The sequence below is a fragment of the Thermococcus aggregans genome (assembly GCF_024022995.1).
Taxonomy (GTDB): domain Archaea; phylum Methanobacteriota_B; class Thermococci; order Thermococcales; family Thermococcaceae; genus Thermococcus_A; species Thermococcus_A aggregans.
Genome location: NZ_CP099582.1, coordinates 832,284 through 1,293,656, shown reverse-complemented (window position 1 = coordinate 1,293,656; position 461,373 = coordinate 832,284). Strand labels below are relative to the sequence as shown.

Sequence of the window (461,373 nt, the reverse complement as noted above, 5' to 3'; positions counted from 1 at the left end):
GTATATTTACAGAGATGGTTGGGTTAGAGTTCTCTACGCGGCTCCCTCAAAAGAAGCACTCGAAGTAATTGGCAACCCCTATGTTTACCTTTACCCATGGGAGCTTCTTGAAAAGTATGGACACAACTGGACAAAGCTTAATCAAGAAATCCTGGCAATTGCAAAGGAAAAAGGATACCTCGCAGAAGAGAAAGAACATCTGGTATTTGTTTACGTCCCAAACTTCACCAGAGAGACCCTCCAAAAAGTAGAAGAAGATTTTGGAGAATACGTTCAGGCAATAGTGCTTAGGAATGAATAGGTATTCAGCATCCCGAGAGAAAGCCTTAAAAACTCTCTTCCAAGCTCAAAACGATGGCCATGAAGAAGCTCAGTGATGTTTTCAAAGAACTTCTGAAGGAGAAGGGCATAGATAAAATCGGGAGCCTATCGAGGAGAATCCCCAAGAGAGACTCCAGCAGACCATTGCAGGAGATAGCCATAGCGGTTCTTGAGGGAAAAGGCGTAATCGTGAAGGTAAATGAGCCAACGACGATAGCCTGGGATTTGGAAGGAAAGCCAACAAAGGGCGCCCTTTTTGCATATCTGCCATTAAATTCATCACACCTTGACAAGTTTGAAGTTGTTATCGAAGGAAAAGACCTCAAAGAAAAGCTCTCCCAGTATAGATTCCCCTATTTCATAATTGACCTCATGCACTGGGAAAAGCACACAGAGAAAGAGAAGAGAAAAGTAGCCCTCCAAGCCTCTCAAAGCTATGGCGTGATTAGGGACTATTTGTGGGGGGACCGCTTAGCCGTAACGTGGGTTAACGAGGAGTTCAAAAAACTCTCAAACTTCCCGCTGGAGAAAGTTACCGCTTATGAGGGGTCAACGTGGGAGTTCCTCAAAAAAGAAGGTATAGAAGAGGTCGTTCTTCTCGACCCATGGGCTGGGGAAGACCTTAATGAGGAGGACTTCTCTGCCGGGGCATTTATAATCGGTGGAATCGTTGACACTGGAGGAACAAAGAAGAAGACCACACCTAAAATAGGAGAAGAGCTTGAAAAGAGGGGAATAAAAGTCCTGAGAAGAAAGATTTCGCTGAGAGGGGATATAATCGGTGTCCCCGATAGAATAAACCTCATTCTTGAGATTGTGCTCAAAATGATTCTGGAGGGCAAGCCCATGGATGATGCAGTTTTGGAAGTTCAATCACCCCTTCACGCAAAGTGGAGGTTGAGAAAAGAGCTGCCAAAACACAAGAAAAGGTTCTTGATAAACGGAAAGAAGTTCTTGGTCGTTGAAAAGGAGCTCTTCGATGAATACTCAAAGTGGCTCAACATAAGGTGGGAGGATTTTGTCCAGGTTTTAAGGGAGCTCAACTTTGTGGCCCTTGAGAGGAAGAGAATCCAGCACCTAAACAAGATCTCAACGCCGAGAATAATCAACGGCAAGCTCTATAGGGTTATTCTACTGAAAAAAGCCATGATGCTTTGTTATAACTGTTAATTTGTCATTTAACTTTTTCTAAAAGCTGTAACTTATGCCCCCGTAAGTAACTTACGGTACCACCAAATAAAATAGGACAACATAAAAAAAGTTTCAGAAGAAGAGAATAACGGCGTCTCTAACCACTGCCGTTTCTACCTCTTCTCCCTCGCTGAACACCGCCTTCCTGAGCACGATGTCGTCCTTGCCAAGCTCTACCTTCTGTCCGTCGACTTCGAACTCTACCTTTTCTGCCTCCTTGAGGGCCTTTGCAACCTCTTCAGCATTCTCTTTGAGGTAAGCCGTTATCTTTGGCACGAGCTTTCCGTACTTTGGCCCAACGGTCTTAAAGTTTGGCTTGATTTCGGCAATCTTCTCCTCAAGCTCAGGCTCGCCCTTGATTATTTCGAGCTTTTCGATGTTCATTGTTCCAGCAATGTCTCTTTCAAGGGCTTTTAACATCTCATAGCTGTCCGTTGCGTAAATTGCCACGTGCTTGAGTTTGGCGTTCAAAGCCAATCCGTGGGAGTTCTTGTATCTTCTCATTGCCCCGATTATCTCACTGGCGAACTTTCCGAGCTTTTCTGCTTCCTCATCTATTCTATCTTCTCTGTATTCTGGCCACTCTAGGAGGTGCACGCTTTTGGCTCCAACCTTGTCTTTAAACATCTCTTGGTAGAGCTCTTCCGTTATGTGGGGCACAAGAGGTGCGAGGAGCAGTGTTATGTTGTATAGGAGCTCGTAGAGAGCCACCTTGGCCTTGAGCTTGCTCTCTTCATTCTCTCCATATAAGCGGTGCTTTATCATCTCTATGTAGTCATCTGCAACTTCGTGCCATACGAACGTCATAAGCTCTCTTGTGAGCAGGTTGAAGCGGTACTTTTCAAGCTCTTCTGTTGCGAACTTGATTAAGCGGTGGAGCCTTGAAAGTATCCACCTGTCGAGGGGTTCCAGTTCAATGTCTTTGTGCTTCTCGTAGTCAAAGCCCTTAATGTGCCTTTCAGCGAACCTGAAGATGTTCCACAGCTTTTGGAGGAAGCGGTAGTTGTAGTCGACTATCTCCCACTTGAAGGGGTGATCTTCTCCCGGTGGAGCCAAGGCAGTCCAGAGTCTTAGTGCATCTGCTCCATACTTTGGAATGACTTCTTCTGGGGAGACCACGTTACCATAGCTCTTGCTCATCTTTCTTCCATCTGGACCCGCTACCATGCCGTTTATGAGAACATTATCCCATGGCTTTTGTCCAGTCAGCATGTAAGTCCTGAAGATTGTGTAGAACGCCCATGTTCTTATGATGTCAGTTCCCTGTGGTCTTAGGGATGTTGGGAAGTTGTGCTTGAACCACTTCTCATCTTTTTGCCATTTGCTTATCACGAGGGGGGTTATGCTCGAATCTACCCAGCAGTCGAGGACGTCTTTTACTCCTTCTAAGTTCTTGCTTCCACACTTGGGACACTTTTCAACGGGTGGCTTGTCAAACCTTGGGTCAACTGGGAGGTCTTCCTCTCTTGCGGGAATTATCTCTCCACAGTCCTTACAGACCCAGAATGGGATGGGCGTTCCAAAAACACGCTGTCTGCTTATTACCCAGTCCCAGTCCATGCTCTCTGCCCAGTCCTTGAGCCTAAGGAACATGTCCTTGGGATACCACTTGATCTGCTCGGCCACTTTAACTATCTCATCTGTGTAGTCCTTCACCTTTATGAACCATTGCTTCTTCGGCAAGAGCTCAATTGGAGCCATACATGAGCTTCTCTCTGTGTGTCTGAGCACACGGTGGCGGATTTTCTTTTTGTCGTAGAGAAGCCCTATCTCCTCAAGGTCTTTTACTATTGCCTTTCTGGCTTCTTCAGTCGTTAGGCCTTTGTATTTGCCGGCATTTTCGTTCATTCTACCGTTTTCATCTATAACTATAATCACGGGCAAGTTGTAGCGCTTCTGCCAGACAACGTCCTGCTCATCACCGTAGGTACAGTTGTACACCGCTCCGGTACCGAAGTTTGGATCCACATCTTCATCAGCTAGTATTGGAACCTCTCTCTCAAATATCGGGAGCTTTACCTTCTTACCTACCTTATCCTTGTAGCGCTCATCCTCTGGGTGAACAAAAACAGCAACACACGCGGGCATGAGTTCAGGTCTTGTGGTGGCTATTGGGATGTAATCATCTTCTCCAGCTATTGGGAGCTTGATGTAGTAGAGGTAGCCGTCCTCCTCAACATAGCCTACCTCTGCTTTTGCCAAACTGGTTCTACACCTCGGGCACCAGTAAACCGGGTGCTTGTCCTGATAGAGGAGGCCTTTCTTGTAGAACTCCAGCAGGGACTTCTGCACTAAAGCCTTGTACTCGTCATCCATTGTGTGGTACTCTAAGTCCCAATCCGCGGAATAGCCTATCCTGATGAACTGGTTTCTCATGGATTCAATTGCCTGCCATGTCCATTCCACACACTTCTTAAGGAACTCCTCTGGCTGGTCTTTACTTATTCCGAACTCTTTCTCTACCTTAAGCTCTGTTGGTAAGCCGTGATTGTCAAAACCCTGCGGGAAGAGAACGTTGTAGCCCCTCATTCTCTTGTATCTCGCCACTATGTCAATCCATGTGTGGCTGAGCACGTGACCTAAGTGCAGGGTTCCGCTCGTGAACGGGGGCGGAGTGTCTATAGAATAAGCCGGTCTCTTTTCGTCGAGTTCGTATTTGTAGATTTTTTCCTCAAGCCAGAACTTCTGCCACTTTGGCTCTATCTCGTTTGGGTCATAGGTCTTGGGAAGCATTTTTCTCACCTCTTTTGGAGATGTTTAACCTATCAAAAGCGGAGCTTAAAAAGGTTAATCCTCTTGGTGGTGCCGGCAGAAAGTTCACTAACCAGAAAAACAAGAATCTTTTTTCATTAAATTCAACAATAGGTGTTCCGATTGACGATATGCACCACCAAAAAGAAAGAGGGATTGAAGTTTAAAAAGTTTACTTTACTGCGACAAGCCAGTATCTTCTGTCCTTTGGATCAAGTCTCCTCTTTAAGTGGCCGTAGATTTTGACTTCATTGAAGAATTCATCAGCAAGAAGCCGCATCTCCCTTGGGATGTATATGTTGAGCTCATCGTCCACCATAAATGCCCTAACACTCCCGTCGGGCTTTACTATCTGCACGAGCCTCTTGAAGTGGAGTCTCTGGAAAGCAGGTTCTACCGTTCGCCAGTCCGTAATCACTAATCTCTCCTCATCTGTATTCTCGTCCCACACTATCGGGCCGTCGCTTCCTCCATAGAACCAGCAGGGGAAATCCGCAACAAAGACTCCTCCGGGCTTAAGGGCCTTGATCACTGAGCTAAACAGTTTTTTGATGTCCTCTTCGTCAAAGTACATAATGCTGGAGAAGAACATCGTCACTGCATCAAATTCTTCTTCAAAATTTATCTCAAGGGCATCTCCCTGAATGAACTCGATTGTTAAGCCTTCTTTTTCGGCTTTTCTCTTTGCAACTTCGAGCATTTCCTCGTGCAGGTCAACACCCACAACTTCGTAACCTCTCTTTGCAAGTTCCAGCGTTGGAATTCCCGTGCCGCAGGCCAAGTCTAAAATCCTCTTCACATCCCGCTTGGCATCCGTCTTGAATATTCCCTCAACAAAGTCAATCTCATCTTTGACTCTCTCAGCCCGTTTTCGATAAATAACATCGTAGTATTCAGCCAAGACGGTGTAAAGTTCGTGCATAGAACCACCTTAATTTATGAAATCCTCTTCTTATAAAAAATTTAAGCCAGAAGGAGCTAAAAAGTTATTAACCTTTCTGCAAAATGTTAAACGGTGGTGTAAAAATGTCTCACGAGGAACACAAGGCAAAAGCCCCAAAGAAGTTTAAGTTCGCAGTTATAACCGTTAGCGACACGGCAAGCCTCGGGAAGAGGGAAGACTTGAGCGGATATTACATTATTGATGAGCTGAAAAAAGAAGGAAATGAAAACGTTTATTATGCGGTTGTCCCTGATGAGAAGCTCAAGATAATAAAGGCGGCTATCGAAGCTTTAGAAAAGGCCGATGTTGTTATCACAACCGGTGGCACCGGGATAACGAGGAGAGACGTAACGATAGAGGCTCTTAGACCCCTTTTCGATAAAGAGCTTGTGGGCTTTGGTGAGATTTTTAGGCTAAAGAGCTACGAAGAAGTTGGAACTGCAGCAGTTCTAAGCAGAGCGACGGCTGGAATAATAAGGGACAAGGAGAGCAAAGTTGTCTTCTGCCTCCCGGGTAGCTTGAATGCAGTTAAGACGGCAGTTGAGATTATCAAAAAAGAGGCCTACCACATCCTTAAGCATGCAAGGGAATAGTTGGAAGTTTTGAGGTTTAACTTATAACTTAAACGTTAGAAGGTGATTATATGAGAGAGTTCAAACAGTTAACACCCTATAGAAAAGCCCTTGAGATGATACTAAACGACATAGAAGAGATTGAAGAAATTGAAGAAGTTCCTCTCGATGACGCTCTTGGGAGAGTCCTTGCGGAGGACGTTGTCTCTCCAATAGACCTGCCACCCTTTGATCGCTCCGCAGTTGATGGATATGCAGTTAGGGCGGAAGACACTTTTCAAGCTAGGGAATACTCCCCCGTAGAGCTTGAAGTTATTGACGAAATAACTGCAGGAATGGAGAGCAAAAAGGAAGTTACCAATGGAAAGGCGATAAAGCTCATGACGGGCAGTAAAATGCCAAAAGGTGCCAATGCGGTCATCGAGCAAGAGAAAGTGAAGAGAGAAGGCAATAAGATTTACGTCCTTAGGCCCGTAGCCCCGGGACAGAACGTTGCCTTCAAGGGGGAAGATGTGAAGAAAGGGGAAGTCGTTCTCAAGAAGGGACAGATTCTGAGGCCTCAAGATATCGGGCTTCTCAAGGGGATTGGGGTAAAGAGCGTTAAGGTAAAGAGAAAGCCCAAAGTTGGGATAATAGTTACCGGAGATGAGTTAATAGAGGAGCTTGATGAAGAGGCCTTAAACAAAGGGAAAATCCTAGAGAGCAACTCTGCAATGCTAAAAGCCCTTGTTAGGCAGTATTTTGGCGAGCCCATCTTTTACGGTGTAATACCAGATGATGAAGAGCTAATTGGAGCAACTCTTGAAAAGGCAAAGCGCGAATGCGACCTCGTCCTCATAACCGGGGGCAGTGCGTTTGGAGAAAAAGATTACGCCCACAAATTCGTTAAACTGCTCTTTCATGGAACGACAATAAAACCGGGAAGGCCGATAGGCTACGGTGAGAGGGTCTTCGTAATGAGCGGCTATCCGGCAGCGGTTTTTGCCCAGTTCCACCTTTACGTTAAATATGCCCTCGCAAAGCTCTCCGGAGCGAACTACAAGCCCATAAAAGTTAGGGCAAGGCTCAAAGAAAAAGTCCCTTCATCCTTGGGAAGGCACGAGTTCGTGAAGGTTTCCTATGAAAACGGCGAGGCAGTGCCGATCAAAAAGAAGGGAAGCGGAATAATGAGCGCACTAGTTAAGAGCAACGCTTACCTTGAGATCCCCGAGGACAGCGAAGGATACAAAGAAGGGGAAGAAGTCTGGGTGGTGTTGTACTGAAAGCTCTTACTCACTCCTTTTTCCTGTTTTTAGTATAGATCTAGTTGCCTATCATTTAATTTATGGCGTTACGATAGTATGACTCAGCTGTAAATTCTTTTACCTCATGTGGTTCTTGAGTCAAACACAAAGTACCATTGGACACAAGAAACGGCCATCTTAGGGATTTTTACTTTCTATAAGTAAAGAAAGAATTTGGATCTTCAAAAACCACAAAACTTTAATTATTAGATTAGGCTATATAATGTTGGGAAGTAAGATGGAAGAAAGATACTTCAGCTATGCATATTTTTGGGAGAAAGATGCGATACCCCACGAGGATTCAGCTATTCGTTCGGTTATAGAGAACAGGGAAGATGTCATAAAAATACTTCAAAGCTTTAAGATGAGATTAACAAAGAAAATACCCCTAACACAGATGTTTAAAAGGATACCTTCATGACGTAACCATATTATAAACCTTCTCAATGCCACCGAGGAAGATATTAAAGCGGGACGGTATGACCCTATTATTGAATCACTCTTAGATGAATTTCGTCTTCATTTGTATCCTAAGTCAAAAGAATATGGAAAGTTTCTGGTTTTAGTCGTACATACTGGTGAACATCATAATGATAGCACATTGTAAGAGAATACCTTCAATAGCAGAGATACCTTCCAGCTTAAATAGCTATGCTACGTCAAATACATCTATTGACTCTACGTTGTTAAAGTATGTTACCCTACCCAACGCAGAACAAAGCGCACAACCAAAAACAAGTATTCGGGCTGTTAAGATACTATTGGCTCCTCAGAATGTAGTTAGAGCGATTCTATTCGAGAAAGATAAAGATGATGAAATATATGCATATATTTACGAGCAAAGTAGAGAGATTAGCAAAGCCATGTCTGAGTTTACTGGAATCGAAGACACCATGTCTATAAATTGGGACTTTGGAGGCAGTATCATATTGACTGTATCTGCTAAAGAATTAGGCCTTCAAGTCCTGAACATACCAATAAGTGGTGATCAACTTGAAGACCTTTTAGCTAGTGGAAAACTTTACAATATGGGAAAAATTGGTACTTAGCATTAGGCTCAAACCAACTGGAAATACAACATGTCAAATTTTTTGATGAAATTCAAGGAAATTGGAGACAATCTAGTTTTGAGGACTTTTATCTGGAATATACATTTGGTATTCCCCATCTGATACACTCTAGAAAAGTGTTTAATCAGTTAATTCCAGGATATATACTTTATATTCGTGCTCTTAATAGCCCGCAGAAAGTCTTATCTAATCAAGCCAAATATATTGAAACTTGGAATGGGATTCATCAGATGGGGGAGCATGATCCTATTTTCGAGAAAACCCATCCAAGATTCAAGTTGCTGTTTTCTACAGGAGTGAAACCTGGAATAGCGCCCTCTAGAGATATCTTGTGGGATATGCGAAATGCGATTTTAAAAAACTCAAGGGATATCGAGATTTTCCATGTGGGTGATAGTCTTAATTACAATAATGTCAAGGATGCGATCTCTCACAATCCAACGACTTTTGGTAATCTCAAGATATGGAATAATGTCTCAGATAGTGCCGATGGGATTCAACGGTTTATAGAGACTGTACTTAAAAAAATCGATGATGCAGATAGTAGAAAGGCCAAAGCACTCCTCGAACTTGTCATGTACGGGACTATTTCTAAATTGCTCGGGGAAAACAAGTTATTCAACCTACAATTTGTATTTGATGAACTCTCTAATCTAATTTACGAAAGAGAACTTAAACTCTTATTCAAAACCAAACTAGGGTCTGTAATATTCAAAGAAGGTGAATCATACATTGATCTAAAATCGGGAAAAACGATTACAAAATACAGGTCACCTGAGAAAATTGTTAATGCTATACTCGATGATATTAGGAGCTACATTTCACCAGATCCTGAAACCGGGATATTGAGAAGGCTTGCGCTAGTCTATGGTTTAGATGACAACTATTTCCCCTCACCATTTAAGATAAAAAATGATGATATCACCTTAATCCAAGAGCAATTGAATAGGAACCTAGCGTCTGAAAAAATCCAGATAAAAATTTATCCCGTGGAAATCGATAACAATGGTTTCGTGTTCATTGTGGCGATACTGCCCTCTAACAGTATCCTAGAGAGCGCCCCTGTCGAAGAAAAAGCAGGTGTAATATTTTCAGAAGATACCTATTGGTAACATTATCCTCAGATAGGGAAGATTGTAACAGGTGTTGTTTCTGTTCTATGTTTTTAAAAATTATAGGACTCTGCTAAAAGACCTTACTCCCAATATGATAACCCCAATTATCATAATTCCAATTCTCATCCTGCCAAAAAGCTTAAAATGATAACCCCAATTATCATAATGGTGATTATCATATGGCTCACTTCGTGAACAGGACAGAAGAGCTTGAGGCGATTAAAGAGAGGCTCTCAAGCGATGGGTTTGAACTCATCGTTATCTACGGCAGGAGGCGTGTTGGGAAGACTCGCTTAGTCCTTGAAGCCGTGAGAGACTTTCCCCACGTTTATTACCTCGCCGTTGAAGGGGATAACTTGAGGCACTTCAAGGAAACTGCCGAAAGGGTCTTTCCGGAGATAAGGTATGTCCGTGAGGACTGGGAGGCGCTTCTCCACGCTTTAAGGGACAAAATCATCGTAATAGACGAGTTCCCGAACCTGATAAAGGAAGACCCAGGGATTTTGAGCATATTCCAGAGAGCCATCGATACCGAACTGGCTAACTCAAACACGAAGCTCATTCTTCTCGGCTCCTCTGTGAGCATGATGACGGAGAAGGTCCTCAGCTACAAGAGCCCTCTCTACGGCAGGAGAACAGGTTCCATGAAGCTTAAACCACTGAAGTTCTTCCACCTCAAGGAGTTCTTTCCTCGCGCGAGCTGGGAAGAGCTTGTAGAGGTCTATGGCATGACGGATGGGATTCCCTTCTACATAACACAGGTCAGGTTGCCCTTCTGGGAGTGGCTCGATAGGGAGCTGAAGAACCCCGTGAGCTTCTTCCGCGACGAAGTGGATTTCCTGCTGAGGTACGAGTTCACGGAGACGAGGACGTACAGGAGGATACTTGAGGCAATAGCCCTCGGCAAGACGACGCCCAAGGAGATAAAGGACTTCACGGGAATGAAGCACTCGGAGATAACCCCATACCTCCGGAACTTAATCGAGACCGGGCTTGTGGTAAGGGAAGTACCCCTGACGGAAAAACCAAACTCCAAGCGGGGCCGCTATTACGTTGCAGATAATTTCCTCGCCTTCTGGTTCCGCTTCATCTATCCAAACCTCTCACTTATAGAGGAGGGAATATTTGACGTGAGCGAAATACAGCAGAGCTATAACCACTACCTTGGCCCGGTTTTCGAGAAAATTGTCAGACAATTCCTCATTGAGCTAAACAGAGCAGGTAAGCTTCCTTTTAGGTTTACGAAGGTTGGAAAATGGTGGAGGAAAGGAGAGGAGATTGACCTCATAACCTTAAATGAGAGGGAGAAGAAGGCGCTCTTTGTTGAGACAAAGTGGAAAGAGCTGAGCAGAAGAGAGGCTAGGGGGATTTTAAGGGATCTAGAGAGGAAAGCAGAACTCGTTGGTCTTGAGGAGTGGGAAAAAAGCTATGGACTCGTGGTAAGGAGAGTAAAAGGGAAAGAAGTGCTGAGAGATGAAGGCTGGTTCGTGTGGGACTTGAGAGACTTTGGGGGTTAATTTGAGGGCCTTACTATGTGCGCTTTTCCCTACCCACAACGCTTAAATATTATCTTGCCTAAGATTATCTTGGTGAAGATAATGTTTGTCAACCGAAAAGATGAGCTCGCCTTCCTTGAGTCTCTCTACTCATCGGGCAAGAAGGAAGTTCTCATACTCTACGGGCGCAGGAGAGTTGGGAAAACGGAGCTCGTGAAAAGGTTCATCAAAGGAAAAACTGCCCTCTATTTCCTAGCGGACAGGGAGGGGCTTGAGTCGAACGCGAGGCGCTTTTATGAGGAAGCGGCTGAGGTTCTTGGACTCCCGAAGGTTGATGTGAAGGACTTCCGAGAGGCATTCGAGCTCATAAAGCTCAAGGCCCCAGACAGGCTCGTCGTTGTCATAGACGAGTTTTCATATCTCCTGCTCACCGATAAGAACACTCCCGCGGTTTTCCAGTACGTGATAGATGAAGTTCTCGACAAGAGGTTCTTCCTCATTCTGAGCGGTTCGATAATCGGCCTCATGGAAGGCCTCATGGACTACAGCAATCCCCTCTACGGGAGGAGAACCGCCCAGCTCAAGCTCAAACCCCTGAACTTCTTTCACGTCCGTGAATACTTCAGGAACTCCCCGATCGAGACCGTTGTGAAGATATACTCCGTGACGGGCGGCGTGCCGATGTACTTCAGGCTCTTTGAGGGGAAGAACTTTGAAGAGGAGCTCCCCAGAGTGGCGTTCTCGCCAACCTCAATCCTCTACGAGGAACCCGAATTCATTCTACGGGAAGAGCTTGGGGATGTCCACCGCTACTACCTCATACTTGAGGCGATTGCTCTTGGAAAGCACAGGGTCAGCGAGATTGCGAGCTTTGCCGGGATTGAGACGAAGGACATGCCGAAGTACTTGAGAACCCTTATCTCGCTCGAACTTGTGAGGCGAGAAGTACCAATCACTGAGCCGGAGAGGAGCAAAAAGGCGCGCTACTACCTCAACGACAACTTCTTTGCGTTCTGGTTCCGCTTTGTGAAGCCAAACAGGGGAAGGATAGAGATAGGGACGTTTGAGATGGACTGGGACGCCTTCAACGCCTACGTGGGCAGGGCCTTTGAAGGGGTGGCGCGGGAGTTTCTAATCGAGCTGAACCGGGCTGGAAGGCTTCCCTTCAAGTTCACTAAAATCGGCCGTTGGTGGCATAAGAGTGAGGAAATCGATCTGCTGGCTCTGAACGAGCGCGAGAGGAAGGCGTTGCTAGTTGAAGTTAAGTGGAAAGAACTAAGCGAAGGAGAAGCTAAGGGCATTTTGAAGGATCTGGAGAGGAAAGTAAAACTCATTGGGCTTGAAGAGTGGGAGAACTTTTACGGGCTTGTGGCAAAAAGGATAAGAGGGAAAGAAGGGCTGAGAGACGAAGGCTGGCTCGTGTGGGACTTGAAGGACTTTAAAGAAGTTTAAAAAGAGCTCGCAGGATATACAGTTACTCCTTCATAACCTTCCACACCAGAATTGGGAAGACCAGCGTTGCATCGGCCCATATCTCTACGTAATCCGCTTTTGCCTTTATCTTGCCCCAGCTTACGCCTTCACTCGGCGGTGCACCGCTTAGCGAACCGTCCCACGGGACAGCGGTAGTGATGTAGATAGCATAGTCCGTTCCTCCTCTGAAGAGGTTTGCGTTTATTATAGCATGTTTCGGGAAAGAGCCGCCGAGAATTATTGAAGCGGTTTCTTTTGCCGTGATTGCAAGGTTGTTGAGCTTCACTATGTCGTTGGCGATGTCTATAATAAGCTCTCTGTCTCCTCTTTCTTCCTTGAAAAAGTAGAGCATGTCTCCAAAGGAACCGTCGGTTAAAGCGGGACAGAATATCGGGATGTTGTTCTTATAGGCCCAGTATAGGATGCTCTTCTCCTTTTCCTTGCCAAGCTTCTCGTCCATGTATTTTCCGAGCTCGTAGATGACTTCACTTGCAGTTAAAGGCCTCTTTTCTTCCCTCTCCATCTCAAGAATTCTCTCAAAGAATGGAATCATATACTTCTCGAACTCGATGTAGCGGTCATTAGGTACGAAGATGTTGCCGATTCTGTTTATTCCTTTCTCCCTCATTTTAGCATCGTCAACGCTCCATTCACCGAGGATAAAGGGCTTTAGAGCTTTTATGAAATCCTCCTCAACTCCGCCAGCCGTAGTCACTATCACATCAACCTTCTTGTGCTTGACGAGGTACGCTATAATCTCTCTCAGGCCGGAAGAAATTATGTTGGAAGTGTATCCCAAAAAGACCCTAACTTCCTCTCCTTTAGCCCTTTTTGCCTCTACCTTCTTCCAGATTTCAATGGCTTTTCCTAAATGAGTGGCCTGAAATCCTATTCTCTCGTAATAATCGATGACCTCCTCTAAACTACTCACATCTTCAAGCCATGGGCCAGTAACCGGAATTTCTTCTATTCCTTCGGTTGATGACTCCTTGAGAACGGACTTTTTTGGATCCAAATTTTACACCTCCAGTGAGGATTTAGATGAGAACTTAAAGTTTTTCCCTTTATTCGAGGGATTTTATGGCCTCTAAAAACCTCCGGACAACTTCTTCCGGAGCGCTCTTTTTGGGGCTTCTCTTCATTAAAGGCTTCTCTCCGTTCTTATACCGCTCAAACCATTCAAAGACCTGCTCAAGGGCTTCCTTGAAGTTGCCTACCGGCTCAAAGGGTTCATCGAGATAGTAAACTTCTTCGTTCTTGGTGTCATATATAAGAACCGCGGGGTAAATGCTGTCATCTTTGCATGGGCATTCAGACTCTAGGCTAACCTCGATTACAAAATCTCCCACCTCAAGAAGGCCTTCTTTCTTCAGGATTTCTTTCCACTTGCTCATACGTTTAGGAATTGGAATTCATGATTTTAAATTTAACCACCAAACATTTAAGCATCCCTGTGTATTTTTGTAAGGGTGGTGAGAATGAGGATAATAGCGGTAACAGACATCCATGGTAAGGCTAATAAAGTTAGAGAGCTTCTGGAGCACCTTAAAGGCCAAGAGTTTGACCTTATTCTGATAGCTGGCGACATAACCCATTTCGGGGGCAGAGAATCAGCTTACAACATCTTAAAAGAGTTCTTGGACTTTGGAAAGTCCTTCTATGCTGTCATGGGGAACTGCGACGGCAGAGATGTACTCGAACTGCTTGAGGAGCTTAATATCGGCCTCCACGGCAAAAGGGTAGAGTTCAACGGCGTCGGCATTACTGGAATAGGGGGCTCAAACATAACGCCCTTCTCTACTATATGGGAGTTCAGCGAAGAGGAAATCTGGGAAATTCTGACCAGGAACTATAAAGATGGAGACATAATACTTTCCCACGTCCCGCCAAAAGACACCAATGTAGACAAGACTTTCGTTGGAACCCATGCAGGAAGCAAATCCCTAAGGAAGTTTATAGAGGAGAAGCAACCCCCACTGGTCATATGCGGCCATATACATGAGGGGACTGGAATAGACAAAATAGGAGAAACCATGATCGTAAACCCCGGCCCCTTATCGAGAGGCCACTATGCGGTTATAGACTTTGATGAAAAGGAAAAGAAAGTGAAGGATATTGTCTTGGAGAGATTTCCTTAAAGACACTTTAACCTTTTTTGGGCTTTTTACAACTTTAGTCTCCGCTTGTTAGCCAAAACATCTTTTCAACAATTTTTTGCTCATTTTTGACCATTAGTGGCTTGTATGTTGACCACACTATTATTAATTGGTGATGTGTAATGTTTAGCTTTGAGAGTCTGAGAAAGTTTTGGAAAAACGAGAGGAAGCCTGAAGTTCAGAGAGAGTGCGCGAGATACGAGGCAGCAAACTTCCATAAAATGGTACTCTAAAGATCACGTTCACTTTGGCTATAATTGAGGTTCCTTGACCTTTAACAAGCACCAAAAAATATAAGGTTGGGGAGAGTACTAACCTAAGGGTGCAAAGTTTGAAAATGACTAACTTAATTCAAGCCCTCCTTTTAGCTGCAGGGCTTCTTTTAATTCTTTTGAGTTTAACGTACGCAGTAGATTATCAATTAAACAAAGAGGATCCATATTTTGAAGATCCTGACGCAGTTGAGATTACTCTAGGGACTTCCGCATTCTTCTTGATGCTAGGTGGAACAACATTACTCTTCGCGCGGCTATACCGTGAAAACGCGAATTCACTAGTTCTAAATGTAGCTGTCACGTTTCTCTTGGTTTTCGAAATGTGGCTTGGGTACGAGATTTTTGGCATATCAAAGAGTTACGTCTCTTGTGCCTGTACTTATCAGAGGCCAGAAGTTATTCCTTACATAGGATTAATCCTTTTTGTGCTAACTGCCGCAACTGTACCTATAATATGGGCTCGAATTATCATAAACCAGCTGAAATCAAAGGAGATACTCTCAGGATAACTGGAATGCCCATCTTGAAGCCATCAGATATATCACCGAGACTTATCAAGCTGGGAACTCCAAACAAGGTCATGCCGAAGTTTTCAGCACAATGTTTAAATTGTTTTGTGTCTTAACTTATATAATGTGGTATAATGCGGCCTAAAAATAAAAAAATGATAGTTGAATTTCTAACAACAAGACAGGGATGGCGTATAGATTTTACAAAACGGTTCCCTGAAGGTAAAATAGACTTACTTGGGATTTTCCCATACGGTAATGTAGTCTTTTCAACTCAGCTTGTTACGGGATGCTCTCTAGAGACACTGGATGATTTCTTATCAAATGTTAGCAGTATTCAAGATTACGACATTTTTCCACTTTCACAAAAGTACCATATAGTAGGAGTGTGGGACAAACAAAAGTATTTAACTCCAGAGTTCGTTGTAAAAAATGCCTATCCAATATTATTGCCCTCCATAGAGAAAGGCATTGCAAAATGGCTTTTTGTTGTCAGAGATCCATCAGAAGTATTTTCAATCTTATTTGATAGTGATGAAGTAATCTCAGTTACTAATTTTCCAAAGTACTCTTCTGAGAGTCTTACAATTGTACGAAGAGGAATTGAGGATAGATTCACTCCTCCGCAACTGTCTCAAAGCCAAAAAAGAATTCTATCAGTTGCGCTAAATTCTGGGTTTTACGACTATCCGAGGAAAATAAATCTGCAAGAACTTTCTAAAATTCTAAATCTGGCTCCTTCTACTGTCAGTTATAATCTAAGAAAAGCTGGAAAGGAAATATTGCACTGGTATATTAATAGATTTACTTGAGTGTGTGGTCAAGATAAGGAGATAAGGTTGAAGTTCTTGATAATACTTTACTTTAAAGATAAAGAATAAGGTCTTTTCACAAAAAACAAAGCTCTACTGGAAAATCAAGACAATAAAGCCATAATAAAGGCGTATTCGAATATATTCGAAAATAAGTATAAATCCTAAAGGGTAACTATTGATTATGGTGATTTCCTGTGTCTGAACGTGAATCTTGGTCTTGGGAATTGGGGTTGATATTTGCAGCTTTAGGATCTGCAGTCGGGCTAGGAAATATCTGGATGTTCCCCATGTTAGTGGGGGAGAATGGTGGAGCTGCATTTCTTATACCATATATACTAACAATCGCCCTACTAGCTTGGGTAGGGTTGACAATAGAATTTAACACCGGAAGAATTGCACAAGCAGGACCATCCAAAGCTTACGAAAGACTTGGTGTTCCGGGAGGTAAATACCTTGGAGCACTCGCGGTTTTAAGAGTATCGCTTGTACTTGCATGGTACTCTAGTGTTGTGGGTTGGACTATCCGATATATTATAGCACCATTTTCGTCTGGGTTCTGGGAAGATCCTCAAACCTATTTTAGCACAGTTTCCAGTGCAGGACAGTCAGCATTATTTGCAGTGATAGCAATAGTAGCCACGGGACTAATTGTAATGGGAGGAGTACGAAAGGGAATTGAACCAATTGTCAAGGGAATGATGATAACGCTTTTTGCATTGTTGATCGTTGTAGTTCTCAGAGCTGTAACACTGCCAAATGCCCTTAAGGGATTAGAGTATTATTTGATACCCGATATTAGCAAATTATCTCCTCGGGTTGTTTTAAATGCAATGGCTCAAGCGTTTTTCTCATGCAGTCTTGCAGGAGCTGCAATGGTAGTTTATGGCAGTTACCTGAAAAAAGATTCCGATAGCGTAGTCTCAGCAATCACGACGGCATTTGGAGATACTACTGTAGCCATATTGGCTGGTTTTGCTGTATTTCCACTAGTGCTAGCATTTGGAATTTCCCCCTCTGCAGGTGCGGGGTTATTATTTGTCTCGCTCCCACATGCATTTGCAGAAATGCCTGGCGGCACATTAATTGCGTTAATCTTCTTTATAGCAGCAGCATTTGCCGGGATTACATCCACTGTGTCAATGCTAGAAGTTTCTACTGAAGCTTTGCTTCAATATACCAAACTGGATAGGAAAAAAGTCAGCGTGATCTTGATGGTACTACTCTCACTTCTGGCAGTCCCAATTGCATTTTATCCCGTCATATGGAACTATGCAAGGTACATAGTGCTCTATACTGGACCAATAGTAGCCATATTGCCACCAATAGCACTATTCTGGGTACGTAATCCGGAAGAAACTTTGGAAGATATTAACAGGGGAGCTATCAAAAAATTGGGACGCTGGTTCATATACTGGGGAAAGTACATATACCCAGTAGGAATCTTGGCTGCATATCTACTTAACATTGTGGGGTGATAACATGGCAGACACAGCGACCGTTATTATGGTGGCACTATTGGTTTTAGCAATTTCAGCAGGTCCATTCGCCTATGGGTTGTATTTAACACTCAAACACCATAAGAAAGGAACCTCAATGGCATGATTTTTATTTTGTTGGCCATTTTTTATTATTTTAAATTTGCAAATGGAGGTGTGGAATATTGAACGAAGATATTAAACAGCTAGAGAGGATATTCGAACCTAAATCTATAGCCATAATCGGAGCTTCCCCTAGGCCTGGAAAAATTGGAAATATGGTGTTGAAAAACATCATCTCGGGAGGGTATGAGGGCAAGATATATCCCATTAATCCTAATTATGATGAGATACTTGGGTTCAAATGTTATGACTCAATTTTAGATGTTCCGGATACCGTTGACTTGGCAATACTTGCTGTACCGTCGAGTATAGTTCCTAAAGCACTTGAAGAGTGTGGGGAACATGGAGTAGCGGGAGCAGTAATCTTTGCTTCGGGATTTTCAGAGTACTCTGAGCATGGTCGTCAACTCGAAGATGAACTTTTGAGGATATCAAAAAAACATGGAATCAGAGTAATCGGTCCCAACTGCATGGGATTTTTTAATGCTGAGGCTAAGTTAAATGCAACATTTTCCCCTGGAATAACATCGGATATTATAAGAAAAGGATATGCTGCCTTTATTTCTCAAAGTGGAGCTTTAAGTACTGCAGTTCTCTTAGAGGCAGCTTCCCAAGGAGTCTATTTTGATAAATTTTTCACACTCGGTAATAAGATTGATATCGACGAGTCTGACATACTTTTGTATCTCAATCAGAAAGAGAGTATCAAACTAGTAGCTATATACATGGAGGGACTAAGAGAGAACAAGGGAAGAGCTTTCCTTGATACCGCGAAAAAGGTCTCTAAAACAAAGCCTATTGTTGTATTAAAAGCCGGAAAAACAGAAGCGGGAAGTAAAGCTGCTAGATCACATACCGGGTCACTTTCGGGGGTATATGCAATATACCAAGCAGCGTTTAATCAAGCGAATGTTATTGAAGTTAATACATTGAGAGAACTGCTATCTTTTGCCAAGTTACTATCTGTTAAACATCCCATTAAGGGCGAAAAAATAGCAATAATTTCTGGGTCTGGAGGTGCTGCAGTTCTAGCTACTGACGGATTGGAAAGTGCAAATATTAAGATAACCCCTCTACCAGAGGACATTAAATCTGACTTAAAAGAACTTCTATCTGTTCCGCGATATGCCGCTATTGATAATCCGATGGATTTAACGTTTGAAGGAGCTACACCTGAAAATTTTGAAATGGCCATAAAATACATTGCCTCTAAAAAAGTGGCAGACATAGTTTTGATTTGTTTAATAGGTTCTAGAGCTGTAAATGTTGTTGAAACGTTGATACAGCTCAATGAAGAAGTAAACATGCCGCTAATTGCCTGCTGGACAGGGAAAAACAGGAAGGAAATCATCGAAGCTGCAGAATTGTTGAATAAAAATGGCATCCCGGTTTTTGATTTTCCAACTGAAGCTGGGAGATATTTGGGAAGATATATCCAATATCTGAAAAGGAGGGAGTAAATATGGAAGAAAATATACTTAAAGATGCCCCTGGAGAAAGACTTTTGTTAATGGGAAATGAAGCAATTGCACGAGGTGCTTTAGAAGGTGGAGTAAAGGTAGCTACAGCATATCCAGGAACGCCATCTTCTGAAATTTTAGGTACATTGTATCCACTTGCCCAAAAAATAGGGCTATATGCTGAATGGTCAACAAATGAAAAAATTGCAGCAGAAGTTGCATATGGAGCCGCTATTTCCGGTCTTAATGCGCTAGTGGCTATGAAACACTATGGATTAAACGTTGCATTAGACTTTTTAGCCAAAACGCCATACATTAAAACTGACGCAGGACTAGTTATAGTAGTTGCGGACGACCCCCAATCTCATAGTTCTGGATCAGAACAGGATACGAGATTTTTTGGTGCGTACATAATGGAAGTTCCAACGCTAGAACCGGCTACACCCCAAGAAGCAAAGGATATGTGTGCGTATGCATTTAGATTGTCAGAAGAGTATAAGATTCCTGTGCTGCTAAGATCAGTAACGAGAGTAGGACACGCTAGACAAGATGTAATTTTGGGTGAACTTAAGAAAGATGACACCAAACCAAAGATTCCGGAGAAGCATGCGTTAATACCGGGAGAACTGGGGATCAAACGACACAAAGAGCTTCATGAAAAAGTATTAAGCAAAATTGAAGAGATATCTAACAATTCGGAGTTCAACCTGATCAAACTCCCAGAAGACGCTGAATTTGGAATCATTACATCGGGTGTGGGCTATGAGTATACTGTGGAGGCATTAGAGTTACTTGGAATTTCAGAAAAAGTTGCAGTTTTAAAGATTGGCTTTGCTTACCCGTTGCCTTCGAAGATTATTAGAGAATTTGCAGAGCATGTGAATAAAATATTAGTTATAGAGGAAGGAGAACCTTACCTTGAAATTGGTGTAAAAACAATCCTATATGATCTTGAGGAGACTGTTGAGATTCATGGTAAGTTGGAAGGGAGTTTGCCCAGGTGGGGAGAACTAACTCCCGAACTAGTCAGTGAAGCTTTAAACAGAGTGTTCGAGTTCTTAGATATAAAGAAACCTGAAGCAGGCAAATTGACAAATGTGAAGCTTCCAAAAAGAATGATTTCACTATGCCCCGGATGCCCCCACAGAGCAACGGGATATGCCCTAAAGATGGCTGCACGTAAATCAAAGATAAAAGTGATATACCACGGTGACATTGGCTGTTATGCCTTAGTTGGGCTACCTCCGCTATCTCTTAGAGACACAAGTGGGGCTATGGGGTCATCCATAGGAATTGGCCTAGGTGTTGGAAAAGCAAATCCAGATGTTAAGCCAATTGCTATGGTCGGGGATTCAACCTTCTTCCATGCAGGGTTGTCAGCTTTAGCAAACGCTGTATACACCAATACGGATGTACTTGTGGTTGTTTTTGATAACGGCACTACTGCTATGACAGGGTTCCAGCCAAATCCAGGCCAATATATTAGTATCTCAGAGATAGCCAAAACTATGGGAGTTAGATTTGTAATGGAAACTGACCCCTATGACATTAAACAGACAGAAAAAGTCTTTGAAGATGCCCTAAAAAGTGAAGGGCCAGCAGTTGTTGTTGCAAAGCATCTTTGTGCACTTTATGAAGCTAGGAGAGGGAAATCAAAAGCAGTTCCTTACACAGTTGATACTACAAAATGTATAGGGTGCAAATTATGTACCAATGAATTCGGGTGTCCTGCAATTTCTCTCAATTCAGAAGGAAAAGCAACCATAGACCCTGTAGTATGTACTGGATGTGGTGTTTGTGCTCAAATATGTCCGGTTGGTGCAATAAAAGAACTTGAAAGGAGGGATTAAAAATGAAACAAAACTATTATATCCTGATAACTGGAGTAGGAGGACAAGGCAACATTCTAGCCTCACGAGTGTTAGCTTCAGCAGCAATTAACGAAGGCTTTTCCGTCCGAGTTGGAGAAACTTATGGAGCTTCTCAAAGAGGAGGTTCTGTAGTTAGTCATGTCAAATTTGGGAGTAACGTACACAGTCCATTAGTTCCTAAGGGTTATACTGACGTGATCTTAGGTTTTGAGCCCCTTGAGACACTAAGAGTTGCAAGTGAGTATGCTAGTCCTAATACCGAGATAATAGTGAATACAAGACCAATTACGTCTGGAGTTCCTCAATATCCCGACCTCAATTCAATTTTGGACGAGCTGAATAAATTGCCCAGTACATCCTACATGCTTAATGCCACAGAGGAGGTTCTCAATGCCTTTGGAACAGTTAGAACACTTAACATGTTTATGTTAGGTGTCCTATGTGGTCTAAACATACTGCCAATATCCCAAGAAAATTTTGAACATGCTATAATATCCAATGTGAAGGAAAAATACGTAAATGTCAACATAAGGGCATTTCAGGCAGGAATGCGCAAAGCTAACGAACTGAAAAGGGAAGGGGAATGATAATATGGATATTAACAAATACATCGCTGAGAGAGTGCGTAATCTGCCTTTTTCTGAAATTAGAGCAATGTTAAGGCAAGTTAAGCAGATACCTGATGCAGTAAATCTCACTATTGGAGAGCCTGACTTTGAGCCATTTGAACCCATTAAAAAAGCAATTGTAGAGGCGCTCTATAAGCCAAGCTATACTGGTGCACCTCGTCCTTGTGCATATCCTCCGGGCAATGGAGTTTATGAGCTCAGAGAAGAGATCGCAAAAAAGGTTAAAACAGAAAACAAAATTGATGTCACCCCCGAAGAAATAGTGATAACAAATGGGGCCGAGCAAGGCCTCTTTTTATCTATGTTAACTATTTTAAATCCTGGGGAAGAGATCCTTCTTCCGGATCCAGGATTTGTTACATACGGCGCAATAGCTAAAGTAATCAGTGCCAGTCCTACATATTATCCATTGTACGAGGAGAACGAATTCAGACCCCTTGTAGAGGATATTAAAAGAAACCTTACCAAAAAAACTAAGGCAATACTAATAAACAGTCCTAACAATCCAACGGGAGCAGTCTACGCTAAAAAAGATCTCGAAGAAATAGCAGAGCTCGCAGTTGAACATGATTTGGCAATAATATCCGACGAGCCATACGAAAAATTTGTCTATGAAGGCAAGCATGTAAGTATTGCCTCATTAGATGAAGAAGTTAGAAAAAGAACAATTAGCATCTTCTCTTTTTCAAAAACGTATGGAGCTACAGGGCTTAGACTTGGGTATGTTGTAGCCCCCCCAGAATTGTCAAAACACTTTGCAAAATTGTTGCTTTACAATACTTCAGGAGTGTGTGTGCCGGTACAAATTGGGGGCATAGAAGCATTAAGATGCTGTGAAGAAGAAGTTGAAAGGATAATTGAAGAATACAAGGCAAGACGGGATCTCGCTTATAAACGACTCTCTGAAATGCCAGATATTCATTGTGTAAAACCAAAAGGTGCTTTCTATATGTTCCCATACATTGGAAAATACGGATCTTCAAAAGCATTTGCACTAAATCTATTATCAAAAGCTCACGTGGGAGTAGTGCCCGGAAGCGCATACGGAGAGCATGGCGAGGGATACATTAGGATGTATTTAGCGAAGAGAGAATTACTGGAAGAAGCCATGGATAGAATCGAAAATGCCTTGAAATACTTGGAAAACTAAGGTGAGGATTTATGAGGGTAACCCACATAGCAATTATCCTAGTCTACTTATTTTTTGTTGGCATTGCAACAAAAATTGCTCAAAATCGTACAAAAAAAGGTTCCGATTTTCTCATAGCAGGAGGAGGAATGGGACTGGGAGTGTACACTGCTCTAACTGTAGGACAGTGGATTGGGGGAATTACAGTAATCGGGGGCTCGCAAAGAGCATACCTTAAGGGCATCTCTGCAGGGTGGTTCGGGATAACAATCGCCATTGGAATAATATTTGCGGGGCTAATAGCAAGAAAAATAAGGAAGCATGACGTGATAACGATACCGGGGCTGATAGGCAAGGTCTTTGGGGAAGATGCTGTAAAAATAGTGAACTACGTACTACTGCTAAGCTTTGTTATTGCCCTATCTCTCCAAGTGGTTGGTGGTGGGACTGTACTATCTGTCCTTTTTCCCGAAATACCGCCTTCCGTTATGATGTTAATAACTGCTGGAATATTCACGGTGTACATATACGTGGGAGGAGTCTGGGCAGCAGGAATTGCTAACATAATACATATTGTAGCCATGTATTTTGGGCTGATCATGGGGGTTATACTAGAGCTGAAGAACGTTGGAGGGTTCACTCACTTGCAAGCAAGTTTACCCCCATATTACTTCTCACTAACCGGAGTTGGCAAGCTAGTAATACTCTCATGGTTTATAACATCCGCAACAGCTGTAATTGGGAATCAGCCCCAGTTGCAAGCAATAAAATCAGCTAAAAATGATGAGACAGCGTTTAAAGGGTGCCTTATTGCAGCGCTTATAGTAGCTCCTGCAGGGATACTCGCAGCAATTCTTGGTATGACAGCAAGAGTCCTTGCGCCAAACATGCCGTCGCTTGAAGCGTTACCTCAACTGATAGTCTCTACACTTCATCCGGTAATTGGGGGCCTTCTTATAGCCGGATTATGGGCAGCAATTTTATCTACCGCAGCCCCAGTTTTGATTGGGACATCTACTTTGTTCACAAAAGTCTTTTATGACGTGGATTCCACATCAGACGAGAAGCTCTTGCTGGCTAAAGCTAGAAAATCAGTTATCGCTGTAGCTATTATATCCACCCTTCTTGCATTAACAATAAACGATATACTGAACGGAATAGTTTTCGCAAACAATTTTAGGATCCCCATAGCCCTAGGGATAATAGTAGGTCTCTATTCATCACGTAAACGAACACCCAAGCCTGTTATAGTAAGTACGATCATTGCAATTATAATTGCCGCCGCATGTACTATTGCCAGCTTTGATTCACAAGCCCCCGTATTGATACTGTTGTCGTCTCTCTTGGTTTATTGGATTTTGAAGTAAACAGAGGGATGCAAATGAATGGAGATATATCACGACCACGCTGGATTGATTGGAGGGGTATTTTATGAGGGGGGAGGCTTTGAAAGTTATTGAAAATGTTTTGGCTCAAGGTAGGAAGGCTTTAGTTGAATACGAGGCAAAACAAGTCCTAAAAGCTTACGGCTTACCAGTCCCAGAAGAAAAACTCGCAAAAACCCTTGATGAAGCCATAAAATACGCAAACGAAATCGGCTACCCCATCGTCATGAAGCTCATGTCGCCACAAATACTCCACAAGAGCGATGCAAAAGTCGTCATGCTCAACATAAAAAACGACGAAGAACTCAAGCAAAAATGGGAAGAAATCCACGAGAACGCAAGAAGATACAGGCCCGATGCAGAGATTCTTGGTGTGCTAATAGCCCCAATGCTCAAGCCCGGAAGAGAAGTAATCATTGGCGTCACCGAAGACCCACAATTCGGACACGCAATAATGTTCGGCCTCGGCGGTATCTTTGTGGAAATCCTCAAGGACGTAACCTTCAGGATAATACCAATTGAAGAGAAGGACGCTTGGGAAATGATAAAGAGCATTAAAGGCTATCCAATCCTCGCTGGAGCAAGGGGAGAACCCCCAGCGGACATGAAGGCAATTGTAGACATGATGCTGAAGGTTTCAAACCTCGTTGACGATCTTAAAGACTACATCAAGGAAATGGACTTAAACCCAGTCTTTGTCTATCCAGAGGGCGAAGGCGCAGCCATCGCCGACGCAAGAATCATATTGAAGTGAAAATTCCCTTCTTTTTGCCTTATATTTTTGATATGCAAAGACTATAATTTTATTTCTTTAACGCTTCGTTTTGATGCCTTCAAGAAAATAAAAAGTCAAAATTACGAAAGTTCAATTATTGCTTCTCATTTTTTAACTACAATAGTTAACCAAGGCAGTAGTTTTTCATACTCTTTATAGTTCTCTGGTACATTATCTGCTTTATCTAGAATGAACAGGATAATCCTTTCATATTCTCCATCAACCTTATATCGAACTACCTGACCAATAGCGCTATGCCAATCGTCGCTTCGTTTTTGTGTGAAATATTTGATTTCTATTGCCAAGTTATTCCCTATAACAATGTCAGGAACATAGACACCCCCGCGCTTTGCTCCTGCCTTTTGCGGAGTTACAAGACTACTTGGGAGCTTACTACGGAGATAAAGAACAAGTTGTTTCTCCAAATCTGCCTCATTGTCTGCTTTATACATGACACGTCCAAACTCATTTAAAATTTCGTATACTTTTGAGAAAGCAATTTCATCCTTTTTACTCATTTTTCGTTGTTCCTTTTGAATGTGTTTGTCTTTCTTCTGAGTACCTTCAAAGTATTCTACAAGTCTATCTATGACTTCTTGCTTGACGGTTGACTTGGGAAGTGTCTCATCGAAGTAGAGTTCAAGAATTTCAAGTAGCTCGTCCTTTGTTAGCCTAGAGAAAATATATGCAAGATCGTAGTTTGATTCTGTAAGTAACCTTTCGATAAGCTCTATTTTGGTTCCTGATTTTTTGAGTCCTGCTTGTTCTAGAAGTTGTTGAAGTTGATCTTTGTAAAAATAGGTATCTAAAATATCAATCAGAAGATCTATGTTTCGCATTGTTCCACACCAAATTGAACATAGTTGCGATCTTTAAAAATATTTTCGGAAATAGTTTACGTAGTTAATGGGAAAATGTGAGTACGTTAAGATAGTTGCAGAGAAATTCTTCGAGTTATGGGGATAAAAGAGGTAAATCACCCTTTTAGGATGGAAGAAAGTTCACATAGAAGCATCCCCCACAAATTTTGGAAACAATAATTACACCAAAACCCTCAATATTTGAGTTTACAAATACTCCTTATGATAATTTTTGCTAATTGGAAAAATTTTTAGGAATTAATGCCAAAGAATATTGAACGAGAGGCAAGGGGAAGGAGATAATGATGGATAAAGAAGTGAAAGTGCTCTTGGCCAAAATTGTTGATAGGTGTGACAATACCCTGTGCAACTTGCCTAGTACTCATCCAAAGCATCGAAGGTATTTTGATCTCTTTAAACATCTAGCAAATATAGTTTCCTCATTAGTTGGCGAAAAAGAAGTTCTGTGGTGGAAAGAATATACTGAGAATAGAGTAAACTACGACAAGGTATATTACAATGTGAAAATAATTAGAGGAATTTTAGCTCAACTTCCAACGGAGATTAGAGAACAAATTATAAGCAATTTGAAGCACCATCCTGGAGCGGATCTCATTCTAGGGGAATATAAAAGAGATGAGGATCTTATGCGAAAGATAGTGAAAGAATTCTCCGAAAAGGAGGTGGAAGAAGTGAAGGAAGAAGAAATTTTCTGGGGGTATACGGTCGAAAGAATAGGTGGAGAATTTCGAGTAAAGTTATATCCAAGAAAAGAGTGGGGGTTAAAACTTGAGTCTACAAAACTTATTCTCGAAAGTGATCAACACAAAATGATAATACATGAATCCGAAATTAGGGAACAATTAAAAAACACAATAAGATCATTTAAAGGAGTAGATATTTTCACAGATTACATAGCATTAAGGTTTGAGGACAATCCGAATATACACGAAGATATCAAGAATGCAATACTGAAATTAAACGAGATAATAAACGAAGAGAGGGAAAAATTAGAAAAGATTAAAAAAGCCTTAAGCGGAATTGCAGTACCTAAGGAAGATTAGAAATCAAAGACTCATAACTACTTAATTCAGTAAAGCACTAATGGATTTGCGTTAAACCAGAAAAAGAGTTCCATGTTATTTATGTTCTTTAAATTAGTAATTATGTCAAGTGTAATTTCCAAATCGAACATTGCTTAATTTCTTTACTTTTTCTTAGTGGGATGCTCAAGAGTAAAGTTTTTAAGCCGACTTAAATGATACGTATATGGCCTCGCAGATACGCACAGGGGGAACTCGCCAGAAAACGGAGCAATTATCAAGAAAAACGCCAGAAACGAGAAAATTCATATGGATTTAACTATCTGTCTCTGAGTTGGTTGTGATTCCCTCTTCGAGGCGGGCCGGTAGCTCAGCCTGGGAGAGCGACGGCTTCGCAAGCCGTAGGCCGCGGGTTCAAATCCCGCCCGGTCCACCACAATATTTAAATTACACTCAACCTTCCAGAAGCAAAACTTTTTTAGGTGCTTCCGTCTTCATGCACTAAGGTGGTGTTCATGGATAAGTACGAAGTTCTTCAAGACCTAATGAGAAGGAGAGGCTTTGCGTGGGGTAGTTTTGAAATCTATGGTGGAGCGAGAGGTTTTTACGATTACGGTCCTTTGGGGGCTACAATAAAGAGGAAAATTGAGAAGAAAATCAGAGAAGCGTTTATAAGAGAAGGCTTCTTTGAAATTGAGACTCCGGATATTACGCCTGAGGAAGTTTTCATCGCCTCAGGCCACGTGGAAAAGTTTGTTGACCCCTTAACTGAGTGTAAAAAATGCGGTTCAAGGTTTAGAGCTGACCATCTTATTGAAGAGGCACTTGGGATCGACACCGAGGGGCTCAGTGCGGAGCATTTAACTCAACTCATAAGAGAGCATGGTATAAAATGCCCAGAGTGTGGCGGAGAGCTCAGCGATGTGTGGTACTTCAACCTAATGTTTGAGACATATATCGGCCCCTATAAAGACAAGAAGGGCTACCTAAGACCAGAAACTGCTCAGGGAATATTTGTAAACTTCAAACGCTTAAACAACTTCGCCAGAAACCAGCTCCCATTTGGAGTCTTCCAGATAGGGAAAGCATACAGAAACGAAATTTCACCAAGGCAGGGAATGCTTAGGTTGAGGGAATTTACCCAAGCAGAGGCTGAGATTTTCTTCAACCCCAACGAGACCGAGCACCCGCACTTTGACGAGGTCAAGGACGAGGTTGTAAGGCTTTACCCAATAGAGCACCAGCTCAAAGACCTTGGTATGATCGAGATTACTCTCGAAGAGGCTGTGAAGAAAGGATACATAATGAACACCTTTTTCGCATACTACATGGCTATGGTAAAGAGAATCCTGCTCGATATCGGCATCCCAGAGGATAAAATCAGGTTCAGGCAGCAGCTACCAGAAGAGAGAGCCCACTACTCAAAGGATACGTGGGACGTGGAAATCCACAGCGAGAGGTTTGGGTGGGTAGAGTGCGTTGGTATAGCTTACAGAGGAAACTATGACCTTAGCAGACACATAAGGGAAAGCGGGGCAGATCTGACTGTTATGATCCACTACAAAGAGCCCAAGATAGTTAAGAAGCTCAAAGTTTCCCTCAATATGAAGAGAGTCGGCCCCAAGCTCAAAGGGGACGCAAAGAAAATTAACCAGAAGCTCCAAGAGATGAGCCAAGAGGAGCTCAAGAAGATAGTTGAGGGGCTGGAGCAGATCGGAAAGGTCCTTATTGATGGCTACGAGCTTGAAAAGGAGGACTTCATAATCAAAGAGGTCGAAGAAAAGGTGACCGGTGAAAAGATAGTGCCTCACGTCTTGGAGCCGAGCTTTGGAATAGACAGGCCGTTCTACCTGCTTCTTGAAAATTCACTGACAACAGACGAAGATGGAAGGGTATACCTCAAGATAAAGAAGGACATGGCTCCAATAGAGGTTGCCGTCTTGCCTCTGGTTGCCAAAGAGCCGCTCACAAGCATAGCCTACGATATCTTCAGAACCCTGCAGAAAGAGGGCTTCATAGTAGTTTACGACGAGAAGGACACCATCGGAAGGAGATACGCAAGGTATGATGAGATAGGAACTCCCTACTGCGTAACGGTGGACAACCAGACGCCCAAGGACAATACTGTGACTATAAGAGATAGAGACACGAGAGAGCAAATAAGAGTAAAGATAGAAGAGCTTCCTAGAAAACTTAAGGAATTGATATTTGAAGCTTAGAAATTCCTTCCCTTTGAATTACTTCTCTTTGGGTGCCCAAAACAAATTAACAGATGCAATAACTTTTAAACTAACCCCGCTATATCGATATGGATGGGAAATGTCTAGGAAAATTCACCTTATTTACAGGCGCATTCCAAATAGAGTCCTTGAGAGGGAAGACGAGCTTATAGCTGACATGGGAGAGGTAGTTGTAGCTAAATCTCGCTTTGAAGGAATGCTCGTCCCTCTAAGGGTAGACGGTGTTGAAGTTATCAAGAACGGCTACACCATGGTTTACTTCGCCTTTGCTGGAGAGAACTATGATGTTTTGAAAGTCTACGACGAGGAGGGCAACTTCAAGGGGCTTTACGTGGACGTTTTAGCATACACGAAGCGCGAGGGGAACACGATAGAGATGCTCGACCTCTTCCTAGACGTTTTCATATTCCCCGACGGCAGGGCTTTTCTCCTCGATGAAGACGAGCTTGAGATGGCCCTCACCTACGGGCTGATTGACAAAGAAACCTTTGACTTCGCATATCGGGTTGCAGGGGAAATACTCGAAAAGCTTAAGCGCAATGACTTCCCACCGAAAACAGTTTGGGAATACGGACTGGAGGGACTGAGATGGAAGAATTAATATCCCAAATCAAGAAAGCTTTGGACAACAATTTGTATTATCTTGCGTTGTTGGCTGCATTGACGCTCCCAGATATCTGTGGTGCACTCAGCTCAGAAGATGGGAAAGCTACAAAACAGCGATATATTGAGTGGTTTAACAAGTATGTGGGAGAGAAGTACAAAGGATGCCTAACCGGGGAGGATTGCTATTATTTTAGATGTTCATTTGTACATCAGGGCACCTCTCAACATCCCAAAAGCAATTATTCTAGAGTTATTTTTGTTGAACCAACTGGTACATCAAATATTTTTCATTGTAACATTTTAGAGGATGCTTTGAATATCGACGTCCGCATATTTGTGATGGATATCCTTGAAGGTGTCGAGAAGTGGTTACGCGAAGTAAAGGATACCGAAGTATTCAAAAAGAACTACGCGCGATTTATGAAACGCTATCCTAATGGTTTGCCCCCATACATTGTTGGAGTTCCAGTTATTAGTTGACTGGAGGGTTTAACATGAGCGCGAAATTCCTAAAGGAAACCAAAGAGGGGACGCTTCTCTTGGTCTATGTCCAACCAAAGGCTAAGAAGAACGAGATTGGAGGGATTGATGAGTGGCGCGGCAGGCTTAAAGTTAAAATCAAGGCCCCACCAGTGGAGGGAAAGGCCAACAAAGAGCTCGTCAAGTTTCTCTCGGAACTTCTGGGTGCGGAAGTTGAGCTGGTCAGGGGAGAGACGAGCAGGGAAAAGGATGTGCTTGTGAGGGGAATGAAAGCAGAGGAAGTGAAGAAAAAACTGGGGCTGTAAACCAAACAAAGGATGAACAGAAAATTAGCTTTCGCATGAATTAGGCTTCACAATCTAATTTTTTGAGCTACTTCTTGGAGAGTGTGGATATCCAAGGGAGTAAGTACTTCTTGTGCTGAGGTTAGGTCTTAACTCCTTCCCTATTTCTACCGCATATTCTGCTGAAACCTGCTCAAATGAGGGTCAATTTTTTAACCTCCATTTTCGGATTAATGAGGTAGAATGATTAAAGTGGGGGGAGATAATTGAATAGCTCCCAGATAATTGGAGTTGGAATAATAACCGGTGCATACTCGCTCATGCTCTTTCTCCTCTATAAGTCAAAGAAAATAATCGAGGAGATGAAAAAGATAAGGGAATCCCGCAGAAGACGCAGGATAAAGCAAAAAGTTAACTCTGTGAGGCATGCTGTAGTTGAGAGGAGGCGGTAGAATGGAGACCGAAGTTGGCCTTTCACGGGGCCTATCCATGTGGCACCTCATGATGATGGGCATGGGCATGATGATAGGGGCTGGAGTGTTCGTGGCAACAGGAATTTCAATAGGCTTCGCCGGCCCCGGCGGAGTTCTCGTGGCTTTTGCCCTCAACGGCCTCGTCGCCCTCTTTTCTGCGATGTCTTTCGCGGAACTTGCCTCCGCACTTCCAACGGCAGGAGGGGCTTACACCTACATAGACGAAGCGTTTAAGGGCCTGATCGGCTTCATATCCGGTTGGCTCAACTGGTTTGCTCTAACCGTCGCGGGGAGCCTCTACGCCATAACTTTCGCCACATACACCGTCTTTCTCCTCGAAGGGACGGACTGGTTCGCCTCACTCAGCATTGAGAGCGAACTTGTGATAAAGGTCCTTGCGCTCGTGATAATAGCGATTTTTGTCGTTATCAACTACATCGGTGTTTCTGAAACAGGTAACATTGAGAACCTGATAACCATCGGGCAGATGTCAACCTTACTCTTTATTGGCATCTTTGCGGTGTTCTATACAATCCTCCACCCAGAGAGGCTCTCTCACTTCAGCAACTTTATTCCTAACGGGTGGGCTAAGGTTTTGGCTGCCATGGGCTTTACCTACGTTGGCTTCGAGGGCTACGAGGTCATAGCACACGCGGGTGAAGAGGCCTTTGACCCAAAGGAGAGCATACCCAAAGCGATCCTCTACTCGGTCATAGCGGTAACGACCACATACCTCCTCTTCGCCTTCGCGGCAATAGTCGGGGCAGACGTTTCCCCCGAGAACCTGACAGCGTGGTTTGCCTCCCATGGGGCCGTTGGCATGGGCGAGGCAATAAAGGACCTCATGCCCTACGGGGGTCTTCTGATAACGCTTGCGGCGATTTTCTCCTCGACTTCAGCACTCAACGCTACCATCTACTCATCAACGAGGGTTCTCTTCGCAATAAGCCGCGACGGAAAACTTCCGCGCTTCATATCAAGGGTTCATCCCGTGAGGAGGGTTCCGCACATAGCGCTTGCCCTCTCCACAGTCATCATCGTGACGGTTGCCATGGCCCTGCCGATAGAGGACGTCGCCGCGAGCGCGGACATAGTCTTTCTGCTGATATTTCTCCTTGTTAATGCTGCTGTGATAAAGATAAGGCGTGAAAGAGGTGACGAGCTTGATTATGGTTTTCTGATGCCCTACTTCCCATTCATACCTCTCGCGGCCATAGCCTTGCAGGGAGTTCTCTCAATATGGATCTTCGATGTAAGCCCGACGGCGTGGTTCGTAACGCTTGGGTGGGTGACTATAGGACTAGCACTCAGCTTCCGCTACAGGGGAGCGAGGGAAGTTGAGGAAGCACCAGAGCGGGAGGTCGTTTTCGGGGCGTGGTCCCCAGAAGGCTACAAGGTTCTGGTAGCCATCTCAAACCCCAAGAATGCCCAATATCTCGCCAAGGTTGGAGAGACCATAGCCCGAGCCAAAAACGGCGAACTAGCTCTTGTAAGCGTTGTCACGGTTCCGAAGCAGACACCCCTTGAGGAGGCGCACCGCTTTGCGGGCCCCGCCTTGGAACTGCTCAAGGAGGTAAGGGAAGGGCTCAGTGGAGATGTGAACGTGAGAGGTGTGGTCTACTACGCCCACAGCGTTTACAGGGGAATACTGAGTGCCATAAGGAACAAGAATGCTGACCTCCTAGTTCTCGGCTGGAGGGGGCGTTCGAGGCTGGGATACATCTTCGGTAGCAACCTGGATAAGCTCGTGGAAGCCCCTTGTGATGTACTCCTCGTGAAGCCGGGAAAGGGTGGAGAAATTAAGAGAATACTCTTTCCGACATCTGTCGGCCCCCACAGTCTTTTAGCTGCAGAGATAGTGAGGATATTGGCCCTCGAAAATAGTGCAAGCGTTACCGTACTGTACGTTGATACAGAAGGAACGGAGAGAAAAAGGATAGAACGACGCCTTGAGCCGGTTCTGAGGCTCTTAAATGGGGCTAAGGGAACTCTGAAGGTCGTCCGCTCTAGCGACCCCAAAGCCGCGATACTCTCCGAGTGCCGCAACCACGACCTCGTTATAATGGGCGCCTCTGAGAGCTCGCTCTTCGCCAAGAGCCTGTTCGGGGAGCTACCCGTAGAGGTGGCAAAGAAGTGTGAAAAAACCGTTTTCCTAGTTAAGAAGGACCTTGGGGGGCGCTCTTGGTTCAGGAGGTGGATTCGATAAATGGAGGGAGGGAACATTGGCTTTATCGATACTTAAGAAAAGCCATGTAATAGAACGCCGCGCCGATTAGGACAACTCCGGCAATAAAAATATAGAGAGCTTTCTCGGGCTTTTCTTTTATGCTCACTTGGTAGCAGCCCTTTGAATATGAATAATCCACGTTTGTCTTTTTAACGAGTATCTGGTCGCCTTTTGCTGTGAAGATTTCTTCGCCCTTGTAATATACCCTCAGAAACCCGTCTCGAACGCTCACATCATAGCTGTCAAGTTTTCCAAAACTGCCTTCGCAGAAAGTCTGGGATATAGTTTCACTGGGATATAATAAGAATGCAAGGATTAAGAGCAGACCTAAGACAATAATGAATTCCTCAGTCTCCATGAAAAAAGATTTGCAAAAGGTTATAAAAACTTTGAGATCACTTCAAGATCCCCAAGCTCTTGTTCGTCTTCTTTATACTCTCCCACTTGTCTGCCAATTCGAACATTGCCCTTATCGCGTCTACGTTCTCCGGGACAACGTCACTCTCCTGGTGGACTGCTTGGATGTAGAAGAGTCTGTTGCCCTTTACGCTAATGCTTTCCTTCCAGACAGCTATTTCATAGAGGTTGTTCCATTCCCTGTGAAGATCTCTTGCGAACTCTATGAGCTGGGCTGTGCTGTCAAAGCCCTTCTCCTTCTCGAAGAGCAGAACTCTTGTGGTGTTCTCGAAGATTTCAACGACGTCCTTTGCTTCGAGAGGCTTCTTCAGCTCGATCATTACGCTGTGGACGTGCATGAGGGTTGTCGGCACAACAAACGCCATTGTTTCAATGTTTATTGGGAGTACAGTTTGTACATCCGGCCCATGGTGGGAAGGAACCTCAACTGAGGGCTTTATGGCATTAACGGGACCTCTCTTACTATCATTGGGATCCGCAGCCCTTCTAATCATCACGGCATATACATAGTCGATGTAGTCCTTTATTGCATTCAGAGTTCTCGTTAAGCCTGTGGTATTGCAAGAAACTACCCTAACGTAGTCCTTGCCCAAAGCTTTCTCGTAGTTCGCCTGAGCAACGAATGAGACCTCCGCAACGCTTGCCTTCTCTCCACCCTGGAATATTGCCTTAACTCCCGCTTTTTCGTAGAGAGCTTTGTTCTTCTCACCCATTCCTCCAGGAGTGGCATCGACTATGACGTCAACCTCGTTAAGAAGATCATCAAGGGTTCCGGCAACTTCAAAGCCTACCTTCTCGAACCTTGGCAAAAACTCTTCGCTCGCGGCATAAACAGGGATTCCAAGTTCTTTAGCCCGATATGCTTCAAAGTCCGGCTTCGTCTTTGTAACTCCTATTAGCTCCATATCATCTTGCTTTGAAACTGCATAGGCAACTCTCTTTCCTATAGTTCCATAGCCGTTAACTCCTACTTTGACTTTCATTTTTCTCACCAGATTATTTTATGCAAGTGAAATACTTAAAGGTTGTTTTCACTGGGAGTGAGAAAGAAAAATCAAAGGTATTTCTCGAAAAACTGCAGAATCCTTTGCTTGTACTCCTCGGGCATAAGCTGAATTGTCCTCACATGTGCTGCCTCCGTGACCCAAAGTTCAACGTCCGGGTTTATCTCTTTATTTCTTTCGTAAAACTCCCTAACCTCTTCAACTTTAACTATGGGATCTTTTTTGCCCGCTATCAAACGAAGAGGCTTTTTGATTTTATCGGCGTATGTTATTGGGTGTACTTCTCTAGTCCCGGTAATCATTTTTGAGATGGGCTTCACAAAGGGATAAAGCCACTCCGGTAGGTTTGCAAAGTACCTTAAACTTCTGGTTCCCGTTTTGTCCAAATGCATGGGAGGGCTATCCGCAACGGCACAGCAAACTCTTTCATCTTCTGCAAGAGCCCTAATTGCCACCATAGCACCCATGGAATAGCCTACCAAACCAATACGGTTGGCGCTGTTTGGTTTTTCTCTTTTAAGCCAGTCAATAGCGGAGACAAGGTCTATGAGCTCTTTATCTCCAACTGTGGTGTATTTGCCCTCGCTCTCTCCGTGGGCTCTAAAGTCGAAGGCCAGAACGTTGTATCCGTTTTTTGCAAGGGTTTCTATCATTGGGATAATGTAAAAGCTCCACCGGCTTGAAGCGTATCCATGGAGGAGAATTATCGTTTTTTCGCTCCCTCTGTCTATCCACCAACCTTTCAGCTTTAGTCCGTCGGTGGTTGATATGGTAATATCCTCATACTCAAGCCCGACATCTTTTGGAGTCCAATTTTTGACTCTTCTTGGCGGAGTAGTCATTTTATAGGCCACAAAGAAGACAAAGGCAAAAAACAAGGCCAATGCAAGAAGAACTATCTCCCAGAGCATCTTTCGGTCACCTCAAGTTCTTTCATGTGCCATCTCATTGGCATTGATACTAGCGCTGTAGTTGCTCCTACTGGGGAAGGAAGTTCTTGTTTATTACCACGCCTCCGTTAAGCCTTTTCATTCTTATCACATCAATCCATATCCGGTATCAGCTCGTAGACGTCATCACCTCCGCGTTTTATGTCCCCTCTTTTAACGAATTGAACTGTTAAAGTAGCCAGTATGAAGAACACTGCCGCGAAGGGGAGCAAAGTGCTATAGCCAATAACATCAAGGAATGCTCCGGCTAAAGGAGGAGCTATGAGATTTGCAGCTTGGCTGAAAAAGTAGTAAAGTCCAGTGTAGCCTCCAAGCTTCTCTTCTGTTGTCATATCAACAACCATTGGAAGGGAGTTGACGTTTACCATTGCCCAGCCTATACCACCGAAGAAAAATAGTCCCATGAATTTGAGCACCAGCGGGTCGGTTAATGCGCTGCTCTGGGGTTTTGAAGTTTCTCCCAGGAGATAAGCCAATATCATTACTGCCGTTGTGAGAATCAACCCAGTGGTTATTGTCTTTTTTCTTCCAATTCTCCCACCAATGAACCCCGCCGGAATTGCAAAGAGCATAAAGCTGAGTGAAACGACGCCCATCATGAATGCCCCAGTGCTCTCTTCAATTCCAAGGTGGTACTTTGCATAGCTTGTGAAAAATGTCTCCACCGAATTAAACGCTATGAACCAGAGAAAGATCGAGAACAAGATAAAGAGCAGGCTTCTTTCTTTACTTGCAAATACATCCTTGAGGTTCTCTTTAAGTTCGCCAAAGCTCTTCTTTGAGGTTTCTTTTATGAGCTTTTTGATATCCATTTTTTCTCCGGGAACGCGGTATTCCTCAGGTTCCGGCACAAAGAAAACAACGAGGAGGTTAGCAATGAGCATTATCACTGCTCCAGTAAAGAACGGATATGCATAGTTAATATCGTAGAGAACCTTTCCACCAAAGTACGCAAGTAGGGCTCCAATACCTCCCATGAAGTTTATAATCCCATTAGCCTGGCTTCTCTTTTCACTTGGGGTTATATCCGGCATAAAGGCTATTACTGGAGACCGGAAGAGCGCCATAAAGAAGTTCATGAAGATTATCGTCCCCATAAAGAGTGCAAGGCTCTCGTATCTCCTTGCTATTGGGATGAGGGCGAAAAGCAAAGCTGCTGAAGGAGCTCCGAGGAGAATGTAGGGCTTTCTACGTCCTATCCTTGTCCTTGTTTTATCACTGAGGGCACCAAGAAACGGCAACAGCAACACTGCAAAGAGGTTATCGATTGTCATTACAAAGCCCGTCACGGTTCTGCTCATCTTGAATGTATCTTGGAGGAAAATCGGGATGTATGCGTTGTATAGGGACCATATTATGCTTATCCCAAAGAACCCAAATCCAAGCAGAAAAACGCGTTTATAGTTGAACTCAACCACGTAATCACCTCCTTAGTGCATCAGCGCATTAGTAATGTTCGTTCTGGAGTGTTATTAGTCTTTCGGTTTGCCTAACTTATAAGTTACAACTTATAACGTTTAACTGCCAAGATTTATAACTTCCAATCTCGTAGATAATGGCATGCCGACGATAAGTATTGCAAATCAAAAAGGTGGAGTAGGCAAGAGCACTACTGCGATAAACCTCTCAGCAGCACTTGCCCTCAAAGGAAGAAGGGTTCTCCTTGTTGATATGGACCCGCAAGGCGCAACAACCGTTGGACTTGGACTTAGAGATGCGAGCCCAACCATTTACAATGTGATACTGGACGAGGTAGATATTGAAGAAGCAATAGTACATACTCAAATAGAGGGGCTTGAACTTATTCCAAGCAACATTGCACTAAGCGGCGCTGAGATCGAACTCAGCAGCCAGATAGGAAGGGAATACATCCTTAGAAACAAGCTTGCTAAAATTAAGGAGGAGTACGACTATGTCATAATAGACACGCCTCCGTCCCTTGGTATTTTAACGATGAACTCTCTTGTTGCCAGCGATGAAGTGATAATACCTATTCAGGCGGAATATTATGCTTTAGAGGGCATAGGGCTTCTTTTGAAGGCAATTAAGCTTGTCAGAGAGAGGCTTGGGATACCGCTTGAAATTAGGGGATTCCTGATAACGATGTTTGATAAAAGGACAAACCTCTCCAAGGAAGTCAGAGAAGAAGTGAGGAGAATATTCGGGGAGAAGGTGTTCAAAACTATGATTCCAAGAAATGTAAAGCTGGCAGAAGCACCTTCTCATGGAAAGCCAATCTTCCTCTACGCTCCGGACAGCAGAGGTGCCAAGGCGTATATGAAATTAGCTGAGGAGGTTGATGGCGTATGAGAAAGAAAAAAGCCCTTGGAAGGGGTTTGGAAGCTATAATCTCTGAACCAATGCCTGAAGTGGAAATTCCGCCAAAGGGGGAGATAAATAAAGAAGCGCTTGAAATAAGTCTGCAGGAAGCTTTAAAGAATCCGAGGATTACTCTATGGTCTCCTGAAGCTACTGCAGTGCTTAGGTATTTAAGAAAAACTATTCCAGAGTTCAGCATTTCAAACGAAGCGAGCAAACTCCTTGAGAAGGCAATAAAGGAGAAGTACCCAGAGCTATGGAACATAGTTGAGAAACGAATAAAGGAGATGGAATAAGTTTTTCCTTCTACCTTTTAAGTTATAAGTGAGAACTATGATAATAGCTCACAGAGGTCTTGGGGATCCTGAGGATAGTATGAGTTCGTTTAGGAGAGCGGTTAAGAGAGGATTCGGGATAGAATTCGACGTATGGAAAACCGCAGATGAAGAGCTAATAACACTCCACGACCCGGAAATAACTCTAGATGGGAACAAATATTCTGTAAAAGAGCTTACTTTTAAAGAGCTTAAAGCACTTGCGCCTTATGGAAAATATGTAACGAGGGTAGAAGACATCTTTAGAGAATTCCCCAACGCTGTTTTCAATGTAGACATAAAAGATTCAGAGGCTGTTGAGGACTTAAAGGAACTTCTTCTCCAGTATGAAATTGAGAAAGCAGTAATATCTACGACAAAAATCAAGATACTCCGAGCTTTAAGAGGACATGAGGAGAATTTAAAGCTGGCTTTTTCTATAATAAGCAGAAGCAGTGTTGCAGTGGTGCCCTTCTTAAAAAGGCACCTTGGGATCTTTGCTCTTCACGTCCCCATAGATGGGATATTCTACGTTGGCATTGCAAACTTCAGGCTTCTTGTTAAGTGGATTAAAAGCATGGGAATAAAAATAGGCTTTTGGAGCTATGAAGCGGATGAGCTTAAATACCTTCCTTTAGTGGCTGATTTGGGAGATTATTTTATTTCCAACAACCCTTTAGAGGTCAGAAATCTTTTGGCTCATTGCTACCAAGCGTATTTTCAACTTTAATGGCAACATATAATAAAGTCTAAGAATAACTAAAGTTACATGTTTGCTCATTATGTTGCATTCTGATCTCATTTTTGGAATTCAGTGAATACTCATATGACCTTATTATATGCTACTTATACTATCATTAACAAAATATCTGCAGAGAACATTAAATTCAGGCATTTGGGCTACTTTATAAACATCAACGACACAAATTTGACATAATGACAATCTAAAGTGCACTGAAGATAAGAGCTTTGTCATATATCTAAATGTTTGAGAAAAAATAATTTAACCCCAAAACGTCATCAACTTAGTACTAGGGGCCAGATACGTAAGCCCCTGGTGGAGGTGCTAAAATGAAAAGAAAAAAAGTAGCCAGTTTTGTTTTGTTATTTGTTCTAGTAGCATCAGCTCTGCTTCCCGGAGCTAAAGCCGCTACAACAGAAAAAGCCAACATCTTTGACTACATCCACAGGGAGCCGTGGATGAAACCTGGAGGAACGTTTAGATGGCCAATGCTGGGTGAGGCGAACACACTGAATCCATTTACTTACACATCTTCATGGGAAGCCATGATTCTGGACAATGTGTATGACACTCTTACTATAATGACACCAGACATGAAATACGTTGGTAGACTTGCTAAAGATTGGAGTGTCTCAGAAGACGGTAAAGTATGGACGTTTGAGTTATTCCCAAATGCCACATGGCATGATGGAAAACCAGTAACCGCTGAAGATGTTGCATTTACATACAATCTTCTAGCAGAAATTGGTACCCAAACAAGATTTGCAGATTATGCTGTTGTAATTGACAGGGCAGAAGCCGTGGATAAGTACACAGTAAAGATTTATCTAAAAGAGCCTTACGCCCCATTCTTGTACTCGATCGCGTCCTCAATTTACATAGTCCCAGAGCACATCTGGAAGGAGATAGACAAAACTGAAATCATTCAATACAAGAATGAACATCCTATAGGATCCGGACCGTTCATTTTTGTCGAACATAAGCCCCAACAATATTACAAACTTAAGGTGAATCCAAACTATCATCTTGGAAGGCCTCTTATTGATGAAATTATAATGCCAATAATATCAAATCCAGATGCAATGCTCTTGGCATTTAAAAAAGGAGAAGTAGATGTAATGACATGGAGTATTCCATACAGCTCCATTCCACAAGTTGAAGAAATTCCCGATGCTCATTTACACGCTGTAACTGAATTTGGTGCTAGGTATATGTATTTTAACTGCCAGAGATGGCCAATGAGCGAAGTGAAGTTCAGACAAGCAGTACATCACGCTATCAATCAGGAGGAAGTCGTTAAGGTAGTATATCAAGGACATGCACTACCGGGATCACTTGGAAGAATTCCTCCAACACTCGCAAAGTGGTATAATCCTAATCTTCCATCAAAAGAAGAAAAGTACCCATATGACCTCGAAAAGGCTGCACAATTGCTTGATGAGATCGGATTCAAAGATGTTGATGGAGATGGGTGGAGGGAAGCACCAGACGGGTCAGATGTAACCTTGACTCTATACTCTCCCTCTTACGATCCATTAAGAGTTAGATGGGGTCAGATGATAGCAGAGAACCTCAAGAAGATCGGTGTCAATGTTAAGTACCAGCCACTTGAATGGACAACACTTTCAAACTATCTCGACTCAGGAAACTTTGACATGCTGATAATAGGTGGAGTTGGCTCCCTTGATCCGGATATCCTCAGAATGTTATTCCATTCAAACGGTGGCTGGAATAAAGGACACTGTACGGTACCTGGACTAGACGAGCTTCTCGACAAACAGAAATCTACCGTAGATTATGAAGAGAGAAAGAAGATCGTATACGAGATTCAAGAGATACTAGCAGAAAATGTCCCAGTCTTAAATATGGTTCATCAACAGTTCATATATGCATACAGCACCAAGAATTGGGATGGCTGGACAATGTCTGATATAACCGGCCCAGACAACTGGTTTAGCCTCATGAATCTCTACAACAAGGAAATAAACAAGCAACCTTCGACATCAACCTCTGAACAACAAACAACAACTTCAGAAACTTCAGCAGAGTCTCAGACCACAACTAAAACTGAAACAGAAGGAGGAGGCATCTGCGGTCCAGCATCAATCCTAGGTCTAGCGCTAATCCCAATAGTGCTTAGAAGGAGGAAGTGAGCCAAATTCCCTTTTTCTTGATTTTTTAATTTTATGTTTTTGGAAAAAAGCCTTGTAACAGAAAAATGCTCCGAAATAAGGTTTGGTAAATTAAAGACAACATAAGAAGGTGATAAAATGGGGAAATGGGTATATAAAGTCGCCCGAAAAATAATAATAAGAGCAATTGTATTTTACATAATCGTAAGTATAACATTTGTCATCCCAAGACTATTACCTGGAGGAGCCTTTGCGTATCTGGCTGAGAATCCCAACATTTCACCAGAATTGAGAGAAGCACTCATTAAAGAGTTCAAATTAGACCAGCCATTGTGGGAGCAATATAAAGTATTCATAAAGGAATTTTTCCTTCATGGTAATCTTGGTATTTCTTTCAGCAGGTTTGAACCAGTGACAAAGGTCATTAAAGAGGCGTTACCTTGGACAATTGTCCTCGTTACTACGTCCGTAATTGTATCCGCACTTATAGGTGTCTTTCTGGGAGCCATAGCCGCATATAGAAGAGGGTCTTTAGCGGACTCATTCTTAGTTTCTCTCGCCATGTTTATAAGGTCAATGCCAAGTTTCTGGCTGGGTATAGTGCTATTAATAATATTTGGCTATTATTTCGGACTAGCACCCCTATATGGGGCTTACACATATGGAGCAGAACATGCTAGTTGGATAGAATTTGTAAAGGATATAATCCATCATTTATGGCTCCCATTTGTGACTCTTGTTATTTTGGGGTTTGCAGGGTACTTTATGCTCATGAGAAACTCGATGTTAGATGTTCTAGGAGAAGAATTTATTCTAGCAGCTAAAGCGAAAGGAATGCCGGACAAAAAGATACTCTTCAAACACGCATTAAGACCAGCTAGTTTGCCAGTAGTTACAGCTCTTGCGATGGACTTGGGATGGTCAGTAAGCGGAGCAATGCTGATAGAGGTTGTCTTTTCATTGCCAGGAGTAGGAAAACTCCTTTACGACGCGGTATACATGACTGACTACCCGTTACTTCTTGGTATTGTGGTCTACACTTCCCTCCTAACCCTGGTGCTCGTGACAATAGTTGAGTTCATGTATCCAATAATAGATCCGAGGGTGAGTGCACAATGACTGAAGTAACTAAAAAACAAAAGAAAAGTAATGGATTGTTCGCCTCTCTAGAAATCATCAAAGCAATACTTACAAACAAAAGAGGTTGTATTGGATTAATCCTTCTGGCTATTCCATTTGCAATGGCAATCGCTCCACAATACATCGCTCCCTATGATCCTTGGGAGATTGTAGATACCCCATTTTTGCCTCCCTCCTGGGAGCACCCACTTGGTACAAACGACATAGGGCAAGACGTGTTCAGTGAGCTCGTATACGGAGCAAGAATTTCCCTATTAGTGGGTATTACTGCGGCAGTGTCTACAGTGACCATAGGAACACTAGTTGGATTAGTAGCAGGGTATTACGGAGGAGTAATCGAGGAAGGATTAATGGCAATAACCGATGTCATGCTACTAATTCCAATATTGCCCTTTATGATACTATTAGCTTCCATACTTGGACAGGGTTACATAAACATAATAATAACAATCGCGATATTCAGTTGGCCTGGAATTGCGAGACTAGTTAGATCTCAAGTGTTGTCATTAAAAGAAAGGGATTACGTAGAAGCGGCACGCGCACTTGGAGCCAGTGACAGAAGGATAATGTTTAAACACATACTTCCACAGCTGCTTCCTTTACTAGTCGCGTTTACATTAATGAGAGTCGGAGGTGCAATGATTGCAGAAGCTTCACTTAGCTTCCTAGGACTGGGTGATCCTTCTAAGAAATCATGGGGAGCGATTATTTATTGGGCTAGAAATTCAGGAGCTATTTCCAGCGGTCTCTGGTGGTGGATAACTTCTCCGGGTATCATGATAACAATAACGGTCCTTGGATTTACTCAAATTGGTTATGCAATTGAAGAGTACGTAAATCCGAGACTCAAGAAGATGTGATGCTTTCTTATTATTTTTTACAAGATTTACAAAATTGGAGGTGTTGAAAATGGAAGATAAAAAACTTGCATTGAAAGGAGCAACAATTTATACTATGTCAGGTTTGGGAATCGTAAAAGAGGGTGTAATCCTGATAAAAAATGGTAAAATCGAAAAAGTTGGGGGAAAAGACCTTGAGATTCCAGAAGATTACGAAGTGATAGATGTTAGCGGAAAGATAATTACCCCCGGGCTTGTAGATGCTCACGCACACATAGGGCTCTTTGAAGAAGGGCTTAGATGGGAAGGGAACGATGGAAACGAAATGACTGATCCGATAACTCCCCACTTACGTGTTATAGATGGTATCAAACCTGATGACCCAGCGTTTGAAATGGCAAGAGAATTTGGAATAACTACAGTTGGAATTCTCCCTGGTAGTGCAAATCCAATAGGAGGAATGGGTGCCGCAATAAAAACATACGGTAGAACAGTTGAGGACATGCTTGTTAAATTCCCAATGGGTATGAAAATGGCATTTGGAGAGAACCCAAAAAACGTCTATGGTGTTACCCAGAAGAAAATGCCGCAAACTAGAATGGCAAATGCAGCATTAATAAGGGAATGGTTGTACAAAACAAAAACTTACATAGAAAAGAAAGAAAAAGCAAAGGAAGACCCAGATAAGGCTCCAGAGTTTGACATAAGACTTGAGGCGCTTGAAGCCGTTCTAAAAGGAGAAATCCCAATTAGAGCTCATGCACACAGAGCAAGTGATATCTTAACAGCAATACGGATTGCCGAAGAGTTCGGAGTAAAGATAGTCATAGAACACGGAACTGAGGCTTATAAGATTGCAGATATAATAGCAAAGAAAGGAATTCCAGTAGTTCATGGGCCGCTCTTACTTCCTAGACACAAGCCAGAGCTTAGGAATCTTACTATTGAATCTCCGGTAATACTTGCAAAAGCGGGGGTCGAATTTGCACTTAGTACAGACGCACTTGGCCAAGTGATTTTCGAGTTACCGATTATGGCTGCAATCGCTGTAAGGAAGGGCCTTGCTCCTGATGTAGCTCTCAAAAGCATGACTATAGTTCCCGCAAAGATACTCGGTATTGAGGATAGGGTAGGTAGCATAGAGGAAGGCAAAGACGCCGACCTTGTAGTGTTCAGTGGAGACCCACTAGACATTAGAAACAAAGCCGAAATGGTACTGATAAACGGGGAAATTGTGTATTCTGAATAAACTTCTATCTTTTTTTATTATGAGGTGAATGGAATGGCTGGGAATGTGCTTGAGGTTCGCAATCTTAAGATGTATTACTTCACCAATAGGGGTGTTGTGAGGGCTGTTGATGACATAAGCTTCGATTTAAAAAAGGGAGAAGTCCTAGGACTTGCCGGTGAGATGTAAGCAGTTCTGTCAGGGATTTTCGGGTTGTTGTAGATGATTATCCTTGGATGGTCTTGGTCCCTTTTTGCTGGGGTCTTGAGGACTATCCTCTTGAATAAATCTACTGTTGCAAGCGGACCCATTCCACCCAAAATCCCAATGAGTTTTTCAGTTTTCATAATATATACCCCCTTAGGATAGTTTAATCCCCAGACCTTGCACTCCCTTTAAAGTTCTTCTACAAGTTCTCTTATTCTTTCCATGCCCTTCTTAATGTTTTCTCTCGAAGTGGCAAAAGATATCCTAACATGCCCTTCACCTAAACTTCCAAAAGCAGAGCCAGGAGTAACTACAACATGCTTCTTTTCAAGAATCATCCTTGCAAAGTCACTTGACTTCATTGGGTAATTGTATTTTGGAAAGACGTAGAAAGTACCTTTTGGTTTATAAGCTTCGAAAAGCTCTATCTTTTTAAGTTCATTATACACCAGTTCTCTTCTTCTTGAATACTCCTCTATCATTTTCTTTACTTCCTCTTGAGTTTCATCATCCCTTAGAGCCTTTGCAACTGCTACTTGTGCAAAAGCTGGTGCACAAGTAAGCGTATGAGATTGGAATTTCGTCATTTCTTTAGTTAGGGTTTTTGGAGCTATAATGTAACCAATCCTCCAACCAGTCATTGCGTACATCTTTGAAAATCCATTAACTATTATTGTTCTCTCAAGCATACCTTCAAAAGAAGCTGGAGATATGAACCGCCCCTCATAAATGATTTTTTCATAAATTTCATCTGATAACACAATAAGATTCTTGTCCTGAGCAATGTCCCTAATGAATTTCATGTCCTCAATGGAGAATACTGTTCCAAGGGGATTTGAGGGAGAATTGATAACTATCATTTTTGTTTTATTCGTTATTTTTTCTTTTATTTCCTCCTCATTAATTGCCCTATCTCTTATGGACACAGAGTAACCTATAGGCTTGGCGTCTAAAAGTTTTGCCATTTGACAGTAAGATACCCAGCCAGGATTAGGGATAAGTACTTCATCTCCAGGGTTTAGAACGGAAGCCATCGCTGTAAAAATTCCAAATTTGGAGGGGGTTATAATGACATTTTCCCAAGTAGCGTCAACATTGTTTTCCTCTCTGTATTTTTCAGCTATGGCTTCTCTTGTTTCTTTTAAACCTGCGGGAGGTGTGTAGTGAGTATACCCTTCTTTCATTGCCTCATACGCCCATTCTATTATTTTTCTTGGTGTGTGAAAATCGGGTTCTCCTATACCAAAGGAAATTACGTCATATCCCTTTTCTTCTAATTTTCGGGCGAGAGTAACAACCTCTACCGTCGCTGAAGGTTCAACCTTTTTTAATTTTTCACTAATATCAATCACAACTCTCATAGTTTTACCACCACCAGATAATTTAATTAAAACCAGGTTATACTTAATCCATGATTTTCATTATCCTTCCACAATTAAAACAACAAAACACTCCCAAACCTATTAGCTGGTACAACACTGATCTACTTTAAACACTTATTATCTCCCCCCTAATAACTGGATGTGGGCGATGAAACAATATCTGGCGGATTAGTGCTAAAACAGACTTATGTATGCCAAGTTCTACGTTATCAGCCGATCTTTCAACAATACCCTTATCTCCGTCAATGGCTCCTTCGCTTATGACTAAAGTAAACATTAGATCTTCATTTTCTTGAGTATGTAACCCCTCTGGTTTATTGCACATCCTAGCTAACATGCCACTAAGAGCATAGCCACCCCAATTGGAAATGGCTGCTGTCACCAACACATCAACTTTAGAAGTTGCAGCTATTCCTCCCTTACAAGGGCACTGGCACACATCCCCATAGGGAACATGCTTTCTTACTACATCCTCTATTACTCCCATACCTACTTCGTTACCTCCATCCCCAATGCCTATAGTTAAAATGTCTCTTTTTTGAGCTTCAGTGATTATATGTTCAACCTTGGCATGATATTTACTAATGTCCAATCCACTCTGATTATGGTACACATTCTTGGAGTTACGACCTGCTTTTTCAATAGCTATTACTGCCCTGGGGTTTAGTTCATCCAAAAGTCTTTTTGCATCCTCTTTTGCTTTTTCTTCATCTATCGGAAATCCTACAATTGAAGCAGAATGCTTATACGACTCCTTACAGATTTCTTCAATAGGCATGACACTTAGTCCAACTCCTCTAACTGCAGCTTTTAAGATCCTTAATGAGGCATCTACCGGCTCTGTTATGAGTATTGGCTTGCCACCCAGACATATGTCAATGGTTCTGGCAAGTGATGCAGCTCCTAAGGGACCATCTGTTTCCTGAACATACAACGGGGGTGTTCTGAAGCCTGTCATTATCAAAACTGCATCATTTTTACCCACAGCTTCTTTGATTTCTCTTGCTGCTCTATAGATTAAAGGCTCACCAATTTTCTCATATGCTCCAGTATATAGTTTGTCTATTATACCTCTCCCAAGTATATCGATATTTACAAGTGTGTCCAACCATTTACCTAGTGTCTCATAAGATGCCATGATATTTAGCCCCCTTCTTCAACAATTGTTATTGCAAAATCGGGACATACTATTTCACATAACTTGCAACCTATGCACTTTTCAGGAGCTTGTACTTCTGCAATATTTAGGCCTTTTGTATTAATCTTAGTTGGAGATATTATGAGCACTTGTTTTGGACATACCTCGACACATATACCACATCCTTTACACAGGTTTTCATTAATAACAGGATACTTCATCACGACACCTCCTTACCTTTTTAGATATTTTTTAACATTTTCTATAACTTCCTCAAAGGTTTTGGCAACATATATGCCAGAATTTCTCAAGAATTGTACTTTAGTGTCCCACGTACCTCTTCCTTTCATTATAATTGCTGCCGCATGTCCCATACTTTTTCCTGGTGGAGCACACCGACCCACTATTAAAGCTATAACAGGCTTTGATACATTTTGTTTAACATATTCAGCAGCTTCTTCTTCGATAGTACCCCCTATCTCACCAAGCATTAATATTACTTCTGTATCCTTGTCTCGTTCTAATGATTCAATCACGTCTATCATTGAAGTTCCCCATATTGGTCCGCCCCCTATACATACTATGGCAGATTGACCTATCCCCGCCCCAGAGAGAGCTTTGGACATGTCATATGAGAGAGAACCACTTCTAGACACAATGCCAACTGGACCCTTAGTAAAGTATTTGTCAGGAAGTACAGGATGAACTCCCAGTTTGCACTCATGGGGTATGAGAATTCCCGCTGCCTCAGGCCCTACTATTTTTGCGTCTTTCTCGCTAGCATAGTGTATTATTTTTATTGAATCAAGATAAGGAACATCCGCAGTTGGAAGCACAATAAGTTTAACACCACCATCAATTGCTTCAATACAACTATCCAAGGCACTACCAGGTGGTACAAAGGCTACTGCTACATCAAAAGGTCCTTTTTCTTCTTTAGCTTCAAAGATTGTATCATATACTGGGACTCCATGAATTTCCATTCCTCCTTTGCCGGGAGTTACACCTGCAACTATGTTGGTACCATAATCAATCATTAATTTACTCTGAAACGAGCCAATTCTACCAGTTATTCCTTGAACTATTACTCTAGCATTTCTGTCTAATTTAACATTATTTATTTCAATTACCATTAGCTTATCCCTCCCGAGAAAGATATAACTTTATTTACAGCTTCGTTAATATCTTCTGTGACAAAAATATTCGCATTTTTTAACATCTCGTGTGCTTTGTCAAAGTTAGTTCCAGCTACTCTCACTATAATTGGAATGCTATTGTTTTTTTCTCTGAATTGTATTATGCCTTTACACATTTCATCCATTATATTAGCCCCACCAAACCAGTTTATTAGAAGTACTCTAGTTTTTGGATCACTTGAAACTATCTCCAGTACTCGGCTTATCTTTTCGGGAGTATTAGCCAATCCAAGTTCACAATAACTAGCAACTGAACCACCTAATTGACAAATTGTATCATATGCATACATTCCAATACCTGCCCCATCAGATATAAGTGCGATTCCCTCTTTTTCAAAATCAATATATGCAGAGCACCCTAGCTCTTTTAGCTTGATTTCTTTTAGATTTCTGGTAATACCAAGAGCTTCTTGCTCTTTCTCTAACTGTTCAAAAGTTTCTTGGTGTCTATATTTGGCAGGTTCATTCAGCACTATTTTAGCGTCTACAGCTACTAATTCTCCTGATTTCGTTAATGCTAAGGGATTTATTTCTACGAGTTCAGCATCATAGTCTCTGAGTATTCTATACATAGAAGTCAAAATATGTGCATATACATTAACTAGTCTTCCTGAGAGTCCAAGTTTTCTTGCAAGAAGCCTTGCTTGGTATGTCTTTATCCCAACAAACGGATCTACATTCATTTTAAAGATCATTTCAGGATGCTTAAGGGTTAGTTCTTCAATATCGATGCCACCAAGAGAAGAAGCAAGTATCGTAACGTTGTTAGTTGTGGTGTCTATAGTTATACTAGTATAAAGCTCTTTCTCGATATTGACATAATCTTCTATTAGAATTGCGCAAGTTTTTTCTCCATTGATCACTAAATTAAAAATCTGTTCTACTAGTTTAGAAATTTCTTCTTTAGTTTTTGCTATTTTGACACCTCCTGCTTTTCCTCTTCCACCACTAAGAACTTGGGCTTTGAGAACACAAGGTAGTTGTAGTTTATCCAAGATTGCATTGACCTCTTCAGCATTTTTAATTAAGTAACTGGAAGTACTTGTTGGTATATTATACTTCCTAAATATTTCTTTTGCTTGGAATTCGAAGAGTTTCATTGTTAATACCTCCTTAGCTTTGTTTATTTCTCCTCACTACTTAAAACAAAGTTTTTGCCGGCGTAGTACGCTTTCTTGTTAATCTCGAGGTATTTCTTCGGCACATGCATTTCCAGAGACTTGAGAAGGCTTTCTTCAGTAACAATGTTTGTAATAGCTCTCATAGCTCCTAGCATAACAGTATTAGCTACCCTGTTATTACCTAATTCAGTAGCAATACGAGCTGCTGGAATCTTGTAAACAGTTCCAATACGTTTTGTTGTGGGAGGAATGTTTTGGACGAGATCTGGATCTATAAAAAGAGTCCCGTCATCCTTGATTGTATTTATATATTTTGACAAAGTACTATACGCAAACGCGATCATGTAGTCCACTTCGTCTATAATAGGAGAATAGATGTCTCCATCGGAAATTTTGACATCTGCATAAACTTCTCCTCCTCGTACTTCTGAGCCATATCTTTGTGTTTGAGTGGCATTAACTCCATCTAACACTGCAGCATGAGCTAATATAACTGATGATAAAACAATACCTTGACCCCCTATGCCCAAAAATCGAATATTCCACTCCGGCAATTTCTTCACCTTCCTCCCGTTATTTTTTTCAACATATTGTAATATTCCTCTTCAAATGTGGGTCTCACTTCGGCCTTAAACTCACCTACAATTATCTTTTTCTCAAGGTCTTCTGGACTTATCTCTCTTGCTTGTTCTATGGGGACACTTTCTTCCTTAAGCTTCTTCCATAAAACTGCGGGATCGTCCACCCCATATACCCTCCTTCCATAATATGTTACACATTGGGAAATAACCTCGACAAGAGAGAATCCTTTATGAGTTATGGCCTTTTTTAACGTGTTTATTAGTTGAAATGGATGAGCTGTAGTCCATCTTGCTATGAAGGATGCTCCAGCAGCGTCAGCAAGCTTACAAAGATCGAATGGACGCTCAATATTTCCATAGGGAGAAGTGGATGTAACAACACCCTTAGGTGTAGTTGCTGCTACTTCGCCTCCAGTCATTGCAAAAATTCTGTTGTTTATTACTATTGTAGTTACTCCTATGTTTCTCCTGCATGCTTGTATGAAATGATTACCACCTATATTAGCAGCGGCTCCATCTCCTAAAACAGCTATTACGTGGAGTTTAGGATTGGCTAGCTTTATTCCACTTGCATACGCTAACTCACGTCCATGTATGCCGTGGATACATTCAAAGTTCATAAAGATTGGAAGCCTTGCTGCACATCCAACTCCTGTTACCATCACAACTTTATCTAAATCGATTTTTCCTTCTGCCGAAAGATCATCTAAGGCCTTTGCTAGGTAATTCATAAGTTGCCCGATTCCACAACCAGGGCAAAAAGTATGTGGTAATAAATCTTCTCGAAGATATTTTAATCTTGGATGTTTTATAGCCTCCATATTAACACACCTCCTGGTATAGATTTTTTATTCCAGAAACAATTTCATTCAAAGTGAATTGTTCCCCTCTATTCTTGGGCAATGACTCAACTTTTGTTATGCATCCGGCAACTCTTTCCACTTCGAGAACGTATTTCCCAACGTTAAGTTCAGGAACTAAAATACCTTTGACACTTTCGGCAACTTTTTTTAGTTCTTGTTCGGGTACTGGAAACACCGTATCTAACTTAAGCAAGCCAACTTTAACCCCATCTTCTCTGAGTTTTTTCACTGCGCCTAATGCAACCCTTGCAGTGCTTCCATAAGCCACTACGGCTATATCTGCATCGTCCAAATAAAACTCCCGATATTTTACTATGTCATCTATGTTGTTTCTTATTTTCCCAATTATCCTGTTATACATCCTTTCAAACACATCTGGACTCCAATTAATGTATCCTCTTTCATCATGCGGGTTTAAGGACCTAATCACCCTATAACCAGTTCCCAATACTGGAAATAGTGGTACTCCTTTTTCATCTCCTTTATACGGCAAAAACTCCTCCGGAGGAATTTCATTTACCTTGGCTATTTTCCTATTGACTATCTTCTTTTTTATCTCGTCTTCATCTGGGATAACTACTTTTTCTCTCATGAGCCCGATAGAGGCTTCGAGAATTATAATAACGGGAGTTCTGTACTTCTCTGCAGTATTAAACGCCTCAATCATAAAATCGAAGCATTCTTGAGGAGACGATGGGGCAAACGCTATTGCTTCGTAGTCTCCACTTGGCCCCCATCTAACTTGCATTATATCAGCATGAGTTGGGAAATTCTCTCCTCTAGTTCTCATCGAGTCTACTACCACTAATGGGACTTCAACCGCAGTAGCGTACCCAAGTCCCTCTTGCATGTAATTAAATCCTGCACTTGCTGTGGCTGTCATAGCCTTCATACCAGCTAAGGACGCTCCGATTACAGAAAAGATGGAAAAGAGTTCATCTTCAGACTGAATAAATATGCCTCCTACTTTAGGCATCTTTTCCGCCATATATATGCTTATCTCATTAACGGGTGTTATGGGGTAGGCTGCATAATATCTGCAACCTGCAGCAATAGCACCCTCCACAATAGCGTGGTTTCCAAGCATAAATTCTACTTTCAACTTGTCACACCCCCTCTTCTTTGCATGTTTTTGCTAGTCTTTTAATTCCCTCAACAATCTCCTCTTCACTTGGATACGAGAAATCCACTCTCATAGCGTTCTTTACACTTCTGTCTGGGTAAAACGCTTCACCTGGAACGTACACTACACCATTCTCCACGGCCTTCTCTAGCATGGAAGTTGTATTCAATTCACTTGGACCCATTACCCAAACAAACATGCCTCCTGTCGGCTTAGTCCACTCAAATCCCTCCGGCATGTACTCTTCCAAAGCGTCAAGCATTACCTTTAACTTTGGTTTATAATATGCCCTAATCTTTGGAATATGCTCTCTAAGATAACCTCCTTTTATGTACTCTGCAGCGATGTACTGGCAAAAACTACTCGTGTGAAGATCACGCCGTTGCTTAACAATCTCAAATTTTCTGATAATCTGCGGATCCGCCACAATCCACCCGACTCTAAAGCCAGGTGCAAGGATTTTTGAGAAACTTCCAGAGTAGATAACTCTCCCCTCTGAATCCCAGTGCTTTATAGGCAGCGGAGGTTCTTTATCCGAATAGTTAAGCTCGTGGTATGGATCATCTTCAATGATTAAAAAGTCGTATTTGTTTGCAAGCTCAAGAAGGTACTTCCTCCTTTCCTCACTCATTGTTACTCCACCAGGATTTTGAAATGTTGGGATTGTATAGACGAATTTCACGTTTTTGCCTTCAGCTTTCAATTTCTTAAGCTTGTCCTCAAGCACATCAACCCTCATCCCCTCCTCATCAACTGGCACTTGAACAAACTCAGGACCATACTGAGCAAAAGCATCAATAGCCGCTACATATGTGGGCGCTTCAATGATTACAACGTCTCCTGGGTTTAGAAAAGTCATACCAGTTAAATCAAGCACCTGTTGTGCACCAGACGTTATCAACACGCCCACTTTTGAGGAATCTATTTTGTATCTTTCTTCTATGAAGTTCTTTATCTGCTCTATAAGTCCCGAATAACCAGGCGTAGGACCATACTGGAGTGCATCCTTTCCATACTTTTCAAGCACCTCATCTGCAAGTTTTTTGATTATCCTTGTTGGAAAAGTTTCTGGGCTAGGATTGCCAGCTGCTAGAGAGATAAGGCCTTTTTTTCCTACATACTTCTTTAACAATTCCCTAATTATTGAGGGCCTCATACCTTTCACTTTTTCCGAATAGTATTTTTCATAATTCATTTTTATCCCCCCATCTTTTCCATTTGATGAAACATACCACATCTTCTCAGAATTCTCGTAATAATGCACCAAACCCTCTTATTTTGGTCTTTAACCCCGATAATCTCAACAATTTCCACATAGTTGCTTGATTGCTCGAAACAACAGGTTTTCCGAGATCTTCTTCTAGCAATTCTAAAATTTCGACAGTTTTGAAATCCGTACAGCTTATAAAGATCCCATCGGACTCAGGAGTATCAATTTCTCTGACTAATTTATACGTTTCATCTATGGGTAAGTCTCCTTCACCCTTGAGAAGACCAAGGCCTTTTATTTTTGTTATTTTGAATCCATTTTCTTCCAGTAGTTTCTTTAATTTCTGCATTATCGGATCAGTGTATGGTGCACCAACTGAGATTTTTTTCAACCCCATTAAGTCCAAGGCTTCTAAAACAGCAGTTGTTGTAGTAGTTGCGGGTATTCCAGTGTTTTGTTGTATGCTCTCTATAATTTGTTTGTCATATCCAACTCCTTTTATGAAACTACCACTAGTACAACCGAATGCTATCGCATCAACTCTTGCATGAGCTAATAATTCGGCAGCTTGGGGAACATAATCAATCATAGCTGCCAATTGCTCTTCTGTATCTTCTGTTTGAGGTATTCTCGAGAAATGAATCGACACTCCGTCTGGTGCCATCTTATAAAGTTCATACTCCATAGTAATATTAGAGGAAGGAACTAATACCCCCAATTTGCATCTTCTTATCATCATTCGCCACCTCCAACGAAATTAAAAATTTAAAAATTCATGAAGCTTGTAATTGCTTCCACTCGGAGTCTTCAGGAAGTTTACCCGTCCTAGCGTAGACTACTAAATCCTGTGCTTTCTTTGGAGGTTCTTTATCTAGCAAACTAATAACAACAAGAGCTATCGTTGCAGCTGCCATGCCTGGAACTGCAGGATGTGAATAAGCTTCTAAACCAGCATAGTGCCATGCAGCATTTACTATGGCTCCTACTATTATACTTACCAAAGCACCCTTTCTGGTAGCTCTTTTCCAATATAAACCAAGAACTAATGGAGGGCCAATCGCTGATGCAAATGTTCCCCATGCTAATGCCACAAGCCAGAATACGGATTCTGGTTTGAAGGAAAACAGAATTGCGAGGAATCCAAGAACTAATGTTGTAATTCTAGCAATATTAACTTGTTTTTTCTGATCTATCGGTTTTCTAAGGTACTGTTTATAGAAATCCCATGAAGCAGATGTGGATGCTACGAGAAGCCAGGAGTCTGCTGTTGACATGGCTCCTGCTAAAACTGCAGTTGTGAAGAGAGCAGCCATCGCTGGAGAAAATGCGTATCTAAACAACTGTAACAGTACGTACTCCGGATCTCCTCTTGGAAATACTGACGGATCAGGCCATAGTACCTTACCCGCTAACCCTCCTAAAGCTGCTCCTATCATGAATATAGAGATTACAACCACTGATATTACTGTTGCATTTGCAATTGTTTTTTCATCCTTAGCTGCAAGATATCTTGCATGTATATGGGGCTGACCTAGATATCCAAAAGTTCCTGAACCCAAAAGTACTGTAAATGAAAGCATAGTTACTAGAAAATTGGGAGCAAGCTTTGTGTATGAAGGATCCATTGCATGAAGTTTATCGAGCATAGGTGCAAAACCACCTACTTCTTTAAGCGCAACTATTATAGCTAGGGAGAGTCCTATCAGCATCAATAGTCCTTGGACGAAGTCAGTCCACGCTACAGCAAGCATTCCACTTGCCATTGTGTAGAGTATAATTATCATCCCTACTATCACAACTGCATAGCCATATTTCCAGCCAAAAAAGAATTCTAGCGTCTTGCCCCCTGCTACTAGCTGAGACACTACATATGCCCATGATGCAAATAAAATTACCAAGGTTAAAATTAATCTGATAATACGTTTATCTTCATCATAGTATCTAGCTTCCAAAACGTCTATTACTGATATAGCTCCCGTTAATTTTCCTATCCTGTGTACTAGAATTCCACACAGAATAAGTACCATTAATGTACCAAGCACATCTCCAGGCACTACCCATGTTCCTGCAACTGCATGTTCATATACAAAACCAGCAGCTCCTAGGAATACCCAACCACTCATAATACTAGCCTCATGAGTAAACGCTAGAACCCACGCTCCCATTTTTCTGCCAGCAACATAGAAGTCTTCACCAGTCTTAGTTCTTCTTGTTCCTAACCAACCAACTATAAGTAAAAAAATCAAGTATCCTATGAATATCGCTTCTTCTATCATTCTATGCCCCTCCTGACCTTGTACCAGTATAGGACAGACACTAATATTGAAACCAAAGGAATTCCAAAAACCCAGAGACCAGCAATTACCACGTAATCTTCCATTTTTAATCCCCCTCACTTCTTATCTTAATTAGTTGCTAACAACGAAATGTTCAATTTGCATTACGTCAGGGATGGTGAAGTTTGCAAATGAAGTATGGAACTACTACTGAGGATATGACAAAAGTTTGGCCATCACCCCCAGTTTCCTTTTATCTACTATGGTTCCAGATATATGTAATCAATCATTAGCACATATTTTTATCTCCCAAAATGTACAGTTATGTTTGAAAATATACAATGAAGACTTTATAAATACCTATAGCTGAAAATTATAGTGCTTTTTCAGAAATATTTCAAGATCTTTCCATACTGGCTCTATTGCTGGTAACTTCTTTGGAGTCACAGGCCTTATATCCTTTAGCCCTGTTGATGTAATCACTAGTACTATTTTTTCATCTCTATCAATCCTGTTCTCTTCTACTAATCTTATCACGGCTGCTAAAGAAGCAGAGGAAGCTGGTTCCGCAAAAATTCCTTCATGCTTAGCTAACATTTTTTGTGCTTGTAATATTTCATCATCAGTAACTGGCATGGCATAGCCATTTGAATCACGCATAGTCTTTAATGCTTGGTAACTACTTATAGTACCAGCTATCGATAATGCTACAGTGGGTTTCGATGGGACTTTTTCAATGTAGTCAAGATTCTTTCTTAATGCATTCGCTATGGGTCCCATTTCTGTCTCAGCAGCTATCATCCGTGGGAGATCATCAGTAATACCTAAGTTTTGAAATTCATTAAACCCCAACCATATACCGTATAACCCCTCTCCATAAACCGTGGGTACTACCACCCAGTCAGGCACTTCAAACTCCAACTGCTCAGCTATTTCAAAAGCTATGGTCTTATACCCCTGAACCCCGTAGGGATTTCCCGTAGGCATTGGAGACGAATATGTGCCCGTAGGATACCATCCTAATTCTTCTACACACTTTTTCATTAATGCCCATCTGCCTTCGGGTGTTGTAATGGGCACTACTTTTGCTCCATATATATGCATCAAAGTTAACATTATGTCCGAGACTGTGGGCAAGGTAAATATAACACAATCCATCCCTGCTTTAGCAGCGTATGCGGCAGTAGAGCCCCCATGATTACCTGTTGTTGCTACTGTGGCCACTTTAGCACCAAACTCTAGCCCCTTTGAGATAGCAACAGAACATAACCGGTCTTTGTATGACCAAGTAGGATTCCTCGACTCATCTTTTACATAGAGATTTCTAAGTCCCAAGATTTTTTCCAAGTTTTTACATTTGAGTAATGGAGTATTACCCTCTCCCAGTGTTATCATGTATTTTTCGTTCTCAACTGGTAAAAGCTCTTTGAATCTCCACACTCCCATAAGTCTTGATCTCTTTAGGAAGAGATCTTTGGAAATAAGTTTTGAAATTGCGTCGTAATCGTATACTACTGTTAGGTTAGATCTGAATTTGTCTGTTGCACATTTAGGGCAACCCTCGAACATTCTGCTGAGAGGGTATTCTGCACCACAATTTAAGCATTTTAAACCTATGACTCTATCTGCCATCTGACATCATCTCTTTCATATTATTAATAAATCATTATCAAAAGTTTGAGGGGTTAACAATTCGTAACCATCCTGTGTCACTCGAATAGTTATTTCGACTTGAAGTCCGCCTAAACCAAATTCATAGTACGGTGTCTCGATGTTTATTACCATGTCTGGTTCCAAAACAGTCTGATTACTTGGCCTAAGTATGGGTGGATCATAGCACTCTGCACCAATACCATGTCCGACATGATGCCTTCTATAATGTGGTATTCCTGCTTTTTTAACTGCTTCCATTGCTATCTGGAATATTTCTGATGCCTTGACCCCTGGTTCTATAGCATTAGCTGCTTCTTCAACTCCTAAAGCGATTGCCTTAAAGTACTTCTTGACTTTTTCATTGGCCCTTTCCAATACTGCTATTTTTGCTATGTCTGAGTAGTACCCTTTGTATTCACATCCACCATCAAAACGGATTATATCACCTTTTTTAACTTTATAATCACTTGGCAATGCGTTGGGAAAAGCGCTTCTAGTGCCACACCCTAGAACTGTGAGGAAGGGTTTTGCACCGTTTCTAACTATTACTTCTTCAAGTTCTTGGGCAAGCTCTCGTTCAGTTACACCTTCTTTTACGGACTCCAGCATCCTCTCTACTGCTTTTTGTGATATCTCAGCAGATTTGCGTAATAATTCTATTTCCTCCTTTGTTTTAATCATCCTGATTTCTCTAAGTATGTTATAAGCGGGCTTAAAATTAGCCTCTGGTAACATAGCCTTAAGTTTAGACTGTGTGACGTAGTCTATGCCCATTTCGTCTAATCCTATATTGCTTTTGTCCAGCCCTTTTTCTGATAAAACATTTGTTAAGACTGTAAAGGGATCTAACCCTGGTTTAGCTATCTTTTGGAGTTTAGCAAGTCTCAATTCCGATTTCGAAAGTTCGGTTGATTCTCCTTCCTCTATATAGAACGTGCCATAGGTTCTCACATCCTTTATCCAACTGGGGTTATCTGCATAGAGATCTAAGTCGGACATTGGTATTATCAAGACCGGTTCAAGATCACGTGGAAATACTGCGTATATCTGAACTTCTTTTAACAATTTGTGGCTAACACTTTGGTAGTTGCTAAGATAAAGGACGTTTTCCGGTGTGGTAGATACAAGCACGTCTAAGTCATACTTCTCCATAATTTCTAAAGCCCTTTTCCGGTTAAATAACAAATTTATCACCTCATAACATTTATTTAGTAATATCTACATGTTTACCTGATTTTATTTTTCTACTATGGGGATTTAGTGAAAAAGGGAAAAGCAAGAGAAGCTAACCCTTAAACTTTGAGCTTTCCTCTGAAGAGCTTTAACCATATAACAATTGCCGCCCCAATTGCTACTGGAATTATATTTAAAGTTGCAACTGCAATACCCACCACTCCTATAATTGCTCTTACTTCTTTTCTCAAGTTTCCCTTGCCCACCCGATTAATGCTATTACCAGTAGGTACAGAGCCAAAGCAAAAAATAAACTGTGTACCTTCAAACCTTTTCCTTATAAAGTTTAGCTAGTTTCTCAATACCCTCGGCAATCTCCTTCTTGTGTGGTCTTGAGAAATTCAACTAACTGGATTTTTACCACTTTCATCAGTTGAAATTAAAAAAATAAAATTTAAAAATTCATGAAGCTTGTAATTGCTTCCACTCGGAGTCTTCAGGAAGTTTACCCGTCCTAGCGTAGACTACTAAATCCTGTGCTTTCTTTGGAGGTTCTTTATCTAGCAAACTAACAATGATATAAACTATAGAACCTACAGCCATTCCTATGGGTGCAGGATGAGCTAAATCCCTCAGTGTATGATACCAAACAATATTAGTGACAACTCCTGCTATTAATCCCCATATAGCACCCTTTTGGGTGCCTCTCTTCCAGTAGTACCCGCCTACTATAATAACTCCTAATTGAGCAAATGTTCCCCATGCATAAGCAACAAGCCATAATACAGAGCTAGGTTTTAGAGCAATTAGTATTGTTGTAATTCCTATAATTAGAACGACAATTCTAGAAAGTTGAACATGTTTTTCTTGGTCAACTTCTTTACCTAATATCCTTGTGTAAATATCCCAAGCTACTGTACTAGCTGCTACGAGAAGCCAGGAGTCTGCTGTTGACATGGCTCCTGCTAAAACTGCAGTTGTGAAGAGAGCAGCAATAACTGGTGGGTATACGTATCTAAACAACTGTAACAGTACGTACTCCGGATCTCCTCTTGGAAATACTGACGGATCAGGCCATAGTACCTTACCAGCAAAACCCCCCAAAGCTGCTCCTATCATAAAAATAATGATTACAACTGTTGCTATTAATCCTGCTCTTGCAATAGTTTTTGGAGACTTGGATGCAAGATACCTTGGGTAAAGATGGGGTTGTCCGAGATAGGACACAGTCCCCTCTCCTAGTAGAAAACTTATTCCAAACGCAAGTACTGCCATAGTGGGAGCAAGCTGTACTAAACTAGGATCAATTGAATGTAAGGCGTGAAACGTTGGGGTAATACCCCCAACCTCCTTAATCCCAGCAATTACTGCAAGTGTTAATCCAAGTAACATTATTGCTCCTTGAATGAAGTCTGTCCATGCTACAGCAAACAATCCACTTGCCATTGTGTATAATGTAATTATTAACCCTGCTAAAATAACTCCATATGCATATTTCCAACCAAAAAAGAATTCTAATGTCTTACCTGAGGCTACTAATTGAGCTAGTACATACAACCATGAGCCCAAAAGAATCACTGCACTTACAACAGTAGATAGGCGGTTTTCATCATCATAATATCTAGCCTTTAAAACATCTGTTAAAGTTATGGCTCCTAATAATTTCCCTAGTCTCCAAGTAGGGATAGCACAAAGCACAAAAACCATGACAGTACCAATGACAACTCCCGGTACATTCCATAGTCCAGTGTAGCCCATTGCATAACACATCCCAGCAGCTCCTAGGAATACCCAACCACTCATAGCACTTGCTTCATGAGTAAATGCCATAACCCACGCTCCCATTTTTCTGCCAGCAACATAGAAATCTTCAACAGTTTTCGTGTATTTAGTTCCTAACCAACCAACTATAAGTAAAAGAATCAAGTATCCTATGAATATCGCTTCTTCTATCATCCTTCTTCACCTTCTTCTTTCTTTAGAATATTGTAACTCCACCATGTCATGTATCCCAAACTTGCTAGTGGAATGAAAACTAACATCAACCAACCTGTTAAGACATATCCCTCCATTTTTAATTCCCCCTCAATTAATTTAGTTTACTTAGAATAACGAAATATTCAACTTATCCACTAACATAAATTCTATATTCCTTCTCTAGGATAGATAATATGTTTTATCTCATTTGTTTATCACCCCCATCATCATTTTGCATAAACATGTTCTCCGTGATCTATGATGATTTTACCATCTACAATTACCGTAGGCTCCTTAATTACCACGTCAATGTGCATGGGAGCTTTTGTAATTCCCCCCATAGTGTGATTATCTCCTATACCAAAGTGGATAGTTCCATAAACCCCTTCATCTTCAAGCATACTTCCACTTAATTCACACATTGGATTAAGACCTATTCCAAATTCTGCTATATTATATACAGAAGGATCATTTGCTGTTTCAAGCACTTTTTTAAACTTCCTAGCTTCAGTTCCACCATTAATTTCTCTGATAAAACCATCTTTAACTGTTAGTATAACTTCTTTACCTTTAGAAAGAGGTCCTATTTCAGGCAGAACGATACTTCCATCCACAACAATCTTCCCATTTGCTGTACCTTCTACTGGCGCAATACAAACTTCAATATCGGGGGGAGAAGAAACCATTCCTGGCTTATCACAGATACCATATTCTCGAATAGGAGAACGACCTTTTATAGAAAATTCAATATCAGTACCTCTTTCTGTGATAACTTTAACTTGCGAACCATTTAAAAGAATTGAAGCTAATTTATCAACTAATTCCCTCTGAGATAAAAAGTCTACATATAAACCCCCGCTACAAAGCATTTCTCTACGAAAGTCTGGTAGGTTTATCCAACGAGCTCCATTTTTACATGCTTCTTGGCGTGCTTTGGTGTGAAAAAGTGAAAATGTTGTGACTGCAAATACTACATCTGCCTCTTTCACGGCACCAACTACAGTTTTAGGGGGCTCTTCTCCATGTGTTTCTCGAGGAGACATGATAATAAGCACAGTTTCTGCATTTTTTTCTTGAGCTGCAATGACAATGTATTCTGCGATAGAAATCTTATTCGTGTCTGTAATTACTACTACATTCTCCCCCGGCTTCACACATCCACAAGTATTAACTAATATACGTGCACCCTCTATTTCACATTTGGTCATACAGCGGCCACCCCTATTCCATGATGCTCCTCAATAAATTATTTTCTTATTGTCTAAAATGTGCAATTATATTTGAAAATATACAATGAGAACTTTATAAATCTCTAGAGCGGCATAACTTATTAAAGGACAAAACAATTCCTCAAGAATTTTAAAGTTGGCTTTAGTAATCTCATCTTTAAAAATATAGAGAAAATACCCTAATTTTCGCTTGAACTTTGTGGATTCGCTTAATAACAAAAAACAATATCAAGGTATAGGGTAAATGTATATTCCTAAATGTCTAGGACAATAATCGATTCCTAAAAGTTTAAAGAATTAAGGCTGTTTTTTATAGAATTTGGAATTAAGAACCCAACTAATAATTTTTTTTTCAGCTTTTCTTAATGTATAGCTAAAAGTTGAAGGAGACATATTCAAGGCTTTTGATATATCACGGAGACTCTTTTTTCTTGGGAACTCATAGTACCCCTCATCCAAGCATTTCTTTAAAATTTTTTCTTCAATTTCTGATAATATGGGTAAATCTATGAAAATATTAGCTTTGCAAACATAGGTGAGTATTTCTTTTTTTGCTTCTTGAATTTCCATTCTATTAATATATACAATATTAACATTTGCTTTTTCTAATAACTCAAATAATTTGGAAAAAGATGTTAGTGAAGGTCTGGTTGCTAATAACCACTTTGTGATGCCTTTCTCAACTACTGGTGGGTAGAGAGGGTAAAACCCTGCCTCAACAAAATATGGTGTAAGATGTTCTAATTTTTCCCAAGTTACTACAAAACTCATATTTTCCGATACCTCAATTACATGGTAATCTATTACATTTCCATCTTGATTTAAAAACTCATAAATGCACCTTGGGGGAGCGTTTAGTACATATTGGGTTGAAAATGCCAGAATGTCTTTGAAAAAAAAACTTATTTTTTCAATTTTGCTATCTAATAAGGTGGTTGTAAGACTCGAACGCCATCCTTGCTGACGTACTCCAATCTCTACTATCTCTTCAGTATTCATGTTCATTACATGATTTTATCTCCTGACAAATTTAAAAGTTTTTGGTTCAATGGACATTGGAGCATTAGGTTTTTCTGCATTTTGATCACCTGAATCCTGAATCAGGTTTAACAGAATTATTTTACCAAAAATTTCAGTGAAGATAGAAGCAGACAACCTACACCGAACAAAATCCAGAAATTTAGACTGAAACACACTGAAAAACGACTTAACCAACACCCTAGACCTGCAAACACGCCGAAACTTCCGCGGATGATCCAACTGAAACCTAACCATATCCTTCCAAGCAGAACACCCCCTCGGTCTAGAACCCCTACCAACATTCCTCTCCAGCTTAATAAACGGCAAACCACCCTTCTCAATAACCAACCCCTCATTCTGCCAAGCCAAATGCCCCACAATCAACCAGCAAACACTCCAACTGTCCAACATCCCTGATCAAATTCCTGAAAACCGACGAATCATACCGAAAACCTTCAGTCACGCGCAGTGAAACTACAGTTTTAGATTCTAAATCGTAAAGAACATGCAGTTTTAAAAATCCCCGGCCGCCTTTTTACGGAGCATGCTGGCAGTCTTCTAGAAACCTTCAAGCCCGTGGAGTCAATCGCCAGTTTTCTGGAGTTAATTTGCTTTAGGATCAGTTTGTTGAGGTTTGCTAGGTATTCTGGTGTTGTTTTCTTCCTGTATCTGTCTAGAGTCTGTCTGTCGGGAATTTTGGTTAGGTTTAGTTCTTTTTTTGATCCAGTCGGTTGATTTGAGGTAGTTCTGGTAGTTTCTGTCGCTTTTGTTTATGTAGAATTGCCAGAGTATTAGGACTGTTATGGCTTTTGGGTTGTAGGCTGGTCGGCCTCTTCCGCCTTTGTGGACTGTGTAGGGTTCTGGTAGGGTGTAAATTGCGTTTTTGAGTGTTTTGAATACTTGTTTGTTCGGGAGATTTCTTAACTGTTCGTACTTGGCTCAGTTTAGTTTCTGTTTTCTTTTCCGCGGTATGGGTTACAGCCCTTGTTCTGCCTTAAAAACTCTACCGATAATTTTGCTCCAATGCCCCCCAACCCAAAAGTCCCATGAATAAAACCCAGCTCCAGACTCTTAAAAGCAGACTTATACCCCTTTTGCCTTATCAATCAGAAAAAGTTGATTTTCGTAAGATTCCAAGACAAGCAGGAAGGATTGTTGTGTGATCGATTCCAGATTTTTACGACTTGTTTGTAGCCGAGATCTCTCTTCGGTATATTCTTGCTGTCCTGATTTTCTTTTCTGGCGAAAAGAGTTTTAAGACTGAAATTACTCAAAGTAAATAATGGTTTTCTGAAATATGGTCGACAACTTAAGTGTAGCGCTCTACTGCTTATCCTGTCAGTATTTCCAAAATAAAGAGTTAAGAAAAGTCAGATTAATCCTTCAGCCTTTGCGGCTTCTTCTGGGTCTTCGTTTCTGTGGATTACCCTCAGAAGCGCCTTGATCATTGGTTCTGGGTTTTCTCTCTGGAATATATTTCTCCCAACAACTGCTCCGCTTCCTCCAGCTTCAATGACTTCCCAGACGAGCTTTAAGAAGTCCACGGGATTGTCTGTCTTTGCGCCTCCACTCAAGAGAACCGGAACACCAGATGCGGCGTCAACAACTTTGGCAAATGTTTCTCTTGACCCCGTCCAATAGGTTTTGATCATATCCGCTCCCATCTCGGCTGCAGCTCTTGCACCATACATAACTACCCTGTAATCCTCCTTCTTGCCGTATTTTTCATTAATGTATGGTCCCCTTGGATAGGCAAACTGAACAACTGGATATCCCAAATCGTGGGCATAGCTTGCTATTTCTGCGAATTGTCTCATCATTGCACCCTCATATGGGCTTCCCCAGTAAACAGTTGCCGCTACGGCATCAGCGCCCAGTTTAATAGCATCTTCAACAAAGCCGAGCTGATCCTGCATAAGCCATTCTTCTTTCGGTCTAAGCCCTGTTTTGCTGGTAAGCTTTACCATCAAGCCTACATCCTTACCGATGAGCTCTTCACCTGCTATTCTCGCTATCCCTGGAAGCATCATTACGCCATCTACGCCAGCTCTAACAACCTTTCGGATTATGATTCCAGGCTTAATGTGCTCCCAGTTTTCTTCAAAATCTGTTGGCCCATGTTCAAACCCGTGATCCATTGCAAAAATCAAAGCCCTCCCATTTCTCCTAAAAAACCTTCTAAGTCTTCTTTTAATCCCAATGTTGTTGTACGCTTCCATACCATTCACCTCTGGTGATACACTATGAAAAGCAGGATTTAAACCTATCGTTAATTAAATAATCTCAAAAGCCCAAGATATACTACGGTGGAGGAAGTGCTTGGACTTAATACTAAGAGCATTGGAAGGAAAGTGATATATTTTCAAGAAATAGAGTCAACAAACGAATACGCCAAAAAAATAGCTCCCCACGAAGACGAGGGAACAATAATAACAGCCGATGTCCAAAAAAGAGGCTACGGCCGAAAGTTCAGAACTTGGATGTCCCCTAAGGGCGGACTATGGATGAGCGTAATATTAAAACCAAAAACCACCCCAGAACACATAGTCAAAATAGTTTTCCTTGGAGCAATAGCCGTTGTTGAAACTCTAGAGCGATTTGGAGTGGAAGCAGCAAAAATAAAATGGCCCAACGACGTCCTTGTAAATGAAAAAAAGATATGCGGAATCTTAGCAGAGGGTAGCTTTTCTGAAAGAGAAGTTTACTACGTAATTTTAGGCATAGGAATAAACGTTAATAACCCAATTCCAGAGGAACTTTTAAGTACTTCCACCTCAATAAGCAAGGTTTTGGGAGTTGAAATCCCAATAGAGGATGTCTTTAAAATCCTTGTAGAGAGATTGGAATATTGGTACAAGGAATTTCTCCACGGAAAAGATGAAAAGATACTTCAAAAGTGGAAAGAGAAAGCCATTCTAAATAGGGAAGTTAGAGTGATAAGAGAAGAAGGAGAAATTCGAGGAAAAGCTGTAGATATTGATGAACTTGGCGCATTGATCCTTGAACTCGAAGATGGCAGAAAAGAAAAAGTTCTCTACGGAGATGTATCACTGAGGTTTGAATAATTTCCCGCATTTTGTATTTTTGGAAAAAGTTATATACCACGAACGTACAAAGTTTCTCTGCCGTAGGCATCTATGTACAACGTACATCCAGAGGTGATCTCAATGGGACTTCTAAAAGGATACCTTGAATATCCAATTTTGAGGAAGATATTTATTGGACTGATTTTAGGTGCAATATACGGACTGATAGTGGAGGCCATTGGCCACCCAGGAGCAGCAACTGCAATAAAACCTCTTGGAGACCTCTTTGTTAGGCTCCTAAAGATGTTAGTGATGCCAATAGTCCTAGCTTCGCTTGTCGTTGGTGCCGCAAGCATAAGCCCGGCAAGACTTGGAAGAGTTGGTGTAAAAATAGTGTTCTACTATCTAGTAACATCAGCCTTTGCAGTATCCATAGGACTTATAATGGCCAACATTTTCAAGCCAGGCCTTGGGCTTGAACTCGGCACTGGTGAAGGTAAAGCCATAGAAGCAACAGCCCCATCCCTTGTAGATACCCTCTTAAACATAGTACCAACAAACCCATTTGGAGCTCTTGCAAGTGGCGCAGTTCTTCCAACGATATTCTTTGCTATTGTCTTAGGAATAGCCCTCAGCTATCTCATGAACAGCGAAGATGAAAGAATCAAGAACTCAGCAACAACACTCTATCATGCATTTGACGGGCTTGCAGAGGCTATGTACAAAATAGTTAGAGGAGTTATGCAGTACGCTCCAATAGGTGTATTTGCATTAATAGCATACATCATGGCAGTTTATGGGCCGAAGGTTGTTGGGCCTCTCGCTAAAGTAACCATTGCAGTATATCTGGGCTTAGCAATTCAAATAGTGGTCGTCTATGGGCTTCTCCTCAAGATCTTTGGTCTGGATCTAGTCAAGTTCCTCAGCAAGGCTAAAGACGCCATGATCATGGCATTCGTTACAAGGAGCTCAAGTGGTACTTTGCCGGTCACAATGCGTGTTGCAGAAGAGAATATGGGCGTGCCAAGGAGCATCTATTCATTTACACTTCCATTGGGTGCAACCATTAACATGGACGGAACTGCTATCTACCAAGGTGTCTGTGCAATGTTCATAGCTTATGCAATTGGACATCCTTTACCACTTAGCCAGCAGTTAGTAATAGTCCTCACAGCAGTCTTGGCTTCAATTGGAACCGCTGGTGTGCCGGGAGCTGGAGCAATAATGCTAGCGATGGTTCTAGAAAGCGTAGGATTACCCTTAGAACCAGGAACTCCTGTTGCTTTGGCTTACGCAATGATACTTGGAATCGATGCTATCCTCGACATGGGTAGAACAATGGTTAACGTTACAGGAGATTTGACTGGAACTACCATAGTTGCAAAGACTGAGGGAGAACTTGACTTAAGCAAGTGGTGATTTCCTTTTCTCCTTTTTTTAATTTGGGAGGGATAGAGTTAAATACCCCACCACCATTTGGTTCTTAGTACAAAAACATTGGGGGATAAAAATGAAAAAGTTAGGAAGTTTTTTGCTAATTCTCCTTCTGAGTCTTTCTTTTGCTCAAGCAGAGACAGTAGACCACTATAAAGAAGAATTTACGCTCAAAGTTAAGCTACTCCAAAATGGAGATGCTCAAATAACGGTAACGACCTCTATACTAGGGCCGAAGGATGAAATACAAAAAGAAATTGCCAGCGTATTAAATCAAACAAACATGAGTGAAGAAGAGGCAATAGCAAAGTTTGAAAAAGAGCAACTGGATAACTACGTTGCCAGTTTAGCAAACGCAGGGATAAACACTAAAAATCAAACATTCAAACTGACCAGCATTAAAGAGGATAACTTTACAGCAGTCTTCGCGGCATATGCAGAAAAGTTTGCCAAATATTACTCCTACGATGACTACTGGGAAATAGTTGTGGATCCAACTAGAGGCTATGGAACAATGCCAACCCCAACTATCGGATTACCCCAAAGAATAGAACTTCACAACATATTTATTATAGAGCTCCCTGAGAATGCAGAGCTTGTTGAATATCCTAAAGAATACACAAGAGAATTCGGGCAAAGCAAATTCCACGTACTATCAAAAGTTGAAGGTAACAAGATTATAATAAGTTCCGATATTTACTTGGAAGAAAATCTGTCTCCAGAAGGGTTTGAGGCACTCTTTGGTGATTATAATGCATTTTACATACGTTATACCACCCCACACAAAGGAGAAGAAACATACCAGCCTGTAAAAACCGAGCAGTATATAAGAGCGGAGATTTCAGAAGATGGGACTACCAATCTCCGTATAAGGGAGACCTATATCGAACCAAAGGAGCAAATAGAACTTATGAAACTCCAAATAAATCTTATGGGGGCTGGAAACGTAACCAATATGATACTTCAAAACTCCCTCCAGGGGATGGTAGCTCAAGGAATAACAGTGGAAGATGCAAATGCAAGCATATTGGGATTGGATAAGGAAGGTCCATTGACAATAGAAACCAACTACGTCCTGAAGAACTTCACTAAGTTAGTAGATGGAATCTACGAATACTCATTTGACCCAACGCTCTTGAATCCATCCCAGCTGGGATATAGAGCTCAAAACGAGATAAACCAGAGCCTAAGAATTGAGTTTATCATTCCACAAGATGCAGAAATTGTTGAAGTTCCAAACAACGTAAGCAAAGAAGTCAAAGGAAACAGATACATACTCTCCACAAACGTAGAAGGAAGTAAGATTTTGATAACAGCGAATGTATTTGTCAGATACGGTGCTCCCTTTGAGGACATACAATCCCTTCTAGGAGAAGTCACGAGAGCCTATATTCGGTATAGACTGCCCTCAGAAGAAAGCAAAATAAACTTAACAACTCCTCAGATAGCGGGAATAGCAGGAGCAGCAGTTTTAATAGGTATCGCCCTCTTCATGTTAAAAAAGAGGTAGCATTAGGTTTTTAATTTTCCCTTCAATATTTTTTGTCAGGTGGTAAATATGACAAGGGAACTTTATTATGAGGACGCATATTTAAAGGAAGCCAAGGCAAAAGTAGTTCAGATAAAGGAGAATGCCCTGCTTTTAGATCAGACCATATTTTATCCAACTGGAGGCGGACAACCCCACGATACAGGCACAATAAATGGAGTCAGCGTTCTGGATGTTTACAAGGATGAAGACAGAAACATTTGGCATGTTGTTGAGGATGTAAGTCCCTTTAGCGTTGGGGACGAAGTAGAACTAAAACTCGACTGGGAAAGAAGGTACAAACTTATGAGAATACACACTGCGCTGCACCTCTTAGATCACGTGCTTAATGAAGTCTTAGGAAAAGGAAACTGGCAACCACATGGGAGTGGAATGAGCCCAGAAAAGGGCAGGTACGACATAAGATACCCTGAGAACATCAATCAATACAAAGATAAGATAATTGAGCTGTTTAATAAGTACGTTGATGAAGGCGGAGAAGTCAAAATCTGGTGGGAAGGGGAGAAGAGGTTAACCCAGATTAGAGACTTTGAAATACTCCCCTGTGGAGGAACACACGTAAAGGACATTAAGGAAATTGGCCACATAAAGAAGCTCAAACGCTCAAGCATAGGAAGAGGAGTTCAGAGAATAGAGATATGGCTCGAGGACTAAAGTGAGGGTGAACCATATCGATTAGAAAGATTTAAAAGGTCTTCGAAATTCATCTACTAACGCGCGGGGGTTGCCGAGCCTGGCCAAAGGCGCGGGATTCAGGGTCCCGTCCCGTAGGGGTTCCGGGGTTCAAATCCCCGCCCCCGCACCAGAAGACAGTTTACTTTCAAGCTCTTCTTTTGCTTTTGTTGATTATCCTAACGAGTACCGAGTACTTAAGATCAGACACGAATACGTTAGCCAGAAAACATAAAAACTGTAGATTAAATTATGATAAGGGAGACAAGATGGAGACAGATAACGAGATACTTGTTTTAAGGAAGATTTTCAAGGGCAAACTTGATGATCTTGACATTAAGATTTACCAGTTACTGCGAGAGGACGGTAGAATGAGTGATACAAAAATTGCAGAAGAACTTGGAGTTTCAGTCACTACAGTCAGGAGGCGACGTTTAAGGCTTCAAGAGGAAGGAATTTTGCAAATAGTTGGACTTCTTCTCTTGCGGGCAGCAAATGTTGCATATGCAGATGTTTTAGTCAAACTAAATCGTCAAGCAAAAAGGGATGACATCAATAGCTTCATTTACGAAGCAATTGCAAATCCGAGAATATACGAAATAACAGAATACAATTTTAAATCATGGAATTCTTTTGGTATTATTTTGATCGCTCCTTTTCAGTTTAAGTTTTAACTACTAATTACGACATTCATGGGATTAAAGCCAATTTCTAAATCAATACTTTACGAAACATATAGACAAAAATTAACACACTAGGCTTTTAACTATTAAACACGAGATTTAACATTGCCACATGCAAACTTTGACTAAAATATAAAAGAAAAGCCACAAAGCTGGTGGATGATGGGAAATTCGTTCTGACACCAGCTAAGAGGATAAATAAGGAAAGAGGTGAAATAGAGATGCCAAAAAGAGAAGTTGGGTTAAAAGGAGCAAGTGCAGTAATACTACTAATTTTGGCAACAATGGTCGTAGGAAAGTTGATATTGGAATTTGACACGGCAATTCTGTTAATGTTCGTAAGCATAATGACAACAGCGATATACGTGTTTTATTATGGTTTCTCTTGGAAAGAGCTCTTTGAAGAGGGCACAGTTCCACTAGCTGCAAAAGCTATGGGAGCAATGATTATTTTGATCACAGTAGGGCCATTAATTGCCATTTGGATGATTTCTGGAACAATACCCTACCTAATGTATGCAGGTCTCAAGACCCTGAGTCCAAAAATATTCTTAGTGGCTGCGACGATTATATGTAGTATAGCTTCCCTTTTAACTGGAACTTCATGGGGAACAGCAGCCACTTTTGGAGTAGCTCTTATGGGCGTTGCCTATGGACTTGGAGTGCCATTACCTGCTGCTGCTGGAGCCATAGTAGTTGGTGCATATTTAGGAGACAAAATCAGTCCTGTATCTGATACTACAGTTCTAGCAGCTGCATTGGCAGAAGTTGATGTTCTTGATCACGTAAAGTCGATGTTGTACACTACAATGCCAGGGTATTTAATTTCCTTAATAGTATATGGTTTAGTAGGGTTAAAGGCAGGCGGAAACATCGATTGGAGCAAAGTTAACGTTATACTACAAGCATTGGAACAGAACTTTAATTTAAGTCCAATAACATTAATTCCTCCCATTCTCTTGTTAATCTTAGCTTATAAGAAATATCCAACAATACCAGTGTTATGGGTAGCCATTCTTGCTGCAATCCCCATAGCAATGTGGCAAGGCTATGATATTGCCACGATTGTTAAAGTTATGGCAAAGGGACCTTCAATTAACACTGGAGTTGAGGCCGTTGATAAGATGCTCAACAGAGGAGGAATTTCGTTCATGGCAAGTGCAATGGCAGTTGTATTCTTTGCATATATTTTCGCTGGACAATTAGAGCGCAGTGGTAGTATTTCAAAGATTATAGAGTATTTGCAAACTAAATTCATAAAAGGAAGCGTTGCAAGACTAATATTTGCAACATCTCTCACTGGAATATTAACCGGACTGGGAACTGGAAATTCATATCTTTCTGAGATAATGCCAGCTACAATGTTCAGAGACCTTTTTGACAAAATGAAAATCAAGAGAACAGTGCTATCCCGTACTCTAGAAGACTCGGGAACTGTTGTTGTTCCCTTAATTCCATGGTCCGCGGCGGGTATCTATATGACTACAGTGCTAGGTGTGCCAACTATCCAGTACCTTCCATGGGCTATAATGTGTTACCTTGGTTTCATTACAGCATGGATATATGGTTATACGGGAATAGCAATCTGGAAAGAAGAGTGAAACAATGAAATTTGATTTTCCGTTTTTGTTTTTCTATTTTAAATCTTTAAGGAGGGGATCATTATGAATATATTGATAAAAAACGGCGAAATTTACTCACCAGAATATAAAGGAAAAAAGGATATACTTGTTATGCACGGAAAGATATCTACAATTAAAGAAGATATTCCTCCTGAGATTACTCACCACTTAGGTGATATTGAAGTCATTGACGCATCAGACTCAATTGTGATTCCCGGCTTTATAGATCAACATGTGCATATTAATGGTGCTGGTGGAGAGGGAGGTCCACAATATCGCACACCGCCTGTTCAGTTGACCCAGTTGAGCACAGTTGGAATAACGTCTGTGGTGGGAGTATTGGGAACAGATGGAGTTGCTAGGTCACTAAGAGAGTTGTTAATGAAAGCTAGGGGATTAGAAAATGAAGGCATCAGCACTTGGATTTATACTGGAGCTTACCAAGTCCCTTCTCCAACGATCACAGGAAGCATATTATCTGACATCGTGCTCATAGATAAGGTAATCGGAGTGAAGATGGCGTTGTCAGATCACAGGTCATCCCATCCAACGATAGACGAGCTTCGGAGGATTGCTTCGGATGCTAGAGTGGGTGGCATTCTATCTGGAAAAGCTGGAGTAGTGCATATTCACATGGGGAGCGAAAAACCTGGCCTTACTCCCATTTTAAAAGCCATAGAAAACACCGATATTCCGATAGAGCAGTTTGCCCCAACTCACTTAAATAGGTGTGAGGATCTGTTCAACGAGAGCATAGAATTTGGAAGACTTGGAGGTTATGTGGACATAACGGCAGGTGTTTCCCCCGAATATGGCTTTGACGAAGCTATAAAACCAAGCGAAGCTGTTAAAACACTACTAAAGAAGGGAGTTCCGGTCGATAGAATTACAATGAGTACTGACGGGAATGGGAGTATGCCAAAGGTCAATGAAAAGAAAGAACTAGTTCGCATGCTTATAGCTCCAGTATCATCTTTATACAAGGAATTTGTGGACATGGTAAAGGAAGAAAAGATAGATATTGAAGATGCCGTTAGAATAACTTCCACAAACATTGCAAAACATTTGAAACTTAGCCAAAAAGGAGAAATAAAACCCAATAAAGATGCTGACTTGGTAATCCTAGACAAGAATACATTGAAAATTAAATACGTTATAGCTAGAGGGGAGATACTAGTAAAAGAAGGAAAGCCCATAAAATTTGGAACATTCGAATAGCTTTTTATTTATTTCTTTTCTTCTTTTTTGAAATTCTCATACAATGCATTACTACAAAATTTAGTCTGTTTCCGGGAATTTTGATGTTAAGTTGAAACGGTAGACATTACTTTTCATTCTCGTCTAGAGTTATCCAGAAACAGAAAAAGTTAGAGATAAAAACTCAAAATAAAAAGCTCATCTTGTTATTTGCACGCTTTTCATAAGCTCCAATGGTTCGGGGTGCTTTTCGAAGTATTCCCTAACTGGTTTGAGGAGCTCTATCAGGTATTCAGCAACCGCATTCTTTAAGTCGAGTGGATGTATTTTGCCCTCTGCAAAGTCTTTCTTAAGTTCCTCAAATGTTGTGTACGTTACATCGCCACCAAACTTGGCTGGCCTGTGAATTGTAAACTCCGTTGGCTCTTCTCTGAAGATTATGTGCTCAGCCCAATCAAGAACTGGGTTGTAGTTAACTTCTCTTGCTGGACAGAAGGCTTTTCTAAGCTTTTGCCTTATTTCCTCCGGGCTGTCGTGGATAAACACTGCTGAGTATGGCTTGCTCTTGCTCATCTTCATTGCCGCTTTAATTTCCTTAAACTCCTCTTCGCTTTCAATTGGCCATTTTGGAGGTTCTTGGAGACCTAAGAGGAGGTGGTGGTGAACCGCAACAGGCTTTACCTTTTCCCCATTCCAAACGAGCGGGTGATACCTTAATTTTGGAGCGACTTCAATCGCAATAACATGAGCTTTTCTTTGGTCCATTCCAGCATGTGCAATGTTAACTCCCTGGTAGAAGATATCGGCAACCTGCATAGCTGGATAGATAAGCTTTGCAAAGTCTATCGCCTCTCCCATCTGTCTTCCCATAATAGTTATAGATCTCATCATTCTTGCCAAGGTGACGTTCTTTGAGATATCAATAACCGTCCTCCAGTAATCGCCTCTCTCTAGAATCTCGCTGGCCAGAACGAACTCCACTTTGTCTGGGTCTCCCCCCATAACTTTAATGCTCTGCTTCATACCTTCCTTGAAGTAAGTTAGGGCAACTTTTTGTATAACCTCAAGGTCTCCTCCAAGTTTATCATTAATCCAGCTGTGCCAGTCGGCCAGAAATATTCTCGTTTTTATTCCGGCTTTTTGGAAGTCAGCTATCTTTGCACCAGCCATTAATCCAGTGCCAAGGTGAATGTAACCGCTTATTTCAAATCCAATATAATGCTGTAATGGCATTCCAATTTCCAGCAAATGTCTGAGGTTCTCAACTGTTAGCACTTCCTCGGTGGGCTTCTTTGTTATTAGGCGTATTTTCTCTTCTATGTCCATTCACACCACCTACTCCCACCTATGAAATGACTCTTTTAAGCATTTTTCTTTAAGAACATTCAAAAATCTTATAACTTTCAATTTTATAAAATAGTTTGGTGAACGCCATGAGGAAGCTTTCAATACTGCTTTCAGTCTTTGTGTTGTTTGGCCTTTTTGGTATGGCTTTTGCTAGTGCAGCTACAGTTGCAGTGGATTTGGCTCATGGAGAAAACGAGAAGTATCTCGCGGAGGACGTCCTTGAATACGAAACCAATAAAACCCTCGCGCATGGAATTGTTAAGACTATTACCGACGTCGAATGGGGCTATTTTGGCGACCCAATGGCCGCAGACACTCTGGGTATTAAGCACCTTGGAGAAAAGATAACCTCTGATGCCCTTGCAAATGTTGACATGCTCATTCTTGGCCAGCCAACAAGCCCCTTCGCACCAGATGAAATCCAAGCCATTGCAGAGTGGTTTAAGCAAGGAGGAAAAGTTCTCTGGGTTGCTGCCGATAGTGACTACGGTAGTAGCGGTCCTCAAGCCCAAGATATTGCAAACACACTTCTTGAACAACTCGGTGTCGGACACTTGAGAATTGACCTTTGTTCTGTTGAAGACCCAACAAGCAACGCTGGAGCATCTTATAGAGTTGTTGGTCTTGTACAACCTGACGACGGCACTCCAGACAAGGAAAAACTCACCCAAAACTTCCAGCACGAAGGAAAAGTTCTCTATCATGGTCCAGCCATAGTTGCATGGGTCGATGACAATGGAAACTGGCAAAAACTCGTTGACGGAAACGTTCCAGAGAACGTTTACAGAATCGTAAAAACTTCACAAGATGGCACAATCGTAGAGAACAGCGACCCACCGGCAAACGCTTACACGGCCGGAGAAACCGGAGTATTCCCACTCTTGGCAGTCGAGATAATTAAATTCGACAATGGAAAGCAGAGCGTTCTCATCGTAAGCGGTGAAAGCCCATACGGCGACTACGAGCCAACATGGAGTGCTAAGTACCACGGTGTCGACCTAGACGGCCCAGCATTCGTCACAAACATGATACACTGGGCACTAGACCAAGCAGCAAAAACAGAGACTCAAGCCGGTGGAGGAGTTTGTGGTCCAGCAGCTTTAGTAGGACTAATCCTACTTCCGTTGGCCTTTAGAAGAAAGAAGTAGTCTTGCATCTTTTCCTTTCTTTTTGAGCTTTTAACATTTTTATGACAAAATTTAAAAATAGGCATCTGAACTTCAAAAGGGGTGAGCATTGATGAAAAAACTTGCGAGCCTTTCGATTTTGTTCATTATATTGTTCAGCGTAGTTGCCGCAGGATGTATTGGAGGAGGGGAAACTAAAACAGAAACGCAAACAGAGGGAGTAACTCTTGTCGTTTTAACGAGACACGACGTAACTATACAGGTAATGGCAAAGAAGATGTTCCTTCAAAGTGACATAGCGAAGCAGTATAATATCAAGGATGTAAAGTTCATAAAGGCTCCTGAGTCACTGTGGCCAACATATATAGAAAAAGGAGCTGACGTTGGATGGGGAGGCGGTCCAACACTCTTTGACGATCTCTTCAAGAATAATTATCTTGCCCCCATAGAAGACCAAAAGGTTCTGGGTCTCATTGGAACTCAAATTCAAGAAACAATCGCTGGAATGCCAATGGTCAGAAAAGGCAACGATGGAAAGATATACTGGATTGCAGCGGCATTATCATCGTTTGGATTTACCGTAAACCACGACGTTCTTAAGAGATGGAACCTTCCAGTTCCCCAGAGATGGGAAGACATAGCGAGCGAAACGTTTGCAATGGATCCACCTCAAGTGGGAATTGCCGACCCAACAAGGAGTACTTCAAACACAAGGATTTACCAGATAATTCTTCAGGCTTTTGGATGGGATGAAGGATGGAATATTCTTACACTAATCGCAGCAAACTCAAAGATTTACGATGCTAGCGATGCTGTCAGAGAAGCCGTAATTGCTGGAGACATTGCCGTTGGAAACACAATCGACTTTTATGGATATACCGCAATGAAGCTAAATCCCGCTTGTGAATATATTATCCCGAAAGGCCAGAGTATCATAAACGGTGATCCTATAGCCCTTCTTGTGAATTCACAAAACAAAGAAGCTGCCCAAGCATTCATCTATTGGGTTCTAACAGAAGGACAGAAGATATGGCTCGATGAAGAAATAAACAGACTGCCAGTTAACCCAAGCGTATTCGACACCCCAGAAGGACAAAAGAGACCCGACTTAAAGAAAGCTTATGAGAATGCTCTGAAAACAGAGGGAATAGAATTTGATGATAATAGAGCTCTAGCAACAGTAAATTCATTGCAGCTTTACTTCAAGGCCACACTTGTCGATGCAAACCAGGAGCTCCATAGAGCATGGGTAGCCTTGGTAAAAGCCTACAAGGAAGGAAAGATAAGCGAAGAGAAGTACAAAGAGCTAAAAGCCAAGCTCCTTGAGCCTGTAAAATTCAAAGATCCAGATACTGGAGAAATAATGACACTAACAGAGGAGTACGCCAAGAAAATCAACGACAGACTTGCAAAAGATTCCTCCTTTAGAGATACCCTCATGCAAGAATGGAGAGATGCTGCAAGAGAGAAATATCAAAGCGTTCTCGCGGAGGTGCAAGGATGAAAGTTAGCAAATGGAGTGAAAGACTTTTCGGGACTCCACTGTTTGAGCCCCTCGTCGCTTTTTCTTATATTTTTCCGCTCTTGTATCTGATAGTATTTTTAATAGTGCCAGTTTTGTCCATGTTGCTTATTGCTTTCACGTATGATGGGAACATTTCCCTTCACTGGTTTAAGAGCATATTAACGGATTCCTACTATATTCAAATTCCCCCACATGGGGAATTTGCTCAAAAATTGACAACCTCCACAGGCGAAACTCTGTATCTAATCAGGGGTTTAGATTTTGGAGTTGTGCTTAATTCTCTCATTGTTGCCGCACTGGTAACGCTCTTCACGGCAATTTTGGGAACTGTCTTCGCCTTTGTAATGGCGAGATACAACTTCAAAGGAAAGAACTTCTTTAGAATTGCTCTCTTTATACCTCTGCTGGTAACTCCCTTTGTGAACGCTTATGTAATAAAGCAGATGTTTAGCGAATTTGGGCTTATAAATTACATTTTCCACGAAGTCCTTCACATACTCCCGTTTAGGATTAAAATAGATGGTTTAGCAGGTGTAGTTTTAGCTCAATCCATGGCGTATTATCCAATCGTTTACTTGAATGCCTATGCAAGCTTTATCAACATAGACCCAACCCTTGAAGAGCAGGCAGAAAACCTTGGAAGTAAAGGATTCCACCTCTTTAGAACAGTAACCTTCCCCCTTGCCCTCCCCGGAATTGCCGCAGGGGCAACTTTAGTGTTCATCTTCAGCCTTGAAGACCTAGCGGCACCAATTGTCTTCCATGGAGACCCACTGGCGAAGAAACTCATGTCCTATCAGATATTCAGCAAGTTCATCTATGGGCTTGGAGAAAGAAGCCCAGAAATAGCTGCCCTTTCAATAATAATGCTGACCCTAGCAGTAATTGCTTTCCTTGGCATAAGGAAATATGTAAGCCTAAGGCAGTATGCAATGCTAAGCAAAGGTGGAAGGTGGAAGCCAAGAATAAGCGATCCAAAGCCATGGCAAGCCCTCTTAATCTACTTGGTTCTTCTCCCAGTATTGTTAATCACCATATTCCCACAATTGGGCGTGATTATGCTTGCTTTCTCCGAAAGATGGACTACAACAGTACTTCCACAAGGGTTCACAACTGATTACGTAAAAGAAATGATACTAAACCCTGACGTCAGGAGGTTCATTGTGAACAGCCTTGTTTATTCTGGAGCCGCCGTAGTTCTCATAGTGCTCCTTTCAATAACTTCCTCTTACGCCACAAGCAGATTCAAGGGCATTCTAACTCCTATCTTGGAAAGCATAGTAATACTCCCAATTGCAGTGCCGGGAATTGTAGTCGCAATGGGATACTTCTATTTCTTCTCAGCGGTTACCCCAGAGAATTCACCGCTAAACCCAACGTCGCTCTATGGATTTAACCCTGCGTTGGTGCTGATACTTGCTTATTCCATAAGAAGACTCCCATTTGCAGCAAGGTCTGTCTATGCAGGTCTGCAGCAAGTTCACGTATCACTCGAAGAATCGTCTATGAACCTCGGAGCCTCAAGGTGGAAAACGATAACAGGAATTTTAATGCCACTAATATCTTTGAACGTCTTTGGTGGAGCAATGCTAAGCTTTGTCTATTCAATGAGCGAAACAAGCGTTGGAATAACCCTTGGTTCAATAAATATGGCACAGGCACCAATAACAGCATTCATGAAAGAAGTTTTAATGTCCGCAGCGGGTAGTATAAACATAGCAGCAGCGTTGGGAGTCTTGTTGATAGTGGTACAGATAGCGGCAATTGTTGTGGTTAACATTATTACAAAGCAGAGGTACTCCTTCATTGGATTAACATGAGGTGAGAATATGGTTGAAGTCAAGCTTGAGGGCATAGTGAAAACTTTTGGTGAAACCGTTGCCTTGAAGGGTATCGATCTTCACATAAAACACGGGGAGCTGTTTACACTACTCGGGCCAAGCGGTTGTGGAAAATCGACAACGTTAAGAATAATAGCGGGGCTGGACTTTCCAGATGAAGGACATCTGTACTTTGATGACGAAGAAGTAACTTACAAAAGCTCAAGTGAAAGGGGAGCGGTTTTAGTTTTCCAAAACTATGCATTATGGCCCCACATGACTGTCTACGACAACATAGCCTATGGGTTAAAAATAAGAAAGCTCCCCAAACAGGAAATCGAAAGAAGAGTAAAATGGGCTCTTGAATTAGTCAAACTCCAAGGTTATGAAGATAGATACCCAACACAGCTCAGTGGTGGTCAGCAACAAAGAGTTGCCATAGCAAGAGCCCTTGTAGTAGAACCAAAGCTACTCCTGCTTGATGAACCTCTCTCAAATCTGGATGCAAAACTCAGGCTGGAAATGAGATCGGAGATAAGAAGAATACAGAGGGAACTTGGAATCACGGTTCTATATGTTACCCACGATCAGGAAGAAGCAATGGCAATAAGCGATAGAATAGCCGTGATGAACATAGGACAGATAGAGCAGGTAGGCACGCCAAAAGAGATATATGAACAACCAAAAACCGAGTTTGTTGCATCATTTATGGGTAAAACCAACGTAATTCCAGCCGAAGTCGTAGAGAGGGACGGAGACAAGGTAACTGTTGAATTCGAAAACTTCAGACTCAACGGACTTACATACAGGGACAAGAATGACAAAGTTGTCTTGGTCATAAGACCAGAGCGCATCAGCCTTCACCCCATTGAAAACGCGGTGGCACTAACGGGCAAAGTCGACCTCATAGAATACTACGGATTTTTCATTGAAGTCGTTGGAATGTTCGGAGAACAGAGAATAATTGCCAGAACAATAAACGACAAAGACGTTGCTCATCTAAAGCTTCAGGGAGAAGTAACGTTCTACATAGACAGAAATGACATTCTTGTGCTTCCTAAACAAAACCTTTAATTCTTTTTTGTTTTGGGGGTTGCGCAATGGAGATTTTCGAAGAAGGAAAAGTCTACGAGGTCCTTCTTGCAACCAAGTCAAACATAACCCCAGTTGGAGTTATTAGACGCGGAAATAAGTTGAACTTCAAGCTCTTTGAAGGCAAAAGTGCCAAAGACATAAGAAATACTCCCTATGCAGTGATTCATATAACATGGGATGTTGAGCTATTAGTGAAAGCCGCCCTCAACTTACCAGTTGAAGTAGAGTTTGAAGAAGCAAAATCAGTTCCCATTAAGAAAATAAAGGACCTTCCCAGTATAGAAGGTAGGGTGGAGTTTCTTGAGAGAGACATAAAAGACGAATTAGGGAGAGCCCATATGTTAGAATGCTCGTTGATTCCAACCTATGAGGACATACATCCGATGGTATTTCCACCCCTCAGCCGGGCAGATTTCCACTTGCTGGAGATGGGGATACACATAACAAGACTGTATGTGGCGACCAGATCATTAAATGTGAGGGAATCTCAAAAGCTTTATTCCAAGATTTGGGAAAGTTACAGGCTCTACAAAAAACTTGGAGGTAGAAGCGAACTCGCAGAAAAGATTATGGGGTTTGCAACCGCAGCTCTAAGATGGAATCCCTGAAAAGTGATAACCTTTTTAATGTTCAAAACTTTCTAATATTTTGGTGATCTCATGAGACGAATGCTTGCGTTTTTGCTGACGTTTCTGACTTTGTCCTTGATTAATGTAAGCCCAGTAAGTGCAGAAGCACTTCCAGGAGATATTTTAAAGATGCCAATGCCCGGTGCTCCAGCTATAGCACTTCCGGGAGAGACGATAGAGATACAGCCCCAAGAAGGTGTTGATATAACAGAGCTCACAATAGTCTCAGTCATGAATGGCCCGTATAAACTTGAAATTTTGGAGAAGGGAGATGGAATAAAAGCCAAAATACCCGAAAATGTTGCCCCAGATGTGTATTTTCTCCAGGTCAAGTCGAACAAAGGAGAAGTTGTCATTCCCAACGGAGTCTGGGTTCTTAAGGAGTATCCCAAGGTACTTAGAATTGCACACGTAAGTGATACTCACATCACAAGCGGAACTAAGTTCGGCTACGTCTGTGGAGAATACTTCCAAAGGGATATACAGAAAATACAAGAGCTATGTGATGGAGGCATGATCATTCCACTCCACAGCTACGTTGCCACAGATAGTGCTTATACCTACTGGAGCATGGATAACAGGGTTGACGTTATAATAAATACCGGAGACGTCGTTGATACCGCTGGAGATAGCAAGGGATACAAAATGATGCTCGATATAATTTCTAGAGCAGCTGCAGCCGGAAGACCAACGATAATCGTGAAAGGAAACCATGATGACCCACCGAACTATTATCCCAAACTGATAGGGCCAACTGACTATTACCTCACCATAGGAAAGTTCCTCATTATAGCCCTCGACTCTCATGGAGACGAAGCGCATCCCTACATGAACCAGCTCGAATGGATGGAGAAAGTTCTTGAAGAGCACCCCGACAAAATCCCAATAGTTATCGTTCACCACCCCTACTGGTATTCTGCCCCACAAGGATGGATTGGAGGAACAATTGAAGGGTTTACTGCGTTTGATGACAAAGATTGGGAAGAATTAACTCAATATGTAGGTTACTACTGGATCGGGGGGCCAGAGAAGACAAGTGAAGATATAGCAAGAAGATTCCTCCAAGACGTTGAGAAGTACAACATCAAGCTCGTCATGAGCGGTCATATCCACCACGACAAGCTCCACATCTATGTTGATAAAAATGGCAACGAACACTGGTTTGTAACGTTAACAGCAACCGGTGCTCCAGATAAGGAAACCAATCCTCCTTCAGAACCCGACAAAAGTCCCACGTGGTACGGTTCGAGAATAGTTGAGATAGACGAAAACGGAAACGTCAGGCTCCCAGAGATCGAAGAAATGTTTGGAACACTGTTCAGTGACTTTATCTCTCTGTCGATTCCACAGGAGTTCGTTGCATTTAGATGGACAACGGATTTTGGAAGTGCAGTGAAGTTCATAAACTTGATTGGAGAAGAGAGCGGTAAATTTGCCATAGAGGTGCCAGAAGGTGCTCAAGTTGATGCCAGCGTTACAAACGTCACTTACAAGCTTCTTGGAGAGAGAAAAATTGGGGACAAGACCTACGAACTCTTTGAGATAACGGTTCCAGAAGGAGTATCTCAGCTAGTAATAAGTAAAGGAAAAGATACCCAAAAGCCGGAAGTGACTATTCCCTATACCACCCCCTCAAAGCTAGTAAAAGGCAAGCCGTTTAAGGTCTACATAGGTGCCAAAGACAACCTCGGAATTAGAGACATCTACGTGGAAATAGAAGCCAATGGAAAGATTACAAGGTATCCAGCAGTACAATCAAGCGGAGGGCAAGCGGAGTACTTTGTAGCAGAGATTCCAGGCGTTGATGCTGATGAATACATTATAAGAGCTGTGGCAGTGGACTTTTATGGAAACAAAGCAACATTCGAAAAGGTTATCGGAGGCACGCAAACTACGAGCAAAACCTCATCTTCAACAGAAAGCAAATCAACCTGTGGGCCTGCAGCAGTTTTAGCATTCTCCCTGATTCCGCTCGCTCTACTTAGAAGAAAGAAATGATCTTTTTCTTTTTTATATTTTCGTTCCTCATATAGAAGACTTTTTAAACCCACTTGTCTTTCCCCCTCATAGGTGGTGCCCTTGAAATTTAAAGGGAAGGCCTTTGGCAATTTAGTTAGAATTGAATTTGAAATACTTAGCGTTAGCGAGCTTAAAATTGAAGATTTAAAGGATTTTGATATAGAGACCCTAAAAATCGAGCTTAGACCAACTTCTTCTGGAATAAAGGTAGTTGGAATATGGGAAGGAGAAGTAGAAAAAGCCGGCGAGGGGATAAAGAAAGCCCTTGAAGAGAGCTACAAGCTGAGAGACAAGATATTGAATAGAATGAAAGCCAAGATTGAGAGAATAAGGGGAGTTATGAAAAACCTCGGATTTGAAGAAGAGGTTCTGGGTTACGGAAACCTAATCAAGTTCACAAAGAAGATTGGAGATTATGAAATAGCAGTTGTTGCATCGTCCAAAGATGACCTTATCAGAGTGGAAGTTTATGGGAATGACAAAAAGATCATAGGCCCTGAGATTGAGAACTTCTTTGAGGATGTAGATGTAGAAGAGCTCGAGGTTTACGGATTGGATGAAGACTCCCAAGAGGAGAGGCTTGTAATAAACCTCGAACTGCCTGAAGAGGAAGTTCCAGAAACAAAGATAGTGGAGGCAATAAAGCTAATTGAAAGTCTTTTGATGACCTGAATCCCTTTTCTCTTTTCCGGTTACTTTTGCATGAGCACCTATCACTACTGGTGTTTAAAATAACCTTTTAACGTATCTCATGTATATCCTTTCGGTGAGAGAATGTTTAGGATAACTGAATTTGATTATCACGGAAAAACAGTATTTTTTAGGGCCGATTTAAACTCACCCGTCAAAAATGGAAAGATAATCAGCGATGCTCGATTCAGAGCAGTCTTGCCAACTATAAGGTATCTCCTTGAACATAACGCAAAGGTAGTTGTTGGAACGCACCAGAGCAAGCCCTACGAGGAAGACTACCTGACCACAGAGGAGCATGCCAAAATACTAAGCTCTCTGCTTGGCATTGAAGTAAAGTACGTGGAAGACGTCTTCGGAAAGTGCGCAAGGGAAGCAATAGCCTCACTAAAACCCGGAGAAATTATAATGCTGGAGAATCTTCGATTTGCAGCAGAAGAAATTAAGCAGGCCCCCTTGGAAAAGTGCGAGAGAACATACTTTGTCAGAAAGCTCAGCCCTCTAATAGATTACGTGGTTATAGATGCTTTCGCTGCTTCTCATAGATCACAGCCCTCCCTAGTTGGTTTTGCAAGACTAAAACCAATGATACCAGGATTTTTAATGGAAAGAGAACTGAAAGCGCTGAACAAGGCATATGAGAGCGAAGAAAGGCCCAAAATCTATGTGCTGGGTGGAGCAAAAGTTGATGATTCACTTAAAGTCGCAGAGAATGTTCTGAGAAATGGAAAAGCCGACTTAATTTTAACCGGGGGTTTAGTGGGACAGATCTTTACCCTAGCAAAAGGGTTTGATTTGGGAGATGCAAACATAAGCTTTCTTGAGAAAAAAGGGCTGATAAATCTAGTAGATTGGGCAGAGGAGATATTAAACGAGTTTTATCCATATGTAAGAACTCCGGTAGACTTTGCAGTTGAATACAAGGGTGAGAGAGTCGAAGTCGACCTGCTAAGCGATAAGAAGTGGATTTTCGATGAGAGGCCAATCATGGACATAGGAAGCAGAACAATAGAAAAGTATAGAAAAATACTTCAGGAAGCTGCTATAATAGTTGCAAACGGTCCTATGGGCGTATTTGAAATAGAAGATTTCGCAAAAGGAACTGTAGAAGTTTTCAAGGCAATAGGAGAAAGCAAGGCATTCTCGGCAATCGGCGGAGGACACTCAATAGCGAGCATCTACAAGTACAACATAAAAGGGGTTTCCCATATAAGCACTGGTGGTGGAGCAATGCTGACATTTTTCGCCGGGGAAAAGCTCCCTGTTGTTGAAGCACTTAAAATAAGCTATGAGGCTTTCAAGAAAAAAGTGGAGAACAGGGAAGTGCAATAGCGTATCTCTCCAAAGGTTCTTAACTCCTTTTCCCGTTTACCCTATCGTGGCCCTCTCGAACTCAACCATCGCCAGCCCGACGAGTATGGCCGCCAAAACGGCAAGTACGCCGAGGTCAACTGCGAGCGAGAACTTTGCCACGCTCGCCCCCACGAGGAAGTGCCTCGCCCCATCTACGGCGTATGTGAGCGGGTTGACGTAGGCGAGGGCCTTCATCCACCCCGGCATGGTTTCTATTGGATATATTGCGCCGCTCAGGAAGGTCAGCGGGAGCATGAGGACCATCATTATCATCTGGAAGCCCTCCATGCTCTCCATCCTGAGGGCGAGGCTGACGCCGAAGCCCGAGAATGCCATGGCGAGCAGGAAGCCCACTCCGAGCGCCGGAAGGAAGCCGCTGGGTTTTAAGTTCTCCGCGAGGAAGAACGTCAGCGCGAGGATTATAGCGCCCTGCGTAAGCGTGACGAGGGAATCCCCGATTATGCGCCCGAGGATGCTCTCCTTCCTCGACGCCGGCGCTACAAGAACCTCCTTGAGGAAGCCGAACTGCTTGTCCCAGATGACGCTCACCCCGGCAACGAAGCTCTGGTTGAAGACAGTCATTGCGAAGATACCCGGGGCCAAGAACGTGAGGTAGTCAACGCCCCCAAAGATAGTCCTCACCATGGGGTTGTCGAAGACCTTGCTCCATCCCATTCCGAAGAAGACGAGCCACAGGAGCGGGTTGATTATCATTCCCGCGACCCTTGACCTGGCCCTTGCGAACCTCTTCAGCTGCCTGTAGGCCATCGTTGTGAGTGCCTCCATTCTCTCACCTCCTCATCCTCATTCTCGCGAAGGCCGCCATCGGGTTCTCCGCGCCCTCTTCCCTTATCTCCCTCCCGGTCAGGTGGAGGAAGACGTCGTTGAGCGTCGGCCTGTGGTATGTCACTTCAAGGATTTTGATGCCCTTCTCACCTGCCAGCTCGAAGAGCCTTGGGAGGGCCTCCGCGGCGTTCTCGACTTCGAGGGCCACCCTACCGTCCGCGAGGACTTTGCATCCCCTTATGAAGTCAGCCTTGAAGCACCTCAGCTCTTCGGGCGCTTCGAGCTTGAGGTAAATCACATCGTTACCCACGAGCTTCTTCAGCTCCTCCGCGGTGCCCTCTGCAATTATCTTGCCGTGGTCAATTATCGCTATCCTGTCGGCCAGTTGTTCCGCCTCGTCCATGTAGTGCGTCGTGAGGAAAATTGTCATGTTGTGCTCCTCCTTCATAGCCTTTATGTAGTCCCAGATATGAGCCCTCGTCTGCGGGTCGAGGCCTATCGTCGGCTCGTCGAGGAAAAGTACCTCCGGCTCGTGGAGAAGGGAGCGCGCTATCTCAAGCCTTCTCTGCATTCCACCTGAGAACGTCTTGACGGGCTTGTCTTTAAACTCCCACAGCTCGACGAACTTGAGAAGGCGCTCTATCTTCTCCTTCAGCTCGCTCCCCTTCAGTCCGTATATCCTCCCGTGGATGTACATGTTCTCGTAGGCGGTGAGCTCCCCGTCGAGGGTTGGATCCTGAAACACGATGCCTATCCTCTTCCTTACCTCCATCGGCTCATTGACGACGTCGTGGCCAGCAACTACTGCCCTGCCTGAGGTCGGTCTCAGCAGTGTCGTGAGCATGTGGACAGTGGTGGTCTTTCCCGCGCCGTTCGGCCCGAGGAAGGCGAATATCTCGCCCCGTTTCACCTTGAAGGATATTCCCCTAACGGCTTCAAAGTCCCCATATTTTTTCACGAGGTTCTCAACGATAATCGCTTCACTCATTTCCATCCCTCCTGGGTATTTCACCTAGGAGAATCAGCCTGACCCTCTTCGTGAACTCGGAGAACTCCCTTGCGAGTGCAGTTTTCTGCTCGTCGCTCAGCTTGTCGAGGGAGAGAAAGACCTCCTTGAGGAGCTCTCCAAGCTCCCTTCCACCGAGCCTTGCGAACTCCCTGAAGAGAGCCGCCATGCGGAGCATCTTTTCCAGCTCCTCTGCGTGCTCCTCAAGGTATTCTTTCCCCTTTTCGGTAGCCCTATAGAGGCGTTTATCCCTCTTCCCTTCACCGACGGTTTCTATTAACCCCCTACGCTTTAACGAAGAAAGTATTGGATATATAGTTCCGGGACTTGGGTAGGGTATGCCGTAAGAGCGCTCCAGCTCGGCCATTATGCCGTAGCCGTGCATAGGCTTCTCTGACAATATCTTGAGGATGAGGAGTTTGAGATGTCCCTTATACTTTGGCCTTTCCAAGTTAGTCACCGATATATCGAACGATATATCGTTTATAAAGTTTTCCTTCAAAAACCCTTAATTATGTCTGAAGTATAGTTAGTGGAGGGGAGATGCATGAAGCTTATACTAAAACCTCTGTTTGAAACCCCCTTAACTCCCGATTTTGCGGAGGTTATAAGGGCAAAGCTCAAAGGAAAAGAAGCGAGAGAAGGAGATATTCTAGAAATAGATTTGCTTGGAAAACCACTAAAATTTAAAGTGGTTTATGCAGAACCGAAAGTCCTCAGAATCACCGACTCGACGGCAGTAGAGCTGAGTGAGAGGGAGATCTTTTCTATAACCCTCGAATTTAAAAAGGAAATTAAAGGCATAATTCCTGGAGAAAACATTATTGTAGTCGTCTTTGAGAACGAAGTTTTAATCTTAGACCACAAAGGAGGGAAGATTTTTAACCAGGAGTTCGAGAAGCTTAAAGAAGTTAGGCTTGCAAAAGACACTGTGCTGGTGGTTCATGATGGAAACAAACTTACAATCATCCAGTCATGATGAATTTACCTTTGCCGAAAGCTGGGAAGATAAGAAAAAACGCGCCCAAGAGATTGTTAAAAGGCTCATAAACACCTATCCTAGAGAAAAGATACTTATTGGGGAGCCGTACAAAACATTGATCCACTGTATAATATCCCAAAGAATGAGGGATGAAGTCACGTATAGGGTTTGGGAAGAGCTATTTAAGAAGTACAAGGACATCAAAACCATAGCAAACACCCCAGTTGAGGAAATGCAGGAGTTTTTAAGGAAGAACGGTGTCGGTCTCTGGAAGACAAAGGGAGAATGGATAGTAAAGGCTTCCCGAATAATCCTCGAAAAATATGGTGGCAAAGTGCCAGATAGTATTGAAGAGCTTATGAAACTTCCAGGAATAGGAAGAAAGTGTGCAAACATTGTTTTGGCATATGGGTTTGGAAAACAAGCAATTCCCGTCGATACTCACGTAAACAGGATAAGCAAACGCTTGGGCTTAGCTCCTCCAAAAGTCCCACCGGAAAAAGTCGAAGAATACCTCAAACAACTGATACCTAAAGATTTATGGGTATATGTAAACCATGCAATGGTTGACCATGGAAAGATGGTCTGCAAGCCCATAGCCCCCAAATGCGACGAGTGCATTCTGCAAGACCTCTGCCCATATTTCAAAGGCCAGATAACGAGAGAAGATATAAAATAAGAAGAGCTATATATCAGAACTCCCAACTTTCTTTGGTGTTGCACGTGAGATACGAAATTATTCAAAGACCAAGCTTCAGCTTGGTTGAGGTAGAACTGGAAGAGGGAGAAGCCATCAAGGCGGAACCGGGCGCGATGGTTCATATGAGCCCGAATATAGAAATAGAGACAAAGACAGGAGGACTCTTTAAGGCGTTAAAGAGGTCAATGCTCGGAGGAGAGAGCATATTCGTGAACACGTTCAGAGCTAGCGGGGGTAAAGGCAACGTTGGTCTGGCACCGCCATACATGGGCGATATAGAAGCGCTGGAATTGAGGGGAACCCTCTACGCCCAGAGCGGAGCATTTTTAGCGAGCTCTGAAGAGATAGACATTGACACCAAGTTCGGCGGTGCAAAAACGTTCTTCTCAAGGGAGGGCTTATTCCTGCTCAAACTAAGCGGAGAAGGGACGGTGTTTCTCTCGAGCTTCGGAGGAATATACAAAAAGGAGCTCAGAAATGAGAGATTTATCGTAGACACAGGCCATTTGGTTGCCTTTACAGAGGGTCTCGATTTTAAGATAAAAAGAGTTGGGGGATTAAAGAGCACGATTTTTGGTGGCGAAGGGCTTGTTGCAGAATTCTACGGTACTGGAACGCTTTACATCCAAACAAGGAGCATAGACAGCTTTTTAAGCTGGCTCATTCCATTCCTGCCCAAGTCCCGGGAGTGAGCTTTTTATACCCTCCCTTTTATTCTCCTCCGGTGGGGGAAAGTGATAGGAGTCTCAACACAGTGCCTATTTGACAAAAGCCTAGGCTTGGTTCTTCATAAAATAAAGAACCTTGACGTTGATTTTGTTGAGATTGTCAATGAAGGTTACCATGAGCTGAACAGACATAACTATAGAGTGCACAAAGAGTTTTTAGAGGACAACGCATTAAAAAGCACTATCCACGCTCCTTTCAGTGATGTAAACATCGGCTCATTGAACGAAAAAATTAGGAGAGTATCCCTCAGTTTACTCTTTGAAACTCTGGAAATAGCACACGATACGGGATCTCTCCTTGTCGTGATTCATCCAGCCTACAGATCTCCACTAGGCGGAAAATTTCCAAAAGCTTACGAAAAAGTTCAAAAGCGCTCTCTTGAAGAAATAGACAGAGTAGCGGAAAAAATAGGGATAAAGGTAGTTCTAGAGAATATGCCTTCCCTCTGGATTCTCGACGGGCAAACGCCGGAGAGAATAGCAGAGCTAATTGATGGCACTAATCTCGGCGTGGCGTTTGATGTAGGACACTTAAACACAACAACTAGGAACTTCGATGAGTTTATCGAGCTTTTAAGGGACAGAATCGAGTATATACACCTAAGTGACAACAACGGTACTGAAGATTCTCATCTTGCCCTAGGAGAAGGCACTGTTCCCTGGAGAGAGATACTGAAGAAAATACCTAGAGTTCCAATGTCTCTGGAAGTAAGAACTTTTGACGCTGTCCTCAAAAGCCTCAACTTTTTGGAGGAACTTAGCAACAGTGGTTGATATTTTTCCAATTTTTGGACAGTAATGCTTCTATCAATTCATCAAAGAGCTTATTTTACTTACATAAAACTTTTATACACAAGAAGATAAAGTTCAAATGGAAATTTATTTATAAAAGAGGTGATACCATGGAAAATCCAAAAATCGTCGAAGAACTCAAACCCTTCTTCGAACCCAAGGCTGTCGCAATCATAGGAGCCACAAACAAAAAAGGAAAAGTTGGAAACGTTATTTTTGAGAACTTCAAAAGGAACAAAGAACAGGGGATTTTCAAAGGAAACATCTACCCCGTAAACCCAAAGCTTGATGAAATCGAAGGGTATAGGGTATATAAAAGCGTCAAAGAGCTTCCAGATGACACGGATTTGGCAGTAATAGCTATTCCAGCACCTTTTGTACCAAACACAATGAGAGAGATTGCAGAAAAGGGAATAAAAGCAGTAGTTATTATCACTGGCGGCTTTGGAGAGCTTGGTGAAGAAGGAAAGAAAATGGAAGAAGAAATTCTCCAAATAGCAAAGGAAAATGGAATAAGAGTCATAGGACCTAACTGTGTTGGAGTTTACGTGCCTGACACAGGTGTTGACACGGTTTTCCTCCCAGATGAAAAAATGGACAGACCAAAGAGCGGTCCAATAGCCTTCGTTTCTCAAAGTGGTGCTTTTGCCGCAGCAATGCTTGATTGGGCAGCTTTAGCAGGAATAGGAATTGGAAAAATGGTAAGCTACGGCAACAAAATAGACGTGGACGATGCTGACTTAATGGACTACTTCATTTACGATGACTCCATAAAAGTCGTCACCTTCTACATAGAGGGAGTAAAAGACGGTAGAAAATTCATCGAAGCTGCAAAGAGAATAACAAAAGTAAAGCCCGTTATAGCTCTCAAGAGCGGAAGAACAGAATACGGTGCAAAAGCAGCTTCTTCACACACTGGAAGCTTGGCTGGAACAGATGTAATTTACGATGCAGTTTTCAAACAGACAGGAATTTTAAGAGCGGAAGATTTTGAACACATGTTTGATGTTGCAAAGGCGTTTGCAAAGTGCAAACTTCCAAAAGGAGACAGAGTTGGAATAATCACAGACGGCGGTGGAGCGGGAGTTATGGCAAGTGATGCCGTCGCCAAATTCGGTCTTAGAATGGCCGAACTGAGCGAGGAAACTATCAAATACTTAAAAGAGCACTTCCCACCACATGCCGTTGTAGGAAACCCAACTGACGTTGTTGGAGACACAGATGCCCAGAGATACAAGTACGCAATTGAAGCTTTTGTTAACGATCCCAATGTTGATGCAATAATAGTAATCGTGCTCTTCCAAGTACCGCTTTTAGACGAGGATGAAATAGTAGAAATTCTCGCAGAATACGCGAAAAAGAGCGAGAAGCCAATACTCGCTGTAGCCATGGGAGGTAAAAAGACAGAGAAGTACGCAAAGATACTCGAAGAAAAGGGAGTTCCAGTATACCCAACACCGGAGAGAGGAGTTAGAGCACTGGCTGGACTAGTCCAATATGCTAAATATCTCGAAAAGTTAAAAGGTGAATAATCCCACATCATTATTGGAGGGGTATTTTATGAGGGGGGAGGCTTTGAAAGTTATTGAAAATGTTTTGGCTCAAGGTAGGAAGGCCTTAGTCGAATACGAGGCAAAACAAGTCCTAAAAGCTTACGGCTTACCAGTCCCAGAAGAAAAACTCGCAAAAACTCTCGACGAAGCCATAAAATACGCAAACGAAATTGGTTACCCCATCGTCATGAAGCTCATGTCGCCACAAATACTCCACAAGAGCGATGCAAAAGTCGTCATGCTCAACATAAAAAACGACGAAGAACTCAAACAAAAATGGGAGGAAATCCACGAGAACGCAAGAAGATACAGGTCCGATGCAGAGATTCTTGGTGTCCTAATAGCCCCAATGCTCAAGCCCGGAAGAGAAGTAATCATTGGCGTCACCGAAGACCCACAGTTCGGGCATGCAATAATGTTTGGCCTCGGTGGTATCTTTGTGGAAATCCTCAAGGACGTTACCTTCAGGATAATACCAATTGAGGAGAAGGACGCTTGGGAAATGATAAAGAGCATTAAAGGCTATCCAATCCTCGCTGGAACGAGGGGAGAACCCCCAGCGGACATGAAGGCAATTGTGAACATGATGCTTAAGGTTTCAAACCTCGTTGACGATCTTAAAGACTACATTAAGGAGATGGACTTAAACCCAGTCTTTGTCTATCCAGAGGGCGAAGGCGCAGCCATCGCCGACGCAAGAATCATATTGAAGTGAGCTTTTTATCTCTTCTCCTTTTTTGTCCAGATAAATTGTGACTGAAGGGACATACAATGCACTTAAGATATTATGCCCCATATTACAAAAAAGAGAAACACCTGGAGATCATCAATCTCCTAGAAGAAATAAAACAGAAACATGGCATAGATTATGAGGAAATACCAGTAGGGCCCTGGTCTCCAGATTGGTATCCTAAAAAAGCGGAAAAATCTGAAACTTATGTATACGACTATCAATTAAAGCCATACTCGCAAGTGATCATGGCAAACTGCAGTAAATTAATAGGAAGGGGGCTAAATTTATATTGTGATACAGTTTCTTCTAAATTCAAGAGCAGATCAGGAAATGTTTACGTGGCCGGAACAATAGCAGTCGTTGAAAATGATGCAATACTGCTAGCTCTGAGGTATGAGAATGAAATTTTTGAATTTCTAGAAGCTCTATTGAGGGAAGGGTGGAATTTACTAAATGTCTTGGAGAAAACAAAGCCAAAAACATTTGTCCCTTCGAAAGAGCGTGAAAAAGAAATAAAACAAATGTTGGTTTTAGCTCTTTCAAGAAAGTTTGATTACGTTCTTGTGGATGTAAAGCATAACGCTCTAAGTGGAGATAAATGGGATCCCTTCATAGCTTTTTCTCCAGACGCAGACATAATAGCAATAAATGAAGAGAAAAAGCATATAATAGGGATAGAAGTAAAAGGATACCGCACTAATAAAGGAGCTATACAAAAGGCAAAGGCGTATGAAGCCATAGGGGAAGCCATGATGTATCTAATAAATCCATATATGGAATACAGAGAAGAAAAGATAGAGGGCAGCATATTCGATAAAGTCTGGCTCTGCTACCCATACAAAAGGGATTTTGAAGACTTCAAGAAAGTAATGGAGCTTACCCCAATAGGATTACTCTCAGCATACGAGGGAGTTGTTAAAGAGCCGGAGAAAAACCCATTTGTCAATGAAAAGGCTAAGGAGGTATTTCTGGAAAACTTAAGCACATTTAGAAGTTATATCCGCGGAGGAAGAAAAATGATTATTTAAGTGATTCCTTCAAGTACCCTCCTTGCCTCTCTTAATGTTTTTCTGTCAAATTTTCCACCCTTTTGCAAGATTAATAAACGTTTCATAATGAAAGGTGAAAACCTCAATAGTGCCTAGATTTCTATGACTTTTCCAGAATGGAGTTTTTCAAAATTCTTCCCGAATTCTCTCGCAAAGGTGGCTTCAGCTCTAAGTCCTGTACAGTGCCCAGTATAAATTTTCTTAACTCCCAGCTCTTTAAATGCTTCTACAGTCTTCTGAATTCTTTCTTCATCTGCAGATATCAGGTGAAATCCTCCTACAACGGCATATACTTGATCAATTCCGCTTATTTTTATGGCTTTCCTCGTCATGCTGACGATGCCAGGATGGGAGCATCCTCCAATAACAACTAGGCCTTTTTTAGTATTTATTGCAAGCCCTATCTCATCTTCAACTTCATCTGGAACTAATCTTCCCTTTTCAAGCTTGTAAAGGCTTATCGTGACATTTTTCTCGAACCCAACTTTTTCTTCTTTTGATACTTCCCCAAGCGTAAAAACACCCGGCATTAGCCTTATGGGGTCTCTGCTCAGAACCCAAATACCACCAAGCTTCTCAATTTCACCTTTTGAGCCTCCTCTCAATGGTGGAATTCCTGCATAAGTGAACTCCGGTTCTGTAGCAAAGCTCACTTTAAAAATCTCGGGATGGGCAAAGATAGGAACCTCCTTATTTATTTTCTTCATGATGCCCAGTAAACCGCCTGTGTGATCAAAATGGCTGTGTGAAAGTATTATCATATCTACTGTTTTTGGGTCAATGCTTAAAAGCTCCATATTAAAGAGAACTGGCTCAGCGTAAGAACCAACATCAAAGAGTATTCTTCGTGTATTTCCGTTAAACTTTACCTCTATTAGGAAGGAGATTCCATGTTGAGCTAAAAATGGACTGTTGTAGCCGGCATAATCCTCGGCTAAAACATATATTCTAAGTTTGTCAGCTGTTCCAACGTCCACTACCATCACCCTAAAAGTAAATTTGATTAGGAGGTTAAAACGATAACTCAATATCATACTAAACTTCCAGAACTTTTGGTCTCTTTCCCAAGAACTCAGCGGCAGTTAAGACCCTCTTATTGGAGCCTCTCTGCAGTTTCCCATCCCAATAAGTTTTGGTCTCAATGCTTTAGTACCTTCCGCTTGGGCTCCTTAGAGTACAAACACTTAAATTCTCTGAAGCGCAAGAAGGAAACATGCCAGAAATAGAGCTTAATGGTAAGAAAATCCAGTATGAAGTCAGTGTGAGAAATGTAAGGTACGTGAGAATCTATGTAAGCCCAGAAGGCAAGCTTCATGTCGTTTCTCCGACAAAGAACGTTGAAAAGTTCTTAAAAGAAAAAGAAAAATGGATACTATCGAAGCTGGAGAGCGTGGAAAGAGCAAAAGAGATTCGAGGATTTCCCTACCTCGGGAAGTTTTACTCCTCTAGATGCGGGGTTATTCTACTCGACAATAAAATCCTGGACCTCTCAGACAAGAGAAAGCTTGAGAAAGGCCTAAAGAAAGAGCTTAGAACATTAATAATGCCCATTATTGAAGAACGTGCGGCAAGTTTAGGAGTTAAGCCGAAGAGAGTTTTTATTCGAAAACAGAGGACAAGGTGGGGAAGCTGTTCTCCAAAAGGAAACTTGAGCTTTAATTTGGCAATGCTTGCCCTACCTTTAGAGCTCATTGAATACCTCGTTACACATGAAGTTGCGCATCTGGTAGAGATGAACCATTCCAAAAGGTTCTGGAGGCTAGTTGAGAAATTCCATCCTGACTGGAGAAAAAAGAGGAAAGAACTTAAGGAGTGGTGGGTAATAGTTCATAGCAACCCCATATGGAAAGAAATCTTGGGGGGAGAGAAATGAAGGTTATTCTCCTAGGCTCTGGATCCTACAGCGGGACACCTAAGGCACTGTGCAACTGTGAGAACTGCACAAGGGCGAGAAAATTCCCACAGTACCAACGAACGAGGTTTTCACTGTATATTCCCAAAATAAACGCTCTCATAGATCCTTCCCCAGATCTTTATTACCACCTGAGGCATTTAAACGAGAAAATTGAGAGAGTCTTCATAACGCATCCCCACTTTGACCACATTGCCGGAGTTCCCGAACTGCAGGTTTTCAAGGAAGTCAGCTTTTATGCCCATGAGAAAACACTCTCTACTGCAAAGCTCCTGCAGGAGACTTTCTTAGGCCAGAGAGAATGGAAATACATCCCTCTGGAATTCAATAGGTGGTATGAATTCGAAAAGTTTGAGGTCAAGCACTTTCCCGTTGTCCATCAGCCGGGAGAAGTAGCTGGAGGGTTCATTTTAAGGATAAGCAACAAGAAAATCGCCATAACTGGAGACACAGGGCCGGAAATTCTAAAAGATGAAGAAGTCTTAAAGGAAATCCAAGGAGCAGACCTTCTGGTCTCTGAAATGACTCATAAGTATTCAATTCCCAAAACCCACCTTGGAGTGGAAGATGCGGTTAAACTGGCCCAGAGAGTAGAAGCAAAAAAGACGCTCTTTGTCCACATAAGCCACTCAAACTACACTCACGAAGAGCTGGAGGAAAAAGTTGGAGAAAATGGAATAGTAGGAAAGGACTTCATGATTTTGAGAATCTAATATCCCATTACCTGAACTACTAATTTCCTCCTCCTCGGCCTTACGTCAAGCTCTACGAAGAATATCTGCTGCCATATCCCTCTAACAACTTTCCCATCAACAACGGGGAGAACAAGTGAAGGTCCCAGGAGGGTAGCCCTCAGGTGGGAGTGAGCGTTGTTGTCTATTATATCATGCTTGTAACCAGCACCTTTAGGGACAATTTCCTTCAGGATTCTTTTAAAATCCTCAAGAAGACCTTTTTCGTGTTCTATTGTCACCACGGCTCCAGTAGCTCCGGGGACAAACACCAAAACCTGACCTTCCTTTATCCCACTTCTTTCCACTATTTCCTCGACCTCAGAGGTTATGTCCACGAGGTCTATCTCCCCTTTCGTGGAAAATCTAAGTTCTTCCGTTACTACCTTCATTCCACCACCTCCATACTAAATACCCAACTCCAAACCCTATTAGATTTGCGGCCATATCCATGAAGGAAAAACTCCTCCCGGGAATGAAAAGTTGAAGAGACTCAAAAATAACCGGGAAAACAACGTACAGCTTGTTTCCAGTTATTAAGCCAAGGATAAGGAACTCCAAGAAATGTGCTATTTTGTCCCCTCCCACCACTCCAGCAGAAGGAACTTTAGGAGAAAGATTTGCATAAGCTAGAAAAAGAAGATAGAGGTACCTAATGGATTTCATAGGAAACGCTCCAGTTTTTTAACTTTTTCAACGACCTCTATTGGGTTCTTACCAAAAATGTAGACACACGGTTCTATTCCGAATCCACCTTTATCTACCACTGCATCAAGGGCACCCTTCTTTTTGAACTCCTCGATTATTAGTTCAACGGTTTCTTCCTCACTCCTCTCGCTCTTTTCTATAGTCCCAATTTTAAAGCCTGCCCTTTTAAGGGCATTGAGTACTCTCTCGTTGTATCTTATGTTCAAAACGCTTCTAATCTCTGGAAAGATCTCAGAGAGTCTAATTAATACATCCGCCATATGCTCACTCACTCCAAACTCGGGAGGCAGCGCGTATGCCTTTCCTTTTACTACAGTTATCCTCCCTGGAATAGCTGCAACATCGTTCTTTTCCTTTGGTTTTGGAAGAGAATAAGCAAAGTTGCTCCTGATTTCAGGTATGAGGTCTAGGAACTTCTCATCGCGAAGCAGTTCATTTAAAGCTAATGACAGTTCCTCCAGAATCTGATTTCTTGAAGGCTCTTCTGAAAATATCTCCCTGCATAAAGATTCGTCGTTGCTCCCGATATAGTTTAAATAATCCTTACAGAGAATACCGCTTTTGAACATCTCAAAGAACTTTCTGTTTAAAAACCTCACCAAATCTTCCTTCTTTGCCCCATACAAAATAAGGCTCGCAACTTCTTCGGCAACTTTCTCAATCTCCTTGCCAAGCCTTCCCTCTAATTTTTTGTATTTGCCAGTCAGGTATTTGCTAACCATTGCTTGAGTAATCCCTAAATACTCCGCTATTTTTGCCTGAGTTAAGCCCTTGGAGTATAAAATCCGAGCAACGTTTGCCCTAAGGGTAGGCATGACCTCTTCAGCCCAAAATTCACACGGGGTTTTCATTCCCCTCACCAGTTGTTTATCTTTAAAACCAAGTTATAAACCTTTTCCAGATTTTAAAATAAATGCAGAAAGATGGAAAGGGTCATTCAATAATATGTGGCAACGCCCTGATAACCGGTAAGGAGACTAAAACCCCAACTACAACATCAACGGCACTTTGGATGGCGTTTGGTATGCCTATTACCAGCCAGAACGGGATATGGAACAATTCCTCAATCATAGGAATTACCTGTTCCCTGGAGATACCAAAATAAAACGGCATGGCGAAGTAGTAGTTCATTGCAACCATTGCGGGGATTCTTATTGCAATTCCTGCTAAATACGCCACAAGCAGGAAAATAACGAGATCTCTTTTCTCATGCTGCTTAAAATCAAACGTTGTAAGCTTTTTGGCAATTTCAAGACCTATTATTACGCTTAGGGTTGCAAAATATTTCATGGTAGCCCCGAGCCAAGTGGCAGATGATATCAAACTCAGCCCCACGAACAACAACATTAGAGCCGTTACGCTGCTCCAGAACCCCAGCAAAACATATATGACAACTATAGGAACCGCCACCAAGTCAATTGTCATTCCCCATTGAGTTGGAACTTTAAGCGGGGAAATCTCTAATACCAGTGATAAGCTCAACAGCAACCCCATTAACGCTATTTCCTTAGTCCTCATTTGAACCCCCATTCGCGTTTTTGTTCCAATACTTATAAAATTTTGTTCCATAATTGGAATATTTGAAGGAACAAAAATGAGAAGCAAAGCATTTATATGTTCTATGAAAGTAAATTCTACGGTGGTTAAGATGAGAATACCCGATGATGTTCGAAAAGACATCCCCTTGACCCAAGAGGTCATATATTTTGACAACACCGCTACTTCTCTAACCCCCAAACCTGTTGTCGAGGCTATGGACGAGTACTATTTGAAATACAGAGCAAACGTCCACCGTGGGGTGCACAGGCTTTCTCAAAAGGCGACACATGAATATGAAAAAGCGAGAGAAATTACGGCAAAATTTATTGGAGCAAAATTTGAAGAGATTGTTTTCACAAAAAACACAAGCGAAAGCTTAAATTTAACGGCCTTAGGATTGGAGGGCATCTTTAAGAAAGGAGACAAGATAGTAACAACTCCATATGAGCACCACTCCGATCTGCTCCCATGGCAGAGATTGGCCAAAAAACTCGGCCTAAAGCTGGAGATAATTGAAGGAGACAATGAAGGAAACTTGGATTTAGCGGATGCAGAAAAGAAAATCAAAGGAGCAAAGCTTGTAGCTATTCAGCACGTCTCCAACGCCCTTGGAGTCATTCATGAAGTAGAAGAAATTGGAAAAATGGCAAAAGATGAAGGTGCAATATTCGTTGTTGATGCCGCGCAAAGCGTTGGGCACATGGAAGTTAACGTTGATAAGTTACATGCCGACTTCTTGGCATTCTCAGGTCACAAGGGCCCAATGGGGCCAACGGGGATAGGCGTGCTTTACATAAGGGAGGAATTCTTTGACGTGTTTGAACCCCCATTAATCGGCGGAGGAACCATTGAAGATGTTGACTTATACGACTACAAGCTCACAAAACCGCCAGAGCGATTTGAAGCTGGAACACCAAACATCGGCGGAGCAATAGGTCTTGCGGCGGGAATAAAGTACATCAAAAAAATAGGCATTGACAAAATCGAAAAGCAAGAACACAAACTTGTAAAGAGAACAACTGAGGGACTAACGGAGCTTGAGGTGCCATGGTATGGGCCAAGAGACTTAAAGAAACATGCAGGAGTCGTGAGCTTTAACGTTCCACCACTGCATCCACACGATGTTGCAGCTATATTAGATGAGCACAACATTATGGTGAGAAGCGGTCACCACTGTGCACTGCCAGTAATGAAAAAACTTGGAATAAATGGAACTGTAAGGGCATCGTTCCACGTTTACAACAGCCTCGAAGAAGTTGAGACATTCCTTGGGGTTATAGAAGAGCTCGTGAAAAGCTTAAGATGATTTCCCTTCTTTTTTACTCGTTTTTGGAAACAGCGATTTATGTTAAAGCCATTTCGACAGTATAGGATATTTCGCAAAAATTTAAAGCGCTTTTAATCAAACTTATCTGGGATGCAATATGGAAAAAGAAATAAAAAAGCCTTGGCACTCACTATCAGCTGAGGAAGTCATTAAAATACTGAAAACAAGTTCCAAAGGGCTTACTTCTGAAGAAGCTAATAAAAGACTGAAGGTACATGGATACAACGAGATTAGTGTAAAAAAGAAAAGCCCACTTCAAATATTCCTGAGACAATTTGAGAACTTTCTCATACTAATACTGATAATCGCAGCCCTAATATCCGCTCTTTTAGGAGAGATTATAGATTCAATAGCTATCGGAATAGTTATCCTCATCATGGGTATTATGGGGTTTCTGCAAGAGTATCGAGCCGAAAAGACTATAGAAGCCCTAAAAAAGTTAATGGAACCTGTATCCTTGGTCATTAGGGATGGCAAGGAGCAACAAATACCCTCAAAGAACCTAGTGCCCGGGGATATTCTTATCTTGTCTGAAGGCGATAAAATTCCTGCCGATGCTCGTCTTATTGAGTCATATAACCTTGAAGTTGACGAATCATCGCTAACTGGAGAATCGGTCCCAGTTGCTAAAGATGCAAATGCAGTACTGCCAGAAGATACTCCCGTAAGCAACAGAACAAACATGGTTTTTGCAGGGACTTATGTGGTTAGAGGGAAAGGAAAAGCCGTTATTGTTGAGACCGGTTTAACTACAGAATTGGGAAAAATCGCAGTTGAAGTGGCAGAAGCCAAAGAAGAAAAAACGCCGCTAGAAGTCGAGCTGGATTACTTTGCTAAAAGGATTGGTCTTGTAATCCTCGCACTATCGGCAATAGTTTTCACTATCTATGTGCTGATTGACCGTGAACAAGTTATACACGCACTAATGGCTTCCATTGCGCTGGCTGTCGCTGCTATCCCCGAAGGTCTGCCCGCAATAGCCACGGCAATTTTGGCACTAGGGGCTCTAAGAATGAGCAAAAAGAACGCCCTCGTCAAGAGATTGTCTGCAATTGAAGCGCTTGGATCTGTTGATGTAATATGTTCAGACAAGACCGGCACTATCACGAAAGGTGAAATGACCGTCAAAGTTGTTAAATTCCCCAACTCGGAGTACTCTGTTAGTGGAGCAGGATATGAGCCCCATGGAGAGCTAAAGCTAAGCAACGGCAAACACAACGAAGCAGACTTAAAATTCCTATTAGAGATTTTGGCAGCCCACATCTCAACCGATGTAAAATTAATAAACAAAGAAGGAAAATGGAGCATTCAAGGATCGCCAACAGAAGGAGCCGCTTTGGTTTTATCATACAAAGGCCTGAGCCCAGAAGGTGTTAACAAAGCTATAAATGAGTTGAAAACCGTCAAGATAATACCCTTCGACCGCTTCAGAAAGAGAAAAACAACAGCCCATACCTATCAAGACCGCTACCTAGTAGTATCAAGCGGTGCACCAGAGATGTTGCTTGATATCTCATTTAAGGTAAGAATCGACGGTGTAGAAAAGCCGCTTACAGATGACATAAAATCAAACATTCTTTCAGAGATAGAAAGGCTTGCTTCTTCTGGCTACAGAACATTTGGTGTTGCTTATAAGATAATTGAGGAAATACCAGAAGATGATGAAGAATTGGAAAAAGACCTCGTTTTCTTAGCTGTATTGGGAATCGTCGATCCACCAAGAGAAGGAGTGAAAGAAGCAGTAGCAATGACTAAAAAAGCCAAAATAAAAACCGTGATCGTTACCGGAGACCACAAATTAACGGCAATGGCAATAGCTAGAATGATTGGACTAGATGTTTCAGAAGAAAACGTTCTTGAAGGAGCAACTCTCGAAAAGATGAGCGATGAAGAACTGCTGAAGGTCATAGACAACATCACTGTCTTTGCTAGAGTGACCCCAATGCACAAGGTCAGAATAGTTAGGGCACTAAAGAGCAAAGGATACAGAGTGGCAATGACTGGAGACGGTGTTAATGACGCCCCTGCCCTGAAAGCGGCAGATGTGGGAGTTGCTATGGGAATAAGAGGCACAGATGTTGCAAAAGAAGCCGCAGATTTAATTCTGCTAGACGATAACTACGCCACAATAGTAGAGGCAGTAAAAGAAGGTAGACTAATCTGGGAGAACTTGAAGAAGCCAATCAACTTCCTCTTGTCATGTAATCTTGCTGAAGTTGTCGCAGTAGCCACAAGTGCTTTTGCAAAGCTCCCAATGATATTCTTGCCGATTCAACTGCTATGGATAAACGTAGTAACAGACTCCTTCCCAGCAATAGCACTTGGACTCGAGCCGCCAGAACCGGGACTCCTAGAGAGACCGCCTCGTAAAGAGAGGCTCATCAATAGAAGAAAGTTAGCATACTACGTATTCATGGGTCTATTGTTGGGTAGTACCACTGTGGCATTCTACGCATTACTACTTCCCAAATACGGCGTGGGTATTGCAAGGACATTTGTATTTACCGGCTTAGTGCTTGCTGAAATTGGGCTGGCACTAGTCTCTAGGAGCGAAAACAACCTTATATTCAAATTACCAGCCAATAAAAAGCTGATTTGGGCTCTGTTAGGCGCAATAATTCTTCAGTTGATAGCAATACTTCCACCATTAAATACAGTGTTCAAGACAGAAATGTTGCCAAAAGAGCTGCTACCGCTGCTTTTAGTGTTCCCCGTTGTGCCACTTGTAGATGAAATCAGGAAAAAGCTGGGAATTAGGCTTTCGTGATTTTTATTTTTTAACTTGAATCAACAGAGTGTCAATTTGCACTCTGGAATTTGGTTCTCTTTAATAAATTTTATGAACTGTGCTTCATAAAGTCCTCTTGGTGGTTCTATGCTGATTGCAAAACCATGCGCAAGTATGAAGGCAATAAATATAACACCCCAAGAAAAGTTTGATCTTGACCTCGAAGAAGTCTGCGAATGCCTAGCAGAAAAAGGATACCAGATAAAGCGAGTAACAAGATTTTTAGCACTTGTTAGGAAAAATTACGACATAAGCATATTTCCAAGCGGAAAAATCATAGTTAAGGAAACGGACGACAAGGAAGAAGCTTTAAAAATTGCCCAAGAAATCTACGAGTGCTTCAAGGCATACAAGGTGAGCTGATGTTTGCAACAAGCGAGATAGAAAAAAAGATTGTAAAAATAAGAAAGGAAAACGGCTTTCCCGTAGTGCCCTTTGTGATAGACGAAATTAGGTATGATAAAGAGAGCGACAAGCTGTTTATAATAGCCAGGGATAGGAGCGACAAAAGCGCAATAATCGGGAACAGCTTTGTAATCGGAAAGCTCAAAGAGGAGCTTGGAGTCAAGCAAGTTACTGTCTACTCAAAGCTAGACTTAATTATCAAGCGAAAGAAGCTCGAAGAGAACCTAAAGAAAATTAAAGGAACTTTTTTGGAATTTTTGGTTCCAATAATTGAGGCCGAGTTTAACTTTCCACCCCGCAAATGGCCAAAGCTAAACGCTGGTGAAAAAGCCCTCGTGTTCCTCAGCTTCAATGCAAAAGCTATGATAGGTTTTGCCGAAAAAGTTGGCCTAAAAGCTGAGAAAATTGGGATCAAGTACACCTTTCCAAAAATGGAGTATGAGGCAATAGAGGGGTCTTTGAAGGAGCTCTTCTTCCCCGATGAGAAGAAGCTCACAGATATCGCAGAGGAAAGGGGCATCAGAATAGTAATAGGCGATTTTCCATTTGACCTAAAGATAAACGAAGGTATCGCACTCCTAAACCCCCTAAGATTTTTCCATATCGGGTTCTTTGAAGCAAAATACTTCTTTGGTTTTGAAAAGCCAGTCAGAGTCGACAAAGAAGCCATGATAGACTTCGTGATGGACATGGTAGCCGAGGGCCTCATGGAGTCAACAGACGGAGCAAACTTAATATGGTGGGCGATGAAAAAACGATGAATGCAGCGAGGTGATCCAATGATAGTCGGAATTGTGGGTAAAATCGCAGCTGGAAAGACAACGGTCGCAAAGTTCTTTGAGGAAAAAGGATTTTGCAGGGTTTCATGCAGCGAGCCCCTCGTTGATCTTTTGACTCACAATATAAGCGAATACTCATGGGTTCCGGAGATTCCAGAAAAGAGCGAACCGACAAGAGATAAACTCATTGAGTACGGCAAACGCCTCAAAGAAGCTTTTGGAGAGGACATTCTGATAAGGCTGGCACTTGATAAGAAAAGAAACTGCAAAGATGTAGTTATCGACGGAGTCCGCTCTAAGGGAGAGATTGAAGCAATAAAAAAGCGCGGGGGAGTTATAATTTACGTCGATGCTAGGCCGGAGATAAGGTATGAACGCCTAAAGAGGAGAAACGCAAGCAAGGACAAGGTTATAAAAAGCTTTGAGGACTTTCTAAAGGTGGATGAAGCCGAAGAGGAGCTTTACCACACAAGCAAGCTTAAAGATCTGGCTGACTTTTTAATTGTAAACGAAGGAACCCTAGAAGAGCTAAAGGAAAAGGTTGAAGAACTTATAGCAGTTCTGAAGTCTAAAAAAGTTTAAAGCTTCTTGAACTTCTTTTTTATTGGTGAGCCTCAATGAAAATAATTATCATTGCTCCTTGCCTTTTGAGCCCCTTCTACGTCTACCGCGGGGCAAAAGAGAAGGAATACAAGACAGCGAGGCTCTTAAGGGAGCTAATTGGAGAGCTGGGCGATGAATGGCAGATCTTAGCTTATCCATGCCCCGAGTTCGAGCTTATAGGCTGGCCAAGGGCGCCGGCGAGCAGAGAGGTCTACAAGAGGCTCGGCATGCGCGAGAAGGCAAATACAATAGCCGACTTCATAGGAAGGATTCTGACGGAGGAAAAGCCTGATAAAATTGTTTTCGTGGGAGTTAAGGGCTCACCAACTTGTGGAGTCTTCCACACGAGCTCAAGCGACCCAGAGAGCTACCCGTATCGGGCGATGCAGGAGTTCTTCTACCTGAGCAAGGGGGAGAGGATAAAGCGCTCGAAGGAGCTCGTTGAGGAGCAGAACTTCAGGCTCGTGAATATGTCCGGTACACTGTTTGAAATCCTAATGGCAAGGTTTCCAGAAGCTACCTACATCGAGTTCGACAAGGATACCATTGAAGAGAGCCTAGAAAGGCTCGAAGAACACCTCAAACACTAAGGAGAGGATTTTCGGGGCTTCTCGGCAATCACCATCAGTTCAATGTCATCCATGTCCACCTTTCGCTTCCCCCACCTTCCGGCGGTCCCGCCCCAGATGGCCTTCACTTCAAACCCGACCATCTTAAACATCAGGTAGAGCTCGGTCGGGACGTAGACCCGCTCCCGTATCGGGACTTTCGTGCCGTCCGGGGCCTCGAGTTCCTCATAGAACGTCATGGTGTTCGGGTCAAAAAGTCCGTGGGCAATGTCCTCGTTCGTGGCTTTCTTGACCCTTGAGAGCGCGCTCAGGGCGGTCAGGATGAACTTGCCACCCGGCTTCAGCGACCTGTACACGTTCCTCAGGATGGCGAGGTCGTGCTCTATCGGGTCGTCGGACAGGCCAAGCAGCGAGAATGCTCCCTCGCACAGGCATATCGCGGCGTCAAACTCTTCATCTCTCGCAAACTTGGTCGCGTCTGCTTTTATAAATTCAACTTCAACGCCCTCCTTCTGGGCCCGCTCCTCTGCCTTCTCAAGCATTTTCCGGGAAATGTCAACACCCGTGACGCGGTAACCTCTCTTCGCAAGCTCTATGGAGTGTCTTCCGACACCACAGCCAACGTCCAGTATTTTTGCGCCCTTCGGGAGCTTGAACTCGTTCAGGAGAAACTCGACCTCCTCCTTGGTGTACCTGGTAAAAGGCTCCTGCAGGTAATAGTCGGCTTCCCTATCAAAAAATTCTTCCCATTCGGGCTTTTTCTTGTTCATGACAATCACGTACAGGAGTCGCTGTTTTCAGTTAAAAAACTTTCGAAGAGGGCAAAACGGGCTACACAAAAACCTACAAATACATCTCCTGCAAAAACAAATGGTGTGGAATATGAACGCTCTGATTGCTTACGTGTCCATTCACCACAGGAACACGGAGAGGATAGCCAGAACCATGGCAAAGACCCTCGAAGTGGATCTTGCTAAGCCCTGGGAAATTGAACAAGAGAAGCTCGCGGGATACGACCTCATCGGCTTCGGCTCACCACTGAGGCATCTTCAAGCTCATTGAATCACTGCCCAGAATGGACGGAAAAGGCGTTAATTTTCTCAACCGCAGGGATGAACATAAGATGGTACAACCACAGGAAACTAAAGAAAGCCCTAAGGGAGAAGGGCTTCGAGGTAGTTGGAGAGTTCTCCTGCAGGGGCTGGAATATAAATGGGACGCTTGAGAAGAGTGGGGGATAAACAATGGGCATCCGGACGAGAAGGACTTGGAGAGGGCGAGGAGGTTTGCGGAAGAAATTAAGGCCAAAGTAGAAAAGTAAAATGTGTGCTTGAAACTACAGGATCAGGCTTCTTTGATGGCTCTCTCAACAAGGGCTCTAGCCTTCTCCATCAGCTCCTGTGCTTTCTCCTTTGTGTGTGCCTCAAGAGTAATGCGCATTATTGGCTCAGTCCCGCTCGGCCTAAACAAAATCCACCACTCGTCGTTTTCAATCCTGATGCCGTCTATGTCAATAATCCTTTTGTACTCAAAGTTTTGGAGGGCTTCTCTCTTTATGAATTCCATTGCTTTGGCCTTCTTCTCATTTGGACAGGGTATCTTTTCTCTCAACGTCACGTAGCGCGGCACTTCCTTTGCAAGCTCGCTCAGCGGGCCAAACTTATCAATCATCTCAAGAACCAAGGCTCCAGCAAAGATTCCGTCTGGAGTTAAGTTCCACTGGGGGATTATCCAAGTTCCGCTTGGCTCACCACCGAAGACTGCGTTTTCTCCTACTACACCCTCTGCAACTGCAACGTCTCCAACCTTTACCCTGACGACTTCTCCCCCTAAAGGCTTAACATAGTCATCCAAGGCAAATCCCGCATCCACAGTGGTTATAATCTTCCCTTTCCCGAACTTTCTGAGTATGTAGCCGCTTATGAGGGAGAGCATGACTTCATATTCAACAAAATTACCTTGGTCGTCAACAACACCAATTCTATCGGCATCTCCATCGTGCGCTATTCCCACATCAGCTCCAAGGGACTTTACAGCCTTTGAAAGAGCTTCTAAGCTTTTAGCATTTGGCTCAAGCTCTCTAACAAAAAACCCGCTGGGGTGAGAGTTAAGGGAAACAACTTCGTTCCCAAGCTCCCTCTGGAGGTAGGGAGATAGAATTGAACCTGCCCCATTCCCACAGTCAACGACAACCTTATAGCCTTTTGAAAGCCCTATCATCTCAAGGGCTCTTTTTATGTACTCCTTTTTTGGATCAGCCTTTGTTAGTTCTCCCATCTCATTCCAAGGTGCTTGGTGAAATTTCTCTTCTTCAAGAATTCTCTCCAGATCATTCTCCATTTCGCTTGTGTATGCCATTCCATTTGGCTGCCACACTTTTATCCCGTTGTACTCTGGAGGATTGTGAGAAGCAGTTATCGTAACACCCGCATCTGCTTCGTAGAGCTTTATCGCAAAGCCTGTTAGAGGTGTTGGAGAAAGGCCAATATCAATAACATCGATTCCAGTGCTTAAAAGTCCGCTTATCAGTGCATTTTTAAGCATCTCGCCGCTCGTCCTTGTGTCCATTCCGACGACTACTTTCCCTTCGCCAAGATAAGTTCCTAATGCCTTTCCAACCTTTAGAGCAAGGTCGGGGGTTAATTTCTCGTTGACGACTTCCCTTATGCCGCTTGTCCCAAAGTACTTCACCATGAGAATCACCCAATGATTGTTAACGCTAAGAGATATGAGGCTAAATTAAAAAAATTTTTTATTCTGCATCCTTCAAAATCTCCTTACATAAGTTTTCTTTTTAATAACTTTGCCTTCTTCGAGCTTATAAACATCAATTCTCTCCATTCCCATAGTCTCACGCTTGTAAGCGACCAGATAGTCTATAAAATCCTTGAGAGCATACCCAAAAAGAGAATCCCTAAAGTACTTGGGCTCATATATGAGGATGAGCTTATCTTTCTGTCCTGCTATGAACGAATAATATTTAGTCCGTTCTGATTTTGGCCTCGAAAGGAGAGAATAGAGCAAGTAACCATCAAATCCAACTCCTTCGTCTATATTCCCGATAAAGACATTTTCCGGATAGTCCACTTCAAAAGGAAGATATTCCACAAGGAAAACTTTACCTTTGGAAAGCCACGCATTGAGAAATATCTTTGCAAGCTTCTTAGCATCACCAGTAATCAAAACCACGCCCTTTTCGAGGTTTGCTATCTCCTTAAGCATGCGAAATCCCTTCAGTTAATAGAATTAAACCTCTTTAAAAACCTAAGGCACTCACTCAAAACAACCGCAAAGTATATATTAAATTGTTTTTCAGTATCCCTACACAACTCCCAGGGAGGTCGATCTACATGAAGAGAGAGTTAGCAGCATTTTTAGTAGGAATTTTACTACTTAGTGTTGCTATTAGTGGTTGTATTGGTGGAGAAAGCACAGAAACTCAAACAAGTATTTCCCAATACGCGGGAAAAATTGCAGTTGTTTACGACGTTGGTGGAAGAGGTGATTTGAGCTTCAACGATATGGCATATCTTGGAGCTTCAAAGGCCGCAAAGGACTTTAACCTTGAACTTAAGGAAGTACAAAGCAACAGCGAATCCGATTACTTACCAAATCTTAGAAGTCTCGCCCAAAAGGGAGAGTACGACCTTATTATCGCCGTTGGATTCATGATGACTGATGCCGTAAAGCAAGTTGCTGATGAATTCCCTGACCAAAAGTTTGCCATTGTCGACGGTTACATCCCAGACAAGCCAAACGTTGTAAGCATTCTCTTTAAAGAAAACGAGGGCTCAGCTCTTGTCGGGGCTTTAGCGGGATTAATAGCAGCTAACGACGGCAAAGACAAAGTAGGTGCCGTCCTCGGTGTTGAAATCCCAGTTCTGTATAAATTCGAAGGTGGATACAGATTCGGTGTCGCTTGGGCTGAGGATTACTACAAGCAAAAGACTGGAAAAGACGTCAACATTGATATCCTTTACACCTACACTGGTTCATTTACCGACCCTGCAAAGGGTAAGACCGCAGCCCAAGCTCAGCTCGGTCAGGGCGCATGGGTCATTTACCAAATCGCAGGTGCTACAGGATTGGGAGTCTTCGATGCCGTTTATGAATACCTCAAGAGCCAAGGAAAAGAAATGGGGCCCCCATTTGCAATTGGTGTTGACTCAGCCCAAGACTGGATTAAGCCTGGAGTCATAATTGCTTCAATGATGAAGAGAGTTGACGTCGGTGTTTACAGGGCTGTGGAGATGGCTATCAAGGGCAACTGGCAAGGAGGAATAATGGAGCTCGGACTCAAAGAAGGCGGTGTTGGAGTAAGCACAATCGATGATGTCAAGGAGATGTTCAACTCACTTCCAGAAGAGACAAAGAAGCAGAAGCTTAAAGAGCTTGGCTTTACAAGCGAAGACGAGCTGTTCGCCAAACTTGAAGAGACAAGAAACCAAGTTCCAGACTGGATTTGGGATGCCGTAAAAGAGCTTGAGGAAAAGATAAAGAGCGGAGAAATAAAAGTCCCAATGGCAACCACTAAAGACCAGATAGAGGCTATAAGAAACGCCCAGACATGGCAAGAAATGGAAGAATTAGCAAAGCAGTGGGAAAGCAGCTGATTTCCCTTATCCCTTTTTAACTTTCTTTTACAGCTTCTTGGGGGGAGTGCGCTATGGAAGAAGTTCCGATTATCGAAATGAAAGGAATCGTCAAGATATATCCAGACGGAACAAAGGCTCTAAAAGGTGTTGATTTCTCTGTAAAAAAAGGTGAGATTCACGGTTTGTTAGGTGAGAACGGGGCTGGAAAAACTACTTTAATGAAAATCCTCTCTGGAATGCTCCAGCCAACTGAGGGTAAAATCTTTGTTAAGGGTAAGGAAGTGAGATTTAAAAGTCCAGCAGATGCCCTTGCAAACGGAATTGGGATGGTTCACCAGCATTTTACTCTCGTTGATGTTTTTGATGGGCTTCATAACATCATACTTGGAATGGAAGGTCACGGTCTTTTCTCCAAGATAGATGTTGAGAAAGCAAAAGAGAAATTACAAAAACTTATGGATGAGCTGAACTTCCAAGTTCCTCTAGATGTGCCTGTTGAAAACCTTCCAGTAGGTGTTCAGCAGAGAATTGAGATATTAAAAACCCTCTACAGAGACGTTGACGTTCTCATTTTGGATGAGCCAACCGCAGTGCTAACACCAATAGAAGTCAAGGAACTCTTTGAGGTGCTCAGAAAGCTGAAATCCAGGGCAAAACAATAATATTCATTAGCCACAAGCTCAGAGAGGTCATGGAGATAACTGACAGGGTAACCGTTCTAAGAAAGGGAGAGGTAATAGGAACAGTCAATACAAGCAAGACCTCTCCAAAAGAACTGGCTAAAATGATGGTTGGGAGAGAAGTCGTCCTCAAAATAGAGAAGCCACCGAAAGAACCTGGAAAACCCGTGTTTGAAGTAAAAGATTTATGGGTGAAAGGAGATAGGGGCGAAGACGCAGTAAAAGGACTTACATTTGAAGTAAGAGCTGGAGAAATCTTCGGAATCGCTGGCGTAGAAGGCAACGGGCAGACGGAACTTATAGAAGCCATAAGCGGGTTGAGAAAAGTAGAAAAAGGTAAAGTAATACTCAACGGAAAAGACATAACTGGCAGGCCTCCGAGAGAGCTCTATGATCTTGGAATGGCGCACATTCCAGAGGACAGAATCCATATGGGGCTTGTCGTAGAAATGAGTGTGGCTGAAAATTCAATTCTTGGACTTCACTGGAGAGAGAAGTTCAGAGGTCCGTTAGGACTTATAAGATGGGACAAGGTCAAAGAACATGCGGCAAAGCTCGTAAAGGACTTCGAAATTGCCGTTCCAAGCATCGAAGCCCCAGCAAAAAGTTTGAGCGGAGGAAATCAGCAAAAGCTCATAGTTGCAAGGGAAGTCAGCAAAGAACCTGAGTTTATAATTGCATCCCAACCCACAAGAGGTGTAGATGTAGCATCAACTGAGTATATACGAAACTACCTGATAAAGCTCAGAAACGAGAACAAGGCAGTTCTTCTGGTTTCTGCGGACTTGGATGAAGTGCTACAGCTTAGTGATAGGATGGCAATAATCTATGAAGGTCAATTCGTGGGCATAGTGAAGCCCGAAGAGGTTACCGAAGAGCAAATAGGACTAATGATGGGGGGTATTAAGCATGAGAGTTGATATCAAAGAATTCGCAAAGCCCCTTATAGAAAGCCTGATAGCAATAGTAATCGGAATCGCAGTAGGTGGAGTTATTCTAGCATTCTCCGGCTACAGCCCGGTTGACGCTTATGTGGCACTTTTTGATGGTGCTCTCGGCTCAAAGTACGGATTAGCTATGACATTAAGCTCTGCAACCCCAATAATTCTAACAGCATTGACCTTTGGAATAGGGGCTAGGACGGGGCTATTTAACATCGGTGGAGAAGGAACAGTGTACTTCGGAGCAATAGCGGCAATTGTACTCACAAACTTATGGGGAAACATTTTGATGGGACTTTTAGGTGGAATACTAGCTGGAATAGTGTGGATGGCAATTCCTGCACTTCTAAAGGTCATTAGAGGAGTAAACGAAGTTGTATCCACAATCATGCTCAATTGGATGGCTTACTTCATAGCCCTCTATATAGTCCTGCAAAAAATACCCAACCCAGAAGACCCGAACAAGACAATAGCGGTTCCAGTCAGTGCGAGATTTCCAATTATAGTGAAGGGAACTGAACTTTCATGGGCCTTCGCGATTTCAGTAATGGCTGCCCTCATAACATACTACATCCTCTGGCACACAGGATTAGGATACGAACTTAGAGTGAGCGGGTACAATGAGAGAGCGGCCCGTTATGGGGGAATAAATCCAAAGAAAGCGGTTATATGGTCCTTCCTGCTCGGAGGTATCATGAGTGGTCTTGCGGGAGCGACAGAGGTAATGGGAAGGCCCCCAAGCTATGCAATAAGCCAAGGAATGGCAAATATATATGGCTATGGATTCGACGGAATAGGTGTTTCACTGGTTGGAAGAAACCACCCACTCGGAATAATATTCAGCGGAATCTTCTTTGGAATGCTTAAAGCAGGAGCCACGGCTATGCAGATCGAAGCTGGAGTTCCATTGGAGATGGTAAGGGTTGTGCAGGGTGTTATAGTTGTGGCCGTTGCAATCCCCGGACTTTTAGACCTTCTAAAGAGGGTGGTGAGAAGATGATAGAGGCCATTATTTCAACACTTATCGGAGCACTAACGGCAATGGTTCCACTAGTGCTCACGAGCGTAGGAGCGGTAGTAAGCGAGAGAGCAGGTGTAGTAAATATAGGATACGAGGGAATACTTCTCATGAGCGCATTCTTTGGGGCAATGTTCGCAGAGGTCACTGGAAGTCCATGGATAGGTCTTTTGGGTGGAGCCTTTGTGGGCATGCTCCTTGGAATGCTTCACGGAGTCATTACAGTTTATTTGAAGGGAGACCACGTCATTCCGGGTATAGGTGTTAACCTCTTGGCACTTGGTATTGTGGCTTTTGGAATCCCCGCATATTGGGGAACCGCAGGCCAGCATGTAGTGCCCGACACCTTCAGAGTTTCGCCCATAATAAAAACTCCCTACGGAAGCTTAAGCCCCATGGTTCTTATAACGATCATTATAGCAATCTTGACACATTGGGTGCTCTTTAAAACGCCGTTAGGCCTTAGAATAAGGGCAGTAGGTGAAAATCCTGAAGCGGCAGATGCGTTAGGTATAAACGTGGAGCGCTACAGATTTCTGGCAACAGTCTATGGAGCAACCCTTGCCGGACTTGGTGGAGCATTTATGAGCGTTGATTGGCTTGGAACAGTCACAAAGCAGCTTTCAGCAGGTAGAGGTTTTATTGCATTGGCAAACATGGTGTTCAGTGGATGGAACCCATTGAGGGCCCTCCTCGGAGGCTTCATCTTCGGATTCTTCGACAACCTTTCAGTGTGGGTAAGAACTAATCCAGAGATTCAGAAAATCATTCCATGGCAGTTCGTTGCCACACTTCCATATCTAGTGACATTGATCATTGTGGCAGGAATAATAGGAAAGGTAAGGCCTCCAAAGGCCGATGGAAAGCCATACAAGAGAGAGTGAGCTCTCTACTACTTTTTTATTATTACCCCAATAGCCGTTCCGAGAGTAATGCCCACTATAAGGGCAAGAATTACATACGTTGTGTTAAGACTTGTTTGTTGAGGAACCTGTTCTAAAGGATAAGTTCTAAATGCAGAGGCTATATTAGCTGAATTTTGAGCTAAAACTTCGGTATAATTCTTTCCGCTCCACATAACGGAAACTTTGACCGCAGGAACTCCTGCTCTTTTTGAAAGCTCAAGGGCAGCATTTTTCAACTGCTCCGGAGACTCCTCAGAATACACTATGACATCAACAGATTTAGCAACCTCTAAGAGCTCATCCACGCTCTTGGTTGGAACTTCTTCTTCGGGTTTTATAGAATCAACAACTACAATCCCCATCCATTCCACGGCATACTGATGAGACGGAAGCTCTATCAAGGCCTTCTTCCCGTTTAAGTCAAGTTTTTGGTATGCTAAGATAATTCCCTCCACTTTTGCCTCAAACTCAGAAAGCTGGGAGTCTAAGAAACTGTAAGATGGATAAAGCTCTGCTAAAGCAACTCTTACGGTCCTTGCTATTGCAAGGGCATTATACGGATCCAGCCAGATGCCATGAGGATTGTACTTGTTGTTGTACCACCTCTCTGGCAGATAGCGGAAGCCGTATCTCTGGTAATCCTCTATCTCAAGAACTTTCCCTTTCAGAAAGCCCTCTTTTTCAAGTTCTTCTATTTTCCTCTCGCTGGGCAAGTGGCCTATTGTGACTATAACATCTGCCCTTTGAAGTTCTTCAATCTGCTCTGGTGTAAGCTGGTATTGATGCGGATCAACGCCAAGAGGGACGAGGTATTCAACTTGAACAGTGCCCCCAAAGGCTTCCTTAAGTATCTCAGCTACGGGAGCTATACTCGTAACTACCAAAGGCTTCTCCTGAGCCAAAGTTAAAGGAGATATCAAGATAAGCATGAACAGTAACGTTGCCATCTTTTTCATTTTAGGTCACCCTAACAAAATTGGAAGGAGATATTTAAAGCTTTTTCAATCGAATTTTTATATGAGAGAGCCCATATATGATACCTAGCCAAGTCCCAACTTGGCTCTTATCAAAATTATTAGAAAATGAATCCCAAAGAGCAAGAACACAAAAAGGAAGGGGAATGCGACAACTATTAAAAATGCAATTCCTTTTAACACCCACTTGCGCAGCCTCAAATTTCTCAGCCTCGGGAGGCTTAAATTAAACCAATAAAGATACAAAGTCTAGCATGTCACCTAGGTGAGCCATCAAAAATATAATGGAAAGGAATATTGAAAACGAATTTTATTCCCGATAGCCATTGTTCCGTCCATTTTTTATGTAGGGCTTTCCAATTGCTATGCTGAAGCCCTTAAAGGAATCGTCCTTGCGGTGGAACTCTATGGCCAACGGCAGGTTGTTATCTTCATTTATCACTATCCTAACGATTCTAGCACGCGAATGATCGTTCAGATACTCTTTTTTAAGCTCATCGTAGTGTTCGAGAGCATCATTTATTGCATCCTCATGCATGTCATAGATTTCTCTGGAGTAATTGCTGTGCTCCTTTATTGATTTTATCATATCCTCCTTATCCAAGGTATCACAACCTTAGGCTTTGCGCCAAGCTTTCCCATCCCATTTAAATATTTTTCTCATCTGGGCAAATTTTAAGGCCTCTTCCAACTTTTCCTTCGGAACCTCCATACCATGGAGCTCTTTAAACAGCTCAATTATTTCATCTGAAGTTAGAGCTTCCTTTTCTTCAAACAAGTTGTTTACGAGATTTATCATGTCCTCAACAAAGTTCCATGGAAAGACTATCCATGCCCAATCAATTTCCTCCCCAAAGTAATCGGGCTTAAACTTTGAGGTTTTTATTGTCAAAAGAGTTGCAACTTTTATTTCACCTGGATTTTTGCTCTCAACATAATTCTTTGCCAGAGTTAAGCTTTCTCCTGTGTCAGCTATGTCATCAACTATCAAAACCTTCTTGCCCTCAAAATTGTACTGGGTGCCGTATTTCAATCTTGCCTTCCCATCTGGCGTTGCTGTAACTCCCCAGTGCTCCACCTTAATGCTTACAAGGTCTTTAACGCCAAGATAGTCACAGTAGAGCCTTGCTGCAACCCAGCCGCCTCTTGCAAGACCTACAACAACATCTGGTATCCACCCTTCCTCAAGAACCTTGAGAGCTCCTTCCTTAGCCCACTTTTCTATGTCGTCCCAAGAAGCCAAGTATGCTGGAAACTTCTTCATTGATTTCCCTTACTGACGTTAATATTCAAGAAATATTTAAGCTTTTCCCACAAGAGAAATAGAAAAAAAGAACCAAAATTATCCTCCAATCAACCTAAGTGCAACCTCTTTGTACACTTCTGGAAGAAGTTTGAGCGAATCTAACTCAACATATTCATTTGGTCCATGAATGTTGCCGCCCCTAGGACCAAAGTCTATTGCCTTAACCCCATACGGTGTGAAGAACCTGGAGTCAGCAGCTCCAGGGCCTTCTACGGGTTCCGCTTTCTCCCCAAACTTTTCAAGCGTTTCAAGCATTGCTTTTACTATTTCGTCTTCTGGATGAGTGAAGAGATACCCCGCTTTCTCGTTGCTTTTCACAGCAAGCTCTGCCTCAGGGATGTTGAAGGCAATCACTTCTTCCAGAGTCCGCTCGATGTCCTCAGAGGAATAGCTCATCGCCCTTATGTCAAGCCTTAAAACGTGCTTACCCTCGCTGAATGAATAGAGGTTGGGAGTTATCGAGACTCCACAATCACTGTATTTCTCGGCTTTTATCGGTGCCCTCACCAATGGGACTATGGTCTTTAGAAGCCTTGTTAAACCAATATCCACTTCGACCTCGTCCCCTTCTCCGGGCTCGAGGTATTTGAGGGTCACTTCACTCGGCACAACGTTTCCCTTAATGAATTTCCCTTCAAGAGAAACTGCCAGAACGTTTGAGTTTCTCAAAAAGTGTGACAGCGCTATCATCGGATGGGTATCAACCCCGGGAAGGAAATAAGCAGCGTGTCTCGTCTCAAGGATTGGTGTACTTACCCTAAATTTCCTCTCCTTTACAGTTCCCCTAAGCTTTACTTTCTCAGAAGGTATGCTTATTGTAACTCCAAACCCTTTTCTCCTGCGTATTATGGGCTTCATACCGATGCCATCTGCATTTGCCATGTACTCGGGAAGGTTATTTTCGTTCTTCAGCTTCTCCGCAATGTGCATTGCCAAAGCTCCACCGATTTCTTCGTCACCGGTAAATGCGAATAGAACCTTTTCCTTAAGGTTCATTTTTGAAAGCTCTTTTAGTGCTAGCATTATTGAAGCAACGTTTCCCTTATCATCGGCACTTCCTCTTCCATAAGCTCTGTTTCCCTTGATAGTAAGCTCAAAAGGTTCAGTTTCCCACTCATCTCTGTTTACAGGAACAACGTCAAAATGTGCCATGAAAAGTATTTTTGGATTCCCTTCTCCTATTTCTCCATAGACCGCATAGTAGCCATCCTTTTCAATCAACTGCGCATCGATCCCCCACGAATTGAGGGTATCCAAGATGAACTTTGGACACTCCTTTGGTGGCTTTATCCCCCTTGTTGGGTCGTTCGTTGTGTCAAATTTTACCAGTTCTGAGAGAAGTTCGACAACATCCATAGGCAGCACCATTAAGATTTTCATCGAAATGATATTTAAGAATTTTCACTCCGACTATAGCCGGTGGTGAAAGTGAAGCCAAAACCAATGCTCTTTGAAGACCTGCCAAACGAAGTCACAGCTGCAGAAGAAGGAGATGAAGGGGTAGAAGAAGAGACCACAGTAGAGCAGTTTTTCGCCGAGAGCAAGGGCAATACGCTTTATTTCTCATACGCAACGACAAACGCAAAGATAACCATTGGAATATCCCACGAAAAAGCAAGCCTCGAAGAAATGGTAAAGGCAGCAAAGGAGCTCTTAGCAGAGTTCAAAAGGAAAAAGGAGTGAAATGAGATTACTTTCCTTTTTATCCGAAGCAGACTTCGCTAAACCTCTATCCTTTTCCAGATCGTTCCTTGAGGTGTGTCTTCAAGCTGAATTCCAAGCTCCCTGAGCTTGCTCCTTATTCTATCTGCAAGCTCAAAGTTTCTCTGTTTTCTAAGCTCTGACCTTACTTCAACTAGGAGCTCTATTAACTCTTCTTCTTTTGTCTCCTTGGACTCTTTGAAGTAGTCCTCGAAGATACCAAAGACCTCACTCACCATCTTGAAGAACTCAAGGGCTTTTCTAAGCACGCTTTCCTTGGGCTTTTCGACCCTTTCCAAGTATCTGTTTACGGCATTCGCAACCTCGAATATTGGCTTCATTGCCTCAGCCGTGTTAAAGTCATCGTCCATTGCTTCATAGAACTTCTTTCTCGCGTCCCTTATTGTCTCATAAAGCTCAAACTCCTCCTTGTCCCATTTAAACGGCGTTTCTGCCTTTTCAAGGGCTATTCTTATGTTTTCGAGTGTGTTGTAAAGCCTCTCAAGGTTGTTCTTTGCGTGTTGAATTCCCTCTTCAGTGTAATCCAACGGAGAGCGGTAGTGCTTTTGGAGGACGAAGAACCTTATGACCTCGGGCGAATACTTTTGGAGGAGTTCTCTGATTGTAACGAAGTTTCCAAGGCTCTTGCTCATTTTCTCCCCTCTTACCATTACAAAACCTGTGTGAAGCCAGTAGCGCACCCATTCTTTGCCCGTGCATGCCTCTGTCTGGGCTATCTCATTTTCATGGTGCGGGAAGATAAGGTCATTTCCGCCTCCGTGAATGTCGAACTGCTCACCGAGGTACTTGGTACTCATGGTGGAGCATTCTATGTGCCAGCCAGGTCTTCCTTCACCCCATGGGGAAGGCCATTTAGGTTCGCCGGGCTTAGCTTTCTTCCACAAGGCAAAGTCCTCTGGATTTTTCTTCCCTTCTCCGGGCTCAACTCTGGCACCCTTTCTAAGCTCCTCAAGATTTATCTTGCTCAGCTTTCCATAGTCCTGGTATTTTCTGACTTCAAAATAAACGCCGTCGCTTCCTTCATAGGCATAGCCCTTTTCTTCAAGCTTCTTTACAAACTCAATTATATCTTGAATGTGTTCCGTTACCCTGGGATAAATATCAGCCGGCTTCACTTTGAGGGCTTTCATATCTTCAAGGAAGAGGCGGAGAAACTTTTCAGCCAGCTTCTTCGGGTCTTCTCCGGTTTCGTTTGCCCTTTTAATGATCTTGTCATCTATATCGGTGAAGTTCATTACCATCAAAACGGTATAACCCTTATGCTCCAGATATCTTCTAATAACGTCAAACGCTATGTAAGTCCTTGCATGGCCCAAATGAGTGTAATCGTAAACAGTTGGCCCACAGACGTACATTCTAACCTCGCCATCTCTCAGGGGCTTAAATTCCTCCTTTTGCTTGGACATAGTGTTATAAACTCTCATCTCATTCACCCAAAGAGAGTTCCTCAAAGTTTTTATTAGATTATCGCTTCCGGCAAGTGCAAAGCTTAAAAACCCCCGTCCATAATCTAAACCAGTTTTTGAAAAAAGGAAAAAGGGAGGTTATGATTATGAAAGTAGCAAAGAAAGACGTAATAAGGCTCCACTACATTGGAAAGATAAAAGAAACAGGGGAGATATTTGACACGACTTATGAGGATGTTGCAAAGGAAGCTGGGATCTACAACGAGAATGGAATTTACGGGCCGGTTCCAATAGCGGTTGGCGCCGGGCACGTAATAAAGGGTCTCGATGAAGCCCTCGAAGGCTTAGAAGTCGGAAAGAAATACACAATTGAGGTTCCACCAGAAAAGGCATTTGGAAAAAGGGATCCAAAGCTCATAAAGACATTCACAATCGGCCAGTTCAGGAGGCAGGGTATTTACCCATTCCCCGGTCTCGACGTGGAAATCGAAACAGAGAGCGGAAGGAAGCTCAAAGGTAGAGTAATAAGCGTCTCAAGCGGTAGAGTTAGGGTTGACTTTAACCACCCATACGCAGGAAAAACCGTCGTTTATGAGGTTGAGATAGTCGAAAAAATAGAGGATCCAATAGAAAAAGTGAAAGCCCTAATTGAGCTCAGAATCCCAAGAATAGACCTCGAAAAAGTGCAGATCGAAGTGGGCGAAAACGACGTTAAAATAGACTTCGGAGAGCAACAGGTAGACCCAAGAACCCTTATCTTGGGAGAAATCCTTCTTGAGAGCGACCTCAAGTTCTTGGGATACGAAAAGGTTGAGTTCAAGCCAACTATTGAAGAACTCTTGAAGCCACCAGAGGCCAGGGAAGAAGTTGAAATCGAAGAAAAGACCGAAGAAGAGCAGAAAGAAGAACAAAAAGAAGAAGCGTCAGAAGAAAAGGAAACTAGCGAAGAAACAAAAGAAGAGTCCAAGAAGGCTGAAGAAGTGAAGGAAGAGCCTCAAGAAAAAGAGGAAACCGAAGAAAAAGAACAAAACTGAACCTTTTCTCTTCATCCTAATTTATACTCTTTTTCGAATATATTCGCATATAGTTCTATTTAAACAGTCAAACTTTTAATTGGTGGCTTAGAACTTGTGGAAGGGAGATCCATGACACGGGAGGATGTGCTTATCAAAGATCTTATCTATCATTTCAGTCAAGCGTATGAGGAAAAGATAAAATCAGCGATCAAAATTTCTAGAGAGATCGTTAATATGCCAATATCCCCATTTAACCCTTCAAAGGGGTACCATCCAGTTCTGGTATTTAGGAAATACTTCGGAGGCGTAAAAAAGGAAGTTCCAGTATCGCTTCTGGAGCTAAAAGTACTTAACAGATACAACATGCCCCCCTGGAAGAAAACAATAGTATTTGATCTGGATACAGATACCGCGGGAGAGTATACTTTTAACAACGCTCACATCATGTATATTGGAAATTCACGGAGCATAGAGTATATTACAAAAAAACTACAGGAAATCTTAAAGCTAATGCGAAAACCACCCATAGGAGTTACAATATGCTATGAGGAGATATATCTTGAATATGAAAGCAGCAAGTTTATTAAACTGGAAATACACGGTGGAGAATTTAGAATAGAGTCTAAAATATCAGAGTACAAAGTATTGGCAAGAATATTTGGAAGAGCTCTGCCATACATTGAGTCCACATTTCGCAGCAAAAACAAAGAGTTCTACAAGCTGTTGTTTGCTTACTCTCTGGAGAGTAGATCAGAGTTTGAGTCGTTTTTTATGAGATACATATATCCCAAGCTGAACCCAGAGCAAAAAGAGTTCTTAGACGAGATGCACGACTACAGAAACTTCATTACACTTCTATATGACAACCTCGCACGGATAAACAGAGGGACATTTCAAGATGAGGTGGGAGTAAGAATTAATAGAAGAATATCCTATGCTAGACCACTGGATATCGCCATTAGGTTTACAGACGGAGGAATTCAGGTAGGAAGAGAAGCTTTTAACCCTCTCGTAACCTTATACCTGTAGGTGTGCAAGTTGAAACTCGTAGCCCTCTACCTGACTTCAATCTTTCTTATATTTCTCAACCAGAAAGTCGGGAAAAACATCTATGAGTGGGCCTTTTATGATGCCCTTTTCTACGTCTTCATACCTCTAGCAGTTGCTTATCTACTTGGCTTCAAATCCCACGAGCTTGGTTTTAAAATAGGAAGAAAAGAGGGTTATACCTCGGCACTTGCCCTTTTCGTTCTCTCCCTTCCCGTAAGCATTTACGCATCCCGGCTGGAAAGCTTCAGGGCTTATTATCCGATATTTACCTACACCTCTTGGGGAGATTTTCTCTTCAAGGAGATTTTAATTGGCGTTATTATGTTTGCCCATGAGGCGTTTTACCGTGGAATTATTCTCTTTCCTCTTGCTAAGAAAAACGAGTGGCTTGGCATAATGGCTCAAAACATCCCCTACACTCTCGTTCACGTAGGCAAGCCGCCACTGGAACTTCCCTACTCGTTCATAGCAGGAGTAGTTTTTGCAAAAATTGATTTAAAGAGCAAGAGCTTTCTGCCAAGCTTCCTTCTTCACTGGATTGGTTCGGTAGTTTTTGATCTGCTCATAGTGCTTTAATAGCTATGCTCCCGTTTACAGTCGAAATCTTAATCTTATACTTCCCCTCCCCAAGAACTGCTTCAAATGACTTTGGCCCATGGAAAGGCGTTTTTGAAAGCTCTCCCGGAAGCTCAGAGGCTATTTTTCCATTAACAGTGCTCGCTTTTATCTCCGCATCTGCCTTTCTGGGAATATAAACTTCAATGTTCCCATTTACAGTCGAAATCGTGCTGTCTCCTTTTATCATTGAGAAAACGGTTTTTATAGACCCATTTACGGTTGAAGCTTTTTCAAAAAAGCAGCTCTCAAGTGATATTCTACCGTTCACAGTCGATACCTTTCCAATTTCCCTGACGCCTTTGATGCTTATTAAGCCATTAACGGTCCCGACTTTCTCGATCTTTATTCCCTTAGGAACCATGATTTCAAAGTTAACGGCACTTTCTCCAATGTTTATACCAAAGCTCCTTTTATGTTCAGTTTTAATCACAAGCATGTTTCCTTCCTTTCTTACCTTTATTTTTGGTTCCGCACCCAAAAGCCCCCATTTTTTCTCCGCTTTGAGTTTTATTGTATCTCCATCATACCCCTCAATCTTTATGGTGCCATTTACGTTTCCAATTTTCAGCGTTGTTCCTTCACTTAATTTGTACTCTCTCTCAACAACTTCAATCATAATCACCACCTCAATTAGATATAGTGTGGTCAAAGGAAAAGAAAAATGTGGTCAAAATTGATCAGTTAACTTTGCACTTCCATAGCCAACAAAAAGGACTTTATCGGGGTCCAAAGCCTTAACGACCTCTGGTCTATGGGTTATTATCAAAGCAGTTATCCCAGCTTCTCTCAAAATTTCGCTCACTTTCTTGGCAACCCTCATTGCGGTGAGAGTATCGAGGTGTGCCGCAAATTCATCAATGAGTAAAAGGTTCGGCTTTTCTGCAAGTAGGGATGCTATTTTTGCCCTCTCTTTTTGACCCGTTGAAAGCTCGCTGAACTTTGCCCTATAAAGTACGGCATCACTTAGCCCAGAGCGGTTTAGAACTTCGACAGCTGCGTTTAAATCCCCTATTTTCCTGTAAACGTGCTCCAAAATGCTTTCGCTACCAAAGATGGGCTCCTGCTCTCCCGGCAACAATGCTGAAACTCTAACATTATCCGGCACTTTGATTTCTCCACTGCTGGGCCTATATTTCTCATCCCAATAACCCAGTGCAGCTCCGAGGACAAGCCTAATTAAAGTCGTTTTTCCAGCCCCGCTGGCCCCAACTACCGCAATTACTTCGCCGGGCTTAATTTCGAAGTTCAAATTCCTCAAGACCGGTCTCTGTATTACCCTATGTCTGACCCCAAAAGCCTCCAAAAGGAACTTTATCTCCTCTGGAAGGCCTTTTATATCCAGTTCGCTTTCAAAAACCTTGCTGACGTTTTTAAAGACTATCGGCCCCTTTAAAGGCTCGACCTTCCCGTAGCTCGGCCTCCACAGTCTCCCATCCTTGGGAGCGTATGGATCCTCCTTGAGGAACCTTTCGATGTATTCCTTAGCTTCATCTGTTAAGGGATAGAAAAGTACGGGCCTCCCGCTTGCGGTCTCCCAGAGAAACTTGAAACCAACCTTCTCAAAGAACGGATTGAAGCGCGCCATTTGTGCTATGGTCTCTACAATGTGCTTTCTCTTTCTCATCTCGGGGATTCTTCTTTCACTTATCCAGTCAAGGGCAGCTTTAACGCTGAGCTGTCCAAGTCCATCACTTCTATAATCCGGATGAACAACTACCCTCGCTATCCTAGCTCCAGCGGTGTTGCTTTCTCTTAAAGCCTGCCACTTTGCTTTCTCCCACAGCAGATGGCGTGCAACCTTTTTACTGTGCTTCTTCTTCAGTTCCTCGTAAAGTTCTTTCATAATTCTTTCTGGCCAGAAAGAGGGCTTAAACCACTCCTCCGGGAAAACCTTCTCCCTTATGTTCTTTTCTATCTCTCCATTGGGCAAGCGGCGGTGCATCAGCGGAATCGGAGGGTCAACCCTCACATACGCCAGAATCCTCGGTTCATATTCCTCTCTGTTCTCAAGTTCAAGAATTAGGAAGCGTGATGCTGGTGTTGAACCTTTAATCTCAAGGATATGGACTTTTTCATTTCCGCAGACAGGGCAAGCCTGTTTTGTGTTTGCCTCAAATATATGCCCTTCTTCACATCTCCATAATGCGACTTTCTCCTTTTGTGATGCGTAGTGGTACTGCTCGAGCTCTGCTATTGCCTCAAAATCGCTTTCATAAGTTGCTTCTCTTGCCTTTATTCTATAAGTGTAAAGAAGTTCACCAGTTAGGGGAGAAAAGCGCTTTGCTTCGTATTCTTTCTCCCAAACTGGCCAGACCTTTATTTTCTCTCCTTCATAAAATTTATAGAGTTCGTAATCATCAAAGTCGAGCACATTGCCCTTTTTGGGCTTATTCTTGGTGTGTATTTCCACTTCATCTCCCGTTATCAGCCATTGAGCAATGCCGCTCATATAGAGCTTATACTTTTCTCCATTACTCTCAACTTCGAGAATCCCAAACCATCTGTGCTTAAAGCGAGGGACTTCACTGCCAACCACTTTTCCCCGAATTATCATAAAACCACCTAAGAAATTATTAGGCGAGGAGATATTTAAAGGTTGAGCGTAGCGATACATTTAACAACGCTAATCCCCATATCTAATAGGTGATGAACATGGAAGACCCTTACATCTGGATGGAAAACCTAAAGGACGAGAGAGTTCTAAAATTTGTCCAAGAGGAAAACACACGCTTTAGAGAGTTTATCGGAGATTTACCCGAGAAGCTTATTGAAGAGGTAAGAGAATACTACTACCTTCCAAACATTGTGAGAGCTCAAATCACCGAGAAGGGAACAATTGTACAGGTAAATGAAGGGGGAAGGCAGGCTATCAAGGTCCTTGAGAGCGGGGAGGTAATAGTTGATTCAAAGGAACTCGAAAAAGAGCTTAACGATGAAGTCCTTCTTCAGGGGTTCATAGGAGACAAAAAAAGCAAAAAGTTAGCTTACACCTTCTCAATTGGTGGTGCCGACGAAGGAATAACGAGAATAATAGACCTCGAAAGCGGAGAGATTATTGAAGAAATAAAGCCCTCAATACGGAACATTGTCTTCCTTGAGAATGGTTATTACTTTGCCCGCTTCTACAGGAAGGGAGAAACACCAGACGGAGTTCCCGCTCCAGCAGAAAGGATATTCCTTAAGAAGGAAGAAAAAGAAGAAATGATCTTTGGTGAAGGGCTTGTCTCAGGCTATTTCATGAACCTCCAAAAGAGCACCGACGGAAAATGGGCAATGCTTACCGTGAGCTTTGGATGGAACAAGGCAGACATTTACTTTGGACCCCTTGAAGAGCCGGAAAAATGGAAAAAAGTGTATTCAAGCGAAGTCCCGGCCTACCCAATAGACTACGTCGATGGAAAGCTTTACATATACACAAGAGAGGGCAAAGGGCTTGGAAAGGTCATAGCATTAGACGGCGAAGGGGCAAAGGAGGTAATAGCGGAGGAAGAGTTCCCGTTGGAATGGGCGATTATTGTAAACGGAAAGATACTTGCCGGCTACATGGTTCATGCATCGTCAATGCTGAAGCTCTTTACGCTGGATGGCGAATTATTGGATGAGATAACTTTTGATGTGCCGGGACAGGTGTATCCGCTGGACAGCGATGGCAAAAAAGCCCTGCTCAGATACGAGAGCTTCACAGTTCCATATAGATTGTATAAATTTGATGAAAAGCTCGAAGTTGTGAGTGAAGTAAAGGTTGAAGGAGACTTTAAAGTCGGCGAAGACTTTGCAACCTCCAGAGACGGAACCAAGATTCACTACTTCATCGTTAGAGGAGAGAAAGACGACAGAAAGGCATGGGTCTTTGGATACGGAGGATTTAACATCGCACTAAAGCCAAGGTTCTTCCCGCATGTGATCCCATTCATAAAGCGCGGCGGAACCTTTGTGATGGCAAACCTCCGTGGCGGTTCCGAGTACGGTGAGGAATGGCATAGGGCTGGAATGAGAGAGAACAAGCAGAACGTGTTTGACGATTTCATGGCGGTTCTTGAAAAACTCAAAAAAGAGGGATACAAGGTTGCGGCATGGGGAAGAAGCAACGGCGGACTTTTGATTTCAGCCGTGCTGACACAGAGGCCTGACCTTATGGATGTCGCTTTAATAGGCTACCCCGTTATAGACATGCTACGCTTCCACAAGCTTTACATTGGCAGCGTTTGGATACCAGAATACGGCAATCCAGATGACCCAAAAGACAGAGAGTTTTTACTCAAATATTCTCCATATCACAACTTAAAGCCTCAAAAGTATCCGCCGACGCTCATTTACACAGGTTTACACGACGATAGGGTTCACCCGGGCCATGCACTTAAGTTCGCAAAGCGGCTCAAAGACATCGGTGCATCGGTTTACCTAAGGGTGGAAACAAAGAGCGGCCACATGGGAGCTTCGCCTGAAACCCGGATTAGGGAGCTAACGGAGCTGCTCGCTTTTGTTGCTAAGACGCTGGACGTTAAAGTTTAGAGTCTAAGGAGTTTTTAATCTCTTCATACTTTTTTCTCGCTTCTTCCCTACTCTTTTGTAGTTCTCTCCTGTTTACCCATATCGCAGCAATGCCCACGACAATTGTCAGCAGAGCTCTATAGAAAATGCCATTGTTAAAGGGGATAGGATCATCTTCGTCTATAATGCCGTCTTTGTCATGATCAAAGAGGGGATTTATTGCTAAGCTCACTTCAGAACTCCCGTAGGCTATAAACTTCTCATCCCCAGAAATCGCAATTCTCCCCAATGCTATTCCCACTTCTGGATACAAAGGATAATAGCGAGTGTTATCCCAGAGCACTTTTCCCGACCAATCGAGTATATGCAGTGCACCATCATACACTAAGATATAATTTTGAGAGATCGCAAAATCCCTTATGCGAGAGAAATTCTTCGTCCAGAGTAAGCTTCCATTTTCACTATAAACTCCCAAGTAAGACCCCTCTTTCGAATAGAAAGTCACAACGAGTCTTCCATCATCCGTAAGCTCTACAGAACCAACAGTTCCCTTCCACGGTTCAATGGTTTTTATGAGATTCCCTTCTCTTGAGAAGAGATAAATTTTGCCTTTCTCAGTGACTGCAATGGTTTTTCCGTTTGTGGCGACATTTTCACCAAAAGCCAAGCCCCAGAGCTCATTTCCTCGTACGTCAAAAACCTTAACAACGCTACCGTTCCTTACGTAACCCCTTGCCACAATTAAATCACCGGCTGTGCTTAGAGAAGTTACATTGAACTCCTTTCTCCAGAGCTCAGAACCCGTAGGAGAATACGCTATAAGATAAAACGGAGAAAAAGTAAAAGTAGATTCATCAAGCCACTTAATACTGTAGGTTCCAAGAGCTATAACATCTTTTGAGAGATCAAATGTTCCAAAATCATCAAAAGGCAGTAACGTTACGTTTCTGACTATCTTTCCATCCCTTATAAAAAGCAAGCTCCCATTTTTTGGGTTTCTCGATAATCCATGGTATGTCACCTTAACAACGAGGGTGTCATTTTGAAACCCTATTCCATCTACATCCCATTCAAGGCTGAGATCAAGTCTATATATTCTATCTAGCAGAGGATCCCTTTTGGAAGTTTCCTCCCAGTAGTTCAATGTCCAGAATATTAAAAAGATAAACAGGATGTTCAGCAAAATTCGTATCTTTTTACTCACCTTACTTCCCTTTATTACTTCTCAACATGGTATTTAAACCTTTTCCCCTATTAGCTTCATGATTTTGCTGTGCAGCTGCTTAATAAGCTCCCTTCTGTCCTCCATGAGCACAACGTCGCTTGCTCCAATCACTTCAAGATTAAAGGCAAAAGGTGAGGGCAGTTCATTATGCTCTACCACCACTTTTATCTCCCCCTTTTTAACCCAGCTCAGGAAGAGCTCTGCATTTTCTATGTCCATTTTGTCCTCCATTATCTCCCTGTAAGTTTCTTTCAAAAGCGGAAAGTCGGGATAGTTTTTCTCCAAAAGCCTTAAGAGAGTTTGTGCATTTAACTGCTGTCTGCTTAAGCTCTTCTTTCTTCCCATGTATCTCCTAAGGATGAGCAGACCTCTGTTTGCAACGTGCCTAAAGCGCCTCTTTAAAAGCTCCGTATTGTCCAATGCCCTCTTTAAGGTTTCCCTTAAGTTCTCAATCTGGAACAGTGCCTTAATTTCTTCCTCGTTTAGGGGCTTCTCCTTGGGGAGAATGAGCATAAATCCATTGTCGCTTATTGCTATCCCAACGTTGGCTTTCTTCTTTTTGCTGATAACATAGGCAAAGGCCCTGCTTAGGGCTTCATTAGCCCTTCTTCCAATGAGCGTGTGGAAAAAGTACTTAGCCCTTTTCTCGTCAAAGACCTCCTCAACTAAAAGAGTCTCATCGTCTGGAATTGTGGAATATTTTTCCTGCTCTCTGAAATAGGCCAAAATAGCCTTTGCAGCTTTTTCGTCAATTTGGTATTTCTTCATAAGGAAACTTTTAGCCCTTTTGTTGTTTAAGAGGCTCTTGACTTCCCTTCTAAACCTTTGAATGTCTATAGCCAGATCAAAACTCAAGGGGAGCATTTCAGAAAACCATGCCGGGATAGTAGGCTTTGCTCCCTCTTTAGGTATCACGTATATTCTGTTCCCCCTTGACTTCTTGAACTCATACGTCCTGCCGGCAAGAACGAATATGTCTCCAGGCATTAGCCTTTCGGCAAATTCCTCTTCAACAGTCCCTATGAAGCGCCTATCCAAGGTGTAAACTTCAATTTTTGCCTCGTCTGGAATCGTGCCAACGTTCATGTAGTATATCACCCTCGTCATCTTGCCTCTCTTGCCGAACTTCCCCTCATTTTCATCGAGCCAAATCTTAGCGTAGACTTTCTTCTCTTCTAATCCGGCGTATTCCCCTGCGAGATAGCGCAAAACGCTCATGAAGTCGTCAAAGCTTAGATTGCGGTATGGATAAGCCCTCTTAACAAGCCTGTAGGCCTCATTGATGTCCCAGACTCTCTCCAAGGCCATGCCAAGAAGATGCTGCACAAGAACGTCTAGTGGATTCTGGGGAATTTTAATCCTATCAAGCCTTCTATTTCTCGCATTATGGGCTAAAACAGTGCATTCCACTAAATCGTCTCTATCCAGAACGAGAATTATCCCCCTACTTACCTCATGCAACCTATGCCCTGCCCTTCCAATTCTTTGAAGTGCTCTGTTGACGCTCTTTGGTGAACCGATGAGGACAACCAGATCTATTGTACCTATATCAATCCCGAGCTCAAGACTCGTCGAGCTGTTTTTTGAGACGAAGCCGTTAACAACGTAGTTTCCTGTTTTAGAGTCTAAGATGCCATATGCATCCGCGATAAAAACTGACTCTACAGATTCAATTTTATCGAAGAAAATGTCTCCATTTGCAAGCTTTTGGAGCTCCTCAATTTCAGAGAGTACACCCTCAGCGTTTCTCTCCCTCGCAATTCTCTCGTAAAAGTCAAGCAGTCTAACTAAATTTCTCCTGCTGATTTCGCGGGTTCCTAGCTCAACTTTGATAGGATTGTACATCCCCATTTTTTGAAGCTGGTATGACGTGATGCCAAGCTTCTCCCTTATTTTCCTGAGACGATTGCCAATTCCGGGAATTACATCGGAATTTGAATATCCGCCAGATGTAATATTTTTTATTTTTTCAAGCCCAGGACGCCAAGGCTCTATTAGCTCTCCAAATTTTCGTAGATATTCCCCACCTAAGATTGCGACGGTGTAAGAGGTTCCGACCTTTCTTATCTTTTTGCCTTTAAATGAGTAGCATTCGTTGTAGTCCCGCCTTCTGAGAGATGCAACGATTCCGAGCTGGAGTAAAAGATTGCGTATCCCTTCGGCAAACTCTAGGTTAAAGGTAGCGAAGCCAGCCGAATACACACGATTGTCCTCTTTTATCTCAAGGTATCCGTCACCATCAAAATAACCAGATAAAAACTGAATCTTGTGCTCTTTTGGAAGGCGGTAGAGTATCTCTGGAAATCTTCCATCGATAGATTTCCTTCCATTGTTCCCCACAAGCCCTTTAAAGATGCGAAGGAGCACGCTAAATGGGATTTCAAGCCCATATGTGCTTTCGTTTTGCCTTCTTATAACTCCTTTAATCCCAAACTCTTCTTTGACAAGCTTGGCATAACGCCTAAGCACTTCTAAATCACTGGAAAAAAGAGTTATTGAGTTGCTCTTCCATGAACCGTCGGCAAGCCAGAAGCCGAGAAGCCTAGCCATCCCAGGAGTGAATCTTTTAGGCAGTTCGTAAGTGTTTTTGTCGGATGTTATTTTCACAACATCGTTTTCTTCGATGCTCATGTTAACTTCATTAAGAACCATTTTTAGTTTGCACCATCTAAAGGAATACTCACCCCTAAGCTGCCTTGATAAGTAGCTCTCACTCACATTCAGTTTCCTTGCAAAGGCCTTAATCGAACCAAATTTAGCCTGAATGTTCTTCTTTAGCTCTTCTAAAAACTCAGCTCGCAAATGTAAGTAAGCGGAATCTGGAAGGATTTCAAAAATGGAAATTTCTTCTTCTAAACTTGGCAACCTGCGCAAAATCCCAATGTAGTCCCCAGGCTTGAGCTTCCCCGCTTCAATCCAAGCAGGCTTCCCATATTTTATTGTGAGAAACTTGTGTCCTTTTGTGGCTTCAACTTCAAAGCCAAGCTTTGTTTTGAGTCTTATTCCCTCAGAGTTGTATTTAATCTTGTGAACGCCCTTGAATCTTACAAAGCTACTTTTTGTGTCCTCAATCCCGATTATCTCCTCATTACCGATAAGCTTGTCTATTCTCTTAATCCCTTTGGAAGTAAGCATCTTCATGTGTCCCGGGACACATACAACGGCCTTAAGCTCCCCTCTCTTCAATTTCTCCTCTACTTCAAGCCTAACGTCTCTGGAAAGGCTTGAATGGTGAGCTTCGATCAATTCCGCGTATTTCGGAAACCTCTTCTTAAGGTGATATGCAACCCTTTCAGCTCCGCTTCTTGTGTTTGTAAATATCAGCGTCGTTCTATGCTGCTCTATGAGCTCCTCCAAGCGTTTGTACAAAGCTTTACTGATTTCCTCAGCCGAAGCATAGACTAGGTCTTCAACAACGCTCTCAACTTTGATTTCAGTCTGCTTCGCAAAGCTAACATCAACGATTAACCCAGAGCGTGGAGTGCCGTCATCATTAAAACCGAAGACAAACTTGGCAACTTCCTCAAGGGGATGTATTGTTGCGCTTAGGCCGATTCTAACGAAATCCCCGGCAAGATTTTGAAGCCTTTCCAAGCTTAGGGTTAGGTGACTCCCTCTCTTGTTCTCAGCCAAGGCATGGACTTCATCAATGATAACATATTTGACAGTCTTTAACCTCTGGCTGAATTTAGGGGCGTTGAGAGCTATGGCAAGGCTTTCCGGGGTAGTTATCAGAATATGGGGCGGCTTCTTTGTCATCTTCTGCTTTTCATAACTTGATGTATCGCTAGTCCTCACAGCCACCCTTATCTCTGGCAGCTCGTACCCAAACTCCTTGTATACCTCTCTTATCTCCTTCAGAGGCTCCTCAAGGTTCCTCCGTATGTCGTTGTTCAAAGCCCTTAGGGGAGAAACATAGAGAACGTAAATTTGATCCTTAAGTTTGCCCTCCTTTCCAAGAAGAACAAGCTCGTTTATAGCAGCGAGAAAAGCGGATAAAGTTTTTCCACTACCAGTTGGTGAGGATATGAGGACGTTTTCCCCCTTGTGGATTTCAACAACTGCATATCTCTGAGGAGGCGTGAACGTCCCAAATTTGCGCCTAAACCACTCTCCAATAGGCTTATCGAGTATTGCATAGATTTCCTCATCGCTGTATTCCCTACTTGCAAACCTTATCATTGCCCTTCGTTCATCATACATACCAGAATCTTAAAAATTTTGATGCGATTATCGAACAAAATCGTTTAAAAATGCGAAACTAAACTCTAGCGGAGATGTCCATGGAGAAGCTTAAAAGAGCGGTTGGAGAGTTCAACAGACTTCACGGAAGCAAGGCTCAGGCAGAGATAATAGAGACAACGAACGACGAGGTTGTAATAGAGTTTAGAGGCTCCTTCTGCAAGACCTGTGGATTGTTTGACTATTTCGATGACATAAAATGGGAAGCTATAGAGTTTGGGCTGCATGTGGAGCCAGTAGAGATTTTAGAAAGCGAGGAAGACTTTGAAAAAGGGAGATACGTTGTAAAATATAAAATTCACGCCAAAGAGGCAATTGAATAGAGGAAAAGCATTAAAAAAATCACTCCAGAGAAGTAAGCTACCCAATGAGGCACATCCAGATGGAAGCCCTTCTGTTCTCTTTTTACCTTTAGGTACATTGCAGTTGGCAGTATTCCTGCATATAGCAGTCCACCAAAAGTGCCGGCAAGCCACAGGGCATTTACAAAGCTCTTAAGGCCGAGGAAGTACACTATCAGCGGTGGAAATACTGTTAATATCCATGCATGAACCTTATTTACTCTCAGAACCTCTTTTATGTTGTCCATTCCTGCAAGGGCTATGCCTATATAACTCGTGCATATTGCCGCAAGGGGCAAAACAAGACCCAAAATTCTGCCCAGATTTCCATATAACCTTTCAAGTGCACTTGTTGCAAGTTCGGGAGTATTTGAGCCAAATGCTCCCACAAACGAAAGAACGAACAACGCATAAAAGACCATTGGGACGAGATAACCTATAAAAACAGCTTTTGCTGTGGTTTTTACATCTTTCAACCCTTTAAAGAGCTCAGGGATTACCATATGGCTTACATAGGCAAAAATTACTACACCCAAGCCATTTAAAGCCGCAGAAGTGTTGAAAGTAAACAAATTATCCCTCTCAATTCTGCCCAAAACAAGGGCTATCGAGAGTGCAAGAGCCAAAAGAAGGACCAGAGAAAGAGTTAACTCAGCCTCTCCGGAAGCCTTAATACCCATAAAAACTATTGCGCTCATTAAACCCCAAAAGATTAGGGCTGCGATTTCGGGCTTAATGTTTGTCAAGGAATGTATAATCTCAGAGCTTCCAGCAATGTAAGCTATAAGAGCCCCGTATGCCAAAGCGGAGATGCTGAGAAACATTAAAGCGCCACCTACTTTACCTAAATGCTCCTCGGTAAGTTTTGAAAGGCTTTTCCCTGGGTTTTTGGCAGCAACTTCAAGGACAAACAAAGCCGTCAAAAGCGTCATTAATCCAGCTACAATAACTACCAATACTCCGAGGATTCCAGCGTCTTTCAACGCATATGGTAACCCCAATACACCCGCCCCAATTTGAGTTCCTATAAGCATTGCACTCGCTTCGGCCAACGTTAGCTTTTTCATGTTCTCACCGGTTATGAAAAGGATTTCATAGATATAAAAGGCTTGCCATATGTAAAGAAAAGGTCGTTAAAAGACAAATAAAAGCACTTATGCATACCTGCATACATTAGAAGACATGAATCGCCGTTGCTTTAAAGCTCAGGTAAACATCTTTTCCCTCTTCAATTCCCATCTCTACCAGAGAAGAACGAGTGATGAACGCCCTAAGCTGAATTCCACCAACCTCAAGAGTTAGCCTTACAAGAGAGCCTAAATCTTCAACCGTCAAAACCCTTGCCTTGAATTCATTTCTTGCAGAGCTTTTTATGGGTTCGCTTGATATCACAATGTCCTCTGGCCTGATACCGATCCTTACCTTCCCCTTAACCTCAACCGGCAGTTCTATTGAAATTCCATTTGCCCTTAAGACTCTTCCCTCTGCAACGCCCTCAATTATGTTCTCAAACCCGAGAAACTTGGCTACTTCCTCGTTTTTAGGCTTGGAAAAAACCTCTCTAACTTCTCCAGTTTGAATTAACGTTCCATTAAGCATTACTCCCACCCTATCCCCCAAGCTGACAGCCTCTTCAAACGAGTGTGTCACGTGCAAAGCCGTAAAGTTAAGTTCTTTTCTCCATCTTTTCATCTCTTGAATAAGCTTAGCCCTCGTTTGGGGATCCAAGTTCGCAAATGGCTCGTCGAGAAGTATAACCCTCGGTTCCAATACTAGAGCCCTTGCAATAGCCACTCTTTGAGCCTCACCGCCACTCAGCGTTCCCGGTTTCCTATGCAAGAGGTGGGAGATTTCAAGGGTTTCTGCGATTTCCTTGACCTTTCTGTCGATTTCGTTTTTTGGAATCTTCCTAAGCTTTAATCCGTAGGCTATGTTATCATAAACCTTCATGTGAGGGAAAAGAGCATAGTTCTGAGGGATATAAGCTAAATTCCTCTTTTCTGGGGGAAGAAAAGTTATGTCTTCCCCGTCCATGAATATCCTTCCAGAATCCGGCATGAATATTCCAGCAATAATCTCAAGGAGAAGGGTCTTCCCAGCACCACTAGGGCCCAAAATTATGAAATATTCATTCTCCTTAACTTCAAAGCTAATATTTCTAAGCTTGAACTCTTTCCAGTCCTTGCTGACTTTTTCAACCCTAAGCATTTTTCGACCTCCCCACGAACCACCTTAAAACAACGAAGATGCTAAGGCTCAGCAGCACCAAGATAACGGAAATTGGCCTTGAAGCCCTCAAACCGTAGTTGTTGAAATACTCCATCACCAGAACCTGTGCAGTTTTGGGGTAGTAGGCGATAATAAGGATTGCTCCAACTTCGCTTATCGCCCTTGCCCACGTCATTATGGCACCGCTCAAAATAGAAGGCATTGCAATTGGAACAGATACCGTAAAGAACGCCTTCAGCTTGCTCGCTCCGAGCGTTCTTGCTACATGCTCAAGCTTTTCATCCACAGCCAGAAATCCATCCCTAGCGGCATTGATTGTAAAAGGGGCAGAAACAAAGAGCATTGCCATGATTATCCCAAGATAGCTGTCCAGAATCCTGCTGGAAAATGTCGTGAGGAGCATTATGCCAACGACGGAATGGGGAATAACGATGGGAACATCAACAACGGCCTGAACAAAGCTTTTGCCCTTAAAGTCCTTCCTCGCAAGGACATAGCCTAGTGGGACTCCAAAAAAGAGAGAAATCAGCATCGTGGCTGTAGAAGTGAGGAGAGAGTTTTTAAGCGCCTCAATTACGAGATCGTCGTGGAGTGCATTTATTAACATCTCCAAGTCTAGGAGTTGCTTGGTCACAATAACAGCTAATGGAAGAAGTATGTACAGAACAAAGAACGTGCCGAGCAGAGCGAAGAACCATGTTACGTAGTCCCTCATGTCCTCACCTCTGAAAAGGAAATTAAAAAGTTTAGCCTTCGATCTTTACTTCATCCCTAATCTCCTTTGGGATGTTTCCAAACCCCACAGGTGGCCATATGAAATCCTGGTAATTTTCCTCAAAAATCTCTTTGCCCTTTTCGCTCAGCAAGAACTTTAGATAGGCCAAAGCGAGCTCCCTATTGGGAGCATCCCCTAAAACCGTTACCCCGTAAACAATCGGCTTTGCTTTAATCGTTTTTCCCGTCGAGCCCAGCGTTATCGACACTTGACCATAATGCTCCGCTAGGGCAAAGTCCTTCAGGTTAATCTCCCTGGGCAGTTCGATGAATTTCAGATTGTGCTGCATCGCAACGCTTTTGTAAATGAAATAGTAGTCCAAGCTGCCGCTCTCCACCAAACCTGTTAAATCGGTCTCCTTTGGTCTTATAACAACCTTGTCGGTTTTAATTTGAATATCCTTTGGGGCGATTATATGGTCTCCTTCGGCATAGATGTTTGTGTTCTTCTCTACCAGGGTTTCAAAAATCGACTTTCCATAATAGAGGTCAGCAAGCTTCATCACCATAACGCTCCGATAGCCACAGGGGTCTTGATTTGGGTCACTAAAACCGAATGAAACATCGGGTTTAGCTAAGATCTCGTACCAGTTGTCCGAGTTAATCTCATCGGAATATTTGCTCTTGTCGGTAAAGGCTATGACTATTTCATTGGTCGCAAAAAGAACGTAAAAATCCGTATAATCCGGCACCAGCAATTGGGGGATTAAGGTGTAATCTGCCACAACCACTATATCTGCTTTTTTCCCCAAATCAGTGACTTTTCTAACGGCCATGACGCTTCCACTGGCTTCTGCTTGAATCTCCACGTCGTAGCCAATAGTTTTAGCATACTCCCTAAAAGCCTCACCAACGTCTTTTAACGGCTCACTTAGAGAACCAGCATGGAAAATCTTCAAAGTTGCCTTTTTAAGCCCCGTTTCTCCTGAAGAAGAGACACTTCTCGTGCCGCTGTCTTTAACTTCGCTCCCTCCTATGCAGCCGCTTGCAATCACCGCAAAAATGAGAACCCCTAGAATGACTAGCGACATCTTTTTCATGACACCACCGAAGGATACTCAAACTTTGGGGCATTTAAACATTTTGAGTAAATGCCTATGTTAAAGTTAAGTCAATTTGCTTAACCCAGAAGGGTTTTTATACCTACTTTAACTTAAACTTCTAAGGGTGGAAAAATGAGAATGGTGCTTATTGATGGTGAGCACTATCCTGATGTAACCGCATGGGCTATAAAACAGCTCGGAGATGTGTGCTGTGCGGTATTCTTGGGAGGTACGGAAAAAATAGGGGATATAAACTCATTAGAGGAAAAAATAGGTGTTAAGCTGTATTATGGCGAGAATTACCTTATCGAAATTGAGAGGGCTATTAGGGAGAACGATATTGAAGAAGTTATTGACCTCAGCGATGAGCCCGTGCTGAACTATGAAGACCGCTTTAGAATAGCAGCAATACTCTTAAAGCACAGCGTAAGATACAGAGGTGCTGATTTTGAGTTCTCTCCAAAGGAAATGATTAAAATTAACAAACCAAGCCTCACAATACTTGGCACTGGAAAGAGAGTGGGAAAAACAGCGGTAAGTGGTTTTGTTGCGAGGACTTTAAAGGAAATTGCAAAGCCCATAATTGTTACCATGGGTAGAGGAGGACCGAAAGAGCCCGAGATAATTGAGGGTAACAAGATAGAGATAACTCCCGAGTTTTTGGTAAAAATTGCGGACTCTGGAAAGCATGCAGCCTCTGACCATTTTGAAGACGCCCTAACAGCTAGGGTTCTAACTATTGGATGTAGAAGATGTGGAGGAGGAATGGCAGGTTTCAGCTTTTTTGACATAGTTGATAAAGGAGTAAAGCTTGCAGAAAAACTTGAAGGGGACATAGTAATACTGGAGGGAAGTGGTGCGACTTTCCCTGCAGTTAAAGCGGACAAATACATAACTGTCGTTGGAGCAACCCAGAGGATTGAGTTCATAAAGAGCTATTTTGGTCCCTTCAGGGTAGGGCTAGCGGATTTAATTGTTGTTACTCTGGCTGACATGGTAAGTAAAGATAAGCTCGAAGAACTCAATAGGGTTCTAAGAGATATAAACCCAGAAGCCGATATCCATTTAACGGCCTTTAGACCAAGACCACTGGGAGAAGTAGAGGGCAAAAAAGCCCTCCTTGTTATGACCGCACCGCCAGAGGGGCTTGAGAAGGCTGCAGCATATCTGGAAAATAACTATGGAGCAGAAATAGTTGGAAAGAGCTCCAACTTAGCAAACAGGGCAAAGCTCAGGGAAGATTTAAAGCGCTTTGCTAACTACGATGCTGTTATAGTGGAACTAAAAGCGGCAGCCGTAGATGTTGTCACAAAAGAAGCCCTTAAGGCAGGAAAGGATGTAATATACCTAGACAATGAACCGATAAATATAGACGGCAAGGACTTAAGAGAGGCAGTTTTGAGGATTGGGAGAGAGCTCAAAGGTGAGGGCAAATGATAATCGTCGTTGATCCCGAAAAGAAGACCAAGATACCCTTTTCGCGGGGAATCTTGACAAGATCAATAACATCAACCGGTGTCGATGTGGGAATAGCATATTCAATAGCGGCTGAGATAGTGAAGGAACTTGAGAAAAAGAACGTAAAGGTCATTACCAAAGATGAGATTCGAAGGATAACATATGAGAAGCTGCTGGAGCATGGGCTTAAAGATGCCGCTAAGAAATACCTCTTCTGGCACGAGCTTAGAAGGCTGAAGTACCCAATGATAATCCTTCTCGGAGGAGCGACCGGAGTTGGAAAGTCCACACTTGCAACGGAGTTAGCTTTTAGACTTGGAATTAGAACCGTCATAGGGACTGACACCGTTAGAGAGGTCATGAGGAAGATAATAAGCAAAGATCTACTGCCAGCAATCCATACCTCCTCATTCCTGGCATGGAGAGAACTCAGAAACCTACCAAAAGATGTAGATCCGCTCATATATGGATTTGAGAGCCAAGTTAGATATGTAACAGTGGGAGTGAACGCCGTCGTAGAGCGTTCATATAAGGAGGGTTTCAATACAATAATAGAGGGCATACACCTTGTTCCGGGCTATGTAAATTTGAATGACAGGAGCTTTATGTACTTGATAACCGTGAAAAACAGCGAGTCGCTTGAAGCGAGATTTCATGAAAGGGCTCGATACAGCCTTAGACCCGCCGAGTACTACGTGAAGAACATCGACAACATACTGCGCATCCAGGATTATCTAATAGAGAAAGCGAAAGAATACGGAATTCCGATTATAGAAAATGTGGAGCTTGAAAAATCTATAAACGCTATAATGAGCCATCTTATGGAGGAAATACCAAAACGGCTTAAGGAAAAAGGTATCAAGCTTTCAATTTAATGACAAAACTCTTTTATTTTCCTAGGCTAACTAGTGTTTGAGAGCTTCTTATGGTGAGTCCCATGGATGAAAACGCCCCCATTAAAGTTTATATGACGAAGAAGCTCATAGGCGTAAGACCCAACGATACCGTTCAAGAGGCCTGTAAGGTTATGGTGGAGTTTGACATCGGTTCTCTCGTGGTTATTGACGAAAAAGACAACGTAGTGGGTTTCTTCACAAAAAGCGATGTTATTAGAAGGGTTATCGTCCCCGGCTTGCCCTATACGACCCCCGTAAAGGAGATTATGACAAAAGAACTCATTACTGTAGATACAAATACCCCTCTAAAGGAAGTTCTGAAGATTATGGCGGCAAAAAGAATAAAGCACATGCTGGTTAGAGAAGGAGAAAAAGTTGTCGGAATCTTTACGCTAAGTGATCTGCTTGAGGCAAGTAGAAGAAAGCTGGAAACTTCAATAGCGGCGGAGTGAGAAACTATGAAGATAGCCCACATAAGCGACACGCACATAACCAGTGGGGAGGCTTACAAGGGATACGCCTACGACTTAATAGCCAACGAAATCAACACACTTGATTATGACATAGTTATTCATACTGGAGATGTAACAAACGAGGGACTGAGGGAAGAGTACGAGAGGGCAAGCTATGAACTAAAAAAGATCAAGAAACCTCTAATAGTCGTCCCCGGAAACCACGATGCAAGGAACGTGGGCTACGAGCTCTTTGAGAAATACATAGGGCCTCTAAATGGGGTTTACGAAAAAGGAGATCTCGTTATCATATGGGTTGATTCAACAATCCCGGACTTAAGCGATGGAAGAATAGGTGGATACAAGTTTAAATGGCTCAAAGAAAAGCTTGAGGAATATTCGCACAAAAAATTCAAGATTGTTGCTGCCCATCATCATCTAATTCCCCTCCCCGATACGGGAAGAGAGAGGAACGTCTTATTTAATGCAGGGGACGTTCTGGACTTACTTCTAAAGCACGATGTCACCCTTTACATCTGCGGACACAAGCATGTTCCCAACGTCTACAAAGTTGAGAGCCTCGTTGTGGCAAATGCGGGTTGTACTTCGTGCAGGAAAACAAGAAAAGGCGATGTGAACAGCTACAACATAATCAAAATTAAAAACGATGGAAAGATTTCAGTGAGCATAAAGCGAGTTACAGGAGAGGTAATCCAGAGAGACTTTAAAACCAGAAAGCAAAGAATCTTCGTCCCAAAGAAAAAGAGATTGCTGAGAATAGTTCAGATGAGCGAGAGCAATGTATCGGATAGGGTTTACTTTAGAGAGAGGGTTTTGGAAAATGCGATTAAGGCTATTAACGAGAAGTATAGGCCAGACTTAGTTATACACTGTGGAGATATAGTAGATGTTGGAACTGAGAGATATTATGCAAAAGCCTATGAATTCTGGGAAAAGATTAAGCCGAAAAAGATTATAGTGCCTGGCCACAACGATATTACCTACCTTGGCTACGATCTTTTCAATGAGTATTTTGGGGAGCCAGATATTGTAGAACTCGGCGATTTTGTGTTTATACCAATAATTTCAGCACAATATGAAACCCCGATAGGCGTTGTAGGAAGAATAGGCCAGAGGATTTTAAGGAAACACTTAAGGGAACACGAAGAAAAGTTTAGGGTTGTTATAATGCACCACAACATAATACCGATACCCAAGAGCAGGGAGATAGGGTTCTTGGAAGATGGGGGCAACGTATTGAAGATACTAACCGACGAAAAAGCGAATTTAGTCTTAACCGGGCACGGGGGCAACACGCTTGGGATAAAAGTTGAAGAAACACCCATAATAAACGCTGGATCAATAAGCTGGGAGCTCCATAGAAACCCATTTGGAAACTCCTTTAATTTAATAGATGTCTATGAAGACATGATAGCGGCGTTTGAAATACAGGCAACCTGGGGATCAAGAAAGCTTCTTGGAATATGGAAAATAAAAACAAAAGTGCCATGGGCTTAACCAAAGAAAGCACCCATCATGTCCATCTGCTCTTCGGAGAAGCCCTTAACTTTGAACTCCCCCATCTTGGGAATAAGCTCTTCATATTTCTTTTCATCGATCTTCTCAACATTGGAATCTTTTACGTGAAATGCCCTTGTGGTATCGTCTGACCTGTAAGCAACTAGGAATTCGTCACTTTCTATGTTCTCAAAGTTCACAAAGATAGCGTTTCCACCGGTGTAGGGCTTCTTGCACTTAAAGGGGAAACTCGCGGAGTTTAACATCGCATCTCCAAGGGCAAAGTTGGCCTTTTTACCGTTTATTTCAGTCCAAAATGGCTTCCCCTCAAAGTCCCCTTCAACAACCACAAGGATCTTCTGGTCATCAAGCTCTACAAGGGGCGCACCCTTTTCCTCAAGGATATTAAAAAGCTCCTCAATACTTTCAGCGTTTTTTAAACTTGCCACAAATCCTTCTACTTTCATGTCAAAGCCTCCATTTTCTTTCCAAAAGAAATAACTGGAAGGGTTTATAATTATTCCTCCTCTATAAATTCCCCTTCCTCACCTTTTTCGTTGGAGAGTTCCCTCAGACGGTCAATTCCTGAGCCTACGGCTATCAATATGTCCCCCTCTTTAATTTTCTCGTCCTTAGAGGGGTTGTAGATGTACCTTCCGTTCCTCTTTATTGCAATCAACCTTACACCCACTTTTGTCGGAAGCTTGAGCTGTTTTAAAGACTGCCCTATAAGTATTGATCCCTTGTTCACCTTTATGCGCCCTATTTCTTCCTCAACGTCGTGCATTATTTTCCTTATTATGGGGTGGGGCTCAACATCTCTAAGAACAATGTCGGCTATCTCATAAGCGGAATCGCTTATCTGCTCATTTATTGTTGCCATTTCAATTATACTGAGAAGCTTTTCAGGGTTTTCTTCATGTTTAGCTGCTCTCAGGGCAAGTTTCTTAACTTTTAACGTGAGCTCGTCCATCTTTTCTTCAAGAAGGTATACTTCATCAGCTATGTCTTCGCTATTGTACATGACAGAGGAGAAGGCAAGGTCGACCATAAGGGAAGAGAGGTTTTTCATTTCTATGAGACAATCCTTTATCTCTTCAAGCTCTTTCATCACCAACCACCCTGATAGCCCCTCTGGCGATTTCTTTAAGGTGTTCAACGGAAGTATGAGTTCCCCTTCCAATCAAAATATCTCCCGGCTTTATCTTGAAGTCTTTATCCGGAGCAAAAATCCACCTCTTGCCCCTCTTGACGGCTATTATCCAAACACCGGTATTCGTGGCTAGATCAAGCTCCCCAAGTGTTTTTCCCACAATAACCGAATCGCCAGATACGGGGATTTTTGTTATTACCTCCTCACTTTCCATAATTGCCTCTGTAATCACCGGATGAAGTTCAACCCCTTCAAGAACCATTTTTGCAAGGTCTCCAGCGGCGTTTGAGATGTCCTCTATGGAGTTTGCCATCTGGAGAAGGGAGGTTATCTGCTCCGCCTCTTTTGGGCTCCTTGCTGCCAAAACAGCATGGGTCATTAGGTGGTAGTTAAGCAAATCCATTCTCTCCTCAAGATCTAGTACTTCTTCGGCTATTTCCTTGTCTCCGAAGAGAATTGCCGTATAAGCAAGGTCAACCATGAGTTCCACAATGTTTTTCATCTCTATGAAAATTTCCTTAACGCTTTTGGGTTGGTACTCAAACTCTTCAAACTCTTCCATTCCTCCTATCCTCCCATTTTTATCTCATCCACCGTTTTCTTTTAAGGTTTTTTCTTAGACTAAACAATTAGATGGGCAACGCCAACGGTGAATAGTGTTGAAAAGATGTCGGCCAAAGTTGTTATCGTCGGAACTGTGACATTATCTGGGTCTAAGCCAAGCCTATCAAAGGCTATCGCAAGGAAATATCCCAAAAACATATTAACCAAAACCAACAAGGGGTAAAGAAAGATAAACGGATAGATAATTCCCACAGCCTTACCTAAGCTTAGCTTTACCACGCCAATTGCCATTAAGTTCATTAGAATGGCTATAACAAAGCTGGTCAGGAAATATACAAAAATATCCAGAATGGAGTCTCTGTTAAGAAGGCCCTCTATTTCTCCAAGGTGGAGCTTCGTTGAGGTTTTTGCTCCAATAATTGATCCATAGCTTCCAGCGGTACCAAGTATTGCAGGGTACATAACGCTGAATGCAACAGATGCATAAATGACTTCACTGTATGATTCGAGCAGTCCTCCCGAGATGCTCGATAGTAATGCTAAAACCCCAATAATTCCCAGAATCTCTCTAATCATCTGCCTATCTTCACTTTCAAACTTTATTTTAAGGAGCATAACCAGCAAAAGCAAAAACGCCAAAACTACTAAACCATCAAAAATATGAGGAACATCTTCATAAAGAAGGATAAAAAACAGCAAAAAAGGCATCGTGACGAGATCTCCAGCGGAAGTTACCAGAGGTGCTGCCACTGTGTCCGGGTCAATACCTTTCTTAAAAGGAAATACCGTGGCAAGTGCAGTTGCATAACCCATTATTAGGCTGACGAAAATAGTAGAAGTTAGCACTATTAAAAGCACTATTAAACCGGATATAACGTTTCCCATCTTAAAAACTCCTACAGTCCACAACACAATCGCTGGAAGAAGAGATAGTAGAATACTCAAGAAAATGTTTTTCACAACATTCTTATCTCTCAGCTTTGGTTCCATCTCACCGAGATGAAGCATCGTTGTAAAACGAGAAGCCATTGCACCAAAAATATTGCCCCTCAACCCCATAAGACCCGGGAGAATTACGAATATAACGGGATAGCTCAACATAATTTTCTCAAAAAACCTCCCCAAAAACGCCCCAGCAAAGAAGTCCATAACCAGACAGGCTATAATAGCCGGAATTGCTACTAATGCTTCTCTGAATTTCTCTGAAAGCTCCCTTCCAAGAACTACTTGGAGGTTTTTCATATTCATCCCCCCTCATCTCTGCTCCCTCCGCTATTGTTTTGCTCTCCGAATAAATCTCCAAAAAATCCTATAAAAAGGTTATGGTGACCTCAACTTATGAAAAAGCTCGTAAAAATAGAGTGATAAAAGAAAAAGACCTCACTCAAACTGGAATGGTGATATATAATCACCATATTTTTCTCTTGCTTCAAGGAGTCTTTGCTTTTCTCCCTCTAAAATCTTAAAGAGCTCTTCAGGGATATTGCCAACATCCCTATAAATCTTTTCAATCCTCTCTATCTTAGCTAAAAATTCTGGAACCCTAATGGTAAACTGCTTTTCGTAATCCTCTCTGCTGTAGTCCTTGTTAAGAACCTCCTTGAAGAGCTTCTTAAGGTCTTCATATTTTGGAATGTAGCCAACCGGGGTCTTTATGGCATCGACATCGCCATGAACTCTAAGCTCCATCCACTTAAGCCATACTGCCTTGTCGAGCTTATGGTTCAGCCAGTTGCCGTTTTCATCCCTAAGGAAGTAGTTAACGGCAAATATCTTTGGCTTTATCCTCAGCTTTTTCTCAAATTCAAGGTAGTTCCTAAGGTAGTCCCCGATATGGACGCTAAGGAAATCCAAAATTGCCATTGGGTTAAATGTCCTTACTCCCTCTTTGCCAAGCGTTGCTGCTGTGGTTTCGCTTTCCAATGCCGCACCCATGGTAACTACTCCGTGTGCCCAGTCAAACGCCTCTCTAACCGGAGGCCAAGTGTCCTTATCGCGGCCCCCAAATATCATGCCGCCAATCCTAACACCACATGGGGCTTCTAAAGCTTCTAAATCAGCATTTGGGAAAGCCTCAAGGCTAACGGTAAAGCGGGCATTTTTGTGGCTCGGTGGGATTTCATTGCCTTCTGCATCTTTCTTTCCTTTCCACCACTTTCCGCTGTGGTTTTCTCCTTCGTCTGGAATTGGAATTCCCATGTCATTCCAGTAGGGTTTTCCGTCTTTAACGAGCACATTTGAGAAGATTATCTCGTTCGGTGAGTGAAGAACCTGCCAAATTATTGGGTCATCCTCCGGATTAACTCCCTGAATTATTCCGAAAACACCCTTCTCAACGTTTGCTCCTCTTGCTTCTCCTTTCATGTCAACTATGAACGTTAAATCATCACCCACTATGTTCTCCCACGGAATCATCGCAGTTGAGGTTTTACCGCACATTGAGGGATAAGCCCCAGTAAAGTAAGTTTTCCTGCCGTTTGGCCCATTAACACGCATAAGGAACATGTGCTCACTTAGCCACCCTTCTTGGACAGCCCTTCTAATCGTAAGCCTAAAGGCAAGCTTTTTGAGCCCTATTGTGTTGCCGCCGTATTGGGTGTTTGCAGAGTAAACGGTTTCCCCCTCAAGGTCAATGTAAATCCTTCTCTTGTCTATGTTTTTGCTTGTCTTCCTCTCATCAAGCTCACCTGCGGAATGCACGAACTTCAGGAATTTTGCCTCTCTTCCCAACCGCTTAAACTCCTCGTAACCCTTTCTGTAAAGTATGAACTCGCTGTGAGCAACGTAAGCGGAATCAGTAAGCTGAACGGCAGGGATCGTGAAAATAGAATTCTTGGGTCCAAGAACGAAGAAGCACACAAACAGCTCTTTGCCCTTTGCTATGTCCTTCATAATTTCATGAATCTCTCTAAGGCCCTCTTCTCTGTCCATAGTATTTACGAATGGAACCTCAACTCCTTTGGGAACTAAAATTTTAGTTCTCGCCTTGTCCCTGGCTTGGTCATAATAGCCGTCGTAGTGGACAGTATGTCCCTCCATTGCAAGTGGCTTCTCTTCCCCATATTCGATGGCTTTCCTTCTTACATAGTCTTCGTCTTCCTTTGAATCTGTGCAAACAAAAACCTTTGCAGGATTCAAAAGATCAATGTACTTTGCCAAAAATTCATGGAGTTCAGGGTTGTCAATTGCCCTAATTTTCTCAAACTGCTCTGGCTCAAGCCTATTTTTGAGGTACTCCAAAGGATCCATTTATATCACCATAGAACCCTAACAACGAAGAATTAAAAACGTTTCTTTTACGTGAAACATGCTACAAGGACAGAAAATCAAAAATTGAGAGGGATTTGAAATTAAGGTGCACTCTCAACGCCTTAAGCCCCAAATAAGAGTTTAAGAGAATTGCAAAGAATATGAAATGTTAACCAGAAGTCCCCAATAAGAAATGTCCCATGTGAACAAAAACAAAACCATAAATTATATTAACTGAGAAATCCTAGACTTTATGGTGGCAGTTATATGCAGGCAGTGATTCTAGGGGGCGGAAAAGGCACAAGATTGCTTCCTCTAACCGTCTACCGTCCCAAACCCATGATTCCATTTTTCAACAAACCCATGATGGAGTACATAGTCAACACCTTGGTAGACGCTGGAGTAGATGAGATATTTGTGCTCGTTGGGTACCTCAAAGAAAAAATCATTGAGTACTTTGGGGATGGAAGTGAGTTTGGTGTCGAGATACACTATTCAAACGGGGAAAATATAAAGCTCGGGACCGCAGGGGCAACAAAAAAAGTTGTTGACAAAATAGAGGACACTTTTATAGTCGCCTCAAGCGACATTCTCACGAATTTAGACATTAGAGCCCTCTATGAGTACCACAAGAAAAAGAAAGCCCTGGCCACGATAGCTCTCTCTGAAGTTAAAGACCCAACGCAGTATGGAATAGCGATTTTGGATTCCGATAACAGGATAGTAAGGTTCAAAGAAAAACCAAAGCCAGAAGAAGCGTTTAGCAACCTTGTAAATGCAGGGATTTATGTTTTTGAACCAGAAGCTTTCGACTTAGTGCCCAAAGGAGAGAACTTTGATTTCTCCAGAAATCTGTTTCCCAAAATGATAGAGGAAAACTTACCCATCTACGGTTTTCCGTTTAAAGAATACTGGAACGATGTAGGGAGACCATCAAGCTATCTTCAGGCAACTGCGGACGTGTTTGCAGGGAGACTAAAGCTTCCGCAATTAAGAACAGAGACTCTCAAGGGAAATCTGGAATATGGGGGCTCCCTTTACAGCGGTAGAAGATGTCAAATCAGGAATCCCACGATAAGGGGATTCGCAGTACTGGGCGATAATGTTAAAATAAGCAGAAATGTTAAAATAGAACGTTCGGTAATATTCTCCAATGTAACTATTGAGGAAGGAGCAGAGATTTACGAAGCAATAATTGGAGAGAACGTTTACATCGGAAAGGGCGTCGTTATTGAAAGCGGTAGTGTTATAGGAGACAACTCCGTGATTGAGGACTTCACGAAGATTGGAGCAAATGTAAAAATCTGGACCGAATCAAGAATTGGAAAAGAAAGTATAATACTCCCTGATTGAGGTGATTATGATGGAAATTTACAGATCCGAAGAATTCAATCCAGAAGAGCTTGCTCTGCTCGGTAGAGCCATAGGGACTGTAGGACAGGATACCATAATTGTCGGACGAGATGGAAGAGCAATCTCAAGGTATGGAAAGAGAGCACTTGTGGTGGGCATTGTGAGCACCGGAGTCGCAACTATGGACGTTAGACTTATCCCGCTGATAGCTCTCAAAGATTTTGCCCACAAGAAAGGCCTTCCTCTTGTGTACGTTTACTATCACAACGGAGTAAGAGTAGAGGTCAGCGGGCTGGATCCTGACGAAATAAAGACCGTACTTGAAAGCAGGAAGTTTATAGAGGCTCATCCCAACGATATAGGTGCTACGATTTATTATCCCAATGCTCTGGATGACTTTCTGCAGGATATTTTCAAACACTACAACTTTAAGATAGAGGGAACCGCATTGGTGGACTGTATGAACACCCCAGCAGTGCTGTTCTTCCCCAGGCTGAACGAACACTTTGGGTTTGAAGTTGAGCTTCTCAACGATATGATGACAAGCTATTTGCCTCCAAAACCCAAGGAGGTTTACCTGCAAAAGCTCAAAAAAGGAAACTACGCATTTGGACTTCGCTTCAAACCAAATGGATATGTGGAGTTCCACAAAGGAGGAGAAGAGAAAGAGTTTGGAAGTATGTGGAAGCTTTTAGACTACATGAAGAAGACACTCTAAGCTTAACTCTAAGCGAACACAAACCATAAAAAGAGAAAGCCCAAGTAAGTCGCAACTCTGGAGGTGTATCAATGGGAATGTTTATTGTCTTAGAAGGCATTGATGGAGCGGGAAAATCAACTCAAGCTAGAATGCTCGCGAAATGGTTTGAAAATAAGGGGTATGATGTTGTTCTCACTAAAGAACCAACAGACACAGCTTTTGGGAAGTTAATAAGAAGACTTGTACTAACGGGAGGAAAAGAAGGAATAATAGATGGTGCACGAATAAGCAGAGAAGCCGAAGCTCTACTCTTTGCCGCAGATAGAGCCGAGCACGTTAAGAAGCTCATAGAACCTTCGTTAAAAGCTGGAAAGGTCGTAATTTCGGACAGGTATTTTTACTCATCCCTAGCTTATCAATGGGCAAGGGGTCTTGATCTGGAGTGGCTTATTAACCTAAATGCCTTCGCCCCAAGAGCAGACCTTGTGATACTTCTCGACCTGCCCGTTAAAGAGAGCATAAAGCGCATAAACGGTAGGAGTATCAAGTCAGAGTTTGATAAAATCGTGGAGCTTCAGAAAAAGGTTAGGGAGAACTACTTAAAGCTTGCCGAGAGGTTTGAAGAAATAAGAATTATAAACGCCCTAGCTCCCATTGAGGACATCCACAAGGATATCGTAGCTTTAGTTGAACACGAGCTCTTTGAGAAAAGGAAATAAGGTCAGACAGTGCCGATCTCATCACCCTATCAGACCGGTAAACGCACATCATCCCAAACCTTTTAACTCCTTTTCTTTAAAAATCATTAGCCGATGACGAGCGTTAGCCACTCTGATAGGGTGATGACAAGAGGGTTAGCTGAGGTTTTACCATTATACATATCCTTATAGTGATAATTCATTCGTGTCGTTTTATGCTCATCAAGGCTTAATTTGTGCTTTTCTATGACCAAAATTGCCTAACTGCACTTTCTCGGAAAGCTTATATAGACTTTTACCGATATGCAACTCGGTGATTGTAAAAATGCTCGATTATTTCTTCACTCCAAGAAGTGTTGCGGTCTTGGGAGCGTCCAACGACCCCTTGAAGCTCGGCTACGAAGTCTTCAAGAACCTCAAAGAATACGGAGGAAAGGTATATCCAGTAAACATAAAAGACGAAGTTGTTCAGGGAGTTAAAGCGTACAAGAGCGTCAAGGACATCCCAGACGAAGTGGATTTAGCCGTTATAGTTGTTCCCAAGAAGTTCGTCAAGCAGTCACTTATCGAATGTGGAGAAAAAGGAGTAAAGGGAGTCGTAATAATAACAGCAGGCTTTGGCGAAACTGGCGAAGAAGGAAAGAAGGAAGAAAGAGAGCTCGTTGAAATAGCCCACAAGTACGGAATGAGAATCATAGGACCAAACTGTGTAGGCATAATGGACACCCACAGCAACCTCAACGCGACGTTTATAATGAAAGCCAAGAAAGGCAGCGTTGCCTTCGTATCACAAAGCGGTGCCCTTGGAGCGGGAATAGTTTACAAGACCATCAAAGAAGACATAGGCTTTTCAAAGTTCATAAGCGTCGGAAACATGAGCGATGTGGACTTTGCAGATTTAATGGAGTATCTAGCTGATGATGAAAACAGCAAAGCCATAGCCCTGTACATAGAGGGCATAAAAGACGGAAGAAGATTCATGGAAGTTGCAAAGAAGGCCAGCAAGAAAAAGCCAATAATAGCCCTAAAGGCTGGAAAGAGCGAAAGCGGTGCAAGAGCAGCTTCATCTCACACTGGTTCTCTGGCCGGAAGCTACGCGATTTATGAAGCCGCATTTAAACAGAGCGGAATTTTGGTAGCAGAGACCATAGATGAAATGCTGAGCATGGCAAGGGCTTTTACCCAACCACTACCAAAAGGAAAGAGAGTAGCAATAATGACCAATGCAGGCGGCCCTGGAGTTCTAACGGCAGATGAACTAGACAAGAGAGGATTAAAGCTAGCAAATCTAAAAGAAGAAACCATGGAAAAACTTCGCTCCTTCTTGCCTCCAATGGCCGCAGTTAAAAACCCAGTCGACATGATAGCAAGTGCAAGAGGAGAAGAATACTACAAGACGGCAAAGCTCCTTTTAGAGGATGAAAACGTTGATATGCTCATAGCTATTTGTGTTGTGCCAACATTTGCGGGAATGAGTCCTACAGAGCACGCGGAAGGAGTAATTAGAGCTGTGAAAGAAGTAAACAACGGAAAACCCGTTTTAGCACTCTTTATGGCAGGATATGTTAGCGAGAAAGCTAAGGAACTCCTCGAAAAGGAAGGCATTCCAACCTATGAAAGACCCGAAGACGTTGGCACAGCCGCCTACGCATTAGTGGAATTTGCCAAAGCAAATGGTGTCATTAAAGAATGAGGTGGTGTTGATGGCTAAAGTTAGTGATATCGTTTTATGGGACAAACCTGGAGAAAAGGTTTTGCTTTTAGGAAACCAGGCAATAGCTAGAGGAGCCTTGGAAGCGAACATAGCGGTTTACGCCGCTTATCCCGGAACCCCAAGCTCTGAGCTTACCGACACAATGGCGGTTGTTGCAAAGAAGGCTGGCGTTTACATGGAGTACTCCACCAACGAAAAGGTCGCTTTTGAGACAGCCTTAGCTGCAGCTTGGAGTGGTCTCAGGGCAATGACCGCAATGAAGCACGTTGGACTTAACGTTGCCGCTGATACATTCTTAAGCGCCGTCGGAATGGGTGTAGAGGGCGGATTCGTCATAATGGTAGCTGATGACCCAAGCATGTGGTCTTCACAGAACGAGCAGGACACAAGGGTTTATGCAAAGTTCGCAAACGTTCCAGTGCTGGAGCCAACCGACCCACATGAGGCAAAGGAAATGACCAAATACGCCTTCGAGCTCAGCGAGAAGTTCAAGCACTTCGTGATACTGAGAACCACAACGAGAACTTCACACGCTCGCGGTGACGTCGTTCTTGGAGAACTGCCAGAGGAAATAAAACAAGGAAAGAGAAAGTTTGGAAAATTCAAGAAAGACCCGAGCAGGTTCGTTGATGTTCCCGCAAACGCGAGAAAATTCCACCCCATAGTCCTCGAGAAGATTGAGAAGATAAGGGAAGAACTTAACAACTGCCCGTTCAACTGGATCGAAGGTAAAGAAGATGCTAAGGTTGGTATCATTGCTCCAGGATTAAGCTACGCCTATGTAAAGGAGGCCCTTGCCTGGCTCGGAATTGAGGACGTAAAGATCCTCAAACTCGGAACACCGTTCCCAGTTCCATACGGATTGCTGGAGAAGTTCTTCAAAGGGCTTGAGAAGGTACTCATCGTGGAGGAACTTGAGCCAGTTGTTGAAGAGCAGGTAAAAACTTGGGCCTACGACAAAGGAATCACGATCCCAATCCATGGAAAAGACCTTGTGCCCAGAGTTTACGAGATGACAACAAGAAGAGCCGTAACCGCGATAGCAAAGTTCCTTGGAGTTAGTACGCCCATAAACTTCGAAGAGCTTGATACAAAGTACGAAAAAGTTAAGGCTCTCCTACCCCCAAGACCCCCATCACTCTGTCCAGCCTGCCCGCACAGAAACAGCTTCTACGCAATAAAGAAAGCCACAAAAGGAAAAGCAATCTACCCAAGCGACATAGGCTGTTACACCCTTGGACTACTTCCACCGCTTCAAACAGTTGATACCACCGTAGCAATGGGAGCTTCGATTGGAATAGCCCATGGATTGAGCATAGCTCACAATGGAAGCCTAAGTGAAGAACAACAAAACCCAGAAAAGCAGGTAATAGTTGCCACAATCGGTGATTCGACGTTCTACCACACAGGACTTCCAGCCTTGGCCAATGCAATCTACAACCGCTCCAACATCCTGGTAGTCGTTCTCGACAACCTCGTGACGGCAATGACCGGCGACCAACCAAATCCAAGCACCGGAGAGACACCACACGGCATGGGTAAGAGGATACCCATTGAGGAGGTTGCAAAGGCCATGGGCGCCGACTTTGTTGCAGTCGTTGACCCATATGACATCAAGACAACTTACGAGACCATAAAGAAGGCCCTTGAGGTTGAAGGAGTCAGCGTCGTCGTCGCAAGGCAACCATGTGCACTCTACAGAATAGGACAGATGAGAAGAAAAGGCGAGAAGTGGCCAATATACCAAGTAAACGAAGAGAAGTGTACCGGATGTAGAGTGTGCATCAACACCTACGGCTGTCCAGCGATTTACTGGGACGAAGAGAAGAAGCAGGCAAGGGTTGAGCCCACAATGTGCTGGGGATGTGGAGGATGTGCGCAAGTTTGTCCATTTGGAGCTTTTGAACAAGTAAAGGAGGGAGAGCAATGAAGGAGTATAACATAGTCATTACCGGAGTAGGCGGACAGGGAGTTTTGACAGCAGCAAACATACTTGGCTGGGCCGCCTTAAGGGCGGGATACAAGGTAAGGCTTGGTGAAGTACACGGAATGAGCCAGAGATTTGGAAGTGTTATAAGTTATGTGCGCTTTGGTGAGAACGTTTACGGCTCAATGGTGCCAGAAGGAAAAGGCGATGTCATTCTTGCCTTTGAACCCGTAGAAGCTTTGAGATACATCAACTACCTCAAAGAGGGCGGAATGGTCGTAGTAAACACAAAGCCCATTGTTCCAGTCCAAGTTTCAATGGGTAAAGCCAGCTACCCCAAGATAGAGGACATCAAAAGAATTGTCGAGGAGGACTTCAAGGCCAAGTGGATAGGCTTTAACGCCGAGAAACTTGCTCTCGAAGCGGGTCACGTCGTTACAACAAACACAGTTCTTATTGGAGCATTAACCCAGGTTCCAGAGTTCCCACTTGATGCAGAGCACGTTAGAGAAGTCATAAAGCTCAGCGTTCCACCTAAAGCCGTAGACATAAACATGAAGGCCTTTGACCTTGGAATAAAGGCTGCAAAAGAGATTCTGGGGCTTTAGGCTCTTTCTTTATATTTTGTATTTCATTTGTGCTCCCAAAACAATCAAACTAGACTTCTAATCTCTTGACTGCCCAGTTATAAAGCACTACTGCGATTATTAGGGTAGCAAGTGTTGCTAAACCTAGCCACAGGATATCAGGTGCTATCTCACTTGCAGGCCTGTGATAAATCTCCAAGAGGCGGAAATCCTTTAAAGCCCTGCCAAGAGGGAAGTAATTTGCTATAGGCCTCGCCCATTTTGGAAGGGCACTTTCTGGAACAACTATGCCAGCCAAAAAGAGTAATGGCATTGATATAAAATTCACCACCGCTGTTGTAGATCTTATGCTCCTAGTCCCCATTGCGATCGCTAAGCCAAGGCTCATAGAAAAAAGCGAAGCTATGAATATTATGAGCCAGCCAAGAGCACTTGGCACTATGGTTTCGCCAAACACGAATTTAGCATAGGCCAGCCCCACGATTATGCTGATCATTATAACCAAAAACGTGGAGAGCATTTTACCCATCAGGAAATCCCATGCGGTGGCAGGTGAAGCAACTATTCTTCTGAGCGTGCCCTTCTCAATTTCTTCCAACGTGCCGGCTCCTATGGTAAGCATCGTGGCAAAGAGGAATTGAATCCCTATAAAACTCGTTACATAGAACTGTATCGGCGTTGCTGTTTTGCCTTCCACCTCTTTCTCCTCTACCACAATAGGCTCAGCACCCGCGAGCATGTACTCCCTGATCATCTCTGTGGTGAGATTATACTCTGCAATGACCCATTTTGGAAGGTAGGACTCCATATATTCGAGCTGCATCTCAAGGTTTCTGCGCCTCATTTCCTTTTCCATCTCTCCAAAAAAGCCCTTAACAACGCCGCTCACTATTTGGTAGTCCTGAGGATCACTCTTATCAAAGTATAGGTAAACTCTCGCCTGCTTACCGCTCGTGAGGTTTGTCCCAAACCCTTTAGGAAAAACTACAACGGCATCTATCTTTCCGTTTTTGAGGGCTTCAAGGGCACTGCTCTCGTCTTTAAACTCAAGTACGTTAAAGAGGTTTGTCTCCTCAAGTGTTACGTTTCTCATTATCTCAACTATATCATAGGCTGTAAATGGAGCACTTTCGTTTGTGTAAACAACTCCAACGTCCACAGTAATCGGTGGGCTCTCACCGCCCCACATTGTTCCAAATAGGGTAATCCACATGAGTGGAAATATGAATATCCAAAAGAGAGCCATCTTTTCCCCACGGAGCTCTTTTAAATCCTTTAGAATTATACCCTTAATGACCCTAAACTTCATCCAAAGCCCTCCCTGTTAGTTTTAAAAAGACATCTTCCAGAGTCGGCTCCTCTACCTTAATGGCCTTTATCTCGCTTCCGGCAGATATTAAAAGCTCAACAATCTTCGGTAAAGCTTCCTTTGAATTCCTTACATGAATCCTGAGAGTCCCGCTTTTCTCAATAAGCCTTGGGAATACCTCTCTAATCCCTTCGACTCCTTTTAGAATACCCTCTACCTGAATAACGCTTTCCTCTCCTATTAGGGCTTTCAGTTCATCCGCTGTACCAACAGCCACGACTCTTCCTTCGTTCATTATCGCTATCCTGTCAGCTAGTGCCTCGGCCTCTTCCATGTAATGTGTGGCGAGGAGTATTGTTTTGCCCTCGGCCTTAAAGCCTTTTATGAGCTCCCAGAGCTGTCTTCTTGACGGAACATCCAGACCCGTTGAAGGCTCATCCAAAATCAGGATTTTGGGCTCATATAAAAGTGAGATAGCTAAGTTTAAGCGCCGCTTAAATCCTCCACTCAACTCTTTAGCCTTCTTTTTGGCTGGCAGATCAAAGCGTTCAATGAGTTGTTTGATCCTTTCTTTAGGTGCATCGTAGAGATCCGCGTAAAAGCCAAGGTTTTCCTCAACGGTCAGCAGATCATAAGAAATACTTTCCTGAGGAACATAACCTATTAAACGTGCTGTTTTCTTACTCAGCTTTTTCCCAAATACCTCAATCTCCCCACCATCAAACTTCAGGCCCTCCGCAAGAATCCTTATGAGTGTTGTTTTGCCAGCGCCATTGGGTCCAAGAAGGGCAAATATTTCACCTTCTTCAATTTCTAGGTTTATCCCTTTCAATGCTAAAAAACTCCCGTAACTTTTCGTTAGATTTTTGATCTTAATGGCCAGCATAAATGCACCTAGTGTTCTAAATACTTGGTAGGTATTTAAAGATTGTCTTTTGTCTTTATAAAAAATAGAAAATACCTATTATTGACGTTTTGACCCATGTCCCTTGATATTCTGCAAAAGTCCAAGAGAGACTCTACGGGTATGAAATAAACAAAGATAGTATTGCAATTCCTAATTGGTGAAGAACACGGAAAACGTTGGAGGAAGTTGGAAAAGAAATATGGGGGCTTTGATGCCTTTCTTTTCCGAAATGCTTATTAACTCTGGGGCTTAGTAACTTTTGGTGCAGTTCATTGGTTATTATGTGCATTGAGAAGAAAAATGAAGAAAGAAATCTAAACCTTCCATTTCAGCTGGGAAGTGTTGAGGGTAGCTGTTGGGCTTTTCTACGAGAAAGTGGCGAGATAGTACTCTTCGAGTGGAAGACCTACGAGATAGATGCCAATGGAGCTAAAGTCATTATTCCCGGACTGGAGGACATTCAAAGAAGTAGCATTAACAAGAACACTTTTACCTTCACCTTCAAAAACTACATCGGAAAGTCAAGGCTGATTATTGAAGATTCGCATGGAAAAAGGCGCGAATTTCCCCTTATTGTGCTTTCCGAGAAGTTTGGAAAAATTGCCCCCGAATATTGGAAAGTTATAGACCTCAGCAAAATAGAAGATACCAAAGAGAGGGAAAAAGCTGTAGAAAAACTAATTGAAAGATTCAATATCCTATGTCAAACCTTAACGGACGACATAACCCGTACCTCCTCCCAACTTAATTTCTCAATAAAATCCCCCACTGCATTTACTGTCGAAGAAAGCGATGAACCCATGAATGAATTCTTCGCCTACCACTACTTACGCTCCAACAAAGAGCGCATTATAGAGGCTTTCGAAACTGTGCTAAGAAAAATCAAACGTAAGCTGGTGGTTGAAGAAGAATGGCTAAGGCCAGACGAAGTGGATGAGATAACCCCTGAGACATTGGTTTCCATCGTCCAGAATCCTGAGTATTTAGCCCCAGCCGGCGAAGGTGTTTTAATGGCAAAACGCCTCAATGGTTATGCCCCCACTAAAGTTCTCAGCTTCCAAAAATACGAGAGCTTTGACACTCCAGAAAACCGCTTTGCCAAATACTTCCTTAATCTGCTGATTGAGTGGGGCGAGCGCGTGCTTGAAGCTTTTAGGAATTTTAAGGCTGATATTGAGCCTATTAAAGGTCTTCTCGAAGAGCTTGAATTCATAGGAAGCGACCCCATTTGGAGTGAAATTGGTGAGATGGAGATGTTTCCATACACTTCCCAGACACTTCTTAAGGGTGACGGCTATCGCGATCTGCTTGAACTCTACAGGGAGTTCACAGTTTATGTTCCATTCTTCGGAGAGCTCCAGAAAGCTATTGAGAATAAGGACATTGCTACGCTATACGAGTATTGGTGCTTCTTCAAGCTTGTGGAGGAACTTGGAGAGATATGGGAGCAGAAGGACTTAAAGATAATAATTGAGCCAACGGGGGAACTCCACAAGAGCGACGGGAGAGAGAAAGTTTACGCCGAGTTTGGCAACGGTTGGAAGCTATACTACAATCAAAAAAAGCGTGGTTATTCGGTTTCATTGAGGCCAGATTTTTCTCTTTTTAAAAATGAGGAGCTTGTTGGGGTTTTTGATGCGAAGTTCAAGCTTGATGTAGTTGATGCTAATAAGTTCGCGGAAGAGGATAGGAAAATGGAAAAAGAACCCAGCCTTCAAACATGGGCAAAGCTTGAGGACATCTACAAGATGCACACTTACAAAGATGCTCTAAATGCTAGGTTTGCCGTAGTGCTTTACCCCGGCCAGAGGAGCGTGTTTTTTGATGTTAAGAGGGGGAAGGTTGAAGAATTGAATTTGGAGAGCATTTTGATTGGGAATCGTAGTGGTGTTGGATATCTAAGTTTTGTACCGGAGGTGAGATATCATGAAAACTGAAAAACCCCTGAAGGAAATCCTTCTAGAATTGAAAAAGAAATATTCGCATGAATGGGAACAATATGAGTCAGAGACTTTTAAGGTATTTAGGGCAATAACTAGACTTTTGTTAGAAGAAACTCCTAAAACTAATGAAATTGTTAATTTACTTGAACAACTGCCTCCAGCGATTCGAAAGATGCTCTATTACGTCCACGGGCCAGGTTACTACAGCAACTCTATGAAAATCAACATATTGAACACAGTGCTGACTGATAGGAACTTCAGGGAGTTCCTCACAACTGCAGCAACAGTGAATAAGTTGGATGATAGTACAGTAAAAACTTTAGAAGCAAAGATAGGAGCCATAAAAATACCTGAAGCTGAAGTAGGGCTTTCGATAATAAGCACTTGGGCTTCGATAGTAAATCCCAACATATTCATGCCAATACATGGAAATGTTCAAAGTAGAGAATTCCGTGAAATAATAAGAAGGACAACAGGCATTCAACTTGTTTATGGAGGGGGCTGGAGAAAACACATATCTGATTATCTAGAATTTTTGAAAAAAATAAACCAAATCAAACCAGAGATTGATATTAAAACAGCCTTTGAGGCTGCTTTTTATATGAGCAAATTTTCTAGAGACCAGGAAATTACAGGAAATCAAAAAACTACACAAAATAAAGGCTATTATTTGGAGATTACAAAACCTCCCGGAAAGCTCTATGAAGAAAACCACGTAGGCAGGTTTCTTTGGTCTCCAGCTGATCAAAAATATTGGAATGGTCGTGAAGGAAAAATGGGACTACTAAAACCAGGAGATATTATACTGCACGACGTCAATGGAGAACTAGTGGGATATTCCAAAGTGAAAGAAGAAGTTAAAGAAGTTTCCAAAGAAGAAATAATCAAGATATTCACTGAAGAGGGCATCTGGACTGAAAAGTATTCAAAATTTGCTGAGGACTGGTTTAAAAAGTCCTTGACTGGAAAATTCTACTTAGTTAGGCTCGAAGACTTTAAAGAATTAGATAAAACGCACCGGTACACTGAAGTCAAAGGTCTTCCGCACCCTGCAAGGCTTCAAGGAGTTTACTTAACCGAGATTAGCCCTAGAGTTCTGGAGGAGCTCGGTATTTCATTAGAACATGGTGGAAAAGCGCATGACCAAAATCAGCACATACCATTATCAAAGTATTTAAAATCAGAAGGCTACCTGTACCCAGAACACCTCATTGCCCAGTTCTACACCGCTCTAAAAACTAAGGGCTTCGTGATCCTCTCCGGCCTCACTGGAACAGGAAAGACAAAAATAGTGCAGAAATTTGTTGAAATACTAGAAATGCCGCAGTTGATGTCAGCATCAGGCAAAAACACAAAAGCTGAGAGAGAAATTAAAGCGTTACAAGATATAATCAAAAGACATAAGTTTGCAGTTTATGGCTGGAAACCTGCAGGAAAGGCAAAGGATATCAAGCCCCCGTTTATTTTTTGGCTCTATGATAGCGATCCAAACGATAAGTTCTACCAAAAAGTCCCCTACGGTATTATCGTTAGTGATGTCTGGACAGATAAAGAAAACTTACCGAAAGAATGGAAATCGGCGACTAAGTGGGTTGAAACAGTGTATAGCGATGAAACCGTTGAAAAGTATATAAACGAACACGAGATTTTCTTCAAAGTTTGGAAGGTTATCGAGTGTGGTTCTGAGATTTCAAAATTCAGAGATATTGCCAAAAATCGAGAATTAAGCCCTCGAGATGCCTCAAGGATGCAAAACGGCTATGCACTAGTAAAAGCTCCAGAAGACTGCACACCCGAAATTAGCAACCATATCTTCCTCTCCGTCCGCCCGGACTGGAGGGATTCCAAACCACTGCTAGGCTATTACAATCCACTAACTGGAGAATACCACAAGACTTCCCTCTTGGAGTTCATATTGAGGGCCAAAGAAGACTATGAGCAAAACAGAGAAAATGCAATGCCCTACTTCATCATCCTTGACGAGATGAACCTCGCCCACGTTGAGTACTACTTCGCCGACTTCCTCAGCGTCCTTGAGAGCGGAAGAGATGAAAGTGGCTTCACAAAGGAGAGCATAAAACTCCACGACAATGATGCCGTTGAGACATTCCAAGGCATACCCAAAGAGCTTAAGCTTCCGCCAAACCTCTACATAATCGGAACTGTGAACATTGATGAGACCACATACTCATTCAGCCCGAAGGTTCTCGATAGAGCTTTTACGATAGAATTCCACGATGTTGACTTAGAAAACTATCCCCCAGAGGAAACTAAGTTATCTGAAGGGGAACGTGAGGAGCTAAGAAGAAAAGTCCTGGACGACCTGAGGAGAAATGGAAAGTTCCTTGCAGTTTACAAGAGAGAAAAGGATAGCCAAGAGAAAGGGGATATAGAAAAAGCCCTCGAAAGGCTCAAAAATGCCGAAAACGGAAAGTACTGGGAAATCCTCAACCAACTCAACAAAGCTCTTGAACCCTATGACCTGCACTTCGGCTATCGTGTTGTTGACGAGATTGCTTTGTTTTTCAAGAACGCCAAAGAAAGCTGGGATAAGGGGATAGTTGAATTCGAAAGCGATGATGAAATTTTTGACCTAGCACTGCTCATGAAAGTCCTTCCCAAGTTCCACGGGAACAGAAAGAAGCTTGAAGAGCCCCTAAAGGTGGTTTTGGAGCTTTGCCTTTCAGAGAATGCAGGAATCAACGTCCAAGAACTTGGAAGAAAGGAGGTCATTGAAATTCTCAAAAACTGGGAAACCGAAAAGGATAAGTTCCTCTTCAAGCACACTGCCAAGAAAGTTCTACGCATGCTCCGCCAGCTGTATGAGATAGGCTTTGCGAGCTTCAGCTGATTTTTAATTTTTTTGTCCTAATTGAGTCTGGTGCTCTAAAAAGGTCAAGAACGAAGATAAATGACTAGCAGCCCCCAAGTGAAGAAAGTCAAAATGGAGAAAGCTGGAAAGTTTAAGGAGAGAAGGTAAATGACGATTGTGAGGGATGGTGATGAAGATTGCAGTTTACAGCACTCTTAGGAAGGGTAAACCGCTGCATGGTTATTTAAGAGATGGCAAATTCCTCGGTGAGGAGTGGATCGAGGGTTACGACCTTTACGTTGACGTTCTCCCCTATGCAGTCAAAGGCAAAAGAAGGCTAAAGGTTGAAGTATATGAAGTTAGCAGGGAAACTTTTGAGGAAATTAATCATATGGAGGTAAACGCCGGCTACAAGCCGGTCGAAGTGGATACAAGGTTCGACAGGACAATCCTGTGGAAGTGGGGCGCATGAACCGAGTGAAGAAAGGGGAAGGGAGGGGATTTTTGATGGTGTCGAGTTTGAAGAGTGGTAAATGCGCTTCGCCCAAAACCTGAAGGTGTCCTCTAGTATCTGTACTTGAAGAACCAACTACGGAGAACTAACTACGCTGAGTGAGATCCATACATTATCAACACTATGTCGCGGCCTTTTTCAATCAAATGCCATGTCCTTCGCAAGGTTTAAATACAATTGTAATACAATAGTATTTGGTGAGATTTATGGCTCAGGTTGTTGAGCATCCAGTCTCGGTGAGACTTCCAAAATACCTAATCAAGAAAATAGATGAACTCATAAAAGAAGGAGAGTTCAAAAGCAGGTCAGACTTCATCAAATATGCTGTAACATTGACTCTTGGACAGATAATGATGGAAAAGGCAAGAGAAAAAGCAAAAACAATCACGCCAGAAGAGGCCAGAGCAAGGTCGAAGCAGGCTCTTCAAAAGCTCCTTAGCGGAGAGATCGAAGATGAATGGCCAGAAGTCAAGGACATTCTAGAGGAAATCGACAAAAGGTGGAAGGAGCTCAAGGGTGCAAAGAAATGAAGCTTGTTATGGACACCAATGTTGTCCTAGCTGCCATGATAAAACCAAAAGGGCTAGCAGCCCTGCTCGTAGACCTTCTCGACAAAAAAGTCTTTATCAATTATACCAGTCAGGAAGCCTTAGAGGAGCTTCAAATTAAGATTGCACTTCTCGAAGAGGAAGAAAAGCTGGGCGAAAATTGGCTGCAAGTGCTTGCGAATTTTCTTTATGGGACAGAGGTAATTGAGCCAAAAGAACACTTTAACCTCTGTCGTGATGAGGACGACAACAAATGGCTCGACATTGCATATGAAGCAAAAGCCCATATAATTCTAACATGGGATGAGGACTTACTGAATTTAAGGGATAAGGAGAAAACCTTACAACTTAAGGATCATCGAGCTAAGATACTCAAACCAATAGAATTCCTGAAAGAAGAATTGAGAAAGATGTGTTAGCTTCTAGTCAACTAATCCAGCCCTCCAATCCTTCCATAATCGCCCAATTGACTCAAGGGCGTTTTTAAAGTGTGGGCTGGTGTAATAAAAGCCCTCCTTCTTGTAAATCATGCCCAATTTGCGGAGAATCTTTAGGACAATAGAGTATTGACTTTCGTATATGTTGAAGAGGTTGGAATCCTCTTCGGCTAGACCCAACTCGAAAGCTTTCGTGGCAAATTCTGCCTTCTAAAGCTTTGTAAAGCTCTCCAGAAAAGTTAAAGAAGAACTAAGCATCTTCCTCGATGAGGCCGTATTTCTCGAGCTCGTGGAGGAGCTTTTTAACGGCTTCCCACGCATCCTGTTCGCTCTTTGCTCCACTGCACACAATTTTTCCAGAGCTGAAAAGGAGTATAACTGCCCTTGGCTCTTTAACACGATAAATAACACCGGGGAACTGTTCTGGCTCATACTCACAGTTGGGCAACACAAGAGCGACGGCATCGAGGTTAAACTCCATCTTAAGATCGCCGCTAAAGACCATATTTTGGATATCTATCTCGGGCTCCCTTGTGAACTTAGTCCCAATCTTTGACAGCATTTCAACAAGCTTCGAAACCGCTGCTTTGATATCTTCAACACTTTTTGCCCCAGTAACCACAAGTTTACCGGAGCTGAACACAAGAAGAGCTACCTTTGGCTCATCAAAGCGGCATATTATCCCTGGAAATTCCTCTGGATTGTACTTAGAATGGGGACATATCTCTATGACCTTCTCAAGATCCAATGAAGCAAAAAGATCCACCGAGGCCACAATATTCTCTATCTTAAGCTCAACATTACTCAAGTCAACCAAGTTTTGCACCTCCTTAAGCTGGGTTTAAAAACCCTTTATAAATAATTCTCCCGGGGTTTTTAAAGTTTAGCCGACAAAAATTGAAAGCCCGTTAAGATGCAAATCTTAACGCTATCAAAAAACCTTAAGTAGTTTGCTTCCATCTATTTTCGGTGGAAACGATGATTGTTGAAGAGCTTAAAGAGATAACTCAACTCCCCGGTATTTCGGGTTATGAGGATAAGGTAAGGGAAAAGATTATCGAGTGGATAAAAGATTACGCCGGCTACAGAGTTGATACAATTGGAAACCTAATTGTGGAACTTGGAGAGGGTGAGGAGAAAGCAATTTTCATGGCACATATGGACGAAATTGGGCTTTTAATAACGGGGATAACAGAAAACGGAAAATTAAAGTTTAGAAAAGTAGGAGGAATAGACGACAGGCTTCTTTTGGGAAGGCACGTAAAGGTAATAACCGAAAAGGGAGAACTGGATGGAGTCATAGGAGTTACTCCCGTGCACCTCAATCTTGAAAGGAAATTCGACACAGTGCCGTGGCACAGCCTTGAAATAGACATCGGGGCGGAGTCGAAGGAAGAAGCTGAAGAAATGGGTGTAAAAGTTTTGGACTTTGCTGTATTTAAAAAGCATTTTAGCGTCTTAAACAACAAATACATTGCAACACGCTCTTTAGACGACAGGTTCGGCGTTGTAGCTCTTGTAGAGGCCATAAAGAACCTCGTTGACCACGACTTGGAAGGAAAGTACATTTTTGCCTTCACAGTTCAGGAGGAAATAGGGCTTAAAGGATCCAAGTTCCTTGCAAACACATATTCACCGAAATACGCTATAGCCGTGGATTCGTTTGCATGCTGCTCCTTCCTTACGGGGGATGTGAGGCTTGGAAAGGGCGCCGTGATAAGAGCTGTGGATAATTCCGCAATATACACTCCCGCATTAGCGAAAAAAACTCTTGAGATAGCGAAAAAGAACAAGATTCCAATCCAAGTTGGAGTTACTGGCGGAGGAACCGATGCATCTGTTTTTGAGAACAAGAGCCAGACCTTAGCTCTAAGCGTTCCCATAAAATACCTCCACAGCGAAACGGAAATGCTCCATATAGATGACCTCAAAGCATTAATAAAACTAATCGAAGCCCTTGTGTTTGAGCTTGAATAATGGAGGTGATCCTTTGCTTAAATACGTTGGGTACTTTGCCGTTGGGGTTTTCATAGGAATCTTAGCTGCTCTCTTTGGCCTGGGAGGAGGATTTTTGATAGTGCCTACGTTGAATCTCTTAGGGGTCGAGATACATCACGCGGTTGGAACCTCAAGTGCTGCGGTTGTATTCACTTCACTGAGCTCTGCCATAGCCTACCACAGACAAAGGAGGATACACTACAAGGCAGGTCTGCTTTTGGCAAGCACTGCCATTATAGGAGCTTACATAGGTGCATGGATGACAAGTTACATAAGTGCAAGCCAACTAAAAGTAATCTTCGGTGTAGTTTTGTTCCTAGTTGCTATAAGGCTCTACCGCAAGAAGAGCAAAGAACCGCATGAAGTTGATCTAAGCCAAATAAAGCTGAACTACAAGATAGTACCTCTAGGAGGGTTTATAGCGGGGATAGCAAGTGGCTTGCTCGGCATAGGCGGTGGGGCAATAAACGTACCGTTTCTGACTTATATGGGGTTACCAATCCACTACGCCGTGGCAACTTCGAGCTTTGCAATAGTGTTCACAGCTACGAGCGGGGCCTTAAAACACTACATGCTCGGCAACGTTGAAGTTGAGTGGCTGGCCCTACTCGTGCCAGGCCTGATAGTCGGTGCCCAGCTGGGAGCAAGGATAGCAAAAAGGACTAAAGCCAGTAATCTAACAAAAGCTTTCGCGGTTGTGATGGCATTCTTAGCAATCAGGATGATCCTCAAGGGGCTTGGATATCCTGTTCCCTGAGTTTTTATTTTTTATCTCTGAGTTTATCCGGAAAAAATTTAAAGTGATTTTGTGAACTCTTTCCATGATTAGTTATCTCTTTGATTTCGCTCTTGGAGTTGCAATAGGGACAATAGCTGGCCTTTTTGGGGTAGGTGGCGGATTCCTGATAGTGCCAACGCTTACATTTATAGGATTGCCTATTCATACCGCAATAGGCACGAGCCTTGCCTGCATAGTGATTAGCTCTTTTGCTTCCGCTTATACACACATCAAGAGAGGAAAAGTTCTTTTTAAAGTCGTGGCAATTAAAGAGGCGTTTTCAATACCAGCCGCGTTAATTGGGGCGCACGTAGCAACGTTTCTAAATGAGGCCTTTTTAAGAGGTATTTTCACAATTCTTTTGTTTTATCTGGCATATAAGATGACTACAAGCCCTTCAAAGTCACATCACGAAGAAAATATCAAAATAAACTACAAAAACGTCCCCATAGTGGGTGTGATTTCAGGCTTTCTGTCCGGTCTGCTTGGGATAAGCGGAGGAATCCTAAACGTTCCCCTTTTCCACGTCCTAGTTAATATACCCGTTAGATATTCCATCGGGACATCCAGCGTAGCGCTCTTTTTCACTGCCCTCGCTGGAACTTATGGACATTTTAAAGCTGAAAATGTAAACATAGAAACGGCACTTCTTTTAGCTCCGGGACTTATAATAGGAGCATATTTGGGGGCAAGAAGCGCTCACACTCTGCATTCAGAGAAGTTAAAACGCGGATTTGCTTTTATGCTCGTTTTAATCGGAATTAAAATGTTGATTTAGCCCTTAAGAGCTTAGAGATGTTCAACCCCCCGAAAAACAACCAACTTAGAATAATCAATAAGGAGAAAAATTTAAGGAAGGGAACCTCAGCGAACCTTTGCCCCTAATTTTACTTCTCTCTCTGGTGTTAGCAGAGCAACAGTTTCTCCATCATCTGCCGCCAAGAGCATTCCCTGGCTTTCAACGCCGCGAAGCTTCTTTGGCTCTAGGTTTGTAATAACAGCAACGTACTTGTTGAGGAGCTCTTCTTTTTTGTAGTATGCCTTCAAACCTGCCACAAGCTGCCTAACCTCGTCTCCAAGGTCAACTTTAACAACATAAAGCCTGTCGGCATTTGGGTGGTCCTCAACGCTTATTATTTTTCCAATTCTTATATCAAGTTTGGCAAATTCATCAAATTTCACGTAGCTCATTTTCACATCCTCCTTTCTTTTTTCCGGTTTCTTTACTTTTTCTTCCTTTATTTTTACTTTTTCTCCATAAATCTTCCTCAATATTACCTCCGCTTCCTCCCCAAGCCTCTCTTTGGCCACCTTAACAACATCTTCCACCTTGTAATACTTGGCAAGCAGGATTCTGGCACTTTCGGGGTTGCCTTTGGCTATGTACTTCACTATGTAGGCTATGATATCCTCATCGCTAACCTTCCTAAAGAGGATCTCCGCCTTTCTAACTTTGTGTCCTGTCTTAAGGGGCTCAAACTTCCATTTCTTGACTTCTTCAAGGTTCAAGAGGTGCCATATCTTTTCGCTCGCATCTGGGAGGAATGGCTCAAGGAGAATTCCCAAAGCCTTGACGATTTGGAGGGATATGTTCACTGTTGTTCCAGTCCTAACTTTGTCGGTTTTAGCAGTTTTCCAGGGCTTCTGGTAATCGAAATACTGATTGCCAAATATTGCGAGTGCCATTACCCTCTTGAGAGCCTCTTTGAACTGGTATTTTGATATTAACTCGCCAACTTCTGCAAAAGCTTTCTCTATCTCCTCGAATGCTCTCTTATCGAGCTCGTCGAGTTCCCCTATCTCTGGGACTTTTCCATCGAAATACCTGTTAACAAAGGTCAGCGCCCTGTGCACGAAGTTTCCAAGGTTGTTTACAAGCTCCTCGTTTATCTTCTTCTTGAAGTCTTCAAAACTGAAGTCGCTGTCCCTCGTCTCGGGCATTATGGCAGTTAGATAGTACCTCAAGTAGTCCGCTGGAAATGCATCGAGGAACTCATGTACCCATATAGCCCAGTTTCTGCTCGTTGAAAACTTTCTACCCTCCAAGTTTAGGTATTCGTTTGCCGGAATATCATAGGGCAGAAGCCACTCAAACTCCCCTTTCTCGTCTTTGTACTTGCCATAAGCCATCAAGAATGCTGGCCAGAATATGGCATGGAACGGAACGTTGTCCTTTCCGATAAAGTGAATAATCCTAGTCTCGCCATCATAGCCCTTAAGCCAGTATTTTTTCCACTCCTCCTCTTTTCCAAGCCTCTTAAAGTACTCAATGGTTATCGAGATGTAGCCTATCGGAGCCTCAAACCAGACGTAGAGGACTTTTCCTTTGACATCCTCATCCTCAAGGGGCACTGGAATTCCCCAGTTGAGGTCTCTCGTTATTGCCCTCTCCTCAAGTCCCTCCTCAATCCAGCCCAAGACGGTGTTTCTGACATTTGGCTTCCAGTGTTTCTGACTTAGAACCCATTCCTTAAGCTTCTCTTGGAAGTCCTGCATTTTTATGTAGTAATGGGCTGAATCTTTGAATGTTATTGGATTTCCACAGATGTTACACCTTGGATTAATAAGCTTCTCTGGAGTAAGGGGATGACCACAGACTTCACATTGGTCTCCTCTTTGATCTTCAGCACCACAATAAGGACAGGTACCGATAACGTATCTATCCGGTAAGAACATCTTGTCATGCTCACAATAAGCCTGCTTTTCCACCTTTTTAACAAGATGCCCGTTCTCAAGAGCCTTTAAGAAGAACTCTTGGCTTAATCTGTAGTGAACGGGAAGTTCTGTTCTTCCAAAATAGTCGAAGCTTATTTTTGCCCTTTCGAAGGTCGTTTTGATGTGCTCATGGTAGTAGTCCACTATCTCCCTTGGGCTTCTACCTTCCTTTAAAGCTCTGAAAGTTATTGGGGTTCCGTGTTCATCAGTTCCACATATGAAAATAACGTCTTCTCCTTTTAGCCTCAGATAGCGTACGAATATGTCTGCTGGCAGGTAAGCTCCAGCCAGATGTCCCGCATGGATGGGTCCGTTAGCATAAGGCAACGCAGAGGTTACAGTGAATCTCATCTTTACCACCTCCAAGAACTAACCTGCTGCCCTTTATAAGTTCTCGCCAATTTTAAATATTACGGTGAGTTATTTTCGCTACACAAGAATATGTCTTCTATTGCATAATCACTTGCCGATACTATCTCGGATGCTCTAATCGCAAAAAGACTTCTCTTTAATCTCTAAAAACTTGCAAAAGTCCCATATCAACGTAAATTACTAGACACTATCCAAAACCCTCTGAGCTGGAACTTCAACCCCACAACCCATACCATCACCAAAGTGTTTTAACTATCAAACCCCGAAATGCTTTTGGTGAGAGTATGAAAGCTAGGATTAGGGAAAAGTTCACTTTCGATGCCGCCCATGCGGTAAAGATAAACGGGGAACTTGAAGAGATTCACGGACACACTTTCAGAGGCGAAATTTTCATTGAAGGAGAAGTAAAGGAAGGATACATAATGGATTTTTTGGAACTTAGGAAGATATTAGACAATGCTATTGCTCCGTTAAGACATAAAAATCTAAACAAAATCTTCGAGAACCCTACAACAGAGAACATTGCCCTATGGATTGCGGAACAAGTTAAGAAAGGCTTGCCCCAAGGGATTAGGCTGCATAAAATTGTTCTGTGGGAAGGAGATGATAACGGTGTTGAATTTGAGTTCTAACACTCTACCAAAAAGCTAAAATTTGATGGAAATAATGTAGTAAGATAAGAGGTGAAGAAAATGAGAGATTTTTACATAGCCCATGAGGATGAGATAAAAGCCGGAAAGACCACTGATGTTTATTTCATCAGAACCAAAAAGATACTTGAGGAAAAAGGAATCCACAAGAAAGTCTTTGCCGATATCTCCACAACTTCCCTTCCAAAAGGCTGGAAATGGGGAGTTTTAGCGGGAGTTGAAGAAGTCGCAAAGCTCTTAGAAGGACATCCAGTAAACGTTTACTCTATGCCCGAGGGGACAATATTCCACCCATATGAGCCCGTAATGCAGATTGAAGGCTACTACAAAGAATTCGGAATCTTTGAAACTGCACTTCTCGGAATGCTGAGTCAAGCAAGCGGAATAGCAACAGCCGCACTTAGAGTCAAAATAGCGGCAAAGTTCAAGCCAGTTTACTCCTTTGGTATAAGGCACATGCACCCCGCAATAGCTCCTATGATTGACCGCTCAGCATTCATAGGGGGCTGCGATGGAGTTAGCGGCGTTTTAGGAGCCGAGATGATCGGAGAAAAGCCAGTTGGGACAATGCCTCACGCGTTAATCCTAACGATTGGTGATCAGGTAAAGGCATGGAAATACTTCGACGAGGTTATGCCAGAAGATGTGCCAAGGGTAGCGCTCGTTGATACCCTTTGCGATGAGAAGTTAGAGGCTTTAATGGCGGCTGAAGCGTTAGGAGAAAGGCTGGCCGCGGTAAGACTTGACACACCGAGTTCAAGAAGAGGGAACTTTAGACGCATAGTAGAGGAAGTAAGATGGGAACTGGATTTGAGAGGCTACGAGCACGTTAAGATATTTTTAAGCGGTGGACTGGACGAAGAAAGCCTTCAAGAACTTGCAGACGTAGCGGATGCCTTTGGTGTTGGAGGAAGCATAGCAAGTGCAAAACCAATAGACTTCTCCCTTGACATAGTTGAAGTCGAAGGAAAGCCGCTAACAAAGAGAGGAAAGCTTAGCGGAAGAAAACAGGTGTACAGGTGTGAAAACGGACACTACCACAGAGTTCCAGCAGAGAAAAAGCTCGAAAAATGCCCAGTCTGTGGGGCAAAAGTTGAACCACTCCTTAGACCGCTCATCGAAAATGGAGAAATAGTCGCGGAACTTCCAAAAGCCAGAGAGATCAGGGAATACGTGCTTGAACAGGCGAAAAAGTTTGGGCTGACATTAGATTAACTTCTTATTTTTTCTTTTAGCTTTAGCTTTTTCTAATAACTTTTCTTCCCAAGAAGACACAGAAAAGCCAAGAAGAGTAATAAAAAGGGAAAAGAATTCACTCAACTGTGATTGCTCCGACTGGGCAGCTCTCTGCTGCCTCTTTTGCGCACTCGAGGTCGGTCTCAGGTGCGATTACCTTAGCTTTTCCATCGTCGCCTATCTCAAAAACGTCTGGGCAGACGCTTGCACATACTCCACATCCAATGCATGCGTCCTTATCAACACTAACCTTCATTTCCAGCACCTCCAAAGGGTTTCAAAGATAGAGGGAAGCCTAGGTTTAAAAACCTTTTCCAAACTAAAGGTTACCCCACATTAGGGAGAAAAAGAAAACAGGGAAGAAAACGAGAGAGAAAATGAGCGGAGAAATCAACTTTAACTTCCATGCAACCCGCAGAAGAGCCTCAATGAGATATACTTTAAAAAGGACATAAAATCGGAAAAAGTCCTCAAATTATTCCCAGCTTTTTCTTGACCTCTTCGCTTATTCTATCAGGAGTCCAAGGAGGATCAAATGTGAGCTCTATTTCCGCATCTTTAACTCCTGGGATTTCCAGAATCTTTTGCTCTACAGCTTGAAGAAGCCACATAGTGAGAGGACAGCCCGGAGTCGTCATGGTCATCTTAACGTAAACCGTGTTGTCGGGATTTACTTTGAGCTCATATATAAGCCCCAGGTTAACAACGTCTATTCCAATTTCCGGGTCAATTACCTCCTTGAGCTTTTCGAGAACCATTTCCTTTGTGATCTTGGGGTTTTCACTCACTTTTCCTCACCTGAAAAAAGCTTTCTAAACAACAAATTTAAACCTTATGGAACAAAAATATGGAAAAAGAGTCAGGTAGTTGAACTTTCCTCGTCGTCATAAAGTTCTTGACCAACTGTGATTTCCTCTTCATAACCTTTAGAGCCTTCAATGGTTTGAATTCTAAACATGTAGCTCTTATACCAGTTGTATGTGGGCATGGTCTTTACTGGTAGAAGCCTCCAAGCCCTTGTTTCCTCCATATATCCCCAGTTGACGTACTCATTGAAGTTCCTTATTATATCTGTTATGACCACGTTGAACTCCGTTATGAGGAGCTTCTCTATCTGGTGCCACTTGTCAATTGAGCTTTCTCTTCTCGTGATTCCAAAGTAACCTGCACAACCAGGCCCTTTGAGGGTTGCAATTCCTCTTCCAACGAAAGCCCTAACTGCATCGACTGTCTCGGGAGGATCAGTGATGAAGGTATCGAACTTCCTTAGGGCGTAGTCTGGCAAGGGCTTCCTAAGGTCAAAGGTGAATATCTCCACGTTGTTGTAACCAATTTCCTCGGCAGTCTTCTCGATGAACTTAACAAGCCTCTCGTCAATATCAAGAACAGCAATCCTCTTTGGAAGGCCTGAAAGCATTAAAGCAATGCTCGTTAAATCGTCATCTCCCAGAACAAAAACTTCCTTGTTCTCGAGGTCTCCCCTAGTGTGCATCAGGGCAACTCTTGCAACTGTTGTTTCTGGAGTTACATAAGCCTGATCAAACTCATGCTTTGGCTGGGGCCTGTTTTTGACAATTTCTTTAAACTCCTCAAGGAGATCGCTAAAAGCATTGAGCTCAACGGTTTTTCCTTGGCAGTGTTTACAGGTGTAGTCCTCTCTCTTTCCGATTCCATACTTCTCCACGAGCTCCTTCCCTTTCTGAGTAAGGAGTATCCCGTCTTTGAACTCCACATAACCTAACTCGTGAAGTGCTTCAACCACCGCAACTACGAGGGGAAGTGGCTCTTCGCTAAGGTCTACTATCCTCCAAGGATCCTTGCTCGCAAGGATAGCACTTAACACGTTTTCAATTGTTCTCTCATAAACTGGTATCGGGGTTTTCTCTCTAACTCTCTCAACAATCGCTTTCATCTTCACTCCCTCCACTAGCTTTTAATTAAAACCGTCGGAAAAAGTTCATAAAAAGCTATTTTAAAGTTTTTGGAATAGGTTTTTAGCCTTCAATTCCTTAGAAAAAGGGGTGAAGAAAATGGTGATATATTTCATAGGGCTCGGACTTTACGATGAAAAGGACATCACCCTTAAAGGACTGGAAATAGCGAGAAAGTGTGATTTGGTGTTTGCAGAGTTCTACACGTCTCTCCTAGCTGGTACAAACATAGAGAAAATAGAGAAGCTGATAGGAAAACCAATAACGCTCCTAAACAGAGAAGACGTTGAACTGAACTTTGAGAAGATAGTCCTGAGTGAAGCAAAAACCAAAGATGTGGCTTTTCTAACCGCTGGAGACCCAATGGTGGCAACTACTCACGCGGATCTAAGAATAAGGGCAAAGCAAATGGGAATAGAGAGCTACGTTATACATGCACCATCCATATATTCGGCCGTTGCTATAACGGGGCTTCAAATCTATAAGTTCGGAAAGAGTGCAACAGTCGCTTGCCCAGAGAAAAATTGGTTCCCCACAAGCCACTACGACACGATCAAAGAAAACAAAGAACGCGGCCTTCATACGCTCCTTTTCCTGGACATTAAGGCAGACCAAGGAAAGTACATGACTGCTAATGAGGCAATGGAGATCCTCCTTCAAGTAGAGGAAAAGAAAAAAGAGGGAGTCTTTACCAAAGATACCCTAGTTGTGGTCCTCGCAAGAGCAGGCTCCCTAAATCCGACGATCAAAGCCGGTTACGTAAAAGATATGATAAAGGAGGACTTTGGAAAGCAGCCGCATGTTCTAATAGTGCCCGGAAGGCTACACATAGTAGAGGCGGAATACCTGGTAGCCTTTGCCAATGCTCCCGAGGAGATACTAAAGGAAGTTTAGCTTTTTTCTTTCCCTATTTATCGGGGCAATATAACGCTGGTAGAACTCCCTTAGCTTTACTGTATGCTCTTCCACCCATTCTCCGCTGATTTTCCTTCTTGCGATCCCATCCTTTATAGCTTGCTCCGCAACTGCCCTCGCTTCTTTTGGGTACACATCAGGATGCAAGGGAGTGGGAATTATGTAGTCTTCAGATAGCTCTTCATCACTTACACACTCTGCTATCGCTTTAGCAGCCGCTATGTTCATGGTTAAGGTTATTTCCCTTGCTCTAACGTCTAAAGCCCCTCTAAAAATTCCGGGAAAGCCCAAAACGTTGTTGATTTGATTTGGATAGTCGCTCCTACCTGTTGCGACTATTCTTGCCCCAGCTTTTTTGGCCTTTTCAGGCATTATCTCTGGAATAGGATTCGCCATTGCAAAGACTATGGCATCATCTGCCATCTTTTTAATCATATCCTCCGTAACGATGTTGCCAGCGCTTACACCTATGAAAACGTCGGCTCCTTCAAGTGCCTTTGAGAGGTCTCCTTCTATATTGTGGATGTTAAACTTGGCAACTTCCCTTTTGTAGGGATTTAAATCCTCTCTGCCTTCGTGGATTATCCCCTTTCTATCAACCATAACTATCTCTCTAACCCCGACATGATGCAAAAGCTTCGCTATAGCGATTCCCGCAGCACCAGCACCACTTATGGCGATTTTTATGTCTTTGAAGCTCTTTCCAACAAGCTTGAGTGCGTTCATTAAGCCAGCAAGAGTTACAACAGCCGTGCCGTGCTGGTCGTCATGAAAAACCGGGATATCAAGCTCATTCTTAAGCCTCTCCTCAATTTCAAAGCATCTTGGTGCGGAGATGTCTTCCAGATTTATGCCCCCAAAGCCCTTTGAAATCAGCTTAACTGTTCTTACGATGTCCTCTACGTCCTTGCTGTCAATGAGTATAGGAAAAGCATCCACTCCAGCCAATGCCTTGAATAGGACGCATTTACCTTCCATCACGGGCATTCCGGCTAAAACTCCTATGTCCCCGAGCCCAAGCACCGCAGAGCCGTCCGTAACTACGGCCACAGTGTTAGGGATAACGGTGTATTCTTCGTAACTTTCGCCGTTTGCTATAGCCTTACAAGGTTCAGCGACACCTGGAGTGTAGGCCAAACTTAAGTCATAGAAATCCTCGATCTTAACCTTTGGGATGACTTCTATTTTCCCATTTCCGGGAAAATTATTCCGGTGGTATTCAAGCGCATCCCTTGCAAGGTTTGTCCTTTGTTCTTCGTTAATCCTCATGAGTCCATCCCCTATCTTTTGAGGGTTCTTCCAATTAAACTCTTTGCATATCTTGCTTTAACATTTTTGTGTTCAAAATATTTAAATATACCCAATAGTTTTACCACTTTTGTATCAATCAGAGGTGAGAGAGATGGAGGCTCTTGAGAAATATTTCGAGTTTGAGAAGTACAAAACCGATATGAGGACCGAAATACTCGCGGGAATAACCACTTTCATGACGATGGCATACATTCTCTTCGTAAACCCCGCAATCCTCAGTGATGCAATGGGAAAAGAAGCCTTCAACTCACTTGTGGCAGTAACAGCACTTGCAGCTGGGATTTCCACCATAATAATGGGAATTTACGCCAAAAAGCCCTTCGCATTGGCTCCAGGAATGGGGCTGAATGCATACTTTGCCTACAGCGTCGTGCTCGGAATGGGCTACGACTGGAGAGTAGCCCTTGCAGCAGTTTTCGTTGAGGGAATACTTTTCATACTGCTCACAGTCACCAAGGTTAGAAGCGCAATAATCCATGCAATCCCACTAAGCCAGAAATATGCCGTTGGGGCTGGAATAGGGCTTTTCTTGACACTTATAGGACTCAACGATGTTGGCCTTCTAACAGCAGTCGTTAATGAGAATGGAGCACTTAAACTCACAGGGTTTAATGCCTCAGCGCTTGCTACAAAAGCTGGCGTGTTATTCCTATTTGGCCTCTTCTTGGCAGCAGTCCTCATAAGTCTCAGGGTGAAGGGTGCTCTATTGATTTCAATCCTCACCACAAGCATTTTAGGTTGGATAAGTGGAGCCGCCCCTTGGCCAGAGCACATATTTTCACGCCCGGACATAAGCTACACCTTCCTAAAGCTCGACCTTCAAGGGTTACTCAACGTTGGAGCTATAGGTGTTGTATTTGCGTTCTTCATGGTTGACTTCTTCGACACCCTTGGAACGGTGACGGGGCTAAGTGCCAAAGCAGGATTCCTAACAAAAGACGGCAAAGTACCAGATGCAGAGAAAGTCCTCTTGACAGATGCAATAGGCACAACCCTCGGAGCACTTCTTGGAACATCAACGGTAACCACGTATATAGAAAGCGCCGCGGGAATTGAAGAGGGTGGAAGAACCGGAATGACTGCTTTGGTAACAGGTTTGCTGTTCCTCGCAATAGGATTGTTCATAGCACCAGTCGCACAAGCCATCCCAGCGTTTGCCACTGCACCTGCCTTGGTTATAGTGGGTTACTACATGCTCGGCGCAATAAGGGAAGTTGACTTTGATGACCCAAGTGAGGCAATCCCAGCATTCCTAGTGCTTATCACCATCCCATACACATATTCAATAGCGAATGGAATAGGAATGGGCTTCATAAGCTACACAATAATAAAGCTGCTCAGCGGAAGAGGAAAAGAAGTGCACCCACTAATGTACGTGCTAGCATTAATCTTCATTGGCTACTTTGCTTACTTGGGAGGACTCCTCTGAGCCTTTTGCTTCTTCTTTTTCTATGTGTTCTTTAAGAAACTGCTTGAGAACATATGGACAGTGTTCTTGTATGTACTGGGCGAATTCTTTCATTCTCTCAGCCGTAATCTCGTGAACATAATGCTCGAACTGACACGCATCTTCCTCCGCTATTTCAGGGGGAACTCCAAGGATCTCGGTGAAAAATTTCATCAAGAGTACGTGCTTCTGGTAAGTCTCTTTAGCTATTTTAAGCCCCTTTTCAGTTAAAAGAATCCTATCGTACTTCTCATATTTTATCAGCCCTTTTTCACTCAACTTTTTTAAGGCATCTACTACACTCGGAGGCCTAACACCCAGCTTTTTTGAGATGTCCTTTACTCTGATTACCCCCTTGTTTTTTTGGAGTATGTACATAGTCTCGAGATACTCTTCCTCTCTCTTAGTTATCTCCACAAACCTCACCTGAATTAGTTTGACCTAAATAATTTAAGTGCTTTTTGGTCACACTAAGAATAATAAAAAGAGGCTATTTGGCAAGCTCTATTCCTCTTTCAAGGGCTTTGATGTTAATCTCCCAGAGTTTCGGTTTTAATGTCTCTTGAATTCCATTTAAGATGCTCTCCTTCTTCAATGGGATCAAACCTTTCCCATAAGCAAACCCCAGCATAAGCACTCCCAGAGTACGGGAGTTTATTTTATCTGCTTCCTCTTGGAAGTTCTCCATTTCAACGGTGCATATTTTTGAAAGAGCATTGCGTATTTCCTCAAGGCTTGGATATTTCTCCTTTCCAACCAGGGTTGTAGCCGTATGAATTGGGTAAGCATTTATTATAGCATAACTTTTGCCGCTTAGGAATCTCGCATTTCTCAGCGCTTCAGCCGGTTCGAGGGCGAGCATCAGATCAGCATTGCCTTCTTCAATGAGCGGGGAGTAAACTTCTTCCCCAAACCTAAGATAGCTGAGTACACTACCATAGCGCTGACTCATTCCCAGAGTTTCCCCTATCCTAACGTTATATCCCTCTTTCATTGCAGCATTCCCGATAATTCTTGAAAGTGTAAGTCCTCCCTGTCCCCCGACTCCCGTTATTATTAAGTTGAACTCCATAATCACCACCAATAAAATTAACATGGAAGGGTTAAAAATCTGGCGGAAGGTTTATTTGGTAATCCACATCATTCTCTAACATGGGCTTTAAAGAGTATTACCGCGCATTTAAGGCTTACACCGATATATACTCAAAAGAATACCAGAGAAGAATAGAGGAGCTTAAGCCTCATTTGCTCAGGTTTATGAAGCGAAAAGGAAAGGTCTTGGACTTAGCATGCGGCGTCGGAGGGTTTTCCTTCCTTCTTGAGGATCATGGCTTTGAGGTCATGGGGCTTGATATAGATGAAGAGATGATTAAAAAAGCCACAGAATACGCGGAAGAAAAGAATTCCAAGGTAAAATTTATAGTGGGAGATGCAAGAGAGCTATCCTTTGAAGATGAAACTTTTGATTACGTTCTCTTTCTCGGAAACACAACCGTCCACTTTTTGCCCAAAGACCTAAGTGAAGTTTTTAAAGAAGTTAAAAGAGTACTTAAAAAGGATGGGGTGTTTTTGATGAATTTCGTGGACATGAGGGGACTTCTTCCAAGAATCCGAATGGGAACCATAGTTGGCGAAGAGTACTGGATAAGCAAGGTGACGATTGACGAAGAAGAAAAAACCGCCCTAATAGAGTATAAAAGTGAGAGAGATTCTTTCAGGGTGAGGTTTGTAATATGGGGAAAAACTGCCGTAGAATTGCTTGCAAAACTGTATTTCATCCCTATAGAAAGCGTTAAGCTCGACGAGGTATCCTACCTGAATGTGTATAAAAAATAAAAATCAGCCCTCAAGCCTAAGCCTCTTTATGACGAATTCCCTGTCGAGTGAAGCTAGAAATGGAGCGAGTCTCGGTCCCCTGTCTTTCCCTATGAAGAGGTTGTAGAGAACCTTAAAGTACTTCTTGCTCGGGATGTTTCTCTTTTTGGCAGCATTGAATATAACCGAATTGAACTCATCGACGGTGAATTTTTCTCTGCTCTCAAGCCACTCCGCAACTTCCATGAGAGCATCTTTTATCCCTTCACTCACCTCAATTGATGGGACTTTTTCCTGAATCTCAAATTTGACATCATCGGGAGCGTATTTTTCGACCCAGTTCTTGGCAAGGAGTATTCTGAGCCTAATTCTATTCAAATCTTCATCATTTAGCTGAGCTGGAACATGACCCTGTTCTTTAAGTATTTCCACTATTCTTTCTTCATTTAAATGAGGCATTTGAACAAGGACTACAAGAAACCTAAAGGGAGCCTGAGCCGCCAAACGGTTTGGTATAGAGGGCATCGAAAGTTCATAGGTCCTCTTAAGCTCTTCAGCCTCTTCGGGATTTTTAGCCCCCTCTAGGCCAAAGTACAGCCTCTCAACCCTATCAAATTCGTCATAGAGATTCAACAAGCCCAAACCCAAATCAATCTTGATCTCTTTATTCGGTCTATGCCTTGCGTAGATGAACCTGATAACACCAGGCTCAAGAACTTCGTAGAGATCGCTTAGGAGAATAACGTTCCCTTTACTGCCACTCATCTTGCCCTTCTGACCTTTTATACCAACAAACTCGTACATAAGCGTCATTGGTGCCTTCCATCCAAAGATTTTCTCCACGATCTCCTTTCCGGTGTCGTAGGAACCCCCTGCAGCGAGATGGTCCTTGCCCGCTGGCTCAAAATCCACCTTAAAGTGTGCCCATCTCATTGGCCAATCAACACGCCAGCGAAGCTTTACGTTGCCCTCTCTTATATCCACTATTCCCTCGCTTTCACAATGGGGGCATTTGTACTTAACCTTCCACTCTCCATCCCACTCCACAAAATCAGCTTCTTTCCTACAGTTTGGGCAGTAAATCTGTACTGGTTGCCACTCATTAGGCAAATGAGGCTGTTTTGCCGTATCCCTAAACTTGTTTAAAATTTCCATTATTTCCTTTCTTTTTTCAAGAGCTAGTCTAATCTCATTTGCATATTCCCCGCTTTTGTAGAGTTTGCTTGCCCTAAGGAAATCAACCTCAATCCCGAGCTTTTCAACTTCTTCTTCAAAGAGGTTCATGAAATGATCTGCATAGCTGTTGTGGCATTCCCACGGATCTGGAACCTCACTAACGGGCATCGTTAAGTATTCGCTCCATTCCTTGGGGACGTTTTTTGGCACCTTTCTGAAACGATCGTAATCATCCCACATGTGAATATGCCTAACCTTCTTTCCTTTATCTCTCAACGCGTGTCCGACAATATAAGCCGTAAAAAGCTCCCTAAAGTTCCCTATATGAACGTAACCACTCGGCGTTATTCCGCTTTCCACCACATACTCTTCTTTCTCTCCTCTCTCTTTGATGATTTTTTCAGCCATATAATCAGCCCAATGAACCATTCATCCCCACCCGCAGGTAAGTATGAGAAACACTTTTTAAGCTTTGGCTAGCTGAAAGGCCAAAAGTCTTTAACATTATTTTACAAGGTTCGGACAAAAAAGTATATTTAGCCCCATTCAATATTTAATCCTTGGTGAAATCAATGTTCCCTACATGGTTACCCTATGCCGGCATTGCAGCCGGGATTATCATAATTGCGATAGGATTTACAAAAATGCTCGGAGAGGAATACGCTTGGGTTAATAGAAAGATAATCCACTTCAGCATTACACCCGCAATAATACTTTACTATACTGAAAAAATTCCAAGGGAGGTCTTCGCTCCAGCTGCTTTTGCCTTTGCGTTGGCTCAATTAATACCCCATCTAAAGAGAGAGGAACTCCCCTGGTACCAAATAAATAGAAATTACGGGGAGGTATTCTTTGCCCTTTCTGCTTCCTTCGTAGTTGCTTTTCTCCCAAAAGAGTATGCCACTGCGGTATTGCTAGTTATGGCAATAAGTGATGGCATTACTGGTATTTTGAGGTTTTATTACTTCAGGAAAAATGGATACAACGTGAAACTTAAAAAACACTGGAGCGGTAGTCTAGGATACTTTTTGACAGCCTTTTTAATAGCATCTTCAGTTCTTCCGGAAAAGTCCTTTGCAATAAAACTGATATGGAGTGGGATATTAACCCTCGCAGAATACCAGAAATTTCTCGACGACAATTTAGCGGTTCCATTAGTGGCTGCTTTCCTTTATCCAGTAGTCTAGTTATTCGGCCCACCTCACCTTGAGGCTGTCTTTCTTCACTTTAGTGAACTCTTCAGCTAGAGCCTTTCCGCTCTTTTCCATGAACTCTGCAATATCAAGTATTCCAAGCTCTTTAAGTCCAATTGCATCGACCCCTTTCGGGATACCTTTTGCCTCAACGTTTATTCCAATATGTATTTTTACGCTAACTGGTGAAACCGTGGCTATTGAGATGCTGAGCTTCTTGCCATTTACGTAAATGTCATCTCCCTTTCTGGAAGTTTTTATGTTGTATTCTCCCAACAGTTCACAAAGCTTTGCTATGAAGAGTTTTTGAAGAGCAGATGCCATGAGAGTGCTTGGATAATCAAAAACCTCTACTATATAATGAACCATGTCGTCGCTTTTAATTTCCTTTTTCTGCCGGAGATCTTCAATATCAATCATTTCTTCAATTTTTACGTCACATCTGCCTCTAAAAACCACTATGGAATTTCCCAGAATCCCAAAGTTTCTGTAAGCCCAGTGGCTTTTTATTGCCGAGCCGTCGTAGTCTATCCTTCTATCTCCTATAACCAAAAGTTCCATTTATATCACCTCACAATCTTCTAAGAGCTCTCTAAGCTCCTCAAAGCTCTTTACATCAACCCACATGTGTATAAATCTGAGATTTGGAATCCTCTTTTTTATATCTCCAAGGTGAATTGTTCTATCATCGACATAAATAATTTCCGACACTTCATATCCTGCACTTTTAAGCTGCTTCAACGTTCGAAGTATCATATCTGCTTTGTTTGGGTGATATTCTATTTTTGGAAAGAGGAAATATTCCCAAATACCAAACTCCTCCAGAATTGGCCTCACAAGTTCCTTAACGTTCCAGCTTGCTATGCTCAAAATAAACCTGTCCTTTGCCCATTCCAGAAACTCCAACACACCATCAAATAATCTTAGCTTATTTCCGTATGCATCGATTATCTCATTTCCATTCCTCTGAAATGGAGGAACAAGCCGAGAAGCATCTTGATGATCCCATAATGTGCCATCCAAATCTAGCACTAACAATTTCACCACTACCACCAAGAATATTCATACAAATTAAGGTTCTTGAATTTATCGATGTTCAGAAAAGCAGGAAAAGATTATTTTGAGGACCGTGCATAGGTGGATTTGGCCTATCAAATGTCCAGCCCCCTTTCGGGGGTAAGAACCTCGGGCTATTGGGAGCGGCAGACTAAACGGGTCGGTTTCCCTTCCCGCTTACATCCCCGCTCCATCAAACCCGTCTTCTGCGGGTGCCCTCGTCCCTGGCAACGGGCCGGTCGCCCGACCCCCTGCGCCAGGGAGTGGCCGCCTATTTTCGGGGACCGCTTCGGCCTTAGATGCCTTCAGGCCTTATCGGACGCGGCGTAGCTGCCCGGCTATGCCCTGTAGGACAACCGGTAGACCAGAGGCCGCGGCACCCTGTTCCTCTCGTACTAAGGGCGCCTTCCCCTCAGGCGGCCAGCACCCCCGGTAGATAGCATCCGACCTGTCTCACGACGGTCTAAACCCAGCTCACGTTCCCCTTTAATGGGTGAACACCCCCACCCTTGGCCCCTGCTGCAGGGCCAGGATGGGAAGAGCCGACAGCGAGGTAGCAAGCCTCGGGGTCGATATGGGCTCTCGCCCGAGACGACTCTGTTATCCCCAGGGTAGCTTTTCTGTCATCCCAGGCCCCCACCGGGGAGGCACTGGGGTTCGCTAGGCCACGCTTTCGCGGCTGGACCCGCCTCTGTTACGGGTCCAGTCAGGCCGGCTTTTGCCCTTGCACTCTACGGCGGATTCCTGACCCGCCTGAGCCGACCTTAGGGCGCCCCCGATACCTTTTCGGAGGCGTGCCGCCCCAGCCAAACTGCCCACCTACCGCTGTCCCCGCTTTCGCGGGTTAGCCATACGGCAGAGGGTGGGCGGTGTCTCATGGGCGGCTCCACCCGGCCCGGAGACCGGGCTTCGACGCCTCCCGCCTACGCTGCGCACCCCCCGCCGTATGGCAACGGCAGGCTGCAGTAAAGCTCCATGGGGTCTTCGCTTCCCACCGGGGGTCCCTGGCATATGCGCCAGGCAGTGGTTTCGCCGGGCCCCAGCCGGGGACAGTGGGGACCTCGTTACGCCATTCATGCAGGTCGGCATTTAACCGACAAGGAATTTCGCTACCTTAAGAGGGTTATAGTTACCCCCGCCGTTTACCGGCGCTTCACCCGGTTGAACCCGGGCTTCACGTACCGGCACTGGGCAGGCGTCGGCCCCAGTACAAACCCTTTCGGGCTAGCTGGGACCTGTGTTTTTATTAAACAGTCGGGCCCCCCTAGTCACTGCGACCTGCGGTTTACGCAACCGCAGGCACCCCTTCTCCCGAAGTTACGGGGCCAATTTGCCGAGTTCCCTCGGCTGGGTTTCCCCCGACACGCCTTAGGCTTCTCACCCAGGGGCACCAGTGTCGGTTCTCGGTACGGTCGCGGTGGATCGTTCCCGAGGGGCTTTTCACGGGCCCCAGGGATCGGCGGAACCCCCCTTACGGGAGGCCATTCGCGCTTTCACCCGGTTCTCGCCATTACGGCACTCCCCGGGCTTATACGCTTAGCCGGCCTTGTGGACCGGTCCGCCTACCCCGAGGCGTCACCCCTCGGGCTTGCGTTGCCGCACCTACCACCGCGGTACGGGAATATAAACCCGTTTCCCTTTCGCCAGCACCGAGTTACGGGCTGGCTTAGGACCGACTAACCCACGGCTGACGAACATTGCCGTGGAACCCTGGCCCCTACGGCGGCCGGGATTCTCACCCGGCTATGCTGCTACTCCCGGCAGGATCCGCAATCCCGACGGGTCCACCGGACCTTACGGCCCGGCTTCTACCCCACCGGGACGCCCGCCTACCCGATCACGGACCAATCGGTCCGTGCGCCGGGGTCTCGGCGGCCGGCTTGAACCCCGTCCATTTTCGGGGCCCCTGACCTCGACGGGTGAGCTGTTACGCACTCTTTAAAGGATGGCTGCTTCTAAGCCTACCTCCCCGCTGTCTAAGGCCAGGGACACCCTTTGGAGTAATACTTAGCCGGCACTTTGGGGCCTTAACCCCGGTCTGGGTTGTTCCCCTCTCGGTGGACGGCTTACACCGCCACCCTACTCCCCCCATCTACGGCGGTAGTGGGTTCGGAGTTTGACAGGGTGCCGGAGGCTTTCGCCCCCTGCACACCCAATCAGTGCTCTACCCCACTACCTGCCTCCGGGGAGGCTATCCTGCGGGATAATTCGGCGGGAACCAGCTATCTCCGGCCTCGATTGGCCTTTCACCCCTAGCCCGGGGTCACGGGAGCGAATTGCACGTCAGCACCCCTATCGGGCCTCCATCCCTCTGTTGAGGGACTTCACCCTGCCCCGGGCTAGATCGACCGGTTTCGGGTCTCACGGCCGTGACTCCGGGCGCTTTCACACCCCGTCCCTCCCTTTCGGTGCGGACCTGTCGGTTTCCCTACGGCTCCGGGGATTTCTCCCCTTAACCTCGCCACGGCCGTGAACTCCCTGCCCCGTGTTTCAAGACGGACGGTGCAACCCCGGTCCTCTTCCCTCGTACTCTCCCGTCGCCGGGATTTCCTTCGGGAAGACTCATTCCTTTCGGGCCGCACCCACCTATCGCCGCCTGGTTTCAGGCTCTTTTCACCCCCCTCCCGGGGTGCTTTTCAGCTTTCCCTCACGGTACTAGTTCGCTATCGGTCTCGGGACGTATTTAGGGTTGGGAGCCGATGCCTCCCAGCTTCCCGCCGGATATCCGACCGACGGTACTCAGGGACCCTGCAGGACCCTTCGGGCTTACGCCTACGGGGCTATCACCCTCTCCGGCGCCGCGTTCCAGCGGACTTCGGCTTCACCCGAGAGGGTCCAGCGCAGGGCCCTACAACACCACATCCCCTGGGTGTTTCCACCCAGGGTTCAGTTTGCCCTGTGCCGCTTTCGGTCGCCCCTACTCACGGCATCGCTTTTGCTTTCTTTTCCTGCGGGTACTAAGATGTTTCAATTCCCCGCGTTCCCCCTCCCTGCCGGGAGTGCGGCAAAGCCGCGGGAGGTCCCATTCGGGAATCCCCGGCTCGACGGCTGCCTGCGCCTCACCGGGGCTTATCGCAGCTTGCCACGCCCTTCGTCGGCGCCCCGAGCCGAGCCATCCACCAGGCGGCTTAGGTTTCTTACCCCCTACTTGGGGGCTGGACATTTTTTGGGCCAAATCCGCCTATGCACGGTCCTCATCGTGACCCCCTATTCGGGGGTCTAGGACCCTTCCACCCCGAGCGTTTGCTCGGGATGTGCACCTTTTCGTGGTGGACCGGCCGGGATTTGAACCCGGGGCCTCCGGCTTGCAAAGCCGGCGCTCTCCCAGGCTGAGCTACCGGCCCACGAGAAGGCAGGCCCAACACCCCTTAAGCCCCCCGGATGGGTTTCCGGCGATAGGAGGTGATCGAGCCGTAGGTTCCCCTACGGCTACCTTGTTACGACTTCTCCCCCCTCACGGAGCCTGGACTCGACCCCGCCCAGAGGACGGAGCCTCATCCAGACCCCGCTCGGGTGGAGTGACGGGCGGTGTGTGCAAGGAGCAGGGACGTATTCGCCGCGCGATGATGACACGCGGGTACTAGGGATTCCAGCTTCACGCGGGCGAGTTGCAGCCCGCGATCCGAACTGAGGGCGGGTTTAGGGGATTACCTTCCCCTTTCGGGGTCGGATCCCATTGTCCCGCCCATTGTAGCGCGCGTGTAGCCCGGGGGTTTCGGGGCATACTGACCTACCGTCGCCCGCTCCTTCCTCCGGCTTATCGCCGGCAGTCCCCCCAGAGTGCCCCCTTCCCAACGGGAAGGGCTGGCAACTGGGGGCGCGGGTCTCGCTCGTTACCACACTTAAGTGGACGCCTCACGGTACGAGCTGACGGCGGCCATGCACCTCCTCTCGGCGTGTCCGGCAAGACCTTCAGCCTGGCCTTCATCCTGCCGTCGCCCCCGGTGAGGTTCCCGGCGTTGAATCCAATTAAACCGCACGCTCCACCCCTTGTAGTGCTCCCCCGCCAATTCCTTTAAGTTTCAGCCTTGCGGCCGTACTCCCCAGGCGGCGGGCTTAACGGCTTCCCTACGGCACCGGGCGAGCTCGAAGCTCGCCCGACACCTAGCCCGCATCCTTTACAGCCAGGACTACCCGGGTATCTAATCCGGTTTGCTCCCCTGGCCTTCGTCCCTCACCGTCGGACCCGTTCCAGCCGGGCGCCTTCGCCACTGGCGGTCCCCCTGGGATTATAGGATTTCACCCCTACCCCAGGGGTACCCCCGGCCTCTCCCGGTCCCAAGGCCCGCAGTATCCCCAGCAAGCCCCACGGTTGAGCCGTGGGATTTCGCCAGGGACTTACGGGCCCGGCTACGGACGCTTTAGGCCCAATAATAGCGGCCACCACTCGGGCCGCCGGTATTACCGCGGCGGCTGCCACCGGCCTTGCCCAGCCCTTATTCCCGGAGCTTTTTACACTCCGGAAAAGCCGTGGCGATGCCACGGCACTCGGGGTCCCCCCGTCGCGGTTTCCCGCATTGCGGAGGTTTCGCGCCTGCTGCGCCCCGTAGGGCCTGGACCCGTGTCTCAGTGTCCATCTCCGGGCTCCTGCTCTCACAGCCCGTACCGATCTTCGGCTTGGTGGGCCGTTACCCCACCAACTACCTAATCGGCCGCCGGCCCATCCTCGGGCGGGCAAAAGCCCCTTTCGGCCTGAGGACCTTCCAGTACCTCAGGCCTATGGGGGATTAGCCCCAGTTTCCCGGGGTTATCCCCCTCCCGAGGGTAGGTTACCGACGTGTTACTGAGCCGTCCGCCGGTGGTGTCCCAGAGGGACACCCCCTTGACTCGCATGGCTTAGTCGGACCCCGATAGCAGTGGCCTCCGGCAGGATCAACCGGAATTGCTATAGGAGTACGGCCGGTGGGACTCCCCTCAAAGGGGAGTACCATAAAACCCATCCGGGGTTTGGTCGGGGTGTTGGGCCTGCCTTACCCCCGAGGGGTCCGCCTTTCGGCGTTTCCTCGGGAGCGCACATTGTTGTGACCCGAGCTGGAGGGCGGGGTTCATCATGGGTGCTTTGCACCCTGTCCCCCCGACGCCGCCGTCTTGGCGCTCGGGTTTCGTTGCGCCCTGTTCGGGCGCTCCACCCTATAGCTCAAGACCCCCACAATGAAAAATTTTTGCAAAACCTTGAGAAGCCGTATTTTTAGAAAAGAAGCTGTTAAAAAAGAGTTTAACTTTGCCATATTTTAAACATTTGCATGTCAAAAAATTTTGCAATTAAACACACAGTACTAGAATTCCCCACTCCCAACCATGAAGCAACAAAAGGGCACCACCCATTGAGACAGTCTTGAGATCGTCCAAAATAAATAATGAGAAAAGCATTTGAAGACCTTTAAAGCGCCAGAATATCCTCAACAACGCTTATTTTCGAAACTGGAGTTGGGATAGTATTGGTCACAGCGAGTTCATCAACTACCTTGCTAACTCTTTCAATTGCCCCCTCAGCAAAGACTCCGTGGGTTGCAACAACAAATATTTTTCCAGCCCCCATTTCCCTAAGTATATTGGCTGCCTTTATCATTGTTCCTCCAGTACTTATGATGTCATCAACTATAAGCACATTCTTTCCTTTCACATCAACTTCCACTGGAGTCATCTGAACTTCCCTTGGAGAGATACGCTTCTTTTCGAAGTAGCTAAACTCCAAGTTGAGAAGCTCTGCAACGGCTTTTGCCCTCTCCAACGCACCCTTATCCGGAGCTAAAACCAATCCATCACCAAGCTTCTCCTTGAAGTACTCGGCTATAGCCCTGGCAGGGCTTAAGTTAACACTCTTCCCAGGGAAGTATTTCAGGGTTTCGGGGTTATGGAGGTCAAAGACGTAGAGTTCATCATAGTAAAGACCAAGCGCCTTCATAACTGCTCTAACGCTTATTGGTTCTCCATCTTTAGTTACTCTGTCCTGCCTTGAATAAGCCAAATACGGCACAACTGCCTTAAGATGTTCAAATCCCCTCTCTCTGAGGGCATCTCCTAGGAGGAGAAGCTCAATAAGGCGCTCATCTTGGGGGTTAAAGGTAGACTGAACAACAATGGCTTCTTTCCCCTCTCCGAGAACCCTCACGTACTTTTCTCCATCGGGGAACTTCTTTATCTCAACGTCTAATACCTCTTTGTTATAGTTGCCCGCTTTCATCTTGACTTCTTCCGCCATGTGATACGCTCCATTCCCCAGCACTATTTTCATCACTATCACCTCCAAAGAGAATAGGGCTAACGTTTAATATCTTTTTCATACCAGCAAGACCGCTATGATTCCAGCAAGAAAAATACCATCAAAAGTGCCAGCACCACCTATGCTAACCATTGGCGCTCCGAGATCCTTAAGTTTGTCCCAGTTCAACAGATCAGCCCCTATGAGAACGCCCATTGTACCGCTCGTATATGCCACTAGAGGCCTATTTGGAGCTCCTATAGTAAGAGCTAAGAGAGCAGCAACCAATGGAGGAATAAAAGTCGGGATTGCTATGCCTAATCCTTTCACAGGTCTTGAAAAAGCCTTGCTGATTATCGTTGAGATAAGAATGGCGATAGCCACTCTAATCAAAAGGTCATTCTGCTCAAGAATTATAAGCCTCAATATCTCATAAGAGACCACGCTAATTGGAACAAGGGCCCCTCCAACGTTAACACTGATTACCGTTTTTTGCTCACCCCAGTCAACATATGGAACGGGATAAGTGATGCCAAAAAACGACACTTTGGCAACCCTGACAATCGGCCCATAGCTTCTAATTTCCTTAATCGGAATGTTGATGAAGCTTCCTATTAATGACGCCCAGAACAACGTAAAAGCAACCGGAAGGGGAAGGCCCAGCTTTTGAAATGCCAGAGTTATTGTACTCGCAAAGAGTATGAAGATGAGCGGCAGCAGAAGGACTAAGAGAATCAAGAAGGGCAATGTCAGAGGGAGAAAAAAGTATTTCCTCACTCTTTAAACCCCCTAATGTTAACCCATATCTGAGCACCTTTGGGCATTATAACTTCCAAGGGTTTCTCAAATTTTACCGGATTTTTAAAGACCCACGCGTAGAGCTTTTTGCCGTTTGAATATTCCTTCAAGAAGTCATACTCGGCCATGTGCTTTTCCTTATAATCTTTTAATTCCTCGGGTGTGAAGGGACCCAAAACATCTACAAGTTCAGCTTTTCCTATTGCAAAACCTCTGTTTATAATGTAAACTTCTCCTCTAATCTTGGTGGAGCTTTTTCTAATCTCCCATTCTTTCTTCCCTTCCACAATCCATGAAGCAAATGGTTCTTTGACTATTAATCCCTTCATATGCCTTCAAATCGAAATAATGATAATTCCTTTATAAAACCAACGTTTGATGGGAAAGATTTAAGTGGAGTTTCAATCTATTATTCCCGGAGGCTACGCCCATGAAGATTATTTGGTATGGTCATGCGTGTTTTTGGATTGAAATAAATGGCGTGAAAATTCTGATAGATCCCTATGAATATGTCAACGATGATGCCATAGATGGCATCGACTACATATTAGTTACCCATGAACACATCGACCACTACGGCAAAACACCCCTTCTGGCGAGACTTAGGGACGCTACCGTTATAGGACCAAAGCCCGTTTATCTTATGGCAATAAGCGATGGAATAACTAAAGTCATGGAAATAGAGGGAGGTCAGGAGATAGAGCTTGAGAACGGGGTTAAAGTGAGGGCAATATTCGTGGAGCATCCCTCAAGTCAGTACCCGTTGGGATACACTATTTCCAATGAACGAAAGACACTTTTCCATCCTGGGGATACATATTACAGCCCAATTTTCAAGAATTTCCGGGGAAAGATAGATATCCTCTTCGTGCCAATAAGCGGAAGATCCACCGCGAACGTGAGGGAAGCAGCAAACATAGTTGAAGTAATTCGGCCGAAAATAGTAATACCGATGCACTACGGGGTTTACAGCGAGGGGAATGCTGAGGAGCTCATTAAAGAACTCAGAGAGAGAAGAATATGGGTTCTTGTAAAAGTTCCTGAAGTTGAAAAGCCCTTTGAAGTATAGCGGTGTGGATAATGCTGACCACCGGCAGTAAGAGCTTAGACGAATTACTTGGTGGGGGAATAGGTAGAGGAGTATTAACCCAGATATATGGCGCATTTGCTACCGGAAAAACCACCTTAGCAATGCAAGTGGGTCTTTTAAATGACGGAAAAGTCGCGTATATAGATACTGAAGGAGGGTTCTCTCCCGAGAGATTGGCCACTATGGCAGAGACAAGAGGATTGGATAAAGAAAGAACACTACAGAAATTTCTAGTGTTTGAATCGTTCGATTTCAAAGAGCAGAAGAAAACAATTTCAAGTCTTAAAAAGATCGTAAACGAAAAATTCTCCCTGATTGTTGTGGACTCAATAACCAACCATTACAGGATAGAGGAAAACAAAAGTGCAGTTACTACAGATCTCGGAAAACAACTCCAGATCCTGCTTTGGCTTGCGAGGAAGTATAATCTAGGGGTCATTATCATAAATCAGGTTTATTTTGACTCAAAGCACAACGTCCTAAAACCAATAGCAGAGCATACGCTGGGATATAAATGCAAGGACATCCTCAGATTGGAAAAGCTAAGAAATGGTTTTAGAATCGCAGTTTTAGAACGGCATAGGCTCAAACCAGAGGGGGGCATTGTTTACTTTAAAATAACGGATAAAGGGATAGAGGATGTGGAAAAAATTAAATCTTCTCAAAAAGCTCCTGAGTTAGTCTTACTATAGCCTTGTATAGCTTTTCGCTTATAACTCCATCCTCGTAGTGCCTCTTGAGCTCATCTTTGTCTATAATCTCCTTCTTTCCATCGGGCCACTTTACGATATCAAGCTCTAAATCAACGTATCTTGCCCTATCCGGGTATATCTCAACAGGAGTGCATATGTTGTAGTACTCTCCCTTCAAATTGCCCTCTCTATCGTAATAGCTGTGTTTAAACCACCATTTTCCTTCTTCAATCTCTGTTATTGAGTAATCGCCGGCCTCTATTGGTAAGTCCAAGCCATCGTAGAATCTACCGGGCTTCAGATTTCTTCTAATCTTCACCTTTAGCGGATTTAAGGAAACCTCAACAACTTCTCCTGGGCCTATTTTGATTATTTGGCCATCTGGCTTGACGTGTTCAAGTCTAAAAAGCCATCCTTTCTTTGGCCCTTTGTTATTAGTTAACGCCTCTAAAAAGCCTTCGCTAACTTTTCTTCTCTGAGAGGGGATTTTACTTAAAATTCCCTCCGCAATTTCAACGGCAAATCCAAATTCGGGATCATATGCCTTAAACTTGTGATGTCCCTCTATTGTGGGAGTTGCAGCATTTCTTATGTCATCAAGCTTTGCCTTTGCCGCGCCACCAAATTCAACTTCATAGATATCTCTGCCCTCGACTATTTGGACAGGAGCAGAGTATTTTTCTACCTCTTTCAGCTTTTCGGCAATCTTTGAAAGCTTTATTAGCTCATCTCTAAGAACATTCCATTCTTTATATGCAGCTGCAGTTCTCCACAAAACTCCCCATTCACCAAGATCAACACTTAGTCCAAGTATCCTAAGCCTTTCCCTCTCTGACTGATCCCTAATTTTCCTTGAGATTTTCACATGCCTCTGTGTCCCAACGGGTTTTGGGATAAGCACTGCATAATCGCCGGGTATAGTAAGTAAGACGCTCAAATGGGGGAGGAGGTTGTTCTTTTTGACCTGAACAAGCACTTCGTCTCCTTCAACAGCATCAGGGAATTCTTCAATTAGCAGTGTTCCTATTGCACTCCCTATATCCACATACACATACCTTTCATCCTTTTTAACAACAATACCTTTGTATATTCCATAAAGCTGGTAAGGCATCTTTCTAAAGAAAACATCCAAAAACTTCTCTTCAAAAACCTTTTTGACTTCTTCCACTTTTGTTCCAACTAGTATAACACCATGGGAGTCTTTTTTATCTTGTATATCCACATCGAACTCGTCATAGACTTTTTCAATGCCTAGCCTTTCAGCGATCTTTGGACTTGGCTGGCTTATCTTAAAGCCCTCGTCAAGGAGCAGCTTTGTCAAGGCAGTGCTGTATATCCCTCTAATCCTCACCGAAACCTCTGAGTTTGTAGACATATTCACCACCTCTTTCCCGTTTTTCCACAACACCAATGAGCGTCAAGCCTTCAAGGATTTTAGCGGCATGCTCTCTCTCGACTCCACTGTTACTTTCTACATTTCTCACTTCAACCCACAGCAACCCCTTTGAATGCCAATCTCTCAAGGCTTCTTCAACTTTATGCACCCACGAGGGACTGTTGTAGAGGTAGTGAATGAATGAAATTAAGAGTCCTAGTTTTTCATCCAAATCCTCTATTCTTTTTATTTTACCAACAACATTGGCTGGGGGTAGTTTCTTCTCTTCACTTATAAACATAAGCCCCTCAAGCTCCCCTATCAGCTTTTGAATTGTTTGAGTTATGGAATAGTCATACACCCTGTAGAACTGCAACAGCCTTTGAATAGACGCATTTATCCTGGCTTTTTCAGTAAAGCTAACTTTTGGACTTTCAACCAGAAGGAAAAGCTCTTCCAAACGAAATTTCATCTGATGCTCGTTTTTTTGAAGCTCTTTTGCGAGCCGCTCAAAATCTTCCCCCAAAAGGGGAGACATGTTTGCTATCCGAAATGCTACCTCAAATTTCTTTTCAACGATTTCATAAAGCTCGGATAGGATATTTTTTAACTCTTCAAAATTCCAAGATGATGAGAGCGAGTAAGCACGAAGAAAACACTTCTGAAAATCTTTGTGAAGAGCCTCAGCTTCTTTAACAAGCTCACGAATTTTATTTGTTTCCACTTGCTATCCCCCAAGGAATATATACTCCTCATTGTTCTTTTACTTTTCGCAGTCTTTGAGATTAACATAATTGTTTACCCAAAACCTTTTTTTAAAGCATTAACGTTTTAATTAGCAGAGGGGAGAGTATGGTTTTAGTAGATCGCTTTGGAAGACCTGTAACAAACCTGAGAATTTCTCTCACAAGCGAGTGCAACTTAAAATGCTTCTATTGTCACAGAGAAGGACAAGACTTCAGCTTTCGAGAGATGACGCCGGAAGAAATAGAAAGAATAGTTCGGATAGCATCAAAGCTCGGCATAAAAAAAGTCAAGCTAACCGGGGGAGAACCAACGATTCGAAAGGATATAGTGGAGATAGTGAGAAGAATAAGGCCCTATGTTGAAGACCTCTCCATGACCACCAACGGAACGACAATGAAGACACTGGCAGAGCCTTTAAAAGAAGCCGGGCTTGACAGAGTAAACATAAGCCTAGATACCCTTGACAGGAAAAAGTATAAAGAGATTACAGGATTTGACGTCCTTCCTCAAGTTCTTGAGGGAATTGAGAAAGCAATCAAACTTTTCCATCCAGTTAAGCTAAACATGGTTGTTATGAGAGGTCTTAATGATGATGAAATATGGGACATGATAAATTATGCCGCTCAGAAAAAGGCTATTCTCCAGCTTATTGAGATTGAAGTGCCAAGAGAAATGGAAAATTCATGGTTTTTCAAAAAATACTTTTACCCCTTAAAACCTCTGGAGGAGAAGTTTGAGGAACTTGCAGTAGAGATAAGGGAGAGAAAGATGCATAGAAGGAGAAAATATTTTATTCCAACGGAATACGGGATTGCTGAAGTTGAAGTCGTTAGGTCGATGCACAACACAGTTTTCTGCGCAAATTGTAATAGGATAAGGCTCACCTCAACGGGCCATTTAAAAACCTGTCTCTTGAGGAAAAATGATTTAATAGACATCGTAACCCCAATTAGGAACAACGCCTCCGATGAAGAACTTATCGAAATTTTCAAGAAGGCTGTTCTCATGAGGGAACCGTATTGGAAATGAAAAACATTTAAACATAATTGGATATATTACCCAATGGTGAAACAATGTACTTAGATCCCCTAGGAGTTCTAGCTGGGATTATCCTCACAATCATCGGGATAAACCTCATTAAGATAGCGTTAAATTACTGTGAGACCATTCAAGGGCCAGGAAAAAGACTAGCTAAAAACTTCGTAATATCCGCTTCCCTCTTTACCGCGGGCTCAATCGGAGTTATAATAGATTCTCTAACTAAAACCCCTCTCTGGATTATCATGGCAAGTTTCTACACCATCTCCTACCTGCTTTTGGTCTCTTCAGTCGGATTTTACCTCCGGGCTTTGAGTTCTCAAGAAGCGAGACCAAAACAACGCCACGAAAAAACTCCAACTTTACCAGTAACTGGAGCATACGCGTTTAAAAAGCCAGCAAGCCCCAAGACATTAGCATTTCTGTCAGAGATTTCAAGCGGACTACTCGTCGTGAGCAGAATGAGAAAAGAGTTTTGGATGGAGAAATACCACTTAGAGCCCGATGAATTCATATGGGTGAGCCGAATAGAGGAAAAGAACGCAATAGACCCTACAAAACTCCACGTGCTTCAAGATGCCATTGTCAAGTTTTTGCGGGAGAAGAGTGGAAAGGCAGTCGTGTACTTCGAGGGTGTTGAGTACCTCATCCTTTACAATGATTTTCCCTCGGTTGCAAAGTTTTTGTTCTCGCTAAAAGATCACGTAATTTCCAATGAGTCACTGCTTATTTTGTACTTCCCACCGGGTGTTTTGGACAAGCCTCAGAAAAACGTGCTTTTGAAAGAGTTTGAAGAAAAGAATGAAAAAGACCTCATCGAAGAAATCACACAAAAAATGATTACAACCTTAATAGAGGGAGGGAAGCATGGCAGCAGTCAGGGTAAAGAAAATTGAAGCAGAGAAAGCTAAGAGAATTCTTAAGCGGGAAGGAATCTATGACGGAAAAAGAAGACCAAGGAGGGATAAAGAACACATCCTCTTGCCAATAACAGATCCGGAGAAAGCCCAGAGTCTGGGATTCGAGGTTGTGGATGTTGAACTCCCTCTTAGGCCAGAAAGACAGATTTACAAGAACCTTGAGAGCATTTTGAAGGAGAAGTTCACAGAAGAGGAACTAAACTTTCTCAGGCGTTATGACGTTATAGGAGATATTGCCGTAATTCAAATCCCTCCTGAGATAGAGCACAGAGAAAGGGATATAGTTGACGCCTTGCTCAAGGTGCACCCGTTTCTAAAGGTAATAGCTAAAAAAGGGTTCCACAGGGGCACTTTCAGAATAAGGGAATATTCAATAATATGGGGGGAAAGAAGACTCACGACGGTGCACAAGGAGAACGGCGTAGATATTAAGGTTGACTTAAGTAAGGTCTTTTTCAACCCCCGAATGAAAGGAGAACGCTATAGACTAGCCCGGCTCGTGAATGATGGAGAAAAGATCCTCCTCATGTTTGCCGGCATTTTGCCATATGCACTTGTAATTGCTAGATATAAAGCCGCAGAAATAACCGCCGTGGAATTAAACGAATACGCAGTAAAGCTAGGCCTTGAGAACATAGAAATGAACAAGAAAAAGCTTAAGGGCAGCATAAGGGTTATTCAGGGGGATGTATTTGAAGTCGTGCCTAGGCTTGGAACCTTTGACAGAGTTATAAGCCCGACTCCAAAAGGCGTCGATGCCCTCAGATTGGCAATTGAAAAAGCCGAAAAATGGGTTCACTATTACGACTTTATTCACGAGAACAAGCTCAAGGAATTTGAAGAGAGAATTATCAAGGAGTGCAGAGAACTCGGAAAGGAGTGCGAGATAAAAATAAAGAAGGTCTCGGACTACAAGCCTCATGTATTTAAGGTCTGCGCGGACATTAGGCTTTTCTAGGCTCACTTCTTCTTTATGAAGTCAAATAGGGTGGCCTGTTTGGGCTTCTTTCCTTTTTCCTCCTTTGCGGGCTGCTCTTCCTCTTTGACTTCTTCCTCTTTTTCCTCGGTTTCTTCCTCCTCAAGTTCCTCTTCAACTTCTTCCTCTTCTGCAGCCTCTTCCACAGCTTCAGCTTCTTCAATTCTCACTTCAAGCTCTGTTTTCGTTTCCTTTAGTTTTCTATGGATAGATAGCATCTTCCCTTTGATCTTTGCTGCCTTTTCTTTATCCCCGGTAAGAAACTCAATCTCCTTGTCGCCAAGATCCAAGAAAACCGCTATATGGGCGGCAACATCTAAGTTGTTGGCAAAGATAGCTCGGAATATCTGCATTGTTTCAATGGCCTCAAGCTTGCTCATGTGCATCTCCTTCATTATTTTCCTAACTATAGACTCCCTGATAGAGCGCTCTTCCTTAGTATCTCGAAGCATTTTAAGAGTTTTTGGGGGATAAAAGCGTATAAATCCCTTTTTCTTTACTCCCGAAACAGCAACTCCTGCAGTCATCATGTCTATTGCATACTTCCACAGCCCGTAGTTTCCTGTTCTTGTTGCCCTCCCCAAGTATATATCAGCCCTGCTTATGGCCTCATACGCCCTCGCAATATCCTCTGGCTTGTAGTACACATAGGGAATGTTTTCCTCAATCCAAAGAAGAACCTCGTCTGGGGTGTTGTCAAGGTTCATAAGGGCCATTTTTGCCCTTTTTGCATTGTCTGAAGCAAATATCATTCCAAGGGCTTCAAAGATAGATTTTTCAACATCTCTATACGCCAGAACAAGCTCGGCATCTTCCGTCCCACCACTTACGAGATTTTGGAGATCATTTATTGCAGCTCTCAAGTCTCCTCTAGCCCTTTTTGCAATTTCCACTAGAACTTCCTTAGGAACAAAAACACCCTCTGATTTTACAATCCTAAAGAGCGCCTTTAAAATATCCCTCTGGCCTAAACGCTTGTATTCCACGATTTCCGCTTTATTTCTTATTTCCAAAGGTACTTCCCAGTACTTGTTGGCTGACATTATTATGGGGTTCCTTGCTTTGTCTATGAGCTTTGCTATCTCCTTTGCTCCCGAAGGCTCTATGTTATCGGCTTCATCAAGGAAGATCAGCTTTCTTCTCCTTCCAAAGACATCCATTGTATATGCAGCGTTAAGATAGCGCTCTATTTTCCCGAAAGTTCTCTCATCACTTGCGTTGAGTTCAATTACTTCAAACTTATACTCATTGGCCAGTGCATAGACGGTCGTGGTCTTTCCGCTACCGGGGGGACCGGCAAGGAGGAGGGCTTTTTTCTTGGGGATTCCATGAAACCAGCTTTCAATCCATGCCTTAACCTTTTCCAATGCCTTCTCCTGATTTACTATATCCACAAGCCTTTTTGGCCTGTATTTTTCAACCCATGGCAGCATTTGGGCTCACCTAATCCTTGCCAAGCAGGGTAAACTGGGCGAGCAACGCTTCAAGCTGAATCATTTCATTTGCTCCTTCAACAAGCCTGAAATTGTACTCTCCGATTTTATCTGCTAAGGCAACCTTCTTTGGTTCGCTTATTGGAAGGTTAAACACCTCTTTGTGCATCTGTATAAGGACATCCTCTCCGCTCAATCCTTGTTTAAGAAGAATTTCTCTGAGCTTCTCCCTAGCCTTGAGGAAGTTCCCTTCCAACGCTAGGAGCATCATTTCCCTAACGTCTTCTGGCCTAGCCCTGCTTGCAACTAAAAACACGTTCTCATCTGTTATCTTGGTATCAAGGGCCGCTGCCGCCTGCAGAACGTTTATTGCTCTCCTTAAATCTCCCTCAGCCACATAGAGTATCGCTTGAAGACCCTCCTCGGTCAGCTCAAGCCCCTCGGTTTCAGCTATGTATTTCAATCTCTTTGCAACATCCTCATCTTTTAGCGGCCTAAAGCGGAATATTGCACATCTCGATTGTATGGGTTCGATTATCTTTGAGGAGTAATTGCAGTTGTGGCTTACGAGTCCGTTGGAGAGAAAGCTGTGATCCCTCGCGCACGTCACGTCATAGACGTCGAGGTAGCCGAGCTTTTCCTTCTTAATAATCCTCTCAACAACGTAGCCCTCGAAAACTCTCTCCCTCACAAACTTCTCGAACGTCATAAAGTCCCTCGTGAGACCTAATGGAATGCCCCTGAGCCTGTTTACGACGAAGTCCCTCTTAACGCCGAGAACCCTAGCGGCCTGGGTCGGGTTGGTCGCTCTCGCCAGCTCTATTGCCCTCTCCGCAATCTCCGGGAGGATTAGCTCCTTGTAGGTCAGCTTGATTCTAAGGTACTCGCCAACGAGCCTCGCGTAACTGTCCTTGGCGTAGGCATAGCCGACCCTTGTGAGGAAGCGGAGGTAGTTGGCGTCGTTTGGTGTAACGACGAGGCAGACAACAAACCTGTCCTTCCTCCCGGCGGGGGAGACCACAATCCTTGAATCAACTTCGAACTCCCTGAGGAGCTCGGCAACTTCGTTGAAGAACTCGGTGGTTCTTTTGAGACTCTCCACTGAGGCATACATCTCAAGCTTGACGCCGTTGAAGTTGTAGCGCTCCCCGCTCGGCTTTGTTCCATCAGCTCCAAAGAGGCCGCGCAGGAACTCCCTCTTGACGAATAGGTTGCCCCTCTTAATCCACTCTGGAACAACGTAACCCTTCACGGTCTTGTTACCGACTTCGACTCCCCAGAAGCGCATGAGGGCGCGAAATGCCGAGCTGTCCACGTAGAGCATGTGTATTTTGCCCTCGACCTTTCTTCCGCGGATTTCCGAGCTGGTCTCGCGCTCGATTATCTCTGAAGGCTTAAGACCAAGCCTCTTCAGGTCTTCAGCGAGCGCTTCGAGCTCCTCCTTGCTTGAGTTGAACCAAATTCTTACTCCTCTCTTCGCCAGGTGACCGTCGCCGAGGAGGAAACCGAGAACCCTCGCAAGGACTCCAGCTTTTTCGTCGTCGTAGCGGACGAGCCACTTCTCCTTAACCTCTCGTAGGATGTTGTAAGCTACTCCGCTTATCTCTCCGTTGAGGAGCTTTCTGACAGTGGTGTAGCTTACATAAACCCCGAACTCTTCCTCGATAACCCTTTTCACGTCCATGGCATTCCTTAGAGGTTTGCCCTCACGTACCTTTCTGACGAACTGCTTTTTGCCCTCAATCCTCCTCTCGACGTAGCCCTTCTCCTCAAGACTCTGGAGGAGCTGGTTGAGCCTCACCCTTGAGAGGTCAACCTTCTCTTGGAGCTTCCTTCTTGAAATCCAGTCCCCTGGAATCTCGCTCAGGATTTCAGCTTCCCTTTCCGTCAGCCCGTTCTCCATCTCCGCTTTGAGCTCAAGAACCCTCGCGAGAACTCTCTCCTTGTCCCTCGTTAAGAGCTCGCGGAAGGTCTTCGCCTCACCGAGCGGTTTGAGTCCGTGTTCACGCTCAATTTCCTCAAGGAAGCGGTAGAACTCGTGGAGGTTTATTATCGGCCTCGGATCCGGCTCGTAGGGAGTGCCCTCAAGCGTCGGCCTGACGAGAACTTCCGAACCCTCTCTAAGGTCGTACGTTTGAACCCAGCCCGCTGGAGTCAGGAACATGTGGTCTCCGGTTGCCTCAATTACCCTTCCGCTCTCAAGGGTCAGCCTGAAGACCGGGTGGCCGACTATCCTTGAGTTAAACGCGACGGCCGCGATAACGGTGTCCCTTCCGACCCTGTTGCCCACCTCCTTGAGGAGGCCCTCTTCGAAGTGCTTCATAAAGTCCCTTATCCTAACCTCTCTCTCGTCAGGTGTGTAGATTTTTGTGTCCCCAGTGACGCAGCTCAGGATAAATCTAACGTTGTTCGAGAACATCTCCATAGTTCTTCTCAGGGCCTGCTGGGCGTCCTGGGTTAGAGCGTCCGCCTCGTCGAGGAAGATTATCTTAAAGCTCGTTCCTCCTATCGGTTTTGTCCTTGCAAATTCCTTCACCTTCTCCCTAATCACGTTTATTCCGCGCTCATCAGAGTTATGGAGCAGAACTGGGAGTTCTCCAGCAAAAAACATCTCGTTGCCTGGAACGCTAACGTCGTAGACGAAGTCATTGTACTCAATGAGCTCAACCTTCCTAACCAAAAGGGCGTGCAAATCCGTGTTGACGAGCTTCTTCAGCGTTTCGAGGATTCTCTTGCCCTTCCCATCCAGCTTCTCCTCGTTTACCATCTCTATGACCTTCCTCAAAGTCGCCTTTCTGACACGTTTTTTGCCCTCGTAGAGCTGGTGCCTGAACTCGTAGCGCCAGTTGCCCTCGATGGCGTTCTCTATCGCCATGAGCATCTTAACTATTGGCCCAGCCGGGAGGAGCTCAGCCTTGCTCCACTTCATTCCACCCTTCCAGATGAGCCTCACCTCCCTCTCGAAGAGGCTTGCCTCTATACCCGAAACCCTCGCGAGCCAGACGGTGTCTATGAGTAAATCCCTTGAAACTGAGGAAACCCTGACTACTTCGCCCCACTCTCCACTTCCGTCGCCGTCGGCGAGTCCTCTAAGGAATGCTATCCTCTCCTGAACCGGGAACTCGAAGACGAAGCCCGGAATCCTCTTGTTCATTGCCCTCCTGCCGCTCCCGTCGTAGAAGCTCTCCTCGAAGAACTTGGCCAACTGAGTGTTGAGGAACCTGAGCTGGTGCGCGCTCTTCCTTGAGCGGTCGAAGGCGGAACCAACGTCGTTCTCGTAGAAGCTCACCCCAAGGTTCTCGGCAAATGCCCTAACGCGGTTTATCAGCTCGTCTTCGTGATTTCCGAGGGTGTAGATGACCTGACCGGAGGTGTTGCCCCTGAAGCCTACGGCACCTTCAGCGGCGTAAAGGCCGAGCATGTAGGAGAGCTCCTCACTGACGGGAAGCCCATCAAAGGTTCTCGTCCTCGCGCTCTCCTTAATCCTGTACCCACTCAGGTCAAGGACATCGAGAAGGCCTTCAAGGTTTGCGGTAAAGCTGAGAAGAATTGATCCTTCGTTCAACTCGCTAGCCTTTACTGTTTCAAGTCCGTTCTCGGTGAGCACCATGACCGAGTGGTTCCCGGTCAGTTCGAGCTTTCCGCCGCCTTCGAGGTGAACGCGGAGTATAACGGGGACGCGGTGGCGGATTATCTTGCTTACACGAGCCCATCTAACGCGGTAGTTTTCGTCAACCGTGAGAACCTCAAGGTTGGGTGCATCTTTGTAGGCGACATCGCCATCGCTTTCGTCGAAGTAAAGCTTATCAAGCTCGGCAAAGGTTGTCCTCATAACCCGACCGTTGATTCTCACAAGTATTGGAGTATCCTTGGAGACCGAGGCGTTCAACTCTAAGAAGTTGTGACGCCAGTTTTCGCCAAATAGCTCCCGTGAAAGGGCCAGTGCGGCTGTTGTGTTGTGGAGAACCGTCGGAAGGTTACCGCCGATGAAATTGTGATAGTTAGGAACGTGAAGGTCGTAGATTACGAAGTCGCCCTTAAGCTTCTCAACCTCGACTATCTCGTCCCAGAAGAGCTCGTTCTGGGCGAGGAAGATGAGGTAAGCGACGCCCCTCTTGAGCTTTTCGTCGTTGAGTATCTCCCTCAAAAGCTTTAGCTCGGCCTTTCTAATCTCCTCAAGAACCTCTATCTTCTCGGTGTTGCTCTCAAGGACTATTCTGACGCTTGAGTTCCATGTCCCGATAAGTCTCCCAATCTCGGCGTAGCTGGAGTACTTCCTCACGAAGGTGCGCATGACCTCTATCGTTTCCTCAAGCTCAATGCCCAGTGCTTTGGCAATCTTGAGGTAGTTCCTCAAGCTGGGTTTCCTCTTGCCTTTGATGTACTCAAGAAGTCTGTCGGCCCTTATTCCCGTCGCCTCCGCGATTTCCTTCCTTCTCCTAGCGACCTCGTTCCAGTCTATGAAGATGCTCCTCGACAGGGCCTTCTCAAGCTTCTCCAGCTCGTCGAGGCTGTGGTAAATTTCCTTCATGAGCTCCCAGGCTATCCTCTTAGCCTTCTCCGGGCTCCACCGGGCCTTGTCGTCCGAGAAGTTCAGCTTAAGCCTGTCCCTGACGTAGGAAATCAGCTCCCTATCGGCGTAGAGCGAGCCAACATTGGGGTTTGGCTTCTTGACGAGGGCTTCTGCCTTCCTCTTTTTCTCTTCAACCGAGAAGCCAACCTCGGAGAGGAAGCGCGATATGTTCTCGGAGCCCGAGATAACGACGTAGTAGTAGGTGCGCCCCTTGACAGCTTTGCTCCTCACTTTGGCGACCACTCCAAGCCCTGCCAAGGCATAAGAGACCTGCTCCGCCATTTCCCTGCTCGCGGTTGAGAGGACTATCCCATTGTGCTCAACGCCCGCGTCGCAGTCAAAGTATGCCCTCAGGAAAGAGCGAAGACCTTTCCATGCCTGCGCGGGTATGTAAACCATCTCCGCCTTTTTGCCGGCGAGATCAAGGCTTTTAACGAGCTCTTTGGCCATCTTCGAGTTCACATAAACATCAGGCGCGCGATTCTCGTGGATTCTCTCCTTAATCCTCGCATCAGAGAAAAGCTTCTCAGTGAGCTTCATGAAGCGCTTTCTGAGCCTCTCGTCCGTGTTCGTGAAGGTTATGATGTTGCCCTGAGCATCGGCGTGACCATCGCCGATGAAGTAGCCGAGCCACTCAGCTAAGGGATCTTCATCGAGAACCGCCGGAAGAAAGCGCGGAACGGCAAGCCTATCTCCGGGCTTAAGCTCCTCCGCCTTAACCCACTCTATCCTTCCGTCTTTTCTATTCACAAGAAGCGGGTGATATGGGGTGACCTTAAGCTCCCTGCCGAGCCTCGTCCTTATCCTGACGAGCTCATCTGTCCTGTCCTTATAAACGTACTCAACGGGCAACTCCATAAGTTTGCCGTCCTCGTCAACGCCAAAAACCCTCAGACCATCAACCGGGGTGATACCAAACCTGCCTTTGCTTATTCTCTCCACAAGCTCCCCGATGGTTGTTAGCTCACCGTTAACAATGACCTTCGCATCTCCCGTGAGGCACTTCCCGACGCCGGGCGGCCCTGCGAAGAGAAGATGTGGCATTGAACCCGTCTTAACGTAATGCTTAAGTCTCTTTACTATGTGATCCTGCCCTACGATGTCATCAAGCCTCTCAGGTCTATACTTCTCAACCCACGGTTTTTCAAGGATTTTAACTTCCTTAACCTCTTTTGCTTCCTCAGCCATTGCAACCACCTATTATCATAACCTAAATCCTTTATAATCACCAGAATATTTAAACTCTTTGGAGCTCCTTAAGGAGCCCCCGCAAAACTTCATCAAAAGGCGCAGGTTACTGACTTATTCTCTTCCCCGTTAAGATTCTAACCCTAGTTCCCACCACCCGTGAAGTTGTATAATCTATCCAGATTCACAGCCAGAATTGCTCCCAAAATCCTGACAATCAAACCCCTCAAACTAACAGTCCAACTAGGTCTTAACAGGAAAGCATCCAGCTTAGAAAACAGAGTCTCAACCCTCCTCCTGAAATCAGACAAGTACTTGTAAAACTTCTTCTCCTCCAGATTACTAATCTGATTCTCCCGCTTCACTGGCGTGTAAACAACCCCAAACCGCCGGAACTCCTCATGAAGTTCCCCACTCACGTAACCCTTATCCAAAAACAGGAAACAACCGGTGAACTTTTCAACAATCCACCCGAAATTCTCCCAAACCACCGTGACATCATGCTTACTCGCCGGATCAACGGACAATAAAGCCAGCAAATTCCCATCAGAATAACACGTCAGTTTGTACCCGTAATAGAACTTTTTTTAGAAGGGATAAAACCAACAGCAGGTTTTTCAGTTATGATTTCTGAAGAGCATCTCTTCTCCTTTCTGTTTTTTCTCGCCAGCTCTTTTGTTGGGACGGGTTTTGAGTCGATTATCCTGACGTATTCTCTAGCGTGTTTTCTGAACAATTCTTCCTGAGCTAGGAGCAGGAGTTTCTCGTGCCTGTTTAAGCGTTCTGTCAGTTTGTTGTACCTGATTTTTGGGAACAGTTTCATTTCTTCAATTAGAACTCTGTAAGCGTGCTTGTAAACTCCGTTAAAGTGTAAGTGTGCCAGTATTGCGAATGTTATCAGGTCGTAGAGGCTGATCACTTCTCTGTGAGTGTTTTTTGGATAGTGTTTTCTGATTATTGGGTAAATTTCAGATTTTATGAGCAGGATTTCTTCCTGAAAGTTCATAACAACCACCAATCAACCAAAAATTTAAGAACTTATAACTCTAACGATCCGATGGGAACTAGGGTGATTCTATGAAAAACTTTTATAGGCATGAAACGTCAACATTATACTTGGTGGTACCCATGGCAAAGCTTGACTGGATTACCGAAGAACTTAATGAGCTCAAAGAAAAAGGCCTCTATGTTAAGATTAGAGTTCTCCAAAGTGCTCAAGGCCCCTGGGTGGTTGTTGATGGAAAGAAAGTTCTAAACATGTGCTCTAACAACTATCTTGGTTTGGCAGCGCATCCAAAAATTAAGGAGGCAGCGATAAGGGCTATTCTTGACTACGGTGTTGGAGCCGGGGCCGTTAGAACTATAGCTGGAACAATGGAGCTTCACGTGGAGCTTGAGGAGAAGCTTGCAAAGTTTAAGAAGAGGGAAGCCGCTATTCTCTTCCAGAGCGGTTACAACGCAAATCTTGGGGCAATAAGCACCCTCATAAAGAAGGGTGAAGATGGGGTTTTTGTCAGTGAAGAATTAAACCACGCAAGCATTATTGATGGTATGCGCTTGAGCGGTGCGCCAAAAGTTATTTACAAGCACCTCGACATGGAAGACCTCAAGAAGAAGCTTGAAGAAGTCAAAGACAAGAAAAAGAAGCTCATTGTCACAGATGGCGTATTTAGCATGGACGGTGACCTCGCCCCACTCCCAGAGATCGCTGAGCTGGCAGAGCAATACGATGCAATGGTGTATGTTGATGACGCCCATGGTGAGGGCGTTTTAGGGGAACACGGAAGGGGTATAGTAGATCACTTCAAGCTGCATAATAGGGTAGATTTTGAAATGGGAACCCTAAGCAAGGCGTTTGGTGTCATTGGTGGATATGTAGCTGGTCCCGAGGAAGCTATAGACTATCTAAGACAAAGAGGAAGACCGTTCTTGTTCTCCTCCGCCTTGAATCCACCTGATGTTGCAGCCGCAATAGCCTCCGTTGAAATACTCCAGAAGAGTGATGAGCTCGTTAAGAAGCTTTGGGACAACACTCATTTCCTCCAAAAGGGTCTTAGAGACCTTGGTTACGACTTAGGAAACACTAAGCACCCGATTACACCGGTAATGCTCTATGACGAAAAGCTTGCCCAAGAGTTCTCAAGAAGACTTTACGATGAGTACAACATCTTTGCCCAGGCTATAGTTTACCCAACAGTTCCTCTCGGTACGGCAAGGATAAGGCTTGAGCCTTCAGCAGCCCACACCAAGGAAGACCTGCAGTATGTAATCGACGCCTTCGAGGATCTCGGAAAGAAGACCGGCTTCTTGAAGTGATCTAATCTTTTTCTTTTCTACATATCGCTCTTACAAATGCCATCTCGGGGACTGAGAGTGGGAATTTCTCCCCTTTTGCTTCTATAATTACCTTCGGCTTAAACACTAGGCCGTCAATTTCTTCTCCTATCTCAATGTAGATCACCAACGTCCTTTTTGAGTTAGGAGGCAGAGTTTTTGGAAGCTCAGTAACTTCTGAAGGAACTTCAAAGATGCTCCCATTATAAAATCCAAAGCTAAGAATCTTAACGCCTTTAACTGGGAAAAATACATCCTTGAGTTCAATTGTTTCGTTTGTGGGGTTTATGATTTCTACTTTGTAGGGGATTATGTAGCTCCCGTTCACAAACAGTGCTGTGGAAGTCGTAGCATTTTCAGTAATTTCTAGCGGGTAACTTTCTCCAAATTCAACCTTCACGTTAACTTTGGATTGGGCTGTTCTTTTCGAGTTTTCGGGAATAGCCAACAGTATCCCCTCCAGATCTCCTTTTGGCTCAAGCTTTAGCTCGCCATACATCTCACCCACTTCTAGTTCTGCATCTCCTGGAATAAGCTCTTTTTTGACATCTTCAAACTTTATAAGGACTTTTTCTGAGTCGTTGAGACACCACACTACTTCAATCGTTAGCTGCTCGTTAGAAGTTAGATAGGCATAACCAACTATCGAAGAAGGGTTTAGCGGAGAATACTCTTCTTCGGGTGTTGGGAGCAAGTAAGCCAGAAAAATTAACACTAAGATAAGAGCTAACGGAATCAGCTTTTTCATAAACCGCCCCCCAGAGATAATAAGAATTCGAAATTTAAAAGATTTGTTTTAATTTAACCCATCCAAGTAAAATTAACGTGTCTAAAACTTTATCCGCTCAACTTTATAATAGACAACATCGTTGTCATCATCAACTACTGCCAAAACCATCTTTTTCCTAACCCCATGGGCAACCCTAACTCTGGCCGTTAAATCGTTTGGATACAGCTTTTGAGACTCGCTAACCACCCATATTAACCAATCAGCGTGCTCCTCCATTCCTTTGCGATACACTCTAAAGTGGGAGCCGTACTTAAGGGCGGTCTTTACTGTATAACCCCTATCCCTAAGATCCTTGTAAACCAGAAACTTTAAGTCGAACTGCTCATCTTTTTTCCTTCCGATTTCAAAAATATCCTCAACACTGAGCTCTCTGTCATTGTCAAACACTTTGATCCAGCCTTTGTCCAGAAGGTAAGCGGCCTCGACCAATGATAGGAAGAGCCTCCCGTTTATAACTTCTCCGTAATGCCTCTTGTTGTATAGCTTGTTTATCGCACTCTCCATTGTGCTGAAAACCCTATCTCCGCTCAGGTAAAATTTAAACTCGCTCAACTCCTGCCACCCCATTCATCTGGTGTGAGGACCATGTAGTATGCGTCTTCGCCATCGGAATAGTAGCCTTTTATGATTTTCATCTTCTTAAAGCCCAGCTTTTCGTAGAGCTTTATTGCCCTCTCATTGCTGACCCTAACTTCAAGTCCTATATACCTAGCACCACGCTTTATTAACCTGTCTATAACGGCCTCCATCAAAGCCTTGCCTATCCCGTTTCCCCTATAAAGCGGATCGACTGCAATGCTCATTATATGCCCTTCCCCGTCGGGCCTTAAATAGCCCATAACATAGCCCACTACCTTCCCGTTGTATTCAGCCACAAGAAATGTTTCTGGATTTGTCTCAAGAAACATCAGAAACAAGCCTCTCGGATACTGCTCTCTAAAGGACTGTCTTTCAATGCGCATGATCTCACTTAGATCAAAGAGGGCAGCAGGTCTGATAGTAACAAAGCTTAGAGGGATTTTTCTTGGAAAGGAACTATCTCTCGAAGACAGGCTCATATTAAAACATTCGCTCGATAGTTTTTAACCTTATTGATTTAAAAGGAGAAAATTAAAGGGAGATTATCATTGGCTCAAAAGAGGCTTCCAGCTTTCCTGCTTTACTTTCAACTTTTCTGCCGCTCAAAAGATCCCTCCCCTTAACGTCAATATTTATTTCTCCAATTTTGCCTTCCAGATTGAAAATTCCCACGGCATTTTTGCATTTTACAACTGCGATTCCGTCCTTTGCCAAGTACACTTTTTGGGTGTTGCAATCGAGGGACTTTTTAATTTCGATTAGCCTCTTAATAAAAGCCAAAAAGGATTCGTCTCCTTCTTCCCAAGGAATAGGGTCTTTTTCAAAGAGATTTGGCTGCTTTTTAATGGCATACTCCTGCCCCGCATATATCAACGTTGCCCCTTTGAGCATAAACATGAATGCCGTCCAGTTCTTTAGGCGAAATTCGTCCCTAAATATTTCAGCCGCTCTAGGCAAATCATGATTCTCCAAAAATCTAAGCTTAACGTAATCCTCCGGATACAGCGTGTCCTGAACGTAGAGGTAGCCAATGTAAGTTGATAAGTTACTCTCCCCCTGCAGGTATCTTTCCAGTATTTCCCTTCCATCGTAGTCGTAGGTGATATCAAATACCCGATGCATTTCAACATCTGAATGGGCTCTAAATCCTCTCTCCCGCATCCACTTAAGGAATGAAGGATGCACGGTTTCGGCCAACCATACGAGATTGGGATTAACCTTAGAAACTTCTTCCCTGGCTTTTTCCCAGAATTCCAGTGGTACAAGAGGAGCAACATCACACCTAAATCCATCTACGTACTTAGCCCAGAACTTCAGAGTTTCTATCTGATAGTCCCACAGTTCCCTATTCGAGTAGTCAAGATCGTAGACGTCGCTCCAGTCTGGAACTTTTCTCGAAGGCTTTCCTTCAACGGTGTAAAACCACTCAGGATGCTCCCTTAGAAGCTTTGAGTCCCGTGAAGTGTGATTGTACACAATGTCTATCATAACGCGGAGTCCAAGCCTGTGGGCTTTTTCTACCAATTCTTTAAAATCCTCAAAAGTGCCCAGCTCAGGATTTATAGCCCTATAATCCTTTATGGCATAGGGAGACCCAAGAGAACCTTTTCTGCCTTCTTCCCCGATAGGATATATTGGCATTAGCCAAATGAAGTCCACACCAAGGGATTTAATTCTTTCCAAATCCTCTGCCAGTGCCTTTAAAGTTCCCTCTTCCGTGTGGTTCCTAGGAAAGACTTCATATATAACGAGCTTTCTCAAGTTCTCAGCTCGCATTTGTATCACCAAGGGTGATTATACTTGGGGCTAAAATAGTTTTTGGAAAATTTTAAAAAAATCAGGGCGAATATTAAAAAGAAGTGATGAGCGCTTCCGATCCTGAGGGCAAGATGATGACCGGATTCCTGTCTGATCTCTATCTATGTTTTTTCATACAACAAAAACGGCAGATTAAAATTTTCAGATCGTTCGAAAGGAAATCGAAAAGGAAAAGGTAAAGTCAAGAGACCCCAATTACGGCTAAAGTGAACGTTATTTTCAGAGTACAATTTTCTGGAAGTTTGTTGCCTCGTATCTCGCGCACTCTCTCTGAACTTCAGGCTTCCTCTCCTTCTCCCAAAACCTTCTCAAACTCTCAAAGCTAAACATTACACATCACCAATTAATAATAGAGTGGTCAACATACAAGCCACTAACGGTCAAAAATAAACAAAAATCTGATGACTCCCACGGCTGATATCCTTTCCGTCCTTAAAGATAAGGCTTTCAAAGGAAAAAGTAGAGTCAAAGCTGTCCCAATAGTATTTAAAAGATTAAGTTTATAACCAGCTCGAAGTTAATTGATCAAATGAAGGTGGTACAATGAAGATAGCGGAAGATGCCGTAGGTATAGTCAAAGGCGAGGCGAGTGTTGTAGGGTATGATTTTTCCGCTCATCCAGATGTAAACTTACAATTTGGAGAGTTCGTCGTCGCTCAGAATAGAAATGGAGAATGGGTTATTGGCACTATCAGGAAGCTTCAAAACATAAACTGGCTTCTTATGAGTGGAAAAAGCACATATCAATCCCTCCAGCTCGACCTAGAGCAGTATGGAGAGAGCATTGAGGACAACGAAGAGGTAATTGCGAGCGTGAGAGTGCTCGGCAAGCTCAAGTTTAACGGCGAGAAGATTGAAGTTTTACCAAACAGAGTCCCGATTCCCAACGGGAAAACTGTTTACAGGCTAAGCGACGAAGTCCTTAAGGCGATATACAACCCTGGAGAGGGGTATATAGAAGTTGGAACTCTTCTTCTAAGAGAGAGCGTGCCAATTTATTTGAATGTCGACGAACTTGTATCAAGGCATTTTGCAGTTCTAGCTGTTACGGGAGCGGGTAAATCAAATACTGTTGCCGTGATGGTAAGTCAAATCGTTGAAAAGCTTAGGGGAACAGTAGTTGTCTTAGACCCTCACGGAGACTACGTAAAGCTAAAGCTCCCCAACACAGGGAAAAAGTACGTCAAGATAATTGAGGCCAAGATAAGGCCGGAGGAAATGGATAGCGAGGAGCTGGCAGATCTGATAGAAGTTGCAAAAAATGCCACCATCCAGAGGGAGTTCCTAGCTAAAGCGTGGGAAACTGTCAAACATGAGAACCCCAACTTGGGAGGAAGGGAGATAATTGAAAAGCTCATGGAAACAATAAACGACTGGATAAGGAATAAAGAGGCTCAGTACTGGGATGAAGGGAAGAAGGGCTACTTCACGGAAGAGCTCAAGTCGGATAGAATAGAAACATTGAGAGGAGTTGTTTTAAGGATTAGGAGGTTTTTAAGGAACTACGGAAGCCTACTGACGAGCGAGGATTTAATATCTCAAATAGAACCTGGAAAGGCTAATATCATTGACCTTGGGCCTTTAGATGAAGGCCAGATGAAAGTCGTCGTTGGAAAACTTCTACAAGGGATATTCGAAGCAAGAGTGGACTATGAAAAGGCCAGAAAGAAGCTCGAACGCATAAAAGAAGACCTCAGAGAAAGCAAGGCTGTAAAAACGTCAAAACTCGAAGAGGAGATTAAAGAGCTCGAGGAAATCATGAGGAGCATTGAGAACAAAAGCAAAGCACTTGCTGAGCCGATACTTGTAGTAGTGGAGGAAGCTCACATATTCGCCCCGCAGGGAGAACACAACGATGCCGTGAGAATTTTGAGCAGGATTGCTAGGGAGGGTAGAAAATTCGGAGTTGGGCTGGGAATAGTGTCCCAAAGGCCAAACAAGCTCAACGAAGACGTCTTAAGCCAGACAAACACCAAGATCATCCTGAGGATAGTAAATCCAAAAGACCAGGATTATGTTCTAAAGGCGAGCGAGCAACTGAGTTCTGACTTATTAGCCGATATTGCATCGCTTGGAAAGGGAGAGGCCGTAATAGTAGGTCAGGCAATAGCTCTCCCCACACTGGTGAAGATATACAACTTTAAGGAAAAGGGCGGAGATTACGGTGGAGAGGACATAGGGATTGTATCAAGGTGGCGTAAAAGAGCTGAAGAGGAAAAGCGAGAAAAGGAAATCCAGCAGGTTTATGAGGATGAGGGGATAGAATATGACCTTTAAGTTTGCCCATATTGCTGACGTGCACCTTGGGTTTGAGCAGTACAGGTTGCCTTACAGGGCTGAGGAGTTTAAAAAAGCCTTCGAGGTTGCAATAAAGAAGGCTGTTGAAGAGAAAGTCGATTTTATACTAATTGCTGGAGATTTATTCCATCGAAGCAATCCAAGCCCCCAGACGATAAAAGAAGCAATAGACATCCTTTCCATTCCAAAAAAAGAGGGGATTCCTGTTTTTGCAATTGAAGGGAACCACGACAGAACCCAAAAGAGAATTTCAGCTTATAATCTTCTGGAGTCTTTGAGATTAATGCACGTCCTCGGATTCAGCGAGGAGAAAAAAGAGAACGAGTATCAGACCACGGAGAAAGTTAACGGGAAACTAATCACCAAAGGAGTTTTTGAAAAGGGCAATAAGACCCTTGAGATTTACGGAATGAAGTTCATGAGTGCCGCGTGGTTCGAGAGGAACAAGTTGAGCGATTACTTCAGACCAAGCGGAGATGCAGTACTCATGCTTCATCAAGGGATAAAGGAGATGATGGATAGCCTAAGACTGGAAACACAAAGGGATTACTTCGAGATAACCTTAGAAGACCTGCCAGAAGGCTTTCTCTACTATGCAATGGGGCATATACACAAAAGATGGCAGACCAACAAGGGACTTGGCATCGTCGCTTATCCCGGCTCCCTAGAGAGATGGGACTTTGGCGATTACGAAATGAGATACAGGTGGAAAGGAGATGCCTTCGTTCCACAAGCTGGAGAAGATAAGGGCTTTCTGATAGTGGAAGACTTCAAGCCGAGATTCGTGAAGCTCGACGTTAGACCATTTTACGATATTAAGATTAAAGCCGACGAGGTCTCTGCAAAAAAGGAGCTCAAAAAGTTGAGCACAAAAATTCCGGGAGAAGCTTTTGTGAGAGTGGACATCGAATGGGAAAGACCCTTTGATGTATCTTTCCTCCACGAAATCTTCAATGTTAAGTATCTCCATATAAGGACGAAATTCAAAAGGCCTTCTAGAGGATCTGTAGAGGGGGCAGATGCGAAGAAGTTCTTTAATCCCTTAGAGCTCAAAATACTTGAACTCGTAGGTGAGAAAGAATTTGAGGCAGTCGATGAGGTAATAGAGCTTCTTCTAAAAGGTTCCCTTGAAAAAGAGGATAACGGAAAAGAAGAGACTTACAAGCCGAAAAAAGAAGAATCCAAACATAAGACCAAAAAAGAAGAAAGTAAGAAAGTTCAGAAGTTGCAACCAAAGAAGAAGGCCGATTTATTATCATGGCTGAAAGGGTGAAAAAGCATGATGATTGAAAAGATAATTGTGAGAGATTTCCGCTCACATGAGTTCACGAAGGTAACTTTTACGCCCGGAATAAACCTGATAATAGGGCAAAACGGTTCTGGAAAAAGTTCCCTCCTTGACGCGATACTTGTGGGTCTCTACTGGCCCACAAAACCCAAAGACCTAAAAAAAGAGGACATTCTGAGAGTAAACGGAAAAAGCACCGAGATAACAATATTTTTTGAAAAGGACAATGTGAAGTACCAGCTCCATAGAAACATAACTAAAGGCATAGCTTTTGTTAAATACCAAGAGGGCGATGGGTGGCATTATGCAACTGAGGCAGGTCAGCAATACGTGAGAAAATGGATAGAAAAACTGATCCCCTACGACGTCTTTGTTAACGCGATATACATAAGGCAGGGCGAGATTGACGCGATCTTAGAGAGCGATGAGAGCAGGGAAAAAGTCGTTAGAAAAGTTCTTGGGTTAGATAAATACGAAAATGCTTACAACAACCTTCTTGAGGTCAGAAAGGCCATAGATTCAAGGATAAATGCGATTGAAGAATACCTCACGGCAATGAAGAACATAGATGAGATGATAGAGGAGACCCGAAAAAACCTGAGCGAAACCATTAAGCAGATAAACGAGCTTACACCAAGGATTCCAGAGCTGAGAAAAGAAGCTGAAAAAATAGAAAAGAGACTTTCTGAACTCGATAAGCTGGTAGAGGAACTTAACAAAGCAAAAGAAGAAAAAAGTAAAATTGAAAAGATTCTCGAAGGTGTAAGGACAAGGATAAACTCTCTCAACAACTCAATAAACGAAAGAAAAACGAAGATAGAAGAACTGAAAAAGAAGTCTGAAAGGTTTGAAAAAATTAAGCCTAAGGCAGAGAGGTACAAAGAACTCGAAAGGTTCCAGAAAGAGTACAGCGAAGTAAAGTCCAAGATTGAAAAAGAGCTTAAAGGTTACGAAGGAACGCTCTCCCAGATAGAAGAGAGAATTAAGGAGCTCATAGGGAAGGAAGAAGAACTTAAGGAAATTGAGGAAAAGTTGGAAAAAATTGCAGAGGCTCTTGAGACCCTAAAGGAGTATGCAGAAAAATATGAAGAAGCAATTGGAATTAAGAAGACAATAGAGTCCCTTAGGAAAAGGTTAACCCTCAGCGAAGAGAAAATTAAAGCCCTCAAAGATAAAATAGAAGAGGCAAAGAAAAGAAGAGAAGAAATTCGTGAGGAGCTTGAAAAGATTGGAGAGGAGAAAGGAAAGCTGAAAAGCCTTTCTCGGGAAAAAGATAAGGCAATCTCGGAACTCATGAAAGCTAAAGGGAAATGTCCCGTTTGCGGTTCTGAGCTTACGGATGAACACAGAAAAGAGCTCATAGAAAAATACAAAGTGGAAATCGAGGAGTATAGGACAAAGCTGGAAGAACTCGAAAGGAAAGAAAAAGACCTCAGGACAGAGCTCAAAGAAATTGAGAGCATTCTAAAAAAAGAAAGCATTGTAATAGCAAACGAAGAAGTTCTAAAGCAGATTAAGGAAAACGAAGAGAAACTAGCCCAATTTAATCTGAAGGAGCTCGAAGAAAAAGCAAAAGAATATGAAAAGCTCTCAACGGAGAAAAATCAGCTCGAAGGAATCCTTAAGGGCATTTTGGATGAGCTCAAGAAGAAGCCAATTTTAGAGAAAAAGAGGGAGATCATAAAGAAGAGAATAGAAAACGCCAGAAGAGAGCTCCAAGAATACGAGAAAAAATTCAAGGAGCTTGGGTTTGAAAACGAAGACGCTCTTAAGGCAGAGCTTGAAAAGCTGAGACCCATCTATGAAGAATACTTAGGACTTTTGAACGTTAAGGAGGATCTTGAAAAAGAGAAAGAGCGCCTCCATGAAGAGGAAAAAGAGCTAAGTAGTCTCGAATCCAAGAGGAAGCAACTTGGGGAACAGCTGTCATCCTTAAGTGAAACAATAACAAAGCTCGAGGAAAAGTACAACAAAGAAGAACACGACAGGCTCAAAAAGGAGTATGTTGAGAAGAGAGAAGCACTAACAAGGGCAGAAACAGAGCTTAACAACCTAGAGAGGAGAAAGGAGGAGCTGAGCAAGACCTTGGAAAGACTCCAAGAAGAAAAAGACAACGTCAAAAACAAGAAAAAAGAACTTGAAGAGCTAAGAAAAGCCAGAGAAAGAGTTCAAGAACTTAGAGAAAAGGTCAGGAAGTTTAAGAACATCCTTAAGGAAGATGCCCTGGCAAAAGTTGGTGAATATGCGAGCGAGATATTTGAAGAGCTTACGGAGGAGAAGTATTCCGGCATAACGGTCAAAGCCAAAGAAAATAAAGTTGTCCTCGGAGTTATATACGACGGCAAGGAGAGGGACCTATCATTTCTCAGCGGCGGCGAGAGGATAGCCCTTGGCCTGGCATTTAGGCTTGCTTTGTCCCTCTATCTTGCAGGGGAGATACCTCTCCTCATAATGGATGAGCCAACGCCGTATCTTGATGAGGAAAGGAGGAGAAGGTTAGTTGATATCATGGAGCGCTATCTGAAGAGAATTCCACAGGTAATAATAGTATCCCACGATGAGGAGCTTAAGGACGCTGCAGATAGGGTTGTAAGAGTCCGGCTTGAGAACGGTGTTTCGAGAGTAGAGGAAGTCGAGGTGAGCTGAATGTACCGACTTATTTCAAAAGATCAAGCCGATAGAATCTTCGAGATGCTTATAAAGGAACTTCAAAATGCAGAAAAAGCTCTAAAGGGCAAGATAGAGTGGAAGCCCCTCCCAGAAAAAAAGGAGAGCAAAGCTTACGCAGTTGATGGAAGCCAGGGAAAGGCAAGGCTGAGCGGGACAATAATCTACACTGTCTCATCTTTTGCTTTTGGAAACGGCAAAAGCGCCCGTTTAGTTTATACAAACGCTATGACGTATAACCATGGCATCTCTGATCAAATTATAAGGCTTCAGATGGAGACGCTCGAAAACAAGCTTGGTGCATTGGTTGGGAGCGACGAGCACATGATTTTAATGGATGGAACGCTCACGGGCTCTTTAACAAGACCTCCTGTGTATCCAGAGAGCGTTAAGGGCATAACAACTTTGCTCGAAACATTAAAAGAGAGTAAAGTAGAAGAACTCATTAAAGATTTCATTGAAAGGCTCGATGAGCATTATATCAACTTAGAAAAGCGCCTCAATGAGGAGAGAGAGCTTTACAACGGGGTCATACTTACAGACGATGTTATGGAAGAGTATTCGGAGTTCTACAAAGCAATGGAAGGCAAGGAGGTCGTAAACTACGATGGTGCGCTGAAGAGGCTGAGGGATGCCCTGAAAGCTGAAGTCCCGAGGAGTGAAATAATAAAAATCGCCGAAGAGCTGGACGAATACGTTGAGCCGAAAACTCTGACTCTTGAGGAGGCAAAGAATACAATCCATGTTGTTCTTGGATATTTGGAGTACCTTCACTCGCTCGAAAAGCTTCTTCAAAGAGAGTTGATATACCTCGCAAAGAGCTTTTACAACAGGAAGATCACATCAAAGCTTGGCGTAAGCCTTCTTGATGTCCCATTCATCGATGCGTACTTACTTAGAACTTACGGAGAGGAAGCCCCAGGGTACTGCGTGATCTATGACCCAGAAATTGCTGAAGAAAAGAAAAAGATAGCTCACCGCCTGCCCAGAGTTCTGAGAAAATACTTCCCCACCATCCAGAGATTTATAGAGAGTGGAGTTCCTTCAGCTTATATAAGGACGATGAAAGGAGGGGTAATATACCTCCTACAATCCAACATCTCAATCAGCGACGAGTTAATAGCAAAATTGCTGTGGCACGAAAGCAACGGCTACATACGGCCCCTCCAGAAAGCCCATGAAGGAGTCAAAATTGAGCAAAGAGCCTTTAAGGTAGAACTTGAGGCTCTCATGAACTACTTAAAGAAGAAAAATAAGGAGCTGAGAGTCTTTGTAAAGTATGGAAGGTCTCCACTTGAATGATTACTCAACCCCCCTTCTAACTTTTACTGCCAGCCCTTGCTTGAATATCTTAAGCTCCCTGCCGTTCAATAAGGTCTGACCGGTTGCCAAGAGCTCGTCGTCCTTATTCACAACTAAAACTTCATCATAGGGTCTTATGTTCTCGTCTGCATCAATCACGAATTTTGCGAAAACGTTCTTCCCCTTCCTTGCAAAAGGCTCAGCATCGCTATTAACCACCACTCTCATCCTTGGATACGGCAGAATCTTGTGGAGCCTTTTGGCACCCTCAATGCCAAGGGTCAAAAGACCGTCCTCCGCCCTGAAGGTCGCTATATGCTTACCGCCCGCTTTTATCTGCCTTGGCATACCTGTTTTCCTTGATAAATCCACGAAAACATCTTTAAAAGCCTCACTAGCACCTTCACCAAACTGATACTCGGCAACAGCCTGGATGTAGAGCTTTGCTTCCTCCTTTGAAGGCTTCTCTATTGTGAAGTCCTCCTCTCCCTCGCTCTGGGCAAAGGGGAACGTTAAGCTTAGATACTTCGGAATCTCTCCAAAGATTTGGTGGCTAACAACCTCAGAGAACTTCTTTTTAACTCTTTCAGCCCGCTCTTTTGCCCTTAAAACCACGGGAGTTCCCATAATTTCTTCGCTGACCTTGAAAAATGCCGAAGCCTTTGTAACTGGCTCGTTCTCTTCTAAGTAATCCTTGTATTCAAGCAACCTCTTATAAGCGGCGAACATTTTTGGATGAGACCTCGCACGCTCGTCTACGAGCTGCCATAGTGTCCCTTCTTTTATTGCTTGTTTAACTCTGTTCAGCTCTTCTCTAATGACCCACAGATTGTGGAGAGCCAGTAGCCTTGTCCTCTCTTCCTTCGGCATTTCCCTAAGCTCTTGAGGAGTGTGACGGGAACAGACAGGACATGAGCAAGGGAAATACTCAAGTTCTTCGAGCCTCTTAGTTCCTTCAGGCGTCATGTAGCGGTCGTCCTTGGCGTAGAGGGCGTAGCTGGCTGAGTCAAACAGGTCTATCCCCATGGCAACCGCTAGAGCGAAGATCATTGGATGACCTGCACCAAAGAGGTGAACCGGTCTGTCGGGTCTGAGGCCAAGCTTGGACGCTATTACAACATCAACCAAGTCCTTGTAGCGGTAGCTTTCCATTAAAGGCACCACGGCACCAATAGGGTGAATCTCAAAGTTCATCTCGCTTAACTTCTTTGCCGCGTATGTCCTTAAGTCCGGATAAGTGGAACCCTGAACCGCAGCGTTCATTGCTATGCTCTTTATGCTTTCAGCTTCTTTTGCCCTCTCAAGAGTTATCTTAAGGTCTTCCTCAGCTTTTTCCCTTGGAGCGTCCGGAACTGTGGGAATATCAAGGAACGTCCCTATGTCAACGCCTATTTTGTGCTGAAACTCTATGATCTCCCTATTGGTGACGTCGATTCCTCCGTATCTCATGAGCTGAAAACTTCCCGAGTCAACCTCAATTATGCCGTCGTAGTCCAAAAGTCTATGGATACCTTTTTCAAGGGCTTCCTTCCTGAGTTTTTCATCTTTGTAGATTATGTAGGAGTTCGTAATTATAATGTCAAAGCCCATTTCCTTGAGTTCTTTGGGAGTTACTATAAGCTGTTTGGGGTTTACAACGGGCATTATTGCCGGGGTTTCTAGTTTTTTCCCGTTAACTTCAATCTTTCCTATCCTTCCCGCAGCATCTCGCGCTTTTATTTCAAATCTAAACTCACTCATTTTCTCCACCACCAAGATTTCAAATTTTGAGTTTAAAAACCTACGGAAGCAAGCTCAAAAGCAGGAACGTTAGAATTCCAGAAATCAATGGGGCAAAAACCCAGCTCAATACTATGCTCCGAATTAGGCTCCAATTGACAGGGTTATCCAAATGGTAGCCAAGCCCAGCCACTCCTCCAATAACCGCTTGACCCGAGCTGACTGGAAGACCAAGAAGGTTCGCGGTAGTTACTGCCATAGCTGAAGCAAACTGTGATGAAAATGCCGAAAGAGGATCAAGGGGAGTCAGCCTTTTACCAACACTCATAATCACTTCATGGCTAAAAGTTAGTGCCCCAAACCCCAGAGTCAAGGAAAGAACAAGCTTAAATGGGCCATCAACCCCCACTGCTTCCATTAAACCAACCACATTAGATAGTTCATTTGCTCCCAGATTGAAAGCAGAGAATGCAACTGCTATAAAGACAAGGCACTTGTACATTGTCTCAAGAAGCTGAATTTGTTTTACTTTATTGAAGAGCTTTGCATAGACCTCATAAACCATGATTGCTAAAAAAGCAGCTAACAACGGGGACAAAACCCACGCAAGCACTATTCTGAAAAATATTTCCCACTTTACTATCAAATTAAATGCAAGAGCCGCTCCAGCTAATCCCCCGACGATTGACTGGGTTGTAGAAATCGGAAAACCTCTTATGCTCGCTAGAGTAACGGCCACTGCAGCACTAAAAAGGATTATCCCTATTGAATTAGCGTCCAGCCCTTTGGCAAGTTCGCTGATAGTTCCAGAAACGCCGCCCCCACCAAAAACGGCTCCCATAGTTGTAAATACCCCAATAACAAAAACAGCCTTCTTAAACCCCAATAACCCAGAGCCTACAGCAGTACCAACGACTTTTGCACTATCATTTACCCCTATAGCCCATGCCATAAAAAGAGCCGAAAATAAAATCCAGTCCATTTCCCCTTCCTTCCAAATTTACTATATAGAGTATATAGTCTATATAGAACTTCCGTTCTTAAAGGTTACGATATATCTTCAACAAATAGCCGTAAATGTGCAGAACTAAGTAAAAAACCGCCCAAAACCATAGGAAGATTGGGAAAAGAAGGGCATTCAAAAGAGATCCCCCCTCTACAACGGTAGGGATGAGGAATGTCAGTATTTCATAACCCAAGAAGAACGAAAATAAACCCAACTTTCCACTTAAAAGCAATGCCACTGGAACCATTATATCAAGAAGTGCAATGAAATCGCCCAAGAGGAGGAAGAACAGCTCCTTTTCTAATCCGCCACCGAGATGCTTTAAATCACCCAAAAACCACCTTTTTCTCTGCCTCCAAAGGTCTCCAAGTGTTTTCGGCATTCTTGTGTAAACCTTAGCCCTGGGAGCGTAAACAACTTTTCCAATTTTCTTGAGCTCTTTTGTTGTAGCGTAATCCTCAACCTCACTCTCGACAAATCCACCGATTTTCTCCAAAGCTTCCCGCCTAAAGGCTGAAATAGGGCCCGGAGCAACGCTTAAATCTTCGAGTTCCTTGGCACGCCTAAACATTGCAATCCTAAGATGTTCAACGTCTTGAGCTCTTTCTAAAAAAGAGTTCCCCAAAACCCTAACTTGGCCTCCAACGCCTACAACCTCTGGAGAATAAAACCCCTCCACAAGATGTCTCAAGGCGTCTGGCGAGAGCAAGGAGTCTGCATCGGTGGTAACTATCACTTCACCTTTCGCCTTTGATAATCCGAAGTTAAGGGCTTTTGCTTTTCCCTCATGAGCTTTCCTAAAAACTCTCAGCCTTGGATCATTTATGGAGGAAGCCTTTTCAAACGTATCATCTTCACTGCCATCGTCAATCACAATAACTTCAAAGGCAGGATAATCCTGAGAGAGAGCTGATTTTATAGATTCTGTTATGGTTTGCCCCTCATTGTAGGCAGGAATCAGTATGCTCACAAAGGGAACCCATTCCCGGGTTTTATACATATCCATAAGTCTGGTTAGATAACCAGCGAAAAAGTACCAATCCCAGAGGAAGATTATTGCAAGGAGTATCTCGAGCAGCATGATTTAAGTTCTACATTTGGCTTTTAATTTTTTCAATGCCAAGACTTGTAGAAAGCCATAAAAGTATTTCTCCAAAAATAGAAATCGGTGAGAGGATGATTATCTCAAAGCCATGTACAACGATGAAAGGCGTAATAGTGCAGCCTTATTCATGGGATAAAGAAATAACAGTCGATTTAAACAAGACTGCAGAGTGCCTAAAGGAAAAAGGGTATCAAGTAAAGACCGTTATCCCTAAGATGATGGCAATAGCAGTAATAGATGGCTATGAAACGAGCATATATCCCAGCGGAAAGATAATAGTAAAGGAGCTTACCGATATTGAACTTGGAAAGGAGATAGCAAAAAAGATAATAGAATGTGCAGGGCTGTCAGAGGTTCTTGAAGATTAAGCAAATGGTAATGCTTCCCTAATCCTTTTTATTAGGTCGTCTTTCTTCTCTGAGTCTTCGAGGGCTATCTGGAGAACCTCATCAATTGTCTCGACTGGAATTATTTCGATCTTTTCAGCCTTGTCTGGGCTTAAGAAAACGTCCTTTTCGTTTGCTTTTGGAATTATAACCTGCTTTATTCCCGCTTCTATTGCAGCTTCTATCTTGGGAGTAACTCCACCAACTGGCAAGACTTCTCCCCTAACGCTTAATGAACCTGTCATAGCAACGCTTTGCTTCACAGGGATTTCTTCGAGAGCTGAAATCACTGCAGTAGCGACGCTTATGCTTGCTGAATCGCCCTCAACCCCTTCGTATGTTTGAAGGAACTGAACGTGAATGTCGTAGCGACTTATGTCCTCTCCCTTGTAGCGCTTTATTATAGCCGAAACGTTTTGGACGGCCTCCTTTGCTATCTCTCCAAGCTTACCAGTTACAATTATCTTACCTTCCTCCCTGCTTGCTGCAGGTGCAACGACGGCTTCAATAGGCAGTACAATACCGCTCTGTTCCCCTATGACAGCGAGACCGTTTACCCTTCCTATTTCTCCACCTTCAGTTTTGATTACCTGGTACTCTTTCTTTCTCTCTATATACCAATCTGCCAACTGCTTTTCAAGAGGTCTAGCAAGCTGTAATGCCTTTAATACGTGTTCCCTGGTCACATATTTAGCTCCTTCTCTTACTGCTATGTCCCCAGCAGCCCTTATTACACCTCCAAGGTCTCTAAGTCTCAATGTTAGATGACCTTTTCTGCCTGCTCTCTTTTGGGCCTCTCTAATTATCTCTTCAACGGCATCCCTGGTGAAGTGCGGTATTTTACCGTCTTTCACTACCTCTTGAGCAACAAAGCGCACAAGCTTTCTCCTGTTCTCGATGGTGTCTGGCATTGTGGTTCTCATGTAGACCTCGTAACCGTAACCCCTTATTCTCGAACGCAAAGCGGGGTGCATTTTATCAACGGTATCCAGGTTTCCTGCAGCAACTAAGATGAAATCACACGGAACAGGCTCTGTCCTAACCATGGCACCGCTTGAAAGCTCGCTCTGTCCTGTTATCGGAAACTTCTTTTCCTGCATAGCGGTGAGCAGGCTCTGCTGCATCTTTAAACTAAGGGTGGCTATCTCATCTATGAAGAGGACTCCCTTGTGTGCCCTGTGAATCATTCCAGGCTCGACACGCTCGTGAGCTGGAGTTCCGAGACCACCGGAATTTTTGACGAGTAGGCCGTTTGTAAGTAAATTCCCTGTCTCTGTTGTCACGTTGTATGTAATCTCCACTTCTTCCCAAGTTTCAATGAAGTTCCTTCTCTCTTTCTTCTTAATCCTCTCAAAGCGTTCCCTGAATTCTTTGAGCTTCTCTGCAAGGCTTGAATCGGGAACAGCACTGAGATACTTCTCGACTTCCCCGAGGAATCTCTCCCTCTTAGATGGGGAGAGGCTTATCGGCACGAACTCAAGGAAGTTAAGCACGTTGTCTATAGACTGCGAGAATACAAGCCTCACCTTGTATTTACCATTGGCTTTGTCAACTCTAACCTTCGCCTCGATTCCAAAGAGGCCCAAATGCCATGCTACTTCTTCAAAAAATTGAAGCTTCTTTTCAAGCTCATCCGTAAGCTGAGCTATTTCAAGAGTTCCATTAAATTTGATGCCCTCCCTATAGCGGGCAAACCTTGGTACGCTGCCGTCGCCGCTGTAGAGCCCATCTATGAAGGCAAGGAAAAGTGACGGCTTAAGCTTAATCCACCATGGAAGCTCAAGTTTAACCTTTGTCTTGTTGCCAACGGGGGCACCAAGGGCAACGAAGAACCGTATAACCCTTCTGTCCCACGTCCTGAAGAGAATACTCTCTCCCATAGCCCTACGGTTCTCCTTGATCTCATATTCAACTCTTCCAAAGATATTTCCAAGGATTCTCACGAATTCTTCGACAGCTTCTCTCTCACTTGAAACAAAGCTTAGAGTGTTAAGGTTCTTGTCAATGTTTCCATCGCTGAAAAGGACGCCCATAACTTTGGCTATCTCTTCGAGCCGTTTATCGTCGCTCTTCAGAGGTAGGAGACCAAGTTTTTCAAGTTCTTCGATCATTTTCAAGGATTTTGGCTTGGCTCCTTGAGTCCACCAGCGGAGCGTGCTCTCCTTAATGCCGAGCTCCTTAGCGGCCCTCTTATACCCGTTGCCGGTTTTCTCATAATACTCCTTCCAGCGGATGTAATCTTTGAGCTTCTCCTCCTCATTGTATGTGCGAGCTACATCAAACCGGTCGAGGATGATAACAGGGACTCTTATTATCTCGTCATCTTTGGTCAGCTCACCCATTTCTTTGAGACCCTTTACTGTGTATACCTTGTGCTCGGGAGTTACCGCAAGCCAGTAATCCTTCTCAAGGTTCACTATTCTTCTGAGTTTTTGCTTTCCTTCCCTTCTGTTGGCATAGAGGAGCTTCACGAAACCGTCCTTTGTGAGTATTTTAACGTTATCATTTCTAAAGTCCCTGTAGGCAACTTTGACTTCACCATCTACCCCTTCTCCTGACGGTTCTTTGAGAGCGTTCTCAACGAACTCCTTCAGTGTAACTGCCCTTCTCTCACCGTCTTTTTCAACTATAACGCTCTCCTTACCACTAAAACACTGAAACGGGTCGTGTCTAACGTCTCCAAGGAGTGCTCCCGCATGTGCCCCCGTTGCATCTACGAATGGGGCTTTTTTCCTGCCACAATTGTCAACCAAAAGCTTTGGTACCAACGCTTGGTTTCTGAGCCTCATGTTTGAGATTGCCATTAGTGACACAATTAGCACGAAAACTCCAAAGAGCAAAGTCTGGGCTGAGCGGTCCATGAGAACCGCAAGCATGACCACAAAAAGCACAAACAGTAGGAGGTATGACTTTATGTTCTCTTGCTCCTTTGCTTTTTGCCTGTAGCGTTCTACTATCTGTCTGCCCTGGCACGCTGGTACGGTCTTTATCTTGGGCATATTTTCATCTTCAGGATTTGGAAAGACTAAAATATCCTCAAGATTTTCAGTGGGGAGGAGCTCTGCCATAGCCTGACCTAGCATAGACTTACCTGTACCAGGCTCGCCTATTAACAGTACGTGTCTTTTTTGCTTTGCTGCGGTTTTTATTACTTCAACTGCATGATCCTGACCAATGACTTGGTCTATTAACTTTTCAGGAACTTTAATTTCCTCAGTAGTTTGAAAATCAATTCCCAATTCAAGCTCTTCACCATATGAGCGTCCCGCTTCAATATTATTGAATTCCTCTCTCAAAATACCTCACCTCTCTCAAACTACGGTTGCTTGAATAAGCTTATAAACTTTTTTTAAAGAAGGTCAGCAAGTTTAGAAAAGCTAAAATAATAGGGATCCCAAGAAATAGAAGGTGATGAAAAATGAAAATTGAGGATCACATACTCTTCACAGCAAACCACAAAAACTGGAAAGTTGGAGACAAGCTGTTGACAATGGAAGAGCCTCAGATAGCACACTTCCTCGCAAGTGTCTCAAACACAGTTAATCTGAAAATTCCCGAATACCTAACGGAAGTCATGAATGTTGAAGAAATAATGAGTCTAGCTGAGGAAATAGGAGAGAAAGAAGTTTGGGAGGTCTTAAAAACATTAAAATCTCCTGGAACTTCAAGAAAACTCAATACGATGATATTTGAAGAAGATAAAAAGCTGAAAAAACTCCTTCTGGATGTTGCAAAAGCGCTCCTAACAAGGGAAGCACTTTCAAAGAAATTCCCCGTTAACTTCCCAGAAGACCCAATAACTGAGTTGAGAACCACACCTATGTACCAAGAGGAGCACATAAACTTCACTGCCAAACACGGAAGCTGGATAGTTGTGAAAAGGCTGATAATAGATGACAAAACCCCAGTGGCAGATATTGCAAGAATCCTGGCAAGTATAAACGAAACCACTGTCTCAAAGATTCCCGTATATGCTGGGATTGACCTTAAAGGAATAGAAGAATGGTTTGGAGACATCAAAAAGGCTAAAAGTGAGAGCGATATAAAAGCGCTCGTAGAGAAGCTCACCAATATCCCAATAGAACGTTATGCACCAAAAGAATTCGCAGAACATGGAAAACTTTACGCCCTAAGAACTGCCCTTCAGAAGATGGGGCTTTCGATCGACATCCCCTCAAAGTCCCTTGAAAAGTACCTCGAAAAGGTTTGAAGAAATTTGAAGATGATGAGGCCGAGGACACCCGAGGGGACGATGAGGACTCTTCGCTTCGCTGATTCCTCCTTCTTTTTCCGAAAAGTTTTTTAATAACAAGCGTATAATAAAACATGGAGGTGATTTGTGATGGTGAAGAAGAGCGTAATTCATACTGAAGATGCTCCAAAACCAATAGGGCCTTACAGCCAGGCTATCCTTGTAGAAAACCCCGACAAGATACTTTTCATTTCCGGCCAGATTCCCATAGACCCAAAAACAGGAGAAATTGTTAAAGGCGACATAACTGAACAAGCAAGACAAGCAATAGAAAACTTAATAGCAATTTTAGAAGCAGCTGGAGCAACAGTAGACGATGTAGTAAAGGTCAACGTTTACTTAGATGACATAAAAGACTTTGAAGAATTCAACAAGGTGTACGAAGAGTATTTTGGGCACTCAAAGCCAGCAAGGGCAGTAGTGCAAGTAGGAAAACTTCCAAAGGGAGTCAAGGTAGAGATAGAGGCAATAGCAGTTTTCGAGTGATTCGTTAGCTTTTTAATCTTTCCAGTTCTTAGTTTTTCTGATGCCTATGTACAAGGGGCTTGCCATAATATTCGGTTTTCTTTTTATTGGAGAAACCCTGAGTGAGATATTTAGTCTTCCAATACCCGGAAACGTTATTGGAATGGTCTTGTTGACCTTTGCACTCCTATTTAATGTTATAAATGTAGAAGACATCGAGAAAGAAGCTGAATTCTTTATAAGGAACATGAGCGTGATGTTTATTCCTCCGGGAGTGGGCATTATATCTTATTGGGGACTCATAAAAAGCCAGGCAGTGCCGATTTTTGGAGCTCTGGTCATAAGCTTTGCCCTGACGTTGGTTTTAACGGCTAAATTTGTCGAGCTACTGGGTGGTGGCGAGCAGTGAACTCTATCGGAATTTTTCTAACGGTAGCGATTTTTTATCTCTTTTCAAAGCTTTACGAGAAGAAAAGAGCCTTCTACTTAAACCCCGTCATGCTTTCAATAATTGGAATAGCCCTTATCCTACGTTTAACCGGAATTGAGTACGAGACCTACATGGAGAGTGCGAGAATTTTAAGTTTCTTTTTGGGGCCGGCAGTTGTGAGTTTAGCAGTTCCACTATACAAGCAGAAAGAGATAATAAAGGCGTATTCAAAGCAAATTTTTGCAGGGATAGTCTTTGGTGGAACACTGGCAATTTTAAGCGCATTTTATGTTGCAAAGCTTTTAGGAGGCAGCAAGGAAGTCCTCTTAAGCATAGCCCCGAAGAGCATTACAACTGCAATAGCCATTGGTGTTAGTGAGAAAATAGGGGGCATACCAACCTTAACGGCAGTCTTGGTTATATTAACCGGAATACTCGGAAACGCCGTGGGGATTGAGATGCTGGACGCTTTTAAGGTAAGGGACAGAGTGGCAAGGGGACTTGCAATGGGAGTTGCCTCCCACGGATTGGGAACTGCTAGGATAATATTAAATGACGAGCTCTCAGGTGCCGTCAGCGGTCTTGCAATGGCACTAAACGGAGTTTTCACTTCCCTGATTCTCCCCTATCTTATCGAGCTCCTTCAGTAGGTGCTCACTTACCCTGAGCTTATCTTGAGTGTCCAAGAACAGAACAAAGTCTTTCTTTGCTATCCTATCTTCTATCGGGGCATTATCAACAAGAAATGCTATAATTTCCGCAGTGGTGTAAGGGACTTTCACTCCAACTTCGTCAGCTTTCTTAAAAAGCCTATCCGGAACCATAAATATATCATCACCTTTTTTAACCTCAATGGCAACTTTAGAATTTATTTGCTCCCAAAGCAGAAGAGTGTTTTTGGCTTTTTCAATTTTCTCCAATGCACGCTTTTCAAGGATACTTATGTTCGCCCTGCTGGTGCCTAAAATCTCGGCAATCTCACTTTGCTTTAATCCCTTAGCTCTCAAACGCAGTATCCTGATCTGCTGCTCGGTTAGGAAGGTCTTCATTTTAAACACCATAGTTTAACTTGATTCAAAAGGTTAAAAGATTTTTGATTATCTCCTCGCTAGGACAAGTTCTATCTCAAGGTCGTCCTCTTTAGCTTCTACAGTTACCCAGAAGTACTCGTACTCACTTAGATCCGTCAAAACCTCGGGAGTGCTTGTTAAGCGAGAGTAAATGTAGCTAACAAACTGTTCGTGGAACTCTGGATTATAGTACATAGCAAAATTTGGAAAAGTCATTAACCACCTTTTTCCGGATGAATAACCCATGAGCCTATCATTCTTTAAGTTTTCATCTTTTTTCAGGTTTGGAAATTCGCTCTCCATCATTTTTATTAGTCCAAGTGCCAGCCTGTTTGCATCAAACTTTGTGAAAGTGTAATCCTCTTTTAGAAAATCTGAAGGATATAGGATTCCAATTTTTTCGACGTTTGTTCCATTACTCCACAAAACTCTGTAGAGGGTAGCATTTGAAATTACTTTTCCTTCAACATTCTTCCAGTGTAAGTAGTAACTTCCCAAATCCATAACAGGAGGCTTTTGATCCAAAACAAAGAATTTTCCATTAATCTTTACCAGAGCTGTAGCATGGCCGATTTTGTCGTTTTCAAAATTTATTTCAAGGGCATAGGCTTCACTGTAGTTCATTGCAAACAGCAGTGCAAGTGTTAAAACCGTGTAGTCAGTGCATATTCCTTTTCCAGTGCTTATAGTTTCCGAAGGGCGCTGTATTTTTGACCCTCCGTTTATCTCAACTTTTCCTGTCGGATAGGTTGTTATTCTTGCCGGCGGGAGAGATGCTTTCTCAAAATCGTACTTTATATTCCCGTCTTCCCACTCAAGGATTCTCCAAACATCTTCCTTTATGCTCTCTCCTTTTAGATTATTCGCAATCGGAAGAAGAGCCGTTATTTCCTCAGGAGTTATTGCGTATTCTATAGCAGAGTCCAGAAAGTAGTAATCAATCTCTTCACACGTTTCAGTTGGAGTTAGTGATGAACTCGGCAATACTTTAGGGGATGAAACACACCCGCTGGCAATGGAGATAATTACAAGGAATATTGCAATGATCCTCGAATACATGCTATCGGATAGCATGAATTGCTTTATTATTTTTCCGCAAGGTTGAATAGGATTGAAGGGAATTCTTAAAGGGGAGAACCAATGGAAGACTTAGAGAGTAAGGTGCTGGAGTTAGAAAAAAGGGTTGAGTTCATTGAAGCTAGACTTGAAAGCCTAGAAACCCTTGAGGAGCGGATAAACTACATCGAACAAAACTTAAAAGAAATCCTCCAAGACGTAGAACGTTTAATGGTTGAACTCCAGAATCTCAAGCATTCTCAAAGACCTTAGAAACTTTTGGTGGTCCCGCGGCCCGGATTTGAACCGGGGACCTGCGGATCTACAGTCCGCCGCCACTCCCAGGCTAGGCTACCGCGGGACCCTACAGCCCAGCCCTCAATCACTACTCATCTTGGGGGAGTTTATAAACTTTTCTATGATGCTCAGACAACCGAGTGTCAATCATCGATCATTCAGTGCCGGTCTCATCATCGCATAACTTTATAAGGAACATTCCTTGAAAACTTTTCGAGGCGTATGATAGGAGAAGTCCTCAGCTCTGCATTGCTTATGATAATTATGATTGACCCAAGCGATAAAATACTTCTGGTTAGCCTACTTAGGGAAGACTTCCACATAGAAGATATAAAACAGCTCATAGTGAGGGCTAACCTCATAGGATTCTTCCTATTAATTCTATTCGCTCTGGCTGGGAAGATAATACTGCAGGATATATTTCACATAGATTTAAACGCCCTAAGGGTTGCCGGAGGCTTTGTGCTCTTCAAGATAGGTCTTGAAGCGCTTGAAGGCGGTGGTATGGTAACCCTAAAGAAGGAGAAGAATATCTTGGCTTTAGCCGCTGTCCCGGTCGCTACGCCCTTAATAGCAGGTCCAGCAGCAATTACAACTGCAATAACTCTAACAGCAGAATATGGCATAGAAGTCTCTGCCCTAGCCATCGTAATAGCCATATTGACAACAGCCCTCATAATGATAATAACCCTCTATGCAGTTGAAAACATAAGCAAAACGACGCTCGGTGTGTTTATCAGAATAATAGGTCTCTTTACCATGGCAATTGGAGCCCAAATGATGGTAGAAGGCGTTGGAGGCATATTCCTAAAGCTTATGGCATCAACAACTTTTTAACTTCCCCTCTATCCTTAATTGGTAGGTGAGAGAGATGGATAGAATCCAGCGTGTTAAAGGGACGAGAGATTTACTTCCCGAGGATATGGTGAAAAGAAGATACGTATTTGAGAAAATAAGAGAAGTTTTTGAGATTTATGGATTCAAGGAAATACTGACGCCAACCTTTGAGTACACGAAGCTCTTTGAGCTGAGGAGTGGGGAAGAAGTCGTTGAACAGTTATACGCTTTTGAAGACAAAGGAGGAAGATACATCGCCCTTAGGCCAGATTTAACTTCAAGCGTTGCAAGACTTTTTGTGAACTCTTTTCAAAATGCTCCAAAACCAATAAGGTGGTATTACATAGCAAACATGTTCCGCTACGAAGAGCCACAGAGCGGAAGGCTAAGGGAGTTCTGGCAGGCGGGAGTTGAGCTCATTGGATCGCAAAACATAGAAGCAGATGCTGAAGTCATCGCTCTTTTTATAGAAAGCTACCTCAACACCGGCTTGAAGGAGTTCACAGTTAACATAGGAGATAGAGTCCTTTTGGACGAATTTGCAAAAATGCTCGGTGTGAAAGACGATGTTGGACTTATGAGACTTATCGATAAGAAGGACAAGATAACGCGAGAGGAATTTATAGAGAGCCTTAAAAACTTTGGACTTAGTGAGGAGGGAATAGAGAAAGTCTTTGCTTTAATAGAACTGAAGGGTAAGCCCGATGATGTTCTACCAAAAGCCTATGAGCTTTTTGAAAGTGAGACCGCAAGAGAAGAGCTGAAAACGATTGAAGAACTTTTTGAACTGCTAAAAGCTTATGGCGTTGAGGACTACGCACTGATAGACTTTGGAATAGCCAGAGGGTTTGACTACTATACGAGCATAGTCTTCGAAGCGATTGCCCCCAATGAGCTTGGCATTGGCTCAATAGGCGGCGGAGGAAGGTACGATAAGTTGATTGAGGTCTTCGGTGGAAAGCCCACACCTGCAACGGGCTTTGCAATTGGCATAGAGAGATTAATCCCAATACTTGAGAGCAAGGGTCTTTTACCGGAATTTAAAGTCGGCAGCGATGTGTTTGTTGCTTACATAGGGGATGACCTCGAAATAAAGAAAAAGGCAATAGAAGTAACTCAGATGTTGAGAAAAGCAAAGATCAAAGCAGAGTACGATCTTCAGGGAAGAAAATTGAGCAAGGCACTTAACTACGCCAACAGCATAGAAGTAAAAGTCGTTATAATCCTCGGAAAGAGAGATCTCGCTGAAGGAAAAGTTACGATAAGGAACATGGAAAGCGGAGAACAGACGAAGGTTCCCATAGAGAATGTCGTGGAAGAAGTGAAAAAGATGCTGTGATGACCAAACCCGTCGCTGATAGAATGATGAAAGGACCGACTAGCTGAGCTTCCTCTTAACCTCAAATTTGTTTTTCTTCCTTTCAAGCCGTCACTTTTCTATCGCTCTAACAAACAGACATTTTGCCTTCCACTGGCTGAAAAGCTTTCTCAGCATTTGACCCACCAAAGAATAATAGAAAGTTTAAAAGAGATTTTATGAAAGAAAATTCAAAAGCTGTTTTCAAGCACCTTCTTCACGAGCTCGATCTCTTTTCTCAACTCTTCAAGGACTTCTTTTCCCGATTGAGTTATCTCGTAGTACTTTCTTACCCTTCCTCTGACTTCCTCCCATTCGCCTTTTATAAGCCCGTACTTTTCTAAGGTTCTGAGGATTCTGTATAGGGTGCTCTCACTGGGCATAAATTCTCCATTGCTAAGTTCTTCAAAGGTTTTTCTTAATGCATAGCCGTGAGTCTTCTCCTTTTCTAAGAAAGAGAGCACCAAGTAAGCATATATTCCCGTTCTGATTTCTTTTCTGAATTTCTCCAAAGCCTTCTTTTTGGGGTTACCAAACAATCCTCTCTTCCTCCCTCTCCTCCTTCACTTTTGGCAGTCCATAGTGGAGCAGGAAAAGTGAGACCGCCAATAGGAGCACATATGTTATGACCAAAACTACTGCGGAGGGCTTGAATTGATAGTAGGCAGCGAAGGTATCAATAATACCATGAACGATGCTTAAACTCAATAAGGCTTTCTTTCCAAAGCCGTTCTTGTATGAATATGCCAAAACGACGGTTGTTCCAGCGTGGAAGAGTGTTGCCAAGTAGCGCTCAAGCATGGACACAAAAGCAGTGCTGAGCTGAGGAGTAATTCCTCCCAAAGCAGAAAGCTGAATCGCCTGTAAAGCGGGAACTAATATTGCTTCACCAACTCCGAAGCCAATACCGATGAAAAGTGCCTCGTTAAGGTATTTGCCCTTTGAGAGCCCATACTTTAAGCTCTCCTGGAAAAATCCTGCAACGAAGCCAAGCCATATTGCTGTGAGGATCACAAAGGCCGTCCCTTTTGCAATTATATCGGAGTTCGATCTTATGCTCATTGCCAAAAATGGAGCATTCTGGATTAAAGGCTGAATTCCAAGAGTTATTGCAACAAGTATAATACCCAAGATAATCTCTGCAACACCTATTTTTCTAAAGCCCAGTATGTAGAATGTCAACAAAGCTAAAAAGCCCCCCAAAACTGGAAACAAGACTGCAACACCTAGTGGAATGCCAGCTTTCTTTGAATTTATTGCATCGATCCATATGCCAGAAAGCTTGTACTCGCCATTTACCTCTCTGAAGACGAGCCTTAATGTAACTTCTGCCCTCTCAAATTCGAAATTATAATAGGTAAGGATAAATCCAGAAGCTTGTCCCTCTTTAATGAAGCTGTAACTCTTAAGTTCCCCGTATTTTGAAATCAAATCATCTCTAAAGGCTTTGAACTTCTCTTCACTAAAAGCTGTCCTCATTGCATCGTCAAGGTAAGGCTGCAAAATGGAGTAGTTACCACTCTTTAATGCCTCGAAAGTTGCCTCAGCAACCTCATCATAGGGCTTTTCAGCTGAGACAATGGAAGTGCTAATAATCAAGAGTACCAGAAACAGCATTATCTTTCTCATTTCTATCACCATACCTCGAAGTTCGAGGTATTGTTGGGACTAAACCTTTAAAAGAATTTCGTTTTTGAAGGGAATGGTGAGCCTATGCATGAGCTTCACGAGAGAGAGGTTTTGGAAAAGCTGAGAGAGCTAAATGCAAAAAGGGTCTTGATTCAAACTCCCGAGGGGCTTAAGAAAGAGGCGCAGTATCTGGCAGATTTTCTTGAGAAAAACGGTATAGAGAGCTTAATAAGTGGGGATATCAATTACGGTGCCTGTGACCCCGCTGATAGAGAGGCAAAAATGCTGGGATGCGATGCCCTGATTCATCTCGGTCATTCCTACATGGCCCTTAACCTTGAAGTCCCAATGATTTTCATTCCCGCTTTTGCAAAAGTTGACGTAGTTAAGGCACTATCAAAAAACCTCGGCGAGATTAAAAAGCTTGGGAAGAAAATAGCGTTAGTTACGACAGTCCAGCACATAAGAGAGTTAAACAAAGCAAAAGAGTTTCTCGAAAAGGAAGGGTTCGAGGTAAAAGTAGGCAAAGGAGACGGAAGAGTATCTTTTCCCGGCCAAGTTTTGGGGTGCAACTTCTCTGCGGCAAAAGTAGAAGCTGAAGGAGTTCTTTTCATTGGGGCTGGATACTTTCATCCCGTTGGGGTAGCTTTAGCCACAAAGAAGCCTACTTTGGCGATAAACCCCTACAGCGGAGATGCAATATGGGTGGACAAAGAAGCGGAAAGATTCATTAGAAAGCGCTGGGCTCAAATAGCCAAAGCCTACGATGCAAAGAAGTTCGGGGTAATAACGAGTACAAAAAAAGGTCAGCTAAGACTTGGGGAGGCCAGAAAAATTGTGAAACTCCTGAAAGAGCATGGAAAAGATGCTCAGCTAATAGTGATGAACCACATAAGCTACCAAGCTTTAGAAGGCTTTGACTTCGATGCATATGTAGTGGTTGCCTGCCCGAGAGTGCCCATAGATGACGTTGAGAACTGGAGAAAACCTGTGCTGACTCCGAGAGAGCTTGAAATTCTTCTTGGACTAAGGGAGGATTACGAGTTCGATGAAATCACCGGGGGTAAGAGGGTTCAAGACGAACCTATGGGAATAAGCCTCAAGCTTCCAAAGTCTTTATAAGCTCTGCTTCCTAATTTCCTATCATGAACTTTGTAGATGCCGGGATTTACATTCTCCTCATCACCCTATACTACCTCTTCCTGAAAACAGCCTTAGAGGTTTTCACCTATAAAGAACTGAGAAGTTACTCGATCTTAGCGATAGCTATCCTAGGCGTTGCAGTCTCTCTTGGAATAAACTCCCTTCTTGGAGTTTTGGTGCTTTTTGGAGTTTTAAAATTGCTGAAGCTGGGGTTTAGGGAAGCTATTCTCGTGGCCTTCACTGCAGAGTTTGGGTTCATTATAGGGTTAGTTGTGATAATGTTTATATTGACTACTGCCGGCACGATGTTTGGTATAGAAGGGCTTGAATTCAACATGACATTGGATGAACTTCTCCGTATTGCGGGCTATAGGTGATAGAATGAAGAAAAAGCACCTTGCAATGACACTCTCAAATTTGAGGGGTTTTGAAGAGCCTAAACCCGAGTTTGAGCAGTATAAAACCCCGGGAAATGTAGCCGCCGAAGTGCTGTGGTTAGCACACTCAATGGGCGACATTGAAGGAAAAATTATAGCCGATCTTGGAGCCGGTACTGGAGTTTTAAGCATAGGTGCCAGCTTAATGGGGGCTAAAAAGGTCTACGCAGTTGAAAAAGACAAAAAAGCTCTTGAGATAGCAAAGGAAAATGCAGAAACACTAAACATCAAGAATATTGAGTTTATAGAAGCATCTGTGGAGGAGTTTGATGTAAGAGTCGACACCGTGATAATGAACCCTCCCTTCGGCAGCCAAAACCCCAAGGCAGACAGACCTTTCCTGCTCAAGGCTTTTGAAATCAGCGATGTTGTCTATTCCATTCACCTCGCCAAAGAAGAAGTTAGGAGGTTCATTGAAGCCTTCGTAAGGGATAACGGCTTTAAAATTACCCACCGATTAACCCTTTCGTTTGAGATTCCCGCACAGTTCTTCTTTCACCGAAAGAGGCTTGAAAGAATCTTAGTTGACATTTACCGCTTTGAGAGGGATTGAGATGGGAAAGCTAAAGTTAAGCGACAGGCAACTCTATGCACTTATTGAGGCAGTACTACTAAGCGAGGCAATAAAGCCGACTCAGCAGGCCAAGAGGAAGGCGTTCTCAAAGTATAAAATTGAAGGCTGGGAAAACTCCAAGCTAACTGGGATTTTCTACTCGATTCAGCGCAGGCTCGGACTAATAGATGAGGTAATCGAGGAGCTCGTCGGTGTTTCGCCCTTAATTCTTGACCCCTGGTTAAGGGCTACGCTGAGAGTTGCCATTGAAATAGCTATTTTCAGAAACCCAAGCGAAAAGACACGGCAGCATTTGAAAGGTCTCGCTCAGTTTTTATCAAAGAAAACACACCCCTTTGTGGGCTATTATTACTATGACCTCCTCCCGAAAATCCTCGAATACGTACCCATAATTGACAGCGAGGAGAAAAGGCTGAAGTGGGACTATCTGTTTCCGGAATGGTTCATACGGCGTATGAGGGAACTCCTCGGCGAGGAAGCGGAGAAACTTCTCAAGGCACTCAACGAGACTCTTCCGACGAGCATACGCATTAACCGCCTAAAGGCAAGCGTTGAGGAAGTTGAGAGCTACCTTGAGAGAAAGAAAGTCAAGGTCGAGAGGAGCGAGAGGGTTGATACAGTTCTCAGAATCCTCGATCCCTTCAACCCTGAGTGGCTCTTCAATAAGGGATGGGCTATTCCTCAAGAAGAAGCATCAGCTGTTGCTTCCATTATTCTTAATCCAAAACCCGGAGAAACGGTGGTTGACCTAGCTGCTGCCCCCGGTGGAAAGACTTCCCACATGGCGGAGCTGATGAAAAACGAGGGGAAAATATATGCATTTGACATTGACCCGGCGAGGATTAAGCGCATGAAAGAAGTTCTTAGGCGCACTGGCATTGAGATTGCCGAGACTATAAAAGCAGATGGTAGGAAGGCCCCCGATATTCTAGGGGAAGAAATCGCCGATAAGATTCTCCTCGATGCGCCCTGCACGAGCGACGGGACGATATCAAAGAACCCCGAACTAAGGTGGCGCCTCCGCGAGAAGAACATTCCAAAGGTTGTTCAGCTCCAGAAAGAGCTCATCGAGAGTGCTTGGAAACTCCTGAAGCCCGGCGGAAGGCTTCTCTACTCAACGTGTTCGATGCTTCCTGAGGAAAATGAAGAGGTTGTAAAGTGGTTCCTTGAAAAGCACAAAGACGCGAAGCTTATCCCACTTAAAGGGCTCTATGACCCAGGCTTCCTAGAAGGGACGATAAGGGCCTGGCCCCACAGGCACAGGACGATAGGGTTCTTCTACGCGCTGATAGAAAAGAAGAAGTGAGTAGAGCTTAGTTTTCTTTCTCTACCTTTACTCTCAACTCCTCCGCAAACCAGTTGACCCTCTGCGGGAACGGTATCTCGATTCCGGCCTCGTTGAGTGCCTTCTTTACCCTCTGGACTATCTGAGTCCTCACGTCGAACCACTTCTCGCTCGGCGCCCATGCCCTAATGGCTATGTTGACGCTGCTGTCGCCAAGGCTGTCCACGAAGACCGTCGGCTCGGGCTCCGCGAGGACATATGGCATCTCGTCGAGGGTCTTCTTTATAACATCTATAGCCCTCTGGGCGTCTTCCTTGTAGGCTATGCCCACTATTATGTCAACCCTCCTCGCCGGGTACTTCTGGAGGTTCTTTATCTCGCTGTTGAAGAGCTTCTCGTTTGGGATCCTCACGAGAAGACCATCCCACGTCCTTATTCTAGTGGAGAGGATTCTGATGTCATGGACAATCCCCGAATAGCCGGCAACTTCCACGGGGTCGCCTATCTTGAGGGGCTTATCAAAGTACATGAATATACCCGAGATGAAGTTTGAAACGACAGTTTGTGCCGAAAAACCGAGGACAATACCCGTTATTCCCGCCGCAGCTAAAAGCGTCGTCAACCTGCCGGTGAGGCCCGCTATGTTGAGGGCTATGAAAAATGCTAACGTGACTATCAGATAGTAGAAGAGCTTCGCCTTAACCTGAACTTCCGGGAGCTTCTGCCGGGAAGAACTCATTATCATATAGTCCTTTGACTTCTTGGCGAGAAGATAGGAGAAGTAAAACACCAGAAAAGCGGTTAACAGGTTGCTTATGCTCGTCCCGGCGATTTCATAGGAGAGCACTCCCAGGGCATCGAGGCTGTAAACAACCGCTATAACCACTATTAAGTTGTGCAGCGTTGAGGCGGTGTCTTCGTTAATTATCCATACGTACTTGGTGCTTCTGGACAGGTTAAGGAGGTACCTCCTGAGAAGCTTTGCTATCAGAAGACCTATCACAAGGATTAAAAGAGCCTTTACGAGCGCACCCAATGTCATGGTAAGAAATAGATTCTCCCCGAGAAGACCCTGCTCCCAGAATGATGTAGAGTTTACCGTTGCGTTCATTCTCACCACCTCATCAGGAAGTTTGGAAGAGATAACCCTTCTCCTACCATGTTTAGGCCCTCTCTGGGAGCCTTTCCGGTGTTGTTGACCTCGGGGCTGTGGTCTTTTATTGTTACAATCAGCAGAGGGTAGTAAGCTTTTGTGCTCTCGTAGTACATGGGAGTTCCACTTATCGGGATCACGACCCTCTCGAGGGACTTCCAGTCAGGGGAGGGGTTTGAAACAATGAGCTTCGCCACTCCTATCGAGCCGGGCTCCTTCGCGTAGAATGGACTAACGTGATAGCGACAGATTACACCCGCCTCCAGGCTGCCATAGAGGGCGTACTTCTCCCTGCCCACTATGAAGTGGTCTACGCTCAGCCCACCGACTTTAACGTCTATTTCTATCGGGGCCTCAATAAATCCTGTTAGAGAATCGTGGGGAGGTACTATAAGAGGCTCCTTGAACTTTACCATGAGAAGCCTTACGCCGTAGCCAGTTGCCGGGGCTGGAAGGACTCTAAGCTTTTCCCCGTTATTTTTGATTATCCTCTCCACATCGTCCCGCCGGTATCTTACTAGATTCTCACTCTCCTCGAGAAGGTGAATTTTTTTATCACCAACTTTGATGAACTTAGTTTTCAGCTCATGCTCTCCAAACATGAATAGAAATAGGAATTAAGAAGATATAAACTTTGCTCAACATAGATCTAACCTCCTAGTTTGGGGAGGAATACTCGAAAATAAATGCTAAGGAGTTTATTAGGCCAGAAAATGCACCCAAAAAGCAATGGAACAAAAGAAGATTTGTTGTAGTTTCTTCAGCCTATGTAAACTCCAATAACTCTCTCAGACTCCATATCAAGCTCTTTCACATCCAAAATGTCAATTTCTTTTTCGCTAAAGCCTTCTGCTTTAAAATATTCTACGGCAATATCTTTGGCTCTTTCTGGATTAGCTGCTACAACGAGCAAAGAGGGATAGATACGACCTTCTTCAGCTTCATCATAATGCCTTTTAATTAAGAGTTGGACTCTAAAGAGTCCATTCATTTTTGCACACCTCCAGGAATAGAAGGGTATTAACCCTGCTATCAGCGTATACCAACATTATTAAATAGTTTACGGTACGAATAACGAAATAAACAAATTATATAATGAAATAAGCAAATTATAGTAGAGCAATTTTTGGCTACAAGTTGATACTTTCTCCTATGTTCCTGAACTATAATCCCCAACGGCCAATTAAAAGTCTTACTTCTACAAAAACTGCAAGAACACTCACGAGTTCAAAATAACTTCGGTTAAACCCTATTATTAAGATCAAAATACGGAAAACTTAATGCTCCACCCCTCAACAACCAAAAATTTATAACCCCTAACCCGAAATAAAGTAACAAAAAGTTAGATAAATACGAAATCGTGTTGAGAGAGATCACAGCTACTACAATAAGGCAACTTATCATGGAGTTAACTGGACACTTTAAAATATTTTTGGCAATTAATATATAACATTATTATCACCAAAAACATGAAATTGTTACTAATAATAACAAATTAGGTAAATTTTTAAACTTTCTTTCCTCGTAGTCTTGCTTGTAGATAGTCTTGTTCATAGTTAGAATAATAGACAATAGGAGGTGAGGGAAAATGAGTGAAAAATTGGAAAATAGCATTTTCCTAAGGCTCATAGAATTAGAAGAAGAGGAGATAATAAAAATCGTAAGAAAAATTCGTCTTCGGCGAGGATAGCAGAATTAAATGCCCCTATTGTGGTAGCCCTCAAGTGGTAAAGTTCGGAAAACTTAAAAATGGCGCCCAGAGATATTACTGCAAAGCATGTAACAGCACATTTAATGACCTAACAAACACTCCTCTTAACAGAGAACACGACATAAAAAGAACAATATTGACAGCATATCTGATACTCTACACAAAACTGCCACCCTATGCAGTGTCAAGACTCCTCAATGTCCCCTATTCAACAATCAAAGAAAGCACGGAAAAAATCCTAGAGAATGCGAAGTTTTTCAAAAAAGTAATTGCGCTATTACAGAAAGACCATCAACTGATTAAAATATCAGAATAATGTTGATTTCCAAAGACAAATTTGTTAATTTGTTTTTATTCTAAGGTTATAATACCAACATAATAATTCCGTTTTTTGCAGTTTTGCAACTTTTTTATTTTTATAGCCAAGACAAATATGACATAAATTCCCAACAACATTTTATAACACAATGTTTTATGATGTTTTGTGTATATGTGAATGTATATACATAAAAAGCTTAAAACTCTGAAGCGATACGACATAAATTATGAGAGTCTATGAGGATTTGAGAATTCAACAGGTGATCCACAATGTCAGAATTCGAGGATATCCTCAAACCTAAAACTGCAATTTTGTTAGAATACAAAAGCACTCACAATCCCGGGCCCATACTTTTCAGAATGCTTGAAGACATAAAGAAGAATTACGACGGAAATCTCGAGATTTTACTTACCGACTTTCTAGATATGTTGAGCATATACAAATATCAAGCAGAACTAAGCGGCGTAACAACTTCAATAATCAAAGAGATACCAGTTATAAAGGTAGGAGGAAAACTAAAAATTGGAAATGTAATCAGAAAGATACCAATCTCTTCGTATGCTGTTCATAGGAGCTTATATGGAGAAACAGTGTCCGCGTTTCTCAGAAATACAAGCCCAGACGCTGAGTTTATACTGAACATTCAAGTGGGACTGGAGTACCTATTAAACCTGTTCGAGAAGAGAGAATTAGTAGAACAGATTCACGACCTGGGAGAGTATATAGTTACCAAGACCAGAGACATTCGGGACGTAATTTTTCTGAATATAGATGCCTTAAAAGATTTGCCTGTAGAAGCGCTTTCTCTCCTCAGCATCATAATGCCAGTTATTGCAGAGATTAAAAGTGAAAATACGCTCACTATCAAGAAAAGTCCCTGGGAAGGGCTCATAAATAAGGAAATTTCACTCGTTTGAAACGTTTGAAATCCCACAACAAACTAACGGGAGGGAGGACGATAGAGTTTAAAAAGAAACTCCTCCTCTCTCTCGCACTTCCCTTAATATTAGTAGTTGTTGCCACTATACTAATCCAGCAGTTTGCAATACAAAACCTCGCATCAGATTTAGAGAACACTCTCGGCATTGTTGCAAGCAAAACTTCCGGCGAGGCTGCCCAACTAATTCAAGAATCCGTCAACATCGCAGAGACAAACATTAAAAAGACACTGTGGATGAGTGCCGGGATAGCTATTGTACTTGCAGCGGTTTCTGGAACAATAGCATATAAGTTCATGAATACCGCTCTAGACCCAATTAAAGAAATGACAAAAATAGCAGAAGCTATTAGCCAAGGAAAGCTGGAAGAGGCAGAAAAACTTACTGCGAAGATGAAGTACTTAGAGCAGGACGAGATAGGAAAACTATTAGAAGCATTCAAAGCAATATCCAAAGATGTGCTTCAAACTCTCGACCTGATAGTTGAAAGAATGGAGAAAATTTCCGAGGGAGATTTGACAGAAGAACTAACTGCACACGCAAAGGGAGATTTAGAACTGATTTTGAACTCTATGAGAAAAACTATTGCACAATTAAAGCAACTTCTTAAGACTGTAAGAGACCTCGCAACGACCTTAGAAAAAAGAGCCAACGAACTAACAAAAATATCCGGAGAAATTTCCGAAGCAGTTAGCCAAGTCGCTGAAGCAATTCAACAAGTTAGCATGGAAGCTCAAAGACAGCAGGAGAACATTAACACTGTTATGGAGATAATGCGCTCGACATCAGAAATTAGTCAAAAGACTGCAACCACTATGGAAGAATTCTCAGAGATAACTCAGAAGGTCATTTCGATTTCAAAAGAAGGAAAAGAAAAAGGAGAAAATGCAATAAACCAAATACAAAGCATACAACAAGCAATGAACATTATAAAGGAAGCTGTTGAAGCAGTAAATGAAATGAGCAAAAACATAGGAGAAATTACAAACGTCATAACAAATATTTCAGAACAGACCAACCTGTTAGCCTTAAACGCCGCTATTGAGGCTGCAAGGGCTGGTGAGGCGGGAAGAGGATTTGCTGTCGTTGCCCAAGAAATAAGAAACCTCGCAGAAGAAAGCAAAAAAGCCGCCGATGATATCCGCAACATAATTCAGAAAATGACTGAAAAAGTAGAAAGGGCAGTTCTAGAGACAGGAAGGGGAGTTCAAATAGTTGAAGACTCTGTAGATTTCCTCAATGAGACTGTTAATTACTTAGTAAACATAGGAGACCTCCTAGACGATGTAGAATTTAAACTTAAAGAACTAATGAAGGAAGTTCAAGAAGAAAGGGATCAGATTGATGAAGCCATGAAGTCCCTTGAAACACTAGCAGCAAGTGCAGAAGAAACCACTGCAAGTGCAGAGGAGGTTAGTGCAAGCGCAGAAGAGCAGACTTCAGCGTTAGAGGAAGTAAAGAGGAACATCGAAGAGCTCCACGGAATCGTAAGACAGCTTCGCGAATCTGTGGAGTTCATAAGAGTGTAGAGGGATTCACATGAACAAAACTCCTTCTTCTTTTCGATTTTTTAAAGTCCATATAAAAGAAATAGACGACGTGATTAGAGGAATTCCCAGAGGTGGCGTTTTCACAATCATGTATGACGAGTTGTCTCTGGGGTGGGCGTTAGCATTTGAAATCTTGAAAAATCTGATAAATGAAAATTGCTTTGGAGTGATCCACAACTACCTTTTGCCCGCACAAAAATTGGAGAGCAGAGCAACTTTTGTAGGTCTCAACATAAGAAAGGAAGCAGAAGCAGACAATCTCAGAATTATAGATATTTTTGGTTCGCGGTACAATATTCCCCCTTATGAAAATTACATCTATCAAATCTCTAGCCCAAGTGCGGAAACATTAAATCCCAAAATAATGGAGATATACAGAAAACAGATATTCCCAATAGCCGGTTCTAGACCAATTATCAGAGTTATTTATACGTTAGATGCCATCACAACGCTTTTCGAAGAAAAACCAACGCTAAAACTTCTGAATTCCGATTTGGCAGAGCTTGCACGACTATATCATGAGTACAACATCATCACAATTCTCCTGTTAAACAAGGAACTTGTATCCAAACACTTCGTTGGATGGGTTTTGAGCTTATCAGACGTTGTCATATCATTTAAGTTTTATGAAAAGGAATCCAAAGAAAAGATGACAATAATTAAAGCCATGAATCCAGAGTTCGAGCCAGCAGCTTATGAGTACACAATCAGAAGACTCTCTCCAACGACATCTGTCCATGCACTAAATTTCAAGAAGATTAACTCCAACAATGGGAATAATTAACATTTGCTCCGAAAGGCAAAACAAGAGTCCAACAGCTCAGGGTTTTTTAGGATCTCCAAAAAGCTAACCCATCTTAACCCCTTCGCCTCCCCTATCATTTGGGGAAGATCAACTACCGAGCTGACTTTCTTAATTACCGCAATGTCCGAACTTGCAACAACTTCGAACTCTCTTAAGTCATAATCGGGCGCTTTTGACAAAAGAGCCGCTCCATGAACCCCAAATTTTTCCATAAGGTCTTCTGTTAACTTGGCAACTTCTTTGCTTCTGCTTACCGGAGCATCGTATAGGAACCAGGCTTCCTTAACTCCTAAGTCCCTTAAAAACCTCACAATAAGCTCAAGCACTTTTGGAGTATTTTTGTGTATTTTGTAACCTTTCTGATGTTTTAAATCTCTCAAAAAGCCGTCTTCACAGAGGATAGCCTTACCCTCTATCAGAGATTCCAGTGTTATTAAAACATTAAAACCATCCACTCCAAGTACAGTGTACCTTAAATTTTCTTTCTGAAGGACCTTTCCTTTTCTTTCTTCAATTTCTCTGTCAGAAAAAACACACCTCGTCAGAAAGTACCTTTCTCTAGATGTTAATTTGTAGTGGTTGGCGACAAACTCAAGGGCATACTTTTTCCGATATCCCCTGTTCAAAAGGTATTTCAAGTCCTCATAAGCTAAAAGAAGAGAAGACATTATACCACCTTTTCCAGAGTCTCCTCCCCGGCGTGTATTTTAATCCTAACCTTCCCGCTTAGAAGGGAGCTCTTAACCTTCTTTGTAAGTATCTCATCAACTTGAAAGATTCCCGCCAGGTGCTTCATCCACACCTCAACAAGGATTGGAACTTCTTCGTTTCCTTCTTTTATCTCAACTTTATCAATCGCCAAGGCTGAAACTGCATGGATGTCCACTTTATCTTTCTTGTAAGCTAATCTGCTCCTGCCTTCTTCCATATCGCATCCATCTGCTATCGTTACACAGCTCCCCTCAATAGTGGTGCAGGGAACGCTTTCATCATGAGTATATATGGCGTTTAGAGTTAACGCCTTTAAGACCAACCAGTCGTTTTTCTCGAATTTTTTGGCGAGCTCGTCTATTATAGGTTCTGCAAGGATAACACTGAACTGGTAGTGAGGCTCCCTGTGGATCATGTTCCCAATGTCATGAAAGAGAGCTCCAAAGGAGACTATAAATTTGCTCCACTCAAAGGGTTTGCCCAACTTTTCAGCGGTTGTTTTAATCCCGAACTTTTTAAGGATCTTCAAAACCTCAAGGGCTCGTCTTGTGGTCAAAAGAACGTGTATTGCGCCGTGATCATTGAACTGGTAAACGTTGAGAACTATGTAGTTGGTTGTATCGAAATAATATTTGTATTTCCTGTATGTATCTTCATAGAGGGCGTAGAGCTCATCATTCTCCAGAAGCTCCTTTATCTCGCTTAGAAGTTTCTCTTCAGTATACATTTTTTCACCCCAGCAATATAGGAGTTCCCTGAATTTAAAGATTTTTAAAAGAGAAGTTTGGTCTGGAGCCCGGGGATATGGTAGCCCCGCGGGGATTCGAACCCCGGTCGCGGGATCCAGAGTCCCGCATGCTTGGCCGCTACACCACGGGGCTGTACCCGATGTTAAATTAAATAGGGCATTTATAAATCTTACCCACCTTAATGTTCATTACTGAGTAGAGTAATTCTAAAAAATATTTGCTCTTAACAAAGCCGGTACATCGGAGTTTAAGTTTTCAGTTGCAAAGATTAGAAAACTTAGAACCGGAAAGCCCATTCAGGATAATTGCCGGTAAGACATGCTAAACAGAGGTCTTTCTTTCCAACGGCTTTCTTTAACCCTTCCACACTAAGATAAGCAAGCGTATCTGCTCCTATGGCTCTTCTAACATTTTCAACGCTGCCAAAAGCTGCTATTAACTCATGCCTAGTTGGAATGTCTATCCCCATATAGCAGGGATGCCTTATTGGTGGAGATGCTATCCTCACATGCACTTCTTTTGCTCCAGCCTTCTTTAGGAGTTCCACTATCCTTTTCATTGTAGTCCCTCTGACTATAGAATCGTCAACAAGGGCTACACGTTTTCCCTCGATAACCTCTCTGACAGGAGAAAGTTTGAGCTTTACTTTTAGCTCCCTGTAAAATTGACCGGGCATTATAAAGGTTCTACCAATGTAGCGGTTTTTTATTAAGCCCTCGGCATATGGAATACCACTTATCTGAGAAAAGCCCAAAGCTGCAGCCCTACCGGAGTCCGGAACAGGAATAACGACGTCAGCGTTCGCAGGGCTCTCGCGGGCAAGTCCTTCTCCCATTTTGACCCTGGCTTTATACACGCTAACACCATCAATAATGCTGTCAGGCCTGGCGAAGTATATATACTCAAAGACGCAGTGATAATGCCTTTCTTTAGCCAAGACTTTGCTCTCAACATCATCAGAAATCAAGAACACTTCTCCGGGCTTCACATCCCTAACTTCATCAACAAAAAGCCTGAGAGCTGAATCCTCCGATGCAAAGTAATGTCCATCTCCAACACCATAGCTGAGAGGCCTGAATCCAAGGGGGTCTCTAGCAACTAAGATCTTCCCATCAAAGAGAAATGCCACAGAGTAAGCGCCTTTAACTTCATTAAAAACTTCTCTCATAGCTTCAAATTCATCACCAGTCTCTTTCAAATGCCAGAGAAAAGAAACTCCCAAAAGTTCTGAATCGACCGAATGCCTAAATTTAATCCCTCTTTTTTCGTATTCTCGCCTTAAAGGCAAAAAATTGGTAAGAGTCCCATTGTGAGCAACCGCTATTTCTTTTTCACAGCAAGAGACTTCGAGCGGCTGGGTTTCACTTAAAGAGCCAGATGTGGAGTAGCGAACGTGAGCTATGGCTATATTTGACCTGAATTTTGTAAGTTCCTTGCCCCTAAAAACCTCAGACACTAACCCTCTACCCGCTATGGTTCTAATCTTGTGTTCCCATATACTTATTCCAGCACTTTCCTGACCGCGGTGCTGAAGGGCAATAAGACCATAGCATGCTTTCCTAAGGGCGTTTTCCGCTTTGACCGCAAAGATTCCGCATTTTTCTTTCATGTTCTTCCCTCGCATATTTTGAGTTAAACATGTATATTATTCTTGGCTTCTGAACATAAATTGTCGGTTACATTTTAAAAACTTTGCCCATTTATTGACATAAAAATGATAAAATAAACTTAAAAAGTTTCATAATTTTACATAAATATGGTGAACATTATGGAGGTCTACGAAGGAAAAGCAAAGAAAATGATTCCGCTTGATGAGGGAAAGCTGATAATGGAATTTAAAGACGATGCCACAGCTTTTAACGGAGAAAAGAAAGCACGGTTCAAAGGTAAAGGTTGGCTCAATGCCCAAATAAGTGCTCATCTTTTTAAGCTGTTGGAAGAAAATGGTATAAAAACCCACTTTATTGGAGTGGCCGGCGATAACAGGCTTATAGTGGAAAGACTCCAGATGTATCCAGTGGAAGTTGTCGTTAGGAACATCGTGGCGGGAAGCCTAAAGAAGAGGATCCCAGCGGAAGAAGGCACCGAGCTTGAGGAGCCTATAGTGGAGCTTTACTACAAAAACGACGCCTTAGGCGACCCAATGATAAATTACTATCACGCAAAAGTTCTCGGAATTAGTGAGGAGGAAATTAGAGAGATGGAGAAAATAGCGCTTAAAGTCAACGAAATTCTAAAAGAATACTTCAAAGAAAAAGGAATTTTGCTCGTTGATTTCAAGCTCGAATTCGGAAAGAACGCTAATGGTGAGATAGTCTTGGGGGACGAGATAAGCCCAGATACATGCAGATTTTGGGATGCTGAAACAAAGAAAAGCTTGGATAAAGACGTCTTCCGCTTTGATAAAGGAGACCTTATAGATGCATACGAGGAGCTCTATAAGCGCCTCACTAGCTGAACCTTTTCACGCTTTCTTCATGGTTCAAATTTTTAAAATGAAAAACGGATGCAAAAATTAAAACTTAACACCATAATTCCTCACCACTATACCAGACTCTTCCGTTACAATGCCCAGCTCAAAGCTCTCAAAGTGCCTGTTTAAAATGTCCAACGCATCTTCTTTCTCTTCCTTAGGAACTATTACTACAAACCCCACCCCCATGTTGAAAACCCTAAACATTTCTTCCAAGGGAACGCCGTTTTCGTGGATTAGCTTGAAAATCCCGCTTATTGGAGGCATTTCTAGGGAAAATCCATAGCTTGTGAGCCGCTTTAGATTGAGCAAGCCTCCACCGGTGATGTGAGCTAAACCATGAACTTCCACTTTTTTGAGGAGCTCAAGAATCGGCTTAACGTAAATCCTCGTTGGTTCAAGCAAGTGCTCCCAGAGCTTTTTGCCCTCAAACTCGTATTCAAGCCCATATTTGGGGATTAAAAGCTTTCTTGCAAGGGTCAAACCGTTGGAGTGAATCCCCGAGCTCGATATCCCTATTACTGCATCTCCGGGCTTTATCTCCTTTCCAGTCACCACTTTATCTTTCTCAACAACCCCAATGGCCGTTCCAGCAAGGTCGAATCCGTTTACAAGCTCTGGTAAAACTGCAGTTTCGCCACCCACTATGGCTATTCCCGATTGCTTTGCACCCTCGTAGATGCCCTTCGCTATTTCCCTAAAAACCTCTTCATTTGGCTCTTTAACTGCTAGGTAATCAACCAGAGCCACGGGTTCAGCGCCTACGCATATCAAATCGTTTACATTCATCGCTATCATGTCTATTCCAATGGTGTCGTATTTTCCAACCGCCTCTGCAACCAAGGTTTTGGTTCCAACTCCATCCGTCGTCATTGCAAGGTAAAAGCTCCCAAAGTCCATAAGCGCAGCGTAATGACCAATATCTTCTTTTGGTTCGCCAATTTTTTCCCTTCTAAACTCAAAAGTGGCCTTTGCAAGGGAAATGATACTTTTCAAGGCTTTTTGAGTCTTTTCATCATCAACACCAGCTTGAGCATACGTCAGCATAGTTACCACCAAGATTTGATCTTGTGAAGAGTTTAAAAAATTTGCCATATTAATGTAGATTCAACATAATTGTTTTTGTAATTTTAGACATTTTAGTGTCTAAAAATAACTACAAGTATCGGGAGTGATACTTAGTATCGGAGGCGATACATATGCTATTTGACCCGCAACCCAAAACACGAAGGAGGAAATTTTTGACCGAGAAAAAGAGGCAACGGACGTGATTGAATCAATTGAAAACATTGAAAACTATCCCATAACCTTAATCCTCGAAATTAGACGAGTTGGCAAGTCTTTTGTTTAAAAGTAGCACTTAATGAGAGCAACACAGCTGGAGTTTATATCGATGCTAGGAAACTGTACACAAACGTGGGAGGGTGGATCACAAAAGATGAACTCAAGCGAGAGCTTGGAAATGCACTGTTGAATCTGAAGCCAAAGATCTTAAAACCATTGCTCTCACACCTTAACGTATCAAAATTCTCAATAAAAGGGTTTGAAGTTTCGCTTAGAGAATTGAATCTGGTGGAAATCCTTGAAAAGCTCAATAAGTTTGGAGAAGAGAAAGGTAAAACTATTGTGCTTGCTTTCGATGAGGCTCAATATCTAAGATTCTATGGTACAAAAGGAGGTAAAGAATTCCTAGCTTTGGTAGCATACGCCTATGATAATCTGCCTAGAATACACTTTGTTTTTACTGGTTCAGAGATTGGCCTTTTACACGACTTTTTGGGATTTGAAAATCATGAAGCCCTCCTTTTCGGAAGAATACATAACGAAATCACTATAAGCCCATTTACAAGAGAAAAGTCCCTTGAGTTTCTTAAGAGAGGATTCAACGAGGTCAACTTAAAAGTAAGAGAATGGGAACTAGAGAGAGCAGTTGAGGTCTTGGATGGAATTCCAGGGTGGTTGGTTGAATATGGATTCCACTATCTCCACACAAAAGATTCTAAGAAGGCACTGGAGCTCACTATGAGAAAGGCACAACAAACAATGTTAGAAGAAATCAAAGAGCTAAAAAAGAGGAGCAGGAGATACACATTTATTTTAAAAGCTGTAGCTTTAGGATTCAATCGGTGGGAGAAAATAAAAGGATATCTTGAGGCTCACGAAGGCAGGATAACAAATGCACGGTTTTCCTCTTTGCTTAAAAATCTTGAAAGAATGAGTTGGATAAAAAGTGAATTTAAAGATGGAAAAAAGCTATACTCAATAACCGACCCTGTGATAGAACGGGTGTTGAGAGAGCTCTAATAGGCATTGAATAGCAATGCCTAATATTATTTGATCCAAAGATAAGGAGGGTAGATTTTTGATTCTTGGATATACATTGGATCCTGAAGTTAAATCTTCTTTGGCAAGTATTATGCGATCTCTATCATGTATGTTTTCCTTTTCTTTTTCTGTTTATTATCTCCCTTTTCTCGAGTCTACGGAGAACTCGACAAATTCTAACATGACCAAAGATTTCCCTGAGTTCCTTCTGGATGATTTCCTTGTTTTTAAGAATAAAGTTTAAAATTTCTTCTTTCTATTTTTCTCTCTCTTTGTTTAATATTTTTCTTCTAAATCAACGCCCTTTTTGATTTGTTGTTGGTTAAGTTTAGCATTTCTGAATAATTTGTGGTGATTGTCATTGGCTCTGAGCTTATTGTTAGCTTGAATGCTCACAACCAACAACTAACAGGAAAAGAACGATCAATGCCTTAATTACTTTTAACTCTTTTAACATTTTCATCACCTAAAAGCTTCTTGAACACGTCTTCGAGGGTTATTGTTTCGTTTTGAAGGTCAACTACTTCATAATTTGTCAGGATTGCAAGGATATCTTTTAGGCGATCTTGTTTAGTGTAAATTTCCAAATAAGTGAAACCGTTTTGAGAATAAACTTTAATCTTCTCTGCTATTCCGTTAAAGTCACTAGTTTCAACTTTACCCCTGAGTTTGACCAACAGCTTCCTCTCCATTTTTAAGGCCTGGAACTTTTCGATTAATTCTCTCGGCTTACCCTCGGCAATTTTCTTCTTGTTGAAAATTAGAACTCTATCGCACAACGCTTCCGCCTCATTTAAATTGTGAGTAGTGAGTATTATCGTTGTCCCGAACTCTTTGGAGAGCTCTAAAATGGCACTCCAGACTTCTCTTTTTGTAAAAACATCCAAGTAAACTGTTGGCTCATCTAAAATTAAAACTTCAGGTTGAATTATTAAGGGAAGTGCAAGATAGACTTTTTGCCTCATACCTGCAGAAAGCTTTTGGTACCATTCGTTTCTCTTCTCCTTAAGATTTAAAAGCTCCAGAGCGTAGTTGATTCTCTTTTCAGCTTCAGCTTTAGGAATCCCCCAGAGTTCTGCAATAAACTTTAAGTTCTTTTCCACGCTCACACGCCATTGAAAAAGGCCAAACAAGTCCCTCTCCCCACCAAAAATCGTGAATATTCTGCCCTTGATTTTATCATGCTCCCTCACTGAATCATGGCCATTGATGTAAAGATTTCCCCGAGTTGGGATTACTAAGGCATTGGCAATTTTGCAGAAGGTTGTCTTCCCAGCACCGTTAGGACCGAGAAGACCAAAAATCTCGCCCTCCCTAACCTTGAAATTCAAATCAATCAAGGCAGGAATTTTCTCTCTAGGTTTTCCAAGAAAATCTCTCAAACTCTTCAGGTCAAAGAGCGATTTTATTGGTGGGGGATAGAACTTAGTCAGGTTAACTGACTCGATCATTTAAATCACCCGGATGACATAAGTTCTTCCTTTCTTCCTTCGTTCTATCAAACCTTTCTTTTCCAGCTCTTGAATAATCCTGCAGGCTTTGACTTTTCCAAACCTCTTGCTGAGCTCCTTTTGAGTAACACTCCCATTCTGGAGTATAAGCTCCAAGACATCCTTTTCTAATCCGCTTAATTTCATCTTGTACGCATACCCAAGATCAACTTCTACTCTCAGGAACAGTATCAGTTTTCCGTTCTCACAAGTTGCTTTTAAGATGTGGGCTCTCATCTCATCACACCTCACATATGGCCTAAAGTTCCCAACTGTCTCGCCTTGTTGAAGCCCCACCTAAAAGTAAAGTACCCTAAGAGTAACATCACCCCGGTGATGACCAGCATGTTAACCAAGCTGGGCAGGATTTGTCCTAAAGAATATCCCCCACCCATTGTAAGCCTGCCCATTTGGAGAATATACGTTTCCGGATGGATTTTTGATAACGGTTGAAGCCATTTTGGCAACGCTTCTGGGGGAAAGTATAAACCGCTTACAAGTTGGGCTGTAATGTTAAAGAACCAGTTTAATGGGTCTTGCGTTGCTTTAGTAGCAATTCTAAAGCCTGCTGAGAACAGGTCGAGGGCGAAAATTAGCAGGACGCCGCTTAAGATAACGATTGCAACGCCGAGGTTAAGGTGAATTGTTAATCCGAAGAAGAGGATGTAGATAACTGTTATTGCTAAGGTTAATCCCAAATTCCATAGAATTCGCCAGGCGTTAATCCCGATGAAGATTGCTGTTAATGATGCGGGTGAATTGTACAACACCGGAAATACCCTCCCCAAAACGAATGAAGAAATGCTCCCCCTTGGCAGAAAAACGAGATTGTGGATTATTGAGCCAATTAAAAGATAATCGAGGTAGTTTGGAGTGCCATACTGAGAAATGTTTGCATTAATTGTGATAAGCTTTGCAAAAATCCCAATGAAGAGGATGTTTAAGCCTAAACTTATGAATTGAAGGAGCAAGTCAAAGCGCCTTGAAAAGAATACTTCCTTCTGGATGAATATGAACGCCTTGATGACTCTAGCGTTTTTGGTTATTGCACTAATGCCCACCACTGCCCATCACTCACTATTAAAAGTCAGTGAAATTACTTATAAACATTGCTTTTTTTTCCTCATAGATGGTTTCACTTTATTTATAAATGCGTTATCAAGAGTTTATAAATCAGTTGCAGTAAAACTTATTTATTGTTTCAGCAAAAAATATAAATGCAAAAACTTGGGGGGTGTTGTAGATGAAGATTGAGATATTAAAAGTAGAAAATGGGAAAATCGTTGAGCCAGAAGACTGGGAGATGGAGATATGTATGACAGGTTGTGGTGGTGGCGGTGGATATGTCCCTCCAGGTTTTTCAGTGATCCCCAAGCCAGCTTGGGGATACCCAGGATGTGCTGGTGATTTGCAACCTGGTTGCTAAAAATAGTGATAAAGTAATGCATACTTTTATTTTTTAAGCTTTTGGGGGATGAATGATGGATCTTATAAACCCTTATTTGTTAAAATTTAAGAAAAATGATTCAGAGTATCTTATCATAAATTTACTGAACAGGATTGCATTTTATTGTGATAGAGAAGTATGTGACTTAATTTCAAATCTTGACATGACGACTTTAAATAGCGTATCTCCTGATTTATTAGATACTTTAAAAGAATTGAAAGTTATACTAAACAAAAATGAAATTAGGGAACTATTTCCTAAACTTAAGTTTGAAAAAATTGGTAAATTTGCCGATTTTTGTATTATCTTAAACTGGTCATGTAACTTCAAGTGTGACTACTGTATATTGAGACGAAACTGGTATTTTCTAAAGGATCGTATGACTAAGCGTAAATTGCAAAAAGCTCTTGAGTTTATTGATTCGTATTCTTCCAGTGATAACGTGAGAGTTGCATTAACTGGAGGAGAACCCCTTTTGTTGGAAAATTATGCTTTCGTGGAGCAGATATTTGAATATGGAAAGGATAGAAATTGGATAATCTCCATAGCAACGAACGGCTTTACATTGGACCACTATGTTAGACTACTTAAGAGATATGAGGATTCTATAGGTAGCATATATGTCACTTTGGCAGGTCCTCCTGATGTCCACAATAAGAGAAGAGTTCATAAGTCAGGTGCCCATACTTTTGATACTATTGTTAAAAACATAAAGATCCTTATTAGGGAAGGTTTACATGACAAGCTTATATTAACAACACAATTTGACGAAAAAAATATAGAACATATAGATTCGTTAGTTAAAATATTATCTGAATTAGAATTTCTAGGAAAAATTAAGATAGTGTTTCAGATTATAGTCAATGGAGGGAATATTTCTCATAACAATAAAAAGGAAAAAGAGCGTGTTGCCAAAAGACTAATACAGTATTTTATGAACAATATTGAGCTTCTACAATATATAGACATCGGGGATTACGAACTTGGTTTTGATATCGCTAGGGATGTCATTCTCCATGGTAAACTACCAAAATTACTAACAATTCGATGTGGAGGATTATCAGGAAGAAGTGCTATTCTTGATCCAAATGGAATGATATACCCCTGCTATATAATGGCAGAGAATAGAATGTTTCCGATTGGTAAATATTATCCAAAATTTGAGATATACTTAAATATTATCAAAGAACTCCAGAACAGGAATATATACAACTTAAAAGAAGAATGCCAAAAATGTCCCCTGCTATTAGTATGTGCTGGCGGATGTCCACTTAAGGATTTAACAAGAGAGGAATTAGATGAGATTAAAAACAGGAATGATTGTAGTTGTCTCAAAGATATAAAGAACTGCATAAATAAGGATCTCATGGAAAATGAGATAAGCCAATTATTCTTTAAGTTTAAGGAGTTTTTGAAACAGAAAACTTTAAAGGAGGGAAGCAAATGAAAAAAGTCGGAGTATTTCTTATCACACTAATATTTTTCTCTTCACTCCCATTGGAGGCAACTCAAGCCCGAGAACCCCAGGTGATAGTAGAGATCAATCCAGACTTAGAGCTTTTTTCGGTGGTTTATATTCTAGCGTTTAACGGGAGCGACCCGTTCATAATTGCCCCTCGCGATTACGTTCAGGACGTTCTAACTTACTTCGCTCCCTACAAAGAGCATGAGGCAGTTAAATACATTAGAGAAGTTCTGGACGAGTCCCTTCCGTATTATTCCCGAGACAGCGCGATGATGGATTTGGGTGGCAGACTGGCACTGCTTGATTACCTCCCCAACGAAACAAACCTTGGAGATTTAAAGCCCTTAGCAGAATTCGCTAGCGAGAGCAATTTTATGGAATTCTACAAGGCTCACAGAGAGGATTATCTCAAATACACCTCAAGCATAGTGCCATACCTGGAAAATGTTCCAGAACTACACAGGAAGTTTTTCGGGTTTACTTATCAAGAGTACCGTGTTGAGCTGTCTTATTCAGTTAGAATCCACCCACATGCAATATTCCGAGAAGAGAGAGCATACTGTATTGGATATGCTCTTCCGAGTAAATACAAGGCACAAATGTTCCAGCAGGTTGTCACAATATTTCACGAGTTTACACACCCACTCGTTGGTGACTTTCTTGGGGAAAATTTCGAGTTTTTCAAAAACAAAACCTATTACCTAGACGAAGTCAGAAGCCAGATGCCCGTGACCACTTCATACGATTACGGGCATTTTGGGTCATTCAGCAGGTATCTTAATGAAATCTTAACAGAAAGCCTCGCAGAGTACTTTGCTCTAAAAAGCGGTGTTCCAGAGGATTTTGTTAAATTCAGAAGCCTTCAACTGTCTACGGATTTGTATCTCATCCAAGATTTTCTCAGGGAGTATGAACACTTCGAGAAAACAAGGAAGGAGAATGAAACTCTGTTTGACTACGCCCCAATTATGGCTGAACACATGGAAAAATGGGCAACTCCGGAGAACATCAGCGAATACTTCAAAATGAGAACTCCAATCACAGGACTTTGGGCAGTGGACAGGATAAAATACATGGGAAAGGTCATCATTGTCTACGGCACTCAAAACCCAGATAAGAGCGGAACGGAATACGATAGAGAGACTGCAGAGGAGTACAAGAGAGGCCTTGAAAGATCTTTTATTTGGTTCTATGGGAGCAGTCCGGAAATAATAGTTAAAGCGGATGTAGATTTGACAGACGATGATTTGAAGGAAAACTTAATTCTCATTGGAGGCCCCGTGGCCAATAAAATCACCAGGGAACTTAATGATAGGCTCCCAATAACTTTCGTTCAGGATGAGAACGGTTTGAGTCTAAAACGGAATCCGAGCGCTGTTAAAGACTTTCACGCTTTCTTAATCACGAATGAAAGCCTCATAGAGCTTTCTTTGGACAGCACGATTCCCTGTGATGGATCCATGGGAGTACTGCAGACTATTAGGAACCCCTGGAATGAAAAGAACTTTATTATAGTGCTTGCAGGATTAACAAGATACGGAACAAGGAGCATTTCCAAGAACCAGGATTTTACGGCTAGTTACAAAATCTTTGGAAGAAATCACACGGAATTGGGGTTCTACACCCAAAACGGGTGGTGATATATGAATCTCTCCTTTTTTGTGAATATTACCAAACTGAATGACCACGAATATCTTCTTTTAAAACCTAACTCTCGACCTTTAATAGTTGACAAAGAAGTTGTTAGAACAATTAGGAATTTAAACAATGCTCCGAGGGAAGTAGTAGAGATCCTTACAAAAGAGGGATTTATTACAAACTTAAAGCCTGAAGAAGAAATTGCATTATTTTATAGTTTTTTAGAGCAAAATGAACCTCAAATAAGGGGTAAATATAGTATTGCAATAACGTACAATTGCAATTTTGCTTGTACCTACTGTTATGAAAGAGGTATAAACAAAGAGAGCACGATCAGTAGGGACATGATTGATAAGTTTTATGAAATCTCTACAAATGACAGAGATAAGATAAAAAATAACATTGGAATTACAGGTGGAGAACCTTTAATGTATGAAAATGCTGAAATTTTAGAATATTTTCTAAGAGAAGGAAAGAGAAGAGGATTCACTTTTGATGTCATAACCAATGGTTATGAGTTAACTGAATTCTTGGATATGCTGAAGAAGAACAATGTAAAAATTGTAAAAGTAACGTTGGATGGTCCGAAAGAAATTCACGACAAAAGGAGAATTCACAGGAAAGATAGGGAGACATATGATAAGATTTTAGATGGAATCAAAGAAGCTCAAGATAGGGGGATTAAGGTAACGATTTTCGTAAATGTTGATAGTCAAAATATCAATTACATCCCACAACTCGTTAATGAACTTAAAGAAAATGAGATAGACGCCCCAATTTTATTAAAGAGGGTTAATGAACGCTCTGGGGTTAGATATCCACTTGCTTTAAGTCCAAAAGAGTACTTTGAGAGAATGTTTAAAATAATAAAAGAGCACAGACTGAAAGATGTCTTGATTTATGAGTTTGATGTATTTTATGCGAATCTTCTCAATGCTCTCTCATTAGGAACCCCAATTCCCGCAAGACTAAGATACTGCGGAGGAGCTAGTCCCAGTGTTTTGATATTCGATCCTAGGGGCGATATTTACTCTTGTGATTATGTTCTGGGAGATAAAAGATTCAGCGTTGGCACTTATTATCCAGAGTTTAAATTAAACGTAAACTATTATCTTTGGAAGAATAGAACAGCAAGCAAGATAAAAGAATGCTTTAACTGCAAACTATCTCTTTTGTGCTCAGGAGGATGCCCCATGGAGGCATATAGAACTCATGGAACCTTGTATAAGCCCTATTGCGAAGAGACTAAGTATTTGTTTGAATACATAAAGCTTTGGCTCTCTTTAAGGAGGGATCAGAATGATTAGTCGTTTTGTTGTCAAAATAAATCTCAGCAATGGTGAGTATCTGTTGATAAACACCAAAAATGGGTCAATGATAAAAGTTGATAATGAGGCATTAGGTGAGCTTGAAAAGGAGAATCCCGAGTTAGACAGTAACATTTTGTCCATTTTAAAGAGGTCTGGCTTTATAATCGATAAACCCGATGATGAAGAACTCGAGAAATATTTTAAGTGGCTCTGGGATAATATTTACTCAAACAACTATCACATTATTGTCGTGACATACACATGCAACCTTAATTGTTCCTATTGTTATCAGAAAAACATAAAGAGAAAGAAAGATTTAACAACGGAGCAAGTGGATAAAATTTTTGAGGCCATCTTAAAGTTTGATAATGGAGAAGTTGACAATAGAAAAAGCAAAATTCGAAATATCCAGCTTTATGGTGGAGAGCCTCTTCAAAAGAGACTCTATGAGATAATTGAGTACATCCTTGAGATCGGCTCATCATATGGGTATAACTTCATAATTATGACAAATGCCATTGACTTGGACTCTTATCTGGAACTCCTGGACTCGTATAAGGATTCAATAGCTCTGATACAAACAACAATCGATGGGCCAAAAGAAGTTCATGATTCATACCGCTATAATGGGGCATTTGAAAAAACAATCTCAAACATTGAGAAAGTTATCGAAATGGGGTTTAAGGTTGATTTGAGAACTAACGTTAGTAAAGAAAATATCAAATATCTAGAAGAACTTGCAAGATTTTATATTGAGAAGGGCTGGACAAATAAAGAAAATGTTCGATTTTACTTGGCTCCGGTTAGGAATAAATTTGGACCCTGCTATTTCAACCCCAATTTATCCTTTGATGAAATCTTAAATTTATTTAGGAGTGAGTTGATAACCAAAGTTTTTGGAATGTTTAATGGGCTCTTTGTCAAGTTCTATGAAGGAATCTGGATTCCACAGTTTTATAATTGTCCTGCTCATTACAGGCAAATATTTTATGACCCCTACGGGGATCTGTACACTTGTATGAGTGCTTTGAGAATGAAAGAGCTTAGCATTGGTAAATATTATCCAACGTTTAAGCTGAATGACAGATTCCAGTTATATAGAAGAAGAAATATCTTTAATATAGAAAAGTGCAAAAACTGTGAACTTGCATTAATTTGTGGTGGTGGTTGTAGTTATAATGCATTTCTAAAAACGGGTGATTTGGCTAATTCGGATTGTTATAGCATGAAAATATTAGAAGAGAAGTTTTTCCGACTATTTGAATATCCAGAAGTTCTTAAATAAATATTATTTTAAGAAGACATGAGCATGAATCATGCAGCTAAGTTTGAATTAAAGGTATATCCATGCTGGGAGATGGTTGGAATTGAGGAGTACCAAATTGGAGAAATACAAGAAGACGGAAGTCTAAAAATATATCCTTTTTATTATGATGTAAAATCCAGGGATCCTACAGAATATGAAGAATGCAGAAAATGCAAGCTTTTGCCAGTTTGTATGGGAGGTTGCCCAATGGAATCAATTCGAAAAAATGGACACCCTAATGGCCCGGGATGTGATATAAATAAATACGTTTGGAAAGAGGGATTAAAGTTTTATTTAATGAGAAGATATCCCAACATATTCAGCAAGGAAAGTCTTATAAAAAATTTGGGCCGGATACCAGATAAAAATGAAGGGATGTGGGACTTCACACTTCCAACAAGAAGATAGAAACATTAAAATGAATGAAAACGACTGCACAGCAGGTGTTAGATCATGAAGTGGGAAGTCTCTGCTTTAGTTCTAATCTCTCTTCTTGTGCTTTCTTTAGGATATACTCTACGAGATAATAACTCAATTTCTTCATTACAAGAGAAACCAGAGCCCTACATTGTATACCCTGCAAAAGTAGAAGAAACCATATACGCGGGCTTCCCACCCGTTTCGACAAATTATTCTGTTGTTGCAAACATAACTGTAACTATCCTCAATCACCAACTAAAGGCAAACTGGGATTTCGTAATCACGAATAGAACAGGAAACAGCACTATACTCTACATAAAGTCTCCGAGTTTTGGTAAATTAAGTCTGACCCTTGGAGGAAAACAAATCAATACCTCAAAACTCTCCCGATATTCGTTACCTCTGCGTTACACTCAAGTAATACTTTTGAATGTAACGTATCCAAAGGATATTCCACTACATGGAACACTGGAGTATGAGACAATAGTGAATTCTTCCTTTCACCAATACATACTTGGTGATTTTGTAAAATTTTCCCCAATTTATTATCCTGAGAACTATCCTTCCATAATAGTTTTTTCAACTGAATGGCCTCTTCCAGTATCGCCTGCAGGAGTTCTTATTAACTCAAATTCTCTCCATAATCCAATTCCGGAGACATATAATCTCACTCTTATCCTTCCTTCAACATATACCGTACTCTCTGATTATTATTTGCCCAGAATAGAACACAAAGACAAAAAATTAGTGGTAACATTCAAAAACATTAAACCCAACCCCACCAACTATCGATTCATTTACATTTTCGACCAAAACTTTTTCCAAAAAACTAAAAGTACCATCAGAAACGCCATATTAGTATTTTATACCCCAGAGAAAAGTTACTTGGACTTCCAAGGACTTACAAATGCCACGACACAAATATTCTGGCAGTTTGTAAAATACTTAAGCACGTCTCCCTATCAAGAAGTCAATGTATTTTTTAACCCAGATGTTATCTTTGGAGAAGAGTTTGAATATTTCGGAAAAGGGATTGCAATCATCGGGCTTCACGGACGCTACGGATTCCTGGACAATAAGGACATTTCATCAACAACTGCCCATGAACTTGCCCATTTGTGGTTTGGTGGCTATGCTGACTTTGGGAGAATTAATGAAAGCCTAGCTACGTTTATGAATCTCTACATGAGAGTAAAGGGTAGCAGAAACCTTGATGGATTCGAGGGAAGTGCATTACAGTATATTAATTACTCGAAAACTCTTGCAGAGAGTTACAAGGAGGGGATTTTCAATCCCCAAGCTAGAGCGGGAATTGTATACTATAAAGGTGCTTTTGTCTTCCGCTCTCTTCAGTTTGTTCTTGGGGATGAGACTTTCTTTGAAGGACTAAGGGAATTGTTGAGAGAGTGTCATGGTAGAGAGTGTAACTTAACTGATATGCAGGATGTCTTCGAGAAAGTTAGTGGGCAGGACTTAGACTGGTTCTTCAAGGAATGGTTTTACACCCCAAAAGTGCCTGATTATGAAGTAAGAAACTTAAGTGTAACTCAGAGGGATGATAAATACTTCCTAACTTTTGAAATTGTTGACTCACCGGCAAGTCCTAGGACTTCTCCCTTTTTTAAATCGAAGCTTATGTCATCAACAGCCCTCACAACACCCCTATTGGTGAAGTAATACATCTTAAGATTGCGAACCTCAAGCACATTCCCAGCCATTCCATTCACCTCACAGTCTCCTTAATCTTGGGTTGAGTACTCTGTCGAGGGCAGTACCTATAAGCACGAACGTTAACCCAACAAGGGCTATTGCAAGTCCTGGTGGGATGACCCACCACCAGTATCCGTTTACTGCAGCACCTGCAACTTGGGCGTCGTGGAGTATTTGTCCCCATGTAACGGCAGTGGGGTCACCAAGACCTAGATAGCTCAACGAAGCTTCTGAAAGCACGGCACCTGGGACGCTAAGTGCCATCTGAGCAAACGCATACGGGAGAAGCTGGGGCACCATATGCTTGAAGATTATCCTACCAGTGCCAGCACCTAGAACCCTTGCCGCTTCAATGTATGTCTGCTCTTTGATCTGAAGTGCCATACTTCTTGCTACTCTCGCTATACCTACCCATCCAAAGATTGCAAGCAGCACGACTATCTGCCAGAGTTTTATATGTCCTCCAAAGTACGCGCCCATAAGGATAAGTATTGGTAAGCTGGGTATTGACGCCATGAACTCCTGAAATCTCATCATAAGCTCATCGCTCCATCCTCCGAGATAGGCACTTGTGACACCGTAGAATATTCCGACTAAAACACTGACAACTGCCACTGAGATACCTATGACGAGGGACACTCTTGAACCCCAGATAATTCCTGCGAGCAGGTCTCTTCCCTTGAAATCTGTTCCAAGCCAGCCGTAAGTTCTTCCTGTGAATATAACTTTAGCGTTATCAAATGAGACGGAGCTTCCTTCTGGGACTTTTATGAGGATCGTGAATTTGTACGTGCCTTTTAGAGGTTCTGGATTTTCTAGAATGTTTTCATTTAATTTTCCAAAAATTACTTTAGTAGCGTCCATAAGTGTCTTGTATTGGAATTCCTGAAGTGGATCAATGTATATGCCCTCGCTCTTAATCCATTTGAGAAGGTTGTCCCTAACTTGAGGATGAGTACCCAGCTGAAGGACGAGACTTCCTGAGAACTTGTAGTTCTCTATTAAAGTCACTTCTTTGTTATCTGGCCTCTTGACTATGACGGTTATTGAGGGTTTTCCTCCTGTGGTTTCACCACTCAAGTCTTTTATGACGATATCTTGGGGTGGAACATCGTATTCGTTAATGTACTCGACCTCTATAACATAGCCTGAGTCAGTTTTGGTAATGAGCTTCTGGAGGTTTTCCCCTTCGATTATCAAGTGGGGAGCCTTTGTTTGGCCTGAGAAAACATTGACCCACGTTGGAGGCACGTTTTTGGGGTTGTCTAGCCAGAAGCTCTGCCACCTCTCGGGAATGTCTGGTGATGTTATAATTGGAGCCGCAACTGCGATAAATATGAACAGGAATAGTAGCAGTAATCCTAACAAACCTGACTTTTGTCTTCTAAAGTCGCTCCAGAATTCTGAAAGAGATTCTTTGAAATCAACCCAGCGCATGGTTCTTCACCTCATATATTTTCAGATGCACCAACCTTAACTCTTGGATCGAGGAATCCATAGGCCAGATCTGCAATAATAACGCCTGCGAGGTATAAAAGCACGTTTACGAACGTTAGGCCCATGATAAGGTTAGTCTCGTTGGTCTCGATAGCAATCCAGTACACTCTTCCCATTCCAGGCCAAGTAAAGACGCTCTCTGTAATTATGGCACCTCCAAGGGATGCAAGGAGGCTCATGATAACCATAGTTACGACTGGAGGGGCAGCAGCTCTAAGAGCGTGCCCATATATCACTTTTCTTTCTGGCACACCTTTAGCTCTTGCAGCCATGATAAAGTCTTCTTGCATTGTACCAATCATAATGTTTCTAATGACCCATGCCCACGCTCCAAACGAGACTATAACTATTGTGGCTACTGGGAGAGTCATACGTTTGAGGATATCAACTATGTGCGCCCAACCAGTAAGGTTTGGGTCGGGGATTGCCCTAGAGGGGAACCATCCAAGTTTGAATGAGAATATAAGCAACATTATCATTCCAAACCACCACATGGGGATACTACTCATTACCAGCGCAATAACGGACAGTGCTCTATCAAAGAGGCTACCAACCATCTGGGCTGCTTTTACTCCAAGGAGGATACCCAGAGTTATAATTATTATTTGAGCGGTAGTAAAGAGCTGAATTGTACGGGGAATAGCCATTTTGAGAATTGCCACGACGTCTTTCTCAGAACCGAATACTGGGTTCTTAGTTTTCCCGAAGTTGAATGTCAATGTGTTCTTAAAGTAATACTGAACTCTCCACCAATAAGGCTTGTCCAGATGGTACTGCTCCTTATAGTGCGCAATTCTCTGTGCTCTCCATGCGTCGGGATCTTCAGGAATTTTACCTTGTTGTTGGAGACTCTGGAACTCGGCATTCACCTGTTGCACTATTGTGTTTTCTAAGTCTTTTTCAGCAACTTTAACGAAGAGGGCAGACATTACGAGTGTAACTATAGTCAGCACCACAAGGGCATTTAGTAGCCTAACGACCAAATATTTTCCGAATCCCATCAAATTCCCTCCTTCGCTTTTTTTGTACTGCTAAGTTTATTTTTGATCATCATCTTTTTCTTGTGTGTAAAACTTTATTTAAATACTTTATGCATGTGCCGAGCGTGATAAAAGCGAACAACTAATGTACATAACTGGACTTATAGACATCAGATTCGCAAAATAAAAACACGTGGAGTTAAATCATGTTTTTCAAGAAACTAAGGAACTCAAATTACCATAGAACAAAAAAGAAGCATAGAAGAAAAGAAAGAAAAGGATCACTTCCTCTTTCTTAGTAGGAGTGGAATTAGTGCTAGTCCTACGAGTGCTGCTGGTCCGCAGATTCCTCCTTCCTCAGTTGTTGTTTCAGTCTCGGTTGTTTGTGTGGTTGTGGTTGTTGTTTGTGTTGTCTGGGAAGTTGTTGTGGTTGTTGTTTGTGTGGTTGTGGTTGTTGTGGTTGTAGGCTCAACAGCGGGCTTGGCGCTTCTGAGTGACCAGGACGCGGCAAGGCCCGCAACAGGGTCAACGAGTTCGATCTTGACCCTCTTGTTCACGGCATAGAACTCCCAGTTCTCGTAGAGGAAGACCCTGAAGCTCTCGTAGATACCAATTGCAGCACCGAGCCTGTTGAAGTCCCAGTACTTGTCCTCACTGTCCATTTTAACGCCCTTGTTCTCGCCTGAGTAGATAACGATAGCAAAGTCATCAGCGGTCCAGTTAAGGAGTGGTTGGATCTTGTCTACGGTGGTGTAGTAATCGAGTCCGAGCTTGCTGAGGCCTGCGGCAATGTCACCATCACCGAGGTACTTGAGGACTTCCTCAAGTGTGGCCCTCTTGGTATTCTCTGGGGTCCACTTCCAGCCGACAAGACCTGGAGCGTACCAGATGCTTGAGTAGTACTGGATAATTCTGCTTATTGAGAACTTCACGTTGCTTGAGGAAACCCAACCCTCGGTGTAGAAGTTCCACTGGTATGAGCTTGGGTCGCTGGTGTAGACCATACCGCTTGCTGTTCTTCTGTCAACGATATTGGCCTCTGCTTCGAATCCGGCTTTTGGAAGGATCTCATTTGCTACGTACAGGGCGATATCTTTTCTTTCATCCTCGGTACGGCCAAGACCTATGATCTTTACTGGCTCGCCCTCGAAGTACCACTTGCCATCAATCTTTTCGAGTTTGTAGCCCATCTTGGCAAGTTCTTGGGCAGCCTCTTGCATTCCCTCCTCGATCAGCTTGAGTGCGAATGCCTCGTCTGGTTGTTCTGAAAGATCATAGGCTTCAACAACTGGTTGGACGTATTCGTAACCGGTCTCACTGGAAACCCATGGGGTGTACATTGCACCTGCACTACCTTGGAAGATGTTCTGAGCGATGTGAGCCCTGCTTATCAAGTACTGCAATCCGAACCTAACCTTCCTAACTGCAAATGGGTTGAAGTACTTCTTGTCACCAACGGTAATCACGTATGGGTTGTCTGGGTCGTGAACTGGGTTGAAGACAAGGTCACCAAAGGCAGAAGTACTCTTGTAGAGGTCGATTGCATTCTTTTGCTCCTGGCTAAGGCCTGTGAATTTATATGCTGGGAACGGATACCAGAGGATGTCGTAAGTTCCCTTAGCGACCTCAAGGATAGCAGTATCTGGGTTTTGGAGACCATAAACTTCGATGGTCTCAAAGTACGGCTCGACCTTGTACTTGTCCTCTGCAAATGCTGGGATAGTCCACTTGTCAAACTTCTTGAGTCTTACATAGAGGTTCTCTGGTTGGTACTCCTCCACATAATATGGGCCTTGACCGATAACTGCGTGGCCGTACTTGTCAATGAAGCTCGCTATGGAGTCGTAGGTAGCCTTGGCGGCGTTTTCATCATCTATGTATGGCTTGAGGAACTCCGGAATTGGCTTGGTGTTCTTGAGCTCAAGAAGCTTCTCCTTTATGGCCTGAGCATGGTTTGGGTTGATCTGGTCAAGCTGCTCGATCTCCTCGGTGGACTCACTCCAAGAGTATTTCTCGTTGTGTGCGACGAGCTCGCTCATTGCATACCAGAGCTGCCATGGTGTTCCAGTGAATGGAACAACATAGGCGGCGGTCATTATCTCGCTTGCTGGGAAGAAGTAGTTGTGATAGATTTCAAAGACCATTCTATCATCGGTCTGTTCAACAAATTTTATACCGAGGATTGTGTTCATGAAATCGCCGGCCCAGTCGGCCTCGCTGGGATCGTAGTATGGGTCATCGTCCCCATCTTGGTTAATCCACTCCCATTCCCATGCAAAGCTGTACATGACGTCGGCAGCGCTGAGCTTGTGTCCGTCGTGGAAGTAGGGCCTGTCACACTCAATCTTAGCGTAGGTAGCTGCAGTCTCACCGGCGTGGGCAGCAACCCATGTGTCGGTTGTTGAGTTGAAGATCACTGCATCGTTCGGGACGGTTACATCCTTCTTGTATTCGACCACGCGGCAGTGGTAGGGGACGGGGACACCCTCAACGCCGTAGGGGAATCCATAGTCAAAAACTAGGTCTGAAATTCTTCTTGAATAGGTATCACTGTAACCGCTGGAGCTCGGGTTCCAGACGCCCATGAAAAGGGCACCAGTTGAGGAGTATATGACGGTCTTCAGGACTTTATCGTCCTCTGCTGCAGCAACGGGTTTAGCTACTGGCACTGCTATTAAACTAAACAACACCAAAATTGCAACAAACATTCCCCATGTTTTCTTCATTTATTTCGGCCTCCTTCATTTTTTCTTCAATATTGCATGCCTTAGTGTATAATGGCATAAGAATATACATCAAAAGAACTATTTAAGAGTTACGTTTCTGTAAAACCCAGCCTTGAGATAGAAGGAAATAATTTGGCCCTATCTCCAGTAGAGTCTTTAACCGACACTTTGGCGTTGTTGTGATATAGACTAAACTTTTCTACAGATACTACGATAGTTTACCCTATGGTTTTAGTTAAGCGTCTAGAAGAAAACTGTAGAAATCTGAAAAAAGCGTTTTATCAAAGTTTGGCCACCATAAACTTTTCTCTTCCCGCTCCTTTATTTGGATTGATGACAAATAAGACAATAAAACTAAGCATCGAATTGACAAAATTTGAGTATTTTCTTAAATTGATTTGACATTTTAGCAAATAAACAACCAAAAATTTAATCAACAATAAGGCCAGTTTAAAGGCGGTGATAGCTATGAGGGGGGAGTGGGAAACCAATCGATAGGAAAAATAAAGTGGACTATTCTGAAATTAACATTCTGGGTGAAATCTTGAGAGAGGGTATATACTGGGCCTATATGGGTCGGCCGTTTGAAGTGTTACCATTTCTGAGGGGCAAACTTCTAAGCAAAATAAAGAAACTCCATGGAGGCTCTAAAGAAGTGGAAATGAGGCTAGAACTAGTCCTAATGGAGTTAGAAGCGCTATACAAGCAAATCAGCATGTCTAATAAAGTGGATAAAAAGCAAATAGAAGAGATTTTAGCATACAAACAGAAATTTGTAAATCTCATATCGTTTGAGGAAGATTTATAAGCCCCTTCCTTTTACTTTTGTCAGGGATGATGAGGGAGATTTCGACAGACAGATGAAGAGACTCGCATGGTCTGACCCTCTCGAAAGTTTTATAAATGGACTCCCTTTATTGCGTTAAGAGTCACGATAACAAAAACCTCATTTCTAAGGGAGGTGGTTTGGAATGGCAGAAAGCATACCTGTATGTACATCATGCGGAAAGGAGATAACACCAAGAGAGCACGCTACACACTTCATATGCCCAAATTGTGGGGAAGAAGTTATATGGAGATGTGAAAGCTGCCGTGTCCTTGGGGTAACATACAAGTGCCCCAAGTGCGGATGGGAAGGACCTTGAGGTGGAAAAGATGAGCGATTTCAATTTGGTAGGAGTTATTAAGGTTATGCCAACTGACCCAGAAGTGAACCTTGACGAACTTGAAGCAGCAATCAGAAAGACACTTGAGGAAAAGTTTGGAGGCAAATACGGAATTTCAAAGATTGACAGGGAACCAATTGCATTCGGATTAGTTGCACTCAAAGTTTACGTACTTGGAAAAGACGCTGAAGGATATTCTTTCGACGAAGTTGCAGAAGCATTTGCCCAATTGGAAAACGTTGAAAGTGCTGAAGTTGAAACCGTTTCCAGATTCTGATTTTTAGCTTTCCGTTATATTCTCTTTTTAAAACCTCTTTGTAAAAAAGAGAATGAAGGGATCAAAGGTTAAGGTTTAAGACGCTTGTTCCAATCTTCTTAAGCTCGCCAAGTAGCTCTTTGAGTTCTTCTACAGTTATACTCTCATACAATTTTGTGTATTGGTTTTCCAAGCCTTCTTTGAGTTTTGCAAGTTCAGCTACAGCTTTGAAGAATTTCTCGTATTCTTTGTTTATTTCTTCAAAAGCCTCCGCTAACCTTTCCACATTCTCGTAGATTTCTCTGTACATTTTCTCCTCGAAAAGCTCTGCTATGAAGTTGTACAGAGCCTCAAATGCAATGCTGAAAATCTCTTCATCATCGACTTCTAAGGATTTTAAGAGAGCTAGCTTAAGAGAGTGAAAAGCTTTTTTGAAGTCCTCTTGTGCAGCCTTTATCTCAGCTTCGACTATCCGAGCGTTGGCTTCGATTTCTGCATCTCTGGGAGTTTTTAGGATTTCTGATAGAAGCTCTTCTGCTCGTTCGTAATCGCCAAGCTCATAATAGAAGTGGGCCAAGTCAAGCAAGCTTACAAGGTAATTCCTTTCGTCGCCTATCTCCTTAAAGATTGCACTTGCCTTTTCCATGAGTTCTATTGCTTTTTCTGCTTCTTCCAGCTCATCATAGTTTATTGCAATGTGTGCCAGTGTGAGTGCTTCTTCTTTTTTATTTTCAAGTTTTCTTTCAAGTCCCAAAAGGTTTTCATAAGTTTCTATTGCCTTTTCTGGCATTCCAAAATGCTCATAGGCATCTGCAAGATGATAGAGGGCGTCCAAGTATTTTTCTCCCTGACCCCTATACTTTTCCACAAGTCTCTTGTAAACCTCTAATCCCTTTTCCAGCTCATCCAAATGAGCGTAGATATGAGTAATTTCATGAGCCAGCTCATAAGCTTCTTCGCATTCTAGGGCAAGTTCTTCGAGTCTTTGGAGAATCTCTCTAAGCTCCTCTTCGCTTTCAATAATTTCTAGGTAATCATCAAGGTACTCGAGGACTTTCTGGCAATCCTTGCTTTCTAATGCTTTTTTAAACTCTTCCATTCTCCTTCCACCGTGTTTTGTTTGAAAAGCAGTTTAAAAAGATTGACCGAAAAATTTATAAATAGCACAAAGGAATGGATAATCGGAATGAAAACGTATTGTAACTAAAAACTCCCCGCATATAATAAATAAAAAAGTGGGGGGTGGGTGGAGATGGCCCAGCTTGCAGGCCAACCAATATTGATTCTTCCTGAAGGAACCCAGAGATATGTTGGAAAGGACGCCCAAAGATTGAACATCCTTGCTGCAAGAATCGTTGCGGAAACAGTTAGAACGACTCTTGGGCCAAAAGGTATGGACAAGATGCTTGTTGACAGCCTTGGAGACATAGTAATTAGCAACGATGGTGCCACTATTCTTGATGAGATGGACATTCAGCACCCAGCGGCTAAGATGATGGTCGAGGTCGCAAAGACCCAAGACAAGGAAGCTGGAGATGGTACAACAACAGCAGTTGTTATCGCAGGTGAACTCCTAAGAAAAGCCGAGGAGTTGCTCAATCAGAACATCCACCCAACAATAATTGTTAAGGGTTACACTCTTGCAGCCGAAAAGGCTCAGGAGATACTTGAAGGCATTGCAAAAGACGTTAGTCCGATGGATGAAGAAATACTCATGAAGGCTGCAACAACAGCCATAACTGGAAAAGCAGCTGAAGAAGAGAGAGAATACCTCGCAAAACTTGCTGTTGATGCAGTAAAGCTTGTTGCAGAAGAAGTTGACGGTAAGTATCAAGTTGATATTGATAACATCAAGCTTGAGAAGAAGGAGGGTGGAAGCGTAAGAGACACCCAGCTCATCAAGGGTGTTGTCATCGATAAAGAAAGAGTCCACCCAGGAATGCCAAAGAAAGTTGAAAATGCCAAGATTGCACTCATCAATGAAGCACTTGAGGTCAAAGAGACTGAGACCGATGCTGAAATTAGAATCACAAGCCCAGACCAACTACAAGCATTCCTTGAGCAAGAAGAGAAGATGATCAAAGAAATGGTTGACAAGATCGTTGCAACAGGTGCAAACGTTGTCTTCTGCCAGAAGGGTATTGACGACTTGGCACAGCACTACCTTGCCAAGGCTGGAGTCTTGGCAGTGAGGAGGGTTAAGAAGAGCGATATGGAGAAGCTTGCTAAAGCAACAGGTGCAAAGATCGTCACAAACGTTAGAGACCTTACACCAGAGGACCTTGGTTATGCAGAGGTCGTTGAGGAGAGGAAGGTTGCCGGCGAGAACATGATCTTCGTTGAAGGCTGCAAGAATCCAAAGGCAGTGACAATCCTCATCAGAGGTGGAACAGAGCACGTAGTTGACGAAGTCGAGAGAGCCCTCGAAGATGCAATCAAAGTCGTCAAGGACATCGTTGAGGATGGAAAGATCGTTGCTGGCGGTGGAGCAAGCGAAATTGAGCTTACAATCAGACTCGACGAATACGCAAAGCAAGTGGGTGGAAAAGAACAGCTTGCCATTGAAGCCTTTGCTGACGCATTGAAGGTTATCCCAAGAACCCTTGCAGAGAACGCAGGACTTGATCCAGTAGAGACACTCGTCAAGGCCATTGCTGCCCACAAAGAAAAAGGTCCAACAATCGGTGTAGATGTCTTCGCAGGAGAACCAGCCGACATGGTTGAGAGAGGCGTCATCGAACCATTGAGAGTCAAGAAGCAAGCCATAAAGAGCGCAAGCGAAGCAGCAATAATGATACTCAGAATCGACGACGTCATTGCTGCGAGCAAGCTCGAGAAGGAGAAAGAAGGCGGAAAAGGAGCAGGTGGAGAAGAAGAAACTGAGTTCTGAAGTCTCTTCCCTTATTTCTTAAGTTTTTCAATTTCATTCTCAAGTCTTCTAAGCTTTTCCTTGGCTCTTCTAAGCTGAAGGTTTGCCATTTTGACTATCTTCTCAAGATAATCTGTGCTTACCCACAATTCTCCATCTTTGCCCAAGGGGACGTCCATTCTCTCGGTAGAACGTATCTCAACAAGAAGTTTCTTGTGGCTCACGCTTTTGATATTAGAGTACTTGAAACCAACACCTATAGCCAAGTTGAGGAATCTTACAGCGTCTTCCAGAGTTCTGGCGGAAACGTGCAGGATAGGGCTTCTCACGAGAAACCAGAGCTGACCTTCCTTATACTTCTTAATGGCTTCAAGTACTTCTTCGAGAGAGACTTCACGATGCCACTTGCCAAGCCATATTGCATTGAGCTTGTCTCCCAAATCAGGCATTTGCATAACGCTTATCCTTCCGGAGCATGAAGATGTGGTAAAATAGTTTTCGAGGGAGTTTATTTTGTCTAACAGGGATATTATGTCACTATCCACTAATCCCTTTTTTAGGGCATCGTTTAGACTTTCTAAGGCTTTCTTTTTTTGAAGATCAAAATTTTTCTCATACAGAAACATGGGAGAAATTAAAGAGGGTAATTTTTAAAGTTTATGCGGAGAGATATTGCCTAACCCTTCTTTCAAATTCAGCGAAGTTTGGTACACCTATGAATTCAACACGATTGTTTATCAAAATCGTTGGAGTTCCCATAATATTGTGCTCCATTGCCTTTTTCTGTCCTTCTGGAGTTGCAACACTTATCTCCTTCGCTACGACGCCCTCGTATTTCTTCTCCAACTCTTTTGCCATTTGGACTGCTATTGGGCAGTATGGACAGCCGGGAGCAGTAATGACTTCGATTATGACTTTCGGTTTTTTGGGTTTAACTTCAATCATTCCCGCTTTCTTCATAAGTTCGAGCATCTTCTTTCTCCTTATCATCTCCAGTTCATCCATTCTCTCACCTCTAAGAAAACTTCAAGTGAAAGAATTTAAAAATGAATTTATGAAGAAATTTTCAACAATAACAGGACAAATAGCAGGGATAGTTTGATAGTTTTTAATTCCCTTAAGAACTTCATTTGTTTGGTGAGATTCAGGACTTCTAATTGAGTTTGCATTATAGACGAATTTGGGTAATCAATCTTGTTAAGGAACATCTTAGATTTTTTTGCAACTACGCTGGTTGCTAATATGCTTTATTGAATATTATAACGCACTGATGTATCAATGGAACTTAATTAGCACAAAAGGTTATATATCACAAGCATATGACAGTTAAGTGTAAAAAAGTTCAGGATTAAATGTGGTGGGGGGTGAATCGCATGAGCATTGTAAAAAAGTACACTAGCATACCCCTGCCCTATAGGGTCGGGGTTGCATTCTTGTTGGGTGTTGCATTCGGATTGGCTCTTTGGTACTACGATATGGCAAATGCCAGCAATCTCGGGGAAAGGATAGCAACGTACATCTCACCTTTTGGTGCAGTGCTCGTAAGGATGCTCAAAATGGTCGTTATACCAATAGTGTTCTTCTCCCTTATAGTTGGTTCTTCAGGACTTTCACCAAAGAAGCTGGGAAGAGTTGGAGGAAAAGTCATCCTATGGTACATGTTTACTTCATTCATAGCAGCTATGATTGGAGTGAGTATTGCCATGTTTGTACACCCTGGACAGGGAGTTGCAGTTGACGTCGAGAAGTTGGGAAGCTCTATGGGAGAAGGCGGCCCCTCCATAACTCCACCAGCGGGTCTGACTGACTTGATTCTCAAGATGTTTACCAACCCATTTGAGGCACTGGCAAATGGAGAGTTCCTCCCAATAATAGTCTTTGCACTCCTCTTTGGTCTTGCGGCAAGGGTTCTACTTGACCATACCCAAAATGAAACTGAAAGAAAGCAGATTCAATCAATACTCGACTTCGCCGCAGGTGCGAATTCAGTAATGTTCAAAATAGTATCTTGGATTCTGGAGTACTTCCCAATAGGTGTGTTCTCACTTGCAGTTGTCAACTTCGGTCTCTATGGACCTTCAATCATCGGGCCCTATCTGAAGGCGGTGCTGGGTGTCATTTCGGGAATTGTCATAATGATATTCATTGTTTACTCAATACTCATCTCCGTTTTCCTCAAGGAGAACCCAATAGACTTCTTCAAGAGGGCCAAGGAAGTCATGATAACATCGTTCTTCACTAGGAGTAGTGCCGCCACACTTCCAGTTACAATCAAAACGGCAATAGAGTCATTTAGAGTAAAGAGAGAGCTTGCAGAGTTCTCCCTTCCAGTGGGTGCAACGATAAACATGAACGGAGTGTGTATACATCTCCCAATGTGGGCGGTCTTTGCAGCGGATGTCTTTGGCATTGACCTTACAATCGGCTCCTTGGCCATAGTGATAATAACTACAGTACTGTCCGCAATAGGCGCTGGAGGAGTTCCCGGAGGAAGCTTAATGTTACTGTTTATAGTCCTTGGAACTTTAGGCCTTGAGCCAAGCCAGATATCAATAATCGTCGCTCTTGCCTTAGGAGTCAACCCACTCATAGACATGTTCGAGACAATGAACAACGTTACCGGAGACCTGTGCTGTACTTATATCGTGGCAAAGAAAGAGGGTATGCTTGAGTGACTTTTTTCTTTTTTCTTTGTTTACTATTATCCGCCAAAAAGCTCAAGACACACTCCACATTCTGACGGATTAACCTCGGGGTCGATCTTCGCATGCAATGAGCAGATATAGCCCTTCCCAATCATTTTGAGTGAAATCTCTATGAGTCTCCTATGAATGCAGTACTCGTCAGGCTTTTTTCTGATAATTTCATCGGCAAACGAGCGGAGCTCAGTGTCAATGTCCGGGAATTTGGAGATATCAACTAAAGCCCCTCTGTCCATGTTGAGGTAGCGTGAAACGGCAGACTGCGTTATGTGGAGGAGCTCGGCTATCTTGGTCTGTTTAAGCCCTTTCTCGTAGAGCAGCTCAACTAACCTTCTTCTAAGCGACGGATAAACGTAGCGCGAGGCAACTTCAAAAGCGTTGGTCTTCATGTCACATCTTATGACAAGTGGAATATATAAACCTTTCTGTCAAGTTTTCCAAATTTCTTATAATGACATAAGTTATATTCCTTCTTTAGGTTAATAAACCGCAAAGCTTTTATGAAAAGTCTTTCAATAACAAATTGGATTATGACACGTGTCATAAACGGAGGTGTTTAAAATGGCGATAAGACTTCCAAAGGAAAAGGAATATAAGATGTTATGTAATCAATGCTCTATGAGTTTAATGGGCGGATGTACAGTTCAAGGAGTATGTGGAAAAGATCCGGATTTAAACTCCCTTCAGGAGGCCCTGCTGTACGGCATAAAAGGAACCGCAGCTTACTACTACCACGCCCTTGAGGTAGGCTACGACGACCCGAAAATAGGACACTTCCTAGCCGAGGCACTTTACTCAACCCTAACAAATGTCAACTTCGATAAGAACCGCTTCATTGAGCTTATTCTCGAAAACGGAAGGGTTCACCTTGAGGCCATGAAGCTCCTCGATAAGGCTTATGTCGAGACCTTTGGGAAGCCGGAACCGGTCGAAGTGCCCACCGGAACCGTCGAGGGCCACGGCATACTCGTCACCGGCCACAGTTACAAGGCTCTATACGAGCTCCTTAAGCAGATCGAGGAGATAGGCCTTGAGGATGAGCTCAAAGTCTACACTCACGCGGAGATGTTCCCGGCCCACGCTTACCCGGAGCTGAAGAAGTTCAAAGCCTTATACGGCAACTGGGGAGGTTCGTGGCTCTACCAGAAGAAGGAGTTTGCAGAGTTCCCGGGAGTTATTCTAGGTACAAGTAACTGTGTCCAACAGCCCACTAAGGCTTACAAAGATAGAATATTCACGACCGGAATAGCGGGCCTTGAAGGGGTCCCCCACATCGAGGACTACAACTTCGAGCCGCTCATAAAGCGTGCCCTTGAGACGCCGAAGATGCAGGCCTACGACGGCGGAAAGCTCCTAACCGGCTTCCATCACACGAACGTCTTAGCAATGAAGGACAAACTGCTGGAGCTTATCCAGGAGGGCAAGATAAGGCACATATTCGTCGTGGGCGGATGTGACACGCCCCACAAGGGAATGAGCTACTACGAAAGGCTGACGGAGCTTATTCCGAAGGACGCGATAATACTCTCGGCCGCGTGCGGTAAGTTCCGCTACAACGCTAGGGACTACGGCACCATTGATGGAATCCCGCGCTTCCTTGACTTCGGCCAGTGTAACAACGTCTACTCCATAATTGAAATCGCTGTTGCCTTGGCGAACGAGCTTGGAATGGACGTGAATTCCCTGCCGGTGAGCATAGTCCTCAGCTGGATGGAGCAGAAGGCGGTGGCGATACTCTACTCGCTCCTCTACCTTGGGATCAAAGGCATCTATATAGGACCAAAGGCTCCGGAGTTCCTGACTTCCAACGTGTTCGAAGTCCTCAGAAAGCAGTTTGACTTAAAGCTCATTGGAGACCCAGAGAAAGACCTCAGGGAGATGCTGAGCAAGGGAACAAAATTGGAAGAGGACTCACCGCTCGCAGAGGATCTTGACTGAGTCCTGCTTCTCTTCTTTTTCAAATTTGTGGATAACTTAAGAGGAATATATGCGAAAATCATATCTTCTCTAATCTTGCCGGCTTCCTCAATGTTAAGCACCCATTGTACTATCTGGCGGTTTGGCCCTGCTGGCTGGGGGATAGGTATTTATATGATTACGAAGGCAATAATAAGTAGAGGTTATGCATATGATGGAAAAGGCAGAAATATTTAAAAAACGGATAAAACGATTTCAAGAGCTTTTAAAAAGAGAAAACATCAATGGTGCTGTTATAAGAACTCTCTCAACATTTGTTTACTTCACTGGAACAAAGTGGCTTAGGCCATCTCTTTTAATCCCTGCAGAAGGCGAACCTACTGTCATAGTTGCTAAGGGAGAAGGTGAACTTTTCAAACAGAGAAGCTGGATTAAGAACGTAATAGAGTTTCAAAAGACGGAAGAACTTATGGCTAATGTAACAGTTTGGATAAAGAAAAACGGGTTCAACACTATTGGGATGGAATTCAGCATTGAGAGAGATGCTTATATTTTATTCTATGAGCTCTTTAAAAAGCTAAACCCCGGAGTTGAGATCGTCGATGTAAGGGCTCTTTCTATGGAGCTTAGGATGATAAAGGATGAATGGGAACTCGAAAAGATAAGAAAGGCCGGAAAGATAGCGAAAAAAGGAATGAAAGTGGTAGAGGAGGAAATAAACCCTGGAAAAAGTGAGCTTGAAGTTGCTGCGGAAATTGTGAGGGAACTTATGATTAATGGAAGTGAAGAGCCCAAGGTATACGTTTCTGCTACTCCAAGGGTCCATGCAGAGCCCTTCAGAGATGCAGAGATTAGGGAAGGAAAAGTTGTAACAGTGGTCATTGGAGCTGATTGGGATCATTACTATGCTAACATGTCCCGTTCTTTCCCAGTTGGCAATATAAATGAAAGAGCTAAGCTGGCACTCAATGCCATGGAAGAAGCTTATACAAAAGCTGTAGAATTTACAAAGCCCGGAATTAAGTTTATTGCCGTCGAGAGGGAACTCGAAAAAATATATCGGGAGAAAGGTCTTATTGATGCATATATCACTGGTTACGCGCATGGGGTTGGTTTGCTCATCGAGGAAGACCCAATAACGACCATAGTTGTCCCCCATAGGGCGATGGAAGTTAAGGAGAACATGGCACTTGCAATGGTTCACGCTCCGCTCATGATACCCGAAGGAGCAGTAAAAAAGGAAGACACTTTTATAGTTGGAAAACGTTTGGAGAAAGTTACCTAAAGTTGCCGTTTTATTTTTACAAGACTGTTTAGGGGTTTTTAAGCCCTTTCAGTTGTTAAAAAAGAAAAGAATAAACAGTCAAAAGGCCCCGGTTCCAATTCCACAGATCTTTGCGAAGGGACATATGGAGCAGTCCTCTGTGTATGGCTTTAAAGGAGGCTCTCCTTTAACTGCTTTAGTTATTTCTTTGGCCTTCTCCATGTCTTCATCTTCGCCCTCCAAAACTAGTGTTACGCTGCCTTCTGCTCCGCCAGCACCACCAGCGGCTATTGGAATAGCATCTACGTTAGCAAGGATTCCGTATGCCTCGACTTCAGTTATTGGGATAGCATGAGGAATTGGAACGAGAGCCGCGTAGAGACCAGTACCCCAGTCGAAGGAATGAATACCTGTAAGCTTGGCACTCTCCTCGACTGGTGTCGGCACGAACTTCTCCAAGCTTATGGGCGTTATCGTGAAGACGCCCTTTGTTATTGTCCAGCCGAAAGTCCTTCCGATTGTTCCACCGTCGGGGGCCGCAGCAAAAACGGCGACGTTCCAATTGATGTCAATAGCATTTGCACCCTTGATAAAAACATCCTCTGGTCCCATCTCCTTAAGAGCCTCTAAGGGGTCTCCTTCGTATGGTTTCCCTTTGTAAAGAACGAGATGCTTTGGCCACGTCTTCTTTGCAGTTACACATGTCCTTCCTTTGCTTACCGTTCCAACTGTCCACTTTTCCTTTTCGATTTTCTCTCCTAAGATTTCTTCAGCAATGTAAGCGGCTGTTGTGCCTGTTGCTATATAAACGAATCCGTTTTTGAGTGCGTGCTGAACTTCTTCCATAGCCACAACCGCTTTGGCAATTAAGCGCTTGCTCTCGGATGGAGTTAGAGTTACAAGAGCTCTTTGCATGAAAAATCACCTCATTAAATTTTGCATTTTAACCTTATTAAAATTATGGAAAAAGAAACTAAGGTGAGTCTATAGCGGCTCTAACGTCTTCAAGAGGTTCTTTAATTACATCCACAACGTCGTCTGCTGTATTTATAGCGATATATGCACTTTCGTCCTTTTCATAAAGCAACACTGGGCATGGTGCAAATGAGCCCCCTCAAGTGCTTTAACGACTTCTTCAAGCTTTTCACCGGCGCAGAATTTGCAGACTTTAGCGTCCATTAACATCACTATGCCTCTTAACAATGGAGAGGTTACGGTTCTTATGTTACTCTGCGAGGATTTTTAAATATCTAGCACAAAAATAAGCCTTGGTGATTGCTATGCCGACGGTAATAGTTGAAGGACCGAAGGCTGATGCGGAAACCAAAAGGGAGCTTGTTAGGAGAATAACCGAGGTCGTTAGGGAGGTTTACAAGATACAACACGTGACCGTGATAATCCACGAGAACGAGCTTGAGAATGTCGGTGTTGATGGTGAGCTTCTTTCAGACGTTATAAAAAGGAGGAAGGGTTAATCTGGGGTTTTCATTTTTATTTTATGTTTTGCCGGTGATCTTGAGTATTTTTGAGTTTGCATAGCGAGACTCCACTTTGACAACACAATTCTAGCTTTTCCTTGAACAACAACAAGTTTTAAGGATAAAAATGTTTACTACATCTAAGGTGACTTAAGTTGTCTAGGAAATGGGTTATGGCGTTGTTAATAACAGTATTAATCACTGGAGGACTCATAGTAGGTGTCATGAACCACCTTGCGGGGAATGAGAAAGGCATAACAAAGATACTGGGCTACGATGTGTACAGGATTGAAGGGTCAGGGAAGTACGTCATATACTACCCCCTACCGAACGGGAGCGTCAAGGTTCTGAAGAGGAGCAAAGCCAGCGGGATACTTCCCACCTTCGTGAAGGTTCCGAGGCACGAGTGGGTCAAAGCCCTCTCAACGGGCGAACAGGCACTCTACGCCCCACCAACGCCCCTAATTCTTTACGTGACCGACGACGGAAAACTGGGCATGAAGAGCATAACTTCAAGTCGTATCAAACTTGAAGGCACTGAAGCTCTAGACTTGAAAGGGGATTACAGTGACCAGAGCACAGGCTCCTGCCCGAATGGGTATATTGACTTCGGAGGGAGGTATTGCCTGATTTCCACATGGGACTTCTACTTTGAAAGCAGTGCCAAAACTAAAACCTTCGACGAATGGGTGTCGGTCTTTGGACTGAAAATAGAGAACAACGTTGCAGAAAAAGTGGACTTTGACTGGGATCTCGTTCTAAGTAGGAGTACCTACAGTTACTGGACGGTCGGAATTGACGTGGGCCCTTTCACGGTTCTCAGCGTGTCTAAAGGGGAAAACTTCGAAGGATGGTCGCTTCAGATAAGCTACGATTCTACTTCGGGAATCACAGTGCATGAAGACCCCTGGGAGCGGTACCTTAACATCAGGGTGGAGTACATCGTTACCCATGCGGAGGTTCCGGCTTATGATAAGTTAATGGGAGAGTACACCGAGATAGAGGTTGTCCAAACTTACCCGATTATGATACACAGCACTGGATCGTATACCATAGAGGAATCCGCTTCAAGCGGCGTTTACTTTAAAGAGTCCTCTGGCAGTAACCCTCCGCAGATTACAAAAACTCCCCATATTTGGAGGGTTCCAGAAAATACAAACTGGGAAAGAGATTGGATATCAAATACCGGGGTTTATATCCAAGCCATATACCTGAGACAAGTTCAGAGGGATGATTTTACGTCGAAATCCAGTTTTACGATTCCAATTGGGGCTGCTGCCGGCAGATACCTCTCAAGTGTTAACCCTACACTTGCAAAACTCGCCAACACGATTGGCATAACGTTTGGATTTCATACGTTTGAAAGTGCTATTTCGATCGCAGAATACGATGTTGAACTCTTGCCGGCGAAAGACTGTTATTCAATGTATAGTGTTTTGGGTGTAAATGTCGAAGATAAGGGTGTTACGGTTGATGTCCCAGTGATTTTTGGTATTATAAGCGATGGCATGTCCCCACCACTACCCTGCAGCCCTGACGGAATATGTGTGGAATCTGTCGAGCAGACCCCAGAAAAGTCCTAAAAGGGTTTTATTTTTGGTTTTGTCAATTTTTCTTCCCTTTTAAACTGCTGGAATGCCTGTTTTATGTGCCTCGTTTTGTTGTGGGACTTTAAAAAAGAAATGGGCTAAGCAGATTCTTGGAAAGCCCGCTTCAGCGCTCTTATCCTCAGTCGTCCCCAGGTAAAGCCTGTGATAGCTGCCACCATGTTGCCTATAACGATGCCGAGCCATACTCCCCTGAGGCCCAGCCCGGTGTAGTGGACAAATGTGTAGGCAAAGCCGACCTGCATAATTAGGGTTCTGAAGATCGTCAAAACTAATGATTTTTCTCCCTCTCCTATGCCTTGGAACATTGCGGAAGTCATCATGCCGAATGGCGTAAGGACGAGGAATATCGGAAGCGTCTTAAGGGCGGAGATGAGCCCGGGCTTTATCGCCTGGGCGGTCTCCGAGTACGTGAATAAGTAAGCCACCTGCGAGGCGAATATGATTATGAAGGCGACCACTCCGAGCTCTATCATTAATGCAAGCTTTATGGCGTAGAGATAAGCTGTCTCGAGCTTCTCAATGTTCCTCTCACCGTAAGCCGCCCCGGTGACGGCGGTCGTAGCAGTGGCCATTCCCAGTATCGGGACTATTCCGAGCATCGTGACGCGCCAGGCGCTCGTGAAGACGGCGACACCGTTTTCTCCACCCGCAGTTATCGCAACGCGGTTGAGGAAGAACATAGCTATGGACATGGAGAGCTGGGAGAGCGACGCTGGAAGCCCGACGCGCAGTATGTCCTTGAGGATTTCCCAACTCGGCGAGAAGTCCTCGAGCGTTACGTCCACATAGGTGTCTCCCTTGATAAAGAGCCAGTATGCTATGAAGATGGCAGTAACCACCATCGAAAGCAGGGTCGCGTAGGCGGCTCCAACAACTCCAAAGCCAAGAGTGTAGATGAATATTGGGTCGAGGAGGATGTTGAGGCCCGAGCCGAGCACCATTGCGAGCATTGCCCTATTTGCATCCCCCTCTCCCCTTAGGATGCCGTTTCCGACGTTGTTGAAGACGGCCACGAATGCCCCTATGAGGAGCACCCTCGCGTAGTCTATGGCCAGCTCAACGGCTTCACCTCTGGCGCCCATTGACCTGAAGAGCGAATCTATTGTGGGGAGCATGGTGAGCGGTATGACCACACCCAAGAGGAGCGAGAGGATAACAGCGTGTACGGCGACGTTGTCGGCTCCTTCTTTGTCTCTGGCCCCTATTCTCCTTGCTATTGCGGAGCTTGCCCCTATACCTAGACCAGCGGCGAGTGCTATAATCCCCGTGAATACTGGGAAGAAGAGGCCTACGGCAGCTAAAGCGTTTGGGCCGAGGCCGGAGACCCATATCCCGTCGGCAAGGTTGTATATTGTCTGCACAAACATACCTACCATCATTGGGATTGAGAGCTTGAGTATTGCCTTTTTCGGGTCGCCCCTTAAAATCTGGACGCCTTTTGTCATCTTTTCGCTCATTTGCCTCCCTCCAGCCCGTTTATCGCTTTTTTAAGGAGAAACAGGAACTCAGATTTTTCTTTGCCCGTCATTTGGGAGAACATCTTTTCCTCAAGCTCCTTTCCAGCTTTCTCAATGGCCTTAAGTACCTCAAAGCCCTTATCAGTTAGCTCGACGGTGTATGCCTTCCCCATGCGCTCCCTTTTTACAATTCTCTTTCTCTCAAGGGAGGAGAGCACTTTTGAGGCCGTTGATTTGGAGACGTTCATCTCTTTTAGGAGGTCTTTCTGGGTCTTTGCACTCTTCAGGTGCACTAGGGCTTTGAACTCAAGGAACGTAACTCCTAACTCCTCGAGCCGCTCCTCAAAGGCCTTCCTCATGGCCCAGTAGAGTTCCGATATGAGATCGCATGCCTTTTCACTCTTTGCGGGCACGGTTTCAATTGAAACTTTGACTTTAAAATCTTTCTCAGAAACACATATTAATCATGATGGTGATTTTAGCCTAGGGATATTCATGAAAACGCTTGTTGTATTTTATTCAAGGAGGGGAACTACAAAAAGAGTCGCCCAAGAGATTGCTAAAGCTCTCAACGCTGATGTTGATGAGGTAATAGACAAAAAGCCCCGAAAGGGAATTTTGGGCTTTCTAAGAGCTGGCTACGATGCAACAAGGGGTAAGACAACGGAAATAGAGTTTGAGAAGGATCCTTCCAAGTACGACTTGGTGGTTATTGGAACTCCTGTCTGGAACGGAAGAGTAACCCCCGCTATAAGAACTTACCTACTCCAAAATAAGGATAAGATTAAAAACGCTGCCTTTTTCTGCACTTTCGCGGGAAGGGCGGGAAAATGCCTTGAGCAGATGGAAAAAATTCTCGGAAAGAAGCCCCTTCTCAAGAAAGTCTTAATCAGGAAAAGACTTGATGAAGGAATAAAAGAGCTCGTGGAAGAGCTGAAAACATTAACGGGCTCTACTCTTTGAACCGACTTCCGAGCATTGATTTAATTTTGATTTAATTTTGAAATGATTAACTTCATAAACCTGTTTTCGTATTTTTTTTTCGGTGAAGGGTATGATGGATTTTTCGAGACATTTCCCGATCATAGGCATTGAAGGACAAAGAAAGCTGAGCGAGAGTACCGTGGCGGTCGTTGGTGCTGGCGCGCTTGGGAGTTGGGAAGTTTACTTCCTCCACAAGCTCGGAGTAGGAAAGATAATCGTTGTGGACAGGGATTTTGTAGACGAGAGCGACCTACCTAGGACGATATATACCAAGGAGGATGTCGGAAAGCCAAAGGTCGAGGTTCTGAAGGAGAGATTTGGGGTCGAAGGTCATTTCGAGGATCTGAATCCCTCAACGGTTAATCTTCTTGATGAAGCTGGTCTGATAATAGATGGAACGGACAACATATACACTAGGCAGGTCATAAATGACTATGCTGTGAAAAACAACAAGCCATGGATTTACGTTGGAGTTCTTTCAACATATGGAAACATAATGCCGATAATTCCGGGCAAGACAGCGTGCTTTAGGTGCTTTATGCCCAAGTTACCTTCGAGACCAATGCCTACCTGTGCGGTAGCGGGAATTATGAGTTACGTTCCACCCTTAGCAGCTTCAATAGCAGTTGCCCTTGCGGCAAAGATTCTCTTGGGTGAAGAAGTCAAAAGCGAGCTCATATTCTTTGACACAAAAACCTTGGACTTTGAAAAGGTCGAGGTGCCCAGAAGGGAAGACTGCCCTGCATGTGTAAGGCGAGAGTTTGCCTTTTTAGAAAAGCGGATAAAAATAGAAAGGCTTTGCGACGGCTCGATTCAGATAACACCCCCAGAGCCTATGAATATAAACCTCGATGAATTCACAGAGAGACTCGAAAAGCTTGGCATTGAATATCTAAAAACCTCCCAGTTTATTCAGTTTGAAGATGAGGATTACGAGATATTGGTCTTCAAAAGCGGGAGGATGGTAGTTAGAGGGGCCGAGGAGGAAAGAGAAGCAAAGAACTTATTTGCAAGATACTTGGGTGGTTGACGTGATAATAGTAAGATACGGTGAGATAGCGATAAAACGAGGAAAGAGAAGGGAATTTGAGAAAAAGCTAGCCGAGAACATCGAGAAAATTCTGAAAAGAAAAGACATAGCAGGAAGGGTAAAGATAATAAGAGGGCGGATTCTCGTTGATGCCCCCGATGAAGCGGCTCAGATAATAGCAAAAGTGCCCGGCGTGGTTTCAGTATCTCCGGCGAAGGTTATGGATTACGAAGAAGTTCCTAATTACCTCAAAGAGGCTCTTAAAAAGTTCAATCCAAGGAGCTTTAAGGTTGAAACCCAAAGACTAGATAAAACCTTCCTTAAAACTTCCGTTGAAGTCAACAAAGAAATAGGCGCGTTTATTGTTAAAGAATTTGGCTGGAAAGTTGATCTGGAAAATCCAGAACTTGTCGTGGGCATAGAGATAATAAACGGAAAAGCTTATGTGTTTTTTGAGAAAATTAAAGGTGTTGGGGGCTTGCCTGTTGGCACGCAAGGAAAGGTTGTTGCTCTCTTAAGCGGGGGCATAGATTCACCGGTTGCCGCTTTTTTAATGTTGAAAAGGGGAGCCGAGGTAATAGCGGTTCACTTTGACCAAGGAAAAAACGCAAGAAAAGTGGTTGAGAAGGTCGTGGAAATCCTCAGCGATTATTCCCCCGAGCCGATAGAGCTCATAGTGGAGAATCATTTTGAAATTCTCAAGCCCTACGTGATTACGTTGAACAAGCTTAACAGAAGGGAATGGACTTGTGTTGTGTGTAAGGTTGCTATGCTTAGAAGAGCTGCGGAGATAGCAAGGGAGAAAGGGGCTTTAGGGATAGTAACTGGTGATTCCCTCGGCCAAGTGGCTTCACAAACTCTGACGAATCTCTATTTTGAGACAATGAGCGTGGATTTCCCAATACACAGACCGCTCTTGGGTTTTGATAAAGAAGAGATAGTTGCTATAGCTAAGAAAATAAAAACTTACGATGCCTTTTTGGAGTACCCTTACTGCGATTGTCCCTTCAGGCCTGAGAGAGTTGTGACTCAGGGCAAATTGGAAGAATTTGAAAAAATTAGAGCGGAGCTGAAAAAGGAAGGGATAATTTGAAACAAATACTTAAATAGTTGGAAAACCAAATTAATTTGGTGATCAAGATGTTAAGTGAAAAAATGCTGAAAGCCTTAAATGAGCAGCTGAATAGGGAACTTTATTCCGCATACCTATATTTTGCAATGGCAGCCTATTTTGATGACATGAACCTTGAGGGCTTTGCTAACTGGATGAAGGCCCAAGCCGAGGAAGAAGTTGGCCATGCTTTGAGATTTTACAACTACATCTATGACCGCAACGGCAGAGTTGAACTCACTGAGATCCCACAACCACCAAAGGAGTGGGAGAGCCCGGTGGAAGCTTTTGAAGCCGCTTATGAACACGAGAAGTTTATAAGCAAGTGCATAAACGAGCTCGCTGCTCTGGCAGAGGAAGAGAAGGACTACCCAACGAGGGCATTCCTTGAGTAGTTCATAAACGAGCAAGTCGAGGAAGAGGCCAGTGTCAAGAAGGTGCTCGATAAGCTTAAATTTGCCAAAGACAGCCCGCAGGTTCTCTTTATGCTTGACCAGGAGCTCGGTCAGAGACAACCACAGCTCCCGTCTCTTTTAATACAGGGAGAATGATTTCGTTTTTCTTTCTTTCTGCTTTGAAACTCTCTTCTTGCAAAAATGCTTTTATGCTCTGTCGAGTATCTTTGATTACCCATTTTTGTGTAGAAAACCTTTAAAAGCGATTTTCCTTACACAAAAATGTACCGATAATGGACGGTGATGGTCATGTTGAAAGTGGAAAACCTGAGAGTTAAAGTTGAAGACAAGGAGATTCTAAAGGGTATAACTCTCACCGTTGATAATGGAGAGCTTCATGTTGTCATGGGACCAAATGGAAGCGGTAAATCTACTCTGGCTTTGACTATAGCAGGTCATCCAAAGTATCGAGTAGTGGAGGGAAGAATTATCTTTGAAGGTGAAGACATTACTAACATGTCTCCAGAGGAAAGGGTCAAGAAAGGAATTTTTCTAAGCTTTCAGCATCCTGTGGAAGTTGAGGGAGTTAAAGTTATCCAGTTCCTCCAGAGAGTTTTGAAAAACCTCAAGGGTTTAGACGAGATAGCAGCTTATGAGCTTATCTTTAATGCCGTTAAAGAACTTGGATTGGATGAGTCAATACTTACAAGGTTCTTGAACGTTGGATTCTCGGGTGGAGAAAGGAAAAAACTTGAAATGCTTCAAGCATACCTCGTGAAGCCGAAACTTCTTATTTTAGACGAGCCAGACAGTGGAGTTGACGTTGATTCTCTGAAGATGATAGCCGGCGTTATAAACAAACTCCATGAAGAAGGCACTTCAATTCTCTTAATAACCCACTATGGAAGGATATTGGAACACCTCAAGCCCAACAAAGTGCACGTCATAAAGGATGGCAAGATAGTTGCTTCCGGTGGTATTGAGCTAGTGAAGATGATAGAGGAAAAGGGCTTTGCGGCGGTGGAGGCAGTATGAGCAGACATTCAAAGCTTGAAGAGATTTTGAAGGCGGGTTCTCTTGAAGAGATACTTGGCACAGCCGTTCCATACCCAAAGGAGATAGAGCTGAAGGGAAAGATTAGCAGGGATACAGTGGAGGAGCTTTCAAGGATAAAGAAAGAACCTGAGTGGATGCTCAGGCACAGATTGAGGGCTTTAGAGCTTTTCGAGAAGCTTCCAATGCCAAAGTGGGTCGTTGGAATTGAGGAGCTCGACTTAGACAACCTAATCCTTTATACAAAGCCTGAACTCCAGAAGGAAGTGAAGGATTGGGATGACTTGCCCGAGAACATAAGAAGAACCTTTGAGAGGCTCAACATCCCAGAGATAGAGAAGAAGTTCCTATCCGGACTAACGGCAGTGTTTGACAGCGAGAGCGTCTATTCCCAGCTTAAAGAGGAGTTCGAGAAGAAGGGCATCGTAATGCTCCCAATGGAAGAAGCCGTAAAGAAATACCCAGACTTGGTTAGGAAATACTTTGGAAAAGTTTTCCCGCCGGGAGAGCATAAGTTCTCAGCTCTGCACCACGCCCTATGGAGCGGCGGGGCGTTTGTATATATCCCGAAGGGAGTTAGGGTGCCATTTCCAATTGAAGCCTTTTTCGTAATAGGCTCCGCCCTTGAGGGCCAGTTCGAGCACACCCTCCTTGTGGCGGACGAGGGGAGCTACGTCCACTTCATCGAGGGCTGCAGCGCACCGATGTATAAGGGCTTCTCCTTCCACGATGGCATGGTCGAGATATACGCCCACAAAAACGCCACTGTCAAGTTCACAACGATACAGAACTGGAGCAGGAATGTCATCAACTTCAACAACAAGCGTGCAATAATCGAGGACAACGCCTACGTCGAGTGGATAGAGGGGAGCATAGGGAGCAAAATAACTTACACTTACCCGTCGAGCGTCTTGAAGGGCGACGGCGCGAGGACAGCTCAATACGTCGTTTCGCTCAGCAACGGGCCGTTCCTCAAGGACACCGGAGCGAAAAGCATCCACATCGGAAAGAACACCAGCTCGAAAATAGTCTCCAAGAGCATAAGCGCCAATGGTGGAATAAACATCTACCGCGGCCTCGTCAGGATAGCCAAAGGGGCCGAGGACTCCACGGCGACGGTTTCCTGTGACTCGCTCATCCTCGACGGGGAGAGCAAAGCCTACACTTACCCGCACAACCAGAACAACGAACCGAGTGCGAGCATAATCCACGAGGCAACTACTGGAAGACTAAGCGAAGACAAGCTCTTCTACCTCAACGCAAGAGGAATAAAGGAAGAGGAAGCCAAGAGCCTCATAGTGCTCGGCTTCATAAGCGATATCCTCGAAGGCCTGCCCTTCGAGTACGTCGAGGTGCTCAAGAAGGTCATAGAGCTTGAGTTCAGCGAGGTTGGAGGTGTTGGCTGATGCGCTCTAACGGACTTTCTAAAGAGCACGTTCATTCAATCACGAGAGAGGCGCTTGAGACGCTCACATACCAGAAGTACGGCGACAGCCCGACGATTAAGAGCTATACAAACTGGAAGCTCTTCGAGGAGAACTCGCCACTCAAGCTACCGATTGAAGCGAATGCGGGAAGCGTTGAAATTAAAGCCAATGTGCTTATATCGGGAAGCGAAGCGAAGTTTGACCTCCCGAAGGGCGTTGAGCTGAGCGAAGGGACTCTAGGGCTTTCCCAACCAGAAGAATCGAGGATACTCGGCTTCCACTTCTACGCGCTCAAAAAGGCTTACCGTTTGAAGATCACCGAGGATCTGCTTGAGCCGCTTGTTATAGTCTCCCACCTTTCGGAGGGGGCATTCATAAGCCATCACATCAGCATAGAAGCCGAGAACGTCAAAGCTCCGATAATAATCTACGACATGGGTGAAGAAGGGACAAAATCTTTTGTTGTCGAGATCAAGGCCAAGAACGCCGAGTTTGAACTTCTCACCGTCGGGAAGCACAAAGGTCTGTCGCATTACCTCTTGAGAGCGAGCCTTGGAGAAGAGACAAGAGTTAAAGCTTTCACCATTATTAGTGGAGGCAAAATGAGCCACCACCGCGAGGACTACTCCCTTGAGGGAGCAAAAAGCGAACTAGTATTGAGGGGGATGCCAATAAGCATAAACTCTGCTGTTGACTATCTCACCAACGTCCTCCAGTACGGGGAAAAGACGGTGGGTGAGACGAGAGTTCAAGGGTTCTCTTACGAGAACGGTTGGACAGTTCACAGAGGAGTTGCAAAAGTTTTTGAAAGTGCCAAAGGCTCTTCGAGCGAGGTTAACTCCCACATTATCATCATGGACAAGGGTTCTCTTGGTGTCAGTGTGCCTATGCTTGAAGTGGACACAGGGGAGATTGAGAATGCATCACACTCTTCGAGCGTTGCCCAGTTCGACGAGGATGCGCTCTTTTATCTCCGTGTCCGTGGATTGACGAGAAAAGAAGCGTTGAATTTGTTTGTGCACGGAATTGGAGAAGCACTAAGTGATCACCTTGAGAAGTTAAGGTCAAAGGCAAGGAGCAATATAAAAGAGCTCACTGAAGGGCTGTTGTGAGTAGCTTTGCTCTTTTTAACTTTTTGCAGTGATAACCTGTCAGCAAAACAACTGAGGGAATCTGGTTGGAAAGACATGATTAAGGTTTCCATTTTGTAAAATTTTTTCTGCAGTAATTTTGTCAACCTTTGTCTGGGTTTTCTTTTTTCACAAACTGGAAAGTTTGATAAGGTATTCATGGTATGAAATCCTTATTTGGAGCCTTTTTGGTTTGAATTCGACATATGCAGTTGATGAGTAATGTTATGTTTTCTTTCCATTTTACAATGTTTTCAATTTGGCAACGGTAAAACTCATAAGCCGCCCTACAAATATTAGGTTGGCCTAAAAGATTGGGGGTGAACCCATGAACGTTGGAGCTTTCCTCATAACGTTTAGAGAGGCACTTGAGGCGGCCATAATAGTGGCGATAATAATTGCGTACCTCAAACGCACGGGCAGAGAGAAGCAAATTAAAGACGTGTGGACTGGAGTTGGGCTGTCCGTGCTTGCGAGCGTAGTCCTTGGGGCGGTAGTTCTAAAGCTCTACGGCGGTCTGGCCGAAAAAGAGCTCTTTGAGGGGATAGCTTCCTACCTCGCGGTGATAGTGCTCACGAGCATGATTTACTGGATGGCCACCAAGGGCAAGAACATCCGGGCGGAGATAGAGAGCAAGGTTAGCACGGCGATATCGCCCCTGGCCCTGATCGGCTTTACCTTCATAGTCGTCTTCAGGGAGGGGCTTGAGACCGTCCTCTTTCTCACGCCGTTCATGACGCAGGACCTGGCGGGCACTCTCCTCGGGCTCGTGGCTGGATTGGCCGGGGCACTCGTGCTTGCCTACATGATATACGGCGTTGGAATGCGCATAAACCTCAGGACGTTCTTCTACTACAGCTCAATCCTGCTGGTGTTCGTCGCGGCGGGGCTGGCGGGCTACGGCACCCACGAGCTCATAGAGTGGGCAGAGGAAGAGGGCATGCACCTCGGCTTCATTGAAGAGCCCGCCTACAACCTTGGCATATCCGAGGACAGCGTGTTCCACCACAAGGGCGCGATAGGCTCAATCTTCGCGGTGCTGTTCGGATACTCCGTGAAGATGGAGTGGGGGAGGGTAATAGTCCAGTTCGGCTACCTGATAGTTGCCTTCTATCTCGTGCTGAGGGCCTACGGCAAGGAGCTCCCTCTGAACTCACGGGGCTCTAAAGTGAAGAACAGGAGCTGATTCAGCTTCCCTTTCTTTTACCCATTTTTGCCCAGCAACGTATAAAAAGGGTGAATTTTGATTCAAGCTTGGTGAGAAAGATGAACCCCAAAGAGTTCAGGAAGATAGCGCTCGTCGGGGCCAGCAAGAACCCGGCCAAGTACGGCAACATAATCCTGAAAGACCTCGTTAGTAAAGGGTACGAGGTTCTCCCGGTGAACCCCAAATATGACGAGATAGAGGGCCTGAAGTGCTACCGGAGCGTCAAAGAGCTCCCCAAGGACGTTGACGTGATAGTCTTTGTCGTGCCCCCAAAGGTGGGTCTCCAGGTGGCTAAGGAAGCAGTTGAGACCGGCTTCAAGAGGCTCTGGTTCCAGCCGGGGGCGGAGAGCGAGGAGATACGGGAGTTCCTGGAGAACGCAGGGGCGGAGTACAGCTTCGGTAGGTGCATAATGGTGGAAACCGGCGATAGGAAAATGTTCCTGGAGGTGTGAGGGTGTTTTACCACGTGAGGAAATTTGAGGAAGACCTGGACTTCGTGTGGGAGCGCTTCAAGAAGAGGCTTGAGGAGGATGGTTTTCTACTTATAGGGGAGAGGATTCCGGTTGCGATAACCGAGACTGTGGATGGGATAATAGCGGACTATCATCTTCTCTTCATATGCCACAGTGAGCTGGTGGAGGAGCTGGTGAGGATAGACCCCAACATCGGGGCACTGCTTCCGTGTACCGGCTTTGGTTATAGGAAGGAGGACGGGAACTACCTCGGCGTCACATTGCCGAGCGTCGCCTGGAAAATCGCCGGGAATGAGGTAGTGAAGCTCATGAAGCCTATGGAGGAGAAGGTGATAGAGATAATCGACTCCCTTTGAGAAGACATAACTTGAACTTTCTTTCAATTTTTGAAGCTCTAGCGTTTCCAAGTTTACAATTTGGGAATGATAAGGACAATAAGCTTTGGGGCATATTTTAGAACGGTGATGCTAATGACGAAGGCGGTTTTGAAAATACCGAATATGAGCTGCAAGCACTGCGTCATGAGGATAAACAAGGCCATAGAGAGCGTTGGAGCGAAGGGTGAGGTCAGCCTTGAGAAAAAGAAGGCGGTAGTCGAGTTCGATCCCGGAAAGGTTACTCTAGATGAGATCATCAACGCAATAAAACGCTACGGCTACGAGGTTGAGATCGGCGGAGATGGCTGCTGAGGTTGGCTTTTTGACCCTTGACTCCCTGATTTTTGTCCAGTGCTGCCTTTTGCCCATTGTGCAAACATCTAATTGGATTTATTTTGCACTGTGGTAAGTTGGCTACCTGTTAATTCTCAAGTCGCTAACAATAAGCACTATATGCTGACGAACAAATGTGTGCACGAGAACAAAAACTGGAAGGTGATGCGAAATGGAGTGGAAGTCCCTGTTTATCGGACTCCTCATTGGAGCGCTCATAGCAGTGCCGTTCGGGATGGCCCACGGCGACTGGTTCGGACCAATGAGGGGGAAGGCCGCTGGGGTTTTGGCCCCTGGATGATGGGTTATGGAGCTGGCCCTGGAGCAATGGGCTACGGCGTGATGGACGAAGATATGTACGAGGAAATGGCCGAGCACATGGCCGGCGACGACTTTGCCGAGATTTATGAGGAAATGGGAGAGGGGATGGAAGAGCACACTGGCTACGGCTGGAGAGGAATGCACGAGTACTGCGAAAGGGTTATGGGGATTGAAGAGGACGAGTGAGCCCTCAGCTTTCCTCTTCCCCTTCGGCTTCTTCCTTTATCTTGAACTTCTCTATGTTCTCCCTCGCCTTCTTGAACTCCCTGAAGCACGTTGGACAGCAGAAGAAGTAGACCCTGTTGCGGTACTTGTAAACGATGGGCTCTCCGACGATCTCCTTTCCGCAGTAGTCGCACTTGAAGGGCACCTTTATCTTGGGCTTGAGGCCCTTTTCCCTGCTCTCAAGGATCGGCATTACTTCAATGACCTCAACGCCAGTCTCCTCAAGCACCCGTTTGAGGTCTTCCATGGTGTTCACGGCGACCTTTATGAGGTACTTCGTGCTAGTGAAGCGGTTTATTTCGATTATTTCCTCAAGCTCGTCCATTTTTTCGGGGTTCTCTGTCTTGACGATAAGGGCAACGATGTTGTGGGCCCTGAGAAGCTCCGGGTTCAGCTTTATCGTGTATCCCCTAATGATGCCTTCCTTTTCGAGCTTTTCCAACCTCGCTCTGATGGTTGGTCTGCTGACGCCCAGCCTTTCGGCAAGCTCCGATATGCTGAGCCTTGCGTTGTCCAGCAGGAGGTGTATGAGCTTAAGATCGAGCTCGTCAAGTCTCATTTCTGCCACCGTCTTCTTTTGGCCTTCGAACTATAAAAATTCTGTGGTTGTGTTTTCCAGATTGTAAAAGATAATGCCCATAAGTCCTGCCGAGAAGTAAATACCGGTGGCGATAATGAAGATCACTCTAAAGGTCAGCGGCATGACCTGTGCAATGTGCGTTAAGACAATAGAGATGGCCCTCTCCGAGCTGGAGGGGGTTAAGACGGCGAAGGCTAACCTCAACAGCGAGACCGTCTTCGTTGACTTCGACGAGTCAAAAGTCGGCCTGAACCAGGTAATCAAGGCCATAGAAGATGTGGGCTACAAGGTAATCCGGGAGAGCAAAGACGTAGTGGTTAAAGTCGGCGGAATGACGTGCGCCATGTGCGCCAAGACAGTTGAGAAGGCGATCGGCGAACTGCCCGGTGTCCTCGATGTTAACGTCAACCTCGCGACCGAGACCGCCCGGATATCCTACAACCCTGCATCCGTCGGGATTGAAGACATTAAGAAGGCCATTGAGAGCGTTGGATATGAGTTTCTGGGCGTTGAGGGTGAGGAAACGCGCGATATAGAGAAGGAGGTGCGGGAGAGGCACCTCGAGGAGATGAAGCGCAACCTCCTCGTTGCCTGGGGCATCGGCATACCGCTCTTCCTCTCAATGCAGCTCAAGAGGTTTGGAATCCAGGTTGAGAACCTGATATACATTCACTTCCTCCTTGCGACCGTGGCGATAGCCTACGCCGGCAGGGGCATTTTCAAGAAGGCTTACCCCTCACTCAAACACGGAACCCTCAACATGGAGGTCATGTACGCCCTCGGCATAGGCTCTGCCTACCTGACGAGCGTCCTGGCAACCTTTGGCCTGGTTCCGCGGGAGTTCAACTTCTACGAGGCAAGCGTCATGCTGATGGGCTTTCTGCTCCTCGGAAGGTACCTTGAGGCGAGGGCCAAAGGGCGGACGAGCGAGGCGATAAAGAAGCTCATGGGGCTCCAGGCAAAGAAGGCCACCGTTATACGGGACGGGAAGGAAGTTGAAGTTCCGATAAGCGAGGTTAAGGTCGGAGACATCCTCATAGTGAAGCCCGGTGAGAGGATTCCCGTGGACGGCGTCGTCATCGAGGGCGAGAGCTACGTCGACGAGGCAATGATAACCGGCGAGCCGGTTCCCAGCCTCAAGAAGCCAGGAGACAAAGCCATGGGTGGAACCATAAACAGAAACTCAGTCCTCAAAATCAGGGCGGAAAAAGTCGGGAGGGACACACTCCTCGCTCAGATTATAAAGCTCGTCGAGGAGGCTCAGAACACGAGGCCCCCCGTTCAGAGGCTCGCAGATACGGTTGTGACGTACTTCATACCCGCAGTGCTGACAATCGCCCTGCTCTCCTTCGTCTACTGGTACTTCATAGCCGGCAAGCCACTGGTGTTCGCCTTTACGACACTGCTCAGCGTCATCGTCATTGCCTGTCCGTGTGCCTTCGGTTTAGCTACTCCGACGGCCCTGACGGTCGGCATCGGCAAGGGAGCGGAAATGGGGATACTCATCAAAAACGGCGAAGCGCTTGAAATAGCAAGGAAGGCGACGGTTGTTCTCTTTGACAAGACCGGCACGCTCACGAAGGGCAGGCCCGAAGTGACGGACGTGGTAACCTTTGGAACCGACGAGAAAGAGCTTTTGAGGCTGGTTGCGTCCGCAGAGAAGCGTTCCGAGCACCCACTGGGAGAGGCAGTTGTTAGGAAGGCTCGGGAGATGGACCTTGAGATTGAGGAGCCCGAGGAGTTCGAGGCAATAACCGGCAAGGGGGTCATGGCCCTCGTCGGGGGAAGGGAAGTCCTAGCCGGCAACAGGAAGCTCATGGCCGAGAACGGCTGCTCTGTGGAAGAGGTGGAGGAAGAGCTCCGGAGGCTCGAAAATGAGGCGAAGACTGCCATAATAGTCGCCATAGACGGCAAGATAGCCGGTATCTTAGGCATCGCGGACACGATAAAAGAGGGGGCGAAGGAGGCGGTGGAGGAACTCCACAGGATGGGCAAGAAGGTCGGCATGATCACCGGCGACAACAGGAGGACAGCGAAGGCGATAGCGAAGCGGCTAGGAGTTGACTACGTGCTTGCGGAGGTTCTGCCCCAGGACAAGGCCAAAGAGGTCAAGAAGCTCCAGGAGAGGGGAGAGACGGTAATCTTCGTCGGGGACGGCATAAACGACGCTCCAGCTCTAGCACAGGCCGACGTCGGCATAGCCGTTGGAAACGCGACGGACATAGCAATGGAGAGCGGTGACATAGTGCTGGTCAGAAACGACCCGAGGGACGTGGTCAGGGCGATAAAGCTCAGCCAGAAGACGATCGGAAAGATAAAGCAGAACATATTCTGGGCAATGTTCTACAACACTATCCTGATACCCTTCGCGGCGGGGCTGGCCTTTGTGCTCTTTGGCATAGAGTTCCGGCCCGAGTGGGCGGCAGGGGCGATGAGCCTGAGCAGTGTGAGCGTCGTTACGAACTCGCTTATGCTCAAGCGGGCCAGGGTTTGATTTTTCATATTTTCCATATTTGCGGACGGATTTAAAGATGGGGGTGTGATGGGTATGATTCACGAATACGACGGGAAGGTTGACTTCGGCAGGGGTAAGGTCGTGCTGTGGTTCTCCATTCCCGGCTGTCCGCCGTGCAGGCTGGTGGAGAGCTTTATGGAGGGGCTGGCAGAGGAGTTTCCCGGTATAAGGATTATCCACGTGAATGCCGAAAAATGGAACGAGTTAGTGAACCGCTTTGACATCCTTAACGTCCCCACGCTCGTTTACCTCAAGGACGGCAAAGAGGTCGCGAGACAGAACCTCATAGGGGGCAGGGAAGAAGTCCTGCTAGAGCTCGAAGAACTCCGGAAAATTTAACTTCAAACGGGTTTGAAGCTTTCAGAACCCTTTTATGTTTTTAAGGCGAGAATAAATTGGTGAAACGTTATGAAGAAAGTGTTTGCAGTTTTGGTTGTAATTCTACTGGCAGTTGCTGGAGGCATTTACGCCTTAGGCTCTAAGGAGAGCGGCAAATACGTTACCCTTAAGGCGACATTCAGAATGGGCGGAGCTGTCTACGAGGGCTACCAGCTCGAAGGAGACACCCTCGTCTTCAAGTTCGAGAGGAATGGCGACTTCTTCACCCAGGCAATAGAGACGAAAGAGGTCACCACCGAGGAGAGGCTTGCCCCCAAGAAGGTAGTCATGGAGGTAAACACCAACGGGGAGATAAAACGCTACGAGGCAAAACTGGTAAAAGAGGAAGGAGATGTTGTTATTTACGAGGCTAGCGAGCTTTAATCCGCCGGAACTCCAACCGGGAAGATGTACAGCGGGTCTCCTGGCACATCAATTATTTTTTTGACCTCTTCGTCCCTAAAGGCTCCCACTGCAACCGTCCCCAATCCCAGGGCTGTGGCCTGCAGGTAGATGTTCTGCCCCATGTGGCCGGCGTCTATGTGGACGTAGCGGTAGCCCCTTTCGCCGTACCTTCTCGTCGTCCTCTCGTAGTGGGCGACAATTATGATGTTTATCGGCGCAGTCTCAACGTGTTTCTGGTTAAGGCATGCCTTTGCCAATGGGCCGTTTAAATCCCCCTCGCGCACCAGTTCAAGGCTGTGGCTCTCGCCGTCGTAGTGGTAGAGGCCGGGCTCAAGACCTTCAACTTTTGAGACGGCCACATAGACTTCGAAAGGATAGCACGCGCCCGCACTTGGAGAAGTCCTCTTTCCGTGGGCGTTTATCCCGTAGGCTGCCCAGAGTATCTGGGAGACCTGTTCAAGTATTAGAGGCTCGTCTTTGTACCGCCTGATGCTCTTCCTCAGGTTTATTGCTTCTTCTACACTCATCTCACCCTTACGCTTTGGAGAAGGCAGTTCAATCCTCATGGCACATCCCAATATTAATGAAGACATTTTCATTGATTAAGTTTTTGTTGGTCTATTTCTCGCTTCAAAGAGCTAGGCTTGAGAAAGTTACTGCTGCGACTTCTTGACTATCTCCACCTCGCCCCTTATTTTCTCCGGCCCGACCGTGTTGAAGACTGTCCCGTACTTCTCGGCAAGCTCCTTGATGCGAAGTATTTTCTTCTCGGGCTCGTCTGTCACGATGCGGACTTTGTAGGTAATCTCCTTCAGCCGGGGCTCTTCCCGATCTCTCCACCCGGAAACTGTTATTTGCATGTCTTCGACGTTCAGGCGCATCTTCTTTATAAGCCTGCCCCAGTTCACGACTAGACAGCCACCTATAGCAGCTAGCAGGTACTCCGTCGGATTCGGCCCAGCGTTTCGACCGTCTGTGCTCGTGTCTATCCTAAAAGAGAAGTCTCTAACCTTCACCTCGCTCCCCACGTTGCCATCCCACTCAAGCTCAGCCTTGTACTCAAGGCGCTCCATGCCCATCCCCATTCTTTTATGAAGTTTCCTTCAAATAACTTCTTTTTCCATGAGTATCTTAGCGTTCGAAAACGTTTTATACAATGGGCAAAACAACATCACGGGGACTGAAATGAGCCACTATCACGCTCACGGGGTAAAGGGGAGAATGCTTTTCTCTTTCGCTCTCAACATCATCATAACAATCGCCGAGGTAGTTGGGGGGCTTTTATCGGGAAGTTTAGCGCTCCTTAGCGATTCTCTCCACAACTTCGGCGACAGCATGAGTCTGCTCGCGAGCTATTTTGCTATAAGAATTGGCGAGCGAAAAGCCAACAATAAGTACACTTTCGGTTACAAGCGGGCCGAAATTCTCGTAGCGTTCATCAACTCGGCAGTTCTCGTGGGCGTCTCGCTTTTTCTCCTCGTCGAAGCGTATAAGCGCTTCAAGAACCCCGAGTCAATAGATGGTTCGCTGATGTTAGGTGTGGCATTGATTGGTCTTTTCGCTAACCTATTCTCAGTTTTGCTTCTCCACGAGCATGCTCATGGCCTCAATGTCCGCTCAGCTTACCTGCACTTACTAAGCGACACTCTCTCCTCGGTTGCCGTTGTCGCTGGTGGAATCGCTATAATGAAATGGAACGTTCTATGGATTGATCCGCTTGTGACTGTTTTCATATCGCTATACATTTTTAGTGAGGCCTACGAAATCCTTAAGGAGAGCATTGAAGTTCTCATGGAGGCTTCTCCAAATCTCGACCTTGGAGCGATAAAGGAAGAGCTTGAAAGCATTCCGGGCGTTAAAAACGCACACCACTTCCATGCTTGGCGGATAGGTGAAAATGAAGTCCACTTCGAGTGCCACATCGAGGTCAATGATATGCCCCTTAGCGAAGCACAGGGGATTATTGATGAGGTCGGAGAGCGGCTGAGAAGGTTTGGGATAACGCACGTCACTGTCCAGCTCGAAGTGGACAGGTGCAGTGACAAGGGTATACTGTGTGACAATAAAAATGCCTAGAGGGTCACTGGTTGCTTTACTACCGAGGAAGTTAGAATAGTAGAAGTGGATGTAAGGAAAGAGTGAAAGAAACATTCAAGAGTCTTCGAAGTAACTTATAGCCCCAGTAGGACATACTTTCTGGCAGCCTCTGCAGAACTCTACACAGTTCTCTGGATTAACAACTTTGGGCTTTCCGGTGTCTGGGTCTACTTCGTATACTCCGTGAGGGCAGAAGCTAACGCATGTTAGACATCCGGTGCACTTTTCGTAATCTATTATGGGATACCAGTTCTTTGCCATTTTTATTCCTCCATAGCTTTCTCTATTGCCTTTATGGCTTCTTCCGTAGTCATATTTCTGATTTCAATTCCAACAAACTTGTTTTCGTCGAACCCGAGCTCTTTAAACACCCACCCGAACATCTTTTTCTGCATCAGAGGGTCGCATCCGGCCACGAAGAGCTTCTCTATGTCTCTCCGTTTTTCAATAAAACCCTCCAGAAGTTATCGCCGTCAGTGGCACAGAGCTGCGGGTGTATTGCTACAAAGTCAACTTTTTTCTCCCTTCTGAAGTGGTTCAGGATTTCAAAAACGTTCATTTTTTGGAAGGAGGGCAAGTCCCTTGACAGACACATATTATTAAGCCTTTCATTGGCATCACCATAATGTATGAGTTTTAATTCACTTAAAAATATTTTCAAATGTAAAGGTTTTCAACTTATGGTTTAACATTGAGCTTCATTCCCACTTCCTCAGCGATTTGAAGAGCAACTTTGAGAACGTCTTCATCGCTTACGTCAAGGGTGGGCTGCTTGGTAATCCCAAAATCTGTAATGGTGAAACTGTGATCGATCTTTATGTCTGCCTTCTCTATCACTTTGGTTGCACACCTCATTGGGCAGCCGTCTATGACGATTACTCTCTTTGCCCTATGTCCTATGTCGATGTGCATTTTTGATCCAGCGGCAACTGCGGTAGTACAGCATAAGCGGGCAGTTTGCCCGGCATTAGTGAGTAAAACCCCAACCTCATGTCCGATTTTTCCAACGCTAGCTGCACCAGAGCAGGTGAAGATTATGTCAAGTTTTTCGGCTTCTTTGTGGCAGCTTGGGAGAAACCTTGGCAGTTTCTCCATATCAACTTTTTCAGTTTCACTCATTTTAGATCACCTCATTTATATTAAAAAAATTTCACTTAAAATTCTTTTCATATGTTCTTGTTGCCAACTTTTGGTTTGGGCGAAAATGTTCCAAAAACTTTAAATTTTGCTCACATGACCATTTTTCGATGCCCATGTTGTTGCTGAGAAACGTCACTTACTCCACGAACGGCAGGAAAATATTAGATAAAATCAATATGCGCTTCAAAGAAGGTATGAGCTACTCTATTCTCGGTCCCAATGGCGCTGGAAAGTCCACAATAGCTTATATTCTAATGGGAGTCATAAAGCCAAGTGATGGAAAAGTGTTACTTGATGATAGGGATATAACAGACTTGAGCATAACAGAGAGGGCTAAACTTGGTATTACCTTACTCTGGCAAGAGCCGGCTCGCTACGATGGAATAACGGTTGAGGAGTATCTTACCCTTGGGGGAAAACTAAATGTTGACAAAGAGGAATTGAAAGAAATTCTTGAGATTGTAGGTCTGCCGTATGAACTCTATCATTCTAGATTTGTTGATAAAAGCCTAAGTGGAGGGGAGAGAAAGAGGGTTGAACTTGCATCTGTTCTCCTTTTAAAACCGAAGTATGCCATTCTTGATGAGCCTGATTCAGGATTGGATATAACTGCAAGTGGCTTAATAGATAAAACCTTGGAGTATCTGAGAAAGATTGGCACGACGGTAATTTTAATCACTCATCATGAGGACATTGCGAAGAAGACAGAGTTTAGTTATTTTGTATGCGGTGGGAAAGTCGTGAGAAAAGGATTCTCTGATGAAGTAGTTGAATATTACAAAAGAGCCTGCGGGAAATGTCCACTTTTGGAAGGGATGAGATATGGTCATCAAGATGGATCGAGTAAAGGAATATGAAGCCTTAGTAAATATCTATGAGAAAGAAGGTCTGGATACATCTCTATTTGGTGATAGAGTAGCGGCGATAATCATAAGTGGGAAGAAAATAATAGGATTAAACAACGTTGAGGGCGTTGAGATAGTTGGTGAGGAAATAGAAAATGGTGTGAGGGCAGAGATAAAAATAAAGGATAACGTCGAGCTTCCTTTTCCTATTCATCTGTGTACGGGATTTTTGAAAAGCGAGGGATATCAGAAGGTTGTTTTTGATATAGTTGTGGGGAAAGGCGCAAAAGTTAAGTTCCTTTCTCACTGCATCTTTCCGTATGCCAAAGATTTTACCCATGATGCATATGCAAAGATTAAAGTCGAGGAAGGGGCATCTGTAGTATATGAAGACGAACACATACACGGAGAAGGCGTAAGGATGATCAGCAGAACTGAGGTTAAAGTAGGGAGGAAAGGAAGGTATACGGGGAAATTCTCTCTAACAAAACACCGTGCTAAAGAGCTCAAACTTGAAATGAATGTTGATCTGGATGATTACGCTGTAACAGAGCTTGTTTCCAAGGTAAAGGCTATTAAAGATGATTCTGTTGAGATTAAGGAAGTGGCATATTTAACCGGAGCTCATTCACGGGCAAACTTAAAGACTACTGTGATAGCTTTTGATAATGCAAAGGCAAATGTTGTAAATGAAGCTTACGGCCTTGGAGAGTACTCAAAAGGTCATGTTGAGTGCCACGAGATAGTCAAGGGCGAAGCTGACGTTCAGACTGTGCCACTCCTAAGGGTGAAGAACGATAAAGCTGAGCTCACTCATGAAGCTTCAATAGGAAGGATAAATGAGGCCCAGTTGATGCAGCTCATGGCAAAGGGATTAACTGAGGAAGAGGCAGCAGAGCTGATAATTAAGGGGCTTCTGAGGGAATGAAAGCCCAAGCTCAAAGAATTAAAAAGAAAATCATTCGAGGAGTACGTGCTTTACGGTTTTCACTCCTGTGACCAGCCACATCACCAGTAGTAGCCAGTAGAGGGCGAAGCCGAAGCTGTCTATGACACTTATGCCAAGGGTTGTGCCAACGTTGTGGGTTGCGCTGACGTAGGCTCCGAGGGGAAAGATGAAGGCCCACCAGGCGAGGCTGTAAGGTAGGGTAAGCTTCCTGATGTAGTAAAGGGTCATTATAATTGCCATTGCCAGCCACCAGACGCCAAAGCCCCAGAAAATTAGACCAAAAGCGAAAAACGGTTCTTTAACCGTTAGGAATTCGCTGGTCTTGACAAGCGCGTAGAGCGTTGAGGTCCCGGCACCGATTGGACCGAGGTTTATCCATATTGCGGGCGCTATTCCGCTGGGCATCGGTTCGTGCCGGATGAGGCGGAAAAAGACTATTGCAAAGAGACCGAGATACAGGAAGAAGCCCGCGCCCCAGGCGAAGTAGTTGACCGCGTAGGCAATATCTTTAACTGCCCCGGAGAAGCTTGAAATAAGCCCTGAACCCCCAAGAGGGATCACGATAAGTCCGACCGGAGGAATAAACCATGCCGGAGTAACTGCCTTGAGGTCTATCTCTTTCTCCACGAACATAAGGTAAGGGATGAGCAGGGCGAAGAATATAGTCAGAGCCGTCCCCGGAATCCAGAACGCCTTTGCGATGGCGGTTTTCTTGAGTATGAGCAGGTAATCGGCCGAGAGGACAAGCATGGCCACAGCTATCGTCCCGTAGAAGTGGCTCACCATCGGGTGTTTGAGGTCACTTAGTGCGTTTTCCGTATGCTTCACCCATCTGAGGAGCCAGGGGACCAGTAGGACGAAGAACAGAAGCGTGTTGAGGTAGACAAGAAACTCGGCAAATTCGCTCAGGGCTGGAAGCTTCGAGGAGTATGCTTTGCTGACGAGAGCTAGTGCCCCTGTTCCCATAACGCTTGCAAACCAGCTCGGCGCGAAGTCCTTTATGTTTGCCTTCATTTGCTTCACCAGAAGAAAACATCATATGAAAAAATTTAAAGATTTTCTGAACCTTAAGTTAAGAACCGACATGATACAAGAAACCTTTCTTCAGTCGTTTCTACTCTATTAATACTGAGCAATGTGCTTAGGCATGAAGTCTTTTCTCGAAGCTTCCTCTTTCTATCTCTATGAGTTTTTCCACCGATACCTCAAGAGCTCTATAGTGGCTTGGGATGTAAAGCACCGGAAGACGCATGGCACAACTGTTCCATCGGGTTCTATCCCCGCATATACCCCCAGCACCACAGCCACCTATAAACTCGGCCAGAGTTTAACCGCATTGTTTCCCCCGATGTAGAAGTGGGCTGGTGTTACTTCCACGTACTTTGATTCAAGTATAGAAAGACGAAGCTTTTTACTCCAATTCCTGCTTTTCTTGAAAAAATTCTTGAACCAGCCAAAGGAGATCCTCGAGAAAGAGGTAAAGCCATTGAAAAGTCTGACGGAAATGATTTTAAGGGAAAGTAAATCTCAAGAACACAAGTTGAAACTCCAGGAGGTGCTTTCTGACTTAGGAGCCCTGGAATAGGTTCTTTCAAAGATAATCAAATGGAAGAGGAAGAGGCAGAATGTTTTAAAAAGTTTAAAAAAGTTTAAAAAGTAATTAGTGGTATTCATTGGTCTCTACATTCCCCTCTGTGCTCTTTTTCTCTTTCTATTTTCTCCTTCCAGTGAGGGTCAACTTCAAGGACTTGATGAATAAATGCCTCGACGACATCTTTGATTTTTCCATAAGCTCCTGTAACAACTTCGATGCCAAGACTGTTAAAGTATTCTATTGCCCTTCTTCCCATTCCATATGCAAGAACAACCTCACCGCCGTGTTCTTTGATGAAATTTGGCAAATCACCTGGGCCGTGCTCCTCGAAGGGTACTTCAACAACCTCTACATTTTTGATTTTGTTATCTTCAACATCTACAAAAACAAAGTACTTGGCTCTTCCAAAGTGTTCGCTTACTCTACTTTCTAAACCTCTGTTGTCCTCTGCAGGTATTGCGATCCTCATTTGTATCACCAAAAATATATGAAGTTTGATACATATAAAGTTTGTGCATATGCACAAAAGTGAGTCCTTAACAAAATTCTGATTTATTCCCGCCTTAAAGGGCAAGGCTCTCAAAAGAAAATGTCAAGCACGTTAGGAGTGGAATAATTAACATAATTGTCCTGACAATTGGTTGAAAAATGTAAGAAAAAGTACACTGCTGTTGCGATAATGTGCTATGATGGGAATGTTTTTAAGAACTTGGCAATTAATCTTTAACAATACTTAGGAGGGATTGAAATGGTATACTATGCTCATGCTACTGATCCGGTTACATTTGGCACGTTTTTTGTCCTATACTATGTAACAATACCTGTCGTGCTGCTGATATGGTTCTGGAAGTACTATGTTTATCTAAGAAAAGGACAGTATAAGCTAAAACAGCTCGGTATTTTAATATTATTGGCTTTTGTGGTGACGTCGTTTTCGGGTTTTAAGGTTCTTGACCAGTATCTGTATCTCTATTCACCTGTTGAAAAAATGACCTGCTATTCGTCTTCATGTGTTCTGTCCTTGCCGCTGATAACAGAGTATGGTTTTGCAAAGGAGGATTTTGAAAAGTTTGGCGTCCCCTCTTTGGGCTTTATGAGGATATACAGAATCTATGACATCGAGCTAAGTGCGAGCCTGCTGACCCCTAAGAAGTTGAACTATGTTGTTATAGCTAGGCCGCTGATATTTATCCCTGTAACAGAACTTCACGTGTATGAGGTTTCGGAAGATAAGCGGCTTGTAAAAAAGGAGACGTTTTACTTGGTATGGCCAAAATCGCCTGGAAAATTCCTTACCGAAAAGTTTGATGCTAAGTTTAGTGTTATGATATTAGGAGGCGAATACTAGAGCAAGAAACTTTTTTCCAATTTTTACTTTAGATTCAGGAATTGCTTTTATTAAGTTAATTGCTTAGTAAAGATTAGGAAAACTTTATCAAATTAAAAGTCATAATATCATAATGAGGGGGTTTCTTATGACCGAAATAAAGCACATAAAAATTAGGGAAGATAAGTTTAGAATTACGGAGGAAGAAGTTGCCAGAAGGGAGCTTAAGGTGACGAAGGTACGTGATGACGTGATTCAAGTACAAGAGGAAGTGCATGGAATTATAGCTCTTGTGGGTGCTGTTAGCAGTGTCAACATTAAGAAAGAGGAGCTTAAGGAACTTATAAAGGTTGCAAGAGAAGAATTTGGCTGGACTGACATCTGCTGAGATTTTTTTACTCTTTTCTTCTTTGGTATCATCGGAAGTGATATATTTTACGGTAGTAAAATTTTATAAGACCGAAAGTAGACGTATTATTGGTGATGTTATATGGCAGTTGGGGAAAAGATAACCATTAGTGTGATAAAAGCTGATATTGGAGGATGGCCAGGACACTGCAAAGTTCATCCAGCGTTAATAGAAAAGGCTAACGAGATTTTAGAGAAGGCAAAGGAAGAAGGGACAATAATCGATTTTTACGCTACATACTGTGGCGATGATTTGCAGCTTATCATGACGCACAAGCACGGCGTTGACAGCGAGAAGATCCATGGTTTAGCTTGGAATGTGTTTAAGGAGGCAACAGAAATAGCAAAAGAACTCGGCCTTTATGGAGCTGGTCAAGATTTGCTTAAGGATGCCTTCAGCGGAAACGTTAGAGGAATGGGGCCCGGCGTTGCTGAGATGGAGATCACCCTAAGAAAAAGCGAGCCCATAGTTACATTCCACATGGATAAGACCGAGCCAGGAGCGTTCAACTTACCGATCTTTAGGATGTTTGCAGATCCCTTCAATACTGCCGGACTGGTAATTGATCCTCACATGCATATGGGCTTCCGCTTCGAGATCTGGGACATAAAGGAGCACAAGAGAGTCGTCATGAGCTCTCCTGAAGAGATGTATGATATTTTGGCATTGATAGGGGCAAAGTCGAGGTACGTAATAAAGCGCGTGTATCCGAAGAAAGGCCACAAGCTTCCAGAAGACGAGCCTGTTGCCGTTATAAGCACCGAAAAGCTTTACGAAATTGCAGGTGAATACGTAGGAAAAGACGATCCCGTGGCAATAGTAAGAGCTCAAAGCGGGCTTCCAGCCCTTGGAGAAGTCCTTGAACCGTTTGCATTCCCACACCTGGTAAGCGGATGGATGCGCGGTTCCCACAACGGTCCAATAATGCCTGTTCCCCTCAAATATGCAACCCCCTCGAGATTTGATGGACCTCCGAGAGTAGTGGCTCTAGGATGGCAGATCAACAAAGATGGAAAACTGATAGGGCCTGTTGACCTATTTGAGGATGTGGCATTCGATGAGGCAAGAAAGAAGGCGCTGGAAATTGCAGATTATATGAGAAGACATGGCCCGTTTGAACCTCACAGACTCCCACTGGAGGAAATGGAGTACACAACCTTGCCCGGCGTTCTAGAAAAGCTTAAGGACAGATTTGAACCTGTCTGACTCTTTTTCCCGTATCTATTTTTCCTCTTTTTTTGGTTCTGGAAATACATGAAATTTGAATTCTTATCCAAATCCAAAAATCTTAAATAACTCTTGTCTTTTTACATAACACTTGGAGTGATATGGGGGGAGGGATATGAAGTTTTCAGTGCTTAAGATAAATCTCAATGAGAAGAAAGTTGAGAGCGAGGAATTTGAACGAGAAGGGATTTACGGCATAATAGACTATGCCTTGTACCTACATGATGAAGTTTACAAAACTTACGAGCTCCAGGATCCTTACGATCCGAAAAACGTAATGGTTTTTGGAAAGGGGCCCTTCGCTGGTTCTTCTCTTCCCGGTTCTCACAGAATGACTTTCGTTTATAGGTCTCCCCAATATGGGGGAGTGTTTCCATCAACAATGGGTGGCGCCGCTTATCAGTTCCAGAGAGTTGGAGTAGATTTTGTGGTTCTGGAAGGCAAAAGGGAAAAACCAACCGTAATAGTTCTTTCCAACGATGGAGAAAATCTGAAAGTTGAGCTTCATGAGATTGAACTTGAAAAGGTAATTGAGATCTGGAAAGGCTACAAAGGGGAAGAGGGAGTTTATGCCCTTACCCAGTATTTGATAGATAACTTCCATGACAAATTTGATGGAATGGAGTATAGAATTGCATGTGTCGGTCCGGCATCTCTAAACACGCACATGGGTGCAGTGTTTTCTCAAACACTTAGAAACGGCAAGAGAGTTGTTGGAAGTGAGGATTGGGCCGCCAGAGGTGGAACTGGAAGCGTTTTGTTGAGAGCCCACAACGTGGTTGCCATAATATTTGGAGGAAAGGTCAGAAAGAAGTTCCCGAAGGAAGATATAAGCAATATAAGGGTTGCAAAGTCCATAGTGGAGGGAGTCCACAAAAAGCCCATGAACGAGATAATATCCGAAAAAACCGTGAAATACAAATACAATCCTAAGCTCAAGACGGGAGGAACTTTTGGAGGCAACTATCCGGCTGAAGGCGACTTTGTGCCGATACTAAACTGGCAGATGCCCTACATTCCGAAGGAAGATCGCATTAAAATCCACGAGAACATAATGAAGTATTACTGGGAGCCCTTCAATAAAGAGGCAATAGAGACCAAAAACTGGACTAACTGTGGAGAGCCTTGCCCAGTAGTGTGTAAGAAATACGCCAATGGTCACCACATAGAGTACGAGCCAAGGGAAGCAAATGGTCCGCTCAGTGGAGTTATAACTCTTAGAGCGAGTGATATAAGTGTTCACGCGGTTGATGCTATGGGATTTGATGCAATCAGCTTTGGAGGCACCGCGGCATGGGTTTTGGAGCTTGTTTACAGAGGACTGCTCAAGCCGGAAGAAGTTGGTCTAAGTGATAAACCTGAATTTGATAAGGACAGCTTAATTCTAAAGCCCGTTGAAACCAGTGAAAAGAACGCTAAGCTCGTTGCCGAATTAGCCCATAGGGTTGCCTTTGCTGAAAACGAAATCGCCAGGATAATTGGAGAGGGCATAAGGAGAGCTGCCGAGATCTTTGATGAGAAGTTCAAGGACAGGCTAAGCTATGGAGAGAGCTTCAAAGATTATGGAGTTTACACACCCATAGGAACTGACGGAGAGATGGTACCTACCATGTACTGGGCGATAGGAAACTACATACCATTGCCAATTCAAGGCCGTTACTGGACGTTCTACCAGTTTGGTGTGTTCCTTGAGCCGGAAGAGCTGGCTAATAAGATAGTTGCCAGTGCCCTCTATGAGTACTGGTACGACAACGTTGGCTGGTGCAGATTCCACCGTGGATGGGCAAAGCCTGTGTTGAAGGCACTCTTTATGGAAGCTTATGGAGAAAACGTAGACATGGAGGAGCAGGCTAGAAAAACAATAAGAAAACTTGTTAATTTCCTCAAGAAAGCCGGCTATGAACCGGTATTCTGGGATTCAATGAGGGTTATAGATTTGGTCGCGAAGGGCGCGGAAGAGTTTGGCAACGAAAAATGGGCAGAGCGGTTTAAGAAAGACAAAGTTGTGACTGCAAAGGAGTACCTTAGAAGGGTTTTAGCAGAATACAGCAGAATATTAGGAGTTGATTGGATGCTTTAGTTTTTTGCTTTTTATCTCGTTGACAAAAGAGGTGATAGGCCATGAAGTTGAAAGAACCTATTATTGCTATCAACTTTAAGACTTATATTGAGGCGACTGGAGAAAGAGCTTTGAGGATAGCTAAGGCCGCTGAAAAGGTTTACAAAGAAACTGGAGTAACCATAGTCGTTGCACCACAGTTAGCCGACCTCTACAGGATTGCCCAAGAAGTTGAGATCCCAGTCTTTGCCCAGCACATTGACCCAATAAAGCCCGGCAGTCACACTGGGCATGTTTTGCCGGAAGCTGTGAAAGAAGCCGGTGCTGTTGGAACCCTGCTTAACCACTCTGAGAACAGAATGATTCTTGCGGACTTGGAGGTTGCAATAAGAAGAGCTGAAGAAGCTGGTTTAATGACGATGGTCTGCAGTAACAATCCTGCTGTCAGTGCGGCGGTTGCTGCTCTAGACCCAGATTACGTTGCCGTTGAGCCACCTGAGCTTATAGGGACGGGAATTCCGGTTAGCAAGGCAAAGCCAGAGGTTATAACTGACACAGTTGAGCTTGTTAAGAAGGTTAACCCGAAGGTCAAGGTTCTTACCGGTGCTGGGATTTCAACCGGTGAGGACGTTAAGAAGGCTTTGGAATTGGGGACGGTTGGAGTCCTCCTAGCAAGTGGAGTTACAAAAGCAAAAGACCCAGAAAAAGCAATAAGAGACCTCGTATCACTAATAATCTAACCTTTAAGGATCATTAGATCGGCTTCAATGTCCTCGAGGGAGGCATTCCACCCTCCCACTACGTACCTTTTTCCATCTTTTGTTTCGATGGTTATGTTTGAGATAACTTTCCCTTCGCTTTCGAAGAAGTCTATTATTTTTCCAGTCAAGTGGACTGGTTCTCCTGTCTTTACGAATTTCCCATACACTTCTATTTCCTTGCCTATTAAGTTGTAATTCCTTATATCTTCAACAAGCGACCTAATATGTATGTAGCTCTTTGGGAGCTTTAGTTTTCCTTTCTTTTTGTAGATTAGCTTCCCGGTTGGCCATAGTGCATGGTAGAAGTATCTGTCAAGCATGAAGAGGAGGTTTTTGTCCCTTATTATTAGTGCGTAGCCTCGTATTGTTTGTTCTCTTGTTTTGAAAGCTTCTGGAGGAGCGTAGATGCCCAAGGTCTTGTCTTGTATAAGTATTATTGGATCCTCAACTTCCCGTCCTCTGATTTTATCGGCGACTTTTGGTACATCCTCATTTCCATACACAAAAAGATCAACCGTAACTTCTTTGTTTTTCTCTTTTAAAAGATGCACTACTTTATCTAAAAAGTTTGAAGGTATGGCAAGGGAAAGATAGTATTTGGCGTTCTTTATTGCGTCCTTTATGTAGTTTTCTAGCGTTGTTTTGCTTTTTACAACTATCACTTCTCTGTGGCTTTCGTGTGGAGTGTACATGGCTTTTAGTTCTCTTTTAGCTAATTCCATTTTCTTTAGGTAGCTTTTCTCCATTGCCTCGAGAACTTCTTCTGGATCAAGGGGGACTATCTTCTTTGGTCTCTCGCTTGTAACTGCAACGAACCCCTTGCTCATTAAACTGCGAACAACGTCGTATATTCTGGGCTGAGGAACTCTGGAGAGGGAGGCGAGCTCGCCTGCTGTTAAAGGGCCTTGCTTAATCAAAGTAAGATATGCATTAATCTCGTACTTATTCAGGCCCAGTTCTTTCAAGAGTGCCTTAAGCTCGCTTTCCTCCATTTTTATTTCCCTCATATTATGGCTTTTTCAGTGTTCTTATCGAATACATGAATATTGTCCAAGTCGACTACTATTTTAACTTTACTCCCCACTTCAAGGGGTATATGACCAGGGAGCTTTACTTTTATAATGTTTCCACTTCCTATATTGGCATGTACAATTGTATCTGTACCTAAAGCTTCAATGAAATCTACTATTCCTTCTAGTATAGCACTTCTTTTTACATGCTCCAGAGATGATACACCTTCTATGGTCATGTGCTCTGGTCTTATACCAAAAATAACTGTTTTGTCTATGTACTTCCCTAAAAGCTCTTTGAAATCACTTGGCAGCGGGATTTCAAACCCCTCCCCTTCTAAGACAATTGAGTCTCCCGTTTCTTTAACAGTCACCTCAAGTAAGTTCATCTCAGGAGCCCCTATGAACGTTGCCACGAAGATTGAGTTGGGCTTCAGATAAACTTCCGTTGGTGGTCCAACTTGGAGGAGCTTTCCTCGGTTCATTACTGCTATTCTGTCACCCATTGTCATAGCTTCAACTTGGTCGTGGGTAACGTAGATTGTAGTGACCTTTAACTTTGTTTGGAGCTTTTTAATCTCTGCCCTCATTGCAACCCTAAGCTTGGCATCAAGATTTGAAAGCGGCTCGTCCATAAGCAAAACGTTCGGCTCAACAACTATCGCTCTTGCAACGGCGACTCTCTGCCTCTGACCACCACTGAGCTGAGCAGGATACCTGTCGAGGAGCTCTCCTATTTGAAGCAGTTCTGCAGCCCATTTGACCTTTTTGTCTATCTCCTCTTTTGGATACTTTTTAATCTTCAGCGGGAAGGCTATGTTATCGTAAACTGTCATGTGGGGCCAAACTGCATAGCTCTGGAAAACCATCGAGATGTTTCTGTCCTTAGGGGGAAGATAAGTTACATCTTTGTCTCCAAACCATATCCTTCCGCTTGTTGGCGTTTCCAAACCCGCTATCATTCTGAGAGTTGTAGTCTTTCCACAACCACTAGGTCCAAGGAGTACAAGGAATTCTCCGTCCTTTATGGTTAGGTTTACTCCATCAACAGCTTTTACTCTTCCATTATCAAAATACTTCTTGAGGTTCTCAAGTCTAACTTCCACCATTTTTTACACCTCATTTTAGTGTTATACCCCACATTGTTACCAGATACTTCCTAGCGAAGAATATGAACGTTATGGCCGGCAATATCATAATAAATGCTGCCGCGAATTTGTAATAATCCGGCGCCGCTCCTCCGCTTGCTCCTGCCATTATTGATAAAATTTGAGCCGGAAGGGTTCTATGGGACAGGGTTAGAATTGAAGCTACGAAAACTTCGTTCCACGACATGACGAAAGTGAACATTGCAGCTGCCGCTAAACCTGGTAGTGCTAGGGGGAGGGTAATTCTGAAGAACGATCCTAATCTTGTGAGTCCAAACACCATACCGGCTTCCTCGAGCTCAGTGGAAACCCCTGCAAAGATGCTTGAGGTTATTAAAACTACAAATGGAAGTGCCATAGCAGTATGGGCGAGGGCAACTCCGAGTAATGTATCGATAAGGTTGAGCCTTATGTAAAGGACTACAAGAGGAATTGCCATTACGGGTATTGGAAACATCCTAAGGGCCACTATCGAAAGCTTTATGGTGTCTTTTCCGGGGAAGATGAACTTTGCGACTGCGTATCCTGCTGGAATTCCGAGGGTAAAACTTATGACTATTGTAATCAACGCAACAATAATACTGTTCTTAATTCCATCTAAAGCTCCGAGCGTAAAGAGGAGGGTCTTAACGTACTGTGTTGTAAAGCTTGTTGGGATGACTTTCTTTGGGTCATAATAGTCCTTTGGAAGGGCAAATCCATAGAGCGTTGAGATTATTATTGGGATTATTATCCAAGCAATCACGGTAAAAATAAACGTGTAAAAGGCTAGCCTTTTTAGCATGAACTTTGTTTCGTCGTTCATCTTCTCACCTCCAGGTATTCAGCCTTCATGAACTTAATATAGAGCGCTCCGAGCAGTATTGAAAGCCCCGCTATTACCAAGGCGTAAATTGAGGCCACATCGTACTCTTTTAGCTCGGTTAGCCTGTAGAACCCTTCTCCAGCGAGGATTGGAATGTCTCTTCCGGCAAGTATCCAGACTATACCGAATATCTGCATTGCAAAGAGTGTTCTGATTATTAGTGCACTCTGGATGCTTGGCTTTAAGAGGGGAATCACTATCTTCCTTAACCTAGTCCAGTAGTCTGCTCCAAACACTTCTGCTGCCTCTAGATATTCGTTGCTTATCATCTGAAGTCCAGCGAGGATTATAACAAAGACTATTGAGGTTGCTCTCCAAAGCTCGGCTAAAACAATAGCCAGAAACTCCATGTGGCGGTATTGATACCCAAAGAAGTAAATAGGCTGGTGAATAAGCCCAATATTCAGAAGAAGCTTATTCAAAAATCCACTTGGGGAAAGCATGGAGTACCATATCAAACCGGCAGCAACATCACTTATAGTTAGGGGGATTGTGAGAGCATAAATAGTAAGGTCTTTTCCTTTAAACGCCCTATTAACAGCGAGGGCTAATATGATAGCCAACCCAACTTGAGTTGGGACAATGACTCCCGCAAGGGCAAGGGTATATTTCAAAGCTTCCCAAAAATATGGGTCAGCAAAGGTCTTTCTAACAGTTGCAAGGGAAAATTGTCCGTTTTGAGTAAACGCAATATAAAGGGCTTGAACAAGTGGATATCCTACAAAAAACAGTAGGTACGCAAATGCAGGCAAAATTAAAAAATAAGGAAGGTAGGAGGATTTTACCCTCATGGCACCTCCCTCATGGAATTTCTTGTCCCATCTCTTGGAAGAGTTGCTTTACTTGTGGGCCGAGTTCTTTGACCACAGTTTCTGGATCTTCCCCTTTAAGTACAATTCTTTGGAATGCAGTTCTGTAAGCGTCTGTGAATTGTCCTCCCTTCTCACCAAGGTTTGGAATCATTGCTACAACTGCATCGGGCGTTGCTGATTGAGCCGCAACACCTTCGGCTAATATCTTAAGAGGTCCACTTGGGATTGCTCCCGTCGCTTCCTGTACAGTTGGGAAGAATCCAACTTTTTCGAGGATTTTTACTTGTGTCTCTGGCTTTGTAAGGTAGTCAATTAGTTTCCAGGCTTCCTCTGGGTGAGGAGCGTTCTTTGGAATTGCCAATCCAGCTACTACCAGAATAAATCCTCTTCCCTTTGGCCCTCTTGGCACTGGAACGACCACGAACTGATCTGGGTTTGTCTCTATTGCATTCTTTATTCTTGCGGTGTGGTCCCAAGCGATCATAACTTCTCCTCTTAGGAGTGGTTCACCCATAGCATCCCATGTTGTGCTTGCTGGGTTTACGTATTGCCAGAGCTCTCTGAGGTACTTCCACATCTCAACTGCCTCTGGGCTGTCGAAGTTCTTAGCTTGGTAGCCTGTGAAGCTTGGGTAGATGTAACCGTGGAGGAATCTGTGCAAGAGACCTTTTGGCCCAGCCGGGAAGCCAAGTTGTGGTTGGCCGGTAGCTTCTTTCAAATTCTTGGCCCACTCAAGAAGGGCGTCGTATGTCCACTTCTCGGTTCCTTTCATAACATCCTCTTGTGTAAGTCCAGCTGGAAGGTAGTCAAAGGCTTTCTTGTTGACTACCATTACATATGTAGCACTCATCCATGGAATGTAGATTTTCTTTCCGTCTATTGTTGCGTATTTTTCAAAGGTGCTTATGAAAGTTCTTCCTTCAAGGGTTTTTCCGCTTAAATCTTCAAGCCATCCTTTGGAGGCAAAGAAGTCCAATCCACCGTGGAGATCGGCTATCAAATCGATAGTTACCTTACCGGTTTTTTCCTCAGCCTCAAGCCTCGTGGCCAAATCGGCATAGCTGATAGGTACAAAGTTTACATCAATTCCATATTGATCTTTAAATTCCTTAAGTAACTGCTCTTGTACAAAAGCTCTCTCCTCAGGTGGGTTTAGCTGTGTTGAAAGCCAGCTAATTGTTACTTGTTCTGTGGTGGTTGGGCTTGTTGTTTCTTCACCACCAATGCATCCACTTACTATCGCTCCTAAAAGAACCAGAACTAAAACTCCCGCTAATCTTACTTTTCGGTTCATGGCCTATCACCTCTGAATTGCTCATCCTAATTTTGCTAACTCAAAATATATAAATCTTGTGATATAAACCACTTCTTGTGGTTGTATTTAAAAGAGTAAAAATGGAAACTCAAAGTTTAATAGTTTTTCCAGTTCTTGAAGACTCGTAAGCAGCTAGAATTATTTCTAGGTTCTTTTTGGCAATCTCTCCAGTTATCGGAGGCTCTTTATCCTCTATTATTGACTCCAAGAATGAGTCAACAATGCCGTTGACATCAGCTCTCTCCCAGTATATTTTTTCTGCCTTGTCTTGATATACAGTAAAGTCGGGATATGCAGTTCTGATATCAAGGAATCCCTCTTTTCCGAGGATATAATATTTGATTTCCAGCCCATATGCGTATCCCTTTGGATTGCCCCATCCAGCATTAAGAACTGCTACAACGCCGTTTTTGAACTCTAGCACTGCAGTACCTATATCATCTACAGGGAACCCATAGATTTTTGAGCCTATATCTGCGTAAACGCTCTTCGGCTCGCTGTTTGTAAGCCAAAGTAAAGAATCCACTCCATGGGGTGCAGTATCCATGAATCCTCCGCCGCCCGCTTTTTTAACGTCTAAGAACCAGCTCGTATCTAAGCCCTCAAGGAATATGGGGGGCTTTACGTACTCTGAGATTGAATATATATACTCCAGCTCTCCTATCTCCCCAGCTTCTATCATGGCTTTCGCCTTCTTGAGAGGAATAGTGAACCTTGGATTGAATGGTACCATAAGCTTAACACCGGCTTTTTTAGCCGCTTTGATAATCTCGTCGGCATCTTCAAGGGTTAGGGCAATTGGCTTTTCCAGGAGTATGTGCTTCCCCTCCTCAGCAGCTCTTATGGCGACTTCTTTGTGCCTGTAGGTTTCAATAGCTATGTAAACTGCATCTATTTTCTTATCTTTGAGAAGATCTTCGTAGCTCTTGTAGAATTTTGCATTAAGCTTTTGGGCTTCAGCTCTTGCAACATCGGCGTTTGCACCGTCCCCCGAGATTGCGTAAAGCTTTGCTTTGGGGTTAGAGGCAAAAGTGGTTCCGTATCTTAACGCATGTGGATGGGCATAGCTGATTATTCCAACATTTATCATTCTACCACCCCCTTAAACTCCAAGGGTTCTCCTCTTTTTGCAGACTCTATTGCCATCTCTGCCATTTGGAGTGCTATTAGTGCATCTTTTGCGGTTATTCTTGGTTCTTCTTTGCCCATGATCACTCTGAAGAAATGTCTTAGCTCTGTTTCAAATGCTTCTGGGAATGCTGAAAGCAACGGCGAGAAGCGCGGCATTTCGAAGTGGCTCTTTACTACTCCAACCACTGGTGTATCTAAGGGGGTGTATCGTATCCTTCCATTCTTCCCCAGAATGTCCAAGTGGTGGTAAAAGACCCCATAACGTGCTGGATAGGAATACGCCCAGCTTACCTCTGCCAAGCCGGTTTTTCCTCCCTTAAACTGTATCATCATTAAGAAGTGGTCGTACGTTCCATTTACTTTTGCCTCCTTTCTTATGGCTTTCCCTATTCCAAGGATTTTTACCGGCTCACTTTCAAAGTACCACCTGAGAAAGTCCGTAACATGAACGCCTAAATCTATTGCAACGCCGCCTCCTTTGTTGGGCTTCCAGTACCACGCAGTTTCCGGAAATGGCAGTCTTTGGACTTCTGCTTTCCTTATCTGCACTGGGAGTATATTTCTCTTTTTTATGACTTCCTTTATCTGCACCCACCGCTTGTCAAATCTTCTTGTATGGCCAACCAAAAGCCACAATCCTTCTTTTTCTGCTGTTTTTATCATCTTTTGGGCCTCTTCAGTCGTAAGAGCTATGGGTTTTTCCACAATTACATGTTTACCGCTTTTCAAGGCCTTTATAGCCAGCTCGGCGTGAGTGTACGTGGGTGTTAGAATCTCAACAACATCTAAATCCAAGTCCAAAAATTCATCTAAATCTGTATATGCCTTTGCATTGAACTCTTTTGCGACCTCTTTTGCCTTTTTTGCTTTTATATCCATGCAAGCGACGACTTTTACTTCCTTTAGGTTTTTGAGGGCATTTTTGTGGGCAAGGTTGAATATATTTCCACATCCTATTACTCCAACTTTTAGCTTCCCCATCGGGATCCCTCATGATTACTACACACCAAAAGGTATATAAGTTTTCTTAATTTTAAACCACTATGAATGGTTGTATTTTGGTGATGAGCAATGAAAATTATCGTGTGTATTCCAAGCTATAACAACGCCGATACCATCGGATACGTCGTTAGACAAGCTGCAGAGGGACTAAAGAAGTATTTTGGAGGGGGAATAATTATCAACTCAGACGGTGGAAGCACTGATGGTACAAGAAAAGTCGTCATGGAAACTCCCGTTCCCGAAGGAGTTGAGGTAAGGAGCGTAGTTTACAGGTGGCCAATACCAGGAAAGGGCAGTGCTATGAAGGAAGTCCTAGAGATAGCAAGAGATGAGGGTGCAGATGTAGTAGTGTTTGTTGATAGCGACCTAAGAAGCATTACTCCGGAGTGGATCTACAAATTCGTCAAGCCAATTGAGGAAGGATATCACTTCGTTGTCCCCCTGTATCTGAGGCACAAATACGATGGGACGATAACTAATAACATTGCTTATCCGATGACAGCATCTCTCTATGGCTACAACGTTAGACAGCCAATAGGAGGAGACTTTGGGATCAGCGCAGAGCTTATAGATGTCTATCTTAGAGACGAAGAAATTTGGAAAACCGATGTAGCGAGATTCGGAGTAGACATATTCCTAACAACCACCGCAATAGCAGAAGGTTTCAAGGTAATCCAGACAGCACTTGGAGTTAAAATCCATAATCCAAAGGATCCGGCGGCTTCCTTGGGACCTATGTTCAACCAAGTTGTAGGAACACTCTTTATGCTGATGGGCAAGTATGAGGACAAATGGAAGAATGTAAGGGAGATAAAACCTGTTCCCGTTTTCGGGGAGATGGATGTTAGAGAACCAGAACCTGTCAAGGTCACTTTGGAATTGCTAAAGGAGAAGGCAAGGAAGCTCTTTGAAGAGAATGAAAAGATTTTGGAGAAGGCACTCTCAGAAGAGACGTTTGAAGAAGTCAAAGAAGCCTTGAAGACATTTGACTTCGATGACGTCCTTTGGAGCCATGTTCTCTTTGATAGTGCTGTAGCGTATAAGAAAGGAATACTCAAAAACGCTGAACCCTTAGTGCCGCTCTACTTTGCAAAAACTGCAGACTTCGTGGAGAAAACAAAAGACATGACAACAGAAGAAGCTGAAAAGCTAGTCCTGAAGAGAGCAGAGACGTTCTTGAAGGAGAAGGATTACCTTCTAGCGAGATGGGAGTAAAGCCTCCATTTTCTCATATATTTTGCTTTCTTTTACGACTTTCTCAACTTTCCACTTTGGAGTTCTCATTATGCTCATCTCATAAAAGCCTTCAAGGTTTCCCCAGAACTTCTTGGCTGCCATAGCCAAATAAATAACCTCTTTTGGCTTTAATTTTCGTTTTAGGTCTATACAGAGAATGTTTATGGCTCTCTCAAGCTTTTTGAATGTCCTATCTCCCTTAAGAATTGCCAGCATAAAGTCTTCGATAGTTGGTTTTTGCCACTCTACACAGGGGCCGAGGTCTATTTTTGTTCCAATTAAAAGGGGAATCACTGTAACTTTTCCGACTTTAAAGCCTTCTTCAGTTTGGTTATAACTGAAAGATGAGAGTTTGCCCTTTATGGAGTCCATTACGGCTTCTTCACTTTCATCTATATCAATTGCCACGCCTATCTTTTCAACCTGAAATTCAAAAACTTCCATCGCTCTCAAGAAATTTCCAAGATTCCTTATTACTCCCGCGCTTCCTTCGCTGGGGATTATAGCGATGTATCCATCATTTTTTATCAGCTCGTAGTTGTCCCTTTTGAAAAGCCTTTCAATTAACGTCAAGTTAGGAGGAACTTCTCTGGCCTCTTTAAAGCCAAAGAGCTTCTTATAACTGGCCTTGAAAAACTTTGAGTCAGTCTTTCCTTCGCAGAATAGAACGCTAACTTTTTCTGTTTCGTTAATTTCTGCTCCTCTCAGGTCGAAATCAAGGTATTTTCTTAGCTCATAAGCTTCTTTGAACGTTAGTTCTTCCCCTGTGTTCGAATAAATTAAGAAATGCCCCTCTCCTTGAAATCTGTTCAGTATGAGGTCGATAAGCTCTAAGCTTGCAGTTACTATTATTTCATTGCCATTCAGATTGCTAACAAATTCTTTCAGCTTTTCTTTGTTCTTTCCGTACTCTGGAAACAAGATTTTTTCAGAGTTTTTCTCTTTTAGGATTTCGTCGTATTTATCTCCGGTAACTATTATCATCTACTTCACCAGATCAACCGCTATAGCTCCGATAACAGCAAAAGTACTTACGATGATTGTGGCGCTAATATACTGCCCTAATGAGAAGTTGGCGATGCTGCTTACGCCGTAAAGGTAGATCAAAAGGGGTGAGGTCATATAGGAAACAGCCGTGACAGTAAGTAGTCTTTTAGGTATGTGATGCCACTCTTCCTTTTCTATGTTTGAAAGTTTGGCCTTTGAAATAAAGAGGTAGGCCATAAAAAGAGTCATTAGGAAGATGGCAAGTGTTCGCCATACGTCTATCGTTTTTGCTATGTCCCATATCTCTTCGGTAAAGAGGAATGGGAGAGAAAACGTCATTGCACCGATGATTTCCTGAACCACGTCATCCCATCCAAGTTTATCGGGCTTGTTTTTTCTATCCAGCTCTTCCTGTATCTCACCCATCTGTTTAGAAAGCCTTGCCACATTTTCGTTTAATTTTTTGAGTTCACTTTCCATTTTTTCACGCTCAGCCACTCTGGGGTCAATCATCCCTTCAGCATTGGATTCATTCATCATCGCACTATCTGAGTTATGAAACCTCATATAAAACTTTTTATTTTTCTGCGCCAAAAATATCTGTGGCGAGTCAATATGGAAAAAGTTCTTCTTTTATTTATAGCTGCACTTGGAGGTTTCATAGGGTCTCTGATGAGCGGAGGGAGTATGGTAACTTTCTTTATTCTCACGCTCTTTGATCTTCCCGCAAAAACTGCTGTCGGGACGTTAAAAATGGTCATTGCGGCATTGACTCTTGTCTCTTCTCTCACTTACCTTAAAGCGGGCATCTTGAATTTGAGGGTGGTTTTGACTATGGTGCTCTTTTCTCTAATTGGTTCATATATTGGAAGTTCTTTTTTGCTGAGTATGCCTGAAGAAGCCGCTAACGTTGTGGTAATGCTGTTTCTTATAATGGGTGTGTATTTTACGTTGAAAGAGCCCCAAGGAGAACCAATACTTAAAGGCAAGCTGCATCAATCCATTGTGGGACTTGCAATTGGTATTTACATAGGAGTCTTGGGAATAGCGTCAACGCTTGTAGTTATCTCCCTTCTGAGGATGTTCTTTAGACTGGAGCTTTTAAGGGCAAACGCGATGGCAAAAGTCATAATTTTCTTTAACAACCTTATTGCCTTTATAAACTATGCAGAAAACGGAAGTGTTGACTATTCCATTGGAATGCTCCTAATTTTCCCTGTTATTGCTGGTTCGTGGTTAGGTGCTACGACTGCCCTTAAAATGGATCCCAAGTACCTCAAGGGAGTATTCGTTGGTATTTCTATCTTGACTGTAATTAATCTTCTGAAGGATTTAATAGTTTAAACAAAAATCTTAATAAAATTCAAAGCCGAAAAAATATAGAGGTGACAAATATGAAGAGAACTCTAAGCTTTGTAGTTGTACTGCTGGTTTTCTTCTCTATTGGGGGAATTGCAAATGCATACAGCTTTTCAATAGACTCAACAAACGCTGTCATCGTGCTTCCCACTACTAAGGTTGTGAACGATCAACCTCTTCACATAAACGAAGATGCAATTGCAGGGGCACGGCTTGGCGCGTTTTTAGTTCTTAAAGGCATAAGGCCGAGTGTGTATTCAACTTATGTCAATGTCCCCGTAACGTATAGAAGTGTCATTATTCCAGATAATGATCAATATTACAAACTAAGTGAAACCGACATGCCTGATGTGGGCTTGACCCTTGGAGAGACCCCAGAAGGAAATAAGATTGTCATCGCAGTGAACTTCTCCAGAGTCTCATACAATTCAACGTCAAAGAAAGCTCAATTTGGAGACAGAAGCGTGGAGATAATATTCAATGAGAACACGACACCATTAAGTCTCGGTGGAGAAAACACAAAACTCGTATCAACAGTTAAAGATGGGAAAGACATCCTCTACATATACTCCTACGAAGAGAAAAGCGATTCGAAGTCTCTTGGAAGCAGTGTGATTGTAAATGGCTGGAAGCTCTACTTCCATGACATCGATACCGAGCAGAAGAAAACTCTTGTGGAAATAACTTACCCGAGCGGAATAGAGAAAACCCAAACACTTTACAGAGGGAAGTATTACATCATGTACGTAGATTCGGGAGGGTTGGAGGATTTTGAAGTTTACGACACTTATCCGAGTGGAAGAATTGAGACTTTGTTAAAAGAGGGTGCCAAAAAGGTTCTTGTGTTTACTCCCTCCGACTTCTTCATAGGTATTGGGGGCACCAAGCAGGTAACTTATGAGTATGAATACTACGAAAAAACCAAAACATACCAAGATGGGGATGTATATAAAGGACAATGGGTCTGGGATATTGATCCCTCGAACTACATATTCACATTGTATCCCCACGTTGACCCTGATAACGACTTCCCTGTCGTAACCTTAGGAGAGGGAGACGTTTTGGATCTTCCTATATTCGAGCTCAGCATCTCGCCAGTGTTTGAAAAGGATGATAATGGGGATATAACAGGAATAGAGGGCTATAGATTTCTAAGGACTGTAACGGTCAAGAAGAAGGTCACAGTAGAGACAACAAAGGCCAACGTTGTAAGTGACGTCAACTCCCTTATAATAACTGATGAGGAGCTCTCAAACCTTCCAACCGACAAACATGTGATAATAATAGGAGGATGGGTCAGCAACAAAGCTTGGAAAATCTTGGAACAGAACTACGATTCAGCAACAATAGAGAGTCTCAAAAACGAAATAATGAACAAAGGTTATGTGGTCGCAATTTTGGACAATCCGCTCAACACAGCCTTTAAAGTTATAATATTGGCAGGAAAAGATTACATACACACGAAGAAGGCTGTTGATGAGTTTATGTCTAAAGCTTGATTCTCTTCTTCAATTTTTTAAAGATTGCTTATTTTACCATGTTCTGATTATAGCACCGATTAGAATATCTCTTGCTTATTTTACCTGTTTTTGGACGTGTCGAGAACATATTTAAGCTTTTCTGTTTCATTTCGATAAGCTTATAAACGCTATGATATATAATTCAACCATGCTTGGAAGCTACAACAGAGACGCAAAACTACTAATAGCTGCCAATGCAACCGGCCAGCTGTTCCTGCAGTTTTCCACATTCATAATGCCGTTCTATCTTAGTGCTTTAGGTTATGGAATGGACGAAATGGGAATTTTCTTCTCAATTCAGACCTTTGTTGGTGGGATTTTCTTTTTGATTGCCGGTCAGCTCTCTCTCAAACTTGGTTATAAAAAAACTTTAATTCTCGGGGCATTTTTAGGGTTAATGGGAAGAATACTGCAAGTTTTGGCCCCCAATTTTTACGTTCTTGCTCTGGGATTCTTCCTCATTGGAGCCAACATGGGGATAAGACAGCCCAACTTTTACGCTTTACTGAGTGAAGAGGTAGGAGAAAAACAGAGGCATCACGCTTTCTCTATAAGCTTTGGTCTTGGAACGATTTTAAACGCTTTGGGAGTTTTGATTGCTGGTTTTGCCCCAGACTTCTTCGTGGAGACTTTTGGACTAACTACCGAGTTGGCGTATAGGCTTGTTATTTCGCTGGCAGTTCTTCAGTTTGCCATTGTAATACCAATCCTTTTGATAATTAAAGACGTTCCCGTAAAAAATCCACGTATAAACTGGAGAAAAGAGCTGGTTGTGAAAATTCTCAAGTTTTCCCTTCCTTCGGTAATTATAGGATTGGGGGCCGGGATAACAATTCCCTACATGAGCCTTTACTTCAATCTCCGCTTTGGACAAACACTGGCCGTTATAAGTGGAGTCTACTTCGCTCAGCAGCTTGTTATGGGCTTAGGATCATTCATACTTCCAAAGCTTGTGGATAAAATTGGGCCAGTAAAGACGATATCTCTCTTCCAGCTAACTGCTGCTTTCCTCTTTGGGATTTTTCCATCAGTAGAGCTCTTTCTCTTGGCAGCTTTGGTTTACATCATCCGCTCAATTCTCATGAACATAGTTTGGCCTATAAATGATGCCTTTATGATGGGATTCTTTACAACAGAAGAAAAAGCCACCGCGGCGGGGATTAGAAGGGCTTTCTCAACTTTTATGAGAGGGCTTGGGAATTACATAGGAGGGGTGCTTTTCTCGCTTTCATTAAGTTATCCATTCTATGTCACTGCAACACTCTATGTGACGGCAACTTTGATATTCTACTTCTTCTTTGCAAAGTATAATGAGGTTTAAGCGTTTCGATAAGTTTATAAACGGGGAAAAGAAGGAAAGAAGCGATGTTGCAGAGCTATAGGGGATTCAGCAAAGATGCAAAGCTTGTTATTGCTTACTCTCTTCTGGGCAGGTTAGGTGACAGTATAGCGTGGTTTATTTTGCCGTTCTATTATTCTTCCCTTGGGATGAGTTTCTCTGACATGGGAGTTCTCTTTTCAATCTCTACTCTAGTCGAAGCCATAGTTCTTTTGGTTTCGGGTCATGTCAGTGTTAAACTAGGCTATAGGAGAACCATACTGCTTGCTGTAGGCATGTTTTTCATTGCAAGGCTTCTCCAGGTGTTTATTCCGGAATTTTGGATATTTGCAATTGCATCTGCAATATTAGGAGTGGGAATGGCACTTGAAATGCCTGCTTCGATGTCTTTGTTGAGTGAAGAAGCGAATGAGAGGAATAGACATTACCTTTTCAGTTTAAATGCCGCAGTGGGCACTATAGGCTCTGCGCTGGGGATGTATTTGGGCGGAGCTTTACCAAGCCTTCTTGATGGGTTGAATCCCTATAAGATGACCCTTTTAGTTGCTACCTTGTTGATTCCGCTTCAAGGACTTTTCATCTTTTTAGTTTCTCCTGTTTTAAAGAGGGAAGAGAGGAAACTCAGACTTGAAAAAGACCTGTTAGTTAAAATTGCCAAGTTCTCTTTTCCATCGGCTTTAATAGGCATAGGAGCTGGGGTAACGATACCCTATGTTGGGTTGTGGTTCAATAGACGCTTTGGAACTAGTTTAGAGAGTATTGGCGGTCTTTTTGCCCTCCAGGAGTTTATAATGGGGCTTGGAATGTTCATTCTCCCCATGATATCCGATAAAATCGGAAGCGTTAGGACGATAGTCGGCTTCAATGGAAGTGCGAGTTTATTGATATTTGCAATGCCCTTCTCACCAGCTTTTCCTGTTGCGGCGGTAATATACATCATCAGAACAATCTTAATGAATATAGTGAACCCAATATGGGATGCCTTTATGATGCGCTTTTTCACCACGGAAGAAAGATCAACGGCTATAGCCCTAAGGAGCTTTGCATGGACGACTACCTATGCTCTTGGGCAGGTTGTAGGTGGGGGACTATTTGATATCTCTTTAACTTGGCCCTTCTTCATAACTGGGGCGCTTTATGCCCTCTCTATGATCAGCTTCTGGATGCTTTTCGCAAAGGAGGAATGAAAAGAAAGAGTTATAAGCCTAAGCAAGTTGGTCTCATTAGATGAGAAAAATGCTAATTTTGTGAGAGGTGTGAGAGATGGCAGTTAAAGACTGCCCGGAGTGTCACGGTAGTGGGAAAGTAAAAAGCGGTGAGAAAGAGTGCGAGGTCTGCAATGGGTGGGGTTACGTCCCAGCAGATTTTAAAGTAGGTGATAAGCTCAAAGGTTACCGCAACCTGGACTATTTTGGAGTAGAGGAAGAAGTTGATGAGATTCCTTGTCCGGAGTGCCATGGAAAAGGCGTTGTTCCTGTCTATGACACTTGCCCAACATGTGGGGGAACTGGGAGAGTTTTAGTTTGTGATATCTGTGGAAAGATTAAGGAGCCCTGGGAACCCGGAATGGAGACTTCGTGGGTATGTCCAGATTGCGAGAGGAAGTATAAAGTGGTTTACGTCCTTGATAAAACCTGTGACTATGAAGATGTGGAGATTGGTAAGGTTTACAAGGGTGTGGTAGATAGAGTCGAGCGCTTTGGAGTGTTCGTGAGGCTTAATCCACACGTTGTAGGTCTGATAAAAAGGAAAGACCTCCTTGGGAAGAAGGAATACACTCCCGGGGAAGAAATTCTCGTCCAAGTTTTGGATGTTAGGCCTGAGAAGAAGGAGATAGACCTTATAGAGTCTGCTTTGAGACACTACAAGGAAGTAGTCGTTAGGAAAGAGCTTCCTGTCACTGATATTGGTGCATTAACCAAGGAAATGGCAGGAAAGACCGTTAGGATTAGGGGTAAAGTGACTCAAATACAAGTAACTGGTGGCCCAACGGTGTTTACAATAACCGATGGAACCGGCATAACGTGGGCCGCTGCCTTTGAAGCACCGGGCGTTAGGGCTTATCCAAATATTGAAGTTGGAGATATAGTGGAGGTCATTGGAAAGGTCTCATTCCATGCGGGAGAGATTCAGATAGAAATAAGTGACATGTCCCGTCTCTGGGGTCCAGATGCAGCAGAAGTGAAGAAAAAGATAGAAGAGGAGCTTAACAAAAAGGCACAACCTGAAGACATTGGCTTTTTAGTTGAAAGCGAGGTCTTGGAAAAGCTTAAACCAAAGATTATGAAAGCTGCGTTTATAATAAGAAAGGCGATATTCGAAGGAAGACCCATAATAGTGAGACACCACGCAGATACGGATGGATATACTGCCGGTTTAGCCCTTGAATACGCTATAGTGCCCCTCCTAGAGGAGATTTCTCCCGACCCTCAAGCTAGATGGAAGTTCTTTAAGAGAAGACCAAGCAGGGCTCCGTTTTATGAACTTGAAGACGTTCTCAAGGACATAATCTTTATGATAGAGGATCACGAGCGCTTTGGAGACCCGCTTCCGCTTCTTGTAATAGTCGATAACGGAGGAACAACCGAAGATATCCCGGCTTACAAACGTATAAAAGCCTACGGTGTCCCAATAGTCGTCATTGACCACCATGATCCAAGAGACTTCATCAGCGAGGACAAAGCGGCGGTTGATGAATACGTGGATGTTCACGTCAACCCCCACTTAGTTAAACGCGGTTACTATGAGCTAACGGCTGGAATGCTTGCAACGGAAATAGCCAGATTTATCTATCCGCCAGTTGAAGAGAAAATAAAGCATCTTCCCGCTATAGCTGGAACCGGAGATAGGAGTGACGCTCCGGAGTTTCAGCAGTACCTCAAAATAGCCAAAGAAAGCAAAGGGCTTGAGGAAGAAGACTTGAAGAAAATAGCGGAAGTAATTGACCATGAGGCCTACTACTGGAAGTTCATGGATGGACATGGCATTATAGATGAGCTCCTTCTCCTTACCGGCAATTTGGAAAGGCACAGAAAGCTAATAGACTCAATATATCCCGAGGTGAAAGCAAAGCAAGAGAAAGCTCTTAGAGCGTCTCTGCCTCACGTCAAGAGCGTTGTACTGCCCAACGGAATAAGGTTCAATACAATTGATGTAGAGCTGTATGCTCCGAAGTTTGAATACCCATCCCCAGGGAAGCTGAGCGGACTGATTCACGACTACTTTAAGGAGCAGTATGGAGAGGATTCCCCAATCTTGACTCTAGCTTATGGTCCAGACTTTGCGGTTGTCAGGGCAAGCGACGGGATGCAGGCTTACGGTTTTGACCTCAACGAGATAATAAAAATCCTCCAGGAAAAGCTCCCTGATGCTGGAGTAGAGGGTGGTGGGCACAGCTTTGCAGGTTCAATAAAGTTCTTTGAGGGCAAGAGAAAGGAAGTTCTTGAAGAGTTTGCCAAGCAGGTCGTAAAGCTGAAGAAAAGTTAAACCTTTTTATACCCATACAACAATTTTTCTTTGGTGGTTGCCATGTATATGGCGGAATTCAAACTTAAATATGGGGAAAGAAAATGGTATGTTAGGAGAATCGTTGAGGCTGATTCTTTTGAAAAAGCCAAAGAACTTGCAGAGCGCTACGTTAAGGCAATAAACAAGGGAGAAGTTGTCTGGGAGCTTAACGACATCTACGAGGTTGAAAAGCCCCTCACAATAACTGAAGAAATGGTAGAGAAGCTCGAAAAAGCCTAACTCCTTATTTCATCGGCATAATTTGTGTGCATTATCTTTTTCACTTCTTCAACGTTTTTTGTATGTCCCAATGCCCACATGAGCTTTGTTATTGTCGTTTCTTTTGTCATGTCCTTTGCAGGAATAATTCCCGCTTCAAGAGCCTTCCTTCCAACCTCATACTTGCTTAAGTCAACACCGTCGTAAAGGGCTTGTGTATTCATTACAACTGGAATCCTTGGGGTGATCTCTTTTATCTTGCCCAAGATGTTCCTTTTTCTATAAGGAATTCCTCCCGCACCATAGCCTTCGAGCACTATTCCTCTGTATCCAGTTTTTACAAGGGCATCTATTGCATCTCCATCCAATCCGGGAGTAAGCCTAATGAAGACCACCCGCGGATCGTATTTTGTGTCGAGTTGTGGTTCCCCTTTGGGCTTGAATTTTTCTTTGGGGATGTTGTATATGACTTCTTCTCCTTTTACATAAGCAACGTCGGGGTAATTTATGCTCATAAAAGCATTTAAGCCGAGAGCTCTTACTTTTGAGGTTCTACAGCCGAGCATTACTTTATCCATAAAAGCCACAAAAATCCCGGAAACATCTTCCATCGCGAATCTTATAGCCGTTTTTAGATTTCTTGGAGCATCGCTTTCCTTCTCGGTAACCGGGAGCATTGAACCCGTTAGAACCACGGGTTTGTCAATCCCTCTAATCATGAACGTCAGCATGGAGGCAGTATAAGCCAGAGTATCAGTGCCGTGAGTTATAACTATCCCATCGTAATCTTCTAGTGCTTTGTATGTTTCTTTTGCTATTACCTCCCAATCCTCGGGCTGGATAAGAGTGCTGTCGATATTTAAAACGTCCATTGTATCTATCTTATATCCGTTTTTCAACCTTATATTGGCTTTTTCAAGAATCTCGTCTATTGTAAGAACACTTTTAAATCCGGCATCGGTCTTTGCACTCGCTATCGTCCCACCCGTCCCAATGATTAAAATTTTTTTCATCTTCTCAGCCCCTATGTTTTTCCACTCATTGTTTTTTAGTCTTTCTGACAAAAAATTTGTGTTTTATCTCTCTCAATCTTGACATATATTCAACAAAAGGCGAAAAATAAAAGAAAATTGGAGGATATTAGTCTTTAACAAGGAAGGCCATGAGAAGCATCGCTAGGAGATTCACAGTTGCTGCATAGACAAAGCCCACTTTTAGAGAGTACGTCTGCCATAAATACCCGACTATCATAGATGCGGGAAAAACAAAAATCCCAAAGACCGTATGGTATGCCCCTATTACAGTTCCCTTCTCGAATTCTCCAGCTAGGTCTGCCATGTAAGCCCTTGGAATTGTGTCTTCAATGGCTATATAAACCCCATAGAACACAAAAGCGAGAAGAAGCATCGACAAGCTTTTAGAGTATGCAAAAAGAAGCGAAGCTAATGCTGCTACTCCAAACCCTGCTGTTATAACAACCTTTTTGCTGACCTTATCCGAGTAGTAGCCTATCGGGTATGCTGAAAGGGCGTAGATTGCATTAAATACTGCATAAAACCCCAACCCTTGAAGGACGCTGTATCCAAGCTCCTTGGCTTTCCATAGGGTAAAGGCATAGCTGTATCTTCCAAGGGCAGCTAAGGCAACAATCACTAGGAACATTCTGAGGTTTCTGCTTTTTAAAGCAGAGATCCCTTTTACCTTCTTTTTAACTTCCTTTCCCTTATCTTTGACTAGAAACAGCACGAGGAGAACCCCTACGATGCCAGGAACCGCTGAAAGCAGGAATATATGGCGATATGCCCTCTCTAGGGGGTAGCTTTTCAGAAACGCCAATAATCCCATGGCAACCAAAGGACCCGCCACGGCTCCAAGGGTATCCATCATCCTGTGGAAGCCGAAAGATTTGCCGCTTTTTCCCTTTTCACTCGATTCCGCTATTAGAGCATCTCTTGGAGCTGTTCTTATGCCCTTTCCAACCCTATCCAAAACTCTAAGCGTTAAAAAGTCCCACCATGAGCGCGTAAAGGCAAGAGCTCCTTTTGAAACTGTTGAGAGGAGATATCCAAAGGCGACAAAGATTTTTCTTTTTCTGAATAAATCACTTACATAGCCAAAAACGACTTTGAAAAGGGAGCTTAGGCTTTCTATGAGCCCCATTATTGAACCACTTGCCGCTTTTCCAACCCCTAAGACGTCGGTTAAGTAAGTCGGGACTATGGGCGCTATCATTTCACTGCTCATATCGTTGAGAAAGCTGACAATGCCAAGGAGAAAAACGTTCCAGCTTATTCCGAAGATTTTCCTTTCTTTCATTTTTCATCACCCAGAATTTCCATGCAGAGCTCTTTAACTTTCTTTTTCCCTTCTTCTAATACTCTAATGCCCTCTTGGGTTATCTCATAGAGCCTCACTCTTTTTCCATTCCGAACTTCCCATCTGCTCTTAAGGAGCCCGGTTTTTTCCATTTTTTGAAGCAAAGGGTAAAGTGTTCCAGGACTTACTTTGTAGCCGTGAGATTCGAGCTCTTTTATCATAAAAGCCCCGGTTATTGGTTCTTTGCTTGCGTGGTGTAAGATATGCAGTCCCATGAAGCCGAGGATAATGCGTCGCATCATATCGAACACCGATGTCGAATTTCGAGTTTAACTATAAAAATTTTTTGAAAGGTCACTTGAGTACATGCTTCTCCAGAACATAGCAGTAGAATTTGCCCTCTAGGACTTTCTCGCCCTTTTGATTGAAGACTTCAGCAAATACGACCTTCTTCTTTCCTTGATCTTCCACAACTTTTGCTTTAGCTAAAAGCTCGTCTCCCACTTTTACGGGCTTTGTGAACCTAACCTCTGCTTTTCCCAAAACTACCGTGGGCTCATTAACCGCGAGCATTGCGGCATAATCGGCTAAACCGAAGGTAAAGCCCCCATGAACTAGGCCGTATTCATCAACCTTCATCTCGTCCTTTGTTTTGAGTTTCACTTCTGCATAGCCTTTTTCAATTTTTACGGGCTCTCCCACAAGCTCTTTGGAAGTTAGCAGGTGGGTTCTCTGCTCCATACTAACCACCAGTAGACATTTGGCTTCACTGAATTATAAAGCTTTCACATTTTGGAGCTTTTTAACTTTCAATTAAGGTTAAGGTATTTCTTCTGGGTGGAGCAACACTAGCCTAGCAAACGTTTTTATTTTTTGAGTTCCTATTCATTCTTGGTGGGATTTGTGGAGGCTTTGAGGCATGCGATCATCTATAAGGGTTCGAATGAATTTTCAAAGCCCGAGTTAATAGGCATTATTGTACTCAAGCTCGGCCTTATGGATTATTCTGAGGCTAAAAACCTTATTGAAGAAGCCATAAAAAGGGGTATCATTGAGCAAAAGGGAGAGAAGCTCGTAATCAGAGAGGACGCTCTTAAAGAGCAAGAAGAGAGTGAGGACGTTTTTGGTGAGATGATAGATTACATTGCCAAAAATCTTGGCTGGAGCCACTTGGAGGTTCTTGAGGACTTGGAGAAGTTTTCCGAGAGATATGGGAATCTGGATAAGAAAATAGTCGCATACCTTTATGGTTTGGACAAAGGTATAGATATGTCGAAATTTAAAAATAAACTGGAGGTATAAGGATGGAAGCCCTGATAATAGTTGACATGCAGAGAGATTTTATGCCCGGTGGGGCTCTTCCAGTCCCTGATGGCGACAAGATAATTCCAACAATTGAAGAGCTTATTGAGAAGTTTAAGAAGAAAGGGGCTTTGATCGTTGCCACTAGGGACTGGCACCCTCCTAACCACATAAGCTTCAAGGAGCAAGGTGGGCCATGGCCGAAGCACTGTGTTCAAAACACCGAAGGTGCGGAAATCGTAGTAAAGCTGCCTCAAAATGCGATAATAATTTCAAAAGCTGATAAGCCAGATAAAGAGGCGTATTCCGGCTTTGAAGGCACGAATTTGGCGGGGATATTGAAGGAAAAAGATGTTAAAAAGGTTTACATCTGCGGTGTAGCAACGGAGTACTGCGTTAAGGCCACAGCCCTAGATGCCCTCAAGCACGGCTTTGATGTCTATATCATCAGGGATGCAGTTAAGGGAATAAAGCCTGAGGATGAGGAAAAAGCTCTCAAAGAATTAGAAGAGAATGGAGCAAAAATTATCAGCTCTGCTGAGCTTTGAGTCTTTTCCACTCTTTCGTCAGTGCGGATACAAGGTTAAGCACTATTGGGCCAATTATAAGGCCTTTAACCCCAAAAGCCCATACTCCTCCTATCATCCCTACGAGCACCATTATCTCATCGAGTTTGGCCTCTTTTGCAACGAGCTTGGGCCTAATTGTGAAATCTGGAACCGGAGACACAAACAAAGCCCCATAAGTTGATATCGCGAGTGCTCTTAGTATATCTCCCTGTTTTAGGAGATATATTGCCGCAACGACCCATATCATCCATCCCTCGAAAAGCGGAATAAAGCTGAAGAGTATTGTTAAAAGTCCGGCTAGTAAAGCGGTCGGGAAATCTGTAATACCTAATCCCCAGAGGCCGAGGGTCATTATGATGCCCTTGGCAATATTAAGGAGAAGCCATGCCCTTATGAGTGCCTGCAGTGTGATATCTGCCCTCTTTAATAGCTTTTCCGCCAGATGTTCGTGCCCCCTAGGAATTAAAGCATGTATTTGTCTTTTTATTTCTTCCGAATTTACGAGAAAGGCGTAAAAGGCCGCAAAGAATACGACAAGCTGAATAAGGTAGCTGGGAATCGAAAAGGCATAGTTCTGCACGTACTCGCTTAGCTTTGGAGTTAACTGGGAGTAGAGTTTCTGAAGAAGATCGTGCATGCCAAACGGGAGTTCAAGCTTCAAACTCCATGAAAGAAATGCCATTATATCCTCATAGAAAGACACGATGAGGTTTTTTATAATCAGAATAAGCTCGACAGTTATTAGGGCAGAGCCTCCAATTACGAGTGCCGTTAATATTAAGGCAGAGTTTTTTGGTGTTGTCTTTTGTATGAGCCGTTTGTGAAGTGGCAAGACCGCATAGGCCAAGATTCCAGCAAAGAATATTGCTGACAAGAGAGGGGCTATTGTTTTCCACGAGAGATAAAGGATTATAAGTGCAACAGCCCCCCATATGATTTCTTCCGCCTTCATGAGTTTCCCATTATTTGAGTTGGTTTTGGTAGTATATTAATCTTTTTTCTCTATTCCGAGTCTTTTGTACACTTCCTTTTCAATGTCCTCTGGGATTTCAGGTTTGTTGACCTTTTTTAGGACCTTCTCCTTGTCTATCAGTCCATATCTCACCAGAGCTGCTATCCTTCTCGTTTCAAAGCTGTAGCCATGCTTCTCATAGTATCTCTTGAGTGCAGGGCCTAAGATAAGGCAGTTTGTTGTATAGCCGGCAAGCTCGGGAGGTTTAAAGGGAAGTTTTTTGAGAATTTTAAAGCGCTCTTCCTCGGACATGAGGCTCAATAACCGAATTTGTATCACTCCATCGCTCATTAACCTGTATGGATGATGGCCGAAAGGCAACTCATGCCCAGTTATTATGTATCTGACTCCCTTCCTCAGAGCGTACTTTCTAAGTCTCTCCATTGTCCTTGAAGAGCACTTTTTGCAGGGAGATTTTGCCTTAAGGAGGGCGTCTCTAAAGATATCGGAGTAATCATAGCGAAGAACCGTTAAGGGAACACCCAGATGTTCGGCTATCCTCTTTGCGTTCTCTATGGCTTCTTTAGCCATGAACCCGTGGTCTATCATCACAGCCTCAAGCTCTGGAACCTTGTAGACTTCTTTTGCTAAGTAAAGAGCCACTGTGCTGTCTTTTCCGCCCGAAAAAGCTACTATGGCTTTGTCCACTTTGCTCATTAGCTCTTCAAGTTCGGCTCTTATTTTTTCTTTGTCTGGTTTATGGGCTAGGTAGTTTATGCACTCCTTGCATATTGGATTCCCATCAACGATTTTGATTTTTGCTGTCCTTTCATCGTTTATGCAGAGTGAGCACTTGAGCATGATAGAAGAAATGAAGTAGCAGTTAAAAACCTTGGGGAGCGGTTCAGGAAGTTGTGTCTTTTGGCTCGTTTCAAACTTTAATAAACTCATCCTCTATCCAGGTTGCGATGAGTGTGAACGATATCGAGAGCACCGCTATGGAGACTCCCACCGGCAGAACCTGCCACCAGTTGAGGCGGTAAGTGTATGTAGCTCCCATAATTATCGTTTGGGACATTAAGCTGCCCCAGTTGAAGCCCGGTGCTATGGAAAAGAACCCCATTATGGTAAGGAGGGCCAGAACCCGCGGAATTGCAATGGAAAGCTGGTAGAGGGAGTACGGGAAGAGAACTTTTGAGATGTGCTTCCTGAGAACCCACCACATGTTTCCACCAAGGGCTACAGAGGACTCCGCATATCCCTTCTTGAGTTCTCCCTTAACAATAGTCCGAATGTTTCTGGAGGCTTCTCCGGAGAGCAGAAAGCCCAGGAGCACAGAGAGCCACACCGGGTTTACATCTATGATGTAGTCGAGAGTGATGTTTCCAATAACGATGGCCATGGCACCTGCAAACGGGAGGAGGGGAATGACAGTTATACTCCTAGAAATGAGGTTCGCGAACCTGCCAGCGATTCCCGGAACGGCTCCGATTGTTCCGAGGATGAGGGCGAAGAGGAGTGCCATAATTGCCCCCATGACAGCAATCAGAATGCTTTCCCTTGTACTCCCGACGAACCCTGCCCACACATCCCTGCCAAGGGGGTCGGTGCCAAGAATACCATAGCTCTTTCCCTGAATCATTATTCTGACGGTCTCGTTGGGCTCAAGGCGTACGTTCTGCCTCTTGGAAACCGCTTCGACAATGATCTTATACGTCCCGTGCACGAGATTAGGGTTTTCAAGGCAGTCCTCCTTTGGCTTCGAAAAGATTATGTTAAGGACAGGCTTGAAGACTATGAAATAGGCCGGGGCAACGCCGCACCTTTCCGTCATGAGTTTATAATAGAATGGATAGTTTCTGGCTAAAAACACTCCTTCGTCCAACCCGTAGGGGTAACCCTTGAAGATGGCTATGCTGTCGTTTAGGGGAGTCACAATGGTTACTTTCAGCTGTTTTTTGACGTCCGAGAACAGGATAATATCGGTTGGGACTTCACTGTAACTAAAATTGTACTCAAAGATAAGCTTGCCGTTGGCGTAAGTTCCCTCAAGCCACTCTGTAGGGGGAAGGTTTTTCAGGCGACCATAAAATGTTGGCACTGCATTGGAAGGGTTGTGCTCCCAGTAAGCCTTATTGTTCCAGTTTTGAATGTGTTCCGGGTTTGTGAGGTAAGGCGCAAAGATTGCCAAGATGACGTACAGGGAGATTATTGTTGCTGCCACTGCAATTCTTTTCGGGACTTTACGCTTCTTCATAGGCCTCCCTCCTGGGGTCAAGGCGGAGGTAAAGGGCCTCCATTATGGTGGAATTTAAGAAGTAGAGGACTGCCATAACTAATGCAACGAAAAAGATGCCCTCAGGGAAAAACTGAAGTTTGGGGGCCCACGTCCCTTCATCTGTCTCCACGAAGTATCTGCCCAAGAAGTAACTCAGGGTGTATCCGAGCCCGGGAACATCGAAGAGCTTCTCGATGGCCATCCCGTTTATCATGAGGTTTAGGAAGTTGTAGCTGGTGAATGTCAAGAAAGAAGGAAGGACTGTTCTGAGGAGCTTTCTGCGAATCCTCCTGTCGGGAAGTCCCTTGAGGGAGTCCACCAGGAAGTACTCTTCATGGGCCTCCTGTTTTACAAGATTCCTAACGCTGAAAGCGTATATCACGATGTTTGCAAAGGTCAGGGCGAGCACGGGTATGAGGAGGGCAATGAAATGGTCGATGAGCCCTGCCGAGCCGTGAGCTTCCGCTCTCTGAATGTAGTTCATATAACTGACTGCCCCCATGTCAAACCTCCACCACAGAATCCAGAGGAACATGAGGCCCCAAAACCATCCCGGAACCCCTGAGAAGACGGGGGCAAGCAGGAGGAGAATCCTGTCGGAAATTTCGCCCCTGTGTCCAGCTCTTAGTCCCCAGTAAAGACCTAGGGGGAATATAATCGCCATGCTAAGGAGCAAAAGCGAGATTGTCATCGCAATAGACTTTTCAGGGGTTATTTTTAGCCACGTGGTGAAGAGTCCTCTCGGAGAAAGGATATAGAACTGGTATGTTTTGCCTTCATAGGTTCTTGAGATGAGGATCTTTTCTTCGTCCTTAAAAACTCCTAATGAAAACTTTAGATAGCACTTTACCCCCCGAACCATGTTCACAAGCCCTTCCTCGTCGGGATTAAGTTCTCCAGATTTAACGCAGTATGAGATTTTTTCTGGGTCTCCCACTTTTTCAGTGGCAACTTGGATCGCGATGCCCGTAACCAGAAGTACAACAATAAGTAGTGCAATGTTTTGAACTACCCTCCCCAGCAGTTTAACCACCTAGTTTGAGTAAATTTGCTTACTTTTTAAGATTTTTGTGTGAGCAATATTGCAGTTGAGTTTTGATTGGAATTAAAAGAAGGATAAAACGTCAGGGAACATAGCTTTCGATTAGAATTCTTTTCTGTTTCTCTTGACAATGGGGACAACGTCTCTCGCAACCCTTCTTGCGCTAAAGAGCGTTAAGGGATCCATTGTGCGGTATATTGCCAGCTGGCAGCCACTTATCCTAATGTCTATGTACTTTTTAGCTTCCATTGCCGCCTTTAGGTATTCTCTTATGCTTTCGGCACTCTCAAAATCCAGACCTGCTTTTTTCAGGCGTTCTTCGTTGAGCTTGTGGATTGTTAACGGCTGGAGCATCATCTCGTCAACACCGAGCGAAGCGGCTAGCTCTGCTATCTTCGGTATGTCCTCATCGTTTATGCCAGGCATGAAGATAGTTCTCACTATGGAGCGCACTGATTTGTCTGCCCCGACAATTTTAAGGGCATTTACAACGTTTTTGAAGGTGTCTGCATTTGTTATCATCTTGTGCTTTTCTCTGCTCGCTGCATCGAGGCTTACCATTACGAGGTCAAAGTCGAGCTTCTGCCACAGTTCTTTCGTTAAAAGGGAGCCGTTTGTTTGTAAGTCCAGCCTCGCATCCGGAAACCTCTCGCGAAGCATTTTGTTGACCTCAACTATTCTTGGGCTTATGAGGGGCTCGCCATATTGGGAAACGGTAATCGCATAAGGGTTTTCCCATCCGTAGTAGCCCGGCTCTGGAACCTTTCCGAGCTTTAAGGCAACGTTTGAATAGCAGAATATACAGTCGTGGTTGCATGCTGGGGTGAGCTCATAAGAAGGATGGTGTACGGGATTTTCTATGCTCAAATCTAAGCCCTGGCATCCTTGACAGTGAGTTGGAGGGATTAGATCATCAACAAACTTCTTTAACAATCTCGCCTCTTTATTTTCCAGGATTTTTGGTTCAACACCCATTTTTCTCGCAAATTCTTCCCAGCTGTATTTCATTTTCTCACCTAGAAATGCTTTGGGAAAGCATTAAAAAACTTGACGTTGTTGGGCCTGTGGTGATCAAATGAAGATAACCGTGAAGAGAAAAGCTTTCCTTGAGGAGCTGCCGAGAGTAGTTGAGAAGCTTGTTAATGAATACGGGAGCTCCTTAAAAGCCATAAACATTGAGGAAGATGAAAAAGGCTGCTACACTGTCTGGGCTACCTATGAGAGCTCTACTTTTTGAAGACTCTTACATCTAAAACCACATGCCACACTCCGGGGGCGTAGCGCTTGATTATTCTGCTCTCCAGTAGCTCCGCCTCGTAGTTGTATTCCCTTGCAGTTTCTTGAAAAGTTTTGAAAGGCTCTTCTGGCATCAGCCTTTCGGGAACTGTGTTGTGATAGTGAATTATTGCTTCGTCTTTGGCTATTTCAAGGGCTTTGGGGATGAACTCGTGAGTCTTTACAACATAGCCCATTAGGATTCTGTCGGCTATGTTCTCCCCCTTAAACTCACGGTTGTCAATGTTGTAAGCAGTCATTCTGTCCTGCACTTTGTTAAGCTCAATGTTTTCTACGAGAAATCTAAATGTGTAGGGGCTCTTTTCGATGGCTATAACTTTTGCTCCACAGTGTTTTGCTATGGGCAGGCTTAAATGCCCTATTCCAGCGAACATATCAACTACAAGCTCATCTGGCTTTGCTATGCTTGCCATTCTGACTCTTTCCTTGACGTTTGCTGGAGAGAACATCACCTTGGATGCATCAAACTTGTAGAGGATGCCGTTCTCTTTGTGGATTGTTATCGGGTTGTTCCCATAAATTATTTCGTAATTCGTTTCTCTGAACTCTCCACCGATTCTCCCCTTCCTTAAGACCGTTTTGACGCCTAATACTTCAGCATAAACCTTTGCAATCTCATGCTTATAGGGCAGAAGTTCTTCTCTAAGAGGGAGAATTAAAACATCTCCCAGCTGGACCCAATGCTTTGGAAGAAAGTCAACTAACCTGGGAGGAAGAGTTTTGCTTAGTATCTCCCGAATTCTGGGCTTTATAAGCTGGGTCTTTCTCTTTTTCATGCAATGTAAACTTCAAGAACTTCCTTAAAACCTTTTGGTTTATTGTGCAAATAATATCAAATCAGTCATTTCGGCAAAGAACGATGGAAAAAGCTTAAAAAGGAGTATTCCCCAGAATTATTTGAGAACCTCACCGGAGGTAGAGTTTGACAATGGATGATGAATCCTCGAGTAGTTTTTGGTTGACCAAGATATTAAAATCCAAAAAGAAGGAAGGCATCATTGAGCAGAAAATAACCGAAGATGCCTATAGAGACTTGAGGGCTCTTCTAATAAGGGCTAAGCCAGATATAGTAGGAGACAAAATTGTTCTAAGGCTCCCGCATGGAACTGTTGAGCTAACACGGGAAAAGCTTAGGGTAGTGGCAGATAAAAAAGAGCATGCCGAGAAAATACTCAGGAATCTCCACCACTATTCGCTGCCTCCTGGCCTCTGGCCTGCCTATGGTTTAAGCTACTCGATAAAGAAAGGTTCTCTTCTAAAAACCAGGGGTTAATTTTTTCTTTTTTGCCTTACCTCACCTCAAATATTTTAAACCTTACACGGGTATTTTAGTTAGCGGATGATGGGCCTTGCCCAGTCTGAGTCGATGATGACGTCGGTATTAGCTGACGCTTTAAATATCTTTGAGGGAGCAAGAATGACCGAGCTACTTGAGTTTTATGCAAGCGAGGCGATGACGTGCCCCAGAAGGGTTTACTTTCGTCTTAAAGGATACAAAGAAAAATGGCCTGAGTTTGTAAGGGTCAGGCTTGAGCGAGGGGTTAATACCCACAACGTTCTTGGCGAGATTCTTAAGAAGAGATTTGGTTTTGAGCTTGAAAAGCACATCGTGCTTAAGTCCCCCCGCCTCGGGCTTGAAATCCACGGAAGGATAGATGCTTTCAGGCAGTTTCCAATAGAGATAAAGGGAAAAACTTACCTCCCAAGAATTCCCTACGATTATCATTTGGCACAGCTGAACGTTTATTTGAGGTGGGCGGAAAGTGAATACGGCTATTTGTACTACGTTAAGCTGCATGAAGAGCCGAAAAAGGTTTTAAAAGGCATAGATTTTTCCAGGTTTCCAATAGTCAAGGGCAAGGGCTTTAAAGCGTTTGAAGTGCCCTACGACGAGAAGCTTTTCAAAGAGACCGTGAAGCGGTTCTACCTGATAAAAAAACATTATGAAAAGGACATCCCTCCGGAGGGATGGCATGACTACACCTGCAAATTCTGCCCCTACTATTACATCTGCTTTGGAAACGGATTCACTCCTTAGCTTTCCACTTGAGGTCTTTTTCCACAACCGCCTCTATAAGTTCTCTATTGTATAGTCCTGCTATAATTGCCCTTATTGGAACTTGGTTCAGCGCAAGTGCTTGAGGCGTTATCTTTGCTCCAAATTCCTTTGCAAGGGCATAGCTGAGCTCACTTATGCTCCTTGGTTCCTTTAACAGCTCGAGGATTTTCCTTTCTCCTTCTTCAACCCTCTGGAGATTAAATTCAAGCAGTTTTAAAGCCTCCTCTCCCTTTACGGCTCTTCCATGAGACGGTATAAGCAGAATTCCTTCCTCTGCATAGCTCATTAATTTTCTTATGGACTCCTTGAAAACCTCTGGCTCAACAAGATAAGGTAAGCCCACCGATTGAATAACCCTCTCTCCAAAAAAGCTGTCGCCTGCATATAAAACACCGTTCTCTTCATCGAGGAAACCCGTCATTCCCGGGGAGTGTCCAGAAAGCTCTACTGTTTTCAGCCCAAAGAGCTCGTCTCCCCATTCAAAAATACCGTGGACTTTAATCTCATCCGAAAACTGGTAAACTAAAAACCCTTTTGGTGCTTTTGAGCCGAAGGTCAAGAGTTCTCTGTTGATTGGGCTCTCTGCTATGGAGAACTCATATCGGTGAATGAAAAGGGGCTTTCCAAGCTTTGGGGCGATGGCTATGTGGTCAGCATGCCCATGAGTGGAGAGCATGTAATCAATCTCAAGGTTTATCTTTCTCAGCTCTCGCCTGAGGTCTTTGTGTCTCTTGCTCCCATTTCCCGGGTCAACAACTACTACATCCTCTCCGGCTTTTATCATTGTTGAAGGGCTCCCGGGGTAAAGATAAAGGTTCTCTCCGAGTTTTTCAAGGGCCATAAAATCACCTCAGCTTTTCCAATTCATCGATAAGATCTTTAAAATGTGCATAGATCTCGCTTTTCTTTAAGTAATCCAGAGCCCCCCAAAATTCGTCCAACCCCTTAGCTCCGCTCTTTTCATACTCCCAAGCTTGGAGAACCATTTCTAGCTTATCAGCAAACTTAACAAGCCTGCCTTCCAAGCTTTTTTCATCTTCGTACTCTTGAAAAAGTCTGAAATATTCAACTCTTTCAGCACCAAGAATGTCTACCATGGCCTTCCTCTCGGCTTTCTTTTTATCCACATAGTTCTGCGCCTCAAGGGGCAAATCTGTAATCCTTGCTTCGCCAAGGTCGTGGAGGAGGGCTATCTTTAGGGCTTTCTCAACGTTTATGTCTATTCCCTTTTTCTTCAGCTCGTCTCCTAAGAAAAGGGTTATCAGAGCCACTCTAAAGGTGTGTTCGGCAACGCTTTCTGGGTTGGCAACGCCTCTAAGCAGCCATCCCATTCGGGGGAGCTTTTTTAATTTTCCCGCCTCTATAAAAAGGTCTAACATCCCTATTCCTCCGTTACGTAGAGGGCTCTTTCCGTTTCAATGGCCTTGGCTATTATTCCATCCCCAACGAATCTCCCATAAACTCTAACGCTCTCCCCCTTGCCGATGTTTGGAGTTCCTGAGAACTCTATTCTTAAGTTGGAAATATGGAAAGTCGTTCTGTAACTTGGCAGTTCCATGGGTAGGAATTCTATTTTTGGTTTGTCCTCGACAATTCCTTCCACCACGACGTTCTTTCCTCTGAATTTTCCATTTTTGAGCTCGTCAATCGTAAGGATGTAATAATAGTTGTGACCGAGCTTAGTTTTCCTCACTCCCATCACCCTTATAACTTGCAATCTCGTGAGAATAATTTGGGTGAGTGAGATGATAAAGGTTGCGATTATTGGTGCCGAAAACGTTGGCAAGTCAACGCTCATGAATGCCCTCTTGGGAAGGAAGGTATCCGAAACACAGCCTATTCCCGGCACCACAAAGGGAGTTATAAAAAGGGCCTTTGGAACTGTGAAGATACCAAAAACAATGAAGAATCCCTTTGGAGGCGCGGATGAGCTGGTTTTAATCGACACTGCTGGTCTTTATGATCCACAACATGAACTTAGAGGAAAAGTTTTGAGCGAGGAGAAGTTCAAAGAGCTCTTGAATGAAATCGCTTCAGCGGACATAATTATCCACATGATAGATGCCCAGTACGGTCTTCACAGGGGAATGGAAAAGCTCCATCACCTCCTCAAGTTCCGCTATGAAAAGCCGATAATAGTGGTTGTCAATAAAATAGACCTCGTGCCGAGAGAAAAAGTTGAAGAGCTTAGGGAAATCATCAAGAAGAGGCTTGAGCAAGAACCAATAATGCTGTCACTGGTTACCTACGAAGGATTTAACGAACTTTTGGAAAAGCTGGCATATTACGCCCAGTACGCCAAGAAGTCTTAACCAATTTTAGAATTCCTTCAATGCTCAGCATTTCATCCAAAGGGGCATATTCCTTCGCAAGCTCTTCTGCTAGTTCTTTGGGAAGGCCGTTTTTGATCAGTGCTTTCTTAAACTTTCTTTTCCCCCTCTTGATAGCCCTTTTCATTCCAGCCAGCTGCCATAACGTTTTGGGCAGAATCCACATTAATCGCAGGAAAGATAGAAAGAGAGAAAGACCCATCAAAGCTCCTCCTCAAATTCGTCCTCCTCAATCTCTATCTCGCTCTTCTTTTTCTTTCCGAGGTTTTGGAGCTCTTTAAGGCCCTCAAGTTTGCCCATTTTCTCTTTCATAAAAGCTCCCACAAGGGTCTTTATGATGTTCATGCTTTCCATGTACTCCTTTGTAAGCTCAAAAGCTTTATCCGGATCCATTCCAGCCCCGACAAGCTCCTTGTAGAAGTTTGCAACGTTTTTCCCAAACTTCTCTGCCTTTTCTGGATCATATACATCGTTTAGGAGGTCTTTTATTGGCCCGAAAATGGACTCCATAATCTTTGGCAAGTGCTCTGAGACTGCACTAAGGATTTCGCTAACTTCTTCCGCATCATCTCCGCCTTCTTTCTTCTTTGGGACTGTATAAAGCATGTCTTCGAGCATTTCTATTTTTTTCTCGATGAGCTTTATGTCCTCTTCGCTCTTTGCTTCTCTGAGTTGTTGTGTGAGCTCTTTAATGGTATCTTCTATGAATTTTTTTGCTCCTATTTCGCTTTCCATTGCTTCTTCAATCTTTTTCTTTATCTCTTCACCAAATTTTTCATTAAATTCCATTTCAATCACCTCAATAACTACTTTGTCTGGTCAAACTTAATTGGGATTCCGATCAAATCAAACCACTTATTGAGCACTTCCTTTCTGAGTGTGTAGGCTTTTCCTTTATCTCCATCAACTTCTTCAACAACATTAAGGTCGAGTAAGTAGTGAATCCTCTCCCTAACGGTATTTCTCGAAGCTTTGCCTCTTCGTCTCTTTAATTCCTGTGTGATCTGGCTTATGTTTGCAACTTTTAAATCGAAGAGAATTCTCACGATTTCTCTCGCTATTGGGTCATTTCTTATCTCCGGCACGACGACATCTATTCCCAATCCACCATACTGGGCGTAAATGTTAATCAGGCGGAGATAATTGTCTGCAAGTCTTGAGACCATTTCAAAGCTTGTCATAAGGTCATCTAAGGCTTTTCTTAGGGTTTTAACTTCCTCTGAAAGCTTCTTGACATCCTGTTCTTCTGGCATCTTTATCCCACTTTCATATTATGTTGGTCAATTCATATAGGGTTTCTGATTAGAACTGATCAGTTCTTAGATGAACTTATCTTAATTGTACAAATTGGCTTCTAATTAATATTAGTAATGTCTTTCCAGTATTTAAATATTTCCTTTGGAGAAGTTTTTGAAATAAAGAATAGAATAACCGGAAATCAAAACATAGTTTCTGGCTTTTGGTGTGAGTATTATTTCGATCCTCACATGATTTTTCTCTGGAAGTTCATCGCCTCGTATCTCGCGTACTCTCTCTCAACTTCAGGCTTCCTCTCCTTCTCCCAAAACCTTCTCAAACTCTCAAAGCCAAACATCACACATCACCAATAATTAATAGAATGCTCAAACTACAAGGAAATACTGGTCAAAAATGGGCAGAAAAGATGAAGAAAAGGGCTTTAACTTTGCTACCCTTACAGCTCCACTTCATAGTCTTCTAATTCCCTGTTAAGGGCTTTAGTAACCACAAGCTTTCTTCTCTTGTCTTTTTTGAATTCTATAATGGTTGTGGCCAATTCTTCTAGTAAAGCGAGGACTTCTGGCTTAGTTGCATTTAGAATATCTCGGTTCACAAAGTAGAAGGCGATCCTGCGAGTGTCTCCCAAAAATGTTGCGAGCACATTGATAAGCTGTATCTCTTCGTCTCTTATAATGCACCATCTTTCTATTCCAAAGAGAAACACAACTGTAAACTTTTCACTTACTATCTTATCAAAAATCTGACGGTATTCACTGACTAATGCAGGCAAATCTCTATCTCCTCTCAAAAATCCAACCATATTTACTTCAGATATTTCATGGTATCCAATTTCAATGAATTTTGCTTTTTTCAACTCTTCACACTGGGGGATTTCTAGTTTCGTTCGCCTTAGGCATAACTCCACCCGATTAAAGAAATCAGTTACCAGCACTTGGTATTTCTTGGCATCAGCCCACTTTACTGCTTCAGTGGTGAATGGTATTGGGTCATCTTTGGATGAATATTCTACTAACACAATCTCTCCCGGTTTCAGCTTGTCAAAGACTTCTAACACTGTACCACCTCTAATATTATCCATGACGTTACAAAATTTAAGATTTTTGTCTTGCAGATTTATTTTTTGCTTAAATATGGATTTGAAAAGAAAAAAATCAACACTGGCAAAGCTTTATGAAAACTCTCCTTCTCCTCGGTCCATCAAGCTCTACAAAGATAACGCTCTGCCAAGTGCCAAGCAAAAGCTTCCCCTCTTTTATTGGGATTGCAAGGCTCGGATTTAGGAGGATACTCCTCAAATGGGAATGTGCGTTCCTATCTATCCTGTCGTGCTTGTAGCCTTTCCCTTTGGGGATAAGACTTTGAAGGAATTCTTTAAGGTCTTCAAGGAGTCCGCTTTCGTTTTCGTTGATGAAAAGGGCCGTGGTTGTATGCTGCGTAAAAATTACTGCTATCCCTTCTTTCACGTCAGCTTCCCTTATTTTCTGGTTTATTAAGTGGGTGATGTCAATCAGCTCAAACTCCTCTCTCGTTGGGATCTCGATCTCAAAGAGCATGCCTTACTCCCCCAAAATTTCTTTAGCAACTTTTCTCCTCGGAGTTTTTAAATAAATTATATGCGAAACCCCGTTTACTCCATGCTCTGCGCGGGATATGAGCCGCTGCTCCTTAAAGAACACGCTCCCAAGTGCGAGCTGGGAAGCTAAGTCCCAGAGCCGGTGTTCCTGCTCACTGATTTTCTCAAACCCGGGAAGTTTATAGTAGGTTCTCTTGAACACTCCTCTAATTGGGTCGTAGCCTTCGTGAAGAGAGATTAGTGTGTATTCATCGCTTTTGGTTTCCACAAGCATGTCCTTGTACCCCACTTGGTAAAATATTCCATAAACCCTGTCTGCCTCTTCAAGAAGGAAAACTCCATTGTCACTTAGCGTTAAAGCCACGTTAGCGAAGAGCTTTACGGCATCGAAAGCATCAAAATGTGGCATTGTGAGACCCCATAGAATGGCTACATCGTGCTTACCAACGAGTTTTGCGACTTCCCTCGCATCTCCTGCAACTATTTCTGGCTTCAAATTTAAACCTGCTATCTCAATCCACTTTTCAACCTTTTTGAGGTCTTCCTCTCTTGCATCGAGGACTGTAAGGGCTTTGGCATCGGTCGCTTTGGCCATTGCCACGCCAGCTATTCCCGTGCCGGCACATATGTCGAGAACTCTTGGCGCTTTAGGGAGCAGTCCCTCTTCATCCAACTTCTCAAATGCCTCCACTATTCGATGGAACCTCAGAATTGCCCTCTTATCATCTGGATTCATTCTCCATTGAAGATAGCGATAAAGTTCTTTGAGGCTCATAAGAATTCACCAAGGAGTATTATTGAGAATTTATTTAAGGGTTTCTCCAAACCTTTTTAAATCCCCCACTGAACTTCAAACCATGTATGCGATCATCTACGGAAAGAACCCAAGGCTGAGTGAGGCGGAATTTTGGGCTTTCGTAAGAAGGTTTAGGTTAAAGGTTAAACTCGTCGAGAATTCAACGCATTGGATAGTTTTTGAGAGTGACAAGAGCATAGAAAGACTTTTCCACAGGCTCGGCGGTTCTTTAAAGCTGGTTAGAATCATTGGTGAGAGCGAAGAAGCTATAAAAGACCTAGATTATGCAAAGCTCTTTACCCTGAGCCTTTATGGGAAAGATGACTGGAAACTCTGGAGGAAGCTGGGGAGCGAAATAAAGAAAAACTTTAAATCCCACGGCCCTGCAAAGTTCTTCAAGCCCGCCAAAGTATATGCGATGCCTTCTGAACTTATCCTAAAGGGCTTTCCTGAAGTAAAGGATTTTGTCTTCATATTTGGGGAGAGACTTTACGTTGGAGAGACTGCAGCTGTTGCGGATCCATTTGAGCTCAAAAAGCTCGACGTTGAGAGGCCAGTTCAGAGGGCTATCTTCTCAATTCCCCCACGTTTGGCTAGGATAATGGTAAACCTTACAGAGGTAAGGCAAGGCAATTTTCTCGATCCCTTCTGCGGAATAGGCACCATAGTGCAGGAGTTCCTGCTTCAAGGGCTCAATGCTTATGGAAGCGATTCCGATGAGAGGGCAATTAAAGGAGCTAAAGAAAACCTAAGGTGGTTAAGAAAGGAATTTAGAACTAAGAAAAGTGCTCACCTTGAGGTTTGCGATGCAAGGAAGCTCAAGCGTTGCTTTAGAATTAAATTCGACGCAATAGTTACGGAGCCGTATATGGGCAAGCCCCTAAAGTATCGCCCCACGAGAGGAGAAGCTATCCAGCTAGCCAATGAGCTTGACTGTTTTTATTATCAAGTTTTTGACAGCTTTAGAAACGTTTTAAAAAGAAACGGGAGAGTTGTTTTCGTTTTTCCTGCATACAAGCTCAGCGATGGAAGAATTTACCGCAAAGATAGGAAGTGGCTCGAAAAGCTTGGCTTTGAGGTGTTAGCTAAATATACAGACTTTGAGGAGAGACACAAGGTTGTTAGAGACATCCACGTCTTGAGATTTAGAGGATAGAGCTATTGGAACTTTTCCACCTATTTTTCCCTCTTCTGTTGTGCTTTCTTTGGAGGTTTCTAAATAAATTCAACAAAATTTCATGTTACCCCAAGATTTATAATTGTAAACTTCTGAGCAAAGACTGAGGAGGTGATTTAGAATGTTCGAAACAGTACTAAAATGTACCAAATGTGGCAAAGAGTATTCTCTGGCAAGCGGAATTTACAAATGTGAAAAGTGCGGCGCTCCTTTGGATGTTCAGTACGATTACGATTCGATTAGAGATCTTATAGAAGACAACGACTCATGGTTTAGAGAGCCTCCAAGGGTATGGAAGTACTGGATGTTCTATCCGGTTTCAAACCTCAGGAAGATCGTTAGCCTCAACGAAGGAGGTACAAGGCTTTACAGAATGAAAAACCTTGAGAAAAAGCTTGGCTTCGGAAAGCTTTACGTCAAAAATGAGGGAGAAAATCCAACGGGGGCATTCAAGGACAGAGGTTCGAGTGTAGAGATAACGAAGGCTCTTGAATTCCACGCAAAAAAAGTTGTCGTGGCTTCAACAGGGAACATGGCCGCCAGTGTTTCTGCCTACGGGTCTAAGGCGGGGCTTGAAGTAACGATAGTTGTCCCAGAAGGGACTCCAATTGGAAAGCTTGTTCAAGCAGTTGTTTATGGTGCGAAGATAAAAATTCATGGGAGCACCTACGACGAATCCTTAGCAGAGAGCGAAAGGATGGCAAGGGAGGAAGGCTACTACCTTACGGGCAACTATCACTATAGGGTTGAAGGTCAAAAAAGCACAGGGTTTGAAATCTTTGATCAGCTCAGATTTGATTCTCCTGACTGGATTGTAGTGCCCATTGGAGCGGGGACTCATTTAAGGGCCATTTGGAAGGCTGCGAAGGAATTTTACGAGCTAGGTCTTATTGAAAAACTGCCAAAAATTGCCGGAGCTCAGATTGAAGGTTACGATGCAATAGTTAGAGCTTGGAAAGAGAGAAAGCCAATCACGCCCATAAAAGAAAAGAAGCCAACGGTTGCCTCTGCAATAGCGGTTAAAGCTCCAGTAGATGGGGAGAACGTCATAAAGGCGATTGATGAAAGTGAAGGATACCTTGGTGCGGTAACGAACGAAGAAACTATGGAAGCTGGAATGATGCTTGGAAAAGAAGGACTCTTCGTGGAGCCCTCTTCAGCAACAGCCCTCGCCCTCGCTAAAACCATGAGAGAAGAGGGAATAATTGATAAGGACGAAAGCGTTGTTATCGTTGCAACCGGTCATGGCTTGAAGGACATAAAAACCTGGGAAAGTTTTATTAAACTCTAACCCTTTTCTTATTTTTGATGTCCTATGCTCTATGAAGAGAAGCGATTCAGTAAATTCATGCTTCTGGTAACACTCCCGGGCTTCATAGGGCTTTCAGCTGGACTTTGGGCTACGTATGTTGAGGGAGAAGGGTTCGAAATTATGCTGACAATTTTCGTTCCCCTACTTCTTATTCTGATAGACCTCATGGCCTTCAGAATTGAAATTGATGAAAACGAAATACGGCTTCGAGGCACAATTGGCTTTATCGTCAGAAAAACAATAAGGATAGATGAAATTATTAGTTTTGAGGTTAAAATGGGGTGGGTAGATTGTTGGGCCCCAATAAGATTCAATTTTCCAGCCAAAGGTTGCATAGTAATCCACAGAAGGGGATGGGATGTAGCCTTCACAACAGATAACCCAGAGGAAATTGCAATGATCTTAACTACCCTTGGCGTTCCACGAGAAGCTTAGTGCCCTTAACCTCTATTATTTTGACTTTTTCTCCCCTTCTAGCTGTCCCGTTTATGCATTCGGCAATCCAGAGCTCGTTGCCAACTTTTACAATTCCCTTTGGGTTCAGTTCTTCAACGACCACTACCTCCTTTCCAATCAATGCCTCAGGCCCAACCTCTACCCTTTTATCAAAGACCTCCCAGAGGAATTTAACGGCAATAACGTCTTTAAAGATTAGAAACCCTATTACAGCTAAGGCAGGCTTTAAGGGGACTTCTATTCCAGCCCTCGGCAAAATAAAGAACAGAAATAACCCAACGACTATTTCATCGGCCAAAATGCTAATGATTTTGAGGATGTTTTTGACATACCTCTTCATTTTCCTCCCTCATAAGCTTAGATTGGGCAGTCCACCGTATAAGAGTAAGAGGAAGCCCACGAATACGGGCTGATGGAGGAGGTAAACCTTAAGGGTGTTCCGTCCCATAAAGCAAACGAACTCGATAAGAGGATTTCTCGGTGTTTTAATCTTGAATCTCCTTTTTCCGTCGGGATAGATGGGCGCGCCCATAGCAGTTCCCAAAAGGAAGACTCCAAACCACGGAAAGATTGGGAAGTAATCCAAGGTGAAGAAGTTTTGAGGAGTTACCCCTAAGGGAATGAGAAGAAGCGTCTCTGCGTGGATATTATCTACAACTTGCCCTCCTAGGAGGAAGAGAATTGCAAGGAGGATGTTTTTCCAACCCAACCTATAAAAGGGGATTACGAGCAAACTTGCAACTCCCAAGAAGTGCAGAACTCCAAAGTAAATCGTTCCTCTTTCCAGAAGAAGATATGTGGTTAGGGTTATAAGTAAGCCAAGACCGAAAAGTTTTGCGAACCTCAGGAGATACTTTCTTATGCTCTTTTTACTCCTTGCATGGCTTATCCAAAGTGAAAGACCGGAGATTGAAACAAAAAGGGAAGCGGTTGCATAGGCAAAAATCCTCCAGAAAAGCTTGTGCTCAGAATACCCAAGAAAGAACTGCAGGTCTGTGACAAAGTTAGATATTAGCATCATGATTAGCGCTACTCCCCTAACAAAATCAATTTCCCAAAAGCGCTTTGAGTATGCCTCACTGCCAAACATCAAACATCAAGGGATATAAACTTCAAGCCTTATTTAAGTTTGGTGTTCACATGAAGCAGAAGGAGAAGTTGAAGTTTCTGTTCCTCACTCTGGGAGTTTTAATGATAACACAGCCCGGAGCGATAGCTTTTGCTAACTTCGATGCTCCATACGGATTTTACAAGGATTTAGCTGCATGGCTCTCCGCTTATCTTGGAGGGGTCGTGATTTTGGGAATATATGGACTTCTAAAGCGGAGAGAACTTGGATTTAGGTTTCTTTCTCTCTATGGGCTGCATTATGTGGTTTTGTTTGTTCTTACGTACTTTTTGAATCTAATGGTTATTGGAGAGATCAATCCAATCATTTCGATTACGGATTTTTTCTTTTTGACTTTTCTCAGCTTTCAGCTGAGCATAATGCTATCCCTTCCGGCTATATTCTCCCCGCCCTATTACCCCTATGATACACCTTTGCTTGTAGCCCAGCTCGGTCTCTGGATCGCTTCATTTTATATCTTCCTCGGGCTTAAGAAGTTTGAAGAAGAGAGAATTTTGACAGTTTACAGAATTTTTCTGGGTTTAATGCTCTTTTCGACTTTCTTTGGCCTTTTAAAAGTTGCCGAGGTGTTCAAATGAAAGTCATTAAAACCAAGGCGAAGACCATCTACACAAAGAGCAGAATTCCCGGGGTAGACTATGGTGTAAACCAATACGTTGGCTGTCAATTTGCGTGCAAATACTGCTATGCAAAGTTCATCTGCAAGTGGAAGCCCTATGGTGAGTGGGGTACATGGGTGGAGGTAAAGATCAACGCCCCTGAGCTGGCAAGGAAGAGGGTTTATGGAGAGGTTGTCATGTCAACAATCTCTGACCCTTATCAGCCCATAGAACGGGAGCTCAAGCTTACAAGGAGAACCCTCGAGATGATGAACAAAAGGAATAAAATCAGCATCCTAACGAAGTCTCCCTTAGTGGTGAGGGATATTGACCTTTTCAAGCTCTTTAATGAAATCGACGTCGGATTAACGATAAACAGTTTCGAAGGAAAGGAGAAGCAGCTTATAGAGCCTTTTACACCCTCACAGAAGCTCCGAATAGATGCCTTAAAAAACCTCAAAGAGAGGGGTGTGAAAAACTATGCCTTTGTAAGCCCGATTATCCCGGGAATAACCGACGTTGAAGAAATAATCCGAGAAACCAAAGACATTGCTGACTACTACTTCTTTGAGGTGCTCAATTTGAAAGTCGCTGGTCAAAAGTTCCGGGAGCTCTTAATGGAGAACTTTCCCGAAAGCTACGAGATTATGGTTAATGATGAAAAATTCTGGCGGTTCGTTAAGGAGCTTATAGCCTTAATAAAACGCTTGAACATAAGGGCAGAGGGGGTTGAGGTGCACAGAAGAGGTTGGGAGTTAATAGAGGTGAAATAAATGAAGATAGCTCGAATAAACGATCTGTGGTTAGAAATCCCAGACGTTAGATATTCTTTCTTTGACACACCTTACGCTCCCCATAAGCTTGGGACGGCGGTCGATGTATATTTCGATGAGAAAGCCATTTTTCCCTTTGAGGAAGGCAAACTGGTTGAGATAAGAAGGATAAGAACTCCCAGACACATTCCTGTTAGCGATGATTACCTTCTAATCTTTGAGGTCGGGGATGTTTGCTTAAAGGTTCTCCATGTGGAGCCGGAGCTTAAAGTTGGCGAAAAAGTTTCTCTAGGAGATGAAATTGGAAGCTTAAGACTTTCGGGGTTTTTCTCTCCTTGGAGCGACAAGCATGCTCATTTCGAGCTCAGGAGATGTGAAGACCGGTATAGAGCGAGAGGAGGATTAACAATTTTTCCCGAGGTTAAGCCCCTCGTCCCCGTTGTTGGGGGAAGAGAGTTTGAGGTCATTGAAAAAACAAGCTACCTCTGGCTTAAGCCTCTAAAAACCAAAGGCAAAGGCATGACACCTTTTGGGAACATTGAAGGAGGTTTGCCTCACTATCGATACGGGGCGATATTCGATGGAAAAGTAGCGGAGCTCTTCGGAAAAACCTTTAGGCCAGATGAACTCCTTCCCAATGGAGTTGGAATCTTCAAGGCAAATTTTGGAGTTTTTGCCAATGGAATTAAGGTTAAAGGGGTCGGAGTTTACTGCAATGAAGAAAGGGTTAAGCTTATCGGTGGAGATTTTGAAGTTGGGGATGTTGTTGAAATTGAGGTTGTCTAAAATCTGTGTTATGCGCAAAATAGCTTGTACAATGGGTTCAATGAGCTCCTTAGGACTTTAGAAAAAGTTACCGTCGCCATTAATGCGCTGAACTGCTGTTCTCGTTCAGCCCAGCTCTAGATAAAGAGTATCGAGCATCAAGAAAATTGAAACTAAAATATTAATATTATTGAGGAGGAAGTTCTTTTATTTTTTCTTTGGCATTTAATGAAGTTGAGAGAATAGAAAAACTTAAAGCCGGCTTTATTTTTATGTCCCTTGAAGCATGTGTCCCTTTTATTTTGGTTTGCCTTGATGCGGATCAAACACCTCATCACTTGTAGCCGTTGGATAAAAAATACTCTGAGACATACACAAAAAATTTATTTAGTCCAATAGAGCAAAGCACCCATCGCATATCAGCAGAGCCAGGGTGGTAAAATGAAGAAGGTAGGTGTCCTTTTGGTAGCAAGCCTATTAGTATTGGCACCCTTGATGCCACTGGCCTCAGCAGAGCAAGTTCCATTCTCAGAAAAGTACAGTCGTATGGTTGCTTGGGAGTACTTGTACCGCGCATACGCTAAGAAGTATCTCGACCTCAACGCAGCCCTTGCAACCTACAACGTAACCCTCTCACCAGAACTCCAAGAGTTGTTTACAAACGCAACAAAACTCCACGAGGAATCCTTGGCATATGTCGAGAGGGCTGAAAAAGCCTTCTTCATTGGCAAGTACATCTGGTACAGAAAAGCATTCCTCTGCGAGAGGGAAGCAGTAGAACTCTTGCAGGCAATTGTAGAGGAACTCCGAGAAGAGGGCATCATTCTCAAAGAGAACGAAAGTTGAATCTCTCTTTTTATTTCTTCTTTTGCCATGCTGAAAAGAAGCCCTTTTCGGAATGAAAAAATAATGAAAAAGCCCTTAAATTGATGATACCTTCCCCGTTCGTGTACTCGTTGAATAATGCATCATCATACTCCGCAACAAAATCCCTTTCTTGGCTAAGGCACTGGATGAGAATCGTGTACTCAAATCTTTTCTTTGTTGCTAATGTAATCCTTAAAAAATATGCGAATCTGAACTTGAGGAATAGGTGAGAAAAGTTGAAGAGCACTGTTCAGTTAGTGATAACACCAAACCCAACTCCAGTTGAAATTAAAATAAAAACAGAAAGATCAGTAGGGAAGCCCGTAGTGCTTAACCACTATATCGTCTATCCCTAATTTCTCCAGAGCACTCAGCGGAACCTGCATTGAGACCTGCACTATTCCCGGAAGCCTTCCAATCTCGACGGCACCGCTTATTGTCACCCTGTTCTTGACTTCCTCAACGCTCATCCCGAAGAGCTTTGCCGCCCTCTCGAAACCTCTAACTGCGGCTTCGTTTATGGTCGGGCCCGAACCGATTATCTGCACTGGAGCTACCGGCTCGGGTTCGATTCCGAACCTCTTGGCCAAGCTCTGCACCCTTTCCCACTCGTCCTTTCTCCATGGCTTGGCGAGCGGCGGCAGGTCTTCCTCAGGAGGAAGCAGAATCGGGCCGTCGAGGTTTATGTTCTTGACAACTGAAACCTCAAGAACGCTCTCAGCCGATACATCGGTTGTGTGTCCAGCTACCTCTCCGTCCCCCTGCATTCCGTGTGCGTCTCCTGCATAAACTCCTCCGCCTTTGACCTTTACAGGCGCTATTATTATCGCCCCCTCTCTGACTGAGTCAACATCTAGGTGCCCATCCGTCAGCTTGGTCTCGTAGTCCTCTTTTGTTATTCCATATGGATGGGGGGCATTGATTAGGAATGAACCGAAGTCTCCGGCGTTGTGGGAGTCGGGGATGTCCACGGCCGGAACCGTTCCGAGCTGTCCCAGGAAAGGCCTCATCCTTGAAGGTACTCCGACTATGTCTGCCTTGGCAAATATGAGTATTGGGACTTGCTTTGAGTTCTTGGGGAGGGAATGCCACTCCCAAGCGTCTTTGGCTATCATCTCGGCCGTCTCTTTGTTTACTGTGACACCGACTCCGAGGTTGTGGTCAAAGACCATCGTGTATCCGTTTACCATTTTGAAGGGCGCGGCTGGGGAGCCACAGCGTTTGCACCTTATTGCATCTTCACCTATGCCGACCACTTCGAATTCGGGCCACGGCTCGTTACAGACGGGACATTTCTTAGCAACGAAAGGATCGCCGACAAACGCTCCTTCCCTAACGGTGTCAACGCCAGAAGATGCAGCCTTTGAGAGCACCTTTATGCTCTGTATCTTGATTACAATTCCATCCCCGACTTCTGCTCCTTCCACGGCAACGGGGACGTTGACTTCGTGGCCACCTCTTAAAGTCGGAGTTATCATTGGACCCCAGCACCCTGGAGCCGTTAAGAAGACTATTCTTCCCCCGTCTGCAACAGGCCCAAGCATCTTTGAATGGGGCCCAATAATTCCGTTTGTTTGTACATCATTAAAAATCTCATCCTCAACTACCATGGAAATCACCAATTATTACCTGCAAAATGGAAAGATAAAAACATTTTCCATTGTTATAGTGGCTAAATTTAAAAATAGCACTCGACTAACAGCAAAGGTTTATATAGACTTAATTCGATATTTTTATGTGGTGATTTTTATGTATGGCTACATGGGGAAAATATTGAGAATAGATTTGACAAATAAAAAAGCCACAGTGGAATCATTAAAAGAAGAACTCGTCAAAAAATTTATAGGTGGACGCGGGTTTGGAGCAAAGATTCTGTGGGACGAGTTGAAGCCGGGGATTTGTCCTCTAAGTCCTGAAAACAAAATTATTTTCACTGTGGGACCTCTGACTGGTACAAAGGCTCAGTCCGCATCAAGGTGGATGGTTCAGTTCAAGTCCCTACTCACGGGAACGTACTTCAGGAGCGTTGGAGGGGGCTTTTTTGGCGCGGAACTCAAGTTTGCGGGCTACGACGCGGTGATAATCGAGGGAAAGGCCGAGAAGCCTACGTACATCTACATAAACGATGGGGACGTCGAATTTAGGGACGCGCAGAAAATCTGGGGCATGAATACTCTAGCCACGAGGGACTTCCTCAAAGAGGAGACGGATAAAAATGCCCACATGGTCATGATAGGGCCTGCTGGAGAAAATCTAGTGAAGTTATCCGCCATTGTAACAGATGTTGACTTTAGAACTGCCTCTAGAGGCGGTGGCGGTGCTGTAATGGGCTCAAAGAACCTCAAAGCAATTGTGGTCAAGGGGAGCAAAAGGCCGGAGATTTACAATGAAGACGCATTTAACGAGGCCGTTAGGGAGCAGATCGAGTCCTACAAGAACAATCCGGGATTCGAAGGATTCCACGCTCTAGGAACTAACTCCGCTGTGTATCCGTTCTACGCCCTTGGACATTTCCCCACGTATAACTTCAAGCAGAAAGAGCTCGATGGCGCAGAGAGATTTCAGGCGGAAGTGCTGTCTGAGTACGTGGTAAAGCACAGCGGCTGCTGGGGCTGTATGATAAGGTGCGGAAAAGTATTCAAGTTAACCAAAGGGCCATACGCGGGAACGGTTTGGGACTTCCCAGAATACGAGACCCACTGGTCGTTTGGAGGAAACCTGGGCAACATAAACATAGAGTCCATAGTCTATGCCAACATGCTCTGCGACCTCTACGGCCTCGACACGATTTCTACGGGCGTTGCGATAGGCTTTGCGATCGAGCTTTACGAGAAGGGAATAATCGGAAAGAGCGAAACTGACGGCCTTGAGCTGAGATGGGGAGACCCCGACGTTATCCCAGAACTGGTCAAGAGGATAGCCCTGAGGATAGGCATAGGCGACCTACTCGCAGAGGGAACTAGAAAAGCCGCCGAAAAAATTGGTAGGGGTGCCGAGAAGTATGCCATTCATGTTAAGGGCCTTGAATTCCCTGCATACGACCCGAGGTCTGCAAAGGCCCACGGCTTGAACTTTGTCACATCCCCAATAGGTGCAAGTCACTGTATAGGATGGAACAAGTTTGAGATAACCGGCGTTCCCAAGAAAGTAGACCCGTTTTCAGTAGAGAACAAAGGGGAGCTTACAAAGTACGTTCAGGACGAGACTGCGATAGCTGAAACGGCTATCTTCTGCCTGTTCCCGTTCAACTTCGAAATGATGACCATCGATCTCTATGCAAAGATGCTTTATGCTGCAACCGGTATCGAGGAGTTCAAAGACCCGAAGTACTTATGGCTCGTAGGTGAGAGGATATTCAACCTTGAAAGAGCAATCAACGTCAGGGAAGGCATTGACGGCAGGTACGACAGAATGCCGGAAAGGATCGTAAAAGAGCCCGTGTTGAGGGAGCCCTCAAAAGGCCAGGTCTTTGAGGAAGAAGTCCTTCTCAAGGACTACTACAAAGTCAGGGGCTGGGACGAAAACGGTGTCCCAACGAAGGAGAAGCTTAAGGAGCTGGGACTTGAGGAAGTCGCGGAAAAACTCTGATACCTTTCTAATTATTTTTTAGGTGACAATATGAAGGTGTTCGTCAAGCTTATAGCTCAGGCGGCAGAGGGAGTAGATAAGCCAGAATTCTGGGTTTTTCTTGAAGAGAACTCTACGTTAGGTGACCTTTTAAAAAAGCTGGAGCGCGAAAGGGGGATTAAAATAGATGAAAAAAGGAACATCGTCATTCTAATAAACGGTCGCTCAGCGGAATTTCTTGGCGGAACTAAAGCCAGGCTCAAAGACATGGACAAAGTTATAATAATGCCCGTTGCAGCGGGGGGATGACTTCAGCTCACCTTGAACCTTTCGATAGACGTATATACTTTGAATAAGAAACTAGTAGCGGGATGATAACATGAAGCGAGCGGTTATTTTGACATTACTTTTATTGGCTGCACCTCTAGTTAGTGCATGCTACAGCCCAATGGATTCCTTAGCTGTGGAAGTTCATCTAAACAAGCCGGGGATTTCTTACGACCTTACTCCATTGGAAAATGCCAAAAACGTAATTATTGACAATGGGAACATAATCTACCGTTCTCACTACGATGAGAGGGTGGGGGTTATTTTAAAGGAAGTAAACTCTTCTTTGTGGGTTAGAATTCAGATACCCGCGAAGGGCTTTAACTCCTCCTATGCCTACACTTCTTTTAAAACACCCCTGCTGATTTCCAATGAAAGCCTGGAGCGGATTAAAGCTTTGGGCTGGGAAGTGGAAGAGCACACCTTTAGGAAAGGCTCGCTCTTCGTTCAAATAAGCCCGGCGAAGGGGAGCGAGTGCAAAAGCGACTCTGATTGTGCAGCAGGCGGATGCTCCGGAGAAGTGTGTACCACTAGGGAAGCTGCAAAGGAAATAGTCACCCCATGTGTTTACAGGGAGTGGTATAATTGCTTACGGCTAACGAGCTGTGGCTGTTATAATGGGCTCTGCACATGGAAGCCCAATCCAGATTTCGAGAAGTGCTTGAGAGAGCACAGCATTGATCCCTCAAAGGTCATTAAGTTCCCTCTTGCCGAGGTTTACATAGCTGATTATGGAAAAGAGAAGCCGAGTGAAGGCGATATAGCCGAGCTGAAGGCTCTTTTTGAAGAACTTGGCATTTCGTGTTCCTTTGAGGAAATAGAGTTTAAGACACAAACCACGAACGCTCCCGTGGGAGCTGTTGATCCGTATTCCTTTGACTTTAAGGAGGCTTTACAGGTAGAGCTCGGGTGGCTGAGGGAGAACGGAATAATAAAGATAAGTGACGAGGATATTGAAGCAATCGTTGAGGTTGCAGAGAAGGGAAAAGCAGGGCATAATTCTCACATAGGCTGGTATAAGAAAGGTGGAGTTTATATGTGGGTTCCTTACGATGAGAGCGACAATCCAGCTTTGCTCAGGTGCGTTGGCGAACCTTTTGAGCTCAAGCTTCCCGAGGGCAAAGTTGAGCTTCCTCAAAGCACTCCACAAAATGAAGGCATCTGCGGTCCCGGGCTTATCTTAGGCTTGCTGCTGATGGCGAGGATTTTTAGGAAGTGATCTTTGAGCTTTTTTCTTCTTAAAATCCAAGAGTGCTGGCTTTAAAGTATTTTTTAATTTCCATTAAGTACTATAGTGCCTAGGAGAAAAGCTAATATAGTAGAAATTATAACCTACTATTGAGGTGAGTGTAGTATGCCGATCACAAAAGTTACCCGGAACTATCAGATAACCATACCAGCAGAGATTAGAAAAGCCCTTGGGATAAAGGAAGGCGAGCTGCTTGAGGTTGAACTGGAAAACGGAAAAATTGTTATAAAGCGGCTCAAAAAAGAAAGGAAGACGCTTAAACTTAACAAAAAACTAAGCCCTGAGGAAATTGAGAAAGTCATAGAAGAGGGGATGGAGGAATGCATGCAGTGATAGACACAAGCGTTTTAATCTATGATACGTTTAGCGACTCCGAATTTCATGAAAAGGCTAGAAGCCTCTTGGATTCTCTTGATAGGTGGTATGTTCCACCCATAGTGCTCCAAGAGTATGTATGGTTCTTTAAAAATCAGGGATTTTCAGTTAAAGAAGCCAGGATAATGCTCTCTGAGTACACTTCCGATCCGAGGTTTAGGGGACTTGTGGAAGATTATAAGGTAATTCTCCGTGCTCTTGAAGTGCTTGAGAGGGAAAAGCTCGCCCTATCTCGCTTCAACGACGTAGTAATCCTTGTCCACGCAATGGAGAAAAACTACCTCGCGACTTTTGATCAGAGGCTCAGAAGGCTTGCGACAAAGCTAAAGGTGGAAGTTCTTCCGGAGGAAATTTAAATACCAACCTTCAAATTTTTATTGGTTGTTATTCAAAAATTCTCCGAAATTTCACCCTAAATGGCCTTGGGCCAAAGACTTGCTAACAGATTAACAAAGAAGACAAAATAATGAAGGAATGTTAAGGAATTAACATTTTAGATACAGTCAGAGCAGGCTCTCGATTAGTTTGTAATCCTCCTCTGGGATTTCTCTCATTGCTTTGCCCATCAAGTGGCCGCTCCACTTCTTTTTGTTAGTGATGAACTTCAGCTTTGGAATGAGCGGTTTGAAATCAATTTCGCCGAGTTTCACGGGCTTTATTTTGACCCTCAAGGGATAAGTTTCGTTTAAATGCGGTGGGCTTTTGAAAATCCTCTTTGAGTCCTCATAAGGCTCGCTAACAACCTCAAAAATTCCAACGATCTTCGGCTCAAGAATTTGCTTGTCTTTGCGCTCTTGTTTCACGTAGATGAGGAGCTTATCACCGGGCTTAACTTTGGCGATGGTGTTCTTATGCCTCTTCGGCACGCCCCAGATGTTCTTCTCTTTAATAACCTCCCAATTGTCACGATTTGTAATGCAAAGCCAGTATTTCATTGAGTATCACCATTAAGAAGATCCTATTGGAGGGATATTAAGTTTTCTATCCTACGATTGAGGAGTAAAAGAGAAAGAGCACAACGAAAACGCTAACTCTCAGGCACAAATAATATGCCAGCAACAATATGAGGTTTAACCCCTTTGGCACCCAGTTCCTCTTTCTTTGCTTCAAGCTCCTCTTTCCGCAGTGGAATGCCATACTTTTGAATTAGTCGTTCACATGCTGAGATTATCTTCTCGACACTCATATTTGGATTTACCTCTCTAAGTGCCCTTGCAAACAGCTCATGATTTGCATAACCCCATTTAACCAAGTCTATTAGTCTTCCCAGATACTCTTTCTCGGGGTCCTTTTTGCTTTTCCTCATTCTGTTGTATAGCTTTCCAAGTATTCTTTTTACATTTTTGGGATGTTTCATTCTTTTCTTGAAAGTTAGACTGCTCTCCTTGATCACTCTAAGCTCTTCAAAATTCTCCAAGGCTTTTCCTGCAACTTCATAATAAATGCTCATTTCTTTAAACTCGTTGAATGGCTCTGTGTTCTCATTTAATCCTGTAATTCCTAGTAATTCTTCTAAAGAGACATTTTGCTGAACCCATGCATCTCCTTGCTTTTTGTAGATGAAGTACTGAGAGATAATACCATCACTACACACAAAGAAGGCGTAATAGTCTTTCCCTTTATATTTAGCCACACTCCTCATTGAATATCTTTTCGTTAGCTCCTCAAAGCGCTCTTTGTTGTTCTCTTTGAATTCTCTAACAAGCTTTTCAGCCAATGTTGTTACTGAAAGAATATCCGTGGTGGTTTCAAGAGCGTCAATTTGTCCCTTGTAAATAGCCTCAATTGCTGAAGGATTCCATTCTTCACTCTCCTCAAGAATCTTGCCATCTGCACCTAATGTATTGTTGAACTCAGCTATTCTCCTTCTAACTTTTTCAAGCAGGCCCAAGTTTTCCTCAAGGGCTTTTTCGGGGAAGAAATTGTAAACTAATATCTTGTCGTGCTCTGTTCCAATTCTGTCAACCCTACCAATTCTCTGGATCAGCTTTATTGGCGTCCAATGTAGGTCATAGTTAATCACAACATTAGCATCTTGGAGGTTCAAGCCTTCGCTGAGTATATCGGTGGAAATTAAGATATCAATCTCATCCTCTGTTTCATATTCATTAGATCTGGGGGCAAAACGTTTGATTTTGTCCACTATTCCCTTTGTATTTGAACTTACCATCTCAATTTTGTGTTTTTGAGTGTAACCAAGTTTTTCTAACCCCCTGTAAATCCACTGGACGGTCTCTTCGAATTCACTAAAGATTAGAATTTTTCTTTTTTGATACCTCGTTAGATCATCTATCAGTGATGCTAACTTTAACAGTTTTGGGTCTTTCCATGGCTTTGTTTCAAGATCTTCCTTGAGAGGCTTCAGCACTTCCCCCATAGCTTTAAGCTTCTTCAAATCATGCTCCAAATCGGATATCAGCCGTTTTATGTCAAAAGCACCGGCTTTGTATTCTGGCTCCTTCTTTTTCTTGTAATTTTCAATGAACTCCTCTATTTCTTCGTCGCTTAGGACATGTGGTTCTCTACCATTTATTTTGCCCAATAAGACATCATCAAACTCATCGCCAGCAGGGATAAATCCTTGCTTCACAAACCTCAGGAAGTTCTCTGTTTTAATTATATCCCTCTTGAGAGTCTGATACATTGAATACCATGAACTCTCAAGACGTTTCAGGTAGAGTATTCTCTCCAATCCTCTCAAATTCCTTCCGGCAACGGACAGATCAGAGTACGGATTTTTGTCTTTAAATTGTGGCTTAACGTAATCATGAAGGGCAAACCTTGCATACTTCATTGAATTTATGCCCGCCAAGAATAAAGTGTAAATGTCCACCGGCTCGATAGTTGAGCCTTCTGAAATTTCCTCTACAATCTCTTTGGGAACTTTTTCTATTGGATAAACTTCGGATATTTTGTATTCAATAACGGATAACTCTCTCCTTGGGAAACAGAGTTTCTTTCTCCCAACTTTGATGCAGTTGTCTTTTCCTCCATAGAGCTTCAGGATGTCATGTCTGGTCCTTCTTATCATAATTTCTCTAAGAACATATGATGGATCAATTTCACCTTTTTCAACAGCTCTAACCAAATCATCCCAGGTTTGAGGTGTTATTGGGAAGGGGTGCCTTCTTTCAGGCCTAAAGAGACGAATTTGGTTGATAATATCACGATACTGCTTTCTGTATGGAGTCGCCGTGAGCAGGATAACTCTCTTTCCAACCAGAAGTTCCTGGAGGTTTTTGTAAGATTTTGTTAGGGGATTTGCATAGTGATGGGACTCATCAACCAAAACAGTATTTACTTGATTTTTAATGTAGTCCTCCATTTCAGCATACTTTTCTGGGGACGTTTCTTTTCTTGGCAACAGTCCCGAAGAGAACACCTTCCCCTCTATGTTGTAGTTCCTGAGTAGTTCCTCCCAGTATCTAACAAGTTCTGGCGGAGCAATTACAGCAACTCTGTTTGACCTGCCATTAAGTAAATCCAGAAGTGAGAAATGCTCCAAGATTGCCAGACCAATGTAGCTTTTCCCCAAACCAACGACATCACTTATTAAAACGCCGCCATACTTGTTCACTATTGAGATAGCCCTTTTGACGGCATCCAATTGAAAATCATAGAGAACATCATAGAGGCTCCTGACCAAAAAACCAGTATCTTTTTCAACAATGTCTTTGTAAAGTTCGTATAGACCCCGAATTAGAACCTCATAGGGGGATGGAAAGCTTCCGGGCTTTTGCCCAGACCAGCTTCTTTTAATGACCTCAACCAGCTTTGGATTGAATGGTTCCGCTTCCTCCCACAGCCATTCGTACCATTCCCTCAAGCTCTCAAAGTGTGTCGCAAATAAGCCAGCATTCAACTCTGTGTTGCCATAAAATCCAGCAAGTGTGAAGTTGCTCGAACCAACGAGACCTATTGGAGCGATAGACTCACTCTTTGGATAGAATAGGTAGGCCTTAGCGTGCATGAACTCCTTAATGTACACTTTAATTTCAATATTTCCATTGTCTAACCAGCTGACAAGTTTATTTAAAAACTTCTCATTTTCTTCAGTCTGCTCCATAAAGTTTGTATTCTTTTCTAAATCCTCAACTTGTTCGTCAAGGTTAGATTTATTTCTCTGGTTCTTTTCCTTGAGTTTCCTTAATGCTTCAAGGGAGTGATAAGCCATGCTGAGCTGCTCATATGTTTCTCTGTCTGTTTGGTTTCCAATTACTATTCTCATCTTCCCTCCTTGGGAGAAAAATTCATCAAGCTCCTGCTGAATCTCCTTTAATCCGCTTATAAAGAGAAAGCCGACTGCAGCATCTATCCCTTTGTAGTGCCCGGATGTTAGAACTTCCTTCAAAACATCAAGAAGTTTAACCCTTTGATTGTCAACAAGACCATATTTATTTAGGAGACTGATCGCAGACATAGGAATCACCTTCCATCATTACATCTGAAATAAAAACCTAATAACATTTTCTTCAAAAGTTAGAGAGTGTTTTGTGAGTTTGCTTTGGATAACAACCACCAAATTTTCATGGATTGTTATTCAAAATTTCCCTGACAATGCCAATCACCTCATCCCAGACGCTCTCAAAATCAACTCTCTTCCAAAGTGTGACCCCTACTATTGACTCCCAAGAACGCCTATAGAATTCCTTTTTATTTTCAAATGTCATTAAATCTGGTTTAACTCCCTTGACATCGAACTTTAGCGGAACTAGTTCAGTTACTTTATCTTTATCCAGGTTCTTAGAGTACCATAATCTCCATACATCATACAAATCTCTTGGACGAACTCGTTCAAAAAGAGTTCTAACTTTTTCGGCAAAAATTTCCTCAAGAGAATATGCGCTAATTTGAACTTGAGCTAACTTCAGGGCATCAGAATATTCATGAAAAATGCCCTTTACTTTAAGCTCATCAAGGACTGGTTCAAACGCTTTTAAAGTAATATCGGCCCTAATTCTTGGCTTGCTAACTTTTCTACCTTTCCTTAGAAGTAAATAAGGGATGCTCACTTCATAACCGATAAGTTTTCCTTTAATACGTTCTCTTCTTGCGATTCTCTCCTTAATTTTAATTTCCTCTGGAAAGAACTCAATTTCTGAATTCGTAGAAGCATATTCAACGGCTTTTATTATTGATTCTTCGAGTTTTTCGATACTCATGGCATCAAGGAGATTGAAATCCAGATCCTCCGAGAAACGATAATCTTTTATATAAGCCTTCTTTATGCACGTTCCACCCTTGAAGGCAAGCACCTTCCATAATCCGGCCCTCCAGATACCATAGAGCAGCCAGCTGATGACATAATCTTTCTCGATAATGTCGGGATTCATGTTTAATTCCCTTGCTTTTGATTTAATTTCTTCGGCAATCATTCCAGCTCCTCCAGATAATTTTCGGGAATATTAATTATCAATCCCCAACGGGGGTTTATTTCCCCCGCTTTTGGCATCGTTGGATCAAGGAGGGGATAGCTTCTCAAATATCTCCTCTCAATTTTCACCTCAACACCAAGTCCAAGCTTTTCGCATAGAAAGCCAAGCCTCTTTAAAATGGTCACGTTTTCCATTTTTTTGGCATAGTCCAGCATCCTATCAAAATCAAAGCTCCCGTTTTTTAGGGCTTTTGCAACCTCAATAATTCCACCGCAGTATTTGGGCTTATCGAGACAGTCCACTATCGTTTTTTCCGGGTCAGTTATTTTAATAATTTTCTCGCTGATTTTCACCTCGTTGAAGCCAAAGAACTTGTGAGTCTTTACAGAGACAATTTTAATATTTGGGAACTTTGAGATACCTGTTCTTCGCGGGGTTTGAATGAAAATCGTGCTTGGAATTTGTTCTGTAAGGCCGTAATAGTTCAGGGCACTCCAATAGGCTATTGCACCCGGCTTTACTAAGAGAGATGCTAGGAGAAATGCATCCGGTGAAATGCTTACGTTCGGGTTTGGCTTGATCAGATACTTTCCTCTTCCTATTCTTTCCAAAAAGCCGAGCTCAACGAGCCGTCTGAGATGATAATAAAGAGCACTTTCCTTTAATCCAAGCCTTCTTTTTGCTTCGTCGGTTGTAAAGACCTCCCCTAGCTCCATGAGCTTGCTTAAAACCTCAATGCTTTTGCTCATATTTTTCATTTTTACTTCAAAGATATTTAAAGTTTTCGTGAAGTTTGTGAGCAACTCTGGATAAATGTATTAGGAGAACGCTGTTCTGAACAGGGGGAACACCCACTCACTGGTAATGGGGCTTCACTTATTTAGGACTTTTCTATTTTACCTTATTTCATAATCTTTTCTTTCTCTTAGGAGGAACATATTTTTGCTTGGGTCGTGTACGGCATTCATTAAATCTCCGTAGGAACTCTTCAATCCCATATCTGGCTGCTTTTTTAAAGCACTGTTTGTATTGACGGTTAATTCCCAGAGCGTGATTTATGATAACTAGTCCATAAGTGGAGTTAAATTTTCCAATTTGCTTGCCTAACTCTTGACTAAATATTTGTCTCTCCTTCTCACTCTTCTGCATCTCTTCTGCGATAAGAGGTAGATAATCAGTGAGAGACTCAATATCTGGGGTCTTATTTTTAAACGCAATAGCTAAGCCATCCAACAATAAAATCTGAGTTTCGTCCAAATCAAGAGCATCGATAATCATGTTCCTGTGCCTTCTAACGAGCTTCATAAGTTCATACATGCTTTTTGTCAGCTCTTTGTAATCTCTCTCAATTTGATTCACTATTCTCTGAGCTTTTTCTTTTGGTTCAAAGGGTGGTATTGTTATGGAGTACATAAACAGTGCCCCGAATGCATAGGCAATATCATCTGCCAATTGTTCTAAATCCCTTTTTGCTTTGTCTAACTTTTTCTGGAATGTATTGGCAAGTGACTTTCTAAGCCGTCTCTTTCTCTCTACCTCCCTTCTCCATTGAATGAATTTGGAGATAATCTCAAATATTCCGTAGATTTCGAGAGCAAGACTCAAATAAGGCTTTAAATTGCTCGCAATAGTTCCACTTGAGCTCATGAGAAATTTGAAGATGGCTTTATCGAGCTCGTGCATTTAGGCCCTCCTTTTAGTTGTTCATTCCAAATCTGTTGAGGATATCCTTAAGTAACTCCTTTACATCTGTAGGGATCTCGTTCAACTCCACCATTTTTTGAGCAATCTTTCTCCCATGCTTTATCTTATCATAGTATTCTCGAAATTCCTTATCACTCAGACTAGAGATATCCAATTTTGGATTCTTTCTAGCGGCAATTTCAGCAAATTTCTTACCCAATATTAAAGGAACATCATCATAAGGCCCTATTTCATTTTCAAGTTCAATTTCATTCTCCTTCAATATAGGAAATGCAGAATTTACGGCATTTCTCGTGAATAAGTTTTCTATAGCCCTAACAATCTTCCCATTCTTCTCCCAGAAGTATACAGGAATACTTTTTTCCTCGAACTTCTGTTTGAGTTCTTTTTTCTTTGGAGACAAATCAGAACCCTCATTTTTGATATCAGAATCCAAAATAACAGCAATATTTGGATTGACTTTAGAGAGAATTTCTGGATCTTGATGGTTTATATTAGATCCCCCTATGGGAATTATGGCTATGTTGTATTCTTCCCACTTGGAAAACAATGCTTTAGCGAATATCTGGAGTATTTCTCTATCGGAGGGTCCCTCAACGAAGATTATCCCATCTGTCAGGAAAATATCACTTGGAGACATCCCAAGTTCTTCCAGTATTTCTTTGCTTCCAGTGAATTTGCGTAATTTAGTTTCACCATTTTCTTTGACAAGAAGATATGAGGTGGAAAGCTCTCCACTATTTACAAAGACACTTGAGTGAGTAGATATGATAACCTGACCTTCTTTGCTGAACTCTTGAAGGATGCCACATAGTTTCTTTTGAGCTCCAACATGGAGGTAAATCTCGGGTTCTTCAAACAGTAAAACATACCCCTTACCAATTTTTTGTGCTCTGTAAATCTCAAGTAATGCAAGAATAAAATATCTTTGCATGCCACTTCCTCTGTATGTTATGGGGGTTTCTTTTTTTGTGTACTTGTCTTTGACTTTTATTATTGGTGTAAACGCCTTTTCTAGCTTTAATTCGGGTACCTCAATGGTTACTTCTTCTACGTCGCTCCACATTTTAGAGAGCTCTTTTTTCAATTTCTTTCTGATACTCATTGTTTCTCGTTTTATTGCATTTGTTAGACGTCTTTTTAGGTCAGCTACACTATCTGTTTGGGCTTTCTCTTGGCTGGTTTTTTCAATTATTGGAAAGAGCAACTTTGAGATTAGAGTGTCTCTTCCAAATTTGAGTTCGTCTTCAACATTCTTTACTGCAGGGATAAAGAGTACTTTTGGGAGAAAAGGTTGTATTGAGTTGTAAGCAACCTTTTTTGAATTGATATAATACTTTCCGCGGGACTTAGATTTTCCATTACTAAATTCATCCTCTTCAACTATTTTTGAGATGAATAAAACATTTCCACCATCATACACATTAGCGAATTTTTCTTTCAATTTAGGCTTGAGCTCCTCAGAAACTTTAAAAACTAATGTTATTTCGCATTTAGCGTTGTGCCCTTTATGTATGTCATCAGGAGATATATCTTCATTCTCAAGAAAAGCCTTAATTGCCCTTAGGAGATTGGATTTCCCAACGTCATTTTTCCCGATAAGAGTTGTAAACCTGCCAAGCTCTAGATAATCTTCATCTTCCGGAAATTTCTTATAAGAACGGTAGTTTTCTAATCTAATCCCAACTAATTCCAGCTTTTGATTGATGTTCTCCTGCATTTTTGGTTCCTCCTCAGAATTGAAGAATACCCATGAGTCTAAAGTAGACTGCCTCATTGACCCACACCACACAGGAATCCTGGCAGTTCTGCCAGATGTCCCAGAGAACCTTTAAAGATGGATGGCCATACTTGTTGTTAATCCCTGCAGAAACCACCCAAAATCTACTAGAAATATCCATACAAATAGCATTGTTCCAATATCCTTTGGCACCATGATGGGGAATTAATGTAACCATAGTGTCTGTTATCAATGGTTTCTTAGAAGTATAACTCTTAAACCCAAAATGTTTGGCAATTTCTTTATATTTACGTTTACGATTTAAATTGATGTCTCCTGTTAAAAATTGTGAAAATGCCTCTCTTGGCTGATTGGTACTCATTAAATTGTGGGAATTTATATTGAAATTTACGAAATTTATATTTATTATTCTGAAACAACCACAATTATAGCAGAGAATGTTATTACGAGGATTAAATACCGGAAGATGTAGCGTCAGTAATGAAGTTTCGTTTAACTTTGAGTGTATATTGGATTTATAGCAATCTTCCAGCTCGGATTTTATGTTTCTATCCCGAATCGCGTCCTTAATTGTTTCAGGAGTTATGTCACCCAAGATTCGTTTTACACAGTTTTCAAATTGAAAAATCTTATTGGATCTAACTTTGTAGTTAAAAAACCTAAAAATCCAGATGGGGGATTTAGTAATAAGTACCGGCAGAACTCCAGAATGATTCTTTACTAGCACTCTCCTGTCTCCAACTACATTAGGTTCTAGTTTCTTTATCTCGGATCTTAAAATTTCATCGTTAGGTAATCTTTCGAGATCAATGATAAACTCTCCATTTGGTGGAAGGTCAGAGGGCATATCATGAGTTTGCAACCAGTTTTCTCTATCACTTGGCTCTCCACCGCCAACTAAAATTACTCTATTGACCTTCCTACTATCTAAAAGGAACATCACCGGGTCAGCTAAGAATTCATAAAACTCTCTTGGGGCAACCGGTGTCTGAAGTGCTACAAGCAATCGTTCAATCGGAGTTAGATATGGAAGAATTACAGTGTCTACATGGGTAATTTTCAGTAGATGAGGAATACCACTAACATGATCTTTGTGTAGATGAGAAATGATTAACAGATCAATGCCCTTCTTGTTACCCGAAAACTCTCGGTTAATGGCTTTATTTACTAGATTAGTTTTTTCAGAACCACAATCATAAACAAAATTAAAGGAGGCCTTACCATAAGTTAGTCGGCCAGTGTAAAACAGTCCTTGGCCAACGTTATGGAACTTGAAATCTACTTTGAGCTCCCCCATAAGATAACACCCCTACTTTTTCTTCTTATTTGAGAACGTCTTTGCTTTAGCAAGTCTCTGCTTTACCAGCTCCACGACAGCTTTGTAAACCTCCAGCTGCTCTTCCTCAGTTAAGCCGAGCGCTTCAAAGATGACTTTATCCAAAGCTCTCCTATCGGGCATGACTTTATCCAAGCTAACGTCATCTGGATTGATGTTGCTTAAGTCGCGGTTGGGCTTTGGAAGGCCGAGCTCCTCGAAGATGCTCTTTACTTCTCGGTTTGCCATTTGAGTAAAGATATCAATTAGCTGTTGCTCAGTGATTGGAGAAAGTTTGTATGGATCAATAACCAAAGTAACCTGAATTTCTGGCCCATAAACTGTTAATAGTCCATCTCCAAGATTGGCTCTTCCAACAACTTCCGTGCTAAGAATATGTAATGTTGAGTTAAGTACTGCATCCAAAACTTTCTTTTTGGATTTGTATTTTTCTTTGTAAATACCCACAAAAACAACATCCCCAGCATAGATCTGAACATCTTCTGGCAAGATTGGTGTCCAATTTCTTTGGTCTCTAAATCTTAGTACAATGAAGTCTTGTTTTTCTTGAATTGGTAATGCCCACCAATATTTTCTACCTTGAACACTTCTACGTGTGTTGTATCCTCTAAGTTCTCCCCATTTAATGTATTCTTTTGCATGTACTAACCCTCTTTTTTCTAATTCCTCTCTGCTTAAATGGCAATAAAACATTACCTTGCTTGGAGTTGAAGGGGAAATTAAATATGTACTTATCTCGCGGGTATTCGTGATGACTGGTTTTAGAAATTCCTTTTCTAAATATCCTATCCATCCAGAGCTACTATAAACCCAAACATACTCATCAACTCCCTGATGGCTCTTTCCACAAACAGGACAAACTCCCTTTGTGATATTCTCGATTATGTGCTTAAGCTCTTCTATTACTTTTGCATTCTCTTTAGGCTTCTTTTTGAGATCCCTAAGAACTTTTTCTGCATTATTAATAGCTCTCTTTAAGTCCTCAGAAGTCTTTATTGGAGTTAAATAGAAAAATTCGTTTGCTCCAGTTTTAATTCCAAATTTTGTATCTGCTGCTGTCTCTAGAAGAATAATCTTATTTTTCCCTCTTTCTAACGCAATATGGAATATTTGTGGGGCCCTAATCAAAATTCCGCCCCATTTCATGCCCTTGTATTCGCCGAAGATGTTGTATGTACCAAGAAGCATACTCCTTTTGCCGATTTCGAGACCGCCCATCTTAGCCAAATCTACAGCTTTGACGCTCCTAACCCTAACGTCATCGTCTTCGTGGCTGTAAACTTTCCCGCCAAAAACCTCAACCTCCTTTACTTTCCCAACATAGCAGTCGAGCATCTTGTTTATTATCTCAAGACTAAGCTCGTCAAAGTTTTTCTTTAGAAGGATGAAGTTCACGCACTCTTCACCAATAGTATTAAACAGCTCTTTAGGCTTTCTCGTCAGAACTGTAATCACCGTATTAACGTCAGCCTGCTCGAAAGACCTTGTTGTGTAGTCAATAATTCTCCTCAGATTGGTAAACCTCAAGAAGAACTCCTGCAGCTGAGTTCCGTAATCAACGTCGAGCCAAGAGTTTGATGTAATGAAAACCAACACACCTTTAGGATTAAGCAAGTTAACACCCTGAATGAAGAAGTAAGCATAGAGGTCGCTCCTTTTATTTAACTTCATCTCATGCTCAAACTTCTCCTTGATTATTGTTTCCATGTGGTTGATTATCTTTTCCTTGTATTCCTTCTTTAGTTTCTCCTGCTCCTTCTTGCTGAGCATCTCGAACTCTGCCAAGTCATAATACTCTGGATAAATCTTCTCTTGCCTAACATATGGAGGATTCGCTATGACAATGTCAAAACCCTTCTTGTAGAGCATTACCTCTGGAAAGTCAAGCTCCCAGATGAAGGGTGGTTTCTCAATTCTGCCTTCTCTAATCGCTGATAACAGAAGTTTAAACGCTTTCTTGTCCTTAGTTTCTCTTGAATCCTTTAGCTCTTCCAGAACATCCTCCGCAAAAGCTTCAAGGACATGCCACTTAGTTTCCTCTAAATCCTTCCAGCTGACTCCCCTACCCTCATAGTACTTCTTCGCAAGCTCTTTGTACTGAACTATCCAGAAGGCTGGCCCGCTTCTTGCGGCTCTCTGTTTTAAGCTTTCACGCCATTTGGAGAGGGGAATATCAAGAACAATTTTCTTTCCATCCTCCCCCTTAATAATTATGTGTGGTGGAGCAAGGGAATCACCGACGACTAACTTAGCTTCTAAGTTGGGCAGAATAGGCTCGTTTGGAATTCTCTCCTCTTTCTCAATTAGTGCTAACCAGAGCCTGAGCTTAGCAACCCTTATTGCCCATTCCTTGATGTCAACACCATAGATGTTTTCCCTGATTATCTCAAGCTTCTTTTTGTAATCTACCGAAACGTTGGCTTTCTCATAGAGCTCCGTTAAAAGATGATACATGCCAACCAGAAAAGCACCGCTTCCAGCTGCAGGGTCAACTATCTTGACCTCCTCAAGTGCCTCAACTATCTCCCATGGCAACGATCTCGGCTCCCATTCATGAACCGGTTTAAAGACAAACTCTCTCAAGAGCTTATCGTCGACTTTGGTATTTCTCCTTAAATATTCATAAATCGCCATCCTGCACATGAAATCTACTTCTGCTCTCGGCGTGTAAAAGATTCCCGAAACCCTTCTCTCTTCTTCCTCCAAAGCTTTCTCTTCCTCGGCAATCAAAGACTCGTAAATCTTTCCAAGCATTGCTGGATCAACTGCAACCTCAACCTCATAAGGTGTCTCTTCCGTTACCGTAAAGTTGTACTCCTCGAAGAAGTTGAATATGAGCTCTCTTACTAAAACATTTGGAAGAGAAGTGATTATTTCATCTAAATCAATATCCTCTATCTTAACATGGCTGAAAAGACCGCCGTTGAAGTAAGGAACTCCATAAGTGAATACGTCCCTAACAATTGGAGAGGGAATATTTTGAATTTCCTTCACATTTCTTCTTTCGTATCCAACCCTCGGAGTGTTCATTGCGTAGAGGAACAGAACCCTAAGGTAATCCCTGTATAATTCGCCCCCGTGCTCTTCCCATTGGTCATGAAGCCATCTCACAAAGTTCTTAACGTTAACTTTTTCTTGGAGATCCTTTCTAAGAGCTGATTTTTCAACAATCCAACCCTTCTTCTGGAGGAAATAAACAAACATCAACCTGTTAAAGAAAGTGTGGGCAAATGTCTTGGCGGCCCTTTCAACGAATATCTCTTTTGGTAACTCTCCCATGTAAACTTCTTCAAGCTTTTTCCCGTAGAGCTTCTTTATCTCTCCCTTAAGTTTGTAGTAGTACTCCTTGTATTCCTTGAAAAACTCTTCCGTGAGAGGCTTAACCTGCATGTACTCATCAATGATTGCTTTTATTTGGATTGCTGATGGATGTTCCTTAAACTTCTTCAATTCTTCAGCAACAGCGGCTAAATTTTCGACAAGTGTTCTGAACTTCTTCTCTTCGGGATCAATTACATAGATGTTAAGCTTGGCATTTTCGAGCTCTCTTCTATAAATCGGCACCACGAGCTTCCAGTATCCATCATAATCGAGAATAATTAAGAAATTTGCAAATTCCAGGCCGGGAGAATAGGTAAAGTTGAGTAAATCTTTCACCATTCTTTGCCTGTACTTTACAGTATCGCTTCTGCTTTGGGCATAAACAATGTAGAAGCTGTCCCCCTCTGGTGGATTGGTCTTTGCGATTATCTTGATCATCCTCGTGTTTTGAGCAACAAATTCATTGAGCTCACCTTCTGGAATTGGCTCATCATGGTAATCGAAGCCCCATACATCAACGAAAATATCCCTAAAAATGTTGATTGCATCATCAGCTCTCATTTTTGGTTTAAGGTTCTCGAGGATGTTCTTGACTCTATCTTTCAATTCTACTTCCATCTTAATACCTCCATTACTGTTAAACTTTGTTAAATATTTAGGAATTTCTATAATTTTAATCTTTTTTTGGTAATCCCGAATTCAAAAACAAGTAATGAAACTTGAGTTAACATTCAAAGCCTCTCCACCAGCTCCTTCACCTTCTCCTTACCCTCGTTCAAGATCGGCTTTCCGTGACTTGGCAATAAATGCACAAAATCAAAGTCCAGAAGCCTCTTTATCGCTTCCCTGTTCTTCATTGGATCGAGAGAATAATGATGTGGGATCTCCTCCAGCTTTCCATTCTCTTCCATAATCAAATCCCCAACAAAGAGGGCCTTTGTTTTTAGATCTAGCAGGCAAATACTTCCCGGGGTATGCCCCGGAGAATGGATAACTTTTAACCCATGAATCTCGTCTCCATCGTTCAGCTCTATTTCCACATCAACCGGCTCGATCTCACTTCTGAAGGTTTTCTCTCCCTTCAAATAGGGCACCTCATCTTTATGTGCCGCTATATTGGCTCCGGTTGCATCTTTAAGGTCTTTCAGAGAACCCACATGGTCGTAGTGGGCATGGGTGACGATTATTGTCTCCACATCCTCTGGAAGGTGTCCGAGCTTCTCTATGTACTTTAAAACCTTCTTGTATTCCTCTGGAAGGCCTGCATCCACAACCAAGAGCTTTTCTCCCCTTACAATTAGGTAGACGTTTGCAAAGGTTTCATCCACCAAGTGGATATCTCCAATAACTCTCATAACAAATTCACCAAAATGTATTATTCAGTTATCCTTAAAAATTGATCTCTTTTTTCATTGTGAAGGAATCTTCCTCGCTATTGGCGACGAGTTGGGTCTTCCCTCTCCGAGAGTCGAGGCTCGCAAGGAAAAGTAAATTTATGTAATCAAAACCGAAAAATTTAAGTAGGATTTTTATTTACATTAGGTTAGATAAAAATGAGTTGAGTAAAGTAAGGATGTCGCGATGACTACGAGGTGAGATCATGGAAGAGCATGGAAAGCTACTCGATGTCCTTGGAAATGAAACAAGGAGAAGGATATTGCTCCTACTTACTAGGAGGCCTTACTTTGTAAGCGAGCTCTCGAAGGAGTTGGGGGTAGGGCAAAAGGCTATCCTTGAGCACCTCAAAATCCTTGAAAGCGCTGGGTTAATTGAGAGTAGGGTTGAAAAGATTCCAAGAGGCAGGCCTAGGAAGTACTATCAAATAAAAAGAGGTATCAGACTTGAAGTTCTTCTCACGCCGTACTCATTCGGCACCGAGATGTACGAGCCAAAAGCACCCAGACAAACTAGAGAGTATGAGGAGATGAAACAACTCATAAAGTCTCCGGGGCCGGTGGAGGAGAAACTCAGAGAACTCTCTGATTTCCTGAGTGAAATAGAACAAAGAATAGAAGAACATATGAGGATGAAGAGCGAGCTTGAAGAGGTTAGAATGCTTACCGAGACTTACATAAAGAACCTTATGCGCAGGATTGCCAAAGAAAGCGAAGAGCAGTTCGATGAACTTATGAGGGAATTTGAAGGGGTTCTCCCAAGAGAAATCATCGAAGAGTTAAAAAGGGTAAAGAAAGAACTGATTTAGAGGATTTTTCCTTCTTCCTTAAGCCTTACAAGCCTTGTTATGTAGCCGGCTATTCTGTTCCTTATGGTCTTGCTTGTGACGTTTGTAAGCTCCTCAACCTTTTTCTTGTTGTGCTCGAAGTCCCTTGTGAACTCGTTTGGATATCTGTTGAAGAGCTCTCTCGCGGTTCTCTTAATGAAACCTTGCTTAATGTTTCCCATTCCTCATCCCTCCGATAATCTTAATTTCCACACTCAAATCAAGTGAGGCTGTTTTAAACTTTTCCCAGCCAAATTTATAAAGCTTCCCTTCAAAGGTTCTCACCATCATTGTGAGCTGAAGCCTTGCCGTTCACAGCGTGGAGGAAAGCCCGCTTTACTACTACGTAAAGTTTATGATGTTTGTGAATGTACGTATTGTTGATGATGCCCAGCGGCATGTCCGTTGGGTGGAGGGCTCTCTGACCGAGCCGTATGCGGTTTACCGCAACCGAAGTTCCCATGTTGGGAACCTCCGCCTTCACGACGGGGAGGAGGTCAGATGATTAAGGAAACCATTGTCTGCTATGGACATGAAAACGTAAAGGCAACCCACCGCTCAACTCTGGAGATAACGAAAGAGAGTTATCTAACGCCAAGGGGGGACTGCATAATATGCATAAAGGCCAACAAAGCACTCAAAGACCTTGATGAACGGATAAAGGAAGCTTTGAAACAGGGAAAAAAGATCAAAATAAGGATAATTGTCGATGAGATTGTCGATGAAGTTGAGGCTCTTGGGGATTCAAGGCTGAGCTTTGAGAGCGAGCTTTCTATGGTTATTAGGAAAAGCGACTATGTAGATGGAAGAACCCTTGCAATAAAGGCCAGCAAAGCGGCAAAGGACATTAAGAGAGAACTAATAGAGAAGCTGAAAAACCCGGAGCAAAAGGCCATCGTTGAGCTAATCGTTGAAGAGTGAATTCTTAACATTTATATCTCTCGTTAACGTTCTCCTTATGGTGAGTGTGTATGGTAAACAAAGACGAACTTCTAAGCTATGGGGACGTTAAGGCCAAAGAAATTGCCCTAACGCTGATGGATGAAGCAATAAAAAGTGCAGATCCTTATGAGGCGGTTAAGAGAGCTTTAAAAGTTGAGGATAACAAGCTTGTTGTTAAGGGTAAGGAGTTCCCAATAAAGGGGAAAATCTACGTTTTGGCATTTGGTAAGGCGGCATGCTCTATGGCAAAAGCTGTGGAAGAGATTTTGGGGGAAAAGATTGTTGAAGGCATAGCTGTGACAAAATACGGCTATTCTTTGCCGCTGAAAAAAATAAAGGTGATTGAAGCAGGACATCCGGTTCCGGATGAGAACTCAATGAGAGGGGCCCAGCTTGGGGTTGAACTCGCAAAGAAAGTTAGTGAGGACGATATTCTTCTTGTCCTAATCTCTGGCGGCGGAAGTGCTCTCTTCATGCTCCCCGAAGATGGGATAAGCTTTGAGGACAAGATGAAGACAAACGAGCTCCTCCTTAAGAGCGGGGCCAAGATTTATGAGATCAACACCGTAAGGAAGCACATCTCGAAGGTCAAGGGCGGGAAGCTGGCAAAGCTCGTTAGGGGGACTTTGATAAGCCTTATCCTTTCGGACGTTGTTGGCGATCCCCTCGAAGCCATAGCCTCTGGCCCAACGGTAAAAGACCCGACAACCTTCCAGGATGCGTATAAGATACTGAAGCTCTACAACCTCTGGGATAAGCTCCCAGAGAGCGTGAAAAGGCACATAAGGCTTGGCCTTGAGGGAAAAGCCGAGGAAACGCTCAAGGAAGACCTACCCAACGTCTACAACTTCCTCATAGCGAGCAACTCTCTAGCATGTGAAGCTGCAAAAAGAAAAGCCAAAGAACTTGGACTTAAGGCTTACATTTTAACAACAACTCTTGAGGGTGAAGCCAGGGAGGGTGCCATTGCCTTAGGTTCGATAATTGAGGAGATTTATCATTACGGCAGGCCCTTTGAGAGGCCTTGTGTTCTTATAGCTGGTGGAGAAACGACTGTAACTATAGAGGGCGAAGCCGGCCTTGGAGGGCCGAATCAGGAGTTTGCTTTAAGCATAGCGAGAAAAATAGCGGGTCTTAGAGGGATTGCGGTTTTGGCTATGGACACGGATGGAACGGATGGTCCAACGAATGCTGCCGGGGGATTGGTGGATAGCCATACTCTAGAAGTCCTTAGAAAGGAAGGTATCGATTTGGAAGAATTCCTCAGGAGACACAATGCTTATGAGGCTTTGAAGAGGGCAAAAGCCCTGCTTGTAACAGGCCCGACGAGAACGAATGTGAATTCAATAATAATTGCCGTTATTCTCTAACTTTAATTTTTGGGTGATAAAGATGGGGGTTAAAACTCATACAGCTCTTCACGTGCTCAAAGGTGCAGTGGTGAAGGTTTTGGGTGAAGAGGCCAAGTGGACTGCAAGTGTCTATGTTAACGGCAGTCATGGAAGATTAACTGTTAAATTTAACAGGAAACCAAGCAAAGAGGAGATCAAAGAGATAGAAAAGCTCGCCAATGAAAAAATCAGAGAAAACGTCCCTATACTTGTCTATGAGCTCCCTAGGGAAGACGCTGAAAGGAGATTTGGTGAGGACATGTACGATCTCTTTCCAATCCCGGAGGAAGTGAAAACCCTCAGAGTTGTAGTTATTGAAGGGTGGAATGTAAATGCATGCAACAAAGAGCATACAAAAACAACGGGAGAAATTGGGGAGATAAAAATCAGGAAAGTAAGGTTTAGGAAGAGCAGGGAACTTCTAGAGATAAGCTTTGATGTCCTTTAAGGCACTATATGGTGCCTCCTGCACCTGGCTTCGTAAGCTTCCCTTCCTCCCACGAGTATTCTTGGGGAGTCTCTTGGTGCAGGCTTTCCATTTATGAGTCTTTGCGTCCTTGTAGCTTCTCTTCCGCAGACGGTGCATATGGCAGTTAGATAGACTATGTTATCAGCTCTTACCAAAAGTTCCTTAGTTACTTCAAAAGGATCACCCTTGAAATCCAAGTTTAAACCACTTGCAATAACGTAAACTCCCTCATCGGCGAGCTTGTTTAGAGTTTCGACAATGGATATGGGGAAGAACTGGACTTCATCAATGCCTATGACCTCGAAGCCCTCTTCTTTAGTTTTTTGATATATCTTCCTCACTCCCTCTTCTGTTGTTGGCACCACAAATGCTTCATAGCTTAATCCGTTGTGGGCAACGACCTTATCCTCACTGTAGCGGTTGTCAATGGAGGGCTTAAAGAGAGCAGCTTTCCTTTTTGCGAAAATTTGTCTCTCGATTCTCTTTATAAGCTCACTCGTCTTTCCTGCGAACATTGGCCCCGTAATGACTTCCAAGAATCCCTCTGGATGCATGCCTATCACCTTTTGCTCCTTACACCTTCATCTAAAAAAGGTCTTTCCTCGGATTTTTGAACTTTAAACAATTCATTGCACAATTTTTGCTTTAAATAACATCGACAGTTAAAAATAAAGTGGAAAAATTACAAAAGAAGATCATTCTGTCATGTCCTTCATTAGCTCGTCTACATTCTCAGGAGGCTTTGTTACAGGGCTTACGACTATTGTGACTACTAGGGCAAAGATGAATGCTGGCACGAGCTAATACAGTCCTGTTAAATGGTTCGTATATAAGTACTGTCAGGATAAGATGGCATAACCTCCAGAAATAAACCGCAAAGAGGATTTTAATTCTCCCGGGCTTTAAATCACTATACTGTACTAATGATATTAATAGTGTTTTAAATGGTGTGTCTTTTGCATTTTCTGCACAAATATCGAGTGATCGACGCAAGTTTTATCTTATGCCCAAGTGATGAGTTCGTAGTTAATTCTGAACTTGTTGTTAACTGCGATGTTCACAACCAATAACTAACAAAAAAGAGAGTTTAAACTAACCTACATTTATGATTAATGATGTGAACATACGAGCAACAACGCTAAATAAAAATCATTAGTGTTAAATAAAGGCAATTATAGGACATTTTGATTACCAAAAATTTTTTATTTACATCGATGGTCATATTTATACGGTATTGTGTCTCTCTTATAAAATTCAGTTACTGGATTGGAAAACTCATAAGGTTGGTGTATGATGTGAAAACTCGTTCTGACACCAGCCGAAGAAGAAAAATAAGAAAGAGGTGAAATAGAAATGGAAGCCCAAACTCAAATATTATTTGTTTTAGTTGTGTACCTTTTGTTTTTGATAAGCGTTGGAATTTACCAAGGTAGAAAGACAAAGAGTAGCAAAGATTTCTCGATTGCAGGTAGGCAATTGCCCGGATGGGTTGCTGCACTTTCGGAGCGTGCTACTGGAGAGTCAGCATGGGCCCTTTTAGGTCTTCCAGGCTTTGCTTTTGCAGCAGGTTTAGCTGCTATATGGCCAGCAATTGGTTGTGTACTTGGGATTGTCGTTGCATGGGTCGTGTTTGCACGGAGACTACGTAACGAAGCTGAGAAATATGATGCAGTAACTTTCGTGGATTACATAGCTAAGAGACATCCAGATGCTGAAAAATGGATAAGAATCTTTGGAAGCATTACTATAGTGTTCTTCTTTTTCTTCTACGTCGGAGCGCAATACCTTGGGGGAGGGAAGACTCTCAACACGCTCTTTGGCATAGATCCAAAGATCGGAATGCTAATCACAGCATTGATAATTCTACCTTATACAGTAGTCGGAGGACTTGGAAGCGTAGCATACACAGATACTGTGCAGGCAATCATCATGATAGCGACTTTGATAGTGGCTCCAATAGTAGGAGTTGCATATATAGCCAGCCATCCGGATGTTTTTGCTCATTCAGTTACCCAAGCTCTCAAAATGGCAGGTCCCAAATATTCCACCCTCCTTGGCGGGCTCGTGGGAACTTCTGCAATTGTCTTTGTAATTGCTGAATTTTCTTGGTTCTTTGGATACCTTGGCGGAATGCCCCAGCTCAGCATAAGATTTATGGCAATAAAAGATGACGAACAGGCCAAGCTCGCAAGGAATGTTGGAGTAGCCTGGACAATTATAGCTTACATTGGCGCTCTTCTCATCGGATGGATTGGTATTGCTATTTTTGGACCAGAGGGGCTTTCAGACCCAGAACAAGTAATGCCATCGGTAATGCTCACTCTATTCCCACCTGCAGTAGCAGCTCTCTTCATTACAGGAGCAGTTGCAGCAATGCTCTCTACTGCTGACTCTTTGCTTGTCTTAGCTTCTACAGAGCTCTCAGAGAACATTATAAAACCATTTATCTATAAAGGGGACGTTGACGCCAAGAGAAGCCTCGTACTTTCAAGAATAACAACTGCAACATTAGGTCTAATTGCCCTTGTAGCAGCATTTGTAGTTCCATCAAACCTCATATACACGATAGTTGGATACACTTGGGCAGGAATAGGTGACACATTCTCAGTAATTGTAATCTTAACCCTATTCTGGAAGAAGTTCCACGGAAAGGCCGTACCCCCAACAATAATTGCAGGACTGCTCTTTACAATATTCTGGATAAGTTCAGGCCTCGATGCAAAAGTCTCAGCAAGGCTCATGACATTTATAGTGACAGCAATAGCCGCAGTTATCGCGACCTATGCAATAAAGCCCGAAGAGAATAAAGAATCATGAAGCTTGGAGAATTTGGGACGTTTGAGTAACTTTTCCATTTTTATCTTATATTTTGGAAGCAGGAGGAGGAAAGATAAAGGGACTGGCTTGTTAATGGGTCTAATATTTTGCTGATGAAGTTTAACTTTAACTTGGAAGGCATTCCAAATGCCATGAAAAGCTTGGGTAAGACTGTAGTTGGAAAGTAATTCTCAATCACAATGTTCCCAAAAATTAGTTAAAGCAGCCATTAACTCTGGTTTAGAGCTCTTGATTGTTAACGCTCGTCTTAGCGCTTTGGCTTTAGCGATTAGGGACGCTCACTTATTATGTCAAAATGTTTTTAGAGTGGTATCAAAACACGTTCCGTATTTTAATCAAAATGATACATTATAGTGCTTGATAAACGTAAAACAGAATCAGCAACTGTGTGCATTCCTCTATTCTTAATCTGTGGAACTTACATCCCTTAGAATTTCATACTTTCGATGTGTGCCCTTGAGATGTTTAGCTTGTGCCCTATTATGAGACCACTCATCATCTATTACGCTCAAAGGGGCTCTTTTCCGAAAGGTTTATATATAACTTCTTTCATAAAATAGAATGCAAATACCAATTTAGACAACTTTAGGAGGTGTGGGAAATGGCTGAGTTGCCAATTGCCCCAGTTGATAGATTGATTAGAAAGGCAGGTGCTCCAAGAGTTAGTGAGGAAGCAGCAAAAGTCCTCGCCGAGCACCTTGAGGAGAAGGCCCTTGAGATCGCAAAGAAGGCTGTAGACCTTGCAAAGCACGCTGGAAGAAAGACCGTCAAGGCTGAGGACATTAAGCTCGCAATCAAGGCTTGATGGCCTTTCTTTTCTTTTGTTCTTTCTGAGTAAACATTTAAAAGCTCTCTTCTGATTCTCAACTATGCGCGAGATAGCCATTAGGATGACGAGACGAAACCACAATGCTTTTGTACATCTACTTGGTGCTCTTGAGTCTCAAGGCTTTGATATTGGCGAACTTTTAATAACAAAAGACCTTGATGAAATTCTGAGGGCAAAGCCTAAGGTGGTTCTTTATTCCTTCTTCACCGAGGAAGTTTGGGATGTTGAAAAGGAAATAGCTCTCTTGAAGGAAAAGACCAACGCCCTGCTTGTGGCCGGAGGATACCACGCAACTGCAATGCCCAGGCATACGTTAAGGATGGGCTTTGATATAGCGGTGGTTGGGGAAGGAGAGGAAGTCATCTTTCAGCTTTTAGAAGTCCTCAAGAGAAGCAACTTCAGAATAACCAAAGAGCTCGTGAATATCAGGGGACTTGCCTTTTACCTTGGCGATAATTTCGTTTTTACTGGCCTTGCGAAAGTTGAAGACTTCACGAAGTTTCCTCCTTTTGCTGAGAGCTCTCGCTTAATAGCTCCGATGGAGATAAGCCGTGGTTGCCCATTTGGCTGCTACTACTGTCAGACACCTTATGCAAAGGGCTTTCGCATGAGGCACAGACCCATAGAGCAGATAGTAAAATACTCAAGAAGGATGAAGGATATGCGCTACATAACTCCCAACGCCTTTGCCTATGGAAGTCCAGGGGCAGTATTGAGGTTGGACAAGCTTGAGGCTCTTTTAAAGGCCCTCCAGCCCCTTAGAAAAGAGGGAAGGAGATTATTTTACGGAACTTTTCCGAGCGAAGTTAGGCCGGAGTTCGTTAAACCCGAAACTCTTGAGCTCCTTATAAAATATGCCGACAACAGAAGGCTGGCCATAGGAGCGCAGAGTGGAGATGATGAAATGCTCAAGGCAATGCACCGCCTGCATACCACGGAACACGTCAGGCAAGCCGTTGAGTACATGCTTGAATACGGAATAGAGCCCGTCGTTGACTTCATAGTAGGTCTTCCAAATGAAAGTGAAGAAAGCCAGAGGAAAAGCATTGAGTTCATGAAGTGGGTAATGAGAAAAGGGGGAAAAGTTAGGGCTCATTATTTCATGCCTTTGCCGGGAACCCCCTGGGCTCGGTGTAAGCCGTCTCCATTGAGTGAAGAGATGAAGAAGTTCCTCGGCAGAATGGCGGCCAAGGGTTACATTGAGGGCTCTTGGGGAGTTCAAATAGAGCTCTCCAAAAAACTGCAGAAGCTTATTGAGGAGTTCTATGAGGAAAGCCCAAGCTATGTAGGAAGTCTTAAACAGCTTTGCTGAGAAAAGGATTTAATCTTTTAGGTAGATTAAATAACATGCTGGTAGGATTGATAAGCGATATCCATTCAAACCTTGAAGCATTAAAAGCTGTTTGGAGAGAAGTTAAGAAAGCTGATGTTATTTTTTGCATGGGGGATTTGGTAGGCTATGGGGCAAGTCCCAACGAAGTTGTGGAATTTTTTAGAGAGGAAATGAAAAAAAGAGAGATACTCTGCGTGAGGGGCAACCACGACAATGCTGTTGCTTTTGACATGGTCTGGGGGTTTAACCCCTATGCAAGGGAAGCAATAAGGTGGCATCAGAGAGTTATGAAGCGGGAGAACATAGAATTTCTCCAAAAACTGCCGGTAAAAGAGAGGTTTGAAGCTGACGGCGAAGATTTTCTTATAGTTCATGGCTCTCCGAGGGCACCTCTTGACGAATACCTCTTTCCGTGGCTTCCTGATAGCGAGTTCAGAGAGGTTTTAAAGTACTTCAAAGAGAAAAACCTTGTCGTCGGGCATACTCACGTGCCACTGCTCAAGGAGATTGAAGGGCGGAGAATAATAAACCCCGGCGGAGTGGGGCAGCCAAGAGATGGAGACTGGAGGGCTGCTTACGCTTTTATAGACACGGAAAACGATGAAGTGATATTTGAGAGGGTTGAATACGATGTTGATACCGCGGCGAGAAAAATAATAGAAGCAGGTTTGCCGAAATTTTTAGCATACAGGCTTTATGAAGGGTATTAAAACCTTATTTTTCAAAAACTCCCAGCTTCGAACCTTTGGTTGAGAACTCTTCCTTAGTTTTTAACTTTTGGTTTTAGAAAGATATAAATGTCTTTTTCCAATTTTGGAACAGGTGGAGAGTAGTGAAAGCTTATCACATTCATGTTGAGGGGATTGTTCAAGGGGTTGGCTTCAGACCCTTCGTTTATAGAATCGCTCACGAACATGATTTGAGAGGTTATGTTAAAAATCTCGGCGATGCCGGTGTTGAGATAGTAGTTGAGGGGAAAGAAGAAAACGTAAAGGCTTTTTTGAGAGACCTCAAAGAAAAAGCACCCTCTCTTGCAAGGGTGGAGAAGATAAGTGTGAAGGAAATCCCTCCTCAGGGCTTTGATAGGTTTTACATTGAAAAGAGCTCTGCTGGAGGGGAAAGTGGGGATTCTGTTATCCCCCCAGATGTGAGCATATGTGATGATTGCCTCAGAGAGCTTTTTGACCCGAGAGATAAGCGCTATATGTACCCATTCATAGTGTGCACAAACTGCGGGCCGAGGTTTACGATAATAGAAGATCTCCCCTACGATAGGGTAAACACCACCATGAGAGAGTTTGACATGTGCGACTACTGCGAGAGCGAATACAAGGATCCACTAAACAGGAGATACCATGCGGAACCCGTCTGCTGTCCCGTTTGCGGCCCCAGGTATAGGCTTTACACTAACGATGGAACGGAGCTTACTGGCGATCCCCTAAAAAGAACTGCGGAGCTCATAGATAAGGGGTACATAGTTGCAATAAAAGGCATAGGTGGAATTCACATAGCCTGTGATGCCACCAATGAAGAGGTAGTGGAGGAGCTTAGAAAAAGAATACTAAGGCCTCAGCAGCCCTTTGCAATAATGGCCAAGGATTTAGAAACGATAGAAAGCTTTGCTGTAGTTACCGAGGAGGAAAGAGAAGAGCTCACAAGCTATAGAAAGCCAATAGTAGCCCTAAGGAAAAAGGAGCCTTTCCCACTGCCAGAAGCCCTCGCTCCAGGTTTGCCCACCATAGGTGTCATGCTCCCGTATGCTGGCACTCACTACATTCTCTTTCACTACTCAAGGAGCCCTGTTTATGTAATGACCTCGGCAAACTACCCGGGAATGCCGATGGTAATAGACAACGAGAAGGCCTTCGAGGAGCTTAAGGATCTGGCGGATTACTTTTTGCTGCACAACAGAAAAATCCTAAACAGAACGGATGATAGTGTTGTTAGATTTGTTGATGGCAAGAGAGCGGTTATAAGGAGAAGCAGAGGATTTGTTCCCTTACCAATAGAAATACCGTTTGAGTATTCTGGCTTAGCAGTTGGAGCAGAGCTCATGAACGCCTTTGGAGTGGTAAAGGGCTCAAGGGTTTATCCGAGCCAGTACATAGGGAATACCTCAAAGATAGAAGTTCTAGAGTTTATGAAAAGCGCTATAGCACACTTCAAGAAAATACTGAGGGTTAAAGACTTCGATTTAATAATTGCTGACCTTCATCCTCTTTACAACACCACAAAGCTGGCAATGGAGATAGCGGAGGAAGAAAACGCCGAGTTTATTCAAGTGCAGCACCATTACGCTCATATTGCCTCGATTATGGCCGAACACAACCTCGATGAGATAATAGGGATAGCGGTGGACGGAGTTGGCTATGGAAGCGATGGGAACACTTGGGGTGGGGAGATATTATACCTAAGCTATGAAGATGTTGAAAGACTTGGACATATAAGCTACTATCCTCTTCCCGGCGGTGATCTGGCAAGCTACTATCCTCTAAGGGCCTTAATGGGGATTTTGAGCAAGCTCTATGATGTCAATGAGATAAAGAATGTGGTTGAAAAGCACTGCCCCAAAGCAATTGAAAACCTCAGGTACGGGAAGGTTGAATTTAATGTAATATTGAACCAGCTTGCGAAGGAAATAAACCTCAGCTACGCATCTTCAACGGGCAGAGTGCTTGATGCAATGGCTGTTTTGCTCAACATTGCTTATAGGAGAACTTATGAAGGAGAACCTGCTATGAAGCTTGAGGGAGTTGCCTTTAGAGGCAAAAACGACCTAGGATTTAGAGTGCCGATTGAGGGCGAAGAGCTGAAAATTGAGGAGCTCTTTGAGCAGGTTCTTGAAAGCAAAGCAAGCTCGGCGGACATAGCGTATTCTGTCCACTTGGCGTTGGGAAGAGCTTTTGGAGAATTTGTGGTCGAGAAAGCTAAGGAGTTTGGCGTTAAAAACATTGGCATAAGCGGAGGGGTTGCATATAACGAGCTCATAGTGAAGACGATAAGAAAAATCGTTGAAAGCAACGGGCTGAGGTTTTACTCAACCTATGAGGTTCCGAGGGGGGATAACGGAATAAACGTGGGCCAGGCTTTCCTTGGAGGTCTTTATGTAGAGGGCTATTTGAGTAAAGAAGACTTGATACTTTGACTTTTTCCCCTTTAGCAACATTTTAAAGTGTTCTCTTAGATAAGATAGCAGGTGGTAAAGATGAGAATAAAGCTTGAGCATGGTGCGGGCGGAGAGTTAATGGAGGAGTTCATTAAGGATGTCATTCTCAAAAATCTCACATTAAAATCCGCTGGCGGAATAGGGTTGGATGCCCTAGATGACGCCGCAACAATTCCCTTTGGGGATAGGCACTTGGTTTTTACCATAGATGGGCATACAGTCAAGCCAATTTTCTTCCCTGGCGGGGACATCGGTCGATTAGCAATAAGCGGGACGGTCAATGATCTGGCCGTAATGGGTGCGGAGCCTCTGGCGTTGGCGAATTCTATGATAATCCAAGAAGGGTTTAGTGGAGAAGACCTAGAGAAAATCTTAAAATCCATGGACGAGACTGCGAAAGAAGTTCCTGTCCCCATAGTAACGGGAGATACGAAGGTTGTAGAGGATAAGATAGGAATCTTTGTGATAACCGCCGGAATCGGAATTGCCGAGAGGCCGATAAGTGATGCCGGTGCTCAAATAGGGAATGTTGTGCTAGTGAGCGGGACGGTCGGAGATCACGGAATAGCTTTGATGAGCCATAGGGAAGGGATAGCCTTCGAGACAGAGCTTAAAAGTGATGTCGCTCCTGTATGGGAAGTAGTAAAGGCTGTTGCTGAGGCAATAGGCTGGGAGAACATCCACGCGATGAAAGACCCAACGAGAGGTGGCCTAAGCAACGCCTTAAACGAGATAGCAAGAAAGAGCAACGTTGGAATCTTGGTTAGAGAGGCAGATATCCCAGTAAAGCCAGAAGTAAAGGCTGCGAGCGATATGTTGGGCATAAGTCCATATGAAGTTGCCAATGAAGGAAAGGTTGTTATGGTAGTTGCAAGGGAATACGCGGAGGAAGCCCTTAAGGCAATGAAGAAGAGCAGACTTGGAAAAGATGCTGCGATTATAGGAGAAGTCATAGACCAATATCGCGGCAAAGTTATTCTTGAGACGGGAATTGGTGGAAAAAGGTTTATGGAGCCGCCTCTTGGAGATCCTGTGCCAAGGGTTTGCTGATATTTATTCTTATTTTCAATGCACTTTTGTATTCATTAATACCTGTTTTTAGTCACAAAAATTTAAGAATCCACGACTTTTTTCGGTGGAGGAGGTGGGTGAGATGATAAATCTCAGAGAGATTGTTAGAAAAAAGATTATCGAGGACAGAATAAGTTTTGAGGACTTCCCGATACTGTTGTTGTGTGGATTGGCTTCATGCATGGATGATGAGTGAAAATTTTCCATTTTTAGATTTTTTACATAACTACTTCTTAAGAACCAGCAAGATTTATAAGTCGCTCTCTTTTATTCAAAATCGAGCGCCGGGGTAGCCTAGCCAGGGAAGGCGGTGGACTCGAGATCCACTGGGCGTTTGCCCGCCGGGGTTCAAATCCCCGCCCCGGCGCCAATGCCGAGCTAAAACAATGATTATTCCTCTTTTTATTTGCTTCATTAAAAAAGCATTCAAATAGAAAAATTAAGGGCAGGAGAACAAAATCAAGTTGTAATTAAAGCTCCGTCTTTTTCAACTATTACAGTGTGCTCAGCTTGGGAAACTACTCCGCCCCGTATTTCCTTCAATACTGGATAACCATATAGCGCTCCGGCTTTTTCAAGCTGCATGAGGGCAATCCTCAGCTGTGTATCTGGCATGAGTTTTTGAACCCACCGGTATGCAAAGGGCAGTGTGGAAAAGTTCTCTTTAACATACCTCAAGAGTGTTCTTGCCTGAGGAAGTCTTACGGGCCTATCGCGCACGTACATGTATATCAGCGTGGGAGGTGCTTCTATAACCTGTCCGGCACCCGTAGTCGCGAAAGGCTCTATCGCTATGACGTCTCCTTCTTTGAGCTCGTAGTTATCGTGTGGCCTGTAGATATTGGGTATTGAAATGCCTGTGTGGAGCTTATACCTTTCTATCACGTGCCCGCTGAGATTAACTATTGGATTAAAGCCTTTTCCTCTTATAGTTTCCTCTATGACCTTTCCGATTTCGTTTATCTTTACTCCAGCCTTAACAACGCTTATTGCATTTTCCAACGCTTCCCTTGAGGCTTCTATTAGCTCATCATCCTCCATCCCTACCCTAACTGTAAAAGCCGTGTCTGCTATGTAGCCGTCAACGTGAACACCAAGATCAACTTTTAAGTAGTCTCCTTCTTGAAGGACAGTCTTGTCTCCTATATACGGTGTGTAGTGAGCGGCGATTTCATTTATTGAGAGATTACATGGAAAAGCCGGTTTTCCGCCTAGCTCTATTATTCTGTTTTCAACAAACTCGGCTATCTCATATAGAGATGCTCCAGGTTTTATTAACTTCAAAACTTCCTCTTTAACCTTTTTTGCAATTTCGCCAGCTTTGAGGAGATTTTCAGCTTTGTTCTCCACTTTTACCACCTAATGTTCACTGTCTATTTTGTTTTTAAAAACGTTGTCTGGATTCTCGAAAATTTTTTAACGCCCTATCCTCCTTAGACAATGTGGTGACCCAATGCTAGAGCTTCGAAAGTACATCAACATCGCCGATGACATCTTTGTCATAAGGAACCTAATAGGGGCACTTCTTCAGGGTATAGGTGTTGCTTATCTAATCCCGGTCTTGATTACGTGGGTTTACAGAGAGGAGATTAAGTATGTCCCTTATTTTGTGCTTCCGGGCCTGGCATGTATTCTTCTCGGGGCATGGCTAGCTCAACATTCTGAGCACATAGAGGATGTAAACCTGAGACAAGCTATGATTTCAGCAGCCTTTGTATGGCTTTTTGCCTCTTTTGTTAGCGTTGTTCCTTTCATGAAAATAGCAGGCATGGGTTTTGTTGACTCTTATTTTGAGAGCATGTCCGCGTGGACTGGAACTGGACTGACAATGATGCGCAATTTAGAAAGCTATCCCCATATAATCCTCTTCTGGAGAGCATGGATGCAGTGGCTCGGCGGAGTTGGCATAGTCTTAGTTGCCCTGACCGTCTTGATTCGTCCTGGGGTTGCTGCAGCGAGGCTCTACAAAGCAGAAGCAAGAACTGAGAGGATTCTCCCGAACTTGGCAAACACTTCGAAGGTAATATTCAAAATATACGCAGTTTTGACAATTGTGGGTGTATATCTTTATTACATAAACGGTATGGGGCTCTTTGATGCAGTGATACACTCAATGACAGGTCTTGGGACCGGTGGTATGAGTTCTCATGACCTGAGTATAGGATTTTTCAACAGTCTCAGCATAGAGGCGATCACGATCTTTCTTATGATAATGGGTGCGACAAACTTTACCGTTCATTACAAGCTTTTTAAAGAGCGGTCTCTTGCACCTTTCTTCAGGGATATTCAGGTTAAGTACATGTTCTTCTTCTTAGCTCCAGCCATTGCTCTTATTGGGTATGCTCTCCTAATTTACAATGGAGTGCCAATTGGGGAATCCTTTAGAGAGGCCGTTTTTCATGCTGTCTCTGCAATAACGTGTACTGGTTTTTCTATCTCGGATTTGTCTCAATACCCAGAGCTTGCAAAGCTCCTTATAGGCTTCTTAATGGTGGTTGGAGGAGGCGCAGGTAGTACGGCCGGAGGTATAAAGCTTATCCGCATAACTCTAACGTTCCAGACGTTAAAGTGGACAATCCAGCAGGCTATTCTCCCTAAGGGAGCCGTCATAAAAAGGAAAATTGGCGACTACATTTTTACGGAAGAAGACCTGCAAGAGGTTTTGGGATTTACCATGACCTACATTGCTTTTCTGTTAATTGGAACAATATGGGTCATGCTTAGGGTAGGGGCCAGCTTGGCGGATGCATTCTTTGAGGTTGCCTCAGCCCAAGGAAATGTTGGGTTGAGTATAGGAATAACCTCGCCATCGCTGCCTTTAGACGTTAAGATTCTCCTTATCCTTCATATGTGGATTGGAAGGTTGGAAATATTCTCAACTCTTGTGTTCATATTTGGCGTTGCCCTGATGCTGCCTAGGCTTGTGGAGAGGGAGTAAGTATGATAAGAGTGGAAGAGCTGAGCTTTAAATACGCTGGAGCAAAGGACTACTCCCTCAAGGACGTCAGTTTTAGGGTTAAAAAGGGCGAGTTTTTAGGCATTTTGGGAGCAAGCGGAAGCGGCAAGTCTACACTGTGTTTAACTTTCAATGGGATAATCCCTCATTCGATAAGGGGGGATTTTAGGGGCAATGTTTTTGTAAAGGGCTACAACACGAAGGAAGCAAGCGTGGCAGAGCTTTCGAAGATTGTGGGGCTTGTGCTTCAGAATCCCGACTCCCAGCTGTTTAATATGACTGTTGAGGAAGAAGTTGCCTTTGCCCTTGAAAATCTCGGCTTGGACGTTGAAGAAATAAGAAGGAGAGTTCACTGGGCGTTGAAAATTACCGGGCTTGAAGGGCTTGAGAAAGAATTCCCTCCGAACTTGAGCGGTGGACAGAAGCAGAGGCTTGTAATAGCAAGCGTCTTGGCCCTTAAGCCCGAAGTTCTCGTGCTTGACGAGCCAACTTCCCAGCTCGACCCTGTAGGCAGGGAGCAGGTTTTAAGCTTGATAACCCTTCTAAACAAGGAGCAGGGGATTACAATACTTCTCGTCGAACACAATACCGAGTACCTATTCGATTTTGCTGACAGAATAATAGTTCTTGATAAAGGCGAGCTAGTAATGGAAGGAAAACCGAGGGAGATTTTTGAGGAGGCAGATTACCTAAGGAAGCTTGGCATCAAAATCCCGGTCAGCGTAAAAATAGGGGCTGAATTGAAAAGAAAGGGGCTTCTCGAAAAAGCTGCTCTAAATGATAAAGAGCTTATAAAAGCCCTTAGAGCTCTGTTGAAGAGTTGAGCTTTTCCATTAGCAGCTCAAGATAAGATTTTCTCTCAAACTTTTTGATTCCAAGTGATTTCAGAATCTCCATGAGCCTTGGGACTTCTTTTTGCACTTCTTCTTCATCTTTTGCGAGTTTTTCTATCTCAACGAACTTCCCAAGACCTTCAACTTCATCTAACGTAATGGTGACGCCTTTTTCCACATAGTACTTTTCTCTAGTCTTTTTCACTGTGAGAATTTCCCTAAAGCCGAGAAGATTTAGAAGCTCAAGATATGCATCAACGTCTTCAATACTGACCTCTATTTCCTTTCTGCTCTTTGAAATGCTGTCAATCTTTGGGCCCTTATATGTAAGAAATGCCTCAAAATGGCCATTGAAGCGCTTTATCCTTATCCTTAATGCTTCATCCGTTTCTGAAAAATCTCTGCATGGGTGGCTGAAGTAAATGTCCTCATGAACTTCCTTTCTCATGAAGGTAAAGTTTTCCCTCACCCTCTCAAACACCTTATCGTCTGCATGCCCTTTGAGTTCGATCTCTATCATATCATCCCCTCCAGGTTTCTTTTTAATTTATTCAAGCACCTTTCACAGTAGTTTTTTCCTTTATAGTCAGTATCAATTATTGAATTTGAAAAATGCATTACGCATCTTGGGTTTTCGCAATGGGTAAGCCCGAACACATGGCCGAGTTCGTGCATTGCCTCTTTTATGGCCCTTTCCTTTAAAACTTCCCCATCCTTTTCGTTGTAAAACTCCGGCCTTAACCTTGCGAGGGAGATTATAGCGGCCTTTAGGTGTGGGTTAGCGAGTCCAAAGATGAAGTTCATTCCCTCCTCGTAGAGATCTCCATCCGTGACACCCAAAACTGCCGAAAAGCCTTTCCTATGCTCTGCAACTTTCATGAGGAAAAACCTCCCAAGAAACTGTCCCCTAAGTGGGTTGTAGGAGAAAAAGACGTCGCTTGCAGTTTTGGGAGGTAAGGTTTCCACTTTAAACCCAAATCTTGAGTAGAATTCTTCAACATGCTCTTTCACTGCTTTCAGAACGTCTTTTTCAACTTCTTTCACTACCAGCGGGAGTAGAGCTATTCTCACTCCTCACCCTCCAAAAAGGAGCTTAAGAATTTCAAACCCTCCTCAAGAAACTGCAGGTATTCTTCCATATTCCTAAAGGCTATTTCGTCGTTAATGAGATCGTAATTGTAAATCAGGACTTCTCTTAACTGAACCAGAAAATCAAGCTTCTCTTTCAGTTCATCTCCAATAATTTTCTCCTTATGCAGACTCTCAATTATCCCGCGATAGCTAACTGCCTCAATTTCTAAACTGGAAGAGATTTCATTAAGAGCATCGAGGAGGTTTTGAATTGCAAATTCAATTTGCTTGTATATCCCATCTTTGGCAAGGCCCATTTTTGAAAATCTCTCTTGGGTTTTGGGCATTGAAGACCTTACTTTCTGAATGCTTTCTTCTATGAGCTTCTTTTTATACTTGATATCTTCCTTCTTCACGCACAACACCAAAAATAATTAGGGAATAAGGAAAGATAAGGTTTTTTATGGAGTTAGTTCCATGGGTTTGAGCTCTTCAAGCAGGTGTTTTGCAAGCTTTATCGTATTATTAACGTCTCTTGCATCGGCTAACTCAACTTGGGAGTGCATGTATTTTATTGGAATCGAAAGGACAGCCGTTGCTACTCCCTCGCGGTTTATTTGCATGATGTTTGCATCAGTCCCAGTTGGTCTTGGGCTGGGCTCTACTTGAAGAGGTATCCCATATTTCTTGGCCACCTCGTCTGCAAATGCTCTAACCTTTGGATTTATGTTTGGTCCGACATCCATTACAGGACCTTTTCCAAGCTCTGGCACTATCTTGCCCTTGTCTCCGGGCTGTTTGGCAAAGGTAACGTCCATAGCTATTCCAATCTCTGGATCAATGGCATAGCTCGCTACTCTGGCTCCCCTTAGTCCGACTTCCTCTTGGACGCTTGCCACAAAGTATATATCTGCTTGGTGCTCTTCCAAAGCTCTTGCCGCTTCTATCATGGCGTAAAGGCATATCCTATCGTCCAGGTATGGGGATGCAAAGCGGTTTTCGTTAAGTCTCGTAAAAGCGGGAGCAAATTCCGCTATGGTTCCTACCTTCACACCCAACTTCTCTGCCTCTTCCTTTGAATCAGCTCCGATGTCGATAACTATTGTGTCCCAATCGGCGGCTTTGGTTCTCTCTTCGGGCTTGGTTAAATGGGGTGGGATGTGTCCAACTACACCGTATATTTCTCTTTTTTCTCCAAATATCCTTACCCTCTGTGCTACAAGCGTCCTTGGATCAACGCCCCCAACTCTAACAACATGTAGATAACCTTTTTCGTCTATGTGGTTCACCATAAGCCCTATTTTGTCCATGTGGGCAGCTATCATCACCTTTGGCTTGTCACCTTTCTTATGGGCAATGACGTTTCCAAGCTTGTCAACTTTAATTTCATCCACATAATCCTTCAAAGCTTCGATTACAACATCTCTGATTCCCATGAACTCGTATCCAGAAACCCCTGGAGCCTCGATAACCTTTTGCATAAGCTTCCAATCAACCATTCCAATCCCTCCATTTAGATGCTTGTCTTAATGAGGCATTGAAGCTTAAAAATTTTTCCAAAGAAAAAAGACGATTCAAAGAATTGCCTGAAGAAAGGCTTCCTCCCCGGGTTCAAGCTTGTCTATCTCCCATATTATTCTGCCGTCTTCTATTGTTATCTTCCCCTTTGTTGCCCTTGCATCGACGGCGTTTATTGCTTTTTCATACCTGAAGTTGTGAAGCTCTCTTACCCTTGGGGCTCTAACCTTTACAAAATAGTATTTGTCAAGCTGTTCTTCAAATTTGAGGGGCCTGAAAAGGGCCAAATAAGAAGTGCTCCCAAAGATTACTGCGGAGAGAACCAGGATTATGGGTAAGTTTCCATAGTCTTTCGGCTTTACTGGCTGAATTGGTGTTGTCTGGTTTATGGGGGTGGAAGTTGTTTGGATTGGAGTCTTGGTTTCCGGTTTTTTGGGTTCTTTAACAGTTATTATTGCCTCAGCTCCCAGATACCTATCGCTTTCGGCCTTTAGAGAAATGCTACCAAACCCGGTTTCGTTTAAATTTATCAATGCCGTCCCGTTTTCGTCCGTTACACCATATGTCTTCCCAATTGGTCCTATGGCTTCTATGGTCACGTTTCCTATGCCTTTTCCTGCCGAGTCCCTAACGTAGACTAAAAGCGTTTCGTTTCTCTGCTCATAGTTCATGAAAAGCTTTTTAACTTCAACAAATGTCTCAACTATCTTTCCATCGAGATTCAGGGTTATGTGGTAAGTTCCGGGTTCTTTTGCCTCAATAAAAGCCATTCCGTAGGAATTCGTTTTCAGCTCGGTACCTTCTATTGTCACTGGTATTCCCTCTACTCCGTTTCCTTTCTCATCTAAAACTCTCACGTATATTATGCCCCTCTCGAATTTGGTCTCATACCTCAGCTTCCTTTGATAGACCTCAAAGCTCTTTGCGATGGTTTTTGATATTCCTCCAAATCTTGCTCTCATAACAACCGTGTATTTTCCCACGTCTGGCTTCGGAAGAAATATTAAGTACTCCCACCTGTTTTTTGGATATTCGGGGTAAAGAAAGATGTTATGAATAGACTTCTCCGCGATTGAGGTGTTTCCTTTATAAATTTCATAAGAAACGTCTCCGAAAATTATCCCGTTGGACGAGGAAGAAACCTTGAGCGTTATGGCAACATCTTCCCCAAGGAGGTACCTATCCTTTACATCGACATCAATTGAATAACCCACCTTTGTGAGGACTCTTAGAGAGATGGGAACTTCAACGAGCACCGCTCCTACCCTTGCAACCACTTTGAGGTCATAAACTCCAGCTTTGGGGTTTTCAATATATATTGGCAGTGTTTTTTCAACTTTTTCTCCAGGTTCCAGCTTTTTTATGACATCTTGACTATAGAGGACGCCTTCAATGAGTGGTCCCGAGATGTAGATGCTTATATTCTCTGCAGTTTCATTACCAATATTGCTCAGTGTAACTGGAACTAGGATTGTCTCTCCGGGCTTTGCTTCAAAGCTCTCTTGAGCAACCTCAAGTAACAGAGAAGGCTGGGCACTCACTTCTAAAACAGAGAGCAAAAAAAGGATTGTTATCAAAACAGCCTTTTTATTCACTTCCAATCACCTCGATTAGAGACTTTTGCTTACCGAGGATTTCATCAAAGGTCTTAGCCTTATGTTTTGCTATCTGAAGGGTTATTCTATAATTTTTCCCGCTCTTTTTTAGCTTTTCAACCTCAAAAAAATACCATCCGTTGTTTATGAATTTAATCGCAATGATCCCCTTTCCCCCAAAGGTGCTTGCAAAGCTTTTTACCTTTTCAACCTCATCCTCACTTAAATAGATTTTATCATTTTTCGTGGTTTTGACTTCAATGCAAAGGTAAAGCTTACCGTTTCCCGCAACTATATCGACTTTTTTGCTTCCGGCTGATCTCAAAACTGCAAACCCCTCTTTTTCCAGCATCTTTATGAGCTCTCTTTCAGCACTGGCACCTTTTCGGTATCTCATTAGCGTTCCACCACATACCTTTTAGGGTGTTAAAGTTTATAAGTTGTTTTACCCAGCCATTACTGGTGGTAATCATGGTGGTTTACGAGCTAAATGGAAAGAAGCCTAAAATTCACGAAACCGCTTTTGTGGATGAGAACGCTTACATAATCGGAGACGTCGTCTTGGAGGAGAAAACGAGTGTTTGGCCTTCGGCAGTGTTGAGGGGGGACATAGAGCAGATATACGTAGGCAAGGGTTCCAACATTCAGGACAATGTTAGCATTCACACTTCTCATGGGATGCCCACGATAATAGGGGAATACGTTACAATAGGTCACAATGCCGTTGTCCACGGAGCAAAGATTGGAAATTACGTTATTGTAGGAATGGGGGCTGTGGTTCTGGATGGGGCTAAAATTGGGAATCACGTTATTATAGGCGCTGGAGCTCTAATACCTCCGGGGAAGGAGATTCCAGATTACAGCCTTGTTGTAGGTGTCCCAGGCAAAGTTGTAAGGCAGCTCAGTGAAGAGGAAATAGAAATGACAAAGAAAAATGCCGAAATTTATATTGAGCTTGCTGAAATGCACATAGCAAAGAGAAAGAGGATTGAGTGAAGAAAGATGCTCTATAGAATTGTTTCCAAAATTCCTCATATTTTATTTAAACCCGCTTATGATCTGTATGAGTCCTATCTCTTTGAAAAGGTCAAATCTCAGCCGGAAAAAATACCTAAACACGTGGCAATCATAATGGATGGTAACAGAAGGTGGGCAAGGCTTTTGGACAAGCCTCCTTGGTACGGCCACCTTTTTGGCTCCAGAAAACTGGAGGAAATACTTGAATGGTGTAGGGAGCTGGGCATAAGAACCCTGACAGTTTACGCTTTCTCAACTGAGAACTTTAAGAGGAGCAAGGAAGAAGTAAAGATGCTCATGGATCTCTTTGAAAAGAAGTTTAAGGAACTCCTTCATGACGAAAGAGTGCACAAGTATGGCATAAGGGTTAATGTTCTTGGCAGAAAAGATTTGTTGCCAAAAAACGTGAGAGAAGCTGCGGAGGAAGCAGAGAAAGCTACGAGGAAGTACAATAACTATACTCTAAACATCGCTGTTGCATACGGTGGAAGAAGCGAGATTGTTGATGCCGTAAAAAGAATTGTTGAAGACGTCCAAGCCGGAAAGCTAAACAAAAATGAGATAAATGAAGGACTTTTGAAGAAATATCTCTATGTGCCTAATATGCCGGATCCAGATGTGGTCATAAGAACGGGTGGGGAAGTGAGGATAAGCAATTTCCTTCTTTATCAGATTGCTTATAGCGAGCTTTTCTTCGTTGATGTCTACTTCCCGGAATTCAGAAAGATTGATTTTTTGAGGATAATAAGAGAATATCAAAAACGGCACAGAAGGTTTGGAAAGTAATTATGGAAAGATTTATAACTGGACTTTTGAAGTGAATGATGAACTGACGATCAATGTTTTAGGTGGTGCGATATGGGAAAAAGGGAAGAGATGATTAAGGCGATCAAGCAATTGATGACTCAACCGGAGAGAATTAGAAATATGGGTATTGCCGCTCACATTGACCATGGTAAGACGACTCTCAGCGATAACCTGCTGGCTGGAGCGGGGATGATTAGTGAAGAGCTCGCAGGAAAGCAGCTTGTGCTTGACTTCGATGAGCAGGAGCAGGCTAGAGGTATCACCATTAACGCCGCTAACGTTTCAATGATCCACGAGTATGAGGGAGAAAAGTACCTCATCAATCTCATTGACACTCCGGGTCACGTTGACTTCGGTGGTGACGTCACAAGAGCCATGAGAGCAATTGACGGTGCAATTATAGTAGTTGATGCTGTTGAAGGTGTCATGCCCCAGACCGAGACAGTTCTTAGACAAGCCCTTAGGGAGTACGTCAAGCCAGTTCTTTTCATAAACAAGGTTGACAGGCTTATTAAGGAGCTCAAGCTTACCCCACAGCAGATGCAGGAGAGGTTCGTTAAGGTAATTACCGATGTAAACCGCTTGATTAGGAGATATGCTCCTCCAGAGTTTAGGGACAAGTGGCTTGTCAAAGTCGAAGACGGTAGCGTCGCCTTTGGTAGTGCCTACTACAACTGGGCATTGAGCGTTCCATACATGAGAAAGACAGGAGTCTCATTCAAAGACATCATCGACCTTACAAACGCTGGCGATTTGAAGACCCTTAGAAAGAAGGCCCCACTTCACGTAGTTGTTTTGGACATGGTAGTTAGGCACCTTCCAAACCCACTGCAAGCCCAGAAATACAGGATTCCTCACCTTTGGAGGGGAGACATCGAGAGCGAGATTGGGCAAGCAATGCTCAACTGTGATCCAAATGGAAAGATGGCAATGGTCGTTACAAAGATCATCATTGACAAGCACGCTGGTGAGGTTGCAACTGGTAGAGTCTGGAGCGGTACTGTGAAGACTGGTCAAGAGGTCTACCTAATCAACAGCAAGAGGAAGGCAAGAATACAGCAAGTTGGTATCTACATGGGTCCAGAGAGAATTAACATGGATGCTGTTCCAGCTGGTAACATAGTTGCTGTAACAGGTTTGAGAGATGCAATGGCTGGTGAAACAGTTAGCGAAGAGCAAATTGAGCCATTCGAAGCCCTACACTACACAAGCGAGCCGGTAGTTACAGTTGCTATTGAAGCCAAGAATGTGAAAGACTTACCAAGGCTTATTGAAGCCCTTAGACAGCTCGCTAAGGAAGATCCAACACTCCACGTTAAGATCGATGAAGAGACCGGGCAGCACTTGCTCAGCGGTATGGGTGAACTCCACCTTGAGGTTAAGCTTGTGCACCTTAAGGAGCAGTGGGGCGTTGATGTTGACGTCTCAGAGCCAATTGTCGTTTACAGAGAGAGCATAACAAAGCCAAGCCCAATAGTAGAAGGAAAGTCACCAAACAAGCACAACAGGTTCTACATTGTTGTTGAGCCAATGCCGGACGAGATTTACCAAGCAATTAGGGAGGGTGAAATCCCAGAAGGAAGACCAAAAGATCCAAAGACCGTTGCAAAGAAGCTTGCCGAGCTTGGAATGGACTATGACATTGCAAGGGGCATCGTTGACATTTACAACGGAAACATGTTCCTCGACAACACCAAGGGTATCCAGTATCTCAACGAAGTTATGGATCTCCTTATAGATGGCTTCCACCAGGCAATGGATGAGGGACCACTTGCCAGAGAGCCCGTGATGAAGGTCATAGTTAGACTTGTAGATGCAAAGATCCACGAGGACAACGTCCACAGAGGCCCAGCCCAGATCTATCCAGCAATTAGAACTGCCATCCACTGTGCAATGATGAAGGCTGGTCCAGTCCTCTACGAGCCATACCAAAAGGTCATAATTAACGTTCCATACGAATACATGGGAGCAGTTAGCAGAGAGATTACCCAGAGAAGAGGACAGCTTATTGACATGAGACAAGAGGGTGAAGTAATGATAATCATCGCAGAGGCTCCTGTAGCAGAGATGTTCGGATTTGCTGGAGCAATAAGAGGTGCAACAAGCGGTAGAGCGTTGTGGAGTACAGAGCACGCTGGCTTCAAGAGAGTACCAAACGAGCTTGCAATAAACATTATAAGACAGATAAGGCAAAGAAAAGGTCTCGATCCAAACCCACCAACAGAGAAGGACGTCTGTCCACAGCAGTGATGTTTAGAGCCTTTTGTTTCCATAAATCTTTTCTATTCTATTCTAAGTTTACTCTATTATCGTAGGTTTTGGTGTAAAATAAGGAATTTCATATTCATAAAGAATTAAAGAATACTTGAGATTTCTTAGTTTTTGCGGTCTATTGCTCAAAAATAAGGATTAGGAGTTAGGAAGCTGAAGAAACCCTTTTAGCAGGTCTTGTGGCTACAATATTTGCTCCTGAACTGGCAACATTTTCTATTATCACTTGGCCAATTTCGACTGGAGCTTCCACTTCTATTTTGGCTAGCTCCTTCATAATTGCAGGTATGAGCTCCTTGGGAACAGGTCTATCTGTTTTGACTGATACTGTTGGAAAATCTCCGTTTTTTACCTTTATAACACTCATAACTACTCTTTTAGGTGTAGTAACTTCTTGTATTGCATAGTCTTTTCCTCTGGGACAGCTGAACCCTGTAATCTCGATGATTTTGTCTCCTTTCATCTTAACTTCAATCTCGCAGCCAAGCGGGCATATAATACACGTGAGTTTAAAGTGCTTGATTTCACTCATTGGGGACAACCTCCATTGTTATTTTGTCTTCTGCTTTTGCTATGTCTTCTTTTCTTAGTTTAATCCTTATCATCTCTGCTGGTTTAACAAATGGGAGCTTTATTTCCTTGTTTATCTCTGGGAAGCGGAGCTTTACGTTTTCTTCGGGTTTTTGGACTCTGGCGTAGATTACAACGTCATTATCACCGCTTAGATAGTGAGGAACAGCTAGCCGTATGTTCTTGCCCTTTACAAGTTTCTTCCACTTTTTGGTCGGGATGCCCTTATTTTGAACGTAAAGGTAAGCACTCTCTGCGGCCAGTTCCCCCTGTTCAACAACATAATCTACTAGATCATTTATAACAAGGGCATTACCTGCCACAAATACTCCAGGAATGCTCGTTTCGAGGTATTCATTTACTACAGGCCCTCTGGTTGCTGGGTCTATTATAACACCGACTCTTTCCAGCACCTTTAGATAAGGCACGAGTCCTGCTGCAATCACAACGGTGTCACACTCTATCTCCTTTTCTGTTCCAGGAATGGGCTTTAGGTTCTCGTCAACTTTAGTAACAATGACCTTTTCGACCCTTTTAGTCCCCTCGATTCTGGTAACCGCATGGCTGAGATAAAGCGGGATTCCAAAATCTTGGAGGCACTGGACTATGTTCCTTGTTAAGCCTCCCGGATAGGGCATTATTTCTATAACGGCTTTTACGTGAGCCCCTTCCAGAGCAAAACGCCTTGCCATTATAAGCCCGACGTCTCCAGAACCTACGATAACTATCTCTTTGCCGGGCATTATGCCATCAATGTCCATCATCGTTTGGGCTTCACCTGCAGTGTAAACTCCAGCAGGCCTGTGGCCGGTTAGTCCTATTTCGAATGGATGTCTTTCCCTTGCTCCAGTGGCATAGATGAGGGTAGTGGTAGTTATATCAAGGACACCCTTTGACGTAACAACCCTTAACCTCTTCTCTAGGTCGGAGTATGGCTCTATAGAGACTACGTGTGCTCCCGTATAGTGCTCTATGCCCATGTCCAAAAATTTGTGTATGAATCTGTAGATAAACTCAGTTCCCGTTAAGTCCTCCTTGAAGTAGTGAAGTCCAAATCCGGGGTGTATACACTGGAGAGGAACTCCTCCAAGTGTTTCTCTATTTTCCAAGAGTAATACTTTCAATCCAAGCTCTTTAGCTTTTATTGCAGCTGCCAAACCTGCGGGGCCACCTCCTATTACAACAACATCATAATCATTCTGCATTTTTATCGCCCCCATTCTCTCTCAATAGGACTTTAACGTCTCCTATTCCATACTCAGTTCCTTTTCCTTTGAGAGAAACCTCCCACAAGGGAATGCCAGTTTCTCTGGCTATTATCCTTGCAATCCTGATTCTGCAGTAAGAACCTTGGCAAGTACCTGCCATTGCGCCTGTCCTCATCTTTATTCCGTCAAGAGTTATGGTTTGGACACCCATATTTTTCATTCTCTTTATAACATCGACTATTTCTCCTTCCGTTATTTCTCTGCACATACACACTACGTTACCATAAGAGGGATTCTTTTGGATTAGTTCATTCTGCTTCTCTGGGGGTAAGTGTTTAAACCAAAATGCTCTTCTGTATGGGTTCCAGTGAGATTTTTTGGTAAGTTTAATGTCAAGTTTCTTTTGTATAAGTTCTTCAACTATATAGTACGCTATTGCTGGAGCTCCCGTAAGTCCAGGAGATCTTATTCCAGCGGCATTTATGAAGCCCCATGGGTCGTCATATGCCTCTATAATCCATCTGCCATCTGGAGGTTCAGGTCTTAGTCCTGCAAATGTGCGGATGACTTTGTTTTTCGGGGGCAGTTCCTTTACAAGCTTTTGAGCCCATTCCCACACGAAATCTAACCCTTCTTTTGTAGTGGACGTGTCTTCTTTGGCATCTTCAGGTAGATCTTCAGCCGTTGGTCCTATCATTAATCCGTCATTCATTTCAGTTATTACATAGACTCCTTTTGTCATGGGTGTGGGCGTTTGGTGCAGTATCCTTGTCACTTTTGGCGTGGCATCGTCGTCAAATACATAATATTGACCTTTTCTTGGGCGAATCGTGAAATAATCAATTCCCGCCATCTTTGAGATTTTATCTGAATACAAGCCAGCGGCGTTTATTATGAGGTCTGCGTCTATAAAGCCCCTGTTTGTTTCGACTCCTTTTACCTCTCCTTTTTCAATCTTTATTCCCCGGACTTCTGTTTCTGGAAGGAATTTAACGCCATTGGTAACTGCGTTTTCTACCAACGCAGGAGCTGCCATTGGAGATGCCATCACACCTGCGGTAGGTGCCCATAATGCTCCAGCTGCGTTGGGATTTACATTAGGCTCAAGCTTTCTCAGCTCCTCATTATCAACGAGTCTAACTCCCGGCACGCCGTTTTTTCGAGCAAGCTCCAAATAGTGCTTCGCAACTTTTAAGTCCTCCTCTTCTACTGCAATCATAAGCTCTCCTGGGAACTTGGCGGGAATTCCAAGTTCCTTGACCCACTGATGCCACAATCTGTTGCCTTTAACACAGAGTTTTGCCCTTAGCGGGTATTTCTTTGGATCGTCTTCATGCCCTGGATGAATTATTGCAGTGTTTGCTTTGCTTACCCCCATCCCCGCATCCGCGTTCTTTTCTAACAGATAAACATCCAACTCATTGTACTGACTTAAAACCCTAGCAATAGATGCCCCTACAACACCTGCTCCAACAACGACTACTTTTTTTCGTCCCATGTACTCCTCCCCCAGCTTTTTGAAATATAAATGACAAACTTAGCCATTCTTCGCAAATAAAACAAAAATTTATTCTGAGAGCCCAAGATCTTTAAGCACTTTTGCCCAGCCTAGAGACCTCTTAACGGCCTCTTTCCACCCGGCATAAAGTTTTTCCCTAGTTTGCTCGTCCATTTGAGGCTCAAACTCAGTCTCTACTTTCCACATTTTTGCAATCTCTTCTTGGCTGTTCCAGTAGCCTACTGCAAGTCCTGCTAGGTATGCAGCACCAAGAGCAGTTGTTTCTTGAGTTACAGGCCTAACTACCTTAGTGCCGAGGATGTCAGCTTGGAACTGCATAAGGAAGTTGTTTTTCGTAGCTCCTCCATCAACTCTGAGTTCCTTTACTTTTATTCCGCTGTCATTTTCCATTTCGATAAGAACATCTTTTGTCAGATAGGCTATTGACTCAAGAACAGCCCTTGCAAAGTGTGCTCTTCTTGTTCCCCTTGTAATTCCAATTATCAACCCTCTTGCGTATTGATCCCAGTATGGAGCTCCAAGACCAACAAATGCCGGCACAAAGTATACGCCCTCATTGCTCGCAAGGGATGCAGCGAGGGGCTCAACTTCGTCTGAGACTTCGATTATCTTAAGCGAGTCCCTCAACCACTGCACTGCTGCTCCAGTGATGAAAATGCTCCCCTCTAGGGCGTATTCAACTTTGCCGTTTAGACCCCATGCGATTGTAGTGAGAAGGTCTTTTGATGGATAGGGCTTTTCTCCAGTGTTCATGAGCATGAAGTTTCCGGTTCCGTAGGTGTTCTTAACCATACCCGGCTTGTAACATGCTTGTCCGAACAGTGCAGCTTGCTGGTCTCCAGCATCACCTGCTATTGGAACTTCTGCTCCAAAGACTTTTGGATCTGTGTATCCGTAAATTTCGCTTGAAGGCTTCGGTTCTGGTAGAATAGCTTCGGGAATTCCAAGAATCTCAAGTAATTCTTGATCCCACTCAAGCTTGTGGATGTTGAATATCATTGTACGAGAAGCGTTAGAGTAGTCCACTACGTGGACTTTTCCTCCACTCAGACGCCAGATAAGGAATGTATCTACTGTTCCAAAGAGAACTTCTCCTTTTTCGGCTTTTTCTCTAAGACCTGGGACATTGTCGAGAAGCCACTTTATTTTTGGCCCCGAGAAGTATGAGTCCGGAACAAGTCCGGTTTTTTCTTTTATAACATCATAATAGTCCTTTCTAAGCTCATCAACAATGTCAGCGGTTCTTCTACACTGCCAAACTATTGCGTTGTAGACTGGTTCGCCAGTCTTCTTATCCCATATTATTGTCGTCTCTCTCTGGTTAGTAACACCAATGGCAGCTATATCTTCAGGCTTTATACTTGCTTTTTCGAGAGCGGTTTTGAACGCCCTTACTTGAGCATCCCATATCTCGTTTGGGTTGTGCTCTACCCATCCGGGTTTTGGATAGTACTGGGGGAACTCATATTGGCCCACACCAAGTATGTTGCTTTCTCTATCAAATACAATAGCTCTGGCACTTGTAGTCCCCTCATCTAGAGCCAAAACATATTTTCCTTCCAAATCGGACATTTTTACTCACCTTTTTGGGAACAAATAGGCTAGCAAAGGCACCAAAAACACCTCTTATGGTGGTCTCAATAACAGACGTGCCTACCCATCTCCACTTAATCAAATAGTCCTCTAATGTCCGCAAGAGTTCCAAAAATACGTAGTGAATATCCACTCGGGTTAGTGACATAACTCGAAGGTCTTTTAGACCAAACCTCATTATTGCAACAAGCATACCTATAATATTTAATTTGGCCCTAATAAGTTTTTTTAGGCTATCTCTGACCAATTACATCTGATACTGGATATTTTGTTGCTTAACTCACTGTGGTAGAGGGAGAAAGAGCACTCGCTCTTTCCTTGTTCTCCCTTATTGACAATATGCCAAAAATGTTAATGTTCTTTGACATTAGATCAAAATAGAAAGGAAGCGTGCTGATTTATTTACCATTTTTCCAAGTTTTTTTGCACAAAATACATATAGGGTTGATGAATGTTGTCATAGTGGTGATGATCATGAACGCTGTTCAGCTGGTGAGCAGGGATATTGAGAAGGCAATAAGAGTACAGACCAAAGTGATAGATTATATGACAGACTTCTTCGTAAAGAGGGGCTTTAAGTGGCTCTTGCCGGTTATGCTGAGCTCTATAACCGATCCTTTATGGCCCGATCCAGCGGCAAGCAAAATGAAGGCTCCGGAAATTGAAGCCTACGGCACAAAGCTCAAGCTAATGCACAGCATGATCCTCCATAAGCAGTTTGCCATTGCAATGGGGCTGGAGAAGATATTTGTACTTTCTCCAAACATAAGGCTTGAGGAGAGAGATAGGGACGATGGAAGACACGCTTACGAGTTTACCCAGCTTGACTTCGAAATAGCCTACGCAAGTATGGACGACGTCATGGGACTAATTGAAGAGCTTATAACAGGTCTTTTCAAAGAAGCAAGAAAGTGGGAGGAACTTGAAGGGAGAGAACTGCCTAGAGTTAAAGCTCCGTTTAAGCGCTTTACAATGGCTGAGATTGAAGAAGAGTTTGGCGACGATGAAGAAGCTAGCAGAGCCATGGATGAACCATTCTGGATAACAGACATCTCCAGAGAATTCTACGATAGAGAAGATCCAGAAAAGCCCGGACACTTTAGAAACTACGACTTGGTTCTGCCAGAAGGTTATGGGGAAGTTTCAAGTGGTGGAGAGAGGGAGTGGCAATATGAGGTGATAGTAAGAAAGCTAAAAGAGAGCGGATTAAGCTTGGAAGCCTTTAGGCCTTATCTCGAGGTTGCAAAGGCTGGAAAGCTCAAGCCTTCTGCTGGAGCTGGCATAGGTGTTGAAAGACTTGTTAGGTACATGGTGGGTGCAAAGCACATCGCTGAGGTTCAGCCGTTCCCAAGAATCCCTGGACTCCCGGCAGTCATTTAAACGGCCTGCCGAAATAGTTTAGGTGAACCCTATCCCACATTATTTCCTCTTCCTTGTGTTCCTCTTTGTGCTCCGCCGGATAGCCGATTCCAATCACGCACAGAACCCTAATGTGGTCAGGAATCCCTAAAAGCTCCCTTACATAATCCTCGGCGCTCTTCTCTTCGCTGTGCTGTCTGTCCAGCACGTGGCCCCAGCATGCTCCTAAGCCTAAGGCTGTTGCTGCCAGCTGGATGTGTTCAGCGGCTATTGAAGCATCAAAAACCCACGCTGAGCTTATCCTTTCATCTCCGCAGACCACTATCGCCAGGGGTGCAGTTTCGAGAAACCTTAACGCTTGTCTAGTGTTTGCCAGCTTTTTAATGAGCTCTTTATCATCAACTACCACAAAATGCCACGGTCTCCTGTTCCTTGAGCTTGGGGAATAGAATGCTGCCTCAAGGATTTTCTCCACGTATTCTCTTGGCACCTTTCTATCTTGGTATTTCCTAATGCTCCTTCTTTTCTTAACGACTTCAAAGAAATCCATAAGAATCACCGTGGGAAATTTCGAAAAATAGCTTTATCAAAATTTCGTGAACGAAAGGTTAGAAAAAGAAAAAGCAGAAGGCCAGGTAAAAGTTAAACAGGCTCTTGACGTCGTACCCTGCTTTTCTCGCCGCTCTCGAGTGCGTTCTTGTTAAGAGGGACATTCCGTGTTTGGGTTCGATAACTCTCGGCGGGTGCAATGCTGTATGCGTGAAGTCCCATCTTGGGTGTATCGAATGCAGAGGGCCTCTACTGGAGGAAGCCAATCCTGCGAGTGAGCTCGAGATTCCAGCCTTTACGAAGAAGCGAGAAAAAGGTATGGAAGCTCGGATGAAGCGACATTTCTTCAGAAGCTGGAAGAAACGGTGAGGGCATTTGATCCATGTATCTCTTGTTCTGTGCATCTTGTTAGGCTTTGATTTCTTTTAATTTTTCAATGTATCCTAACGCATAATGCAAAAAGTTATATGGATTGAATTACTAGTTTGATTATGAGGTGAGACTGTGGAGTCTCTGGAGAGTGTCTTTGAACTCATAGATAAGATAAAGTTTGGAGAGATTGTTCTTGTTGAATACCATCGCTCCTTCATACCTGAGCTCATGACTCTTGGTCTTTTGCACTACGGGAGATCAAGAAGTTTGCCCGTTATAATCGATGATAACTTCGATTCTCTCCACGTTGTCCAGAAGCATCTTGAATTTATTGGCATTGACGAAGACTTTGGAGATGCTCTTGTCGTTAAAACCGGTGGAAAAAGGGACGTTGGAAACGTTGTTGCGAGAGTGAAGTTTGTTAGCGAACCGGTTATACTCATGAGAAACTACGAAGAGGCTGGTAAAGCAGCTTTTTCAAAGATTGAACAGTCCATAAACATTGTACTCGGTCTTGAAAGACTGTTTTCGTTTATTTCATCAATACCGGAATTTTACTCCTTCATTATTGCGACTCAATCCTTCCTTGGAAATGAAAAAAGGAAATCATTCTATTTGGTCAATAAGGATATTGCGTCCTCAATTCCTTTTAATCCCCTCCCAGAACTCGAAAGAATCGCAAGCACTGTAATTGAAGCCTTTCCAACCCCTACAAGTGGTATTTTTACTTTCAAAAAAGCAGCAAGTTTGGATTTACTTGGAAAGAAAATTGAAGTTCCTATCGGGGTGGTAGGATGGAAATGACAAAGGAAATTGTTTTTGAGATGATAGACAAGACCCCCTTTGGAAACTTAGTCCTTATTGAGGATGAAATCGATTACGGCTTTGTTGTGGTGACATACGCCCTTGTGAGATACGCCCGTGAGAGGGGAATGAAAATAATGATTGACGACAATTTAGACACTCTTTTCTTAGTAAAAAAGCACCTTGAACTCCTTGGCGTTCATGAGGACTTTTCTGATGCTATTGTCATCAAGACTGGAGGAAAAATGGATGTTGGGAGGGTGGTTAAAAGGATTCCCCTAGAAACAGAGCCAGTGATATACTTAAGCAGGTATGAGAGTATGGCCAACGAAGTCTTTTCTGAAGGAAAGTATATTAACATAGTCCTCGGTCTTGAAAGGCTTTTTGCTTTCTTGGAGGAATCCCGTGGGTTTTATACAGTACTAGACTCCATTCGAGGATTCTTAGGAAATAAGAACAGAAAGGCGTTCTACATAATAGACAAAAATATTGCTTCAAACCTCAAGTTTAACCCACTTCCGGAGTTAGAGGAAATAGCAACAACTGTGGCATACCTCAGGGGAGAATACGGGAAAGGTAAGGTTAATTTTGGAAAGAATCCGTTTATAGAGTTTTTAGGAAAAGAGTTTGAGATCTCCCTTGAGAAAGTGCTCCGGTGGTGAATATGGGGCTCTTTGATACTTTCAAAAAAAGAGAAAAAGAAAAAGTCGAAATATTTTCGAGAAAGTCTGTTGGGAAATTTAAAGTGGAAAAGACTTTTGAAGTCTTTGGCAGAAAAGTCCTAGTTGGAGATGTTATTGAGGGAGTTATTTACCCGGGCTATAAAGTGAAAGGAGAAGATGCAGCGCTGATAAGAGAGATACAAAAAGAGGGCCAAAGAATTGATTTTGCCTTACAGTGGGATCACGTTGAATTAGTTTTAGAGGACAATATTGACGTAAAAGTTGGAGAAGTTGTTAAAGTCTACCAATGCTAAGGGCTTTTAAAACTATCTCGCTTATACCTTTTTGGTGGTAGCGATGATAATATTTGATAATCACTTTCATGTTGACCCATTTAAGGGGCTTTTCTTGGAGGCAGTGAAGGAGTTCCACAGGGCTGGAGGAACGCATCTGAACGTTGTTTATAAGAGCGCTCATGACTACGGCTTTAGTGGAACTAAAGCAGAGGACTTCATGAAAGCCATGGATTTCCATATTGAGCTAGTGGAGAGGATAAATAAGGAAACTCCCGTTAAGGCATTTGCAGTCGTAGGAGTCCATCCCGCGGAATTTGCGTACCTAGCTGAAAAGAAAGGCATCGAATACGCAAAAAATGAGGTCATGAAATCATTAGAATACGCACAAAAGCTCTGCCTTGAGGGAAAAGCAATAGCAATAGGTGAGATAGGAAGGCCGCATTATGAAGTGAGCAAGGAAATATGGGAGGCAAGCATAGAGGTCATGATTTATGGAATGGAATTGGCAAAAGAAGCGGACTGTGCAGTTCAGCTCCATACGGAGAGCTTTACTGAAGAAAAGTTTAGAGAGCTAGGTGAAATAGTCAAAAAAGTCGGCATAAAGCCCTATAAAGTAGTTAAGCACTACTCTCCTCCGCTGGTGAAAGTAGCGGAAGAAGTTGGCGTGTTTCCATCAATTTTAGCAAGCAAAAAGGCTCTCATGGAAGCCCTAATGCAGGGTGACAGGTTTTTAATGGAGACGGATTACATAGACGATAAACGAAGGCCAGGGGCAGTTTTAGGGCCAAAAACCGTCCCAAGGAGAACACTCGCATTTATTCAGCAAGGCCTTATGAGTGAAGAAACCGCATACAAAATCCACGTGGAGAACCCAAAAAAGGTTTATGGGGTGGAGCTGGAAGAGTAACTCAAAGCTCTGCCTTCTTCACAACTCTCACTTTCCCGGGCTTTCCGATTTCTCCCTCAACTTCGAAGATCTTTCCAAAGAACTGCTCAACAACCCAGACGTTTGTTACCAAGTGCTTTGTGATTTTGCTCACCCAGATTTCTCCTCCCGCAAAGGCCAAGAAAGGTATGAGCTGATCTCCAAGGAACATGTCAACGGCGTGTTTTGGTTTCAGCTGCTCTATAAGCTCTTCAGCGGCTTCTTTTCCTACAACCTCAGCGGGCTTCCCTTTCTCCCCAAGGGCATCTCCACCAAGGCGAAGGACATCCGTGTTTGCCCACACCACTATTCCGCTGCCCGGCCCTAAGTGTGGGTCTTTTCCGGGCTCATAATACTCTTCCTTAATCTTCACAGGCACTGATGGATAGGCTTTCTCAAGAGTTTCCTTTGCAGCTTTTGCCTGTCTTATTGAGACGTGAGAAGGCAATCTTACGGCATGGCTTATACCCTCGAAGCTGTAAATCCTCTCGAATTTCGTAGCGATTAGGGATTTCTTTTCTTCCCAGGGGTAGACTTTGCCAACGACTAAGCCGCCTCCCCTTGGGTAGTGGCCTCTCCTCTTTATCTGGATTTCCGCCTTAATTCCCATCTTCTCAAGGGCGTAGAGGGTTATGTGTTTGAGATGATCCACTGGAGGACTCCACGGTACATCCGTTCCACCGGTTATTTCGAAGGTAACCTCTCTATCCCCAAAGACCATTGCCGGTAGGAGGGCTTGGAGAACAAGGGTTATGCTGCCGGCAGTCTTTATTGGGACTTTGACGTGCTTCGCTTGAATTCCTTTGGGATAAAACTCTAGCTCAGTTGAACCTTCACTTGCTCCCCTTACTTCTGCATTTGAAAGCTCTTTTAGTGCCAAAACACCATAAAGGTGCTGTGGTCTTAGTCCTGGCTTTGGCCTTTTGGCCCTAATGTTGATAATCTTAATCGGTTCCCCAGTTATAACCGAAAGAGCCAGTGAAGTTCTTAATATTTGCCCTCCACCCTCTCCATAGCTCCCATCAATGACCTTCACTTTCCTCACCAAGAAACAGTAGGAGGACTTCATTTAAAAGTTCTTCTGGTCTTTTGTTGGGCTTTCTCTCTTTGAGCTTTTTGATGAGCTTTGATAGGGTTTTAATGGTCTTGAAGGTTCTTTTTTGTTCGGGTATTTTTTCCACGACTTCATTTGGCACCTCTACCTCAGCTTCTCTCGTTAAAAGATCCTTGAACTCCTCTTCGCTTAAGTATGGCAGCTTTATTTTCACGGGTAGATCATATTTTTCTGCATTTTTGCTTTCCACTATTAACGTGAACTCTACTGGCACCTTAGACCCCTTGATTTTGGCAGCTCCTTTTTCTTTGATCCTTAATAGCTTTTCAACAAGCTCTTTTGGAGGTTCTCTGAGAATCAAAAATCCTTTATGAGCTTTTAGAAATAGGGGAGCTTCATAAATCTTCTCAGCTTTCTCCTTAACTTCAAACTCTTCTAGGGAATCAATGTAACCGTCCCACACTATTACGGGAGGTTTTATGAGGACTTTCCCTGTTCCTTTCTTTATCACTTCGTGAAGCTCGCTGTCAAACAGCTGGAGCTTTAGCTGTCCAATTTCGAGTGTTTCGGGAATTTTAACGGCTCCTTTAATTGCTTCTTCTAGAATCTCTGGAAGGGGAAGCTCTGTGTGGTTTATTATCAGCGTATCCTCCATGAGCTCCAATGCTTTGAGCTTTTCAATGAACCTGGGTGGCAGGGTCAGCTTCTCAAACTCAAGCCTAATGGGCTCCTCCTTTAATCCTTCTCTGGCACGTATTTCTCTTAGAAGGTCTTCGCTAACGGAGGTTATCTGGTATACCTCCTTTTTTCCTTGAAGGTAGAGAACACCGTTTGAGAGAAGCCTTAAGCCAAGACGGGCAAGAAATGAAGAAAGCTCGTTTTCAGTTCGCGTGCTTATTATTTCCTTCCCTTCAACGTTCTCGTATCCTCTATCAACCACGACAAAGTCTTCTGGATGGATTCCCTTTGCATATAGGAACCTCTCCAGGAGATCCTTGGCTAGCTCCTCGTTTTCAGCATAGACTTTTATGAACTCCACCGTGCCGTTTTTCCTGATTCCAATAAAAACTACCCCGTTGTATCTTTCTTTAGGCGTGAGCAAATCAGTCTCCATGATTTTCCCTTTGCTTTTTGTTCTTATATTCTTTTCAGAGGCTCATAAAGCCAAGCGGTTCTCCCGTGTCAAGGTTTACTATTCTTATTTCCCTGTTTCTCGTGTCCAAGAACGCTACGCTTTTTACTCCCGTGACGTATCCGCAAACTTCACCTGGGTTAAGAACTATGCTCCTTCCGGTTTCCCTTATCTCATATTTATGGGTATGCCCCCTTATTACAACGTCGTAAAGCTGGCTTCTTATAAATGCCTCGACTATCTTCTCGTTCGTGCCGTGCAGAAGGACGATTTTAAGGCCATCTGCTTCCAGCTCGAGTATCTCATCCTCTATGTCAATTGCCCTTTTGAGACCTTCTCTTTCTCCATCATTGTTTCCGAAGACCCCTTTTAAGGGTGCATTTAGCTTTGAAAGTTCTTTTTTGACGAAAGGTGCTACATAATCACCTGCATGGAGAACAAGGTCAACCTTTTCCTTGTTGAATAACTCAACAGCCTTTGCTATAGCCGGAAGGTTATCATGTGTGTCACTCATTATCCCTATCAGCATTTTTACTCACCTCTCTATACTTAGGGTGTGAATTTATAGTTTTTATCTTCGTGGGCTAAAGCTTAATAAGTCAGGTCATCAACAATCTATGCGAGGAGAGGGTGAAAGGTAATGCTGGTTGGCAGGGCATTGATCCCGGTTAAGGTGTTAAAATCATTTGGTAGCTGGAAAGTGGGGGATACGCTGTTAGTTGAGGATTGGAAGGCTAAAGAACTATGGGAGAGCGGCATAGTTGAGATTATAGATGAGAGCGAGAAGATTATCCGTGAGCTTGAGAACGTTATAAACGAAGAGAAAAACAGCGAGCCCATAACGGCTATTCCAGAAGGGCTGTATGAGAGGGCGGAATTCTATATCTACTACCTTGAGAACTACGTAAGAAATAGACCAGACGTTGATGTAGAAGTTCTAAATGCCAAAATGACCAAGCTTTCCAATTTAAAGAGAAAGTACCAGTACCTCAAGAGGCTTCGCTTCAGTAAAATAATCAATGCGATAATATTCAGACCCGGCAGCTTAGAAATCCTAAGCAGACTATCGTTGGAGGAAAGGAGAATATATCTCCAAATATCTCAACTTAGAAATGAGTGGCTGGGTGAGAAGTAATGGATAAAGAGGAGATGATTGAGAGGTTTGTTAAATTCATCCGGGAGTACACCGATGATAATGGGAATAAGGTTTACTTAGATGAAATAAGAGACGTGCTGACCGTTATACCTAGAAGACATATTGCAATAAACTGGGAGCATTTAAACGCCTTTGATCCCGAACTTGCGGGAGAGCTTATAGATAATCCTGAAGAAGTCATCTTGGCAGCTGAGGATGCTATTCAAATAGTCCTTCAGGAGGACTTTTTCAGAAAAGAGCCCCTTCCAATTCACGCCCGCTTCTATGGTTTGCCAAAGAGCTATCTTGTGAAAGAGCTTGGGAGTGAGCACATAAACAAATTCATCCAGGTCGAGGGGATAATAACAAGAATGACCGAGGTTAAGCCCTTTGTTTCCAGAGCGGTTTACATCTGCAAGGACTGCGGGCATGAGATGGTAAGGCTCCAAAAGCCGTATGCAGCGTTAGTAAAGCCCAACAAGTGTGAAGCCTGCGGAAGCAGGAACATTGAGCTTGATGTTGACAAGAGCACTTTTCTTAACTTTCAGAGCTTTAGACTTCAAGACAGGCCTGAGAGCCTTAAAGGTGGGCAAATGCCACGTTTTGTTGACGTGATTTTGCTTGATGACCTTGTAGATATCGCTCTTCCAGGAGATAGGGTCATTATAACTGGAATTTTGAGGGTTGTTCTGGAGCAAAAGGACAAGAGACCGATATTTAGGAAAATAATAGAGGCGAACTACGTAGAGCAGCTAAGCAAAGAGATAGAAGAGCTTGAAATAACCCCAGAGGATGAGCAGAAGATTAAAGAGCTTGCAAAAAGGAAGGACATTGTCGATGTTATAGTTGATTCGATTGCTCCGGCTATTTACGGCATGAGAAAGGAAAAACTTGGCATTGCTCTTGCTTTATTTGGTGGCAACACAAAGCAACTCCCTGATGGGACAAGACTAAGAGGAGAAAGCCACGTTTTGCTCGTTGGAGACCCAGGTGTTGCTAAGTGCGTTGATTATCACACGAAGGTTCTCCTCGCCGATGGAAGCTTGAGAGAGATTGGTGAAGTAATCGAAGAGGCTATTGAGAGAGCCAAGGCGGAAGGGAAGCTTGGAAGGGTTGATGATGGCTTCTATGCACCTATTGATCTCGAACTTTATGCCCTCGATGCGAAAACGTTGAAGGTCAAGAAGGCCAGAGCAAACATCGCTTGGAAGAGAACAGCTCCGGAGAGGATGTTCAGGATAAAGACCGCGAGCAGGCGTGAGATCCGTGTAACTCCAACCCACCCGTTCTTTACCTTTGAAAACGGGCAGTTCAAGACGAGGAAGGCGAAAGAGCTTAGAGTGGGCGACTTTATAGCCGTGCCGAGGAAAGAAAATGAACCAAAAATAGTTCCCAAAACAGAAGATGAACACCTCAGGAAACTTCTTGAAGAGTCAGACATCTTCTGGGACAGGGTAGCGGAGATTGAAGAGTACAAGCCAGAGCACGAGTGGGTCTATGACCTTCAGGTCCCAGAGCACCACAACTTCATCGCCAACGACATTTTTGTCCACAACAGCCAGCTCCTCCGTTATGTGGCGAATTTAGCGCCAAGGGCGATTTATACAAGTGGTAAGAGTTCAAGCGCCGCGGGGCTTACCGCTGCCGCTGTGCGCGACGAGCTCACCGGCTCGTGGGTTTTAGAAGCTGGAGTACTTGTCTTGGCCGATATGGGAGTAGCATGTATAGATGAGATTGATAAGATGAGCGACAGGGATAGGAGCTCTATCCACGAGGCTCTTGAGCAGCAGAGCTATCACCACGACTTCGAGATCCTCCTTGCGGATGGCAGGAAGGTGAAAATAGGCGAGCTGGTGGATTCACTCATTGAAGCCAACCGCGATAAAGTAATTCTCGGCAAGAACACGGAGATCCTGCCGGTTGATGACATAGAGCTACTCGCCTACGACCTTGAAAGTAAAGAAATAGTTAGGGTCAAGGCTGACCGCGTGAGCAGACATAAGGCCCCGGAGAAGTTTATAAGGCTGAAGTTCTCGAACGGCAGGGAAATAACCGTAACACCGGAGCACCCGATTATGGTCTGGGAGAACGGAAAAATCAGGAAGAAACCTGCTGAAAAAATCAGGCCCGATGACCTCGCACTTGCGGTTAGGCGCTACCCCCAAATGGGAGGGAAGAACCTCGACGAACCAACAGCGAAGTTCCTTGGCTTCCTCCTCTCGGAGGGGTTCACCTATGCCAATCCATCAAACGGCTACTACGAGGTTGGATTCACAAACACTGACAAGAGAATTGTTGAGGAATTTAAAGGAGTTCTCAAGAAACTTGGCGTCAAATACGATATCCAAACAAGGGAAAGGCCAGGTGAAAAGAAGCTCTACACAGTTCGGACAATTTCAAAAGACTTTTACCTAAAACTCAAGGAGGAGTTTCCGGAGGTATTTCCTGAGAAGAGCAATGAACGGCCAGCTCGGAGAAAGAGACTTCCAACAAAAATCCTGGGAGCTGATGAGAGGGCAAAGAAAGCCTTCCTCAATGCTTTCTTCAAAGGAGACGGATTCGTCGATAAATACAGGGTTGGCTTCACGACATCATCAAAGGCGATGGCAGAGGATCTCCAGGACGTCTTGCTAAGCCTTGGCATATACTCGTACATCTTTGAGGAGAGGCGTGGAAAGACTACTTACTACAAGGTCATTGTGAGCGGTACGGAGGATATTGAGCGCTTTGCCGAGATTGTTGGCGATGACCCCAGGATAACAAGGATAGAACAGCTTATCAAGACCTCCCGGAGGAAGCGCAACTACCGCGATGTTATCCCTACAGAAGTTCTTGAGGAGCTAAGAGCGGTTCTCAATTCACTCCACATAAATGATGGTGGTCTAACAAACAACATAAAAGCGGGACAAAACGCGAACAGGGAGAGAGTGCAGGAATACGTAAAGAAGGCAGAGGAAAAGATTGCCGAACTCAAAGGTGCGATTGAAAGAAGAGATGTTGAAAGGATAAGAGGTTTCGTAACGGTGAGAGAATTGTCCAAAAGAATAAACATTCCCTATTCAACCGTGCTCTACAGACTCAAACGTAAACATGAGGAAACCGTTAAAGCACTGATTGAACTCGCGAACGAAAAACTGAGAAAAGCTGAGAAAAAACTTGGAGAGATTAAGGCTATTGTCGAAGGCAACCTGCGCTTCCTCAGAGTTACAAAAATCGAGGAACTGCCTAATGACCGCTGGAAATGGGTCTACGATGTAACCGTCGAGCCATATCATCTCTTTGTCTCCCACGGACTGGTTCTCCACAACACAGTAAGCATTTCAAAAGCGGGAATTACGGCAACGTTAAACGCAAGGACGACGGTTATAGCAGCCGCAAATCCAAAGTATGGAAGGTTCAACAGAATGAAGCCCCTCCCAGAGCAAGTTGATTTGCCCCCAACTCTTTTAAGCAGGTTTGATCTTATCTTTGTTCTTCTCGATGAGCCAGATGAAAAACTAGATGCAGAGATAGCTGAGCATATACTCAATGTTAGGAAAGGTGAAGCAGAAGCCGTTGCCCCGAAAATACCTCCTGACCTTCTCAAAAAGTATATCGCTTACGCTAGGAAGAACATTAAGCCTGTGCTCAGTAAAGAAGCCATGGAAGAAATTAAGCGCTACTACGTCAAGATGAGAAAAACAATAGGAAGAGGCGGCAGTGATGATGGAGTCAAACCAATTCCAATTACCGCAAGACAGCTTGAGGCTCTCATAAGGCTCAGTGAAGCGCATGCAAAAATGAGGCTGAGTGAAATAGTTACAAAAGAAGATGCTAGGGCGGCTATTGAGCTTATGGAATACACTCTAAGAAAGACCGCGATGGACGAGGAAGGAAACATAGACGTCAGCATCTTGGAGGTCGGAAAATCATCAAAGAAGATCAATAAGATGGATAGAATCCTCAGCATAATAAAGGAGCTCCAAGACCTGGAAGACTACGGGGCTCCAAGGGAAGAAATAATAAAAGAGGCAAGCAAACATGGAATTGGAAAGAGCGAGGTTGAGAAGATACTGGAAGAGCTTAAAGCCAATTCAATGATATACGAACCGCGGTCAGGCTATTACAAAGTCTTGTGAAAAGGTTAATAAGGTGAAGTTAGAACCTATAGCGAGGTGAGAAAAATGGAGTACGATTATTATGATTACGAGAAGCTTTTGGAGAAAGCTTATGAAGAACTTCCAGAGAATGTCAAGCATCATGAATCAAGATTTGAGGTTCCTGCTGCTGCCGTAACAATTGAAGGCAACAAAACAATAATCGAGAACTTTAGGGACATTGCTGAAGCTATGAACAGAGATCCAAATCACCTGCTTAAGTTTATCTTGAGGGAAGTTGCTACGGCAGGTGTTTTAGAGGGAAGGAGAGTAATCCTTCAGGGACGCTTTACGCCATATCTCATAGCCAACAAAATGAAGAAGTACCTCAAAGAGTACGTTATCTGTCCCGTATGTGGTTCACCAGATACAAAGATTGTCAAGAAAGAGCGCTTCCACTTCTTGAAGTGTGAAGCCTGTGGTGCTGAAACCCCAATAGCTCATCTCTGAATCTTTTTCCATATTTCATCCTTTTTATTCTGTGTGCATGTATCCTTCTGGGCATTTTATAGCCATGAAAATCCTTTTAAAGGGGTTTACAAACTACAAATTAGTTAACCAATGGTTATGGGGGAAACTCTTATGAGCATGGAGGAGAAAGTGAAGGAACTCTATGAAAAGAAAGAGAGGATTCTCAAAATGGGTGGAGAAGACAAAATAGCAAAGCAGCATGAAAAAGGGAAACTCACAGCAAGAGAAAGAATCGAGAAACTCCTTGACCCGGGAAGCTTTGTGGAAATAGGAATGTTCGTTAAGCACCGCGGGACAGAGTTTGGCCTTGATAAGATGGAACTGCCTGCGGATGGAGTAATAACGGGATATGGAACCATCGATGGCAGATTGGTTTTCGTTTATGCTCAGGATTTCACTGTTATGGGTGGTTCTCTTGGAGAAATGCACGCGGCAAAGATAAAGCGCATCATGGAGCTGGCTTTAGAAGCTGGAGCTCCAGTGATAGGACTCAACGATTCCGGTGGAGCAAGAATTCAAGAGGGTGTTGACGCGCTCAAGGGCTATGGTGAAATCTTTAAAATGAACACAATTCTCAGCGGTGTTGTCCCGCAAATTACAGCTATCATGGGTCCATGTGCAGGTGGAGCAGTTTACAGCCCAGCAATAGGTGATTTCATTCTCATGGTTGACAACCCTGCAAGCTTCATGTTTATCACAGGTCCCCAGGTGGTAAAGGCAGTTACTGGAGTTGAAGTCTCTCCAATTCAGCTCGGTGGCGCAATGGTTCACGCTCAAAAGAGCGGACAAGCCCATTTAATAGGCAAGAGCGATGAGGAAGTTTTAATGCTCATAAGAAGACTACTAAGCTACCTACCATCAAACAACATGGAAAAGCCACCAAGGTACCCAACCAACGATCCACCCTTCAGAAAGAGCGATAGGCTCTATGAGATAGTCCCAGACGATCCCAACAAGGGTTATGACGTTAGGCAGGTTATCTACGAGATAGTGGACAGAGACGCTAACGGAAACCCAGACTTCCTCGAAATACTTCCGTACTTCGCTCCAAATGCCGTCGTCGGATTTGGAAGAATGAACGGTCAAACTGTTGGAATTGTAGCAAACAACCCAATTCACCTTGCGGGAGTTCTTGACATAGACAGCTCCGATAAGATAGCAAGGTTTGTTAGAACCTGTGATGCCTTCAACATTCCAATAGTAACGCTCGTTGATGTTCCCGGTTATCTCCCGGGAGTCCAGCAAGAATATGGAGGAATCATAAGGCACGGTGCAAAGGTGCTTTACGCTTATTCAGAAGCAACTGTTCCAATGGTTACGGTCATTTTAAGAAAGGCCTATGGTGGAGCCTACTTGGCAATGGGTTCAAAGCACCTTGGAGCAGACTTCGTGTTCGCTTGGCCGACAGCTGAGATAGCTGTTATGGGACCAGAAGGAGCAGCAAACATCATCTTTAGGAAAGAAATCGCCAGTGCAGAAGACCCAGAAAAAGTCAGACAAGAGAAGATTAGAGAGTATAGAGAGAAATTTGCCAACCCATACGTTGCTGCAAGCAGGGGTTACATTGATGACGTGATTGACCCAGCAGAAACGAGAGGAAAGATAATCATGGCGTTAGAGGCATTGGAAAGCAAGCGCGTGAAGCTTCCACCAAAGAAGCATGGAAACATTCCACTGTGAGGTGCAAAAAAATGGTCACGTGGGAGTTCTTTCTTGAGGGCCTTTATATTACTATTTTAGGTGTTACAGTAGTTTTCCTAGTGCTTTCAATACTAGCCCTGGCAATGTACGGGATCGGCTATCTTGAGAGGGCATTAATCGAAAGGGCAAAACCTGCTGAAGCTGCTCCTAAACCAAAAGAAGAGAAGGTAGAAGTAAAAGTTGAAGAGAAGCCTTCAATTGAACCAAAGAAGCTTGCAGTAATTACAGCCGCGATTTTGGCTTACATAGCAGAAAAGAATGCCCAACTTAGGCCTTTGCCATTTAAGAAAAAGCCTTCCGATGCCTGGCGTTTGTATGGTATCCAATCCCAACTTGAAGAAGTTGAGAATTTCAATTATGAAATGGGGGCATGGTGATAATGAAAGGTAAAGTTAAGGTCATCGTTGATGGAGTTCCTTATGAGGTTGAAGTTGAAGAACTTGGTGGGGGAAAATTCAAAGTCAGCTTTGAAGGAGAGAGCTATGAAGTTGAAGCGAAAGACCTTGGAATTCCAATGGAAGCACTTCAAGCGCCTGCTCAACAAGTGCCAGCTCAACCTGTGAGTGTGTCTTCTGTTTCATCTCCTTCTGTTTCGGCTTCAACTCCTTCGGCGCCTGTTGAAGCAGCGGCTCCGGCACCGGCGGCTGGTGAGAATGTGGTCACTGCGCCCATGCCTGGCAAAGTATTGAGGATTCTTGTGAGGGAGGGTGAGCAGGTTAAGGTTGGTCAGGGGTTGCTTGTTTTAGAGGCTATGAAGATGGAGAATGAGATTCCTTCGCCGAAGGATGGTGTTGTGAAGAAGATCCTCGTGAAAGAAGGCGACACCGTTGATACAGGCCAACCACTAATAGAACTTGGGTGATGGAGAATGGGGCTTGAACAGGCAATACTTGACTTTTTCGCTAACATAGGTCTCTTCCATTTAACGGTAGGAAACGTAATAATGATACTTGTCGGGTTTATCCTAATATACCTAGCTATAAGGTATGAGATGGAGCCTCTGCTGCTGCTCCCAATTGGAATAAGTGCGGTGCTAGTAAACCTCCCGTTGACTGGCATTTTAAGCGCTGACCCACACCACCCAGGGCTGTTTTACCTAATAAAGCACTATCTCATTGACACGGAAGTCGTTCCATTGTTAATCTTCTTTGGTCTCGGTGCAATGACGGACTTTGGCCCAATGATTGCTGATCCAAAGACTGCTTTGCTTGGTGCTGCTGCACAGATTGGTGTTTTCATTGCAATGCTTACTGCAGTTGCATTGGGCTTTAACCTTCAAGAAGCGGCTTCTATCGGTATCATAGGCGGTGCCGATGGTCCAACGACAATCTATTTGACTACCAAGCTCGCTCCTCATTTGCTCGGCGCAACTGCCGTCGCCGCTTACTCTTACATGAGCCTTGTTCCAATAATTCAGCCCCCTGTTATTAAGGCTTTAACGACTCCAGAAGAGAGGAAAATCAGAATGGAGCAACTAAGACCTGTTTCAAAGAGGGAAAAGATAATCTTCCCAATAGCCTCAATGATAATCATTGGGCTTCTTGTGCCTTCAGCAGCCCCGTTAGTTGGAATGCTCATGATTGGAAACCTCTTCAGAGAGAGTGGAGTTGTTGAAAGGCTCAGCAAAGCTGCCAGAGAAGAGCTCATGAACATTGTTACAATCTTCCTTGGTCTCGGTGTTGGATCAACAATGCAAGCAGAGAGCTTCTTAACCGTAAGCACAATAAAGATTCTCCTCCTTGGTGTCGTTGCTTTTGCTTCAGCCACAGCTGGTGGAGTGCTATTGGGCAAGCTCATGATGAAGCTCAGCGGTGGAAGGATAAACCCAATGATCGGTGCTGCTGGAGTTTCGGCAGTTCCAATGAGTGCCAGAGTTGTCCAAAAGATTGCTGCAAAAGAAGATCCCGGGAACTTTATATTAATGCACGCAATGGGTCCAAACGTCGCTGGTGTTATTGGAACAGCTGTAGTCGCTGGAGTTCTCCTCTCAGTACTTGGCTGATTTCTTCTTTCTTTATTTAGAATTTTCCTCTCAAGTTTGGGTTTTTGAATGCTCCTTATTTCTTAAAGAGAGAAGAGTAAAAAGGGTTAAGAATAAGGAAATCACATCATGTTGGGCATTCCACCCATTCCGCCGCCCATTTCTCCGTCTCCGCCTTTTCCTTCGCCTTTTGAGAGTTTTGCTGCTATGACGTCGTCAATCCTGAGTATCATTATTGCAACTTCACCTGCACTCTTTATTGCTTGCCTCTTAACTCTTGCTGGTTCAATTACGCCCCTCTCAAGCATATCAGCTGGCTCTCCCGCAAAGACGTCTACACCAATTGCTCTTCCTTTGTTCTTGTGCTCACTGATGGCTTTCACAAGAACATCTATTGTGTCAAGACCAGCATTTTCTGCGAGGGTCTTTGGAATGACTTTCAATGCGTCGGCAAAGGCCTCAACTGCAAGCTGTTCTTTTCCACCCACTTGCTTCGCATATTCGTCAAGCCTAATTGCAAGCTCAATTTCGGTTGCTCCTCCACCTGGTAAAATTGCACCATCTTCCATGACGTCTTTAACGACTTTGATTGCATCCTCTAAGGCTCTCTCAACCTCATCAACCACGTGCTCTGTTCCACCCCTGATGAGGATTGTCACTGCCTTTGGATTCTTACAGCCCTCGACAAAGATCATGTTCTCGCCAGCAACCTTCCTCTCCTCAACAAGCTCGGCATATCCGAGATCATCGCTTGTTAGGTCTTTGACGTTTGTGACGATCTTTGCACCTGTGGCCTTGGCGAGCTTCTCCATGTCGCTCTTCTTGACTCTTCTAACTGCTAAAATGCCGTGCTTTGCCAAGTAGTGTTGAGCAAGGTCATCAATACCCTTCTGGCAGAAGAGAACGTTTGCACCGGTTGCAGCTACTTGCTCCACCATCTCCTCGAGCATCTTCTCTTCTTGCTCAAGAAATGCATAGAGCTGGTCAGGGCTTGTAATGTTTATCTTTGCGTCTGTTTCAGTCTTCTTAACTTCAAGAGCATCGTTTATGAGGGCTATTTTTGCGTTTTCAACTTTCTTTGGCATCCTTGGGTGGACTCTTTCTTTATCGATGACAACACCCTTGATGAGCTGGGTGTCTCTTACGCTTCCACCCTCCTTCTTCTCAAGCTTGATGTTATCAATATCAACAACATATTTGCCATTAACTTTCTCAGCAACCTGCTTAACTGCATCAACGGCAAGCTTTGCCAAAAGCTCTTTGTGGCTTTCCGCGTTTTTACCAGTTATTGAAGTTGATGCTATTTTTGTGAGAATCTCTTCGTTGTCTGGCTCTACTGGGATTGCAATGCTGTCGATTATTTCTTGGGCCTTCTCAGCTGCAAGGGTGTAACCCTTAATGATTATGCTTGGGTGTATGTTCTGGTCTAAGAGCTCCTCAGCCTTTGCCAAAAGCTCACCTGCGATAACAACTGCTGATGTAGTTCCATCTCCAGCTTCCTTGTCTTGGGTCTTTGCGATTTCAATAATCATTTTGGCAGCTGGATGCTGAACATCGATTTGTTCCAAAATTGTTGCACCGTCGTTTGTGATTACTATGTCTCCAAGGCTGTCGACAAGCATTTTGTCCATACCTTTTGGACCAAGAGTAGTCCTTACGGTTTCTGCTATAACTCTAGCAGCCAAAATGTTCAATCTTTGGGCATCTCTTCCAACGTATCTTTGAGTGCCCTCTGGAAGAATAACAACCGGTTGTCCTCCTTGTCCTACCATCATTTCGAATTCCTCCTTTGTTTAAACACTAGCCTTTCGTTAGTGCTCTATAAAAATATTTCTATTTAAAAGGCTAGATTTTACACATTTTATAGAATAAATGTCAATAAACCTCAGAATGTATTGAACAAATTACAAAAAACTAATTGCAAAAGATTCTTAAGGTTGATCTTCCTTAAGATTTCCTATGGAAGGCTACAAAACAATCAGAGGCTTTGGAAAAGTTGAGAAACTCTATGTGGACTCACTTTTCATAGGCTATGCAATTCCAGTAAACTCAGAAAAAGAGGCTAAAGAGTTCATTAAGAAGGTTAAAGAAGCACATGCAGATGCAACACACAACGTTTCTGCCTATAGGGTGAGGGAAGGAAATACTCTTCTAAGCTATTACGATGACGACGGAGAGCCAAGGGGGAGTGCCGGAAAGCCGGTTTTTTAAAGTTCTTGAATATAAAGGTTTGGAAAACGTTGTGGTTGTTGTGACGAGGTATTTTGGCGGAACTAAGCTTGGATATGGAGGATTAATAAAGGCATACAGCGAAACAGCAAGCGAAGCCCTTGAAAAGGCAGGAATAATTGAAATCGTCAAAAAAGAGCATATTGAAATTGTTTTCCCGTACAACCTCTACAATGTGATTGAAAAGGCCATTGAAAAATTTGAAGCGGAGGTTCTTGAGAGGGATTTTAGTGTCGAAGTCAGGTTTGTAGTTGGTATCATACCGGAACAAAAGGATGAGTTTGTAAACTATGTCATTGAAGTGACCAAGGGGAGAGCAAAAATAAGGGAATTCTTGGACTGGGAGAAGAGAATTGGCAAGAAAAGAGGTTAATCATCTTTCTAAAACTTTTATCAGTTCTTTCTTGTCCGGTTTTTTAATAATTCCAAGCTCTAAAGCGTGCTGGAGGATGAATTCTGGGACTTCATCATTAAAAAATCCCCTTATCCCCGTTTGGGGTATGTAAAATGCATAAACTCTCGTTGCTCTATCGCCGCATCTCCCCCTTGCGACCATAAATCCCTTTTCAGCGTTTACTCTAACAATCTCCCACGAAAAGGTCTCAGCTAAAGCAAAAAATGCCTCAAATAGCTTAGCTTTAGCCTCTTTCAGAGCTTTGTTTACAGCCTGCCTTGAAATTCCAAGGCTTTCTGCTATTTCTATTTCTCTCATCCCCTTGGCCCTCATTGTCCAAATCCTCTCCATACTTTCTGGGAGTCTAATCATTGCTCAGAACCTCCATAATTGCTTTTATGGCTTTTTCCACTTTATCTCTGGGAGCATTGGAAGTTAGGAGATACTTTCCTTTTCTTGTTTTTAGAACAATGTAGTCTTGGATGTCCATATCGTATACCGTCCAAAGAGCTATCATACCTAAGACCACTACTATCGGAATTGAATCAACTGCACGAACCTTAAACCCCAGAAGAAGTGCACTAACAATGAATATGAAACCTGCTGTGAGGAGTTTATGCCGTGTTTTTCCGGGAGGTATTGCTAAAGAAATCAGCACAGAGCTTGAGATGACAATCATTCCGAGGGCTCCAAAATAATATCCGGGCAGAAGGTTATCTGGGAACGTAAAATAACGGTACAAGACATAGATAAGCATGCCCATGTAAGTTGCTCCAATTCCCGGAAAATATCTTAAAAGAACACCCTTTTCCAGTCTGTTTAAAACTAAAACCTCTTCAATATCTTCGGCTTTGAGCTTTATGGGTAACAGTCCAAAGCCGTATCTCAGAATTAAGGTACCATTTTTAATTTCAGCTGATACACCCCATGAAGCAAAAATAAGAACCCATGCAATGATCCACATCCTCCAAGATAAGAGTTCCATACCCCCTATCATAAAGACAAAGGCCAGAATAGCAATTAACAATGGGACTCCTCCAAAGTTTGAAGGTCTAATCCCCTTCAGTTTCATTTTCAACACCCCTAAACAGCTTGATAGCTTTTTTACCATCCGGACATCCTATTACAATAACACCTCTTCTCTCTGTATTGACAATTATATAATCAAATCTTGTGTAAACAATGAGGAACACAAGGAATGTAATCCCAAGAAAAATTCCAACAACGGGACTTATACCAACTAATACACAAAATATGGGGAGTAACAACACGATGCCTAGAAAAATCTTCCCAAAGTTTTCCCAAATTGTATAAAGTGGAATGAAGAAGTATAGAAAATAAACAACATACATAACGAAAATCCAAAGAAAAAGGAGGGGAAATTCCTTCCATGGTGCTTTTATGAGAGCTATAAAAAATAGCAATATCATAAAGGCCGCGTTCTTCCAAGCGTATCTAAATAATTTAACGCCCTTAAGTTCATTCGCAAGCATAACTTCTTTGATTTCTTCAAAAGGTATTTTAACACTCCAAAAAGGATACTTTAAGATAAGCATATTTTCTTTAATTTCTACGCTCTTTCCCGTAGATAGTACAAAAAGAGTAATTGCGCTAAAAACGAGCTCCGGGGCATAGTCTCGAAGAATTAATCCTGCGATCATTAAAGAAAAGCCTAATGTGGCAAGAACTATCGAAGGTCCGGAAGGTGTTACAGGCCATGCTCCCTCAACTTTCATCAAGCTCACCATCGCGTTTTTGTCAACCTATGTAAGTTGACAAAGTATTTAAAATTTTCGTTAAATGCCAAGACAATAGCTTGCAAGAACAAAATGCAGGGGGTACTGTGAAGATTAAAGGCGTTAAAAGGCTTAAGAAGGTCTCAGAGACAATTTCAGAATATAAATTGGGAGATATCAAATAGAGAACAGAGCATTCTTTAGATGATATCCTCAAAAACAAAGATGAAAAGCTTAAATACGGCATGAAAAAAACTTGAAGAATAGAAGTGGGTGAAGATTATGAAGCTGATAAAGCAGGGAGCAGAGGCGAAGATATATCTCGCGAGCTTTGAAGAACTGTACTTCCCATTTAATGAGGAAAAGGTTATCATAAAGCATCGCATCCCAAAGCGCTACCGTATAAAGGAGATCGATGAAAAGCTTAGAAAAGAGAGAACAGTCAGAGAAGCAAGAATTCTCCACAGGGCAAAGGAGTTCGGCGTTAACGTTCCTTATGTGTATGAAGTTGACCTAAAAGATATGAAGATAGTCATGGAGTACATCGAGGGCGAGAGACTTAAGGAATACCTCGAGGCAATCTCCATGGAGGAAAGGTTGAAGCTCTGCAGAGAAATCGGCAAGCAGATGGGCAAGCTCCATGAGGCCGGAATAGTGCATGGTGACTTGACAACATCAAATATGATTCTCAGAGGGGGCAAAATCTACTTCATTGACTTTGGCCTTGCTGAATTCGATTCATCCCTTGAGGCTCAAGGCGTTGACCTCCATCTCCTCAGGAGGGCCATGGAGAGCACGCACTACAAGTGGTTCGAGAAAGGGTTTGAAGAGGTTTTAAATGGCTATGAGGAGATTAGAGGCTCTGAGAAGAGGAAAGAAGTTGAAGCAAAGTTAGACGAAATCGAGAGCCGCGGCAGATACAGGGAGAGGAGCTGGGTTAAAGGCTAAATAAGACGTTTGAGGGCGGCAATAACAGAACTCGTCTAAAAATAAAAAGGGAGTTCTGGAGTTGTGCATCGTCAATCGACTTTTACCATCCAAATCCATCCAACACGAGCAGTGTCAGAGTCAGAGATATGGAGGGGATTGGCAAACGTAACCTCATAATCTGTCTCAACAATGCTATGCCACTGGCCATCTTTGAGTGCACTTTCGCTTACACTTGCCACTGATGCCACTCTTGTCTGAAAAGAGTACATCCCTGAATTGGAATACATATCAAAGTTGAGCCCCCATTTGACTCTCTCTTCCCCTCCATCCACAGCTACATACATGCCATAACTTGGAACCACAACTACTATGGGTAATGAGACACCTCCATATCCAATTGACAGTGTGTAAGTCGCTGAACCATCCAAAGGGGTTCCCGGTTCAACCACCTCAAGGCCAAAGTCTGAGTCAGGATAGAGACTAGGTTCCAGCTTCCATTTATGATATATGTTTCCTTCGTAGTTCCTATAGGGCAAGTAATCGGAATTACCCCATTCATTTCTTAGCTCATATCCGGGATCGCTCCGGTAATAAGCTCCCGTTCCATACTGATCGCCTGCCACCATAAAATATTCCCTGTTTGGGTCATTATCATCCCAAAGCCCCCAGTAGTAAGCCTTTGCATAGACATTTCCATAAGGAGGGTCAAAGACTTCATCTTTTATGGAACCAAAGTTGTGCCAGTATGGCTCTGTTGTGCCTTGGGCAAGTACAGTTTCTGATCCATCGTTTCTTACAGCTTTTACAGCGTACCCCTTGGGAACCCCGATAGGACGTTCTGCTTTTATATCTGGAGCTCTTTGGAAAGGTTCTTTTGCCCAGTTTCTCAAGTTCTCGTGAATTTTAGTAATGTTTGCGGCTCTGCTCCTCACTCTTTGAATTTTGATCTCCACTGTGCCATCTTGATGTATCTTTATCCCATATCCGATTATCTTGCTGCCAGGGGTTTCAATGGGGATTGCATACATTTTATACCCGCTTTTACCCAACTTCATTATCTCATCCATTTTTTGAGAAATCAGAGATGGTGTTAAGGGATTTTTCGGAGTACCGTAGAGCAGAAACGCCGTATGGTTCTGGAAGTTTAGCAGCTCTACTTGGACGTTGTTTTCTTCTCCTAATTCGGGAATGTCGCTGTTCTGTTCTGCTATAACAAAGAATAGACTCCCGAGGAGCACCCCAACCATAAACCATGCTACTTTTTGTTGCACTTAACCACCCCACGACTCTCGCAATACTTTGCCATCAAGTACTTAAAACTTTTTCCATGCAAATTTTACACACTATCAAAAATAGTAAGCAAAAAGCGTAGGATAACAGGAATTAAAAACCTTCAAAAAACATTATTCATGTCTAAAACCCCTCTTGAGAGCCAAAATCATCAGAGATGGCAGCACAATAAAAGCCGGCCCGCAGATTCCTTCCTTTCTGCATTCCGGCCAATGAGTAAAGAAGTCCTCCTCCACAAAAACTTCTAATGTCCCATCTCCAGTAATTTTGAAAATGTAAAAAACCTTCAGATTCTTTCCATCATAGAAGAACACGGGAAATGGCTTCAAACTTGATGTGTTTAGGAGTTTGGCTTCCCCCTCCTCTTTTCCAAAAAGAACCACCTTGCTGTAATCATGCTGTCCTGGGGTGACGTTCCAAATCCCCCGATAGACTGCGGGGTAAAATATGACTCCACTATCAAGGAACACACCCTCTAAGTACTTTATCGTAAAGTTGGCATTAAAATAAGGCTCTAACTCTTTAACGGGAATAACATATGTTCGTGAACCATTGGAGAAAATCACGGCATTATTTTTTAACACTCCCTTAACGGGTGCAGTTGTTGGGCTTCTCTGCTCCTCTGTGTAATTTCCCACTCCTAAATAATCAATGCAATTTCCATCAAAGCGCCACACAAGAGAGGAGAACGGGGCTTTCTGTTCAAAAAAGACCATGATCCATGCATTATCTTGACGGTAAAACAGGGGGTGGGATGAAATCCCCGAGAATTTGGGTGAGGAGTTGTTCAGGAAAGGGTCAACAAAGTACATATTACTTCCATCAAAATAAAAAGGGAAATAATACCAGACGACTGGGCTAAGATAACAGTGGAATGGTTTTTCTTCGAGAGTGTAGTTCCAGAAGTCCTCGCAAACAGGCCCCAAATGTGTAGGCCACTGGGTTGAAGTGTATGTGACAAGTAGGAATGCGTTTTTTCCGTCACTATAAACTTCCGTATATGCAGAAAATCCATCTCCTAATCCGACCTGATAAACAATGCCCGCTGAAGCAAAGCTCGCCAAGGAGGAGAAGATTAAAAAGGCAATGAAAACATGCTTAAACTTAGACATACCGCTCCCCCCAAGTTGTTCTGGCAATAGCTCTCCATCTCGTCAATAACCCTCAAGTCCGTGCTGAAGTAATAAGCCCTATAGTTTGATGCTCTACCCTCACCATCCAAAGCTGTTAAGTAATCAAAACCTCTGTCTTTAAAGTCCCGTACTGTTGCTTCCCTGCTCCCAACCATCATTCTTGACTCATAATTCGAGCCACTCCACTTAAACCACCATAAGGCAAAAGTCGCCATCTTATCACTCCCAATTTTTATAATACTCTGTCCACAGAATCACTTAAAACTTTCTCTATACAATTTGCACACTATTAAAAAGTAGTAAACAAAAACTGTAATGAAATCAAGGGGCTTACTTTAGCTGTGGCATTGTCCCTTAAATCTATTTAAGACTCTCTCAAAAATTTCTTTCTCCTTTCCGCGCTTTTTCTTTGCAAGCCTCTCCACAATAAGCTCTGGAGTGCTTTTTCCAAGTTTTCCAAACTTGGGCTGTCTGTCTACTATTAAGTTGAGGTTCTCATCTAGTCCTTGAGCCTCTATCCCGTCAACTCTCGCGAATGGGAGCTCCCTTCTTAAGTCCTCCCCCAGGTGCGAGACAACCACAACATAAAAGCCCTTCTCGTATGCTATCTTCAGGAGCTCTCCAATTATCTTTACAGCAGCACCTGGCTCTGTTATTGCCTCAAACTCGTCTATGAGGATCAGCTTTTTGCCCTCTTTTGTGAGGGAACGGGCAAAGGATTTTAAAGCGGTTTCAAAGGCTCCGGCTCCGTAGGAAGAGCGCTTTCTCTTAAAGAAGAACAGCTCATCCAGAGGCTCAACCCAAGCTTTTTCTGCTGGGACGGGAAGGCCCATATGGGCGAGGATGGCTATTTGGGCGATAAGCTCAAGCAGGGAAGTTTTACCACCGCTGTTTGCTCCTGTAAGAATGACAATTCTTTCTCCTTTCGTGCCGTCAAGGTTCACAATATCCCCAACAACGTAGCTGACTGGCTGGGGATTCTCTATAAACAAATGCCTTCCTTTTATGAAGCCAATTCCACCGGTGCTAATCTCTGGAAAGACAAAGCCTTCGGTAAACTCCTTTACAGCCCTCAGAAATTCCAGCTCGTAAGCCCTCTGGAGCTCTTCTTTGAGCCTCGGAAGCAGATGCCTTATCTTTCTCAAAATTTCCCGGCTTATTAAATAGCTCTCGACTTTCGTTTCTTTTTCAAGCTCTGCCCTCAGAAATTCAATAACTTCCCCAGAAACCTCCACTGGATACAGATTTTCCCTTGAGAATACCTCTGCATCAACGTTAAGTAATTCAGCCAAACGTTCCTCGCTTTTTCGTATTTCCTCCAGGATTTCATTCTCAACCTGTGAAAAATGTGTGAATATTGCCTGATAGTTTCCTTCCTTTAGTTCCTTTAAGAATTCTAAGAGCTCCTTTCCGCTCAGGGTTAAGCTGAACTCTTTTAGTTTTTCTTCGATTTTTGAATTTAGCCTCTGCTCTTCTCTCCGGATTATCTCATCAAGGTTATCTATGAGCTCTCTCCTTTTTGCGACTCCTTCAAACTTTTTCAGTTCCCTTAAAATGTCCTCTGCAACAGAAGAAGCGCCCAAAAGCTTTCCTATCTCAGCCAAGGCTTTGAGAGTTTCTTGGTTTTCCCACAGGGGCATTATGTAAAGCTCTGGGGCTATCTCGCTGATAGAAAGCTCTACGTCCAGCCCATAACCAGTCGTGCTTAGTATTAAGTCGTAACCTTCTTCGGGCTCTAGAGAGACGTCGCAAATACCAAGGGCTTTTGCTTTCTCAAGCTCTTCTTCGCTAACCACAAGAAGCCTGTCGTGGAGGTAGTCTTTTCTAAATCTTATGGGCTTTATTTTTGAGAGAATGTACTTGAGTTCTGGTTCAATTTTCGGAAGAGTTTCCTTCAAATACCTCTGTCTCCTTAGTATTTCCTCTCTGTTGCTTGTTGGTGAAAATCTGTCAACATATGCCAAGCTCTCTCTGAGCTGGATTCTCTTTTTTATCTCATTTCTTATATTCTTGTAAATTTCCTTTGCTTCACTGTTGAGCTTCATCTCTTACTGAACCCCTCTTTAGGTTTTATAAATCCTACTCTTTTAATTTCTCAACTACCTTAATATCCTCAATCCTCGTGAAGGGATATTGCCCTTTTTCATCTTTTTCCACAGCTTTGACCATGTCCCATATCGTGAGAAGAGCAACAGTGACGCCAGTTAGCGCTTCCATCTCAACGCCGGTTTTGTAATAAGCCCTCACTTCACATGTTGCTTCAATGTAATCCTCCCCAAATTCAAATGAAATGTCAACGCCTGTAAGCGGTATCGGGTGGCAGAGGGGGATTAGCTCCCAGGTTCTTTTTACTGCCAAGATGCCGGCTATCTGTGCGGTGGCAATTACATTGCCTTTTTTTGTCTTTCCTTCTCGAATAAGTTTTATTGTCTCGGGTTTTAGTCTTATCCTACCCTTTGCAACGGCTTTTCTGAAAACTACGTCCTTGTGTCCTATTTCGATCATCTTCACGCCTTTTTCATCTACATGTGTTAGTTCCATTTTTTCACCCCTCTTATTATTCCAGAAAAGTATTTAAGCTTTAGAATATAAAATTACCTCGAAGTTCGAAGTATTTGGGTGATGAAAATGGAAGAATTTCTTCTTTCTACAACTGAGAATGTTCCGGGATATAGAGTAGTTAAAGTCCTTGGAATCGCAAGGGGAGCAACTGTTAGGGCAAAACACTTAGGAAAAGATATACTGGCCGGTTTAAGAAACATTGCAGGTGGAGAAGTTAAGGAATATACCGAGATGCTTGCGGAGGCTAGGGAGGTAGCACTCCAGAGGATGATTCAGCATGCAAAGGAAATGGGAGCCAACGGCATCATTGGAGTTAGGTTTATGACTTCAGCAGTTGCCTCCGGGGCAGCAGAGATTTTCGCCTATGGTACTGCCGTGATATTGGAAAAAGAGTGAATCTTTTTGTTTTTCCTTTTCTTTGATGGTATGATTGCTGCACGAGCTTTTCTTTCACTAAAATTTTGCAGAACTTAACAGCACGAGAACAAATAGGATGAAGTTCAATACAGACAGCAGAGCCAATATCTTGTTCATTAAGTTGGATTTATCGAACATCAGATCCTTGTGCCCCCATAATAGTATCCCAAGGAATACCGCAAAAGTTCCATGCTCTATGGAGGACGAGCTGAACGCAACTAGGAGACTTCCTGCGATTCCGGAGGCTATAACGGCGAGAAGTAAGGGCCTAACAATTATTCTTTTGATATTCACGTAAGTTGCAGCTAGCACCCCCAAGGAAAAATTAGAGACAAGCTAAAGACAGCTGTTTTTTCCACTTTTGTCACTCCGAGTCCTTCCTCTTATGAATATCTAACCACCACTTAAAATTTTCTTCTGCAATCATGATTTGTTTTAATGCTGCAACTACACATAAGAGTAATTATTTTAAACGGATCAATTGTTATTCAAGAACTGGTGATGAATGTGAAGGCTGTGAACGTTGCGGTGAAAGATTTCGAAGTCAATGTTAGAACAAGAAAATTCCAGATAATGGTGGCACTCTTTGTGGTGCTCTCTCTGGGGATGATATACAGTTCAAAGAAACTTGGAGTAAGTGCGGATTTATATAAAACGCCCTTCCAAATGTTTTTCCTTTCGGGCTTTTCCAATGCCTTCAATTACTCAATATCCTTGATGGGTGTTCTTTTGGGGGCTACCGCAATAAGTGGGGAGAAAGAAAGGGGAACCTTAAAGGTTATGGTCTCAAAGCCAGTGTACAGGGATCAGATACTCCTTGGGAAGCTTTTAGGGGGAGTTCTAACTCTCGGCTTATCCTTGGTGCTGTTCTATGTAATAACAGTGGCATTTGCGCTAGTTTTGGGTGTCCCGATTACTAAAAAAGATTTGTCAATGTTTTTGGTGACGTTTCCTTTCAGCTTGCTCTATGGAGTTGGCTTTCTAAGCTTGGGGCTTCTGATGTCAACCTTCATAGGTAAATCTAAAAACGCTACTGTGATGGCGGTTTTTGTGTTTATATTCTTCAGCTTTTTGCTTTCAGCAATTGCTGGTGTAGTGGCATTTGCTATCGTTGGGCTTCCCCCTATTCCCAATCTTCCTGAAAACGCAGCAAACCTAACTGAGGAGCAACTTGAAGAGATTATTATCAAAGATCCGGCTTACCAGCAGTGGTTGAGTGAAATAGTGGCAACTACTGAGAAAATACTCTATTTCTCTCCAAATTACCATTATGGAGAAATCATTAGGATACTCTTTGGTGGAAAACCCCAAATAAATGAGGTGGTTTCTTCATTAGCTTACGAAAGCAACGTGGTCGAGGAACGAAGCATAGCCGAGAGTTTAGGCATGGTTTGGGAAAACGTTCTGATACTGGTTATACTCGCCATTTTTCCCTTCTCCGTGTCATATACAAAATTTGCCAGGATGGAGATTAGATAGTTGACTCAAAGCGAGGGGGTGGTAGTATGAAGGCCATAGAAGTTGAGAATTTGACCAAAAGCTACAATAACTTCAAGGCAGTTGATAAATTGAGCTTTGAAGTTAACAGTGGGGAAATCTTTGGATTTTTAGGGCCGAATGGTGCTGGAAAAACGACTACTATCTTGAGCATGCTTGGGCTTATAATCCCTGATAAGGGGACCGTGAGAATACTTGGAAGCGATGTTTTCAGGGAACCGATAAAAGTCAAGGAGAAGATTGGTTTCTTGCCGGAGAATGCAACCCTTTATGAAGAGCTAACCGCATGGAGAAACCTGGAGTTCTTTGCCAACTTTTACAGCTTTTCCAAATCAGAAAAAGAAAAACGCATTGAGGAACTTTTAAAGCTCGTTGGACTGTGGGAGGTAAGATACAGAAAAGTTAAAACCTTCTCGAAGGGCATGAAACAGCGCCTCTTACTTGCTCAAGCATTGATAAATGACCCAGAAGTTTTAATCCTTGATGAACCTACGAGTGGCCTCGATCCCGAGGGGGCTTATCTCGTAAAGAGCATCGTTAGGGAAGAACGCAAAAAAGGAAAGACAGTGTTTTTCTCATCCCACATACTTAGCGAGGTGGAAGAGCTCAGCGATAGGGTGGGCATAATAGTCAAAGGGAAGCTCAGAGCATTGGGGACACTAGAAGAAATAAGGAAGGGGTTTATGGAGCTTGAGGGATATGCGATAAAGGTCGAGACAAAGCAGAAGCTTCCGCAAATCGAGCTGCCCGAAGCTATAAGGATAGAAAAGTTGAGTGAGAATAAGGCCATCATATTTGCGAAAGAAGACATAAGGGAACAGCTATCGGAGCTTCTTGCAAAGAAGGGAGCAACTATTGTAAGCCTTGAAGTTGAAGAGCCCAGTTTGGAGGATGTTTTCTTAAGGACTGTTTACAAGAGGAGGGACTGAAATGAAAAAGACGGCTTTTCTCGTAGTTTTTCTATTTTTGCTTTCAAGCTTTCCTTACACAAACGCTCAGCCGTGGATAACGGTGTTTGAGGGGAGAGTGAAAATCGGAGAAACTCTGATTGTGGGGGAGTATCAGATAAAGGTGACCTTGGAAAAGAGGGAAATGAAGCCATACGCTATAATCTACGAAAATGATGAAATCAGGAAAATTGCAAGGCAAGGAAATTTCACCGAAGTTGGCAGCATAAGGCTTATTCTTGGAAGCTATGATGTCGAAAATGGAGATATTTTTGTAGCTCTACAGTATAAACCCCCTTTAATGAAAGAGTTCAGCCCTAAAGAAGGGGCTTCTTTTGAAATTGCTGGATACTCTCTGGAGGTAATTGAAGCGAGTGATGAAAGCGTGCTGCTGAACATAAACGGAGAGGAAATAGAGGTAAAGACGAATTCCACTAGGATATATGGTAATCTTGCGTTAGAATACGTTAGAGGAATTTTGAAGGTTTATCATGCTGATACGGAGGTAAGGAAGGAAGCGAGAAAAGATTATGAGGTGTATTGTCCGTTTACGGGGTTGAAAGTAAAAGCTGGTGAGCAGATTCAAATTCCCGTAGAGGTTAAGAACAACGGTAATGAAGGTTTGAAGCTGCAGTTGAGGGTCATCTCAAAGCCCGCGGGATGGGAAGTTAAAATCCTTGATGAAGGCGGGAGGTATGAGATCAACGAGATTTTCTTAGCCCCTAGGGACTCTGTGACTCTAGACCTTCTTATGGAGGTTCCAGAAGATGTTAGTGGGACAAAGAGCGTTCGCTTTGCGGTTGGTGAAGAGGTCGAAGAGATAAGTCTCAACGTGGTTAAAGAGGATAGTATTGACGTGATTATTCCGCTCCTTACCATAGAAAGTGAAGCTGGCCAAAAAGTTGCTTTTCCGATAACCCTTAGGGGAGAAGGTACTGTAGAGGTGAGTGTAAAAGAGAAGCCCATGGATTGGAATGCATACTTCATTATGAACAATCAGAGGGTTAGGTCATTTTTCTTAGAGGGAGAGGAACAAGTCGTCCTTTTTGTGGAAGTTCCGAGGAGTGCTGAGCTTGGCGAACATCAGGTAAGGTTCTCAATAAATGGAATAGAAAAGAGCATAAGCGTTTTTGTTTACAAAACTCACAAAGGAGAACCCGCAAAACTGCACGTAAACGTTAAGGATGAAGAGGGTGGCTTTTTACAAAAAGCGAAGATTCACATTGGAAATAAAACCTTCTTCACTGACAGCTATGGAAAAGCTACAATAGAGCTTAAGCCCGGCATATATACAGCTACTGTAGAAAAAGAAGGCTATGAAAAAGCTGAGAAAGATATCACGCTTGAAGATGGGGAAGAAAAGACTCTCGAGATAACTCTAACGAAGCTTCCTTATTATTTTGAGCTTGAGGGAAGCGGCGATACAGTAGCCGTCAACACTGGATCGGTAGGGGTCTATAAGCTAAATGTAAAGAATTTAGGAAAAAATGAGGACACGTACCGGCTTTCTCTTTTAGACATTCCAAAGGAATGGTCAGCTGAATTTTACTATGCGGAAAGTCCCGTGAGAAGTATAAAACTCAATTCAGGGGAATCAAAGGAGGTTGCTCTAAAATTAATCCCACCTTTCAACGCCCAGCCGGGGGAATATAACCTAACGATTGCCGTCAAAAGCTCTTCCGGGCTGCAGAAAAAGATAGGCCTCGTAGTAAAGCTTATCGGGGAATACAGATTCGAGATGTATCCCGAAACCCCTGCCCTGAGCGTTAAGGCAGGTAAAGAAGGAGTCACTTATGTCTCTCTTGAAAACGCTGGAACCGCTTCAATAACGAACATAAAATTTGAAATAAGCGCTCCCAAAGGGTGGGACGTTAAAGTTGCCCCCCAAGTGATTCCAGAACTCAAATCGCCCTATTCTGGGGAAGGCAACATGGCAACACAACCAAGGGAAATAAGAGAACGTCTGGCCATTACGATAAAAGTCCCAGAAACAGCCCCTGCTGGAACGTATCAAATAACCATTACTGGAAAAGGAGACCAAGCGCAAGTTAGTACTCAAATTGCTGTTAGGGTAACACAGAGCTCAAGCTCTGCTTACATTGGAATACTAATCCTAATCGCGGCATTTGGGGGACTTATCTTAATGATGAGGCGCATAGGAAGGAGGTAGCGTTATGAAGGAGTTGAACATAGCATTCAAGGAGTTCTACGTGGCAGTGAGGAGCAAGCGTTTCGTAGGCCTTCTTATCTTTTACATCCTCTTAATATTCCTTATCAGCCACGCTTCAAAAGACCAGATGATAAATCAAGCTGGCAGGATAAGCGTTGAGAGTCTGGAGGTGTATGGTGTTAGGGGCGAAGTTGCGATGACCCCAGTCTCAATGTCCATAACCACAAACCTAATGGTGCTCACGGTTTTTGGGGCACTCATTGGCGCAATTCTGGGGGCTGATTCCCTAAATCGAGAGATAGAAGAGGGGACGATAAAAGTGCTCCTGAGCCATCCAGTTTATAGGGATCAAGTGATAAACGGCAAATTTATCGGAAACGGATTTGCATTAGTGGTAGTGGTTTTTATTGGCTATACCTTCTCGATAGGATACCTCCTCATAATTGGAGTTCCCATAGATGGTGCTTCGATAGTAAGAGCCCTTTTGGCGTCAATTTACACGCTTATTTACATGCTTACCTTCTTAAGTCTTGGAATTCTCCTCTCCACGCTTTTAAAGAAGGCAGAAACTGCAATGTTCCTCGCGGTAATCCTAACCGTATTTTTTACAATAGCATATCCAGTTATCGTTAACGAGGCAGCATATAAAATGGCTGGTGACATGCCCTATTGCTCGCTAAGAGTGAAACCAGTTCAAACACCCCAAGGGCTTCAGCAAATTGGAGTTGATGACTTTTCATGCCCAGCGGCGGAAGAGTGGAAATACAAACTGGAGATATGGAAAAGAAGGCTCTACTTTATAACTCCAGCTCACCATTATACACAACTAATAATGGGGGCTTTTGCGGGCGAGAGACTTGCTCGGAATTATTTGCCCTTAAGCGAATCCCTACCATTGACTATAAACAGCCTTGCCATGATGATTGTACAGCTTTTACTGCCTTTTAGCATAGCCTACATGAAGTTCATGACAAGCGACTTAAAATAAATAGAAGAGATTGAGAATGTGAGGACCAAATTCAACCTTTTGCAACTCCGATAGGCCTCATCCTTGCTACTAGGGTCGCTATTCCCGCTTCATGCACAACGTTAACAACGTTGTCGACGTTCTTGTAAGCTCCTGGAGCTTCCTCTGCTACAACTCTCATGCTTGCTGCCCTGATGTAGATTCCCTTCTGCATGAGCTCGTTTCTAAGTTTGTCTCCTCTAAACCGTCTCGTTGCTGCATGTCTGCTCAAAACTCTTCCAGCACCGTGGCATGTGCTACCAAAGGTTTCTTTCATCGACCCCTCAGCGCCAGCAAGCACGTAGCTTGCCGTACCCATCGAACCGGGAATGAGAACTGGTTGGCCAACATCGCGGTAGGCTCTGGGCACTGCTTCATGTCCTGCTGGGAATGCCCTTGTGGCACCTTTTCTGTGTACTACAACCGTGACTTTCTTTCCATCAACCTCGTGCTCTTCAACTTTGGCTATGTTGTGGGCAACGTCGTAAATAACGCTCATCTCCAAGTCCTCGGCTTTTTGTCTGAAGACCTCTTCAAAGCTTTCCCTTACCCAATGAGTAATCATCTGCCTGTTGGCCCATGCGAAGTTTGCTGCAGCTTTCATTGCACTGAAGTATCTTTGACCTTCTTCCGTTTGGAATGGAACGCTTACGAGTTCTCTGTCAGGCCATGGTACGTTGTATTTTCTGTTAGCTTTTTCCATAATCCTCAAGTAGTCGCTTGCCACCTGGTGCCCAAGGCCTCTCGAACCTGTATGCACCATAACCACAACTTGTCCTTCGAATAGGCCATATACCTTGGCAATTTGCTCATTAAAGATTTTATCAACCACCTGTACCTCCAAGAAGTGGTTTCCACTTCCTAAAGATCCCAATTGTGGAGCCCCTCTTTGCTTTGCTTTTTGGCTTACTGCATCTGGATTCGCACCTTCCATTCTCCCGTTTTCTTCTAAGTGCTCTAAATCTTCTTTCCAGCCGTAGCCGTTGTCAACAGCCCATTTGGCACCATCTGCCAAGACGTCATCAAGCTGAGTCCAGTGGAGCCTAATCCTTCCTTTGCTTCCAAGTCCACTTGGAACGTTCTTGAAGAGAGTGTCCACGAGCTGTTTGATTTTTGGTCTAACTTCATTCTCCGTTAAGTTTGTGCGGATAAGGCGGACACCACAGTTGTGGACAACTACCCCATTGGCTATGAAATTGTGGGCACTGTGGTAAACGCCGATGTCGTAGAACCTTTCATAGCTCGGTTTAACTCTCTCGATCCTGATGACACGCTCGGCGACAAAGCCACCTTCATAGCCATTTTTCCTTGCGAACTCCTCAAAGGTCGGGAAGTCCTTCGGAACGCGCGGTTCTCTGTTCCCTTCGTAAATGGTCCTTTCGACGAAACGTTTGTTTACAATATCTTTGACGGCCTTGTGTCCCTTTGTCACGCTTCCCGTCTCCATGTAAACTTCTCTTGCGGTCTTGGCGGCTTTCTTCCTCGCTTCCTTAACGCACTCCTTGAACTTCAGGTAAGCGTAGGCGATTAAGCCTTTGCTTTTCTTCTCAATGTCGTACTCGTAGTTTATTCTTCCGAGGAAGTTCTTGATGCTCTCCTCCCCGACTAGGGCGAGCCTGTAGGTAACGCCCTTCTTTGACTTCACCCTGTAAACCGTCGTCTTAATACCAAACTCCGCCAGGAGTTCCGCTATCTCGTCCATGAAAGCTTTGAGGTTCTCCTCAAGTTCCTCAGCTTTTGATTGAGTGAGGTTTATCGGCAGTGGGGTGTTACCTTTGAACTCTACGATGCTTCCGTCCGCCGCGAAGAGTCCTGCAAGGAAGTTCCGCTTCACCCAGAGTGGAGCCCTTTTGACCCACTCTGGGACGCCGTATGCCTTCTCAGCCTTTCTGCCCCTCGGCATCCCGAGCTTCTCCATGAGCAGGGCGAAGCTCCTTGAGGTGACCCTCAGCTCTGCCGAGACGCTTCTGCCCTCGTACTCACCGCTCACCGTTTCAATGCGGTAGTCTCTCTCTCGCACGTAGAGGTTGGAGTTTACGCCTAGCCTTTCAAGGTCTTTCTTGAGCTCCCTCAGCGTTTTCTCCTTTCCGTAGAAGCTCAGGTAGAGCCTGCCGTCCATCTCACCGAGGTGGCCGTCGCCGAAAGCAAAGCCGAGGATTCTCGCGAGGGTTCCTATCCTCGGGTCTTCCCAGCGGAGGGGCAAGAGCTTTCTTTCCTTCAGGAACTTCACTACCTGCTCGTCTTCGCCCTCAAAGTCCTCCTCGCTCAGGAGAACGCCCCTTCTCTCCTCGAACTCGACGCCCTCGAAGGGATAGACCAGAACCTCGTCGCCCTCTCGAATGTTGCCGAGGTAGACGTAGCCCTGCGGAGTTAAAACAGGATGGTCCTCGCTACCCTCGATGACCCTCCCAGATTCGGTGATGATTCTGACCGCGAGCTCGTTCTCCTCTACTTCTCTCTCGGCAACGAAGGCCACTTCGGAGAAATCGTTGTGTCCCTCATCAATGTCGTAGACCCTAACACCTTGGAGCTTGAACTTCTCGGGCATTTCCTCGACTCTAACCCAGTATCCGTGCTCCGTGAGGAGTTTTGAGCCAGGGGCAAGGCAGTTCACGTCATATCCGACGCCTCCGGGGCTTATGACACCTTCTTTCACGTCAAAAGCCGCTACGCCGCCAATTGGGAAACCATAACCTTGGTGACCATCAGGCATGACAATAGAATACTTATAGATTCCTGGCAGCATGGCAACATTGGCTGCCTGCTCCAAGGTTCTATCTTCTCTCATTTTTTGGATTAGCACATCATCTGCATAAACTCTTCCTGGGACTCTCATTCTCTTATCGAACTTTGGGATTTCCCACCTAATTTTGTCTATTCTTTTTAATGGGATTTGCATCCCCTCACCCCCATAACCTAAATATTTTTCAAAATTTTAAAAGATTGCGTTATTCGAGGCTTATTCTCCTTTCTTTTGGCACATAATTTTTGATAATACCGTCTTTTGCTTTTCCGCAGCCAAGGTAGTAGAGTCCCCATTTTAGTATTACCCATCCTCTCGCTTCAGTTGGGATGTTCAGGTCTTCTCCGCTTAGCCAACGTTTTGCTTCTTCTTCACAAACTTCAACAACATTTTTCGTAGCTTTTGGGCCGACCAAGAAGCTTCCTTCTATTGTTAATCTTATTCCATCACTTTCAATTTTTCCAAAATAGACCCCTCTATCTGTGCGAGTTTTTGGGTCAAATTCACATGGCTTATAGGCATAAACTCTTCTGCTTCTTTTTACCTCAAAAATTAAATCTTCTGGGGCGTAGCCGTACTGCCCTAACAGCATTTCTTTAACTTTTTTGCTCATGGCTTCCTTATCTTCGCTACAAAGAATGCTTCCGTGTTGTTGTCCTGTGGATGAATGCGAAGACACTTTCTCACCTCCTCGGAGTACTTCCTTCCTTCAAACTCCAAAACAGGTGGCGTTGACTTTAGAGGCAGCTTGATTTTCCCCAGTTTGGCGTCGGTTTTGGTTAGGAGATAGTCAACGACTTCTTCGTTTTCGAGGGGGTCTATGGTACAGGTGGAATATACCAAAGTCCCACCGGGCTTTAGGGCTTTGTAGGCGGCGATTATCAACTTTTTCTGAATGTTGGAATACCGTATAACTTTCTTCATGCTCCAGTCCCTTAGGAATTTGAAGCTCTTTCTTATCATTCCCACACTTGAGCAGGGTGCATCGAGAAGTATTTTGTCGAATGTATTTTCGAATCGTGAAAAGTACGTGCCATCTTTGACGGTAACCTCTGTGTTAAGCACTCCAAATCGGTTTAGGTTTGCTATTAAAATATTAGCCCGCCATCTTTTTAAATCATTCGCTATTATGCACCCTTCATTCTCCATATACTGTGCTATTTGGGTTGTTTTAGCTCCTGGAGCAGCTGCCATGTCGAGGACAAGTTCTCCCGGTTTGGGTTCCAAAACCACAGGCGGTATCATCGATGAGGCTTCTTGGGGGAAAACCAACCCAAGGGCGTATTCTATCATCTCCCCAAAGTCCCTTGTATTGATAAAGAAGCCTTCCTTTACCCAAGGGATTGGTTCGAGCTCATACCTCTCCTCTAATCTTGCCTTGACGTATTCTAAGGGAGCTTTTAAAGTGTTGATTCTTATGCTCTGCCTTAAAGGTGCCATCATGAACTCCCAGAACTCTTTTCCGTCGTCCAGTCTTTGGTATCTCTCGTAGAATGCCTTGTTTATCTTGGAGACCTCTTCCATTTAACCACCTCAGATATCCGGAACAAGCTGTGCCATCCATTCTCCATTGGGGAGCTGTTTTATCTCCATTTCATGGTAGGTTATAGCTTTGACTTCCTCTTTTGGTTCGTGTTTTTCGCTTAGTTTCTCTCCGTAGGCCTTTGCTTTCAACTTGTATCCCTTATCGGTTTTCTCTATCTTGACGTCAAAGTCTACAAATACGAGCCCTTCTGTGTCATGAAGAATTAGGAGTTCTTCAAGGAAGTTGTAAAGTAAAGAATATAGGTCTTCTCCCTCGACCTCGATTTCTCTCACTTCTTTCTTTTCCACTTTTCTTACGTCAACCATCACATCAAAAAGTGCTATTGCAACAGCTTCAAAAGCCTCTTCAAGAGTATCACCGTACCCTCTTATCCCAATATCCGCAGTGTGTTCAAAGTGCTCCCACCTCTTCATTCTCTCACCCGATAGGTTAATATTCTTCCAAGTTTATTAGGCTTTAGGGGATTTGCCATGAGAGAGATAACACCAAAGAAGATTATGGAAATGAAAGGAAAGGAAAAAATCACAATGGTCACTGCATATGATTATCCATCAGCTCTTCTGGCAGATAAAGCTAAGATCGACATTATTTTTGTTGGAGATTCTCTTGGTATGGTAGTTTATGGTGAACAAAACACTCTCAACGTAACAATGGAACAGATGGTATATCACACGAGGGCAGTTGCAAAGGCCGTTAAAAGGGGGCTCGTTCTGGCTGACATGCCATTTATGAGTTATGAAGTAACCGTAGAAGAGGGTATGAGAAACGCTGCTCGGTTGATTCAGGCTGGTGCTAATGCAGTGAAAATTGAAGGAGGCTATGACCACAGGAAGCTCGTTAAAAAGCTCGTTAGAGCAGGAATACCTGTCATGGGACATACTGGCTTGACTCCTCAAAGATACCTTCGCTTGGGTGGATACCGCATAGTAGGGGAGACCGAGGAAGAGATAGAAGAGATACTTAGGGACGCAAAGGCATTGGAAAAGGCGGGAGCCTTTGCAATCGTTTTGGAGTTTGTTCTGGCGGATGTTGCTAAGTTGGTAACTGAGGAAGTCAAAATACCAACAATAGGGATTGGTTCCGGCCCTCATGTAGACGGTCAGGTTTTGGTGTGGCACGACCTTCTCGGAATTTATGAGCATGTACCGCCCTTTGTAAAGAAATATGCGAATTTAAGGAGCATAATTCAGCAGGCGCTTGAGGTCTATAGGAGTGAAGTCAAAGAGGGCAAATTCCCAGGCAGGGAACATTATTGGGAGTTCCTCGATAAGGAAGAGTTTGAAAAGAAGAGAAGAAAAGTTATAGAGCGTCTATTGGGAGAGGAGGTTAGTGAAGAAGAGCTTTAAAGTCCGTGGAGAACTTTTCACTCTCGAAGTGCCCGGAGGTTATGCAGACAAAATTGAAACTGGGTCAGGATTCCTTGACTGCTCCCTTGGTACAAATCCATTTGGAACCTCCGAAAAGGTAAAAGAAAAGCTGAAAAACTTGGATATAGATCTCTCTGCATATCCGGATGTGAGATATAGTCATCTCAGAAATGCTCTCGCCGATTACTGGGACATAGATAAGGAGAGCATTTTCTTCGGCGCTGGAAGCATTGGATGCTTTGAAAAGGTGAACAAGTTTGTTATAACTCAAGGCTACAAAGTTCTGGGAGTTTCTCCGCAATATACAAGGTATATAAGCGATGTACTTGCTATGGGAGGGTTTTATGAAGCGGTCCCCCTACAAAAAGAAAACAGATTTAAAATTGATGTTGGTGAAGTCGTAAATGCTCTTAATTCGGATTATTCTCTTTTTTACCTTGATAATCCCCACAATCCCACTGGACAGGCGTTAAGGCTCAGAGAAGTTGAGGAAATTGTTCAAGAGGCCGAGAGAAAAGAGGTCTTGGTTCTGGTAGATGAAGCCTATGGGGGCTTTATTGAAAAAGAAGAGTCAGCGATAAACCTTGATTACGACAATCTGATAGTTATACGCTCTTTTTCGAAGGGCTTTGGATTGGCATCCATGAGGGTAGGCTACGCCGTTATAAAAGACCAGGATCTCAGAGAGCTTTATAGAAAGGTTGATTTGCCATTTCCAATAAGCAAGATTGGAGAGATCTTGGCGGTTGAAGCACTTAACGATGAAAAATTTCTAAATGAAAGCAGAAAACGGATAGCTCTCATAAAAAAGAAAATTATCAATGCTCTTAAGAAAGAATTTCAAATAGCCGAAACTCACATGCAGACTCCAATAATGCTTCTGTGGGGCTCCGGGGATACTTATCACTATTTCCTTCAAAAGAAAATATTGACTGTGAGAGGCTCAGTCTTCAAACCTTTGGACGATTCTTACGTGCGCCTTAGGGTTCCAGAAAAGGCAGAGGAGCTATTGAGCAGGCTCTTTTAATTCGCTTTTAATTCTGCTGACCATGAAGGTTCCAAGAGTTATGAGAATGAACCCTGCGAGATGATAAAGGGTAAACTTCTCCCCCATGAGAATTGCAATCCCTATAGCAACAGCCGGTGCAGGAGTTATTATAGCTGTTGCCTTTGAGAGGTTTATTCGCTTTATTGCGAGGTACCATATCACTTGGCCAAAGGAGAGTATTATGCCCTCGGCTATGGCAATCTTTGAGAACTCAAGTCCGAATGGAAGTGCAAGCAAAAAGAGCAGGAAGCCCCCAAAGGTATTTCTAAAAGCTGCTATAAGAAACGGGCTGTATGGAAGTTTTTTTGCTATCACATGCCCGCTCTGCCAGAATAGAGGAACTAGTAAGAGAAGGAAATCTCCTTTCCTCGGAATTATTGTTCTTCCCTGCGTTATTACCAGAAATAACCCAGTAAGGATTGAGAATGACCAGAAGAGTTGCTCTTTGGTTATCTTCTCCTTCAGGAAAATATACGCGAGGACAAATGAGAAGAGAACTTCCGCTCTTGTTATGAGAGAGGCGTTTATTGCGGTGCTTAGTTGAGCCCCATAGGAGTAGGATATATAAGCCAGTGCAGTGCCAAATACCCCTACTAAAAACGCCTTTGGGATGTATTGGGGATTTTCTTTTGCTTCTCTCCAGCTGGAGGTGAGTAAAACGATTGGCCAGAGTATTAAAGATGCTATGAGTGCAGAAAACGCCGCAAAGCTCATTGGATTTGCAGGGTTTGCCTTAATTACCACCGGTTCCAGTCCGTAAAGAAGCATACCAAGAAGGGCTAAAAGGGTCCCTTCAGTCTCTTTGTTCATCCCATCCACCCAGAAGTATAAGGTTTCTCTTGTACAACTCGAGAATAAATGTTATGAGCCTTTCGTAGAGAGGTTCAACACTTTCTCCAAATTTCTCCTTTAGTTTTTTCCCTATTTGTTCTATTGTTCTTGTGCCGTCACAAAGTTCCCATACAAAGACACTTATCTCGTCGAGTTCTATCCTTCTGTAATCTTCATGAAGCTTTCTTGCTAGAAAGTCCAGTTTGGATTTCATGGGGATTAAGAGATAGTATTTGCCTTCAATTTTCTTTAATTCAATTTCATCATTTCTCTTGGGGATAAGCTTGAGGTAGTCCTCCATTGCTTTATTCACCAAAGGAGATGAGAAGAAGAAGTTTATAAGGGTGTTGGCGCCGGGGCAGGGATTTGAACCCTGGCGGGCTTGACGCCCACGGGCTCTCCAGGCCCGCGCCTTCCCAGGCTAGGCTACCCCGGCGCTAAAAATAATGAGAGTCATGAGATGAGCTCAATTTCGATTGTCACATCTTCAGGAACGCGAATTCTCATGATTTGTCTCATGGCCCTCTCATCGGCTTCGATGTCTATGAGCCTCTTGTGAACTCTAAGTTCAAATCTATCAAAAGTTGCACTTCCCTCTCCATCTGGGCTCTTCCTTGTTGTTATCCTTATCCTCTTAGTTGGAAGTGGGATTGGGCCGCTCATTCTGACTCCTGTTCTCTCTGCAATTTGCTTGATCTGGTCTGTAACATCATTAAGAGCACTTATGTTTGTGCTCGCGAGCTTAATTCTTGCTTTTTGCATTCTTGCCACCTCTTTATGCTCTGGCGGAAATAAAGTAATAATTTAAAGGGAAAATACTAAAGAAGGGTCTTCACTCGCCCTTCTGGATGGATATAACCATACCTGCTGCGACTGTTTGACCCATGTCTCTGATAGCGAATCTACCGAGCTGTGGTATCTCCTTGACTGGCTCGATGACCATTGGCTTGGTTGGTCTGAGGACAACGATAGCTGAGTCACCGGTCTTGATGAATTGTGGGTTCTCTTCAACGATGTTACCTGTTCTTGGGTCGAGCTTGGCTAAGAGTTGCTCGAATCTAACTGCAACCTGTGTGGTGTGAGCGTGGAGGACTGGTGTGTAACCAATTGTAATAGCTGTTGGGTGGTTGAGAACGATGATCTGGGCCTTGAAGGTGTCCTTTGGTCTGACGACTGTTGGTGGGTTGGTTGTGTGTCCAGCAACGTCACCTCTCTTTATGTCGTTCTTGCTAACACCTCTGACGTTGAAACCAATGTTGTCACCTGGGAGAGCTTCCTCAAGTGGCTCGTGGTGCATCTCAATGCTCTTAACTTCACCTTGTATTGGCTTGTGGAAGATTGTTGATGCTGGCTCGAAGATGACTACGTCTCCAACCCTAAGTCTTCCGGTTTCAACTCTACCGACTGGGACTGTACCGACACCCTTAATTGAGTAAACATCCTGGATTGGGATTCTGAGTGGCTTGTCAACTGGCTTCTCTGGCTCTGGGATCTGGTCAAGAGCCTCGAAGAGTGTTGGGCCGTTGTACCAGGGCATCTTGTCGCTCTTCTTAACTACGTTGTCGCCTTCCCAAGCGCTGATTGGGATGATTGGGAAGTTCTTGTAGCCGAGCATCTTGAGAAGCTTCTCGACTTGAGCCGCAACTTCCTTGAATCTCTTCTCGTCGTAGTTGACCATGTCCATCTTGTTAATTGCAACGATTATGTGGTTGATACCGAGTGTTCTTGCAAGGAATGCGTGCTCCTTTGTCTGTGGCATGACACCGTCTGTGGCGGCGACGACGAGAACTGCAGCGTCAGCCTGGCTGGCACCTGTAATCATGTTCTTAACGAAGTCTCTGTGACCTGGAGCGTCGATAATGGTAATGTACCTGTGTGGAGTCTCGAACTTGGTGTGGGCAACGTCAATTGTAATACCTCTTTCTCTCTCTTCCTTGAGTCTGTCCATGACCCAAGCGAACTTGAATGACTTACCCTTTTCACCCATTTCCTCGAACTTCTTGATGATCTGCTCTGGGATGTTTTGGGTGTCGAAGAGCAATCTACCGATTGTTGTACTCTTTCCGTGGTCTACGTGTCCGATAAACACTATATTAACGTGTGGCTTCTCCTTTGCCATCTTAACACACCTCCAAAGTTATACCTAAGTCTATTCATCAAGGTGGGTTTTTAAAGGTTTCTCTAAACCTCAGCTCTCTCACGCGGGAAACCCGCATTTTTTGAGAGAGCCTCATGAGTTCATGTTGGGATAAAAGCTAGGGTTTAAAAAATTAACTAAACCCATTTATGCTCAACCGAGGCAATCCACAAACAATTTAATAACCTCCAACCTCCAAATATATTTTGGTGAGCAAAAATGGGCGTGTATATCTTTACACCAGAAGATCTTCTGAGATACGGGACTATAAGTGAACACCAGCTGGAAGTTATTAAGGAGTCCCTATTAAGGAAGGAAGACATGCTCGTAGTTGGAGCGAGTAGGGCGGGTAAAACAAAGCTGATCGAAGCTATGATGCACCTTATTCCCGAGGACTGGAAGATAGCCGTTGTCACTGCTTACGGAGAGTTCAAGCCCTTTAAAAAGAACATCCATGTAATAAACACCGAATTCAACGAAAAGAGCACCAAAAGCAGAACCAAAGAGGTCATAGATGAAATTAGAAAACTCGACCCAGATTACGTTGTTATAGATACGCTCCACACGATTGACGTCCCGTACTTGCTTGATAAGATAATTGACGACTATCCATTCGTAATATCCTCGCTCGTCCTTTCGAGAGACCTAATCGATGAGATAAAGCACTGGCTTGGAATAAACGATGACGTTCTTGCAAGGTTTGAACTCATTATTGAGCTTTACAGGGACATGACGAGCAGCCTCAGAAGGGTGAACGCGATATACAGAGTTGTTCAAAAAGAAGGAAAAATAGAGCTGGAGAAAATTGCTTAGACTTTTGCTTTTAATTCTTCTATTACTTCTTTCAGGTTCTGGAGCATCTCTTCAATGTCTTCAAAGGTCATGTAACCCATGTTTCCAATTCTGAAGGTCTTCTCCTTTATTCCTTCACCGTATCCCTTGGCAAGCTCGAAGCCTCTTTCGCGCATTGCGTTGTAGACTTGGTCACCCTTAATGCCCTCTGGAGTTAGCACTGCAGTTATTGTTGGGCTCTCGTATCCTGGCTCTGCAAGAATCTCTAAGCCAATTTCCCTTACGCCGTTTCTTATCATTTCGCTTCTCTTCTTGTACATGTCGAGCCACTTTTCTTTTCCGCCCATCTTCTCAATTATTCTGAGCACAACGTTTAAGCCGAACTCTTGAGGCATTGCTGGAGTTGAAGGCGGCCCTTGCTTCTCCTTTTGGACTTTTATGTACCTTGAAATGTCAAAGTACCAGCCTCTCTCTTCCATCTTATTGGCTATTTCAATAAACTCCTCACTGAAAGCACCAATGGCCAATCCCGGTGGGACACCAAAGGCTTTTTGGGAGCTTCCAAAGACAACGTCAAGTCCCCACTTGGTGAACTTTATATCTGCTCCTCCCATTGCACTTACGGCATCAACAAAAACAAGCTTGTCGTGTTCTTTTGCTACCTTGGCCAGCTCAGGAAGTGGGTTAAGAACACCTGTGGAGGTTTCGTTGTAGGTTATCGTTACAGCCTCAACATCGGGGTTTTTCTTCAATGCTTCGTCGAGATCCTCAGGCTTTACGGCCTTTCCGGGTTCATATTCAAGTGTTACGGCTTTCCTTCCGTTGGTTTCAACAACCTGCTTGTACCTCTTTCCGAAAGCTCCTATTATTGTTACAAGAACTTTTCCACCTTTGCTGACTCCGTTTCTAATGCTTGCTTCCATTACTCCAGTTCCGGAGCTTGGGAAGAGGAGAACTTCTCCCTTCTCAACTTCAAGGAATTTTTTGAGCCTTTCGACTGTATCAACGTGCATTTGTTTGTATTCCTTTGATCTATGGCTGAACATCTGAACCTTCATTATTTCAAGAACTTCTGGAAAACAGGCAACTGGCCCGGCTGTGAAAAGTTTGTATCTTGGCTTTACTATTTCATAAACTTCCTTATATGCATCCTCGAACTGCATAGTACCACCCAGTTGAATGATAGCTCATTGGTTATAAAAACCTTTATATATTCATCACCAAAAAGCTTTCAAGTCAAAAATCCAAAACTTTTATAAGCTGGGGAAAGTGCTTACCTTTAGATTACGCTCATTTGGGAGGTGAGAGGTATGGCTCTGAGACCAGCCAAGATTGACAGATACGTTGACAAACCTGCTTACACAAGAAGGGAATACATTAGAGGTGCACCTGGGCCGAGAATTACCATCTTCGATATGGGAAACCCTGCTGGAGATTTCGAATTTGAGGTTAGCCTCCACACTGCTGAACCAGTTCAGATCAGACAAAACGCTCTTGAGGCTGCAAGAACACAGCTCAACAGATTCCTTACCAAGAACGTTGGTAGAAGCAACTTCCACTTCAAGATTAGAGTTTACCCATTCCAAGTGCTCAGGGAAAACCCAATGGCTACTGGAAGAAAAGCAGACCGTTACGGAAACGGTATGAGGAGACCCTTTGGAAAGCCAATTGGACTGGCTGCAAGGCTTAAGAAGGATCAAAAAATCCTCACTGTTAGAGTTAACAGACAGCACCTTAAGTTTGCCCTCGCTGCAATGAAAAGGGCAAGCATGAAGTTCCCATGCAAGTGCTACTACAGAATCTACGATAAGGAAGGAAACGACGTTACAACCAAGGTTCTCTCAACACTCTGAAGTAAATATTTTGAATTTTCCTTCTACCTCTTTTATGGAGTATTTGCCAATAACAAGCATTCTCAAGTTTGATTTCTTATCAAATAGTTATCCCGTCTGTTTTTACTCTCCGCCTGTGGCAACTTGTTCTCAGCATTAAATCTGCTTTAGCATTCCCCATATCTCACAATCCCAAGTATCACTTTGGACAAATTATCCAAAGGTTTATATACCCTCCCCGTTTATTATTGCTGGACAAATTATCCAGGTGAGAGGGTATGAGAAAGATGGGCATCCTGTTAGCATTGCTAGTGTTTGGTGTTATTGTCGCTGGATGCATCGGGCAAACTCAACTCACGCCAACTACAACGGAAAGCGTCGAAGAGAAAGCTACCCCCACAACCACACCGACTACACTTAGTGAAACCCAACCCCACTCTCGTTATCCTCTAAAGGTCGTTGATTTCGCTGGAAGAGAAGTTACAATAGAGAAAGAACCACAGAGGATTATCTCCTTGGCCCCAAGCATAACGGAAACCCTCTACTTCATAGGCGCCCTTGATAAGGTCGTCGGGATTACAAAATGGGACAACTATCCAGATAATGTACAAGAAGGGAGAACAATTGTAGGTGACATGGAGCCGAATATTGAAATAATTGCCTCTTTAAATCCTGATCTTATAATTGGGCTCAAATATCACCTTAAATACATAGATCAGCTGGAAAAGATAGCTCCGGTTCTTATAGTAGAGCCCCAGAGTATAGAGGAGATTTATGAAGCAGTCGAGCTCTTGGGAAATGTTACCAACAGAGAGGATCAGGCTCAAAAAACAATAATGGAGATGAAAGAAAAGATAAGTAGCATCCAAGAAAAGGTAGAGAACAAAGAGAAGCCCAGAGTGCTGTACATCGTCTGGTGGGATCCGCTAATTACCGCGGGTAATGGAACATTTATTGATGAGCTTATAGCTCTTGCAGGAGGGGAGAACATATTTAAAGATGCCCAAGGATGGCCGCAAGTTAGTGTTGAGGAAGTTATTGCAAGAAATCCTGAGGTAATAATACTTCCTCCAAATGCAGGCATAACGGCAGACGGCTTATGCGATAGCCCCCTCGCCAGCACAGATGCAGTGAAAAATGGAAGAGTTTACACCCTAAGCAGTGATGACATCGTTTCAAGACCAAGCCCGAGAATAGTGGAGGGGCTGGAAGAAATTGCAGGATTTTTACACCCAGACACGTTTAACATCGAAGCCCAACCATTGGTCTGTGAAGCAACTTCTGGCTAGTCTTGTCATTTATTTTTTATTTCCTGAATCTCGGAATATTTAAAAATTGGTGCAGTTATTACACTCGGTGAGAAGATGGAAAGAAAGAGATTGTATAGATTGCTGCTTCCAGTTGTTATAGTGCTGGCTTTTCTATATACTTTGGGCCTAGCGGGAGTAGTTCCATTCACAGTTAGCTACTACACCACGATCATCTTTATATTCCTCTTTCTGTTCCTCTGGTGGGAAGCAAGATTTAGAAGAAACTAAAATCTTAATCGCTCCAATCAATGCAAAGCCGCAGGTGGGCCCGAATTATTTGATTTTTTCGTTAATTACGTAGTGCCCGCCGGTGTATTTTAGGGCTGGGGCGAGTTTTTCAACTAACTCAGGCTTCTTTAAAATGCTTTTCAGTCTCTTTTCATGGGCGTTAAAATCCCTCGAAAACCAAGAAGGGTACAGCTTCAAACGTTCACCACACAAAAGCCCTTCTCTTTCGCATCTTTCCCATAAGTCCTCGGCTCCCGCTTTTCCATTTTCGTGAGCCTCTAGATATAAGTCCCACAGCGTCGGTCTCCTCGTCCACTCAACCTCTAAAAAGCTCATTCCACAGCAGTCAATGGTTTTAGGCTCGTGGAAATTGAAGAGGCCTTCTTTGCACGTTGCAAATGCTAGGCTTCTCCTTTTGGATTCCCTCGCAAATAATTCCGCAGTTTTGAGTTTGTACTCAAGAGGAACTTGGATAAGGGGTGCTTCTTCATTCGATGTTCTTGGCAGGTATGATTCCCACTCTTTGCTGTAAACCTCGCTATAGCTTGAAAAAAGCTTTTTATAAAACTCAAACGCCTCTTTTTCAATCCTGAGAAACTCTATTACAACCATCCTAGCACCAGCCCAGGCAATTTCATCTAGGAAGTTTTCTACATTCCTATCGCTCAACCCAGGGATTAAGGGCTGGATCCTCACTACAGTTGGGATTCCAGCATTACTTGCCTTTTCTACCAGCTTTATTCTTTCTTCAATTGGACTTGCTAGAGGTTCAAGAATTCTAACTTCCTTAGCGCCTTTCTCTGCCGTTATGCTGACTTGAAGAACCAACAATCCTTCAGATGCCAAATCTTCAAGGACTTTGAAGTGTTTTTCTGAGGGATAAAGCTTTGTATTCACAATCACTGGGACTTTGAGCTTGTATGCCAGCTTAAGGGCTTTGAGCGTTATTTTGGCTGGAGGTTGAAATGGATCACTTAGAGCCGAAAACCTAACCGGAGTTGCCGGAATGTTCTTTTCCACGAGTTTTCCCAAAGCTTTGATTAGTCTAAGAATATCAAAAATAGGTCTAGGACTTCCGTGAGGGCCTCTATACCACCTTGCATAGCAGTAAGCACATCCAAGTAAGCAAGTTGTGAAGACTTCTCCCCTGATTATACTGTGACATAGACCACTCACGTGACTGCTTGTGCCTATTGTAAAGTATTCCAGCTTGACCATCATTGATATAAATGCGGAGCTTAATTTATATGCATGTTGCTGAAATTTGAAAAGTTGAGAAAGATCGGGGAGGTTTACATAAACCCAAGAAACTTCAAGACCATGCCTCTAATCCTGAAGACCTGGAAAGACTTTCTTTCCCTAGACGAGAAAACCTATGGAGTTTATGCTAAAACCATTTATAATCCAAAAGAAAGGTTTTTGGTTAAAAATGAAGAAGATGGGAAAATAGCCCGCGAGCTTGAGGGGTTGTATCACGAATTCCTTAAAGAACCTTTGAGGTTCTGCAGTGAGGAGTGCTACGAATACCAGCTAAAAATAAAAGCCTTTGAAGGTTTGCCATTTGCAAACGGCTGGGCCGGGTCAAAAGTTGCTCTAGTTGGAGAAGCCCCCGGGAGGAAAGGATGCGGCTTAACGGGGATATGTTTTTACCGAGATGCCTCTGGGATGCTGCTTAGAAAAACGTTCTTCTCCCTTGGAATAAATCCTGACTTTGTGTACATCACCAACGTCGTTAAATGCAATCCGCCAGAAAATAAGCTGAGGGGATTTGGGAAAAAGGAGTTGGAGCTTTTAGAAAGGGAGCTCGACATTATCAAGCCCAAGGCACTTTTTGCTGTTGGCAGAACCGCACACAAGGCTTTAAAAAAGCTCGGTTTTGAAGCCCTTTACCTTAAACATCCAGCTTGGTACGTGAGAAGAGGCGTAAAAGAACCAAACGAGGAGATTATTGAGGAGTACAAGAGGGTTAGAGAGGCATTCATATCGGTTAACGGTGGAGTTTTCTGATTCTTATTGGAGATTGTCTGTAGGAGGATGAAAAGAGAGAACCGAAAGAAAACAGCTAAGCTCCAAACTTCTCTGTTCTTCCCATTAAGTCCATCATCATTGGCACGATGTGTTTTCCTCTGACTCTTCCGATTCCTCCGCGCATGCACTCTCTTTCGCCGAAGGCTTCTCTGTCGTCTGTCCTAACTCCTCCACCGGCAATCAATAGAGGAACTGGATCGCCGCTGTGGTTCTTAACCTCACATGGCGTTGAGTGGTCTCCAGTAATGGCTATTACCGTTTTCTCGAGGTCGATGTTTTCCATTATGTAACCTATCATTTCATCGGCTTTCTCTATCATTTCCACCTTTTTCATTGGGTTGTTGTCGTGGCCGGCAGCGTCGGTTGGCTTGAAGTGGAGGAACACAAAGTCATACTCCTTAAGCAGTTCAACAGCTTTTTTGGCTTTAGCCATTGGGTCTGTATTGTATTCTCCAGTTGCGCCTTCGGGAGTGTAGACATCAAAGCCTATCGCCCTCACAACTCCCTTAACTAAAGCTGTCGCAACAACCGCAGCGGCTTTAACTTTCCACTCTTCGGTGAACTTCATTGGGATGTTTGGATAAGTTCCGGCTCCTCTGATGAGGAGATAGTTCGCTACAGGCTTGCCTTCTTTTCTGCGCTTTTCGTTAATTGGGTGCTTCTCAAGAACCTCATGCGCTTTTTTGACGAACTCCTCAAGAATTTCTGCGACTTTTTTGCTCTCTTCATCGGAATACTCGAATTTGTGTGGCGGCTTTCCAGCCTCGTGGGGGTCGTTCTCTCCTACTCTGTAGCCCTTTGCCATGCCTTTAAGTACAAGAACCGCTCTGTGACCTGTGGCACCAGCAAAGATGAAGTCCACGGGGATTTTAACGTTCTCTTGAATTGCTTTTGCAAGCTCGTGAGCTTCTTCCGTGCTTATCCTTCCAGCTCTTCTGTCGGTTATTATTCCGTTCTCAATTGTTGCAAAGTTAACTCTAAAAGCCAGGTCGTCTTCGTCCAAGTCCAATCCTACGCCCAAGGCTTCAAAAAATCCTCTTCCTCTATAGGTTTGGCATGGATCATAGCCGAAGATCGCCAGATGAGCGGTATCACTTCCAGCAGGTTTTCCAGGAGCTATTGGATCTTGTTGGCCAAGAATTCCAATCTTTGCAAGTTTGTCCATGTTTGGAGTGTTTGCATATTCAAGGGGAGTCTTTTCACCAAGTTCTTTTATCGGCCTGTCCCCGAGCCCATCAAGAATTATTAAGATTCCTTTCCTTTTCATACTCTATCACCTAGGGTGAATATAGAGGGAGAATTAAAAACTTTATGAGAAACCTTTTTAATCTCAAGGCTTTCTCCCAATTGGGGTGAGAGCGTGAAGTTGCTCTGGGCACCTTGGAGAATCGAGTATATTCGTTCACCTAAGCATGATGGTTGTATCTTTTGCGATTTCCCAAAAGAGAATCGCGATGAAGAAAGACTAATTCTCTATAGGGGTAAGTATGCCTTTGTTATAATGAACAATTATCCATACAATCCAGGTCATGTGATGATCGCTCCTTACAGGCACGTTGGAAACTGGGAGGATCTCACTGACGAAGAACTTTTGGAGATTATGAAGCTTTCTCAGCTAATGATAAAGGTCTTGAAGAAAGCCATGAATCCTGATGGATTTAATATGGGGGTAAACCTTGGAAGAGTGGCTGGAGCGGGAATAGATGACCACGTCCACCTCCACATAGTGCCGAGGTGGAACGGCGATACCAACTTCATGCCGGTAATAGCGGACACGAAAGTCATTCCAGAGTCCCTTCAGGATGCATATAAGGAGCTGAAAAAAGCTCTGGAAGAAATTATAGGGAAGTCTTGATGCCCTTTAGGTTTCGAGAAGATTTAGCTGTGCAAGCTCTTTCTCGCTCCATGCTTTCTCATCAATTTCTATGATCACTCTTCCATCGTATATAATAGCATAGTCTCTAAGCCGGTGTAAGAATTTGAGGATGGTTATAAAGTTGTTATAAAGCTTTAAATACTCAAGAGAGGCTATGTAAATAACACCAGAAATTCCTTTTTCTTTCGCTTTCTCCATGTAGTGAACGCACAATTCTGTAATGATTTCCAGATTGGTGGGGGAAATTCCATTTTCAATTGGGGCAGTTGTCACGACGCGCACGTTCCATGACTTTGGATATTCGAATCCTCTGACAAACGCCAGAACTGGGAAGTCCTCAAGTTCGCTAAGAATTAGTCTTACCTTCTCTCCATCCGCTATTATAACATTTTTTCCTTCCACAATGTAGGGTGTTGTTTTTTCTGAAGTTATAATCTCAGCACGGCTCTTAACGACTCTGAGAGTGTAGTTGGCTAAGTATATACCGCTTAAGAATCCGAGAAATATATCAACTGTGCGCAATGTTGTGCTGACAGCTTTTGCAAATGGATACACTAGGAAAATAACGCCCATTACAAAGTAAACTACTCCGAATTTTCTGAACTCTCTTTCCTCTGAGCTAAAACATATTATTAACCCTAAAAGTGCGAGGAGGTAGCCATATTGAGCAACGTGAATGACCTCTGTAAAAATCTTGAAAGAAGACTCTGGAAGGAATGCTTTTCCCAGGAACTCATAAAAAGGTTGCAGAATAAGTAGTATGGAAAGCCATCCGAGATTGACGAGCTTCTTAGGATTCCTGGCGTAGACAAGATGAGAAACACCTAAAGCAAGGGAAACTCCTGAAAGAGCGAGAGCAATCGTTTGAAAAGTAAAAAGTGCTTCCGTAGTGGGGAATATTTTCCAGAAAAATGGAAAATCACGAGGAGCTAGGGCTATAGCAAGGAAGAGCCATCCAAAGGCATGGGCAATCGTAGGTTTGCTCTTCTTTTTCCATCCGATATGCAAAACATACAAAATAGAGGGGATAAATACTACCATTGCTGTAACTTTGATGAGGTCCCCATAGAAGTATCTGCCATAATCAATCATGTTACTCACATTAGTTTTTTTGCGTTTTCCTTTAAAATCTTAGTCTTCCAAAAGAGTTCCAACTTAAAAAGTTTTACAAAAAGAAAGTATGGTAAAGAACAAAGGAAAACTCATTCTTCACCAAGAACGGCTCCTGCTGGTATCGTTCCGCCTTTTCCTTTGAACTCTTCTTCTACAATGTACAGCGGGACTTTACCGTGGGGAATGCCCACTTTCCTTCCGTACCATTCGCTGAGGAAGTAGTGGAGAGCTATCAAGATCGGTATTGCTATTGCCAGAAGTAGCCAGCCGTTTCTCAAGCCGAGGGCAAACAGCACAAGCATTAGAGCACCGACTGTAGCTGCTGTGAGTGAGTATGGAATTTGGGTGGCTACGTGGTCAATGTGGTCACAGCCAGAGAACATTGAGCTCATGATTGTGGTATCGCTTATTGGAGAGCAGTGGTCTCCGAAAACACCACCTGCAAAGACTGATGCTATGCTCGCATAAACTACTGGTCCAAAACCTCCGCTTAGCTGATAGGCTAAGGGCACTGCAATTGGCATCATTATGGCGAATGTTCCCCAGGAAGTTCCTGTGGTGAATGATATGAACGCTGCCACAATGAACACAACCAATGGGACTAACCCGGGTGAGAGAACGTTTGATGCAACGCTTACAACGTAATCTGCGGTTCCAACGGCGTCACATGCGCTCTTGATGCTCCATGCGAGAATAAGGATCATCATTGCGAAGTGCATCTGCTTCATACCTGCTACTACTGTTTCCTCGACTTCTTTAAGGCTCATTATCTTCATCCCAATAACGAGTGCCATTGCAACGACGACCATGCCAAACGAACCCCATACAAGAGCCCACGTTGAGTCTGCATTTGAGAGAACCGCTTGGAAGCCTCCCTCTGCGTAGGTGGCACTTCCTCCACCGGTGACCCACAATCCAAGGAATGTCAACGCTACTAAGGTCAGTACTGGAAGTACAAATACCCAGACGCTTTCTTTTCCTTCAATTGGCATTCCAACGTCAACTTCGGTTGTCATCATTGGCTGCGCGCCATCTCTCAATACTTTACCTTCCTTCCTTGCTCTGTACTCTGCTTTAAGCATTGGGCCATAGTGCTTGTGGGTAATGGCTACGAGGTAAACTAAAATTATCGCCAAGATCGGATAAAATCTGTACGGCCAGCTTGCAAACCATGCTGAATAAGCACTTATGTTTTCTCCTACGCTTGCTATTGCATCTTTTAAAAGTCCAAGCTCGTATCCTATCCACGTTGAAACAACTGCGAGAACCGCTACCGGTGCGGCAGTGGAATCGTCAGCATAAGCTAAAAACTCTCTTGAAACCCTTGCTCTGTCGGTTATTGGCCTCATGGTGTTTCCAACTATAATGGTGTTTGTGTAATCATCAAAGAATATTATGGTGCCAAAAATTGCTGCCATAAGGGAAGCGGCTTTACTGGTTCTAATTTTTCTTGTGACGGCCTTTGCTATGGCGTTCATTCCACCTGCCTTATAAATCAGTGCAACCCCGGCACCTATCAGCGCGTCAAAGACCAGTATCCTTGTGTTCCAGAGGTCGGTAACAATTTGCCCGTTCTCCTCCCAGGCGGACGCTATGTTGAAGACAATCCACTTCAAGGTTTGTGTAGTTGCACCTATGGGGTCCCCTCCTGCAACTAGCAGTCCGCCAACCCAAACTCCAAAAAACAAAGCAAATAGAACTCTTTTTGTCAATATTGCTAGTCCAATGGCTACAAGGGGTGGCAAAAGGGACAATATCCCAAAATCACTCATATTTCGAACCTCCCTTATTGTACCATTTAGGAGATTAATCAAAAAGATTTCACTACTGTCACATATAAAAGTCTTTCTAGAGCATTTTTGGCTATTTGCGGGCATAAAAATGTCTTACAGTTAAAAATAGGCCAATAGAGACTTTAATAGAACATTAATGCAGTTCTGAGAGATTTGCTACACAAATATTTTTCTTACCAGTTTAAGGATTGATTCTAAAAATTTATGAAATGGGGTTCATGCTTTCATTAAATTTTTCCATTTCTCCTTTGTCGTTTTTAAACATCCGGGTGGCATTAGCTCCCTTTCTGGGCAGTAACCTAGGGCTATGCACCTGGGGCCAAGCTTTGCCCATTCTATTATTGGTCTCAGCTCTTTTATCTTGGCTATTTCTCCGAGCATTTTCCATGCGACTTCCCTTATTTCCCACTGTGCCCTTTCGCATGCTCTAAGACCGAGAAAATGTTTCAGTTCCCTTAGGTTCATTGTTACAACTATTTTTGTTCTTACAGCTTGGGGCAAAATGAAGCGCGCGTCTTCTTGATGTATTCCTTTGCTGTAGCTCTCTTCGTAGAGTTTAATAGCATCTTCCATGAGTTTTTTCCACTTCTCATAGAGTTCTGGATCCTTCTTCACGCTCTCTGGAATTACAAAGGTCTCTTCTACGTCTTCGGGGTTTATTTTGATATAGCGCATTGATTGCTGTGTGTAGCTTGCTAATCTATGGCGAACAAGCTGGTGTGAAGTGATTCTGCTTATGCCTTCAATAGCGAATGTAAAATTAGCGTGCTCAAGGATGCTCTCATGCCCATAGCTAAGAACTCTGGGCAGGTGGCTTTCTACGTCATTCATTGTAACCTTTTCGAAGGTTTCGCTTTCCCATTCATTCCAGTAGCTTATCAGTGCTGCCCATGTAATTGTTTCGAGAGGTCTTGGTGTATAGTTTACGAGCTTGACCTTTATTCCATCCATCCTCTACACCGATGTTAGAGAGAGGATGTTCTTTATTAGCCTTGTTGAAAACTTTAGCAAAATATTGGCTTGAATTGCTTTACGTTTATCCATCAGTCTTCAGAAAATTTTTGAAAATTTTCGCCATGAAGTATTTTTTAACGACGAAATAGTTATTAAAGAAAATGCCAAGCTTTAGACGGTGATGCACATGGTAGTTAGTCTGGCTGGAAGAGATATACTCTGCCTTCAAGACTTTACAAAGGAAGAAATTGAGACCATTCTCAAAACAGCTGAAATGATGAAAATCTGGAACAAGATCGGGAAGCCGCACCGCGTTCTTGAAGGTAAAACCCTTGCCATGATCTTCCAAAAGCCCTCCACAAGGACAAGAATAAGCTTTGAGGTTGGGATTTACCAGCTGGGTGGATATGGTTTGTACTTAAACGCCCAAGACCTCCAGTTAAGGAGAGGGGAAACGATAGCAGACACTGCAAGGGTTCTCAGCAGATATGTGGATGGGATTATGGCAAGAGTTTTTGACCATCAGGATGTTGTTGACCTTGCAAAATATGCAAGTGTTCCCGTCATAAACGGCCTTAGCGACTTCTCACACCCATGCCAGGCCTTAGCTGATTACATGACTATAAAGGAAAAGAAGGGAAGAATTGAAGGCCTCAAAGTCGTTTACGTTGGTGATGGAAACAACGTATGCCACTCCTTAATGATCGCTGGGACCAAGCTCGGAGCAAACGTTGTCGTTGCAACTCCAGAGGGATACGAGCCGGATAAAAAAGTCATCAAGTGGGCTGAAGAAAATGCCGCGGAAAGCGGTGGAAGCTTTGAGCTTCTCCATGACCCAGTAGAAGCAGTTAAGGATGCTGACGTTATCTATACCGATGTTTGGGCTTCAATGGGTCAAGAAGCTGAGGCAGAACAAAGAAGAAAGATCTTCATGCCATTCCAGGTTAATAAAGAACTCGTTAAGCACGCAAAGAAGGACTACATATTCATGCACTGCCTCCCAGCCCACAGAGGGGAAGAGGTGACTGATGATGTCATAGACTCTCCGAACAGCGTTGTCTGGGATCAAGCGGAAAACAGACTTCATGCCCAAAAGGCAGCAATGGCCCTTATAATGGGTGGAATAAAGCTCTGATTTCCTTTTTCTTTAAAATTTTAAAAATCAAAGCTGGGAAAGCACTTCTAAAAGGTCTTTTGTGCTTCTAACAACGAAGCCCCTCTCGTGAATCTTTTCAACTTTCTCTGCCTCTGGGTTTATCCAGCATGCATACATTCCTACTGCAAGTGCCCCTTCAAAGTCCTCAGCCTTTGTATCGCCGATGTGCAGTGCCTCGTGAGGAGAAACGTTGAAGTAATTCAACGGAGCCAAAAAAGCTTCTTTCATTGGCTTGTAGGCTTTAATCTCATCTGAATAAAACTGCTTGGTTATGTAATTTGCAAGTCCAAATTTTTCCAAAATGAGTCTTGTATAAGAGGAGGGCCAGAACATCACGTTCCCAGTTGTTGTGATTATGTACTTGCCGTGTAGTTTTTCTAGAGTTTCTTTAACTTCGGGGAGCACTATTCTCTCGTCAACGTTCAAAGTAGCTTTTGCAGCTGCCCTTTTCACTATCTCGACATCAACGCCTAAAGCCCTCGCGAGAAGCTCTTGACTTTCCTCTAGGGCTTTTTCCGGGTTTCCACTTTTAGATTTCCTTATCTTTTTTATTTCCTCCCTTGTTTCAAGAATTTTTTCCATGACCTTTTCTTCGGGAACGTTCAGAAGTTCTGAGAGTGCCTTTACTAGGTTTTCAATCATGACGTTTATGTCGAGGAGAGTGTTCCAAACGTCAAAAGAAATCAGCCTTACCATCTACACCACCCCAAGGAAGTTAGAAAGAAGCTGTTAATAAAAGTAATGGAGATTAGTCTGGAGCCCGGGGATATGGTAGCCCCGCGGGGATTCGAACCCCGGTCGCGGGATCCAAAGTCCCGCATGCTTGGCCGCTACACCACGGGGCTGTGCCCAATCACTACTTTATAGCACCATTTATAAATTTTACCCCAAAAGAAAAGCTAGAAGATAATCTCTTCTTCCCCAATACCAAGTGAGAACTTTGAGATTACTCTTTCGAACTCGCTTTCAGCTGTATATATAAATCCGCAGGTGTGGCACTTCAAGTAGTTGTCTTCCACACTTAGCTCTGAGAAGCAGACTGGACAGCGATACTCATTTCTCTCGAGGTCTTCAAATATCTCATTTCTCATTACTAACATTTTTAAATCGTTTTCCCAATCCTCATGAACCATTCCCCAGTATGGGGTTGATATTGGGTAGTAGTCCTCAAGTATTAGGGGGTTGATGCCAAGGCTCCTAATTCCGGGAGGTAGCTTTTGTGCGGGTTCAATTGAGACTACAAACTGGTCGTAGAACTCTATGTACTGAGATCTTATGCTTATAGCGGCTGAGATCCTCTTTTTGAGAGGATATATCTGAAGGAACAGCAGGTCATTTGATGGCTCAAAGAATGCAGAAACCCCTACATCTTTTCTCTTAAAGAAGTATGAGTACTCATCTTCACCAATTTCCTCACCAACGAGAGAAAAACCAAGCTTCTTCAAAGCCTTGTCAATAAAAGAAGGTTTTGGAAGGGACTTACGAATAATGAGATGCTCCCCTATCCATCCGGCTAATGCCATCGAGTACCCTACATAAAACTGCCTCTGGATTCTAAGATAAGCCACACTAGGCACTAATTTCATCTTTCTCAATTAGTATTGGTCACTCGAAGTATTTATCTTTTTTGTTCAGCGATCCTTGGCTGTTAGTTTCCAAAGAACTCCTCCAAGCTGATGACCTTTTTGCCCTTTTTCTTTTTGGGCTTGATATTCTCTTTCTTTTCCTTGTCCTCTTGTTTTATGGGTTTCTCGTTTTTATTCTCCTTCTCCTCCTTCTTTTGGGCTTTCTTTAGTTTTCCGTTTTCTTTTAGTTCGTCCAGATAACCATTTTTCTTCATGAGCTTTCCGGTTCTTTCCGCTATCATTCTTTCACAGATGTCTGCTCCGAGTGTAAGGAGGGTCTTCTGAGTGTCTGGAAATACATTTTGGAAAAGGGTCTTTATGTCCTTCTCAGTTATGCAGATTCTCTGCCTTGTGTACTCCATAACATCGTAATGGGTAACGAGCATCTTCGCTGTGGGGAGGTACTTTTCAATTGCCCCTTTTGAGACTGTGAGCACTATCTTTCCGCCGCAGTTAGGACACTTCCCACTTAGAGGTGGCCTCCGATACTTGGTGTTGCACTTTACACACCTGAACTCTTGTCTTGTGAAGCTCCTAAGATTTCCTCTCAAATCTGGAACTATGTGGGAGTTTATTATGGTCTCAGCGACGTGATGTTCATTTACAGCCCTAATGCGCTCTGCTAGGGCTAACTGTCTTCTGACCTTGTCTTCCATGTCTCCCAACTGTTTGTAGAGGCTCATTTTTGGTCCCAAAGCTATATCGTCGGTGTCGTGGGTGAACTTTAATCCCTCATACATTTCCGGTTTGCCCAAGCGGTCTTCAACTCTCTCGATAACTCCAACAAGCTCCTTTGGTGATTTAAGCTCATAAGTCGCCCTGTAGAATTCTAATGGATAACACCTCGCTATGTCCATGTTGTGGACTTCGCTGTCAACCTCTCTTGGATCTAAGCGCGTTGTAACGACCAAAGGAGCGTCCATCTTTCCACCGCGTTTTTCTGGGAGGTAGTAGCGCGAGAAGTTTAGCAGAGCATCGAGAAGGAGCATTACAGCGTCTTCGTCGCCATCGCAGTTCCTTCTCTTTGCTGCGTGATAGTATGGGTGGGCATAGCCCACTAGGGCATCAACAAACCCGATAATCCTTCCAACAATTCCGGCTGAGGTGTGTGGAGCCAAACCAATGACGAGGTGCCCGATTAGGTCTTCCATTTTCTCAACGTTGTAGAACCTTGGCAGTCCATAGAACTTTTCGAGCAAATCGTCTACAAACTTTGCGACTCTGACAAGGTATTCTCCTGCTGCTTTTGAGAGTATAATATCTTGGACTTTAAGCTCAACTATCTGATCTTCACTTACAAGGGGTTTTCCTTCAAAATCATGGGTATAGCCGAGTTCTCTTAATTTTTCAACGCTTACCCCTATCTCTTTGGGCTTGAAGTGGGTTATAGGAGCATCGGTCGCGTCAAATCTTATAGTACCGTCCTTAAAGACGTAAACATCGTTCTTTGCTCTGAGGATGCCCTTTTCGAGCGGTTCTGCTATTTTATGGGCGGAGCTCATACCCATTACGCCCTTAAGCTTATCGAGGGTGTAAACTCCGACGTTCTGCATAGCTTTATTCAAAAGTTCTGATGGGTTGATTTTCCTTTTTCTGTATGCTTTCATTTCTATGCCGCATTTGGGACATTCTGTGTCCATTGTGGACTCAAAGCCGCATTTGGGACAGTGGTAGAGCAACTTAGCCTCGCTTCCGCATTTAGGACATGTGGGATAGATATCTACATGGCCACAGTTGGTACATTTGAAGTGTGCTATCTCAACTTCTGCAGTTTTTCCTTCTTGTGCGGCTTTGTAAATATCTCTCGAGTTTCCTCCAGCTAGTCCTATTGGGAAGAGAACGTGGACTGGAGGCTTCATTTTTCTTTCTTTTGCCTTTTCGGGCCTCCCCATTCTCGCGCCTATCCAGCTGATTCCCCTATCCCTAAGCTTAACGTCGCTTATCTCGTTTATTAGGTCAATAGGAGTGTAAAACTCCTTAAACTCAATTTTCTTCTCCAGATTTGCTAAAGGAGTCAGTAGTGCTGCAGACCACGGATATTCTATCACAACAAGATCTCCGGAAACCTTATGCTCTACTCCAAGGAGCTCCAAATATCTCTTTGCTTTTCCTAAGGAAGATAGAGGTATTTCGACCCTTTTTGCGTATTTGAACCCCCTATATTCTTCCCACTCTATTTTGGCATTCACGAGGGCGTTTTGAAGGGAAATGAGCTCCTCAACTTCCAAGGTATTCCAGTAGAGAGTGTAATACGGGTGGAGGGGTATTTTGAGAATGCGCGAGAGGTGTATCGCGTCTTCAATTGAAGGCTTAACTTTGATTGGGTCTTTAAGGAGCTCTGCCAGGAAGTCTGCGTCCAATTCAAGGTAATCCGCGGCCTCTTCGAGTAGCTCCTTCTCGTTTTCTTGAAACGGCTTAAGCTCAAGCTCATAGACCTTGTTCACTGCCTCCACAAACTCTTGAATCCACCACTCTTCAACATAATTTGCAGGTAAGAGCGTCTGGTTGTTCTCCACAAAGTCTCCAAAGGCTATAAGGGCGTCTCCGAGGTATAGAATCTCTTCTACCTGGTCTTTCAGCTCAAGTGCTTTATGATAATCATCAACCCTCACAACGCTTCCGTCTTTTAACTTTACAATGGGCCCCTCGATTGTGCTTGCGGGAGTAACAATTGCACCTTTTCCGGGTCTTTCCGTTTTCATCTGGGTTCCTACTGCCAAAAATTCATCGACCATTATCATAACTGCTGGATTTATGCTCCATGTGGCAAATCCGCTAACTCTGCTCCTTCCATAGCGGAGCCTAAAGCCTCCATTTGTTGAAGGCTCGGCAAAAAGCGGCCTTCCACCAATGATTTCTTTTGTATACTTTGCATTTGGGGCTATATTTGCCCTGAACTTTTCATAGAGCTCGTAGTAAAAGCCTTTTTCAACTTTTACGGCGGTTTTCTCTTCTGATTTTTCTGCTTTTTCTTCCTCAGCTTTCCTCTCGCCGCTTCCCTTTTCTTTTGCTTCAACAAACTCCTTTAGCCATTCCCACCCTTCAATGCCCATTTTGTCGATGTATTTTACGAGTTTTTTTGCCTTTTGAAGAACACCCTCCGCCAAAACGAGTATTGCGCCTCCTCTTAGGTTGTTTGTTTCGACTCCGGGAACGTTTCTGTGGCTAACCTCTACATCATCGGTAGCTTCTCCCGTTATCTCTATTGGAATATTCCTCACCGCTAAGCGAACTTCATCTGGGGAGGGATGGTATTGGAGTCTTGTAACTGCTCTGTGGTAGAGATCAACTTCTTCGACGTACCTCTCTATGTGCTCTTCTGTTGGCTTAAACCTATCAAGGCCGAGCTTTCTTCTTACGTAGTCTCCAACGAGAACACTCAACGCCTGCGCCGTTCCTCCACTGCTTCTAATTGGCCCGGCGTAGTAAATTGCGAGGTAATCAGTTCCATCTGGATTTTTCTTTATTCTAACATCTGCTATTCCCTCAAGTGGAGCGGAAACGATACCTTCAGTGAGAATAGCTAATGCAGTCCTCACGGATTGATCTGCAAGCTTTTCTTTACTCTCAAACTTTCCAAATTTTCCTTCTATTATTTCATCAACAACTTTAAGAGCTGCCAGTTCTTTTCCATATTCCTTTACAAGCTCCCTTATCCTCTCGGCAACTCCCTTTGGACCAACAAGACTCTCAACTCTCCCCGCCATATCAGTCGCTTGGGGAACTTCGATATCCCTCACGGGGTCTTTTCCTTGAGCTCTTGCCTGTTTGGCTATCTCATAAGCTCTATCAATCTCTCTCTGCAGGGATTCGAAATATTTTTTCATTTCCTCGCTGTAAAGCTCCATGTTATTTCACCTCAAACATCACACCACTTACTAAAGTCAACTATCATTCTTAGCCTGGCAGTATCTACATCTATAATTGGGACTTTAGCTGGAGTTGGGACGATATTAACCATCTTCTGGAACTCCGTTTGAGCCTGCCACGTTGCGGAGTTTAGTAGGAAAACGCCCCGGTATATCTGGTAGTCCAAAACGTGGACGTGACCCATATGCACTACGTCGGGCACGCTTTCAATGACAAGTAAGTCTTCTAGATCGGGAGCTATTGGGACTTTTCCTCCAAAAGTTGGGGCTAAATGCCTTAGTTTCAAAAGCTCTACCATAGGCTTTATGGGATTGTGGTGGCTCATATTTGGAACGTAGCTAACAACGTCCTCTATTCCCCTACCATGAGCAACGAGGAACTCTCTTCCGTGCAAATCTATAACGGCTGGATTGCTTATTATGATGGCATTCTTCAGTTCGTAAAGGGGCTTTGCGTATTCTTTGTAGAATTCGGGCTGTGGAAGAGCTGTCCTTGCGGCATCGTGGTTTCCGGGCCCAATAAACATTGTTATATGCTCGGGGACGTTGGAAAGCAGGTTAGCGAGGGCTTCATATTGGTCAAAAATATCTGGTATGCTGAGTTCGTTGTATTGACCTGGATATATGCCTATTCCATCTACGACATCTCCAGCTATTATGAGGTACTTTATCCTGCTTACTATCTCCTCCTCGGCCTTTGTGTTTACATTTCCATTTAACCACTCTAAAAACTTCATGAATGCTTTCTCACAGAATTTGGTGCTCCCAACGTGAATATCGCTTATCAAAACAGCGTACACTTTCTCTTCCAGCGGTGGTTTCTCCCGTTTATACATCGGAACGTCTGGAAGGTATATGTTTTCTGCAAAGAATATTCCTCTCTTTGAGTATCTTCCCTTAAACGCCACTACGCTGTCTGGCATTATTTCAAAAGCCTTTTTGTAGTCTTCTTTGTCTCTTCCTATGAAGACTTTTATTATTCCTGTTAAGTCTTCAACTTCAAACATATAGCCGTTTCTCGTTTCTCTTTTTGAGTTTACAAGCCCTATAATCGTTACATCTCCTTCGGGATTTATGTAGCTAAGCTTTCCTATATCGATAACTCCAGAAACTTCAGGATTTTCGCGCAGTATTCTTCTAATCTTCTTAAGTCTGCTCTTGAAGTAGTTTTCATAGACCTTAACAATAATCTCTCCTTCTTTGGTGGTTCCATTTTTAGCCTTTGGAGGCTTAAGCTTGATGTTTTTCACATCGAACTTGACCTTAAAGTCTGGCTCTATTTTCTCTGCAATGAATTCAAACCCTTCTTTCGGAGAAACCTTAAAATCGACATAAACAGAGTAAGTTTTCTCTTCCTCTTCGGGTAGCTCTTCTTCACCTACGATGGGAACTCCGTACTCTTCAAAGACGACCTTTCTTTTGACTTCCCCGTTTTCTCCGTTTTCCTCGCCATTGACTTCAAAGGACTCCTCCAGTTCCTCTTCTTCCTCCAGCTCTTCGCTTTCTTCTATTTCCTCTACTAGAGACTCTTCAGAAACTTCAGCCATGACGACTTCTTGGGTTTCGGGCGTATTTTGGGGTTCCTCTATTTCTTCTACTTCTTCTATCGCTTCACTTACGGGGGTACTTACGGAGGTTGGAGTTTCTTCAACTTCCGTAGTTTCGGGAATTTCTAAAGTTTGCTCCTCTGCAGTTTTTTCTTCAGTTTTTTTGTCCATTATGAACTTCTCTAGGTGTTTTGGTTTTATTAGGATCCCTTTGGACTCTAAAAATTCCTCCGCAAGGGTTTCATCTATTATAAAAGTCCCCTTTGCCTTTGCGAATTTTATAAGCTCCGGTAGGGCAAAATCCTTGTTATAGTGCTCGGACAAGAGAAAATATGCAGGGGGAGTTATTAGATAGTTGTTTGACATCAAACCCCTCACGAATTCATCCATAGAACAACCTCCTCTGCTTAAGCATGCTAACTGATATTAACGGTCTCAATGTCTCTTCAAAGCGGTAAATGTTTTTAACTTTATAGGGTGTTATGTTGAGCCTTATCTCTTTTGTTCTTCCGTATCGACCCTTGCTGACGACCTTGGCGTTGATTATACCGAGCATATCGAGCTCATTTATCAAATCACTTATTCTCCTCTGAGTTAAGGGCTCAAGATCGAGGTAATCACAGAGGTCTTTGTAAACGGAGTAAACGTCCCCCGTATTTGCTGGTAATTCTCCGTTTTCATCGAGAAGAACTATTGCATAAAGCAGAATCTTTGAATGCAGAGGAAGGGTTTTAATAACTTCTTCCATGGTGTCCTGCTCTATTTTTTCTTGAGCTTTCCATACGTGCTTTTCAGTAACTTTTGGTGCCATTTCCCTCTCTGCAATTTCCCCGCTTACCCTTAGCAGGTCTAAAGCCCTTCTTGCGTCTCCGTGCTCTCTCGCAGCCAAAGCGGCACAGAGGGGAACAACAGCCTCATCCAATACCCCTTCGTAAAAAGCTTCTTGAGCCCTCTGCATGAGAATATCCCTCAGCTGATTGGCATCGTATGGCGGGAAAACAACTTCCTCTTCGCTTAAACTTGATAGAACTCTTGGGTCGAGATACTCTTTAAACCTCAGGTCGTTTGATATTCCTATTATGCTTACCTTTGCTTTTTTGAGTTCTGTATTTATTCTTGTCAGGGAATAAAGAATGTCATCGCCGCTCTTTTTAACCAGCTTGTCTATCTCGTCCAGAACTATTATTACAAAGCGCTCTTTCATATCCAGCACTTTCTTTAACTTTGCGTAAACTTCATCAGTGGGCCATCCTACAAGAGGAACCTCTATGCCGCTTTCTTCTTTAAAGTGGTTTACGATATTTGCTAAAACTCGATATTGGGTATCGACGATTTCACAGTTAAGATAAATAACATCCACCGGAACGTCATATTTTTGGGATATCCTCATTAAATCTTCTGTTACATACCTAACGGTTACTGTCTTTCCAGTTCCAGTCTTTCCATACACAAAGATGTTTGAAGGCGTCTCCCCCCTCAAAACGGGAACAAGTATGTGAACGAGAGTTTCTATCTGCTCCCTTCTATGGGGAAGTTCTCGGGGAGTGTAGCTGTGCCTTAAAACATCCTTGTTTTTGAAGATCCTTTGTGTATGGAGATATTTTTCAAAAAGTGATCTCAGGTTAGTCTGTCCTTCTTGTAGCATTTCCCGTTCCCTCCATTGGAAATACATTAAATTCTTGTCAATTTGATCAATTATTTATTTTTTCCTGGTTATTATAGCATAATTTGTGTCAAATGTTTGCATTATTTCTATTTTAATTCATCTAATTTTGACACCTTTTAAAAGGTCTCCACCGGAAGCAGACGATCCAGAGGAAGGCATTCCATAAATTATAGTCAGGAGTATATATGCTTTGTTGAGCAACTTTATGACTAAAATTCGAGGGGTCTTTAAAAATATTTAGACTTGGAAGTAAGTTTATAAATGAAAAAAGCTCAGCGGAGCATTCCTTCAAGATTTTGAACATATTCCGTACTTCTCTTTATGTCGGCGAAATATTGCTTCGCTTTCTCGACGTGCTCTTTTTCTACCTTCTTATCGCCAGCCAAGATGCTTGCGGGGGCTAAAAGTTGAACTGCATACCTTAGACTTGTCTTTTCTCCAAGTTCCGCTAGATACTCTACGGCATCTTCTGAAATCTCTATACCCTCTTCTCTGGCCCTTATCTTCACGATTTCCTTAATTTCCTCTTTCTTATAGGGCTCAGTGTTGATTATCAGCAATCTGTCGAGCATGTCTATTGGGATTCCGTGAGGTGATTCTAAGTCAGTTCCCCTTACCTTTGTAATGCCTCTGTTGGTTGCCAGGATAAGGATTGGAGCTAGCTCGTTTTCCATAGCCCTCGCAAGGAATGAAAACGCCTCTATATCGAGCATGTGGCATTCGTCTATGAAGAGCACTCCAGGTACAAGAATTGCTTTTCCTTCCTCTATCCACTGTTTTATGGTCTCGTCAACTTTCTCTCTTATCTCGTCCGTAATTTCAAGGCCTCCTCCAAAGAAGATGCTGAATATTCCACCAGCACGGCTGTTTACAAGGTCTAGATCATGAAGGGTTACAGTATATGTGAATTCCTTAATCTTGAGCACTGGCCCACTTGGCATTTCGGTCTTTTTCTTAAAGAATAGCCCTTCCTCTTCTTTTGTTGTTCCAAGTTTTGATATTCTACCCGTTTCTGCGTCAATTTGGATTACGTCTCCCTCTTCTACACCCATCTCTAAGAGCCGATATGCTATTTCTCTTCCAGCCCTAATGGTTTTTTCATCATCTTTGGTCTTTAGAGTAATTACAACGGATTCGGGAATTTCTATGTACGGGTTAAAGGGATGTTTAGTTTTGTTAACCTGTATTCTTTCTACTTTTCCTTCATAGACTTTTCTCTCTTCACTTATCCTTACTCCAATTGCCCTTCTCAAAGCCTGCTTTAAGAATTCGGTCTTTTTAATCTCCGCAGAATATATTTCGCTTCCAGAAATCTGAACAAAAGGCACGTCTTCTCCAAGTTCTCTTGCTATACCCATTGCAATGGCAGTTTTTCCACTTCCTGTAGGACCTGCAAGGAGAATCCCTTTGCCTGCCAACTTTCCTTTCTTTATGAGCTTGACAGCAATCCCTGCCGCCTCTCTTGCTCTTATTTGTCCTACCATTCCATCTGCAATAAATTTAGCCTTGCCGTTCTCGTCTAATCCGAGCCCCTTTATGTGAGAATGACTGCCGATTCTCTCAAATCTGTGGGTTGCAACTTCTTCAATAAGTGGCATCTCTCCGCCACCTCCAAATCCTTTAGAAACCGTTTGTAGTTAAAATGCTAAGTATTTAAAAGGTTAACGTTACAGAAATTTCCAGTGGAAAAGCACCCGATGCTTAAAAATTTTTCTTCTAAGTTTTACTACTCGCTGTGGTTTTGAGAAAAGTTTAAATAGGTCGGGGCATACACATTTAAAGGATTTTCGATTGGGGTGGGGCTATGAAGCGTCTAGGCAAGGTTTCTCACTATGCCAAACAGGGTTTCTTGATACTTCGTTCAGACTTCGTACCTATGCTAAACGATCCTGTAGTAGATAAGAATCTTCAGCTCGTTGGAACTGTTAAGGATGTTTTTGGTCCAGTTAATTATCCCTATGTTGCCGTAAAACCTCGTGTTAAAGATCCTCAGAAATATGTTGGAGAGGTTTTATACATCGATGAACGAAAGAAAAAGAAAGCCTCTTCTAAAACAGGTTCTAAAACGGGCAAAAAACATGGCAAAAAAGCCAAGAAGAAGCGCCCTGCCCCCCAGAAGAGGGGGTGAAAATTTTTGACTCAATTTGGGGGTATTAAAAGATGCCCTGTTTGTGGCTCGGAGAGCTTGATCTATGATCCAAGCAGGGCCGAGATTGTTTGTTCCGAGTGCGGATATGTTTTGGACGAAGACATTATGGATTTGGGACCAGAATGGAGGGCATTTGAGCCCGGACAAAGGGAGAAGCGCTCCAGAGTGGGGGCACCGGAAACTGTAATGCTCCATGATAAGGGGCTTTCTACAGATATAGATTGGAGAAATAAAGACATTCATGGAAGCGATATCTCTGGGGGTGTTAGAGCAAAGATATACCGTCTTAGAATGTGGCAGAGGAGAATGAGGATAAGCGATGCCATAGATAGAAATCTTGCATTCGCCTTGAGCGAACTTGATAGGATGGGTTCTCAGCTGGGGCTTCCTAGGAATATAAGGGAAATCGGGGCAGTTTTGTACAGAAAGGCTGTCATCAATAAGCTAGTTAGAGGACGATCCATAGAGGGAATGGTCTCTGCATGTCTTTATGCAGCGTGTAGGATTGCAAATGCGCCCAGAACATTAGATGAGATAGAAGATGTTTCAAAAGTTGATAAAAAGGAGATTGGACGGAGTTACAGATATCTGGCTAGGGAACTCAATCTTCGGCTACGGCCAACCAGCCCCATTGACTACGTTATGCGCTTTGGCGATCAGCTTGGAATAAATGAAAAGACAAAAAGAAGGGCCGTAAAGATATTAAAGCAGGCAATTGAAAAAGGGCTTACAAGCGGAAAAGGACCGACTGGAATAGCTGCGGCTGCTATTTATATAGCGAGCCTTCTTGAAGGAGAAAAGATGACCCAAAGGGAAGTAGCAGAAGTTGCGAGAGTGACTGAAGTTACAGTGAGGAACAGATATAAAGAACTTGTAGAAAAACTTAATATACGCATCCCCACTTAAGCTAGTGGGGGAAGATATGAAAATAGGAATACTCAGCGATACGCACTATCCTGACAAGACTTCCTATCTTCCCGATTTAATTTTTGATGTTTTTAGAAAAGAGGGAGTGGAGCTGATTATCCACGCGGGGGATTTAACTGCTCCAGAGGTTTTTGATGTCCTTAGAGAAATAGCGCCTGTGGTTGTGGCCAGAGGGAATCTCGACAAGCCAATCTTTCCAGAAGAGAAAATTCTGGGAATTGAAGACTTGAAAGTGGGAGTTATACACGGTCATCAATTTCTTAGCATGGATGAGCAGACCCTCAAATACAAAGCCCTTGATATGGGAGTTGATCTGCTAATTTTTGGCCATACGCACAGGTTCTTTTACAAAAGCTACGAGTACATGGGAAAAAGAATACACCTCCTTAACCCTGGCTCCCCAACGGTTCCAAGAATGAGCGATCCAACTTTCCTTGTTGGCAAAGTGACTGGAGAACGCTTCAAATTTGACATCTACAAGCCTTGGGAAACACAGTGGAAATATCCGTAATAGAAAAGACAAAAGAAGGAAAAGGCTTTCAAGCCTTGATAGCGAGCTTAATGTCTTCGGCTTTGACGGTCTTTCTGCCTGCGTGTCTGGCGAACTCAACGGCCTTCTTTCCGATTTCAACTGCGTATTCTTCAAGGTACTCGGCGAGTATCTTTGCTGCTTCTTCACTTACTCTCTCAGCACCGGCCTTTCTAATCAACCTGTCAATTGGGGCAATTGGCAACTCAGCCATTCACAACACCTCCTTGGGAAATTCTTCATTCTTATTTTTTGAATTAAAGGTATATAAACCTTTCGATAAAAGCGGCCATTTTGACCCTTTT

444 protein-coding genes, 8 tRNA genes, 2 rRNA genes and 10 pseudogenes (1 of these 464 cut by a window edge) are annotated in these 461,373 nt (G+C 43.4%); 247 read left to right on the top strand and 217 right to left on the bottom strand.

From position 1 onward, the window contains the following. A protein-coding gene (locus tag NF865_RS07065) for a hypothetical protein (RefSeq protein ID WP_253304052.1) crosses the window boundary here: on the top strand, nt 1-301 show its final stretch. It extends 704 nt beyond the left edge of the window; the window shows 301 of its 1,005 coding nt (coding positions 705-1,005); the start codon falls outside the window, past its left edge; its stop codon occupies nt 299-301. A 59-nt stretch (nt 302-360) separates the two neighbouring features. Beyond that, nucleotides 361-1,491 (top strand): tRNA (guanine(9)-/adenine(9)-N1)-methyltransferase, encoded by a 1,131-nt coding sequence (gene trm10 / locus NF865_RS07060; protein WP_253305609.1) that lies wholly within the window; start codon nt 361-363, stop codon nt 1,489-1,491. A gap of 93 nt (nt 1,492-1,584) precedes the next feature. Here trm10 and NF865_RS07055 read toward each other — a convergent pair whose 3' ends face one another. Beyond that, entirely contained in the window at nt 1,585-4,245 is a 2,661-nt protein-coding gene (locus tag NF865_RS07055) for a valine--tRNA ligase (protein WP_253304051.1), read from the bottom strand. Nucleotides 4,246-4,259: 14 nt separating this feature from the next. Between NF865_RS07055 and NF865_RS07050 the strand changes: the two genes are divergently transcribed. Beyond that, nucleotides 4,260-4,430 carry a hypothetical protein gene (locus NF865_RS07050; RefSeq protein WP_253304050.1) on the top strand — a complete coding sequence of 57 codons (171 nt, stop codon included), beginning with the start codon at nt 4,260-4,262 and terminating at the stop codon, nt 4,428-4,430. 5 nt (nt 4,431-4,435) lie between these two features. Here NF865_RS07050 and NF865_RS07045 read toward each other — a convergent pair whose 3' ends face one another. Next, the gene (locus NF865_RS07045) at nt 4,436-5,185 is read right to left on the bottom strand and encodes a class I SAM-dependent methyltransferase (RefSeq protein ID WP_253304049.1); all 750 of its coding nucleotides are present in this window, start codon (nt 5,183-5,185) and stop codon (nt 4,436-4,438) included. Nucleotides 5,186-5,289: 104 nt separating this feature from the next. On the opposite strand from NF865_RS07045, the gene NF865_RS07040 reads away from it, so the two are divergent. From NF865_RS07040 to NF865_RS07010, 7 genes are all read left to right on the top strand, one after another. After that, nucleotides 5,290-5,799 carry a MogA/MoaB family molybdenum cofactor biosynthesis protein gene (locus NF865_RS07040; protein WP_253304048.1) on the top strand — a complete coding sequence of 170 codons (510 nt, stop codon included), beginning with the start codon at nt 5,290-5,292 and terminating at the stop codon, nt 5,797-5,799. 50 nt (nt 5,800-5,849) lie between these two features. Then, entirely contained in the window at nt 5,850-7,040 is a 1,191-nt protein-coding gene (locus NF865_RS07035) for a molybdopterin molybdotransferase MoeA (RefSeq protein WP_253304047.1), read from the top strand. Nucleotides 7,041-7,287: 247 nt separating this feature from the next. Then, nucleotides 7,288-7,482 (top strand): hypothetical protein, encoded by a 195-nt coding sequence (locus NF865_RS07030; RefSeq protein WP_253304046.1) that lies wholly within the window; start codon nt 7,288-7,290, stop codon nt 7,480-7,482. A 157-nt stretch (nt 7,483-7,639) separates the two neighbouring features. Continuing rightward, nucleotides 7,640-8,110: a hypothetical protein gene (locus NF865_RS07025; protein WP_253304045.1), complete on the top strand. Its 471-nt coding sequence runs from the start codon at nt 7,640-7,642 to the stop codon at nt 8,108-8,110. A gap of 251 nt (nt 8,111-8,361) precedes the next feature. After that, nucleotides 8,362-9,243, top strand: coding sequence for a hypothetical protein (locus NF865_RS07020; RefSeq protein ID WP_253304044.1), 882 nt, complete (start codon nt 8,362-8,364; stop codon nt 9,241-9,243). A 182-nt stretch (nt 9,244-9,425) separates the two neighbouring features. After that, a complete protein-coding gene (locus NF865_RS07015) occupies nt 9,426-10,763 on the top strand; it encodes an ATP-binding protein (RefSeq protein ID WP_253304043.1) in 1,338 nt (445 codons plus the stop codon). A gap of 81 nt (nt 10,764-10,844) precedes the next feature. Beyond that, nucleotides 10,845-12,194 carry an ATP-binding protein gene (locus tag NF865_RS07010; protein WP_253305608.1) on the top strand — a complete coding sequence of 450 codons (1,350 nt, stop codon included), beginning with the start codon at nt 10,845-10,847 and terminating at the stop codon, nt 12,192-12,194. A 22-nt stretch (nt 12,195-12,216) separates the two neighbouring features. On the opposite strand, the gene NF865_RS07005 is transcribed toward NF865_RS07010, so the two are convergent. Next, complete coding sequence (locus tag NF865_RS07005; protein ID WP_253304042.1) at nt 12,217-13,230, bottom strand: deoxyhypusine synthase; 1,014 nt, start codon at nt 13,228-13,230, stop codon at nt 12,217-12,219. 49 nt (nt 13,231-13,279) lie between these two features. Beyond that, entirely contained in the window at nt 13,280-13,609 is a 330-nt protein-coding gene (locus NF865_RS07000; RefSeq protein ID WP_253304041.1) for a hypothetical protein, read from the bottom strand. A gap of 84 nt (nt 13,610-13,693) precedes the next feature. Between NF865_RS07000 and NF865_RS06995 the strand changes: the two genes are divergently transcribed. The 11 genes from NF865_RS06995 (at nt 13,694) to NF865_RS06950 (ending at nt 24,796) form a co-directional block, all read left to right on the top strand. Continuing rightward, the gene (locus NF865_RS06995; protein WP_253304040.1) at nt 13,694-14,353 is read left to right on the top strand and encodes a metallophosphoesterase family protein; all 660 of its coding nucleotides are present in this window, start codon (nt 13,694-13,696) and stop codon (nt 14,351-14,353) included. A gap of 349 nt (nt 14,354-14,702) precedes the next feature. Next, entirely contained in the window at nt 14,703-15,155 is a 453-nt protein-coding gene (locus NF865_RS06990; RefSeq protein WP_253304039.1) for a hypothetical protein, read from the top strand. Nucleotides 15,156-15,310: 155 nt separating this feature from the next. Then, nucleotides 15,311-15,967 carry a helix-turn-helix domain-containing protein gene (locus NF865_RS06985; protein WP_253304038.1) on the top strand — a complete coding sequence of 219 codons (657 nt, stop codon included), beginning with the start codon at nt 15,311-15,313 and terminating at the stop codon, nt 15,965-15,967. A 197-nt stretch (nt 15,968-16,164) separates the two neighbouring features. Further along, nucleotides 16,165-17,445 (top strand): sodium-dependent transporter, encoded by a 1,281-nt coding sequence (locus NF865_RS06980; RefSeq protein ID WP_253304037.1) that lies wholly within the window; start codon nt 16,165-16,167, stop codon nt 17,443-17,445. 4 nt (nt 17,446-17,449) lie between these two features. After that, nucleotides 17,450-17,572, top strand: a complete 123-nt coding sequence (locus NF865_RS10400) for a hypothetical protein (protein WP_301281851.1) — start codon at nt 17,450-17,452, stop codon at nt 17,570-17,572. A 58-nt stretch (nt 17,573-17,630) separates the two neighbouring features. Continuing rightward, entirely contained in the window at nt 17,631-19,028 is a 1,398-nt protein-coding gene (locus NF865_RS06975; protein WP_253304036.1) for an acetate--CoA ligase family protein, read from the top strand. Between the two features lie 2 nt (nt 19,029-19,030). Next, on the top strand, nt 19,031-20,878 hold the full coding sequence (gene iorA, locus NF865_RS06970; protein ID WP_253304035.1) for an indolepyruvate ferredoxin oxidoreductase subunit alpha: 1,848 nt from the start codon (nt 19,031-19,033) through the stop codon (nt 20,876-20,878). A 2-nt stretch (nt 20,879-20,880) separates the two neighbouring features. Continuing rightward, nucleotides 20,881-21,486 (top strand): indolepyruvate oxidoreductase subunit beta, encoded by a 606-nt coding sequence (locus NF865_RS06965; RefSeq protein ID WP_253304034.1) that lies wholly within the window; start codon nt 20,881-20,883, stop codon nt 21,484-21,486. Between the two features lie 4 nt (nt 21,487-21,490). Continuing rightward, nucleotides 21,491-22,678 (top strand): pyridoxal phosphate-dependent aminotransferase, encoded by a 1,188-nt coding sequence (locus tag NF865_RS06960; RefSeq protein WP_253304033.1) that lies wholly within the window; start codon nt 21,491-21,493, stop codon nt 22,676-22,678. 11 nt (nt 22,679-22,689) lie between these two features. Next, on the top strand, nt 22,690-24,024 hold the full coding sequence (locus NF865_RS06955) for a sodium:solute symporter family protein (protein WP_253304032.1): 1,335 nt from the start codon (nt 22,690-22,692) through the stop codon (nt 24,022-24,024). Nucleotides 24,025-24,088: 64 nt separating this feature from the next. Then, a complete protein-coding gene (locus NF865_RS06950; protein ID WP_253304031.1) occupies nt 24,089-24,796 on the top strand; it encodes an acetate--CoA ligase family protein in 708 nt (235 codons plus the stop codon). Between the two features lie 125 nt (nt 24,797-24,921). Here the strand turns inward: NF865_RS06950 and NF865_RS06945 are convergent, their stop codons facing one another. Beyond that, the gene (locus tag NF865_RS06945) at nt 24,922-25,656 is read right to left on the bottom strand and encodes an SAP domain-containing protein (protein WP_253304030.1); all 735 of its coding nucleotides are present in this window, start codon (nt 25,654-25,656) and stop codon (nt 24,922-24,924) included. A gap of 326 nt (nt 25,657-25,982) precedes the next feature. Between NF865_RS06945 and NF865_RS06940 the strand changes: the two genes are divergently transcribed. The 8 genes from NF865_RS06940 to NF865_RS06905 all read left to right on the top strand — a co-directional run bounded on the left by NF865_RS06940 (nt 25,983) and on the right by NF865_RS06905 (nt 33,009). Continuing rightward, nucleotides 25,983-26,741 carry a hypothetical protein gene (locus tag NF865_RS06940; protein ID WP_253304029.1) on the top strand — a complete coding sequence of 253 codons (759 nt, stop codon included), beginning with the start codon at nt 25,983-25,985 and terminating at the stop codon, nt 26,739-26,741. Between the two features lie 338 nt (nt 26,742-27,079). After that, nucleotides 27,080-27,156: transfer RNA gene (locus NF865_RS06935), tRNA-Ala, on the top strand. Between the two features lie 79 nt (nt 27,157-27,235). Further along, on the top strand, nt 27,236-28,939 hold the full coding sequence (glyS, locus tag NF865_RS06930) for a glycine--tRNA ligase (RefSeq protein WP_436317646.1): 1,704 nt from the start codon (nt 27,236-27,238) through the stop codon (nt 28,937-28,939). Nucleotides 28,940-29,039: 100 nt separating this feature from the next. After that, complete coding sequence (locus tag NF865_RS06925; RefSeq protein ID WP_253304028.1) at nt 29,040-29,561, top strand: ribonuclease FAU-1 family protein; 522 nt, start codon at nt 29,040-29,042, stop codon at nt 29,559-29,561. After that, a complete protein-coding gene (locus tag NF865_RS06920) occupies nt 29,549-30,046 on the top strand; it encodes a hypothetical protein (RefSeq protein ID WP_253304027.1) in 498 nt (165 codons plus the stop codon). Before NF865_RS06925 ends, NF865_RS06920 begins: the two co-directional genes overlap by 13 nt. A 14-nt stretch (nt 30,047-30,060) precedes the next feature. Next, entirely contained in the window at nt 30,061-30,351 is a 291-nt protein-coding gene (locus NF865_RS06915; RefSeq protein WP_253304026.1) for a DUF167 domain-containing protein, read from the top strand. A gap of 245 nt (nt 30,352-30,596) precedes the next feature. Continuing rightward, a complete protein-coding gene (locus NF865_RS06910) occupies nt 30,597-30,782 on the top strand; it encodes a hypothetical protein (RefSeq protein WP_253304025.1) in 186 nt (61 codons plus the stop codon). 1 nt (nt 30,783) lies between these two features. Then, nucleotides 30,784-33,009 carry an amino acid permease gene (locus NF865_RS06905; RefSeq protein ID WP_253304024.1) on the top strand — a complete coding sequence of 742 codons (2,226 nt, stop codon included), beginning with the start codon at nt 30,784-30,786 and terminating at the stop codon, nt 33,007-33,009. Nucleotides 33,010-33,031: 22 nt separating this feature from the next. On the opposite strand, the gene NF865_RS06900 is transcribed toward NF865_RS06905, so the two are convergent. The 4 genes from NF865_RS06900 to NF865_RS06885 all read right to left on the bottom strand — a co-directional run bounded on the left by NF865_RS06900 (nt 33,032) and on the right by NF865_RS06885 (nt 36,819). Next, nucleotides 33,032-33,388, bottom strand: coding sequence for a hypothetical protein (locus NF865_RS06900; protein WP_253304023.1), 357 nt, complete (start codon nt 33,386-33,388; stop codon nt 33,032-33,034). A 37-nt stretch (nt 33,389-33,425) separates the two neighbouring features. Beyond that, the gene (locus tag NF865_RS06895) at nt 33,426-34,430 is read right to left on the bottom strand and encodes a phosphorylating glyceraldehyde-3-phosphate dehydrogenase (RefSeq protein WP_253304022.1); all 1,005 of its coding nucleotides are present in this window, start codon (nt 34,428-34,430) and stop codon (nt 33,426-33,428) included. Between the two features lie 71 nt (nt 34,431-34,501). Continuing rightward, a complete protein-coding gene (locus NF865_RS06890; protein ID WP_253304021.1) occupies nt 34,502-35,362 on the bottom strand; it encodes an alpha/beta hydrolase in 861 nt (286 codons plus the stop codon). A 131-nt stretch (nt 35,363-35,493) separates the two neighbouring features. Continuing rightward, nucleotides 35,494-36,819 carry an SLC45 family MFS transporter gene (locus tag NF865_RS06885; RefSeq protein ID WP_253304020.1) on the bottom strand — a complete coding sequence of 442 codons (1,326 nt, stop codon included), beginning with the start codon at nt 36,817-36,819 and terminating at the stop codon, nt 35,494-35,496. Nucleotides 36,820-36,961: 142 nt separating this feature from the next. Here NF865_RS06885 and NF865_RS06880 point away from each other — a divergent pair, with 142 nt between their 5' ends. From NF865_RS06880 to NF865_RS06845, 8 genes and pseudogenes are all read left to right on the top strand, one after another. Then, a complete protein-coding gene (locus tag NF865_RS06880; protein WP_253304019.1) occupies nt 36,962-37,711 on the top strand; it encodes a ParA family protein in 750 nt (249 codons plus the stop codon). After that, entirely contained in the window at nt 37,708-38,016 is a 309-nt protein-coding gene (locus NF865_RS06875) for a hypothetical protein (protein WP_253304018.1), read from the top strand. The genes NF865_RS06880 and NF865_RS06875 overlap by 4 nt, the downstream gene beginning before the upstream one ends. Before the next feature lie 37 nt (nt 38,017-38,053). Continuing rightward, nucleotides 38,054-38,764: a glycerophosphodiester phosphodiesterase family protein gene (locus tag NF865_RS06870; protein WP_253304017.1), complete on the top strand. Its 711-nt coding sequence runs from the start codon at nt 38,054-38,056 to the stop codon at nt 38,762-38,764. 341 nt (nt 38,765-39,105) lie between these two features. After that, nucleotides 39,106-40,929, top strand: a complete 1,824-nt coding sequence (locus NF865_RS06865; protein WP_253304016.1) for an ABC transporter substrate-binding protein — start codon at nt 39,106-39,108, stop codon at nt 40,927-40,929. Between the two features lie 117 nt (nt 40,930-41,046). Then, complete coding sequence (locus NF865_RS06860; protein WP_253304015.1) at nt 41,047-42,027, top strand: ABC transporter permease; 981 nt, start codon at nt 41,047-41,049, stop codon at nt 42,025-42,027. A gap of 35 nt (nt 42,028-42,062) precedes the next feature. Then, nucleotides 42,063-42,908 carry an ABC transporter permease gene (locus NF865_RS06855; RefSeq protein WP_253304014.1) on the top strand — a complete coding sequence of 282 codons (846 nt, stop codon included), beginning with the start codon at nt 42,063-42,065 and terminating at the stop codon, nt 42,906-42,908. Between the two features lie 49 nt (nt 42,909-42,957). Further along, a complete protein-coding gene (locus NF865_RS06850) occupies nt 42,958-44,136 on the top strand; it encodes an amidohydrolase (protein WP_253304013.1) in 1,179 nt (392 codons plus the stop codon). Between the two features lie 33 nt (nt 44,137-44,169). Next, nucleotides 44,170-44,298 (top strand): annotated as a pseudogene (locus NF865_RS06845) (ABC transporter ATP-binding protein); the annotation flags it as partial. On the opposite strand, the pseudogene NF865_RS06840 reads toward NF865_RS06845, so the two are convergent. The 20 genes and pseudogenes from NF865_RS06840 to fba form a co-directional block, all read right to left on the bottom strand. After that, nucleotides 44,298-44,462, bottom strand: a pseudogene (locus NF865_RS06840) (aspartate/glutamate racemase family protein); the annotation flags it as partial. The pseudogenes NF865_RS06845 and NF865_RS06840 sit on opposite strands and share 1 nt — an antisense overlap. 48 nt (nt 44,463-44,510) lie before the next feature. Beyond that, complete coding sequence (locus tag NF865_RS06835; protein ID WP_253304012.1) at nt 44,511-45,683, bottom strand: pyridoxal phosphate-dependent aminotransferase; 1,173 nt, start codon at nt 45,681-45,683, stop codon at nt 44,511-44,513. 127 nt (nt 45,684-45,810) lie between these two features. Beyond that, nucleotides 45,811-46,842, bottom strand: coding sequence for a DUF4392 domain-containing protein (locus NF865_RS06830; RefSeq protein ID WP_253304011.1), 1,032 nt, complete (start codon nt 46,840-46,842; stop codon nt 45,811-45,813). 5 nt (nt 46,843-46,847) lie between these two features. After that, entirely contained in the window at nt 46,848-47,063 is a 216-nt protein-coding gene (locus tag NF865_RS06825) for a 4Fe-4S dicluster domain-containing protein (RefSeq protein ID WP_253304010.1), read from the bottom strand. Between the two features lie 12 nt (nt 47,064-47,075). Next, nucleotides 47,076-47,975: a succinate--CoA ligase subunit alpha gene (locus NF865_RS06820; RefSeq protein WP_253304009.1), complete on the bottom strand. Its 900-nt coding sequence runs from the start codon at nt 47,973-47,975 to the stop codon at nt 47,076-47,078. Beyond that, nucleotides 47,975-49,138 (bottom strand): ATP-grasp domain-containing protein, encoded by a 1,164-nt coding sequence (locus NF865_RS06815; protein WP_253304008.1) that lies wholly within the window; start codon nt 49,136-49,138, stop codon nt 47,975-47,977. The genes NF865_RS06820 and NF865_RS06815 overlap by 1 nt, the downstream gene beginning before the upstream one ends. A gap of 23 nt (nt 49,139-49,161) precedes the next feature. Then, the gene (locus NF865_RS06810) at nt 49,162-49,713 is read right to left on the bottom strand and encodes a 2-oxoacid:acceptor oxidoreductase family protein (RefSeq protein ID WP_253304007.1); all 552 of its coding nucleotides are present in this window, start codon (nt 49,711-49,713) and stop codon (nt 49,162-49,164) included. Nucleotides 49,714-49,718: 5 nt separating this feature from the next. Continuing rightward, entirely contained in the window at nt 49,719-50,561 is an 843-nt protein-coding gene (locus NF865_RS06805; RefSeq protein ID WP_253304006.1) for a thiamine pyrophosphate-dependent enzyme, read from the bottom strand. Between the two features lies 1 nt (nt 50,562). Then, nucleotides 50,563-51,705 carry a 2-oxoacid:acceptor oxidoreductase subunit alpha gene (locus tag NF865_RS06800; RefSeq protein ID WP_253304005.1) on the bottom strand — a complete coding sequence of 381 codons (1,143 nt, stop codon included), beginning with the start codon at nt 51,703-51,705 and terminating at the stop codon, nt 50,563-50,565. A gap of 4 nt (nt 51,706-51,709) precedes the next feature. Beyond that, complete coding sequence (locus NF865_RS06795) at nt 51,710-52,921, bottom strand: aminotransferase-like domain-containing protein (protein ID WP_253304004.1); 1,212 nt, start codon at nt 52,919-52,921, stop codon at nt 51,710-51,712. 46 nt (nt 52,922-52,967) lie between these two features. Then, complete coding sequence (locus tag NF865_RS06790; RefSeq protein ID WP_253304003.1) at nt 52,968-53,672, bottom strand: maleate cis-trans isomerase family protein; 705 nt, start codon at nt 53,670-53,672, stop codon at nt 52,968-52,970. 37 nt (nt 53,673-53,709) lie between these two features. Beyond that, nucleotides 53,710-55,212 (bottom strand): sodium/proline symporter, encoded by a 1,503-nt coding sequence (locus tag NF865_RS06785; protein ID WP_253304002.1) that lies wholly within the window; start codon nt 55,210-55,212, stop codon nt 53,710-53,712. A 360-nt stretch (nt 55,213-55,572) separates the two neighbouring features. Next, entirely contained in the window at nt 55,573-56,844 is a 1,272-nt protein-coding gene (thrC, locus tag NF865_RS06780) for a threonine synthase (protein ID WP_253304001.1), read from the bottom strand. Between the two features lie 15 nt (nt 56,845-56,859). Continuing rightward, nucleotides 56,860-58,017 carry a M24 family metallopeptidase gene (locus tag NF865_RS06775; RefSeq protein WP_253304000.1) on the bottom strand — a complete coding sequence of 386 codons (1,158 nt, stop codon included), beginning with the start codon at nt 58,015-58,017 and terminating at the stop codon, nt 56,860-56,862. 140 nt (nt 58,018-58,157) lie between these two features. Further along, on the bottom strand, nt 58,158-58,289 hold the full coding sequence (locus NF865_RS10395; RefSeq protein WP_301281849.1) for a hypothetical protein: 132 nt from the start codon (nt 58,287-58,289) through the stop codon (nt 58,158-58,160). A gap of 211 nt (nt 58,290-58,500) precedes the next feature. Beyond that, on the bottom strand, nt 58,501-59,994 hold the full coding sequence (locus NF865_RS06770) for a sodium/proline symporter (RefSeq protein WP_253303999.1): 1,494 nt from the start codon (nt 59,992-59,994) through the stop codon (nt 58,501-58,503). 248 nt (nt 59,995-60,242) lie between these two features. Continuing rightward, nucleotides 60,243-61,223 (bottom strand): aminopeptidase, encoded by a 981-nt coding sequence (locus NF865_RS06765; RefSeq protein ID WP_253303998.1) that lies wholly within the window; start codon nt 61,221-61,223, stop codon nt 60,243-60,245. A 318-nt stretch (nt 61,224-61,541) separates the two neighbouring features. Continuing rightward, nucleotides 61,542-62,249: a helix-turn-helix domain-containing protein gene (locus NF865_RS06760; RefSeq protein WP_253303997.1), complete on the bottom strand. Its 708-nt coding sequence runs from the start codon at nt 62,247-62,249 to the stop codon at nt 61,542-61,544. A gap of 367 nt (nt 62,250-62,616) precedes the next feature. Further along, the gene (locus tag NF865_RS10480; RefSeq protein ID WP_436317669.1) at nt 62,617-62,733 is read right to left on the bottom strand and encodes a hypothetical protein; all 117 of its coding nucleotides are present in this window, start codon (nt 62,731-62,733) and stop codon (nt 62,617-62,619) included. 901 nt (nt 62,734-63,634) lie between these two features. After that, nucleotides 63,635-64,483: a class I fructose-bisphosphate aldolase gene (fba, locus tag NF865_RS06755; RefSeq protein WP_253303996.1), complete on the bottom strand. Its 849-nt coding sequence runs from the start codon at nt 64,481-64,483 to the stop codon at nt 63,635-63,637. A gap of 96 nt (nt 64,484-64,579) precedes the next feature. Between fba and NF865_RS06750 the strand changes: the two genes are divergently transcribed. The 8 genes from NF865_RS06750 (at nt 64,580) to iadA (ending at nt 72,468) form a co-directional block, all read left to right on the top strand. After that, nucleotides 64,580-65,329 (top strand): biotin--[acetyl-CoA-carboxylase] ligase, encoded by a 750-nt coding sequence (locus NF865_RS06750; protein WP_253303995.1) that lies wholly within the window; start codon nt 64,580-64,582, stop codon nt 65,327-65,329. Between the two features lie 102 nt (nt 65,330-65,431). Then, the gene (locus tag NF865_RS06745) at nt 65,432-66,709 is read left to right on the top strand and encodes a dicarboxylate/amino acid:cation symporter (protein WP_253303994.1); all 1,278 of its coding nucleotides are present in this window, start codon (nt 65,432-65,434) and stop codon (nt 66,707-66,709) included. A 91-nt stretch (nt 66,710-66,800) separates the two neighbouring features. Next, nucleotides 66,801-68,234, top strand: a complete 1,434-nt coding sequence (locus tag NF865_RS06740) for an exodeoxyribonuclease VII small subunit (RefSeq protein ID WP_253303993.1) — start codon at nt 66,801-66,803, stop codon at nt 68,232-68,234. 48 nt (nt 68,235-68,282) lie between these two features. After that, nucleotides 68,283-68,927 (top strand): alanyl-tRNA editing protein, encoded by a 645-nt coding sequence (locus tag NF865_RS06735; RefSeq protein WP_253303992.1) that lies wholly within the window; start codon nt 68,283-68,285, stop codon nt 68,925-68,927. Between the two features lie 63 nt (nt 68,928-68,990). Continuing rightward, a tRNA-Leu gene (locus NF865_RS06730) sits at nt 68,991-69,078 on the top strand. Between the two features lie 136 nt (nt 69,079-69,214). Next, nucleotides 69,215-69,619, top strand: a complete 405-nt coding sequence (locus tag NF865_RS06725; RefSeq protein ID WP_253303991.1) for an Lrp/AsnC family transcriptional regulator — start codon at nt 69,215-69,217, stop codon at nt 69,617-69,619. A 293-nt stretch (nt 69,620-69,912) separates the two neighbouring features. Continuing rightward, nucleotides 69,913-71,229, top strand: a complete 1,317-nt coding sequence (gene nhaC / locus NF865_RS06720; protein ID WP_253305606.1) for a Na+/H+ antiporter NhaC — start codon at nt 69,913-69,915, stop codon at nt 71,227-71,229. A 63-nt stretch (nt 71,230-71,292) separates the two neighbouring features. After that, entirely contained in the window at nt 71,293-72,468 is a 1,176-nt protein-coding gene (gene iadA / locus NF865_RS06715; RefSeq protein WP_253303990.1) for a beta-aspartyl-peptidase, read from the top strand. A gap of 177 nt (nt 72,469-72,645) precedes the next feature. Here iadA and NF865_RS06710 read toward each other — a convergent pair whose 3' ends face one another. Next, nucleotides 72,646-73,773 (bottom strand): tyrosine--tRNA ligase, encoded by a 1,128-nt coding sequence (locus NF865_RS06710; RefSeq protein WP_253303989.1) that lies wholly within the window; start codon nt 73,771-73,773, stop codon nt 72,646-72,648. Nucleotides 73,774-73,880: 107 nt separating this feature from the next. Here NF865_RS06710 and NF865_RS06705 point away from each other — a divergent pair, with 107 nt between their 5' ends. From NF865_RS06705 to NF865_RS06670, 8 genes are all read left to right on the top strand, one after another. After that, on the top strand, nt 73,881-74,942 hold the full coding sequence (locus NF865_RS06705) for a CGP-CTERM sorting domain-containing protein (protein ID WP_253305605.1): 1,062 nt from the start codon (nt 73,881-73,883) through the stop codon (nt 74,940-74,942). Nucleotides 74,943-75,033: 91 nt separating this feature from the next. Continuing rightward, nucleotides 75,034-76,425, top strand: a complete 1,392-nt coding sequence (locus NF865_RS06700) for an ABC transporter substrate-binding protein (protein WP_253303988.1) — start codon at nt 75,034-75,036, stop codon at nt 76,423-76,425. After that, nucleotides 76,422-78,266 carry an ABC transporter permease gene (locus NF865_RS06695; protein WP_253303987.1) on the top strand — a complete coding sequence of 615 codons (1,845 nt, stop codon included), beginning with the start codon at nt 76,422-76,424 and terminating at the stop codon, nt 78,264-78,266. Before NF865_RS06700 ends, NF865_RS06695 begins: the two co-directional genes overlap by 4 nt. A gap of 9 nt (nt 78,267-78,275) precedes the next feature. After that, a complete protein-coding gene (locus NF865_RS06690) occupies nt 78,276-79,340 on the top strand; it encodes an ABC transporter ATP-binding protein (protein ID WP_253303986.1) in 1,065 nt (354 codons plus the stop codon). A gap of 26 nt (nt 79,341-79,366) precedes the next feature. Then, nucleotides 79,367-79,969, top strand: coding sequence for a DUF447 domain-containing protein (locus tag NF865_RS06685; protein WP_253303985.1), 603 nt, complete (start codon nt 79,367-79,369; stop codon nt 79,967-79,969). 51 nt (nt 79,970-80,020) lie between these two features. Beyond that, a complete protein-coding gene (locus NF865_RS06680) occupies nt 80,021-81,988 on the top strand; it encodes a metallophosphoesterase (protein ID WP_253303984.1) in 1,968 nt (655 codons plus the stop codon). A gap of 81 nt (nt 81,989-82,069) precedes the next feature. Then, on the top strand, nt 82,070-82,681 hold the full coding sequence (locus NF865_RS06675) for a hypothetical protein (RefSeq protein WP_253305604.1): 612 nt from the start codon (nt 82,070-82,072) through the stop codon (nt 82,679-82,681). Nucleotides 82,682-82,783: 102 nt separating this feature from the next. After that, complete coding sequence (locus NF865_RS06670; RefSeq protein ID WP_253303983.1) at nt 82,784-84,031, top strand: phosphoglycerate kinase; 1,248 nt, start codon at nt 82,784-82,786, stop codon at nt 84,029-84,031. A gap of 36 nt (nt 84,032-84,067) precedes the next feature. Here NF865_RS06670 and NF865_RS06665 read toward each other — a convergent pair whose 3' ends face one another. From NF865_RS06665 to NF865_RS06655, 3 genes are read right to left on the bottom strand one after another with little or no spacing between them, the layout of a single operon-like run. Beyond that, nucleotides 84,068-84,838, bottom strand: coding sequence for an ABC transporter permease (locus NF865_RS06665; protein WP_253303982.1), 771 nt, complete (start codon nt 84,836-84,838; stop codon nt 84,068-84,070). Between the two features lie 4 nt (nt 84,839-84,842). Next, a complete protein-coding gene (locus NF865_RS06660) occupies nt 84,843-85,826 on the bottom strand; it encodes an ATP-binding cassette domain-containing protein (protein WP_253303981.1) in 984 nt (327 codons plus the stop codon). Continuing rightward, nucleotides 85,819-86,295, bottom strand: coding sequence for a PadR family transcriptional regulator (locus NF865_RS06655; protein WP_253305603.1), 477 nt, complete (start codon nt 86,293-86,295; stop codon nt 85,819-85,821). The genes NF865_RS06660 and NF865_RS06655 overlap by 8 nt, the downstream gene beginning before the upstream one ends. A 96-nt stretch (nt 86,296-86,391) precedes the next feature. Here NF865_RS06655 and NF865_RS06650 point away from each other — a divergent pair, with 96 nt between their 5' ends. The 7 genes from NF865_RS06650 to NF865_RS06620 all read left to right on the top strand — a co-directional run bounded on the left by NF865_RS06650 (nt 86,392) and on the right by NF865_RS06620 (nt 92,360). After that, nucleotides 86,392-86,823, top strand: coding sequence for a DUF6849 domain-containing protein (locus tag NF865_RS06650; RefSeq protein WP_253303980.1), 432 nt, complete (start codon nt 86,392-86,394; stop codon nt 86,821-86,823). Next, the gene (locus NF865_RS06645) at nt 86,792-87,505 is read left to right on the top strand and encodes an endonuclease III domain-containing protein (protein ID WP_253303979.1); all 714 of its coding nucleotides are present in this window, start codon (nt 86,792-86,794) and stop codon (nt 87,503-87,505) included. Before NF865_RS06650 ends, NF865_RS06645 begins: the two co-directional genes overlap by 32 nt. A 44-nt stretch (nt 87,506-87,549) precedes the next feature. Beyond that, nucleotides 87,550-88,218 (top strand): TIGR00266 family protein, encoded by a 669-nt coding sequence (locus tag NF865_RS06640; protein ID WP_253303978.1) that lies wholly within the window; start codon nt 87,550-87,552, stop codon nt 88,216-88,218. 42 nt (nt 88,219-88,260) lie between these two features. Further along, nucleotides 88,261-89,028 (top strand): sugar phosphate isomerase/epimerase family protein, encoded by a 768-nt coding sequence (locus tag NF865_RS06635; RefSeq protein ID WP_253303977.1) that lies wholly within the window; start codon nt 88,261-88,263, stop codon nt 89,026-89,028. Nucleotides 89,029-89,156: 128 nt separating this feature from the next. Further along, the gene (locus tag NF865_RS06630) at nt 89,157-90,578 is read left to right on the top strand and encodes an acetate--CoA ligase family protein (protein WP_253303976.1); all 1,422 of its coding nucleotides are present in this window, start codon (nt 89,157-89,159) and stop codon (nt 90,576-90,578) included. 28 nt (nt 90,579-90,606) lie between these two features. Continuing rightward, nucleotides 90,607-91,314: an acetate--CoA ligase family protein gene (locus NF865_RS06625; protein ID WP_253303975.1), complete on the top strand. Its 708-nt coding sequence runs from the start codon at nt 90,607-90,609 to the stop codon at nt 91,312-91,314. Between the two features lie 56 nt (nt 91,315-91,370). Continuing rightward, nucleotides 91,371-92,360 carry a DUF8045 domain-containing protein gene (locus tag NF865_RS06620; protein ID WP_253303974.1) on the top strand — a complete coding sequence of 330 codons (990 nt, stop codon included), beginning with the start codon at nt 91,371-91,373 and terminating at the stop codon, nt 92,358-92,360. A 113-nt stretch (nt 92,361-92,473) separates the two neighbouring features. Here the strand turns inward: NF865_RS06620 and NF865_RS06615 are convergent, their stop codons facing one another. Beyond that, nucleotides 92,474-93,358: an MBL fold metallo-hydrolase gene (locus tag NF865_RS06615; protein WP_301281848.1), complete on the bottom strand. Its 885-nt coding sequence runs from the start codon at nt 93,356-93,358 to the stop codon at nt 92,474-92,476. 236 nt (nt 93,359-93,594) lie between these two features. Here NF865_RS06615 and NF865_RS06610 point away from each other — a divergent pair, with 236 nt between their 5' ends. Further along, entirely contained in the window at nt 93,595-94,254 is a 660-nt protein-coding gene (locus tag NF865_RS06610) for a M48 family metallopeptidase (protein WP_253303972.1), read from the top strand. After that, entirely contained in the window at nt 94,251-95,006 is a 756-nt protein-coding gene (locus NF865_RS06605) for an MBL fold metallo-hydrolase (protein ID WP_253303971.1), read from the top strand. Before NF865_RS06610 ends, NF865_RS06605 begins: the two co-directional genes overlap by 4 nt. Here the strand turns inward: NF865_RS06605 and NF865_RS06600 are convergent. The 4 genes from NF865_RS06600 to NF865_RS06585 form a co-directional block, all read right to left on the bottom strand. Further along, entirely contained in the window at nt 95,003-95,416 is a 414-nt protein-coding gene (locus NF865_RS06600) for a secondary thiamine-phosphate synthase enzyme YjbQ (protein WP_253303970.1), read from the bottom strand. The genes NF865_RS06605 and NF865_RS06600 overlap by 4 nt on opposite strands. Then, nucleotides 95,391-95,690, bottom strand: coding sequence for a VanZ family protein (locus NF865_RS06595; RefSeq protein ID WP_253303969.1), 300 nt, complete (start codon nt 95,688-95,690; stop codon nt 95,391-95,393). Before NF865_RS06595 ends, NF865_RS06600 begins: the two co-directional genes overlap by 26 nt. Next, nucleotides 95,687-96,583, bottom strand: a complete 897-nt coding sequence (locus tag NF865_RS06590; protein WP_253305602.1) for a thiamine-phosphate synthase family protein — start codon at nt 96,581-96,583, stop codon at nt 95,687-95,689. Before NF865_RS06590 ends, NF865_RS06595 begins: the two co-directional genes overlap by 4 nt. Before the next feature lie 82 nt (nt 96,584-96,665). After that, nucleotides 96,666-97,250 (bottom strand): hypothetical protein, encoded by a 585-nt coding sequence (locus tag NF865_RS06585; protein WP_253303968.1) that lies wholly within the window; start codon nt 97,248-97,250, stop codon nt 96,666-96,668. A gap of 130 nt (nt 97,251-97,380) precedes the next feature. Between NF865_RS06585 and NF865_RS06580 the strand changes: the two genes are divergently transcribed. The 6 genes from NF865_RS06580 to NF865_RS06555 all read left to right on the top strand — a co-directional run bounded on the left by NF865_RS06580 (nt 97,381) and on the right by NF865_RS06555 (nt 103,763). After that, the gene (locus NF865_RS06580; protein WP_253305601.1) at nt 97,381-98,577 is read left to right on the top strand and encodes a cysteine desulfurase; all 1,197 of its coding nucleotides are present in this window, start codon (nt 97,381-97,383) and stop codon (nt 98,575-98,577) included. 118 nt (nt 98,578-98,695) lie between these two features. Continuing rightward, nucleotides 98,696-101,365, top strand: a complete 2,670-nt coding sequence (locus NF865_RS06575) for a cation-translocating P-type ATPase (RefSeq protein ID WP_253303967.1) — start codon at nt 98,696-98,698, stop codon at nt 101,363-101,365. 108 nt (nt 101,366-101,473) lie between these two features. Further along, nucleotides 101,474-101,749, top strand: a complete 276-nt coding sequence (locus NF865_RS06570; RefSeq protein ID WP_253303966.1) for a hypothetical protein — start codon at nt 101,474-101,476, stop codon at nt 101,747-101,749. Next, complete coding sequence (locus NF865_RS06565; RefSeq protein ID WP_253303965.1) at nt 101,749-102,552, top strand: hypothetical protein; 804 nt, start codon at nt 101,749-101,751, stop codon at nt 102,550-102,552. Before NF865_RS06570 ends, NF865_RS06565 begins: the two co-directional genes overlap by 1 nt. Before the next feature lie 18 nt (nt 102,553-102,570). Next, the gene (locus NF865_RS06560; RefSeq protein WP_253303964.1) at nt 102,571-103,152 is read left to right on the top strand and encodes an AAA family ATPase; all 582 of its coding nucleotides are present in this window, start codon (nt 102,571-102,573) and stop codon (nt 103,150-103,152) included. Between the two features lie 35 nt (nt 103,153-103,187). Beyond that, the gene (locus NF865_RS06555) at nt 103,188-103,763 is read left to right on the top strand and encodes a hypothetical protein (RefSeq protein ID WP_253303963.1); all 576 of its coding nucleotides are present in this window, start codon (nt 103,188-103,190) and stop codon (nt 103,761-103,763) included. On the opposite strand, the gene NF865_RS06550 is transcribed toward NF865_RS06555, so the two are convergent. Next, a complete protein-coding gene (locus NF865_RS06550) occupies nt 103,760-104,512 on the bottom strand; it encodes a class I SAM-dependent methyltransferase (protein ID WP_253305600.1) in 753 nt (250 codons plus the stop codon). The two genes, NF865_RS06555 and NF865_RS06550, sit on opposite strands and share 4 nt — an antisense overlap. A gap of 112 nt (nt 104,513-104,624) precedes the next feature. Between NF865_RS06550 and NF865_RS06545 the strand changes: the two genes are divergently transcribed. Continuing rightward, nucleotides 104,625-104,804: an NADPH-dependent FMN reductase family protein gene (locus NF865_RS06545; protein WP_253303962.1), complete on the top strand. Its 180-nt coding sequence runs from the start codon at nt 104,625-104,627 to the stop codon at nt 104,802-104,804. Between the two features lie 50 nt (nt 104,805-104,854). Beyond that, on the top strand, nt 104,855-104,983 hold the full coding sequence (locus NF865_RS10390; RefSeq protein WP_301281847.1) for an NADPH-dependent FMN reductase family protein: 129 nt from the start codon (nt 104,855-104,857) through the stop codon (nt 104,981-104,983). 103 nt (nt 104,984-105,086) lie between these two features. Here NF865_RS10390 and glmM read toward each other — a convergent pair whose 3' ends face one another. Further along, complete coding sequence (gene glmM, locus NF865_RS06540) at nt 105,087-106,436, bottom strand: phosphoglucosamine mutase (RefSeq protein ID WP_253303961.1); 1,350 nt, start codon at nt 106,434-106,436, stop codon at nt 105,087-105,089. 72 nt (nt 106,437-106,508) lie between these two features. Then, complete coding sequence (locus tag NF865_RS06535) at nt 106,509-106,964, bottom strand: hypothetical protein (RefSeq protein ID WP_253303960.1); 456 nt, start codon at nt 106,962-106,964, stop codon at nt 106,509-106,511. Nucleotides 106,965-107,092: 128 nt separating this feature from the next. Here NF865_RS06535 and NF865_RS06530 point away from each other — a divergent pair, with 128 nt between their 5' ends. The 4 genes and pseudogenes from NF865_RS06530 to NF865_RS06515 all read left to right on the top strand — a co-directional run bounded on the left by NF865_RS06530 (nt 107,093) and on the right by NF865_RS06515 (nt 111,860). Further along, a complete protein-coding gene (locus NF865_RS06530) occupies nt 107,093-108,355 on the top strand; it encodes a BMP family lipoprotein (RefSeq protein ID WP_253303959.1) in 1,263 nt (420 codons plus the stop codon). Nucleotides 108,356-108,408: 53 nt separating this feature from the next. Then, nucleotides 108,409-109,937 (top strand): annotated as a pseudogene (locus tag NF865_RS06525) (ABC transporter ATP-binding protein). After that, nucleotides 109,927-110,958 (top strand): ABC transporter permease, encoded by a 1,032-nt coding sequence (locus tag NF865_RS06520; protein ID WP_253303958.1) that lies wholly within the window; start codon nt 109,927-109,929, stop codon nt 110,956-110,958. The pseudogene NF865_RS06525 and the gene NF865_RS06520 overlap by 11 nt, the downstream one beginning before the upstream one ends. Next, entirely contained in the window at nt 110,955-111,860 is a 906-nt protein-coding gene (locus tag NF865_RS06515) for an ABC transporter permease (protein ID WP_253303957.1), read from the top strand. The genes NF865_RS06520 and NF865_RS06515 overlap by 4 nt, the downstream gene beginning before the upstream one ends. 8 nt (nt 111,861-111,868) lie before the next feature. Here NF865_RS06515 and NF865_RS06510 read toward each other — a convergent pair whose 3' ends face one another. The 4 genes from NF865_RS06510 to NF865_RS06495 form a co-directional block, all read right to left on the bottom strand. Continuing rightward, entirely contained in the window at nt 111,869-112,837 is a 969-nt protein-coding gene (locus NF865_RS06510; RefSeq protein WP_253303956.1) for a metal ABC transporter solute-binding protein, Zn/Mn family, read from the bottom strand. 328 nt (nt 112,838-113,165) lie between these two features. Further along, entirely contained in the window at nt 113,166-113,444 is a 279-nt protein-coding gene (locus tag NF865_RS06505; RefSeq protein WP_436317645.1) for a hypothetical protein, read from the bottom strand. Nucleotides 113,445-113,471: 27 nt separating this feature from the next. Next, entirely contained in the window at nt 113,472-114,119 is a 648-nt protein-coding gene (locus NF865_RS06500) for a phosphoribosyltransferase (RefSeq protein WP_253303954.1), read from the bottom strand. Nucleotides 114,120-114,197: 78 nt separating this feature from the next. Next, the gene (locus NF865_RS06495) at nt 114,198-115,517 is read right to left on the bottom strand and encodes a M20/M25/M40 family metallo-hydrolase (RefSeq protein WP_253305599.1); all 1,320 of its coding nucleotides are present in this window, start codon (nt 115,515-115,517) and stop codon (nt 114,198-114,200) included. Between the two features lie 72 nt (nt 115,518-115,589). Between NF865_RS06495 and NF865_RS06490 the strand changes: the two genes are divergently transcribed. Then, nucleotides 115,590-115,844 (top strand): hypothetical protein, encoded by a 255-nt coding sequence (locus NF865_RS06490; RefSeq protein WP_253303953.1) that lies wholly within the window; start codon nt 115,590-115,592, stop codon nt 115,842-115,844. A gap of 38 nt (nt 115,845-115,882) precedes the next feature. On the opposite strand, the gene cysS is transcribed toward NF865_RS06490, so the two are convergent. Then, nucleotides 115,883-117,307 carry a cysteine--tRNA ligase gene (cysS, locus tag NF865_RS06485; RefSeq protein ID WP_253303952.1) on the bottom strand — a complete coding sequence of 475 codons (1,425 nt, stop codon included), beginning with the start codon at nt 117,305-117,307 and terminating at the stop codon, nt 115,883-115,885. A gap of 125 nt (nt 117,308-117,432) precedes the next feature. Here cysS and NF865_RS06480 point away from each other — a divergent pair, with 125 nt between their 5' ends. The 3 genes from NF865_RS06480 (at nt 117,433) to mrtA (ending at nt 119,931) form a co-directional block, all read left to right on the top strand. Further along, a complete protein-coding gene (locus tag NF865_RS06480) occupies nt 117,433-118,323 on the top strand; it encodes a peptidylprolyl isomerase (RefSeq protein ID WP_253305598.1) in 891 nt (296 codons plus the stop codon). Between the two features lie 96 nt (nt 118,324-118,419). Beyond that, complete coding sequence (locus tag NF865_RS06475) at nt 118,420-119,334, top strand: hypothetical protein (RefSeq protein WP_253303951.1); 915 nt, start codon at nt 118,420-118,422, stop codon at nt 119,332-119,334. Next, on the top strand, nt 119,335-119,931 hold the full coding sequence (mrtA, locus tag NF865_RS06470; RefSeq protein WP_366513773.1) for a CPBP family archaeomyxosortase MrtA: 597 nt from the start codon (nt 119,335-119,337) through the stop codon (nt 119,929-119,931). Here mrtA and NF865_RS06465 read toward each other — a convergent pair. Beyond that, entirely contained in the window at nt 119,918-120,589 is a 672-nt protein-coding gene (locus tag NF865_RS06465) for a DUF4097 family beta strand repeat-containing protein (protein ID WP_253303950.1), read from the bottom strand. The two genes, mrtA and NF865_RS06465, sit on opposite strands and share 14 nt — an antisense overlap. Nucleotides 120,590-120,640: 51 nt before the next feature. Then, nucleotides 120,641-122,527: an ATP-binding cassette domain-containing protein gene (locus tag NF865_RS06460; protein WP_253303949.1), complete on the bottom strand. Its 1,887-nt coding sequence runs from the start codon at nt 122,525-122,527 to the stop codon at nt 120,641-120,643. Nucleotides 122,528-122,625: 98 nt separating this feature from the next. Between NF865_RS06460 and NF865_RS06455 the strand changes: the two genes are divergently transcribed. Continuing rightward, nucleotides 122,626-124,485 (top strand): prolyl oligopeptidase family serine peptidase, encoded by a 1,860-nt coding sequence (locus NF865_RS06455; RefSeq protein ID WP_253303948.1) that lies wholly within the window; start codon nt 122,626-122,628, stop codon nt 124,483-124,485. Here the strand turns inward: NF865_RS06455 and NF865_RS06450 are convergent. Both NF865_RS06450 and NF865_RS06445 read right to left on the bottom strand, forming a co-directional pair. Next, the gene (locus tag NF865_RS06450; RefSeq protein WP_253303947.1) at nt 124,475-125,668 is read right to left on the bottom strand and encodes an outer membrane protein assembly factor BamB family protein; all 1,194 of its coding nucleotides are present in this window, start codon (nt 125,666-125,668) and stop codon (nt 124,475-124,477) included. The genes NF865_RS06455 and NF865_RS06450 overlap by 11 nt on opposite strands. A 33-nt stretch (nt 125,669-125,701) precedes the next feature. After that, the gene (locus NF865_RS06445; RefSeq protein ID WP_253305596.1) at nt 125,702-129,871 is read right to left on the bottom strand and encodes a DEAD/DEAH box helicase; all 4,170 of its coding nucleotides are present in this window, start codon (nt 129,869-129,871) and stop codon (nt 125,702-125,704) included. Between the two features lie 101 nt (nt 129,872-129,972). Between NF865_RS06445 and NF865_RS06440 the strand changes: the two genes are divergently transcribed. Then, on the top strand, nt 129,973-130,254 hold the full coding sequence (locus NF865_RS06440) for a hypothetical protein (RefSeq protein WP_253303946.1): 282 nt from the start codon (nt 129,973-129,975) through the stop codon (nt 130,252-130,254). Here NF865_RS06440 and NF865_RS06435 read toward each other — a convergent pair. The 4 genes from NF865_RS06435 to wtpA all read right to left on the bottom strand — a co-directional run bounded on the left by NF865_RS06435 (nt 130,230) and on the right by wtpA (nt 134,315). After that, a complete protein-coding gene (locus NF865_RS06435) occupies nt 130,230-131,339 on the bottom strand; it encodes an aromatic amino acid transport family protein (RefSeq protein WP_253303945.1) in 1,110 nt (369 codons plus the stop codon). The two genes, NF865_RS06440 and NF865_RS06435, sit on opposite strands and share 25 nt — an antisense overlap. 106 nt (nt 131,340-131,445) lie before the next feature. Continuing rightward, a complete protein-coding gene (wtpC, locus tag NF865_RS06430) occupies nt 131,446-132,480 on the bottom strand; it encodes a tungstate ABC transporter ATP-binding protein WtpC (protein WP_253303944.1) in 1,035 nt (344 codons plus the stop codon). Further along, complete coding sequence (gene wtpB, locus NF865_RS06425) at nt 132,473-133,216, bottom strand: tungstate ABC transporter permease WtpB (protein WP_253303943.1); 744 nt, start codon at nt 133,214-133,216, stop codon at nt 132,473-132,475. Before wtpB ends, wtpC begins: the two co-directional genes overlap by 8 nt. A gap of 31 nt (nt 133,217-133,247) precedes the next feature. After that, nucleotides 133,248-134,315, bottom strand: a complete 1,068-nt coding sequence (gene wtpA / locus NF865_RS06420; RefSeq protein WP_253303942.1) for a tungstate ABC transporter substrate-binding protein WtpA — start codon at nt 134,313-134,315, stop codon at nt 133,248-133,250. A 135-nt stretch (nt 134,316-134,450) separates the two neighbouring features. On the opposite strand from wtpA, the gene NF865_RS06415 reads away from it, so the two are divergent. From NF865_RS06415 to NF865_RS06400, 4 genes are all read left to right on the top strand, one after another. Then, entirely contained in the window at nt 134,451-135,755 is a 1,305-nt protein-coding gene (locus NF865_RS06415) for a 2,3-diphosphoglycerate synthetase (RefSeq protein WP_253303941.1), read from the top strand. Further along, nucleotides 135,752-136,651: a 2-phosphoglycerate kinase gene (locus NF865_RS06410; RefSeq protein ID WP_253303940.1), complete on the top strand. Its 900-nt coding sequence runs from the start codon at nt 135,752-135,754 to the stop codon at nt 136,649-136,651. The genes NF865_RS06415 and NF865_RS06410 overlap by 4 nt, the downstream gene beginning before the upstream one ends. Nucleotides 136,652-136,713: 62 nt before the next feature. After that, nucleotides 136,714-137,124: a CBS domain-containing protein gene (locus NF865_RS06405; protein ID WP_253303939.1), complete on the top strand. Its 411-nt coding sequence runs from the start codon at nt 136,714-136,716 to the stop codon at nt 137,122-137,124. A 6-nt stretch (nt 137,125-137,130) separates the two neighbouring features. Beyond that, a complete protein-coding gene (locus tag NF865_RS06400; RefSeq protein WP_253303938.1) occupies nt 137,131-138,642 on the top strand; it encodes a metallophosphoesterase family protein in 1,512 nt (503 codons plus the stop codon). Here the strand turns inward: NF865_RS06400 and NF865_RS06395 are convergent. The 5 genes from NF865_RS06395 to NF865_RS06375 all read right to left on the bottom strand — a co-directional run bounded on the left by NF865_RS06395 (nt 138,639) and on the right by NF865_RS06375 (nt 143,608). Beyond that, nucleotides 138,639-139,109 (bottom strand): hypothetical protein, encoded by a 471-nt coding sequence (locus tag NF865_RS06395; RefSeq protein ID WP_253303937.1) that lies wholly within the window; start codon nt 139,107-139,109, stop codon nt 138,639-138,641. The two genes, NF865_RS06400 and NF865_RS06395, sit on opposite strands and share 4 nt — an antisense overlap. A gap of 50 nt (nt 139,110-139,159) precedes the next feature. Beyond that, nucleotides 139,160-139,753: a potassium channel family protein gene (locus tag NF865_RS06390; protein WP_253303936.1), complete on the bottom strand. Its 594-nt coding sequence runs from the start codon at nt 139,751-139,753 to the stop codon at nt 139,160-139,162. Next, nucleotides 139,740-140,357, bottom strand: a complete 618-nt coding sequence (locus tag NF865_RS06385) for a potassium channel family protein (protein WP_253303935.1) — start codon at nt 140,355-140,357, stop codon at nt 139,740-139,742. Before NF865_RS06385 ends, NF865_RS06390 begins: the two co-directional genes overlap by 14 nt. Nucleotides 140,358-140,416: 59 nt before the next feature. After that, nucleotides 140,417-141,601: a magnesium transporter gene (locus NF865_RS06380; protein ID WP_253303934.1), complete on the bottom strand. Its 1,185-nt coding sequence runs from the start codon at nt 141,599-141,601 to the stop codon at nt 140,417-140,419. A gap of 138 nt (nt 141,602-141,739) precedes the next feature. Then, nucleotides 141,740-143,608 (bottom strand): phosphoenolpyruvate carboxykinase (GTP), encoded by a 1,869-nt coding sequence (locus tag NF865_RS06375; protein WP_253303933.1) that lies wholly within the window; start codon nt 143,606-143,608, stop codon nt 141,740-141,742. Nucleotides 143,609-143,875: 267 nt separating this feature from the next. On the opposite strand from NF865_RS06375, the gene NF865_RS06370 reads away from it, so the two are divergent. The 6 genes from NF865_RS06370 to NF865_RS06345 all read left to right on the top strand — a co-directional run bounded on the left by NF865_RS06370 (nt 143,876) and on the right by NF865_RS06345 (nt 150,608). Then, on the top strand, nt 143,876-144,961 hold the full coding sequence (locus NF865_RS06370) for a nucleotidyltransferase family protein (protein ID WP_253303932.1): 1,086 nt from the start codon (nt 143,876-143,878) through the stop codon (nt 144,959-144,961). Nucleotides 144,962-144,971: 10 nt separating this feature from the next. Continuing rightward, entirely contained in the window at nt 144,972-145,679 is a 708-nt protein-coding gene (locus NF865_RS06365) for a phosphohexomutase domain-containing protein (protein WP_253303931.1), read from the top strand. A 71-nt stretch (nt 145,680-145,750) separates the two neighbouring features. Beyond that, on the top strand, nt 145,751-146,380 hold the full coding sequence (gene tmk / locus NF865_RS06360; RefSeq protein ID WP_253303930.1) for a dTMP kinase: 630 nt from the start codon (nt 145,751-145,753) through the stop codon (nt 146,378-146,380). 304 nt (nt 146,381-146,684) lie between these two features. Beyond that, nucleotides 146,685-148,052 (top strand): acetate--CoA ligase alpha subunit, encoded by a 1,368-nt coding sequence (gene acs / locus NF865_RS06355; RefSeq protein ID WP_253305595.1) that lies wholly within the window; start codon nt 146,685-146,687, stop codon nt 148,050-148,052. Nucleotides 148,053-148,062: 10 nt separating this feature from the next. Then, nucleotides 148,063-150,003, top strand: coding sequence for an indolepyruvate ferredoxin oxidoreductase subunit alpha (iorA, locus tag NF865_RS06350; RefSeq protein ID WP_253303929.1), 1,941 nt, complete (start codon nt 148,063-148,065; stop codon nt 150,001-150,003). Beyond that, complete coding sequence (locus NF865_RS06345) at nt 150,000-150,608, top strand: indolepyruvate oxidoreductase subunit beta (RefSeq protein WP_253303928.1); 609 nt, start codon at nt 150,000-150,002, stop codon at nt 150,606-150,608. Before iorA (NF865_RS06350) ends, NF865_RS06345 begins: the two co-directional genes overlap by 4 nt. Before the next feature lie 49 nt (nt 150,609-150,657). Here the strand turns inward: NF865_RS06345 and NF865_RS06340 are convergent, their stop codons facing one another. Together NF865_RS06340 and NF865_RS06335 are read right to left on the bottom strand one after the other, a co-directional pair. After that, nucleotides 150,658-151,896 (bottom strand): ABC transporter permease, encoded by a 1,239-nt coding sequence (locus NF865_RS06340; protein ID WP_253303927.1) that lies wholly within the window; start codon nt 151,894-151,896, stop codon nt 150,658-150,660. Continuing rightward, nucleotides 151,886-152,782, bottom strand: coding sequence for an ABC transporter ATP-binding protein (locus tag NF865_RS06335; protein WP_253303926.1), 897 nt, complete (start codon nt 152,780-152,782; stop codon nt 151,886-151,888). Before NF865_RS06335 ends, NF865_RS06340 begins: the two co-directional genes overlap by 11 nt. A gap of 302 nt (nt 152,783-153,084) precedes the next feature. Here NF865_RS06335 and NF865_RS06330 point away from each other — a divergent pair, with 302 nt between their 5' ends. From NF865_RS06330 to NF865_RS06310, 5 genes are all read left to right on the top strand, one after another. Then, nucleotides 153,085-154,740 carry a DUF2357 domain-containing protein gene (locus tag NF865_RS06330; protein WP_253305594.1) on the top strand — a complete coding sequence of 552 codons (1,656 nt, stop codon included), beginning with the start codon at nt 153,085-153,087 and terminating at the stop codon, nt 154,738-154,740. Further along, nucleotides 154,730-157,597, top strand: coding sequence for an McrB family protein (locus NF865_RS06325; protein ID WP_253303925.1), 2,868 nt, complete (start codon nt 154,730-154,732; stop codon nt 157,595-157,597). The genes NF865_RS06330 and NF865_RS06325 overlap by 11 nt, the downstream gene beginning before the upstream one ends. Nucleotides 157,598-157,742: 145 nt before the next feature. Further along, the gene (locus NF865_RS06320; protein WP_253303924.1) at nt 157,743-158,030 is read left to right on the top strand and encodes a gamma-glutamylcyclotransferase; all 288 of its coding nucleotides are present in this window, start codon (nt 157,743-157,745) and stop codon (nt 158,028-158,030) included. Between the two features lie 248 nt (nt 158,031-158,278). Continuing rightward, nucleotides 158,279-158,602 (top strand): ribbon-helix-helix domain-containing protein, encoded by a 324-nt coding sequence (locus NF865_RS06315; RefSeq protein WP_253305593.1) that lies wholly within the window; start codon nt 158,279-158,281, stop codon nt 158,600-158,602. Further along, nucleotides 158,599-159,039, top strand: a complete 441-nt coding sequence (locus NF865_RS06310) for a putative toxin-antitoxin system toxin component, PIN family (RefSeq protein ID WP_253303923.1) — start codon at nt 158,599-158,601, stop codon at nt 159,037-159,039. Before NF865_RS06315 ends, NF865_RS06310 begins: the two co-directional genes overlap by 4 nt. Before the next feature lie 268 nt (nt 159,040-159,307). Here NF865_RS06310 and NF865_RS06305 read toward each other — a convergent pair whose 3' ends face one another. After that, a complete protein-coding gene (locus tag NF865_RS06305) occupies nt 159,308-159,874 on the bottom strand; it encodes a TATA-box-binding protein (protein WP_253303922.1) in 567 nt (188 codons plus the stop codon). 161 nt (nt 159,875-160,035) lie between these two features. Here NF865_RS06305 and NF865_RS06300 point away from each other — a divergent pair, with 161 nt between their 5' ends. From NF865_RS06300 to NF865_RS06290, 3 genes are all read left to right on the top strand, one after another. Continuing rightward, nucleotides 160,036-161,034, top strand: coding sequence for a M42 family metallopeptidase (locus NF865_RS06300; protein WP_253305592.1), 999 nt, complete (start codon nt 160,036-160,038; stop codon nt 161,032-161,034). Nucleotides 161,035-161,047: 13 nt separating this feature from the next. Continuing rightward, on the top strand, nt 161,048-161,812 hold the full coding sequence (locus tag NF865_RS06295; protein ID WP_253303921.1) for a sulfite exporter TauE/SafE family protein: 765 nt from the start codon (nt 161,048-161,050) through the stop codon (nt 161,810-161,812). A 64-nt stretch (nt 161,813-161,876) separates the two neighbouring features. After that, nucleotides 161,877-162,611, top strand: a complete 735-nt coding sequence (locus NF865_RS06290) for a sulfite exporter TauE/SafE family protein (RefSeq protein ID WP_253303920.1) — start codon at nt 161,877-161,879, stop codon at nt 162,609-162,611. Nucleotides 162,612-162,697: 86 nt separating this feature from the next. Here the strand turns inward: NF865_RS06290 and metG are convergent, their stop codons facing one another. Further along, nucleotides 162,698-164,899, bottom strand: a complete 2,202-nt coding sequence (metG, locus tag NF865_RS06285) for a methionine--tRNA ligase (protein WP_253303919.1) — start codon at nt 164,897-164,899, stop codon at nt 162,698-162,700. A gap of 305 nt (nt 164,900-165,204) precedes the next feature. Between metG and NF865_RS06280 the strand changes: the two genes are divergently transcribed. Next, nucleotides 165,205-165,552 carry a 6-pyruvoyl trahydropterin synthase family protein gene (locus NF865_RS06280; RefSeq protein ID WP_253303918.1) on the top strand — a complete coding sequence of 116 codons (348 nt, stop codon included), beginning with the start codon at nt 165,205-165,207 and terminating at the stop codon, nt 165,550-165,552. 60 nt (nt 165,553-165,612) lie between these two features. Continuing rightward, the gene (locus NF865_RS06275; RefSeq protein ID WP_253303917.1) at nt 165,613-166,785 is read left to right on the top strand and encodes a nicotinate phosphoribosyltransferase; all 1,173 of its coding nucleotides are present in this window, start codon (nt 165,613-165,615) and stop codon (nt 166,783-166,785) included. A gap of 97 nt (nt 166,786-166,882) precedes the next feature. On the opposite strand, the gene NF865_RS06270 is transcribed toward NF865_RS06275, so the two are convergent. From NF865_RS06270 to bpsA, 3 genes and pseudogenes are all read right to left on the bottom strand, one after another. Further along, entirely contained in the window at nt 166,883-167,062 is a 180-nt protein-coding gene (locus tag NF865_RS06270; protein ID WP_253303916.1) for a ferredoxin, read from the bottom strand. Between the two features lie 214 nt (nt 167,063-167,276). Continuing rightward, a pseudogene (locus tag NF865_RS06265) lies at nt 167,277-167,582 on the bottom strand (metal-sulfur cluster assembly factor); the annotation flags it as partial. A gap of 83 nt (nt 167,583-167,665) precedes the next feature. Then, nucleotides 167,666-168,718 (bottom strand): N(4)-bis(aminopropyl)spermidine synthase, encoded by a 1,053-nt coding sequence (gene bpsA / locus NF865_RS06260; protein ID WP_253303914.1) that lies wholly within the window; start codon nt 168,716-168,718, stop codon nt 167,666-167,668. 118 nt (nt 168,719-168,836) lie between these two features. On the opposite strand from bpsA, the gene dph5 reads away from it, so the two are divergent. Further along, nucleotides 168,837-169,631 carry a diphthine synthase gene (gene dph5, locus NF865_RS06255; protein ID WP_253305591.1) on the top strand — a complete coding sequence of 265 codons (795 nt, stop codon included), beginning with the start codon at nt 168,837-168,839 and terminating at the stop codon, nt 169,629-169,631. Here the strand turns inward: dph5 and NF865_RS06250 are convergent. Then, entirely contained in the window at nt 169,617-170,921 is a 1,305-nt protein-coding gene (locus NF865_RS06250) for an NAD(P)-dependent malic enzyme (RefSeq protein ID WP_253303913.1), read from the bottom strand. The two genes, dph5 and NF865_RS06250, sit on opposite strands and share 15 nt — an antisense overlap. 133 nt (nt 170,922-171,054) lie before the next feature. Here NF865_RS06250 and NF865_RS06245 point away from each other — a divergent pair, with 133 nt between their 5' ends. Continuing rightward, entirely contained in the window at nt 171,055-172,392 is a 1,338-nt protein-coding gene (locus NF865_RS06245; RefSeq protein WP_253303912.1) for an NCS2 family permease, read from the top strand. Here the strand turns inward: NF865_RS06245 and NF865_RS06240 are convergent. Then, complete coding sequence (locus NF865_RS06240; protein WP_253305590.1) at nt 172,348-172,827, bottom strand: metal-dependent transcriptional regulator; 480 nt, start codon at nt 172,825-172,827, stop codon at nt 172,348-172,350. The two genes, NF865_RS06245 and NF865_RS06240, sit on opposite strands and share 45 nt — an antisense overlap. A gap of 73 nt (nt 172,828-172,900) precedes the next feature. After that, nucleotides 172,901-173,482 (bottom strand): indolepyruvate oxidoreductase subunit beta, encoded by a 582-nt coding sequence (locus NF865_RS06235; RefSeq protein ID WP_253305589.1) that lies wholly within the window; start codon nt 173,480-173,482, stop codon nt 172,901-172,903. A gap of 80 nt (nt 173,483-173,562) precedes the next feature. Here NF865_RS06235 and NF865_RS06230 point away from each other — a divergent pair, with 80 nt between their 5' ends. Further along, a complete protein-coding gene (locus NF865_RS06230; RefSeq protein WP_253303911.1) occupies nt 173,563-174,246 on the top strand; it encodes a class I SAM-dependent methyltransferase in 684 nt (227 codons plus the stop codon). 3 nt (nt 174,247-174,249) lie between these two features. On the opposite strand, the gene lysS is transcribed toward NF865_RS06230, so the two are convergent. Beyond that, nucleotides 174,250-175,830 carry a lysine--tRNA ligase gene (gene lysS, locus NF865_RS06225; protein WP_253303910.1) on the bottom strand — a complete coding sequence of 527 codons (1,581 nt, stop codon included), beginning with the start codon at nt 175,828-175,830 and terminating at the stop codon, nt 174,250-174,252. Nucleotides 175,831-175,973: 143 nt separating this feature from the next. Between lysS and NF865_RS06220 the strand changes: the two genes are divergently transcribed. Further along, entirely contained in the window at nt 175,974-176,588 is a 615-nt protein-coding gene (locus NF865_RS06220; protein ID WP_253303909.1) for a diacylglycerol/polyprenol kinase family protein, read from the top strand. Here the strand turns inward: NF865_RS06220 and NF865_RS06215 are convergent, their stop codons facing one another. From NF865_RS06215 to NF865_RS06180, 8 genes are all read right to left on the bottom strand, one after another. Continuing rightward, complete coding sequence (locus tag NF865_RS06215; protein WP_253303908.1) at nt 176,589-177,155, bottom strand: DUF366 family protein; 567 nt, start codon at nt 177,153-177,155, stop codon at nt 176,589-176,591. Next, the gene (locus tag NF865_RS06210; RefSeq protein WP_253303907.1) at nt 177,156-177,638 is read right to left on the bottom strand and encodes a magnesium-dependent phosphatase-1; all 483 of its coding nucleotides are present in this window, start codon (nt 177,636-177,638) and stop codon (nt 177,156-177,158) included. Between the two features lie 129 nt (nt 177,639-177,767). After that, nucleotides 177,768-180,794 (bottom strand): 23S ribosomal RNA (locus NF865_RS06205). Nucleotides 180,795-180,917: 123 nt separating this feature from the next. Continuing rightward, a tRNA-Ala gene (locus tag NF865_RS06200) sits at nt 180,918-180,994 on the bottom strand. A 53-nt stretch (nt 180,995-181,047) separates the two neighbouring features. Next, nucleotides 181,048-182,533: ribosomal RNA gene (locus NF865_RS06195) — 16S ribosomal RNA — on the bottom strand. The 16S and 23S rRNA genes sit together here with 1 tRNA gene alongside, the layout of an rRNA operon. A 497-nt stretch (nt 182,534-183,030) precedes the next feature. After that, nucleotides 183,031-183,885 (bottom strand): ribose-phosphate diphosphokinase, encoded by an 855-nt coding sequence (locus tag NF865_RS06190; protein ID WP_253305588.1) that lies wholly within the window; start codon nt 183,883-183,885, stop codon nt 183,031-183,033. A gap of 45 nt (nt 183,886-183,930) precedes the next feature. After that, nucleotides 183,931-184,629 carry a DUF1614 domain-containing protein gene (locus NF865_RS06185; RefSeq protein ID WP_253303906.1) on the bottom strand — a complete coding sequence of 233 codons (699 nt, stop codon included), beginning with the start codon at nt 184,627-184,629 and terminating at the stop codon, nt 183,931-183,933. Then, nucleotides 184,626-184,979, bottom strand: a complete 354-nt coding sequence (locus NF865_RS06180) for an ASCH domain-containing protein (protein WP_253303905.1) — start codon at nt 184,977-184,979, stop codon at nt 184,626-184,628. Before NF865_RS06180 ends, NF865_RS06185 begins: the two co-directional genes overlap by 4 nt. Nucleotides 184,980-185,080: 101 nt before the next feature. On the opposite strand from NF865_RS06180, the gene NF865_RS06175 reads away from it, so the two are divergent. Both NF865_RS06175 and radB read left to right on the top strand, forming a co-directional pair. Beyond that, on the top strand, nt 185,081-185,719 hold the full coding sequence (locus NF865_RS06175) for an MBL fold metallo-hydrolase (RefSeq protein WP_253303904.1): 639 nt from the start codon (nt 185,081-185,083) through the stop codon (nt 185,717-185,719). A gap of 11 nt (nt 185,720-185,730) precedes the next feature. After that, nucleotides 185,731-186,432: a DNA repair and recombination protein RadB gene (gene radB / locus NF865_RS06170; protein ID WP_253303903.1), complete on the top strand. Its 702-nt coding sequence runs from the start codon at nt 185,731-185,733 to the stop codon at nt 186,430-186,432. Here the strand turns inward: radB and NF865_RS06165 are convergent. Next, nucleotides 186,392-187,807 (bottom strand): ribonuclease FAU-1 family protein, encoded by a 1,416-nt coding sequence (locus NF865_RS06165; protein ID WP_253303902.1) that lies wholly within the window; start codon nt 187,805-187,807, stop codon nt 186,392-186,394. The genes radB and NF865_RS06165 overlap by 41 nt on opposite strands. Then, complete coding sequence (locus NF865_RS06160; RefSeq protein WP_253303901.1) at nt 187,773-188,531, bottom strand: hypothetical protein; 759 nt, start codon at nt 188,529-188,531, stop codon at nt 187,773-187,775. Before NF865_RS06160 ends, NF865_RS06165 begins: the two co-directional genes overlap by 35 nt. 128 nt (nt 188,532-188,659) lie before the next feature. Between NF865_RS06160 and moaA the strand changes: the two genes are divergently transcribed. From moaA to taw22, 3 genes are read left to right on the top strand one after another with little or no spacing between them, the layout of a single operon-like run. Further along, nucleotides 188,660-189,583, top strand: coding sequence for a GTP 3',8-cyclase MoaA (moaA, locus tag NF865_RS06155; protein ID WP_253303900.1), 924 nt, complete (start codon nt 188,660-188,662; stop codon nt 189,581-189,583). A 44-nt stretch (nt 189,584-189,627) separates the two neighbouring features. Then, nucleotides 189,628-190,488, top strand: coding sequence for a DUF835 domain-containing protein (locus NF865_RS06150; RefSeq protein WP_253303899.1), 861 nt, complete (start codon nt 189,628-189,630; stop codon nt 190,486-190,488). Next, nucleotides 190,460-191,470, top strand: coding sequence for a tRNA (guanine(37)-N1)/4-demethylwyosine(37)-methyltransferase Taw22 (taw22, locus tag NF865_RS06145; RefSeq protein ID WP_253303898.1), 1,011 nt, complete (start codon nt 190,460-190,462; stop codon nt 191,468-191,470). The genes NF865_RS06150 and taw22 overlap by 29 nt, the downstream gene beginning before the upstream one ends. Before the next feature lie 2 nt (nt 191,471-191,472). On the opposite strand, the gene NF865_RS06140 is transcribed toward taw22, so the two are convergent. From NF865_RS06140 to NF865_RS06130, 3 genes are all read right to left on the bottom strand, one after another. Then, complete coding sequence (locus NF865_RS06140) at nt 191,473-192,921, bottom strand: replication factor C large subunit (protein ID WP_253303897.1); 1,449 nt, start codon at nt 192,919-192,921, stop codon at nt 191,473-191,475. Nucleotides 192,922-192,931: 10 nt separating this feature from the next. After that, nucleotides 192,932-198,682 (bottom strand): LAGLIDADG family homing endonuclease, encoded by a 5,751-nt coding sequence (locus tag NF865_RS10500; protein WP_253305587.1) that lies wholly within the window; start codon nt 198,680-198,682, stop codon nt 192,932-192,934. A 143-nt stretch (nt 198,683-198,825) separates the two neighbouring features. After that, a protein-coding gene (locus NF865_RS06130) for an IS982 family transposase (RefSeq protein ID WP_253303896.1) occupies nt 198,826-199,697 on the bottom strand; the annotation gives its coding sequence in 2 pieces (ribosomal slippage) (nt 198,826-199,271 and nt 199,271-199,697; 873 coding nt in all). A 113-nt stretch (nt 199,698-199,810) separates the two neighbouring features. On the opposite strand from NF865_RS06130, the gene NF865_RS06125 reads away from it, so the two are divergent. Further along, entirely contained in the window at nt 199,811-200,998 is a 1,188-nt protein-coding gene (locus NF865_RS06125; protein WP_253303895.1) for a glycine C-acetyltransferase, read from the top strand. Nucleotide 200,999: 1 nt separating this feature from the next. Here the strand turns inward: NF865_RS06125 and NF865_RS06120 are convergent, their stop codons facing one another. The 4 genes from NF865_RS06120 to NF865_RS06105 form a co-directional block, all read right to left on the bottom strand. Next, nucleotides 201,000-201,764, bottom strand: coding sequence for a hypothetical protein (locus NF865_RS06120; protein ID WP_253303894.1), 765 nt, complete (start codon nt 201,762-201,764; stop codon nt 201,000-201,002). 81 nt (nt 201,765-201,845) lie between these two features. Beyond that, a complete protein-coding gene (gene endA / locus NF865_RS06115) occupies nt 201,846-202,373 on the bottom strand; it encodes a tRNA-intron lyase (RefSeq protein WP_253303893.1) in 528 nt (175 codons plus the stop codon). Continuing rightward, nucleotides 202,355-202,864, bottom strand: a complete 510-nt coding sequence (gene rimI, locus NF865_RS06110) for a ribosomal protein S18-alanine N-acetyltransferase (protein WP_253303892.1) — start codon at nt 202,862-202,864, stop codon at nt 202,355-202,357. Before rimI ends, endA begins: the two co-directional genes overlap by 19 nt. Before the next feature lie 52 nt (nt 202,865-202,916). Beyond that, nucleotides 202,917-204,161: an alpha-amylase family glycosyl hydrolase gene (locus tag NF865_RS06105; RefSeq protein ID WP_253305586.1), complete on the bottom strand. Its 1,245-nt coding sequence runs from the start codon at nt 204,159-204,161 to the stop codon at nt 202,917-202,919. Nucleotides 204,162-204,746: 585 nt separating this feature from the next. Here NF865_RS06105 and herA point away from each other — a divergent pair. Genes herA through NF865_RS06085 form a run of 4 tightly spaced genes read left to right on the top strand, consistent with a single transcriptional unit; the run spans nt 204,747 to nt 211,758 of the window. After that, the gene (gene herA / locus NF865_RS06100) at nt 204,747-206,480 is read left to right on the top strand and encodes a DNA double-strand break repair helicase HerA (RefSeq protein WP_253303891.1); all 1,734 of its coding nucleotides are present in this window, start codon (nt 204,747-204,749) and stop codon (nt 206,478-206,480) included. Then, a complete protein-coding gene (gene mre11, locus NF865_RS06095; protein WP_253303890.1) occupies nt 206,470-207,774 on the top strand; it encodes a DNA double-strand break repair protein Mre11 in 1,305 nt (434 codons plus the stop codon). The genes herA and mre11 overlap by 11 nt, the downstream gene beginning before the upstream one ends. A gap of 6 nt (nt 207,775-207,780) precedes the next feature. After that, entirely contained in the window at nt 207,781-210,435 is a 2,655-nt protein-coding gene (gene rad50, locus NF865_RS06090) for a DNA double-strand break repair ATPase Rad50 (protein ID WP_253303889.1), read from the top strand. After that, a complete protein-coding gene (locus NF865_RS06085) occupies nt 210,436-211,758 on the top strand; it encodes a DNA double-strand break repair nuclease NurA (protein WP_253303888.1) in 1,323 nt (440 codons plus the stop codon). Here the strand turns inward: NF865_RS06085 and tgtA are convergent, their stop codons facing one another. Genes tgtA through NF865_RS06070 form a run of 3 tightly spaced genes read right to left on the bottom strand, consistent with a single transcriptional unit; the run spans nt 211,759 to nt 215,564 of the window. Further along, nucleotides 211,759-213,498: a tRNA guanosine(15) transglycosylase TgtA gene (gene tgtA / locus NF865_RS06080; protein ID WP_253303887.1), complete on the bottom strand. Its 1,740-nt coding sequence runs from the start codon at nt 213,496-213,498 to the stop codon at nt 211,759-211,761. Nucleotides 213,499-213,538: 40 nt separating this feature from the next. Then, a complete protein-coding gene (locus tag NF865_RS06075) occupies nt 213,539-214,459 on the bottom strand; it encodes an inorganic phosphate transporter (protein ID WP_253303886.1) in 921 nt (306 codons plus the stop codon). Nucleotides 214,460-214,517: 58 nt separating this feature from the next. After that, the gene (locus tag NF865_RS06070; RefSeq protein WP_253303885.1) at nt 214,518-215,564 is read right to left on the bottom strand and encodes a glycosyltransferase family 2 protein; all 1,047 of its coding nucleotides are present in this window, start codon (nt 215,562-215,564) and stop codon (nt 214,518-214,520) included. Between the two features lie 95 nt (nt 215,565-215,659). On the opposite strand from NF865_RS06070, the gene NF865_RS06065 reads away from it, so the two are divergent. After that, nucleotides 215,660-215,956, top strand: coding sequence for a hypothetical protein (locus tag NF865_RS06065; protein ID WP_253303884.1), 297 nt, complete (start codon nt 215,660-215,662; stop codon nt 215,954-215,956). Here the strand turns inward: NF865_RS06065 and lonB are convergent. After that, nucleotides 215,953-219,270 carry an ATP-dependent protease LonB gene (gene lonB, locus NF865_RS06060; protein WP_253303883.1) on the bottom strand — a complete coding sequence of 1,106 codons (3,318 nt, stop codon included), beginning with the start codon at nt 219,268-219,270 and terminating at the stop codon, nt 215,953-215,955. The genes NF865_RS06065 and lonB overlap by 4 nt on opposite strands. 122 nt (nt 219,271-219,392) lie before the next feature. Between lonB and NF865_RS06055 the strand changes: the two genes are divergently transcribed. From NF865_RS06055 to NF865_RS06040, 4 genes are all read left to right on the top strand, one after another. Then, nucleotides 219,393-220,184, top strand: a complete 792-nt coding sequence (locus tag NF865_RS06055; RefSeq protein ID WP_253303882.1) for a DUF2666 family protein — start codon at nt 219,393-219,395, stop codon at nt 220,182-220,184. A gap of 132 nt (nt 220,185-220,316) precedes the next feature. Then, complete coding sequence (locus NF865_RS06050; RefSeq protein WP_253303881.1) at nt 220,317-220,712, top strand: RidA family protein; 396 nt, start codon at nt 220,317-220,319, stop codon at nt 220,710-220,712. 46 nt (nt 220,713-220,758) lie between these two features. Continuing rightward, nucleotides 220,759-221,100 carry a CidA/LrgA family protein gene (locus tag NF865_RS06045; protein WP_253305585.1) on the top strand — a complete coding sequence of 114 codons (342 nt, stop codon included), beginning with the start codon at nt 220,759-220,761 and terminating at the stop codon, nt 221,098-221,100. Next, a complete protein-coding gene (locus NF865_RS06040; RefSeq protein WP_253303880.1) occupies nt 221,097-221,771 on the top strand; it encodes a CidB/LrgB family autolysis modulator in 675 nt (224 codons plus the stop codon). The genes NF865_RS06045 and NF865_RS06040 overlap by 4 nt, the downstream gene beginning before the upstream one ends. Here NF865_RS06040 and enfR read toward each other — a convergent pair. Then, entirely contained in the window at nt 221,715-222,170 is a 456-nt protein-coding gene (gene enfR, locus NF865_RS06035; RefSeq protein ID WP_253305584.1) for a transcriptional factor EnfR, read from the bottom strand. The two genes, NF865_RS06040 and enfR, sit on opposite strands and share 57 nt — an antisense overlap. Before the next feature lie 48 nt (nt 222,171-222,218). After that, nucleotides 222,219-223,250 (bottom strand): transglutaminase-like domain-containing protein, encoded by a 1,032-nt coding sequence (locus NF865_RS06030; RefSeq protein ID WP_253303879.1) that lies wholly within the window; start codon nt 223,248-223,250, stop codon nt 222,219-222,221. An 81-nt stretch (nt 223,251-223,331) separates the two neighbouring features. Here NF865_RS06030 and NF865_RS06025 point away from each other — a divergent pair, with 81 nt between their 5' ends. Beyond that, nucleotides 223,332-223,520 (top strand): hypothetical protein, encoded by a 189-nt coding sequence (locus NF865_RS06025; RefSeq protein ID WP_253303878.1) that lies wholly within the window; start codon nt 223,332-223,334, stop codon nt 223,518-223,520. 10 nt (nt 223,521-223,530) lie between these two features. Here the strand turns inward: NF865_RS06025 and NF865_RS06020 are convergent. Then, nucleotides 223,531-223,608 (bottom strand) — tRNA-Tyr (locus NF865_RS06020). Nucleotides 223,609-223,766: 158 nt separating this feature from the next. Here NF865_RS06020 and NF865_RS06015 point away from each other — a divergent pair. Together NF865_RS06015 and hisS are read left to right on the top strand one after the other, a co-directional pair. Next, nucleotides 223,767-224,381 (top strand): MarC family protein, encoded by a 615-nt coding sequence (locus NF865_RS06015; RefSeq protein WP_253303877.1) that lies wholly within the window; start codon nt 223,767-223,769, stop codon nt 224,379-224,381. A 34-nt stretch (nt 224,382-224,415) separates the two neighbouring features. Beyond that, nucleotides 224,416-225,720 carry a histidine--tRNA ligase gene (gene hisS / locus NF865_RS06010; RefSeq protein WP_253305583.1) on the top strand — a complete coding sequence of 435 codons (1,305 nt, stop codon included), beginning with the start codon at nt 224,416-224,418 and terminating at the stop codon, nt 225,718-225,720. Between the two features lie 209 nt (nt 225,721-225,929). Here hisS and NF865_RS06005 read toward each other — a convergent pair whose 3' ends face one another. Together NF865_RS06005 and NF865_RS06000 are read right to left on the bottom strand one after the other, a co-directional pair. Further along, nucleotides 225,930-226,277: a PadR family transcriptional regulator gene (locus tag NF865_RS06005; RefSeq protein WP_253303876.1), complete on the bottom strand. Its 348-nt coding sequence runs from the start codon at nt 226,275-226,277 to the stop codon at nt 225,930-225,932. Further along, on the bottom strand, nt 226,267-227,367 hold the full coding sequence (locus NF865_RS06000; RefSeq protein WP_253303875.1) for a DUF3887 domain-containing protein: 1,101 nt from the start codon (nt 227,365-227,367) through the stop codon (nt 226,267-226,269). The genes NF865_RS06005 and NF865_RS06000 overlap by 11 nt, the downstream gene beginning before the upstream one ends. 84 nt (nt 227,368-227,451) lie before the next feature. On the opposite strand from NF865_RS06000, the gene dph2 reads away from it, so the two are divergent. From dph2 to NF865_RS05980, 4 genes are read left to right on the top strand one after another with little or no spacing between them, the layout of a single operon-like run. Beyond that, on the top strand, nt 227,452-228,489 hold the full coding sequence (gene dph2 / locus NF865_RS05995) for a diphthamide biosynthesis enzyme Dph2 (protein ID WP_253303874.1): 1,038 nt from the start codon (nt 227,452-227,454) through the stop codon (nt 228,487-228,489). Between the two features lie 23 nt (nt 228,490-228,512). Next, nucleotides 228,513-228,887 (top strand): hypothetical protein, encoded by a 375-nt coding sequence (locus NF865_RS05990; protein WP_253303873.1) that lies wholly within the window; start codon nt 228,513-228,515, stop codon nt 228,885-228,887. Between the two features lie 4 nt (nt 228,888-228,891). Further along, entirely contained in the window at nt 228,892-229,500 is a 609-nt protein-coding gene (locus NF865_RS05985) for an METTL5 family protein (RefSeq protein ID WP_253303872.1), read from the top strand. 1 nt (nt 229,501) lies between these two features. Beyond that, the gene (locus NF865_RS05980) at nt 229,502-230,827 is read left to right on the top strand and encodes an RsmB/NOP family class I SAM-dependent RNA methyltransferase (RefSeq protein WP_253303871.1); all 1,326 of its coding nucleotides are present in this window, start codon (nt 229,502-229,504) and stop codon (nt 230,825-230,827) included. Nucleotides 230,828-230,834: 7 nt separating this feature from the next. Here the strand turns inward: NF865_RS05980 and NF865_RS05975 are convergent, their stop codons facing one another. The 3 genes from NF865_RS05975 to NF865_RS05965 form a co-directional block, all read right to left on the bottom strand. Continuing rightward, nucleotides 230,835-231,917: a mechanosensitive ion channel family protein gene (locus NF865_RS05975; protein WP_253303870.1), complete on the bottom strand. Its 1,083-nt coding sequence runs from the start codon at nt 231,915-231,917 to the stop codon at nt 230,835-230,837. Between the two features lie 2 nt (nt 231,918-231,919). Beyond that, the gene (locus NF865_RS05970; RefSeq protein WP_253303869.1) at nt 231,920-232,561 is read right to left on the bottom strand and encodes a DUF432 domain-containing protein; all 642 of its coding nucleotides are present in this window, start codon (nt 232,559-232,561) and stop codon (nt 231,920-231,922) included. A gap of 158 nt (nt 232,562-232,719) precedes the next feature. Then, on the bottom strand, nt 232,720-232,950 hold the full coding sequence (locus NF865_RS05965; RefSeq protein WP_253303868.1) for a hypothetical protein: 231 nt from the start codon (nt 232,948-232,950) through the stop codon (nt 232,720-232,722). A gap of 709 nt (nt 232,951-233,659) precedes the next feature. Between NF865_RS05965 and NF865_RS05960 the strand changes: the two are divergent. The 4 genes and pseudogenes from NF865_RS05960 to NF865_RS05945 all read left to right on the top strand — a co-directional run. Then, nucleotides 233,660-233,779, top strand: a pseudogene (locus NF865_RS05960) (transposase); the annotation flags it as partial. Between the two features lie 479 nt (nt 233,780-234,258). Then, nucleotides 234,259-234,906, top strand: a complete 648-nt coding sequence (locus tag NF865_RS05955) for a DUF257 family protein (RefSeq protein ID WP_253303867.1) — start codon at nt 234,259-234,261, stop codon at nt 234,904-234,906. Then, nucleotides 234,903-236,456: a methyl-accepting chemotaxis protein gene (locus tag NF865_RS05950; RefSeq protein WP_253303866.1), complete on the top strand. Its 1,554-nt coding sequence runs from the start codon at nt 234,903-234,905 to the stop codon at nt 236,454-236,456. The genes NF865_RS05955 and NF865_RS05950 overlap by 4 nt, the downstream gene beginning before the upstream one ends. A gap of 10 nt (nt 236,457-236,466) precedes the next feature. After that, the gene (locus NF865_RS05945; RefSeq protein ID WP_253303865.1) at nt 236,467-237,261 is read left to right on the top strand and encodes a hypothetical protein; all 795 of its coding nucleotides are present in this window, start codon (nt 236,467-236,469) and stop codon (nt 237,259-237,261) included. On the opposite strand, the gene NF865_RS05940 is transcribed toward NF865_RS05945, so the two are convergent. The 4 genes from NF865_RS05940 to purF form a co-directional block, all read right to left on the bottom strand. After that, nucleotides 237,258-237,950, bottom strand: coding sequence for a DUF434 domain-containing protein (locus NF865_RS05940; RefSeq protein WP_253303864.1), 693 nt, complete (start codon nt 237,948-237,950; stop codon nt 237,258-237,260). The two genes, NF865_RS05945 and NF865_RS05940, sit on opposite strands and share 4 nt — an antisense overlap. Beyond that, the gene (locus NF865_RS05935) at nt 237,950-238,720 is read right to left on the bottom strand and encodes an HD domain-containing protein (protein ID WP_253303863.1); all 771 of its coding nucleotides are present in this window, start codon (nt 238,718-238,720) and stop codon (nt 237,950-237,952) included. The genes NF865_RS05940 and NF865_RS05935 overlap by 1 nt, the downstream gene beginning before the upstream one ends. 78 nt (nt 238,721-238,798) lie before the next feature. Further along, a tRNA-Gln gene (locus NF865_RS05930) sits at nt 238,799-238,874 on the bottom strand. A gap of 145 nt (nt 238,875-239,019) precedes the next feature. Then, complete coding sequence (purF, locus tag NF865_RS05925) at nt 239,020-240,351, bottom strand: amidophosphoribosyltransferase (protein WP_253303862.1); 1,332 nt, start codon at nt 240,349-240,351, stop codon at nt 239,020-239,022. A gap of 159 nt (nt 240,352-240,510) precedes the next feature. Between purF and purC the strand changes: the two genes are divergently transcribed. Continuing rightward, nucleotides 240,511-241,200, top strand: a complete 690-nt coding sequence (gene purC, locus NF865_RS05920) for a phosphoribosylaminoimidazolesuccinocarboxamide synthase (RefSeq protein WP_253305582.1) — start codon at nt 240,511-240,513, stop codon at nt 241,198-241,200. Between the two features lie 57 nt (nt 241,201-241,257). Here purC and purM read toward each other — a convergent pair whose 3' ends face one another. Next, nucleotides 241,258-242,262, bottom strand: coding sequence for a phosphoribosylformylglycinamidine cyclo-ligase (purM, locus tag NF865_RS05915; RefSeq protein ID WP_253305581.1), 1,005 nt, complete (start codon nt 242,260-242,262; stop codon nt 241,258-241,260). A 369-nt stretch (nt 242,263-242,631) separates the two neighbouring features. Between purM and NF865_RS05910 the strand changes: the two genes are divergently transcribed. Then, nucleotides 242,632-243,519, top strand: coding sequence for an AAA family ATPase (locus tag NF865_RS05910; protein ID WP_366513770.1), 888 nt, complete (start codon nt 242,632-242,634; stop codon nt 243,517-243,519). A 452-nt stretch (nt 243,520-243,971) separates the two neighbouring features. On the opposite strand, the gene NF865_RS05905 is transcribed toward NF865_RS05910, so the two are convergent. The 3 genes from NF865_RS05905 to NF865_RS05895 are packed head-to-tail and all read right to left on the bottom strand — an operon-like array spanning nt 243,972 to nt 246,094. Further along, nucleotides 243,972-244,991 (bottom strand): ABC transporter ATP-binding protein, encoded by a 1,020-nt coding sequence (locus tag NF865_RS05905; RefSeq protein ID WP_253303861.1) that lies wholly within the window; start codon nt 244,989-244,991, stop codon nt 243,972-243,974. Then, nucleotides 244,992-245,267 (bottom strand): helix-turn-helix transcriptional regulator, encoded by a 276-nt coding sequence (locus NF865_RS05900; protein WP_253303860.1) that lies wholly within the window; start codon nt 245,265-245,267, stop codon nt 244,992-244,994. It lies immediately after the preceding gene. An 11-nt stretch (nt 245,268-245,278) separates the two neighbouring features. Continuing rightward, the gene (locus NF865_RS05895) at nt 245,279-246,094 is read right to left on the bottom strand and encodes an ABC transporter permease (RefSeq protein ID WP_253303859.1); all 816 of its coding nucleotides are present in this window, start codon (nt 246,092-246,094) and stop codon (nt 245,279-245,281) included. Nucleotides 246,095-246,273: 179 nt separating this feature from the next. Between NF865_RS05895 and NF865_RS05890 the strand changes: the two genes are divergently transcribed. The 7 genes and pseudogenes from NF865_RS05890 to NF865_RS05860 all read left to right on the top strand — a co-directional run. After that, nucleotides 246,274-246,456: a hypothetical protein gene (locus NF865_RS05890; RefSeq protein ID WP_253303858.1), complete on the top strand. Its 183-nt coding sequence runs from the start codon at nt 246,274-246,276 to the stop codon at nt 246,454-246,456. Nucleotides 246,457-246,508: 52 nt separating this feature from the next. Beyond that, complete coding sequence (locus NF865_RS05885; protein WP_253303857.1) at nt 246,509-247,924, top strand: radical SAM/SPASM domain-containing protein; 1,416 nt, start codon at nt 246,509-246,511, stop codon at nt 247,922-247,924. Beyond that, nucleotides 247,921-249,582: an S-layer protein gene (locus NF865_RS05880; protein WP_253303856.1), complete on the top strand. Its 1,662-nt coding sequence runs from the start codon at nt 247,921-247,923 to the stop codon at nt 249,580-249,582. Before NF865_RS05885 ends, NF865_RS05880 begins: the two co-directional genes overlap by 4 nt. Nucleotides 249,583-249,585: 3 nt before the next feature. Next, nucleotides 249,586-250,887, top strand: coding sequence for a radical SAM/SPASM domain-containing protein (locus NF865_RS05875; RefSeq protein ID WP_253303855.1), 1,302 nt, complete (start codon nt 249,586-249,588; stop codon nt 250,885-250,887). Beyond that, complete coding sequence (locus NF865_RS05870) at nt 250,880-252,175, top strand: radical SAM/SPASM domain-containing protein (RefSeq protein ID WP_253303854.1); 1,296 nt, start codon at nt 250,880-250,882, stop codon at nt 252,173-252,175. The genes NF865_RS05875 and NF865_RS05870 overlap by 8 nt, the downstream gene beginning before the upstream one ends. Nucleotides 252,176-252,247: 72 nt before the next feature. Beyond that, entirely contained in the window at nt 252,248-252,604 is a 357-nt protein-coding gene (locus NF865_RS05865; protein ID WP_253303853.1) for an SPASM domain-containing protein, read from the top strand. Nucleotides 252,605-252,649: 45 nt separating this feature from the next. Continuing rightward, nucleotides 252,650-254,053 (top strand): annotated as a pseudogene (locus NF865_RS05860) (M1 family aminopeptidase); the annotation flags it as partial. Nucleotides 254,054-254,190: 137 nt separating this feature from the next. Here NF865_RS05860 and NF865_RS05855 read toward each other — a convergent pair. The 4 genes and pseudogenes from NF865_RS05855 to NF865_RS05840 form a co-directional block, all read right to left on the bottom strand. Then, a pseudogene (locus tag NF865_RS05855) lies at nt 254,191-254,334 on the bottom strand (ABC transporter ATP-binding protein); the annotation flags it as partial. A 10-nt stretch (nt 254,335-254,344) separates the two neighbouring features. Further along, the gene (locus tag NF865_RS05850) at nt 254,345-255,763 is read right to left on the bottom strand and encodes an ABC transporter permease (RefSeq protein ID WP_253303852.1); all 1,419 of its coding nucleotides are present in this window, start codon (nt 255,761-255,763) and stop codon (nt 254,345-254,347) included. Between the two features lie 11 nt (nt 255,764-255,774). Continuing rightward, nucleotides 255,775-256,824, bottom strand: coding sequence for an ABC transporter permease (locus tag NF865_RS05845; protein ID WP_253303851.1), 1,050 nt, complete (start codon nt 256,822-256,824; stop codon nt 255,775-255,777). Nucleotides 256,825-257,084: 260 nt separating this feature from the next. Further along, nucleotides 257,085-259,529 carry an ABC transporter substrate-binding protein gene (locus NF865_RS05840; protein WP_253303850.1) on the bottom strand — a complete coding sequence of 815 codons (2,445 nt, stop codon included), beginning with the start codon at nt 259,527-259,529 and terminating at the stop codon, nt 257,085-257,087. Nucleotides 259,530-260,073: 544 nt separating this feature from the next. On the opposite strand from NF865_RS05840, the gene NF865_RS05835 reads away from it, so the two are divergent. From NF865_RS05835 to NF865_RS05825, 3 genes are all read left to right on the top strand, one after another. Continuing rightward, nucleotides 260,074-260,337 (top strand): hypothetical protein, encoded by a 264-nt coding sequence (locus NF865_RS05835; RefSeq protein WP_253303849.1) that lies wholly within the window; start codon nt 260,074-260,076, stop codon nt 260,335-260,337. Nucleotides 260,338-260,500: 163 nt separating this feature from the next. Continuing rightward, complete coding sequence (locus NF865_RS05830; protein ID WP_253303848.1) at nt 260,501-260,674, top strand: zinc finger domain-containing protein; 174 nt, start codon at nt 260,501-260,503, stop codon at nt 260,672-260,674. Between the two features lie 10 nt (nt 260,675-260,684). Beyond that, the gene (locus NF865_RS05825; RefSeq protein WP_253303847.1) at nt 260,685-260,972 is read left to right on the top strand and encodes an elongation factor 1-beta; all 288 of its coding nucleotides are present in this window, start codon (nt 260,685-260,687) and stop codon (nt 260,970-260,972) included. A 61-nt stretch (nt 260,973-261,033) separates the two neighbouring features. Here NF865_RS05825 and NF865_RS05820 read toward each other — a convergent pair whose 3' ends face one another. Then, entirely contained in the window at nt 261,034-262,050 is a 1,017-nt protein-coding gene (locus NF865_RS05820; protein ID WP_253303846.1) for a tetratricopeptide repeat protein, read from the bottom strand. A gap of 153 nt (nt 262,051-262,203) precedes the next feature. On the opposite strand from NF865_RS05820, the gene thsB (NF865_RS05815) reads away from it, so the two are divergent. After that, entirely contained in the window at nt 262,204-263,841 is a 1,638-nt protein-coding gene (gene thsB / locus NF865_RS05815; RefSeq protein WP_253305580.1) for a thermosome subunit beta, read from the top strand. Between the two features lie 11 nt (nt 263,842-263,852). On the opposite strand, the gene taw3 is transcribed toward thsB (NF865_RS05815), so the two are convergent. Together taw3 and NF865_RS05805 are read right to left on the bottom strand one after the other, a co-directional pair. Continuing rightward, nucleotides 263,853-264,446 (bottom strand): tRNA(Phe) 7-((3-amino-3-carboxypropyl)-4-demethylwyosine(37)-N(4))-methyltransferase Taw3, encoded by a 594-nt coding sequence (gene taw3, locus NF865_RS05810; RefSeq protein ID WP_253303845.1) that lies wholly within the window; start codon nt 264,444-264,446, stop codon nt 263,853-263,855. Nucleotides 264,447-264,477: 31 nt separating this feature from the next. After that, nucleotides 264,478-264,825, bottom strand: a complete 348-nt coding sequence (locus NF865_RS05805; protein ID WP_253303844.1) for a thioredoxin family protein — start codon at nt 264,823-264,825, stop codon at nt 264,478-264,480. 368 nt (nt 264,826-265,193) lie between these two features. Here NF865_RS05805 and NF865_RS05800 point away from each other — a divergent pair, with 368 nt between their 5' ends. After that, nucleotides 265,194-266,495 carry a dicarboxylate/amino acid:cation symporter gene (locus NF865_RS05800; RefSeq protein WP_253303843.1) on the top strand — a complete coding sequence of 434 codons (1,302 nt, stop codon included), beginning with the start codon at nt 265,194-265,196 and terminating at the stop codon, nt 266,493-266,495. A 26-nt stretch (nt 266,496-266,521) separates the two neighbouring features. Here the strand turns inward: NF865_RS05800 and NF865_RS05795 are convergent, their stop codons facing one another. Further along, nucleotides 266,522-266,911, bottom strand: coding sequence for a transcriptional regulator (locus NF865_RS05795; protein ID WP_253303842.1), 390 nt, complete (start codon nt 266,909-266,911; stop codon nt 266,522-266,524). A gap of 208 nt (nt 266,912-267,119) precedes the next feature. On the opposite strand from NF865_RS05795, the gene hcp reads away from it, so the two are divergent. Then, nucleotides 267,120-268,460 carry a hydroxylamine reductase gene (gene hcp / locus NF865_RS05790; RefSeq protein ID WP_253303841.1) on the top strand — a complete coding sequence of 447 codons (1,341 nt, stop codon included), beginning with the start codon at nt 267,120-267,122 and terminating at the stop codon, nt 268,458-268,460. A gap of 190 nt (nt 268,461-268,650) precedes the next feature. Further along, nucleotides 268,651-269,724 carry a M24 family metallopeptidase gene (locus tag NF865_RS05785; protein ID WP_253303840.1) on the top strand — a complete coding sequence of 358 codons (1,074 nt, stop codon included), beginning with the start codon at nt 268,651-268,653 and terminating at the stop codon, nt 269,722-269,724. Nucleotides 269,725-269,802: 78 nt separating this feature from the next. On the opposite strand, the gene NF865_RS05780 is transcribed toward NF865_RS05785, so the two are convergent. Further along, complete coding sequence (locus tag NF865_RS05780; protein WP_253303839.1) at nt 269,803-270,618, bottom strand: hypothetical protein; 816 nt, start codon at nt 270,616-270,618, stop codon at nt 269,803-269,805. Nucleotides 270,619-270,983: 365 nt separating this feature from the next. Here NF865_RS05780 and dmpI point away from each other — a divergent pair, with 365 nt between their 5' ends. Together dmpI and NF865_RS05770 are read left to right on the top strand one after the other, a co-directional pair. Then, nucleotides 270,984-271,178, top strand: coding sequence for a 4-oxalocrotonate tautomerase DmpI (gene dmpI / locus NF865_RS05775; protein WP_253303838.1), 195 nt, complete (start codon nt 270,984-270,986; stop codon nt 271,176-271,178). Nucleotides 271,179-271,336: 158 nt separating this feature from the next. Next, entirely contained in the window at nt 271,337-272,764 is a 1,428-nt protein-coding gene (locus NF865_RS05770; protein WP_253303837.1) for a hypothetical protein, read from the top strand. A gap of 104 nt (nt 272,765-272,868) precedes the next feature. Here NF865_RS05770 and NF865_RS05765 read toward each other — a convergent pair whose 3' ends face one another. Both NF865_RS05765 and NF865_RS05760 read right to left on the bottom strand, forming a co-directional pair. Next, complete coding sequence (locus NF865_RS05765) at nt 272,869-274,248, bottom strand: MATE family efflux transporter (RefSeq protein WP_253303836.1); 1,380 nt, start codon at nt 274,246-274,248, stop codon at nt 272,869-272,871. Next, nucleotides 274,245-274,661, bottom strand: a complete 417-nt coding sequence (locus NF865_RS05760) for a MarR family winged helix-turn-helix transcriptional regulator (protein ID WP_253303835.1) — start codon at nt 274,659-274,661, stop codon at nt 274,245-274,247. The genes NF865_RS05765 and NF865_RS05760 overlap by 4 nt, the downstream gene beginning before the upstream one ends. Nucleotides 274,662-274,743: 82 nt before the next feature. Here NF865_RS05760 and NF865_RS05755 point away from each other — a divergent pair, with 82 nt between their 5' ends. The 13 genes and pseudogenes from NF865_RS05755 to NF865_RS05700 all read left to right on the top strand — a co-directional run bounded on the left by NF865_RS05755 (nt 274,744) and on the right by NF865_RS05700 (nt 284,275). Continuing rightward, nucleotides 274,744-275,211: a flavodoxin family protein gene (locus NF865_RS05755; protein ID WP_253303834.1), complete on the top strand. Its 468-nt coding sequence runs from the start codon at nt 274,744-274,746 to the stop codon at nt 275,209-275,211. Nucleotides 275,212-275,302: 91 nt separating this feature from the next. After that, nucleotides 275,303-276,262 carry a ThiF family adenylyltransferase gene (locus tag NF865_RS05750; protein ID WP_253305579.1) on the top strand — a complete coding sequence of 320 codons (960 nt, stop codon included), beginning with the start codon at nt 275,303-275,305 and terminating at the stop codon, nt 276,260-276,262. Between the two features lies 1 nt (nt 276,263). Then, the gene (gene thiI / locus NF865_RS05745; RefSeq protein ID WP_253303833.1) at nt 276,264-277,355 is read left to right on the top strand and encodes a tRNA uracil 4-sulfurtransferase ThiI; all 1,092 of its coding nucleotides are present in this window, start codon (nt 276,264-276,266) and stop codon (nt 277,353-277,355) included. Nucleotides 277,356-277,402: 47 nt separating this feature from the next. After that, nucleotides 277,403-277,924, top strand: a pseudogene (locus NF865_RS05740) (ferritin). A gap of 153 nt (nt 277,925-278,077) precedes the next feature. Further along, complete coding sequence (gene sufC, locus NF865_RS05735) at nt 278,078-278,803, top strand: Fe-S cluster assembly ATPase SufC (RefSeq protein WP_253303832.1); 726 nt, start codon at nt 278,078-278,080, stop codon at nt 278,801-278,803. Beyond that, nucleotides 278,800-280,227: a Fe-S cluster assembly protein SufB gene (gene sufB / locus NF865_RS05730; RefSeq protein WP_253303831.1), complete on the top strand. Its 1,428-nt coding sequence runs from the start codon at nt 278,800-278,802 to the stop codon at nt 280,225-280,227. Before sufC ends, sufB begins: the two co-directional genes overlap by 4 nt. Continuing rightward, entirely contained in the window at nt 280,227-281,360 is a 1,134-nt protein-coding gene (locus tag NF865_RS05725) for a SufD family Fe-S cluster assembly protein (protein WP_253303830.1), read from the top strand. The genes sufB and NF865_RS05725 overlap by 1 nt, the downstream gene beginning before the upstream one ends. A gap of 346 nt (nt 281,361-281,706) precedes the next feature. Further along, a complete protein-coding gene (locus NF865_RS05720; protein WP_253303829.1) occupies nt 281,707-282,564 on the top strand; it encodes an FTR1 family iron permease in 858 nt (285 codons plus the stop codon). A gap of 80 nt (nt 282,565-282,644) precedes the next feature. Next, nucleotides 282,645-283,037 (top strand): CoA-binding protein, encoded by a 393-nt coding sequence (locus tag NF865_RS05715; RefSeq protein ID WP_253305578.1) that lies wholly within the window; start codon nt 282,645-282,647, stop codon nt 283,035-283,037. Between the two features lie 2 nt (nt 283,038-283,039). Next, entirely contained in the window at nt 283,040-283,414 is a 375-nt protein-coding gene (locus NF865_RS05710) for a DUF302 domain-containing protein (RefSeq protein WP_253303828.1), read from the top strand. Nucleotides 283,415-283,528: 114 nt separating this feature from the next. Next, on the top strand, nt 283,529-283,747 hold the full coding sequence (locus NF865_RS05705; RefSeq protein WP_253303827.1) for a heavy-metal-associated domain-containing protein: 219 nt from the start codon (nt 283,529-283,531) through the stop codon (nt 283,745-283,747). A gap of 193 nt (nt 283,748-283,940) precedes the next feature. After that, nucleotides 283,941-284,069 carry a hypothetical protein gene (locus tag NF865_RS10385; protein WP_301281844.1) on the top strand — a complete coding sequence of 43 codons (129 nt, stop codon included), beginning with the start codon at nt 283,941-283,943 and terminating at the stop codon, nt 284,067-284,069. Continuing rightward, nucleotides 284,066-284,275 (top strand): hypothetical protein, encoded by a 210-nt coding sequence (locus NF865_RS05700; protein ID WP_253303826.1) that lies wholly within the window; start codon nt 284,066-284,068, stop codon nt 284,273-284,275. The genes NF865_RS10385 and NF865_RS05700 overlap by 4 nt, the downstream gene beginning before the upstream one ends. A gap of 4 nt (nt 284,276-284,279) precedes the next feature. On the opposite strand, the gene NF865_RS05695 is transcribed toward NF865_RS05700, so the two are convergent. Then, on the bottom strand, nt 284,280-284,873 hold the full coding sequence (locus NF865_RS05695) for a TRASH domain-containing protein (RefSeq protein WP_253305577.1): 594 nt from the start codon (nt 284,871-284,873) through the stop codon (nt 284,280-284,282). A gap of 115 nt (nt 284,874-284,988) precedes the next feature. On the opposite strand from NF865_RS05695, the gene NF865_RS05690 reads away from it, so the two are divergent. The 3 genes from NF865_RS05690 (at nt 284,989) to NF865_RS05680 (ending at nt 288,171) form a co-directional block, all read left to right on the top strand. Next, nucleotides 284,989-287,388 carry a heavy metal translocating P-type ATPase gene (locus NF865_RS05690; protein ID WP_253305576.1) on the top strand — a complete coding sequence of 800 codons (2,400 nt, stop codon included), beginning with the start codon at nt 284,989-284,991 and terminating at the stop codon, nt 287,386-287,388. Between the two features lie 54 nt (nt 287,389-287,442). Further along, entirely contained in the window at nt 287,443-287,748 is a 306-nt protein-coding gene (locus tag NF865_RS05685; protein ID WP_253303825.1) for a thioredoxin family protein, read from the top strand. Between the two features lie 69 nt (nt 287,749-287,817). Then, the gene (locus tag NF865_RS05680) at nt 287,818-288,171 is read left to right on the top strand and encodes a hypothetical protein (RefSeq protein ID WP_253303824.1); all 354 of its coding nucleotides are present in this window, start codon (nt 287,818-287,820) and stop codon (nt 288,169-288,171) included. Here NF865_RS05680 and NF865_RS05675 read toward each other — a convergent pair. Continuing rightward, complete coding sequence (locus tag NF865_RS05675) at nt 288,168-288,758, bottom strand: SagB/ThcOx family dehydrogenase (protein WP_253305575.1); 591 nt, start codon at nt 288,756-288,758, stop codon at nt 288,168-288,170. The two genes, NF865_RS05680 and NF865_RS05675, sit on opposite strands and share 4 nt — an antisense overlap. A gap of 87 nt (nt 288,759-288,845) precedes the next feature. Beyond that, the gene (locus NF865_RS05670; RefSeq protein WP_253303823.1) at nt 288,846-289,265 is read right to left on the bottom strand and encodes an OsmC family protein; all 420 of its coding nucleotides are present in this window, start codon (nt 289,263-289,265) and stop codon (nt 288,846-288,848) included. Between the two features lie 112 nt (nt 289,266-289,377). Between NF865_RS05670 and NF865_RS05665 the strand changes: the two genes are divergently transcribed. Beyond that, on the top strand, nt 289,378-290,268 hold the full coding sequence (locus NF865_RS05665) for a cation diffusion facilitator family transporter (RefSeq protein ID WP_253303822.1): 891 nt from the start codon (nt 289,378-289,380) through the stop codon (nt 290,266-290,268). Between the two features lie 75 nt (nt 290,269-290,343). On the opposite strand, the gene NF865_RS05660 is transcribed toward NF865_RS05665, so the two are convergent. The 4 genes from NF865_RS05660 to NF865_RS05645 all read right to left on the bottom strand — a co-directional run bounded on the left by NF865_RS05660 (nt 290,344) and on the right by NF865_RS05645 (nt 291,408). Next, complete coding sequence (locus tag NF865_RS05660; RefSeq protein WP_253303821.1) at nt 290,344-290,550, bottom strand: 4Fe-4S dicluster domain-containing protein; 207 nt, start codon at nt 290,548-290,550, stop codon at nt 290,344-290,346. A gap of 2 nt (nt 290,551-290,552) precedes the next feature. Further along, nucleotides 290,553-290,705 carry a hypothetical protein gene (locus NF865_RS05655; RefSeq protein ID WP_253303820.1) on the bottom strand — a complete coding sequence of 51 codons (153 nt, stop codon included), beginning with the start codon at nt 290,703-290,705 and terminating at the stop codon, nt 290,553-290,555. Nucleotides 290,706-290,716: 11 nt separating this feature from the next. Then, the gene (locus tag NF865_RS05650) at nt 290,717-290,884 is read right to left on the bottom strand and encodes a hypothetical protein (RefSeq protein WP_253303819.1); all 168 of its coding nucleotides are present in this window, start codon (nt 290,882-290,884) and stop codon (nt 290,717-290,719) included. A gap of 83 nt (nt 290,885-290,967) precedes the next feature. After that, nucleotides 290,968-291,408: a putative zinc-binding protein gene (locus tag NF865_RS05645; protein WP_253303818.1), complete on the bottom strand. Its 441-nt coding sequence runs from the start codon at nt 291,406-291,408 to the stop codon at nt 290,968-290,970. Between the two features lie 134 nt (nt 291,409-291,542). Between NF865_RS05645 and NF865_RS05640 the strand changes: the two genes are divergently transcribed. Beyond that, complete coding sequence (locus tag NF865_RS05640) at nt 291,543-292,286, top strand: ATP-binding cassette domain-containing protein (protein ID WP_253305574.1); 744 nt, start codon at nt 291,543-291,545, stop codon at nt 292,284-292,286. Beyond that, nucleotides 292,252-293,202, top strand: coding sequence for a SufB/SufD family protein (locus tag NF865_RS05635; protein ID WP_253303817.1), 951 nt, complete (start codon nt 292,252-292,254; stop codon nt 293,200-293,202). The genes NF865_RS05640 and NF865_RS05635 overlap by 35 nt, the downstream gene beginning before the upstream one ends. A gap of 30 nt (nt 293,203-293,232) precedes the next feature. Here the strand turns inward: NF865_RS05635 and NF865_RS05630 are convergent, their stop codons facing one another. Next, nucleotides 293,233-294,237, bottom strand: coding sequence for a TDT family transporter (locus NF865_RS05630; RefSeq protein ID WP_253305573.1), 1,005 nt, complete (start codon nt 294,235-294,237; stop codon nt 293,233-293,235). A 656-nt stretch (nt 294,238-294,893) separates the two neighbouring features. Further along, complete coding sequence (locus tag NF865_RS05625; RefSeq protein ID WP_253305572.1) at nt 294,894-295,286, bottom strand: NifB/NifX family molybdenum-iron cluster-binding protein; 393 nt, start codon at nt 295,284-295,286, stop codon at nt 294,894-294,896. A 279-nt stretch (nt 295,287-295,565) separates the two neighbouring features. On the opposite strand from NF865_RS05625, the gene NF865_RS05620 reads away from it, so the two are divergent. The 5 genes from NF865_RS05620 to tpiA all read left to right on the top strand — a co-directional run bounded on the left by NF865_RS05620 (nt 295,566) and on the right by tpiA (nt 300,579). Further along, nucleotides 295,566-296,165 carry a hypothetical protein gene (locus NF865_RS05620; protein WP_253303816.1) on the top strand — a complete coding sequence of 200 codons (600 nt, stop codon included), beginning with the start codon at nt 295,566-295,568 and terminating at the stop codon, nt 296,163-296,165. A gap of 127 nt (nt 296,166-296,292) precedes the next feature. After that, the gene (locus tag NF865_RS05615; protein ID WP_253303815.1) at nt 296,293-296,532 is read left to right on the top strand and encodes a hypothetical protein; all 240 of its coding nucleotides are present in this window, start codon (nt 296,293-296,295) and stop codon (nt 296,530-296,532) included. Between the two features lie 102 nt (nt 296,533-296,634). Further along, entirely contained in the window at nt 296,635-297,759 is a 1,125-nt protein-coding gene (gene fbp / locus NF865_RS05610) for a fructose-1,6-bisphosphate aldolase/phosphatase (protein WP_253303814.1), read from the top strand. 136 nt (nt 297,760-297,895) lie between these two features. After that, complete coding sequence (gene gor, locus NF865_RS05605; RefSeq protein ID WP_253303813.1) at nt 297,896-299,860, top strand: glyceraldehyde-3-phosphate:ferredoxin oxidoreductase; 1,965 nt, start codon at nt 297,896-297,898, stop codon at nt 299,858-299,860. A 41-nt stretch (nt 299,861-299,901) separates the two neighbouring features. Next, the gene (gene tpiA / locus NF865_RS05600) at nt 299,902-300,579 is read left to right on the top strand and encodes a triose-phosphate isomerase (RefSeq protein WP_253303812.1); all 678 of its coding nucleotides are present in this window, start codon (nt 299,902-299,904) and stop codon (nt 300,577-300,579) included. Here the strand turns inward: tpiA and NF865_RS05595 are convergent. From NF865_RS05595 to NF865_RS05565, 7 genes are all read right to left on the bottom strand, one after another. Further along, a complete protein-coding gene (locus NF865_RS05595; protein WP_253303811.1) occupies nt 300,576-301,592 on the bottom strand; it encodes a TrmB family transcriptional regulator in 1,017 nt (338 codons plus the stop codon). The two genes, tpiA and NF865_RS05595, sit on opposite strands and share 4 nt — an antisense overlap. Before the next feature lie 11 nt (nt 301,593-301,603). Continuing rightward, complete coding sequence (locus NF865_RS05590; RefSeq protein ID WP_253303810.1) at nt 301,604-302,719, bottom strand: ABC transporter ATP-binding protein; 1,116 nt, start codon at nt 302,717-302,719, stop codon at nt 301,604-301,606. Nucleotides 302,720-302,729: 10 nt separating this feature from the next. Beyond that, nucleotides 302,730-303,563: a carbohydrate ABC transporter permease gene (locus tag NF865_RS05585; protein ID WP_253303809.1), complete on the bottom strand. Its 834-nt coding sequence runs from the start codon at nt 303,561-303,563 to the stop codon at nt 302,730-302,732. Next, on the bottom strand, nt 303,560-304,414 hold the full coding sequence (locus tag NF865_RS05580; protein ID WP_253303808.1) for a carbohydrate ABC transporter permease: 855 nt from the start codon (nt 304,412-304,414) through the stop codon (nt 303,560-303,562). The genes NF865_RS05585 and NF865_RS05580 overlap by 4 nt, the downstream gene beginning before the upstream one ends. Before the next feature lie 10 nt (nt 304,415-304,424). Further along, entirely contained in the window at nt 304,425-305,729 is a 1,305-nt protein-coding gene (locus tag NF865_RS05575; RefSeq protein ID WP_253303807.1) for an ABC transporter substrate-binding protein, read from the bottom strand. 109 nt (nt 305,730-305,838) lie between these two features. Then, nucleotides 305,839-306,840 (bottom strand): Gfo/Idh/MocA family protein, encoded by a 1,002-nt coding sequence (locus NF865_RS05570; protein WP_253303806.1) that lies wholly within the window; start codon nt 306,838-306,840, stop codon nt 305,839-305,841. Next, the gene (locus tag NF865_RS05565; RefSeq protein ID WP_253303805.1) at nt 306,837-307,862 is read right to left on the bottom strand and encodes a Gfo/Idh/MocA family protein; all 1,026 of its coding nucleotides are present in this window, start codon (nt 307,860-307,862) and stop codon (nt 306,837-306,839) included. Before NF865_RS05565 ends, NF865_RS05570 begins: the two co-directional genes overlap by 4 nt. Before the next feature lie 90 nt (nt 307,863-307,952). On the opposite strand from NF865_RS05565, the gene NF865_RS05560 reads away from it, so the two are divergent. Then, nucleotides 307,953-309,098 (top strand): glycosyltransferase, encoded by a 1,146-nt coding sequence (locus tag NF865_RS05560; RefSeq protein ID WP_253303804.1) that lies wholly within the window; start codon nt 307,953-307,955, stop codon nt 309,096-309,098. On the opposite strand, the gene NF865_RS05555 is transcribed toward NF865_RS05560, so the two are convergent. Then, the gene (locus NF865_RS05555; protein WP_253303803.1) at nt 309,081-310,103 is read right to left on the bottom strand and encodes a DUF3226 domain-containing protein; all 1,023 of its coding nucleotides are present in this window, start codon (nt 310,101-310,103) and stop codon (nt 309,081-309,083) included. The two genes, NF865_RS05560 and NF865_RS05555, sit on opposite strands and share 18 nt — an antisense overlap. Further along, nucleotides 310,104-310,646 (bottom strand): DUF2391 family protein, encoded by a 543-nt coding sequence (locus NF865_RS05550; RefSeq protein WP_366513768.1) that lies wholly within the window; start codon nt 310,644-310,646, stop codon nt 310,104-310,106. A 75-nt stretch (nt 310,647-310,721) separates the two neighbouring features. On the opposite strand from NF865_RS05550, the gene NF865_RS05545 reads away from it, so the two are divergent. The 6 genes from NF865_RS05545 (at nt 310,722) to NF865_RS05520 (ending at nt 318,071) form a co-directional block, all read left to right on the top strand. After that, complete coding sequence (locus tag NF865_RS05545; RefSeq protein WP_253303802.1) at nt 310,722-311,450, top strand: sulfite exporter TauE/SafE family protein; 729 nt, start codon at nt 310,722-310,724, stop codon at nt 311,448-311,450. A gap of 50 nt (nt 311,451-311,500) precedes the next feature. Continuing rightward, entirely contained in the window at nt 311,501-312,964 is a 1,464-nt protein-coding gene (locus tag NF865_RS05540; protein ID WP_253303801.1) for an S-layer protein, read from the top strand. Nucleotides 312,965-313,133: 169 nt separating this feature from the next. After that, entirely contained in the window at nt 313,134-314,306 is a 1,173-nt protein-coding gene (locus NF865_RS05535) for an MFS transporter (protein WP_253303800.1), read from the top strand. Nucleotides 314,307-314,350: 44 nt separating this feature from the next. Further along, nucleotides 314,351-315,511 (top strand): MFS transporter, encoded by a 1,161-nt coding sequence (locus tag NF865_RS05530; protein ID WP_253303799.1) that lies wholly within the window; start codon nt 314,351-314,353, stop codon nt 315,509-315,511. A 76-nt stretch (nt 315,512-315,587) separates the two neighbouring features. Beyond that, entirely contained in the window at nt 315,588-317,810 is a 2,223-nt protein-coding gene (locus NF865_RS05525; RefSeq protein WP_253303798.1) for a DHH family phosphoesterase, read from the top strand. Between the two features lie 42 nt (nt 317,811-317,852). Beyond that, the gene (locus tag NF865_RS05520) at nt 317,853-318,071 is read left to right on the top strand and encodes a hypothetical protein (protein WP_253305570.1); all 219 of its coding nucleotides are present in this window, start codon (nt 317,853-317,855) and stop codon (nt 318,069-318,071) included. Here the strand turns inward: NF865_RS05520 and NF865_RS05515 are convergent. The 4 genes from NF865_RS05515 to NF865_RS05500 form a co-directional block, all read right to left on the bottom strand. Continuing rightward, nucleotides 318,068-319,063, bottom strand: coding sequence for an asparaginase (locus tag NF865_RS05515; protein ID WP_253303797.1), 996 nt, complete (start codon nt 319,061-319,063; stop codon nt 318,068-318,070). The two genes, NF865_RS05520 and NF865_RS05515, sit on opposite strands and share 4 nt — an antisense overlap. Nucleotides 319,064-319,190: 127 nt before the next feature. Next, nucleotides 319,191-320,366, bottom strand: a complete 1,176-nt coding sequence (locus NF865_RS05510; RefSeq protein WP_253303796.1) for an MFS transporter — start codon at nt 320,364-320,366, stop codon at nt 319,191-319,193. Then, nucleotides 320,363-320,668 (bottom strand): PadR family transcriptional regulator, encoded by a 306-nt coding sequence (locus NF865_RS05505; RefSeq protein WP_253305569.1) that lies wholly within the window; start codon nt 320,666-320,668, stop codon nt 320,363-320,365. The genes NF865_RS05510 and NF865_RS05505 overlap by 4 nt, the downstream gene beginning before the upstream one ends. 52 nt (nt 320,669-320,720) lie before the next feature. Beyond that, nucleotides 320,721-321,107, bottom strand: coding sequence for a PaaI family thioesterase (locus tag NF865_RS05500; protein WP_253305568.1), 387 nt, complete (start codon nt 321,105-321,107; stop codon nt 320,721-320,723). A 153-nt stretch (nt 321,108-321,260) separates the two neighbouring features. Between NF865_RS05500 and NF865_RS05495 the strand changes: the two genes are divergently transcribed. Together NF865_RS05495 and NF865_RS05490 are read left to right on the top strand one after the other, a co-directional pair. Beyond that, a complete protein-coding gene (locus NF865_RS05495; protein WP_436317644.1) occupies nt 321,261-321,668 on the top strand; it encodes a DUF2240 family protein in 408 nt (135 codons plus the stop codon). 2 nt (nt 321,669-321,670) lie between these two features. Then, on the top strand, nt 321,671-322,216 hold the full coding sequence (locus tag NF865_RS05490) for a nicotinamidase (protein ID WP_253303795.1): 546 nt from the start codon (nt 321,671-321,673) through the stop codon (nt 322,214-322,216). Here NF865_RS05490 and NF865_RS05485 read toward each other — a convergent pair. The 5 genes from NF865_RS05485 to NF865_RS05465 form a co-directional block, all read right to left on the bottom strand. After that, complete coding sequence (locus tag NF865_RS05485; protein WP_253303794.1) at nt 322,197-323,189, bottom strand: AI-2E family transporter; 993 nt, start codon at nt 323,187-323,189, stop codon at nt 322,197-322,199. The genes NF865_RS05490 and NF865_RS05485 overlap by 20 nt on opposite strands. Before the next feature lie 36 nt (nt 323,190-323,225). Then, a complete protein-coding gene (locus NF865_RS05480; RefSeq protein ID WP_253303793.1) occupies nt 323,226-324,050 on the bottom strand; it encodes a Dph6-related ATP pyrophosphatase in 825 nt (274 codons plus the stop codon). Between the two features lie 70 nt (nt 324,051-324,120). Next, the gene (locus tag NF865_RS05475; protein WP_253303792.1) at nt 324,121-325,446 is read right to left on the bottom strand and encodes an ABC transporter permease; all 1,326 of its coding nucleotides are present in this window, start codon (nt 325,444-325,446) and stop codon (nt 324,121-324,123) included. Then, complete coding sequence (locus NF865_RS05470; RefSeq protein WP_253303791.1) at nt 325,433-326,500, bottom strand: ABC transporter permease subunit; 1,068 nt, start codon at nt 326,498-326,500, stop codon at nt 325,433-325,435. Before NF865_RS05470 ends, NF865_RS05475 begins: the two co-directional genes overlap by 14 nt. A gap of 111 nt (nt 326,501-326,611) precedes the next feature. Next, on the bottom strand, nt 326,612-327,517 hold the full coding sequence (locus NF865_RS05465) for a radical SAM protein (protein ID WP_253303790.1): 906 nt from the start codon (nt 327,515-327,517) through the stop codon (nt 326,612-326,614). A gap of 67 nt (nt 327,518-327,584) precedes the next feature. Here NF865_RS05465 and NF865_RS05460 point away from each other — a divergent pair, with 67 nt between their 5' ends. After that, complete coding sequence (locus NF865_RS05460; RefSeq protein WP_253303789.1) at nt 327,585-327,746, top strand: hypothetical protein; 162 nt, start codon at nt 327,585-327,587, stop codon at nt 327,744-327,746. Here the strand turns inward: NF865_RS05460 and NF865_RS05455 are convergent. Then, the gene (locus tag NF865_RS05455; RefSeq protein WP_253303788.1) at nt 327,736-328,581 is read right to left on the bottom strand and encodes a class I SAM-dependent methyltransferase; all 846 of its coding nucleotides are present in this window, start codon (nt 328,579-328,581) and stop codon (nt 327,736-327,738) included. The genes NF865_RS05460 and NF865_RS05455 overlap by 11 nt on opposite strands. Before the next feature lie 152 nt (nt 328,582-328,733). Here NF865_RS05455 and NF865_RS05450 point away from each other — a divergent pair, with 152 nt between their 5' ends. Then, nucleotides 328,734-329,078 (top strand): hypothetical protein, encoded by a 345-nt coding sequence (locus NF865_RS05450; protein ID WP_253303787.1) that lies wholly within the window; start codon nt 328,734-328,736, stop codon nt 329,076-329,078. Between the two features lie 144 nt (nt 329,079-329,222). After that, on the top strand, nt 329,223-329,843 hold the full coding sequence (cas4, locus tag NF865_RS05445; protein ID WP_253305566.1) for a CRISPR-associated protein Cas4: 621 nt from the start codon (nt 329,223-329,225) through the stop codon (nt 329,841-329,843). Here the strand turns inward: cas4 and NF865_RS05440 are convergent. The 3 genes from NF865_RS05440 to NF865_RS05430 are packed head-to-tail and all read right to left on the bottom strand — an operon-like array spanning nt 329,833 to nt 331,557. Beyond that, the gene (locus tag NF865_RS05440; RefSeq protein WP_253303786.1) at nt 329,833-330,705 is read right to left on the bottom strand and encodes an MBL fold metallo-hydrolase; all 873 of its coding nucleotides are present in this window, start codon (nt 330,703-330,705) and stop codon (nt 329,833-329,835) included. The genes cas4 and NF865_RS05440 overlap by 11 nt on opposite strands. Nucleotides 330,706-330,709: 4 nt before the next feature. After that, on the bottom strand, nt 330,710-331,243 hold the full coding sequence (locus NF865_RS05435; protein ID WP_253303785.1) for an HD domain-containing protein: 534 nt from the start codon (nt 331,241-331,243) through the stop codon (nt 330,710-330,712). Nucleotides 331,244-331,245: 2 nt separating this feature from the next. Next, nucleotides 331,246-331,557, bottom strand: coding sequence for an OB-fold putative lipoprotein (locus NF865_RS05430; protein WP_253303784.1), 312 nt, complete (start codon nt 331,555-331,557; stop codon nt 331,246-331,248). Between the two features lie 52 nt (nt 331,558-331,609). Between NF865_RS05430 and NF865_RS05425 the strand changes: the two genes are divergently transcribed. Next, nucleotides 331,610-332,176 (top strand): Era-like GTP-binding protein, encoded by a 567-nt coding sequence (locus NF865_RS05425; protein WP_253303783.1) that lies wholly within the window; start codon nt 331,610-331,612, stop codon nt 332,174-332,176. Nucleotides 332,177-332,395: 219 nt separating this feature from the next. Here NF865_RS05425 and NF865_RS05420 read toward each other — a convergent pair whose 3' ends face one another. The 5 genes from NF865_RS05420 to NF865_RS05400 all read right to left on the bottom strand — a co-directional run bounded on the left by NF865_RS05420 (nt 332,396) and on the right by NF865_RS05400 (nt 335,802). Beyond that, nucleotides 332,396-332,983 (bottom strand): hypothetical protein, encoded by a 588-nt coding sequence (locus tag NF865_RS05420; protein WP_253303782.1) that lies wholly within the window; start codon nt 332,981-332,983, stop codon nt 332,396-332,398. A gap of 17 nt (nt 332,984-333,000) precedes the next feature. Then, on the bottom strand, nt 333,001-333,447 hold the full coding sequence (locus tag NF865_RS05415; RefSeq protein ID WP_253303781.1) for an ArsR family transcriptional regulator: 447 nt from the start codon (nt 333,445-333,447) through the stop codon (nt 333,001-333,003). A gap of 440 nt (nt 333,448-333,887) precedes the next feature. Continuing rightward, the gene (locus tag NF865_RS05410) at nt 333,888-334,508 is read right to left on the bottom strand and encodes a DUF257 family protein (RefSeq protein ID WP_253303780.1); all 621 of its coding nucleotides are present in this window, start codon (nt 334,506-334,508) and stop codon (nt 333,888-333,890) included. 97 nt (nt 334,509-334,605) lie between these two features. Then, complete coding sequence (locus NF865_RS05405; protein WP_253303779.1) at nt 334,606-335,007, bottom strand: secondary thiamine-phosphate synthase enzyme YjbQ; 402 nt, start codon at nt 335,005-335,007, stop codon at nt 334,606-334,608. Nucleotides 335,008-335,010: 3 nt separating this feature from the next. Further along, nucleotides 335,011-335,802 (bottom strand): class I SAM-dependent methyltransferase, encoded by a 792-nt coding sequence (locus NF865_RS05400; RefSeq protein WP_253303778.1) that lies wholly within the window; start codon nt 335,800-335,802, stop codon nt 335,011-335,013. Between the two features lie 82 nt (nt 335,803-335,884). On the opposite strand from NF865_RS05400, the gene NF865_RS05395 reads away from it, so the two are divergent. From NF865_RS05395 to NF865_RS05385, 3 genes are all read left to right on the top strand, one after another. After that, entirely contained in the window at nt 335,885-336,979 is a 1,095-nt protein-coding gene (locus NF865_RS05395; RefSeq protein WP_253303777.1) for a methyltransferase domain-containing protein, read from the top strand. A gap of 142 nt (nt 336,980-337,121) precedes the next feature. Next, the gene (thrC, locus tag NF865_RS05390; protein WP_253303776.1) at nt 337,122-338,291 is read left to right on the top strand and encodes a threonine synthase; all 1,170 of its coding nucleotides are present in this window, start codon (nt 337,122-337,124) and stop codon (nt 338,289-338,291) included. A 24-nt stretch (nt 338,292-338,315) separates the two neighbouring features. After that, nucleotides 338,316-338,747, top strand: coding sequence for a hypothetical protein (locus tag NF865_RS05385; protein ID WP_253303775.1), 432 nt, complete (start codon nt 338,316-338,318; stop codon nt 338,745-338,747). Here the strand turns inward: NF865_RS05385 and NF865_RS05380 are convergent. Continuing rightward, nucleotides 338,719-339,108: an NfeD family protein gene (locus NF865_RS05380; protein WP_253303774.1), complete on the bottom strand. Its 390-nt coding sequence runs from the start codon at nt 339,106-339,108 to the stop codon at nt 338,719-338,721. The genes NF865_RS05385 and NF865_RS05380 overlap by 29 nt on opposite strands. 9 nt (nt 339,109-339,117) lie before the next feature. Then, the gene (locus NF865_RS05375; RefSeq protein WP_253303773.1) at nt 339,118-339,858 is read right to left on the bottom strand and encodes a heparan-alpha-glucosaminide N-acetyltransferase; all 741 of its coding nucleotides are present in this window, start codon (nt 339,856-339,858) and stop codon (nt 339,118-339,120) included. 50 nt (nt 339,859-339,908) lie between these two features. Here NF865_RS05375 and NF865_RS05370 point away from each other — a divergent pair, with 50 nt between their 5' ends. From NF865_RS05370 to NF865_RS05355, 4 genes are all read left to right on the top strand, one after another. Further along, on the top strand, nt 339,909-340,475 hold the full coding sequence (locus tag NF865_RS05370) for a hypothetical protein (protein ID WP_253303772.1): 567 nt from the start codon (nt 339,909-339,911) through the stop codon (nt 340,473-340,475). Next, on the top strand, nt 340,472-341,269 hold the full coding sequence (locus NF865_RS05365; RefSeq protein WP_253303771.1) for an SPL family radical SAM protein: 798 nt from the start codon (nt 340,472-340,474) through the stop codon (nt 341,267-341,269). The genes NF865_RS05370 and NF865_RS05365 overlap by 4 nt, the downstream gene beginning before the upstream one ends. Continuing rightward, nucleotides 341,270-342,055: a DUF8155 domain-containing protein gene (locus NF865_RS05360; RefSeq protein WP_253303770.1), complete on the top strand. Its 786-nt coding sequence runs from the start codon at nt 341,270-341,272 to the stop codon at nt 342,053-342,055. Nucleotides 342,056-342,475: 420 nt separating this feature from the next. Beyond that, nucleotides 342,476-342,880 (top strand): hypothetical protein, encoded by a 405-nt coding sequence (locus tag NF865_RS05355; RefSeq protein ID WP_253303769.1) that lies wholly within the window; start codon nt 342,476-342,478, stop codon nt 342,878-342,880. Nucleotides 342,881-343,209: 329 nt separating this feature from the next. Here NF865_RS05355 and NF865_RS05350 read toward each other — a convergent pair whose 3' ends face one another. Next, entirely contained in the window at nt 343,210-344,511 is a 1,302-nt protein-coding gene (locus NF865_RS05350; RefSeq protein ID WP_253305565.1) for an acetamidase/formamidase family protein, read from the bottom strand. A 127-nt stretch (nt 344,512-344,638) separates the two neighbouring features. On the opposite strand from NF865_RS05350, the gene NF865_RS05345 reads away from it, so the two are divergent. The 5 genes from NF865_RS05345 to NF865_RS05325 all read left to right on the top strand — a co-directional run bounded on the left by NF865_RS05345 (nt 344,639) and on the right by NF865_RS05325 (nt 348,775). Next, nucleotides 344,639-346,489: an aldehyde ferredoxin oxidoreductase family protein gene (locus NF865_RS05345; protein ID WP_253303768.1), complete on the top strand. Its 1,851-nt coding sequence runs from the start codon at nt 344,639-344,641 to the stop codon at nt 346,487-346,489. Between the two features lie 30 nt (nt 346,490-346,519). Next, the gene (locus NF865_RS05340; protein WP_253303767.1) at nt 346,520-346,777 is read left to right on the top strand and encodes a MoaD/ThiS family protein; all 258 of its coding nucleotides are present in this window, start codon (nt 346,520-346,522) and stop codon (nt 346,775-346,777) included. Between the two features lie 70 nt (nt 346,778-346,847). Beyond that, on the top strand, nt 346,848-348,014 hold the full coding sequence (locus NF865_RS05335) for a CGP-CTERM-anchored Cys-rich protein (RefSeq protein ID WP_253303766.1): 1,167 nt from the start codon (nt 346,848-346,850) through the stop codon (nt 348,012-348,014). A gap of 135 nt (nt 348,015-348,149) precedes the next feature. After that, nucleotides 348,150-348,377 carry an AbrB/MazE/SpoVT family DNA-binding domain-containing protein gene (locus NF865_RS05330; protein WP_253303765.1) on the top strand — a complete coding sequence of 76 codons (228 nt, stop codon included), beginning with the start codon at nt 348,150-348,152 and terminating at the stop codon, nt 348,375-348,377. Further along, nucleotides 348,365-348,775, top strand: a complete 411-nt coding sequence (locus NF865_RS05325) for a PIN domain-containing protein (RefSeq protein ID WP_253303764.1) — start codon at nt 348,365-348,367, stop codon at nt 348,773-348,775. The genes NF865_RS05330 and NF865_RS05325 overlap by 13 nt, the downstream gene beginning before the upstream one ends. A 147-nt stretch (nt 348,776-348,922) precedes the next feature. Here the strand turns inward: NF865_RS05325 and NF865_RS05320 are convergent, their stop codons facing one another. From NF865_RS05320 to NF865_RS05280, 9 genes are all read right to left on the bottom strand, one after another. Then, nucleotides 348,923-349,354: an EVE domain-containing protein gene (locus NF865_RS05320; protein ID WP_253305518.1), complete on the bottom strand. Its 432-nt coding sequence runs from the start codon at nt 349,352-349,354 to the stop codon at nt 348,923-348,925. 92 nt (nt 349,355-349,446) lie between these two features. Further along, complete coding sequence (locus tag NF865_RS05315; protein WP_253305517.1) at nt 349,447-352,839, bottom strand: helicase-related protein; 3,393 nt, start codon at nt 352,837-352,839, stop codon at nt 349,447-349,449. A 106-nt stretch (nt 352,840-352,945) separates the two neighbouring features. Then, nucleotides 352,946-353,794 carry a nucleotidyl transferase AbiEii/AbiGii toxin family protein gene (locus tag NF865_RS05310; protein ID WP_253305516.1) on the bottom strand — a complete coding sequence of 283 codons (849 nt, stop codon included), beginning with the start codon at nt 353,792-353,794 and terminating at the stop codon, nt 352,946-352,948. Then, nucleotides 353,791-354,543, bottom strand: coding sequence for a type IV toxin-antitoxin system AbiEi family antitoxin domain-containing protein (locus tag NF865_RS05305; RefSeq protein ID WP_253305515.1), 753 nt, complete (start codon nt 354,541-354,543; stop codon nt 353,791-353,793). Before NF865_RS05305 ends, NF865_RS05310 begins: the two co-directional genes overlap by 4 nt. A 157-nt stretch (nt 354,544-354,700) precedes the next feature. Continuing rightward, nucleotides 354,701-355,477: a hypothetical protein gene (locus NF865_RS05300; RefSeq protein WP_253305514.1), complete on the bottom strand. Its 777-nt coding sequence runs from the start codon at nt 355,475-355,477 to the stop codon at nt 354,701-354,703. A 13-nt stretch (nt 355,478-355,490) separates the two neighbouring features. Beyond that, nucleotides 355,491-357,275: an ATP-dependent nuclease gene (locus NF865_RS05295; RefSeq protein WP_253305513.1), complete on the bottom strand. Its 1,785-nt coding sequence runs from the start codon at nt 357,273-357,275 to the stop codon at nt 355,491-355,493. Beyond that, nucleotides 357,232-358,536, bottom strand: a complete 1,305-nt coding sequence (locus NF865_RS05290; RefSeq protein WP_253305512.1) for an MBL fold metallo-hydrolase — start codon at nt 358,534-358,536, stop codon at nt 357,232-357,234. Before NF865_RS05290 ends, NF865_RS05295 begins: the two co-directional genes overlap by 44 nt. A 12-nt stretch (nt 358,537-358,548) precedes the next feature. Then, nucleotides 358,549-362,514 carry an Eco57I restriction-modification methylase domain-containing protein gene (locus NF865_RS05285; RefSeq protein WP_253305511.1) on the bottom strand — a complete coding sequence of 1,322 codons (3,966 nt, stop codon included), beginning with the start codon at nt 362,512-362,514 and terminating at the stop codon, nt 358,549-358,551. A gap of 113 nt (nt 362,515-362,627) precedes the next feature. Next, nucleotides 362,628-363,251: an MBL fold metallo-hydrolase gene (locus tag NF865_RS05280; RefSeq protein ID WP_253305510.1), complete on the bottom strand. Its 624-nt coding sequence runs from the start codon at nt 363,249-363,251 to the stop codon at nt 362,628-362,630. 245 nt (nt 363,252-363,496) lie between these two features. Here NF865_RS05280 and phr point away from each other — a divergent pair, with 245 nt between their 5' ends. Beyond that, nucleotides 363,497-364,099, top strand: a complete 603-nt coding sequence (gene phr, locus NF865_RS05275) for a heat shock transcription regulator (RefSeq protein WP_253305509.1) — start codon at nt 363,497-363,499, stop codon at nt 364,097-364,099. On the opposite strand, the gene NF865_RS05270 is transcribed toward phr, so the two are convergent. Both NF865_RS05270 and NF865_RS05265 read right to left on the bottom strand, forming a co-directional pair. Beyond that, nucleotides 364,096-364,299, bottom strand: a complete 204-nt coding sequence (locus tag NF865_RS05270) for a 30S ribosomal protein S17e (protein WP_004069582.1) — start codon at nt 364,297-364,299, stop codon at nt 364,096-364,098. The genes phr and NF865_RS05270 overlap by 4 nt on opposite strands. A gap of 89 nt (nt 364,300-364,388) precedes the next feature. Continuing rightward, entirely contained in the window at nt 364,389-364,580 is a 192-nt protein-coding gene (locus NF865_RS05265) for a hypothetical protein (protein ID WP_253305508.1), read from the bottom strand. A 38-nt stretch (nt 364,581-364,618) separates the two neighbouring features. Between NF865_RS05265 and NF865_RS05260 the strand changes: the two genes are divergently transcribed. From NF865_RS05260 to NF865_RS05250, 3 genes are read left to right on the top strand one after another with little or no spacing between them, the layout of a single operon-like run. Continuing rightward, nucleotides 364,619-365,038, top strand: coding sequence for a DUF371 domain-containing protein (locus NF865_RS05260; protein ID WP_253305507.1), 420 nt, complete (start codon nt 364,619-364,621; stop codon nt 365,036-365,038). A gap of 50 nt (nt 365,039-365,088) precedes the next feature. Beyond that, on the top strand, nt 365,089-366,429 hold the full coding sequence (locus tag NF865_RS05255) for a glycerate kinase type-2 family protein (RefSeq protein WP_253305506.1): 1,341 nt from the start codon (nt 365,089-365,091) through the stop codon (nt 366,427-366,429). Between the two features lie 22 nt (nt 366,430-366,451). Beyond that, nucleotides 366,452-366,898: an alanyl-tRNA editing protein gene (locus NF865_RS05250; protein WP_301281867.1), complete on the top strand. Its 447-nt coding sequence runs from the start codon at nt 366,452-366,454 to the stop codon at nt 366,896-366,898. Here NF865_RS05250 and NF865_RS05245 read toward each other — a convergent pair. Continuing rightward, entirely contained in the window at nt 366,895-367,473 is a 579-nt protein-coding gene (locus NF865_RS05245) for a thymidine kinase (RefSeq protein WP_253305504.1), read from the bottom strand. The two genes, NF865_RS05250 and NF865_RS05245, sit on opposite strands and share 4 nt — an antisense overlap. Nucleotides 367,474-368,272: 799 nt before the next feature. Between NF865_RS05245 and NF865_RS05240 the strand changes: the two genes are divergently transcribed. From NF865_RS05240 to NF865_RS05210, 7 genes are all read left to right on the top strand, one after another. Next, on the top strand, nt 368,273-369,736 hold the full coding sequence (locus tag NF865_RS05240; protein ID WP_253305503.1) for a sodium/proline symporter: 1,464 nt from the start codon (nt 368,273-368,275) through the stop codon (nt 369,734-369,736). Nucleotides 369,737-370,358: 622 nt separating this feature from the next. Then, nucleotides 370,359-370,562 (top strand): archaeal histone HpkB, encoded by a 204-nt coding sequence (gene hpkB, locus NF865_RS05235; protein ID WP_253305502.1) that lies wholly within the window; start codon nt 370,359-370,361, stop codon nt 370,560-370,562. A gap of 64 nt (nt 370,563-370,626) precedes the next feature. After that, nucleotides 370,627-371,898, top strand: coding sequence for a TIGR04013 family B12-binding domain/radical SAM domain-containing protein (locus NF865_RS05230; RefSeq protein WP_253305501.1), 1,272 nt, complete (start codon nt 370,627-370,629; stop codon nt 371,896-371,898). A gap of 35 nt (nt 371,899-371,933) precedes the next feature. Next, on the top strand, nt 371,934-372,629 hold the full coding sequence (locus NF865_RS05225) for a metallophosphoesterase family protein (protein WP_253305500.1): 696 nt from the start codon (nt 371,934-371,936) through the stop codon (nt 372,627-372,629). Nucleotides 372,630-372,751: 122 nt separating this feature from the next. Then, nucleotides 372,752-375,064 (top strand): carbamoyltransferase HypF, encoded by a 2,313-nt coding sequence (gene hypF, locus NF865_RS05220; protein ID WP_253305499.1) that lies wholly within the window; start codon nt 372,752-372,754, stop codon nt 375,062-375,064. 60 nt (nt 375,065-375,124) lie between these two features. Next, nucleotides 375,125-376,135, top strand: a complete 1,011-nt coding sequence (gene hypE, locus NF865_RS05215; RefSeq protein WP_253305564.1) for a hydrogenase expression/formation protein HypE — start codon at nt 375,125-375,127, stop codon at nt 376,133-376,135. A 304-nt stretch (nt 376,136-376,439) separates the two neighbouring features. Next, nucleotides 376,440-376,526, top strand: a tRNA-Ser gene (locus tag NF865_RS05210). A gap of 89 nt (nt 376,527-376,615) precedes the next feature. On the opposite strand, the gene map is transcribed toward NF865_RS05210, so the two are convergent. Continuing rightward, a complete protein-coding gene (gene map, locus NF865_RS05205) occupies nt 376,616-377,506 on the bottom strand; it encodes a type II methionyl aminopeptidase (protein WP_253305563.1) in 891 nt (296 codons plus the stop codon). Between the two features lie 103 nt (nt 377,507-377,609). On the opposite strand from map, the gene NF865_RS05200 reads away from it, so the two are divergent. Together NF865_RS05200 and NF865_RS05195 are read left to right on the top strand one after the other, a co-directional pair. Beyond that, complete coding sequence (locus NF865_RS05200) at nt 377,610-379,094, top strand: TrkH family potassium uptake protein (protein ID WP_253305498.1); 1,485 nt, start codon at nt 377,610-377,612, stop codon at nt 379,092-379,094. 2 nt (nt 379,095-379,096) lie between these two features. After that, nucleotides 379,097-379,936, top strand: a complete 840-nt coding sequence (locus tag NF865_RS05195) for an ATP-binding cassette domain-containing protein (RefSeq protein WP_253305497.1) — start codon at nt 379,097-379,099, stop codon at nt 379,934-379,936. Here NF865_RS05195 and cyaB read toward each other — a convergent pair. The 6 genes from cyaB to hjc all read right to left on the bottom strand — a co-directional run bounded on the left by cyaB (nt 379,914) and on the right by hjc (nt 384,526). Further along, entirely contained in the window at nt 379,914-380,465 is a 552-nt protein-coding gene (gene cyaB, locus NF865_RS05190; RefSeq protein ID WP_253305496.1) for a class IV adenylate cyclase, read from the bottom strand. The two genes, NF865_RS05195 and cyaB, sit on opposite strands and share 23 nt — an antisense overlap. After that, the gene (locus tag NF865_RS05185; protein ID WP_253305495.1) at nt 380,462-381,016 is read right to left on the bottom strand and encodes an archaemetzincin family Zn-dependent metalloprotease; all 555 of its coding nucleotides are present in this window, start codon (nt 381,014-381,016) and stop codon (nt 380,462-380,464) included. The genes cyaB and NF865_RS05185 overlap by 4 nt, the downstream gene beginning before the upstream one ends. Then, nucleotides 381,013-381,432, bottom strand: a complete 420-nt coding sequence (locus tag NF865_RS05180) for a DUF86 domain-containing protein (RefSeq protein ID WP_253305494.1) — start codon at nt 381,430-381,432, stop codon at nt 381,013-381,015. The genes NF865_RS05185 and NF865_RS05180 overlap by 4 nt, the downstream gene beginning before the upstream one ends. Before the next feature lie 45 nt (nt 381,433-381,477). After that, entirely contained in the window at nt 381,478-382,515 is a 1,038-nt protein-coding gene (locus tag NF865_RS05175; RefSeq protein WP_253305493.1) for a lysyl aminopeptidase, read from the bottom strand. A 75-nt stretch (nt 382,516-382,590) separates the two neighbouring features. Then, nucleotides 382,591-384,129: a hypothetical protein gene (locus NF865_RS05170; protein WP_253305492.1), complete on the bottom strand. Its 1,539-nt coding sequence runs from the start codon at nt 384,127-384,129 to the stop codon at nt 382,591-382,593. After that, the gene (hjc, locus tag NF865_RS05165) at nt 384,122-384,526 is read right to left on the bottom strand and encodes a Holliday junction resolvase Hjc (RefSeq protein ID WP_253305491.1); all 405 of its coding nucleotides are present in this window, start codon (nt 384,524-384,526) and stop codon (nt 384,122-384,124) included. Before hjc ends, NF865_RS05170 begins: the two co-directional genes overlap by 8 nt. A 74-nt stretch (nt 384,527-384,600) precedes the next feature. Between hjc and NF865_RS05160 the strand changes: the two genes are divergently transcribed. The 3 genes from NF865_RS05160 to NF865_RS05150 all read left to right on the top strand — a co-directional run bounded on the left by NF865_RS05160 (nt 384,601) and on the right by NF865_RS05150 (nt 388,203). Next, the gene (locus tag NF865_RS05160) at nt 384,601-385,125 is read left to right on the top strand and encodes a gamma carbonic anhydrase family protein (protein WP_253305562.1); all 525 of its coding nucleotides are present in this window, start codon (nt 384,601-384,603) and stop codon (nt 385,123-385,125) included. Nucleotides 385,126-385,131: 6 nt separating this feature from the next. Then, entirely contained in the window at nt 385,132-385,932 is an 801-nt protein-coding gene (gene uppS, locus NF865_RS05155; RefSeq protein WP_253305490.1) for a polyprenyl diphosphate synthase, read from the top strand. Nucleotides 385,933-386,004: 72 nt separating this feature from the next. Beyond that, the gene (locus NF865_RS05150) at nt 386,005-388,203 is read left to right on the top strand and encodes an elongation factor EF-2 (protein ID WP_253305489.1); all 2,199 of its coding nucleotides are present in this window, start codon (nt 386,005-386,007) and stop codon (nt 388,201-388,203) included. A gap of 166 nt (nt 388,204-388,369) precedes the next feature. Here the strand turns inward: NF865_RS05150 and NF865_RS05145 are convergent, their stop codons facing one another. The 4 genes from NF865_RS05145 to glpK form a co-directional block, all read right to left on the bottom strand. Beyond that, the gene (locus NF865_RS05145) at nt 388,370-388,756 is read right to left on the bottom strand and encodes a DUF1667 domain-containing protein (RefSeq protein WP_253305488.1); all 387 of its coding nucleotides are present in this window, start codon (nt 388,754-388,756) and stop codon (nt 388,370-388,372) included. Then, nucleotides 388,749-389,999, bottom strand: a complete 1,251-nt coding sequence (locus NF865_RS05140; protein ID WP_253305487.1) for an NAD(P)/FAD-dependent oxidoreductase — start codon at nt 389,997-389,999, stop codon at nt 388,749-388,751. The genes NF865_RS05145 and NF865_RS05140 overlap by 8 nt, the downstream gene beginning before the upstream one ends. Beyond that, nucleotides 389,989-391,500, bottom strand: a complete 1,512-nt coding sequence (locus tag NF865_RS05135) for an NAD(P)/FAD-dependent oxidoreductase (protein ID WP_253305486.1) — start codon at nt 391,498-391,500, stop codon at nt 389,989-389,991. The genes NF865_RS05140 and NF865_RS05135 overlap by 11 nt, the downstream gene beginning before the upstream one ends. A gap of 69 nt (nt 391,501-391,569) precedes the next feature. After that, nucleotides 391,570-393,093: a glycerol kinase GlpK gene (gene glpK, locus NF865_RS05130; RefSeq protein WP_253305485.1), complete on the bottom strand. Its 1,524-nt coding sequence runs from the start codon at nt 393,091-393,093 to the stop codon at nt 391,570-391,572. Nucleotides 393,094-393,588: 495 nt separating this feature from the next. On the opposite strand from glpK, the gene NF865_RS05125 reads away from it, so the two are divergent. After that, nucleotides 393,589-394,494 carry an asparagine synthetase A gene (locus NF865_RS05125; RefSeq protein ID WP_253305484.1) on the top strand — a complete coding sequence of 302 codons (906 nt, stop codon included), beginning with the start codon at nt 393,589-393,591 and terminating at the stop codon, nt 394,492-394,494. On the opposite strand, the gene NF865_RS05120 is transcribed toward NF865_RS05125, so the two are convergent. Continuing rightward, nucleotides 394,487-395,023, bottom strand: coding sequence for a nitroreductase family protein (locus NF865_RS05120; RefSeq protein WP_253305483.1), 537 nt, complete (start codon nt 395,021-395,023; stop codon nt 394,487-394,489). The two genes, NF865_RS05125 and NF865_RS05120, sit on opposite strands and share 8 nt — an antisense overlap. Nucleotides 395,024-395,160: 137 nt before the next feature. On the opposite strand from NF865_RS05120, the pseudogene NF865_RS05115 reads away from it, so the two are divergent. The 6 genes and pseudogenes from NF865_RS05115 to NF865_RS05090 form a co-directional block, all read left to right on the top strand. Further along, nucleotides 395,161-395,310: pseudogene (locus NF865_RS05115) on the top strand (hydrogenase); the annotation flags it as partial. Nucleotides 395,311-395,312: 2 nt separating this feature from the next. Next, nucleotides 395,313-395,441: pseudogene (locus NF865_RS05110) on the top strand (NAD(P)-dependent hydrogenase/sulfhydrogenase 2 subunit alpha); the annotation flags it as partial. A gap of 85 nt (nt 395,442-395,526) precedes the next feature. Then, nucleotides 395,527-396,198: a DUF257 family protein gene (locus NF865_RS05105; protein WP_253305482.1), complete on the top strand. Its 672-nt coding sequence runs from the start codon at nt 395,527-395,529 to the stop codon at nt 396,196-396,198. After that, nucleotides 396,189-396,860 (top strand): DUF257 family protein, encoded by a 672-nt coding sequence (locus NF865_RS05100; protein WP_253305481.1) that lies wholly within the window; start codon nt 396,189-396,191, stop codon nt 396,858-396,860. Before NF865_RS05105 ends, NF865_RS05100 begins: the two co-directional genes overlap by 10 nt. 2 nt (nt 396,861-396,862) lie before the next feature. Beyond that, the gene (gene pbp11, locus NF865_RS05095) at nt 396,863-397,174 is read left to right on the top strand and encodes a tRNA-binding protein Pbp11 (RefSeq protein ID WP_253305480.1); all 312 of its coding nucleotides are present in this window, start codon (nt 396,863-396,865) and stop codon (nt 397,172-397,174) included. A gap of 43 nt (nt 397,175-397,217) precedes the next feature. Continuing rightward, entirely contained in the window at nt 397,218-398,063 is an 846-nt protein-coding gene (locus tag NF865_RS05090) for a TatD family hydrolase (RefSeq protein ID WP_253305561.1), read from the top strand. 1 nt (nt 398,064) lies between these two features. Here NF865_RS05090 and rtcA read toward each other — a convergent pair whose 3' ends face one another. Genes rtcA through NF865_RS05075 form a run of 3 tightly spaced genes read right to left on the bottom strand, consistent with a single transcriptional unit; the run spans nt 398,065 to nt 400,796 of the window. Beyond that, entirely contained in the window at nt 398,065-399,117 is a 1,053-nt protein-coding gene (gene rtcA / locus NF865_RS05085) for an RNA 3'-terminal phosphate cyclase (RefSeq protein WP_253305560.1), read from the bottom strand. Further along, on the bottom strand, nt 399,104-400,249 hold the full coding sequence (locus NF865_RS05080) for a hypothetical protein (protein WP_253305479.1): 1,146 nt from the start codon (nt 400,247-400,249) through the stop codon (nt 399,104-399,106). The genes rtcA and NF865_RS05080 overlap by 14 nt, the downstream gene beginning before the upstream one ends. A 34-nt stretch (nt 400,250-400,283) precedes the next feature. Continuing rightward, nucleotides 400,284-400,796, bottom strand: coding sequence for a metallophosphoesterase (locus NF865_RS05075; protein WP_253305478.1), 513 nt, complete (start codon nt 400,794-400,796; stop codon nt 400,284-400,286). Between the two features lie 111 nt (nt 400,797-400,907). Here NF865_RS05075 and NF865_RS05070 point away from each other — a divergent pair, with 111 nt between their 5' ends. The 7 genes from NF865_RS05070 (at nt 400,908) to NF865_RS05040 (ending at nt 409,712) form a co-directional block, all read left to right on the top strand. Beyond that, nucleotides 400,908-401,402, top strand: coding sequence for a hypothetical protein (locus NF865_RS05070; protein ID WP_253305477.1), 495 nt, complete (start codon nt 400,908-400,910; stop codon nt 401,400-401,402). Further along, complete coding sequence (locus NF865_RS05065) at nt 401,402-405,520, top strand: LAGLIDADG family homing endonuclease (protein WP_253305476.1); 4,119 nt, start codon at nt 401,402-401,404, stop codon at nt 405,518-405,520. Before NF865_RS05070 ends, NF865_RS05065 begins: the two co-directional genes overlap by 1 nt. A gap of 45 nt (nt 405,521-405,565) precedes the next feature. Further along, complete coding sequence (locus NF865_RS05060) at nt 405,566-405,988, top strand: translation initiation factor IF-2 subunit beta (RefSeq protein ID WP_253305475.1); 423 nt, start codon at nt 405,566-405,568, stop codon at nt 405,986-405,988. Between the two features lie 132 nt (nt 405,989-406,120). Then, a complete protein-coding gene (locus tag NF865_RS05055; protein WP_253305474.1) occupies nt 406,121-407,689 on the top strand; it encodes a carboxyl transferase domain-containing protein in 1,569 nt (522 codons plus the stop codon). An 11-nt stretch (nt 407,690-407,700) separates the two neighbouring features. Next, nucleotides 407,701-408,087 (top strand): OadG family protein, encoded by a 387-nt coding sequence (locus tag NF865_RS05050; protein WP_253305473.1) that lies wholly within the window; start codon nt 407,701-407,703, stop codon nt 408,085-408,087. A 2-nt stretch (nt 408,088-408,089) separates the two neighbouring features. Beyond that, the gene (locus tag NF865_RS05045; RefSeq protein WP_253305559.1) at nt 408,090-408,572 is read left to right on the top strand and encodes an acetyl-CoA carboxylase biotin carboxyl carrier protein subunit; all 483 of its coding nucleotides are present in this window, start codon (nt 408,090-408,092) and stop codon (nt 408,570-408,572) included. Nucleotides 408,573-408,578: 6 nt separating this feature from the next. Further along, nucleotides 408,579-409,712, top strand: coding sequence for a sodium ion-translocating decarboxylase subunit beta (locus NF865_RS05040; RefSeq protein ID WP_253305472.1), 1,134 nt, complete (start codon nt 408,579-408,581; stop codon nt 409,710-409,712). 101 nt (nt 409,713-409,813) lie between these two features. Here the strand turns inward: NF865_RS05040 and thsB (NF865_RS05035) are convergent, their stop codons facing one another. Next, nucleotides 409,814-411,463 (bottom strand): thermosome subunit beta, encoded by a 1,650-nt coding sequence (gene thsB / locus NF865_RS05035; protein ID WP_436317668.1) that lies wholly within the window; start codon nt 411,461-411,463, stop codon nt 409,814-409,816. A 187-nt stretch (nt 411,464-411,650) separates the two neighbouring features. On the opposite strand from thsB (NF865_RS05035), the gene NF865_RS05030 reads away from it, so the two are divergent. Continuing rightward, nucleotides 411,651-411,902, top strand: a complete 252-nt coding sequence (locus NF865_RS05030; RefSeq protein ID WP_253305470.1) for a YigZ family protein — start codon at nt 411,651-411,653, stop codon at nt 411,900-411,902. 40 nt (nt 411,903-411,942) lie between these two features. Then, nucleotides 411,943-412,293 (top strand): YigZ family protein, encoded by a 351-nt coding sequence (locus NF865_RS05025; RefSeq protein WP_253305469.1) that lies wholly within the window; start codon nt 411,943-411,945, stop codon nt 412,291-412,293. Here NF865_RS05025 and NF865_RS05020 read toward each other — a convergent pair whose 3' ends face one another. The 3 genes from NF865_RS05020 to NF865_RS05010 are packed head-to-tail and all read right to left on the bottom strand — an operon-like array spanning nt 412,294 to nt 414,050. After that, nucleotides 412,294-412,686: a hypothetical protein gene (locus NF865_RS05020; protein ID WP_253305468.1), complete on the bottom strand. Its 393-nt coding sequence runs from the start codon at nt 412,684-412,686 to the stop codon at nt 412,294-412,296. It lies immediately after the preceding gene. Next, nucleotides 412,679-413,386 (bottom strand): hypothetical protein, encoded by a 708-nt coding sequence (locus NF865_RS05015; protein WP_253305467.1) that lies wholly within the window; start codon nt 413,384-413,386, stop codon nt 412,679-412,681. The genes NF865_RS05020 and NF865_RS05015 overlap by 8 nt, the downstream gene beginning before the upstream one ends. Further along, nucleotides 413,367-414,050 (bottom strand): hypothetical protein, encoded by a 684-nt coding sequence (locus NF865_RS05010; protein WP_253305466.1) that lies wholly within the window; start codon nt 414,048-414,050, stop codon nt 413,367-413,369. The genes NF865_RS05015 and NF865_RS05010 overlap by 20 nt, the downstream gene beginning before the upstream one ends. Nucleotides 414,051-414,332: 282 nt before the next feature. Between NF865_RS05010 and NF865_RS05005 the strand changes: the two genes are divergently transcribed. After that, entirely contained in the window at nt 414,333-414,998 is a 666-nt protein-coding gene (locus NF865_RS05005) for a Kae1-associated kinase Bud32 (RefSeq protein WP_253305465.1), read from the top strand. A 71-nt stretch (nt 414,999-415,069) separates the two neighbouring features. Here the strand turns inward: NF865_RS05005 and NF865_RS05000 are convergent, their stop codons facing one another. From NF865_RS05000 to moaC, 5 genes are all read right to left on the bottom strand, one after another. Next, on the bottom strand, nt 415,070-416,251 hold the full coding sequence (locus NF865_RS05000) for a hypothetical protein (protein WP_253305464.1): 1,182 nt from the start codon (nt 416,249-416,251) through the stop codon (nt 415,070-415,072). Between the two features lie 132 nt (nt 416,252-416,383). Next, complete coding sequence (locus NF865_RS04995) at nt 416,384-417,382, bottom strand: hypothetical protein (RefSeq protein WP_253305463.1); 999 nt, start codon at nt 417,380-417,382, stop codon at nt 416,384-416,386. After that, a complete protein-coding gene (locus tag NF865_RS04990) occupies nt 417,346-417,618 on the bottom strand; it encodes a hypothetical protein (protein WP_253305462.1) in 273 nt (90 codons plus the stop codon). The genes NF865_RS04995 and NF865_RS04990 overlap by 37 nt, the downstream gene beginning before the upstream one ends. 120 nt (nt 417,619-417,738) lie before the next feature. Further along, on the bottom strand, nt 417,739-419,448 hold the full coding sequence (locus NF865_RS04985; protein WP_253305461.1) for a MutS-related protein: 1,710 nt from the start codon (nt 419,446-419,448) through the stop codon (nt 417,739-417,741). A gap of 34 nt (nt 419,449-419,482) precedes the next feature. Beyond that, nucleotides 419,483-419,944: a cyclic pyranopterin monophosphate synthase MoaC gene (moaC, locus tag NF865_RS04980; protein ID WP_253305460.1), complete on the bottom strand. Its 462-nt coding sequence runs from the start codon at nt 419,942-419,944 to the stop codon at nt 419,483-419,485. Between the two features lie 87 nt (nt 419,945-420,031). On the opposite strand from moaC, the gene NF865_RS04975 reads away from it, so the two are divergent. After that, a complete protein-coding gene (locus tag NF865_RS04975; RefSeq protein WP_253305459.1) occupies nt 420,032-420,361 on the top strand; it encodes a YbjQ family protein in 330 nt (109 codons plus the stop codon). 57 nt (nt 420,362-420,418) lie between these two features. Here NF865_RS04975 and NF865_RS04970 read toward each other — a convergent pair whose 3' ends face one another. Then, complete coding sequence (locus NF865_RS04970) at nt 420,419-420,694, bottom strand: hypothetical protein (RefSeq protein WP_253305458.1); 276 nt, start codon at nt 420,692-420,694, stop codon at nt 420,419-420,421. A gap of 195 nt (nt 420,695-420,889) precedes the next feature. Here NF865_RS04970 and NF865_RS04965 point away from each other — a divergent pair, with 195 nt between their 5' ends. From NF865_RS04965 to NF865_RS04950, 4 genes are read left to right on the top strand one after another with little or no spacing between them, the layout of a single operon-like run. Next, nucleotides 420,890-421,861: an ABC transporter permease gene (locus NF865_RS04965; RefSeq protein WP_436317666.1), complete on the top strand. Its 972-nt coding sequence runs from the start codon at nt 420,890-420,892 to the stop codon at nt 421,859-421,861. 26 nt (nt 421,862-421,887) lie between these two features. Beyond that, nucleotides 421,888-422,808 (top strand): ABC transporter ATP-binding protein, encoded by a 921-nt coding sequence (locus NF865_RS04960; protein ID WP_253305457.1) that lies wholly within the window; start codon nt 421,888-421,890, stop codon nt 422,806-422,808. A gap of 1 nt (nt 422,809) precedes the next feature. Next, entirely contained in the window at nt 422,810-424,996 is a 2,187-nt protein-coding gene (locus tag NF865_RS04955) for a COG1470 family protein (RefSeq protein WP_253305456.1), read from the top strand. A gap of 4 nt (nt 424,997-425,000) precedes the next feature. Next, nucleotides 425,001-425,984: an ABC transporter permease gene (locus NF865_RS04950; RefSeq protein ID WP_253305455.1), complete on the top strand. Its 984-nt coding sequence runs from the start codon at nt 425,001-425,003 to the stop codon at nt 425,982-425,984. Nucleotides 425,985-426,015: 31 nt separating this feature from the next. On the opposite strand, the gene NF865_RS04945 is transcribed toward NF865_RS04950, so the two are convergent. From NF865_RS04945 to NF865_RS04930, 4 genes are read right to left on the bottom strand one after another with little or no spacing between them, the layout of a single operon-like run. Further along, the gene (locus tag NF865_RS04945; RefSeq protein ID WP_253305454.1) at nt 426,016-428,901 is read right to left on the bottom strand and encodes an intein-containing RtcB family protein; all 2,886 of its coding nucleotides are present in this window, start codon (nt 428,899-428,901) and stop codon (nt 426,016-426,018) included. 49 nt (nt 428,902-428,950) lie between these two features. Further along, a complete protein-coding gene (locus tag NF865_RS04940) occupies nt 428,951-429,358 on the bottom strand; it encodes a methyltransferase RsmF C-terminal domain-like protein (RefSeq protein ID WP_253305453.1) in 408 nt (135 codons plus the stop codon). Then, nucleotides 429,355-430,269 carry a tRNA (cytosine(49)-C(5))-methyltransferase gene (locus tag NF865_RS04935; protein ID WP_253305452.1) on the bottom strand — a complete coding sequence of 305 codons (915 nt, stop codon included), beginning with the start codon at nt 430,267-430,269 and terminating at the stop codon, nt 429,355-429,357. The genes NF865_RS04940 and NF865_RS04935 overlap by 4 nt, the downstream gene beginning before the upstream one ends. Nucleotides 430,270-430,278: 9 nt before the next feature. Beyond that, the gene (locus NF865_RS04930; RefSeq protein WP_253305451.1) at nt 430,279-430,704 is read right to left on the bottom strand and encodes an archease; all 426 of its coding nucleotides are present in this window, start codon (nt 430,702-430,704) and stop codon (nt 430,279-430,281) included. A gap of 57 nt (nt 430,705-430,761) precedes the next feature. Here NF865_RS04930 and panB point away from each other — a divergent pair, with 57 nt between their 5' ends. Next, nucleotides 430,762-431,637, top strand: a complete 876-nt coding sequence (gene panB / locus NF865_RS04925; protein WP_253305450.1) for a 3-methyl-2-oxobutanoate hydroxymethyltransferase — start codon at nt 430,762-430,764, stop codon at nt 431,635-431,637. Continuing rightward, on the top strand, nt 431,621-432,685 hold the full coding sequence (locus NF865_RS04920; RefSeq protein ID WP_253305449.1) for a pyridoxal phosphate-dependent aminotransferase: 1,065 nt from the start codon (nt 431,621-431,623) through the stop codon (nt 432,683-432,685). Before panB ends, NF865_RS04920 begins: the two co-directional genes overlap by 17 nt. On the opposite strand, the gene NF865_RS04915 is transcribed toward NF865_RS04920, so the two are convergent. The 5 genes from NF865_RS04915 to tuf all read right to left on the bottom strand — a co-directional run bounded on the left by NF865_RS04915 (nt 432,665) and on the right by tuf (nt 435,656). Continuing rightward, nucleotides 432,665-433,516, bottom strand: coding sequence for a DMT family transporter (locus NF865_RS04915; protein WP_253305448.1), 852 nt, complete (start codon nt 433,514-433,516; stop codon nt 432,665-432,667). The two genes, NF865_RS04920 and NF865_RS04915, sit on opposite strands and share 21 nt — an antisense overlap. After that, complete coding sequence (locus NF865_RS04910) at nt 433,500-433,838, bottom strand: PqqD family protein (RefSeq protein WP_253305557.1); 339 nt, start codon at nt 433,836-433,838, stop codon at nt 433,500-433,502. Before NF865_RS04910 ends, NF865_RS04915 begins: the two co-directional genes overlap by 17 nt. A gap of 47 nt (nt 433,839-433,885) precedes the next feature. Beyond that, nucleotides 433,886-433,973: transfer RNA gene (locus NF865_RS04905), tRNA-Ser, on the bottom strand. A gap of 17 nt (nt 433,974-433,990) precedes the next feature. After that, complete coding sequence (gene rpsJ / locus NF865_RS04900) at nt 433,991-434,299, bottom strand: 30S ribosomal protein S10 (protein WP_253305447.1); 309 nt, start codon at nt 434,297-434,299, stop codon at nt 433,991-433,993. A gap of 70 nt (nt 434,300-434,369) precedes the next feature. After that, nucleotides 434,370-435,656 (bottom strand): translation elongation factor EF-1 subunit alpha, encoded by a 1,287-nt coding sequence (tuf, locus tag NF865_RS04895; RefSeq protein WP_253305446.1) that lies wholly within the window; start codon nt 435,654-435,656, stop codon nt 434,370-434,372. Nucleotides 435,657-435,893: 237 nt separating this feature from the next. Here tuf and NF865_RS04890 point away from each other — a divergent pair, with 237 nt between their 5' ends. Then, the gene (locus tag NF865_RS04890) at nt 435,894-436,487 is read left to right on the top strand and encodes an ATPase (protein ID WP_253305445.1); all 594 of its coding nucleotides are present in this window, start codon (nt 435,894-435,896) and stop codon (nt 436,485-436,487) included. Here the strand turns inward: NF865_RS04890 and NF865_RS04885 are convergent. Continuing rightward, nucleotides 436,484-437,629, bottom strand: a complete 1,146-nt coding sequence (locus tag NF865_RS04885; protein WP_253305444.1) for a pyridoxal-phosphate-dependent aminotransferase family protein — start codon at nt 437,627-437,629, stop codon at nt 436,484-436,486. The two genes, NF865_RS04890 and NF865_RS04885, sit on opposite strands and share 4 nt — an antisense overlap. A 147-nt stretch (nt 437,630-437,776) precedes the next feature. Here NF865_RS04885 and NF865_RS04880 point away from each other — a divergent pair, with 147 nt between their 5' ends. The 3 genes from NF865_RS04880 (at nt 437,777) to NF865_RS04870 (ending at nt 439,836) form a co-directional block, all read left to right on the top strand. After that, the gene (locus NF865_RS04880) at nt 437,777-438,319 is read left to right on the top strand and encodes a 50S ribosomal protein L16 (protein ID WP_253305443.1); all 543 of its coding nucleotides are present in this window, start codon (nt 437,777-437,779) and stop codon (nt 438,317-438,319) included. A gap of 257 nt (nt 438,320-438,576) precedes the next feature. Continuing rightward, nucleotides 438,577-439,587 carry an ABC transporter substrate-binding protein gene (locus NF865_RS04875; RefSeq protein WP_253305442.1) on the top strand — a complete coding sequence of 337 codons (1,011 nt, stop codon included), beginning with the start codon at nt 438,577-438,579 and terminating at the stop codon, nt 439,585-439,587. A 75-nt stretch (nt 439,588-439,662) separates the two neighbouring features. Then, nucleotides 439,663-439,836, top strand: a complete 174-nt coding sequence (locus NF865_RS04870; protein ID WP_253305441.1) for a hypothetical protein — start codon at nt 439,663-439,665, stop codon at nt 439,834-439,836. Nucleotides 439,837-439,881: 45 nt separating this feature from the next. Here NF865_RS04870 and NF865_RS04865 read toward each other — a convergent pair whose 3' ends face one another. Continuing rightward, on the bottom strand, nt 439,882-441,057 hold the full coding sequence (locus tag NF865_RS04865; RefSeq protein ID WP_366513846.1) for a radical SAM protein: 1,176 nt from the start codon (nt 441,055-441,057) through the stop codon (nt 439,882-439,884). Between the two features lie 30 nt (nt 441,058-441,087). On the opposite strand from NF865_RS04865, the gene NF865_RS04860 reads away from it, so the two are divergent. Beyond that, nucleotides 441,088-441,843 (top strand): uracil-DNA glycosylase family protein, encoded by a 756-nt coding sequence (locus NF865_RS04860; protein ID WP_253305440.1) that lies wholly within the window; start codon nt 441,088-441,090, stop codon nt 441,841-441,843. A gap of 55 nt (nt 441,844-441,898) precedes the next feature. Here NF865_RS04860 and NF865_RS04855 read toward each other — a convergent pair whose 3' ends face one another. Then, nucleotides 441,899-443,131, bottom strand: coding sequence for a 2,3-bisphosphoglycerate-independent phosphoglycerate mutase (locus tag NF865_RS04855; protein ID WP_253305439.1), 1,233 nt, complete (start codon nt 443,129-443,131; stop codon nt 441,899-441,901). Nucleotides 443,132-443,224: 93 nt separating this feature from the next. On the opposite strand from NF865_RS04855, the gene NF865_RS04850 reads away from it, so the two are divergent. Next, nucleotides 443,225-443,719, top strand: a complete 495-nt coding sequence (locus NF865_RS04850) for an HIT family protein (protein WP_253305438.1) — start codon at nt 443,225-443,227, stop codon at nt 443,717-443,719. Nucleotides 443,720-443,725: 6 nt separating this feature from the next. Here the strand turns inward: NF865_RS04850 and NF865_RS04845 are convergent, their stop codons facing one another. The 3 genes from NF865_RS04845 to thyX all read right to left on the bottom strand — a co-directional run bounded on the left by NF865_RS04845 (nt 443,726) and on the right by thyX (nt 447,597). Next, nucleotides 443,726-444,832 (bottom strand): DUF835 domain-containing protein, encoded by a 1,107-nt coding sequence (locus NF865_RS04845; protein WP_253305555.1) that lies wholly within the window; start codon nt 444,830-444,832, stop codon nt 443,726-443,728. A gap of 110 nt (nt 444,833-444,942) precedes the next feature. Beyond that, complete coding sequence (locus NF865_RS04840) at nt 444,943-446,625, bottom strand: Na+/H+ antiporter NhaC family protein (RefSeq protein WP_253305554.1); 1,683 nt, start codon at nt 446,623-446,625, stop codon at nt 444,943-444,945. A 237-nt stretch (nt 446,626-446,862) separates the two neighbouring features. Beyond that, complete coding sequence (gene thyX / locus NF865_RS04835) at nt 446,863-447,597, bottom strand: FAD-dependent thymidylate synthase (RefSeq protein ID WP_253305437.1); 735 nt, start codon at nt 447,595-447,597, stop codon at nt 446,863-446,865. A 190-nt stretch (nt 447,598-447,787) separates the two neighbouring features. On the opposite strand from thyX, the gene argF reads away from it, so the two are divergent. Continuing rightward, nucleotides 447,788-448,735, top strand: coding sequence for an ornithine carbamoyltransferase (argF, locus tag NF865_RS04830; protein ID WP_253305436.1), 948 nt, complete (start codon nt 447,788-447,790; stop codon nt 448,733-448,735). Between the two features lie 27 nt (nt 448,736-448,762). Here argF and NF865_RS04825 read toward each other — a convergent pair whose 3' ends face one another. From NF865_RS04825 to NF865_RS04795, 7 genes are all read right to left on the bottom strand, one after another. Continuing rightward, the gene (locus NF865_RS04825; RefSeq protein ID WP_253305435.1) at nt 448,763-449,452 is read right to left on the bottom strand and encodes an HAD family hydrolase; all 690 of its coding nucleotides are present in this window, start codon (nt 449,450-449,452) and stop codon (nt 448,763-448,765) included. 73 nt (nt 449,453-449,525) lie between these two features. Next, nucleotides 449,526-449,601: transfer RNA gene (locus NF865_RS04820), tRNA-Gln, on the bottom strand. A gap of 54 nt (nt 449,602-449,655) precedes the next feature. Further along, nucleotides 449,656-450,342 (bottom strand): hypothetical protein, encoded by a 687-nt coding sequence (locus tag NF865_RS04815; protein WP_253305553.1) that lies wholly within the window; start codon nt 450,340-450,342, stop codon nt 449,656-449,658. 62 nt (nt 450,343-450,404) lie between these two features. Then, entirely contained in the window at nt 450,405-454,229 is a 3,825-nt protein-coding gene (locus NF865_RS04810) for a DNA polymerase II large subunit (protein ID WP_253305434.1), read from the bottom strand. Between the two features lie 11 nt (nt 454,230-454,240). Next, nucleotides 454,241-456,187 carry a DNA-directed DNA polymerase II small subunit gene (locus NF865_RS04805; protein ID WP_253305433.1) on the bottom strand — a complete coding sequence of 649 codons (1,947 nt, stop codon included), beginning with the start codon at nt 456,185-456,187 and terminating at the stop codon, nt 454,241-454,243. Continuing rightward, nucleotides 456,180-457,442: an ORC1-type DNA replication protein gene (locus NF865_RS04800; protein ID WP_253305552.1), complete on the bottom strand. Its 1,263-nt coding sequence runs from the start codon at nt 457,440-457,442 to the stop codon at nt 456,180-456,182. The genes NF865_RS04805 and NF865_RS04800 overlap by 8 nt, the downstream gene beginning before the upstream one ends. 293 nt (nt 457,443-457,735) lie before the next feature. Continuing rightward, a complete protein-coding gene (locus NF865_RS04795; RefSeq protein ID WP_253305432.1) occupies nt 457,736-459,061 on the bottom strand; it encodes a RuvB-like helicase in 1,326 nt (441 codons plus the stop codon). Between the two features lie 206 nt (nt 459,062-459,267). Between NF865_RS04795 and NF865_RS04790 the strand changes: the two genes are divergently transcribed. Genes NF865_RS04790 through NF865_RS04780 form a run of 3 tightly spaced genes read left to right on the top strand, consistent with a single transcriptional unit; the run spans nt 459,268 to nt 461,050 of the window. After that, nucleotides 459,268-459,591, top strand: a complete 324-nt coding sequence (locus NF865_RS04790; protein WP_253305431.1) for a Gar1/Naf1 family protein — start codon at nt 459,268-459,270, stop codon at nt 459,589-459,591. 6 nt (nt 459,592-459,597) lie between these two features. After that, nucleotides 459,598-460,518, top strand: a complete 921-nt coding sequence (locus tag NF865_RS04785) for a transcription initiation factor IIB (protein WP_253305430.1) — start codon at nt 459,598-459,600, stop codon at nt 460,516-460,518. Between the two features lie 16 nt (nt 460,519-460,534). After that, entirely contained in the window at nt 460,535-461,050 is a 516-nt protein-coding gene (locus tag NF865_RS04780; protein ID WP_253305429.1) for a metallophosphoesterase, read from the top strand. A gap of 28 nt (nt 461,051-461,078) precedes the next feature. Here NF865_RS04780 and hpkA read toward each other — a convergent pair whose 3' ends face one another. Then, nucleotides 461,079-461,282: an archaeal histone HpkA gene (gene hpkA, locus NF865_RS04775; RefSeq protein WP_253305428.1), complete on the bottom strand. Its 204-nt coding sequence runs from the start codon at nt 461,280-461,282 to the stop codon at nt 461,079-461,081. Nucleotides 461,283-461,373 lie beyond the last annotated feature (91 nt).

Bases quoted from the DNA above. Each gene is read 5' to 3' on its own strand.
- NF865_RS05675 (WP_253305575.1), bottom strand. From the start codon at position 288,758: ATGAGGATTGAACTGCCTTCTCCAAAGCGTAAGGGTGAGATGAGTGTA.
- NF865_RS05575 (WP_253303807.1), bottom strand. From the start codon at position 305,729: ATGAACCGAAAAGTAAGATTAGCGGGAGTTTTAGTTCTGGTTCTTTTA.
- taw22 (WP_253303898.1), top strand. From the start codon at position 190,460: ATGGCAGCAGTCAGGGTAAAGAAAATTGAAGCAGAGAAAGCTAAGAGA.
- NF865_RS07020 (WP_253304044.1), top strand. From the start codon at position 8,362: ATGGGGGAGCATGATCCTATTTTCGAGAAAACCCATCCAAGATTCAAG.
- metG (WP_253303919.1), bottom strand. From the start codon at position 164,899: ATGAGATTCACTGTAACCTCTGCGTTGCCTTATGCTAACGGACCCATC.
- NF865_RS05140 (WP_253305487.1), bottom strand. From the start codon at position 389,999: ATGCAGAATGATTATGATGTTGTTGTAATAGGAGGTGGCCCCGCAGGT.
- NF865_RS05630 (WP_253305573.1), bottom strand. From the start codon at position 294,237: ATGAAGGCAAACATAAAGGACTTCGCGCCGAGCTGGTTTGCAAGCGTT.
- NF865_RS06435 (WP_253303945.1), bottom strand. From the start codon at position 131,339: ATGAAAAAGCTAACGTTGGCCGAAGCGAGTGCAATGCTTATAGGAACT.
- NF865_RS06850 (WP_253304013.1), top strand. From the start codon at position 42,958: ATGGAAGATAAAAAACTTGCATTGAAAGGAGCAACAATTTATACTATG.
- NF865_RS06950 (WP_253304031.1), top strand. From the start codon at position 24,089: ATGAGGGGGGAGGCTTTGAAAGTTATTGAAAATGTTTTGGCTCAAGGT.
- iorA (WP_253303929.1), top strand. From the start codon at position 148,063: ATGGCTAAAGTTAGTGATATCGTTTTATGGGACAAACCTGGAGAAAAG.
- NF865_RS06895 (WP_253304022.1), bottom strand. From the start codon at position 34,430: ATGAAAGTCAAAGTAGGAGTTAACGGCTATGGAACTATAGGAAAGAGA.
- NF865_RS05615 (WP_253303815.1), top strand. From the start codon at position 296,293: ATGACCGAAATAAAGCACATAAAAATTAGGGAAGATAAGTTTAGAATT.
- NF865_RS06995 (WP_253304040.1), top strand. From the start codon at position 13,694: ATGAGGATAATAGCGGTAACAGACATCCATGGTAAGGCTAATAAAGTT.
- NF865_RS04990 (WP_253305462.1), bottom strand. From the start codon at position 417,618: ATGGCGACTTTTGCCTTATGGTGGTTTAAGTGGAGTGGCTCGAATTAT.
- NF865_RS05975 (WP_253303870.1), bottom strand. From the start codon at position 231,917: ATGAACGCAACGGTAAACTCTACATCATTCTGGGAGCAGGGTCTTCTC.
- NF865_RS06785 (WP_253304002.1), bottom strand. From the start codon at position 55,212: ATGATAGAAGAAGCGATATTCATAGGATACTTGATTTTTTTACTTATA.
- NF865_RS05225 (WP_253305500.1), top strand. From the start codon at position 371,934: ATGCTGGTAGGATTGATAAGCGATATCCATTCAAACCTTGAAGCATTA.
- NF865_RS06380 (WP_253303934.1), bottom strand. From the start codon at position 141,601: ATGAAAAACCTCCAAGTAGTTCTTGGAAGGGAGCTTTCAGAGAAATTC.
- glpK (WP_253305485.1), bottom strand. From the start codon at position 393,093: ATGTCCGATTTGGAAGGAAAATATGTTTTGGCTCTAGATGAGGGGACT.
- NF865_RS04845 (WP_253305555.1), bottom strand. From the start codon at position 444,832: ATGATTGATTATGGCAGATACTTCTATGGGGACCTCATCAAAGTTACA.
- NF865_RS06335 (WP_253303926.1), bottom strand. From the start codon at position 152,782: ATGCTGGCCATTAAGATCAAAAATCTAACGAAAAGTTACGGGAGTTTT.
- NF865_RS06375 (WP_253303933.1), bottom strand. From the start codon at position 143,608: ATGGATCCTTTGGAGTACCTCAAAAATAGGCTTGAGCCAGAGCAGTTT.
- NF865_RS05590 (WP_253303810.1), bottom strand. From the start codon at position 302,719: ATGGTGGAAGTTAGACTTGAGAACCTCAAGAAGTATTTTGATAATGGA.
- NF865_RS05435 (WP_253303785.1), bottom strand. From the start codon at position 331,243: ATGTTAGACCTTTTTATAGAGGCGGGAAAATTAAAAAAGCTCCCCCGA.
- NF865_RS05310 (WP_253305516.1), bottom strand. From the start codon at position 353,794: ATGATTGCCGAAGAAATTAAATCAAAAGCAAGGGAATTAAACATGAAT.
- NF865_RS05695 (WP_253305577.1), bottom strand. From the start codon at position 284,873: ATGAGACTTGACGAGCTCGATCTTAAGCTCATACACCTCCTGCTGGAC.
- trm10 (WP_253305609.1), top strand. From the start codon at position 361: ATGAAGAAGCTCAGTGATGTTTTCAAAGAACTTCTGAAGGAGAAGGGC.
- NF865_RS05415 (WP_253303781.1), bottom strand. From the start codon at position 333,447: ATGCCAGAAGAACAGGATGTCAAGAAGCTTTCAGAGGAAGTTAAAACC.
- NF865_RS06345 (WP_253303928.1), top strand. From the start codon at position 150,000: ATGAAGGAGTATAACATAGTCATTACCGGAGTAGGCGGACAGGGAGTT.
- NF865_RS05060 (WP_253305475.1), top strand. From the start codon at position 405,566: ATGGAGTACGATTATTATGATTACGAGAAGCTTTTGGAGAAAGCTTAT.
- NF865_RS05785 (WP_253303840.1), top strand. From the start codon at position 268,651: ATGATGGAAAAGGCAGAAATATTTAAAAAACGGATAAAACGATTTCAA.
- NF865_RS06915 (WP_253304026.1), top strand. From the start codon at position 30,061: ATGAGCGCGAAATTCCTAAAGGAAACCAAAGAGGGGACGCTTCTCTTG.
- NF865_RS06015 (WP_253303877.1), top strand. From the start codon at position 223,767: ATGATAGGAGAAGTCCTCAGCTCTGCATTGCTTATGATAATTATGATT.
- NF865_RS06340 (WP_253303927.1), bottom strand. From the start codon at position 151,896: ATGAAGTTTAGGGTCATTAAGGGTATAATTCTAAAGGATTTAAAAGAG.
- purF (WP_253303862.1), bottom strand. From the start codon at position 240,351: ATGAAAGAAAAATGCGGAATCTTTGCGGTCAAAGCGGAAAACGCCCTT.
- bpsA (WP_253303914.1), bottom strand. From the start codon at position 168,718: ATGAAAGCGATTGTTGAGAGAGTTAGAGAGAAAACCCCGATACCAGTT.
- cysS (WP_253303952.1), bottom strand. From the start codon at position 117,307: ATGAGAGTTTATAACACTATGTCCAAGCAAAAGGAGGAATTTAAGCCC.
- NF865_RS05135 (WP_253305486.1), bottom strand. From the start codon at position 391,500: ATGGGACGAAAAAAAGTAGTCGTTGTTGGAGCAGGTGTTGTAGGGGCA.
- rpsJ (WP_253305447.1), bottom strand. From the start codon at position 434,299: ATGCAAAAAGCAAGAATTAAGCTCGCGAGCACAAACATAAGTGCTCTT.
- NF865_RS06190 (WP_253305588.1), bottom strand. From the start codon at position 183,885: ATGAAAATAGTGCTGGGGAATGGAGCGTATCACATGGCGGAAGAAGTC.
- NF865_RS06515 (WP_253303957.1), top strand. From the start codon at position 110,955: ATGATAGAGGCCATTATTTCAACACTTATCGGAGCACTAACGGCAATG.
- NF865_RS05990 (WP_253303873.1), top strand. From the start codon at position 228,513: ATGAACTTTGTAGATGCCGGGATTTACATTCTCCTCATCACCCTATAC.
- NF865_RS04985 (WP_253305461.1), bottom strand. From the start codon at position 419,448: ATGAAGCTCAACAGTGAAGCAAAGGAAATTTACAAGAATATAAGAAAT.
- NF865_RS05650 (WP_253303819.1), bottom strand. From the start codon at position 290,884: ATGTGTCTGTCAAGGGACTTGCCCTCCTTCCAAAAAATGAACGTTTTT.
- NF865_RS06325 (WP_253303925.1), top strand. From the start codon at position 154,730: ATGAAAACTGAAAAACCCCTGAAGGAAATCCTTCTAGAATTGAAAAAG.
- NF865_RS06465 (WP_253303950.1), bottom strand. From the start codon at position 120,589: ATGATTGAAGTTGTTGAGAGAGAGTACAAATTAAGTGAAGGAACAACG.
- NF865_RS05450 (WP_253303787.1), top strand. From the start codon at position 328,734: ATGGATGATGAATCCTCGAGTAGTTTTTGGTTGACCAAGATATTAAAA.
- moaA (WP_253303900.1), top strand. From the start codon at position 188,660: ATGGTTTTAGTAGATCGCTTTGGAAGACCTGTAACAAACCTGAGAATT.
- NF865_RS06065 (WP_253303884.1), top strand. From the start codon at position 215,660: ATGATTATCTCAAAGCCATGTACAACGATGAAAGGCGTAATAGTGCAG.
- NF865_RS05295 (WP_253305513.1), bottom strand. From the start codon at position 357,275: ATGAGGCAGTCTACTTTAGACTCATGGGTATTCTTCAATTCTGAGGAG.
- NF865_RS06025 (WP_253303878.1), top strand. From the start codon at position 223,332: ATGGAAGACTTAGAGAGTAAGGTGCTGGAGTTAGAAAAAAGGGTTGAG.
- NF865_RS05335 (WP_253303766.1), top strand. From the start codon at position 346,848: ATGAAGCGAGCGGTTATTTTGACATTACTTTTATTGGCTGCACCTCTA.
- NF865_RS06520 (WP_253303958.1), top strand. From the start codon at position 109,927: ATGAGAGTTGATATCAAAGAATTCGCAAAGCCCCTTATAGAAAGCCTG.
- taw3 (WP_253303845.1), bottom strand. From the start codon at position 264,446: ATGTTTCTGTATGAGAAAAATTTTGATCTTCAAAAAAAGAAAGCCTTA.
- NF865_RS05045 (WP_253305559.1), top strand. From the start codon at position 408,090: ATGAAAGGTAAAGTTAAGGTCATCGTTGATGGAGTTCCTTATGAGGTT.
- NF865_RS06585 (WP_253303968.1), bottom strand. From the start codon at position 97,250: ATGAGGACTAAGGAAATAGCGTTAATGGGGTTGCTGTTGAGCTTATCA.
- NF865_RS06645 (WP_253303979.1), top strand. From the start codon at position 86,792: ATGGAAACAAACTTACAATCATCCAGTCATGATGAATTTACCTTTGCC.
- NF865_RS05540 (WP_253303801.1), top strand. From the start codon at position 311,501: ATGAAGAGAACTCTAAGCTTTGTAGTTGTACTGCTGGTTTTCTTCTCT.
- NF865_RS05015 (WP_253305467.1), bottom strand. From the start codon at position 413,386: ATGAAACTGAAGGGGATTAGACCTTCAAACTTTGGAGGAGTCCCATTG.
- NF865_RS06085 (WP_253303888.1), top strand. From the start codon at position 210,436: ATGTACCGACTTATTTCAAAAGATCAAGCCGATAGAATCTTCGAGATG.
- NF865_RS06925 (WP_253304028.1), top strand. From the start codon at position 29,040: ATGTCTAGGAAAATTCACCTTATTTACAGGCGCATTCCAAATAGAGTC.
- NF865_RS06590 (WP_253305602.1), bottom strand. From the start codon at position 96,583: ATGAAAACCCCGTGTGAATTTTGGGCTGAAGAGGTCATGCCTACCCTT.
- NF865_RS06415 (WP_253303941.1), top strand. From the start codon at position 134,451: ATGAGAATGGTGCTTATTGATGGTGAGCACTATCCTGATGTAACCGCA.
- NF865_RS05580 (WP_253303808.1), bottom strand. From the start codon at position 304,414: ATGAGGGTAAAATCCTCCTACCTTCCTTATTTTTTAATTTTGCCTGCA.
- NF865_RS06760 (WP_253303997.1), bottom strand. From the start codon at position 62,249: ATGAACATGAATACTGAAGAGATAGTAGAGATTGGAGTACGTCAGCAA.
- panB (WP_253305450.1), top strand. From the start codon at position 430,762: ATGAGAGAGATAACACCAAAGAAGATTATGGAAATGAAAGGAAAGGAA.
- NF865_RS06495 (WP_253305599.1), bottom strand. From the start codon at position 115,517: ATGGATGTTGTCGAACTTCTCTCAGAACTGGTAAAATTTGACACAACG.
- rimI (WP_253303892.1), bottom strand. From the start codon at position 202,864: ATGAGCCTGTCTTCGAGAGATAGTTCCTTTCCAAGAAAAATCCCTCTA.
- NF865_RS07040 (WP_253304048.1), top strand. From the start codon at position 5,290: ATGTCTCACGAGGAACACAAGGCAAAAGCCCCAAAGAAGTTTAAGTTC.
- NF865_RS05645 (WP_253303818.1), bottom strand. From the start codon at position 291,408: ATGAGTGAAACTGAAAAAGTTGATATGGAGAAACTGCCAAGGTTTCTC.
- NF865_RS07015 (WP_253304043.1), top strand. From the start codon at position 9,426: ATGGCTCACTTCGTGAACAGGACAGAAGAGCTTGAGGCGATTAAAGAG.
- NF865_RS06815 (WP_253304008.1), bottom strand. From the start codon at position 49,138: ATGAAACTCTTCGAATTCCAAGCAAAAGAAATATTTAGGAAGTATAAT.
- thsB (WP_253305580.1), top strand. From the start codon at position 262,204: ATGGCCCAGCTTGCAGGCCAACCAATATTGATTCTTCCTGAAGGAACC.
- NF865_RS06900 (WP_253304023.1), bottom strand. From the start codon at position 33,388: ATGGAGACTGAGGAATTCATTATTGTCTTAGGTCTGCTCTTAATCCTT.
- iadA (WP_253303990.1), top strand. From the start codon at position 71,293: ATGAATATATTGATAAAAAACGGCGAAATTTACTCACCAGAATATAAA.
- NF865_RS05040 (WP_253305472.1), top strand. From the start codon at position 408,579: ATGGGGCTTGAACAGGCAATACTTGACTTTTTCGCTAACATAGGTCTC.
- NF865_RS06105 (WP_253305586.1), bottom strand. From the start codon at position 204,161: ATGCGAGCTGAGAACTTGAGAAAGCTCGTTATATATGAAGTCTTTCCT.
- NF865_RS05200 (WP_253305498.1), top strand. From the start codon at position 377,610: ATGCTAGAGCTTCGAAAGTACATCAACATCGCCGATGACATCTTTGTC.
- NF865_RS06880 (WP_253304019.1), top strand. From the start codon at position 36,962: ATGCCGACGATAAGTATTGCAAATCAAAAAGGTGGAGTAGGCAAGAGC.
- NF865_RS05330 (WP_253303765.1), top strand. From the start codon at position 348,150: ATGCCGATCACAAAAGTTACCCGGAACTATCAGATAACCATACCAGCA.
- NF865_RS05935 (WP_253303863.1), bottom strand. From the start codon at position 238,720: ATGTATACTGAAGAGAAACTTCTAAGCGAGATAAAGGAGCTTCTGGAG.
- thsB (WP_436317668.1), bottom strand. From the start codon at position 411,463: ATGGTAGGACAAGGAGGACAACCGGTTGTTATTCTTCCAGAGGGCACT.
- NF865_RS05560 (WP_253303804.1), top strand. From the start codon at position 307,953: ATGAAAATTATCGTGTGTATTCCAAGCTATAACAACGCCGATACCATC.
- NF865_RS06560 (WP_253303964.1), top strand. From the start codon at position 102,571: ATGATAGTCGGAATTGTGGGTAAAATCGCAGCTGGAAAGACAACGGTC.
- gor (WP_253303813.1), top strand. From the start codon at position 297,896: ATGAAGTTTTCAGTGCTTAAGATAAATCTCAATGAGAAGAAAGTTGAG.
- NF865_RS06680 (WP_253303984.1), top strand. From the start codon at position 80,021: ATGAGACGAATGCTTGCGTTTTTGCTGACGTTTCTGACTTTGTCCTTG.
- NF865_RS10390 (WP_301281847.1), top strand. From the start codon at position 104,855: ATGAACATAAGATGGTACAACCACAGGAAACTAAAGAAAGCCCTAAGG.
- NF865_RS05525 (WP_253303798.1), top strand. From the start codon at position 315,588: ATGGCAGTTAAAGACTGCCCGGAGTGTCACGGTAGTGGGAAAGTAAAA.
- NF865_RS06500 (WP_253303954.1), bottom strand. From the start codon at position 114,119: ATGAAGAAGTTTCCAGCATACTTGGCTTCTTGGGACGACATAGAAAAG.
- NF865_RS05545 (WP_253303802.1), top strand. From the start codon at position 310,722: ATGGAAAAAGTTCTTCTTTTATTTATAGCTGCACTTGGAGGTTTCATA.
- NF865_RS06940 (WP_253304029.1), top strand. From the start codon at position 25,983: ATGGATAAAGAAGTGAAAGTGCTCTTGGCCAAAATTGTTGATAGGTGT.
- phr (WP_253305509.1), top strand. From the start codon at position 363,497: ATGGAAGAGCATGGAAAGCTACTCGATGTCCTTGGAAATGAAACAAGG.
- NF865_RS05830 (WP_253303848.1), top strand. From the start codon at position 260,501: ATGGCAGAAAGCATACCTGTATGTACATCATGCGGAAAGGAGATAACA.
- NF865_RS04885 (WP_253305444.1), bottom strand. From the start codon at position 437,629: ATGCAGTTCGAGGATGCATATAAGGAAGTTTATGAAATAGTAAAGCCA.
- NF865_RS05870 (WP_253303854.1), top strand. From the start codon at position 250,880: ATGATTAGTCGTTTTGTTGTCAAAATAAATCTCAGCAATGGTGAGTAT.
- NF865_RS06960 (WP_253304033.1), top strand. From the start codon at position 21,491: ATGGATATTAACAAATACATCGCTGAGAGAGTGCGTAATCTGCCTTTT.
- NF865_RS04780 (WP_253305429.1), top strand. From the start codon at position 460,535: ATGAAAATAGGAATACTCAGCGATACGCACTATCCTGACAAGACTTCC.
- NF865_RS05490 (WP_253303795.1), top strand. From the start codon at position 321,671: ATGGAAGCCCTGATAATAGTTGACATGCAGAGAGATTTTATGCCCGGT.
- hypE (WP_253305564.1), top strand. From the start codon at position 375,125: ATGAGAATAAAGCTTGAGCATGGTGCGGGCGGAGAGTTAATGGAGGAG.
- NF865_RS05265 (WP_253305508.1), bottom strand. From the start codon at position 364,580: ATGGGAACTTCGGTTGCGGTAAACCGCATACGGCTCGGTCAGAGAGCC.
- NF865_RS04935 (WP_253305452.1), bottom strand. From the start codon at position 430,269: ATGGAAGAGGTCTCCAAGATAAACAAGGCATTCTACGAGAGATACCAA.
- mre11 (WP_253303890.1), top strand. From the start codon at position 206,470: ATGACCTTTAAGTTTGCCCATATTGCTGACGTGCACCTTGGGTTTGAG.
- NF865_RS06650 (WP_253303980.1), top strand. From the start codon at position 86,392: ATGAAGCTTATACTAAAACCTCTGTTTGAAACCCCCTTAACTCCCGAT.
- NF865_RS05285 (WP_253305511.1), bottom strand. From the start codon at position 362,514: ATGGAAGTAGAATTGAAAGATAGAGTCAAGAACATCCTCGAGAACCTT.
- NF865_RS04795 (WP_253305432.1), bottom strand. From the start codon at position 459,061: ATGCCACTTATTGAAGAAGTTGCAACCCACAGATTTGAGAGAATCGGC.
- NF865_RS06610 (WP_253303972.1), top strand. From the start codon at position 93,595: ATGCCAGAAATAGAGCTTAATGGTAAGAAAATCCAGTATGAAGTCAGT.
- tgtA (WP_253303887.1), bottom strand. From the start codon at position 213,498: ATGAGTGAGTTTAGATTTGAAATAAAAGCGCGAGATGCTGCGGGAAGG.
- NF865_RS05585 (WP_253303809.1), bottom strand. From the start codon at position 303,563: ATGAACGACGAAACAAAGTTCATGCTAAAAAGGCTAGCCTTTTACACG.
- NF865_RS05420 (WP_253303782.1), bottom strand. From the start codon at position 332,983: ATGGAATTTAATGAAAAATTTGGTGAAGAGATAAAGAAAAAGATTGAA.
- NF865_RS05255 (WP_253305506.1), top strand. From the start codon at position 365,089: ATGGTAAACAAAGACGAACTTCTAAGCTATGGGGACGTTAAGGCCAAA.
- NF865_RS05380 (WP_253303774.1), bottom strand. From the start codon at position 339,108: ATGAAGAGGTATGTCAAAAACATCCTCAAAATCATTAGCATTTTGGCC.
- NF865_RS05965 (WP_253303868.1), bottom strand. From the start codon at position 232,950: ATGAATGGACTCTTTAGAGTCCAACTCTTAATTAAAAGGCATTATGAT.
- fba (WP_253303996.1), bottom strand. From the start codon at position 64,483: ATGGAAGCGTACAACAACATTGGGATTAAAAGAAGACTTAGAAGGTTT.
- NF865_RS05625 (WP_253305572.1), bottom strand. From the start codon at position 295,286: ATGAGGATCGCAATACCTGCAGAGGACAACAGAGGTTTAGAAAGTAGA.
- NF865_RS06385 (WP_253303935.1), bottom strand. From the start codon at position 140,357: ATGGAAGAGTTTGAAGAGTTTGAGTACCAACCCAAAAGCGTTAAGGAA.
- NF865_RS06365 (WP_253303931.1), top strand. From the start codon at position 144,972: ATGGAAATTTACAGATCCGAAGAATTCAATCCAGAAGAGCTTGCTCTG.
- NF865_RS05780 (WP_253303839.1), bottom strand. From the start codon at position 270,618: ATGCAAAGAGCTCTTGTAACTCTAACTCCATCCGAGAGCAAGCGCTTA.
- NF865_RS05535 (WP_253303800.1), top strand. From the start codon at position 313,134: ATGCTTGGAAGCTACAACAGAGACGCAAAACTACTAATAGCTGCCAAT.
- NF865_RS06920 (WP_253304027.1), top strand. From the start codon at position 29,549: ATGGAAGAATTAATATCCCAAATCAAGAAAGCTTTGGACAACAATTTG.
- NF865_RS06315 (WP_253305593.1), top strand. From the start codon at position 158,279: ATGGCTCAGGTTGTTGAGCATCCAGTCTCGGTGAGACTTCCAAAATAC.
- NF865_RS05325 (WP_253303764.1), top strand. From the start codon at position 348,365: ATGCATGCAGTGATAGACACAAGCGTTTTAATCTATGATACGTTTAGC.
- NF865_RS04840 (WP_253305554.1), bottom strand. From the start codon at position 446,625: ATGAGTGATTTTGGGATATTGTCCCTTTTGCCACCCCTTGTAGCCATT.
- NF865_RS04960 (WP_253305457.1), top strand. From the start codon at position 421,888: ATGAAGGCCATAGAAGTTGAGAATTTGACCAAAAGCTACAATAACTTC.
- NF865_RS06390 (WP_253303936.1), bottom strand. From the start codon at position 139,753: ATGAAAGAGCTTGAAGAGATAAAGGATTGTCTCATAGAAATGAAAAAC.
- NF865_RS05515 (WP_253303797.1), bottom strand. From the start codon at position 319,063: ATGAAAAAAATTTTAATCATTGGGACGGGTGGGACGATAGCGAGTGCA.
- NF865_RS07000 (WP_253304041.1), bottom strand. From the start codon at position 13,609: ATGAGCAAGTGGAAAGAAATCCTGAAGAAAGAAGGCCTTCTTGAGGTG.
- NF865_RS05350 (WP_253305565.1), bottom strand. From the start codon at position 344,511: ATGGTAGTTGAGGATGAGATTTTTAATGATGTACAAACAAACGGAATT.
- NF865_RS10400 (WP_301281851.1), top strand. From the start codon at position 17,450: ATGGCAGACACAGCGACCGTTATTATGGTGGCACTATTGGTTTTAGCA.
- lysS (WP_253303910.1), bottom strand. From the start codon at position 175,830: ATGGTTCATTGGGCTGATTATATGGCTGAAAAAATCATCAAAGAGAGA.
- NF865_RS05145 (WP_253305488.1), bottom strand. From the start codon at position 388,756: ATGAGTGAAATCAAGCACTTTAAACTCACGTGTATTATATGCCCGCTT.
- NF865_RS05080 (WP_253305479.1), bottom strand. From the start codon at position 400,249: ATGGAGACTGATTTGCTCACGCCTAAAGAAAGATACAACGGGGTAGTT.
- NF865_RS05890 (WP_253303858.1), top strand. From the start codon at position 246,274: ATGAAGATTGAGATATTAAAAGTAGAAAATGGGAAAATCGTTGAGCCA.
- NF865_RS05260 (WP_253305507.1), top strand. From the start codon at position 364,619: ATGATTAAGGAAACCATTGTCTGCTATGGACATGAAAACGTAAAGGCA.
- NF865_RS04955 (WP_253305456.1), top strand. From the start codon at position 422,810: ATGAAAAAGACGGCTTTTCTCGTAGTTTTTCTATTTTTGCTTTCAAGC.
- NF865_RS06835 (WP_253304012.1), bottom strand. From the start codon at position 45,683: ATGAGAGTTGTGATTGATATTAGTGAAAAATTAAAAAAGGTTGAACCT.
- NF865_RS06745 (WP_253303994.1), top strand. From the start codon at position 65,432: ATGGGACTTCTAAAAGGATACCTTGAATATCCAATTTTGAGGAAGATA.
- NF865_RS05385 (WP_253303775.1), top strand. From the start codon at position 338,316: ATGCTCTATGAAGAGAAGCGATTCAGTAAATTCATGCTTCTGGTAACA.
- NF865_RS05010 (WP_253305466.1), bottom strand. From the start codon at position 414,050: ATGAAAGTTGAGGGAGCATGGCCTGTAACACCTTCCGGACCTTCGATA.
- NF865_RS04815 (WP_253305553.1), bottom strand. From the start codon at position 450,342: ATGAAATTAGTGCCTAGTGTGGCTTATCTTAGAATCCAGAGGCAGTTT.
- NF865_RS06605 (WP_253303971.1), top strand. From the start codon at position 94,251: ATGAAGGTTATTCTCCTAGGCTCTGGATCCTACAGCGGGACACCTAAG.
- NF865_RS06175 (WP_253303904.1), top strand. From the start codon at position 185,081: ATGAAGATTATTTGGTATGGTCATGCGTGTTTTTGGATTGAAATAAAT.
- NF865_RS07035 (WP_253304047.1), top strand. From the start codon at position 5,850: ATGAGAGAGTTCAAACAGTTAACACCCTATAGAAAAGCCCTTGAGATG.
- NF865_RS06405 (WP_253303939.1), top strand. From the start codon at position 136,714: ATGGATGAAAACGCCCCCATTAAAGTTTATATGACGAAGAAGCTCATA.
- NF865_RS05090 (WP_253305561.1), top strand. From the start codon at position 397,218: ATGATAATATTTGATAATCACTTTCATGTTGACCCATTTAAGGGGCTT.
- tmk (WP_253303930.1), top strand. From the start codon at position 145,751: ATGGGAATGTTTATTGTCTTAGAAGGCATTGATGGAGCGGGAAAATCA.
- NF865_RS05365 (WP_253303771.1), top strand. From the start codon at position 340,472: ATGAAAGTCATTAAAACCAAGGCGAAGACCATCTACACAAAGAGCAGA.
- cas4 (WP_253305566.1), top strand. From the start codon at position 329,223: ATGACCGAGCTACTTGAGTTTTATGCAAGCGAGGCGATGACGTGCCCC.
- NF865_RS05825 (WP_253303847.1), top strand. From the start codon at position 260,685: ATGAGCGATTTCAATTTGGTAGGAGTTATTAAGGTTATGCCAACTGAC.
- NF865_RS06595 (WP_253303969.1), bottom strand. From the start codon at position 95,690: ATGAAATCCATTAGGTACCTCTATCTTCTTTTTCTAGCTTATGCAAAT.
- NF865_RS05055 (WP_253305474.1), top strand. From the start codon at position 406,121: ATGAGCATGGAGGAGAAAGTGAAGGAACTCTATGAAAAGAAAGAGAGG.
- NF865_RS06790 (WP_253304003.1), bottom strand. From the start codon at position 53,672: ATGATAAGAAGATGCAAATTGGGGGTATTAGTTCCTTCCTCTAATATT.
- NF865_RS05805 (WP_253303844.1), bottom strand. From the start codon at position 264,825: ATGGATGAACTGGAGATGATAAGGAGAAAGAAGATGCTCGAACTTATG.
- NF865_RS06400 (WP_253303938.1), top strand. From the start codon at position 137,131: ATGAAGATAGCCCACATAAGCGACACGCACATAACCAGTGGGGAGGCT.
- NF865_RS05355 (WP_253303769.1), top strand. From the start codon at position 342,476: ATGAAGAAGGTAGGTGTCCTTTTGGTAGCAAGCCTATTAGTATTGGCA.
- NF865_RS06955 (WP_253304032.1), top strand. From the start codon at position 22,690: ATGAGGGTAACCCACATAGCAATTATCCTAGTCTACTTATTTTTTGTT.
- NF865_RS05340 (WP_253303767.1), top strand. From the start codon at position 346,520: ATGAAGGTGTTCGTCAAGCTTATAGCTCAGGCGGCAGAGGGAGTAGAT.
- NF865_RS06665 (WP_253303982.1), bottom strand. From the start codon at position 84,838: ATGGAGGCACTCACAACGATGGCCTACAGGCAGCTGAAGAGGTTCGCA.
- NF865_RS06050 (WP_253303881.1), top strand. From the start codon at position 220,317: ATGGTGAAGAAGAGCGTAATTCATACTGAAGATGCTCCAAAACCAATA.
- NF865_RS05240 (WP_253305503.1), top strand. From the start codon at position 368,273: ATGGAAGCCCAAACTCAAATATTATTTGTTTTAGTTGTGTACCTTTTG.
- NF865_RS05500 (WP_253305568.1), bottom strand. From the start codon at position 321,107: ATGGAGCAGAGAACCCACCTGCTAACTTCCAAAGAGCTTGTGGGAGAG.
- NF865_RS06055 (WP_253303882.1), top strand. From the start codon at position 219,393: ATGAAAATTGAGGATCACATACTCTTCACAGCAAACCACAAAAACTGG.
- NF865_RS06125 (WP_253303895.1), top strand. From the start codon at position 199,811: ATGGCAAAGCTTGACTGGATTACCGAAGAACTTAATGAGCTCAAAGAA.
- NF865_RS05005 (WP_253305465.1), top strand. From the start codon at position 414,333: ATGAAGCTGATAAAGCAGGGAGCAGAGGCGAAGATATATCTCGCGAGC.
- NF865_RS06510 (WP_253303956.1), bottom strand. From the start codon at position 112,837: ATGAAAAAGATGGCAACGTTACTGTTCATGCTTATCTTGATATCTCCT.
- hpkA (WP_253305428.1), bottom strand. From the start codon at position 461,282: ATGGCTGAGTTGCCAATTGCCCCAATTGACAGGTTGATTAGAAAGGCC.
- thyX (WP_253305437.1), bottom strand. From the start codon at position 447,597: ATGGATGGAATAAAGGTCAAGCTCGTAAACTATACACCAAGACCTCTC.
- NF865_RS06735 (WP_253303992.1), top strand. From the start codon at position 68,283: ATGACAAGGGAACTTTATTATGAGGACGCATATTTAAAGGAAGCCAAG.
- NF865_RS06535 (WP_253303960.1), bottom strand. From the start codon at position 106,964: ATGCTTAAGGAGATAGCAAACCTCGAAAAGGGCGTGGTTTTGATTACT.
- moaC (WP_253305460.1), bottom strand. From the start codon at position 419,944: ATGGAACTAACACATGTAGATGAAAAAGGCGTGAAGATGATCGAAATA.
- NF865_RS06775 (WP_253304000.1), bottom strand. From the start codon at position 58,017: ATGGAGAAGTATGACTTAGACGTGCTTGTATCTACCACACCGGAAAAC.
- NF865_RS06445 (WP_253305596.1), bottom strand. From the start codon at position 129,871: ATGATAAGGTTTGCAAGTAGGGAATACAGCGATGAGGAAATCTATGCA.
- argF (WP_253305436.1), top strand. From the start codon at position 447,788: ATGGTAGTTAGTCTGGCTGGAAGAGATATACTCTGCCTTCAAGACTTT.
- purM (WP_253305581.1), bottom strand. From the start codon at position 242,262: ATGCTGACGTATGCTCAAGCTGGTGTTGATGATGAAAAGACTCAAAAA.
- NF865_RS06270 (WP_253303916.1), bottom strand. From the start codon at position 167,062: ATGAAGGTTAGTGTTGATAAGGACGCATGCATTGGATGTGGAGTATGT.
- NF865_RS05875 (WP_253303855.1), top strand. From the start codon at position 249,586: ATGAATCTCTCCTTTTTTGTGAATATTACCAAACTGAATGACCACGAA.
- NF865_RS06630 (WP_253303976.1), top strand. From the start codon at position 89,157: ATGGAAAATCCAAAAATCGTCGAAGAACTCAAACCCTTCTTCGAACCC.
- NF865_RS05400 (WP_253303778.1), bottom strand. From the start codon at position 335,802: ATGAGCCTCAAAGAACTTTATCGCTATCTTCAATGGAGAATGAATCCA.
- purC (WP_253305582.1), top strand. From the start codon at position 240,511: ATGGAGGTCTACGAAGGAAAAGCAAAGAAAATGATTCCGCTTGATGAG.
- NF865_RS06120 (WP_253303894.1), bottom strand. From the start codon at position 201,764: ATGAAAAAGCTGATTCCGTTAGCTCTTATCTTAGTGTTAATTTTTCTG.
- NF865_RS06695 (WP_253303987.1), top strand. From the start codon at position 76,422: ATGAAAGTTAGCAAATGGAGTGAAAGACTTTTCGGGACTCCACTGTTT.
- NF865_RS06440 (WP_253303946.1), top strand. From the start codon at position 129,973: ATGGAGAAGCTTAAAAGAGCGGTTGGAGAGTTCAACAGACTTCACGGA.
- NF865_RS05880 (WP_253303856.1), top strand. From the start codon at position 247,921: ATGAAAAAAGTCGGAGTATTTCTTATCACACTAATATTTTTCTCTTCA.
- NF865_RS05070 (WP_253305477.1), top strand. From the start codon at position 400,908: ATGCTGGTTGGCAGGGCATTGATCCCGGTTAAGGTGTTAAAATCATTT.
- NF865_RS05800 (WP_253303843.1), top strand. From the start codon at position 265,194: ATGAGCATTGTAAAAAAGTACACTAGCATACCCCTGCCCTATAGGGTC.
- NF865_RS05480 (WP_253303793.1), bottom strand. From the start codon at position 324,050: ATGCTCAAGTGCTCACTCTGCATAAACGATGAAAGGACAGCAAAAATC.
- NF865_RS06740 (WP_253303993.1), top strand. From the start codon at position 66,801: ATGAAAAAGTTAGGAAGTTTTTTGCTAATTCTCCTTCTGAGTCTTTCT.
- NF865_RS06290 (WP_253303920.1), top strand. From the start codon at position 161,877: ATGATTAGTTATCTCTTTGATTTCGCTCTTGGAGTTGCAATAGGGACA.
- NF865_RS06725 (WP_253303991.1), top strand. From the start codon at position 69,215: ATGGAGACAGATAACGAGATACTTGTTTTAAGGAAGATTTTCAAGGGC.
- NF865_RS06030 (WP_253303879.1), bottom strand. From the start codon at position 223,250: ATGTATTCGAGGATCATTGCAATATTCCTTGTAATTATCTCCATTGCC.
- NF865_RS06075 (WP_253303886.1), bottom strand. From the start codon at position 214,459: ATGGACTGGATTTTATTTTCGGCTCTTTTTATGGCATGGGCTATAGGG.
- NF865_RS04825 (WP_253305435.1), bottom strand. From the start codon at position 449,452: ATGGTAAGGCTGATTTCTTTTGACGTTTGGAACACTCTCCTCGACATA.
- NF865_RS04890 (WP_253305445.1), top strand. From the start codon at position 435,894: ATGGGCGTGTATATCTTTACACCAGAAGATCTTCTGAGATACGGGACT.
- NF865_RS10385 (WP_301281844.1), top strand. From the start codon at position 283,941: ATGGAGTGGAAGTCCCTGTTTATCGGACTCCTCATTGGAGCGCTCATA.
- NF865_RS06550 (WP_253305600.1), bottom strand. From the start codon at position 104,512: ATGAACAAGAAAAAGCCCGAATGGGAAGAATTTTTTGATAGGGAAGCC.
- NF865_RS05720 (WP_253303829.1), top strand. From the start codon at position 281,707: ATGAACGTTGGAGCTTTCCTCATAACGTTTAGAGAGGCACTTGAGGCG.
- NF865_RS06865 (WP_253304016.1), top strand. From the start codon at position 39,106: ATGAAAAGAAAAAAAGTAGCCAGTTTTGTTTTGTTATTTGTTCTAGTA.
- NF865_RS05660 (WP_253303821.1), bottom strand. From the start codon at position 290,550: ATGGCAAAGAACTGGTATCCCATAATAGATTACGAAAAGTGCACCGGA.
- NF865_RS05530 (WP_253303799.1), top strand. From the start codon at position 314,351: ATGTTGCAGAGCTATAGGGGATTCAGCAAAGATGCAAAGCTTGTTATT.
- NF865_RS10500 (WP_253305587.1), bottom strand. From the start codon at position 198,682: ATGGCTGAGGAAGCAAAAGAGGTTAAGGAAGTTAAAATCCTTGAAAAA.
- NF865_RS05640 (WP_253305574.1), top strand. From the start codon at position 291,543: ATGTTGTTGCTGAGAAACGTCACTTACTCCACGAACGGCAGGAAAATA.
- NF865_RS05195 (WP_253305497.1), top strand. From the start codon at position 379,097: ATGATAAGAGTGGAAGAGCTGAGCTTTAAATACGCTGGAGCAAAGGAC.
- NF865_RS06660 (WP_253303981.1), bottom strand. From the start codon at position 85,826: ATGAGTGAAGCGATTATCGTTGAGAACCTCGTGAAAAAATATGGGGAC.
- NF865_RS05970 (WP_253303869.1), bottom strand. From the start codon at position 232,561: ATGTTTGGAGAGCATGAGCTGAAAACTAAGTTCATCAAAGTTGGTGAT.
- NF865_RS06395 (WP_253303937.1), bottom strand. From the start codon at position 139,109: ATGAAAGTAGAAGGATTTGTGGCAAGTTTAAAAAACGCTGAAAGTATT.
- NF865_RS05865 (WP_253303853.1), top strand. From the start codon at position 252,248: ATGGTTGGAATTGAGGAGTACCAAATTGGAGAAATACAAGAAGACGGA.
- NF865_RS05795 (WP_253303842.1), bottom strand. From the start codon at position 266,911: ATGAAGACCAACGCTTTTGAAGTTGCCTCGCGCTACGTTTATCCGTCG.
- NF865_RS06805 (WP_253304006.1), bottom strand. From the start codon at position 50,561: ATGGAGGCTATAAAACATCCAAGATTAAAATATCTTCGAGAAGATTTA.
- NF865_RS05820 (WP_253303846.1), bottom strand. From the start codon at position 262,050: ATGGAAGAGTTTAAAAAAGCATTAGAAAGCAAGGATTGCCAGAAAGTC.
- NF865_RS05250 (WP_301281867.1), top strand. From the start codon at position 366,452: ATGGGGGTTAAAACTCATACAGCTCTTCACGTGCTCAAAGGTGCAGTG.
- NF865_RS04880 (WP_253305443.1), top strand. From the start codon at position 437,777: ATGGCTCTGAGACCAGCCAAGATTGACAGATACGTTGACAAACCTGCT.
- NF865_RS06820 (WP_253304009.1), bottom strand. From the start codon at position 47,975: ATGGTAATTGAAATAAATAATGTTAAATTAGACAGAAATGCTAGAGTA.
- NF865_RS06705 (WP_253305605.1), top strand. From the start codon at position 73,881: ATGAGGAAGCTTTCAATACTGCTTTCAGTCTTTGTGTTGTTTGGCCTT.
- NF865_RS06045 (WP_253305585.1), top strand. From the start codon at position 220,759: ATGTACAAGGGGCTTGCCATAATATTCGGTTTTCTTTTTATTGGAGAA.
- NF865_RS06455 (WP_253303948.1), top strand. From the start codon at position 122,626: ATGGAAGACCCTTACATCTGGATGGAAAACCTAAAGGACGAGAGAGTT.
- NF865_RS06310 (WP_253303923.1), top strand. From the start codon at position 158,599: ATGAAGCTTGTTATGGACACCAATGTTGTCCTAGCTGCCATGATAAAA.
- herA (WP_253303891.1), top strand. From the start codon at position 204,747: ATGAAGATAGCGGAAGATGCCGTAGGTATAGTCAAAGGCGAGGCGAGT.
- iorA (WP_253304035.1), top strand. From the start codon at position 19,031: ATGGAAGAAAATATACTTAAAGATGCCCCTGGAGAAAGACTTTTGTTA.
- NF865_RS05980 (WP_253303871.1), top strand. From the start codon at position 229,502: ATGGGAAAGCTAAAGTTAAGCGACAGGCAACTCTATGCACTTATTGAG.
- NF865_RS06600 (WP_253303970.1), bottom strand. From the start codon at position 95,416: ATGAAGGTAGTAACGGAAGAACTTAGATTTTCCACGAAAGGGGAGATA.
- NF865_RS04805 (WP_253305433.1), bottom strand. From the start codon at position 456,187: ATGGATGAATTCGTGAGGGGTTTGATGTCAAACAACTATCTAATAACT.
- NF865_RS04870 (WP_253305441.1), top strand. From the start codon at position 439,663: ATGGAAAGAAAGAGATTGTATAGATTGCTGCTTCCAGTTGTTATAGTG.
- NF865_RS05955 (WP_253303867.1), top strand. From the start codon at position 234,259: ATGTCAGAATTCGAGGATATCCTCAAACCTAAAACTGCAATTTTGTTA.
- NF865_RS04800 (WP_253305552.1), bottom strand. From the start codon at position 457,442: ATGCTACAAGAAGGACAGACTAACCTGAGATCACTTTTTGAAAAATAT.
- NF865_RS05485 (WP_253303794.1), bottom strand. From the start codon at position 323,189: ATGAAGGCGGAAGAAATCATATGGGGGGCTGTTGCACTTATAATCCTT.
- NF865_RS06565 (WP_253303965.1), top strand. From the start codon at position 101,749: ATGTTTGCAACAAGCGAGATAGAAAAAAAGATTGTAAAAATAAGAAAG.
- NF865_RS05175 (WP_253305493.1), bottom strand. From the start codon at position 382,515: ATGGTTGATTGGAAGCTTATGCAAAAGGTTATCGAGGCTCCAGGGGTT.
- NF865_RS05985 (WP_253303872.1), top strand. From the start codon at position 228,892: ATGAAGAAAAAGCACCTTGCAATGACACTCTCAAATTTGAGGGGTTTT.
- NF865_RS05680 (WP_253303824.1), top strand. From the start codon at position 287,818: ATGAAGAAAGTGTTTGCAGTTTTGGTTGTAATTCTACTGGCAGTTGCT.
- uppS (WP_253305490.1), top strand. From the start codon at position 385,132: ATGCTCTATAGAATTGTTTCCAAAATTCCTCATATTTTATTTAAACCC.
- NF865_RS05520 (WP_253305570.1), top strand. From the start codon at position 317,853: ATGTATATGGCGGAATTCAAACTTAAATATGGGGAAAGAAAATGGTAT.
- NF865_RS04875 (WP_253305442.1), top strand. From the start codon at position 438,577: ATGAGAAAGATGGGCATCCTGTTAGCATTGCTAGTGTTTGGTGTTATT.
- NF865_RS05230 (WP_253305501.1), top strand. From the start codon at position 370,627: ATGCGCGAGATAGCCATTAGGATGACGAGACGAAACCACAATGCTTTT.
- NF865_RS05300 (WP_253305514.1), bottom strand. From the start codon at position 355,477: ATGCACGAGCTCGATAAAGCCATCTTCAAATTTCTCATGAGCTCAAGT.
- NF865_RS06245 (WP_253303912.1), top strand. From the start codon at position 171,055: ATGGAGGCTCTTGAGAAATATTTCGAGTTTGAGAAGTACAAAACCGAT.
- NF865_RS06575 (WP_253303967.1), top strand. From the start codon at position 98,696: ATGGAAAAAGAAATAAAAAAGCCTTGGCACTCACTATCAGCTGAGGAA.
- dmpI (WP_253303838.1), top strand. From the start codon at position 270,984: ATGCCGACGGTAATAGTTGAAGGACCGAAGGCTGATGCGGAAACCAAA.
- NF865_RS06905 (WP_253304024.1), top strand. From the start codon at position 30,784: ATGGAGACCGAAGTTGGCCTTTCACGGGGCCTATCCATGTGGCACCTC.
- NF865_RS04810 (WP_253305434.1), bottom strand. From the start codon at position 454,229: ATGGAGCTTTACAGCGAGGAAATGAAAAAATATTTCGAATCCCTGCAG.
- NF865_RS05290 (WP_253305512.1), bottom strand. From the start codon at position 358,536: ATGGGGGAGCTCAAAGTAGATTTCAAGTTCCATAACGTTGGCCAAGGA.
- tuf (WP_253305446.1), bottom strand. From the start codon at position 435,656: ATGGCAAAGGAGAAGCCACACGTTAATATAGTGTTTATCGGACACGTA.
- NF865_RS04945 (WP_253305454.1), bottom strand. From the start codon at position 428,901: ATGCAAATCCCATTAAAAAGAATAGACAAAATTAGGTGGGAAATCCCA.
- NF865_RS06625 (WP_253303975.1), top strand. From the start codon at position 90,607: ATGAGGGGGGAGGCTTTGAAAGTTATTGAAAATGTTTTGGCTCAAGGT.
- hjc (WP_253305491.1), bottom strand. From the start codon at position 384,526: ATGAGATACCGAAAAGGTGCCAGTGCTGAAAGAGAGCTCATAAAGATG.
- NF865_RS06765 (WP_253303998.1), bottom strand. From the start codon at position 61,223: ATGACCAAATGTGAAATAGAGGGTGCACGTATATTAGTTAATACTTGT.
- NF865_RS06220 (WP_253303909.1), top strand. From the start codon at position 175,974: ATGTTCCCTACATGGTTACCCTATGCCGGCATTGCAGCCGGGATTATC.
- NF865_RS04910 (WP_253305557.1), bottom strand. From the start codon at position 433,838: ATGGAGGACTACCTCAAGCTTATCCCCAAGAGAAATGATGAAATTGAA.
- hisS (WP_253305583.1), top strand. From the start codon at position 224,416: ATGGATAGAATCCAGCGTGTTAAAGGGACGAGAGATTTACTTCCCGAG.
- NF865_RS04865 (WP_366513846.1), bottom strand. From the start codon at position 441,057: ATGATGGTCAAGCTGGAATACTTTACAATAGGCACAAGCAGTCACGTG.
- NF865_RS06985 (WP_253304038.1), top strand. From the start codon at position 15,311: ATGATAGTTGAATTTCTAACAACAAGACAGGGATGGCGTATAGATTTT.
- NF865_RS05245 (WP_253305504.1), bottom strand. From the start codon at position 367,473: ATGCATCCAGAGGGATTCTTGGAAGTCATTACGGGGCCAATGTTCGCA.
- NF865_RS05100 (WP_253305481.1), top strand. From the start codon at position 396,189: ATGGAAATGACAAAGGAAATTGTTTTTGAGATGATAGACAAGACCCCC.
- wtpA (WP_253303942.1), bottom strand. From the start codon at position 134,315: ATGAAAAAGATGTCGCTAGTCATTCTAGGGGTTCTCATTTTTGCGGTG.
- rad50 (WP_253303889.1), top strand. From the start codon at position 207,781: ATGATGATTGAAAAGATAATTGTGAGAGATTTCCGCTCACATGAGTTC.
- wtpC (WP_253303944.1), bottom strand. From the start codon at position 132,480: ATGCTTAGGGTTGAAAAAGTCAGCAAGGACTGGAAAGAGTTCAAGCTT.
- NF865_RS05595 (WP_253303811.1), bottom strand. From the start codon at position 301,592: ATGGAGGAAAGCGAGCTTAAGGCACTCTTGAAAGAACTGGGCCTGAAT.
- NF865_RS06150 (WP_253303899.1), top strand. From the start codon at position 189,628: ATGTACTTAGATCCCCTAGGAGTTCTAGCTGGGATTATCCTCACAATC.
- glyS (WP_436317646.1), top strand. From the start codon at position 27,236: ATGGATAAGTACGAAGTTCTTCAAGACCTAATGAGAAGGAGAGGCTTT.
- NF865_RS06890 (WP_253304021.1), bottom strand. From the start codon at position 35,362: ATGCTCTGGGAGATAGTTCTTCTTGCATTGGCCTTGTTTTTTGCCTTT.
- NF865_RS05725 (WP_253303830.1), top strand. From the start codon at position 280,227: ATGCGCTCTAACGGACTTTCTAAAGAGCACGTTCATTCAATCACGAGA.
- NF865_RS05755 (WP_253303834.1), top strand. From the start codon at position 274,744: ATGAAAACGCTTGTTGTATTTTATTCAAGGAGGGGAACTACAAAAAGA.
- NF865_RS05705 (WP_253303827.1), top strand. From the start codon at position 283,529: ATGACGAAGGCGGTTTTGAAAATACCGAATATGAGCTGCAAGCACTGC.
- endA (WP_253303893.1), bottom strand. From the start codon at position 202,373: ATGGGGTGGCAGGAGTTGAGCGAGTTTAAATTTTACCTGAGCGGAGAT.
- NF865_RS05460 (WP_253303789.1), top strand. From the start codon at position 327,585: ATGAAGATAACCGTGAAGAGAAAAGCTTTCCTTGAGGAGCTGCCGAGA.
- NF865_RS06320 (WP_253303924.1), top strand. From the start codon at position 157,743: ATGGTGATGAAGATTGCAGTTTACAGCACTCTTAGGAAGGGTAAACCG.
- NF865_RS05765 (WP_253303836.1), bottom strand. From the start codon at position 274,248: ATGAGCGAAAAGATGACAAAAGGCGTCCAGATTTTAAGGGGCGACCCG.
- NF865_RS06875 (WP_253304018.1), top strand. From the start codon at position 37,708: ATGAGAAAGAAAAAAGCCCTTGGAAGGGGTTTGGAAGCTATAATCTCT.
- NF865_RS06410 (WP_253303940.1), top strand. From the start codon at position 135,752: ATGATAATCGTCGTTGATCCCGAAAAGAAGACCAAGATACCCTTTTCG.
- nhaC (WP_253305606.1), top strand. From the start codon at position 69,913: ATGGTCGTAGGAAAGTTGATATTGGAATTTGACACGGCAATTCTGTTA.
- NF865_RS05840 (WP_253303850.1), bottom strand. From the start codon at position 259,529: ATGAAGAAAACATGGGGAATGTTTGTTGCAATTTTGGTGTTGTTTAGT.
- NF865_RS06180 (WP_253303905.1), bottom strand. From the start codon at position 184,979: ATGAAGGGATTAATAGTCAAAGAACCATTTGCTTCATGGATTGTGGAA.
- NF865_RS05565 (WP_253303805.1), bottom strand. From the start codon at position 307,862: ATGGGGAAGCTAAAAGTTGGAGTAATAGGATGTGGAAATATATTCAAC.
- NF865_RS06370 (WP_253303932.1), top strand. From the start codon at position 143,876: ATGCAGGCAGTGATTCTAGGGGGCGGAAAAGGCACAAGATTGCTTCCT.
- radB (WP_253303903.1), top strand. From the start codon at position 185,731: ATGCTGACCACCGGCAGTAAGAGCTTAGACGAATTACTTGGTGGGGGA.
- NF865_RS04995 (WP_253305463.1), bottom strand. From the start codon at position 417,382: ATGTCTAAGTTTAAGCATGTTTTCATTGCCTTTTTAATCTTCTCCTCC.
- NF865_RS04975 (WP_253305459.1), top strand. From the start codon at position 420,032: ATGGAAGAATTTCTTCTTTCTACAACTGAGAATGTTCCGGGATATAGA.
- NF865_RS06945 (WP_253304030.1), bottom strand. From the start codon at position 25,656: ATGCGAAACATAGATCTTCTGATTGATATTTTAGATACCTATTTTTAC.
- NF865_RS06690 (WP_253303986.1), top strand. From the start codon at position 78,276: ATGGTTGAAGTCAAGCTTGAGGGCATAGTGAAAACTTTTGGTGAAACC.
- NF865_RS05570 (WP_253303806.1), bottom strand. From the start codon at position 306,840: ATGATAAATGTTGGAATAATCAGCTATGCCCATCCACATGCGTTAAGA.
- NF865_RS06300 (WP_253305592.1), top strand. From the start codon at position 160,036: ATGATTGTTGAAGAGCTTAAAGAGATAACTCAACTCCCCGGTATTTCG.
- NF865_RS07045 (WP_253304049.1), bottom strand. From the start codon at position 5,185: ATGCACGAACTTTACACCGTCTTGGCTGAATACTACGATGTTATTTAT.
- NF865_RS05125 (WP_253305484.1), top strand. From the start codon at position 393,589: ATGAACGCTGTTCAGCTGGTGAGCAGGGATATTGAGAAGGCAATAAGA.
- NF865_RS05665 (WP_253303822.1), top strand. From the start codon at position 289,378: ATGAGCCACTATCACGCTCACGGGGTAAAGGGGAGAATGCTTTTCTCT.
- NF865_RS05360 (WP_253303770.1), top strand. From the start codon at position 341,270: ATGAAGATAGCTCGAATAAACGATCTGTGGTTAGAAATCCCAGACGTT.
- hpkB (WP_253305502.1), top strand. From the start codon at position 370,359: ATGGCTGAGTTGCCAATTGCCCCAGTTGATAGATTGATTAGAAAGGCA.
- NF865_RS05065 (WP_253305476.1), top strand. From the start codon at position 401,402: ATGGATAAAGAGGAGATGATTGAGAGGTTTGTTAAATTCATCCGGGAG.
- NF865_RS05750 (WP_253305579.1), top strand. From the start codon at position 275,303: ATGATGGATTTTTCGAGACATTTCCCGATCATAGGCATTGAAGGACAA.
- hcp (WP_253303841.1), top strand. From the start codon at position 267,120: ATGTTATGTAATCAATGCTCTATGAGTTTAATGGGCGGATGTACAGTT.
- cyaB (WP_253305496.1), bottom strand. From the start codon at position 380,465: ATGATAGAGATCGAACTCAAAGGGCATGCAGACGATAAGGTGTTTGAG.
- wtpB (WP_253303943.1), bottom strand. From the start codon at position 133,216: ATGAGGGACTACGTAACATGGTTCTTCGCTCTGCTCGGCACGTTCTTT.
- NF865_RS06545 (WP_253303962.1), top strand. From the start codon at position 104,625: ATGAACGCTCTGATTGCTTACGTGTCCATTCACCACAGGAACACGGAG.
- NF865_RS05050 (WP_253305473.1), top strand. From the start codon at position 407,701: ATGGTCACGTGGGAGTTCTTTCTTGAGGGCCTTTATATTACTATTTTA.
- thrC (WP_253304001.1), bottom strand. From the start codon at position 56,844: ATGGCAGATAGAGTCATAGGTTTAAAATGCTTAAATTGTGGTGCAGAA.
- NF865_RS05305 (WP_253305515.1), bottom strand. From the start codon at position 354,543: ATGAGCAAAAGCATTGAGGTTTTAAGCAAGCTCATGGAGCTAGGGGAG.
- NF865_RS05020 (WP_253305468.1), bottom strand. From the start codon at position 412,686: ATGATTAGACTCCCAGAAAGTATGGAGAGGATTTGGACAATGAGGGCC.
- NF865_RS05455 (WP_253303788.1), bottom strand. From the start codon at position 328,581: ATGAAAAAGAGAAAGACCCAGCTTATAAAGCCCAGAATTCGGGAGATA.
- NF865_RS05375 (WP_253303773.1), bottom strand. From the start codon at position 339,858: ATGTTTGGCAGTGAGGCATACTCAAAGCGCTTTTGGGAAATTGATTTT.
- NF865_RS06165 (WP_253303902.1), bottom strand. From the start codon at position 187,807: ATGTCTACAAACTCAGAGGTTTCGGTGAGGATTAGAGGGATATACAGC.
- NF865_RS05395 (WP_253303777.1), top strand. From the start codon at position 335,885: ATGTATGCGATCATCTACGGAAAGAACCCAAGGCTGAGTGAGGCGGAA.
- NF865_RS05670 (WP_253303823.1), bottom strand. From the start codon at position 289,265: ATGGAGCGCCTTGAGTACAAGGCTGAGCTTGAGTGGGATGGCAACGTG.
- NF865_RS06275 (WP_253303917.1), top strand. From the start codon at position 165,613: ATGAGAGATTTTTACATAGCCCATGAGGATGAGATAAAAGCCGGAAAG.
- NF865_RS06000 (WP_253303875.1), bottom strand. From the start codon at position 227,367: ATGAGAAAGATAATGCTGTTTCTGGTACTCTTGATTATTAGCACTTCC.
- sufB (WP_253303831.1), top strand. From the start codon at position 278,800: ATGAGCAGACATTCAAAGCTTGAAGAGATTTTGAAGGCGGGTTCTCTT.
- NF865_RS05270 (WP_004069582.1), bottom strand. From the start codon at position 364,299: ATGGGAAACATTAAGCAAGGTTTCATTAAGAGAACCGCGAGAGAGCTC.
- thrC (WP_253303776.1), top strand. From the start codon at position 337,122: ATGTTCGAAACAGTACTAAAATGTACCAAATGTGGCAAAGAGTATTCT.
- tpiA (WP_253303812.1), top strand. From the start codon at position 299,902: ATGAAGTTGAAAGAACCTATTATTGCTATCAACTTTAAGACTTATATT.
- NF865_RS05440 (WP_253303786.1), bottom strand. From the start codon at position 330,705: ATGGCCCTTGAAAAACTCGGAGAGAACCTTTATCTTTACCCCGGGAGC.
- NF865_RS06830 (WP_253304011.1), bottom strand. From the start codon at position 46,842: ATGGCATCTTATGAGACACTAGGTAAATGGTTGGACACACTTGTAAAT.
- NF865_RS06280 (WP_253303918.1), top strand. From the start codon at position 165,205: ATGAAAGCTAGGATTAGGGAAAAGTTCACTTTCGATGCCGCCCATGCG.
- NF865_RS07010 (WP_253305608.1), top strand. From the start codon at position 10,845: ATGTTTGTCAACCGAAAAGATGAGCTCGCCTTCCTTGAGTCTCTCTAC.
- fbp (WP_253303814.1), top strand. From the start codon at position 296,635: ATGGCAGTTGGGGAAAAGATAACCATTAGTGTGATAAAAGCTGATATT.
- NF865_RS04930 (WP_253305451.1), bottom strand. From the start codon at position 430,704: ATGAAGAGGTGGGAGCACTTTGAACACACTGCGGATATTGGGATAAGA.
- NF865_RS05700 (WP_253303826.1), top strand. From the start codon at position 284,066: ATGATGGGTTATGGAGCTGGCCCTGGAGCAATGGGCTACGGCGTGATG.
- NF865_RS07055 (WP_253304051.1), bottom strand. From the start codon at position 4,245: ATGCTTCCCAAGACCTATGACCCAAACGAGATAGAGCCAAAGTGGCAG.
- NF865_RS05715 (WP_253305578.1), top strand. From the start codon at position 282,645: ATGAACCCCAAAGAGTTCAGGAAGATAGCGCTCGTCGGGGCCAGCAAG.
- NF865_RS06965 (WP_253304034.1), top strand. From the start codon at position 20,881: ATGAAACAAAACTATTATATCCTGATAACTGGAGTAGGAGGACAAGGC.
- NF865_RS06070 (WP_253303885.1), bottom strand. From the start codon at position 215,564: ATGCTGCTCGAGATACTCCTTGCAATAATCTTCCTCTGGGATTGGTAC.
- NF865_RS06795 (WP_253304004.1), bottom strand. From the start codon at position 52,921: ATGAATTATGAAAAATACTATTCGGAAAAAGTGAAAGGTATGAGGCCC.
- NF865_RS06570 (WP_253303966.1), top strand. From the start codon at position 101,474: ATGCTGATTGCAAAACCATGCGCAAGTATGAAGGCAATAAATATAACA.
- NF865_RS04915 (WP_253305448.1), bottom strand. From the start codon at position 433,516: ATGAACAAAGAGACTGAAGGGACCCTTTTAGCCCTTCTTGGTATGCTT.
- NF865_RS06620 (WP_253303974.1), top strand. From the start codon at position 91,371: ATGCACTTAAGATATTATGCCCCATATTACAAAAAAGAGAAACACCTG.
- NF865_RS04860 (WP_253305440.1), top strand. From the start codon at position 441,088: ATGTTGCTGAAATTTGAAAAGTTGAGAAAGATCGGGGAGGTTTACATA.
- NF865_RS05690 (WP_253305576.1), top strand. From the start codon at position 284,989: ATGAAGATCACTCTAAAGGTCAGCGGCATGACCTGTGCAATGTGCGTT.
- NF865_RS04950 (WP_253305455.1), top strand. From the start codon at position 425,001: ATGAAGGAGTTGAACATAGCATTCAAGGAGTTCTACGTGGCAGTGAGG.
- NF865_RS06140 (WP_253303897.1), bottom strand. From the start codon at position 192,921: ATGCTGCCATGGGTTGAAAAATACAGGCCAAAAAGGCTTGTGGATATA.
- NF865_RS05075 (WP_253305478.1), bottom strand. From the start codon at position 400,796: ATGCTGATAGGGATAATGAGTGACACACATGATAACCTTCCGGCTATA.
- NF865_RS06580 (WP_253305601.1), top strand. From the start codon at position 97,381: ATGAGAATACCCGATGATGTTCGAAAAGACATCCCCTTGACCCAAGAG.
- NF865_RS05425 (WP_253303783.1), top strand. From the start codon at position 331,610: ATGATAAAGGTTGCGATTATTGGTGCCGAAAACGTTGGCAAGTCAACG.
- NF865_RS04855 (WP_253305439.1), bottom strand. From the start codon at position 443,131: ATGAAAAGGAAAGGAATCTTAATAATTCTTGATGGGCTCGGGGACAGG.
- NF865_RS06215 (WP_253303908.1), bottom strand. From the start codon at position 177,155: ATGGAACTTTTGGTTATAGGAGATAGAAGGATAGACTACGACGGCTCG.
- enfR (WP_253305584.1), bottom strand. From the start codon at position 222,170: ATGAAGACCTTCCTAACCGAGCAGCAGATCAGGATACTGCGTTTGAGA.
- NF865_RS06250 (WP_253303913.1), bottom strand. From the start codon at position 170,921: ATGAGGATTAACGAAGAACAAAGGACAAACCTTGCAAGGGATGCGCTT.
- NF865_RS05555 (WP_253303803.1), bottom strand. From the start codon at position 310,103: ATGATAATAGTTACCGGAGATAAATACGACGAAATCCTAAAAGAGAAA.
- NF865_RS06670 (WP_253303983.1), top strand. From the start codon at position 82,784: ATGTTTAGGATAACTGAATTTGATTATCACGGAAAAACAGTATTTTTT.
- glmM (WP_253303961.1), bottom strand. From the start codon at position 106,436: ATGGTGAAGTACTTTGGGACAAGCGGCATAAGGGAAGTCGTCAACGAG.
- NF865_RS05905 (WP_253303861.1), bottom strand. From the start codon at position 244,991: ATGATCGAGTCAGTTAACCTGACTAAGTTCTATCCCCCACCAATAAAA.
- NF865_RS05160 (WP_253305562.1), top strand. From the start codon at position 384,601: ATGGTGGTTTACGAGCTAAATGGAAAGAAGCCTAAAATTCACGAAACC.
- NF865_RS05635 (WP_253303817.1), top strand. From the start codon at position 292,252: ATGGTCATCAAGATGGATCGAGTAAAGGAATATGAAGCCTTAGTAAAT.
- NF865_RS06710 (WP_253303989.1), bottom strand. From the start codon at position 73,773: ATGGACATAGAAGAGAAAATACGCCTAATAACAAAGAAGCCCACCGAG.
- NF865_RS05845 (WP_253303851.1), bottom strand. From the start codon at position 256,824: ATGGGATTCGGAAAATATTTGGTCGTTAGGCTACTAAATGCCCTTGTG.
- NF865_RS05465 (WP_253303790.1), bottom strand. From the start codon at position 327,517: ATGAAATACAGCTGGGAAGAATTTGCGAGAAAAATGGGTGTTGAACCA.
- NF865_RS05900 (WP_253303860.1), bottom strand. From the start codon at position 245,267: ATGAGAGCCCACATCTTAAAAGCAACTTGTGAGAACGGAAAACTGATA.
- NF865_RS05850 (WP_253303852.1), bottom strand. From the start codon at position 255,763: ATGCGCTGGGTTGATTTCAAAGAATCTCTTTCAGAATTCTGGAGCGAC.
- NF865_RS06770 (WP_253303999.1), bottom strand. From the start codon at position 59,994: ATGATAGAAGAAGCGATATTCATAGGATACTTGATTCTTTTACTTATA.
- NF865_RS05150 (WP_253305489.1), top strand. From the start codon at position 386,005: ATGGGAAAAAGGGAAGAGATGATTAAGGCGATCAAGCAATTGATGACT.
- NF865_RS05510 (WP_253303796.1), bottom strand. From the start codon at position 320,366: ATGAAAGAAAGGAAAATCTTCGGAATAAGCTGGAACGTTTTTCTCCTT.
- NF865_RS06870 (WP_253304017.1), top strand. From the start codon at position 38,054: ATGATAATAGCTCACAGAGGTCTTGGGGATCCTGAGGATAGTATGAGT.
- NF865_RS06860 (WP_253304015.1), top strand. From the start codon at position 41,047: ATGGGGAAATGGGTATATAAAGTCGCCCGAAAAATAATAATAAGAGCA.
- NF865_RS06230 (WP_253303911.1), top strand. From the start codon at position 173,563: ATGGGCTTTAAAGAGTATTACCGCGCATTTAAGGCTTACACCGATATA.
- NF865_RS06460 (WP_253303949.1), bottom strand. From the start codon at position 122,527: ATGATAATTCGGGGAAAAGTGGTTGGCAGTGAAGTCCCTCGCTTTAAG.
- NF865_RS06685 (WP_253303985.1), top strand. From the start codon at position 79,367: ATGGAGATTTTCGAAGAAGGAAAAGTCTACGAGGTCCTTCTTGCAACC.
- NF865_RS05475 (WP_253303792.1), bottom strand. From the start codon at position 325,446: ATGAAGAAGCGTAAAGTCCCGAAAAGAATTGCAGTGGCAGCAACAATA.
- NF865_RS04940 (WP_253305453.1), bottom strand. From the start codon at position 429,358: ATGAGCAAAAAAGTTAAAGAAATGCTGTTAGGGCAGTACGGCTACGCC.
- NF865_RS05370 (WP_253303772.1), top strand. From the start codon at position 339,909: ATGAAGCAGAAGGAGAAGTTGAAGTTTCTGTTCCTCACTCTGGGAGTT.
- NF865_RS06825 (WP_253304010.1), bottom strand. From the start codon at position 47,063: ATGAAGTATCCTGTTATTAATGAAAACCTGTGTAAAGGATGTGGTATA.
- NF865_RS06700 (WP_253303988.1), top strand. From the start codon at position 75,034: ATGAAAAAACTTGCGAGCCTTTCGATTTTGTTCATTATATTGTTCAGC.
- NF865_RS05320 (WP_253305518.1), bottom strand. From the start codon at position 349,354: ATGAAATACTGGCTTTGCATTACAAATCGTGACAATTGGGAGGTTATT.
- NF865_RS05550 (WP_366513768.1), bottom strand. From the start codon at position 310,646: ATGATGAATGAATCCAATGCTGAAGGGATGATTGACCCCAGAGTGGCT.
- dph5 (WP_253305591.1), top strand. From the start codon at position 168,837: ATGGTGATATATTTCATAGGGCTCGGACTTTACGATGAAAAGGACATC.
- NF865_RS05280 (WP_253305510.1), bottom strand. From the start codon at position 363,251: ATGAGAGTTATTGGAGATATCCACTTGGTGGATGAAACCTTTGCAAAC.
- sufC (WP_253303832.1), top strand. From the start codon at position 278,078: ATGTTGAAAGTGGAAAACCTGAGAGTTAAAGTTGAAGACAAGGAGATT.
- acs (WP_253305595.1), top strand. From the start codon at position 146,685: ATGCTCGATTATTTCTTCACTCCAAGAAGTGTTGCGGTCTTGGGAGCG.
- NF865_RS05940 (WP_253303864.1), bottom strand. From the start codon at position 237,950: ATGTCTTCTCTTCTTTTAGCTTATGAGGACTTGAAATACCTTTTGAAC.
- pbp11 (WP_253305480.1), top strand. From the start codon at position 396,863: ATGGGGCTCTTTGATACTTTCAAAAAAAGAGAAAAAGAAAAAGTCGAA.
- NF865_RS05120 (WP_253305483.1), bottom strand. From the start codon at position 395,023: ATGGATTTCTTTGAAGTCGTTAAGAAAAGAAGGAGCATTAGGAAATAC.
- NF865_RS05885 (WP_253303857.1), top strand. From the start codon at position 246,509: ATGATGGATCTTATAAACCCTTATTTGTTAAAATTTAAGAAAAATGAT.
- NF865_RS06505 (WP_436317645.1), bottom strand. From the start codon at position 113,444: ATGATAAAATCAATAAAGGAGCACAGCAATTACTCCAGAGAAATCTAT.
- NF865_RS05685 (WP_253303825.1), top strand. From the start codon at position 287,443: ATGATTCACGAATACGACGGGAAGGTTGACTTCGGCAGGGGTAAGGTC.
- NF865_RS05945 (WP_253303865.1), top strand. From the start codon at position 236,467: ATGAACAAAACTCCTTCTTCTTTTCGATTTTTTAAAGTCCATATAAAA.
- NF865_RS06530 (WP_253303959.1), top strand. From the start codon at position 107,093: ATGAAGAGAGAGTTAGCAGCATTTTTAGTAGGAATTTTACTACTTAGT.
- NF865_RS05620 (WP_253303816.1), top strand. From the start codon at position 295,566: ATGGTATACTATGCTCATGCTACTGATCCGGTTACATTTGGCACGTTT.
- NF865_RS05030 (WP_253305470.1), top strand. From the start codon at position 411,651: ATGGAAGGCTACAAAACAATCAGAGGCTTTGGAAAAGTTGAGAAACTC.
- NF865_RS06555 (WP_253303963.1), top strand. From the start codon at position 103,188: ATGAAAATAATTATCATTGCTCCTTGCCTTTTGAGCCCCTTCTACGTC.
- NF865_RS06235 (WP_253305589.1), bottom strand. From the start codon at position 173,482: ATGGAGTTCAACTTAATAATAACGGGAGTCGGGGGACAGGGAGGACTT.
- NF865_RS04790 (WP_253305431.1), top strand. From the start codon at position 459,268: ATGAAGCGTCTAGGCAAGGTTTCTCACTATGCCAAACAGGGTTTCTTG.
- NF865_RS06330 (WP_253305594.1), top strand. From the start codon at position 153,085: ATGTGCATTGAGAAGAAAAATGAAGAAAGAAATCTAAACCTTCCATTT.
- dph2 (WP_253303874.1), top strand. From the start codon at position 227,452: ATGCATGAGCTTCACGAGAGAGAGGTTTTGGAAAAGCTGAGAGAGCTA.
- NF865_RS05505 (WP_253305569.1), bottom strand. From the start codon at position 320,668: ATGATGCGACGCATTATCCTCGGCTTCATGGGACTGCATATCTTACAC.
- NF865_RS05405 (WP_253303779.1), bottom strand. From the start codon at position 335,007: ATGCTCTTTGAGATCGAGATCCCAACGAGAGAGGAGTTTGAGCTGATT.
- NF865_RS05315 (WP_253305517.1), bottom strand. From the start codon at position 352,839: ATGTCTGCGATCAGTCTCCTAAATAAATATGGTCTTGTTGACAATCAA.